The 461,373-nt window shown below is 34.8% G+C and carries 416 protein-coding genes, 3 tRNA genes, 1 other RNA gene and 2 pseudogenes (2 of these 422 running past the window's edge); 245 read left to right on the top strand and 177 right to left on the bottom strand.

What is annotated here, in order from left to right; all coding sequences use genetic code 11:
- The 8 genes from Q0871_RS08780 to Q0871_RS08745 form a co-directional block, all read right to left on the bottom strand.
- Positions 1 to 2,118, bottom strand: the start of a protein-coding gene (locus Q0871_RS08780; protein WP_299321148.1) for an alpha-2-macroglobulin. 3,936 nt of this gene lie to the left of the window's left edge; the window shows 2,118 of its 6,054 coding nt (coding positions 1–2,118); the start codon lies at positions 2,116 to 2,118; its stop codon lies beyond the left edge, outside the window.
- A 264-nt stretch (positions 2,119 to 2,382) separates the two neighbouring features.
- The gene (locus tag Q0871_RS08775; RefSeq protein ID WP_299321147.1) at positions 2,383 to 2,790 is read right to left on the bottom strand and encodes a hypothetical protein; all 408 of its coding nucleotides are present in this window, start codon (positions 2,788 to 2,790) and stop codon (positions 2,383 to 2,385) included.
- A gap of 25 nt (positions 2,791 to 2,815) precedes the next feature.
- Positions 2,816 to 3,322: a hypothetical protein gene (locus Q0871_RS08770; RefSeq protein WP_299321146.1), complete on the bottom strand. Its 507-nt coding sequence runs from the start codon at positions 3,320 to 3,322 to the stop codon at positions 2,816 to 2,818.
- Positions 3,323 to 3,593: 271 nt separating this feature from the next.
- The gene (locus tag Q0871_RS08765) at positions 3,594 to 4,379 is read right to left on the bottom strand and encodes an SDR family oxidoreductase (RefSeq protein WP_299321145.1); all 786 of its coding nucleotides are present in this window, start codon (positions 4,377 to 4,379) and stop codon (positions 3,594 to 3,596) included.
- Positions 4,380 to 4,433: 54 nt separating this feature from the next.
- Positions 4,434 to 4,751, bottom strand: a complete 318-nt coding sequence (locus Q0871_RS08760) for a cupin domain-containing protein (protein ID WP_299321144.1) — start codon at positions 4,749 to 4,751, stop codon at positions 4,434 to 4,436.
- A gap of 81 nt (positions 4,752 to 4,832) precedes the next feature.
- Positions 4,833 to 7,004 carry an OmpA family protein gene (locus Q0871_RS08755; RefSeq protein WP_299321143.1) on the bottom strand — a complete coding sequence of 724 codons (2,172 nt, stop codon included), beginning with the start codon at positions 7,002 to 7,004 and terminating at the stop codon, positions 4,833 to 4,835.
- A gap of 1 nt (position 7,005) precedes the next feature.
- Positions 7,006 to 7,959 (bottom strand): type IX secretion system membrane protein PorP/SprF, encoded by a 954-nt coding sequence (locus Q0871_RS08750; RefSeq protein WP_299321142.1) that lies wholly within the window; start codon positions 7,957 to 7,959, stop codon positions 7,006 to 7,008.
- Positions 7,960 to 7,962: 3 nt separating this feature from the next.
- A complete protein-coding gene (locus Q0871_RS08745) occupies positions 7,963 to 10,815 on the bottom strand; it encodes a gliding motility-associated C-terminal domain-containing protein (RefSeq protein ID WP_299321141.1) in 2,853 nt (950 codons plus the stop codon).
- 251 nt (positions 10,816 to 11,066) lie between these two features.
- Between Q0871_RS08745 and murC the strand changes: the two genes are divergently transcribed.
- Positions 11,067 to 12,422 (top strand): Mur ligase family protein, encoded by a 1,356-nt coding sequence (gene murC / locus Q0871_RS08740; protein WP_299321140.1) that lies wholly within the window; start codon positions 11,067 to 11,069, stop codon positions 12,420 to 12,422.
- A gap of 175 nt (positions 12,423 to 12,597) precedes the next feature.
- On the opposite strand, the gene Q0871_RS08735 is transcribed toward murC, so the two are convergent.
- Positions 12,598 to 13,041, bottom strand: a complete 444-nt coding sequence (locus Q0871_RS08735) for a DUF1569 domain-containing protein (protein WP_299321139.1) — start codon at positions 13,039 to 13,041, stop codon at positions 12,598 to 12,600.
- A 62-nt stretch (positions 13,042 to 13,103) separates the two neighbouring features.
- Between Q0871_RS08735 and radC the strand changes: the two genes are divergently transcribed.
- The 6 genes from radC (at position 13,104) to Q0871_RS08705 (ending at position 18,809) form a co-directional block, all read left to right on the top strand.
- Positions 13,104 to 13,802 carry a DNA repair protein RadC gene (gene radC, locus Q0871_RS08730; RefSeq protein WP_299321138.1) on the top strand — a complete coding sequence of 233 codons (699 nt, stop codon included), beginning with the start codon at positions 13,104 to 13,106 and terminating at the stop codon, positions 13,800 to 13,802.
- Positions 13,803 to 13,850: 48 nt separating this feature from the next.
- Complete coding sequence (locus tag Q0871_RS08725; RefSeq protein ID WP_299321137.1) at positions 13,851 to 15,098, top strand: polysaccharide deacetylase family protein; 1,248 nt, start codon at positions 13,851 to 13,853, stop codon at positions 15,096 to 15,098.
- Positions 15,091 to 15,780 (top strand): YjjG family noncanonical pyrimidine nucleotidase, encoded by a 690-nt coding sequence (locus Q0871_RS08720; RefSeq protein ID WP_299321136.1) that lies wholly within the window; start codon positions 15,091 to 15,093, stop codon positions 15,778 to 15,780. The genes Q0871_RS08725 and Q0871_RS08720 overlap by 8 nt, the downstream gene beginning before the upstream one ends.
- A gap of 52 nt (positions 15,781 to 15,832) precedes the next feature.
- Positions 15,833 to 16,378 (top strand): hypothetical protein, encoded by a 546-nt coding sequence (locus Q0871_RS08715; protein ID WP_299321135.1) that lies wholly within the window; start codon positions 15,833 to 15,835, stop codon positions 16,376 to 16,378.
- Positions 16,375 to 17,817 (top strand): DUF5723 family protein, encoded by a 1,443-nt coding sequence (locus tag Q0871_RS08710; RefSeq protein ID WP_299321134.1) that lies wholly within the window; start codon positions 16,375 to 16,377, stop codon positions 17,815 to 17,817. Before Q0871_RS08715 ends, Q0871_RS08710 begins: the two co-directional genes overlap by 4 nt.
- A gap of 77 nt (positions 17,818 to 17,894) precedes the next feature.
- A complete protein-coding gene (locus Q0871_RS08705; protein WP_299321133.1) occupies positions 17,895 to 18,809 on the top strand; it encodes a hypothetical protein in 915 nt (304 codons plus the stop codon).
- Here Q0871_RS08705 and Q0871_RS08700 read toward each other — a convergent pair.
- Positions 18,806 to 20,083 (bottom strand): replication-associated recombination protein A, encoded by a 1,278-nt coding sequence (locus tag Q0871_RS08700; RefSeq protein ID WP_299321132.1) that lies wholly within the window; start codon positions 20,081 to 20,083, stop codon positions 18,806 to 18,808. The two genes, Q0871_RS08705 and Q0871_RS08700, sit on opposite strands and share 4 nt — an antisense overlap.
- Before the next feature lie 138 nt (positions 20,084 to 20,221).
- Between Q0871_RS08700 and Q0871_RS08695 the strand changes: the two genes are divergently transcribed.
- Entirely contained in the window at positions 20,222 to 20,968 is a 747-nt protein-coding gene (locus tag Q0871_RS08695) for a rhomboid family intramembrane serine protease (protein ID WP_299321131.1), read from the top strand.
- A 7-nt stretch (positions 20,969 to 20,975) separates the two neighbouring features.
- On the opposite strand, the gene rlmB is transcribed toward Q0871_RS08695, so the two are convergent.
- The 9 genes from rlmB to Q0871_RS08650 form a co-directional block, all read right to left on the bottom strand.
- Positions 20,976 to 21,710, bottom strand: a complete 735-nt coding sequence (rlmB, locus tag Q0871_RS08690) for a 23S rRNA (guanosine(2251)-2'-O)-methyltransferase RlmB (protein WP_299321130.1) — start codon at positions 21,708 to 21,710, stop codon at positions 20,976 to 20,978.
- 68 nt (positions 21,711 to 21,778) lie between these two features.
- Positions 21,779 to 22,552: a hypothetical protein gene (locus tag Q0871_RS08685; protein ID WP_299321129.1), complete on the bottom strand. Its 774-nt coding sequence runs from the start codon at positions 22,550 to 22,552 to the stop codon at positions 21,779 to 21,781.
- 2 nt (positions 22,553 to 22,554) lie between these two features.
- Positions 22,555 to 23,298 carry a hypothetical protein gene (locus Q0871_RS08680; RefSeq protein ID WP_299321128.1) on the bottom strand — a complete coding sequence of 248 codons (744 nt, stop codon included), beginning with the start codon at positions 23,296 to 23,298 and terminating at the stop codon, positions 22,555 to 22,557.
- Between the two features lie 136 nt (positions 23,299 to 23,434).
- Positions 23,435 to 24,778, bottom strand: a complete 1,344-nt coding sequence (locus Q0871_RS08675) for an aryl-sulfate sulfotransferase (RefSeq protein ID WP_299321127.1) — start codon at positions 24,776 to 24,778, stop codon at positions 23,435 to 23,437.
- An 85-nt stretch (positions 24,779 to 24,863) separates the two neighbouring features.
- A complete protein-coding gene (locus Q0871_RS08670) occupies positions 24,864 to 26,183 on the bottom strand; it encodes a hypothetical protein (protein ID WP_299321126.1) in 1,320 nt (439 codons plus the stop codon).
- A 17-nt stretch (positions 26,184 to 26,200) separates the two neighbouring features.
- On the bottom strand, positions 26,201 to 27,844 hold the full coding sequence (locus Q0871_RS08665) for a SusD/RagB family nutrient-binding outer membrane lipoprotein (protein ID WP_299321125.1): 1,644 nt from the start codon (positions 27,842 to 27,844) through the stop codon (positions 26,201 to 26,203).
- Positions 27,845 to 27,860: 16 nt separating this feature from the next.
- Entirely contained in the window at positions 27,861 to 31,097 is a 3,237-nt protein-coding gene (locus Q0871_RS08660; RefSeq protein ID WP_299321123.1) for a SusC/RagA family TonB-linked outer membrane protein, read from the bottom strand.
- 353 nt (positions 31,098 to 31,450) lie between these two features.
- A complete protein-coding gene (locus tag Q0871_RS08655) occupies positions 31,451 to 32,776 on the bottom strand; it encodes a SusD/RagB family nutrient-binding outer membrane lipoprotein (RefSeq protein ID WP_299321120.1) in 1,326 nt (441 codons plus the stop codon).
- A gap of 14 nt (positions 32,777 to 32,790) precedes the next feature.
- Positions 32,791 to 35,970 carry a SusC/RagA family TonB-linked outer membrane protein gene (locus Q0871_RS08650; RefSeq protein WP_299321117.1) on the bottom strand — a complete coding sequence of 1,060 codons (3,180 nt, stop codon included), beginning with the start codon at positions 35,968 to 35,970 and terminating at the stop codon, positions 32,791 to 32,793.
- A gap of 400 nt (positions 35,971 to 36,370) precedes the next feature.
- Here Q0871_RS08650 and rpsL point away from each other — a divergent pair, with 400 nt between their 5' ends.
- From rpsL to Q0871_RS08445, 41 genes are all read left to right on the top strand, one after another.
- The gene (gene rpsL, locus Q0871_RS08645; protein WP_027064832.1) at positions 36,371 to 36,745 is read left to right on the top strand and encodes a 30S ribosomal protein S12; all 375 of its coding nucleotides are present in this window, start codon (positions 36,371 to 36,373) and stop codon (positions 36,743 to 36,745) included.
- Positions 36,746 to 36,768: 23 nt separating this feature from the next.
- Entirely contained in the window at positions 36,769 to 37,245 is a 477-nt protein-coding gene (gene rpsG, locus Q0871_RS08640) for a 30S ribosomal protein S7 (RefSeq protein ID WP_282049290.1), read from the top strand.
- Between the two features lie 6 nt (positions 37,246 to 37,251).
- Positions 37,252 to 39,384: an elongation factor G gene (gene fusA / locus Q0871_RS08635; RefSeq protein ID WP_027064830.1), complete on the top strand. Its 2,133-nt coding sequence runs from the start codon at positions 37,252 to 37,254 to the stop codon at positions 39,382 to 39,384.
- Positions 39,385 to 39,393: 9 nt separating this feature from the next.
- Positions 39,394 to 39,699, top strand: a complete 306-nt coding sequence (gene rpsJ / locus Q0871_RS08630) for a 30S ribosomal protein S10 (RefSeq protein ID WP_007094989.1) — start codon at positions 39,394 to 39,396, stop codon at positions 39,697 to 39,699.
- Positions 39,700 to 39,843: 144 nt separating this feature from the next.
- Positions 39,844 to 40,461 carry a 50S ribosomal protein L3 gene (gene rplC / locus Q0871_RS08625; RefSeq protein WP_027064829.1) on the top strand — a complete coding sequence of 206 codons (618 nt, stop codon included), beginning with the start codon at positions 39,844 to 39,846 and terminating at the stop codon, positions 40,459 to 40,461.
- Positions 40,462 to 40,466: 5 nt separating this feature from the next.
- On the top strand, positions 40,467 to 41,099 hold the full coding sequence (gene rplD, locus Q0871_RS08620; protein ID WP_027064828.1) for a 50S ribosomal protein L4: 633 nt from the start codon (positions 40,467 to 40,469) through the stop codon (positions 41,097 to 41,099).
- A gap of 4 nt (positions 41,100 to 41,103) precedes the next feature.
- Positions 41,104 to 41,394, top strand: a complete 291-nt coding sequence (rplW, locus tag Q0871_RS08615) for a 50S ribosomal protein L23 (RefSeq protein ID WP_027064827.1) — start codon at positions 41,104 to 41,106, stop codon at positions 41,392 to 41,394.
- A 9-nt stretch (positions 41,395 to 41,403) separates the two neighbouring features.
- The gene (gene rplB / locus Q0871_RS08610) at positions 41,404 to 42,228 is read left to right on the top strand and encodes a 50S ribosomal protein L2 (RefSeq protein WP_027064826.1); all 825 of its coding nucleotides are present in this window, start codon (positions 41,404 to 41,406) and stop codon (positions 42,226 to 42,228) included.
- Positions 42,229 to 42,242: 14 nt separating this feature from the next.
- Positions 42,243 to 42,521, top strand: coding sequence for a 30S ribosomal protein S19 (gene rpsS, locus Q0871_RS08605; RefSeq protein WP_027064825.1), 279 nt, complete (start codon positions 42,243 to 42,245; stop codon positions 42,519 to 42,521).
- A 3-nt stretch (positions 42,522 to 42,524) separates the two neighbouring features.
- The gene (gene rplV, locus Q0871_RS08600; RefSeq protein WP_027064824.1) at positions 42,525 to 42,932 is read left to right on the top strand and encodes a 50S ribosomal protein L22; all 408 of its coding nucleotides are present in this window, start codon (positions 42,525 to 42,527) and stop codon (positions 42,930 to 42,932) included.
- A gap of 1 nt (position 42,933) precedes the next feature.
- Positions 42,934 to 43,650 carry a 30S ribosomal protein S3 gene (gene rpsC / locus Q0871_RS08595; RefSeq protein ID WP_073242602.1) on the top strand — a complete coding sequence of 239 codons (717 nt, stop codon included), beginning with the start codon at positions 42,934 to 42,936 and terminating at the stop codon, positions 43,648 to 43,650.
- Positions 43,651 to 43,669: 19 nt separating this feature from the next.
- Complete coding sequence (rplP, locus tag Q0871_RS08590) at positions 43,670 to 44,098, top strand: 50S ribosomal protein L16 (protein WP_073242604.1); 429 nt, start codon at positions 43,670 to 43,672, stop codon at positions 44,096 to 44,098.
- A 12-nt stretch (positions 44,099 to 44,110) separates the two neighbouring features.
- Entirely contained in the window at positions 44,111 to 44,302 is a 192-nt protein-coding gene (rpmC, locus tag Q0871_RS08585) for a 50S ribosomal protein L29 (protein ID WP_036152146.1), read from the top strand.
- Positions 44,303 to 44,314: 12 nt separating this feature from the next.
- Complete coding sequence (rpsQ, locus tag Q0871_RS08580; RefSeq protein WP_027064820.1) at positions 44,315 to 44,572, top strand: 30S ribosomal protein S17; 258 nt, start codon at positions 44,315 to 44,317, stop codon at positions 44,570 to 44,572.
- A 3-nt stretch (positions 44,573 to 44,575) separates the two neighbouring features.
- A complete protein-coding gene (gene rplN, locus Q0871_RS08575) occupies positions 44,576 to 44,944 on the top strand; it encodes a 50S ribosomal protein L14 (RefSeq protein ID WP_027064819.1) in 369 nt (122 codons plus the stop codon).
- A 13-nt stretch (positions 44,945 to 44,957) separates the two neighbouring features.
- Positions 44,958 to 45,272, top strand: coding sequence for a 50S ribosomal protein L24 (gene rplX / locus Q0871_RS08570; RefSeq protein ID WP_073242606.1), 315 nt, complete (start codon positions 44,958 to 44,960; stop codon positions 45,270 to 45,272).
- A gap of 2 nt (positions 45,273 to 45,274) precedes the next feature.
- The gene (rplE, locus tag Q0871_RS08565; protein WP_036152150.1) at positions 45,275 to 45,826 is read left to right on the top strand and encodes a 50S ribosomal protein L5; all 552 of its coding nucleotides are present in this window, start codon (positions 45,275 to 45,277) and stop codon (positions 45,824 to 45,826) included.
- Between the two features lies 1 nt (position 45,827).
- A complete protein-coding gene (gene rpsN, locus Q0871_RS08560) occupies positions 45,828 to 46,097 on the top strand; it encodes a 30S ribosomal protein S14 (RefSeq protein ID WP_027064816.1) in 270 nt (89 codons plus the stop codon).
- A 66-nt stretch (positions 46,098 to 46,163) separates the two neighbouring features.
- Positions 46,164 to 46,562: a 30S ribosomal protein S8 gene (gene rpsH / locus Q0871_RS08555; protein WP_299321077.1), complete on the top strand. Its 399-nt coding sequence runs from the start codon at positions 46,164 to 46,166 to the stop codon at positions 46,560 to 46,562.
- A gap of 19 nt (positions 46,563 to 46,581) precedes the next feature.
- Positions 46,582 to 47,124, top strand: a complete 543-nt coding sequence (rplF, locus tag Q0871_RS08550; protein WP_299321075.1) for a 50S ribosomal protein L6 — start codon at positions 46,582 to 46,584, stop codon at positions 47,122 to 47,124.
- 11 nt (positions 47,125 to 47,135) lie between these two features.
- Entirely contained in the window at positions 47,136 to 47,492 is a 357-nt protein-coding gene (rplR, locus tag Q0871_RS08545; RefSeq protein ID WP_073242612.1) for a 50S ribosomal protein L18, read from the top strand.
- A gap of 9 nt (positions 47,493 to 47,501) precedes the next feature.
- Positions 47,502 to 48,026 carry a 30S ribosomal protein S5 gene (gene rpsE / locus Q0871_RS08540; RefSeq protein ID WP_058103817.1) on the top strand — a complete coding sequence of 175 codons (525 nt, stop codon included), beginning with the start codon at positions 47,502 to 47,504 and terminating at the stop codon, positions 48,024 to 48,026.
- Positions 48,027 to 48,036: 10 nt separating this feature from the next.
- Positions 48,037 to 48,216 (top strand): 50S ribosomal protein L30, encoded by a 180-nt coding sequence (gene rpmD, locus Q0871_RS08535; protein ID WP_027064811.1) that lies wholly within the window; start codon positions 48,037 to 48,039, stop codon positions 48,214 to 48,216.
- Between the two features lie 12 nt (positions 48,217 to 48,228).
- Positions 48,229 to 48,681, top strand: coding sequence for a 50S ribosomal protein L15 (rplO, locus tag Q0871_RS08530; RefSeq protein WP_299321067.1), 453 nt, complete (start codon positions 48,229 to 48,231; stop codon positions 48,679 to 48,681).
- A gap of 14 nt (positions 48,682 to 48,695) precedes the next feature.
- Positions 48,696 to 50,039 carry a preprotein translocase subunit SecY gene (gene secY / locus Q0871_RS08525; RefSeq protein ID WP_073242618.1) on the top strand — a complete coding sequence of 448 codons (1,344 nt, stop codon included), beginning with the start codon at positions 48,696 to 48,698 and terminating at the stop codon, positions 50,037 to 50,039.
- Positions 50,040 to 50,042: 3 nt separating this feature from the next.
- The gene (gene infA, locus Q0871_RS08520) at positions 50,043 to 50,258 is read left to right on the top strand and encodes a translation initiation factor IF-1 (protein WP_013305172.1); all 216 of its coding nucleotides are present in this window, start codon (positions 50,043 to 50,045) and stop codon (positions 50,256 to 50,258) included.
- Positions 50,259 to 50,266: 8 nt separating this feature from the next.
- Positions 50,267 to 50,383: a type B 50S ribosomal protein L36 gene (gene ykgO / locus Q0871_RS08515; RefSeq protein WP_013305171.1), complete on the top strand. Its 117-nt coding sequence runs from the start codon at positions 50,267 to 50,269 to the stop codon at positions 50,381 to 50,383.
- Between the two features lie 2 nt (positions 50,384 to 50,385).
- A complete protein-coding gene (gene rpsM / locus Q0871_RS08510) occupies positions 50,386 to 50,760 on the top strand; it encodes a 30S ribosomal protein S13 (RefSeq protein WP_073242620.1) in 375 nt (124 codons plus the stop codon).
- Between the two features lie 9 nt (positions 50,761 to 50,769).
- The gene (gene rpsK / locus Q0871_RS08505; RefSeq protein WP_027064807.1) at positions 50,770 to 51,162 is read left to right on the top strand and encodes a 30S ribosomal protein S11; all 393 of its coding nucleotides are present in this window, start codon (positions 50,770 to 50,772) and stop codon (positions 51,160 to 51,162) included.
- Between the two features lie 85 nt (positions 51,163 to 51,247).
- Positions 51,248 to 51,853 carry a 30S ribosomal protein S4 gene (gene rpsD, locus Q0871_RS08500; RefSeq protein ID WP_073242622.1) on the top strand — a complete coding sequence of 202 codons (606 nt, stop codon included), beginning with the start codon at positions 51,248 to 51,250 and terminating at the stop codon, positions 51,851 to 51,853.
- Positions 51,854 to 51,870: 17 nt separating this feature from the next.
- Complete coding sequence (locus tag Q0871_RS08495) at positions 51,871 to 52,863, top strand: DNA-directed RNA polymerase subunit alpha (protein ID WP_073242624.1); 993 nt, start codon at positions 51,871 to 51,873, stop codon at positions 52,861 to 52,863.
- 59 nt (positions 52,864 to 52,922) lie between these two features.
- Positions 52,923 to 53,456 (top strand): 50S ribosomal protein L17, encoded by a 534-nt coding sequence (gene rplQ, locus Q0871_RS08490; protein WP_299321046.1) that lies wholly within the window; start codon positions 52,923 to 52,925, stop codon positions 53,454 to 53,456.
- 94 nt (positions 53,457 to 53,550) lie between these two features.
- On the top strand, positions 53,551 to 54,678 hold the full coding sequence (gene carA / locus Q0871_RS08485) for a glutamine-hydrolyzing carbamoyl-phosphate synthase small subunit (protein ID WP_299321044.1): 1,128 nt from the start codon (positions 53,551 to 53,553) through the stop codon (positions 54,676 to 54,678).
- Between the two features lie 104 nt (positions 54,679 to 54,782).
- A complete protein-coding gene (gene eno, locus Q0871_RS08480; protein ID WP_299321042.1) occupies positions 54,783 to 56,075 on the top strand; it encodes a phosphopyruvate hydratase in 1,293 nt (430 codons plus the stop codon).
- A 119-nt stretch (positions 56,076 to 56,194) separates the two neighbouring features.
- Positions 56,195 to 57,730, top strand: coding sequence for a glycogen synthase (locus Q0871_RS08475; protein WP_299321039.1), 1,536 nt, complete (start codon positions 56,195 to 56,197; stop codon positions 57,728 to 57,730).
- A 114-nt stretch (positions 57,731 to 57,844) separates the two neighbouring features.
- Complete coding sequence (locus tag Q0871_RS08470; protein ID WP_299321036.1) at positions 57,845 to 59,131, top strand: citrate synthase; 1,287 nt, start codon at positions 57,845 to 57,847, stop codon at positions 59,129 to 59,131.
- A gap of 94 nt (positions 59,132 to 59,225) precedes the next feature.
- Positions 59,226 to 60,140 (top strand): dimethylarginine dimethylaminohydrolase family protein, encoded by a 915-nt coding sequence (locus tag Q0871_RS08465; RefSeq protein ID WP_299321033.1) that lies wholly within the window; start codon positions 59,226 to 59,228, stop codon positions 60,138 to 60,140.
- 43 nt (positions 60,141 to 60,183) lie between these two features.
- The gene (gene ctlX / locus Q0871_RS08460; RefSeq protein WP_299321030.1) at positions 60,184 to 61,113 is read left to right on the top strand and encodes a citrulline utilization hydrolase CtlX; all 930 of its coding nucleotides are present in this window, start codon (positions 60,184 to 60,186) and stop codon (positions 61,111 to 61,113) included.
- 90 nt (positions 61,114 to 61,203) lie between these two features.
- On the top strand, positions 61,204 to 61,815 hold the full coding sequence (locus tag Q0871_RS08455; RefSeq protein WP_299321027.1) for a hypothetical protein: 612 nt from the start codon (positions 61,204 to 61,206) through the stop codon (positions 61,813 to 61,815).
- 9 nt (positions 61,816 to 61,824) lie between these two features.
- Entirely contained in the window at positions 61,825 to 62,316 is a 492-nt protein-coding gene (locus Q0871_RS08450) for a (2Fe-2S)-binding protein (RefSeq protein ID WP_299321024.1), read from the top strand.
- A 3-nt stretch (positions 62,317 to 62,319) separates the two neighbouring features.
- Entirely contained in the window at positions 62,320 to 64,494 is a 2,175-nt protein-coding gene (locus Q0871_RS08445) for a molybdopterin cofactor-binding domain-containing protein (RefSeq protein ID WP_299321021.1), read from the top strand.
- A 15-nt stretch (positions 64,495 to 64,509) separates the two neighbouring features.
- Here the strand turns inward: Q0871_RS08445 and Q0871_RS08440 are convergent, their stop codons facing one another.
- Positions 64,510 to 65,946, bottom strand: a complete 1,437-nt coding sequence (locus tag Q0871_RS08440; protein ID WP_299321018.1) for an SDR family oxidoreductase — start codon at positions 65,944 to 65,946, stop codon at positions 64,510 to 64,512.
- Positions 65,943 to 66,368 (bottom strand): hypothetical protein, encoded by a 426-nt coding sequence (locus Q0871_RS08435; protein WP_299321015.1) that lies wholly within the window; start codon positions 66,366 to 66,368, stop codon positions 65,943 to 65,945. The genes Q0871_RS08440 and Q0871_RS08435 overlap by 4 nt, the downstream gene beginning before the upstream one ends.
- A 116-nt stretch (positions 66,369 to 66,484) precedes the next feature.
- Here Q0871_RS08435 and argS point away from each other — a divergent pair, with 116 nt between their 5' ends.
- Positions 66,485 to 68,266 (top strand): arginine--tRNA ligase, encoded by a 1,782-nt coding sequence (argS, locus tag Q0871_RS08430; RefSeq protein ID WP_299321012.1) that lies wholly within the window; start codon positions 66,485 to 66,487, stop codon positions 68,264 to 68,266.
- Between the two features lie 2 nt (positions 68,267 to 68,268).
- Here argS and Q0871_RS08425 read toward each other — a convergent pair whose 3' ends face one another.
- The 3 genes from Q0871_RS08425 to Q0871_RS08415 form a co-directional block, all read right to left on the bottom strand.
- On the bottom strand, positions 68,269 to 70,788 hold the full coding sequence (locus tag Q0871_RS08425; RefSeq protein WP_299321009.1) for a TonB-dependent receptor plug domain-containing protein: 2,520 nt from the start codon (positions 70,786 to 70,788) through the stop codon (positions 68,269 to 68,271).
- A complete protein-coding gene (locus Q0871_RS08420) occupies positions 70,769 to 71,680 on the bottom strand; it encodes a FecR family protein (RefSeq protein WP_299321008.1) in 912 nt (303 codons plus the stop codon). The genes Q0871_RS08425 and Q0871_RS08420 overlap by 20 nt, the downstream gene beginning before the upstream one ends.
- Positions 71,681 to 71,819: 139 nt before the next feature.
- The gene (locus tag Q0871_RS08415) at positions 71,820 to 72,332 is read right to left on the bottom strand and encodes an RNA polymerase sigma factor (RefSeq protein ID WP_299321005.1); all 513 of its coding nucleotides are present in this window, start codon (positions 72,330 to 72,332) and stop codon (positions 71,820 to 71,822) included.
- A 106-nt stretch (positions 72,333 to 72,438) separates the two neighbouring features.
- Between Q0871_RS08415 and Q0871_RS08410 the strand changes: the two genes are divergently transcribed.
- The 3 genes from Q0871_RS08410 to Q0871_RS08400 all read left to right on the top strand — a co-directional run bounded on the left by Q0871_RS08410 (position 72,439) and on the right by Q0871_RS08400 (position 76,703).
- On the top strand, positions 72,439 to 74,211 hold the full coding sequence (locus tag Q0871_RS08410; RefSeq protein WP_299321001.1) for a hypothetical protein: 1,773 nt from the start codon (positions 72,439 to 72,441) through the stop codon (positions 74,209 to 74,211).
- A 236-nt stretch (positions 74,212 to 74,447) separates the two neighbouring features.
- The gene (gene ffh, locus Q0871_RS08405) at positions 74,448 to 75,785 is read left to right on the top strand and encodes a signal recognition particle protein (protein WP_299320999.1); all 1,338 of its coding nucleotides are present in this window, start codon (positions 74,448 to 74,450) and stop codon (positions 75,783 to 75,785) included.
- A 33-nt stretch (positions 75,786 to 75,818) separates the two neighbouring features.
- On the top strand, positions 75,819 to 76,703 hold the full coding sequence (locus Q0871_RS08400; RefSeq protein ID WP_073242663.1) for a bifunctional 5,10-methylenetetrahydrofolate dehydrogenase/5,10-methenyltetrahydrofolate cyclohydrolase: 885 nt from the start codon (positions 75,819 to 75,821) through the stop codon (positions 76,701 to 76,703).
- Positions 76,704 to 76,755: 52 nt separating this feature from the next.
- Here Q0871_RS08400 and Q0871_RS08395 read toward each other — a convergent pair whose 3' ends face one another.
- On the bottom strand, positions 76,756 to 76,902 hold the full coding sequence (locus Q0871_RS08395) for a hypothetical protein (RefSeq protein WP_299320994.1): 147 nt from the start codon (positions 76,900 to 76,902) through the stop codon (positions 76,756 to 76,758).
- A 115-nt stretch (positions 76,903 to 77,017) separates the two neighbouring features.
- Here Q0871_RS08395 and Q0871_RS08390 point away from each other — a divergent pair, with 115 nt between their 5' ends.
- Positions 77,018 to 78,751 (top strand): alpha/beta hydrolase-fold protein, encoded by a 1,734-nt coding sequence (locus Q0871_RS08390; RefSeq protein ID WP_299320993.1) that lies wholly within the window; start codon positions 77,018 to 77,020, stop codon positions 78,749 to 78,751.
- Between the two features lie 16 nt (positions 78,752 to 78,767).
- Positions 78,768 to 79,739, top strand: coding sequence for an aldo/keto reductase (locus Q0871_RS08385; protein ID WP_299320992.1), 972 nt, complete (start codon positions 78,768 to 78,770; stop codon positions 79,737 to 79,739).
- A 4-nt stretch (positions 79,740 to 79,743) separates the two neighbouring features.
- On the opposite strand, the gene Q0871_RS08380 is transcribed toward Q0871_RS08385, so the two are convergent.
- From Q0871_RS08380 to Q0871_RS08355, 6 genes are all read right to left on the bottom strand, one after another.
- The gene (locus Q0871_RS08380; RefSeq protein ID WP_299320991.1) at positions 79,744 to 80,574 is read right to left on the bottom strand and encodes a transporter substrate-binding domain-containing protein; all 831 of its coding nucleotides are present in this window, start codon (positions 80,572 to 80,574) and stop codon (positions 79,744 to 79,746) included.
- A gap of 9 nt (positions 80,575 to 80,583) precedes the next feature.
- Entirely contained in the window at positions 80,584 to 81,009 is a 426-nt protein-coding gene (locus tag Q0871_RS08375) for a VOC family protein (RefSeq protein ID WP_299320990.1), read from the bottom strand.
- Positions 81,010 to 81,011: 2 nt separating this feature from the next.
- Complete coding sequence (locus Q0871_RS08370) at positions 81,012 to 81,263, bottom strand: Rho termination factor N-terminal domain-containing protein (protein ID WP_299320989.1); 252 nt, start codon at positions 81,261 to 81,263, stop codon at positions 81,012 to 81,014.
- A 57-nt stretch (positions 81,264 to 81,320) separates the two neighbouring features.
- Positions 81,321 to 82,160 (bottom strand): alpha/beta hydrolase, encoded by an 840-nt coding sequence (locus tag Q0871_RS08365; RefSeq protein WP_299320986.1) that lies wholly within the window; start codon positions 82,158 to 82,160, stop codon positions 81,321 to 81,323.
- Positions 82,161 to 82,225: 65 nt separating this feature from the next.
- The gene (locus Q0871_RS08360; protein WP_299320983.1) at positions 82,226 to 82,780 is read right to left on the bottom strand and encodes a hypothetical protein; all 555 of its coding nucleotides are present in this window, start codon (positions 82,778 to 82,780) and stop codon (positions 82,226 to 82,228) included.
- A gap of 3 nt (positions 82,781 to 82,783) precedes the next feature.
- Complete coding sequence (locus tag Q0871_RS08355) at positions 82,784 to 84,289, bottom strand: helicase HerA-like domain-containing protein (RefSeq protein WP_299320980.1); 1,506 nt, start codon at positions 84,287 to 84,289, stop codon at positions 82,784 to 82,786.
- Between the two features lie 171 nt (positions 84,290 to 84,460).
- On the opposite strand from Q0871_RS08355, the gene Q0871_RS08350 reads away from it, so the two are divergent.
- Positions 84,461 to 85,093, top strand: a complete 633-nt coding sequence (locus tag Q0871_RS08350; RefSeq protein WP_299320978.1) for a 7-carboxy-7-deazaguanine synthase QueE — start codon at positions 84,461 to 84,463, stop codon at positions 85,091 to 85,093.
- Between the two features lie 16 nt (positions 85,094 to 85,109).
- Here the strand turns inward: Q0871_RS08350 and Q0871_RS08345 are convergent, their stop codons facing one another.
- Both Q0871_RS08345 and Q0871_RS08340 read right to left on the bottom strand, forming a co-directional pair.
- Entirely contained in the window at positions 85,110 to 86,012 is a 903-nt protein-coding gene (locus Q0871_RS08345; protein ID WP_299320975.1) for a hypothetical protein, read from the bottom strand.
- Between the two features lie 45 nt (positions 86,013 to 86,057).
- The gene (locus Q0871_RS08340) at positions 86,058 to 86,771 is read right to left on the bottom strand and encodes a bifunctional 2-polyprenyl-6-hydroxyphenol methylase/3-demethylubiquinol 3-O-methyltransferase UbiG (RefSeq protein WP_299320972.1); all 714 of its coding nucleotides are present in this window, start codon (positions 86,769 to 86,771) and stop codon (positions 86,058 to 86,060) included.
- 75 nt (positions 86,772 to 86,846) lie between these two features.
- Between Q0871_RS08340 and Q0871_RS08335 the strand changes: the two genes are divergently transcribed.
- The 6 genes from Q0871_RS08335 to Q0871_RS08310 all read left to right on the top strand — a co-directional run bounded on the left by Q0871_RS08335 (position 86,847) and on the right by Q0871_RS08310 (position 91,754).
- A complete protein-coding gene (locus Q0871_RS08335; protein WP_299320969.1) occupies positions 86,847 to 87,338 on the top strand; it encodes a YkgJ family cysteine cluster protein in 492 nt (163 codons plus the stop codon).
- 25 nt (positions 87,339 to 87,363) lie between these two features.
- Entirely contained in the window at positions 87,364 to 88,089 is a 726-nt protein-coding gene (locus tag Q0871_RS08330; RefSeq protein ID WP_299320966.1) for a tRNA-uridine aminocarboxypropyltransferase, read from the top strand.
- Positions 88,090 to 88,287: 198 nt separating this feature from the next.
- On the top strand, positions 88,288 to 88,806 hold the full coding sequence (locus Q0871_RS08325) for a hypothetical protein (protein ID WP_299320964.1): 519 nt from the start codon (positions 88,288 to 88,290) through the stop codon (positions 88,804 to 88,806).
- Positions 88,807 to 88,848: 42 nt separating this feature from the next.
- Positions 88,849 to 90,015: a serine hydrolase gene (locus tag Q0871_RS08320; protein ID WP_299320961.1), complete on the top strand. Its 1,167-nt coding sequence runs from the start codon at positions 88,849 to 88,851 to the stop codon at positions 90,013 to 90,015.
- 26 nt (positions 90,016 to 90,041) lie between these two features.
- Complete coding sequence (locus tag Q0871_RS08315; RefSeq protein ID WP_299320958.1) at positions 90,042 to 90,593, top strand: ASCH domain-containing protein; 552 nt, start codon at positions 90,042 to 90,044, stop codon at positions 90,591 to 90,593.
- Between the two features lie 306 nt (positions 90,594 to 90,899).
- A complete protein-coding gene (locus Q0871_RS08310) occupies positions 90,900 to 91,754 on the top strand; it encodes a sterol desaturase family protein (protein ID WP_299320955.1) in 855 nt (284 codons plus the stop codon).
- Here the strand turns inward: Q0871_RS08310 and Q0871_RS08305 are convergent.
- On the bottom strand, positions 91,743 to 92,978 hold the full coding sequence (locus tag Q0871_RS08305) for a DUF1343 domain-containing protein (RefSeq protein ID WP_299321276.1): 1,236 nt from the start codon (positions 92,976 to 92,978) through the stop codon (positions 91,743 to 91,745). The genes Q0871_RS08310 and Q0871_RS08305 overlap by 12 nt on opposite strands.
- A 3-nt stretch (positions 92,979 to 92,981) precedes the next feature.
- Between Q0871_RS08305 and Q0871_RS08300 the strand changes: the two genes are divergently transcribed.
- Positions 92,982 to 94,223, top strand: a complete 1,242-nt coding sequence (locus Q0871_RS08300; protein WP_299320952.1) for an FtsX-like permease family protein — start codon at positions 92,982 to 92,984, stop codon at positions 94,221 to 94,223.
- A gap of 17 nt (positions 94,224 to 94,240) precedes the next feature.
- On the opposite strand, the gene Q0871_RS08295 is transcribed toward Q0871_RS08300, so the two are convergent.
- Positions 94,241 to 94,534, bottom strand: coding sequence for a type II toxin-antitoxin system RelE/ParE family toxin (locus tag Q0871_RS08295; protein WP_299320950.1), 294 nt, complete (start codon positions 94,532 to 94,534; stop codon positions 94,241 to 94,243).
- Complete coding sequence (locus Q0871_RS08290) at positions 94,521 to 94,763, bottom strand: type II toxin-antitoxin system ParD family antitoxin (RefSeq protein ID WP_299320947.1); 243 nt, start codon at positions 94,761 to 94,763, stop codon at positions 94,521 to 94,523. The genes Q0871_RS08295 and Q0871_RS08290 overlap by 14 nt, the downstream gene beginning before the upstream one ends.
- A 132-nt stretch (positions 94,764 to 94,895) precedes the next feature.
- On the opposite strand from Q0871_RS08290, the gene Q0871_RS08285 reads away from it, so the two are divergent.
- From Q0871_RS08285 to Q0871_RS08260, 6 genes are read left to right on the top strand one after another with little or no spacing between them, the layout of a single operon-like run.
- A complete protein-coding gene (locus Q0871_RS08285) occupies positions 94,896 to 96,191 on the top strand; it encodes a M20/M25/M40 family metallo-hydrolase (protein WP_299320944.1) in 1,296 nt (431 codons plus the stop codon).
- Positions 96,184 to 96,969: an aldose 1-epimerase gene (locus Q0871_RS08280; RefSeq protein WP_299320941.1), complete on the top strand. Its 786-nt coding sequence runs from the start codon at positions 96,184 to 96,186 to the stop codon at positions 96,967 to 96,969. The genes Q0871_RS08285 and Q0871_RS08280 overlap by 8 nt, the downstream gene beginning before the upstream one ends.
- 28 nt (positions 96,970 to 96,997) lie before the next feature.
- Entirely contained in the window at positions 96,998 to 97,771 is a 774-nt protein-coding gene (locus Q0871_RS08275; protein ID WP_299320939.1) for an SOS response-associated peptidase, read from the top strand.
- 3 nt (positions 97,772 to 97,774) lie between these two features.
- On the top strand, positions 97,775 to 98,119 hold the full coding sequence (locus Q0871_RS08270; RefSeq protein WP_299320936.1) for a TfoX/Sxy family protein: 345 nt from the start codon (positions 97,775 to 97,777) through the stop codon (positions 98,117 to 98,119).
- 53 nt (positions 98,120 to 98,172) lie between these two features.
- Positions 98,173 to 99,921 carry a SulP family inorganic anion transporter gene (locus tag Q0871_RS08265; RefSeq protein ID WP_299320933.1) on the top strand — a complete coding sequence of 583 codons (1,749 nt, stop codon included), beginning with the start codon at positions 98,173 to 98,175 and terminating at the stop codon, positions 99,919 to 99,921.
- Positions 99,922 to 99,974: 53 nt separating this feature from the next.
- Positions 99,975 to 101,384 carry a rhodanese-like domain-containing protein gene (locus tag Q0871_RS08260; protein WP_299320930.1) on the top strand — a complete coding sequence of 470 codons (1,410 nt, stop codon included), beginning with the start codon at positions 99,975 to 99,977 and terminating at the stop codon, positions 101,382 to 101,384.
- A 349-nt stretch (positions 101,385 to 101,733) separates the two neighbouring features.
- On the opposite strand, the gene Q0871_RS08255 is transcribed toward Q0871_RS08260, so the two are convergent.
- The 3 genes from Q0871_RS08255 to Q0871_RS08245 all read right to left on the bottom strand — a co-directional run bounded on the left by Q0871_RS08255 (position 101,734) and on the right by Q0871_RS08245 (position 104,402).
- A complete protein-coding gene (locus tag Q0871_RS08255) occupies positions 101,734 to 103,098 on the bottom strand; it encodes an exonuclease domain-containing protein (RefSeq protein ID WP_299320926.1) in 1,365 nt (454 codons plus the stop codon).
- 299 nt (positions 103,099 to 103,397) lie between these two features.
- Entirely contained in the window at positions 103,398 to 103,592 is a 195-nt protein-coding gene (locus tag Q0871_RS08250; protein WP_299320923.1) for a hypothetical protein, read from the bottom strand.
- 579 nt (positions 103,593 to 104,171) lie between these two features.
- Positions 104,172 to 104,402 (bottom strand): hypothetical protein, encoded by a 231-nt coding sequence (locus Q0871_RS08245; RefSeq protein WP_299320920.1) that lies wholly within the window; start codon positions 104,400 to 104,402, stop codon positions 104,172 to 104,174.
- A 721-nt stretch (positions 104,403 to 105,123) separates the two neighbouring features.
- On the opposite strand from Q0871_RS08245, the gene Q0871_RS08240 reads away from it, so the two are divergent.
- Positions 105,124 to 105,528, top strand: coding sequence for a response regulator (locus Q0871_RS08240; RefSeq protein ID WP_299320917.1), 405 nt, complete (start codon positions 105,124 to 105,126; stop codon positions 105,526 to 105,528).
- Positions 105,529 to 105,871: 343 nt separating this feature from the next.
- Here the strand turns inward: Q0871_RS08240 and ssrA are convergent.
- Positions 105,872 to 106,272: a transfer-messenger RNA gene (gene ssrA, locus Q0871_RS08235) on the bottom strand.
- A 176-nt stretch (positions 106,273 to 106,448) separates the two neighbouring features.
- On the opposite strand from ssrA, the gene Q0871_RS08230 reads away from it, so the two are divergent.
- The gene (locus tag Q0871_RS08230; protein ID WP_299320914.1) at positions 106,449 to 107,654 is read left to right on the top strand and encodes an NAD(P)-dependent oxidoreductase; all 1,206 of its coding nucleotides are present in this window, start codon (positions 106,449 to 106,451) and stop codon (positions 107,652 to 107,654) included.
- Positions 107,655 to 107,668: 14 nt separating this feature from the next.
- On the opposite strand, the gene Q0871_RS08225 is transcribed toward Q0871_RS08230, so the two are convergent.
- From Q0871_RS08225 to Q0871_RS08175, 10 genes are all read right to left on the bottom strand, one after another.
- A complete protein-coding gene (locus Q0871_RS08225; RefSeq protein ID WP_299320913.1) occupies positions 107,669 to 108,061 on the bottom strand; it encodes a DUF2809 domain-containing protein in 393 nt (130 codons plus the stop codon).
- A 304-nt stretch (positions 108,062 to 108,365) separates the two neighbouring features.
- Entirely contained in the window at positions 108,366 to 109,766 is a 1,401-nt protein-coding gene (locus tag Q0871_RS08220) for a DUF4173 domain-containing protein (protein WP_299320910.1), read from the bottom strand.
- 127 nt (positions 109,767 to 109,893) lie between these two features.
- Positions 109,894 to 110,346: a Coq4 family protein gene (locus tag Q0871_RS08215; RefSeq protein WP_299320907.1), complete on the bottom strand. Its 453-nt coding sequence runs from the start codon at positions 110,344 to 110,346 to the stop codon at positions 109,894 to 109,896.
- Between the two features lie 55 nt (positions 110,347 to 110,401).
- The gene (locus tag Q0871_RS08210; RefSeq protein WP_299320904.1) at positions 110,402 to 110,692 is read right to left on the bottom strand and encodes a transcriptional regulator; all 291 of its coding nucleotides are present in this window, start codon (positions 110,690 to 110,692) and stop codon (positions 110,402 to 110,404) included.
- A 21-nt stretch (positions 110,693 to 110,713) separates the two neighbouring features.
- Positions 110,714 to 111,349 carry a hypothetical protein gene (locus Q0871_RS08205; protein WP_299320901.1) on the bottom strand — a complete coding sequence of 212 codons (636 nt, stop codon included), beginning with the start codon at positions 111,347 to 111,349 and terminating at the stop codon, positions 110,714 to 110,716.
- A gap of 189 nt (positions 111,350 to 111,538) precedes the next feature.
- The gene (locus Q0871_RS08200; RefSeq protein WP_299320897.1) at positions 111,539 to 113,095 is read right to left on the bottom strand and encodes a PepSY domain-containing protein; all 1,557 of its coding nucleotides are present in this window, start codon (positions 113,093 to 113,095) and stop codon (positions 111,539 to 111,541) included.
- A gap of 642 nt (positions 113,096 to 113,737) precedes the next feature.
- Positions 113,738 to 114,457: a DUF4198 domain-containing protein gene (locus tag Q0871_RS08190; RefSeq protein ID WP_299320893.1), complete on the bottom strand. Its 720-nt coding sequence runs from the start codon at positions 114,455 to 114,457 to the stop codon at positions 113,738 to 113,740.
- Positions 114,458 to 114,520: 63 nt separating this feature from the next.
- Positions 114,521 to 115,813, bottom strand: a complete 1,293-nt coding sequence (locus Q0871_RS08185) for a DUF4374 domain-containing protein (RefSeq protein ID WP_299320891.1) — start codon at positions 115,811 to 115,813, stop codon at positions 114,521 to 114,523.
- 12 nt (positions 115,814 to 115,825) lie between these two features.
- Entirely contained in the window at positions 115,826 to 118,195 is a 2,370-nt protein-coding gene (locus tag Q0871_RS08180; RefSeq protein WP_299320888.1) for a TonB-dependent receptor, read from the bottom strand.
- 344 nt (positions 118,196 to 118,539) lie between these two features.
- A complete protein-coding gene (locus Q0871_RS08175; protein WP_299320885.1) occupies positions 118,540 to 119,445 on the bottom strand; it encodes a phospholipase A in 906 nt (301 codons plus the stop codon).
- An 87-nt stretch (positions 119,446 to 119,532) separates the two neighbouring features.
- On the opposite strand from Q0871_RS08175, the gene Q0871_RS08170 reads away from it, so the two are divergent.
- The gene (locus Q0871_RS08170) at positions 119,533 to 119,913 is read left to right on the top strand and encodes a DUF1801 domain-containing protein (RefSeq protein WP_299320882.1); all 381 of its coding nucleotides are present in this window, start codon (positions 119,533 to 119,535) and stop codon (positions 119,911 to 119,913) included.
- 22 nt (positions 119,914 to 119,935) lie between these two features.
- Here the strand turns inward: Q0871_RS08170 and Q0871_RS08165 are convergent, their stop codons facing one another.
- Together Q0871_RS08165 and kdsA are read right to left on the bottom strand one after the other, a co-directional pair.
- A complete protein-coding gene (locus Q0871_RS08165) occupies positions 119,936 to 120,472 on the bottom strand; it encodes a hypothetical protein (protein WP_299320879.1) in 537 nt (178 codons plus the stop codon).
- Positions 120,473 to 120,488: 16 nt separating this feature from the next.
- A complete protein-coding gene (gene kdsA / locus Q0871_RS08160; protein ID WP_299320876.1) occupies positions 120,489 to 121,307 on the bottom strand; it encodes a 3-deoxy-8-phosphooctulonate synthase in 819 nt (272 codons plus the stop codon).
- Positions 121,308 to 121,390: 83 nt separating this feature from the next.
- On the opposite strand from kdsA, the gene Q0871_RS08155 reads away from it, so the two are divergent.
- The 6 genes from Q0871_RS08155 to Q0871_RS08130 all read left to right on the top strand — a co-directional run bounded on the left by Q0871_RS08155 (position 121,391) and on the right by Q0871_RS08130 (position 127,157).
- Positions 121,391 to 121,957, top strand: a complete 567-nt coding sequence (locus tag Q0871_RS08155; protein ID WP_299320874.1) for a hypothetical protein — start codon at positions 121,391 to 121,393, stop codon at positions 121,955 to 121,957.
- A gap of 89 nt (positions 121,958 to 122,046) precedes the next feature.
- Entirely contained in the window at positions 122,047 to 122,631 is a 585-nt protein-coding gene (locus Q0871_RS08150) for a hypothetical protein (RefSeq protein WP_299320871.1), read from the top strand.
- 52 nt (positions 122,632 to 122,683) lie between these two features.
- Positions 122,684 to 123,229, top strand: coding sequence for a hypothetical protein (locus Q0871_RS08145; protein WP_299320868.1), 546 nt, complete (start codon positions 122,684 to 122,686; stop codon positions 123,227 to 123,229).
- A gap of 107 nt (positions 123,230 to 123,336) precedes the next feature.
- Positions 123,337 to 125,139: a translational GTPase TypA gene (gene typA, locus Q0871_RS08140; RefSeq protein WP_299320866.1), complete on the top strand. Its 1,803-nt coding sequence runs from the start codon at positions 123,337 to 123,339 to the stop codon at positions 125,137 to 125,139.
- A gap of 294 nt (positions 125,140 to 125,433) precedes the next feature.
- Positions 125,434 to 126,222, top strand: coding sequence for an SDR family oxidoreductase (locus Q0871_RS08135; protein ID WP_299320864.1), 789 nt, complete (start codon positions 125,434 to 125,436; stop codon positions 126,220 to 126,222).
- A 35-nt stretch (positions 126,223 to 126,257) separates the two neighbouring features.
- Positions 126,258 to 127,157, top strand: a complete 900-nt coding sequence (locus Q0871_RS08130) for a DUF6503 family protein (RefSeq protein WP_299320861.1) — start codon at positions 126,258 to 126,260, stop codon at positions 127,155 to 127,157.
- Between the two features lie 76 nt (positions 127,158 to 127,233).
- Here Q0871_RS08130 and ppgK read toward each other — a convergent pair whose 3' ends face one another.
- Positions 127,234 to 127,983, bottom strand: a complete 750-nt coding sequence (ppgK, locus tag Q0871_RS08125) for a polyphosphate--glucose phosphotransferase (RefSeq protein ID WP_299320859.1) — start codon at positions 127,981 to 127,983, stop codon at positions 127,234 to 127,236.
- A 139-nt stretch (positions 127,984 to 128,122) separates the two neighbouring features.
- Positions 128,123 to 128,428: a hypothetical protein gene (locus tag Q0871_RS08120; RefSeq protein ID WP_299320856.1), complete on the bottom strand. Its 306-nt coding sequence runs from the start codon at positions 128,426 to 128,428 to the stop codon at positions 128,123 to 128,125.
- A 262-nt stretch (positions 128,429 to 128,690) separates the two neighbouring features.
- Between Q0871_RS08120 and Q0871_RS08115 the strand changes: the two genes are divergently transcribed.
- The 14 genes from Q0871_RS08115 (at position 128,691) to Q0871_RS08050 (ending at position 141,801) form a co-directional block, all read left to right on the top strand.
- The gene (locus Q0871_RS08115; protein ID WP_367275134.1) at positions 128,691 to 131,618 is read left to right on the top strand and encodes a PEP/pyruvate-binding domain-containing protein; all 2,928 of its coding nucleotides are present in this window, start codon (positions 128,691 to 128,693) and stop codon (positions 131,616 to 131,618) included.
- Complete coding sequence (locus Q0871_RS08110) at positions 131,618 to 132,880, top strand: serine hydrolase (RefSeq protein ID WP_299320854.1); 1,263 nt, start codon at positions 131,618 to 131,620, stop codon at positions 132,878 to 132,880. The genes Q0871_RS08115 and Q0871_RS08110 overlap by 1 nt, the downstream gene beginning before the upstream one ends.
- A gap of 151 nt (positions 132,881 to 133,031) precedes the next feature.
- Positions 133,032 to 133,595: a TetR/AcrR family transcriptional regulator gene (locus tag Q0871_RS08105; RefSeq protein WP_299320851.1), complete on the top strand. Its 564-nt coding sequence runs from the start codon at positions 133,032 to 133,034 to the stop codon at positions 133,593 to 133,595.
- 75 nt (positions 133,596 to 133,670) lie between these two features.
- Positions 133,671 to 134,219: a carboxymuconolactone decarboxylase family protein gene (locus tag Q0871_RS08100; protein WP_299320848.1), complete on the top strand. Its 549-nt coding sequence runs from the start codon at positions 133,671 to 133,673 to the stop codon at positions 134,217 to 134,219.
- A gap of 107 nt (positions 134,220 to 134,326) precedes the next feature.
- Positions 134,327 to 135,319 carry a type I glyceraldehyde-3-phosphate dehydrogenase gene (gene gap, locus Q0871_RS08095; protein ID WP_299320845.1) on the top strand — a complete coding sequence of 331 codons (993 nt, stop codon included), beginning with the start codon at positions 134,327 to 134,329 and terminating at the stop codon, positions 135,317 to 135,319.
- 67 nt (positions 135,320 to 135,386) lie between these two features.
- Positions 135,387 to 135,701 carry an EthD family reductase gene (locus tag Q0871_RS08090; protein WP_299320842.1) on the top strand — a complete coding sequence of 105 codons (315 nt, stop codon included), beginning with the start codon at positions 135,387 to 135,389 and terminating at the stop codon, positions 135,699 to 135,701.
- 3 nt (positions 135,702 to 135,704) lie between these two features.
- Positions 135,705 to 136,349 carry a DsbA family oxidoreductase gene (locus tag Q0871_RS08085; protein WP_299320840.1) on the top strand — a complete coding sequence of 215 codons (645 nt, stop codon included), beginning with the start codon at positions 135,705 to 135,707 and terminating at the stop codon, positions 136,347 to 136,349.
- A 22-nt stretch (positions 136,350 to 136,371) separates the two neighbouring features.
- On the top strand, positions 136,372 to 137,034 hold the full coding sequence (locus Q0871_RS08080) for a peroxiredoxin-like family protein (protein ID WP_299320832.1): 663 nt from the start codon (positions 136,372 to 136,374) through the stop codon (positions 137,032 to 137,034).
- A 29-nt stretch (positions 137,035 to 137,063) separates the two neighbouring features.
- The gene (locus Q0871_RS08075; RefSeq protein WP_299320829.1) at positions 137,064 to 137,414 is read left to right on the top strand and encodes a DoxX family protein; all 351 of its coding nucleotides are present in this window, start codon (positions 137,064 to 137,066) and stop codon (positions 137,412 to 137,414) included.
- A 10-nt stretch (positions 137,415 to 137,424) separates the two neighbouring features.
- Positions 137,425 to 138,159 carry a haloacid dehalogenase type II gene (locus tag Q0871_RS08070; RefSeq protein WP_299320827.1) on the top strand — a complete coding sequence of 245 codons (735 nt, stop codon included), beginning with the start codon at positions 137,425 to 137,427 and terminating at the stop codon, positions 138,157 to 138,159.
- A gap of 82 nt (positions 138,160 to 138,241) precedes the next feature.
- Complete coding sequence (locus Q0871_RS08065) at positions 138,242 to 138,895, top strand: hypothetical protein (RefSeq protein WP_299320824.1); 654 nt, start codon at positions 138,242 to 138,244, stop codon at positions 138,893 to 138,895.
- 153 nt (positions 138,896 to 139,048) lie between these two features.
- Positions 139,049 to 140,131, top strand: a complete 1,083-nt coding sequence (locus tag Q0871_RS08060; protein WP_299320821.1) for a serine hydrolase — start codon at positions 139,049 to 139,051, stop codon at positions 140,129 to 140,131.
- Positions 140,132 to 140,306: 175 nt separating this feature from the next.
- Positions 140,307 to 140,957, top strand: coding sequence for a peroxiredoxin-like family protein (locus tag Q0871_RS08055; protein ID WP_299320819.1), 651 nt, complete (start codon positions 140,307 to 140,309; stop codon positions 140,955 to 140,957).
- 199 nt (positions 140,958 to 141,156) lie between these two features.
- The gene (locus Q0871_RS08050) at positions 141,157 to 141,801 is read left to right on the top strand and encodes a hypothetical protein (protein WP_299320817.1); all 645 of its coding nucleotides are present in this window, start codon (positions 141,157 to 141,159) and stop codon (positions 141,799 to 141,801) included.
- An 82-nt stretch (positions 141,802 to 141,883) separates the two neighbouring features.
- On the opposite strand, the gene Q0871_RS08045 is transcribed toward Q0871_RS08050, so the two are convergent.
- Complete coding sequence (locus Q0871_RS08045; protein ID WP_299320814.1) at positions 141,884 to 142,336, bottom strand: Lrp/AsnC family transcriptional regulator; 453 nt, start codon at positions 142,334 to 142,336, stop codon at positions 141,884 to 141,886.
- Positions 142,337 to 142,505: 169 nt separating this feature from the next.
- Between Q0871_RS08045 and Q0871_RS08040 the strand changes: the two genes are divergently transcribed.
- The 5 genes from Q0871_RS08040 (at position 142,506) to Q0871_RS08020 (ending at position 148,446) form a co-directional block, all read left to right on the top strand.
- On the top strand, positions 142,506 to 143,648 hold the full coding sequence (locus Q0871_RS08040) for a histidine decarboxylase (protein ID WP_299320812.1): 1,143 nt from the start codon (positions 142,506 to 142,508) through the stop codon (positions 143,646 to 143,648).
- A 289-nt stretch (positions 143,649 to 143,937) separates the two neighbouring features.
- Positions 143,938 to 146,208 (top strand): ATP-binding protein, encoded by a 2,271-nt coding sequence (locus tag Q0871_RS08035; protein WP_299320809.1) that lies wholly within the window; start codon positions 143,938 to 143,940, stop codon positions 146,206 to 146,208.
- A gap of 59 nt (positions 146,209 to 146,267) precedes the next feature.
- Positions 146,268 to 146,816, top strand: a complete 549-nt coding sequence (locus Q0871_RS08030) for a GNAT family N-acetyltransferase (protein ID WP_299320808.1) — start codon at positions 146,268 to 146,270, stop codon at positions 146,814 to 146,816.
- A 24-nt stretch (positions 146,817 to 146,840) separates the two neighbouring features.
- Positions 146,841 to 148,127 (top strand): APC family permease, encoded by a 1,287-nt coding sequence (locus tag Q0871_RS08025; RefSeq protein ID WP_299320805.1) that lies wholly within the window; start codon positions 146,841 to 146,843, stop codon positions 148,125 to 148,127.
- A 1-nt stretch (position 148,128) separates the two neighbouring features.
- A complete protein-coding gene (locus Q0871_RS08020) occupies positions 148,129 to 148,446 on the top strand; it encodes a hypothetical protein (RefSeq protein WP_299320804.1) in 318 nt (105 codons plus the stop codon).
- 23 nt (positions 148,447 to 148,469) lie between these two features.
- Here the strand turns inward: Q0871_RS08020 and Q0871_RS08015 are convergent, their stop codons facing one another.
- Positions 148,470 to 148,844 (bottom strand): Fur family transcriptional regulator, encoded by a 375-nt coding sequence (locus Q0871_RS08015; protein ID WP_299320801.1) that lies wholly within the window; start codon positions 148,842 to 148,844, stop codon positions 148,470 to 148,472.
- A gap of 175 nt (positions 148,845 to 149,019) precedes the next feature.
- Here Q0871_RS08015 and Q0871_RS08010 point away from each other — a divergent pair, with 175 nt between their 5' ends.
- The 3 genes from Q0871_RS08010 to Q0871_RS08000 all read left to right on the top strand — a co-directional run bounded on the left by Q0871_RS08010 (position 149,020) and on the right by Q0871_RS08000 (position 153,292).
- Positions 149,020 to 149,928: an NAD(P)/FAD-dependent oxidoreductase gene (locus Q0871_RS08010; protein ID WP_299320799.1), complete on the top strand. Its 909-nt coding sequence runs from the start codon at positions 149,020 to 149,022 to the stop codon at positions 149,926 to 149,928.
- A gap of 36 nt (positions 149,929 to 149,964) precedes the next feature.
- Entirely contained in the window at positions 149,965 to 150,345 is a 381-nt protein-coding gene (locus tag Q0871_RS08005) for a VOC family protein (RefSeq protein WP_299320797.1), read from the top strand.
- 319 nt (positions 150,346 to 150,664) lie between these two features.
- Positions 150,665 to 153,292, top strand: a complete 2,628-nt coding sequence (locus tag Q0871_RS08000; RefSeq protein ID WP_299320795.1) for a glucosidase — start codon at positions 150,665 to 150,667, stop codon at positions 153,290 to 153,292.
- A 63-nt stretch (positions 153,293 to 153,355) separates the two neighbouring features.
- Here the strand turns inward: Q0871_RS08000 and Q0871_RS07995 are convergent, their stop codons facing one another.
- Both Q0871_RS07995 and Q0871_RS07990 read right to left on the bottom strand, forming a co-directional pair.
- A complete protein-coding gene (locus Q0871_RS07995; RefSeq protein ID WP_299320793.1) occupies positions 153,356 to 156,175 on the bottom strand; it encodes an Npt1/Npt2 family nucleotide transporter in 2,820 nt (939 codons plus the stop codon).
- A 28-nt stretch (positions 156,176 to 156,203) separates the two neighbouring features.
- Positions 156,204 to 157,109: a serine hydrolase gene (locus Q0871_RS07990; RefSeq protein WP_299320790.1), complete on the bottom strand. Its 906-nt coding sequence runs from the start codon at positions 157,107 to 157,109 to the stop codon at positions 156,204 to 156,206.
- A 266-nt stretch (positions 157,110 to 157,375) separates the two neighbouring features.
- Here Q0871_RS07990 and Q0871_RS07985 point away from each other — a divergent pair, with 266 nt between their 5' ends.
- From Q0871_RS07985 to Q0871_RS07975, 3 genes are read left to right on the top strand one after another with little or no spacing between them, the layout of a single operon-like run.
- Positions 157,376 to 158,437, top strand: a complete 1,062-nt coding sequence (locus Q0871_RS07985; protein WP_299320789.1) for a pyridoxal-phosphate dependent enzyme — start codon at positions 157,376 to 157,378, stop codon at positions 158,435 to 158,437.
- A gap of 8 nt (positions 158,438 to 158,445) precedes the next feature.
- A complete protein-coding gene (locus Q0871_RS07980; protein WP_299320786.1) occupies positions 158,446 to 159,519 on the top strand; it encodes a DUF1611 domain-containing protein in 1,074 nt (357 codons plus the stop codon).
- The gene (locus Q0871_RS07975; protein ID WP_299320784.1) at positions 159,516 to 160,580 is read left to right on the top strand and encodes a mandelate racemase/muconate lactonizing enzyme family protein; all 1,065 of its coding nucleotides are present in this window, start codon (positions 159,516 to 159,518) and stop codon (positions 160,578 to 160,580) included. Before Q0871_RS07980 ends, Q0871_RS07975 begins: the two co-directional genes overlap by 4 nt.
- 4 nt (positions 160,581 to 160,584) lie before the next feature.
- Here the strand turns inward: Q0871_RS07975 and Q0871_RS07970 are convergent, their stop codons facing one another.
- Genes Q0871_RS07970 through Q0871_RS07955 form a run of 4 tightly spaced genes read right to left on the bottom strand, consistent with a single transcriptional unit; the run spans position 160,585 to position 165,963 of the window.
- Positions 160,585 to 163,215 carry a glucosidase gene (locus tag Q0871_RS07970; protein ID WP_299320781.1) on the bottom strand — a complete coding sequence of 877 codons (2,631 nt, stop codon included), beginning with the start codon at positions 163,213 to 163,215 and terminating at the stop codon, positions 160,585 to 160,587.
- A gap of 58 nt (positions 163,216 to 163,273) precedes the next feature.
- The gene (locus Q0871_RS07965; protein ID WP_299320779.1) at positions 163,274 to 164,077 is read right to left on the bottom strand and encodes an amidohydrolase family protein; all 804 of its coding nucleotides are present in this window, start codon (positions 164,075 to 164,077) and stop codon (positions 163,274 to 163,276) included.
- A 3-nt stretch (positions 164,078 to 164,080) separates the two neighbouring features.
- Positions 164,081 to 165,235: a DUF3800 domain-containing protein gene (locus Q0871_RS07960; protein WP_299320777.1), complete on the bottom strand. Its 1,155-nt coding sequence runs from the start codon at positions 165,233 to 165,235 to the stop codon at positions 164,081 to 164,083.
- Between the two features lie 44 nt (positions 165,236 to 165,279).
- Positions 165,280 to 165,963: a cell division ATP-binding protein FtsE gene (locus Q0871_RS07955; RefSeq protein WP_073242799.1), complete on the bottom strand. Its 684-nt coding sequence runs from the start codon at positions 165,961 to 165,963 to the stop codon at positions 165,280 to 165,282.
- 155 nt (positions 165,964 to 166,118) lie between these two features.
- Here Q0871_RS07955 and Q0871_RS07950 point away from each other — a divergent pair, with 155 nt between their 5' ends.
- The 7 genes from Q0871_RS07950 (at position 166,119) to Q0871_RS07920 (ending at position 177,220) form a co-directional block, all read left to right on the top strand.
- Complete coding sequence (locus Q0871_RS07950) at positions 166,119 to 169,136, top strand: tetratricopeptide repeat protein (RefSeq protein WP_299320773.1); 3,018 nt, start codon at positions 166,119 to 166,121, stop codon at positions 169,134 to 169,136.
- Between the two features lie 31 nt (positions 169,137 to 169,167).
- The gene (locus Q0871_RS07945; RefSeq protein WP_299320771.1) at positions 169,168 to 170,922 is read left to right on the top strand and encodes a TonB-dependent receptor; all 1,755 of its coding nucleotides are present in this window, start codon (positions 169,168 to 169,170) and stop codon (positions 170,920 to 170,922) included.
- A gap of 122 nt (positions 170,923 to 171,044) precedes the next feature.
- Entirely contained in the window at positions 171,045 to 172,151 is a 1,107-nt protein-coding gene (locus Q0871_RS07940; RefSeq protein WP_299320769.1) for an OmpA family protein, read from the top strand.
- 173 nt (positions 172,152 to 172,324) lie between these two features.
- Complete coding sequence (locus tag Q0871_RS07935) at positions 172,325 to 173,086, top strand: NYN domain-containing protein (RefSeq protein WP_299320766.1); 762 nt, start codon at positions 172,325 to 172,327, stop codon at positions 173,084 to 173,086.
- A 78-nt stretch (positions 173,087 to 173,164) separates the two neighbouring features.
- Entirely contained in the window at positions 173,165 to 174,985 is a 1,821-nt protein-coding gene (locus tag Q0871_RS07930; RefSeq protein WP_299320764.1) for a DUF885 family protein, read from the top strand.
- A 131-nt stretch (positions 174,986 to 175,116) separates the two neighbouring features.
- Positions 175,117 to 175,494, top strand: a complete 378-nt coding sequence (locus Q0871_RS07925) for a hypothetical protein (protein WP_299320762.1) — start codon at positions 175,117 to 175,119, stop codon at positions 175,492 to 175,494.
- A 151-nt stretch (positions 175,495 to 175,645) separates the two neighbouring features.
- Positions 175,646 to 177,220 carry an amidohydrolase gene (locus tag Q0871_RS07920; RefSeq protein WP_299321270.1) on the top strand — a complete coding sequence of 525 codons (1,575 nt, stop codon included), beginning with the start codon at positions 175,646 to 175,648 and terminating at the stop codon, positions 177,218 to 177,220.
- A 65-nt stretch (positions 177,221 to 177,285) separates the two neighbouring features.
- Here the strand turns inward: Q0871_RS07920 and Q0871_RS07915 are convergent, their stop codons facing one another.
- Entirely contained in the window at positions 177,286 to 177,825 is a 540-nt protein-coding gene (locus tag Q0871_RS07915) for a DUF2911 domain-containing protein (protein WP_299320759.1), read from the bottom strand.
- Between the two features lie 245 nt (positions 177,826 to 178,070).
- On the opposite strand from Q0871_RS07915, the gene asnB reads away from it, so the two are divergent.
- Complete coding sequence (gene asnB / locus Q0871_RS07910; RefSeq protein ID WP_299320756.1) at positions 178,071 to 179,744, top strand: asparagine synthase B; 1,674 nt, start codon at positions 178,071 to 178,073, stop codon at positions 179,742 to 179,744.
- Between the two features lie 83 nt (positions 179,745 to 179,827).
- On the opposite strand, the gene Q0871_RS07905 is transcribed toward asnB, so the two are convergent.
- On the bottom strand, positions 179,828 to 180,013 hold the full coding sequence (locus Q0871_RS07905) for a CsbD family protein (protein WP_073242819.1): 186 nt from the start codon (positions 180,011 to 180,013) through the stop codon (positions 179,828 to 179,830).
- A 394-nt stretch (positions 180,014 to 180,407) separates the two neighbouring features.
- Between Q0871_RS07905 and gyrB the strand changes: the two genes are divergently transcribed.
- Positions 180,408 to 182,348: a DNA topoisomerase (ATP-hydrolyzing) subunit B gene (gyrB, locus tag Q0871_RS07900; protein WP_299320751.1), complete on the top strand. Its 1,941-nt coding sequence runs from the start codon at positions 180,408 to 180,410 to the stop codon at positions 182,346 to 182,348.
- 71 nt (positions 182,349 to 182,419) lie between these two features.
- A complete protein-coding gene (locus tag Q0871_RS07895) occupies positions 182,420 to 183,436 on the top strand; it encodes a DUF6588 family protein (protein ID WP_299320748.1) in 1,017 nt (338 codons plus the stop codon).
- Between the two features lie 194 nt (positions 183,437 to 183,630).
- On the opposite strand, the gene Q0871_RS07890 is transcribed toward Q0871_RS07895, so the two are convergent.
- Positions 183,631 to 184,008, bottom strand: a complete 378-nt coding sequence (locus Q0871_RS07890) for a hypothetical protein (RefSeq protein WP_299320745.1) — start codon at positions 184,006 to 184,008, stop codon at positions 183,631 to 183,633.
- 290 nt (positions 184,009 to 184,298) lie between these two features.
- Here Q0871_RS07890 and Q0871_RS07885 point away from each other — a divergent pair, with 290 nt between their 5' ends.
- The 4 genes from Q0871_RS07885 to Q0871_RS07870 all read left to right on the top strand — a co-directional run bounded on the left by Q0871_RS07885 (position 184,299) and on the right by Q0871_RS07870 (position 189,863).
- The gene (locus Q0871_RS07885) at positions 184,299 to 185,225 is read left to right on the top strand and encodes a malate dehydrogenase (protein ID WP_299320743.1); all 927 of its coding nucleotides are present in this window, start codon (positions 184,299 to 184,301) and stop codon (positions 185,223 to 185,225) included.
- A gap of 138 nt (positions 185,226 to 185,363) precedes the next feature.
- Positions 185,364 to 185,981, top strand: a complete 618-nt coding sequence (locus tag Q0871_RS07880) for a hypothetical protein (RefSeq protein ID WP_299320741.1) — start codon at positions 185,364 to 185,366, stop codon at positions 185,979 to 185,981.
- A 109-nt stretch (positions 185,982 to 186,090) separates the two neighbouring features.
- Complete coding sequence (gene secDF / locus Q0871_RS07875) at positions 186,091 to 189,075, top strand: protein translocase subunit SecDF (protein WP_299320738.1); 2,985 nt, start codon at positions 186,091 to 186,093, stop codon at positions 189,073 to 189,075.
- Between the two features lie 224 nt (positions 189,076 to 189,299).
- Positions 189,300 to 189,863 carry a porin family protein gene (locus tag Q0871_RS07870; protein WP_367275136.1) on the top strand — a complete coding sequence of 188 codons (564 nt, stop codon included), beginning with the start codon at positions 189,300 to 189,302 and terminating at the stop codon, positions 189,861 to 189,863.
- A 9-nt stretch (positions 189,864 to 189,872) separates the two neighbouring features.
- Here the strand turns inward: Q0871_RS07870 and Q0871_RS07865 are convergent, their stop codons facing one another.
- The 7 genes from Q0871_RS07865 to Q0871_RS07835 form a co-directional block, all read right to left on the bottom strand.
- Positions 189,873 to 191,099 (bottom strand): ATP-binding cassette domain-containing protein, encoded by a 1,227-nt coding sequence (locus Q0871_RS07865; protein WP_299320735.1) that lies wholly within the window; start codon positions 191,097 to 191,099, stop codon positions 189,873 to 189,875.
- Positions 191,096 to 191,620: a GNAT family N-acetyltransferase gene (locus tag Q0871_RS07860; RefSeq protein WP_299320732.1), complete on the bottom strand. Its 525-nt coding sequence runs from the start codon at positions 191,618 to 191,620 to the stop codon at positions 191,096 to 191,098. The genes Q0871_RS07865 and Q0871_RS07860 overlap by 4 nt, the downstream gene beginning before the upstream one ends.
- 32 nt (positions 191,621 to 191,652) lie before the next feature.
- Positions 191,653 to 192,144 (bottom strand): DUF192 domain-containing protein, encoded by a 492-nt coding sequence (locus tag Q0871_RS07855; protein ID WP_299320729.1) that lies wholly within the window; start codon positions 192,142 to 192,144, stop codon positions 191,653 to 191,655.
- A 12-nt stretch (positions 192,145 to 192,156) separates the two neighbouring features.
- Positions 192,157 to 193,110, bottom strand: a complete 954-nt coding sequence (gene lgt / locus Q0871_RS07850; protein WP_299320727.1) for a prolipoprotein diacylglyceryl transferase — start codon at positions 193,108 to 193,110, stop codon at positions 192,157 to 192,159.
- Between the two features lie 322 nt (positions 193,111 to 193,432).
- Positions 193,433 to 193,654, bottom strand: coding sequence for a membrane protein insertion efficiency factor YidD (gene yidD, locus Q0871_RS07845; protein WP_299321265.1), 222 nt, complete (start codon positions 193,652 to 193,654; stop codon positions 193,433 to 193,435).
- 115 nt (positions 193,655 to 193,769) lie between these two features.
- Positions 193,770 to 194,144: a DUF779 domain-containing protein gene (locus tag Q0871_RS07840; protein ID WP_299320724.1), complete on the bottom strand. Its 375-nt coding sequence runs from the start codon at positions 194,142 to 194,144 to the stop codon at positions 193,770 to 193,772.
- Between the two features lie 13 nt (positions 194,145 to 194,157).
- Positions 194,158 to 195,681 (bottom strand): aldehyde dehydrogenase family protein, encoded by a 1,524-nt coding sequence (locus Q0871_RS07835; protein ID WP_299320721.1) that lies wholly within the window; start codon positions 195,679 to 195,681, stop codon positions 194,158 to 194,160.
- Positions 195,682 to 195,876: 195 nt separating this feature from the next.
- Here Q0871_RS07835 and Q0871_RS07830 point away from each other — a divergent pair, with 195 nt between their 5' ends.
- Positions 195,877 to 196,800, top strand: coding sequence for an AraC family transcriptional regulator (locus Q0871_RS07830; RefSeq protein ID WP_299320718.1), 924 nt, complete (start codon positions 195,877 to 195,879; stop codon positions 196,798 to 196,800).
- A gap of 2 nt (positions 196,801 to 196,802) precedes the next feature.
- On the opposite strand, the gene cysS is transcribed toward Q0871_RS07830, so the two are convergent.
- Positions 196,803 to 198,281, bottom strand: coding sequence for a cysteine--tRNA ligase (gene cysS, locus Q0871_RS07825; RefSeq protein WP_299320716.1), 1,479 nt, complete (start codon positions 198,279 to 198,281; stop codon positions 196,803 to 196,805).
- A 14-nt stretch (positions 198,282 to 198,295) separates the two neighbouring features.
- Positions 198,296 to 198,976 (bottom strand): GTP cyclohydrolase I FolE, encoded by a 681-nt coding sequence (gene folE / locus Q0871_RS07820; protein ID WP_299320715.1) that lies wholly within the window; start codon positions 198,974 to 198,976, stop codon positions 198,296 to 198,298.
- Between the two features lie 134 nt (positions 198,977 to 199,110).
- Here folE and Q0871_RS07815 point away from each other — a divergent pair, with 134 nt between their 5' ends.
- Positions 199,111 to 200,913, top strand: a complete 1,803-nt coding sequence (locus Q0871_RS07815; RefSeq protein ID WP_299320714.1) for a T9SS type B sorting domain-containing protein — start codon at positions 199,111 to 199,113, stop codon at positions 200,911 to 200,913.
- 124 nt (positions 200,914 to 201,037) lie between these two features.
- Positions 201,038 to 202,474 (top strand): T9SS type B sorting domain-containing protein, encoded by a 1,437-nt coding sequence (locus tag Q0871_RS07810; RefSeq protein ID WP_299320713.1) that lies wholly within the window; start codon positions 201,038 to 201,040, stop codon positions 202,472 to 202,474.
- 57 nt (positions 202,475 to 202,531) lie between these two features.
- On the opposite strand, the gene Q0871_RS07805 is transcribed toward Q0871_RS07810, so the two are convergent.
- Positions 202,532 to 204,037 carry an OmpP1/FadL family transporter gene (locus Q0871_RS07805; protein ID WP_299320712.1) on the bottom strand — a complete coding sequence of 502 codons (1,506 nt, stop codon included), beginning with the start codon at positions 204,035 to 204,037 and terminating at the stop codon, positions 202,532 to 202,534.
- A gap of 32 nt (positions 204,038 to 204,069) precedes the next feature.
- Positions 204,070 to 205,347: a hypothetical protein gene (locus tag Q0871_RS07800; RefSeq protein ID WP_299320710.1), complete on the bottom strand. Its 1,278-nt coding sequence runs from the start codon at positions 205,345 to 205,347 to the stop codon at positions 204,070 to 204,072.
- 138 nt (positions 205,348 to 205,485) lie between these two features.
- Between Q0871_RS07800 and proS the strand changes: the two genes are divergently transcribed.
- The 4 genes from proS (at position 205,486) to rpsT (ending at position 207,524) form a co-directional block, all read left to right on the top strand.
- Entirely contained in the window at positions 205,486 to 206,961 is a 1,476-nt protein-coding gene (gene proS / locus Q0871_RS07795) for a proline--tRNA ligase (protein ID WP_299320707.1), read from the top strand.
- Positions 206,962 to 207,039: 78 nt separating this feature from the next.
- Positions 207,040 to 207,111, top strand: a tRNA-Glu gene (locus Q0871_RS07790).
- Positions 207,112 to 207,152: 41 nt separating this feature from the next.
- Positions 207,153 to 207,224, top strand: a tRNA-Glu gene (locus Q0871_RS07785).
- Positions 207,225 to 207,272: 48 nt separating this feature from the next.
- Positions 207,273 to 207,524, top strand: a complete 252-nt coding sequence (gene rpsT, locus Q0871_RS07780) for a 30S ribosomal protein S20 (RefSeq protein ID WP_073242858.1) — start codon at positions 207,273 to 207,275, stop codon at positions 207,522 to 207,524.
- Between the two features lie 252 nt (positions 207,525 to 207,776).
- Here rpsT and Q0871_RS07775 read toward each other — a convergent pair whose 3' ends face one another.
- From Q0871_RS07775 to rho, 3 genes are all read right to left on the bottom strand, one after another.
- On the bottom strand, positions 207,777 to 208,460 hold the full coding sequence (locus tag Q0871_RS07775) for a hypothetical protein (protein WP_299320703.1): 684 nt from the start codon (positions 208,458 to 208,460) through the stop codon (positions 207,777 to 207,779).
- A 10-nt stretch (positions 208,461 to 208,470) separates the two neighbouring features.
- Positions 208,471 to 209,148 carry a hypothetical protein gene (locus Q0871_RS07770; RefSeq protein WP_299320701.1) on the bottom strand — a complete coding sequence of 226 codons (678 nt, stop codon included), beginning with the start codon at positions 209,146 to 209,148 and terminating at the stop codon, positions 208,471 to 208,473.
- Positions 209,149 to 209,334: 186 nt separating this feature from the next.
- Positions 209,335 to 210,981 (bottom strand): transcription termination factor Rho, encoded by a 1,647-nt coding sequence (gene rho, locus Q0871_RS07765; RefSeq protein WP_299320698.1) that lies wholly within the window; start codon positions 210,979 to 210,981, stop codon positions 209,335 to 209,337.
- 195 nt (positions 210,982 to 211,176) lie between these two features.
- On the opposite strand from rho, the gene Q0871_RS07760 reads away from it, so the two are divergent.
- The 3 genes from Q0871_RS07760 to Q0871_RS07750 all read left to right on the top strand — a co-directional run bounded on the left by Q0871_RS07760 (position 211,177) and on the right by Q0871_RS07750 (position 213,330).
- Positions 211,177 to 211,587 carry a DUF4293 domain-containing protein gene (locus Q0871_RS07760; protein WP_073242865.1) on the top strand — a complete coding sequence of 137 codons (411 nt, stop codon included), beginning with the start codon at positions 211,177 to 211,179 and terminating at the stop codon, positions 211,585 to 211,587.
- Positions 211,588 to 211,854: 267 nt separating this feature from the next.
- Positions 211,855 to 212,352: a hypothetical protein gene (locus Q0871_RS07755; protein WP_299320693.1), complete on the top strand. Its 498-nt coding sequence runs from the start codon at positions 211,855 to 211,857 to the stop codon at positions 212,350 to 212,352.
- Positions 212,353 to 212,523: 171 nt separating this feature from the next.
- Positions 212,524 to 213,330: a hypothetical protein gene (locus tag Q0871_RS07750; protein WP_299320690.1), complete on the top strand. Its 807-nt coding sequence runs from the start codon at positions 212,524 to 212,526 to the stop codon at positions 213,328 to 213,330.
- A gap of 47 nt (positions 213,331 to 213,377) precedes the next feature.
- Here Q0871_RS07750 and Q0871_RS07745 read toward each other — a convergent pair whose 3' ends face one another.
- Positions 213,378 to 213,872 carry a metallophosphoesterase family protein gene (locus Q0871_RS07745; protein ID WP_299320688.1) on the bottom strand — a complete coding sequence of 165 codons (495 nt, stop codon included), beginning with the start codon at positions 213,870 to 213,872 and terminating at the stop codon, positions 213,378 to 213,380.
- A gap of 135 nt (positions 213,873 to 214,007) precedes the next feature.
- Here Q0871_RS07745 and truA point away from each other — a divergent pair, with 135 nt between their 5' ends.
- Together truA and Q0871_RS07735 are read left to right on the top strand one after the other, a co-directional pair.
- Positions 214,008 to 214,757 (top strand): tRNA pseudouridine(38-40) synthase TruA, encoded by a 750-nt coding sequence (truA, locus tag Q0871_RS07740; RefSeq protein ID WP_299320685.1) that lies wholly within the window; start codon positions 214,008 to 214,010, stop codon positions 214,755 to 214,757.
- Positions 214,750 to 216,516 carry an ABC transporter ATP-binding protein gene (locus tag Q0871_RS07735; RefSeq protein WP_299320682.1) on the top strand — a complete coding sequence of 589 codons (1,767 nt, stop codon included), beginning with the start codon at positions 214,750 to 214,752 and terminating at the stop codon, positions 216,514 to 216,516. The genes truA and Q0871_RS07735 overlap by 8 nt, the downstream gene beginning before the upstream one ends.
- A gap of 103 nt (positions 216,517 to 216,619) precedes the next feature.
- Here the strand turns inward: Q0871_RS07735 and Q0871_RS07730 are convergent, their stop codons facing one another.
- Genes Q0871_RS07730 through folP form a run of 3 tightly spaced genes read right to left on the bottom strand, consistent with a single transcriptional unit; the run spans position 216,620 to position 219,063 of the window.
- Complete coding sequence (locus tag Q0871_RS07730) at positions 216,620 to 217,399, bottom strand: DUF3667 domain-containing protein (protein WP_299320679.1); 780 nt, start codon at positions 217,397 to 217,399, stop codon at positions 216,620 to 216,622.
- On the bottom strand, positions 217,399 to 218,184 hold the full coding sequence (locus tag Q0871_RS07725) for a diadenylate cyclase (protein ID WP_299320676.1): 786 nt from the start codon (positions 218,182 to 218,184) through the stop codon (positions 217,399 to 217,401). The genes Q0871_RS07730 and Q0871_RS07725 overlap by 1 nt, the downstream gene beginning before the upstream one ends.
- Positions 218,185 to 218,238: 54 nt before the next feature.
- Positions 218,239 to 219,063, bottom strand: a complete 825-nt coding sequence (gene folP / locus Q0871_RS07720; RefSeq protein ID WP_299320673.1) for a dihydropteroate synthase — start codon at positions 219,061 to 219,063, stop codon at positions 218,239 to 218,241.
- A 103-nt stretch (positions 219,064 to 219,166) separates the two neighbouring features.
- Here folP and Q0871_RS07715 point away from each other — a divergent pair, with 103 nt between their 5' ends.
- From Q0871_RS07715 to Q0871_RS07695, 5 genes are read left to right on the top strand one after another with little or no spacing between them, the layout of a single operon-like run.
- Complete coding sequence (locus Q0871_RS07715) at positions 219,167 to 219,712, top strand: DUF1599 domain-containing protein (protein ID WP_299320671.1); 546 nt, start codon at positions 219,167 to 219,169, stop codon at positions 219,710 to 219,712.
- Between the two features lie 8 nt (positions 219,713 to 219,720).
- Positions 219,721 to 220,818: a BT_3928 family protein gene (locus Q0871_RS07710; protein WP_299320668.1), complete on the top strand. Its 1,098-nt coding sequence runs from the start codon at positions 219,721 to 219,723 to the stop codon at positions 220,816 to 220,818.
- A gap of 39 nt (positions 220,819 to 220,857) precedes the next feature.
- The gene (tpiA, locus tag Q0871_RS07705; protein ID WP_299320665.1) at positions 220,858 to 221,607 is read left to right on the top strand and encodes a triose-phosphate isomerase; all 750 of its coding nucleotides are present in this window, start codon (positions 220,858 to 220,860) and stop codon (positions 221,605 to 221,607) included.
- A gap of 15 nt (positions 221,608 to 221,622) precedes the next feature.
- Positions 221,623 to 222,459 carry a 50S ribosomal protein L11 methyltransferase gene (prmA, locus tag Q0871_RS07700; RefSeq protein WP_299320662.1) on the top strand — a complete coding sequence of 279 codons (837 nt, stop codon included), beginning with the start codon at positions 221,623 to 221,625 and terminating at the stop codon, positions 222,457 to 222,459.
- Between the two features lie 20 nt (positions 222,460 to 222,479).
- Positions 222,480 to 222,755, top strand: a complete 276-nt coding sequence (locus Q0871_RS07695) for an ATP-dependent Clp protease adaptor ClpS (RefSeq protein ID WP_036157852.1) — start codon at positions 222,480 to 222,482, stop codon at positions 222,753 to 222,755.
- Between the two features lie 133 nt (positions 222,756 to 222,888).
- On the opposite strand, the gene Q0871_RS07690 is transcribed toward Q0871_RS07695, so the two are convergent.
- Positions 222,889 to 223,110 carry a hypothetical protein gene (locus Q0871_RS07690; RefSeq protein WP_036157855.1) on the bottom strand — a complete coding sequence of 74 codons (222 nt, stop codon included), beginning with the start codon at positions 223,108 to 223,110 and terminating at the stop codon, positions 222,889 to 222,891.
- 534 nt (positions 223,111 to 223,644) lie between these two features.
- On the opposite strand from Q0871_RS07690, the gene uxaC reads away from it, so the two are divergent.
- The 4 genes from uxaC to Q0871_RS07670 all read left to right on the top strand — a co-directional run bounded on the left by uxaC (position 223,645) and on the right by Q0871_RS07670 (position 227,923).
- Positions 223,645 to 225,051: a glucuronate isomerase gene (gene uxaC, locus Q0871_RS07685; protein WP_299320655.1), complete on the top strand. Its 1,407-nt coding sequence runs from the start codon at positions 223,645 to 223,647 to the stop codon at positions 225,049 to 225,051.
- Between the two features lie 135 nt (positions 225,052 to 225,186).
- Positions 225,187 to 226,164, top strand: a complete 978-nt coding sequence (locus Q0871_RS07680; protein WP_299320653.1) for a TRAP transporter substrate-binding protein — start codon at positions 225,187 to 225,189, stop codon at positions 226,162 to 226,164.
- Positions 226,165 to 226,169: 5 nt separating this feature from the next.
- Positions 226,170 to 226,628 carry a TRAP transporter small permease gene (locus Q0871_RS07675; protein WP_299320652.1) on the top strand — a complete coding sequence of 153 codons (459 nt, stop codon included), beginning with the start codon at positions 226,170 to 226,172 and terminating at the stop codon, positions 226,626 to 226,628.
- Complete coding sequence (locus Q0871_RS07670; protein WP_299321263.1) at positions 226,628 to 227,923, top strand: TRAP transporter large permease; 1,296 nt, start codon at positions 226,628 to 226,630, stop codon at positions 227,921 to 227,923. The genes Q0871_RS07675 and Q0871_RS07670 overlap by 1 nt, the downstream gene beginning before the upstream one ends.
- A gap of 71 nt (positions 227,924 to 227,994) precedes the next feature.
- Here Q0871_RS07670 and Q0871_RS07665 read toward each other — a convergent pair whose 3' ends face one another.
- Together Q0871_RS07665 and Q0871_RS07660 are read right to left on the bottom strand one after the other, a co-directional pair.
- The gene (locus Q0871_RS07665) at positions 227,995 to 229,023 is read right to left on the bottom strand and encodes a LacI family DNA-binding transcriptional regulator (protein WP_299320649.1); all 1,029 of its coding nucleotides are present in this window, start codon (positions 229,021 to 229,023) and stop codon (positions 227,995 to 227,997) included.
- Positions 229,024 to 229,096: 73 nt separating this feature from the next.
- Complete coding sequence (locus tag Q0871_RS07660) at positions 229,097 to 229,789, bottom strand: NUDIX domain-containing protein (RefSeq protein WP_299320646.1); 693 nt, start codon at positions 229,787 to 229,789, stop codon at positions 229,097 to 229,099.
- A 418-nt stretch (positions 229,790 to 230,207) separates the two neighbouring features.
- Here Q0871_RS07660 and Q0871_RS07655 point away from each other — a divergent pair, with 418 nt between their 5' ends.
- On the top strand, positions 230,208 to 231,332 hold the full coding sequence (locus Q0871_RS07655; protein WP_299320643.1) for an aldose epimerase family protein: 1,125 nt from the start codon (positions 230,208 to 230,210) through the stop codon (positions 231,330 to 231,332).
- Between the two features lie 220 nt (positions 231,333 to 231,552).
- Positions 231,553 to 232,431 (top strand): annotated as a pseudogene (locus Q0871_RS07650) (SDR family oxidoreductase).
- 58 nt (positions 232,432 to 232,489) lie between these two features.
- Here Q0871_RS07650 and Q0871_RS07645 read toward each other — a convergent pair.
- Entirely contained in the window at positions 232,490 to 233,026 is a 537-nt protein-coding gene (locus Q0871_RS07645; protein WP_299320640.1) for a lipid-binding SYLF domain-containing protein, read from the bottom strand.
- Between the two features lie 275 nt (positions 233,027 to 233,301).
- Between Q0871_RS07645 and Q0871_RS07640 the strand changes: the two genes are divergently transcribed.
- Positions 233,302 to 233,493, top strand: coding sequence for a hypothetical protein (locus tag Q0871_RS07640; protein ID WP_299320637.1), 192 nt, complete (start codon positions 233,302 to 233,304; stop codon positions 233,491 to 233,493).
- A 75-nt stretch (positions 233,494 to 233,568) separates the two neighbouring features.
- Here Q0871_RS07640 and Q0871_RS07635 read toward each other — a convergent pair whose 3' ends face one another.
- The gene (locus Q0871_RS07635; protein WP_299320634.1) at positions 233,569 to 234,399 is read right to left on the bottom strand and encodes a DMT family transporter; all 831 of its coding nucleotides are present in this window, start codon (positions 234,397 to 234,399) and stop codon (positions 233,569 to 233,571) included.
- A 391-nt stretch (positions 234,400 to 234,790) separates the two neighbouring features.
- On the opposite strand from Q0871_RS07635, the gene Q0871_RS07630 reads away from it, so the two are divergent.
- Both Q0871_RS07630 and Q0871_RS07625 read left to right on the top strand, forming a co-directional pair.
- Positions 234,791 to 235,609: an SDR family oxidoreductase gene (locus tag Q0871_RS07630; RefSeq protein ID WP_299320631.1), complete on the top strand. Its 819-nt coding sequence runs from the start codon at positions 234,791 to 234,793 to the stop codon at positions 235,607 to 235,609.
- Between the two features lie 67 nt (positions 235,610 to 235,676).
- Positions 235,677 to 237,911: a c-type cytochrome gene (locus Q0871_RS07625; RefSeq protein WP_299320628.1), complete on the top strand. Its 2,235-nt coding sequence runs from the start codon at positions 235,677 to 235,679 to the stop codon at positions 237,909 to 237,911.
- A 10-nt stretch (positions 237,912 to 237,921) separates the two neighbouring features.
- On the opposite strand, the gene uxuA is transcribed toward Q0871_RS07625, so the two are convergent.
- From uxuA to Q0871_RS07600, 5 genes are all read right to left on the bottom strand, one after another.
- Positions 237,922 to 239,097: a mannonate dehydratase gene (uxuA, locus tag Q0871_RS07620; protein ID WP_299320625.1), complete on the bottom strand. Its 1,176-nt coding sequence runs from the start codon at positions 239,095 to 239,097 to the stop codon at positions 237,922 to 237,924.
- A 19-nt stretch (positions 239,098 to 239,116) separates the two neighbouring features.
- Positions 239,117 to 239,932, bottom strand: a complete 816-nt coding sequence (locus Q0871_RS07615; protein WP_299320624.1) for an SDR family NAD(P)-dependent oxidoreductase — start codon at positions 239,930 to 239,932, stop codon at positions 239,117 to 239,119.
- Between the two features lie 4 nt (positions 239,933 to 239,936).
- The gene (locus Q0871_RS07610) at positions 239,937 to 241,772 is read right to left on the bottom strand and encodes an alpha-L-rhamnosidase C-terminal domain-containing protein (protein WP_299320621.1); all 1,836 of its coding nucleotides are present in this window, start codon (positions 241,770 to 241,772) and stop codon (positions 239,937 to 239,939) included.
- 177 nt (positions 241,773 to 241,949) lie between these two features.
- On the bottom strand, positions 241,950 to 243,305 hold the full coding sequence (locus tag Q0871_RS07605; protein ID WP_299320619.1) for a Gfo/Idh/MocA family oxidoreductase: 1,356 nt from the start codon (positions 243,303 to 243,305) through the stop codon (positions 241,950 to 241,952).
- Between the two features lie 5 nt (positions 243,306 to 243,310).
- The gene (locus Q0871_RS07600; RefSeq protein ID WP_299320618.1) at positions 243,311 to 244,699 is read right to left on the bottom strand and encodes a DUF1080 domain-containing protein; all 1,389 of its coding nucleotides are present in this window, start codon (positions 244,697 to 244,699) and stop codon (positions 243,311 to 243,313) included.
- A gap of 311 nt (positions 244,700 to 245,010) precedes the next feature.
- Here Q0871_RS07600 and Q0871_RS07595 point away from each other — a divergent pair, with 311 nt between their 5' ends.
- The 15 genes from Q0871_RS07595 to Q0871_RS07525 all read left to right on the top strand — a co-directional run bounded on the left by Q0871_RS07595 (position 245,011) and on the right by Q0871_RS07525 (position 273,732).
- A complete protein-coding gene (locus Q0871_RS07595; RefSeq protein WP_299320616.1) occupies positions 245,011 to 248,103 on the top strand; it encodes a TonB-dependent receptor in 3,093 nt (1,030 codons plus the stop codon).
- A 16-nt stretch (positions 248,104 to 248,119) separates the two neighbouring features.
- Positions 248,120 to 249,796: a RagB/SusD family nutrient uptake outer membrane protein gene (locus Q0871_RS07590; protein ID WP_299320613.1), complete on the top strand. Its 1,677-nt coding sequence runs from the start codon at positions 248,120 to 248,122 to the stop codon at positions 249,794 to 249,796.
- Positions 249,797 to 250,121: 325 nt separating this feature from the next.
- A complete protein-coding gene (locus Q0871_RS07585) occupies positions 250,122 to 252,179 on the top strand; it encodes a glycosyl hydrolase 115 family protein (protein ID WP_299320611.1) in 2,058 nt (685 codons plus the stop codon).
- A gap of 10 nt (positions 252,180 to 252,189) precedes the next feature.
- Complete coding sequence (locus tag Q0871_RS07580) at positions 252,190 to 254,514, top strand: GH92 family glycosyl hydrolase (protein ID WP_299320608.1); 2,325 nt, start codon at positions 252,190 to 252,192, stop codon at positions 254,512 to 254,514.
- Between the two features lie 4 nt (positions 254,515 to 254,518).
- Entirely contained in the window at positions 254,519 to 255,817 is a 1,299-nt protein-coding gene (locus Q0871_RS07575) for an alpha-L-fucosidase (protein WP_299320606.1), read from the top strand.
- A 35-nt stretch (positions 255,818 to 255,852) separates the two neighbouring features.
- Positions 255,853 to 257,136: an alpha-L-fucosidase gene (locus Q0871_RS07570; RefSeq protein WP_299320604.1), complete on the top strand. Its 1,284-nt coding sequence runs from the start codon at positions 255,853 to 255,855 to the stop codon at positions 257,134 to 257,136.
- Positions 257,137 to 257,279: 143 nt separating this feature from the next.
- Positions 257,280 to 259,856: a glycoside hydrolase family 3 protein gene (locus Q0871_RS07565; protein ID WP_299320601.1), complete on the top strand. Its 2,577-nt coding sequence runs from the start codon at positions 257,280 to 257,282 to the stop codon at positions 259,854 to 259,856.
- A 2-nt stretch (positions 259,857 to 259,858) separates the two neighbouring features.
- Positions 259,859 to 260,923 carry a phosphatidylinositol-specific phospholipase C1-like protein gene (locus Q0871_RS07560; RefSeq protein ID WP_299320599.1) on the top strand — a complete coding sequence of 355 codons (1,065 nt, stop codon included), beginning with the start codon at positions 259,859 to 259,861 and terminating at the stop codon, positions 260,921 to 260,923.
- Entirely contained in the window at positions 260,901 to 263,891 is a 2,991-nt protein-coding gene (locus tag Q0871_RS07555) for a glycosyl hydrolase 115 family protein (protein WP_299320597.1), read from the top strand. Before Q0871_RS07560 ends, Q0871_RS07555 begins: the two co-directional genes overlap by 23 nt.
- Positions 263,846 to 265,741 (top strand): metallophosphoesterase, encoded by a 1,896-nt coding sequence (locus Q0871_RS07550; protein ID WP_299320594.1) that lies wholly within the window; start codon positions 263,846 to 263,848, stop codon positions 265,739 to 265,741. The genes Q0871_RS07555 and Q0871_RS07550 overlap by 46 nt, the downstream gene beginning before the upstream one ends.
- Positions 265,742 to 265,802: 61 nt before the next feature.
- Positions 265,803 to 269,837 carry a two-component regulator propeller domain-containing protein gene (locus tag Q0871_RS07545; RefSeq protein WP_299320591.1) on the top strand — a complete coding sequence of 1,345 codons (4,035 nt, stop codon included), beginning with the start codon at positions 265,803 to 265,805 and terminating at the stop codon, positions 269,835 to 269,837.
- Between the two features lie 152 nt (positions 269,838 to 269,989).
- Positions 269,990 to 270,868 (top strand): inositol oxygenase family protein, encoded by an 879-nt coding sequence (locus Q0871_RS07540; protein ID WP_299320588.1) that lies wholly within the window; start codon positions 269,990 to 269,992, stop codon positions 270,866 to 270,868.
- A 90-nt stretch (positions 270,869 to 270,958) separates the two neighbouring features.
- On the top strand, positions 270,959 to 272,536 hold the full coding sequence (locus tag Q0871_RS07535; protein WP_299320585.1) for a solute:sodium symporter family transporter: 1,578 nt from the start codon (positions 270,959 to 270,961) through the stop codon (positions 272,534 to 272,536).
- 11 nt (positions 272,537 to 272,547) lie between these two features.
- The gene (locus Q0871_RS07530; protein WP_299320583.1) at positions 272,548 to 273,291 is read left to right on the top strand and encodes a glycoside hydrolase family 88 protein; all 744 of its coding nucleotides are present in this window, start codon (positions 272,548 to 272,550) and stop codon (positions 273,289 to 273,291) included.
- Positions 273,292 to 273,354: 63 nt separating this feature from the next.
- Positions 273,355 to 273,732: a hypothetical protein gene (locus tag Q0871_RS07525; protein ID WP_299320580.1), complete on the top strand. Its 378-nt coding sequence runs from the start codon at positions 273,355 to 273,357 to the stop codon at positions 273,730 to 273,732.
- 55 nt (positions 273,733 to 273,787) lie between these two features.
- Here Q0871_RS07525 and Q0871_RS07520 read toward each other — a convergent pair.
- Positions 273,788 to 273,861 (bottom strand) — tRNA-Arg (locus tag Q0871_RS07520).
- Positions 273,862 to 273,938: 77 nt separating this feature from the next.
- On the opposite strand from Q0871_RS07520, the pseudogene Q0871_RS07515 reads away from it, so the two are divergent.
- A pseudogene (locus tag Q0871_RS07515) lies at positions 273,939 to 274,429 on the top strand (adenine phosphoribosyltransferase).
- A gap of 738 nt (positions 274,430 to 275,167) precedes the next feature.
- The gene (locus tag Q0871_RS07505; protein ID WP_299320577.1) at positions 275,168 to 276,106 is read left to right on the top strand and encodes a calcium/sodium antiporter; all 939 of its coding nucleotides are present in this window, start codon (positions 275,168 to 275,170) and stop codon (positions 276,104 to 276,106) included.
- An 86-nt stretch (positions 276,107 to 276,192) separates the two neighbouring features.
- Here Q0871_RS07505 and Q0871_RS07500 read toward each other — a convergent pair whose 3' ends face one another.
- Positions 276,193 to 277,215, bottom strand: a complete 1,023-nt coding sequence (locus Q0871_RS07500) for a glutamine synthetase beta-grasp domain-containing protein (RefSeq protein WP_299320574.1) — start codon at positions 277,213 to 277,215, stop codon at positions 276,193 to 276,195.
- A gap of 187 nt (positions 277,216 to 277,402) precedes the next feature.
- Between Q0871_RS07500 and Q0871_RS07495 the strand changes: the two genes are divergently transcribed.
- The 6 genes from Q0871_RS07495 (at position 277,403) to pyrF (ending at position 284,444) form a co-directional block, all read left to right on the top strand.
- Positions 277,403 to 279,589: a glutamine synthetase III gene (locus Q0871_RS07495; RefSeq protein ID WP_299320571.1), complete on the top strand. Its 2,187-nt coding sequence runs from the start codon at positions 277,403 to 277,405 to the stop codon at positions 279,587 to 279,589.
- A gap of 93 nt (positions 279,590 to 279,682) precedes the next feature.
- Positions 279,683 to 280,861, top strand: a complete 1,179-nt coding sequence (locus Q0871_RS07490; protein ID WP_299320568.1) for an AIR synthase related protein — start codon at positions 279,683 to 279,685, stop codon at positions 280,859 to 280,861.
- 52 nt (positions 280,862 to 280,913) lie between these two features.
- Complete coding sequence (locus tag Q0871_RS07485) at positions 280,914 to 281,357, top strand: ubiquinol-cytochrome c reductase iron-sulfur subunit (protein ID WP_299320565.1); 444 nt, start codon at positions 280,914 to 280,916, stop codon at positions 281,355 to 281,357.
- Positions 281,358 to 281,480: 123 nt separating this feature from the next.
- Positions 281,481 to 282,434: an FAD:protein FMN transferase gene (locus Q0871_RS07480; RefSeq protein ID WP_299320562.1), complete on the top strand. Its 954-nt coding sequence runs from the start codon at positions 281,481 to 281,483 to the stop codon at positions 282,432 to 282,434.
- A gap of 108 nt (positions 282,435 to 282,542) precedes the next feature.
- The gene (gene prfA / locus Q0871_RS07475) at positions 282,543 to 283,619 is read left to right on the top strand and encodes a peptide chain release factor 1 (protein WP_299320559.1); all 1,077 of its coding nucleotides are present in this window, start codon (positions 282,543 to 282,545) and stop codon (positions 283,617 to 283,619) included.
- A gap of 3 nt (positions 283,620 to 283,622) precedes the next feature.
- On the top strand, positions 283,623 to 284,444 hold the full coding sequence (gene pyrF, locus Q0871_RS07470) for an orotidine-5'-phosphate decarboxylase (RefSeq protein ID WP_299320556.1): 822 nt from the start codon (positions 283,623 to 283,625) through the stop codon (positions 284,442 to 284,444).
- On the opposite strand, the gene Q0871_RS07465 is transcribed toward pyrF, so the two are convergent.
- Positions 284,436 to 284,627, bottom strand: coding sequence for a hypothetical protein (locus Q0871_RS07465; protein ID WP_299320554.1), 192 nt, complete (start codon positions 284,625 to 284,627; stop codon positions 284,436 to 284,438). The genes pyrF and Q0871_RS07465 overlap by 9 nt on opposite strands.
- A 225-nt stretch (positions 284,628 to 284,852) precedes the next feature.
- On the opposite strand from Q0871_RS07465, the gene Q0871_RS07460 reads away from it, so the two are divergent.
- Positions 284,853 to 285,635: an alpha/beta hydrolase gene (locus Q0871_RS07460; RefSeq protein WP_299320552.1), complete on the top strand. Its 783-nt coding sequence runs from the start codon at positions 284,853 to 284,855 to the stop codon at positions 285,633 to 285,635.
- 197 nt (positions 285,636 to 285,832) lie between these two features.
- On the opposite strand, the gene Q0871_RS07455 is transcribed toward Q0871_RS07460, so the two are convergent.
- The 3 genes from Q0871_RS07455 to Q0871_RS07445 all read right to left on the bottom strand — a co-directional run bounded on the left by Q0871_RS07455 (position 285,833) and on the right by Q0871_RS07445 (position 287,847).
- Complete coding sequence (locus Q0871_RS07455) at positions 285,833 to 286,549, bottom strand: DUF4197 domain-containing protein (RefSeq protein ID WP_299320551.1); 717 nt, start codon at positions 286,547 to 286,549, stop codon at positions 285,833 to 285,835.
- A gap of 31 nt (positions 286,550 to 286,580) precedes the next feature.
- A complete protein-coding gene (gene purU, locus Q0871_RS07450; RefSeq protein ID WP_299320548.1) occupies positions 286,581 to 287,432 on the bottom strand; it encodes a formyltetrahydrofolate deformylase in 852 nt (283 codons plus the stop codon).
- Positions 287,433 to 287,517: 85 nt separating this feature from the next.
- Complete coding sequence (locus tag Q0871_RS07445; RefSeq protein WP_244534027.1) at positions 287,518 to 287,847, bottom strand: hypothetical protein; 330 nt, start codon at positions 287,845 to 287,847, stop codon at positions 287,518 to 287,520.
- Between the two features lie 178 nt (positions 287,848 to 288,025).
- Between Q0871_RS07445 and Q0871_RS07440 the strand changes: the two genes are divergently transcribed.
- Complete coding sequence (locus tag Q0871_RS07440) at positions 288,026 to 288,475, top strand: Lrp/AsnC family transcriptional regulator (protein WP_073243226.1); 450 nt, start codon at positions 288,026 to 288,028, stop codon at positions 288,473 to 288,475.
- 106 nt (positions 288,476 to 288,581) lie between these two features.
- A complete protein-coding gene (locus Q0871_RS07435; protein ID WP_299320537.1) occupies positions 288,582 to 289,994 on the top strand; it encodes an alpha/beta hydrolase in 1,413 nt (470 codons plus the stop codon).
- Here the strand turns inward: Q0871_RS07435 and Q0871_RS07430 are convergent.
- Positions 289,981 to 290,724: a DJ-1/PfpI family protein gene (locus tag Q0871_RS07430; protein ID WP_299320535.1), complete on the bottom strand. Its 744-nt coding sequence runs from the start codon at positions 290,722 to 290,724 to the stop codon at positions 289,981 to 289,983. The genes Q0871_RS07435 and Q0871_RS07430 overlap by 14 nt on opposite strands.
- 89 nt (positions 290,725 to 290,813) lie before the next feature.
- Here Q0871_RS07430 and Q0871_RS07425 point away from each other — a divergent pair, with 89 nt between their 5' ends.
- The gene (locus Q0871_RS07425) at positions 290,814 to 291,458 is read left to right on the top strand and encodes a DUF1684 domain-containing protein (protein ID WP_299320532.1); all 645 of its coding nucleotides are present in this window, start codon (positions 290,814 to 290,816) and stop codon (positions 291,456 to 291,458) included.
- An 85-nt stretch (positions 291,459 to 291,543) separates the two neighbouring features.
- On the opposite strand, the gene Q0871_RS07420 is transcribed toward Q0871_RS07425, so the two are convergent.
- The 5 genes from Q0871_RS07420 to Q0871_RS07400 form a co-directional block, all read right to left on the bottom strand.
- Positions 291,544 to 292,560, bottom strand: coding sequence for an outer membrane beta-barrel protein (locus Q0871_RS07420; protein ID WP_299320529.1), 1,017 nt, complete (start codon positions 292,558 to 292,560; stop codon positions 291,544 to 291,546).
- Positions 292,561 to 292,659: 99 nt separating this feature from the next.
- Entirely contained in the window at positions 292,660 to 293,940 is a 1,281-nt protein-coding gene (locus Q0871_RS07415; protein WP_299320527.1) for an ammonium transporter, read from the bottom strand.
- 33 nt (positions 293,941 to 293,973) lie between these two features.
- Positions 293,974 to 294,312 (bottom strand): P-II family nitrogen regulator, encoded by a 339-nt coding sequence (locus tag Q0871_RS07410; protein WP_299320524.1) that lies wholly within the window; start codon positions 294,310 to 294,312, stop codon positions 293,974 to 293,976.
- Between the two features lie 291 nt (positions 294,313 to 294,603).
- On the bottom strand, positions 294,604 to 294,975 hold the full coding sequence (gene crcB / locus Q0871_RS07405; RefSeq protein ID WP_299320521.1) for a fluoride efflux transporter CrcB: 372 nt from the start codon (positions 294,973 to 294,975) through the stop codon (positions 294,604 to 294,606).
- An 18-nt stretch (positions 294,976 to 294,993) separates the two neighbouring features.
- Positions 294,994 to 295,173: a hypothetical protein gene (locus Q0871_RS07400; protein ID WP_299320518.1), complete on the bottom strand. Its 180-nt coding sequence runs from the start codon at positions 295,171 to 295,173 to the stop codon at positions 294,994 to 294,996.
- A gap of 351 nt (positions 295,174 to 295,524) precedes the next feature.
- Here Q0871_RS07400 and Q0871_RS07390 point away from each other — a divergent pair, with 351 nt between their 5' ends.
- Positions 295,525 to 295,911 (top strand): nucleoside triphosphate pyrophosphohydrolase family protein, encoded by a 387-nt coding sequence (locus Q0871_RS07390; protein WP_299320513.1) that lies wholly within the window; start codon positions 295,525 to 295,527, stop codon positions 295,909 to 295,911.
- A gap of 26 nt (positions 295,912 to 295,937) precedes the next feature.
- On the opposite strand, the gene Q0871_RS07385 is transcribed toward Q0871_RS07390, so the two are convergent.
- Entirely contained in the window at positions 295,938 to 297,008 is a 1,071-nt protein-coding gene (locus Q0871_RS07385; protein WP_299320510.1) for a branched-chain amino acid aminotransferase, read from the bottom strand.
- A 108-nt stretch (positions 297,009 to 297,116) separates the two neighbouring features.
- Between Q0871_RS07385 and Q0871_RS07380 the strand changes: the two genes are divergently transcribed.
- The 10 genes from Q0871_RS07380 to Q0871_RS07335 all read left to right on the top strand — a co-directional run bounded on the left by Q0871_RS07380 (position 297,117) and on the right by Q0871_RS07335 (position 306,655).
- A complete protein-coding gene (locus Q0871_RS07380) occupies positions 297,117 to 297,596 on the top strand; it encodes a DUF4920 domain-containing protein (RefSeq protein ID WP_299320508.1) in 480 nt (159 codons plus the stop codon).
- Between the two features lies 1 nt (position 297,597).
- Positions 297,598 to 298,260: a tRNA (5-methylaminomethyl-2-thiouridine)(34)-methyltransferase MnmD gene (gene mnmD / locus Q0871_RS07375; RefSeq protein ID WP_299320505.1), complete on the top strand. Its 663-nt coding sequence runs from the start codon at positions 297,598 to 297,600 to the stop codon at positions 298,258 to 298,260.
- 113 nt (positions 298,261 to 298,373) lie between these two features.
- Complete coding sequence (locus tag Q0871_RS07370) at positions 298,374 to 299,336, top strand: TIGR01777 family oxidoreductase (RefSeq protein WP_299320501.1); 963 nt, start codon at positions 298,374 to 298,376, stop codon at positions 299,334 to 299,336.
- A gap of 139 nt (positions 299,337 to 299,475) precedes the next feature.
- Positions 299,476 to 300,036, top strand: coding sequence for a nucleotide exchange factor GrpE (locus Q0871_RS07365; protein WP_299320499.1), 561 nt, complete (start codon positions 299,476 to 299,478; stop codon positions 300,034 to 300,036).
- Between the two features lie 9 nt (positions 300,037 to 300,045).
- Entirely contained in the window at positions 300,046 to 301,167 is a 1,122-nt protein-coding gene (dnaJ, locus tag Q0871_RS07360; RefSeq protein ID WP_299320495.1) for a molecular chaperone DnaJ, read from the top strand.
- Positions 301,168 to 301,404: 237 nt separating this feature from the next.
- Positions 301,405 to 302,343 (top strand): ABC transporter ATP-binding protein, encoded by a 939-nt coding sequence (locus tag Q0871_RS07355; RefSeq protein ID WP_299320490.1) that lies wholly within the window; start codon positions 301,405 to 301,407, stop codon positions 302,341 to 302,343.
- Positions 302,336 to 303,679 (top strand): ABC transporter permease, encoded by a 1,344-nt coding sequence (locus Q0871_RS07350; protein ID WP_299320485.1) that lies wholly within the window; start codon positions 302,336 to 302,338, stop codon positions 303,677 to 303,679. Before Q0871_RS07355 ends, Q0871_RS07350 begins: the two co-directional genes overlap by 8 nt.
- Positions 303,679 to 304,614 carry a mechanosensitive ion channel domain-containing protein gene (locus Q0871_RS07345; protein WP_299320480.1) on the top strand — a complete coding sequence of 312 codons (936 nt, stop codon included), beginning with the start codon at positions 303,679 to 303,681 and terminating at the stop codon, positions 304,612 to 304,614. Before Q0871_RS07350 ends, Q0871_RS07345 begins: the two co-directional genes overlap by 1 nt.
- The gene (locus Q0871_RS07340) at positions 304,601 to 305,482 is read left to right on the top strand and encodes a DUF6268 family outer membrane beta-barrel protein (protein ID WP_299320476.1); all 882 of its coding nucleotides are present in this window, start codon (positions 304,601 to 304,603) and stop codon (positions 305,480 to 305,482) included. Before Q0871_RS07345 ends, Q0871_RS07340 begins: the two co-directional genes overlap by 14 nt.
- Positions 305,483 to 305,491: 9 nt before the next feature.
- The gene (locus Q0871_RS07335) at positions 305,492 to 306,655 is read left to right on the top strand and encodes a sigma-54 dependent transcriptional regulator (RefSeq protein WP_299320471.1); all 1,164 of its coding nucleotides are present in this window, start codon (positions 305,492 to 305,494) and stop codon (positions 306,653 to 306,655) included.
- Positions 306,656 to 306,665: 10 nt separating this feature from the next.
- Here the strand turns inward: Q0871_RS07335 and Q0871_RS07330 are convergent, their stop codons facing one another.
- A complete protein-coding gene (locus Q0871_RS07330) occupies positions 306,666 to 307,361 on the bottom strand; it encodes a hypothetical protein (protein ID WP_299320468.1) in 696 nt (231 codons plus the stop codon).
- A gap of 184 nt (positions 307,362 to 307,545) precedes the next feature.
- On the opposite strand from Q0871_RS07330, the gene Q0871_RS07325 reads away from it, so the two are divergent.
- The 3 genes from Q0871_RS07325 (at position 307,546) to Q0871_RS07315 (ending at position 310,837) form a co-directional block, all read left to right on the top strand.
- Positions 307,546 to 308,424 carry a PPK2 family polyphosphate kinase gene (locus Q0871_RS07325; protein ID WP_299320464.1) on the top strand — a complete coding sequence of 293 codons (879 nt, stop codon included), beginning with the start codon at positions 307,546 to 307,548 and terminating at the stop codon, positions 308,422 to 308,424.
- On the top strand, positions 308,399 to 309,793 hold the full coding sequence (locus Q0871_RS07320) for a M20/M25/M40 family metallo-hydrolase (RefSeq protein ID WP_299320460.1): 1,395 nt from the start codon (positions 308,399 to 308,401) through the stop codon (positions 309,791 to 309,793). Before Q0871_RS07325 ends, Q0871_RS07320 begins: the two co-directional genes overlap by 26 nt.
- Positions 309,794 to 309,904: 111 nt before the next feature.
- Positions 309,905 to 310,837 (top strand): peptidylprolyl isomerase, encoded by a 933-nt coding sequence (locus tag Q0871_RS07315; RefSeq protein WP_299320456.1) that lies wholly within the window; start codon positions 309,905 to 309,907, stop codon positions 310,835 to 310,837.
- Between the two features lie 319 nt (positions 310,838 to 311,156).
- Here the strand turns inward: Q0871_RS07315 and Q0871_RS07310 are convergent, their stop codons facing one another.
- Positions 311,157 to 311,351: a cold-shock protein gene (locus Q0871_RS07310; RefSeq protein ID WP_068486174.1), complete on the bottom strand. Its 195-nt coding sequence runs from the start codon at positions 311,349 to 311,351 to the stop codon at positions 311,157 to 311,159.
- A 129-nt stretch (positions 311,352 to 311,480) separates the two neighbouring features.
- Complete coding sequence (locus tag Q0871_RS07305) at positions 311,481 to 312,119, bottom strand: peroxiredoxin (protein WP_299320448.1); 639 nt, start codon at positions 312,117 to 312,119, stop codon at positions 311,481 to 311,483.
- Positions 312,120 to 312,229: 110 nt separating this feature from the next.
- Here Q0871_RS07305 and Q0871_RS07300 point away from each other — a divergent pair, with 110 nt between their 5' ends.
- Positions 312,230 to 312,766: a YfiT family bacillithiol transferase gene (locus Q0871_RS07300; RefSeq protein WP_299320445.1), complete on the top strand. Its 537-nt coding sequence runs from the start codon at positions 312,230 to 312,232 to the stop codon at positions 312,764 to 312,766.
- Positions 312,767 to 312,771: 5 nt separating this feature from the next.
- Here Q0871_RS07300 and Q0871_RS07295 read toward each other — a convergent pair whose 3' ends face one another.
- Together Q0871_RS07295 and Q0871_RS07290 are read right to left on the bottom strand one after the other, a co-directional pair.
- Positions 312,772 to 313,299 carry a GNAT family N-acetyltransferase gene (locus Q0871_RS07295; RefSeq protein WP_299320440.1) on the bottom strand — a complete coding sequence of 176 codons (528 nt, stop codon included), beginning with the start codon at positions 313,297 to 313,299 and terminating at the stop codon, positions 312,772 to 312,774.
- A 25-nt stretch (positions 313,300 to 313,324) separates the two neighbouring features.
- Positions 313,325 to 313,888, bottom strand: a complete 564-nt coding sequence (locus Q0871_RS07290; RefSeq protein ID WP_299320435.1) for a thioredoxin family protein — start codon at positions 313,886 to 313,888, stop codon at positions 313,325 to 313,327.
- Positions 313,889 to 313,977: 89 nt separating this feature from the next.
- On the opposite strand from Q0871_RS07290, the gene Q0871_RS07285 reads away from it, so the two are divergent.
- The 4 genes from Q0871_RS07285 to Q0871_RS07270 are packed head-to-tail and all read left to right on the top strand — an operon-like array spanning position 313,978 to position 316,592.
- On the top strand, positions 313,978 to 314,280 hold the full coding sequence (locus Q0871_RS07285; protein ID WP_299320432.1) for a phosphoribosylpyrophosphate synthetase: 303 nt from the start codon (positions 313,978 to 313,980) through the stop codon (positions 314,278 to 314,280).
- Positions 314,280 to 314,618: a tRNA-binding protein gene (locus Q0871_RS07280; RefSeq protein ID WP_299320428.1), complete on the top strand. Its 339-nt coding sequence runs from the start codon at positions 314,280 to 314,282 to the stop codon at positions 314,616 to 314,618. The genes Q0871_RS07285 and Q0871_RS07280 overlap by 1 nt, the downstream gene beginning before the upstream one ends.
- Positions 314,619 to 314,622: 4 nt before the next feature.
- Positions 314,623 to 315,543, top strand: a complete 921-nt coding sequence (locus tag Q0871_RS07275; protein WP_299320425.1) for a bile acid:sodium symporter family protein — start codon at positions 314,623 to 314,625, stop codon at positions 315,541 to 315,543.
- Positions 315,540 to 316,592: a lysophospholipid acyltransferase family protein gene (locus Q0871_RS07270; protein ID WP_299320420.1), complete on the top strand. Its 1,053-nt coding sequence runs from the start codon at positions 315,540 to 315,542 to the stop codon at positions 316,590 to 316,592. The genes Q0871_RS07275 and Q0871_RS07270 overlap by 4 nt, the downstream gene beginning before the upstream one ends.
- 73 nt (positions 316,593 to 316,665) lie before the next feature.
- On the opposite strand, the gene Q0871_RS07265 is transcribed toward Q0871_RS07270, so the two are convergent.
- Both Q0871_RS07265 and Q0871_RS07260 read right to left on the bottom strand, forming a co-directional pair.
- Complete coding sequence (locus tag Q0871_RS07265) at positions 316,666 to 317,055, bottom strand: PUR family DNA/RNA-binding protein (RefSeq protein ID WP_299320415.1); 390 nt, start codon at positions 317,053 to 317,055, stop codon at positions 316,666 to 316,668.
- 65 nt (positions 317,056 to 317,120) lie between these two features.
- Positions 317,121 to 318,872 (bottom strand): ABC transporter ATP-binding protein, encoded by a 1,752-nt coding sequence (locus Q0871_RS07260; protein WP_299320411.1) that lies wholly within the window; start codon positions 318,870 to 318,872, stop codon positions 317,121 to 317,123.
- Between the two features lie 297 nt (positions 318,873 to 319,169).
- On the opposite strand from Q0871_RS07260, the gene nusB reads away from it, so the two are divergent.
- From nusB to yajC, 3 genes are read left to right on the top strand one after another with little or no spacing between them, the layout of a single operon-like run.
- Positions 319,170 to 320,084, top strand: a complete 915-nt coding sequence (nusB, locus tag Q0871_RS07255; protein WP_299320409.1) for a transcription antitermination factor NusB — start codon at positions 319,170 to 319,172, stop codon at positions 320,082 to 320,084.
- Positions 320,085 to 320,127: 43 nt separating this feature from the next.
- Entirely contained in the window at positions 320,128 to 320,598 is a 471-nt protein-coding gene (locus Q0871_RS07250) for a DUF1573 domain-containing protein (protein ID WP_299320405.1), read from the top strand.
- Positions 320,599 to 320,622: 24 nt separating this feature from the next.
- A complete protein-coding gene (yajC, locus tag Q0871_RS07245) occupies positions 320,623 to 320,910 on the top strand; it encodes a preprotein translocase subunit YajC (RefSeq protein ID WP_299320402.1) in 288 nt (95 codons plus the stop codon).
- Positions 320,911 to 320,985: 75 nt separating this feature from the next.
- Here the strand turns inward: yajC and Q0871_RS07240 are convergent, their stop codons facing one another.
- A complete protein-coding gene (locus Q0871_RS07240; RefSeq protein ID WP_299320399.1) occupies positions 320,986 to 321,585 on the bottom strand; it encodes a YdeI family protein in 600 nt (199 codons plus the stop codon).
- A 4-nt stretch (positions 321,586 to 321,589) separates the two neighbouring features.
- Entirely contained in the window at positions 321,590 to 322,813 is a 1,224-nt protein-coding gene (gene pepT / locus Q0871_RS07235) for a peptidase T (RefSeq protein ID WP_299320395.1), read from the bottom strand.
- Positions 322,814 to 322,888: 75 nt separating this feature from the next.
- On the opposite strand from pepT, the gene Q0871_RS07230 reads away from it, so the two are divergent.
- Together Q0871_RS07230 and Q0871_RS07225 are read left to right on the top strand one after the other, a co-directional pair.
- Entirely contained in the window at positions 322,889 to 323,335 is a 447-nt protein-coding gene (locus tag Q0871_RS07230; protein WP_299320392.1) for a hypothetical protein, read from the top strand.
- Positions 323,336 to 323,392: 57 nt separating this feature from the next.
- On the top strand, positions 323,393 to 324,436 hold the full coding sequence (locus Q0871_RS07225) for a quinone-dependent dihydroorotate dehydrogenase (RefSeq protein WP_299320389.1): 1,044 nt from the start codon (positions 323,393 to 323,395) through the stop codon (positions 324,434 to 324,436).
- Positions 324,437 to 324,514: 78 nt separating this feature from the next.
- Here the strand turns inward: Q0871_RS07225 and Q0871_RS07220 are convergent, their stop codons facing one another.
- Complete coding sequence (locus tag Q0871_RS07220; protein WP_299320386.1) at positions 324,515 to 324,925, bottom strand: Dabb family protein; 411 nt, start codon at positions 324,923 to 324,925, stop codon at positions 324,515 to 324,517.
- An 85-nt stretch (positions 324,926 to 325,010) separates the two neighbouring features.
- Here Q0871_RS07220 and Q0871_RS07215 point away from each other — a divergent pair, with 85 nt between their 5' ends.
- The 7 genes from Q0871_RS07215 (at position 325,011) to guaB (ending at position 334,720) form a co-directional block, all read left to right on the top strand.
- Positions 325,011 to 325,631: a LysE family translocator gene (locus tag Q0871_RS07215; RefSeq protein WP_299320381.1), complete on the top strand. Its 621-nt coding sequence runs from the start codon at positions 325,011 to 325,013 to the stop codon at positions 325,629 to 325,631.
- A gap of 53 nt (positions 325,632 to 325,684) precedes the next feature.
- Positions 325,685 to 326,554 carry a hydroxymethylglutaryl-CoA lyase gene (locus tag Q0871_RS07210; RefSeq protein WP_299320377.1) on the top strand — a complete coding sequence of 290 codons (870 nt, stop codon included), beginning with the start codon at positions 325,685 to 325,687 and terminating at the stop codon, positions 326,552 to 326,554.
- Positions 326,555 to 326,690: 136 nt separating this feature from the next.
- Positions 326,691 to 327,941 carry a DUF4856 domain-containing protein gene (locus Q0871_RS07205; RefSeq protein ID WP_299320373.1) on the top strand — a complete coding sequence of 417 codons (1,251 nt, stop codon included), beginning with the start codon at positions 326,691 to 326,693 and terminating at the stop codon, positions 327,939 to 327,941.
- Positions 327,942 to 328,035: 94 nt separating this feature from the next.
- Positions 328,036 to 329,169 carry an imelysin family protein gene (locus tag Q0871_RS07200; RefSeq protein WP_299320370.1) on the top strand — a complete coding sequence of 378 codons (1,134 nt, stop codon included), beginning with the start codon at positions 328,036 to 328,038 and terminating at the stop codon, positions 329,167 to 329,169.
- Positions 329,169 to 330,536 carry an HTTM domain-containing protein gene (locus tag Q0871_RS07195; RefSeq protein ID WP_299320367.1) on the top strand — a complete coding sequence of 456 codons (1,368 nt, stop codon included), beginning with the start codon at positions 329,169 to 329,171 and terminating at the stop codon, positions 330,534 to 330,536. Before Q0871_RS07200 ends, Q0871_RS07195 begins: the two co-directional genes overlap by 1 nt.
- Entirely contained in the window at positions 330,517 to 332,988 is a 2,472-nt protein-coding gene (locus Q0871_RS07190) for a TonB-dependent receptor (RefSeq protein ID WP_299320363.1), read from the top strand. The genes Q0871_RS07195 and Q0871_RS07190 overlap by 20 nt, the downstream gene beginning before the upstream one ends.
- A 259-nt stretch (positions 332,989 to 333,247) precedes the next feature.
- Positions 333,248 to 334,720: an IMP dehydrogenase gene (gene guaB, locus Q0871_RS07185; RefSeq protein WP_299320358.1), complete on the top strand. Its 1,473-nt coding sequence runs from the start codon at positions 333,248 to 333,250 to the stop codon at positions 334,718 to 334,720.
- Positions 334,721 to 334,779: 59 nt separating this feature from the next.
- Here guaB and Q0871_RS07180 read toward each other — a convergent pair whose 3' ends face one another.
- The 4 genes from Q0871_RS07180 to lysA form a co-directional block, all read right to left on the bottom strand.
- A complete protein-coding gene (locus Q0871_RS07180) occupies positions 334,780 to 337,362 on the bottom strand; it encodes a M1 family aminopeptidase (protein WP_299320355.1) in 2,583 nt (860 codons plus the stop codon).
- A 224-nt stretch (positions 337,363 to 337,586) separates the two neighbouring features.
- Positions 337,587 to 338,252 carry a hypothetical protein gene (locus tag Q0871_RS07175; protein WP_299320352.1) on the bottom strand — a complete coding sequence of 222 codons (666 nt, stop codon included), beginning with the start codon at positions 338,250 to 338,252 and terminating at the stop codon, positions 337,587 to 337,589.
- A 122-nt stretch (positions 338,253 to 338,374) separates the two neighbouring features.
- Entirely contained in the window at positions 338,375 to 338,911 is a 537-nt protein-coding gene (locus Q0871_RS07170; protein WP_299320349.1) for a DUF255 domain-containing protein, read from the bottom strand.
- Between the two features lie 60 nt (positions 338,912 to 338,971).
- Positions 338,972 to 340,210 (bottom strand): diaminopimelate decarboxylase, encoded by a 1,239-nt coding sequence (lysA, locus tag Q0871_RS07165; protein ID WP_036152879.1) that lies wholly within the window; start codon positions 340,208 to 340,210, stop codon positions 338,972 to 338,974.
- A gap of 151 nt (positions 340,211 to 340,361) precedes the next feature.
- On the opposite strand from lysA, the gene Q0871_RS07160 reads away from it, so the two are divergent.
- From Q0871_RS07160 to Q0871_RS07145, 4 genes are all read left to right on the top strand, one after another.
- Entirely contained in the window at positions 340,362 to 341,000 is a 639-nt protein-coding gene (locus Q0871_RS07160; protein WP_299320344.1) for an LON peptidase substrate-binding domain-containing protein, read from the top strand.
- Positions 341,001 to 341,151: 151 nt separating this feature from the next.
- A complete protein-coding gene (gene sucC, locus Q0871_RS07155) occupies positions 341,152 to 342,345 on the top strand; it encodes an ADP-forming succinate--CoA ligase subunit beta (RefSeq protein WP_073243319.1) in 1,194 nt (397 codons plus the stop codon).
- A 231-nt stretch (positions 342,346 to 342,576) separates the two neighbouring features.
- On the top strand, positions 342,577 to 342,912 hold the full coding sequence (locus Q0871_RS07150) for a hypothetical protein (RefSeq protein WP_299320334.1): 336 nt from the start codon (positions 342,577 to 342,579) through the stop codon (positions 342,910 to 342,912).
- Between the two features lie 365 nt (positions 342,913 to 343,277).
- Entirely contained in the window at positions 343,278 to 343,613 is a 336-nt protein-coding gene (locus tag Q0871_RS07145) for a hypothetical protein (RefSeq protein WP_299320331.1), read from the top strand.
- A 43-nt stretch (positions 343,614 to 343,656) separates the two neighbouring features.
- Here Q0871_RS07145 and Q0871_RS07140 read toward each other — a convergent pair whose 3' ends face one another.
- On the bottom strand, positions 343,657 to 344,034 hold the full coding sequence (locus Q0871_RS07140; RefSeq protein ID WP_299320328.1) for a DUF1456 family protein: 378 nt from the start codon (positions 344,032 to 344,034) through the stop codon (positions 343,657 to 343,659).
- 341 nt (positions 344,035 to 344,375) lie between these two features.
- On the opposite strand from Q0871_RS07140, the gene Q0871_RS07135 reads away from it, so the two are divergent.
- Positions 344,376 to 344,777: a TerB family tellurite resistance protein gene (locus Q0871_RS07135; protein ID WP_299320325.1), complete on the top strand. Its 402-nt coding sequence runs from the start codon at positions 344,376 to 344,378 to the stop codon at positions 344,775 to 344,777.
- Here the strand turns inward: Q0871_RS07135 and Q0871_RS07130 are convergent.
- Positions 344,774 to 346,060: a DUF2254 domain-containing protein gene (locus Q0871_RS07130; RefSeq protein WP_299320323.1), complete on the bottom strand. Its 1,287-nt coding sequence runs from the start codon at positions 346,058 to 346,060 to the stop codon at positions 344,774 to 344,776. The two genes, Q0871_RS07135 and Q0871_RS07130, sit on opposite strands and share 4 nt — an antisense overlap.
- Before the next feature lie 187 nt (positions 346,061 to 346,247).
- On the opposite strand from Q0871_RS07130, the gene Q0871_RS07125 reads away from it, so the two are divergent.
- Positions 346,248 to 346,673, top strand: coding sequence for an Hsp20/alpha crystallin family protein (locus tag Q0871_RS07125; RefSeq protein ID WP_299320321.1), 426 nt, complete (start codon positions 346,248 to 346,250; stop codon positions 346,671 to 346,673).
- Between the two features lie 73 nt (positions 346,674 to 346,746).
- Here Q0871_RS07125 and Q0871_RS07120 read toward each other — a convergent pair whose 3' ends face one another.
- From Q0871_RS07120 to Q0871_RS07085, 8 genes are all read right to left on the bottom strand, one after another.
- Positions 346,747 to 348,273, bottom strand: coding sequence for a M20/M25/M40 family metallo-hydrolase (locus Q0871_RS07120; RefSeq protein WP_299320317.1), 1,527 nt, complete (start codon positions 348,271 to 348,273; stop codon positions 346,747 to 346,749).
- A 135-nt stretch (positions 348,274 to 348,408) separates the two neighbouring features.
- The gene (gene uvrB / locus Q0871_RS07115; RefSeq protein WP_299320313.1) at positions 348,409 to 350,397 is read right to left on the bottom strand and encodes an excinuclease ABC subunit UvrB; all 1,989 of its coding nucleotides are present in this window, start codon (positions 350,395 to 350,397) and stop codon (positions 348,409 to 348,411) included.
- A 59-nt stretch (positions 350,398 to 350,456) separates the two neighbouring features.
- On the bottom strand, positions 350,457 to 352,832 hold the full coding sequence (locus Q0871_RS07110) for a T9SS type B sorting domain-containing protein (RefSeq protein WP_299320309.1): 2,376 nt from the start codon (positions 352,830 to 352,832) through the stop codon (positions 350,457 to 350,459).
- Between the two features lie 152 nt (positions 352,833 to 352,984).
- Positions 352,985 to 354,751 (bottom strand): T9SS type B sorting domain-containing protein, encoded by a 1,767-nt coding sequence (locus Q0871_RS07105; RefSeq protein ID WP_299320305.1) that lies wholly within the window; start codon positions 354,749 to 354,751, stop codon positions 352,985 to 352,987.
- A gap of 96 nt (positions 354,752 to 354,847) precedes the next feature.
- A complete protein-coding gene (locus tag Q0871_RS07100; protein ID WP_299320302.1) occupies positions 354,848 to 355,681 on the bottom strand; it encodes an ABC transporter permease in 834 nt (277 codons plus the stop codon).
- Positions 355,682 to 355,693: 12 nt separating this feature from the next.
- Positions 355,694 to 356,596, bottom strand: coding sequence for an ABC transporter ATP-binding protein (locus Q0871_RS07095; RefSeq protein ID WP_299320297.1), 903 nt, complete (start codon positions 356,594 to 356,596; stop codon positions 355,694 to 355,696).
- A gap of 66 nt (positions 356,597 to 356,662) precedes the next feature.
- Positions 356,663 to 358,711, bottom strand: coding sequence for a DUF11 domain-containing protein (locus Q0871_RS07090; RefSeq protein ID WP_299320294.1), 2,049 nt, complete (start codon positions 358,709 to 358,711; stop codon positions 356,663 to 356,665).
- Between the two features lie 141 nt (positions 358,712 to 358,852).
- Positions 358,853 to 371,239, bottom strand: a complete 12,387-nt coding sequence (locus Q0871_RS07085) for a T9SS type B sorting domain-containing protein (RefSeq protein WP_299320291.1) — start codon at positions 371,237 to 371,239, stop codon at positions 358,853 to 358,855.
- A 161-nt stretch (positions 371,240 to 371,400) separates the two neighbouring features.
- On the opposite strand from Q0871_RS07085, the gene Q0871_RS07080 reads away from it, so the two are divergent.
- Positions 371,401 to 372,489 carry a hypothetical protein gene (locus Q0871_RS07080; RefSeq protein ID WP_299320287.1) on the top strand — a complete coding sequence of 363 codons (1,089 nt, stop codon included), beginning with the start codon at positions 371,401 to 371,403 and terminating at the stop codon, positions 372,487 to 372,489.
- A gap of 96 nt (positions 372,490 to 372,585) precedes the next feature.
- On the opposite strand, the gene Q0871_RS07075 is transcribed toward Q0871_RS07080, so the two are convergent.
- The 6 genes from Q0871_RS07075 to Q0871_RS07050 are packed head-to-tail and all read right to left on the bottom strand — an operon-like array spanning position 372,586 to position 378,107.
- Positions 372,586 to 373,644 (bottom strand): nucleoid-associated protein, encoded by a 1,059-nt coding sequence (locus Q0871_RS07075; protein ID WP_299320284.1) that lies wholly within the window; start codon positions 373,642 to 373,644, stop codon positions 372,586 to 372,588.
- A gap of 53 nt (positions 373,645 to 373,697) precedes the next feature.
- Entirely contained in the window at positions 373,698 to 374,195 is a 498-nt protein-coding gene (locus Q0871_RS07070) for a hypothetical protein (RefSeq protein WP_299320281.1), read from the bottom strand.
- 26 nt (positions 374,196 to 374,221) lie between these two features.
- Positions 374,222 to 375,256: a heme A synthase gene (locus Q0871_RS07065; protein ID WP_299320279.1), complete on the bottom strand. Its 1,035-nt coding sequence runs from the start codon at positions 375,254 to 375,256 to the stop codon at positions 374,222 to 374,224.
- Between the two features lie 14 nt (positions 375,257 to 375,270).
- The gene (locus tag Q0871_RS07060) at positions 375,271 to 376,695 is read right to left on the bottom strand and encodes an HD domain-containing protein (protein WP_299320276.1); all 1,425 of its coding nucleotides are present in this window, start codon (positions 376,693 to 376,695) and stop codon (positions 375,271 to 375,273) included.
- Positions 376,696 to 376,699: 4 nt separating this feature from the next.
- Positions 376,700 to 377,260, bottom strand: a complete 561-nt coding sequence (locus Q0871_RS07055) for an L-threonylcarbamoyladenylate synthase (protein WP_299320273.1) — start codon at positions 377,258 to 377,260, stop codon at positions 376,700 to 376,702.
- A 16-nt stretch (positions 377,261 to 377,276) separates the two neighbouring features.
- A complete protein-coding gene (locus Q0871_RS07050) occupies positions 377,277 to 378,107 on the bottom strand; it encodes a glycosyltransferase (RefSeq protein ID WP_299320269.1) in 831 nt (276 codons plus the stop codon).
- Between the two features lie 98 nt (positions 378,108 to 378,205).
- Here Q0871_RS07050 and Q0871_RS07045 point away from each other — a divergent pair, with 98 nt between their 5' ends.
- Complete coding sequence (locus tag Q0871_RS07045; protein ID WP_299320266.1) at positions 378,206 to 379,024, top strand: glycosyltransferase family 2 protein; 819 nt, start codon at positions 378,206 to 378,208, stop codon at positions 379,022 to 379,024.
- On the opposite strand, the gene Q0871_RS07040 is transcribed toward Q0871_RS07045, so the two are convergent.
- The 4 genes from Q0871_RS07040 to Q0871_RS07025 form a co-directional block, all read right to left on the bottom strand.
- Positions 379,006 to 379,800 (bottom strand): glycosyltransferase family 2 protein, encoded by a 795-nt coding sequence (locus Q0871_RS07040; protein ID WP_299320262.1) that lies wholly within the window; start codon positions 379,798 to 379,800, stop codon positions 379,006 to 379,008. The genes Q0871_RS07045 and Q0871_RS07040 overlap by 19 nt on opposite strands.
- A gap of 406 nt (positions 379,801 to 380,206) precedes the next feature.
- Positions 380,207 to 380,587 (bottom strand): hypothetical protein, encoded by a 381-nt coding sequence (locus Q0871_RS07035; protein WP_299320259.1) that lies wholly within the window; start codon positions 380,585 to 380,587, stop codon positions 380,207 to 380,209.
- A 318-nt stretch (positions 380,588 to 380,905) separates the two neighbouring features.
- Positions 380,906 to 381,145, bottom strand: coding sequence for a hypothetical protein (locus tag Q0871_RS07030; RefSeq protein WP_299320257.1), 240 nt, complete (start codon positions 381,143 to 381,145; stop codon positions 380,906 to 380,908).
- A gap of 38 nt (positions 381,146 to 381,183) precedes the next feature.
- The gene (locus tag Q0871_RS07025) at positions 381,184 to 381,999 is read right to left on the bottom strand and encodes a 2,3,4,5-tetrahydropyridine-2,6-dicarboxylate N-succinyltransferase (RefSeq protein WP_299321258.1); all 816 of its coding nucleotides are present in this window, start codon (positions 381,997 to 381,999) and stop codon (positions 381,184 to 381,186) included.
- Between the two features lie 99 nt (positions 382,000 to 382,098).
- On the opposite strand from Q0871_RS07025, the gene ruvX reads away from it, so the two are divergent.
- The 6 genes from ruvX to Q0871_RS06995 all read left to right on the top strand — a co-directional run bounded on the left by ruvX (position 382,099) and on the right by Q0871_RS06995 (position 386,006).
- On the top strand, positions 382,099 to 382,509 hold the full coding sequence (gene ruvX / locus Q0871_RS07020; protein ID WP_299320253.1) for a Holliday junction resolvase RuvX: 411 nt from the start codon (positions 382,099 to 382,101) through the stop codon (positions 382,507 to 382,509).
- 5 nt (positions 382,510 to 382,514) lie between these two features.
- The gene (locus Q0871_RS07015) at positions 382,515 to 383,195 is read left to right on the top strand and encodes a DUF1919 domain-containing protein (RefSeq protein ID WP_299320251.1); all 681 of its coding nucleotides are present in this window, start codon (positions 382,515 to 382,517) and stop codon (positions 383,193 to 383,195) included.
- 2 nt (positions 383,196 to 383,197) lie between these two features.
- Entirely contained in the window at positions 383,198 to 383,788 is a 591-nt protein-coding gene (gene def, locus Q0871_RS07010; protein ID WP_299320248.1) for a peptide deformylase, read from the top strand.
- A 61-nt stretch (positions 383,789 to 383,849) separates the two neighbouring features.
- Positions 383,850 to 384,278: a DUF5606 domain-containing protein gene (locus Q0871_RS07005; RefSeq protein ID WP_299320245.1), complete on the top strand. Its 429-nt coding sequence runs from the start codon at positions 383,850 to 383,852 to the stop codon at positions 384,276 to 384,278.
- A 216-nt stretch (positions 384,279 to 384,494) separates the two neighbouring features.
- Positions 384,495 to 385,583, top strand: coding sequence for a PAS domain-containing sensor histidine kinase (locus Q0871_RS07000; protein ID WP_299320241.1), 1,089 nt, complete (start codon positions 384,495 to 384,497; stop codon positions 385,581 to 385,583).
- Positions 385,584 to 385,619: 36 nt separating this feature from the next.
- Positions 385,620 to 386,006 (top strand): response regulator, encoded by a 387-nt coding sequence (locus Q0871_RS06995; RefSeq protein WP_299320237.1) that lies wholly within the window; start codon positions 385,620 to 385,622, stop codon positions 386,004 to 386,006.
- A 53-nt stretch (positions 386,007 to 386,059) separates the two neighbouring features.
- Here Q0871_RS06995 and Q0871_RS06990 read toward each other — a convergent pair whose 3' ends face one another.
- Genes Q0871_RS06990 through Q0871_RS06975 form a run of 4 tightly spaced genes read right to left on the bottom strand, consistent with a single transcriptional unit; the run spans position 386,060 to position 390,020 of the window.
- Positions 386,060 to 387,670 (bottom strand): family 20 glycosylhydrolase, encoded by a 1,611-nt coding sequence (locus Q0871_RS06990; protein ID WP_299320232.1) that lies wholly within the window; start codon positions 387,668 to 387,670, stop codon positions 386,060 to 386,062.
- A 12-nt stretch (positions 387,671 to 387,682) separates the two neighbouring features.
- Positions 387,683 to 388,351 carry an SGNH/GDSL hydrolase family protein gene (locus tag Q0871_RS06985; RefSeq protein WP_299320227.1) on the bottom strand — a complete coding sequence of 223 codons (669 nt, stop codon included), beginning with the start codon at positions 388,349 to 388,351 and terminating at the stop codon, positions 387,683 to 387,685.
- 20 nt (positions 388,352 to 388,371) lie between these two features.
- The gene (locus tag Q0871_RS06980) at positions 388,372 to 389,247 is read right to left on the bottom strand and encodes an alpha/beta hydrolase (protein WP_299320223.1); all 876 of its coding nucleotides are present in this window, start codon (positions 389,245 to 389,247) and stop codon (positions 388,372 to 388,374) included.
- A gap of 11 nt (positions 389,248 to 389,258) precedes the next feature.
- A complete protein-coding gene (locus tag Q0871_RS06975; RefSeq protein ID WP_299321255.1) occupies positions 389,259 to 390,020 on the bottom strand; it encodes an MIP/aquaporin family protein in 762 nt (253 codons plus the stop codon).
- A gap of 232 nt (positions 390,021 to 390,252) precedes the next feature.
- Between Q0871_RS06975 and Q0871_RS06970 the strand changes: the two genes are divergently transcribed.
- Positions 390,253 to 390,717, top strand: coding sequence for a hypothetical protein (locus tag Q0871_RS06970; RefSeq protein WP_299320219.1), 465 nt, complete (start codon positions 390,253 to 390,255; stop codon positions 390,715 to 390,717).
- Between the two features lies 1 nt (position 390,718).
- Here the strand turns inward: Q0871_RS06970 and Q0871_RS06965 are convergent, their stop codons facing one another.
- Together Q0871_RS06965 and Q0871_RS06960 are read right to left on the bottom strand one after the other, a co-directional pair.
- Positions 390,719 to 391,621: an SMP-30/gluconolactonase/LRE family protein gene (locus Q0871_RS06965; RefSeq protein WP_299320215.1), complete on the bottom strand. Its 903-nt coding sequence runs from the start codon at positions 391,619 to 391,621 to the stop codon at positions 390,719 to 390,721.
- A gap of 8 nt (positions 391,622 to 391,629) precedes the next feature.
- Positions 391,630 to 392,463 (bottom strand): sugar phosphate isomerase/epimerase, encoded by an 834-nt coding sequence (locus Q0871_RS06960; protein WP_299320211.1) that lies wholly within the window; start codon positions 392,461 to 392,463, stop codon positions 391,630 to 391,632.
- A gap of 163 nt (positions 392,464 to 392,626) precedes the next feature.
- On the opposite strand from Q0871_RS06960, the gene mazG reads away from it, so the two are divergent.
- On the top strand, positions 392,627 to 393,403 hold the full coding sequence (gene mazG, locus Q0871_RS06955; protein ID WP_299320207.1) for a nucleoside triphosphate pyrophosphohydrolase: 777 nt from the start codon (positions 392,627 to 392,629) through the stop codon (positions 393,401 to 393,403).
- A gap of 2 nt (positions 393,404 to 393,405) precedes the next feature.
- Here the strand turns inward: mazG and Q0871_RS06950 are convergent, their stop codons facing one another.
- Positions 393,406 to 393,810, bottom strand: coding sequence for a response regulator (locus Q0871_RS06950; RefSeq protein WP_299320204.1), 405 nt, complete (start codon positions 393,808 to 393,810; stop codon positions 393,406 to 393,408).
- A 358-nt stretch (positions 393,811 to 394,168) separates the two neighbouring features.
- Here Q0871_RS06950 and Q0871_RS06945 point away from each other — a divergent pair, with 358 nt between their 5' ends.
- The 4 genes from Q0871_RS06945 to Q0871_RS06930 are packed head-to-tail and all read left to right on the top strand — an operon-like array spanning position 394,169 to position 398,052.
- Positions 394,169 to 395,536: an MATE family efflux transporter gene (locus Q0871_RS06945; RefSeq protein WP_299320199.1), complete on the top strand. Its 1,368-nt coding sequence runs from the start codon at positions 394,169 to 394,171 to the stop codon at positions 395,534 to 395,536.
- Positions 395,537 to 395,594: 58 nt separating this feature from the next.
- Positions 395,595 to 395,822: a hypothetical protein gene (locus Q0871_RS06940; RefSeq protein WP_073243390.1), complete on the top strand. Its 228-nt coding sequence runs from the start codon at positions 395,595 to 395,597 to the stop codon at positions 395,820 to 395,822.
- Positions 395,823 to 395,827: 5 nt separating this feature from the next.
- Entirely contained in the window at positions 395,828 to 396,397 is a 570-nt protein-coding gene (locus tag Q0871_RS06935; protein ID WP_299320194.1) for a phosphatase PAP2 family protein, read from the top strand.
- The gene (locus Q0871_RS06930; protein ID WP_299320189.1) at positions 396,394 to 398,052 is read left to right on the top strand and encodes a glycosyltransferase family 39 protein; all 1,659 of its coding nucleotides are present in this window, start codon (positions 396,394 to 396,396) and stop codon (positions 398,050 to 398,052) included. The genes Q0871_RS06935 and Q0871_RS06930 overlap by 4 nt, the downstream gene beginning before the upstream one ends.
- A gap of 15 nt (positions 398,053 to 398,067) precedes the next feature.
- Here Q0871_RS06930 and Q0871_RS06925 read toward each other — a convergent pair whose 3' ends face one another.
- From Q0871_RS06925 to Q0871_RS06910, 4 genes are all read right to left on the bottom strand, one after another.
- Positions 398,068 to 398,949, bottom strand: coding sequence for a lysylphosphatidylglycerol synthase transmembrane domain-containing protein (locus Q0871_RS06925; RefSeq protein ID WP_299320186.1), 882 nt, complete (start codon positions 398,947 to 398,949; stop codon positions 398,068 to 398,070).
- The gene (locus Q0871_RS06920; protein ID WP_299320182.1) at positions 398,933 to 399,892 is read right to left on the bottom strand and encodes a glycosyltransferase family 2 protein; all 960 of its coding nucleotides are present in this window, start codon (positions 399,890 to 399,892) and stop codon (positions 398,933 to 398,935) included. The genes Q0871_RS06925 and Q0871_RS06920 overlap by 17 nt, the downstream gene beginning before the upstream one ends.
- Positions 399,893 to 399,975: 83 nt before the next feature.
- Positions 399,976 to 400,965 carry a methylmalonyl Co-A mutase-associated GTPase MeaB gene (gene meaB, locus Q0871_RS06915; protein WP_299320180.1) on the bottom strand — a complete coding sequence of 330 codons (990 nt, stop codon included), beginning with the start codon at positions 400,963 to 400,965 and terminating at the stop codon, positions 399,976 to 399,978.
- A gap of 84 nt (positions 400,966 to 401,049) precedes the next feature.
- Positions 401,050 to 401,964 (bottom strand): aldose epimerase family protein, encoded by a 915-nt coding sequence (locus tag Q0871_RS06910; protein WP_299320178.1) that lies wholly within the window; start codon positions 401,962 to 401,964, stop codon positions 401,050 to 401,052.
- A 104-nt stretch (positions 401,965 to 402,068) separates the two neighbouring features.
- On the opposite strand from Q0871_RS06910, the gene Q0871_RS06905 reads away from it, so the two are divergent.
- From Q0871_RS06905 to Q0871_RS06895, 3 genes are read left to right on the top strand one after another with little or no spacing between them, the layout of a single operon-like run.
- Positions 402,069 to 402,614, top strand: coding sequence for an RNA polymerase sigma factor (locus Q0871_RS06905; protein ID WP_299320175.1), 546 nt, complete (start codon positions 402,069 to 402,071; stop codon positions 402,612 to 402,614).
- Positions 402,598 to 403,182 carry a hypothetical protein gene (locus tag Q0871_RS06900; protein WP_299320172.1) on the top strand — a complete coding sequence of 195 codons (585 nt, stop codon included), beginning with the start codon at positions 402,598 to 402,600 and terminating at the stop codon, positions 403,180 to 403,182. Before Q0871_RS06905 ends, Q0871_RS06900 begins: the two co-directional genes overlap by 17 nt.
- Entirely contained in the window at positions 403,154 to 404,599 is a 1,446-nt protein-coding gene (locus Q0871_RS06895) for a hypothetical protein (RefSeq protein ID WP_299320170.1), read from the top strand. Before Q0871_RS06900 ends, Q0871_RS06895 begins: the two co-directional genes overlap by 29 nt.
- Here Q0871_RS06895 and Q0871_RS06890 read toward each other — a convergent pair whose 3' ends face one another.
- Together Q0871_RS06890 and msrA are read right to left on the bottom strand one after the other, a co-directional pair.
- Positions 404,600 to 405,334: a sugar-binding protein gene (locus Q0871_RS06890; protein WP_299320168.1), complete on the bottom strand. Its 735-nt coding sequence runs from the start codon at positions 405,332 to 405,334 to the stop codon at positions 404,600 to 404,602.
- Between the two features lie 215 nt (positions 405,335 to 405,549).
- Positions 405,550 to 406,257, bottom strand: a complete 708-nt coding sequence (gene msrA / locus Q0871_RS06885; RefSeq protein WP_299320164.1) for a peptide-methionine (S)-S-oxide reductase MsrA — start codon at positions 406,255 to 406,257, stop codon at positions 405,550 to 405,552.
- A 101-nt stretch (positions 406,258 to 406,358) separates the two neighbouring features.
- On the opposite strand from msrA, the gene Q0871_RS06880 reads away from it, so the two are divergent.
- From Q0871_RS06880 to Q0871_RS06870, 3 genes are all read left to right on the top strand, one after another.
- Complete coding sequence (locus Q0871_RS06880; RefSeq protein WP_299320161.1) at positions 406,359 to 407,048, top strand: peptidoglycan DD-metalloendopeptidase family protein; 690 nt, start codon at positions 406,359 to 406,361, stop codon at positions 407,046 to 407,048.
- 351 nt (positions 407,049 to 407,399) lie between these two features.
- Complete coding sequence (locus Q0871_RS06875) at positions 407,400 to 407,636, top strand: hypothetical protein (RefSeq protein WP_299320158.1); 237 nt, start codon at positions 407,400 to 407,402, stop codon at positions 407,634 to 407,636.
- A 481-nt stretch (positions 407,637 to 408,117) separates the two neighbouring features.
- Positions 408,118 to 408,357, top strand: a complete 240-nt coding sequence (locus tag Q0871_RS06870; RefSeq protein ID WP_299320154.1) for a hypothetical protein — start codon at positions 408,118 to 408,120, stop codon at positions 408,355 to 408,357.
- Here the strand turns inward: Q0871_RS06870 and Q0871_RS06865 are convergent.
- Positions 408,354 to 409,091, bottom strand: a complete 738-nt coding sequence (locus tag Q0871_RS06865) for an arylesterase (RefSeq protein ID WP_299320151.1) — start codon at positions 409,089 to 409,091, stop codon at positions 408,354 to 408,356. The two genes, Q0871_RS06870 and Q0871_RS06865, sit on opposite strands and share 4 nt — an antisense overlap.
- Before the next feature lie 62 nt (positions 409,092 to 409,153).
- Between Q0871_RS06865 and Q0871_RS06860 the strand changes: the two genes are divergently transcribed.
- The 4 genes from Q0871_RS06860 (at position 409,154) to Q0871_RS06845 (ending at position 414,480) form a co-directional block, all read left to right on the top strand.
- The gene (locus Q0871_RS06860) at positions 409,154 to 409,843 is read left to right on the top strand and encodes an ABC transporter ATP-binding protein (RefSeq protein WP_299320147.1); all 690 of its coding nucleotides are present in this window, start codon (positions 409,154 to 409,156) and stop codon (positions 409,841 to 409,843) included.
- A gap of 95 nt (positions 409,844 to 409,938) precedes the next feature.
- Positions 409,939 to 412,392: an FtsX-like permease family protein gene (locus Q0871_RS06855; RefSeq protein ID WP_299321252.1), complete on the top strand. Its 2,454-nt coding sequence runs from the start codon at positions 409,939 to 409,941 to the stop codon at positions 412,390 to 412,392.
- 200 nt (positions 412,393 to 412,592) lie between these two features.
- The gene (locus tag Q0871_RS06850) at positions 412,593 to 413,948 is read left to right on the top strand and encodes a DEAD/DEAH box helicase (protein ID WP_299320143.1); all 1,356 of its coding nucleotides are present in this window, start codon (positions 412,593 to 412,595) and stop codon (positions 413,946 to 413,948) included.
- 274 nt (positions 413,949 to 414,222) lie between these two features.
- Positions 414,223 to 414,480 (top strand): hypothetical protein, encoded by a 258-nt coding sequence (locus Q0871_RS06845; RefSeq protein ID WP_299320140.1) that lies wholly within the window; start codon positions 414,223 to 414,225, stop codon positions 414,478 to 414,480.
- 167 nt (positions 414,481 to 414,647) lie between these two features.
- On the opposite strand, the gene Q0871_RS06840 is transcribed toward Q0871_RS06845, so the two are convergent.
- The 13 genes from Q0871_RS06840 to Q0871_RS06780 all read right to left on the bottom strand — a co-directional run bounded on the left by Q0871_RS06840 (position 414,648) and on the right by Q0871_RS06780 (position 433,568).
- Positions 414,648 to 416,195, bottom strand: a complete 1,548-nt coding sequence (locus tag Q0871_RS06840; protein ID WP_299321249.1) for an amidohydrolase family protein — start codon at positions 416,193 to 416,195, stop codon at positions 414,648 to 414,650.
- Between the two features lie 79 nt (positions 416,196 to 416,274).
- Complete coding sequence (locus tag Q0871_RS06835; protein WP_299320137.1) at positions 416,275 to 418,794, bottom strand: M14 metallopeptidase family protein; 2,520 nt, start codon at positions 418,792 to 418,794, stop codon at positions 416,275 to 416,277.
- 113 nt (positions 418,795 to 418,907) lie between these two features.
- Positions 418,908 to 420,128, bottom strand: coding sequence for a histidine kinase dimerization/phosphoacceptor domain -containing protein (locus Q0871_RS06830; protein WP_299320133.1), 1,221 nt, complete (start codon positions 420,126 to 420,128; stop codon positions 418,908 to 418,910).
- A gap of 313 nt (positions 420,129 to 420,441) precedes the next feature.
- A complete protein-coding gene (gene secA, locus Q0871_RS06825; RefSeq protein WP_299320131.1) occupies positions 420,442 to 423,801 on the bottom strand; it encodes a preprotein translocase subunit SecA in 3,360 nt (1,119 codons plus the stop codon).
- Between the two features lie 216 nt (positions 423,802 to 424,017).
- Positions 424,018 to 424,242 (bottom strand): DUF2795 domain-containing protein, encoded by a 225-nt coding sequence (locus Q0871_RS06820; RefSeq protein ID WP_027064442.1) that lies wholly within the window; start codon positions 424,240 to 424,242, stop codon positions 424,018 to 424,020.
- 134 nt (positions 424,243 to 424,376) lie between these two features.
- Positions 424,377 to 424,952, bottom strand: a complete 576-nt coding sequence (locus Q0871_RS06815; protein ID WP_299320110.1) for a cob(I)yrinic acid a,c-diamide adenosyltransferase — start codon at positions 424,950 to 424,952, stop codon at positions 424,377 to 424,379.
- A gap of 79 nt (positions 424,953 to 425,031) precedes the next feature.
- Positions 425,032 to 425,178: a hypothetical protein gene (locus tag Q0871_RS06810; protein WP_299320107.1), complete on the bottom strand. Its 147-nt coding sequence runs from the start codon at positions 425,176 to 425,178 to the stop codon at positions 425,032 to 425,034.
- A 31-nt stretch (positions 425,179 to 425,209) separates the two neighbouring features.
- On the bottom strand, positions 425,210 to 425,704 hold the full coding sequence (locus Q0871_RS06805) for a hypothetical protein (protein ID WP_299320104.1): 495 nt from the start codon (positions 425,702 to 425,704) through the stop codon (positions 425,210 to 425,212).
- Positions 425,705 to 425,836: 132 nt separating this feature from the next.
- Positions 425,837 to 426,097: a hypothetical protein gene (locus Q0871_RS06800; protein ID WP_299320100.1), complete on the bottom strand. Its 261-nt coding sequence runs from the start codon at positions 426,095 to 426,097 to the stop codon at positions 425,837 to 425,839.
- 360 nt (positions 426,098 to 426,457) lie between these two features.
- Entirely contained in the window at positions 426,458 to 426,718 is a 261-nt protein-coding gene (locus Q0871_RS06795; protein WP_299320097.1) for a hypothetical protein, read from the bottom strand.
- Between the two features lie 155 nt (positions 426,719 to 426,873).
- Positions 426,874 to 428,745 carry an ABC-F family ATP-binding cassette domain-containing protein gene (locus Q0871_RS06790; RefSeq protein WP_299320094.1) on the bottom strand — a complete coding sequence of 624 codons (1,872 nt, stop codon included), beginning with the start codon at positions 428,743 to 428,745 and terminating at the stop codon, positions 426,874 to 426,876.
- Positions 428,746 to 428,761: 16 nt separating this feature from the next.
- A complete protein-coding gene (locus Q0871_RS06785) occupies positions 428,762 to 429,943 on the bottom strand; it encodes a DUF4105 domain-containing protein (protein ID WP_299320091.1) in 1,182 nt (393 codons plus the stop codon).
- Between the two features lie 172 nt (positions 429,944 to 430,115).
- The gene (locus tag Q0871_RS06780) at positions 430,116 to 433,568 is read right to left on the bottom strand and encodes a pyruvate carboxylase (RefSeq protein ID WP_299320088.1); all 3,453 of its coding nucleotides are present in this window, start codon (positions 433,566 to 433,568) and stop codon (positions 430,116 to 430,118) included.
- A gap of 393 nt (positions 433,569 to 433,961) precedes the next feature.
- Between Q0871_RS06780 and Q0871_RS06775 the strand changes: the two genes are divergently transcribed.
- The 5 genes from Q0871_RS06775 to Q0871_RS06755 are packed head-to-tail and all read left to right on the top strand — an operon-like array spanning position 433,962 to position 439,510.
- Positions 433,962 to 434,699 carry a CDP-alcohol phosphatidyltransferase family protein gene (locus Q0871_RS06775; RefSeq protein ID WP_299320085.1) on the top strand — a complete coding sequence of 246 codons (738 nt, stop codon included), beginning with the start codon at positions 433,962 to 433,964 and terminating at the stop codon, positions 434,697 to 434,699.
- A 27-nt stretch (positions 434,700 to 434,726) separates the two neighbouring features.
- Complete coding sequence (locus Q0871_RS06770) at positions 434,727 to 435,242, top strand: DinB family protein (protein WP_299320081.1); 516 nt, start codon at positions 434,727 to 434,729, stop codon at positions 435,240 to 435,242.
- Positions 435,243 to 435,272: 30 nt separating this feature from the next.
- Positions 435,273 to 436,337, top strand: a complete 1,065-nt coding sequence (locus Q0871_RS06765; RefSeq protein WP_299320077.1) for an FAD-dependent oxidoreductase — start codon at positions 435,273 to 435,275, stop codon at positions 436,335 to 436,337.
- Between the two features lie 7 nt (positions 436,338 to 436,344).
- Positions 436,345 to 437,289, top strand: a complete 945-nt coding sequence (locus tag Q0871_RS06760) for a tRNA-dihydrouridine synthase (protein WP_299320074.1) — start codon at positions 436,345 to 436,347, stop codon at positions 437,287 to 437,289.
- Between the two features lie 40 nt (positions 437,290 to 437,329).
- Complete coding sequence (locus tag Q0871_RS06755; protein WP_299320070.1) at positions 437,330 to 439,510, top strand: radical SAM protein; 2,181 nt, start codon at positions 437,330 to 437,332, stop codon at positions 439,508 to 439,510.
- A 55-nt stretch (positions 439,511 to 439,565) separates the two neighbouring features.
- Here the strand turns inward: Q0871_RS06755 and Q0871_RS06750 are convergent, their stop codons facing one another.
- A complete protein-coding gene (locus Q0871_RS06750) occupies positions 439,566 to 441,263 on the bottom strand; it encodes an alkaline phosphatase (RefSeq protein WP_299320067.1) in 1,698 nt (565 codons plus the stop codon).
- A gap of 155 nt (positions 441,264 to 441,418) precedes the next feature.
- On the opposite strand from Q0871_RS06750, the gene Q0871_RS06745 reads away from it, so the two are divergent.
- From Q0871_RS06745 to Q0871_RS06735, 3 genes are read left to right on the top strand one after another with little or no spacing between them, the layout of a single operon-like run.
- Positions 441,419 to 441,898 carry a GyrI-like domain-containing protein gene (locus Q0871_RS06745; RefSeq protein WP_299320063.1) on the top strand — a complete coding sequence of 160 codons (480 nt, stop codon included), beginning with the start codon at positions 441,419 to 441,421 and terminating at the stop codon, positions 441,896 to 441,898.
- On the top strand, positions 441,895 to 443,169 hold the full coding sequence (locus tag Q0871_RS06740) for a nitrate/nitrite transporter (protein WP_299320058.1): 1,275 nt from the start codon (positions 441,895 to 441,897) through the stop codon (positions 443,167 to 443,169). Before Q0871_RS06745 ends, Q0871_RS06740 begins: the two co-directional genes overlap by 4 nt.
- On the top strand, positions 443,156 to 443,542 hold the full coding sequence (locus Q0871_RS06735) for a DUF4345 domain-containing protein (protein WP_299320055.1): 387 nt from the start codon (positions 443,156 to 443,158) through the stop codon (positions 443,540 to 443,542). Before Q0871_RS06740 ends, Q0871_RS06735 begins: the two co-directional genes overlap by 14 nt.
- 12 nt (positions 443,543 to 443,554) lie before the next feature.
- Here Q0871_RS06735 and lptB read toward each other — a convergent pair whose 3' ends face one another.
- From lptB to Q0871_RS06715, 4 genes are read right to left on the bottom strand one after another with little or no spacing between them, the layout of a single operon-like run.
- A complete protein-coding gene (lptB, locus tag Q0871_RS06730) occupies positions 443,555 to 444,295 on the bottom strand; it encodes an LPS export ABC transporter ATP-binding protein (protein ID WP_027064458.1) in 741 nt (246 codons plus the stop codon).
- A gap of 51 nt (positions 444,296 to 444,346) precedes the next feature.
- The gene (locus Q0871_RS06725) at positions 444,347 to 444,697 is read right to left on the bottom strand and encodes a carboxymuconolactone decarboxylase family protein (RefSeq protein ID WP_299320044.1); all 351 of its coding nucleotides are present in this window, start codon (positions 444,695 to 444,697) and stop codon (positions 444,347 to 444,349) included.
- Entirely contained in the window at positions 444,681 to 445,562 is an 882-nt protein-coding gene (gene tatC, locus Q0871_RS06720; protein WP_299320040.1) for a twin-arginine translocase subunit TatC, read from the bottom strand. The genes Q0871_RS06725 and tatC overlap by 17 nt, the downstream gene beginning before the upstream one ends.
- Positions 445,562 to 446,539, bottom strand: coding sequence for an SIS domain-containing protein (locus Q0871_RS06715; protein WP_299320037.1), 978 nt, complete (start codon positions 446,537 to 446,539; stop codon positions 445,562 to 445,564). The genes tatC and Q0871_RS06715 overlap by 1 nt, the downstream gene beginning before the upstream one ends.
- Positions 446,540 to 446,712: 173 nt before the next feature.
- On the opposite strand from Q0871_RS06715, the gene recQ reads away from it, so the two are divergent.
- The gene (gene recQ / locus Q0871_RS06710) at positions 446,713 to 448,923 is read left to right on the top strand and encodes a DNA helicase RecQ (RefSeq protein ID WP_299320032.1); all 2,211 of its coding nucleotides are present in this window, start codon (positions 446,713 to 446,715) and stop codon (positions 448,921 to 448,923) included.
- A gap of 273 nt (positions 448,924 to 449,196) precedes the next feature.
- On the top strand, positions 449,197 to 449,709 hold the full coding sequence (locus Q0871_RS06705; RefSeq protein ID WP_299320028.1) for a fasciclin domain-containing protein: 513 nt from the start codon (positions 449,197 to 449,199) through the stop codon (positions 449,707 to 449,709).
- 97 nt (positions 449,710 to 449,806) lie between these two features.
- Here the strand turns inward: Q0871_RS06705 and Q0871_RS06700 are convergent, their stop codons facing one another.
- The 4 genes from Q0871_RS06700 to Q0871_RS06685 all read right to left on the bottom strand — a co-directional run bounded on the left by Q0871_RS06700 (position 449,807) and on the right by Q0871_RS06685 (position 453,366).
- Complete coding sequence (locus Q0871_RS06700; protein ID WP_299320025.1) at positions 449,807 to 451,120, bottom strand: carboxypeptidase-like regulatory domain-containing protein; 1,314 nt, start codon at positions 451,118 to 451,120, stop codon at positions 449,807 to 449,809.
- Between the two features lie 97 nt (positions 451,121 to 451,217).
- Positions 451,218 to 451,961, bottom strand: a complete 744-nt coding sequence (gene rluF, locus Q0871_RS06695) for a 23S rRNA pseudouridine(2604) synthase RluF (RefSeq protein WP_299320021.1) — start codon at positions 451,959 to 451,961, stop codon at positions 451,218 to 451,220.
- Positions 451,962 to 451,983: 22 nt separating this feature from the next.
- Positions 451,984 to 453,111, bottom strand: a complete 1,128-nt coding sequence (locus Q0871_RS06690; protein ID WP_299320019.1) for a serine hydrolase — start codon at positions 453,109 to 453,111, stop codon at positions 451,984 to 451,986.
- Positions 453,112 to 453,126: 15 nt separating this feature from the next.
- Positions 453,127 to 453,366, bottom strand: coding sequence for a hypothetical protein (locus Q0871_RS06685; protein WP_282049708.1), 240 nt, complete (start codon positions 453,364 to 453,366; stop codon positions 453,127 to 453,129).
- 207 nt (positions 453,367 to 453,573) lie between these two features.
- On the opposite strand from Q0871_RS06685, the gene Q0871_RS06680 reads away from it, so the two are divergent.
- From Q0871_RS06680 to Q0871_RS06665, 4 genes are all read left to right on the top strand, one after another.
- On the top strand, positions 453,574 to 454,473 hold the full coding sequence (locus Q0871_RS06680) for a peptidyl-prolyl cis-trans isomerase (protein ID WP_299320010.1): 900 nt from the start codon (positions 453,574 to 453,576) through the stop codon (positions 454,471 to 454,473).
- Complete coding sequence (locus Q0871_RS06675; protein WP_299320006.1) at positions 454,448 to 455,905, top strand: peptidylprolyl isomerase; 1,458 nt, start codon at positions 454,448 to 454,450, stop codon at positions 455,903 to 455,905. Before Q0871_RS06680 ends, Q0871_RS06675 begins: the two co-directional genes overlap by 26 nt.
- A 4-nt stretch (positions 455,906 to 455,909) precedes the next feature.
- Positions 455,910 to 456,863, top strand: coding sequence for a MoxR family ATPase (locus Q0871_RS06670; protein ID WP_299320003.1), 954 nt, complete (start codon positions 455,910 to 455,912; stop codon positions 456,861 to 456,863).
- Between the two features lie 370 nt (positions 456,864 to 457,233).
- The gene (locus tag Q0871_RS06665; RefSeq protein ID WP_299320000.1) at positions 457,234 to 460,011 is read left to right on the top strand and encodes a bifunctional aconitate hydratase 2/2-methylisocitrate dehydratase; all 2,778 of its coding nucleotides are present in this window, start codon (positions 457,234 to 457,236) and stop codon (positions 460,009 to 460,011) included.
- Positions 460,012 to 460,131: 120 nt separating this feature from the next.
- Here Q0871_RS06665 and Q0871_RS06660 read toward each other — a convergent pair whose 3' ends face one another.
- On the bottom strand, positions 460,132 to 461,373 hold the 3' portion of the coding sequence (locus Q0871_RS06660) for an aminotransferase class V-fold PLP-dependent enzyme (RefSeq protein WP_299319998.1). The gene runs 201 nt beyond the window's last position; only the last 1,242 of its 1,443 coding nucleotides appear in the window; the start codon falls outside the window, past its right edge — the gene reads right to left on this strand; its stop codon occupies positions 460,132 to 460,134.

Raw genomic sequence — 461,373 nt, 5'->3', positions numbered from 1 at the left:
TGCATATGCGGTTGCTTTACCTGTCACCGTTATACTGTCATTGACCTTATAGGTGTCTGTAACTGGTTCTAAATTTGTTTCGAATTTAGGTCGTTTATACTCCTCAACTGAAATACTGGTATACCCGTTCAAACGATATTTAGTTGAAGAAGCGTGAATAGAAAACTGACCTGTGAGTCCGGAATTTGGTAGTATAAATTCACCCGAAATAGAACCATAATCATTTGTAGTCAATGCAAGGGTCTCTAATTCTTGTCCGTTAACATCTGCGAGCGTAACTTTAATTTTAGCGTTTTCTAAAACTTTAGAAACACCTTTATCTTGGCTAATAACAATACCTTTAAAATATACTGGCTGACCTGGTCTGTAAATACTTCTGTCCGTAAACAAAAAGCATGAATAGTTAATTCGTTCTTCATTTTGGGCATACCCTCTGTTTATGTAGTACTCACCAAAATATGCAGTTTCGCTATACTTTTTAGCTGTTATAGAAACGTCGTTCCAACTTTCTTCATTTTTTTCGATAGCGATGCTACCATTTTTATCAGTGGTATAGGTTTTACGTTTTATCGGTTGATTATAATTTTTTCGATACCTTAAAATAACTTCGGCACCTACAATAGGTTTGCCATTATTACGATCGATTACTTGGTAGAACTGATGGGTTAAGTTTTGCGTTTCTATTACTGCCAAATTGGTTACTTGAACAGTAGTAAAGCTAAATGAATTTACTTTTTCATCGCCAGATTCTGCAACAATCACATAATTTCCATTTTCTAAAGCCGGCATGGAGATTTCAGTACTATGCGTTTGATAATCGTTCTCTGTTTTTAAAGATGTGGACCAGGTTTTAGCAAGAGGTAGATTTTTTATATAGTCTTTTTTCTTAGGGTCTTGATATAATTCTTCAAGCTCTTTTAATTGTTTCTGGGTAATTCGGTAAGCCTTTAAAGTCAGGCTCTCCATATTTTTATAACTAACCAGTAATCTACTTACCATATTGGTAGGTATATGCTTTTCTGAAGTCAGTTGAATATTGATATTTTGAATTTCAGATTTTAAGACTATGCATTTATGCGCCCCTAAACTTTTAGGGAATCTCGCAATTACATCATCGCAAAGTGCAATGGCTTCTTTTAATTTCCATTGGTGTTCTTCATTCGTTTTAGGGGAATAGGTGAGTCCTAATTGTTGGTACTGAAGTGCAATTTCAAAGGTGTATAAACTAGATAGGGGACTATGCTTTATGTTTTCGGCTGAATTCTGTAGTACTTCAAGAAATAGATTGTTCTTATTGGCAAATGTCGCGTTTTGATGAATAAAGCGTAATCGCTCTATATCTACCAATACCAACGGGCTCATATCTGGGTTGCCAAAATGAAATGCTACGAGTTGTTGGTATATTTCAAGTGCTCTAGATTGTAATGACAGATTTTTACTATCATTAAAATTTAGAAAACTGGCAGTATATGCCTCGCATAAAATAGCTTCGTTGTCAATCTCAAAAGAATCTGCAGGTTTGTTGATACTATTTTCGCTCGTTGTGTAAAATTGTAAAGCAGTATGTGCAAGAACGTCAAATAACGTAGGTCTGTACTTTCTATTTTCTTCGCTCTTCTCTAAGATTGTATCAAAATCTGAAATAGGAAGTTGCTGAGTTATGCTAGCATTTTCTAAGGATGCGGTAAAATGATAATCTATTTCTTTAAATATTGTATCTAAATCCCAAGTTCTGAAATCTACCGAATCAACCTTAACAGCTGTCTTGGTTCTATTGTTAAATTGATATCTGTTTTGCTGGTAGTATTGCCAATATAAGTTCGCTAAATGACTATGAAGAATGCTTTTCGTTGCACTATCTGATACTGCTATTTCAGATTTGATATCATTAACGATATTTAATTTAGAATCTTCTTCAAGCCTATTAATAAAGTTAGATTTATAAAGAAGGGCCTTTATAGTCTGTACCTCATTTTTTTCGCTTTTCGCCTTTACAAAGATGGCTTCAGCTTGCTTTAATGCCGATTTACTCAAGTTTTCCATCTCCAAATCAAGAACTTTATCCCAAAGTGAATCATAAGAATTGTGCTCTTGGGAATTACCAAATTGTACGGACATAAATAAGATTAGAATTAAATATAGCTTTTTCATCATAGTAAAATTACAATACAAAACTGTGCCAAGGTAATTTTATATACAATGATAAATGAGTGAAACGTACTTTTCAATTAGGCAGGTAAGGTTGTTCGAAGTTTTTGAAGGTGATTACAAAAAGAATGATGCAATGTAATTTCCCAAAATATTAATTGACCGTTTATCAATCTTAATAATTACAAATCGATTATCTTGTTATTTAAGGCTACTATATTCAGCACCAAAAAATCAATCGGCTGATTGATGCACTTGAAATCCGTCAAAATAATTACCAGCTTGTAGCGATACAGTTAAGGTTCTATCTGAACCTGTGTTATTTTGCTTCATTGAGACATAAATCTCTTTCGCATTTTTTCTTTCAATGATAAAGTCTACCGTTTCAATCAAGAAGTCTTCTTGGGTGGTATCAACGTCAGAAATGTCATTATCTGCATCATCATAAAGTAATATCTCGGCAACCCACCAAGAATTACCTTCTGTAGTAATAAGAACAGTAGTTGCTTCCGCTGAAATAGTTATGTTTTTCTTAGAAAGATGTATGTTGTCATCCCATTCACCATCGATGGTAGATTTATCGCATGAATTAGCACTTAATATTATAAAAAGTAAAAAGGCAATATGTGTAAAACCTTTCATTATAACAATATTTCTTTTTTGATTATTAAGGCACATCTATAAAATACTTTTCAGTCAATGGTTCGTCTTGCCAAAAGGCAAGCTCAAAGGTCCAGTATGGGTTGTCTTCGTATATGAGATGATAATCACCCCAGGTATATTGAAAAGAATAGCTTTCTTGTTTTTCTTGACTATAGACATTACCAAAAAGATAAACGCTAGATGTACCGCTAACCCTATTGGTATGGATTTCTATTTTGTCTATTTCTACTTCTGTACCAATTGGTATTTCTACTATCGTTTCTAAATCAGATTCCATAACAAAACCATTACCATCTTCTAAATGATAGCTATAGTCTTCATATCTAGGCAAATCATAATTTAAAATCAGGGTAGGTCTTTTCGTGATTATTTTCTGACTTAAAATTTCTGAAAATGGTTTTTCAGTAGCTACATCTCTGTATTTAGGTCTAGTAAGTATATAAAACAGTAAGGTAACAGTACCAATGACCAGCACTAAAAATATTCCGCAACCAATTGCTACTTTTTTCATTTTTTATTTAGATATTAAGCAGTTGTTATTCTGCTATTTACAGTTTTGGATTGTATACCATAAGTTAATATAATTTGTCGTTTGGAATGGTTTCCTTTGGTAAGTTCTGCCAAGACTTTTGAGCTTGAAGCTCTCACTATAGTGTTTTACATATCCATCATTTTTATACATATACTTGAAGTGTTTTGTATACATATTTCAGGACGGGTCAGTATAGCGTATGGTATTTTATTAAATATGTTAAGTGCTACTAACGTAAACCCTAATTTAATTAGAGCGACTTCAATAGTCCGCCATCAATTGGCATATTTATACCCGTAATATAAGCCGCGTTATCAGATGCTAAAAATGCAACTAAATAACCATATTCTTTTGGGTCGCCAATTCGCTGAACCGCTACTCTAGATTCCATTTCTCTTCTTACCTCGGTTTGTTCAATACCTAATTGTTCCGCCTTTTTGGCATTAAGTTGCGCAATACGGTCGGTATCAAAATAACCGGTGAGTACGCTATTTACTGTAATGTTGTGTTTGCCGACATCTGTAGCCAAAGATTTTGCCCATGTTACTACGGCAGCCCGAATAGAATTTGAGAGCGCTAAGTACGATAGTGGTTCTTTTACTGAAACTGAGGCAACATTTATAACTCTACCCCAATTCTTTTGTATCATAGACTGTAGTGCCAATTCTGTTGTAAAGACCACGGTTTTAAATAAGAGATCAAAAGCTTCTTGGTAATCATCTACTTTTTTTTCTAATGCACTACCAGCAGATGGACCTTGTGTATTATTTACCAAAATGTCTACTGTATTGTTTTTAAAAAAATTACTAATTACGTTTTTGTAATCCTTAAAATTATTGAAATCTACTGCAAGATATTGGTGCTGCTGTCCTTGGTCTGTAGGCAATTCATTTACTATGATGTGTAATTTCTCTTCGCTGTGCGATATTAGGGTTACACTGGCACCACTTTCAGCCAATTGCTGCGCAATTGCCTTGCCAATGCCACCGCTACTACCACCAACTAACGCTTTCTTATTTTTTAAAGATATGTTCATTTCTAAAATTTTTAAATTAGGTAACTGAGCGAAGCCGAGGTTAACAACCAATTGCTAACGGTATTCTTCTCGTGTTGGGCTAAATACATCTAACAATTTACAAGGGGTCAAGGCAACACCACTATGTTTTAAATGCGGGGCAATTACCACGATATCACCTGGGCGGTACACCTTTGTGGTTCCATCTAAGGTGAATTCAAAATCACCTTCCATAACATGCATAATCTGCTCGTTCATATGCGCATGTTCAGGTACCGTTGCGCCTTTTTCTACATCCCAAAATGCCATACTCATATTTTCAGAGTGTACCAATTTGCCATGTAAACCTGGCATAATTTCTTTAGAGGTTATTGTAGAAAGGTTGTAGTTCATTATTCTTTAGTTTAAGAACTAAAGATACTAGAATATGTCGCAATTTTATAATAGTTGTTCGTCTAGAAATGTTGTTTTCGGTTAGTTGCCGTATTCCCAATCAAGTACCACAAATTCGCAGCGTCTGTTCCACTCATGATCTTCTTCAGAACAGGCTTCTTCAGTCGCACAAACTACAATAGGTTTTGATTCTCCGTATCCTTTTGAAACTACTCTGCCAGATTCAATTCCGTTTTTAATCAAGAAATCTTTGGCAGAATCTGCACGTTTTTGAGATAGGTCTTTGTTATACCCTTTGTTACCGCGAATATCTGTATGGGTGCCAATTTCAATGACCATACCCGGGTTTTTCTTCATGATATCGATAACAGTCTGTAATCGTTCGCGAGACTCTCTTCTTAGATACCATAAACTATAATCGAAATGTATTTCTTCGGTCTGTATAACCGTACGGTCGCTCTCTTTTACTAAAGCTTCTTCTGTTGCTATGGCATCGGCTATTTTCTTTGCAAGTGCCTTCTCGATTTTTGCTTTCTCGGCAATGCGCTGTTTCGTTAAATGTTCGGCTTCTTCAATACGTTGTTTTTCTGCTAACAGATTGGCTTTTTTATCTGCCTCTAACTTTTTAGCAGCCATTTGTTCGGTGCGTAGTTTTTCAGCTTTCTGCTTTTCTTGTAATGCTAGTGCTTCTGTTTTTTGTTTTTCCAGGATGGAATATAAAGGCATCGATGCATCATGTTCGGCATTTCTTTCTTTTGTACTGCGGATGTTCTTGGCATTACCCTCATACCCATTTTTTTCTGCTTTAACTTCGTAGGATGCTTCACAGACAATATTAAAATCAAAGGCACCATTTTCTTTTGTAATGCATGTGGCTATGACCTTGTTTTCTGTATTTAATAAAGTTACCGTTGCATTGGCTAACGGAAGGGTAGTGGTACGATCCGTAATAATACCCCCAATAAATTGTTCACAATCTTCAATTGATAATTCTTTGGTTACGCTAAAACTATAGATATCATCGCTACCCTTACCAGATGGTCTGTTACTTGCAAAATAACCCGATGCATTATCTGTATTCAATACATATGAGAAATCATCATAACCACTGTTTACAGGTAACCCTAAATTATCTGGATGTTGAAAAGTGTCATTTTTGTTTTTAGAAATAAAGACATCTAAAAGTCCGAAGCCTGGGTGTCCGTTCGATGAAAAGTAAAGTGAATTATCAGAAGATATAAAAGGAAATTGCTCCTTCTTATCCGTATTAATCTCACTGCCTAAATTAACGGGACTGCTAAATGTATTATCGGCTTGTAGGCTTGTTTCGTAAATATCGAAAGAACCGAATCCGCCTGGTCTATCCGAAGAAAAATATAATTTTGTACCATTTGCATTTAAAGCAGGATGTTCATTAGAATAATCGTCGCTATTGAATGAAAGTTCTGTAATATTCCCCCATTCGCCATCAACTAAACTAGCACTGTATATTTTTAAATTAGACACCTTTTGGTCATCGGTTTTACGCTTACCATTGTTATAATTGTTTCGAGTAAAATACATGGTATTTCCGTCAGGTGAAACCGTAAAAGAACCTTCGTGTAATTTTGTATTAATAGTATTTGATAGGCTTGCACTAATACTATCGCCCAGTTGTTCTTGATCTATTGGGTGTGTGTAAATATCAAGATACTGCTGATTGTTCCACCGGTATGTTTTCGAACTTGATTTTTTATGTGCCGCCGTGTACCAAATGGCATCACCTACCTGCATTGCCCCAAATTCTGATGTCGTCGTATTCAGGTTACTATTTGCAATTGCGAAACGATCACCAATTGCTTTTACATTTTCTAGGTATATATTTTCTTCTTTTAGTTGCTGCAATTTTTCTGAATTGCCTTCTTTGGTGTAATAATCGAATAATACCTGTGCGGCTTCGTCATATTCGCCAATAGCTTTTAAAGACTGGTTCAGTTTAAAATAATACTGCTCATCTACCGTATCGCCATAATTAGAAATAAGGTAGCGGTACCAACGTGCCGATGCATTTAGGTCAAAAGTGTGGTAATAGCTATCTGCCAGGTTTTTTAAGACCAAACTGCTTTTGTTGCTCGGTAATGCCGCTTCGTACAAGGCAATGGCATCTGCATAGTATTTCTTTTCAAATAGGTCGTTGGCACGTTTTAGATCTTGTGACCAGACGGATTGAAAAATGCCTAAAAATAGGATGATATAAATATGTAAGTTTTTCATTTTAGTAGAATCTAGGAGATTTATCATAGCCTTTTTTGAGTCCCCAAAGGTCTAGGTTGAACAGCACAAAAATTTCATGTGATCCATTATTGAATGCGCCTAAATTAGACAAGGTGTAATCATAAGCATAGCCTATGCGAACAGAAGGTATAACCGCTATATTGAACATGGCGTTGACAGAGTCATCTATCCTGTACGATACTCCACCTTCAAAACGATTGTTGAATAATGCGTTGAAAGATACATCTGCGGTAATAGGTGCGCCCGAAACTATTTTGGTCAATACAGATGGCTTTAGTTTTAAGTTAGAATTAATGTCAAATACATAACCTGCCATACCAAAAAGGTGAATGGCTTCTGACCCAATACGGTTTAGACCATCTCTATTTTCTAGATGTTTAGAGGTCAATAAATTTGGAATAGATAAACCTGCGTAAAACTTATCTCTGTTATAAAATGCACCTATACCCATATTTGGGAAGGTGTTATTCATATTTTCACCAAAGGCAGGATCATCTTGAACCTCTGGTAGCCTGAATCCGTTAAAATTAGTTTCGAACGTAGTGATACCACCTTTTAATCCTAAGCTCAAATTACTTTGCTCATCTAGCTTAAGTATATAAGCAAAATCAACATACATATTATTTTCTTTCAATGAACCATCGCCAATATCATCTGATATAATAGATGCGCCCATTTCAATTTTTTCAGATAACGGAGTGTGGGCGAAAAAGGTCAGCGTTTTTGGTGCGCCAATAGCATTTTCCCATTGGGTTCTGTATAGCGTACCAAAATTGAGCATGCCTGGTTCATTGGTCGTGTAAGCAGGGTTGACCACATTCATGTTATACATATATTGTGTATACTGCGGGTCTTGCTGTGCCTGCGTTTTTAAAAGGAACAAAAGCATAACGATGCAAATACCCCAAGGTGTGTTTATTAATTTCTTGTGCATGGGTTATCTGTTTAAGTATAAGCGACCTTGAATAGGTTCTGAATTGCCTTTGTTATAATTGATGATATAAAAATAGACTCCATTTGGTGCTGTGGCAGAACCATTTCTACCATCCCAAGCGGGATTAGTTTTGTCACCTTTAAATAATGAGGTGCCGTATCGGTTCAAAATCTCTAAAGTGAAATTCGGGAATATGGTTTCTATATTCGGAATGAAAAAGGTATCATTTCTGCCATCGGCATTTGGTGAGAATCCGTCAGGTATGAAGAAGTCATAATTTTCGGGATCACAATTACTAAAATCTACAGTTACCGGTATACGTGTTGCAGAAGAACATTCGGTAAGGGAATTATAATTTTCTGCATAGTATATAGTATCAGGAATTAAAGGAACATCATCTGTTAGGGCTGTACCGCCAGTTTCGGTCATAAACCAGAATACTTCATTTGCTGTTTCGTTTTCTAAAGTCCGTAATGCTGCAACTGTAGGGTCATCTAAACCACAAACTAATAAGATATCTGAAGATATTGCCGTTGGTGCAACCGTTATTACTGTCGGCGTAATTTCTAATCGCTCCGTACTAGTACAACCACCGCTATTGGTAGCTGCGAAATAAGTTTGACCATCTACTAGAATAGTTGACATATCTAAAGCAGTACCGCCAGAGAGCGTACTAAACCAAGAAACTGAACTGCCTGTAATTACATTTACAGTAATATTCGACAATGTCGGACTCGTTTCTGCGCAGAACAACGGAGTATTATCATCACTCGTTGGCGCATCAGGATTACTGAAATTGACTGTTATTTGAACACGTTCGGTACCCTCACAATTAGTAAGTGGATCGCTATTGGTTACAAAATAATCTTCACCATCAATCAGTTCTGTAGCAATCGGTAGAATATTGGTGTCTGTATCGGTATCGTAAAATAAAATATCGCCTTCTGCGGTAACATTAATATCCATCAATGTTGGTGCTTCGCTAAAATCACTCAAACAAAAAGTTTGGTTGGCATCGGCTACGGGAGCATCTGGCACTCCGCCACGAGAGAAGTTTTCGCTCTCTTCAAACTCAAAATCTAATCGGCAGGGTGTAGTATCGTTTTGAATGCTTCGTACACTAGCGGTATAATTACCAATAGGTAAAGCATCAACATCTATTTGATAGGCAGCAGTACCACCTGTGAAATTTATGGTATTGGTAGTTAGCACGGTATTAGAACCTAATTCGGTAACATCATAGGTTATCGTATAGGTGCCATCTGGTAAAATAGGAGCGTCTACCAAAACATCTATTTGTGTGGCATCGCAATTATTGTCTACTATGAGGTCTAGCTGAATAGCATCTGGTAACGGAGTTACTATAAATGTATCTGTAATAGGACAACTTGTGGCGTATATGTCGCTAATCGTTGGTCTAATACTGTACGCTCCACCTTCAGAAAAATTACTTCCAGCTATTATAAATGTAGCTGCGCCATTTGTAAATTCAAGTTCAAACGCATCTGAAGTTAACGTGCCACCATCTATATCTGTAATTGTATATGCTGTAGTGAAGTTTCCATTAGCCAAATTACCATTGGTGTCAAGAATTTCAATCACCTGAATGGTATTGTCATTATCAACACAGATATCTTCTGCGCTAACAGATGAACTTGTAACCAAGAACGTAGTTGGTGGCACAACAACTCTATCACAAACAGCTCGTGGGGGAGTAACACTGGTTATGCCAGTAATTTCAAGAGTTACTTCTTGATTTAAGGGTACTAAAGAAGGGTCGATAATGAAATCTCCATTTCCATCAGCTAATGTTGCGGGTGAATCGCCAATGGTACCATCTATGGAATACTGAATTAAAAAATCACCATTGTGCAATAGCGTATCATCGTAAACTAGATCAACAACATAGTCTTCGCCAGCACATATATCATCTGCGGTAATAGTACCGTGTAGCACAGGTAAAATACTAATGCTTATTTCGGTCTCTCTTTTTTCGCATACTGGGTGACTAGGGAAAACTGTATAAATGAACGTGAAATCTGCATAACCAAAATTGTTATACATTTCTTGAATATTTATGACTGAATCGTTGAGGTCACTTAATTGATTGGTACCGTTTTCCGTCCAAGTTCCATTAGGATCTTCACCTACCAATTGATCGCTGAGATCAAATGCGGTGTAGGCAGATAAATCATCATCTGCACAAAATGTAAGACCAAAAGCATCACCTGCATTTGGTGGTGGGTGCACTTCTAAAATTACTGTTGATGTTCTTTCTAAGCAACTATCAACATCTGGTACGGTATACGTAAAATTATATATTCCGGGTCCTGCCATTTGGGCATTGAAGATATTATCTTCTAACTGACCTGTAAATGTACTAGGGTCTTCTTCCCAAAGGCCATTGAAATCTTGAACTTTTCCGTCTACATTACTCCCTAAAAAACCATGTAAGTTAACACTGCTGTCATCTCCGCAAGCATTGGCGCTACCATCAATATTATCTTCGCCAGGGTAACCACCTAAAGTTATGGTTACGGTAGCAGTTTCATTACAATCTGTATTGGTATATACAAAGGAGTGCGTTCCATAGTTATTAATACGCCATAGATCAACGATTCCCGTACTTTGGTTTAAAGCATAGAAATTTTCTGGATTTGTGGTTGACCATGTTCCGCCAGCGGTAGGCGAGCCACCTAATCTTGGAAATAAGGCAAAGTTACGATTGGTGTCATCTGCATCTTTTTCACAAACTACAATGCTGGCATCATTTCCTGCGCATTGTGCTTTGACCAAGTTTGAGAAACCAAGCGTGAAACACACTATGGCTAAGAACCTAATTTTTAATTTATTCATTAATAGGGGGTTGGTTGTTGAATACCTTAATAGCTGTTAAAGGTATTTCCGTTAACATTTGTAGGAAATTATATGTTGTGAAAACATCATTATGTAGGGTGAATACTACTAAACTTGATAGGAAGTGTTAAAAATTAACGTATTTCATCGATGATAATCCCATTTTTTAAGGGATTTGCTAGGTTCTAGTTTTATAGAGATTCCATAATAATACATGCACAATACGTATCTTTGCCACCTAAAATTTAGGAATGCGAATACATTTTATTGCAATAGGAGGAAGTGCCATGCACAATTTAGCATTGGCTCTAGAACACAAAGGATATGTTATTACAGGTAGTGACGATGTCATTTTTGAACCTTCTAAATCTAGATTAGCAGCAAAAGGATTACTACCCGAAGAGTTTGGCTGGTTTCCTGAAAAAGTAACAAGTAATGTAGATGCTATTGTATTGGGTATGCATGCCAAAGCAGATAACCCAGAATTGCTAAAAGCCCAAGAATTGGGAATCACTATTTACTCTTACCCAGAATTTTTATACGAGCAATCTAAAAATAAAACCCGAGTAGTTATTGGTGGTAGCCATGGTAAAACAACCATTACCTCAATGATCCTTCATGTCCTCAACTTTAATGATATAGAGGTTGATTATATGGTAGGGGCACAATTAGATGGTTTTGATAGAATGGTGCACCTTACCGAGGATAATGATTTTATCGTGCTAGAAGGTGATGAGTACTTATCGTCCCCAATAGACCGCAGACCTAAATTTCATTTATACAAACCTAATATTGCTTTGTTAAGTGGTATCGCTTGGGATCATATCAATGTATTTCCCACTTTTGAGAATTACGTAGAGCAGTTTAAAATATTCGTTGATAGTATCGTTAATGGTGGTTCTATAACTTATAATATAGAAGACGAAACAGTAAAGGAGATTGTTGAAGCTTCTGAAAATGCCATTAGAAAATTACCATATACTACACCTGAATATACCGTTGAAGACGGTGAAACGTTGTTGGAAACGAATGAAGGACCGATGCCTATTGAGGTTTTCGGAAAACATAACCTAAGCAATTTGGCAGGTGCAAAGTGGATTTGCCAAAATATGGGTGTTGATGAAGACGATTTTTACGAAGCTATTGCCACATTTAAAGGGGCATCTAAACGGTTAGAAAAAATAGCAGAAGGTAATTCAAGTATCGCCTATAAAGATTTTGCACATTCCCCAAGTAAAGTTGCTGCAACTACAAAGGCGGTAAAGGAACAATACCCAAATAGAAAATTGATTGCTTGCTTAGAGTTGCATACGTACAGCAGTTTTAATCCGGAATTTTTAAAGGAATACAAAGGTGCTTTAGATGCTGCTGATGAAGCAGTTATTTTCTTCTTGCCAGAATCTGTGGCTATTAAGAAGTTAGAAGCCGTTACTCCCGAACAAATTTCAGAAGCTTTTCAAAGAAACGATTTAAACATATTTACCGATGCAAAATCTTTTCATGAGTACTTAGAAAGTCAGTCGTACGATAATACCACATTGTTACTTATGAGCTCAGGTAATTATGGCGGATTCGATTTGAAGAAATTTCAAGAGTTGATGAGTTAAGGTGGAAGTACGAAGTAATAAGTACTAGGTGCAAAGTTGGATTAGAGAAAATAGATAATAGAGTAAAGAGTACTGCGTAATGAGTACAAAGTATTAAGTAAAAAGTACTAAGTATTTTTGAGTTTGAACTTGAACTTGAATTTGTTTTTTTTCCAACCAACAACCAACAACCAAGTTATACCCCGAATTGTTTTAAGTGATGGTCTAAATGTTTGTACTGCACTTGACCCCATTGCTCTTTAGTAAATGGACCAAAAGCTGGGTGCGGATACCATTCTTCGCGATCACGAACTGCATAGAAATCATTCACTAAAGTTTTAAGAATTTCGTGTTCGGTACTGAATATTTTGACTTCTTTTGTTTTTAGCTGAGGTGCAGTCGGTAAATTTTTACGCCACGGTTTATCATTGTATAAAGATTTTTTAAAGAACGTTTTTACGAACCAATTTCCTTTAGAAGTATTGGGTGTATTCTTAATAGCTAATTTTAACGGGTATTGGCAATGCCAAACCATTTGCCCAACGGTCATTTTTCCCCAACCTTTCTCAGAGGTTTCAGAAAGTTGCTCAATTCTACCTTTAATTTCTTGGTATGCCTCTTCGTTTAGAATCGATTTCATGGTTGGTTTTTTAATTGATGCATAAATTTACCATAAAATAATTTGTTCTGTATCTTTAGCCAATGCACGATAAACCAACCTCGTTATCTATTAAAAATTGGTCAGATGATGATAAGCCAAGAGAAAAGCTAGTTCACAAAGGTCGTTCGGTATTATCTGATGCTGAATTGATTGCCATTTTAATAGGTTCTGGCAGTAGATCAGAAAGTGCAGTTGAACTATCTAAACGTATTTTGGCATCTGTAGATAACAACCTCAATGAATTAGGTAGACTTTCTATAAAACAGCTGATGACCTTTAAAGGTATTGGTGAAGCAAAAGCAGTAAGTATTGCAGCTGCTTTAGAAGTAGGTAGAAGAAGACGTGGAGAAGATGCCGCTAAAATTGAAAAAATAGGAAGCAGTAAAGATGTTTACGAGATTTTACAACCCTTGCTAGGCGATTTGGAACATGAAGAATTCTGGATTCTCTTTCTTAATAACTCCAACAAAGTATTGCATAAAGCACAGTTGAGTAAAGGTGGTATAACAGGTACTTTAGTAGATGTGCGTATTGTTATGAAACAGGCGTTAGAATTAGGCGCAGTAGCAATTATTTTGGCTCATAATCACCCTTCAGGTACACTAAGACCTAGTGCAGCAGATAAACAGATTACCCAGAAGATAAAAGTTGCTAGTGAAACTTTAGATATTAAAGTGTTGGATCATTTGATCATTACCCAAAAAAGTTACTATAGCTTTGCAGATGAAAAAATTCTATAGATGTTATTGATTTATACACATAAAATCACACCTCGTCTTACCTATATTATGAGGCATATCTTCGTGAATATATTAGGTATTGAACTTGATTTTACCACTAAGGTAGAGGAGTTTATAAAGCATACCGGACCAAAAATAACATATACAAAACAACCGCTACAGAACGAGTTTTTTGTTCGTAGTAACGAGTTGCTTTTTGATCAGGGCATTAATGATATTGAATTAAATATTGCAGTGTGGGAAGATGTACCTTGTTTTTTTCAAGCAGGAGAGCGTAGTAACCTACCGTTTGATATTTTTGCCGCTAGTTTTTTTCTACTTTCAAGGTATGAAGAATACTTGCCGCATGTAAAGGATATTCATGGTAGATTTTCACCGAAAGATAGTATCGCTTTTCAAAATGGATTCCTTCAAAAACCAGTTGTAGATATTTGGGCTCTTAAATTATTGGATGCGCTAAAAGAGCGTTTTCCAGATTTGGAACATAAGGGTAAAACGTATGATTTTGTTTCTGTAATTGATGTGGCAACTTCACATTGCTATGCTAATAGGGGTGTAATTCGTGGCTTGGCGGGCATGCTAATGGACATAGCTACATTTAAGCTTAAAAGAGTTTATGACCGTATAGCGGTAGGTTTAAACAGGCAGAAAGATCCTTATGATAATTATGCTGAATTAATTGCCCTGCACAAAAAATATAGTGTAAAGTGTAATTTCTTCTTTCAATATGCAGATTATTCTAAGTACGATAAAAATGTATCTACTAATAGTATTAAATTTAAGTCACTTATAAAATATGTAGCTGATTATGTGCCGGTATCATTGGCAGCTAGCTATAGTTCATTTTCTGATCTAGAACTCTTAAAGAAAGAGAAAGCCAATTTAGAAGTGGTCATTAACAGACCTGTAAATAATTGTAAAATGCGGTACAATAGAGTCGATGTACCTCAAACCTACCGTAATCTCATTGCGGCAGAATTTACCAATGACTACACTATGGGGTATACCTTTGAACTTGGTTTTAGGGCAGGTACCTGTACACCATTTCAGTTTTATGATGTTCCGCTAGAAGTAAAGCAGCCTATAAAAGTGCATCCGTTTGCAATTCATGATATATCGCTTTCAAAAATTAAGAAAGATCAAGAAGTATTACGTCAGGTACAATTGATCTCTAATGAGGTTAGAGAAGTTAATGGTACGCTTATAACGATGTTCTCTAATGAAGTCTTAGGTAATAAAGATGATAGAGATTGGATGAATGTGTACACCGAAGTAATAAAACAACAACATGTTTGAAAATAAAGTAACAGATGTATTTTTTGATTTAGATCATACCTTGTGGGATTTTGATAAAAACTCGGCGCTAACTTTTGAAAAAATATTCAACGATCATAAAGTAGGTGTAGAATTACAAGATTTTCTAGAGGTGTACGTGCCTACAAACTTGAAGTTTTGGAAATTGTTTAGAGAAGAGAAAATAACAAAATCTGAATTGCGGTATCAGCGACTAAAATCGGTTTTTGATACTATGGGGCATCCTGCTACAGATGATCTCATCCATTTATTATCCGAAGAATATATTAATCATTTATCATCATTTAATACCCTTTTTCCTAATGCTATTGAGGTGTTAGATTATTTACAACCTAAATATAAACTGCACATCATTACCAACGGTTTTCAAGAAGTTCAAGATAAGAAGCTTAGAAACTCTGGTATTCACAGCTATTTTGATCAGATTATTGACTCTGAAATGGCTGGAGCTAAAAAACCGAATCCGGTTATCTTTAATTTGGCTTTAAATAGAGCTGGTGTAGTGCCAGAAAAGTCAATAATGATCGGTGATAGCTTAGAAGCAGATATTTTGGGTGCGAAATCTTTAGGTTTTCATACCATACACTTTAATGCGCACAAAGAGGAAATTCACAATATAGCTCCTATAATTTACGATTTGCAAGAAATAAAATCCCTTTTATAGAGTTACTGTTATTATAGATTGCTGTCTATATGTAATAAACTTTGAAGAGGTGATGAAAGGGGTACGTTTTCTGTTATTGGCTTTGGTAGGTTTTCTACTGGTTATCTCTTGTTCTGAAGAGCAAGATTTTGATCAGATAGATGATTTAGCCATTACCCCAAGTTATGAAGCTAGCATCTTCTATGTCAAAGCACAAGAAACTTTAATTAATAGAGTAGAGGGTCTAAACTTTTATACCCAAGATTTTAATTTTGATGCCTTTGAGGAACCCTTCTTTGCAGAAAGGGTATTGTCTGGTGTTATAACCTATGAGTTAGAGAATACTACCAGTAAGCCTATTGAAATTAGACTTGAATTTTTAGATGAAGCCGAAAACGTTATAGATACTGAAGTTTTTAGTATGGATGCCGCACCTACGGCTATTCTACAAAGAGATGTGGCATATGGCGCTACAGGTAAAAGCCTCGATATTATAAAAGCGACCTCAGAAGTAAGGCTAACAGCGATAAACTTAGGTGATAATAGTAGTTCTTCAAGTTTGCCAGATCCCGCAATAGTGCTTCGTTCTAGCGCACAATTTACTTTAGACATACGATGAGATTATGCCATTGCTTTTTTATAGCTGGCGTATTGCTTACTTTGAGTTTAAAATCTCAGAATAAGCAAATTCTTTATGACTTTAATGAAATACCACAATCACTATCTGTAAACCCTGGTGTAGAATCTGATTTTAAATGGTACGCAGGTGTACCTTTATTATCTGGTATTTCTGGTTATGGGGGCTCTAACGCAATTTCTATACATGATATTTTCGCTAATGACGGGGTAGATATCAATATAAAATTTAGGGAGCGGGCTTTAGATGTGCTTACACCTAATGATGAGTTGAGTACTACGATACAAATGGAATATTTGAGTGGCGGATTCAGAAGTGAGAATCCGAATATATTCTACTCCTTTGGGGGGTATCTTGAGTTTGATAATATAGGCTACTGGCCTCAAGATCTTGCATACCTAATATATGACGGTAATGCAGATCAATTGGGTAGAAGTTACGATTTGGGCGATTTAAAAGTTCGTGGTTCTTTGGTGAATGTTTTTCATTTCGGTATCAATAAAAAAATAGACCGTAATTTAACGGTTGGCGCAAGAGGTAAATTATATTCAGCAATTGCAGATTACAGCTCTTCAACTAACAACGGTCATTTACGTAGTGTAGCGGGTCAGAATAATAGAATTGCAACGAATTTAAATGCTGATTTACTTTTACGAACATCAGGTCTCCGTGCTTTGAGAGACGCAAATGATTCTGAAACTTTAGGTAATGAAATCATTAGCCGTGCCCTTTTTGGTGGTGATCTTGGTTTAGGTCTAGATCTTGGTTTTACCTATCATTTGTCTGAACGTACTACGGTAACGGGTAGTTTATTAGATGTAGGATTTATCTATCATTCTGGTGATACAAAAAGTTATAGTCTAAATGGGAACACAACAGTTGAAGGTATTGAAATAGATATACTAGATAATTTTGCGAGTCTTGATCGAGATTTTTGGCAAGATTTAGTTGATGAGGTAGAAGTTGCCGTACCGTTTGAAACAGATACCCAAAGCTATGTTTCGTTTAGACCTACAAAAATGTACGCATCGATTAGAAATGATTTCGGTGAGTTTGTAGGTAACGGTGGGTCTCAAAGTTGCGATTGTACAGCCGGATCTTCTGGTGGTGGCGAATTGCGTACCAAGTATCGAAATTCTGTGGGTGGGCAACTTTATATGATCAACCGACCAAGAGGACCGCAAATGGCACTGACCGGTTTTTATACTCGTAGAATAGGTAATGTTTTAGCACTTAAGGGAACATATACCATAGATAAATTTAGTTCTACCAATATAGGTTTAGGAATGAACCTGCAAGCCGGACCTGTCAACCTTTATCTAATGGCAGATAACTTATTATCTTATAATAATATAGCGGCCACGAACTACGCTTCATTTCAATTCGGATTGAATATTATTTCTTGGGGGCGTAATAAGTAGCATATCTTCTTCGCGGGTTTTTATTTTTTTGGCATGCTTTTTTCATATATTACCGTGAATTTAAAATTTACAACGTTTTGAAAATAGTTATCGCCTTAGTATTCACTTTTATAGGATTTTCTTCATTCGCACAAACTAATTTAGATGATTATAAATATATCATCGTACCTAAAAAGTTTGATGCTTTTAAAAATATGAACGAACACCAAACAAGTACGTTGGTAAAACATCTGTTTACCGGTAAAGGTTTTGTTGCGGTATATGACGATCAATTGCCCGAAGATTTGAAATTTAATAGATGTTTAGGTGTATTGGCAGATTTGCAAGATGACAGTAGTATGTTTTCTACAAAAACTACTATCAACTTAAAAGATTGTAATGATAAAATCGTTTTTAGTACCATGGAGGGCATCAGCAAAGAAAAGGAATATAAAGTAGCCTATAATGAAGCTATTAGAGAGTCTATGCGCTCATTTAATGGCATGAATTATAGTTACACAGTCAAAGACAAAAAAGACAAGGCTGTTACCGTTAATTTTAGAAATGACGTTAAAAAGCTTGATGAGTCTAAAGCTAGTAAAGCTCTAGAGGCAGAAAAAGCAGCAGAAAAAGCAGCAGAAGAAGTAAATGTAAAAAGAGCGCCAAACGTAATTTCTGAAGAAACGGAGAAAACTCAGTATTTTAAAGATAATACACCCGTTGAGTCGAACATTAAAAAGACAGAAACTCAGAAGCCTGGTTTCAAAAGTCTAGAAGTTAAGAAGCCTTCACCTGCAGCTATGTTGTATGCTCAGGCAACAGATAATGGATATCAGTTGGTAGATAGTTCGCCTAAGGTTAGAATGAATTTATTAAAAAGCTCAACTGATAATGTCTTTATAGCAAAAACAGATACTAAAAATGGTATGGTGTACCAAAAAGATGGAAATTGGATTTTTGAATACTATGAAAATGAGAAACTAGTTCAAGAAGAACTGAATATTAAATTCTAAAAGTTATATTTCGCCTTCCACCTATTTTTTAGAAAATCGCTAAGGGCTTTTTCTCTTGTATTATTCCCAGGTTTATAGAATGTTGTACCCTTAATTTCATCGGGTAGAAACTCGGCATCTACAAAGTTGTTCTGGTAGTCATGGGCATATTTATATTCTTGTCCGTACCCCAAATCCTTCATTAATTTGGTAGGTGCATTTCTTAGCGGTAATGGTACGGTCAGATTCCCGGTTTGTTTTACAGCTTGTTGTGCTTTACCAATTGCCATATAACTCGCGTTACTTTTTGCTGAGGTTGCAAGGTAAATAGCACATTGACTTAACACTATACGCGCTTCTGGGTAACCAATGGCAGTAACTGCTTGAAATGTGGTATTTGCCATGACTAAAGCAGTTGGGTTTGCTAAACCAATATCTTCAGATGCAGAAATGAGCATTCTACGTGCAATGAATTTTACATCTTCACCACCTTCGATCATTCGTGCCAACCAATATACAGCTCCATTGGGGTCACTACCTCTAATAGATTTTATAAAAGCCGAGATAATATCATAATGTTGCTCACCTGTTTTATCATATAACATCGTATTCTTCTGAACTTTAGATAATACTAATTCGTTGGTGATGACGATATTGTCACCTGCTTCAGAATTGACTACGAGCTCAAAAATATTCAGTAATTTTCTACCGTCACCTCCAGATAAACGTAACAAAGCTTCTGTTTCTTTAAGTTCGATTATTTTAGACTTTAACAATGTGTCTTTCTCCATTGCCCTTTTTATAAGGTTTTCTAAATCCTCTTTTCCGAAGGCATTTAAAACATACACTTGACAACGAGAGAGTAGTGCAGGTATAACCTCAAAACTTGGGTTTTCTGTAGTAGCTCCAATTAATGTTACCCAACCTTTTTCAACAGCTGCCAAAAGAGAATCTTGTTGAGATTTACTGAATCGATGTATCTCATCAATAAATAAAATGGGGTTTTTAGCAGTGAATAATCCGCCAGCTTGTTTTGCTTTATCGATTACTTCTCTAATATCTTTTACACCGCTATTTATGGCGCTTAAAATATAAAAAGGTCTTTTGCTCTGCTCTGCAATGATGTTGGCCAATGTTGTTTTACCGGTACCAGGAGGTCCCCAAAGTATTAATGACGGAATAATACCCTTTTTAATTTGATGCGTAAGCGAACCCTTTTCACCTACCAGATGGTGTTGACTAATATATTCGTCTAATGTTTTAGGTCGTACGCGTTCTGCTAAAGGTTCATTCATAGTACAAAAGTATACTAAACTACAATGAGAATAAAAAAGTTGCGTGCCAATTGATAGTTAAGTAAGGTTTGGAATGACAATATGACCAATTTGTAAACGTTGGTAGTATAATTGTTATTCTAATACAAAATTAAGCTCATGTCTGAAATGGGACATTATAAATTTTCTAACAAAGTAGTTGCTATTCCACTATTAGCAATGATTTTGATATGGGGCGTATATTGGTTAGAATTGACTTTAGGGGTGAATTTTAATGAATTTGGGGTAATGCCCAGAACAAAACTTGGCTTACGAGGAATTGTACTGAGTCCGTTTATTCATGGTTCTTTAGAGCACTTATATAACAATACTATTTCATTAGCAATTCTACTAGCTGCCTTGTGGTACTTTTATAGAGATGTTGCTTGGAAGGTGGTTTTGTACGGAATAGTATTATCAGGATTTTTAACATGGATGATTGGTCGCACATCTTATCACATTGGTGTTAGTGGACTAATTTATGTTCTAGCCAGCTTTATTTTTTTTAAAGGAATATTTAGCTCTTATTTCAGGTTGGTAGCACTTTCTTTAATTGTTGTTTTTATATATGGAAGCATGCTTTGGTACATATTTCCAGTAAAAGAGGGAATGTCTTGGGAAGGACATTTAGGAGGTTTCTTAACCGGATTGTTTTTAGCTAAAGTCGTTAAAGCACGTATTCCACCAACCAAAAAATATGAATGGGAAAAGGAAGGCTTTAAAGAGGAAGACGACCTATTCTTGCAACATTTTGATGAAAACGGAAACTTTAGAGAATTACCCACAGAAGAAGATATCGATGAAGAAAGTAGTTTTAAAATTAACTACATCTTTAAAGAAAATTCCGAAAATGAATCTAAAATGTAATGTTGAATTACAAACGTTGGCGAACTGCTTCGTACAAAAACACGGCACAAGCAACAGAAACATTCAATGATTCTATTTCACCAAGTAACGGTAGCTTAGCTCTATAATCTGAAGCTTTTAAAATAGAAGGTGTAATACCACGATCTTCAGCACCCATAACAATAGCTATAGAATCAGTAAAAGGAACATCATAAACAGAATCATCTGTTTTCTCTGTAGCCGATACTATTTTAATATCTGATGCTTGTAAATAGAAAACAGCATCTTTTAAATGATCAACTTTTGCTATTGGCACTCTATAAGCTGCACCAGCAGAAGTTTTTATAGTATCTGCAGTTACTGGAGCGGCACCTTTCTTTTGAACGATAATGCCATCAACACCTGTACATTCTGCTGTTCTAATAATAGCACCAAAATTTCGTACATCAGATAGTTGATCCAGTAATAAAAATAAAGCCGGACCTTCTTTTGTATTTGCCTTTTCAACCAAATCTTCAAGGGTATGAAATGCGATTGGGGAAATGTTAGCAACGGCACCTTGGTGGTTGCTTTTTGTTAGTCTGTTCAACTTTTCAATAGGCACATACACCATATTGATTTCATTACGACGCAATAAACCTTCCAATTCTTTCATAAGATCTCCTTTAAGACCTTTTTGTAGAAATACCTTGTCTATCTCTTCATTTGAATTGACAGCTTCTATAATGGCTCTTAAGCCATAAATTTGAGTGGTTTTTTGCATGGGGCAAAGGTAAATAAAAACCGCCCAACAATTGTTGGGCGGTTTTAAATATTAAATCTTTAATGAATTTAAAAATCAGTTCTCTTTTCAAGAGATTTGTATAAGTCGGTTAAATCTTCCTTATCATTTAAGTTATAGTCTTTTGACTTCAATAATTCCTTAATCTCGATTAAATCATCATTGGAAAAAATCTTTAAAAATTTAGATTTTTTAAAAGGTATTTCCTTAATGATGTCTTCATTTTTATCTTTGTAAAAGTATTCCTTATAGGTTGTGAATTTACTTGGTATGGGATTGACCATGGAGTTTTCAGCAGGTTTACCCTCTTTAAATTTTACAAAATATCTTTCATACAATTTATATTTATCTCCCGAGTAAAATAACTTAACATAACCTTCTTCAATTTTTTGATTTTTTGAAAGCATTGAGGTGTAAACATAATAATCACCATTCGTTTCCAATGAAACTAACGGGTCTTTAATTAGTGCCTCCATTTTTTCTTCAGGAAGCAAAGTTTTTTTCAATTCAACCTCTTGGTTATATGCGTTAAATCGATAATAATAATCTCCTAAAATTTCATTATTATAAATTACTTTTCCTTTTTCGTATTCTTCATTTTCAAAAGGACTGCCTAATGTTGAGCCTACATCATATTTAATTTCATCGCTGCTATTTCTTACTTTCTGAAATAGTTCTTGCATCATTGGTGTCTTTTTCTGAAAGTTAGAATAGATATTATTTTCTGCAAATGTTGTTCCTGTTGGTGCTTCGGTAAATACCTGAGAATAACAGTATGTTTGTATCGTTACGATAAAACAAATAAGCATATAGTACTTCTTCATAATTATATAGTATTTAAGTATTTAAAAGTTTGAATTAAATCTTCTTCGTTAACTAAATTAATGTTTTTTTCCTGAATGAAAGTTTTAAGTTGCTCTCGTACCTCTTTTTTAAATTGTTTTAAGAATTTACCATTTTGTGACGGAAGGAAATCTATTCTGTTAATACCTTCTTGTTGAAAGTAATATTCTTCAAAGTGAGCAAATCTACTTGGTATATCTGATACCATAGAATTGGCTGCAGCCTTTCCTTCAGAGTATTTAACGGCTAGCCTGTGATAAAGCTTGTATTTTTTTTCGTCATAAATGAGAGAAAGATAACCGTTCTTAGTTTCATTTTTTTTATTTATATAAGTAGTGAAACGTAATTCTTTATTTAAGTATTTTACTCTTACCTGTTTATCTGCATAAAGTTGTTTTGGCTCTTCTTCGGTAGATGAAGTTTTTTTAATTTCTATTATACTGTTTAGGGCATTATATCGAACATAATACTCGCCTTGAGATTCTTCACCATAAAACAATGAACTTTTTATGAAATTAGGAGTCGAGTACGGGGATCCTACAACTTCGCCCAGGTCTTTTTGTTGCTGGTTATTTCTTAAGTCCATCATTACTAAATTTAACATAGGACTACCTCCTCTGGCATTGCTAAACATATCTGCTTCTGAGGTTGGGGCTGTACTTAAATTTTGTGATTGACAAATTTGACAAAATAATAATACAGTAATCGATAAAAAAAAATTCTTCATTGTCATTGATATTGGTTCATGAAATTTACTTATAAGTTGGGAACTTTTTTGTGATTTTTTGATAATTAATAGGTTGGAATATTATAAAGTAAATAATTTGAAGTCGATAATTTATCAAAATATATCTTAGATATAATTATTGTAGTAGATCTAAAATTGTAGGGTCATTTTTGCTGAAACTATAACCTCTCCAGTAGAAACCATCACCTGTAAATTTCCAAACCACTTCTTTGTCTTTAGTAACTTCCCAAAGACCAAAATCACCTTCGGTAATTAATATATTGTCATTTGGTAGTTTTACTGCGCCAGAAACTCTAGGTGCATACAAGTCGGGATCTGTGAATTGCCAAATTATTTCAGGTTCATTATCAATGTTTGGTTCAAGTATTAAGTTTGTGGGTAGTTTTAACTCATAAACTATTGATTGGTTTAAATCAGATCCATTTGAAAAAATCAATATATTTTCGAAATTGCCATCTGCAAGTAAATTTGGATAATGGTTATTGTTGAATAGTCTATCTCCTACATTATTTTTATATGCAGAGGGATTTCCAAACCTATAAACAAGGTCTCCACCAATATTATAGTTTCCTCCAGAGTGAGAAGATGATTCTAATACAGTTGTACTGTGGTCAATTACCCAAACTTCACTATAAAAATTTACACTTACATAGATAAGGTCTTTAATTGGATCATAAGCTATTCCATTTGCATGGGTTATATCACCACTTTCTAGTTGGGTGTAGTTGATATCTATTAATTGCGGATTTTGACTTACAATACCATAATTTCCTTTGGTATTGTCAAAGTCTTGTATGGTATGATCCCACATATGCCATTGCCATTCAATTTCATTAGAATTTGGATTTACTTCTATAATACCGTCTGGAAACAATTCAATATCCATTTTATAACCAAAAGAATTGGCTTCTTCTGCAGTTCTTCTTTCCCAAGTTAAAATAATGATGTTTCCGTTTGGTAACATTTCAGCGTCATGATGCAATACTTCATTCTCAGTAGAATATACGTATGACCAATCTATGTTACCGAATTTATCAAGTAGCTGAATTTTGCCACCTGTACCACCCAGTTGAATTTTGGGATCTTCAGATTCAGTCATGGTCAGCAATTGTCCATTAGGAAGAAGTTCACAATCATTTCCTAAATTACCACCATTAAGATTCCATTGGTGTAATACTTCAGCATTTTTATTCATTAAATAAACGAAGTTGTTACCAGCGTCATTGATTAAGATGTAGTTGTCATCAATTAAATCCTTGTTGAATGTTTCTATTGTACCCGCAATATTACCAATAGGATTGGGATTAATTGACTGGGTTATTTCTTCTTCTTCTTCTTCTTCTTCTTCAAAAGTATTATCATCTTCTAAAACCATTTCCTGTAACTCTTCATTAATCGAATCGTTGTTACATGAACAATTGAAAATTATAATTAAGAATATAATTAATAGTCGTTTCATCAAAATAGTATTTTTTAGTTACTAATATAACTAAAAAAGGTCACCCTTAGGGTGACCTTTAGATTCAATAAAATATAGTTGGCTTTTATTCACAAACTTTTAATTCAACTTCTCTGGCTACTGCCGGTGCTGAATTATCTCTTTCAAAAGGACCTCCAATGGCTGCTTTTTGACCATTAGGATCAATTATTTCATAAACATGCTCATCTTCCCATAAACCATTAGTATATGTCACAACTAATGATGTAGCACCTTCAGGCACAGTAAAAGTTCCTGTAGAAGTTTCTCCAGTCTCAATAGTAAATATTTGTTCTTCACCACCATCTATAGAAACAGCTATGAATGCACCGTCCCAACCGTCACCATATAAATCGGTCAAGTTAACTGTATATTCACCAGCGAAAGGCGCATCTGCATTAAGTTGAACACATTCTGAAGTAATCACAGAATAAAAATATTCAGTATCATTTTCATCCGTAGTAACAATTCTACCATCTACAGTAATAATTTCATAACGTAGTTGAATGTCATCACCAACAGATAAATCTGTGATTACCACATCATCACCTAATAAGTCGGCTAATGAATAATCTAACTCAAGTACTTTTGCACCTTCTTCTAACGAAAGGTCCGCAATCTCAAAGGTCTCAAACAAAGCTTCATCCTCAGATAAATCAACAGCATCTTCACCTATAGTTAAATCTCTAAAAGTACGGTAGATGTTCAATGTTTGTAGTAAACTACCATCACTGTCATCATCTATTGAAATAGAAACTTCATAATCTTCGTTAATAGCACCTTCAGAAAGATCGATTTCATCGGAAGTGTTAACTTCATAATCAAACTCGATACCATCATCTATAAGTAAAGTATATGCAAAAGGAGAAGCAAAGAAAGATCCACCGGTTACAGTTGTTGCTGCATCAGCAGCTTTAAAAGACCTGCCATCTGTGAAAAATAATTCTAAATTAATGGCAATTCTATCTCCTGGTAAAACCGATTCGATATCAACTCCCAAAGTAGCTAAAGCTTCTTCCATAGTGTATGCAAAATCAGCTGCTGGCAAACCTCTATCATTAATAGTGAAATCGCTTGCCGCTAAAGTGGCAAAGGCAACACCTAATGTGGAGTCATCCGCTAATTCAGTGTTATTGTCAACAAAGTCTACCGTTATGTCAACTCTATCGATTAATTCTCCATTAGTTTCGTCCTGTTCCTCGATATTTATGGAAAACGTGTTTTCTGTTCTAAACATGTCAAAAGAACCATCAGAATCTATAGTCCGAAGCACGGCTCCTGAAGTAAAGGTTTCTAACACGTCATCTATCACCTTGTCATCACTCTCGCAAGAAACTGCAAGTGCTAAACAAGTTATAGCTATTGTATATAAATTTATTTTTTTCATTATCTCGAATTTTAGAATTAGTTAGCAACTGGAAAAGTTGGAAAGGCTGAATTTGTATCCCAAAATACTTGTTCGGCAACACCTGGCTTTTGAACTATAAATTGATTAGCACTCGAAGCACTTGCAGGGTAGAAGAAAGATCTAATAAAAGCTCCTGGATCCGGCTCTAAATTTGGTTCTAAATCCGTTGGATATCCAGTTCTTCTATAAAAATTAAATCCATCATGCCCGTTACCTTTTAAGGATATGAAGAATTGATCGGCTATTACGTTTAACTTTTCTTCTTCACTTTCAGCGTCATCAAACTCAGCGCCAACTAAAGCAATAAAAGTTGAGATGTCTGCTGCAGTGGGTCCTACTGATAAGTCAGCATTTGCATCAAGTGATCCAAAAGCACTTACTTTGGCAATAGACTTTTGTACTGCTGAGATCAAGAATGGCCTTGCTGATTCGATATTAGTATTGGCTGATACTTCTGCTCTCCAAAAATCTACTGTAGAAGATAAAAGCATAGGTGTAATACCTGCACCACCGCCACCTGATCCAAGTGAAATTTCTCCAAAGCTGTCATCATCGTATTGACCTGCATCTGGATATACTCCTGGAACTGTTCTCAAAAGACCATCTGGAGGTGTACCTTCATCGTTACCGTGATTTCTGCCCCAGTATCCGTTAGGAAGTGAACAATAAGCGTAGCCACCGGAAATGTACTGTGCAGGTGCTGTAGTTAATGAACAAGCTAAAGTTTCTTCATTCGGTGCAACTCCTGGTGCTCCTGGTGTGGTTGCACTTTGTCTATAGTAATAGAATCTGATTCTAGGATCATTAGTTGTCTGCATAATATCCATTAACCAAATAGACATATAATCAGCACCACCTTGATCTGTATAATTCTGACCATAATCAGGATGACGTGTATCTGGCTGAACAGCGTTTGATCCCCAAGTAAATTGAAAATCTTCTGAAGCATCTTGTATATAATTTCCAGAGGAAATAATACTGTTAAAAGCTGCAGTATTCCCAAGATTTAGATATATACGTAATTTAAGGGTATTACTAGCCTTGATCCATGCAGTTGCATCTCCATCATAGTAAAAATCAATTGCTGGATTTGCCGTAGACGTTCTTCCGAAATTGGCAATAGCTTCATCCAAAAGAGTTAAAGAAGCAGAATAAATATCTGCACCCGGATCTAGTTTTGGATTTAGTATGTCTGGAGCTTGAAATGCCTCTGAGTAAGGAACGTCACCAAAATAATCAACAAGAAGTGTCATGGTGTATGCTTCCATTACCTGCCCCATTCCGATATGATAGAATAATTCTGCCTCTTCGGCCAAAACATTCATGTCTCGAATGTTTTTAATTGTTTCTTGATAGGCTCTTTCCCAAGCGGTATCAAAATTTGACGGAGAATAAGCACTTTGGTAAATTCTAGTACCCATATTCTCTATTCTAACAACTTCTGAGCCATCCTCACCTAATTCTTCAACTACTTCTGCAAATCTTTGCTGAGCAGCGTTCAAATAAAAGTCGGGATCTGCCTGACTTGGTGTCAGTGCGTTTGGATTTTCTGTCAAATCCAGTTCTGTTGTTTCACAGGAGTTAAATAGTGCTCCAGTGGCAAAAACAACAGCGATGTATTTAATTATTTTTTTCATCATCAATAATTTTTTTTAATTAAAATGTTGCTTTAACACTCAATCCATATCTTTTAGAACTAGGACCGTTCAGGTAGTCAAATCCAGTACCGTTACCAACACCAACACCTGCTACGTTAGGGTCGAAATTAGTTCCGTCTGGAATGTTAATGGCATTATACCATAAGTTAAATCCAGAAAGTGTAAAGCTTAGACTTCCAAATGGAGTCTTATCCAAAAATTTAGAAGGTAAAGAATACCCTAATGATATCTCTTGTAATCTAATTACTGAGGCATCATAGATACCTAATTCATCTGGACCAAATAAAATGTTATTAAAATAGAAGGTAGAGTTGTTGATTTGTTGTGTGTTAGGACTACCGTCTGCTAGAACACCTGGTAAAATGAAAGTGTTTTCACGATCTACGGTATCCGTTGTCAAACCACGTCCTAATAGGGTAGAAACAGTTCTACTATATATATCACCACCTTGTGTGTAATTTAATAAGAAATTAAATGAAAAGTTTTTGAATTGCATTGAATTACTAATGTTTAAAGACCAATCTGCATTAGGGTTTCCTATTACAAAAGTTCCTTCTTCTTCAACGTAATCACCAGCATCATTGACTAAAAATTCTCCGCTTTCCGAACGTTGAATTCTACTACCAACGATTACACCTAATTGCTCTCCAACGATTGCTGCGTTTCCTAAATTCGTAAATCCAGAATATACAACAATATCGGTGTCAGTTCCTAAGTCTGTTACTTCAGAGTCATTGGTGGTCCAATTGGCATTTACATTCCAATTGAATCCTCCCTCTTGTTCTGATCTAAAAAGTGCAAGGGTTGCATCCAATTCAACACCATTGGATTTTATTTCTCCAATGTTAGTCTGTGTATCTGTAAAACCGGTTGACGGATCTAAAGGTCTATTAATAATCAAATCTGTTGTTGTTCTGTCGTAATAGGAAACATCTAAAGATAATCTGTTATTAAAAAATCTAGATTCTATACCTACTTCGATTTCAGATAGTAATTCTGGTTTTAACAATGGATTACCTAAGTCATCTGCACTAGTATTAGCAACTACATCTTGACCTGATCCATTTTGAAAAAATTGAGTATCTAGATCTAGAGTAGAGGCTACAGGATATTCCGTAGGAAAGTTTGCTGATGTACCATATCCAGCTCTTAATTTAATATAATTAATTCCGTTTTGACTTTGTAAGCCTGGAAATATCTTCGTTGGTATGATTGATACACTTGCACTTGGATAAAAGATTGAGTTATTTTCGCTTGAAAGGTTTGAAACATAATCATTTCTACCAGAAAGTGTTAAGTATGCCATTCTATCATAATCAAAATCTAATTGACCGTATAAACCAACTATATTTCTTTCCGTAAAAAATTGAATTTCATCTTGTAGACCGAAGTTAAAGTGTCTTAATACTCCGAATACATTTTGTCCAGAACTAGCAACTCCATTTTGGTCAAATACTTCCCTTCTTGAGGTAGCACCTGTGTTAAAGGAAAAACCTACTTTTTCTGAAAGTTCATATTGCCCGGTCAGAATAAGGTTGTGGTCTAGTATGGTGTTCGTATTGTTCCAAGTTTGTAATATACCACTCTGTGTAGCAACACTACCGCCTACACCACCTTTATTCTGAGAATTGATATTGTTTTCAGAATATACATCTAAACCAAATCTGTAAGTAAGACTTAAATTGTCATTAACTGTATATTGTAATGCAGCATTACCAAATACACGGTTAGTAATTTGTTGTGTTACTGCGTTGTTAATAGTCCATAAAGGATGTTGTATACTATTGTTTTGACGATAATAAACACTACTTCCGTCAATTGGACTTTCGTATGGTAAACCTAAAATATCGATACTTCGAGGTGTATAAAATAAGTTCGCAAATACCGATGAGCCATCACCAAAAACACTGTTACCTGTACTAGCGGCAACTGGTGGTGATTTGAAATTGGTATTAGAGAAGTTCATTGTACCGGATACTGTAAATTTATTTGATAAAATAGCTCTACCACCCATACCTAAAGTATACCTCTGTAAATTGTTTCCTGGTGTAAAACCTTCATCATCTAGATGACCAAAATTTGCATTGTATGAAACTTTTCCGTCCTCAGAGGAACCGTTAAAGTTAACAGAATTGGTTTTTACCACACCTGTTCTAAAAAAGTTTTCAACACTATCATAAGGTTTCCAATCATAACGCGCTCCTTGTAATTCAGGAAAAGCTGCTTGAATTGCAGAGGTTGACGTAGAATATGGATGTGCTAAAGTTCCGTTTTCATCTATCGCAGATTGATTTCCCCAACCGGAAATACCATCTTCATTAAAACTTGGTCCCCAGTTACTAAAGAACCAACCAAAAGCTTGATCGAAACCATTACCGTACTCATCTTGGTAATCCGGTAAGGATGCAATTTCATTAAAGAATAAAGAACTACTAACTGTAATTTCATTCTTTTTAACACCACCTGTTCCAGGCGCACCGTTTTTTGTTGTAATCAATATTACACCATTACGACCAGCGGTACCATATAATGTTGCGGCAGCAAGACCTTTTAATACATTTACACTAGCGATGTTGTTAGGGTCCAAGTCCAAGAATCTACTTGATCCGTTGTTACCGTCAACAAAACTACTGTCATCACCATTACGTGCCTGTCCATTTGTTCCACTGTCAAAAGGAACACCATCAACAATAAATAAAGGTTGGTTACTTCCACTAAAGCTACTAAGCCCTCTAATTACGATACTAGTTCCAGAACCTGAAAGACCACTTTGAGATGTAATGTTTACACCAGATGCTTTACCTGAAAGAATTCTACCAACGTCTCCGTCAGCTCTATTTTCAAGTTGTTCTTCACTAACTTCCGAAACGGCATATCCTAATGCCTGCTTTGACTTTTTAATACCTTGGGCTGTAACAACTACTTCCTCCAGTGCCTGAGCATCTTCTTGCATTACTACATTAACAGTGCTTGATGCGCCAACTGCTTGGCGAACTGCTTTTTGTCCAATGTAGGTAAATAACAATGTTTGACCTTGAGAGGCCGAAATAGTAAAGTTACCATCAAAATCCGATTGTGTACCGGTTGTGGTACCCTCGACTACAATGTTAACTCCGGGCAAAGGAAGCCCTCCCTGATCAGTAACCGTACCGGATACTGGTTTTTGTTGTGCAAAAGAAATATGCACAACTAACGCTAAAAGTAACGTTAACAATCCATTTAGTTTTGTTCTCATTTTTAAATTATTTGAATTAGCTAGCGACAAACTTCACAATAATGTGTTAATAATGCAAGATAAATTTAATAAAATTTTAAGAAGTTGTGATAAAATCAGAAGTTACAGATAAAACATGGTTCTAATCTAAAGTTATATAATTCAGCAGCTATATTTTTGAGATATTCATAATAATTCAGAAAAACTTGTAAATACCTGCGTTTTATTCAGATCGAAAATTGTATGAGCCTTAACATGTCCTTTAAAAATATTTTGAGGATTTTAACAGGGTGTTTTATGTAGAAAAAATGTAATTAAAATAAAAGCCTGTAAATTTCTTTACAGGCTTTTTAATGTTTTGTATAAGCATATTATTAATTAGTATCCCAATCTACTTTTTCAAATAAAGTTACAGATGGAACATTCGGATTAAGATCCAATTCTGTTTGTGGGTATAAAAATCTTGTTGGTATTGCAGAACCACTAACAGGTGTTAAAGATGGTAAACCAGTTCTTCTCCAATCACTATAACATTCTGGGTTAGCGTATAGCGCTATCCATTTTTGAGTTATAACATCTTCTAAAGTAAGCGTTGCAGGTGATACTTCTACTTGTGCAATATATGTAGCATATTCGGCATCTAGACTTAAGCTAGAAAACGAACTTTCAATACCGGTAAAGTATGCTTCGCTAATATCAGCTTGAGAACCACCAGTTGCCAAAAGACATTCTGCCTTTGCAAACATTAATTCTGTAAATGTTGCCATATCTACCGCTTGATCTATAGTGAAAAATTCATGCTCATCATATTCAATTAAGAATGTATCCTCATCATTACCATCGTATATATCTCTTCTAGGGTCTGCTAAGCCATCCATAACATCTCCTAAGGTAGAATTAAAACCAACATCACCTCTATCACGGTTAAATTGATACCATGGAGATGCTGTTGCTGCTCCTGTTCCAAAAGCGAATTTAAAATCATCCGCGCTAGAGTCAAAAGCATTTTCAATAGATGTTAATGCTGCACTATAATTAGAGGCACTTACTAAGCCTTCGTGTAAATATGCTTTAGCTTCAATAGCATGAGCTGCTTTAATCCATAAGGAGGTATCTCCAAAGTAAATAAGATCTCCTGATAGGGCTAAACCACCATCTGACGCAGCAAGGTTTGATCTTGCAATAGACAATAAGGAATGAACCTCTGCATATATAGATGCTTGCGAATCATAAACTGGTTGTAAGTTCTCTACTCCTGCAAAAGCTTCAGTATATGGTATGTCATTCCAATAATCGGTCATGACCATTAAAGAAAAGGCCTTTAAAACTTGCGCAGAACCTACATAATGGTTGTAACCATCTTCTGTGGATTGCTCTATTATAATATTAGCATTTTGTATAACATCTACATAAAAATCCGACCAATCTCCACTTCTGTCAGAGGCTACAGTCGTATAACTGTTAAATCCTGCCCATTGACGGTCCAGACCTTCAACTTGTTGTACCCACATACTAGATACCCGAGAGAAATTAGCATTGTAGTTATAAGCGAGTGAAAGCTGTACTGTTGGCAATATAGCTGCCGATGAAACTGCTGTTGGGTCATTAGGGTTTTCGTTTGTTCCTTCTAGAAACGGATCACAAGACATTGTAATGCCTAATAACGATAAAAATAATCCTTTGTATAATATATTTTTCATGATTACTTTATTTTTTAGAATGTTAAATTAATACCTAAACCGTAAGATTTAGTCCCTGGATTGTTGAAGTAGTCCACTCCTTGTGCGTTACTTCCAGCTCCAGTTAAACTTGTTTCTGGATCTACACCTGTATAAGGGGTTTCCAACCAAAGATTGTTTCCTGTAAAAGTTAAACTAACATTATCAAAGAAATCACTATTAATAGCGCTTGTTAGGTCGTAAGATAAATTTAGTGTTCTTAAACGTAACCAAGATGTGCTTTGAACAAAAGCCTCATCTACACTACCGAAACCACTTAGGCCACTACTTGCATAGTAATATTCGTCTAATGTTGCAACAATGTCATTGGCGGAACCATCAGATTGCTTAACACCTTCTATTACTAAAGTTTCTCCACGATTTTCTGTAATTTTTGAACGTCCAAAGAAGCTAAGTGCCCAATCTGTACCATTCCACATTTCTCCACCTTGCTTCCATTCTAATAAGAAGTTTAGTGATAGGTTTTTGTATGTAAATGTGTTGTTGAATCCAAAAGTGAAATCTGGTGTTGGATCTCCTATAACTCTAAGTTCAGGGTCAGCAATTTGTAATCCGTAATTACCAGATGTTGGGTCATCATCGATAACGATATTACCAGCATCATCTCTTAAGAAAGAACCGCCATATATTTGACCAAAACGCTCTCCAGGAATATTATAAGCTACAAAACCTCCTAAAAACTGACTTTCAACACCGTCTGCTAATGAATTCACTATGGTTTCACTTTTGTCAAAGTTGATACCTAGGTTGTATTTAAAGTTTGCGCCATCTACTATTTTAGCATTCAAAGTAACTTCAAATCCAGTTGTTTCTAATTCACCTGAATTCAAGAAACTTGAATCATAACCCGTAGATTTTGCAATTGGAACAGCTAATATTTGGTCTTTTGCAAGTCTATGGTAATAAGCAGCATCGAATGTAAGTCTATTTTTAAATAGTCTTAAATCTAAACCTAGTTCCTCAGATGTTACTGTAGATGGTTTTAATGTATTATTTCCTAAATCATCGTTAATTTGGAAACCAGCAGTTCCGTTGAAAGGAAAAGTAATTCCGGTAGACCATCCATCTCCTATATCTGCAGTTTCATATGCTGTAGATGTAGCATAAGATGATGGAGCGCCAGCTCCTACTTGTGCCCAAGAAGCTCTTAGTTTACCAAAAGATAAGAAATCATTTGTTCCGGTTAATTCACTGAATACAAAACCTAAACTTGCTGATGGGTAAAATAAAGAGACACTTTTAAGGGAAAAATTTTCAGGATCTTCTAATGTCGAAAGATAATCTTGTCTTCCTGTAACTGTTAAATATAACATTCTCTTATAACCAAAGTCTAATTGACCATAAAAACCAACATTTTTTGTTTTGAATACATCATAGTCACTTTGAACAGTAGCAGCATTGGTTATATTGTTAAATCCTTTAATTCCTAGGTCAGAACCTTCAACATAAGTTACTTTTTGTTCTTCAGAATAGATGTTGGTTCCTAGTAAATAGCCAAAATTTAAATCTTCTGAAATATCTACGTTACCATTAAAGTTAAAGTAGTTATCCGTATGACGATACGCATAATTATCTAAAATAAGAGCTCCAGCTGTATTGGTTCTTGATCCAATATCAAAAAACTGTACCCTATCATCAGCATAAGTATCAATACCTACGTTACCAGAAAAATTTATCCAATCTGCAATTGTGTAATTAATGCCTACACTTCCAACAAATCTGTTTACCTCATCAGTGTATGGGGCATTATTAATAACCCAGTATGGGTTATCGTAACCACCACCACCACGATAATTTCTTTGTGAACCATCTTCAAATTCATAAGAAGATACTTCATTTTGTGCATTCGCGAATCCATTACTATTGTCAAATGATATAGGTGTTCTTAATAAACCCAACATTAACCCAGAAGTATTACTGCCTTGTTGTATTCTGTATGAACTAGAATTGGTATACGTACCGGACATGTTAATAGAAAACTTGTCATTGACTTTTGCAGATCCTGAGAAATTCAACGTGTTTCTATCAAAATCATTTTTTGGGACAATACCTTGTTCTGAAGTTTTTCCATAAGCTAAACGAAATGTTGTATTGTCTCCACCACCAGATATTGAGAATGAGTTTTCTGTTGTTATTCCTGTTTGGAAAACTTCAAATACATCATAAGGTGTGAAAGGAGTAAGGTTTCCTGTCGTGTTTCCTTCAACTATTCTACCATTATTGTCATATGCGTAATCAGAACCATCCCAGAATAAATTAGCTTTGTCTGGTCCCCAACTTCCCGAAGTTCCAGTTTCAGGTCCGGCCCATACTCCTCCGCTACCTTGAACAAAAGTGTTCTGAAGTTCAGGAAATTTATTTGCTTTGGAAAAGGTAAGATTTGATCTTACATTTACTTTTAATTTTCCAGGAGCTCCTTTTTTAGTTGTAATTACGATAACTCCGTTACCACCATCAACACCATAAAGCGCTGCTGCTGCACCACCTTTTAAAACATTGATAGTTTCAATATCAGCAGGGTTAATGTCCATTCCTCTGTTAGATCCTGCTACACCAGCAGTTCTACCTTCTGAATTGTTCTGCGAATTGTTCATTCTAACGCCATCAACAATCATTAATGCTTGGTTGTCCCCAGAAAGAGATGTTTGCCCCCTAATTACGATCCTTGTACCTGCTCCAGCAGAACCTGATGCGCTTGTAATCTTGACGCCTGCTGCTTGACCGGCTAGTGCGGATAAAGCATCATTTGCATTTGATTTACTAATGGTTTCAGAACTAACAGCTTGTACGGAATAACCAACAGCTCTTGTTTCTTTTTTAACCCCTAATGCGGTTACTACAACCTCATCTAACGTCTCTGCACTTTCGTCCATTTGAATGCTTATGGATGAACTTGTTCCGATTACTTTACTGGCAGTTTTTTGCCCTATGTAAGTAAATAGTAGAGTTTGACCAGTTGCGCCACGTATAGAGTAGTTTCCGTCAAAATCAGTTTGTGTTCCATTAGTTGTTCCTTGTACAATTATGTTTACCCCAGGTAGTGGTAGTCCATTTTGGTCTGATACTGTGCCGGTGATCTCTTTTTGCTGTGCAAAAGAAATATGCACGACTAGCACCAGTATTAGTGTTAACAATCGATTTAGTTTTGTTTTCATATTTAAATTATTTGAGTTAGTTCGTGGTGAAATTCTTAATAATATGTTAACAAGGCTAAGGTATTTTAATAAAATTTTAAGAATATGTTAAGAATTGTGATATTGAAGATTACGCAAGGTTTTTATTAATACTTGAACAATTATGTGCATATATTTTTTTTATATTCATAATAATTAGAAAATTCTATTAAAACCTTGCGTTTTAATAGAATAGATAAATAAATGTGCTTGGTGATTATGACAACTCTACTTGTTAAAATTTGATAAGTGATAATTCGGGGTAGGAAATGAGTTATTAGAAAAAAAATAAAAATAAGTGCATAAGGGTTTGAATTATAATGAAATATTACTACATTTGCCGACCCTTAAAGTAGGGGTAATTTTTATATATCATTATAGTATGCCAACAATATCACAATTAGTACGAATAGGAAGAGAGACGATTACTAAGAAGAGTAAATCGGCTGCTTTGGATTCGTGTCCTCAAAGAAGGGGTGTTTGTACACGTGTTTATACTACCACGCCAAAGAAACCAAATTCAGCTATGAGAAAAGTAGCAAGGGTAAGGTTAACGAACGGTAAGGAAGTGAACGCTTACATTCCAGGAGAGGGTCACAATCTTCAAGAGCACTCGATAGTATTAGTAAGAGGCGGAAGAGTTAAAGATTTACCAGGAGTAAGGTATCATATTGTACGTGGTGCATTGGACACAGCAGGTGTGGCCGGTAGAACACAACGTAGATCTAAATATGGTGCGAAACGTCCTAAAAATTAATTAAACTTGTTTAAAAGGAAGTAATGAGAAAAAAACAGGCAAAGAAAAGACCACTTTTACCAGATCCAAGATTTAATGATCAGTTGGTGACACGTTTCGTTAATATGATGATGTGGGATGGTAAAAAATCAGTAGCTTTTGGTGTTTTTTACGATGCAATAGATATCGTAGATGCTAAAAAAACTGATGAAGAAAAAACAGCTTTAGAGCTTTGGAAGGATGCATTGAGTAATGTTATGCCTCATGTTGAAGTTAGAAGTAGAAGAGTTGGTGGTGCAACATTTCAAATTCCAATGCAGATCAGACCGGACAGAAAAATATCAACAGCTATGAAGTGGTTGATTAGTTATGCAAGAAAGCGTAATGAGAAAGGGATGGCTCAAAAATTGGCTGGAGAAATTTTAGCAGCAGCAAAAGAAGAAGGAGCAGCTGTTAAGAAAAGAGTCGATACGCACAAGATGGCTGAGGCTAACAAAGCATTTTCGCACTTTAGATTCTAAATAGAAATGGCAAGAGATTTAAAATTTACAAGAAATATAGGTATTGCTGCGCACATTGATGCTGGTAAAACTACGACAACAGAGCGTATTCTTTTTTATACGGGTGTTAGTCATAAAATAGGTGAAGTTCATGATGGTGCTGCTACTATGGACTGGATGGAGCAAGAGCAGGAAAGAGGTATTACTATTACTTCTGCTGCTACTACTTGTACTTGGAAGTTTCCTTTAGAGAATGCAAAGGAGCTTGATAATACTAAGGATTATCACTTTAATATAATAGATACACCGGGGCACGTTGATTTTACTGTAGAGGTAAACAGATCATTACGTGTTTTGGATGGTTTGGTTTTCTTGTTTAGTGCTGTTGATGGTGTTGAGCCTCAATCAGAAACTAACTGGAGATTGGCTGATAACTATAAGGTTCCAAGAATTGGTTTTGTGAACAAGATGGACCGTCAAGGTTCTAACTTCCTTATGGTTTGTAAGCAAGTTAAAGAAATGTTGGGTTCTAATGCAGTTCCAATTGTACTTCCTATCGGTGACGAAGCTGATTTTAGAGGTATAGTTGATTTAGCTAAGAACAGAGCAATTACATGGCACGAAGAAGGTTTTGGTGCTACTTTTGACGTAATTGACATTCCTGAGGACATGAAAGCCGAAGTTAAGGAGTATAGAGCTGCCTTAATTGAAGCTGTTGCAGAATATGATGAGGAGTTGATGGAGAAATTCTTCGAAGATGAAGACTCTATCACAGAAGATGAAGTGCATGCTGCTTTAAGAGCTGCTGTTATGGATCGTGCAATCATTCCAATGATTTGTGGTTCTTCATTTAAGAATAAGGGTGTTCAGTTTTTATTGGATGCTGTATGTAGATATTTACCTTCGCCTGTAGATAAAGAGGCGATTGAGGGAACTAACCCTGATACGGGTGAGGTTGAAAAACGTAAGCCTAGTGTAAAAGAGCCTTTTGCGGCTTTGGCTTTTAAAATTGCTACTGATCCTTTTGTTGGAAGATTGGCATTTTTCAGAACTTACTCTGGTCGTTTAGATGCTGGTTCTTATATATTGAATAACCGTTCAGGTAAAAAGGAACGTATTTCACGTATTTATCAAATGCACTCTAATAAACAAAATGCTATTGATTATATCGAAGCGGGCGATATTGGTGCGGCTGTAGGTTTCAAGGATATCAAGACTGGTGACACCATGTCTGATGAAAAGCATCCAATTGTATTGGAGAGCATGGATTTCCCTGAGCCAGTTATTGGTATTGCTGTTGAGCCTAAAACTAAGGCAGACGTTGATAAGTTAGGTATGGCTTTGGCTAAATTAGCTGAAGAGGATCCAACTTTCCAGGTGAAAACTGATGAAGCTTCAGGGCAAACAATTATATCTGGTATGGGTGAGCTTCACTTAGATATTATTGTTGACCGTTTAAGAAGAGAGTTCAAGGTTGAAGTAAACCAAGGTGAACCACAAGTAGAATACAAAGAAGCTTTAACTAAAACGGCATCTCACAGAGAAACTTATAAAAAGCAATCTGGTGGTCGTGGTAAATTTGGTGATATTGTATTTGAGATGGGTCCTGCTGATGAGGATTTCAAAGGAGAAGGTCTTCAGTTTGTTGATGAGATTAAAGGTGGTCGTATACCAAAGGAATTCATTCCATCTGTAGAAAAAGGTTTCAATGTTGCTATGCAAAACGGACCGTTGGCTGGGTATGAAATGGATACAATGAAAGTTGTACTTAAGGATGGATCTTTCCACGCTGTGGATTCTGATGCACTTTCGTTCGAATTAGCTGCAAAAATGGGGTATAAAGCTGCTGGTAAAGCTGCTGGTGCCGTTATCATGGAGCCGATTATGAAATTGGAAGTTATCACCCCAGAAGAAAACATGGGTGATATCGTGGGAGATTTAAATAGACGTAGAGGTACTATTGGTGATATGAGTGATAGAGCTGGTGCCAAAGTTGTTAAAGGTACTGTTCCATTATCTGAAATGTTCGGATATGTAACATCTCTTAGAACTTTATCTTCAGGACGTGCTACTTCAACAATGGAATTTTCACACTATGCAGAAACTCCTTCTAATATTTCAGAGGAAGTTATTAAGGCAGCAAAAGGTATAACAGCATAAATTTAGGACATGAGTCAGAAAATTAGAATAAAACTAAAATCTTACGATCACAATTTAGTGGATAAATCTGCTGAAAAGATTGTAAAAACGGTAAAGACTACCGGTGCTGTTGTAACAGGACCAATTCCTTTACCTACGCATAAAAAGATATTTACAGTTTTGCGTTCACCTCACGTGAATAAAAAATCAAGAGAGCAGTTCCAATTAAGTTCTTATAAGAGATTATTGGATATCTATAGCTCTTCATCTAAAACTATTGATGCACTTATGAAGCTAGAGCTTCCAAGTGGTGTAGAAGTAGAGATTAAGGTGTAATTAATTGTTTAGCTCATTTATGGGCTAGACTACATGTCCTAAGCTGCGTGCGAGGGAAAAACGGAAAAAATAATTTAGGGTTAAATTATTTTGACCCTATTTTTTTGTATAGAATTTAATAAGTAATAATTAATATAAATAAGTATGTCTGGGTTAATAGGAAAGAAAGTAGGCATGACCAGTATTTTTGACGAGAATGGAAAGAACATTCCATGTACCGTTATACAAGCTGGACCATGTGTAGTTACCCAAGTCAGAACCGAAGAGGTCGACGGGTATAGTGCCCTTCAACTTGGTTTCGATGACAAGGCAGAAACTCGTGCTAATAAGGCTGAATTAGGCCATTTTAAAAAAGCAGGTGCTTCTCCTAAGAAAAAGGTCGTTGAGTTCCAAGATTTTGAAGGTGATTTTAAATTAGGTGACACCGTAGGTGTAGATGTTTTTACTGAAGGTCAATTCGTAGATGTTATTGGTACATCTAAGGGTAAAGGTTTTCAAGGTGTTGTTAAACGTCACGGTTTTGCAGGGGTTGGTCAAGCAACTCACGGTCAGCATAACAGACTTAGAGCTCCTGGTTCTATTGGTGCTGCATCATATCCAGCAAGAGTATTCAAGGGTATGAAGATGGCTGGTAGAATGGGTACTGATCGTGTAACGGTTCAGAACCTTAGGGTTTTAAAAGTAGTTCCAGAGAAGAATCTTTTAGTAGTAAAAGGTTGTGTTCCGGGCCATAAGAATGCTTATGTAACTATACAAAGGTAGATGTAATGAAAATAGCAGTTTTAGATATTAAAGGAAAAGACACAGGTAGAAAGGCAAACCTTTCTGATGATGTTTTCGCTATAGAGCCTAATGATCACGCAGTTTACTTAGATGTTAAGCAATATTTAGCTCATCAAAGACAAGGAACGCACAAAGCTAAAGAAAGAGCTGAGATCGCTGGTAGTACTAGAAAGATTAAAAAACAAAAAGGTACGGGTACTGCAAGAGCAGGTAGTATTAAATCGCCAATCTTTAGAGGTGGTGGTAGAATATTTGGACCTAGACCTAAGGATTATACTCAGAAGTTAAATAAAAACTTGAAGCGTTTGGCAAGAAAATCTGCATTGTCTTTGAAGACAAAAGAAAATGCAATTTTAGTAGTTGAAGACTTCGATTTTGATACTCCAAAAACTAAAGATTTTATCGAAGTTTTGAAGACATTAGGTCTTGAAAATAAAAAGTCTTTAATAGTGTTGGGTGATTCAAATAAAGGTGTATATTTGTCTTCGCGTAATTTTAAAGGCTCAGAAGTTATAACTAACTCAGAATTAAGTACTTACAAAATTCTTCATGCTAATAGTGTGGTATTGTTAGAGAGCTCTTTAGAGGGGATTGAATCGAATTTAAATAAACAATAATATCATGAGTGTGTTAATAAAACCAATTATAACGGAGAAAATGACTGCTGATAGCGAGTTGAATAACCGTTATGGGTTCGTAGTTAACCCTAAGGCTAATAAGTTGCAGATTAAAGATGCAGTTGAAGCTACTTATGGTGTTTCTGTGAAGAAGGTTCGTACAATGAATTACGGTCCATCAAGAAAATCCAGATATACAAAAACTGGTGTACAACATGGTAAAACAAATGCTATTAAAAAAGCAATTGTTGATGTAGTAGAAGGTGATATTATCGATTTTTACAGTAATCTATAAAGACAAGAAATGTCAGTTAGAAAATTAAAACCAATCACTCCAGGACAGCGTTTTAGAGTAGTAAATGGATTTGACGCCATTACTGCTGATAAGCCGGAGAAAAGCTTGCTTGCTCCGTTAAAAAAGTCGGGAGGTAGAAACAGTCAAGGAAAGATGACCATACGCCAAAAAGGTGGAGGTCATAAAAGAAGGTATCGTGTAATAGATTTTAAGAGAGATAAGCAAGATGTGCTTGCTACTGTTAAGTCTATTGAATACGATCCAAATAGAACTGCATTTATTGCTCTTTTGGAATATGCGGATGGCGAAAAGCGTTATGTTGTAGCTCAAAACGGATTGCAGGTTGATCAACAGATTTCATCTGGATTAACTGTTGCTCCTGAGATAGGGAACGCAATGCCTTTGAGTGAAATTCCTCTAGGAACTATAATTTCATGTATTGAGTTAAGACCTGGTCAAGGTGCTATTATGGCGCGTAGCGCAGGTACTTTTGCTCAACTTATGGCAAAGGACGGTAAGTTTGTTACTGTTAAGATGCCATCTGGTGAAACAAGATTAATTCTTTCAGGTTGTATGGCTACTATTGGTGCTATATCTAACTCTGATCATCAATTACTTGTATCAGGTAAAGCTGGTAGAAGTAGATGGTTGGGTAGAAGACCAAGAACTAGACCGGTAGCTATGAACCCTGTCGATCACCCAATGGGTGGTGGTGAAGGTAGAGCTTCAGGTGGTCATCCAAGATCGAGAAATGGAATTCCTGCTAAAGGATTCAGAACTCGTTCTAAGACCAAGAGCACCAACAAGTATATAATAGAACGTAGAAAGAAATAAAAAAGTAGAAAGAAATGGCACGTTCACTAAAAAAAGGACCTTACGTTCACTATAGTTTGGAGAAGAAAATCCAACAAAGTGTTTCATCCGGAAAAAAAGCAGTAATCAAAACTTGGTCTAGAGCCTCTATGATTACACCTGATTTTGTAGGAATGACGATAGCGGTTCACAACGGAAAACAATTTGTACCTGTTTTTGTAACAGAAAACATGGTAGGACATAAACTTGGGGAATTTTCACCAACTAGATCTTTTAGAGGTCATGCAGGTGCGAAAAACAAAGGAAAAAAGTAAGCTATGGGAGTTCGTAAAAAACAGATGGCCGAAAGAATAAAGGCTGAGAAGAAGAAGGTAGCTTTCGCTAAGTTGAATAACTGTCCTACTTCACCTAGAAAGATGCGTTTGGTTGCTGATTTAATTCGTGGTGTAAAGGTAGAGCAAGCTTTAGCTATTTTAAGGTTCAATCCTAAAGAAGCTTCTAGAAAGTTGGAGAAATTATTGCTTTCAGCTTTGGCTAATTGGCAGGCAAAAAATGAAGAGGCAAGTGTAGAAGATGCTGATTTAATTGTAGCTGAGATTAGAGTAGATAGTGGTGCAATGCTTAAGAGATTGCGTCCTGCTCCACAAGGTAGAGCACATAGAATTAGAAAACGTTCAAACCATGTAACTTTGGTATTGGGGTCAAAAAATATAACAGAAAACTAGGATGGGACAGAAAACAAATCCAATAGGAAATCGTCTAGGAATCATTAGAGGTTGGGAATCTAACTGGTATGGTGGTAACGATTACGGAGATAAATTGGCCGAGGATGATAAAATACGTAAGTATATTCATGCGAGACTTTCTAAAGCTAGTGTTTCAAGAGTTATTATAGAACGTACTCTAAAATTAATCACTGTAACGGTAACAACTGCTAGACCTGGTATTATTATAGGTAAAGGTGGTCAGGAAGTTGATAAGTTGAAAGAGGAGTTGAAAAAAATCACCAATAAGGAGGTTCAAATCAACATTTTTGAAATAAAACGACCTGAGCTTGATGCTAATTTGGTAGCAGCAAGTGTAGCTCGTCAAATTGAAAGTAGAATTTCTTTTAGAAGAGCAATTAAAATGGCAATCGCTGCAGCAATGCGAATGAATGCCGAAGGAATAAAGATTCAAATATCTGGTAGATTGAATGGAGCTGAAATGGCACGTTCGGAATCTTATAAAGATGGTAGAATTCCATTATCGACCTTTAGAGCAGATATTGATTATGCTTTGCATGAAGCTCAAACTACATATGGTAAACTTGGTATTAAAGTTTGGATTATGAAAGGTGAGGTATATGGTAAAAGAGATTTATCTCCATTAGTAGGAATGCAAAAAGATTCTTCTAAAGGTGGTAAGCAAGAAGGTGGAAGAAAACAACGTCGTAGAAAGTAATTTTTAAAGAACTAAAGTAATGTTACAACCGAAAAGAACAAAGTTCCGTAAGATGCAGAAAGGCCGTATGAAAGGTCTTGCTGGAAGAGGACACCAACTTTCAAATGGTATGTTCGGTATAAAGAATGTTGATGATGCTGCATTTTTGACTTCACGCCAGATAGAAGCTGCTCGTATTGCTGCTACTAGATTTATGAAGAGAGAAGGTCAATTGTGGATTAAAATATTTCCAGACAAACCGATTACCAAAAAACCATTAGAAGTACGTATGGGTAAAGGTAAGGGTGCGCCAGAATATTTCGTTGCCGTAGTTAAACCAGGTAGAATTATGTTCGAAGTTGCAGGAGTTCCTTTGGAAGTAGCAAAAGAAGCTTTAAGATTAGCGGCTCAGAAACTTCCTGTTAAGACAAAATTCATTGTAGCTCGTGATTACGAGGCTGTAAATTAAACGTAAGGAATAATGAAAAAACAAGAGATTAAAGAAATGTCTGTGGAAGGACTTACGGAGAAATTGGCCGAGTACAAGAAGCAGCATGCAGATTTGAAAATGGCACATTTTGTAACTCCGTTAGAAAATCCGCTTCAGATTAGAAAAGTAAGGAGAACGGTAGCAAGATTAGCTACTGAATTAACTAATAGGGAGAACCAATAACTGGTGGGCTTTATGGAGAAAAGAAATTTAAGAAAAGAGAGAGTAGGAGTTGTCACTAGTAATAAAATGGAGAAATCTATTGTTATTGCGGAAGTGAAAAGAGTTAAACATCCTATGTACGGTAAATTCGTTTTGAAGACAAAGAAATATGTTGCACACGACGAAAAGAACGATTGTAACATTGGTGATACTGTAAAGATCATGGAGACAAGACCTATGAGTAAAACCAAATGTTGGAGATTAGTAGAAATCTTAGAAAGAGCTAAATAAGTTATGTTACAGCAAGAATCTAGACTAAAAGTAGCGGATAACACAGGAGCAAAGGAAGTTTTAACTATCCGTGTTCTTGGTGGTACCAAAAGAAGATATGCTTCAATAGGTGACAAAATAGTTGTTACTGTTAAAGAAGCTACTCCAAACGGAGGTATCAAAAAAGGTGCGGTTTCAACTGCTGTTGTAGTTCGTACAAAGAAAGAGGTTAGAAGACCTGATGGATCTTATATAAGATTTGATGATAACGCTTGTGTGTTATTGAATCCTGCCGGAGAAATGAGAGGTACTCGTGTTTTTGGACCTGTAGCAAGAGAGCTTAGGGATAAGCAGTTCATGAAGATTGTATCATTGGCCCCAGAGGTATTATAATATAACGGACAAGATGAAAAAGTTAAAAATCAAAACAGGAGATACGGTAAGAATTACTGCAGGTGACCATAAAGGTACTGAAGGTAAAGTTATGCGTGTAAATCTTGAGAAAAATAAAGCCATCGTTGAAGGTGCCAATATGGTATCTAAACATGAGAAGCCTAGTGCTAAGAATCCTCAAGGTGGTATTGTAAAAAAAGAAGCTTTAATCCATATTTCTAATCTAGCATTGATCGACAGTAAATCTGGAGATGTAACAAGAGTAGGTTACGAAATGAAGGATGGTAAAAAAGTTAGGGTTTCCAAAAAATCCAATGAAGTAATTTAGTTATGGCATACGTTGCAAGATTAAAGAAAGAGTATAAGGAGCGAATAGTAGCTGCCCTTACCGAAGAGTTTGGTTACAGTAATGTAATGCAGGTTCCTAAGTTAGAGAAGATAGTAATGAGTAGAGGTGTAGGAGCTGCTGTTGCTGACAAGAAACTTATTGACCATGCAATAGATGAAATGACTATGATAACGGGTCAGAAAGCTGTTGCTACGATGTCTAAGAAAGATGTTGCTGCCTTTAAGTTAAGAAAAGGTATGCCAATTGGTGCTAAAGTTACCTTAAGAGGTGAGCGTATGTACGAATTTTTAGACCGTTTGGTTACTTCTGCATTACCGCGAGTTAGAGATTTTCAAGGTATTAAAGCTACAGGTTTTGATGGACGTGGAAATTATAACCTTGGTGTAACAGAGCAAATTATTTTTCCTGAAGTTAATATTGATAAAATCAATAGAATTAACGGTATGGATATTACATTTGTAACTTCTGCAGATACAGATAAGGAAGCAAAATCATTATTAACAGAATTAGGTTTACCTTTTAAAAAGAATTAGTATGGCTAAGGAATCAATGAAAGCCCGTGAGAGAAAAAGGGAAAGAACTGTAGCAGTTTATGCTGAAAAACGTAAAGCTTTGAAAGAAGCTGGCGATTATGAAGCGTTACAAAGACTACCTAAAAATGCTTCTCCGGTACGTTTACATAACAGATGTAAATTAACTGGAAGACCTAAAGGTTACATGAGAACTTTTGGTATTTCAAGGGTAAAATTCAGAGAGATGGCTAACGCCGGTTTAATACCAGGTGTTAAGAAAGCTAGCTGGTAAGAAAAGAATTATTAATGGATTCAGGTTTAGTTTAAGTGCTGAAAACCGTTTCCGAATTATATACATATGGTAACAGATACTATTGCAGATTACCTAACGAGAGTTAGAAACGCAAGTAGAGCGGGACATAGGGTTGTTGAAATACCTGCGTCGAATCTAAAAAAAGAGATTACTAAAATATTATTCGATCAAGGATATATTTTAAGCTACAAGTTCGAAGAGAGCAAAGTTCAAGGATCTATTAAAATAGCCTTGAAGTATGACAAGATTACAAAAGAACCTGTTATCAAGAAAATACAGCGTATAAGTAAGCCTGGTCTTAGAAAATATGCAGGAAATGAAGATTTACCTCGTGTATTGAATGGTTTAGGTGTTGCTATTGTTTCTACATCTCATGGAGTAATGACAAGCAAGCAGGCAAAGGCAGAAAAAGTTGGTGGTGAAGTTTTGTGCTACGTTTATTAATTGATTAAAGATTTAGAAAATGTCTAGAATAGGTAATAATCCAGTCGCAATTCCTGAAGGAGTTACAGTTGAAATCAACGACAATATCATTTCTGTTAAAGGGAAGTTAGGTGAGTTGACTCAAGAGTTCTCAGGTGTATCGGTTAAAGTAGAAGACGGACAGGCTTTCGTAACAAGGCCATCTGATTCTAAGGAGCATAAAGCAAAGCACGGTTTGTACAGATCACTTATCACTAATATGGTTGAGGGTGTATCAAAAGGATGGACCAAAGAATTAGAATTAGTTGGTGTAGGGTACAGAGCTAGTAATCAAGGACAAAAACTTGATTTAGCTTTAGGTTTTTCTCACAATATTGTATTTAACATTGCCGCCGAGGTAAAAGTTGAGACAGTTTCAGAAAAAGGTAAGAACCCTATCGTAAAGCTAACTTCTCATGACAAACAATTAGTTGGTCATATTGCAGCAAAAATTAGATCTTTCCGTAGTCCGGAGCCGTACAAAGGGAAAGGAATTAAGTTTGTAGGTGAAATATTAAGAAGAAAAGCTGGTAAATCAGCTTAATAAAGGATATTATGGGATTATCAAAAACACAAAGAAAATTAAGAATCCGACGTAGAATACGTAAGGTTTCTTCTGGAACTGCAGTTAAGCCAAGGTTGTCTGTATTTAGAAGTAACAGCGAAATTTACGCTCAAGTTATAGACGACGTTAAAGGAGTCACTTTAGTATCCGCTTCTTCAAGAGATAAGGATATCGCGAAAGCAAAAGGAAATAAAACCGAGATTGCTGCTTTGGTTGGTAAAACAATCGCTGAAAAATCTGTAAAAGCTGGCTTAGATAAAGTCGCTTTTGATAGAGGAGGTAATTTGTATCATGGAAGAGTAAAATCTTTAGCTGATGGTGCAAGAGAAGCAGGACTAAAATTCTAATATACTAGTATGTTCCAAAAATATAAAAACGTAGAAACTGTTAAGCCAGGTGGTTTAGACTTAAAAGATAAATTAGTTGGTATTCAACGTGTAACCAAGGTAACAAAAGGTGGTAGAGCATTCGGTTTTTCTGCAATTGTTGTTGTAGGTGATGAGAATGGTGTTGTAGGTCACGGTTTAGGTAAATCTAAAGAAGTTGCTACTGCAATCGCAAAAGCAATCGAAGATGGTAAAAAGAACTTAGTTCGTATTCCTTTAAACAAAGGAACTTTACCTCACGAGCAAAAAGGTAAATTTGGTGGTGCAAGGGTTTATATACAGCCTGCATCTCATGGTACCGGAGTAATTGCTGGTGGTGCTGTAAGATCAGTATTAGAATCTGTTGGTGTACATGATGTATTATCAAAATCTCAAGGATCTTCAAATCCACATAATGTTGTAAAAGCTACATTCGATGCTTTATTACAACTTAGAGATGCAAAAACTATTGCTACACAAAGAGGTGTTTCTTTAGAAAAAGTATTTAAAGGTTAAGAGGAAAATTATGGCAAAGATTAAAGTTACACAAGTAAAAAGTGGAATTAAGAAACCTCAAAATCAAAAAAGAACTTTAGAGGCTCTTGGTTTAAAAAGAATTGGTCAGGTTGTAGAACATGATGATACACCTAACATTCTTGGAATGATAAATAAAGTTAAACATTTAGTTTCCACTGAGGAGGCTTAAATTTAGAATAAAATGGGTTTAAATAATCTACAGCCTGCAGAAGGTTCGGTAAATAGAGACGGAAAACGCCTTGGAAGAGGTCAGGGTTCTGGAAAAGGCGGAACAGCTGCAAGAGGTCATAAAGGAGCAAAGTCAAGATCTGGTTATTCTAAGAAAATTGGTTTCGAAGGTGGTCAAATGCCATTGCAACGTCGTGTACCTAAGTTTGGTTTTACGAACATTAATCGTAAAAACTACCAAGGTATCAATTTAGAGAAATTACAAGAGCTTGTTGATAATAAGGTTTTAACTAATGAAGTTACTTTAGATCTTTTGATCGAGAATGGTTTAGTTGGTAAAAATGATTTAGTGAAAATTTTAGGAAATGGAGAGTTAAAAGCTTCTCTTAAAATTTCAGTACATAAATTTACAGCAACTGCTAAAGCGGCTATTGAAACAGCAGGTGGTGAAGCAATAAGTTTGTAAGCATAAACGAGAGCATGAAGAATTTTATTGATACAATATCCAATATTTGGAAGATAGAAGAGCTAAGAAATAGAATTCTTATTACATTAGGTCTTTTGTTGGTTTATCGTTTTGGTTGTCAAATCGTACTTCCAGGTATAGATTCAACACAATTAGGTGGTTTAACGGATAGTACTGATCAAGGTATTTTTGGTCTTTTAAATGCATTTACAGGAGGAGCGTTCGCTAATGCTTCTGTTTTTGCGTTAGGTATTATGCCTTATATCTCTGCGTCTATTGTAGTTCAGTTGATGGGTATTGCAATTCCTTATCTTCAAAAATTACAAAAAGAGGGTGAAAGTGGTCGTAAGACTATAAATCAAATTACTAGATGGTTAACCATCGGTATTTGTATTGTTCAAGCTCCTGCATACCTATATGGTTTAGAAGCTTTTGGTGTTAGAGATAGTGCTTTCTTATTAGGTAAAGGTTTAGACTTTATGGTGCCTGCAGTTATCATATTGGTAACAGGTACTGTATTTGCAATGTGGTTGGGTGAAAAAATTACTGATAAAGGTATTGGTAATGGTATTTCCCTTTTGATTATGATTGGTATAATCGCTACCATGCCTCAGTCTTTTGTGCAAGAATTTATATCAAGAACTACTGATAATAATGGTGGACTAATGTTCATTTTAATTGAAGTAATAGTTTGGTTCTTGGTTATTTTGGCTTGTATCCTTTTAGTTATGGCTACAAGACAGATTCCTGTTCAATACGCTAGAAGAACAGCTTCTGGCGGATATGAGAAGAATATCATGGGTTCTAGACAATATATCCCTTTAAAGTTGAATGCATCTGGAGTAATGCCAATTATCTTTGCGCAAGCAATTATGTTTGTACCGGGTATGATAGGTGGTGCTTTTGATGATACCGCATTCGGGCAATGGATGCAAGTGCAATTCAGTGATATTTTTGGATGGGCATATAATTTACTATTCGCAATATTGATTATAATCTTTACATATTTCTATACTGCAATAACGGTTCCTACCAATAAGATGGCAGATGACCTTAAAAGAAGTGGTGGTTTTATCCCTGGTATTCGTCCAGGAAAAGAAACTGGAGATTATTTAGATAAGATTATGTCTTTAATAACGTTACCTGGATCTATTTTCTTAGCTTTGCTGGCTATTTTACCGGCAATAGTGGTAAAGTTGATGGATGTTCAAGCTGGATGGGCTTTATTTTACGGCGGCACCTCACTTTTAATTATGGTTGGTGTAGCAATAGATACAGTACAACAGGTTAATTCATATTTGTTGAATAGACATTATGATGGCTTAATGAAAACGGGTAAAAATAGAAAAGTAGCATAATTTATGGCTAAGCAGGCAGCAATAGAACAGGATGGATCTATCATCGAAGCATTATCTAATGCAATGTTTCGAGTAGAATTGGAGAATGGACATGTGGTAACAGCGCATATATCAGGTAAGATGCGTATGCACTATATTAAACTATTACCTGGAGATAAGGTTAAATTAGAGATGAGTCCCTATGACCTTACTAAAGCAAGAATTACATATAGATACTAAGATACAAGATGAAAGTAAGAGCATCAGTTAAGAAGAGAAGTGCCGACTGCAAGATTGTTCGCAGAAAAGGCAGGTTGTACGTAATCAACAAAAAGAATCCTAGATTTAAACAAAGACAAGGGTAATTATGGCAAGAATCGCAGGTATAGATATACCAAAACAAAAGAGAGGCGTAATCGCCTTAACCTATATTTTCGGAATCGGAAGAAGTAGGTCACAAGAAATATTGAGTAAAGCCCAAGTTAGCGAAGATACTAAGGTTTCTGATTGGAATGATGATGAAATAGGTCGTATCAGGGAAGCTGCTTCTGAGTTTGTAATTGAAGGTGAATTACGTTCAGAAACTCAGTTGAACATTAAGCGTTTAATGGATATAGGCTGTTATAGAGGTATTCGTCATAGGTCAGGTTTGCCTTTAAGAGGTCAACGTACTAAGAACAACTCTAGAACTAGAAAAGGAAAGCGTAAAACAGTTGCTAACAAGAAGAAAGCAACTAAATAATAATTAGGTATGGCAAAGGCAAGTACTAAAGTTACCAAGAAACGTAAAGTTATAGTTGATTCTGTTGGTGAGGCGCACATAAGTGCATCTTTCAACAACATCATTATCTCTTTGACAAATAAAAAAGGAGATGTTATTTCTTGGTCATCTGCCGGTAAATTAGGTTTTAGAGGGTCTAAGAAAAATACACCTTATGCTGCACAAGTTGCTGCAGAAGATTGTTCTAAAGTTGCTCACGAGGCAGGTTTAAGAAAGGTTAAGGTTTATGTAAAAGGTCCAGGTAACGGAAGAGAATCTGCAATCAGATCTTTACATAATGCTGGTATCGAAGTAACAGAGATAATCGATGTTACTCCAATGCCTCATAACGGATGTAGACCTCCTAAAAGAAGAAGAGTTTAATTAATATTATATTTCACCGAAAGTGTAGTTACGATTATCGAAGGATAAGCCTTAATTCATAATCTCACTTTCAAATTAAAAGAAAATGGCAAGATATACAGGACCAAAGTCAAAAATCGCCCGTAAATTTGGCGAAGCAATTTTCGGAGATGACAAATCTTTCGAGAAAAAGAATTACCCTCCAGGACAACACGGTAATAACAGAAGAAGAGGTAAGAAATCTGAGTACTCTGTTCAATTAATGGAGAAGCAAAAAGCTAAATATACTTACGGTATTTTAGAGAAGCAATTTAGAAACTTATTCCAAACTGCGAAAAGAAAAGAAGGTGTTGCTGGTGAAATTTTACTTCAATTATGTGAGTCTCGTTTAGATAACGTGGTTTATAGAATGGGTATTTCTCCAACTAGAAGTGGAGCAAGACAATTAGTATCTCACAGACACATTACGGTAAATGGGGAGTTGGTAAACATACCTTCTTATTCATTGAAAGCAGGAGATGTTGTTGGTGTTAGAGAGAAATCTAAATCATTACAAAGTATTCAAGATTCATTAGCTGCTAGTAGTGCAGTTTATGAGTGGATTTCTTGGAACAGTGAGAAGAAGGAAGGTACTTATGTTACAATTCCTGAAAGATTGCAGATTCCAGAAAATATCAAAGAACAATTAATCGTGGAGTTATACTCTAAATAAACAATACCTATCCAATTATGGCATTATTTAATTTTCAGAAACCCGATAAAGTAATAATGATCGATTCCTCTGATTTCGAAGGGAAGTTCGAATTTCGCCCTTTGGAACCTGGTTATGGATTAACTGTTGGGAATGCATTAAGACGAGTATTGTTGTCTTCTTTAGAAGGTCATGCAATAACTTCGGTTAGGATTGATAAAGTAGAACATGAATTTTCTACTATACCTGGCGTTGTTGAAGATGTAACAGAGATTATATTAAACTTGAAACAAGTTCGTTTCAAAAAGCAAATAGAAGATTCTGAAGCTGAAGTTGTTTCAATTTCAGTAAGTGGTAAGAATCAATTAACTGCTGGTGATTTTCAAAAGTTTATTTCTGGATACCAAGTGTTAAATCCAGATTTAGTTATTTGTAATATGGATGCTAAAGTTAGTATCAATATGGAAATATCTATTGAGAAAGGCAGAGGTTATGTTCCTGCAGAGGAAAATAAGAAATCTGGTGCACCATTAGGTACTATAGCGGTCGATTCTATTTTTACACCTATTAAGAATGTAAAATATAGTATTGAAAACTTTCGTGTAGAGCAAAAAACTGATTATGAGAAATTAGTTTTTGAAATATCTTCGGATGGTTCAATTCATCCTAAAGATGCTTTAACTGAAGCAGCAAAAGTTCTTATTCATCACTTTATGTTATTCTCTGATGAGCGTATTACATTAGAAGCTGACGAAATTGCTCAGACAGAGACTTATGATGAGGAGTCTTTACACATGAGACAATTATTGAAAACTAAATTAGTTGATATGGACCTTTCTGTTCGTGCACTAAACTGTTTGAAAGCTGCTGAAGTTGATACTTTAGGAGATTTAGTTTCTTTTAATAAGAATGACTTAATGAAGTTTAGAAACTTCGGTAAAAAATCTTTAACAGAGCTTGAAGAACTTGTTATTAACAAGGGATTAAGTTTTGGAATGGATTTATCAAAATACAAATTAGATAAAGATTAAATAATCATATTTTGCTCCTCGTTCTATCGAGTTTGGTAGCAAGATGATAAAATTAAAACATGAGACACGGTAAAAAAATTAATCATTTAGGTAGAAAAACTGCCCACAGAAAAGCGATGTTAGCTAACATGGCTTGTTCTTTGATTGAACATAAAAGAATCAACACTACAGTTGCTAAAGCAAAAGCTTTAAAACAATTTATTGAGCCTTTGATTACTAAATCAAAAGCAGAAAATAATGTAAGTGCTGAAAAAGGTACTCATAACAGACGTATCGTTTTCAAGAATCTTCGTGATAAGTATGCAGTTACTGAGTTATTCAGTGTTGTATCTGAAAAGGTTGCTGATAGACCAGGTGGTTATACTAGAATTATCAAATTAGGTAATCGTTTAGGTGATAACGCTGATATGGCAATGATAGAATTGGTTGATTTCAACGAATTGTATAACGCTGGTAAGCCTAAGAAGAAATCTACTAGAAGAAGTAGAAGATCAGGTGGTAGTGATGCTGAAGTTGTTTCTGCAGAGAAAGAAACTAAAGTTGAAGAAGCTCAAACTGAAACAGAAGCTAAGACAGATGATTCTAAGGAATAAAATTGTCAATAAATATTAATAATGAAAAAGGATAAGCTTTCTAGCTTATCCTTTTTTTATGTTTTTTTGTGAACGAATAAATTATAAGACTAAAATGAAATATCAGGCAAAGAGAAAAGCTATAATATTACTTGCAGATGGTACTATCTTTTTTGGAAAATCTGTTGGAGACAAAGAAGGTACTGCTTTTGGTGAAGTATGTTTCAATACTGGAATGACAGGGTACCAAGAGATATTTACAGATCCATCTTATTTTGGACAAATAATGGTAACAACCAATGCTCATATTGGTAATTACGGAGTAAATGAAGATGAAATAGAATCTGAATCTATTAAGATTTCTGGTTTGGTTTGTAGAAATTTCAGCTATGAGTATTCAAGACCTTTAGCAGACGATAGTCTACAAGGTTTTTTAGATAAGAATGAGTTGTTTGCTATTTCTGATGTAGATACGCGTGCTTTGGTTAGTTATATAAGAGATAACGGTGCAATGAATGCTGTTATTTCTACAGATGTTGAAAATATTGAGGAGTTAAAAAACCGATTGAGTAAAGTTCCAAGTATGAAAGGGTTAGAACTTGCTTCAAAAGTTTCTACGAAAGAACCATATTTCGTCGGTGATGAAAACGCAAACTTTAAAATAGCAGCACTTGATATAGGTATTAAGAAAAATATATTACGTAATCTAGTTAAGCGTGGGGCATATGTAAAGGTTTTTCCTTACAACAGTAGTTTCGAAGAAATGTCTTCTTGGAATCCTGATGCTTTCTTTATTTCTAATGGACCTGGTGATCCTGAACCTTTAGTGGATGCTATTGCAGCAGTGAAGAAAATGATACAAACAGATAAACCTTTATTTGGTATTTGTTTAGGGCATCAAGTATTGGCATTAGCAAATGGAGTTTCTACTTACAAGATGCATAATGGTCATAGAGGTATTAACCATCCAATATTAAACCTTATTACAGGTAAAGGTGAGATCACTTCACAAAATCATGGCTTTGCTATTAATAGAGAAGAAACTGAGGCTAATGTAAATTTAGAGATTACGCATACTCATCTTAATGATAAGACAGTTGCCGGTATTCGAATGAAAGATAAAAATGTTTTTTCTGTTCAATACCACCCAGAAGCAAGCCCGGGTCCCCATGATGCAGATTACCTTTTTGATGATTTTTTTAAATTAATTGAGAATTGTTCAAAACATAACGAAATAGTTTAAATAAACATTAATTAATTGGCAAATGTAGAGGTTGAACGAGCAAGTTGAAAACATGCTTTTGTATCTTTACTTTTTTAAACAAACAACTAATAAAAAGATTATAAATGAGTATTATATTAAATGTTCACGCAAGACAAATATTAGATTCTAGAGGGAATCCAACAGTTGAAGTAGATGTAGTTACCGAAAATGGAGTAATGGGAAGAGCAGCTGTTCCTTCTGGAGCTTCTACTGGTGAGCATGAGGCTGTTGAATTACGTGATGGAGGTAAAGCTTTCATGGGTAAAGGCGTAACTAAAGCTGTTGATAACGTTAACAGTATTATTGCAGAAGAGATATTAGGAATGAGTGTTTTTGATCAGAATCTTTTAGATCAAACGATGATCGATTTAGATGGTACACCAAATAAATCTAAGTTAGGGGCTAACGCTATTTTAGGTGTTTCATTAGCTGCTGCGAAGGCTGCGGCAAATGAATTAGGTCTTTCTCTTTTTAGATATATTGGTGGTGTTAGCGCTAATACCCTTCCTTTACCAATGATGAACATTATTAACGGTGGTTCGCATTCAGATGCGCCTATCGCTTTTCAAGAGTTCATGGTAATGCCTGTTAAAGCCAAAAACTTTAGTCATGCAATGCAAATGGGTACTGAGATTTTTCATAACCTTAAAAAGGTATTACATGACCGTGGTCTTAGTACTGCAGTAGGTGATGAAGGTGGTTTTGCGCCAAACCTTGCTGGTGGTACTGAAGATGCTTTAGATACTATTGCAAAAGCAGTAAAAAATGCAGGTTATACTTTAGGTGATGATGTAATGATCGCTTTAGATTGTGCTGCGGCAGAATTTTTTGTTGACGGAAAATATGATTACACTAAATTTGAAGGAGAATCTGGTGTTATAAGAACTTCTGAAGAGCAGGCTCAATACTTAGCTGATTTAAGTGCTAAATACCCAATAATCTCTATTGAAGATGGTATGGATGAAAACGATTGGGACGGTTGGAAATCTTTGACTGATAAAATCGGAGATAAAGTTCAATTAGTTGGTGATGATTTATTTGTTACAAACGTTGAGCGTCTTTCTACTGGTATTGAAAGAGGAATTGCAAATTCAATTTTGATCAAAGTAAATCAAATTGGTACATTGACAGAAACAATTGCTGCTGTTAATATGGCTAAAAATGCTGGGTATACTTCAGTAATGTCTCACCGTTCTGGTGAAACAGAAGATAATACTATTGCTGATTTGGCTGTAGCATTAAATACTGGTCAAATTAAAACTGGTTCAGCATCAAGATCTGATCGTATGGCTAAATACAACCAATTACTTCGTATCGAAGAAGAATTAGGAAGTACAGCTTACTATCCACAAGAAAAAGCCTTTAAGTTGGGTTAATTCTTATGTTAAATATATAATCAAGCCTTTCTTTCGAGAAAGGCTTTTTTTTTTGGCGTACTTCAAAACTTTAACTACCTTTTGAGAATAAACCAATAATAACCCCTCTTTGTTAGCGTATGAATAATTTTCTTTTTGTTTCCGCAGAGAATGATGCCATTCCTGATTGTAAAGCTGGTGGAATGGGTGACGTAGTTAGAGACGTGCCTAGAGAGATATCGAAACGAGAAGATAAAGTTCACGTAGTCGTACCTTCATATTCTAGACTACATAAAAATGGGATCTTTAAAACTAAACTTGAATTTAGTCTTAGGGGTATGCCATACACGGCAGAATTGTATGAGGTGATTCCTAAGAGAGTCGATAAAAATATCACCCATTATGTTATTCACCATCCTGAGATATCAGAAGGTGGTATAGCTCATATTTATCATGATGATCCTACCGAACCTTTTTTTAATGATTTTATAAAGTTTATTATTTTTTGCACTGCTACAGCAGAAGCAATTAAAATTGGAGCCTTTGGTGATTTAGATATCGTTCATATGCATGACTGGCATTCTGCAGCGCTCTTGTTTATTAAAACATATCATCCTCAATATCAAGATTTGAAAAAGATGAGATATGTGTATACTATTCATAATCTTGCTATACAGGGTATTCGTCCTTTTTACAATAATTATGCATCGGTCAATCATTGGTTTCCCGAGATTCAATTAGATCATAAAGCTTTGATGGATCCGCGTTACCAAGATTGTATAAATTTAATGGCAGTCGGTATTCGTTTTGCAGATGCAGTTCATACAGTTTCTCCATCTTACAAAGAAGATGTTCTTTTGCCAAGTAGAAGACCTGAGTTTATTGGAGGTGAAAGTTTAGAAGAAGATTTAATAAAGGCAGATAATGAAGGTAGGCTTTTCGGTATTTTAAATGCCAGCAACTATGGTAATATACGAGAGGCAGAAAAAGGATTGTTATATAGAAACACTGTAAAAGCTATTTTTAGATGGCTCCAAGAAAATTCGAAAAAGTATAAAGCAGATTTTCTTGCCCATACAGGAGAAAAAATCATGCAGTTTGTTGGTAATAAACCAAAATTCATAGTGTCTAGTGTGGCAAGATTAACGGAACAAAAGTTCTATTTTCTAAAACGATCGCCAGAAGCATTTGAGAAAATGTTGGCTAGGTTAAATGAAATTGATGGTATATTTATTTTGTTAGGTACTGGTGATCCAGATTATGAAGAGTTCTTTCGTTATATGAGCTATCAGCATAAAAATTTTGTTTTCACCAACGGTCAATCAGAAGATCTGATTGATTCCATGTACCTAGAAACAGATTTGTACTTTATGCCGAGTTTATTTGAACCATGTGGTATTAGTCAAATGTTGGCTATGAGAAATGGTAACCCATGTTTGGTGCATCACACTGGCGGACTAAAAGATACTGTCCATCACTTGAAGACGGGATTTGTTTTTGGTGGTGATACCTACGATGAACAAATTAGTAATATGGTGAAGAGTTTTGATGAGGCATTGACCTTATGGGAGAACGATAAACCTGCTTGGAAAAAGATAAAAGCGAATGCAAAAAAGGCTCGTTTTACTTGGGAAAAATCTTTAGATGCATATTACGAGTCACTATACTTGTTGTAATGAAAGCTATTCATAGTACTTATTGTTAATTTTACCCAAAACAGATTTTGGAAATTGGTAAACCAGTCTTGTTTTGTTAACTTTACGAGAAGTATATAAAACGTAAAAATAAAAATGTCAGACAAAGCTATTTTAGAATATAATGGTGAAAAATATGAGTTTCCTGTAATTAAGGGAACCGAAAACGAACTTGCAATCGATATTAAAACTTTGCGTTCGGCTACCAATGGAATTATAACTATTGATCCAGGTTTTAAAAATACAGGATCTTGTGAAAGTGCTATTACTTTTTTAGATGGTGAAAAAGGAATTTTACGTTACAGAGGATACTCAATTGAAGAGTTAGCTGAGAAAGCTGATTTCTTAGAAGTAGCTTATGCTTTGATATTTGGTGAATTGCCAAATACAGAAGAACTAGCAAAATTTCATAAAGACATTAAAGATGAATCTCATGTAGATGAAGAGATGAAAAAGATTTTGGATGGTTTTCCAAAATCTGCACATCCAATGGGAGTTTTATCTTCTTTGACAAGTGCATTGATTGCATTTAACCCGTCAACAGTTGATGTAAGTTCTGATGAAGATATGTATCATGCAATTGTACGTATTCTTGCTAAATTTCCAGTTCTTGTAGCTTGGACATTGCGTAAAAAGAAAGGTCTTCCATTAGATTATGGTGATGATAGCTTAGGGTATGTTGAGAACATTCATAAAATGATGTTTAAGCGTCCTAATCAAGATTATAAAAAGAATAAGGTAGTTATTGATGCTTTAGATAAATTATTGATATTACATGCTGATCATGAGCAAAACTGTTCTACCAGTACGGTACGTATCGTAGGGTCATCTCATGCTGGTTTATTTGCATCTTTATCTGCAGGTATTTCTGCGCTTTGGGGGCCACTTCATGGTGGTGCAAACCAAGCAGTATTAGAAATGCTTGAAGCTATTGAAGCAGATGGTGGCGATACCAAAAAATACATGGCTAAGGCTAAAGATAAGTCTGATCCATTTAGATTAATGGGCTTCGGTCATAGAGTATATAAGAACTTCGATCCACGAGCTAAGATTATTAAAGTAGCTGCTGATGAAGTATTGGCAGATTTAGGAATAGATGATCCAATTCTTGAAATTGCAAAAGGTTTAGAGAAAGAAGCACTTGAAGATCCGTACTTTGTTGATAGAAAATTATACCCTAACGTAGATTTCTATTCAGGTATTATCTATAGAGCTTTAGGCATACCAACAGAAATGTTTACAGTAATGTTCGCTTTAGGTAGATTACCAGGGTGGATTGCTCAATGGAGAGAAATGAGATTGAATGGTGAACCAATTGGTAGACCAAGACAAGTATATACTGGTGAAAATTTAAGATCTTTTGTCGAACTAGACAAAAGGTAGATTGCTACCGTTATCAAAAAAACAAAAAGCTCTTTTAATTTTTAAAGGGGCTTTTTTTATGCCATTTTTTTAAATCATATTTAAAATAAAACTTATGTTACAGTTACATATCAAAGATGAGGTTTCTCTGTTAAAAGCGGTTGTATTAGGGATAGCTAAAAGTTCTGGGCCTACGCCTACTATTGAGGAAGCTTATGATCCAAAATCGGCAGAGCATATTAAAGCTGGTACATACCCTGTTGAATCAGATATGGTTGCTGAGATGGAAGGTTTTAGAAAAGTGTTCGAGAAATATGATGTTAAGGTCTTTAGGCCCGAAGTTCTTGAAAACTGTAATCAAATATTTACTAGAGATATTGCTTTTGTTATTGAAGACAAACTTATCAAAGCAAATATACTACCTGATAGAGAACAAGAAGTAGAAGCAATTTTACATGTTTTAGATAAAATTGATGATGATAATATTTTAACTCCTCCAGAAGACGTTCATGTTGAAGGTGGTGATGTTATGCCTTGGAACGATTATATTTTTGTAGGTACCTATACAGCACCAGATTATTCTACATATATAACTGCGAGAACAAATGAAGCTGCTGTTGCATATTTAACGAAACAATTTCCGAACAAAACTATTAAGTCTTTTGAATTAAGAAAGTCTAATACTATAGCGCAAGAGAATGCATTGCATTTAGATTGCTGTTTTCAACCATTAGGAAAAGGGAAAGCAATTTTACACAAAAATGGATTTCTTGTAGAAGAGGAATATCAGTGGTTGGTAGACTTTTTTGGGAAAGAAAATATTTTTGAAATAGATGCGAATGAAATGTACCATATGTATAGTAACGTATTTTCTATTTCACCAGATGTTGTTGTATCTGAACGTAATTTCACACGTCTTAATAATTGGTTACGTCAACAAGGTTTTACTGTAGAAGAAATTGCGTATGCCGAAATTTCAAAACAAGAAGGGTTGTTACGTTGTAGTACTCTGCCTTTAATAAGAGCTTAATTTTAAAGATTTATTAAAAAAGAAAATTTAATTATTATCCCCTATGCAAATAACAAATACCATACTCATGATTCGTCCGGTGTCGTTTAGAATGAACGAGCAGACCGCTGTCAATAACTATTTTATGGAAGATATTGATATGAAGAATCAAGAGATAAATAAGAAAGCTCAAAAAGAGTTTGATGCCTTTGTATCCGTATTAAAGGATAAGGGAGTTAATATTATCGTTGTTCAGGACACTAAAGAGCCAGACACTCCAGATAGTATTTTTCCTAATAACTGGATCTCTTTTCATGCAAATGGTACAGTCGGTGTTTACCCAATGTTTGCTGAGAATAGAAGAAATGAACGTAGAGAAGATATTTTTGAAATATTAGAACAGAACGGTTTTAAAATCAATGATGTCGTTGATTATACTTCTGCTGAAGAAGAAGAATTATTTCTTGAGGGTACAGGTAGCATATTAATAGATAGAGTAAACAAAAAGGCATATTGCGCATTATCTGAACGTGCAGATGAAGATTTGTTTATTGAATTTTGTGAAGATTTTGATTTCTTCCCAGTTATTTTTACAGCAAATCAGTCAGTAGATGGTAAGCGATTACCTATTTATCATACAAATGTAATGATGGCTTTGGCAGAAAATTTTGTTGTCATTTGTACAGATTCTATTGATGATAAAAAGGAAAGAAAAAATGTGTTGGACCATCTCAAAAAAGATGGAAAAGAAATAATTAATATTTCCGAACAGCAAATGCATCATTTTGCTGGTAATATGCTTCAGGTTTTAGGTGGTGATGACAAAAAATATATGGTTATGAGCTCTGCGGCATATAATAGCTTGCGATCAGAGCAGATAGCTCAAATAGAAAATCATTGCGCTATTCTACATAGCTCATTACATACTATTGAAACATGTGGTGGTGGTAGTGCGCGTTGTATGATGGCAGAGGTTTTTCTTCCTAAGAAATAAATCCTTTGGTTTGCCTATTTAATTATTTGTTTTAATGGGTTAAAAAAAGTCAAAGCCTTTCGTTATCTTCATAGAAATCAGATTTTAATTATGAAGCTGAAACCATTTTACACTTTTGTGTCACTTTTTGTTGTTGGTGCTATACTTGTATTTGCAAATACTCCGAAAATATCTGGTTATTCACATGTAGAAAATGAGGTAGTGAATGAGACAAAATCTGACGATTCTTATAATAAGATGATGGATGTACTTACCCATCAACGTTGTATGAATTGTCATCCTAGTGATCACATACCAAAACAGGGCGATGAAAGCCATCCTCATTATTTTGGAATGGCAAGGGGTGAAGATGACCATGGTTTTGAAGCGACTAGCTGTAACACTTGTCATCAATCTGAGAATAATCTAAATTCTGGTGTGCCTGGTGCTCCGCATTGGGCATTAGCACCAGCTTCTATGGCTTGGGAAGGACTTACTCGCGCGCAAATTGCAGAACGCTTACTTGATAAGAATACGAATGGTAATCGAAGTCATCAAGAGCTTATTAAACATATGACCGAAGATGATTTGGTGCTTTGGGCATGGGAACCTGGCGTTGATGCAGATGGTGAGCCAAGAACGATACCACCAGTTTCAAAAGAAGAATTTAAGAAAGCTGTTGAAAACTGGTTTGCTGACGGAGCAGTAATACCTTCTAAATAATAAAATTTTATGGAAATTTCCTTGACTGTAAACGGTGTTTTAAAAACCGTAGATATAGCAGATGAAAACACACCTTTACTTTGGGTCGTTAGAGATACTTTAGATTTAAAGGGTACAAAGTTCGGTTGTGGAAAAGCGGCTTGTGGTGCCTGTACTTTGCATGTAGATGGTGAAGCGGTCAGGTCTTGTTCATACCCCGTAAAGTTTGCAGAAGGAAAAAAAGTGACTACGATAGAAGGGTTGGGAGATAGAGAAAATCCGCACCCTGTTCAACAGGCTTGGGTCGAAGAGATTGTACCGCAATGTGGTTATTGTCAACCAGGATTTATGATGGCGACGGCTGCTTTATTAAATAAGGTACCTAAACCAACAGATGAAGATATTGATAAGAACATTATAAATGTATGTCGTTGTGGTACCTACTACCGAATGCGAAAAGCCATTCATAAGGCGGCGGAGTTGCAAGCAGAGAAGGTAATTAGTGAATCTAAAGAGTTATAATTGATGGCTGATAAAGAAAAAGATTCAAAGAAAGTGTCTAGAAGAAAATTTTTGGTCAAAGGCGGATTAGGAACCATAGGTGTGGTAGCTATTGGTGCCTACTTATTTAGAAGTCCTATTCGACGTCAAATTTTAGGCGTGGTAAATTCACTTGAAGCGCCTTATCTAGATAATATTGACCAACCAATGATTTGGTTTGAGGTAACTTCTGATAATAACATCCTATTACATTCTCCGAAAATGGAAATGGGGCAGGGCACATTTACCGGTATTGCCCAAATGGCTGCCGAAGAATTGTCTGTATCCATGAATCAAATTCAAGTAGTACATGCAGCTTCATCAACTGGAAATGTAGATAGTTTTGCCACTGGTGGTAGTACTTCTATATCTGGACTGTGGAAACCGCTTAGAGAACTTTCTGCCATGCTTCGGGTAATGCTTTTAAAAGAAGCTGCTATTAAGATGAATGTAGATGTCAATCAGCTTTCTGTTGTAGATGGCGTTATATCCGGCAACGGAAAAACATTGACTTATGCTCAAGCGGCAGAGGGAGTTGAGAATTGGGAAGTGCCAGATGTTCCTGTATTGAAAGAAGCTAAAGATTATAAATACATAGGTCAACCAATTGCTAGGGTTGATTTGGATGCGAAAGTATACGGAGATCCGATATTCGGTATGGATGCGGAAATGCCAGATATGCTTTATGGTGCCGTGGTTAGACCTACGAAAATAGGTTCAATTTTCGTCAGTGCAGATACTAAAGCAGCAGAGCATATGCCTGGTGTAGTTAAGATTGTTGTTGAAGATGATTTTGTAGGTGTAGTGGCAAACTCTATGCTAGAAGCGGAGAAAGCAAAAGATGCCATTATCGTTACATGGGATAGCTATGATAATTTAAATACCGACGCAATTGTCAAAATGATGACCGTGGGAAACGGAAATTCTTCTGTGATTCAAAAGAACGGAGATTCTTTTGATGATCAAGATGAAATAGTCACTTTAGAATTCAGAAGTCCGATTGGGGCGCATGCTCAAATTGAACCAAATGGGGTTGTTGCATTTGTTGATGGCGATAGTGCTACTATAAAAATATCAACTCAAGTTGTTGGTCTTACAAGAAAAGAGGTTGCAAAACGATTAGATTTAGATGCGGAAAAGGTTAATGTAGTACCTACTTATTTGGGTGGTGGTTTTGGCAGAAGATTACATACACCACATGCTGTGCAGGCTGCTATTATGTCTAAAGCTGTCGGTAAACCTGTTAAATACTTTTTTAGTAGAAAAGAAGAGTTTCAGCATGATATGTTTCGACCGCCAACACATCATGTTATAAAAGGAAAATTAAATGCGGAAGGTTATCTAGACGGACTAGAACATCAATTCGTGAGTGGTGATGTTGCTACAGATTCTGCATTGATACCCAATGCACTTACTAACTTTTTAGGTGCCGATGTTGGTGCCATTCGTGGTGGATTCATTCAATATACTGCTATACCTAATTTTAAAGCGGAGTGCTGGCATGTTGAGTTGCCTTTTGCTACCAGTTGGTGGCGTAGTCTAGGGTTGTTGGCTAATACATTCGCCATGGAAAGTTTTATGGACGAAATGGCGCTAAAAGCGAATAAGAATGCGGTCGATTTTAGATTGCATCAAATAGCAGATGAACCTATTGATAATCGTTTAAAAAATGTAATTAAAGCCGCTGCTGAAAAAGCTAATTATAACGAAGAGGTAAAAGATAGTCGTGCTATGGGCTTTGCTGCCTCAATAGATGCAAATACGCCATGTGCGCAAGTAGCTGAAGTTTCTATTTTAGATAATGAAATTATAGTGCATAAGGTAACCGTTGCCATGGATCCAGGTTTAGCGGTTAATCCTGATCAGATTCGTGCGCAATGTGAAGGTTGTGTAATTATGGGGATGAGTGCTGTGCTTTACGAGCAAATGTTTGTGGAGGATGGAGAATTAACTCCAACAATTTACGGACCTTATCAAATGGCTTTGATGAAGAATGCACCTAAAGAAATTGATGTGGTTTTACTGCAAGGTAAAGATACACCAGGTGCAGTAGGTGAGCCACCTTTAGGACCAATTGGTGCTGCTATTGCTAATGCTGTTAGAAGATTAACGGGAGAAAGATTAACAGAGTTGCCTTTAAAACTTTCGAAGAAGGTTTAATATAAGTACTTAGTGTTACTTAGCATTTTTTTGATTAGCAATATTCTTGATCATTCCGCCAAAAATGAAGTAGTGGAACGGTACTATGCTGTACCAGTATAATCTACCTCTTAATCCACGTGGTCTAAAAGTCGCGGTTTGATGTAGCACATTGTTCTCATCTATTTTAAACTCTAACCAAGCTTCGCCCGGTAATTTCATTTCGGCAAATAGCAGTAGTCGTTTTGCTTTTTTATCTGCTAAGAGCACTCGCCAAAAATCTAAAGAATCACCAGCAAATATTTTATGGGCATGCGTTCTACCACGTCTTAAACCAACACCTCCAGAAAGTTTGTCCATAAATCCGCGTATTTTCCAAAGCCAATTTCCATAATACCATCCGGTTTCACCGCCAATGCTCCAAATACGTTCCAATACTTCCTCTGGGTTCGAAATTTTCAGTTGTTTATGATCCTTCAGTACTCCATATTTTGGTACCTGAATGTGTTTTTCAAGATTATCTACAAATCGCCCGCTGATCATACTATCCTTCCAGCTACTAATGACTAAATTCTGTTCAATTTTTTTAAAGGCTAAATCAATGGCTTCTTTGTAGGTGTGGGGAGTAATGCCAAGAATATCTTGTAATCGCGTGTCTTCTGCCACTACTTCGATCTTCATACTGTCCACTAGATTCAACGCTAGCTTATATGAGGTTGAGGTTACAAAATATAACCAGTAAGAAGACAGTTTTGGAGTCATCACAGGTACGGTCCAAATCCAGTTTTTGAATCCCCTGACTTCGGCATATTTATGCAGCATTTCTTTATAGGTCATTACATTTGGTCCTGCAATGTCGAAGGAGTCGTTATATGTTTTTTCATTTCCCAGAACTCCTGTTAGAAATGCAATGACATCACGTATGGCAATGGGTTGAGTTTTTGTCAATACCCATTTAGGGGTAATCATCACCGGTAATTTTTCACACAAATCGCGAATAATTTCAAAAGAAGAACTTCCTGATCCTACAATGATACCTGCTCTCAAAACGGTTAAGTTGAAGTCACCTTGATATAAAATGTCTTCTACATTTTTTCTAGATTGTAGATGTTTAGAAAGGTTGTTGTCATTCACAATACCGCTCAAATAAATTACCTGTTGAATTTGTGTGTTTGCAACATATTTGTTGAAGTTTTCAGCAGTTTTAGCCTCCATTTCATCAAAATCTTGTGTTGACGAACTCATGGAGTGAATTAGAAAATAAGCGGCATCAATATCTTTGGGCACTACATTTTCTTTAGGTTCTTCTAGAAAGTCAATTTCAATGACATCTATTTGTTGCCTAGTCTCTTTATCTACAGAAAGTCTGGTTTCATCACGTACAGCGCAAACTATCTCATGTCCCATTTCTAAAAGCTGCGGTAGAATACGCATACCTATATAACCATTGGCTCCTGTAAGTAGTATTTTCATAAATCTTCTATAGAGGTAGGTGCGTTATCGGCTTTGTAGCCTAATATTTTTTTAAAGAATTTCTGTACTGCTTTGGTGTCAGACTCCACTTTAATAAAATGATGGTCGCGGTAAATTGAATATACAGTCGCTTCACCTTTATACATAGAGAGTTTGTAGTATGGTATCACCAAAGCATAAGATTCTAATAATGACCTAAACCCAACTATGATTCCATCAGGTCTCATTTCTATATTACAGGTATCTCTATTATTATCTAGAATTAGCAGATTTCTTATCTCAACACTTGTTTCTGTAATAATCAATTTTGGAGAGCCAATACCGCCCATTGCCCATCGTTGTTTTAAGGTAAATGGCTTACCGACCGCATCATCTATTTTTCTAGTGGCCTCTTTATTGTTGTAAGATACATTTACAAGCATACGAATTCAATTACGTTGTTTTTATTAAAGTTAGCGAAATGCCAAATGAATACAGCATCTGTTTACCTTAAAAGCCTAAAAAATGATTAGTTTTGCAGCCTTAATTAAACGTTTTGGTGAATATTCAAGAGGTACTATCAGATAAAGTAAAAGAAGCGGTTAAATCTATTTTTGACAAAGAATTGCCAAATGTAGAATTTCAACCTACCCGTAAAGATTTTGAAGGCGATATCACGATTGTGGTTTTCCCGATGTTGCGCGTGGTAAAGGGTAATCCGGTTCAAATTGGTGAGCAAATTGGGGCTTATTTAGAAGAACATGTAGACGCCGTTGCAGGCTTTAATGTGATTAAAGGCTTTTTAAATATTGTTATCAATGATGGTTTCTATTTAGATTTTTTCAATTCAATTTCTTCAGTGGAGAATTTCGGATTTGTAAAGGAGTCTGATGATGCCGTAATGGTAGAATATTCTTCTCCTAATACCAATAAGCCATTGCACTTAGGTCATATTCGTAATAACTTATTAGGATATTCCGTTGCTGAAATTTTAAAGGCATCAGGTAAAAAAGTGTACAAGACCCAGATTATTAATGACCGCGGAATCCATATTTGCAAGAGTATGGTGGCTTGGCAGAAATTCGGAAACGGAGAAACGCCAGAATCTACAGGTTTAAAAGGCGATAAGTTAGTTGGTAATTATTACGTTGCTTTTGATAAAGCGTATAAAGAACAAATAGCAACATTAGTAGCTGAAGGTACCGATCAGAAAATTGCAGAAAAAGAAGCGCCGATTTTATTAGAAGCAAAAGATATGCTTTTAAAATGGGAAGCTGGTGATGCCGATACCGTTGAACTTTGGAAAACCATGAACGGATGGGTTTACAAAGGTTTCGAAGTGACTTATAAAAATTTAGGTGTTGATTTTGATAACCTATACTATGAAAGTGATACCTACCTTTTAGGTAAAGATGTTGTTGCAGAGGGATTAAAAAAAGGAGTTTTCTTTAAAAAAGAAGATGGTAGTGTTTGGATCGATTTAACCGAAGACGGATTAGATGAGAAAATTGTTCTTCGTTCAGATGGTACTGCGGTTTATATGACCCAAGATATTGGTACTGCTATACAACGTGTAAAAGACCACCCAGATGTAAATGGTATGGTGTACACTGTTGGTAACGAACAAGATTATCACTTTAAAGTATTATTCTTAATACTACAAAAACTCGGATTCTCTTGGTCTAACAAATTACACCACCTAAGTTATGGTATGGTTGATTTACCTAGTGGAAAAATGAAGAGTAGAGAAGGTACTGTTGTTGATGCTGATGATCTTATGGCGGATATGACCCAAACTGCCGCTACAATTTCTGAAGAATTAGGTAAGCTTGAAGATTATAATGAGGAAGAAAAGCAATCGTTGTATAAGATGATTGGCTTAGGTGCTTTAAAATACTACATATTAAAAGTAGATCCTAAAAAACGAATCTTATTTGACCCTGAAGAGTCGGTAGATTTTCAAGGTAACACAGGTCCGTTTATTCAATATACTTACGCACGTATTCAGTCTATCTTGAGAAAGGCAGAAAGCATGGGTATCGATATTTCTAAGGATGCCAAGGTTACAGAATTGCACCCGAAAGAAAAGGAGCTGATTAAACAACTTCAAATCTTCCCAGATATCATTCAATTAGCTGCGGAGAATTATAGTCCGGCATTGATTGCCAATTATACGTATGATTTGGTGAAGGAATTTAATTCGTTCTATCAGCAAGTTTCGATACTTGGCGAGTCTGACGATGAGAAGAAAGTATTACGTGTTCAGTTATCTAAGAAAGTAGCAGAGGTAATACAAGATGCATTAAAATTATTGGGTGTTGAAGTGCCTGAGCGCATGTAATTCTAAAAACTGATTCGTATGCTTGCATTGGGCGTAATACCTAATGATAAGCGCTCAATAGTTTCAATGGTAGTATCGTCTAGCAGCCTGTAATAGGTGTTTAAGGTATTTTGCCTGTTCGTAAAATTTAATACGGATACGCCAAAAATAACATTCATTTTATCGCTCATTTTTAAGGTGTAATTTGCAGATGCGTTTGCCCTAAAATATTCGGGTAGTCTGCTGCTATTAGGTTCTTCGTAATTTATTTCGGTTGGGAAAACGGTTTCATTAATAGGGTCGTTCTCATTAGGTTGCGTAAAGGGTTTTCCTGATTTGTAATTTAAGCCGATACCTAATTTAAGATTACCGATGGTATAGTTGCCTGCAAGAGTGATGGCATGTCTAACATCTAAATTATTAGGAAAAGTAGACGGTTCCAAAACATCAAATGTATAATCGTTTTTATTGAAGGTGTAGCTAAGCCATGCGCTATAGTCGTTATTCTTCGTATTAATTAAGAATTCGGCTCCTTTAACTGCGTATGAGCCAATCTCACCATTAAATTGATTCTGATTTTGGAAACCTTGAGTATAAACATTAATACCATTTACTTCTTTGTAAAAAGCATCTATACCCACATATAGTTTGTTTGTATCATAATTAAAACCAATAGAGCCTTGTTTACTTTTTGTAATGGGCAAGGCGTCACCGTCAGAAAGAATCCATCTTCTTTTTTCTATACCTAGAAAGTTCTGTTCTAAATCTATAATCTGATTGGTGACCTGACTTTTAAATTCACCTAATACTTCGGTTTTAAAATTTGGTAACAGCTCATAACTAACATTAATGCGAGGTTCAAAGATGTATTCTTGAAACGTATCCAAGTTTTCGATATAATTCAACCTTCCGCCAATGAACCCATTCAATTTCTCATCTTCTGAGCTATAGGAAATTTCACTGAATACTCCGTGTTTACGAATTACGCCTTTTATATTACTTGCAAATGGTGGCTGGTTAACGTTGGTAGTATTTTCAATTCCTGTTTCGGTAAATTCATAACCGTTCATCCAATTTATATGCTCACCTAATTTGTAATAGGTAGTGAGTTTTATGTTCGATTCTTTTACTAGATTATTTTGTTCTAACTGCTGCGCATCATTGTTTGATATGGATAGGGCATCTAGGTAGTACTGCGTGTAATAGACACTTAGTTGAGATGAAAAATAATCTGTCCATTCGCTTTGTAATTCACCCCCAACAGAAAAATTATCCTGATTCAGATTACTCCTGTTTGGGGCAATGGTGTCATTAACTGTTTCAATATAATTTAGGTTATTGCTCATGTTAATTAAACTCACGCTTACTTTCTGATGCGCATTAATTTCGGAAATAAAATTAGCAGTGAAATCATAGAAATAGAAATCACTTTCGCTATTTACTTCTGTATCTTGAAATGCTTTTTCTGAAAATTTAGTGTACGTTGGTGTGTTTAAGAAATCGGTATATGATCGGCGGGCAGAAACTTGTAATGCCATGTTATCTTGAATAGGAATTACTCCGTAAACATCTCCTGAAATTAAATTGAATCCAGCTCCGCCGCTAAAATTTAAAGGTAATTCTTCCGTAGTTCGCATACTCAATGTTCCACTAACACCACCACTATAGAGGGCAGAAGTACCGTTTTTTATGATTGCTACTTTTTCGGTGACATAGGGGTTGAATGCTGATATCAATCCGAAAAAATGTCCGGTTTGATACATTTTTATTCCGTCCCAAAGAATGAGGTTTTGATCATTTGTACCACCTCTAATATTAATATCCGAAACGGTTTCATCAACACTTTTAATACCAGGTAAGGCCTGTACAGTCTGTAGAATATCTGGTTCGCTAACTCCAGGTAAGATTCCGAATTCTGAGGGATTCAATTCGATACTAGTATTATTAAGTTTCTTTAGTCCCGTAGTTAGAAATTGGGTAACAACGACTTCTTCTAATTCTTGATAGCTGAGCGCCATGGCAATCGCTTTACATTCGGTAGTTTTTATAAGCTCTTTTGCCTCAATGAAAATGGGTTTGTAACCAAGGTGTTTTATATGCACCAATGAATTAACGGGTACGTTTTCAAAGCTGAAAGAACCATTATCAGCTGTAATGCCAGATAAGTTAGATTCATAGATTTCAATTGTGGCACCTGGTATATTGTTTTCTTCAAAATTGTCTAGCACAAATCCACAGATTGAAATGGTCGATGTTTTGGTTAAGGTGTAGTAGCGATCGCTTAATTTGTTGATGGTAATTCCGGTTTCATCTTGTAGACCATTTAGAATATCTTCAAGAAAACTGGATGTTGGTTTTGTAATGTAAACCGATTCCACATCGGTATCTGCATAAGAGAATTTTACATCAAATTTAGATTCTAGTTTAGATAAGAAATCGCGAAGTGATGTACTATCTTTAGTTGCGGTTTGGGCATAACTAGCCCCACTGAAAATCAGTAAGAAAATTAAGGTGATAAGCGTATTAAGGTGCTTCTTCAGCATAGAACAGCACTTTATTCCCATCTAAGTTAAACTTAATTTGTAAAGGAACGCTAATGCTCTTTAAGGCAAGGTCTAGGTTTTTATTACTAAAGGATCCCGTAAAAAGTTGAGCAGTATCAATATCTTTAGCGCTGACTTCAACATTAAATTGTCGTTGTAACTCATCCAAAACATAGTGTAGCGGAATACTTTTAAATGAACTCTCTTTAGATAACCAAGAAGGTTTGCCATCTACGTTAGCTTTAGATATGGTACTTTTTCCATTCATTGCAAGCAATGAATTCCCTGCAGGTAATTTAGTTTCTTTCCCGTTGATAGTTACACTTACTAAGCCTTCAAAACAGGTGACTTCAAAATAGTCTTCTCTGGTTTCTACATTGAACTGAGTTCCTAGTACAGTAACTAGCCCTTCAGAAGTTTCAACGGTGAATTTTTTTCCTTTGGCTACTTTAAAATACGCTTCACCTTTAAGGTCTACATTTCTATTAGCATCCCATTTTTTCTCATTGAAGGCTAATTGAGATTCAGCATTCAATATAACTTCAGAGGCATCTGGTAAAGTGATTGATTTGTTCTCAGCGTAATCTGTCGTAAAAGACTCGTTTAGTGTACTTAAGTAAAAGAATGAACCGGCAAGCAATACAGCAATTACTGCGGCCACGCGAAGAAACTTTTTAAATGGAGATAATATAAATACTTTGGTTTCTTCTACAGTCTTTGTTTGATCAATAGATTGCCATGCTTTATCCATATCAAATTCAGGAGATTCTAACCGAGCGGAAGAATCCTTAATTTTCTGATATGTATCATAAGCTTCCGACTTCTTGAACTCCGCCAACTCGGCTTCGGTCAATTCATCATTAAGCCATTTTGCTAAGTAATTGTCTTGCATATTTTTAGCTTTGTATTAGTATAACAACTAAGTATTAGAATACCCTACTTTTTTATTTCTATTGAGTTATTGGTGATTAGTATTAAGTACTTGTGTTGTTTAATTGAAATGTAAAAAGTTCTTTCACTAACTAACTAACTTATATTCCATCAATTTGTTCTCGTAAACTTTTTAATGCTAAATGCATCCTTTTTTCGATTGCTTTGACACTTACACCTTCCATTTTGGCTATCTCGGCATATTTTTTTCCGTCTATCCTATTTAATAAAAAAGTAGTGCGTTGATTTTCTGGAAGACCGTTTAATGCATTATCCAATTTTTCTTTGAATTGATTTTCCTCCATAATAAACTCTGGAGATTCATTGGTGGTCTTTAAGGTAGTATCGGCATATTTTAACCGTACTTTTTCTGCCTTAATAACATTAAGATAAAGATTGTTCGCTACCGTGTATAAATATGATTTTGCTTTTTCTGGTGCAACCTTGGCGCAATTCTCCCATAGCTTTACAAATGCTTCTTGTACGGCATCGTTCGCTTTCTCTTCATTGCCAAATTTGTAATAAATATAATTGAAGATGGTTTTAGACGTTTCGTTAAAAACCCTTTTGTAAACCTGCTCTTCGCACACATTTAATTGTTGGTCTGCTTTCAATAGATTGCTTTTTATCAAAGATATTTGAAAAAAAATTAAAAAGGAGGTAGGGTATTTTTAAAGTCGGTTGTTTTAGAAACATAATAACAAACAATACCAAGTCATTATGAAAAAATATTTCAAATATGCAATGTACGTTAGCCTACTAACAATTGCATTAAGCTTTACTGCTTGTCAAGATGAGATAGAAGAAATTAATAATGGTGAAGAACCAACTGCAATTACAGCAAATTCTTCTACCGCAGATTTAATTCAACGCACCAGTTCTAACGATGGTTCTTGCGATAATATCGTTGATGGTACAAGTTGTTATGAAATCAATTTTCCATACACGGTTGAAGTAAATGGAATAACACTTACTATCGATTCTGAAGAAGATATTGAACAAATAGAAGCCATTTTTGATAGTGTTGAGGATGATGAAAATCTTCTAGATATCATTTTCCCTATTACCATAACTGCAGGTGATTTCTCTGAAATTACAATTAATGGTTTTGACGAGTTACGTTCATTAGCAGCAGATTGTAAAGAAGGCGGTGAAGATGATGATATAGAATGTATAGATTTTGTTTACCCAATGACTCTATTTACATTCAATGTAAATCTAGAGCAGACTAGTACTGTTGAGGTTACAAGTGATCGCGAGTTGCGTTTGTTCTTTAAAGATTTAGGTGATGATAATTTAATAAGTTTTGATTTTCCTGTGACTTTAAAATTATCAGACGAAACCACCATTGTAGTAGAGAGTAATGAAGAATTAGCAATTGCGATTGAAAATGCAAAAGACGATTGCGATGAAGATGACGACGATGATTACAACGATGATGATTTTGACCAAGATGAGTTAAATGAAGAATTAATAGAGTGTGTGTGGTTCGTAACAGAGTTTAAAAGAAACGATATTGACCAGACGCCGCAATACGTAAATTACATTTTAAACTTTAAAGAAGATGGTACGGTAAGTACTGGGTTTAACGGTGCAACTGTAGTTGAAGGTACTTGGACAACAACCGTTGGAGATGATGGTGCAAAACTTACGATGGAATTCGAGAATTCTACCGATTTTAACCTAGAGTGGGATGTCTACGACTTAGGAGATGATAAAATTAAATTGTACAGTGGCGATAGTAATCGAGTTGTTATGAAGCAATTCTGCGATGAAGACTTAGAAGAAGTGACTATTGAAAGTATCACTGAAACCTTAAGTGATTGCTCTTGGATTGTTAAAAGAGTGAAAAATAACGGAGACCAGATCAATAGATTATTAGGTAGCGATTTTGAATTTCAAGTAGATGGTATTGTAACTCTAACTAATGATGCAACTGTTTCTGAAGGTACTTGGGTTGTTACCACAAATACACAAGGTAGATTGGTAGTTGCTATTACCATGGATGATGAACCAGCGGTAAGTTTCGATTGGTTGTTGACGGATTTTGAAGAAGGAATCGTAAAATTTAATGTAGAAGAGGAATTCTATGAATTGGTGATCGTTAAAAATTGTATCGTCGATAACGATGCAGAAGAAGAAGATATCACTTTCATAAAAAGCATATTCAACAATACGGAATGGGATGTGGCTTACTTCGCAGAAAATGATGATGAGTCTACTGTACTTTTTGCAGATGTAAAATTGTACTTGGAAAATGACGGCACTTTAGAAGTTAGAAATTTAGAAGGAGAAGTCTATAGCAATGGCACGTGGTTTGTGTATAGAAATACATTTAGCGGTAAGTTAGAAATGATTATTTCTTTTGAAACAGATAGTAATTATGAGCCTTTGGCAAACGATTATCAAATTCTAGAGATAGATGAAACAAGAATTGAGCTTAAACATGAAAATGATACTGGTTTATATGACCATTTAGTTTTAGAAAGATAGTAAGAGAAAAACATCCAGAAATATACCGTCAACAGTAAAGAGTTGGGCCTCGTTGGCGGTATTGATGGAGGTTTTGAACTTGCAGCTTATGAAAATGTAATACCTTTTTTGCCCCACAACTAAGTTTAGAGCATCCATTTTATAATGGGTGCTCTTTTGTTTTGTTTATTTTATGGTACTTGCTACTGAATTTACGCTGATATTATTAAATTTGTAACCCCTTAAAAAAGAAAAGAATGTTCGATAATTTAAGCGATAAGCTAGATAAGGCTTTACATGTACTAAAAGGACATGGTCAGATTACAGAAATTAATGTTGCAGAGACTACCAAAGAAGTACGCCGAGCCTTATTGGATGCGGATGTTAACTTTAAAATAGCCAAAGAATTTACCAATAGGGTAAAAGAAAAGGCATTGGGGCAAGATGTATTGACCACGTTACAACCTGGTCAGCTAATGGTCAAGATTGTAAAAGATGAATTAACTCAATTAATGGGTGGTGAATCTGAAGGTATTAATCTATCTGGCAATCCGTCTATTATTTTAATGTCAGGTTTGCAGGGTTCTGGTAAGACTACCTTTTCTGGTAAGCTTGCAAATTTCCTAAAAACAAAAAAATCTAAAAAACCATTATTGGTTGCTTGTGATGTTTATCGTCCGGCGGCAATAGATCAGTTGCACGTAGTAGGTGAGCAAATTGATGTTTCTGTATATTCAGATAGAGAAAATACAGATCCGGTTTCTATTGCTCAAGCAGGTATTGCGAAGGCAAAGGCAGAAGGTTTTAATGTTGTTATAATTGATACCGCTGGTCGTTTAGCTGTAGATGAGAAAATGATGGCAGAGATATCTGACATTCATAAAGCAATACAGCCTCAAGAAACATTGTTCGTTGTAGATTCTATGACGGGTCAAGATGCTGTAAATACGGCAAAAGCCTTTAACGATATCTTAAATTTTGACGGTGTTATCCTAACCAAATTAGATGGTGATACTCGTGGTGGTGCCGCTATATCTATTAAGTCGGTTGTTGATAAGCCAATTAAATTTATTGGTACTGGTGAAAAGATGGAAGCTATTGATGTTTTCTATCCATCACGTATGGCAGATCGTATCTTGGGTATGGGTGATGTTATTTCACTTGTAGAAAGAGCGCAAGAACAGTTTGATGAAGAGGAAGCTAGAAAGATTCAAAAGAAGATTGCCAAGAATAAATTCGGATTCGATGATTTCCTGAGCCAAATTCAGCAAATTAAGAAAATGGGTAATATGAAAGACCTTATGGGGATGATTCCTGGTGCAGGAAAAGCCTTAAAAGGTTTAGATATTGATGATGATGCCTTTAAGCATATTGAAGCTATTATTTATTCAATGACACCAGAAGAACGTTCTACACCTTCTAAATTAAATGCTAGTAGAAAAAAACGTATTGCAAAAGGTGCAGGTAGAGAAGTTCAAGAAATCAATCAGCTTTTAAAGCAATTTGATCAAATGAGCAAGATGATGAAAATGATGCAAGGCGGCGGCGGTAAGAAGATGATGCAGATGATGGGCGCCATGAAAGGAATGAAATAACAACCAAACAACACAACTTAAAAAGAAGCGGATATGGAATTATTGGATGGTAAAAAAGTATCCAACGAAATAAAAGAGGAGATCAAGGCCGAGGTTGCCAAGATGAAAGAACGTGGTGAAAAAGTACCACACTTGGCAGCAATTATTGTTGGTAGTGATGGCGCTAGTTTAACCTATGTAGGTAGTAAAGTTCGTTCTTGCGAGCGTATAGGTTTTGAATCTACTTTAATTCAAATGCCGAGTACTACCTCTGAACAAGAGTTATTGAACAAGATTAAAGAATTGAACGTTGATGATGACATCGATGGCTTTATTGTTCAACTACCGTTACCAGAACAAATAGATACCCAAAAGGTAATTATGGCCGTAGATCCAGATAAGGATGTTGACGGATTTCATCCTACCAATTTCGGTAAAATGGCTTTGGATATGAGTACGTTCATACCTGCTACTCCGTTCGGTATTCTTGAATTATTAGAACGCTACAAGGTAGATACAAAAGGTAAACATACCGTAGTTATTGGTCGTAGTCATATTGTAGGTAGACCAATGAGTATTTTAATGGGTAGAAAAGGATGGCCAGGTAACTCTACCGTAACCCTTACTCATAGTCATACAAAAAACATTACACAAATTATTTCGCAGGCAGATATTGTTATTTCTGCATTAGGGGTACCTAAATTTTTAAAAGCAGAAATGGTGAAAGATGATGCTGTTGTAATTGATGTGGGTATTACTAGAGTACCAGACGAAACTAAAGAAAAAGGATATTATATTACGGGTGATGTTGACTTTGAAAATGTAAGTAAAAAAGCATCATTCATTACTCCCGTACCTGGAGGCGTTGGTCCTATGACGATTGCAATGCTATTGAAAAATACATTGTTGGCTCGTGAGAGACATAGAAGTAGAAACTAATTTCCGTAGAAATTTATAAAATGAGCCTTGCAATATAATTGTGAGGCTTTTTTTATGCCGGTAATTTCTTGATTTCTACTCCTGTTTCGGTAGTATCATTTGGTACTAGAATGTCTATGTCATTACTGTCATCATAATCACAACTTGCTAGTACGGTTATTGAAAGTCCTATTAATAAAGTGAATAGTAGTTTTTTCATAATAAATGATTTATGCTGTCAAATAAATGGGACATGAATATAAAACGTTGAAATTATAGTCTTGGTATTTGATGTGAATTTAGAATGCTGTACCTTTTGTGAAACATTTATCCTTATGAGAAAAATTCTTTTGGTACTAGTGGTCGTTGCTTTTGTAATAGGATGTACGGAACCTCCTAAATTAGAGCATAAATTTTCAATAAAGGTTAGTTATTCTGCTGAGGTAGATTCTTTGGCTAAAGATGGTCGTTTGCTGCTCATGCTTTCTACAGATGATAGTAGTGAACCTCGGTTTCAGATTAATGACGGACTCAATACACAATTGATATTCGGTGTGAATGTGGAGAATTGGGCTAAGGATTCAGTTATAACTTTTGATGAGACTGTTTTTGGGTATCCGTACGAAAGCTTAAAAGATGTTCCGCCGGGTGAGTATAATGTACAGGCGCTTTTGAACGTATATGAAACTTTTAATTTGTCTACAGGGCATACGGTAAAGTTGCCGATGGATAATGGAGAGGGACAACAATGGAATAAATCTCCTGGTAACTTATATAGCAAACCATTTAAAATTAGAGTTGCCGGTAACGGATTTGAAAATGTGTCGGTCGATTTAGATCAGGTGATTGCACCAATTGAAGAACCAGAAGATACTAAGTGGATTAAGCATGTAAAAGTGAAGTCAGAAAAGCTTTCTGAGTTTTGGGGACGTGATATTTTCTTAGGAGCGCATGTATTGCTGCCAAAAGGATTTGAAGAACATCCAGAAGCGAAGTATCCGCTGATGGTTTTTCACGGACATTTTCCTTCAGATTTTGGCGGATTCAGAACTACGCCTCCAGATCCTAAAATGAAACCAGAGTATTCTGAACGATTTAGTTTAGAAGGCTATAATGTTATTCAACAACAAGAAGCTTACGATTTTTATAAACGTTGGAACGAGCCAGATTTTCCAAGATTTATAGTGTTGCAAATTCAACATCCTACACCATATTATGATGATTCTTATGCGGTGAATTCTGCAAGTCAAGGTCCGTATGGTGATGCCATTACCTATGAATTGATTCCGGAAATAGAAAAACAATTTAGAGGAATGGGAGAGGGGTGGTCTCGTTTTCTATATGGTGGTTCTACCGGTGGTTGGGAAGCTTTGGCGGTTCAGGTAAAATACCCAGATGAATATAACGGTTGTTTTGCGGCATGCCCAGACCCCATAGATTTTAGAGCATATACTTTAACGAATATATATGAAGATGAAAATGCCTACTTCTATAAGAGTGCACATAAAACTTTAGAAGTACCATCGCATAGAAATTACTTAGGTCAAATTCAATCTACCTTAAAACAAGGAAATCACTTAGAATTAGTATTGGGAGATAAGTCAAGATCAGGTCAACAATGGGATATTTGGGAGGCTACCTATTCGCCACAAGGGGAAGATGGGTACCCAGAAAGAATTTGGGATAAAAAGACAGGTGATATCGACCACGGGGTTGCTGAATACTGGAAAGAGAATTTCGATTTAAGACATATTCTAGAACGAGATTGGGATAAATTAGGTGATAATCTAAAAGGTAAAATTCATATCTATTGTGGAGATATGGATAACTACTACCTCAACAATGCTGTATACCTAATGGAAGATTTCTTGGAAAGTACTACAGATCCTTATTATGAGGGAGAGGTAAAATATGGAGATAGAGACGAACATTGTTGGAACGGGGATCCAGACCAACCAAATGCTATTACGCGATTAAGATATAATACGATGTACGTGCCTAAGATTATGGAGCGTATAGAGAAAAGTGCACCCAAAGGAGCTGATTTGACAAGTTGGAGGTATAAATAAGACACAAGGTTTAAACATGAAATACAGAAGATTCGGTCGTACAGATTGGCAAGTAAGTGAAGTAGGATACGGAATGTGGGGAATGGCCGGTTGGACGGCAAGTGATGATGTCCAATCTGCAAAATCATTAGACTTGGCAGTTGAAAACGGAGTTAATTTCTTTGATACCGCTTGGGGTTACGGAGAAGGTCATAGTGAGGAGTTGCTTGGGGAGTTGGTAAAGAGACATCCTTCTAAGAAAATATATACAGCAAGTAAAATTCCACCAAAAAACTTCCAATGGCCAGCAAAACCTGAATATGCTTTTGAGGATTCTTATCCTACAGAACATATTATGGAATACACCCATAAGACTTTAAAGAATTTAGGGCTGGAGCAAATTGATCTTATGCAATTTCATACCTGGGATGATGTTTGGAGCGAAAGAGAAGAATGGCAACGTGCTATTGAAGATTTAAAGACTTCAGGTAAAGTAGCTGCAATGGGTATTAGTATGAATCGTTGGGAGCCAGAAAATGGAATAAAAGCTTTAAAAACAGGATTGCTAGATGCTGTACAAGTCATTTACAACATATTCGATCAAGCACCAATAGATAACTTGTTTCCGCTCTGTAAAGAGCTAGACATAGCAACCATTGCACGTGTACCTTTTGATGAAGGAACATTGACCGGTACTATGACCAAAGAAACCACTTTCCCTGAAGGCGATTGGCGCGGAACATATTTTGTTCCCGAGAATTTAATTTCTTCTGTTGAGCATGCAGATGCTTTACGGCCTTTGATACCTGAAGGTATGACCATGGCAGAAATGGCATTGCGTTTTATTCTAATGAATGATAATGTTGGTACAACTATACCTGGTATGCGTAAACAAAGCAATGTATTGGCGAATACTGCAACTAGTGATGGTATTCTACTGTCGGAAGATTTATATAATGAATTAAAAAAGCATCGTTGGGATAGAGTGCCGACTTCTTGGTCGCAGTAGATAGTTAATTTAAGTTGATAATTTCTTTCTTTAACAATTTAAAAACAACGCTATCCTTTTGTTGAGATAATAGCCAATTATCAATTACGGTCTTAAAAACAGCATCTTTTTCAATCAAATATCCAAAATCGAAAGAATTGAAAGGTTGGTTGGGGTTAACTGCCTCCAGTTCTTTGTGAATTTGTTCTTGCATAAGCGTTTCTACTGCATCGGTTACCATAACATCAGCTTCACCGTCCACTAATTTTTGAAAAATATCTAAATTGTTATCGTTGAGTATGAGCCTAGACTTTGGGAAATTTGCTCTAGCAAAAGCTTCATTGGTGCCGCCAGGATTAAAAATAACTCTTACGTTTTGTTTATTGATTTTTTCAATGCTATTATAATTAAGTGAGTTTTCATCTCTTGTAATAGCTGCCTTTCCACTAGATAAAACGGGTATACTAAAAAATGCCTTTGTCTGTCGTTCTGGAGTAATGGTTATACCACTCATTCCAATATCAAATTTACCATTCCTTAAATCTTCCATTAATGTTGGCCAGCTAGTCTCAATAAATGCTACTTCTACGTCAAGAGATTTAGCTAAAGTCTTAGCCATTTCTATGTCTAAGCCTGCATAGATTTTATTGGAATCGATTTTATAAGAAAAAGGCATAAAATCTCCCGTAGTACCAACTCTAAGAGTGTCTCTATCCTTAATAGTTTTTAATGTAGAGATTTTACTATCAGTGAATGAATCAGAATGTTTTACAATCTTTGGTCCACAACTTATGGTTAACGAAGTTGTAATCAATAAAAGAAAACTATTTAATAAGTAATTATAGGTCTTTAACATTTGTAAAGTCTATTTCGCAAACAACTGCCCCATATCTTTGAAAGCTTTAAACTCTAAAGCATTACCTGCTGGGTCATAGAAAAACATGGTAGCTTGTTCGCCAACTTTACCTGCAAAACGAACATATGGTTCAATGACGAACTTTACACCTTTTGATTTCAGCTCCTCTGAAAAGCTTTGAAATACATCCCAAGGTAAAACTACTCCGTAATGTGGTACGGGAACATCATGACCATCTACAGGATTATGGTGAACGCTTTCTGTCTCAGATTTAGGTTTGTAATGGATCACTAATTGATGTCCGAATAAATTGAAATCTACCCAGTGGTCACTACTACGACCTTCTTCGCAATTTAAAATATCTCTATAAAAAGTTCTGCATTCCGCTAAGTTATGAACGGGAATGGCAATGTGGAAAGGTGTTACGTTTTGCATAATCAGTTATTTCTTAAGGCTGAAATTAACTCTTTTTTGCTCATTTTGGAACGTCCGTCAATACCAATTTCTTTAGCTTGGTCATAAAGCTCTTTTTTAGTTCTTTCTTCATAGGTAGAAGCTTTACCGCCTTTCTTTCCCGCATCTTTAGTATTTGCAATACGTGCAGCTTTTTCTTTACTGTATCCTTTGTCTACTAAAGCTTGGTATTGTTCTTCGTTTTGTATTTGAGGTATGTTGTTTGATTTTGCCATTTTTATTTTAAATTTAAATAAAAAGTGACTTTTGGGTGTGCTGTATACAATAGGAAATTATCCTTCTAAGAAAGAAACAATCTTTTCGTTTACCCCATCTTGGTGCATAGAATGGCCTAAACCTTCAGTGCTTACAAATTCACTTCCTTTCCAATGTTTATGTACATCAACAGAGGCGTGGTACGGAGCTATCATATCAAACCTGTCATGAAAAAGTAATCCTTTTTTCTGGTTAGTTTTAACAAATTTGGAACTAGAAAATTCCTCTACTGTAAATTGGAATTCGTTGTACACTAAGTTTTTCAATGCTTTTAAGACTTTACCATTAAATCCTAGTAAGTTTTTGTAGTGCGTAAGTATTTCATGAAACTCTGATGGAGAACCAATGGTAACTATTTTTTCTATGGTTTTGTTTGGGTGTAAAGACTCATTATATAAAACAGTCATACCTCCCATAGAATGTCCTATGACTGTTGTTGGTTTGTATTTATTTAATACCTGCTGTACGGTTTCTGCATAAAGCGGTACATGTAACATGTTGCCCGAAGAATACCCGTGTGCGGGCGCATCAAAAGCAATGATATTGAAATCTGCTTTTTGTAATCTTTCTATGAGTTTATGCCAACGCCAGGTATTGCTTTCCCAACCGTGTACTAGTAAAACGGTTGCTTTGCTTCCCAGCCAATTGTATACTTGAATTTCATTTTCATCTAATGATAACACCTCTAGCTTAGCTTGGTCTAAAAATGATTTTTGATTTGGAAGTACGCGACCTTTTCTAACCTTTGTAAATACTAAAAATGCCTTGTAGGCAGCTTTCTTTGGAGAAAACCAAACAATCATATTAAAGTAGAATCCTATTAATTTAGGTATTAGCTTTTGAAGGAATACTGGCACCTGATAAAATTTTGAAATGTATAAAAATTATCCGAAGGATATCAAATTTTAGGGTTTTAAGAATATCAATCCCAACCGACCATCATGTATTTTACTTTTGCAGTATCTGGTATTTGCACCTCTTCAATAGTGCTGTTGGCATTATATCGCAGGCTTTCAGGTAATTCTTTTTTGTCTATGGTGAAATATAGATCACTATCCTTCAGTAAAACAACCACATTATTAATAGCGCTTATGATTTTTTTAATCGGGTAGTTTTCTCGTATTTCTTTGAAGGTACTTATTTTAGAAATGCCCTTATCTGTTACGAAGCGTTCATCATTGACCAGTACATTTTGTATGGTAGCAATGCTATCGTTATTTGGTGTTAAGGTCAATAATAAAGCCCCGCCTTTTTCGTAAATTTTTATTTTACTGGCACCATTACCGAAATTTAGCTTCACAGTATCTTGTACTACCGAGTCTTTTTCAAAAATTAATTCAATATCACGTGCTAAGCTTTGCTTTGATAATCTACCAACTTGATCACCAGATATTTGAAAATCTGTATTCTTCTCATCTGTGCAATTTATTAGTAAACCACAGCAGAAAATTAATAAAAGGGTATATCTAAACTTCATATGCTATCTCATCACTTTTTTTAATACTCCAAGTACACCTCTAATAAAAGTAGCACTTGTTAATACTTTGATCACCGGGTTTTGTCTTGTGCTTGTTCTACTAGATGTTTTTCTAGCAGCCGGTTTGTTCTTTTCTTTTTCCGCCAATTTCTCTGCTTTCTCAATCTTTTCGTTCAAGATTTCATAAGCACTTTCTCGATCAATTACTTCACCATATTTTTTTACTAGTGAAGATCTATCGTTTACCTCTTTTAATTCTTTATCGGTCAAGACATCCATACGGCTCATAGGTGCGCGTAGTAATGTAGCCGCAAGTGGCGTAGGTCTACCTTTTTCATCTAATGCAGATATCAAAGCTTCACCAATACCCAATGAGGTAAGTACTTCTTTGGTATCGTAAAACTCAGATTCTGGGTAGTTTTCTGCCGTCAATTTAATTGCTTTTCTATCTCTAGCGGTAAATGCCCGTAATGCATGTTGCACTTTTAACCCTAATTGCGACAATACATCATTTGGTACATCTGTTGGGTTTTGGGTTACAAAATACAAACCAATACCTTTTGAACGTATCAGTTTAACAATACTTTCTATTTGATCCAACAATGCTTTTGAAGCTTCCTTAAAAATAAGATGTGCTTCGTCTATAAAAAGAATCAATTCTGGTTTATCACTATCGCCCTGTTCTGGGAAAGTATCATATATTTCTGCCAATAAACTCAACATAAATGTAGAGAATAACTTAGGTCTGTCTTGAATATCTGTTAGGCGTAGAATATTAATATAGCCTCTACCTTGCTCATCGATACGAGTTAGGTCATTTACATCGAAAGACTTTTCACCGAAAAACAATTCAGCACCTTGTTGCTCTAACTCAATAATTTTTCTAAGAATGGTACCGGTAGAACTTGTAGAAATACGACCGTATTCTTTTGTGAATTCTGCCTTGCCGGCTCCTGTTGCATATTGCAATACTTTTTTGAAATCTTTTAAATCTAGCAATGGCATTTTTTGGTCATCGCAGTATTTGAATATTACGGCAACAATACCCGATTGCGTTTCAGAGAGGTCAAGTATACGTGATAATAATACTGGTCCGAATTCAGAAACCGTGGCTCTCAACTTTACACCATCTTGTTCAGATAATGAAAGTATTTCTACAGGAAAGCTACTTGCTTCAAAAGGGAAACCGATTTTAGCATGACGTTCATCAATTTTAGCGTGACCAGGACTAGGTTGTGCCAATCCGCTTAAATCTCCTTTTAAATCCATCAACATTACAGGAATACCTTTTTCAGATAAATTCTCTGCAAGCACTTGTAATGTTTTTGTTTTACCAGTACCCGTAGCACCTGCAATAAGCCCGTGCCTGTTTAAAGTTTTTAACGGAATTTTTACGAATGCATTAGTAACAGCTTCACCATTTAGCATAGCTGCGCCCATATTAATGTAATCGCCTTTCGTAGCATATCCCTTTTCTATATGCTCAAAAAAATCTTCGGTACCGGTCATTTTATATATTTTCGATAAAAATAGGGGATTTTTAACCAAACCTAAAGACATGTGCAGCCTTAAATATCACGACTTTTTAACATTTAATGTACGAACAGTACGTGCCTGAGTACAGAATTTACCGATGCGTAGTTCTAATAGAATTTGTCAACTAAAACGTATCTTTGCCGAATGAAAAATGAGGAGGTACTTGAGAAAGTGAATAAAGGGGTGTATTTACCCTTAATGGAAGAGTTTTATACTATACAGGGTGAAGGCTTTCATAAAGGAACTGCAGCTTACTTTATTCGTGTTGGAGGGTGTGATGTTGGTTGCCATTGGTGTGATGTAAAAGAAAGTTGGAATGCAGAAACGCATCCGCCTACTGCCATTGAACAAATTGTTGATAATGCCGCAAAGTATTCTGATACTATTGTTATTACTGGCGGAGAACCTTTAATGTGGGATATGAACCCGATCACAAATGCATTAAAGGATAAAGGTCTTAAAACTCATATAGAAACTTCTGGTGCCTACACACTTTCTGGGGAATGGGATTGGATCTGTCTTTCACCAAAAAAAAATAAATTACCTGAAGGTCGTATTTACGATGAAGCTCATGAGCTTAAAGTTATAGTGTATAACAAGCACGATTTAATTTTTGCCGAAGAGCAAGCCGCGAAAACAAATGCGAATTGTATTTTATACCTGCAACCAGAATGGAGTGTTAGTGATAAGGTTGTACCTATGATCGTTGACTATGTAATGAAAAATCCGAAATGGAAAGTGTCATTGCAAACGCATAAGTATTTAAATATTCCTTAAAATATTCTATACCGAATTAACGCCCTCCGTTAGCTTGAATATCCAATAAACATTCAGCATCTAAAGGTACCGTGTTTGTAGTTTTAGCGGTATTCTGTTGTAGCAGACTTAAAACGGTTGTACCAGATAATCTACAGCCAGATTTTACGCCGTCTTCATATTGTGCAAGAGTACTTGATTGTAAAGATTTACCTGTTGAACCACCAAATTGTAATTCTGCGCGCATAAGGCAAACAGGTTGGTTGCAATGATTGTCACCTACTAGCTGACCATCTTCATTTTCAGATTCAGACTCATGATCATTTACCATATCGGTACCTAAATTTACTAAGCCAAATAAGTGTCCAAATTCATGGTTTAAGGTAGTAGTTTCTACATCTGCTTCACTAATAGAAGAACTTAAACTTGCTAAATCTCTTACGGTAGCTTCATGTATAACCATAGAAGTATTGCGGTAAACAGCACCTAAGGTTACAAGACCACCTTCTAAATCATCACCTTCTGCTGGTGCATCTGCAAAGTAAATATAGATAGCCAATGTGCTGCCGGTATTAAAGGCTGTTCTGTTAGAGGTTTCTAAATCTGCAATTTCTTGTAAGGTAAGTTCGTCTTCTGAAGGACTAGATAATTCGTTGAATACTAACTCGATATCTTCTTTAAATGTATGTTCTTGTAGATATTCAGTAAAATCTGCCATAGCGGCTTCAGTTGGTTTAAAACCGGTAACGTATGCTATTTCAATTAGAAGTTTGTCATAGGTTTCGTTAGAAAGAATGTCTTTTGCAGAATCTCCTGTTCCCAGTAGGTTGGCGGCCTTGTCAACTTTTGCTTCTGAGCTATCATTATCAGAAGAACTTTTAGAGCAAGAAATAGCAAATGCTACAATGCTAATTAGCAATAAACTTTTGAACTTATTCATATAATCGTTTTGTACAAATAGGATAACGAAAAAAAAGGGTCGCTATTACTTCATATGTGTCAATCTTGCTAAATAGTCGTAATGTTCACCTTCCATTACAAGTTCACATGTTAAATTACTGTAGTTAGCTGCTCTTTGTAAGGTATTGTAGTCTACATATAACCATGGGAACAGTTCACTTTTTTCATTCTTATATTCCATGCTAAAGCTTACCTCACCATAATAGTTAACGTTATCGGGGATCCAATACCCGCCATCCTCATCATCTTCGAACATGTAAATAATATCGCTGGAGTCCAGAAGTATTTGTCCGCCATCTTTTAAGAGTGATTTTAATTTGGTGAAGAATTGTTCCAATCCGTCTAGAGTGCCTGCCAACCCTACGCCGTTCATTAAGATTAAAATAGTATCGAATTTTTCACCTTCGTAATTAAGTAGTTCATTATGTGCAATGTTTTTTAGTCCGCGTATAGCACTAACTTCAGTAGCACCTTTAGAGGCATCTAGACCAGTAACGGAAAACCCTTTTTCTTGTAAATAAAGACTATGGCTACCTGCGCCGCAACCAACATCCAAAACTTCGCCTTTGCATAATTGCAAAGCCTTTTGCTCTAGTTCTGGCATATCTTTGAAGCTCCTGAACATATAGGGTAGTGGCAAAATATCTTCTTCTTGCAGAGATGAATGTGTGGTGATATCTTCGGTATAGTTTCCGTTTTGATAATCTAAAAGTGCCGTTCCTAAAATGTCCTTGTTCAAAATTCTTGTATTTCTAGTTACAAAAGTCTCGCTTTTTGGTACTACTTCGCTAGTTTTGAAGAATTAATTTCAGACATGGAAGAGGTTTTACGGGATTTGCCTAAAAAGGCACAAGAAAAACATAACGAGAATAAGAAATTCTTTGTGAAGCTAAGAAAGAAGCCTCCAAAGAATCTTGACTATATAATGCAAGACCTTCATGAGGCGGAATTTGAACGTACCGATTGCCTTACCTGTGCCAATTGTTGTAAAACGACAGGACCGCTTTTTACCAATGCAGATGTGGAGCGTATTGCAAAGTCGTTTCGAATGAAACCCCAGAAATTCATTGAAACCTATTTACGGGTCGATGAGGAGAACGATTTTGTGTTACAAGAAACGCCTTGTACTTTTTTAGGTGCAGATAATTACTGTTCTATCTATGATGTACGCCCAAAAGCATGTCGTGAATTTCCGCATACAGATAGAAAAAAGTTTCAGCAAATAAGTCATCTTACCCTTAAAAATGTAGCTATTTGCCCAGCTGCTTTTAATATTGTGGAGGAGATGAAGAAGTTGATGAAGTAATTAGAAAAATAAAGAGAATTTTATATTGCAAGTCAAAATAAAAAATCCAAGAGTAAAATGTTACAAATGCATGAGACCTTCAACTACTTGTATTTGTGAGCATATTAATACCATTGAGACTAAAACGCGTTTCATTATTTTAATGCACCCAAAAGAGTATAAAAAAGAAAGGAACGGTACAGGGTGTATGACGAATCTTCAACTTGAAAATTCAGAGATTATAGTTGGCGTTGACCTTACAGACAATGAGCGTGTTAATGAAATATTGAATAATGGGAATACTAATTCTTTCTTATTATATCCTGGTAGAGAAAGTTTTAATTTGTCCCAGAGAAATGGTTCTGAAATGCATCGTTTTTTAGGTAAAGGCGCTAATATCTTTATTCTAGATGGTACCTGGCCCTGTGCACGTAAAATGCTTAAGCTAAGTAAGAATTTGCAAAAATTGAAAAGAGTAAGTTTTGATAATAGTATAGCATCTAAGTTTATTATTAAGCAGCAGCCAGAAGCACTTTGTCTTAGTACGATTGAATCTGTCTATACAGTTTTGAATTTACTTAATAAGGGTGAGGTAGAACATTGCAATACGACGGACTTCCTAGTCCCGTTTGAAAAGATGATTGAACATCAACTCGACTATATTCTAAACCCAAATAATAAAAACTATTCTTCAGCTACGAACAAAGAGATTATCTCGAAGACGAAGTATAAGACGAATACAGAGAGAAATGTTGTTTTTGAGTTGGAGTAGGTGCTTTTTGAAAACTGTTAATCTTTTCGCAAACTTCTTCTTACTTCTTTTGTAGTCCTTTTTTATTTGGTTTATTCGTTGTCAGCAAATTATACAATTATAATAATTGCTTGATCAAATCAAATTCTAGTGATAAAGTTTTCAATATATTTAAGTTGTTTATTTATAAGTTCCGGTGTTCTTGGTCAAAATGATAGTTTGCAAAATTCAAGTAAACGAAATTCCATATTAGTTTCATGGGAAAGCCTAAGTTTACAAGTTGGGGTGCCTTCAGAAACTGGTGGAGGAATATCTTATTCAAGAGACTTTTTTACGAAAGGGAAACATAATTTTGCTTTGCAAACAACAGCAAACTTCATTTATGATCCGAATACTAGAATAATCTACTTTTTTGGGTTAGGCGCGCTTTACCGATATGAAGTTTCTGAACGTTCTAGTTTAGGCTTGAATATTGCCGGAAATTACGTTCATACACATTTGTCTTATGAGCGTTTCGAGTATAGTAGTAATGGGGAAATAGTAAATCAAGGGTCTGATTTACATAGCTTCGCTCCATCAATAGGTATGAGTTACAGTTATGATATTTTTAAGTTGAAATCGTCAACGTTTGGTGTCCTTCTCGGGACTAGGTTAGTTGGTCTTGATCATGGTAGGTATACTAATTTTTTTGAAGCTGGTAAACTCAATATTTCGTTCGGTATTTTTTATAAATTTTAAAAATAAATGTTAGTTAGATAAACACTTAAAATTATTTTTTAAATGAAAAAGTCATCAAATTATATTTTAATATGTGTTTTGTTGCTATTGCTTTCGGCTTGTATAAAAGACAATATCAGTATCCCTGCAGATTTAACAAATAATCCTCAATCTTCTGTTATAGATATTAGCGTAAACGACATATTTAATAATCATAAAGATAATATTAATACTGTTGGATTGTCCATAGGTATTTTAAAAGGCGGAGAAACATATTTTTACGGTTATGGAGAAACTAAAAAGGGGACTAATATAGTACCTGACGAGAATAGTATTTTTGAAATTGGCTCTATTACTAAAACTTTTACTTCAATAATTGCAACAGAAATGCTTTTAAACAACAATTTGGATATTGAAACAAATATAAAAGCTTATTTACCTAACAATCTGCCTACACTTAATAGAAATGGAATTGAAGTGAATTTCAAACACCTTCTTAGCCATACTGCCGGTTTTCCTTTTATGCCATCAAATTTTAGGGCTAAACCTTATAGTGATGCCTCAAAAGCTTGGGAAGAGTATGATGATAGACTTCTTTTTTCTTTTTTGGACAACCTTCATTTAAGTTCAGTTCCTTTTTCAAAAATGCAATATTCTAATGCTGGTATGGCTGTGGTTGGGGCTGCTATTGAAAAAAACTATAACCAAGATTATAGAAATGTTCTTCAAAATCGACTTTTGACACCTTTAAATTTAAATAATACTTCAGCTTATTTTGAGCGATTAGATGAGAAAAAATGGTCTGCCGGTTATTCTTTTAATGGTAAGGAAACTGATTATTTCAAGTCTCTTAATGCCTTAAATTCTGCTGGTGTTATTAAGTCGACGACCAAAGACTTATTGACTTATGCTTCTGCTAATATCAATATACCTGAAACGGTTCTAGGAAATGCCATAAAACTTTCACACGAAGTTCAATTTAAAGAATACGAAGAAAATAATTACTATAAAATTAGGAGTTGTTCTGGGTGGTTCGAATATGTAAATAATAATTTTCCAAGTGAAAAATTTATATGGCATAATGGGGCAACTGGTGGTTACAACTCTGAGATGTTTATAAGTTTAGATCATGAAAGTGCACTAGTTTTATTGTACAACAAAAGAACTTTAGATAGTAGTAATAGAGAATTATTTGTAGCAGAAATGCTGCAATTACTTTTAAATTACTAAGCTTATAGATTAATTAATGATTCATTATGAAACACTTACCCATATTTCTAATTTTAATATTTATTAGCTGTAAGAACGACGCAAAGAAAGAAGTAGTAACAGAAAATGGCATTAATTTTTCTGTATATAAAATGTGGGACGATTACATAGAATCTAACCCTCAAGCTAATAAAGAAGAATTACCAGAATCTTGGTTTTTTCATGATAATAAAGAAGATGCCGATAAATTGGCGGAGTTGACCGCAAACGGAAAAAAGACCGCTACAACTTCAGGATTATATAAATGGTATGTTGAAGCAGAAGCTGATTTGCCACAAATTGGTACAAATCATATTATAACAGATTTTGATGGTAAAGCACAAGCTATCATTCAAATAATAAAGGTTGATACGATACCTTTCAATCAACTGTCAGAATCTTTAGCGGCTTTAGATATGGGAACAGAAATAGATCCTCTTCAAAAATGGAGAAAAGCGCACTGGGATTATTTTCAAAATGTAATGGTTGAAAACGGAGAAAAACCTACAAAAGATATGCTCATCGTGTTTGAAACATTTAAAACAGTTTGGAAGAATTAATTCTACTTTAGAAAGTCAAGAATTAGAGAATAATATTAAAACAATCGAAATCAGATCAATATCTTATTGGCTGAAAATTAGCGTTTATCTGCCCATAATCTGTGATTTTTAGAAAATGCTTAAGCCTTGTATGTTTGAAATGAGATTTTTAAAAGTGCGACTATAAGTTATAAAATCTATAAAAGTTTATTATATTGGGTGGTTAGTTACGAATTTGTCATAATTTATATTGTTAATTAAGAATTTAATAATTAAGTGATTAAAATGTTTATTTGTGACACATAACTTAAACTACTCCCTCATTTCATGGAACAGATTATAACATATTTTGAATCGATCCCTGCAGCGCACAGATCACTTATTTTAGTTGGCGGAATCACATTTTTCTGGATACTAGAAGGTATTGTACCCTTATTTCATGGAAGCTATAACAAGTGGAAACATTCGCTGCCTAATTTCTTTTTTACATTGACCACTATAGTTATCAATTTTCCACTAGCATTTTTATTGTTAAAAACTTCTGATTGGGCAGTCGCCAATGATTTCGGTATCATTAATTGGTTACCAGAAATGCCATTATGGGCATATGTGTTTTTAGGTGTGGCGTTGTTAGATTTAATTGGAGCTTACACGGCTCATTTAGTAGAGCATAAAGTAAAACCATTGTGGATGGTGCATTTGGTGCATCATACGGATCATAATGTAGATACGACTACTGCGAACAGACATCATCCTTTAGAAAGCATCATTCGCTATATATTTACCTTAGTAGGTGTTTTTGTAGTTGGTGCACCGGTGGGTATTATTATGCTGTACCAAAGTCTTTCTGTAGTATTGTCTCAATTTAACCATGCAAATATTAAACTACCAAAGGGTGTAGACAAAGCTTTAAGTTATGTGCTTATTTCACCAGATATGCATAAAGTACATCACCATTACGTGTTGCCTTATACAGATAGTAATTACGGGAATATATTCTCGTGGTGGGATCGTCTATTTGGTACCTATATGCATTTAGATAGAGAGAAAATCATCTACGGTGTAGACACATTCCCCGACGAAGTTGAGAACGCAAAAATAAGCTCGTTGCTGAAATATCCTTTTGTAGGGTATAGAAAACCAACGACTGATATTGCTGGCGAACAACCTTTAGTAAAGTAGATACTTTGCTCTAATTTTTTTGAACTTTTCAATGTCATCTTGCCAAGTTGCTTTTATTTCGGCATTGGTAGCTCCGGCTTCAATTTGCTTTTGTAGTCTGTTGTTACCTGCATGTTTGGTGAATCCGCTAGTGATAAAGAATTTACTTTTGTCGACCGTATTAGTATAGGCGTCAATAATGTAATCCATCGTTACCTCATTCATACGCTCAGATTTAGATAAGTCTTTACCGTAGCATAATTTCCCTTCTTCTTTTGGGTATTTAGAGCCGAAATTTGGCTCAGGAGTAAAGGTGAAATCATACACTTTTGAATCTAAAAATGAAGCTCCGTAGCGCTGAAACTGAAACTCCGTTCCACGACCGGCATTAATGTTGGTACCTTCGAACATGCCTAAACTAGGGTATAGCGTAATAGAAGTGTCATTTGGTAAATTAGGAGAAGGTCGAATTGGTAAACTGTAAAACATATCATGTGTCCAGTTTTCTAAAGGGATTACGGTTAAGTCCGCTTTTTTATCGCCTTCCAACCACTTTTCATTATTGATCATATTAGCATATTCACCGATGGTCATTCCGTACACTAACGGAATTTCAGTCATCCCTAGAAAAGAGGTGTTTGCAGCTTCCATGGTTGGTCCGTCTACATAATGACCGTTTGGATTAGGGCGGTCCAAAACTAAAATAGGAATTCCTTTTTCCGCACAAGCTTCCATCACCAATTGCATTGTTGATATATAGGTATAAAACCGAACGCCTACATCTTGTATGTCAAATACAACTAAATCTAAACCTTCTAATTGCTCTTGACTTGGTTTTCTGTTTTTACCGTGTAATGATATTAAATCCAGTCCTGTTTTAATGTCTTTACTATTGTTTACGTGTTCACCTGCATCAAAATTCCCTCTAAATCCGTGTTCTGGGGCAAATACGTGTTTAATATCTATATCTAAAGAAAGCAGACTGTCTACCAAATGTGTATGCCCGTCAGATTTAAAAATAACGCTGGTCTGGTTAGCGACAATAGCTATTTTTTTTCCTTTTAAAAGCGGTACATATACCTCTGTACGGTTGGCGGCGACCACAATTTCTTTTGCTTCTTGTTCTATTAGGGGTTCATTGGTTGGTGATGTGGTAATGGCTTGCTCTTTGGTTTCGTTTCCGCAGGTAGCCAATACCAAAAACCATAATAAAACTGTACTTTTGAAATTGGATAAAAATAACATCATTTGAATCTAGAATATTTTATCGCCAAACGGCTTATAAAGGGTAAGGAGCATAAAATTAGCATATCTGCACCAATAATAAAAATAGCCATTGCAGCAATTGCAATAGGGGTTATAATGATGTTGGTCGCTATTGCTACAGGAGGTGGTTTAAAAGAGAAAATACGTGAAAAAATAACTGCTTTCAACGGTCACGTTCAAATCTATAATTACGACAATAATAATTCTGAAGTTTCTGTGGTGCCCGTGAGTACGGAGCAAGAGTTTTATCCGGACTTCAATATGGTCGATGGCATTGTACATATACAAGCTGTGGCGACCAAGGCGGGTATTATCCGTACCGAAGAAACCTTTGAGGGTATTATAGCCAAGGGTGTGGGGAAGGAATATAATTGGGAGCCGTTTGATGAGTTTTTAATTGACGGTGTTTTACCTGATTATTCGGGAGAGTTGAATTCTGATGTGCTTATTTCGAGAATCATGTCAAATCGTTTGAACTTAAAAGTGGGAGATTCTTTCTTTACCTTTTTTTTGCGAGATGATGCCGCTGATAAAATACCCAATCAAAGAAAATTTACTATTACCGGAATCTACGATAGCGGATTTGAAGAAATTGACGGACTCTATATTTTCACAGACATACGCCATATACAGCGCATGAATAAATGGGAAGATAACGAAGTTGGTAATTTTGAAATTTTCTTGAATAGTTTTGATGATATAGATCAAAAAGCGAATGAGATTTACGGTGAAACGGTAGCAAGTTTAGATACTAAAACTATAAAAGATAAATACTATAAAATCTTTGAATGGATAGGCTTGTTCGATTTTAATATAGCCCTTATCATTGGCATTATGATCATTGTTGGTGGTATAAATATGATTACCGCGTTACTCGTTTTAATATTAGAGCGTACGCCAATGATCGGTATTTTAAAGGCGTTGGGTACTAACAACTGGAGTATTAGAAAGGTCTTTTTGTATAATGCAGCCTATCTTATTGTTGTTGGTTTATTTTGGGGCAATCTTATTGGGCTTGGTATTATATTTATTCAAGAGAAGTTTCGAATTTTTAAATTCCCGAACCCGAAAGAATATTACATTGAGTACATACCTGTGAGTATAGATCTTTGGACTATTCTTCTTTTAAATGCGGGAGTGTTGTTACTTTGTTTATTGATGCTTTTGATCCCGTCATACATTATTACTAGAATAACACCGGTGAAAGCTATTCGGTTTGAGTAGTATTGGGAGGGTTTGAACTATAGATGTTCAATAAAGTTCATTCGTTTTCCAAGAACTCTTACTATATAAATTTCGTTCTCATTTTCGAATTGATAGAAAATGACGTGGGCTTTATAATTATAGAATTTCAATCCGTTGGCTATGGTTGAAGCATCTTTTGCCAATGTAGGTCTGTCGGATAATTCAATTAAAAAGTTTTCTAACTCTTGCAAGTAAGTGGTTGCGGGCGATTGTCCAAAAAATTTAATTCCATATTTGTAAATAGCAATTAAATCTCGTTGCGCTTTTGCAGATAAATTATAGTTTGCCATTATCTACTTGCTCAATAATATCACTGATTTTTAATGAGCTTCTTCCGCTTTGTAAACCTTCATCAATGGCATTTTTTAGTTCTGCCAATTTCATATTTTCTTGCTGGTCTTTTCTGACTAAATCACGAATATATTCGCTGTCATTCGTATAATCGCCATTTTCGACTTTTAGCTTTATCCAATTGTCTTGCTGATCGGTAAAGGTTATAGATTTTCGTATCGTTGCCATAATCATTGCTTATGGTGCAATATAGTAATTATTCGCACCACATTTTATTTTACTCTAGAGCTTAACATAGTAAGTGGTTTATTCTCGTTATAGATTAAGTGTTTTTGGTAAATTTGATGTAAAACAGACCACATGCATCAAAAACTACTACTTACCCTAATTGCTGTGTTTTTATTGACAGGCGTCAATGCACAGAAACTTTCAAAGAACGAGAAGAAGGTTGTAAAAGCTATCGAGCAAAATAATGCCGAGGCAATTTCATTTCTAGAAAAAGTCGTGAATATTAATAGCGGTACCTTAAATCTTAAAGGTGTTGAAATGGTAGGGAAGGAGTTTGCTGCCGCATTTACTGATATCGGTTTTGAAAGCACTTGGATACCTATGCCCGAAGAAATGAATAGAGCGGGACATTTGTTTGCTGAAATAAAAGGCACCAAGGGGAAGAAGTTATTACTAATCGGGCACCTCGATACGGTTTTTGAGGAAGATAGCCCGTTTCAAACTTTTGAAATGGTGAACGATTCTATCGCACACGCACCAGGTGGTAATGATATGAAAGGTGGCGATGTTATAGTGCTGTATGCACTAAAAGCACTACAACAAAACGGATTATTAAATGATGCTCAAATTATTGTTGCCTTTACGGGTGATGAAGAAAGTACAGGTAGTCCGTTAGAAAAAAGTAGACACGATTTAATTGAAGCTGCCAAAAGAAGTGACATAGGTTTAGGTTTTGAAAACTCTACTGGTTTCAACTATGCAACTGTTGCCCGTAGAGGTTCTTCAGGTTGGAAAGTTGAAGTAGAGGGTAAGAGAGCGCATTCATCTGGTATCTTTAGTGAAGACACAGGTGCAGGGGCCATTTTTGAAATGTCGAGAATTTTAAACGGATTTTATACAGATGTAAGAGGAGAAGATTTATTGACTTTTAATCCGGGGACTCTAGTTGGTGGTACTTTTGTAGAATTTGATGAAATGACCAGTAAGGGAACTGTTTTTGGTAAGACCAATGTAGTGGCTCAAAAAGCAGAAGTCCGTGGCGGATTACGTTTTATATCTGAAGAACAAAAAGAACGCGCTAGAGAAAACATGCGAACCGTAGTGGCAAACAATTTACCACATACATCTGCAACAGTAACTTTCAAAGATAGTTATCCGGCAATGCAACCAACAGAAGGTAATAAGGCGTTATTGACAAAATTGAACAAGGCGAGTTTAGATTTAAAACAAGGTGAGGTTTTGGCATACGACCCGGGTAAAAGAGGTGCGGCAGATACTTCTTTTGTAGCGGAGTATGTAGATTGCTTAGACGGATTGGGTACTATGGGTAATGCAGCTCACACTCCGGAAGAAACAGTGAATTTGAATACTATTGAAGCATTAACGAAAAGAACAGCATTATTAATTTATAGATTGATAAATGAGTAATATAACAACATTAAAAGTTGGTAATCAACAAGTGACAATTGAAGCGGGAGAATTGGTAGGTTACCAAGTTTCTGGTTATGAATTTATGCACCAAAAGGGAAATCCTGGGTGGCGCAGCGTAGATACTGAAATGTTTCCGTTGATCGGACCAACAAATGAGGCAGATTTTAAAGTAAAAACACCTAAAGGTTTTGCCACTCAAGATCAGCACGGTCTGCTACGTGAAATGAAATATAAGCTGGTGGAAAGCTCAGTAAGTAAAGCTGTATTCTCTAAAAAATATGCAGCAAATACTGAGGTGCTGAATTCAAAATACCCCAAAAAATCTACCGCAGAGAAATTGAGCTGGCCTTATGATTTTGAGTTTGTAAAGTCGTTTGAATTAGTAGACAATTCCTTGGTGGTTACGTTTTCAATTTCAGGTGAAGAAGGAATGCCTTTTATGTTGGGCTATCACCCTGCATTTATGTTGCATAGCAATAATGCTATTATTTCTGCCGGAGAACAAAATATTACCATACCAGAGGTTATGGAAGTTGGTAGTAGAGCATTACAAGTGCCAAATACGGATATTATTACTTTAAAAGATGAGAAATCGCTACAAATAACATCCGAAGGTTTTAGTCATTTTATGCTTTGGACAGAGGTGTCGAATATGGTCTGTATAGAACCAATTACCTTTTATCCGTATGCTGTGGAACAAGATGATTTAGCTGAAGGCTTTATGGTATTAAAGAATGAGCCTGCAATTTTTACTGTAGCGTTAAAACCGATATAGTTTAGAATTCATCACTAAAAAGTAGTGTATGTGCTATGATGTAAAAACCAGCTTAGAGGCGCAATTAAAAAGGGCAAAGAGAAGTCAAGATTTAAAGGCAATCGACGAGATTGTTGAAAAACTTGGACCGTTGACCGATTTACCGCTTCACCATGCATCGGGGTTTTCGCATCCTGAGGTTTTAATCTATACAAACGAAGATCCGTTTTACCCTATGGTAGCTACTTGGGGGCTTATTCCGTATTGGGTAAATAGTGTGGAACAACAAAAGAAAATTTGGAACAGTACCTTGAATGCTCGGGTAGAAACCATTTTCGAGAAACCTGCTTTTAGAGATGCTGCCAATGAAAAGCGCTGTATATTCTATGTCGATGGATTTTACGAGCATCACCATTTTAATAATAATACCTATCCGTTTTTCATCCACCGAAAAAATAATGAACCTATAGCGTTAGCTGCATTGTGGTCTGAGTGGATACATCCTGAGCATGGTGGTATCATCAATTCATTCTCAATTGTAACTACGGTAGGTATTGGTATGATGACTAAAATTCATAATAACCCTAAACTGAAAGAACCACGTATGCCTTTAATGTTAGCAAATGAGATGGAAGAGGAGTGGCTAAGCTCATCTGCAGATTTTGAAAAAGAATTAAGAGGGCTGCTGAGCTCTAATGGCAATGTAGTATTGCAAGCACATACTGTAGGCAAACTGCGTGGTAAAAGCTATTCAGGAAATATAGAATCAATTGCCCAAGAAGTAGTGTACAAGGAACTTCAGCTAGAAGATCTAAATTTCTAAATAATGGCATATAGCGAGTATTTGGCAGATAGGGTAAGGCCTCGTTTAAAAGGTAAAGGCAAATTAGAGGAGAAGAAAATGATGGGCGGCCTTACCTTTATGGTCAATGGTAAAATGTGCATTGGTGTTATGTTCGACAAAAAAAGCGAAGAAGATAAGCTAATGGTGCGTGTTGGTAAATTGAATTATGAAGAACTACTAAATAAACCGGGTAGCAGACCAATGGACTTTACGGGCAAACCCTTGCGCGGTTTTCTATTCATAGGTCCCGACGGATTTGACACCGAAGATGATCTTGATTTTTGGGTAGATAAAGCATTAGAGTTTAATAGGCTTTTGAATGCCTAATGTTATCGTTTTAATTTCGCATTAGTGCCCTCTGAATTGATTAAATTTACAAAGTGAAAAACATTTTCCCTTTTTTGGAATGGGTTTCAACCTATAAAAAAGCTTACTTCATTAAAGATTTGTTGGCTGGTCTTACTGTGGGTATCGTATTGGTGCCGCAAGGTATGGCGTATGCAATGATTGCAGGATTACCGCCAGTTCATGGTTTGTATGCTTCATTATTTCCTATACTTACCTATGCACTTTTAGGAACATCACGAAAGATAGCCGTAGGTCCTGTAGCGATGGATTCGTTATTGGTTGCCGTAGGTTTGGGAACTTTGGCAATTACCGGTGTAGAAAACTACATTATAATGGTTGTGTTGCTTACCCTAATGGTGGGTTGTATTCAGTTTCTGTTAGGTGTATTGCGAATGGGGTTTTTAGTCAATTTTCTGTCTAAACCCGTTATTAGTGGCTTTACATCCGCGGCAGCGATAATTATAGTATTAAGTCAGTTGAAACACTTATTAGGTGTTTCTGTGCCAGGGAGCAATAAAATCTATGAAACCGTATTTAATATTTTTGATAAGCTAGGAGAAATCAATTGGGTAGATTTTAGTATTGGTCTTGTTGGTATTGCTTTGCTTTTAGGATTTAAAAAATGGAATAAAAATATACCTGGAATATTAATAATAGTAGTGTTAGGTATCTTGGCTGTCTATCAATTTCAGCTTGATGTCTATGGTGTTAAATTAGTAGGTGAAGTCACTAGCGGATTTCCATCTTTTGTCATGCCGACCTTAGATGTTGTAGACATGGAAAAATTAGCGCCTATTGCCATCGCTTTAGCTTTGGTGGGTTATCTAGAAGCTATTTCTATTGGTAAGGCCATAGAAGATAAAACAGGTGAAGATACTATAGATGCTAACCAAGAATTAATAGCTATTGGTTCGTCAAATATTGTTGGTTCTTTTTTTCAAGGTTACCCAGTTACGGCAAGTTTTTCTAGATCCGCCATTAGTTATGATGCTGGTACAAAAACGAATCTTTCGGCAATATTCAGTGTTATATTGGTAGTGCTGACCTTGTTATTTTTAACGCCGTTATTTCAATATTTGCCCAATGCTATATTGGCAAGTATTATTATGGTGTCTGTAGTAAAACTTATTGATATACCTTATTTTAAACATCTATGGCTTAATAGAAAAGATGAGTTTTTTATAATGCTGATTACTTTTATAATCACACTATTTATAGGTATAACAGAAGGTATTCTAATTGGTGTGCTGTGCTCTTTATTGTTAATGGTATATAGAACGTCAAAACCGCATTTTGTAGAGATAGGTAATATTGGTAATTCTGACTATTATAAAAATGTTATTCGTTTTGCAGATGAGGTGGTGGTGCGTAATGATCTTTTAATAGTTCGATTTGATTCGCAATTATACTTTGGTAATTCTGCCTATTTTAAAAAACAGTTATTAAAACATATTAAAGCAAAAAGCCCTGGTTTAAAAGGGATTATTCTGAATGCTGAATCTATAAATTATATAGATGCTACCGCGGCAGATATGCTATCGAAGTTAATACATGATATTCGTGAAAGAGGACTTCAGTTTTTTATTGCAGGAGCCATTGGACCAACACGAGATATCATTTTTAATACCGGAATCATTAAAGAATTGCAGCGAGAGTTTTTATTCGTAAAAACGAAAGAAGCAGTTGATTTCTTTGATGACCCAAATGAAATTTCATTATTGGCTGCAAAAGTAGCTTATGAAAATAGTAGAATGGCTAGGGCAAAAAGAAGCCTAAATTAAATAAATCTCGTACCTTAAAGGTGAAGAGATATTGTGAAAATTAAAATTATAGAATGAATATAGAACAGATATATACAGGTTGTTTGGCTCAAGGAGCATATTATATTGAGAGTGATGGTGAAGTAGCGATTATTGATCCATTGCGTGAGGTGAGTCCGTATGTGAAAAGAGCCGAAAACGACAATGCAAAAATCAAGTATATATTTGAAACTCATTTTCATGCAGATTTTGTAAGTGGGCACGTAACGCTTTCAAAAGAAACTGGTTCGCCAATAATTTACGGTCCTACAGCAAACCCTTCTTTCGATGCTATTATTGCCAAAGACGGACAAGAATTTAAATTAGGTAAGATTACGTTTAAGGTTTTGCATACACCTGGGCATACAATGGAAAGTACTACCTATTTGTTAAGAGATGAAAATGGTAAAGACCATGCAATTTTCTCAGGAGACACTTTGTTTTTAGGTGATGTAGGTAGACCGGATTTAGCTCAGAAATCTGCGGATATGACCCAAGAGCAATTGGCTGGTACGTTGTTCGATAGTTTACGTACTAAAATTATGCCGTTGGCAGATGATATTATTGTGTACCCTGCTCATGGTGCAGGTTCTGCATGTGGTAAGAATATGATGAAGGAAACGGTCGATACCTTGGGGAATCAGAAAAAAATGAATTATGCTCTTAGGGCAGATATGACCAAAGAAGAATTTGTAAAAGAAGTAACCGATGGTCTGTTGCCACCGCCTAAATATTTTCCTTTGAACGTAAAGATGAATAAGGAAGGTTATGAAGATATTGGTGATGTACTGGATCGTGGTAATGTTGAGTTGTCACCCAATGAGTTTGAAAAAGCAGCGAACGATACGGAAGCTTTGGTATTAGATGTAAGACATCAAGACGAATTTGTAAAAGGTCATATACCGAGATCTATATTTATTGGACTTAATGGTGATTTTGCTCCGTGGGTGGGTGATTTAATTGCTGATACCAAACAACCTTTGTTATTGGTGATACCTGAGGGAAAAGAAGAGGAAGCAATTACCAGATTATCGCGTGTTGGTTTTGATTCTGCCATAGGATATTTAAAAGGCGGAATTGAGGCTTGGCAAGCTGCTGGTAAACAAATTGACCAAATAACATCTATAACTGCATCAGAAGCTAAAACCCTTATTGATAAAGGCAATGTTGTTATTTTCGATGTTCGTAAAGATGGTGAGTACCAAAGTGAGCACTTAGTAGGTGCAGTACATACGCCGTTGAGCGAATTGAACAAGCATTTATCTGAATTTCCTGAGAAGGGAGAATTTTTGGTTCACTGTGCTGGGGGATACCGTTCGGTAATAGCATCGTCTATTTTAAAAAGTAGAGGAATTCACAATCTTATTGACGTTAAAGGTGGATATGGAGCACTTAAAAACGAAGATTTAGAGAAGACAGATTACGTTTGCCCAACAACATTGTAAATACATTGGTTGCGTTTACAATTAGTTTAATATGTTTAAGAGATTTTAATTAGAGCTATGTTGAAAAATTTTATAGAGCGAGTTGGCTTAATGAATATTGTTTTGTTGTTAGTTGTAATTTCTATAATTATCGTATCGGAGGTTCTCTTTTTATCCGGTAAAAAACTAGATGCTATTTTTATAGCTTTTTGGGCACCGACAATTCTTGGTTTTATGAACTACTTAAAGTATAAAAAATAGTGGAATTCGTCCTTATTTATTCAATTGTCATAAGCATCATATTCCTGGTGTGGTTACTCTTTATTATTAGGATGTATAATAAAATGAACGAATAAAGTAACCACTGTGTTTAAATGACAACTACTGAATCAGGATTTTTTCTCAAATAACTTTCTACAATACGCTGGGTCTCCAGCGTATTTTTTTGTGGCGTAATGAACATCTCAAGATCTTCAATTTGTTCTATGGCTACATCGTTAGGTGCAAAGCCATAGCCGGCATAATTGTTTTCTCTGATGACTACAAATCCGTTTTCATCCATATTTCTACCGTTGGTTCTTATAACAAGGGTAGCTTCCACTTCCTTAATGCTCTGTAAGGCGTCGTTAACCCGTTGATTGTATTCTTCTACCATATCTAGATCTGAACAAATGCCAATGCATTGTTTGATTTTGTAGTGTGAGCATACGGTCACATTTTCTTGCAGATGGCAATACTTAGGACAAAGCTCAAAAGTGCTGCACAGGGTTTCTAAATACTGTCTAGCTTCTGTAGGGCTATAGCAAATAGCAACAGGATTCGGAGTCATCTTTATTTTGTTGAACGCAAGATGTATAATACCATTACGATCTTCATATTTGAAAATGCCGTATTGTTGAATAGACCTTTTTTGTGCATTGTTGTATTTAGGGTAGTGGTGTTTAATTTCGGCAGATTCTTTTAGTAAGGCAATCAGTTCATTACCGGTCTCTTCAAAATCTAATGAGGTAGTTTCTGCACACAGCGTAATCTCTTTTGTTTTTTTGTCGTAAAAATGACTAAGCACTCTTTTTTTAATGTTCTTGGCTTTACCTACATATATAATTTTCCCCTTACTGTCTTTAAAATAATATACGCCTGCTGTGGTAGGGAGTTTTAGATATTCTTCTTTTGGTAACCCAGGTGGTAAAGTAGCTTCTTGAGATTTTGAATTCAAGAATTGTTTAAAAACGGATTCGGCATTTTCAGCTCTCAGTAGTTTATGAAATAAAAGTACGGTAGCATGTGCATCACCTCTTGCTCGGTGTCGGTCTGTTAAAGGTATACCTAACGCAGCGGTTAACTTTCCTAAACTGTAGGAGTTGTAGCCAGGTAATAATTTTCTTGATAAACGAACGGTACATAGTTTCTTTCTAGAGAAATCATGTCCCAAAAGTTTAAACTCATTTTTGATAACATTGTAGTCAAAATTGACACTGTGGGCTACAAAAATGGTGTCTTTGGTAATTTCTACGATCTGTGGAATCAGTTCTTCTAACATCGGAGCATTCCGTACCATGTCATTGTCAATACCTGTAAGCCCGGTTATAAAGGCGGGTATCGCGCATTCCGGATTTACCAAAGAAGTAAACTCATCAATTACCTCGTGACCATCATATTTAAAAATGGAAATTTCGGTAATTCTATTTCCTTTAATTCCGTTCCCGGTAGTTTCTATGTCAATTATCGTATACAAAAAGAGAAGAATAATTTAGAGCTGTAAAGTTAGCAGAAAATGCATTAATAGAGGTGTATCTCTTTTATGTTTAGCATTTGACTAAAATATAGATGTTTATTGGGCAACCTAAGCTTATTTACTAATAAGTGTAGAGCGTATTCATTTTAATACTTAGTAAATATATAGGTGTCACTAAAAGATGAAGATTTTGGTCTCCAAAAAGAGCTAGATAAGATTTCTAGCTTTTAATACAATGCAAAATAAGTTGGTATTAATAGCGGGTAAATAAAGTAAGTTAAATAATACTGCGTGTATTTCTATTTTACAGAATTTCCATTATCAATAACCATAACTCCTAAGTTGTTGGTGGTGTTGTTAGAAATCACTGTTTCAGTGTTATCTCGAACTACGTACTCTGAAACTAGGTCATAATCCTTCCCGCAAGAAGATAAACTTAATAGGAAAATAATTGCTACAGGGACGAAAAAGATTTTGGTAGGGTATAATTTCATGTAATTGGTGGTAAAAATTATCTCGCTATTTTATTAGCTCATTTCGAAAATATTTAAACTTTATTCATTAACGACGAAAAGTTGGTTTTATTCGATGAAATGCACATAAATGTTATTAACACTTATTGTTGATAACATAAATACGGCATAATATAAGTGAATTGACTTATATTGTATGTAGAATTATTTTGATTATTTAATATAAAATTGAAAGTCATACCTTTTTTTTTACTCGACTTAGGTTTCTTGATTGACTATATCATTGTTGGTTAAAATTATGAGTAGAATTTTTTATGACCATAGCGTAATGTGTATGTTCTAGTTGGCGTATATTGAAAGGTGATTTTAAATTCTTTTTATTGCTGAGGTATGCTATGTATCTGCTAAATAAACTTCAAAAGACAAAGAATTTAAAGTTACTTTGATGTTTAGATAAACTTGAAATTAATAATTGAATGCATCTTTGCATCGAGTTTAGAATAAGTTTGAGTTAGTTGAACAACCGGTACATCCTCATAGTGTATCGGTTTTTTTATGCTCTATATTACAGGTTAAATATAGTAGGAAGTTAAGTGTAAATTAAAGTTGAACTGTAATCTCATTGATTCTAAAAACCTGAGTCCTTAGAAGATTCTGAAAAATCAGAACAATTTTCTCTTGATTCTTTTCAGGAATACGACCACCAATAATCCAGTTTTTTTTAACGTATTTGGTGCTTTCCAAATTAAACTCTGACTTCAAAAGTAGAAGCGCTTCATTGCGAGTTTCGTCGTTCATTTTACTGAACATTTGTCTAATATTTTCAGTCATGGTTGGTTTTGGTAGAATCCAAAAATAAATAAAAAAGCGTTTCAACTGCGTAATTAAATGAAATAGATATAAGCATGTTGATAACAATGTAATTCACATTTGTTCGTAACCTAGGTTTTTGGTTGATTTTTAAATATGCATTTAATGGTTTTACAGATAATGAGTTATATATAGTTTTAGCTGTAGTTAATTAATTATTGGAGTCCACATTTTTTTGACACTTAATGCTAATCGTTGAGAAGAAATTTTATTAAAACGGATTAGATGATTTATATAGAATATAAATGCTAGGTAGTTCTTATTTGGTGTGATTAAAAAGATTGTCATTTATATACTAGCAGCTTCCATCATAATCTTTAGTGCTTGTAATTTTTGACTATTTTATTTGAAAGTGTTAAAAGTTAGAACTCTTTAATATTTTCTTTCAATACATAAAAACAAATGTATTTTTTTATGAAGAATATTTTCTTACTGTATTAAGATACTAAGTATTCTTTTTGTGAAATTCTTTCGTATTATTTTTTGATTTTCGTAAATTATCAGTAGTAAATGGCTGATTTTGAGTTGATTTCATGCTTTTTAAATGAAAATTTAAATACTCAAAATTGACTTTTATATGATAAATATTAGTTTTTAGTAAAATTAATTTGTAAGTTTTATCTTGTTAAAATTATTATAACGTATATTTATTATATAAAGTTTTCCCAAAAAATGAATTGATATGAAAGTTGACACAGTTTGTATTATAGATGACGACCCCATTTGTGTTTATGGCACTAAAATTCTTTTGAACCACAATAACTTTGTGAGTGCTAATATTCTAGTTTATGAAGATGGTTATGAGGCTTTAAATAATTTAACTTCTCTTTTGAAAAGTGGTCAGAGAATGCCTGATATTATCTTACTAGATTTAAATATGCCAGTTATGAACGGTTGGCAGTTTTTAGATAAATTCCAAAAATTAACTTTCAGTAATAAACCGCAAGTATTTATTGTGAGTTCTCATTTTGATCAATCTGAAATCAAAAAAGGAAGAAGTTATGAGTTGGTTCGTGATTTTATCTCAAAACCTTTAATTGCTAAAAATTTGAATGATATTATTGCGATGAGTAAAATAGCTGTATAAATTGTACGAATAGATTAAAAGTGAAAAACCACCTTCAGGGTGGTTGTTATTAGTGGATCTGGAGACGACCTTGCGTTAATAAAAGGTCTAGCAGACCTTTTTAGCATGGTGCGAGCTGATGTGCTGGCTTTCGAATCCTGCAGGTGTAACGATAAAAACCACCCAGAAGGTGGTTTTTATTAGTGGAGCCGGAGGATTACCTTACGGTGTTACCAGCTAGCTCACGTTCTGTAAATGCAATTGACTGTCCAAAAAAATGGCCAGACTCTTTAAAACAATAAAGTCCGATCAAGTAAACTTGTCGGACTTTTTATGTTCTAAAGCGCAAACCAATTGCGCTTAATCGTGGAGCCGGAGGGATTCGAACCCTCGTCCAAACAAGCAATTAAAATGCTTTCTACATGTTTAGAATCTGATTAATTTTCGATGCGTACCTGACCAGAAGCCGCCCAATACACACTTATCTTCTTAAGATTTTGGTGGTGTCGCCAAAGCGAGCGGACACCCTTATGTTGACTTTTCTGGTGCTCCTATAAGAATCGCCATCAACAAGGGCTATTCAGGAACATCTCGCTTCCCTACCTGGTAGGGACGAGGCTAAAACCTACTATAATTCGGATTAAGCGGCAAGAGCGTAATTATTTTCGCCAATTAAAAGTGTGAAAAATGAGATTAACGAGCTGTTTCTCAGCGCTCGACATGCTTACATTCCAACTGGTCTCGCTGTCAAAACCGGTCGGCCCCAATATGTAAAAGAACTTCCTAATCTAAATAATAGCTGCATCAATTCAATCGACTTCAACTATTAAATAGCGGGCAGCAAAGCTAACAAAACTTTACGATCCCATATAATTTTTATTTTGACCTAAGCCAAGTGTTTCTTATTGCATAATTTAGTGCAATATTTATACCAAACCCATATGAAGTTCGGAATCATCAGAGAACGTAAGAATCCGCCAGATAAGCGTGTTGTTCTATCTCCTAAAGCATGTCAAAAAGTCCTAAATACATTTCCTAAGGCTGAAATTATTGTAGAATCTTCGCCTATTAGAGCGTATGCCGATGATGCCTATAAAGCTTTGGGCGTATCCGTAGCCGATGAAATGAATGATTGCGAAGTGCTATTAGGTGTTAAAGAGGTGCCGATTGATGCGCTAATTCCGAATAAAAAGTACTTTTTCTTTTCACATACCATTAAAAAGCAACCTTATAATAGAGATTTACTTCAAGCTATATTAGAGAAGAATATTGAAATGTACGACCATGAGGTTATTACCAACAAGCAAGAACAGCGCGTTGTTGCTTTTGGTAGATATGCTGGTATTGTTGGTGCTTATAATGGATTTAGAGCATACGGACTCAAATTTGGTTTATTTCAATTACCGAAGGCTAATGATTTAGAAGATCAAGAGGCTTTAATAAATGAACTAAAGAAATTAAGATTACCTGCAATCAAAGTACTGCTTACCGGTAGAGGTAGGGTAGGGAATGGTGCCAGAGAAATGTTGGATGGTATGGGAATGAGAAGGGTGAATGTTGCCGAATACTTAGAGGAGACATTTAATGAGCCTGTATATTGCCAAATTGATGCAGGTGAGTATAATAAGCGTAAGGACGGAGTTCGTGGTAATAAAGCCGACTTTTTTGCGAACCCAGAAGAATATAAATCTAACTTTTTCAGATTTGCCAAGGTGACCGATTTCTATATTGCTGGTCATTTTTATGGTCAAGGCGCTCCTTATTTGTTTACTAGGGAAGATGCCAAACATGAAGATTTTAAAATTCAAGTTGTTGCCGATATAAGTTGTGATATTGACGGTCCGGTTGCTTCTACTATTAAACCATCAACTATTGCAGATCCAATTTACGGGTATCACCCTGGTTCTGAGTCTGAAATAGATTTTAAGAATTCTGATGCCATGGCAGTTATGGCGGTAGATAATTTACCGTGTGAATTACCTAGAGACGCAAGTGAAGGTTTCGGTGAGGCTTTTATTAAAAATGTGATTCCTGCATTTTTTAACAACGATAAAGATGGCGTTCTTGAAAGAGCTAGAATGACCCAAAATGGAAAGCTTACAGAACGTTATGCATATCTACAAGATTATGTTGATGGTAAAGAATAAATAGAGGTCTCATTTTAATTTATATGTTGTTTTAGTAAGAATCGTTTTTTGATTTCTAAACTGGTTACGGTAAGTATACCTAGGGTGTATGCCAATAAATCTTGAATGCTGAAATAGTTTCCGAAGACTAAGTTTGCCCATTTAGAATGTTCTAGCCCGAAATAGCTAAGCATTTTGGTTAGCTGTAAAAATTCGATGGCATAAGCAATTAGTAAGGTGACAATACCTATGGTAATATCATTTGCCTTCCAAAAAGATTTAAAAAAGAAAAACATGAGAATGACTACCAGGTAATCTCCGAATGTGTGTCGAATAAAGCCGGATTTTAAAAATATGGCAATTAAGATTTCAATTCCTAGTAGTGCAAGAAAATATATAAAATAGATACGGTTGAATTTGAATTTCATGTGTTGAAATTTTAGGCGTTTGTTAAATAGATATAAAGCTTACTTATTGGGTAATTCATAATTAGTAAGATAAGCGCCATGGTATGCTCTTGTATATCTTTCGAATACCTTAAAATATTTACCAAAATTATAATCAACGCTATACAGGTAACGATGATATAGCTGAGATATAATATAATACCAACAAGGATAGTAAACTCAGTTTCTGGTATTAAGGCAATACACAGTAGTAAAGTTGAGAGTAGAAAATACAATGAAACTACCCTCACAATTCTACGGTTCCATTTATGTTTAAATAAAACCATCATTTTGTATCGTTTTTAGCTAGTTGGGCAAACGTATATTCTTGCCATGTCTTTTCTGATTGTAGGGTAAGGTATTCGTCATACTTTTCTTGAATACTAATATTAAGATCATAATTGACTTTTTTCTCTTTAGCATAGTTATATAATTGAATGCTATTGGTATCTCCTAAATCGATGAGGTAATGAACATCAGGATTTTCTAGTGTACTTAAATTGAAATACGTAATAGTTTTATCCCAAGGCACTGCAGCGCTTAGTACTAGAAAAACAAATACTGTTGCGATGTTAGTACGCACTAAATAAACAAAGCTTTTTACTTCTGCCACTTTGATATACGCTGTAATTAAGCCGGTAAGGGTAAGTAGTAAGTATACGAATACGCCAATACGTTTGTAGGTAAGACCTAAGGCTTCAACATAGGTGAAGTTCTTGTAAGATGTAAAAACGATTAGTAAAATATTTAGAGAGATCCAAACGTAGGTAAGCGTTTTTATTTGCGTATTTTCTTTATAAAAATTGAGGTTTCCTCTAAAGAAATATAGAATTAATATGATGGCTAATACTATAGAGAACATTAACGCATACACCCCTTGGTGTACGGATGCCGAATATTCTGCATTAGAAATGTCGCCTTTTTGGAACAGGTAAATTCCGTCAGTTACTAAAAAGAATACCAGTAAAAAATTAAGGGCGATAAATATAAATGAGCCTAAGGTATGCTCACTTTCTAATTGCTTTTTTTGCCCAATAATTTCTATTTCGGTCGGAGTCTCCAATTCGTTTTTCTGAGACGCATCAACTGTTATTAATTCTTGTGCATCTAATGGGCGTAAAATGTTTAGAAATATAACATACCCCAGAAATGTAAAGAATACCCACGGGATGCTTATAAAATCAAAATTAATCTGATCCAGAAGGTTTCCAAAAACGGGATTGGCATTTTTATAAAGCATCGCAAATAAGATGAGTAGAATACCAGCAAAGAAGCCACCTTTTAAGCGGTTCAACAGTTTTGGTGAAGTCACTTTCTTTACATCTTTTTCTTCTACTGAATTTTGTCTTTGAATGAAATTTGCGATAGACGCAACCAATAAATTAGTAAACCCAAGTAACCAGGATAGGTATAATGAGGTTTTGCTTGATATGGACTTTCCTATAAACACCATTAATGCCATGAAATGAACAAATATGCTAAACCCCGTTGGGTTAATGAATACAAAGATTGAAGTAATAATATAGGTAAGTGCATAGCCCCAAGACATGGTTCTAGTTTCTTTTAAGGTAGAAACAAGTACCACTACTAAAATGGATATAAGAAATAAATTTAGTCCAAAGCTTTTACTGTAGAATAGTAAACTAAAAGCTAAAGCAGATAAGAGTGATTTTATATGAATATTCATAATATGATATATTTAAAAGGTTATTAATGATTTGATTTTTGCGATTATTAATAAGAGATAGTATCCAAGAATCAGGTGTACTGTCTTACGTGTTTTTGAAATTTTAGATAGTTCTAGTATCATGATTTTAAGGAATTAAAAATGTGGATTTTATCCGTTTGATGGGTTGGTTCAGCAGCTTTTGAAACTCTAATTGATGAAATGGCAGTGCAGATTTACCACACGCGTATTTCAATTTAAAGAACCTCCAATACTCCGGATACAGCATAGAGCCAATACATATGACCGTGAATAAATAAAGACTTCTTTTTCCATTTCCCATTAAATAAAACTGCATGCTTATTTCTTCAGGAACCGTAATTCCGGTTCCGGTGAGTACATGAAATACATCATGACTCTCTAGTTTTTCTTGTAACTGAAAGCTGTTGGCAATAAGAAATTTGCCCATATGATAGCCTAATGAGTCGCTTGGATATTCTTTTAACTCTTCAGCATTAAATTGCCAAGCTTCATTTTTCTTAAAGTATTGATAGGGTACCACACTCCAATTATTTAATTTTTCTAAAATGACTGCTCTCATTCTTTCTTGTTTTAAAAGTACTTTGAATTTCAAAGTAAATTGATAAAAAAATATACTACTTACCTATTAGTTTTTCTAAAGCATTAATGTGCTTCTTAAACTGTGCTTTGCCAAGTGGGGTTGCAGAGTAGCGAGTATTTGGTTTACGACCAATAAATTGCTTTTCCACTTTTAAATATTCTTCCTTTTCAAGTGCTTTGGTGTGACTGGCTAAATTGCCATCGGTAGCACCTAAAAGCTCTTTTAGCATTTTAAAGTCAGCATAATCGTTCACCATTAGAATAGACATAATACCCAGTCTTATTCGGTGGTCAAAAGCTTTGTTTATGTTATCAATTAAACTCATATAGCTTTAGCTGCGCTAATATTAATTTCTATCGTACTTGTAATACATTAAAGAACCGTAGAGAATATGGCAAACACCAAATCCTAAAGCCCAAAAATACAATCCATATCCTATAAATTGAGTACTAACTAATCCTATTCCTATAAATGCTAAACCCATATAGCGAACATCGCCCATGGTATACTTGCTTGCGTTTACACAAGCCAAACCGTAAAAAATTAAGGTTGCAGGAGCAACTAGACCTGCTGCGCCTTGTTGCATAAGTACTAAGCAAAAAAATCCGCCAACTACCAATGGTATGGCAAAGTTGAATACTAGTCGTTTACTGGTACTGTCCCAAATTTTCTCGCCGCTTTTTTTAGATTTCTTTAGGGTCATGATGAATCCTGTTATTACTGCGGCAACCAGCACTGCAATGGCAATTAAAGTTAAATCACTAACAACAGTGGAACCTGATAGAGATGAAGACCTACCTGAAAAGTTTTCGTAATTGGCAGCTGAGGTATCTTTTAGTTTTACATAAGCAAAGGCAGCTCCGATCAAAGCATAGATTCCGGCAAGTACACCTGAGAGTCCGCTTAAGGAAATAAACCGTGAAGAACGATTCATTATATTCTTAATTTCAGTAATGTCGTTTAGATACTTATTTGTCTCCATGTTAAAGTACTTTGAAATACAAAGTTAAATTAAAATATTGATTATATCCTAATTTTAATTAAAAAATCATCGGTGTCTTTAGAAATCAGCTAGCGCAAATAGTTCTGAGTAGATAAATTGTTGTGGTATAGTTTATATGAAGCGAATTAAACATATTTGTTGTGCTAAATTCGTTTCAAGTGTTTATGTTCAGTGGTTTTGTATCTTTTTTGAGGCATTCATTTTACGAAGAATTAATAATCCTATTATGCTAATTACAATCCAGAATATATCGATAAAAAGAATTTGGTCATAGCCTTTTACATAGCTTACCCAGATCCAGTTTCCGGTACAAATACCGTTAACAATAGGAATTGTTAGACCAATAATACTTCCAGAAAGCAGGGTGTATTTATTGGTGAAATAATTATCCTTTTTTAGAATGAATAGGGTAGTTATTAAGAGCCAACCTATAAAGTAAAATTTATAAAGTAAACTCATTCCCGCAGGGTTAATAACCTGTACTAAAATGAAAGATAAAGCTGTTATAGGGTAAAGACTTAAGCATATGGCTAAATAATAGCGAACTACAGTTTCGTTGAATTTCTTTTTTTTGGGTGGTATGTTTTTCTTGTTTCTTGCTGTTAGCCAAATTAACACGCCACTTAATATTACAAAACATCCTATTAATCCTAATATAAAAGATATAATGCGTAATCCGTATCCGCCGTAATCACCAAAATGTAATCTAAAGAAAATACCCTTTACGGCATCTAAATATGATGTTTTTTTGGTTGGGTCTTTAACACTGTGAATACTATTATTGGCAACATTAAATATGGTGTAGCCGTATCCATTAATTTTATCCTTGTACGCTAAATTTCCACTTACCGATACATGCATACTCGTGTCACCGTAATTAAAAACGTGTACTTCATTAACTCTAAAACCTTCCCAATTGTCTTTTACCTGTTGTACCAATGCATCTATGCTAACTGGTTTCGCTAATGGTGTATTTTGAAAATCAAATTCTGGATGTGCATATTCTAAATCTGCATAAAGTTTTTTATCATCACCGTCATATAGGGTTAGTGCTGTTGGTGCTACTAATAGTAGTTTTAACATAAAGAAAGCACCTGTAACGGCATAAACGAATTGGAAAGGAAAACCAATGACACCTAAAGCAGTATGGGCATCTGTCCAAACTGTTTTAAGTTTAGACATAGGTCTAAATACGTAGAAATTAGAAATAATTTTTTCCCAATGTACTATGATTCCTGTAATTAAGGCAAATAGAAAAAAGAAAGCCACAAAACCCGATAAATAGTAACCGTAGGGTTGCGGAAGTTGTGCAAAAAAATGTAATCTATAAAGAAACTCACCTAAAGAATATGAGCTTACATAATCTGTGGTAGATTTATCTTTAATATTTAGGTAAAAATAAGATCCAGCAATATCTTCTTTAGAAAGTAAAGTGTCTTTAGATGCTCCTAAGTTTACCCCAATATTTTGTTCATTATAGTAGTGTATTAACTCTACATCTCTACTATAAAGATTTTTTTCTTTTGACAGGTGTTGAAAAGTCTCATCAAAATTTAATTTAATTTCTTCTGAACTTTCAACGGTGTGCCCACGTTCCCAATTTGCAATTTCATCTCTAAAGAAGGCAAAGGAACCAGTAAAGAAAATAATATATAGGGCAACACTAATGACAATGCCACTTACCGTATGTAAATGAAAGAGAATATTGTAGGTTCTTTTACTCATTATACAAGTGGATTTAATGCTTTACCGTAAAATATTATAATTGATAGTATTATGGATATGAGTATATATAGGCCCCAAATTTTCCATCCGTTTTTGGCTAAAAATGCCATGATTATTAGTCCAACCCAAAGTATTAGTGAACTATAAGTACTTGTAATGATTACGTTCACATGATTAAACCAACTTGCTATTGCCAAGTGGAATAGTATAGATACTATAAAACCTCCAAGAATAGCGGCTGTTATTTTAGAAAAGCGTGACCAAAAAGACGGATTAAGATATTTAGTATTTGCCGGCATATTAAAAAAGTAAAAACTCCATTAAGAATGTGATTATAAAGGTTGGGCTTAATGTTTTGTATGTAATTAGATTTAGTGGCTGTAATATTATGTTAAGACTTGCAATAGTCATTAAAGTCACCGAAAAAGTAAAAATACCTGAACCCCAACCGTATTGGTGTATGGTTAGGGAGCAGGCTATAAGTAGCAAGACATAACCTAAAGAGTTTGCTACTTTACTATTTTGCTGGCACCATTCTTCAATTTTTAAATGCATTGCAATTTTTTGCCTCTTGGTAGTTGCATAAGACAGATAAAAACCAAAAAAGGTTAGTAATAGAATAATTGTAAACATCTGTTACATTTAGTTGTTGATACAATAGGTGGCACAGTGCCAAACAAATTCATATTTTTCACCATTGTAGTTACCTGGGACATCTTCATTTGTGGTAGTTTCAAGAATGTATTTTGTACTCCAAGGCATTTTAAATGTTACCATACCATTTTCATCAGTTTCTAGTTCTTTAGACCATTGATCGGCAACATATACTTGAACTTCATTTTTAGCCAATGGTTTGCCTTTGTATAAAACTTGTAATGAAATTTCTTGGTTTTGTGAAGGCAGCTCCTTAATAATTAAACCTTCTTTGTTTGTTTCTGTAATGTCATTTACCGTGTTACCTACTTGTACATTTGCAGTACTGTGGTAATGGGTTTTAAAAATTCCGAAGTCATAGGCAGTATAGTCGATAACGTCAATGTTGTTATTGTCTAATGCTAGTGTGTAAACACCATTTTCTGCAGGTATAAAAGTGGCTAAATAGTGATTTTCTTTAGCAAGACTATTTAACTTCTCCTTTTTTCCATTTGGGTGTATTAGCCATAATGTAAATTTAGAAACTGCAGTAAAAGCTTCTTTGTTTACTTCTTCAATAGCCCCGTATGTATATTCACCGTAATGTATTTTTACATTTTGTTCAACACCAATTTTACCATCTTTGGCTGTATCTACCCATAAGTAATGTGCATGAGCGGTAATTTGAGCTATAAAAAAAAGAATAATCGTAATTGTAAATTTCTTCATGGTTCTTAAGCTTTAAAAAGTAACAGGTGTGATTTTATTTATCACACCTGTTTTAAACTATTCTTATTCTTCTGTAGTAATCTGTAAAATACCTTTTGCGTAGTTACCCTCTATCGCTGCAGCTTCTGTTGCGGTTGCAGTTTCTGGGTCTATGCTGTAAATACTAGCGCCTGTTGCACTACTAATATTTACAAATAATTTGCCATCTTCAATATACTTAGCAGCATCCCATCCACCTCCACTTAATGGAGCGCCTGAAACTGCTGTGTATGTTTCTGTAGTAAGGTCTAAAATACCGTATGATAATAATGGTACAGAACTATTGGGTGCGTAAGTAGCCCATAAGTAATCTGCATTTTCTTCATCTTCTTGTAATACACGAACAACAGCTTTACCGTTGCCAACATAGTACAAATCATTTAATTTATAACCTCCACTTAATGTTTCAAAATCTATATAAAAATCAGCATCAAATTCTGTTTCACCGTTATTTATACGTAAAATTCCAGAGTTCGTTGTTGGTACTGGCGCATAACCACAAGCCAATGAAGACGGAGAATACGTGTAAATATTTCCATTTTCATCTTCCTCTAATCCTGTTAATGAATAATAACGACCAATGTTTGGTGCTCTTTCATCTTCAATTATTTTCTCTAATTCTAAGCCTGGGTAAGTGAACACGGCAACAGATGCATTTTGTTCCGTAGGCGTAGCAAATGAACCGTCGGCAGCGATATAATAATAAGAAACAAACATATGGTCCCCTGTTACATTTACATCGGTAGGGAAAGCTAAGTAGCCATTATTTTCATCATTACCAAAGTCTGATGCTACAGTAGTGGCAATAGACATTGTTTCGGTATCAATTATATAAATGTTCTTGTCTGCATACCCTTCTCTTGGGGCGCCAATCATAATCATAGTGCTTTCATCAATTATTGTAGAAGCATAAACTGTTTGCGATGTAAAGAAACTTTCCCCTTCAGTGAGTTCACCATCTACCATAGCGTAACTTGTAAATTCTGGCGCAGATGTATAACCGCCAACAATAATTTGGTTTTCACCTTGAAAAAAAGTCATCCAAGCTGGTTGTTCTATTCCGTTACCTACAGGTGAAATAGTGCCTTCATCAAGAGATGTTGCAGGGGTCAGGATATCAATGGTTGGGTCTGTTGCAGCTTCAATGCCAACAAAGTAATTGGCTACAAGGGTAGTTTCTGCAACTTCTTCAGTCTCATCTTCTTCAACGTTATCTACATCGTCATTTACTTCAATCTCAGTATCGTCATCACTACAGCTAAATATAGCGAGAGATAAGAATAAACAGAATAACAGTTTTAAATCATTTTTTTTCATAATAATTAGTGTTTAATTTATAAAGTAGCGTAGTTTTAGATTAAACGTTCTGCCTGGTCTTAGTTGTTGATAATTATCATAGACATCAGCATTTAGTAGATTCGCAACACCTACTGAAACGTTGTATTTTTGATCGTTCATACTATATACCACTTCTGCATTGGTAACCCATTGCTGTGGAATTGATGGTTTTTCTGAACTTCCAAGATTCTCCCAAGTATAGAAGAATTCATGCACATAATTTTCACTTATTGAAAACGTAAAACTGTCTTCATTTTTAAATAAATTAGGTTGTCTATAGGAGATAGAGCCATTAGAAAAAAAGTACGGTACGTTTGGCACCCTAACTTTATATTGGCTGTTGCTATTGCCTTCAACACCATTAAGCCATTCGTTGTTGTCTCTTAAGTCTAAATAGGTAGCACTTAATGCAAAGAAGAATTTTTTGGCTGCTACGTAATTTGCAGAAAAATCGACACCTTTCGCTAGTACTTTACAGTTATTGATGTGGTATACTTTTATACCCTCTACTACTGGTAATATAAAATCTTCGGCATCTCTTATATAACCATTTGCGCTAAGTCTTAATGAACTATTGCCGAAATTATTGTTGAATGAAACACCAACGTTGTAGTTGTTACTTTTTTCGGGTAATAGGCTAGGGCTGGGTTCAATGTTTAGTCCGTCACCAAAAAGCTCACTAACTTCTGGAAATCTAATGGCATTTTCAAAAGATGCTTTAATCTGAAAGCCATTCCATAAATAGGTGCTAGAAATACCAAAACCTGTATTTTTTCTTTCAATATTTAAAGGCTCGGTTTCTGTGCCAGAGTAATTGGTGATTAAAGAAGATATATCGTAATTATAGAATTTAGTGAATATGGTGTTTTTTAACTTATTATCGAAAGCAGCATTGGTATAGCTAAAGGCCATTACTTGTTTAGTAACATCACTTGGGTCACTAAACTGTGTATTATTTTCTTCTTTAAAATCATCATTACCTTGTATGGTAAGGGCATTTAAACTATAATTTGCCGCGATGTTATTGTTTTCATTTATTTCATACTCGCCATTTAAATTACCAAGGTAATTGTCGGTATGTAAGCGTAAATAGGTTTTTCGGTTTTCAATTTCACCGACAGATGTATCGTCTCTAAGTTCTCTATTGCCAAACCAGTCGTAGGTATAGTCACTAATATCTATGTTGTTAGATTCTGAGAATACGCCAACCATGTAAGCGTTTAAATTGAGCTTGGTATTAAAAATTCTATTTTTTTTGAATGAGAAAGTACCAATTACTTTTTGCTCTTCGCTGGTAACTTCACCATAAGGTATTTTGGCTTCACCAATTGCGTTGGCTGGTTGTTGTACTTCATCATAATTATCAGAGTACATGACACCAACCATTAATTTATCGGCAAATGAAGATTTTAAGAATCCGGTTTCTAACCATGCCATTTTAGAATTATAGGCATCATGAAAATGTTCAACATTTGTAGCTTCTTCATCTTCTTTTCCTGTTTCAAAATTTACCAGTTTAATAGGTACTTTGTAATTGTTTTGAGAGGTGTTATAGAATGATTTTAAGCGCACTGCAAAACCAGACTTTTTATTTCTGTATTGCGTGTTTAATGAAGCAATATGTGTTTGGTATGAACCTAGACCATAAGAGAAATCTAGAAAGCTATCGCTATTTTGATCCGTTACGATATTTATGGCACCACCAAGAGCATCAGATGATAAGTGGATAGGCACAACACCTTTGTAAACTTCTATAGATTGTAAAAGATTTGCAGAGAAGTTATTTAGACTCAATGAAGAACCAAAATAATCCATAGGAATACCATCTATAAAAACTCTTACTTGATTACCAGATAAACCGTTTAAGGAAAGTGAAAAATCAGATCCTACACCACCGGATTGCCTAATGTTCACTCCGGGTATTTTGGCTAAAATATCATTTCCGTTTGTAGATAGGTTTTTGAATCCTTCTGTTTCGACTACTTCAACTGCATACGCCTGTTCCCTAAGAATTTGGGCATCGCTTTTCCCTGATACTACTACAGCATCTAATGCCATAAAGTCTTCTTCCAATTTAAAAGTAAAATTATTGGTGCCTGAGGTTACCTGAATTTTTTTGGTAATCGATTTAAAACCTAGGTATGAAGCTACTATGGTATATGATCCTTCTACTAAATTAAGTTGGTACTTACCTTGCTCATCTGTAATAGTAGCCGAAGTGGTCCCTTTGGCTACTACAGTAGCTCCAGGTAAAGGAACGTCATCTATATCTGTAATTTTTCCGGTAATAATATTTTGGGCATTCAGGGAAAATGAAAGCCCAATTACAAATAGAATTATAAGGGAAAAAGGTCTGTTCAAAATAATTATTTTAATTTAATCTAAATAAGAACAGTAAATGTAAAGTTGGTCGTGTTATCTCACAACTTTTAATTAGATTAATTATAAATAAAGTTTAAAATAATAATTAAACTTATGATTATGAGCTATTTGTAATTAGTGATTGAAGGTGACTTGGGTGTAACTATACTAAATATGGTAAGGTAAAATTTGATAAAATGGAAATTTGGTATGAATATGTTCAAGTAATTGTGCTAAATTTTTTAGTTGTCAGTTGAAATCTAAAAGATAATTTTAATCACGAATATATTTAGCATACAACTTAATACATATTTAAGCTACGTTTAAATTGTAAATTATAATCATTAGTTTATCAATGAAACTCCTAGACCAAAAGTGGTTTGCCTATGGTTATAATCAATTAGGGTTTCACCATAACCATCAAACAATTGAAAATGACCGTTGAAATTTTCGAAAATAGGAAAAGACCAGTTCAGCTGTATGCTACCACGACTTTTATCTCCTAGATTTAAAGAATGTCTAGCAATGGCTCTAAAACGTTGTCTGCCCCAGTCATAACTAATATCGGCTTCACCACGACCAATAAAATCAGATATATTGTCATTGTCATCAATCTTACTTCCAATGCGTATCCACGGTTTTAGTGTTACTTGCCAGTTTCCTTTTTCAAATGCGGCATGAAAAGCAATACGGTTCCAACTTCTAGAAATAGGATCAGACTGGCCGTTAGATTCATGAATAATAGCCGCACCTATCATTTTTGTTTCAAAGCCTAATATTGGAAACTTAACGGGAAAGTTGGCTATGATTTCTGGCTTATAATTTAATTCACGAAAAGGTCTTGAACGTTCAGAATTATATATCTGCCAGTATGCCGTCTGTGAATAGCCCATCCATAAATCCATACGTCCGTCAAACATACCATGAAAGATTTTGGTTTTGAGACTTATTTGAAATTTTGACTCTACCGCATTAAGGCTGCTAGGTTCGTCTAAAACCTTATCTGAATTTTCTGCTTGCGGAAATTCATTGGGATTGGTAGAAAATTTTGCGGCAGTTATGTATATGGGTTTATATGAAGTTAGAATGAACGTTCCTCGTTGATGCTCATCATCTAGCTCCCATAATTCACTTAAACTTTTACTATTGTTAAAATACCAATTATGATCATGATCGTCTTGAGAGAAAGACGAATGGCAGGTACATAGTATTAATGTGATTATTAAAACAGTAGTTGTCTTTTTAAACATTGATAAGTTATAAGTGTGTCAAAATTATATATTTAAATACATATTAGTAAATGTATTCGTATCTTAATTAACGCAATTAAATTGATTATGAAACCAGCAGAGGACTATATTTTTAACCAACCGGAACCGTACAGGGGAATTTTAATGCATCTGCAGATGATGATCGAGACCACATTACCAGAGGTTGAGCTGAAATTTAAATGGAATATTCCCTGTTTTTATATTGGTAAATCGCCCATTTGCTATCTGAATGCATCGCACAAAAAGAAGTATGTAGATATCGCTTTTTGGAACTCTGCCCACCTTACAAAACATTTAAACGTACTTATTTCTGAAAACAGAAAAGTAGTACGTTCATTGCGATACGCTACACTTGAAGATATTGATAACGATATTCTGGTAGATGTTTTACAGGATGCATATGCTGTTCGTAAAAATGGGTTTTATAAGCAGAAGGATATTTCGTAGCTAAAAAAATAGCAGCTATGTTTTATTGATTAGGTATAATCTTTTCTGAGCAAAGGTCAAATTTATATTTTCCGTCCAAAAATTTTATAACACAGTTCTTGTTGCTTAAAAATGTTTTGTTAGTGATTAAATTTTCAGTTTCCGATTTCCAAACAGTGTCAATCCTTTTATTTAAAAGTCCACCTAATTTTCTTTTATCTAAATTATATTTTGCTTCTTGAGCTGATCCAGCCCAACACTCGGCGTAACCATAAGAGATGTTATAGTCTCCTATTTCCCAGGTCGTTGAAATTTTATCATCACATTTGAAATAGGAAAAGAATATTAGATTAAACCCAATGACTGAGGTTACCGCTATTAGTCCAATAATTACCAGAATTCTTTGCCAATTCTTTTTTGGTAATGTCCCAATTAAGAGTATAATAATTAAAGCCAAAAAACCAATAAACCATGGAATAAGATTTTGATTAGTTAAGTCCCAATCCGACATATATATTCCAAGCGCAACTATAATTACGATTAATAATATGATTAAGATTATAGTTTTTAATTGTTTCAAAGTTAATCGCTACTATCTAAAACTCATTAACAACAGCTCTCAACGCTACTAAATCTGTCAATAGCTTTTTCATCAATCCTAAGTCTAACATATTGGCACCATCACTTTTTGCATTGGCGCAATCAAAATGTGTTTCTATAAAGAGTCCGTCAACACCTGCGGCAACACCTGCACGTGCCATAGTGCCAATCATTGCTGGTCTACCACCCGTAACACCAGAAGTTTGATTAGGTTGTTGTAACGAATGCGTTACATCTAAAACCACAGGGGCAAATTGTTTCATGGTGGGTACACCTCTAAAATCTACAATCATATCTTGGTAACCGAACATGGTGCCACGATCAGTAATAATAGCTTGCTGGTTTCCCGTCTCTGTAACTTTATTAACGGCATGCTTCATACTCTCAGGACTCATAAATTGTCCTTTCTTAATGTTTACCGTTTTTCCAGTTTGTGCAGCGGCAACAACTAAATCTGTTTGACGCGCTAAAAATGCTGGTATCTGAAGAACATCTACATATTCTGCTGCCATAACAGCATCTTGTTCTGTATGTATATCGGTAACCGTTGGTACTTTGAATGTCTCAGAAACTTTACGTAGAATCTTTAATGCCTTCTCATCTCCAATACCTGTAAATGAATCTAAACGACTACGATTTGCTTTCTTGAAACTTCCTTTAAATACATAAGATATTTTAAGCTCATCGGTTATGGTAATAATATGCTCTGCAATGCGCATTGCCATGTCTTCACCTTCAATGGCGCAAGGTCCTGAAAGTAGAAAGAAGTTATTACTGTCTGTATGTTTTATTTGGGGTATTAGGGATAGGTTCATTCGTCGAATATTTTTAATCAAAGATACTATTTTAAGAAGCTTACTGTTCTATTAAGATAAGATTGTCGAAACCCCAAATCGAAATGAAAATCAAACAGTTTCTTATTTTAATATTGCTGATATTTTTTGCAGGTAATGTTCATGCTCAATTTGGTAAAAATTGTGAACTGAGGCAGGTGAAGATTAACCTTATTAATCCCGGTATAGAATACGAAATGGCATTGGGTACCAACACTACCCTTGATATTAAAGCAGGTATTCAAGTTGCTTTAGACCCATTGTTGCCAGATGTGTATAGGGAGTTTGGAGTTTTTCCTGCAATAGCTGGTCAATATCGGTATTACTATAATTTTGAAAAGCGACAACGCAAAAGAAAACAGATTTATGGTAATTCTGCTAATTATGTAGCGCCTGCTGTGGCGGTCTTTTTTCCGGGTTCACGAACTATTGCCAATGAAAATGTAGCAGGGGCTTTCGGTTATGCCGGTTTGGTGACTGGTATACAACGTAGTTATGATTCTGGTTTTAATTTTTCTGTAGATGCCGGTGCGGCATATTATGATGGGCAATTTGATGGAACAATTTACCCTGTAGTTAATTTAAGTATTGGTTTTATAATAAGCGAAAAGCGCTGGTGCGTTGGTCGTTAATTACGTAAGTATTTTCTTAATATTTCATTAAATCTGGTGGTTACGTTTTTAGAAACATGTAGTTTTAGTTGCAACATCAATCAAACTACATGAAAAAAATTACTGTAATTCTTCTGTTTTTATCTATTACAAACGTCCAATCCCAGATTAGAGATTTTTCTGAAAAAGGCAATGGACTCGTCAATCTAGAACGACATCAATTTACGATTAATCTTCTGGGACCCGGTATTCGATATGAATTAGGTCTTTTTAAAAATGTAAGCGCATCAACTAGTTTTACTCCAGCTTTTGCTCGCTACCAAGAGGGCTATGCTTTGGGCTATGCGTGGCATACCAGGATTAGGTATTACCATAACTTTCAAGAACGCTTAGATATTAATAAAAATGTAGTTGGTAACTCTGCAAATTATATTGGACCTGCGCGTAGTATATTTTGGGAACCCGTACAGTTGGTTGATAATATCACTGACGGAAGTAGTGATTATAACTTTGCTTTCTATGGCGGAGTATACGGTATTCAGCGTACCAATAGAAAAGGTTTTAATATAAATGCAGAGGTAGGTTACGGTTATTTTGATGGAAACGGCGTAGATAATGGGCATGGTTTTTTGCTGAATGTTAATTTTGGTTGGGTAGCGACAAAACGAAAATCTAGAAAACCTACGTTCGATTAATGTGGTCTGATATTTGATATATAATCCGAATAATTTCTAATCATAAACAATCATGAAAAAAATCACCTTTCTTTCAATTATTCTTATGTCAGTTTTTTATGCTAACGCCCAATCTGACAAACTAGTAGAAGACGGACTCTTTAAAGTTAATTTATTGGCGCCAGGGGTGTCTTACGAACTAGGTATTGGTTCTAAAACTACGTTGAATTTAGAGGCTTTTTTAGGTTTTGCACTTAACGGAGGGTCAGATAGAGAAACTAATTTTGGACTCTATCCTGGTTTAGAAGCAGATGTTAGGCAATACATTAACTTTGATAGAAGACTTTCTAAAGGGAAAAATATATCTGGAAATACGGGTAACTACATTAGTTTTTTGAATCAATTACAATTTGGGACACCTATAATTGGTAATTTAGAGTATGCATCAGATTACTATTATAATATGGCGTTAGTATATGGTTTACAGCGTACTTATAAGAAAGGTTTTTATTTTGGTTTGGCTTTTGGACCTGGTGTTTTCGTTAATGAATATAATACAGATGCGGGCATTTTAATTGATGTTAGATTGGGTTGGGTAATTGGTGGTAGAAAAAAGTAAGCATCGCTTTAGCGAACTATCTCAAAATCAATAAGATAAAAATAACATAAGTTTAAGTGCAACTATCATTATTTAAAGTATCTTTGCACGCTTAAATAAGACCTTTTATGTCCACTACTACAAAAAATATTGCGATCATTGCGCACGTTGACCACGGTAAAACAACCTTGGTAGACAAAATAATGTACCACTGTAGCTTGTTTCGTGAAAACGAGAATACAGGTGATTTAATTTTGGATAATAACGATTTGGAAAGAGAGCGTGGTATTACCATTACTTCCAAAAACGTTTCCGTTATATATAAGGATACTAAAATAAATATTATTGATACTCCTGGTCACGCCGATTTTGGTGGTGAAGTAGAGCGTGTATTGAATATGGCAGATGGTGTTTTATTATTGGTAGATGCTTTCGAGGGTCCTATGCCACAAACACGTTTTGTACTTCAAAAGGCAATCGATTTAGGTTTGAAGCCTTGTTTGGTTATCAATAAAGTTGATAAGGAAAACTGTACTCCAGATGAAGTACATGAAAAAGTTTTTGATCTTATGTTCGAACTAGGTGCTGAAGAATGGCAGTTAGACTTCCCTACAGTATACGGTTCTGCAAAGAACAACTGGATGAGTGAAGATTGGAAAAACGAAACTACCAATATTGAGCCATTATTAGATATGGTTATTGAGCATATTCCTCTTTTTGAACCAAAAGAAGGAAACACTCAAATGTTGATTACTTCTTTAGATTTCTCTTCATTTACTGGTAGAATTGCTATCGGTAGATTACAAAGAGGATCGTTGAAAGAGAATCAACAAATTTCTTTGGTAAAACGCGATGGTTCTATCGTGAAATCTAAAATCAAAGAACTTTATGTTTTCGAAGGTCTTGGTCGTAAGAAAGTACAAGAAGTTGAAACTGGTGATATTTGTGCATTAGTTGGTGTTGAAGGTTTTGAAATTGGTGATACAGTTGCCGATATCGAAAATCCTGAAGCATTAAAAACTATCGCAATTGATGAGCCTACAATGAGTATGTTGTTCACTATTAATGATAGCCCTTTCTTTGGTCAAGATGGTAAGTTTGTTACCTCTAGACATATTAAAGATCGTTTAGCAAAAGAATTAGAGAAAAACTTGGCGTTACGTGTAAACGAAACTGATAGTGCAGATAAGTTTTTAGTATTCGGACGTGGTGTATTACACCTTTCTGTTCTTATTGAAACTATGCGTCGCGAAGGTTATGAATTACAAATTGGACAACCACAAGTAATTATAAAAGAGATTGACGGTGTTAAATGTGAGCCTATCGAGCATTTAACTATTGATTTACCTGAAGAAGTTTCTGGTAGAGCAGTTGAAATGGTATCTATACGAAAAGGTGAGATGACTAGTATGGAAGCAAAAGGTGACCGTATGTTATGTGAATTTCAAATTCCATCACGTGGTATCATCGGTCTTCGTAACCAATTGTTAACGGCTACTGCTGGTGAGGCTATTATGGCACACCGTTTCTTAGAGTATCAACCAATGAAAGGTGATATTCCACAAAGACAAAATGGTTCTTTAGTTTCTATGGAAAGAGGAAAAGCAATTCCTTATTCTATCGATAAATTACAAGATCGTGGTAAGTTTTTTGTTGATCCGGGTGAAGATATTTACGAAGGTCAAGTTATCGGTGAAAACTCTCGTGGAGATGATATGACCGTTAACATTACTAAAACTAAAAAATTATCTAACGTTCGTTCTTCTGGTGCAGATGATAAAGCTAAAATTGTTCCTGCAATTAAGTTTTCTCTTGAAGAAGCATTAGAATACATTCAAAAAGATGAGTATGTTGAGGTTACTCCAAAGCATTTACGTTTACGTAAAATCTATTTGACAGAAAATGAGCGTAAGAGAAATAAAATAGCATAAGAAAAAAAGCTCCTTTTTTAAGGAGCTTTTTTTTGCTTTTAATTATAGAAACCACCCAATCGGGTGGTTTTTTTATTTTTAATGGTTTATTGAAGGTTGTTGGTGAAGTGTATTTTGTGATTACTACGCTGATATAATGTTATTTAGTGTCTGTGTGTTCAGAAAAATGCAAAAAAATAGGTTAGATTTTCCTACATTCTTAATAATGCATTCATCCTGTATTTTTCTTCGTTTCTGCATAGAATTTTAGCTAATTTAAAGTGGAATTTAATCACAACTCAAACTAACATTATTATGCAACTAAAAGGAAAAAATGTGCTCATTACTGGGGGTACTCGGGGTATTGGTAAATGCATGGTTCAAAACCTAATTAAAGACGGGGTTACCAATATTGCGGTCATTGCACGCGATAAGAAAAATCTTAAAGATTTATCATTAGAATATCCTGAAGTAAACTTTATTAGAATTGCTGGCGATATTGCCAACATTCAAGTTTTACGCGATGCTGCGGCGCGCATAGAAGATAAATGGGGTCATTTAGATATATTGATAAATAATGCCGGTATCGTTGCCGCTGGTCCTTTAGAAGATATACAAGATGAAGACCTTTATGATCAGGTTGCTGTAAACCTTACCGCTGTAATGTTATTGACCAAGTACTGTATTCCGCTTTTAAAATTTTCTGAAGATGCATATATTTTAAACATTTCATCGGGTTTGGGATTGATCGGAATGCCATTCTATGCGGTTTATGGTAGCACTAAAGCGGCTATTCGTCAGTTTTCAGATTCTATGAGAAGAGAATTGGCACCTTTTAAAGTATCGGTAACCTGTGCATTTCCAACAGCTACAGATACTGAAATGATGCAAAAATTTAAAGGTAGAAAAATGGATGCGCCAGAGTATGTTGCAGAGCGATCGTTAGAGGGATTATTTAATAAAGAAATTCAAGTTATTTTTGGGGGTGAAGAACGACTGAAAGAAAATATTTTAAATTTTGAAGCACCAGCAGAATTAGATAAGGTGGTAGCAGAAAATTACGAGGAACGTAAAATAGCTAGTTTAGATCATAAAGCCGTCTGATCATAACTGGATAATAAACTAAACGGCACACAACTATGAAATTACTTTACAAATTTTCACTTTTATCAGTATTTGCAGTATTTATATCCTGTAAAGAGACACCTAAAAAAACAATCGAAACCGCTGAAGAGGTGGTCACAGAATCAACGGTAATAGAAGTGCCTGAATCATGGGTATCTTCTAGAGTTGCAAAAACAAAAGAACGACTAAATACTACGGAAGCAGGAAAAGTTATTTGGAATGCTATGGAAGCTCATGGTGGATTAGATACTTGGTATGCCAACGGACCAATTACATTTCGTTTTAATTATCAACCTTTAGATGGTAAAACGGCTAGAGATAGTTACCAAACTGTAGATACGTGGAGCAACAGATCGGTGCATACAAGTGCTACAGATAGTTCTGCTAAATTTGGGTGGACAGGTGAAAAAGCTTGGGTAATGGCTAAAGACAGTACGGCATTTGCATATGATACGAAATTCTGGGCGCTAACACCATTGTGGTTTGTTGGTCATCCGTTTGTGTTAAGTGGTGAAGGGGTAAATTTAGAATTGTTGAAGCCAACAACTTTTAAGGAAAAAGATTATAATGTGGTCAAAGTCACTTTTGATGCTGAAACAGGTGATGCGCCAGATGATTACTACATTTTATATGTAAATAAAGAGACGAATAAAATAGCGGTTATGAGATATATCGTTTCATACCCTGAGTACTTTAAAGATGGAGGTCATGCACCAGAAAAATTTACAGAATTTATTGGCGAGCATGTGGTAGATGGTATTACGATGCCAGGTGGTTTTAAAACGTATTGGACAGTTAAAGATAATCAGCCAGGTGGCTATATCACTAAAATTGATTTTACAGATGTTTCTTTTGAAAAAGAATTACCTAAAGACTTTTTTGATGCACCTGTTGATGCTAAGATTATGGAATAAAAAATTCTTACATATCATCTTAAAAAAAATCCCAAAGTTTACTTTGGGATTTTTTTTATTCTTTACTATAAAGATTTTAAGCTTTTTTTATTTTGTATTGGGATGCCACTGCCGCACCAATAATACCTGCGTGATTTTGAAGCGCTGCGGGTATTACCTTGGTATCAATTTTAATCTTAGATTTAAACTCATCAAAATCTTTTGAGGCTCCACCACCAAGAATAATTAAATCTGGCGAAACGATTAATTCAACATACTCTAAGAAGGTGTTGAATCTTTTTCCCCATTTTTTATAAGATAGTCCTTCACGGTCTTTTGCCGATCCAGCTGCCCATTTTTCAATTTTAGAATATCCTTTATACGGAATTTGGCCTAACTCGAAATTAGGGATCAATCTACCATCTAAAAAAGCACCACTACCTAAACCTGTGCCAATGGTAATCATTACAACGAATCCTTTTTTACCTTTACCAGTGCCATAGTTCATGGTAGCATAACCTGCAGCATCTGCATCATTGATTACGGTAAAATCTAATCCGGTTTTCTTTTCTAATAACTCTTCTACATTTACACCCAACCAGCTTTTGTCAAGATTGCCGGTAGCTTTACAGACTCCGTTTTTAATAATGGTTGGAAAACCACAGCCAACTTTGCCTTTGTAATCAAAATGCTTCACAATTTGAGCAATTACATCGGTCATTGCTTCTGGTGTTCTAGGTATGGGGGTAGGTATTCTATGGCGTTCAGAGATCATTTCTCCTGTTTCCGAATTAACTAATGCTCCTTTAATTCCTGAGCCACCTACATCAATACCTAGTAAAGTCATTTTATATTTTGTTATGAATTACAAAGAAACGAAAAAGAATCGGGTCTTTGAAGGGAGAAAATTTTTGTTAATATACGCATCTTTTTTGCCACGATTTACGGCATAAAAAAAGGACCTTTTTTAGGTCCTTAATATGTGTTTAGATTGGCATTAGCAATTTAACTATAGTGCTAACTTGAATTTCTTCATCATCTTCATCTAACTCAGAATCTACAGTGAAAGTGATCATGAATTGTTTACCAACAAATTTTTCGCTGTTTAAATCGAATTCATTCGCAACATCATCTGTAATGTTAGTGAACTCTGTAGTGTAACCTTCACCATCAGAAAAAGCGTATACGCCATCAATATAGCCTTCATACGTTCCGTTCATAGTGCTGGTATCTTGGCCATAAGAGGTCAACGAAGAAACTGCTACGAACAATACTATTAAAAGTGATTTCATTTTTTTACTTGTTTAGTTAATTATAGATTTTCTTGTCCGTTTTTTAAGTCTTGTTTATCGACTTAAAAAGTTGATACAAATGAAATCTAATTAGTTGAATAACGAATAATTTTATCATTTTATTATGAATCTTTTTTTTAATCTTAACCTTCTGTAATTCAGTAAGATATTTTTACATTATTGTATTTAAAATAATTATATGTTAGCGAATTAAATAATCATATTTGATAGTACCTTTGGTAAATAAAATAATATAATTCAATTGAAAAAAAGTAATTTAAATACCGTCTTTATTGCATTGATCTGTGTGCTTTTTACATTGGGTCATAGTGCTCAGGCGCAATCATCTTTAGCGGTCGAAAATGTTCAGACATTGGTTGAGAAATATAAAAGTGATATTCGAGGTCCATATAAAGATATTCGATGGTTTTGTACCGATGGTAGTATTCGTCAGCCTAAAGATCCTTGCCCAGACAATATTAGTCCTGGTGTGCAGCATGCACGTTATAAAGATGAAGTGGTTGCTTTGGGTAAAAGCAATCATGTTTATTTAGGTCAAATTTTGGCTTATACAACTATAGACGAATTATGGGATAACAACCACAATCATTCTCGGTTAAAACAATACCAATTAGATAAATATTTGCGATTGGTCGATAACGGATGGATCAATCAAAAAGGACAGTTCTATAGAGGTTCGGTTCAAGTAGAAGATGAAGAAGCTTGGGGTATCGATTTTTATAAAACCATTTTATCTAAAGATGCTGTGGTTACAGATAATTTCTATCTCATTCGTCAATCTTTAAAAGATATTCCTCATAATGGTGATGACAATGTAGCGCAGTTGATGAGAAGCGAATCTAAGGTGATCTCAGATTTGTATGTTCCTTTTATGGATCTAAGAACAAAAATTCACAGTCAGCCTGAGAAATCAGATATTCAGAAAGTAATCGACTTTAAAGCTAAAAATCAAAAATCTTTAACTGCAGATTTAAATAAAAAACTTGACGGTTTGGTAGCTACCATGAATACGTTCTTTAAGCCTGTAGATGTTCAGGCTTTGCTGAACAAATCAAAATTAATAAAAGGCACAACTTTAGGCGATAAGGTTCAGTCATTTGTTAATGGTAGGTCGAATGATGAAACCGCTTCTTATTCGGAAAATGAAACGGCACAATTGCTTTTAGAGATAAGAGAAGAATTGTTAACAGAAAAGCGTTCTTTGGCACGTTTGCAGTTATTGGACATTTCTTTAAAATTAGAAGAGCTATTATTTCAAAATGCACCGAATTGGCAACCAACAACGGTAAGCGGACAATTAGAAAAAATTTGTGCGTTGACAACGGCATCGGTCGGTGCAGGGTATTTAGAACTATGGGAATGGGAGCAAATTTCTGGTGCACTTAGTAAGTTCAATCAAGATCAATTGAGCTTGGCAGAACTAACACAGGTATTAGAAACGGCAAGAGCTGCAGTAGAGTGGAGCGCAGCTATGGTAAAAGCGAATTATCAAGAAGTGGTTAATACATATACCACATTTGAGCCCAAAGCATATGCATTTATAGATGATAGAATTAGAGGTTCTGTTGCCTTACATTTAGGACAAAGTGTAGGTGAACTTGGTGATTTTATTTCACAAGAATCTGCCTTGACGAATAAAGTGATGGACATTGCCAACCAAAGTACATTTAGAGGGTTAAACCCTGGGTATGCATTTGGGGAGTTGGTCGTTGTTGATGGCTCATCTGAAGATATTGAAGTATCGGCAGATAAGATTTATATTTTTCAAAGATCACCATCAGATTTAAAACCTGTAGCTGGTATTGCAACTGTGGCAGAGGGTAATATGGTTTCGCACGTGCAGTTATTGGCACGTAATTTAGGTATACCGAATGCTGCGTTATCTGACCAAAATCTTCAAAGTTTAAAGAAATATGATGGTGACCGCGTGTTTTATGCGGTTTCTAATAAGGGAAATGTGATCTTGAAACCAGAATCGCAGATGACGGATCTAGAACGCGGTCTGTTCGTAAAGAAAGAACGAAATACCGATAAGATTGAAGTGCCTGTAGAAAAGATTCAATTGGGCAATACAGATGTCTTAAATATGCGTGATGTAGATGCAAGTGATTCCGGAGCATTATGCGGACCAAAAGCTGCCAATCTTGGACAGTTGAAAAAAATGTTTCCAGAGCAGGTGGTTGAGGGGTTAGTGATTCCGTTCGGAATTTTCAGAGATCATATGGATCAACAAATGACTGGTGAGAATAGTTCGTATTGGGAATATTTAAATGCGATGTTTGTGGAAGCTGAGCGTATGCGCAGTGCAAATGTATCAGAGCCAGAAGTTGAAAATTATCAGTTACTACAATTAGAGACTTTAAGGGGTGCCATCAAGAAAATGCCGTTGAAAGAAGATTTTATGAATCAACTGGAAGCAAAATTCAAATCTGTTCTTGGGTCAGATTTTGGAAAAATTCCCGTGTTCTTGCGTAGCGATACCAATATGGAGGATCTTAAAGAATTTACTGGTGCAGGATTAAACTTAACATTATTCAATGTGCTGGATAAAGAGAAAGTTTTAGAAGGCATAAAAGATGTGTGGGCATCACCATATACCGAACGTAGCTTTAAATGGAGACAGGTGTATTTGTTGAATCCTGAGAATGTGTTTCCTTCTATTTTGGTGATACCAAGTGTAGATGTAGATTATTCGGGAGTTCTAATTACAAAAGGAATCAATTCGGGTAACGATAAAGATTTAACGGTAGCTTTCAGTAGAGGAGCAGGTGGTGCAGTAGATGGTCAGTCCGCAGAAACGTATACTATATATGATAGTAATGGCTATCGTTTATTGGCACCTGCACGCGAGCCAATGTATAACACTTTACCTGTAACTGGCGGTACAGGTAAAAAAGCAGCTACGTTTCAGAAATGGGTAGTGAATGAAAAGAACATGGCCGAAATCAAGACTTTAGCAAAAACTATTCGTGAAACCTTGCCTAAAGAAACAAATTCAGATTATGAAGGTGCTTATGATGTAGAGTTAGGTTTTAAAGAAGATAAATTATGGTTGTTTCAAATAAGACCATTTGTTGAGAATAAAAAAGCGTTGAGTTCTGGGTATCTAGAATCTATTACTCCGAAAATTAATACAGAGAAAGAAATCTCGTTAAGCACAAAATTATAATGAAGAGAATACTAATATTATTGATTGTAGTTATAAGTGCATCTGCATTTACAACATATACCTATTATCCAATAGATGGTTACGAGCGAACAGGTATTAAACGTTTAAAGCGTTTAGAAATGATTAAAAGCGGAGAGATAAAAGATGCGACCGCTTTACCTACAGGAGCAATGAAATCTTACAACGACATTCAATTAAATCTACTATCGAGAAAGAATGATAGTGCCATGGGGTTAATGCAAGTGAACGAAGATTTTCAGAAAGAAATCAGTGCACTCTTCCGTGGTTTAGATAAAAGTTATTCATTGACTGTTTTAGATATTTCTGATCCAGAAAATGTACGCTATGCAGAACGAAATGAAACAGCAGGTTATCAGCCCGGTAGTGTTGGTAAATTGGCTGTTCTATTAGGATTGTTTACACAGTTGGAAAAAATTTATCCGGATTCATTCGAAAAAAGAACACGATTGTTGAAGAATAAAACTGTAAAAGCTGGAGTTTGGGGCTTGACAGATGAACACACCATACCTATTTATAATATTGAAAAGAATACCTTGGTAAAGCGACAAGTAATTGCTAGTGATGTTTTCTCCTTATATGAATGGGCTGATCATATGTTGTCTGTAAGTAATAATAGTTCTGCAAGTATTGTTTGGAGAGAAGCACTTTTGATGGCGGCTTTCGGTGAAAAATACCCAGAGATGACCCAAGAAGATGCGGATAACTATTTTAAAGAAACTCCAAAAAAGGAGTTGACAGATTTAAGTAATGATGTAGTCAATTTGCCGTTGCGCGATTTAGGTATCACATCTGATGAATGGCGACTAGGTAGTTTCTTCACTAGAGGTGCAAATACCTATGTAGGTGATAAGGGCGGTAGTATAGGTTCTCCACAGGGGTTAATGAAATTCTTGGTGCAATTAGAACAGGGTAAGGTGGTTGATGAAGCTTCTAGTTTAGAAATGAAGCGATTGATGTATATGACAGATCGTAGAATTAGATACGCACAATCGCCAGCATTGAAAGAAGCGGCAGTTTATTTTAAATCAGGTTCGTTGTATAAATGCGATAGAAGCAAAGGTGAGTCTTGTGGTAAGTATATGGGTAACGTAACCAACTTTATGAATTCTGTTATTATCGTGGAGCACCCAGATAATTGTAGGTATATGGTAGTGCTAATGACCAATGTGCTTCGTAAAAACTCTGCCAATGACCATATGTATTTAGCGGGTAATATTGATGAGATTATTAAAAAAAGGTAAATTAATTTACCTCCTTTTGTTTATATTGAATAACCTATTGCATTGTATTTCAATAGGTTATTTTGTTTTAAGGTGGTTGCACCCTTAATCAAAAGTTAAAAGTTTTTTTATATCAAAGCACTTGCTTAGTTTTGTAGTGTAATTAGAAATAATGGCACGTAAAAAACAATATAACGAAACAGAAGTCATAGATAATGCAATGCGCTTGTTCTGGCGTAATGGCTATGAAAGCACATCGGTTCGTATGTTGGAAAAAGAAATGGGTATTAACCAGTTCTCTATTTATGCCAGCTTTAAAAACAAAGAGGGTGTATTCTTAGAAAGTATTAAACTTTATAATACCCAAATAAAAGCCATCACCAATACCTTAGAGAAATCTAATAATGGAGTAGAAGGTATTAAAGAATATTTTCTTGATTTTCTTGATTTTTCTAGAGAAGGTGCAATTTTTAAAGGTTGCCTGGTTACAAATACCGTAAATGAAATCAAGGAAGATTCGAGTCCGATTATTATGGCGGCTTTAAAACGTTTTTCTTCAAATATTAGAGAACTTTTTGTAAGGAACCTAAAGCAAGACGACTCAAGGGATGTAAAAGAAATAGAAGTACAAGCTGACTATTTAATGAACGCTCTTTTAGGTCTGTCAATTTCATCAAAAGTGTTTAAAGAGGAACAGCTAAAAGGCATTATTAAGATAACATTTTTACACTTGTAGCATTTTTTTTAATTAATAACTAAGCGTCTGCTTAGATTTAACATAAATATAGTAATTAATAAAAACAATAAGATTATGACAACTTTAAAAGTACACGATATTGAGTCTGCACCAGAAGGTAGCAAAGGATTATTAGAGAACTCTCAAAAATCATTTGGTATGATTCCTGGTTTGCACGGTGTATTGGCTGCTTCACCTAAAATTTTAGAAGCATACCAAACATTACATAAGCTCTTTACTGAAACTTCATTCAATAATGATGAGTTAACGGTAGTATGGCAAGCTATAAATGTTGAGCACGCCTGCCATTACTGTGTACCAGCACATACAGGTATAGCAGGAATGATGAAGGTTGATGACACTATTACAGAAGCGTTACGTAACGAAACTCCGTTAGCAGATGCAAAATTAGAAGCACTAAGAACTATGACATTGACTATAGTTCGTAACCGTGGTAATGTAACTCAAGATGATTTAGATGCTTTTTATGCAGCTGGTTATGGTGAGCAACAAGTATTAGAAATTATCTTAGGTCTATCTCAAAAAGTTATCAGTAACTATACAAACCATATTGCGCATACACCAGTAGACGCACCTTTTCAAGGTTTTGCATGGTCTAAATAATTGAGGTTTCAGTTTTTCCCCGAAACCATATGTTGATTGAGTGATTTTAGTAGCCTTCCGTCTTTAGGCGGAAGGTTATTTAATTTTAATAAACTAAATAAATCAAAATGAAAAAAATAGCAATAAACGGAATGGGGCGTATAGGTCGCGCTTCTTTAAAGGTGATTTTGGATACTCCAGAATTAGAGTTAGTAGCGGTAAACGATATCGTGTCTATAGAAAATATAGCTTATTTACTTAAGTATGATTCAGTTTATGGAATTTATGAAAAAGAGGTTTCTCATGATGAGAATAACTTGATCATAGATGGTCAAAAAATTCAATACAACTCTCAACGTAATCCTGAAGATTTACCTTGGGCAGCGCATAATATTGATATAGTTATTGAAAGTACAGGTTTCTTTACCAAAAGTGAAGACGCTAAAAAACACATTAAAGCAGGTGCTAAATCTGTTATTATTTCTGCACCAACAAAAAGTGAAGATATACCAACAGTAGTTCATGGTGTAAATACAGAGGCAGGTAAAACTACTATATTTTCATGTGCTAGTTGTACTACAAATAACATAAGTCCTGTTGTTGAGATTTTAAGTCGTAGAATTGGTATAAAGAAAGCTATCATGACTACGGTGCATGCGTATACGGCATCGCAAGGTATTGTAGATTCTCCTTCACAGAAAAACTTAAGAATGGGGCGTGCCGGTGCGGCGAATATAGTACCAACATCTACTGGTGCAGCAATTGCAACCACTAAAGCTTTACCAGGTTTAGCCGGTAAATTTGATGGTGTTGCTTTACGTGTTCCTATTCCGGTAGGTTCAATGTCCGATCTAACATTTATAATGGAACATGATATTACACCAGAAGCTATTAATGCTATTTTTAGGGAAGAAGCGGCTACTAAAAGATATCAGAACGTTCTTGCTACATCAGATCAGCCTTTGGTATCTTCTGATATTGTGAAAAATCCGCATGCGTCAACTGTTGATTTAGGTATGACTAGAGTCGTAGATGGCGATTTATTAAAAGTGATGACCTGGTATGATAACGAATGGGGATTCACCAATCAAATGATTCGTCAAATTTTATCAGAAAACTAGAATATACTAGGTAGCGTTTCTTGATTGAATAGAACCGCTACTTTTTTCAACTTTAAAAATTCAAAAAATGATAAAGGTATCTGTAATGTATCCGAATAGTAAAGACGTAAAGTTCGATACTGATTATTATAAAAATACGCACTTGCCAATGGTTCAAAAACTAGTGGGTAATGCATTGAAAGGATTGGAATTGGATCTAGGTGTTGGTGGCAGAGCGGCAGGCGACGCTGCACCCTATGTAGCCATTGCTCATTTAAAGTTTGAGGATGTAGCTTCTTTTCAAGCGGCATTTGGTCCTCATGCAGCGACATTTGCGGCAGATGTTAAAAATTATAGCAATGTACAAGGTGAGATTCAGCTCAGTGAATTGGTAACATTTTAAGAGATGAAAGAGAAATTAAAAATAGATATCGTTTCTGATGTAGTTTGCCCATGGTGCATTATTGGGTATAAGCGTTTAGAAAAAGCGATTTCAGAACTAGGTATTGAAGATCAGGTAGAGATTGAATGGCAACCGTTTGAGCTAAATCCTGGTATGCCACCAGAAGGGCAAAATATAACAGAGCATATTACTGAGAAATATGGTTCTACAATAGAACAGCAAATCGAATCGCGCCAAAACATGACAGATATTGGTGAAGAGCTAGGTTTCAAATTCGATTATTTTGATGAGATGCGTATGTCGAACACCTTTGAAGCTCATGTTTTGTTAGAATATGCTAAGGATTTTGGAAAACAGACCGAGCTGAAAATGCGATTGATTACTTCTTTCTTTACCGAAAGAAAAGATGTTTCTGAAAGAGCTGTTTTGAAAGAAGCCTTAATAGCGGTCGGTTTAAATGCAGACGAGGCACTGGCTAGGTTAGACAGTGAAGAAGCGAGATTTGAGGTAAGAAACAAACAAGGCGAATGGAAAAATATGGGTGTAAATTCTGTGCCGACCATTGTTTTTAATATGAAAAGTGCAGTAACAGGTGCGCAACCCGTTTCTACTTTTAAACAAATACTAGGCGAACTAATTGCCGATTAATAAAAATATAAATCCGTCTATCATGAGTACAACTAATAAAGGTGAACTAGATGCTTTATTAGCGGTAAAACGCCAAGAAGCAGCAGTAAAATTTACCGATGAGAAAAAGCAAACCTATGCTGAGGGTATTAGTAGTGTTGCGGCATCCGGTGTATTAGAAAATGCATTGAATGTCAATAGCAAAGCACCTAATTTCACCTTGAGAAATGCATTGGGAAAATCGGTTTCTTTGTATGAGGAACTTAAAAACGGACCTGTAGTTGTTACTTGGTATAGAGGTGGCTGGTGTCCGTATTGTAACATCACACTACATTATTTACAAGAGAAACTTCCTGAATTTCAAAAAGCTGGTGCTACCTTGATCGCACTTACACCAGAGTTGCCAGATAACTCATTAAGCACTGCAGAAAAGAATACGTTAGCGTTTTCTGTGTTGAGCGATGTTGGTAATGTTGTTGGCAAAGAATATGGCGTAGTATATACATTAACCGAAGAGGTTGCTGCAATGTATGAAGCAGGTTTTGGTTTGAGTAAGGTAAATGGAGATCATAGTAATGAACTGCCATTGGCTGCGACTTATGTGATCGATACCGATGCCATCATACAATATGCATTTTTAGATGCAGATTATACCGAAAGAGCAGAAGTGTCAGAAATATTAACGGCTTTAGAAAAGCTGAAATAGTATAAGCAACTAGTTAACTACCAATAATTATGAATACGAACAAAATAATCTATTACATCGCTACAGGTATTTTTACCTTGGTCATCTTGTTTTCTGCTAATTTGTATTTCTTTAAGCATGACATGGTAAAAGTTATATTTACAAAATTGGGGTATCCTACTTACCTTATTTATCCATATGCCACAGCTAAGTTAATTGGTCTGTTCGCAATTTGGAATCCTAAGTTTCACTTAATAAAAGAATGGGCATATTCGGCTTTTTTCTTTGCGGTGACCTTGGCTATTACTGCACATGTAATGATAAACGATGGAGGACAAATGATAGCTGTTATTGCTATTGTTTCATTAATAGTCTCCTATATATTCAGTAAAAGAATATAACTTATAGCTGTTGGCAAGAACGAACGATATGATGTACGAAACACAGAAACCTGAAGCCTTTATAAAAGTACGACCTAAAGTTTTATTCTTTGATGTAAACGAAACACTTTTAGATCTTTCTAAAGTTAAAAAAGAAGTAGGCAAAGCATTAGACGGAAGAGAAGATTTACTCTCTCTTTGGTTTACAACAATGTTGCAGTATTCATTAGTGACTTCGGCTAGTGGTCAATACAAGCCATTTGGTCATATTGGTGCTGCCGCATTGCAAATGGTAGCTGCAAATCATAATATAAACCTGAAGGAAGCAGATGCGCGTAAAACCATTTCTGAGTCTATGGGCAATTTACCAGCGCATCCTGAGGTTAAGAAAGCGCTTACACAATTAAAAAACGCCGGATACAAATTAGTGGCATTCACCAATTCATCTAAAGAAGGTTTAACCAAGCAATTTAAAAATGCCGGACTAACCGAGTATTTTGATGAAATGCTAAGTGTTGAGCCAACGGAAAAATTCAAACCCTTTACAGACACGTACGTATGGGGAGCAAAGCAAATGGGTTTGGAGCTAGAAGAGTGTATGCTCATCGCAGCCCATGGCTGGGATGTTGCTGGAGCACTTTGGGCAGGGTGGCGAGCAGCGTTTATTGGTAGATCTGGTCAACAAGAATATCCGTTAGCTCCAAAAACAGAAATAGTGGTATCTGACTTAAAAAAAGCAGCAGACATTTTAGTTACTTACAACTAAAAACTCTTGCTATTTCATTTTCAAATTAAAAGCATCTTAGAATATGTATCTTTGCTTTACCATTAACTAAAGAAACTATTACATGTTTAAAAGAACACTATTTGTTGCTCTAATTGCACTTACACTAACTTCTTGCTGGAAAGATAAAAGTCCTGAAGATCTTATTCGTTTAAAAGATAAATTCAAGTCTCAAGTAGACGATTTTGAGAATAAGAAAGAGACTGCTAATAAAAATGTAAACAGAGGTCTAGAATCTTTGAATGCCTTAAAAAGTGCTTTAGAAGACACCAAAAATGAAGATAAAGAATTCGCCAAGGTATATGGCGATTGGGAGAAAGTAGATCGTCGTGTTAATAACTTGAATAAAGAGTACGAAGATTTAAAAGAGAAAGCTTCCAACCTGTTTACAGCAATGGAAACACAGACCAATAGCTTAAGTGATGAAAAAAGCAAAAAAACACTCTTGGGCGCTATAGAAAAGGCGCGTACCAAATACAACGCAACATTAGCGAATACCTCTACGGCTATAGATAAATTAAGGTTGTTACATGGCGATGCCGTTGAGGTGGTAAAAGCATTAGAAGTAGCTGCAGCCCTTAATTCTTTCGATAATATCAATGATCAAATGAAAAGCATAGAAGGTCGTGTAGACGGTATAATGCAAGAATTGAACGTTGCCGTTGTAGAGAGTAAAAAACTATACGAGAAGAAAATTACCGAATTGGGGGAAGAGTAGTTTAGATTTTTATTTCTTCTAAGAAGAAAGCCAGTATGTGTTCATATTGGCTTTTTTTTTGTGATGTACATTCTTTAGAATAGACAATTATTTACGCAACAAATTAGATTTGAGTACGTTGAATAAATTAAACCTTTCTAAAGAGTAAATAACATGATACATAGATTATTTTATATAGGTATACTATCTATACTTTTAAGCTGTCAATCAGATGATTCCGTCTCGGTTGATACAAATGAGCCAAACCCAATAGAAGCCTCTACTTATTTTCCACCTATTAATACAAATGACTGGGAAAGTGTATCACCTTCAGAATTGAATTGGAATGTTGATAAACTTGCAGAATTAGAAGATTTTCTTATTGAGGGTGATACAAAATCTTTTATGGTGTTGGTCGATGGTAAGATTGTGGTAGAAGAATATTATAATGACCATACGATTAACGATACTTGGCAGTGGAATAGTGCTGGGAAAACTTTGGTAACGGCTACCACTGGTATTGCGCAACTAAACGGATTAATCGATATAGAGAATAAAGTGTCTGATTATATTGGAACCGAGTGGACAAGTGCCCCAATAGAACAAGAAAATTTAATTACCGTAAAAAGTTTGTTGACAATGACCTCTGGTTTAGACGACGAACCTCAATTGGTAATCAAAGCGAATTTGGTTGCGCTTGCCGATGCGGGTACACGCTGGGCTTATGGTAACGTATTTCAACGATTAATGAATGTAGTCGAAGATGCCAGTGGAACCGAATTTGAAACTTATTTTAATACCGAATTAGCGGCTAAAATAGGTATGGATGGATTCTGGAATAACGGATTTATCTATCGCATATACCATAGTAATACAAGAAGTATGGCAAGATTTGGATTACTTGCTTCACATTATGGAAATTGGGACGGAGATCAAATTGTAGATGAAGATTTCTTTTTAGAAAGCACAACAACTTCTCAAGATATAAACCTGGCTTATGGCTATTTATGGTGGTTAAATGGAAAAAGTGACTTCATGTTACCATCTACGCAAACAGAATTTCCAGGATCTCTTATTCCTAATGCACCAGCAGATATGATTGCAGCTTTAGGTAAAGATGAACAGCGCATCTACATTGTACCTAGTGAGAATTTGGTAATTATAAGAATGGGTGAGGCTACGGGATCTGAAGAAAATTTTGCATTATCATCTTTCGACAATGTTTTTTGGGAGAAGTTTAATGAGATAACTAATTAGGAGAAAAAAGAACTAAGAAATATTTTTTTGTCTTTTTTTATGCGACAATAGTTCCTACTAATATTAATTTATAACTGTATTTTTTATAGTTGTAATTACTGTTTCGGTTATATAAATTTTGGCAATCAATATGAAAAGAGAACATATACCTTACCTTGTATAATAAATTAAATTAATGAAAAGTTTAAAAGAACAAACTGATGCTAAAATTGCCGCTGGTAGATCGGCTAAACCTGAATTCATGAAAGGTGTGGACGATGTTATTAATGAGGCAAAGGCATTTGAACGAGGTAATAATGCAATTAAGATTGGGCAAGAGGCTCCAAAATTTGAGCTGCCAAATCCGATAGGTAAAATGATATCGTTAGATAGTTTATTAGAAAAAGGTACTGTTGTAGTTACCTTTTATCGTGGCGATTGGTGTCCGTATTGCAACTTGCAACTTAGGGCATTGCAAGCTAGACTCAGTGAAATTCATGCATTAGGTGCTACGTTAGTTGCTATAAGTCCGCAAGTACCAGACGGCTCATTGACAAAAAGTGAAATCAGTGAGATGGATTTTATCGTTTTGTCCGATCAAAATGCAAAAGTTGCTTCTGAATATGGGGTTGCTTGGGAGGTGCCGGATTTTTTGTTGGATCACATGCGCGTAGATCGTAATCTAGATTTGGAGTCAATAAATAATGGGAATGGAAGTGTACTACCAATACCCGCAACATTTATTTTAGGAAAGGATGGCGTTGTTAAATGGAGCTATGTAAATGTTGATTACAGAACACGTTCAGAACCTGAAGAGATTATTGAGACTTTGAATAAGTTATCTTAAATGTTTAAGAAGGCGGAACGGTCTTTTATTTTGAAGATAAACAAAAAGAGAAAGCAATGTAATTAAAGAAAGAGGAGAATTTACTGGAGAATTAGGCATAGCCCATTTAGTAGCTCGTGTTGTGACTGATGAAGACTTAAATATCTAAAAGTTAAGCTACTTATTATATCAGCTTTCAATCTTTAACCAAAATCAAACAATGAAAATCATCACGAGCCTTATTTTTATTCTATTCATGCAAATTGCCCCGGTTTGTAGTGCGCAGCAATCACAAGAAAAAAACTCTAAAATGTCAAAAGAGGTAACAAAGCTTATTGAAATCGGTGAAGATACTATTGTATCATTGGCTTTAAATTCAATTGGAGGTAATGTAAGTCTCGATAATTTTACATCTGCAACCGTATTATCAAATGGCGAAGAAGTATATGTTTCTTTTAGAAATCAATATAAATATCTTCCTATAAATACTATCTATTATTTTGAAGTAGGGGTGAATATTACTACGCAAACAACCTATAAAAACTCTGTTGCAAATCCTTATGATTTTACAAGTGAACGAACGATTCCCTATTTTAACTTAACAGAGGATATCAAAAAGCATATCGATTTTGTAAAACAAGCAATTGGCAATTTAGATGGATTTGTAGATGATATAATTATTCGTGAGAATGAAGACTTTTACGATATTGAAGTAGTATCTGAATTACAAGAGTCGAGCTATAAGATCAGAAAAGAGACCGGAGAAATATATGATGAATTTCACGCGTATCTAGAACCAATTCCATTTGATGTTGATAATACTAACGAATTTAAAGAGGTCGATTTTTCTGAGATTAAGAACTAAAAGAAGTTACCTATTCAGTTATTCTAGCTCTTGAGTTCATATGGTTTAAGGTCTTTTCTTTATTATTCCTAAACCTCTTTTTTCATAAATTATAAGCAGTACTATCTTTAACAGAATTCAATACAAACGAGCTGTGTATGGTAGAAATTCCGTCAATGATCGATAGTTTTTCATTCATAAATTCATGAAACGCCGCAATATCATCTAATGCGATTTTAAGTAAATAATCAAAATTACCCGATACTTGATGACATTCCATAATATCGGGTAGTAACAATATTTGCTCTTTAAAACTGTCTGCCAATTTCTTTTGTTGCTTCAATAAGGTAACTTGACAATAGGCGATTAATTTTTTTTCAATTTTCGTTCTATCGAGTAGGGCAACATATGCTTTTATAATTTCTTGTTGTTCTAGCTTTCTAATTCTTTCGTAGGTAGGGGTAACGCTCAATCCTACTTTAGCTGCAATTTCTTTGGTATTTTGCTTCGCATTTTCTTGAAGTTGCATCAATATTTTGCCATCAATCGTATCCATACTAGATTATTTTTCTGTTATCTAACTCAACAAACCTTTAAGTAGTTATTCAAAACTGCTAAATTAACTATGGTAGTTTAATATTCTGTATTTTAATAAAAATAAGTAATAAATTATTAGTAACTGTACTTTTACAGAATTAAAATACGCATAACAAACTACAACGAATATGAATAACGAACAACAGATAGATGAGCTGTTAGCCAAGCTAATTCAAGAGAAAGACAGAGTTATAGGTTATCCAGTAGCAAAAGATTTTGATTATTCAAGATTATACGAGTTTTTAAAGCACCCCATAAATAATGTTGGCGACCCTTATGAAGATAATACGTATAAGGTTCAAACACATGAAATGGAGCGTGAAGTGGTTGATTTCTTCGCGAAATTATATAGAGCAGATCCAAACGATTTTTGGGGATATGTAACTAACGGTGGCTCTGAAAGTAACCTGTATGGTTTATACTTGGCAAGGGAATCTCACCCCAAAGCAATGGTGTATTTTTCAGAATCTACACATTACAGTGTAAAGAAAAATATTCATTTATTAAACTTACCTAGTATTACGATTAGAGCGCAAGAGAATGGCGAATTAGATTATGAAGATTTAGAAAACACCTTGCAATTGAACAGAGATAAGCCAGCTATTGTTCTAACCACATTTGGCACGACTATGACCGAGGCGAAAGATGATGTTTCGAAGGTGAAAAGAATATTGAAGAAATTGGCTATTCAAAATCACTACATACATTGCGATGCTGCTTTGGCGGGTTCTTATGGTCCTTTTATAGAACCACGTATTCCGTTCGATTTTCAAGATGGCGCCGATAGTATTTCTATCAGCGGTCATAAGTTTATTGGTTCACCATTTCCTTCTGGTGTCATTATAGCAAAGCGCTCGTTGAGAGATAGAATAGCAAGGGGTATATCATATATCGGTTCGTTAGATACCACCATTACAGGTTCTAGAAACGGACATAGTCCGCTGTTTTTGTGGTACGCCATAAAAAAAATGGGTGTAAAAGGTTTAGAAGCGCGTTACCGTCATAGTTTAGAAACTGCCGAGTATTGTAAGCAAGAACTTCTAAAAATAGGCATCAACGCATGGAAGAATGAAGGGGCTATTACCGTTGTGTTGCCTAAAGTTGCCGATGCCATTAAAAAGAAATGGCAATTAGCGACCGATGATATTACGCATGTAATATGTATGCCCAATGTTACAAAGGATCAAATAGATGAGTTTATTCAAGATATAGTAGAAGAGAATAAAAAAGGTGCTCAGAAAGACCACCAAGAATTTGCGCTACAAGATTAAAAAAAGTTTCAATTTTATAAAAGGCCCATTTCTATAGTTATTGAAATGGGCCTTTTCTTTTGGCCGTATTAACTGTTCTTTAATTTGCTATTACCTTTAAGGGAATGTAGACTTTCAATTGATGAATTAGTAAGGTTAGGGTATATAGTTATAGTTGACAGCGTTTTAAGTTCTTGAAAGTCATTTTTATATTTATTTGAATATTTGAGTATGATAGTCTTAAAATGAGGTATATTCATTTATTGAAATTTTAATGATCGGTAATACCCCCTTTAACCTGTTACTAAGAATGAAAAGCCTATTTTCTAGAGAGAACATGATGAAGTTAAAGTCACTTATTGGTTCTGCCAAAACCTATATTGTTCTATTAGTTTTAGCAATTGCCTTGTTACTATATACCGTTAGTGTAGGCTACAAACAAGTAAATAGACTTCATAAAACGGGAGATTTAGTTTCGCACACACTAGAGGTACAGCGTACTATTATAGAGCTTTTTTCTAAATTTTTAGAGGTAGAAGCTATTCAAGTTAAAAAACTTTTTAAATCCGAAGAGAGTAATCTTTCTGCCATTGTGTTTACAGAAATGGGTCAGTCGTTAGATAGGCTGAATACACTTACGGCAGATAACGATGCCCAACAAGAGCGCGTTAAAGCATTACAACTTTTACGAGACAGAATTAAGGTTGAAATAGACACTACTACCATCGTTGATGCTATTGGTTCACAAGATAGTTTGGAAGTAAAAGATAGTATAGTAATTCATCTTGTTGGTTTACGCTATAAACGCAATGAACGAATATCTAAAATTGTGGCGGAGTCTCAGGTCATAAAAGATAGAATGCTTTCTGAAGAGAACTATTTAATGGTTGCTCGAAAAGAAGAATACACGTCGCAATCATTTTTAACGCCGATGTCATCTTTATTGGTTGGCTTAACGGCCCTGGGTATTTTTCTAATTGGTTTTATAAGTATCTATAAGCAGAAAGGTGAAATTCAAGAGGTAAACAGACAAGTTTTTATTCAGAATAAAAAGCTACAAGAAACTGAAGAGTTTTTAAAGGGTGTATATAAAAGCTCGAACAATGTCATTAGTCATTTTGAACCCATTGTAGATGCACACAAGAATATAATCGATTTTCAATTTAGGTATACCTCTAATGCCATAGAAAAAGTAACAGGGTCAGAACAAAATGATATTATAGGTGGCTCACTTTTAGAGATGTACCCAATGGTTTTGGAAAACGGACTTTTTGCATTAATGAAAGAGTGTTATGTTAGTGGCAATACCCAAGAGCATGAGAGTGTATATACGTTTGAAGGTGAAAAAAAATACATTTTTAATACGATTGTAAAATCTGCTAACGGAATTACAAATACCGCTTGGGATACTTCAAAAATTAAAAAAGCTGAAGAAGAGCTCAAAAAACTGAATGAAGACTTAAGCCTTCAAAACACCATTTTTAAAGAGGCTGAAAATGTAGCGGGTGTAGGTAGTTTTATTTGGTATTTAGATGATGGTACAGCAACGGTTTCTGATAACTTTTATAGAATTCTTGGGGTTGAGCCCAATAGCTTTGAGGTTACTTTTAGCTCTTACAAAGAATTTGTGCATCCAGATGATATTGCCATATTTGAGTCAATAGGTGCCAATGTAGAAGAGAAAGGTGCATCTACCGTTTTTGCATACCGTGTTTTTACCAAGACGAAAGGCGTAAGGCATTTAGATTTAAAAGGAAAATATGTTGAAATAGACAATAGACCTGTATCGGTGGGTATTGTGCAAGATATTACTAGCCGTGTAGAAAAAGATAGAGCACTTATTGATAGTTATGAGAAATTGAAGCTTAGTAATGAAGAGCTAGAATCTTTTAATAGAGTAGCTAGTCATGATTTGCAAGAGCCTTTACGCAAAATTCAAATGTTTATTTCTCGAATAGAAGACGATGATGAAAAGAACATGCCTGCCAGTATTCAAAATTATTTTGGAAAGATTAAAGATGGTACGTTTAGAATGCGAGAATTGATACAGAATTTACTTTCCTATTCAAGAATAGATAAGGTTAATTCAAAATTCGAAAATATTTCTTTGGGTGAAATTATAGGGAAAATTGAAGATGAATTATCGCAACTCATTAAAGATACCGGTACTTCTATTTCTTACGAGAATTTGCCTGTTATTCTGGGTATACCTTTTAAAATCGAACAACTTTGTACGAACCTTATTAGTAATTCTATAAAGTATAGCAAAAAAGATGTAGCTCCCAAAATAGTCATTAGCTCTAAAAAGGTACGAAATTCAGAAATTGTAGAAAACTTTAGTAAGACTACAGAATACTATTATAAAATCTCATTTGCAGATAATGGTATTGGCTTTGAACCCGAATTTGCTAGTAATATATTTGAGGTGTTTCAAAGGCTACATTCCAAAACCGAATATTCTGGTACAGGTATCGGACTCTCCATTTGTAAAAAGATAGTTGAAAAACATAATGGTTATATTCATGCTATTGGCAAGAAAGACAAAGGTTCTACTTTTGTCATTTATTTACCTGTTAATTAAAATCTTCAACACCTATATTTGAAGTTATATTTATAGTTTCAATACGTATCACATCAGCCATGAACAAACTCAAAATACAAACAGATCGATTAGAATTAAGGCTAATTGGCGTGGCAGATGTAGAAGTTATTCATCGCTTACATATCATACCCGAAACAGATAAATTCAATACCCTTGGTATACCTGAAAACCTACAAGAAACCCGTGAAGTGATAACTCCTTGGGTCGAAGCTAATAACGCTGCCGAAATCCGAAATTATACCTTTGCTATTCAGCATAAAACGAATGGTGAATTTATTGGTTTATTCGGATTAAGATTGGGTCCTAAAAAATATAAGAGGGCAGAGGTTTGGTATAAACTACATCTCGATTATTGGAATAAAGGTTATGCAACAGAATCTTTAAAAGCAGTTTTGAACTACGGATTCGATGTGCTTCAGCTTCATCGAATAGAAGCAGGCTGTGCAGTAGCTAATATAGGTTCGGCAAAGGTGATGGAAAAAGTAGGGATGAAACAAGAAGGTCGAAAGCGGAAAATTCTCCCCTTACAATCCGGATGGTCAGATAGTTTTGAGTACGCCATTCTAGAAACTGATGTGCGTAATTAATATTATGAACTAAAGTACAGGGAAATGGATAAGAAAATCGGACTTAAAGATGCTATCTCTATAGGTATAGGCGGTATGGTCGGTGGCGGTATTTTTGCCGTTCTTGGGCTTGCGGTGGCCTTGGCTAAAGGTGCAACACCGGTCGCATTTCTTTGGGCAGGTATAATTGCATTGCTAACTGCATATTCGTATGCTAAACTTTCAAAGAAATATCCAGAAAATGGTGGTACAGTAAAGTTCGTGCATCAACACTTTGGTAACGGAATTTTCGCTGGCGGTATCAATAATCTGTTGTGGATCAGTTATATTGTTATGCTAGCACTCTACGCATCGGCATTTGGATCCTATGCGACCGAATTACTTTCGGTTTCAGGTTCAAAAGAAATCGACACACGTATATTTCAAACATCCATCTTACTAATTGCACTGCTCATCAACTATTTAAGTGTTAAGCTGGTTAGTGAGATAGAGTCTATGGCAGTGATCATAAAACTATGTATTCTGGTTGCATTTATTGGTGTAGGTTTTTATGGGTTGTCTGCTCATCCAGAAAATTTACAACAATTATCACCCGAAAATTGGGAGAGCCCCATGCTCATACTTTCTGGTGGTATGGTCATTTTTGTTGCATATGAGGGTTTCGAATTAATTGCAAATTCCGTAGCCGATTTAAAAGATAGAGAGAAGAATACGGCCAAGGCTTATTTTGGTGCTGTTGGTTTTGTAATCATATTATATATTCTTATTGCTATCGTAACTGTTGGTGCCTTACCATTTAATCAGATAGCAGATGCCCAAGATTATGTATTGGCAAAAGCCGCAGAGCCAACATTAGGTCAAATTGGTTTTACCGTTATGACCGTTACGGCATTGATTTCCACTTTTTCAGCTATTAACGCTACTGTATTAGGTAGTGGCAGGGTTAATTATGACATCGCAGAAGACGACGAGTTGCCGAAGTATTTTTGCCATATTTTTTGGGGTAAACCTATAGGGTTTTTAATAACGGCATTGCTGTCAATTGCATTGGTTAATCTGTTTAATCTGAAAAGTATATCAACAGCGGGTAGTGCAGGCTTTTTGTTGATTTTTTGCATCGTAAATTACATCGGTTACAAAGAACACAAAGAACTAGAATCTAGAAGTTATATTCATTTACTGGCAAGTGTACTTTGTTTATTGGCTTTTTCGACATTGATTATTCAGCAGTTTTCTGAGAATAAAGTAGGGGTGTTAACCGCATTAGGTATAATTGTTTTTTGTTTTATTCTTGAACTAGTTTATAAAAAGACCGAAACTAAAGTAGTGTAGTATGCAAATAATAAGGGAGCGTAAATTTGCTGGTATTGGTATTGTTATAAGTTTGATTGTAGTTGGTCTATTATATTATACAAATGCTATGGTAGGTTTCCCAGATGGTCATTTGACAGAATTTGATCGATTTTATAAAGAGGTCATCTTCCCGATTTTTATGACTATTAATCTCTTGTTTTTAATCGTTTTTTCAACCCTGTTTTTCGTCAAGAAAAAAGCGGGTTACCTATTGATTATTCAATTATTAGCATTGATACTCTATACTGTGGTTGATTACTATTTTTCTATCAACCTAGAGAACGGACAAGGTGGGTAATACTACTTCTTAAGGAGCTAATATTAAGCGCAATCTTTACAAACTCCAGAAAGCACACAGTTTACTTGTGTTAGTTGATAATCTTTGGGCAGAGCGAAATTAACAGGAATAGGCAAGCATTCTATAGTATCACATTTCTCGCATCTAAAATGAAAATGATGTAGAGATTCTTCAGCTTCATCGCACTTTACGCATATGGCGAAATATTGCCTACCATTGTCTGCCGCAATTCTATGTAAAATTCCGTCTTCACAATAACGATTTAAAACACGGTAAATAGTAGCCCTGTTTATAACAACACCTATTTTCTCTTCAATGGCAGTTTGACTCATGGCTTTGCCAGAAGTTTCTATAACAGAAAGCACGGCATCTTTTGTTGCTGTATTTCTTCTTTTCATTTAAAAATGTCTTTTAATGCGATTTAGTTGCAATAATACAAATTATTTATATATTTGCCGATAATTATTAATGCGATTAAGTTGCAATAATGAGTTTGATGAAATCAAATCATGTAGCGTTTTAGTGGTCAGAACTAATGGAATAATTCATTTAAATATATTTTATTAAAAGAATATGCAGGCAACAAATAATTTTGATGTAATCATAGTAGGTGGTAGTTACGCTGGTTTAGCAGCAGCGATGTCTTTAGGTAGGTCGTTAAGAAAAGTATTGGTAATTGATAGCGGTAAGCCTTGTAACAGGCAAACGCCACACTCACATAATTTTCTAACACAAGATGGTAAAACCCCCAGCGAGATTAGTGCGATAGCAAAGTCTCAAGTTTTAGCATATGAGACTGTAAGCTTCATAGATGACAAAGCAGTTGGCGGTTCAAAGAATGAAAATGGCTTTTCTGTTAGCACGGCAACGGGAGCAACGTATACCGCTAAAAAAGTGGTTTTTGCTACCGGCATTAAAGACATCATACCCAACATAAAGGGTTTTGCTGAATGTTGGGGTATCTCTGTTGTTCATTGCCCGTATTGTCATGGGTATGAGATTAGAAATAAAAAGACAGGTATTATCGCAAACGGTGAGCGCGCCTATCATTTAGCACCTATGGTAAACAATCTCACCAAAGATATTCGTATGCTGACTAATGAGCCAGCTTCTTTTTCTTCAGAACAATTGAGCAAATTAAAAGATAATGATATCGATATTGTAGATAAGAAAATTGTTGAGGTTGAACATGAGAACGGGTATGTAAACAACATCGTTTTTGAAGACGGAAGTAAAGAAAAGTACGAAGCGCTCTACGCTGCCTTGCCTTTTATTCAGCATAGCGATATACCTGATGCATTAGGTTGCGAATTAAATGAAGAAGGTTACATTCAGGTTGATAACATGTACAAAACTACAATTGAAGGTGTATTCTCTTGTGGCGATAATAGTATAAAGATGCGTTCATTGGCAAACTCTGTAGCATCGGGTACTATGGTAGGTGCGGTAATTAATATGGAATTGGTTAAAGAGCAGTTTTAGTTTTTATGTTTTAAGTGATAATTTTATATTGCTTGTATGAATCTAAACCAAATAACTGTTCCTTCTTTAAATGTCGAGAAAGCAATATCATTCTATGAAAAATTAGGATTAAAATTGATTGTAAAATCGCTTCCTAACTATGCGAGATTTGAATGTCCGGACGGGAACTCAACTTTTTCTATTCACCTAGTCGTAAAATTACCTGAAGGAGATGGTGTATATATTTATTTTGAATGTGATGATCTTGATGAGAAGGTCGAGCATCTTAAAAATAGCGGAATACAATTTGATCAAGAACCAACAGATGAAAGGTGGCTGTGGAGAGAGGCACGGTTAAAAGATTTCGATGGCAATCAACTAATTTTGTTTTACGGTGGTGAAAATAGATTAAATCCGCCTTGGCGATTAGAATCTTAACGCATTTTCATTCTAATTATAAACCGGTAGTTTCGGTCATTTCTAACAATCTGTTATAAAAGACATTTACTCTTGCAAAATGTAAATTATGATGTTCATAGTTTAACTAAGTTAATTTTAACAAGTTAACAGTGTACTTCTCTATATTGTACAGATTAAGTAATACTAATCACTTGATGTCTACGTTAATCAATCTTATACTATAACAAATAGTATTTTTAACATGATATCCTGTTCGGATATTACATTTGTAAAACTTTTTAGATTGCCCTTGCGCAATGAAAGTTGAAAAGAAAAGTGTATAATTGAAAAAGACTTTATGGTCCATAAAAATGCTGAGGAAGAAAGATTAGCCGTTGAGGATAATTATAAAAACTGGAAAAGATGGGGTCCTTATTTGGCAGAGCGCCAATGGGGTACAGTAAGAGAAGATTATAGTCCAGAAGGGCATGCATGGAGTTTTGTTGGTCATGACAAAGCACGTAGTAACGCCTATAGATGGGGAGAAGAAGGTATTGGTGGATTTTGCGATTCTAGAGAAATTCTATGTCTAGCACCAGCTTTCTGGAACGGAAAAGATTCCATTTTAAAAGAGCGTTTATTCGGTCTTACTAATTATGAGGGTAACCATGGCGAAGATGTAAAAGAACTTTATTTTCATCAGGTTTCTACACCTACGCATTCGTATGCCAAATATTTATATAAGTATCCGCATAAGAAGTTTCCATATGCCGAGCTGGTTAGAAAGAATAAAAGCAGAAGTCGTGAGGAAGCTGAATTCGAAATTTTAGATACCAAGGCTTTTGCCAATAATACTTATTTCGATTGCTTCATAGAATATGCCAAAGAAGATGTTGGTGATATTTTAATGAAGGTTACTGTAGTTAATAGAGGTCCAAGAGCTGCTAATATTCACGTACTTCCGCATTTGTGGTTTCGTAATTTTTGGAAGCATAACAACAGGTTTGAAAGACCTGAGATGAAATCTATTTCAGATGGTTCTGTACAGTCTCGTAGTACGCGAAATGGTCGTTACTATTTTTATCATGAGCATGGAGATCAGCTTTTCTGTGAGAACGAAACTAACAACCAACGTATTTACGGTGTACCTAATGAGGTCGAATACGTAAAAGATGGTATCAATGACCATGTTGTTGATGGGCAACCAACGGTAAATCCAGATAAAAAAGGTTCCAAATTTGCTGTGTGGCATAAACTTCGTTTAAAATCTGGAGAAGAAAAATCAATAAAAGTCCGTCTTAGTAAAAAGAAACTTGCCGATCCATGGGGTGATTACGATGCTATTTTTGAAAAGAGAATTAAAGAGTGTGAGGAGTTTTATGGTAATATCTTAAAAAAAGAACTTCCGGTTCAGCAACAAGAAATTGCTAAAAAAGCCTTTTCTGGTTTACTTTGGACGAAGCAGTTCTATTACTATGATGTATATAAATGGCTGTTTGGCGGACCAGGAGAAGCTAAACCTTATAGAACAGATTCTAGAAATGTACATTGGGAACATTTGACCAACCGTCATGTAATTTCTATGCCCGATAAATGGGAGTACCCTTGGTATGCCGCATGGGATCTTGCTTTTCATATGGCATCTTTCGTAGAGATTGATCCTTATTTTGCTAAAGAGCAATTGCTATTGGTTTTACGTGAAAGCTATATGCATCCTAATGGACAAATACCTGCCTACGAATGGAATTTTAGTGACGTAAACCCACCTGTACATTCATGGGCAGTGTGGACGGTTTATGAGAAAGATAAAAAACGAACAGGGAAAGGCGATACAAACTTTTTAGAAAAAGCGTATCAGAAGTTATTGGTCAACTTTACTTGGTGGGTCAACCAAAAAGATAAAAGTGGAACCAACCTTTTTGAAGGCGGATTCTTAGGCTTGGATAATATTGGAGTTTTTGATCGTAACCATATGCCAGAGGGTATAACACGTATGCAACAGGCAGATGCTACTAGTTGGATGGCGATGTTTACCTTGAATATGCTTCGAATGTCTCTTGAGCTGGCAAAAGAGAATCCGAATTATGAGGATAGTGTGGCTAAATTTTTTAGACATTTCTTGAATATCGCTTGGGCAATGCACCACATCGGTCAAAAAGATATTTCACTTTGGGATGATGAAGATAATTTCTATTATGATGTTGTAGAAATGTCTAATGGTAATACAGACCGATTAAAAGTGAGGTCATTGGTTGGTATTATACCAATGTTTGCTGTAGAGATCATTCATAAAGATTTGTTCGATGAGCTAAAGCACTTTAAGGTTAGAGCGGCAGAAATTGTTAGAACTAGACCAGATTTGGCTTCTTTGATTTCTAATATCGAAGAATTTAATTCAGACGGTAATTATCTATTCTCGATTATGCGCGGATTCCGATTAGAGAAACTGTTGTTTCGTTTATTGGATGAAAAAGAGTTCTTGTCCGATTATGGTATTCGCTCACTTTCAAAATATCATGAAGAACATCCGTATGTTTTTCAACATAACGGGCATCATCAAATTTCGTATGAATCTGGGGAAAGTCAATCTAACATGTTTGGAGGTAACTCTAATTGGCGTGGACCAATTTGGCTGCCTTTAAATTATATGATCGTACAATCGCTTCGTAAATATTACTCATACTACGGTAAACAATATGTATATGAGTTTCCAACAGGTTCTGGGGTAAAATTAAACTTGAACGAAATAGCAAATGAGATTTCTAAAAGATTGATTAAATTGTTTGAGCCTAATGAAGATGGTAAGTTTGTGTACCATTCAGAAGATGCTAATCATGTATTTACTAAAAATGAGCACTTTAAAAAAGAGCATTTCTTTTATGAGTTTTTTGATGGCGATTCCGGTAAAGGTTTAGGAGCTTCTCACCAAACTGGTTGGACAGCCTTGGTTGCAAACCTAGTTATGGAACTAGAGGAAAATAGTTAACGTAGACTTTTGTAAAATCTAAAAAAGCGAGGTATGAAAATATCTCGCTTTTTGTTTTTGATACTATACTACAGATGTGATAGCTTCATGTGCCTCTACTGCAAAACTCCTAATTTTAGGATCTTCATCATTTAAATAACTTTCGACTATACTTAAATACCGAGGCTCTTTTTGTTGTGCGATGAGGTATAGTACTGCAAGTTTAACCTTAAGATCGTTACCTTGTAGTAGCAATTTAAAGCATTCCAGTTCTGTCGGTATTTTATGCTTTATTTTTTGAAGTTCTTCTTCAGATGAAATATCTAAAGCAGATTCTTCAATAATGGGCAACAGTTTTCGCTTAAGTTCACCGGTCAAAAGGTTGTCTAAGAATTCAATGGCATTGTGCTGTGCTTCTTGTTTCTCGCTCAATAAGCCTTCATAAGCTATACTAACATCTTTTTGATGGTAACGTAAGCCTAAGAGTTTAAAAATACGTTCCAATCCAGAATCTAGTCGGCGTTCTAAAAGTTCTAAAAGACTGGTGCGAGCATCGCGTTCGGCATCGCTAATTTCTTTTTTAGATTTATTTCTATTTCGGTACGATATGATAATCTGCGTATGCATAGACGATAAGGTCTGATGATGTAGTTTACATTCATCAAAAATGACCGATACCACTTTATATCGATTGAATTTTAATTGCGGATGCGTTGTTCTTATTGCACTTAAAGCACGAATTACTTCTAAACGAATGGTAAGGTCATTATCTGTTAAAATGGCTAATAAATGATGCACAGCTTCTTTTGAATGAAAAGATTGCATTGCTGCAGGTATAAACCGAAGTACCGTTAAGGGTTGTAAACGTTCTTGCACATTGTTTCGTAACAAAGGTAAAATCTGTACCCCATATTGTTTAAAAGCTTCTAGTACAGTTGATCTATATTTTTTTTGTGCTAAAAACGGAATTATATGTTGAGCTAATGTTGGGTCAGTTGCTACCCCAATGGCCTTTATTGTTGTCATTACGATTTCTTCGTTTTCATGATGTAGAAAGGCAATGAGCTTATTGTAGAATATAGGCATATTAGCCACGCCTAAAATTTCAATGACAGCTACTATGTAAGAGTAATCTTTTTGGTTTGCTTCAATGTTTTTGATAGCAACTGAAATACGGTCCAATAACGAATAACGTTGCTTTAAAGAGTAGTTGTTTTTTGCGGCTCTCGCTAAACAGTATAGCGCTGCCATTGCAATTCGCTCATTAGAATGTTCTAAATACGCATCAAATACGAAAGATTTGTCTTTGTGGGCAAAACTTAAAACATAAGCCAAAGTAGCAATGGTTAATTCTCTATCATCGATTTTCAATAACTCAGAGACTTCGGCAGTCATACTCCTTGAGTTTAAAAAGTATAAATTCTGAATCGCCGATAACTTCACTTTGTTGCTAGGGTGTTCCAATAATAACTCCACATCGTCGGCAAAACGTTTGTCATTAATTTCCATCAATTTTTCGAGCATAAAAAGAATTTGCTCTTCGGTGCCATTTTTGAATACGGTGCGCATGCCAGACACTATAGATACTTTTGATTGCGAGATTTTTTTGGTCTTCTTACCACTATCTGTCAATACCTCTAAATTCGTTCTAAAGGTTTTGTAATACTCTATTCTAACTTTATAAATGAAATACAACCATAAACATACCAGTACAATGATTAAAACGCCAATATAGAATGAAGGCAGATCTAGCCCACGCACTACAAATATTAATAGGCATCCGGCAATACCGGTTGCTAAACTATCTACTACGACATCGATGAATGATTTCGTCTTGTTCTTAAGGTCGAAAGGCAGGGGTAAGGTCAGCAATTCCGAGGCACTTTTATGAATAGATTGTTTGAGTATTCCATCCATAGCCTTAATCACTACAACTGCTGAGAGCTCTGGTAATAATAGAAACAGAATACTTCCGCCGAATATACCAATGGGTAATAGGAGCAATGAAAAACTTACACCCCAAATACCTACAATTCTATGGGTGAAAAATAGCTGTATAACCAGTGATAATAAGTTGAAGGTCGAAAACCAAAAAGCAAAAAATGCAGTAAGGTCGTCGGCATCGGTAATCGCAGATGAGGCAAAATCACTAAACAGGTAATCTACTAATTTGGCAACCACAACACTAACGGCTACTATACTGGCAATGTAGGTGAGGTGTTTAGATTTTAAGATGAGTTTTAATGGCGGCTCTGAAATGTTGGTAGCCGATTTATGTTTTTTGACGCTTCCGTTTTTTCGTACTCTGATATTCCAGATTCTTCTTAGTAATGGAATACAAAAGAAAAGGAGTAGGGCAGCAACGAACATTAAGTTTTCATTACCGATTAGTGGAGCGAGAATAGAGGTAAGGTATCCGCCGAAAATACCACCAATAATAGCTCCTGATCCAATAAAGCCGAACAATCGTTTTGCTTCTCTAATATTGAATACCAAGTTTGCCAATACCCAAAATTGCGATGCAGATAATACTGCATAAATTGCTACCCATATATAAAAGAAGTAGAGTAACACACCGCTGACCACATCTAGCGAGAGCAGTATACCCAAGCCTATTAAAATGACAATAGAACTAATAATGGTCACCTCAATTACTTTTTTAAGCGGAAATTTTGATACTGCTTTTGAATAGAAATAAGAGGTAGCTACGGCAGTTATTGCAACTAACAAGAAAGCAAAAGGCAATTGTTCAATACCTAATTCTGATAGAAAAAGGGCGTTGACCGTAGGTTTTATAATAAGCAATACGGCGATGACCAAAAAAATGTAGGCGAGCATCCAAAGAGATACTTTGAACTCGCCTTCACGTACATCGAAATTTTTTTTAATGAGTCTTTCTACCATTCAAAAAAGGAAATTGCTATTCCAATACCTAAAGTACAGGCTTTTTTAGTACCTTTTCAATTGGTTTTACTAAATCTCTGATAATTTGTTCGCCATTGGCATCATCTATCAAAGCAACTAGAATATATCTTCTGTTACTGTCCTTGCCCCAAACCAATATGGAGTCAGAATGGTAGGTACGCCAAGAACCCGATTTTCTGAACAATCTGGCATTTGGTGCAATCTTATCTAACGTATTTACAAATTTATGGTGCAGCTCTGGATCTTCAAGAATATCTAGCATCTGCTTAGATCGTTTTTGGTTCACTAGCTTACCGTTCGCCAATAAATAGTAATACCTACATACTTGGGTGACAGATGCAGCGTGACTCAAATTTTTTAAAGGTTCTCGGTTTGTTTCTCCGCCACCTCCGTAGCGCTTACCAACCCAAAGTCCACCACCTTTTTGCTCATCGTAAAAAGCATATTTAGGATCTGTCATAACCGATTCAAGCTTCTCGTAACCAACGCGGTCTATCATTCTGGTTGCAGCAGAATTATCAGATTTACTGATCATTAGTCGCATATCTTTTTTAACCTCTGCGGTTTCTTTTAATTCGCTTTTTTCAATAGCATCCATAGCGGCTAAAAGAATAGCTATTTTAGGTAAACTAGCGGCATACATCATATGATTACCGTTTACACGTGCAAAACGCACATTTTCTGGATTACTTAGATCAACTAGACCAACTGCCATTTTCTTTTGTACGATCAAATCGTTCCATTCTGGGTGCGATGATAATTCATCTCTTAAGTTCGTTTGTAAAGAACTATCAAGCAGTTTTTGTAAGGGCTTGATCTTCGAATTATCTATTCGTAAGGGTAACTCATCTTGTGCGTTTAAGACAGCACAAAATAGAATTGAAAAAAGAAAAAAGATTCGGGTAGCTTTCATTGATTTTTGCTTATTTAAAAATGTAGTCAAAATTAGGTAATGCACTGATTTGTTAAATGTTAATTTTTGTATTTCTATAAAATTTTAAAACTGCCGTAAAATAACTGTGTAGCCCTATATACTGTAAAATGCTGTGTTAAAATTCTAAATATTTTCAGATTATATAGTACCTATGCGTCCCTTTGTTTAAAGAGCAAATGGGTTAAAAATTTATATTGACATTCAATTAAATAACTGTATCTTAAAAATGGAATATATGCAAACTTATGAATCTTAAAGATGGCGTTAAAACAGCTGAGAATAAAGTGTCGATAGAGGCACGTAAACTTAGCGATATGGTTAAAGATACAAGCAAATCTTTAGTAGACCGTTTAGAGTGCTTTGAAGATATTATAAGTTTAGAAGTTGGCGATACGGGTTTACATAGAGCCAAAACATTAGAGCGTGAGTTCAATGTTCGTCAGCTATATCTAAAATATGAAGGTGACAACCCTACCGGAACCCAAAAAGACCGTATTGCTTTTGCACAATTATACGATGCACTGCGTCGTGAGTTTACTGTGGTAAGTTTGGCTACTTGTGGTAATTATGGTGTGGCAATGGCGCTGGCATCTGATTTAGCGGGTATTGCCTGTAAAATTTACATTCCAGAAAGTTACCATACCGATCGTGTAATTGAAATGGAAACTTTAGGTGCTGAGATAATTCGTTTACCTGGTAGTTATGAAGATGTGGTTACCGAAAGTTCTCGGTTAGCAGCCGAACATGGTTGGTATGATGCCAACCCTGGTGGTGCCAACACTCCGCTACAAATATCTGCCTATGCACAAATTGCACAAGAGATTTTTGAAGATTTAGGCGATGCGCCTAAATATTGTGCAATTCCTGTTTCTAATGGAACGTTGTTCGCGGGAATTTATAGGGGATTTGTAAATCTATATAAAAGAGGAAAGACTTCTCGTATTCCTAAAATGATAGCGGCATCATCATCGCGTAAGAACCCGATTGTGGAGTCGTTTTTACAAAATTTAGATCATTGCAAAGATTTGAATCCCGCAGCAATTAAAGAAACAAAATACAACGAACCATTGATTAACTGGCATAGTTTCGATGGGGAAGAGGCATTGTATGCATTGAAAGAATCTGAGGGAGAAGCTTTTAATGTCAGCGATAAAAAACTGAAAGAGATGACTTCTCTTTTATATAAAAAAGAAGGATTTCGAATTTTACCGGCATCTACAGCGGGTTTGATCGGACTCTTAGAATTAGACGAAAAAATGAATTTTGAGCCTGACCGTTTTGTGGCAGTGCTCACTGCAAAAAATTAAATAAATAGATGAAAAAAGTTATAGACGGTAAGGCATTGGTATATTGTGAGGGAGCATTTAATACTCCGAATGGTAAAACTGCACACGGGCTGGTTCGCTTTACCGAGCGTTATGATGTTGTGGGTGTTTTAGATGAAAAATATGCAGGTAGAGATGCCGGTGATGTTTTAGATGGTAGACCTAATGGTATTCTTGTTTTTAAAGATTTAGAAACTGCGATTGTAGCACTTACCGCTAGTGAGAACCTACCAAGTTATTTGGTTATTGGTCTTGCTCCAGATGGTGGCAGATTGCCACAAGTGGCAAAAGCGACCATTAAAGCTGCTTTGCAACAAGGTTGGAATGTAGATAGTGGCTTACATGATTTCTTAACTAATGACCCTGAGCTTGTGGCTATGGCTAAAGAGAAGAATGTAAGAATTAGAGATATAAGAAAGACTCCGGATCGTGATCAATTACACTTTTTTACGGGTGATATTGAAAAAGTAGACTGCTTGAAATTAGCGGTTCTAGGAACGGATTCTGCGCTAGGAAAACGAACTACGGCTTGGATATTGGTTCACGCATTTCGTAATGCAGGTAAAAAAGCAGAAATGATTGGAACCGGACAAACAGGATGGATGCAAGGTGCTAAATATAGTATGGTAATGGATAGCTGTATTAACGATTTTGTTTCAGGTGAAATTGAACATGCTGTGGTAAGTGCCTATAATAATGAGGACCCAGATGTCATTGTTATTGAAGGGCAGGGAAGTTTAATGAATCCTGCTTATCCTGGCGGATTTGAAATTCTAGCTGCCGGTAGACCAGATTATGTAATTCTGCAACACGCGCCAAAAAGAGTAGAGTATGACGGATTCCCAGGTTATAAAATGCACTCTTTAGAAGAGCAAATAAATGCTATTCAAGTGATTTCTGGTAAGCAAGTTATAGTAATTACTGTTAATCATGAAGATATGGAAAAAAGTGAAATTCTTGATGTTTGTAAGGCTATTACCCTAGAAACTAAACTACCTGCTTTTGATGTATTAGAGTATGGTGCTGAAGATTTAATTACACTTTTAATGACAAAATTAAAATGAAAATTACCCATATTTCTTTTGAGTGTTTAGATCTTAAATTGTCTGACCCTTATACTATTGCTTACGAAACAATCGACCGTACCAGTAATTTTATTTTAAAGGTTGAAACTGATACTAAAATTGTGGGTTACGGTTGTGCGGCACCTGATCCTGTGGTTACTAATGAGTCGCCAAGTGATGTTACCTATGCTATTAATAATATCATTGTTCCGTATTTATTGGGTAAAGATCCATTTACGTATGCATTGTTGTTGTTAGAACTGAAAGAGTTATTGGGTAAAAGGTCATCGGCTCTTGCAATGGTAGATTTGGCTTTGTTCGATATCATGTCAAAAAAGGCTGAGGTGCCTTTGTATAAATTTTTAGGCGGATATCGTACTAACATTGCTACCAGTATTACTATTGGTATTATGGGTGTAGATGAAACTTTGTTGAAAGCGACCGAATTTGTAAACCAAGGCTTCACTATTTTAAAAATAAAAGGTGGTGCTAATCTTGAAGAGGATATTGCCAAAATGAAGATGATTCATGAAAAGTATCCTAATATTGAATTACGATTCGATGGTAACCAAGGCTACTCGGTAAAAGAGTCGGTAGCTTTTGTAAAAGCAACAGCAGCCATAGGTATTGAAATATTTGAACAACCAACAAAAGTTGAAGCAGAAGAACGACTGGGAGAAGTAACCGATCAGGTGAGTATTCCCGTTATGGCAGATGAAAGTTTAAAAACTTTGACAGATGCATTTCGTTTGGCACAAAACGAGCGTGTAGATATGGTAAATATTAAGCTTCAGAAAGTTGGTGGTATTTGGGTAGGAATGCATATCAACTCAGTAGCAAAAGCTGCGAAATTAGATGCCATGGTAGGGTGTATCGATGAATGCGGATTAGGTATCGCTGCCGGTTTACATTTTGCCCTATCTAGACCAAACATTGTGTATGCTGATCTAGACGGACATTTAGATATTATTGATGATCCATATCATTCCATATTTAAATTAGAGAAGGGAATTTTATACCCTACTGAAAAATATGGTTTAGGTTTCTCAGAATCTAATTAAAGAATTAGTCGTTTTCTAACTGCTCAATAAGGTTGGCTACTAAAGCGGTCCAACCTGTTTGATGCGAAGCTCCCAAACCGCGACCATTTTCGCCGTGAAAATACTCGTAGAATAATATCAAATCCTTAAAATTAGGGTCTTGGTAGTATTTCTCGTAGTTCTTATTGATGGCTCGGTTTCCGGCTTCATCTTTCTCGAACATCTTAATAAGACGTTTACTCAATTCATCACTAACCTGTTTTAGATTCAGTAGTTTTGAGCTTCCCGTTGGGTATTCAAAAAGAAAATCATTGCCATCATACCATTGGTATTCACGTAATGCCTGAATGAATAAGTAATTCATCGGCATCCAAATAGGACCGCGCCAGTTAGAATTACCACCAAATAAAGAAACGGTAGATTCTGCAGGTTCATAATCAATAGAATAATCTATACCATCAATATGAATTTGATACGCTTTCTCATGTATTTTAGATAACGACCTAATGCCGTAATCGCTCAAGAATTCTTTCTCATCTAAAAGAGCGGCAACTAATTTTTGCATTCGATCTTTCGGAACCAATGATAAAAGCAAATCCCCATCTGCTTCATATTGCTGAATAACCTCGTATTTTAAATTCTCGGCACGGTATTTCTTAAACCAAAGCACACTTGCCTTAAATTTCGGGAATTTGTCTAAAACACTTTTCTTAATCGTAAGCACAGCTGCCAATGATAACATACCGGCAATAGATCGTACTTTTATAGTAGTCGATTGTCCGTCAGGTAATGTCAATCGGTCATAGAAGAACCCTTCGACATCGTCCCATGTATTGGCTTTATCAGTGTCCATTTTGTTCAATGCTTCGGCTATGAATATGAAATGGCCGAAATATTTGGTTGCCATATCTTCATACGAATCGTCATGTTCTGCAATCCGCAAACTAATCTCTAACATATTTAGACTGTACATGGCCATCCAAGCGGTACCATCTACTTGATCTAGAGAACCACCACCGGGTACACCATGGCTACGGTCAAAGACTCCGATATTATCCAAACCTAAGAATCCGCCTTGAAAAACATTGTTGTCATTTCTATCTAAACGGTTTACCCACCAATTGAAGTTCAAGTTGAGTTTATTAAACATTCGTTTTAAGAACTTAATATCTGGTACACCGGTAATAGATTTATCGGTTCCATAAATTTGTAAGGTTGCCCATGCCTGTACTGGCGGATTTACATCACTAAAATTCCATTCGTACGCAGGTATTTGTCCGTTAGGTGCCATGTACCATTCTTTGGTGAACAATAGCAATTGGTCTTTCGCAAACTCTGGGTCAATTGAGGCGAACGATGCACAATGAAAAGCAGAATCCCACGCGGCATACCAAGGGTATTCCCATGCATCTGGCATAGAAAGTATATCGTGATTGCGCAATGTTTTCCAATGGCTGTTACGACCTTCTAATCTTTCTTTTGGCGGCGGAGTAGTTTTGTAATCACCATCTAACCATTTTTCAACTTCGTAGTTATAGTATTGCTTCGTCCAAAGTAAACCTGCAAATGCTTGTTTTAAAATTGCTTTTCTATCTTCGGTTGCTTTTGAGGCTATTTCATCATAGAATAGAGCACACTCTTTTTGTCTCTTTTTGAATATGGAATCAAAGTCTGAAAAAGGTGCGTCAAGGGTTTCTTTGGTCAAACGAAGTTGGAATGTTTTTGATTCACCACCATCTAAAATGACTTGATATAAGGGCGCAAATTTAGTGCCCGAATTATTTTTTGTTGCTAACTCAAAATCATTGTTACAGACAGCGGTATGGAACAAATCTTTCTTAAACGGATGATCATTCTTATCCTTATAAACCTTTTCTCTATTGGTTTCGTTTTCTGTAAAGAATAACTGCGCTGCCTTTTGAAAATAAAGATTGTATTTACCCACGTACGGGTGGTCTATGTGAACAGATGGGTTTGCTTTTGTCCCTTGTTGAGTGATGGTCGGTTTTTTGGGCATTTCTTTAAATGACCAATGATTACGCATCACCATTTGCGGCAATAACGTAATAGGTGCAGGTTTTGAGTTTCTATTGGTTATGGTAATTTGAATAAGAATATCGGTTTCATCGCCTTTTGCATATTCTGTGCTTACATCAAAATAGGTGTTGTCATCGAAAATACCAGTATCCAATAACTCGAATTCTAGCTCTTTTCGATTCCGTTTTTGATTTTCGTCAATTAATTGATTGTACGGGTATGCTTTCTGAGAATACTTGTACAAATACTTCATGTAGGAGTGCGACGGCGTATTCTCTAAATAGTAATATAATTCTTTTACATCTTCACCATGATTACCCTGCGGACCAGTTAACCCGAAAAGGCGTTCTTTTAAAATAGGGTCTTTACCGTTCCATAAACCGATACTAAAACACATATTGCAATAACGGTCGCTAATACCTGCAATACCATCTTCACCCCAACGAAAAGCACGACTTCTAGCATGGTCATGTGGTAGATAGTTCCAAGCATCACCACCTGCACTATAATCTTCACGTACCGTTCCCCACTGACGTTCACTTAAATAGGGTCCCCATTTTAACCAATCTTTTTCTTCTGTATGTTGTTGGTCTAAACGCTTTTTTTCAGGGTTTTTCATTTGGTGTTTATTAAAGTAATTGCCGGTTGTTAGTCGAACGTAATATTATATACTAAAGCTAATTGGTGTCAATTTTAAAAAGTTCTGCTGCATTTTTCCAGAGAATCAATTCTTTCTTTTCATCGGTAAGATCTAATTGCCCCATGAATTTTAAATACGATTTCATGTTAGAGATAGGCCAATCAGTTCCATATAGAAGATACCTTGGGTCACCGGCATAAGTGATCATCTCTTCAATTTCCTTTTTCATGTAGCGTTCAAATTTATCAGAGAAGTCACCTAAAACCAACCCTGATATATCTGCGTAAACGTTTTTATTTTTATAAACGACCTCCATACAGTCTTTGATCCACGGGTTACCCACATGGCAAATCACGATTTTTAAATCGGGATAATCAACCGCCAAATCATCAATATGAATAGGGTGGGAATATTTAATTTTTCCGGTAGGGGCATACGTGTCACCAGAATGAAACATGACAGGAACGTCATACTCAATCGCCATTTCATACATGAGTTTAAATCGAATATCATTCGGATAAAATGGCTCGTAACCGGGGTAGAATTTTAAGCCTTTAATGAATCCTTTTTCAAGGTAATTGCTAATTTCTATTACATCTCTGTGGTTGTAATGTAAATAGCTAATACCCGATACTACACCTAAATTGTTGTAACCTTTTACAGCTTCTACCACTTGTTTGGTACTCGGTCTATGTTCATTGACTTTGTAGGAGGTAAGCACCAAAGAATAATCAATATTATTCGCTGCCATGTTTTCAGAAAGCTTATCTAAACTTTCGTTTAATGAAACCACTCTATCTTCATGATAGTTGTTGATGTGGGTATGTACGTCTATGATCATTGGTTATTTTTTAATATCAATTATCCTTTTAAGATAGTCGAAATCTTTTTCATCTAATAAGTTGATATTTCTAGATGTTACACTTTTAATTATGATATCTGTCTTTCTCAAAGTTTCAATCATCGGAATTATTTTTGAGCTATAATTGTTGTAAAAACGAATTATATCACCACGACAACAAGGAATCTTATATCCGCTTTGAGAACTTGTTATTAAGATTTTATTTTCCCTCAAATTACCTATTACTTCTTTACTAAATACACGTTTAGTTATATGAATATTGCGAATTTTAATTCTATCGATTATTTCATCAGAGTAGATATATTGATAGGGGTCTCTTTTAAATCTATAAATTAAATAGTTTAAACATATTAATTGATTTTTGATTTCTACAGCAGGATTGTCTTGATTTATGTTAATGAAGTTATTGATTTTAAAGAATAAGAAATCAACTAATTCTTTATTGTATTTTTCATCTTCTACATCAATATTGTGAAATCGATTTCGAGGATTTTCGGGCCATTCTCTTAAATGTAGAATATTTTTCTCTAGTACCTGAAGTATTTCAGAACTTCTAGGGCTTATTTTCTTAGGCTCATAACATCTTGACAAACTACCAGCAATAAAATCGGCTAATTGAATTAGTGGTTCATCCTTGCTATCACTAAAAGCAAACTTTGGACCTCTGAAAAGTTCTGTTTGTTTGTGATTTTTTTCAACATATTCAATGAAACCATTCATAAATTTTTCAGAACCATGATTATCCGAAACTAACTTTAAATAGGGGTAATAGTCATAAAGTTCTCTATTAAATAAACCATTTGTGTATTTGTAAAAACTATCTCTGAATTGCAATCCACTGTTTTCAAAAACTTTTCTTTTATCTACGATTATACTGTAAATTTTAAAATTGAGTTTTGTGATTTCCTTTAAGAATTTTATTCTTTTGTCTAAATCCTGGAACGCTTTTGCGCTTGATTTAATTTCTGGTGCTTGTGTGTATTTTGATGCAATTTTAACAAATTGAAGTCTAGTTTCATCAACGTAATGTTCTTCTAGAATAATTGCAGTTACTATAAAAAATGTTGAAACACCGTCCTTTGTAAAATGAATACTTTTATCACCTGATTCATCAATAAACCCTATTTTATCACTCAATTTTTTATAGTTAAGATGTTAATGGGGACTATATTTATTATTTTTTAAACCGCCCTCTGCACCACCTCAAACACCTTATTCGCGTCGCACTTAATGGTTTTAGAAGGGAATTTTAAAATCAACGCATAATCATGTGTTGCCATTAAAATGGTTCTTCCAGATTTGTTGATTTCCTGCAAAACCTTCATGACCTCTACACTGGTTTGCGGATCAAGGTTTCCGGTAGGCTCATCGGCAATAATTAGTTCTGGATCATTTAATAATGCACGTGCAATGGCAATACGTTGTTGTTCTCCACCAGAAAGTTCATGTGGGAACTTAAATCCTTTAGTTTTCATACCCACTTTTTCAAGCACGTTTGATACTTGGGTATCCATTTTAACCTTATCCGTCCAGCCAGTTGCCTTCAATACAAAAAACATATTCTGGTTGATATTTCGGTCTGGTAATAGCTTGAAATCTTGAAAAACAATACCCAGTTTTCTACGTAAAAATGGAATATCTTTTTCTTTCAATGTTTTAAGGTCAAAGTCAACCACATGACCTTCACCTTTTTGCAAAGGCAAATCGCCATATAGCGTTTTCATAAAGCTACTTTTACCGCTACCGGTCTTACCAATAAGGTATACAAACTCCCCTTTGGCAATTTTTATAGTTACTTCACTCAACACCAAACTTTCTTTTTGAAAAATAGAGGCATCCTTAAGTTCTAAAACAATCTCTTCCATAACGCAAATGTTGTTATAAAAGTAATAAGTTCCATTTGATATTAGAGAACCCTTTTTTAAAATCTTTTATTTTGAGTGCGTATTACACATACTTAGGTACAATTTTTGCCGTTATCACATGTGATACTGGTAATTCTAAATAGGTACAGAACACTATGCTTAAAAAAATCACCGCTTTTATTCCATTGGTATTCGGTTTGGTCGCTTTGACAAGTGCCCAAGAAACTAAGATCTATACTCATGAGCAAAAGGCTTTTCAAGACGCGCTAGCGCTATACAACAACGAACAATACCAAGCGGCACAGACCATTTTCGAAAAGGTCAAAGTGTCTACAAAAGATGAGGAGACCGCTGCCAATAGTGCTTACTACGCAGCCAATGCGGCAGTGCGCTTAAACCAGATGGGTGCAGACCGATTGATGGAAGATTTCGTGGAAAAATACCCCACTTCTACCAAACGTAATTCTGCCTTTGCCGATGTGGCAGAGTACTACTTTCAAACAGGTAAATATCCGTATGCTCTAAAGTGGTACAACAAAGTAGATCAAAGCTCCCTTTCTCGTGGCGAGATGGATAAGTTTAACTTTAATTATGGCTACTCTTTATTCTCATCACGTAAAACGAAAGAGGCTGAAAAGTATTTAGAAAAAGTTGCCAATTCTCAAGTATACGGATCTCAAGCAAAATATTACTTGGGTTATATCTCATATCAAGAAGATGATTATGAAACGGCAAATCAGCGTTTTGATCAAATTACCGATCAAGATGTATTGGAGGAAAAGCTGAGCTATTATCAGGCTGATATGAATTTTAAGCTAGGTAAGTTCGATGAGGCGATCGCTTTGGCGAAAAAACAACTGCCAAAAGCTGACAGACGAGAAGTATCTGAACTGAACAAGATTATTGGGGAGAGTTACTTTAACTTGAAGCAATATGAAAATGCGATTCCGTATTTAACAGAGTACAAAGGTAAAGGTGGTAAATGGAGCAATACCGATTATTACTACTTAGGTTATGCTTATTATAAAGGAGGCGATTATAGTAATGCCATAGCTCAATTCAATAAAATTATTGGAGGTACCAATAGCGTTGCTCAAAATGCATATTATCATTTGGCAGAATGTTATTTGAAGTTGGATAAGAAGCAGGAAGCTTTAAATGCTTTCCGTAATGCATCTCAAATGGACTATAGTGCCGAAATTCAGAAAGATGCATTTTTGAATTATGCACGTTTGAGTTATGAGGTGGGTAATGCCTATGAGCCGGTTCCTCAGGTAATCACAAATTATTTAAAAACGTACCCGAAAGATGAGCATCAAGATGAGATGCAGACCTTGTTGGTAGATTCATACATTACTTCAAAGAATTTTGAAGGTGCAATGACGTTGCTTGAGGAGAATAAGAATTACGCCAGTAAAGCAGTCTATCAAAAAGTAGCGTATTACAGAGGTATCGAACTTTTTATGGAAGACGATTATAATGCTGCAGCTGAAAACTTCAATAAATCTTTAAACAGTGCAGAAGACATGCTATTTAAAGCAAGAGCTAATTACTGGAAAGCAGAATCTGATTATTTATCTAATCGTTTCAATGAAGCAGTACAGGGGTATACGTCGTTCAAGAATAATCCGTCCGCAAAGAATACAGAAATGTATGCCGATGTAGATTACAATTTGGCATATGGCTATTTTAAACAAAAAGATTATACCAATGCCATTACCTATTTCAATTCGTTTACAGCCAACGGAAATACAGAAGTAGAAAAATTACATGATGGTTATTTAAGATTGGGTGATAGCTACTACGCTACTAGTAAATACTGGCCTGCTATAGAAACCTATAATAAAGCACTGGCTTTAACCGGACCAGAGAAAGATTATGCTTTTTACCAAAAAGCGATGAGCTATGGTTATGTGGATAAAGGTGATAGCAAAATTGAAAACTTAGAAGAATTTGTAAGTCAATACCCAAGATCTAGTTTTAAGGATGATGCCTTATTTGAATTAGGAAACACCTATGTTTCTCAAGGTCAAGAGAATAAAGGTCTTGCTGCTTACGATCGTTTGATCAGTGAATACAGAGGTAGTTCTTTAGTGCCTCAAGCATTAATGAGACAGGGATTGGTAAATTATAATGCCGCTAGAAACGAAGCTGCCTTGGCAAAGTTTAAAACGGTTGTTCGTGATTTCCCAAAAACACAAGAAGCAATACAAGCTGTGGCGACGGCAAAACTGGTCTATGTAGATATGGGTCGTGTAAACGAATATGCAGAGTGGGTTCGCACGCTCGATTTTGTACAGGTTACCGATGCTGAATTGGACAACGCTACTTTTGATGCTGCACAAAAACAGAATTTAGAAGGTAATGTTGATGCCGCTATTAAAGGATATAAAAATTACATTCAACAGTTTCCAACTGGTTTACATGCTGTAGATGCTAACTTTAGTTTAGCGCAATTGTATTTCGGAAAAGGGGAAAAAGAATCGGCTTTACCGTATTACAAGTATGTTGCCGATAGAAGCACGAGCGAATATGCAGAACAGGCATTAACTCGTGTATGTGAAGTTTATATTTCTAAAGATGATTATCAAATTGCATTACCATATTTATTAAAATTAGAGAGTCAGGCGAACATTTCACAGAACAGAACATTTGCACGATCTAACCTAATGAAAGGGTATTACAAGCAAAAAAACTATCCAAAGACGATAGCATATGCCGATAAGGTATTAGCAACTTCAAATATCGATAATAGAATTAAGAGTGATGCGCATATTATGATTGCAAGATCTGCCATTGCAACCAATGACGAGGCAAAAGCAGAATCGGCATATGCTGAGGTCTTACAAATAGCATCGGGTGAAACAGCTGCAGAAGCTTTGTATTATAACGCCTATTTTGAGCATAAAGATGGAGCTTATGAGAACTCTAATATTGCAGTTCAAAAATTAGCTAAAGATTATGCAGCGTATAAAGAATGGGGAGGTAAAGGTTTAGTGCTCATGGCTAAAAACTATTATGCATTAAATGATGCTTACCAAGCAACCTATATTTTGGAAAGCGTAATAACAAACTTTACGCAGTACCCAGAAATTGTTGCCGAGGCAAGAGCAGAACTGGCCATCATTAAATCGAAAGAGGCGAAAAGTAATTCATCGGTTGATCCTAATTAAGAAATTTACGTACACCAGAAAAAGAACACCTATGTACAACAAACATATATTTACGCTTATATTTTTAACGCTTGGCTTTCAAGTTGTTTTTGCTCAAGAAGAAGAGGAAAAAGATTTGGGTACAGAAACCGTAACGGTAACTAAAGCATACACGCCAACGGTTTCAGATGCTTTTAAGATTAAGTCGGTTCCGAATATGAACGACTCTATTGTCTTACAGAAAAAGCCTATTAATTATAGTATTTTTTCCGTTCCCGTAGCATCTACGTTTACACCTAATAAGGGTACGGCATCTAAAGTTGAAAGATTGCCACCACCGGTATTATATAATTCGTATGCCTCTTTAGGTGCGGGATTGTATGGTAATGTGTTGGGCGAATTTTATACCAGTAGAACCATTAATAGGGATGAGAATTTCGATATTGGTTTCAATCACTTATCGTCTCGTGGCGGTATTGATGGTGTAGAATTAAGCGATACGTTCTATGATACCAAATTAGACGCATCATACGCAAAGCGTGATCGCGATTTAGATTGGGGAGCGGCGATTGGTTTACAACATCAATTGTACAATTGGTATGGTATTGAGCCAGGAGTATTCAGTGAAACGGTACTAAATAGTATTGATGAACGCCAAAATTATTATATGGGTGAAGCTAGTGGTCATATTAATGTAGAAGACGCTTATTTCAAAAGAGCGGATTTAAAATACCGACGATTTTTTGACGCGGTAAGTTCAGGTGAAAACAGAGCGATATTCAATACCGGATTTGAGTTTCCGGTTAACGAAGAGACTTTAAATGCAAAAGTAAATGTTGATTATGTTGGCGGTACTTTTGAAAATGCTTCTGTAAGCAGTACTACCAATGATAATGGAATATCTTATAGTAATTTGCAAGTAGGTATTAATCCGTCTTTAAAAATGCTACGAGATGATCTTTCGTTGAATTTAGGAGTGAACTTAGTATATGGAATGGATTTGGAGAATAGCGAAAGTAACTTCTATATCTACCCTGCCGTGACAGCTTCATACAGATTGTTAGATGAAACGGTAATCGCTTATGGCGGAGTAACGGGAGAATTAAAGCAGAACTCTTATTATGATTTAGTAGAGGGTAATCCATATGTATCTCCTACATTAAATATTGCGCCTACAGATAGTCAGTATAATGCTTATGTAGGTTTTAAAGGTCAGTTGTTGCCTAATTTGAGTTATAATGTAAAAGGGTCATACTCGGCAGAGAATAACAGACCATTGTATACATTGAACCCGAGAAATGATTTTAGGTCAGATGATAAAGGGTACTATTATGGTAATTCATTTGATGTTTTTTATGATGATATCAAAACCTTGGGAATTTTTGGTGAGTTGAATGTTGATGTCAACCGTAATTTTACAGCAGGTGTAAATGTAGCCGTGTATGATTATAGTACAGAAACCGGTAACCCAGCTTGGAACTTACCAAATTTGAAAGCATCGTTGTTTATGGATTATCAAATAGGGGAGCAATGGTATGCAGGTGCCAATTTATTCTATGTAGGCGAGCGTGATGATTTTTCGTCAACTGCATTAGAAAATGTTCCAACAAGCGATTTTCCGGCAGCGTTAATAACCTTAGATGGTTATTTTGATGCCAATGCACATATTGGGTACCGTTATACAGATCAGTGGTCGTTCTTCATAAAAGGAGCAAACCTTTCTAATAACGCATACCAGCGTTGGGCTAATTTTCAAGTTCAAGGAATTCAAATTTTAGGAGGAGCTACATATAAGTTCGATTTCTAGAATTTATAATAAAATTTAAAAGATTAAAAACGCCCTTCTCATTTTTGAGAAGGGCGTTTCTATTTAGGTCAATTACTCCATTTTATAGGATTTCAGTATTTTAGAGATTCTGTACAAAGCGCATGTCTACTAGAATACCACATATAGGAGTTATAAGCATGTTGATGCTTTGCATGCATTTTAACGGATTTGGACAAAATTTGGTAGTGAATCCCAGCTTTGAAAAGTATAGAAAGTGTCCGGTTAAATTGGGTAATCTTGAAAAGGATGTAATAGATTGGAGTATGCCCACCTTGGGTTCTACAGATTATTTTAATGGTTGCAGCGTTGCCATGGGTACGCCAGAGAATTTCAATGGCAAGCAACCTGCAGATTTCGGAGTAGGGTATGTTGGGTTTTACATGTATGCACCCAATGATTACAGAGAATACATTCAAGCAAAATTTAATACAACATTAAAGAAAGGAGAACGCTACGCTATTTCATTTTATGTGAGTTTAGCAGAACGGTCAGATTTTGCTGTGAAGGAATTTGGTATACGGTTTACCGAATTTCCTGTTGAGGTTGAGACTAGCAAAGTACTATCAGGATTGCACTTGTCTAAGATGAAGGGTGAAGTATCTGAAGAATTGGAAATATCCTATTCTAAATATTATTCCGATGAAATCAAATGGGTGAAATTGACTACGGAATTCGAGGCGTCTGGTACGGAAAATTATATGATTATAGGTAATTTTAAGAACAACAAACGAACGCAGAAATATCAGACCAAAAGAAAAATCACCAAAGGCTCTTATTACTATTTAGATATGGTTTCGGTATTGAACGTGAAATCAAAATCTCAAAACTCACAGGTTACAGAACTAAAAGAATATGATTTGGATAGTGTGCACATATTTAAAGACGTCTATTTTAATTCTAACAAGTCTAAAATAAGTGGAAACCATCAGCAAGAAATGGAATCGCTGCTTACTTATTTAAAAACGAATTCAAACATCAATATTAAAATTTTTGGGCATACCGATGATATTGGATCAGATAATTTTAATAAAATATTGTCGGTTAGGCGAGCCGATGAAATAGTTGGTTTTTTAATCAAGAACGGAATTGAAAAAAGTAGAATAAGTTCAAAAGGATTTGGAAGCTTAAAACCGATTTCAACCAATACAACTGAATCGGGTAGATTTCTCAACCGGCGAGTAGAGTTTGTATTAAGTAAGCCAGATTAAATAGTTCGTATTTGTTTAGATGTGCAAATACTTTATTGCATGATTAAGGTTGTTCGTCAAAAGCCACTTACAATGTCTAATAATCCGCAGTAAAAAAATCATTTTTAACTTTATCGGTTAACATCTTGCTATTCAAGTAGAAATCAAATTACCTTTACATAAAACACTACAAAATGGATTTGAATTTAGCAGTATTAATAGATGGCGATAATATACCGTCTGCCTATGTAAAGGAAATGATGGAGGAGATTGCTAAATACGGTAACCCTACCATAAAACGAATTTATGGTGATTGGACCAATCCACGTTTAGGGAAATGGAAAAATGTTTTGCTTGAAAATGCGATTACACCTATACAGCAATATGGGTATACACAAGGTAAAAATGCAACGGATTCTGCTATGATTATCGATGCTATGGATATTTTGTATGCAGGCAAGGTTAACGGGTTCTGTATTGTGAGTAGTGATAGTGATTTTACGCGTTTGGCTACACGATTAAGAGAGGCAGGTATGCAGGTATTTGGTATTGGGGAGCGTAAAACTCCTAATCCGTTTATTGTAGCTTGTGATAAATTCATTTATATAGAAATTCTTAAGGGTAGATCAGTAGAAGAAACTTCAGATGCTACAGACAAAACTCCGACAGAAAAGAATACGGTTGATAAGATTACGCCAAAAGCATTACGTTTTATTTCAACAACTATAGATGATGTTGCCGATGATGATGGTTGGGCTTTTTTGGGCGATGTTGGTAGCTTATTACAAAAGAAGCAACCTAATTTCGATTCTCGTAATTACGGATTTCAAAAACTGACTCCGCTAATCAATTCCATTCCTCATTTCGAAATTGAAAGAAGAGAAGATTCTAAGGGACGTAAAAAACTGATTTACGTAAAAATTAAAGAGAAGGCGAATTCCAAATCCAAAAAGTAAACGGTTTCTATAATTCCATATAATAGACTTCATTCCATAGTATTAGTTTTTGTATTTTTCAGTACAAATTCTAATACTATGATTCGTACACTTTGGCTTTTATTATTCGTTGCTGTTATTACTTCATGTAAAGAATCTCCAAAAGAAGAACAGATCGCCACAACGAAACCTATTGCTGAGGTTTTTACTGAGTTTTATGAGTTTAAGAAAAGCATCAACCCCATAGAGGCTACCAAAGCTGGCTTTTCAGAATATAATGATACTATAGCCAATTACATTTCTGATGATTACATTTTACATCTAAAAGATCGATACTCTTATTTTTTAGATGAATTAAGTAAATACGATTCCACGAACGTTAGTGCTGCAGATTATATGAGCATGCGCGTTATGCAGTGGGATTGTGCTGTGAAGTTAGAAGGTGTAATGAGCCCCATAGTAACGGTTGCTTCCCCAATCTACGATCTGCCAAGTTTTGAGTTAATGCCACTTTTTCAGATACAATCTTTGCATTTATATGTTGCCCAGCTATCAGGTGGCACAAGTGTACAGCCGTTTAAGAGCATTGAAGATTATAATAATTGGCTAAGTAGGTTAGAAGATTATTTAGTGTTCTTAGATACGTCTATTGAGAAGATGAAAATAGGTGTGAACAAAGGTGTGGTGCTGCCTAAAGTACTTACCTTAAAATTGCTACCACAGATTCAATCGTTTATAGATGCTCCGCTTGAAGAAAATCTGTTTTACCAGCCGATAATGAATTTTCCCGATGGCTTGTCTGATGTTGATATGGATATTCTTCAAAGTAATTATGAAGATTTCATACAAGAAAAACTGACGCCTAAATATGTAGAATTAAATCAATTCTTTACCGAGGTGTATTTACCGGCTTGTAGAGATACAGACGGACTATTAGACTTGCCAAATGGAAAAGAAACGTATCAATATTTAATAAAACTACATACGACAACAAACATGGCAGCAGATGAAATTCATGAATTGGGCTTGTCTGAAGTGGCTCGTATTTCTAAAGAAATGGAAGCGGTTAAAAATGAAATAGGGTTTAAAGGAGACTTAAAATCATTCTTTAATTCTCTGCGTAATAAAAGAGAACTGATGCCTTTTTCAAAACCTGAAGAAGTAATTGAAAGTTTTAATGTTATTAATGAACGTATTGCTTTACGAATAGATTCTTTATTTGCGTTAACACCCAAAGCAGGTTTTAATGTGCGTAGAACCGAAGCATTTAGAGAAGCATCGGCAAGTGCAGAATATGTACCAGGGTCGAAAGATGGGTCTAGAGCGGGAATTTTCTATGTTCCGATTCCTGATGTGAAGAGTTATAACATGGTGCATGATGAAGCTTTGTTTTTGCATGAAGCCATACCTGGGCATCACTTTCAACTAAGTCTACAGCAAGAGAATAGGAATCTTCCTGAGTTTTTACATCCTGAGAGTATGGGTGTTTTTGTAGAAGGATGGGCGTTATATGCAGAATCTTTAGGAAAAGAATTGGGAATTTACACTGATCCATACCAATATTTTGGAATGTTGAGTATGGAGATGCATAGAGCAATTCGTCTAGTAGTAGACACAGGTATTCATGCAAAAGGATGGAGCAGAGAAAAAGCGATTCAATATTCTTTAGATAACGAGGCAGAATCTGAAGAAAGTATAATTGCTGAAATAGAGCGTTATATGGCAACGCCAGGTCAAGCGCTATCGTATAAAATTGGTCAGTTAAAAATTCGAGAACTAAGAACGCAGGCAGAGAAAGCTTTAGGTGATAAATTTGATATTAGAGAATTTCATAGTCAAATTTTAGACTCAGGTAGTTTACCTTTGGTACTATTAGAAGAAAAAATAACGAGTTGGATTGTAGCGAAAAAGAAATTGTAGTAGTAAAAACCTTACAATTTGTAAAATAATTTTATATTAGTATCGTTACTAATGCATATAAAACAATACTTTATAAAATGAGCACTAACCATGTTTTAATAAAAATTGTCTTATTTACAAATGTTCTATTTATGAATTCGTTTATCGAAAATCGTTCGATAAATTCATCATATGATGTATTAGAACATGAGCAAATAATTGATAAAAATCCTGTTTTGGGTGTTTGGGAGTTTTTAATGCCTGAGGCTGATGCACCTTATAGAAAGGGGCGAATTTTTATTTCACAACCAAATGACGTCTACCAAGTTGTAATTAGCTTAAAAACGGGGTCATTAAATGGTCAAGATGTAAAGGTTGATAATAACCGAATCAATTTTAATATTAATAAAGAAGGTATTGATCGTATCTCTTTTGTTCTTGAAGTAGAAGGAGATAAGATGATCGGAGAATCTTATTCTGAAAGTGGCTCAAACGAAGTTTTAGCTAAGCGACATATACCTGTAGAATAAAGATTTAAATCTTTCCGAAAAAATACTTAGTTTTCAGTAATTATTTAAAAAGGCACTTATAGCCTTGTTTGACAATTTTACTAACTAACTATTTTTTGTTTTGAAAAAACTACTTCCAATTTTACTCGTATTATTATCTGGTTGCGAACTCATGAAAGAGAAAGTCGACCTTGTAATCGTAAATGCTAAAGTCTATACTGTAGATGATTCCTTTTCTGAAGCTCAGGCTTTTGCCGTGCAAGATGGTAAATTTATTGCTGTAGGTACTACAGATGAAATTCGTGATGTTTATACTTCAGACCAATTAATCGATGCCGATGGTAGAGCTATTACTCCCGGTTTAATAGATGCACATTGCCATTTTTACGGATTAGGACTTACCCAGCAAATAGTAGATTTAGTAGGGACTAAAAGTTTTGATGAAGTATTGGAGCGCGTAAGAGCTTTTCATACAGCCAACCCAAAGTCTTTTGTTAGAGGTAGAGGTTGGGATCAGAATGATTGGGAAGTAAAAGAATTTCCGACAAAAACGCAATTAGATACTATTTTTCCTGATATACCTGTAGCATTAGAACGTGTAGACGGTCATGCATATTTGGTGAATCAGAAAGCTTTGGATATGGCTGGTATTGACTGGAGTACTAAAGTTGAAGGTGGTGAAATTGTAAAAAAATGGGAAAATGGCTATTCTGGTATTACTGGTATTTTGGTCGATAACCCAATGACGCTTATAGATAGTATTATGCCATCGCCAACATTGGAAGACAAAATTAAAGCATTAAAAGACGCAGAAAGAATAAGCTTGAACCACGGACTTACAACTGTAAACGATGCGGGATTAGATAGAAGTACTATTGAGCTTATCGATAGTTTGCAGCAGGCAGGTGAATTATCGATTAGAGTATATGCCATGGTAAGCAACAATAAAGAAGATGTAGATTACTATATAAATAAAGGTCCAATTAAAACAGATCGATTGAACGTACGATCGATAAAAGTTTATGGCGATGGAGCATTAGGTTCTAGAGGTGCTGCTTTAAAAAAAGAATACAGTGATCTGCCTGAGCATTTCGGGGCAATGATTACTCCTGTTGCAGATATTGAGGCTTTGGCTCAAAAACTGGCAAATTCAGAATATCAAATGAATACCCATGCCATTGGCGACTCTGCAAATATTGCGGTATTAAGAGCTTATAAAAATGTGCTACAAGGTAAATCTGATAGACGATGGAAAATTGAACATGCCCAAGTATTAACAGAAGGTGATTTCGATTATTTTGAAGATGGTATTATTCCGTCAGTTCAACCAACACACGCAACAAGCGATATGTATTGGGCAGAAGATCGTTTAGGGGAGAGAGTAAAAGGTGCTTATGCGTATAAAACGTTATTAAATAAAGCAGGTACAATTGCGCTAGGAACCGATTTTCCTGTAGAAGATGTAAGTCCGTTTTTGACATTTTATGCTGCAGTAGCAAGACAAGATACTAGTGGATATCCAAAAGGAGGTTTTCAAATGGAAGAAGCGTTATCTAGAGAAGAAACCTTGAAGGGAATGACTATTTGGGCAGCGTACTCTAATTTTGAAGAAGATGAAAAAGGTAGTATAGAGCCAGGTAAGGTTGCAGATTTTGTCATTTATGATAAAGATATGATGACGGTTCCAGTATCAGAGATTCCTACCATTCGTGCCGAGCAGACTTTTGTGAACGGTATAGTTCGATAAAAGTAAAAAGCAAAAAAAAGCCTCGGTCATTGACCGAGGCTTTTTTTAATATATCGTGTTTCTAATTACATAGTAATTGGAACAGCAACTCTTGTTTTGTCCCAACCCATTACTAGTTGAGCACCACCGTTAGCTTCTTTGAAAGCGATTGAAAATTCTTCAAGTGACGCAGCATCAGAACCGTTAGGTACTGTTACACGAGCAACATCAGAAGCTTCATCATAGAAATAAGAACCCCATTGGTTCAAGTTTGTATTCAAAATAACTGTCCACTCATCTGCACCAGGTATAGTGAATAAAGAATACGTTCCAGCTTTAACATCTTTACCGCCGAATTTTACATCCTTATAAAATGTAATTTCAGGAGCTTCGTTCGCACCTGTTCTCCATACTTTTCCTGTTGGAGCTAATTCTTCCATAGAACGACCTTTCAATTGTGGTCTTCCGTAAATAATACGTACTGCCTTTTCAGAAACTTTGTAATCTGTAGGGTAGGCAGCCATATCCATTGGGCTTTTGTCTATTCCAGAGAACTCTTGAGCAGATACTGTTGAGGTTAAAACTAAGGCTAACATTAGTGTAGCTAGTGTAAATACTTTTTTCATAATCATTTGTTTGGTTTTCTAGGTCATAAAACTAAGCAGTTCCTTACAGTAGTATTAATAAAAAGAAGTTAAATTTTTGATTGTTACATTTCATTACGTTTTAAACATGATTTAGTGGCGATATATGTCAAATAGAACTTAAAATACATTTTATAATTACAATTTATAATCATAATTGATATATGTGTTTGTTAATTGAAACAATAAATTGATATTTGTATTCGAATTGATATAATAATTAGATTATGTGTGGAATAGTATGTGCATTTGATGTTAAGGAAAGTACTGAAGTACTTAGACCTCAACTTTTAGAAATGTCGAAGAAAATTAGACATAGAGGTCCAGATTGGAGTGGTATCTATGCAGATGATAAAGCCATCTTGGCGCATGAGCGTTTGGCTATTGTAGATCCAGCTTCTGGAAAACAACCATTATTAAGTCCTAATGGTAAATTGATATTAGCAGCCAATGGTGAAATATATAATCATAGAGAGTTACGTAAACAGTTTGAAGGTAGATACGATTTTAAGACGGAGTCTGACTGTGAAGTAATATTAGCTTTGTACCAAGAAAAAGGAGTTGATTTCTTAGATGAGATGAACGGTATTTTCGGTTTCACTATTTATGATGCTGAAAAAGATGAATATTTTATTGCACGTGATCATATGGGTATTATTCCATTATACATAGGGTGGGATAAAAACGGAACGTTCTATGTAGCATCAGAATTGAAAGCTTTAGAAGGTACGTGTACTAAAATAGAATTATTTCCTCCAGGTCATTATTTACATAGTTCTGATGGCCAATTCAAAAAATGGTATTCAAGAGATTGGATGGAGTATGATGCGGTTAAAGATAACGCTACCAGTATACAAGAAATTAAAGTAGCATTAGAAGCTGCAGTTCACAGACAGTTAATGTCGGATGTGCCTTATGGTGTATTGTTATCAGGTGGTTTAGATTCTTCTGTAACTTCTGCTATTGCTAAAAAATACGCTCAGAAAAGAATTGAAAGTGGCGATACGGTTGATGCATGGTACCCACAATTGCACTCTTTCTCTGTAGGTTTAGAAGGGTCACCAGATTTGGCGGCTGCAAAAAAGGTTGCTGATCATATCGGTACCGTACACCACGAAATTAAATTTACCATACAAGAAGGTTTAGATGCTATAAAAGATGTTATTTATAACATTGAAACGTATGATATTACTACCATTCGTTCTTCTACGCCAATGTACTTAATGGCTCGTGTTATTAAGTCTATGGGTATAAAAATGGTATTATCTGGTGAAGGTGCAGATGAGTTATTTGGAGGTTACCTATACTTTCATAAAGCACCAAATGCACAAGAGTTTCATGAAGAGACGGTACGTAAATTAGATAAGTTACATATGTATGATTGTTTAAGAGCTAATAAGAGTTTAGCTGCTTGGGGAATTGAAGGACGTGTACCATTTTTGGATAAAGAATTTATGGATGTTGCTATGCGCATCAACCCACAAGATAAAATGATCAACGGTGAGCGAATGGAGAAATGGGTAGTTCGTAAGGCATTTGAAGATATGATTCCTGAAAGTGTTGCATGGAGACAAAAAGAACAGTTTAGTGATGGCGTTGGTTACAGCTGGATTGATACCTTAAAAGAATTGGTTGACAAAGAAGTAACTGATGAGCAAATAGAGAATGCGACATTCCGTTTTCCTATCAACACACCATTAAATAAAGAAGAGTATTACTATAGAACGATTTTTGAAGGACATTTCCCTAGTGATGCTGCAGCTTTAAGTGTACCGCAAGAGGCAAGTGTAGCTTGTAGTACAGCGACAGCTTTAGAATGGGATGAGGCATTTAAAAATATGAATGACCCTTCTGGTAGAGCAATAGCTAACGTACACAGTGAAGCATACGTTAAACAATAGGGTTTGAATTAGTCATTATATCTATTGTCAAAACCCCGTCTATTTTGTAGATGGGGTTTGCTTTTTATAAAAATGAAAGTAGACTATAAGTCGTTTATCATTTTCTTCAATTTTTCTTTAGACTCTCCAGTTTTTTCTTGAATTCTTCCTAATAGCTCATCAGATTTTCCTTCCGCATAGGTTAAGTCATCATCTGTTAAGTCAGCATATTGTTGCTTAAGCTTCCCTTTTGCTATATTCCATTTTCCTTTAAATTGTTCCTCATTCATGATATATTGTTTTAAGATTTACAGCTAAGTTAAAAGCCATATGTAAAGGAAATCTTAATATTTTCTTGTTTTGATTGATAGCGCACACATCGGTTTTAATCCCGTTAATTTTGGCTTTAAAATGTTAACATTGAGCTGTGAATAATGCAATTTCTAGTGGAGGTACTAAGTTTTTTTCCATTTTACAAAGCATGCATTTTATTACTTATTCCGCTTTTGCGCTTCAATTTAGGGGTGTATTCTAAAATATGCTGCTTTTTAGGGGTTGAGGGCTAATTTTCCACAATTATTGTTGATAACTTGCTTTTGTGTAATAGCTAGAAAGACCATATTTCACGGGGTATTGCGTATATTTGTAAGATTGCAAAATTTGAAGTAAAACAACCATAATTTTATGAGCGAAGAAGCAAATAAGAAAAATTATTCGGCAGATAGTATTCAGGCCTTAGAAGGTATGGAGCACGTACGTATGCGTCCATCCATGTATATTGGTGATGTTGGGGTCCGTGGTTTGCACCATTTGGTATATGAAGTAGTAGATAACTCTATTGATGAGGCTATGGGTGGTCATTGCGACACCATTAGTGTAATCATAAACGAAGATAATTCAATAACCACTAAAGATAACGGTAGGGGTATACCTGTTGACCTTCATAAAAAAGAAGGTGTATCTGCATTACAGGTTGTAATGACCAAAATTGGTGCCGGAGGTAAGTTCGATAAAGATTCTTACAAAGTTTCTGGTGGTCTTCACGGTGTGGGTGTTTCCTGTGTTAATGCACTTTCAGATCATTTGTCTGCTAAGGTATTCAAAGAGGGGGTTATTTGGCAGCAAGAATACTCTAGAGGTAAAGCATTGTATCCTGTTAAAAGAATAGGAGAGACTACAGAAAGAGGTACAGAGGTGACTTTTCACCCAGATGATACCATATTCACTCAAACTATAGAATATAGCTATGAGACTTTAGCGAACAGAATGCGTGAGCTTTCTTTCTTGAATAAAGGTGTTACTATAAGTATTACTGATAAACGTCAGAAAGATGAAAAAGGGGAGTATGTTAGTGAAACCTTCGTTTCTACTGAAGGTCTTAAAGAGTTTGTTAGGTTTTTAGATAGTAACCGCGAGTCTTTAATTAAAGACGTTATTTCTATGGAAGGGGAGAAAAATGACATCCCTGTAGAAGTGGCTATGATTTATAACACAAGTTATACTGAGAATCTTCATTCTTACGTAAATAATATTAATACACACGAAGGTGGTACGCATTTATCTGGATTTAGAAGAGGTTTGACTTCTACATTAAAGAAGTATGCAGATGCTTCTGGAATGTTAGATAAATTGAAGTTTGAAATTCAAGGAGATGATTTTCGTGAAGGTCTAACTGCAATTGTATCTGTGAAAGTTGCTGAACCTCAATTCGAAGGTCAGACGAAAACAAAATTAGGTAACCGTGAGGTTTCTGCAGCAGTAAGTCAGGCAGTGTCTGAAATGCTGACCAATTATTTAGAAGAGCACCCAGACGATGCTAAAACTATTGTTCAGAAAGTAATTCTTGCAGCGCAGGCTAGACATGCAGCTTCTAAAGCTCGTGAAATGGTTCAGCGTAAGAATGTAATGAGCGGTGGTGGTTTACCTGGTAAATTATCAGATTGTTCAGAACAAGATCCTGAAAAATGTGAAATATTCCTTGTCGAGGGAGATTCGGCGGGTGGAACTGCAAAAATGGGTCGTGATCGTAACTTTCAAGCGATTCTGCCTTTAAGAGGTAAGATTTTGAACGTTGAAAAAGCCATGCAACACAAGGTTTTTGAAAACGAAGAAATCAAGAATATGTACACTGCTTTAGGTGTAACTATTGGTACCGAAGAAGATAGTAAGGCATTGAATCTTGAAAAACTTAGATATCATAAGGTAGTCATCATGTGTGATGCCGATGTCGATGGTAGCCATATTGAAACACTTATTTTAACCTTTTTCTTCCGTTACATGAAAGAGTTGGTAGAGCAAGGGCATATTTATATTGCTACTCCGCCTTTATACTTAGTGAAGAAAGGTCAGAAAAAACAATATGCTTGGAGTGATGAAGAGCGTGATGAAATTGCTGAGAGCTACAGTGGTGGTGTTAGTATTCAACGATACAAAGGTCTTGGGGAGATGAATGCATCTCAATTGTGGGATACTACAATGAACCCTGACTTTAGAACACTACGTCAAATACAAATTGATAATCCGACAGAATCGGATCGTGTTTTCTCAATGCTTATGGGTGACGAAGTGCCACCAAGAAGAGAATTTATTGAGAAGAATGCTGTTTATGCAAACATTGACACATAGAAAATACCACTTACACAACAAAAACCTGCGCCTACCGCGCAGGTTTTTTAGTTTTAGGTAAAATTACAACAATGAAGAATTTAGTTACTAGTGTTTTAATTGGTTCATGTTTAGCGGTTAGTGCACAGGCAGATTTCAATAATGTACTTTCTGCAGGTGTTGAAGATGCAGAAACGTATACAACAGGTTACATGGCTCCGCTTTCAGAAAGTGTGGTGTACAGTATGTCTACAGGATGGTATAATACCGCTGATGCAAAACCGTTAGGAGGTTTTGAAATTTCAATCATTGGAAATATTACCGGTTTTAAGAACAAGGAGGATAAGAAGACTTTTATATTGGACCCAAATGATTACCAGAATTTAGATTTTGTAGATAATCCGGGTGTTGCTAGATCTGTTTCAACTGCATTAGGTGATATTTCTGGTACAGAAGTTTTTGTTGAAGGTGAAGTGTTGGGTGTAACGGTTCGTGAGACTTTTGAGCTGCCATCTGGTCTATCGGGAGAACACATCGATTTTGTTCCTTCAGGATATGTGCAAGCAAGTGTAGGGTTGATTAAAGGTACAGAAGTAAAAGCAAGATTTCTTCCAAAAATAGAATATGAAGATGCATCTATTGGCTTGTTTGGTTTAGGTATTCAGCATGATTTTACAAAGTTACTACCAGCAGATAAAATTTTACCAGTAGCTATTTCAGTGGTTATTGGGTATACCAATATTAGCGGCGATTATGACTTAGCAAATGCTGATTTAATAGATGGTGAAAATCAAAGAATAGAAGCAGAAATTAGCAGTTGGGCATTTGGTGCTGTAGTTTCTACAAAACTGCCTATCATTAATTTTTATGGAGGGGTAAATTTTATTACTGGTAAATCGGTAACAGATGTATTAGGTACTTACAGAGTAACAAGTGGTCCTTTTGCTTCTGAAACATACGAGGATCCTTTTTCTATTACGAAGAAGGTTAATGGAGTTACGGGTACTTTAGGTACGAAACTTAAATTAGGTTTCTTTAGACTGAATGCAGAATATAACTTAGGAGAATTCAATACAACTACTGTTGGTATTAATTTCGGATTCAGGTAAGTATAACTTAAATAATTAAAAAGGTCCGATAGAATTATTACTAATTCCGTCAGACCTTTTTTTTGTGCTTTAAATAAGCGTAGGTAATTGTAATAAAAATCTTTTCAATTGCTAAGGGCGAACAGCAATGGGTATAAAAAAGACTGCCCAAATCCCTCCGGACAGCCTTTTTCCCATGGCCCTGTTAAAATCGTTTATTCCCTTATTGCCAATGTAGCACCATCTTTCTTCTGAAGATAAAAACCATCTTCAGTAGATTTAATAGTGATTATATTGTTGGGTTTGCCGTCAAGACCTTTATACTCAACTGTATAAATGTCGTCTTGTTTGGACCAATTGAAATCTGTTTTTAGGGTAGTTGTAGAACCGTCAATTTCATGATATCTTCCTAAGAAAACATCATTAAAAATCCATTCTTTTCGAACAGTTTGTTTTGAAGAATTTTCGGTTACTATTAATTCAGATTGCGACCATATTCCTATAATAGGATCATTGTTTTGTTCGATCCTAGAACAATTCGCAAGAAACACTATGGCGCATATCGCCAACAAAGAGAGGAACTTCTTAGTCATAAGTAGGTTAATTTAATTTTGGATTTGGGATCCACAGTATTTAACGTGACTAATATTGGGTTATTACTTTAATTCGATGTACGGTAACTAATTCACGATATCTTCGTTAAAGCGCAATTTTTTTTAACAAAATGAGTATTTTATCGATGTTTTTAAAGGCTTTTAGCGATAATTAAATCAATAGTTGAATAGCATATTTCGTCAATAAATACCTATTTTTGGAGTGAAAATTCAATAAACATAAGGTGGGCGTTCCATTTTATATATAATAATTCATAAAATAGAAATAAATGAAAGTTACAGTTGTAGGTGCTGGTGCAGTAGGTGCTAGTTGTGCAGAATACATTGCCATTAAAGATTTTGCTTCAGAAGTGGTTATTTTGGACATTAAGGAAGGTTATGCAGAAGGTAAGGCTATGGATTTGATGCAAACTGCATCATTGATGGGTTTTGATACTAAGATTTCAGGTAGTACAAATGACTATGCTAAAACTGCTGATAGCCATATTGCTGTAATTACTTCTGGTATTCCAAGAAAACCAGGAATGACTAGAGAAGAATTAATAGGTATTAATGCTGGTATTGTAAAAACAGTTTCAAGCAACCTTTTAAAGCATTCTCCAAATGTTATCATTATTGTTGTTAGTAACCCTATGGATACTATGACGTATTTGGTACATAAAACTACTGGTTTACCTAAAAATAGAATCATAGGTATGGGTGGTGCTTTAGATAGCGCTCGTTTCAAGTATCGTTTAGCAGAAGCTATGGAAGCTCCTATTTCTGATATCGACGGTATGGTAATCGGTGGTCATAGTGATACTGGTATGGTGCCATTAACATCTCACGCAACAAGAAACAGTATTCGTGTATCAGAATTTTTATCTGCAGAAAGATTACAGCAAGTTGCCGATGATACGAAAGTTGGTGGTGCAACGTTAACTAAATTATTAGGTACTAGCGCATGGTACGCTCCAGGTGCAGCGGTATCTTCTATGGTACAGGCAATTGCTTGCGATCAGAAAAAAATGTTTCCATGTTCAACGATGTTAGATGGTGAATACGGATTGAACGATATCTGTATCGGTGTACCAGTAATATTAGGAAAAGACGGTATCGAAAAGATTATCGACATTCCTTTAAGTGATGCTGAAAAAGCAAAAATGAAAGAAAGTGCCGCTGGTGTAACTAAAACTAATGGTCTTTTAGAGTTGTAGTTTATAAACTCTTAAACATAAAACAAAGCCTTTATAGTCTAACTATAAAGGCTTTGTTAGTATAGTAAGGTATACTTTAGAAATATATATTGTAGAAAATATACTACCTAGAATAATCTTTCTTTTTATATTTGCCGCATGAATGCAAAATGGTGCGTAAGTACTTTATTTATTATTCTAGCCTTATTCGGGCTAAGTCAAGAGCAAAAGAAAGCTTCTAATCAACAAATTTCATTACAATTTGCAGATGTAGAATTAGCTTCTGGTACTGCTCATGATGATGTTTTGGCGGTTATCACCAAGAAATTAGAAGTTTTAGGTGTTGATGCTATTGAAATAGTAGAAAATGACGGAACACAATTAAGTATTCGTTATTATAGTGATGTTGATGCCCTTAGTGTTAAGGAGTTTCTTTCTCAAGAAAACCATCAATCAATATCGAATGAAGAAGAATTTCCTTCGGATTCTCCAAATAAAGAACTTCCTGAGACTTATAATTTAGTAGTATCTGATCTTCAGCAGCAAGTTGATGATGGCATTACTTTAAACGCAACGCTGGTTGTACCTCAGAAGCACGATGATAAAACGTTTTCTTATCCTGTGGTTTTGCCTTTTAGTGAAACCATAGTTTTTGAGCAAGACGCAATTGTAGATACCGCATTTAAAATAAATAGAACTATTGCAATAGCAATAGAAAACTCTTCACGAACAATACCAGAAGTAAGGGCAGGACCTTATGTTAATGGGAATAGTTAATTCCATTCAAAAACATATCTAAGCAACGTAATTATTTTACGTAAATGTTATTTGCCTTAGATTTTTATAATATTCAAAATAATAATCAACATAAATTAAATTATTACAAATGCAAAACAAGGGACTTATAAAGCTTTTTGCTTTATTATTTGGGTTAGTTAGTATTTACCAGCTATCCTATACTTTCGTAACTAGTAAAGTAGAAAAAGAAGCGAATAAATTCGCGGTTAGCCGTATTTCTGAATCAGAAGAAGGATATGTAACAAAAAGAGAGGTTGCAGCAGCAAGCTACCTTGATTCTATTGGTAGCGATCCAGTTTTTGGTTATACCAATTACAATGAGGCTAAAAAGAAAGAACTTAACAAAGGTCTTGACCTTAAAGGTGGTATCAACGTTACTTTGCAAATCTCTATTAAGGATATCCTTAAAGGATTAGCAAACAACACAAAAAGTCCAGTTTTCAACAAGGCTTTAGCTGATGCAGATGCTGCTTCTAAAAATAGTGATGATACATATATCGATTTGTTCTTTGAAGCTTTCGATAAGATAAAAGGGGAAACTAAATTGGCTTCACCAGATATCTTCGCTAATAAAGGACTTAGTGATGAAATTAACTTTCAAATGTCTGATGATGAGGTTAAGCCTATTATCAATAGAAAAATAGATGAGTCTATTGTTTCTGCTTTTGAAGTATTAAGAGAACGTATTGATGGTTTTGGTGTAACACAACCAAACATTCAAAGAGAAGGTAACTCTGGTCGTATTTTGGTTGAATTGCCAGGTGCTAGAGATATCGCACGTGCACAAGATTTATTATCAAGTACTGCTCAATTAGAATTTTGGGAAACGTACAAGCAAAGCAATACAAGCTTTAGTACATTCCTTATTCAAGCGAATGAGAAATTAAAAACGATTGTTGAGGTTAAGCAACCAGAACAAATTAAAGAAGAGTCTGAATTAGATTCTTTATTATCTGATGTTTCTGCTGATTCTTTAGATTTAGCTACACAAGTAAATCCTTTATACGAATTGTTGATTCCTGCTAACCCAGGTAGCAACGCAATGTTTCGTGCTGCTATTAAAGATACGGCGACTATTGGTTCTTACTTAAGAATGCCAGAAATTAGAAGGTTATTACCTGCTGATATTCAGTTTACAAAATTTGTATGGGAAAGACCTTCTGCTGAAGAAACTGAAGTGATTGATTTGTATGCTTTAAAATCTAACCGTGACGGTACGCCTAGAATTAGTGGTGATGTAGTAAGTGATGCAAGAGCAGATTTCGATCAGTTCAGCAAACCTGCTGTTTCTATGACCATGAATACTAAAGGTGCTAAAGAGTGGGAAAAATTAACTGGTGATGCTTACACTAACCAGACTGGTATTGCTATTGTATTAGATAATAAAGTATATACTGCTCCTGGTGTTTCTTCAGGTCCTATATCTGGCGGTCGTTCAGAAATTACGGGTGACTTTACAGTAAACGAAACTAAAGATATTTCTAACGTACTTAGAGCTGGTAAACTACCTGCTTCTGCAGAAATCATTCAATCAGAAATTGTTGGTCCTTCATTAGGTCAAGAAGCTATTGATAGTGGTTTTATGTCATTCTTAATTGCTTTTGTTATTGTTCTTTTATGGATGATTGCTTATTACGGTAAAGCAGGTGTATTTGCTGATATTGCTTTAATGTTGAACATCTTATTAATATTCGGTGTCTTAACTAGTTTAAATGCGGTGTTAACATTACCTGGTATTGCTGGTATTGTTTTAACTCTTGGTATGTCGGTTGATGCCAACGTATTGATCTTTGAACGTATTAAAGAAGAATTAGCAAAAGGTAAAGGCAAAAGTCAAGCTGTAGCTGACGGTTTTGGTAATGCACTATCTTCTATTTTAGATGCGAACATTACTACTGGTTTAACTGCAATTATCTTATTCATATTTGGTTCGGGTCCAATTAAAGGTTTCGCAACCACATTACTTATAGGTATTGTAACATCTTTATTTACTGCAATATTCATTACTCGTTTGTTAATTGACTGGTATATTAGTGGAAAAGGGAGAAGCTTAGATTTCTCAACAGGAATTACTAAAAACCTTTTTAAAGGAATCAATGTTGATTTCTTAGCGAAAAGAAAGATTGCTTATGTAATATCAGGGATTTTAATAGCAGTTGGTTTATTCTCATTGTTAGCAGGACCAGGATTGCAAAAAGGTGTAGATTTCATTGGTGGACGTTCATACACAGTACGTTTCGAGCACCCTGTAAATCCTTCTGAAATAACATCAGAATTGAATACTGTATTTGGTAGCGGAACAAATGTGAAAACATATGGTGAGTCTAACCAAGTAAAAATTACGACTCCTTATAAAGTGGATGTTGAAGGTATCGAAGTAGATACTGAAATTCAAGACAAACTATATTCTTCGCTTCAAAAGTACTTACCAGATGGTTTTAGTAAAGAAGCTTTTGTATTAGGTGGTGTTGATGAAGAGGCAGTTGGTATTTTAGCATCTGTAAAGGTTGGACCAACGATTGCAGATGATATTCAGAAAAATGCATTCTTGGCAATTTTAGGTTCATTGCTTGTAGTTTTCCTTTATATCTTAATTAGATTTAGAAGATGGCAATTTTCATTGGGTGCTGTAACTGCAGTATTCCATGATGTATTGATTGTTCTTGGTGTATTCTCAATATTCGGAAAACTAATGCCTTTTAGCATGGAAATTGATCAAGCATTCATTGCGGCGATACTAACGGTAATTGGTTACTCGTTGAATGATACCGTGGTAGTATTTGACCGTATTCGTGAGACTTTGGAAGAACGTGGCTGGAAAGGCGGTTCTAACATTAACTATGCGATTAATAGTACATTAAGTAGAACATTGAATACGTCGTTAACTACCTTGGTAGTATTATTGGCTATCTTCATTTTTGGAGGTGAGTCGTTAAGAGGATTCATGTTCGCAATGATCGTAGGTGTTGTTGTGGGTACATATTCATCTGTATTTATTGCAACTCCTGTAATGTTCGATGCATTGAGCAAGAAAGTTACTTCTGGTGAGGCGGAAGTTAAAATTGAAGAGTAGTTAATACAACTAACTCAAATAGAAAAGCCGTTCAGAAATGAACGGCTTTTTTGTTTTCTTACTTTATTGAATTGTATTTTATTTAATCGTTCGAAAAATTTTTGTAATCCTTTTCTTCCACTAAATTCTACTTGTTAACCAGTATTTTTTACCCCATTTTTTTAAGTATAAAAGTTTATGCATTTCTTGCCTTTGAATCATAAACACTTAATCAAAATGAAAAAATTAATTATTTTAAGTTTCTTAGCATTGGCAACACTCTGTTTTTTAGTAGTTTAAAAGCGCAATCTGTTTATATAGGCCCCAAAGTTGGTCTTAACTTAGCAAATTTTACCGGTAATGTAAATTCAAACTTAAGAGGGTTGGCTGCGTTGCATATTGGTGGTGTTGCAGAAATTGAGATTGTAGATATGTTTAGTGTTCAGCCAGAATTGCTTTTTTCTGTAAAGGGAGCCATTTTAGGAGATACCAAACTTGTAAATAGTTATATCTCTATGCCGATTATGGGAAAGTTTTACCCGATTGATATTTTATACATTGAAGCCGGACCTGAAATAGGTTTTCTTATTTCTGCAAATGAAAAATCGAATTCAAATAATTTTAAAAATACTGATAGCTATAAAACAGTGGATATGGGACTCGGTTTTGGTGCAGGGGTAAACTTAAGGGATATTGGCTTAAGTCTTGGCTTACGTTATAATGCAGGGTTGAGCAATATTTTCGTAGATAATTCTCGTATAAAGAACGGTGTGTTCCAAATATCTGCAGCATATACTTTTGAATTGTAGATTTTAATGTTACGTAATAATACCAGATGAACCATTTTTACTCGGTATAAGGTCTAAAATCCGTTCGGGTTTTAGACCTTTTTCTTTTCTATGGGAAACAAAAATTATAGCAGTATCTGTCTCCTTTGCAAATTTGTTGACCAATGCCACCAGTAAAGCTGCCGATTCATCATCCATATCAGCTGTGGGTTCATCTAAAATTAATACTGGTGGTTGTTTGACCATAGCACGTGCTGTCATTACCAATCGTTGCTGACCTGTTGAAAGGGTATTGAAATACGTATTTTTAATAGGATACAGGTCTAATAAGAGCAACCATTGTTTAATGATTCTCTTCTGTAGCTCGGTTGGGATGGTATAAAGCCCTACGGAATCATTTAAACCAGAAATGAGCATGTGCTCTATAGAATGTCTACCATTGAACTTAAGTGTCATTGCAGGGGCGTAATAGCCTATTTTCTTTTTTATATCCCAAACGCTCTCACCGCTTCCTTTTTTGTTCCCGAATAAATAAATTTCTTGACCGTATGCTTTCGGGTTGTCTCCAAATATCATGGAGAGCATAGTTGATTTACCGCTTCCGTTGGTGCCCGATAATTGCCAAAAATCACCCTTTTTTACGGTCCAATTAATAGCATTTAATATTTTTTTACTTCCGTAGGATATGCTTACGTTTTTAAAATCAATTAACGTAGATTCAATATTTGAGAATGTCGTGATAGATTGCGGAATGCGTACTGCATTGAAAGCATTCTCGATTTCGTTATCATTTGACGGTGTATTCTCGGTGATGGTGAACATATATTTATTCAACCTTCCATAACAATTTATGAAAGAAAGCATGTCTGACTTGCGACTTGCTAATTGAATGAATGAAATATGTTTAGAGTGATCTTTAAGTATCGTTTTTAATTCTTCTTGAAAGTCGATATCTAAATTATCAAAAGGATTATCTAGAATAATGTAATCTGGTTTTTCGTTCAGTAAGTAATGTAGTAGTGCTCTTTTTTGCTCTCCACTAGACATGGTTTCTAACGCCTGCTGTTCAGTGCTAATAATCTTTTTATCGTATTTATCTTCTTCGTCTATTAGTTTTTCTAAGGTGAAAGGAGAAAATAATCTTCCAATTTTATGCTCAAATTCTTGAAGTTCTTGTGGTATTCTTCCATTTTCAAAATCCTTTAAGAAACCTTTTTTATCAGAATTGTTATCTAAGTAAATTACCCAATGGTTCATGATGCATTTATTCTAAAAATATGAACTGTATTGTTGTGGTAAGTGGTCGTAAAATCTAAAAACATACCGTTTTTTAATGCTGTTTTCTGCGAAGGAATATTGTCAACTTGTATTATGGATATTAAACTGGTTGCCCATTCTTTTGTAAAAGCTACTTGTTTACATTTTTGGGCTGCTTCAAACGCAAAACCTTGTCGCCAGTATTTTGGGAGAATAGAATACCCTATTTCTAATTCTTTTTTGCCATCTACTTCTTGAACTAATAGACCGCAAAGGCCCACTAAAGTATTAGTGCCTTTTAAGTACAATGCATTCATGCCGCCCAAGTTGTCATTATACCGCTCGAATATTCTGTCGAATTGTTGTTGGCAGGCTTCTTTTGGGTCTTTTGGTAATCCTGACCAGAATTGACTGCTTAATGGCTCTTCATGGAAAGGTAGCCAGTTTTCAAAATCTGATAGCTGTACTTCTTTAAAAAGTAAGCGTTTAGATTCTTCATTGAATAATACGTGTACTGGCATTATGTTGCTATAAAATAAGAAAAGGCAAGTGTCTATTTTCGGCTAAAGCTAATGCTGTCACCAATAGATAACCCTAATTCTTGTGCTAAACCTCCATTAATTTCAAGAACATATTTGATAGGAACTTGAGATGTTAACCCGGTCTCATTAAGTGGCTGTGCATTTTCTTGAAAACTAGCAATTCTTAAATCTTCTTTTATGTAAATAATATCTAGGGGAAACTCTGTATTCTTCATGTAAAAAGAATGCACTCTCTCATCAGGGAAAATAAATAACATCCCTTGATTACTATCCATTCCTTTTCGGTACATGAGTCCGGTTTGAGTCTCGTAATCAGTTTCTGCAAACTCAATATTGAACTTGGTTTTTACCGTGTCACTTGAATTTAAAAAGATAGATAAGTCTCCTTCATTAGTAAAATCTATACTTTGCGTAGCTATAGTTTTTTTGGACTCTTCTTTACAAGAAAAAAGTAGTAGTGCTACAACCATTATAATAACCGAACTCTTATGTATTGTCTTCAATATTATGCAGTTTTAGTTTTTTTTGAACATAAAGTATAATCCAATTAAAATAAAGGGAATACTTAGCCATTGACCGGTTGAAAGTAGCCCTAAAGATTCTTCGAATCCGCCCTGACTTTTCTTTACGAATTCAACTAAGAAACGAACGGTCCATAATAACACAAAAAATAGTCCGAATAAATACCCTGGTTTATTCTTTTTATCAGTTTTCCAGTACAGAAAATACAGTAGAACAAATATTAAAAGGTAGCCTATACCTTCGTATAATTGTGCTGGATGACGATATGGTATTTCAGCTAAGTATTGCGAAAATTGCGGATTATTCTCAATTGCAGCATAAGCGGTATTTAAAGTTTTTTCTTGTGTAATGCCCAATGCTTTTGATGGATGTAAGTCGTCTGAATCGCGAATGAATTTAGTAGCGAATATGAAGTTCTCATCTACTATTTTACCGTTGATTTCAGAATTAAAAAAGTTACCTAAACGTACACAAAAACAACCAATAGCAACAGGTATGACCATTCGATCAAATATCCAAAGCATATTGAATTCAGGGTATTTTCTGGTGTACAAATATGTACCGATAATAATACCGATTGTGGCACCGTGACTAGCTAAACCTGTGAAACCTGTAAATTCATAGCCGTCTATTAATCCGAATAATAAACTGCCTGAAGCACTTTCGCGAACGGGAATTAATATTTCTACCAGGTGATTAGAGTAATATGCCCAATCATAAAAGAAAACATGACCTAATCTGGCACCTAACATGGTGCTTAAAACCGTGTATATAAAAAGGGAGTCTAATTGCTCGACAGATTTTTTCTCGTTGAGGAATATCTTTTTCATGATAAACCAACCTAGCGCAAAGGCGGTGATCCAAAGAAGATTGTAGTACTTTATTTGTATGAATCCGATGTTGAAAAGTGTCTCATTCGGATTCCAAGTAATTCCTAAGAAATGCATGTGTTGAATTTTGAAAGGCTAAGATAATAAAATAGAAAACTCCCTAGGCTTTAGAATTGGAAAATCGGTTTTGTATTTAATTAAAAGAGAGAGTTGAGAATTAAGTATTGAGAGATGAGAGAAGAGAAATTAGAGAATATAAAAGAGAGTTGAGAATTGAGAAAAGTTGAGATATTGAAAATAACGAAGGTGTTAGTTGAATAAATCAGATAGAGGAAACTTAAACCCAACTAAATAAAAGAATTTGAATAAAGCTATTTCTTTGAACTTGAACTTGAACTTGAACTTGAGTTTTGAATTTGAACTTGCATTTGAAACTAACTTAGGGAACGGGGTCATACCCTTTTCCACCCCAAGGGTTACAGCTAAAAATACGTTTTGTAGCCATCCATCCTCCTTTAAATAATCCATGCTGTTTTAATGCTTCTAAGGTGTATTGTGAACATGTTGGTGAGTATCTACATGTAGCGGGAGTATAAGGGGATATTGCTAGTTGATAGAAACGAACTAGAAATACAAAAGGGGCAATCAGTATTTTTTTTATTGAAATGTTCACAGGTATAAATTGATATCACAAATTTACTGTAAAAGTGTCAACTTGGTTAAAATAAGAAGCCCGGATGAGTTGCATCCGGACTTCCATCAAATAAATCAGTGTATTAGGTTCCAATTCTAATCGGTTCTAAATGTTCAGCTTCTTCTTCAGAATACAATCTAGATTTGATTAAGAATCGAATGCCTATGGGTATTTCTAATGAAAAACTTGAACCGATACCAGGGGTCACATCAATGGTGAGTTGGGTGTGTTTCCAATATTCAAATTGGTCTCGTGACATATGAAAGTCGCAACCCTCGATATTCCCTAAACAAACATCATTGTCATCGAGCATTAATTCGCCTTTCTCAAAGCACATTGGTGCTGAGCCATCGCAACAGCCACCACTTTGGTGAAACATGAGTTCGCCATGTTTCTCTTTTAGTTGTGCAATTATTTCTGCAGCTTTTTCAGTTACTAATACTCGTTTAGTTTTCATATAATCTATGATATTAAAAGAATCCCATTTTCTTCTTATCGTATGAGATAAGCATGTTTTTAGTTTGACGATAGTGAGCCAACATCATTTTGTGGTTTTCTCTACCAATTCCCGATTTTTTGTATCCGCCGAAAGGAGCGTGTGCAGGGTACAAATGATAACAATTCACCCAAACTCTACCTGCTTTAATAGCTCTAGAAATTTGATACGCTTGGTGTGTATCTCTAGTCCATACGCCAGCACCTAAACCATACAATGTATCGTTGGCAATTTCAATGGCTTCTGCTTCATCTTTGAAAGTTGTAACACAAAGCACGGGACCAAAAATCTCCTCTTGAAAAACACGCATCTTATTATGTCCTTTTAGAATAGTTGGTTGAACATAGTAACCGCCTTCTAAACCTTCATTATAAGCTTGCTCGCCGCCAGTTAGTACTTCGCAACCTTCTTCTTTACCTATTTGAATGTAGCTGAGAATTTTTTCAAATTGGTCGTTAGAAGCCTGTGCGCCCATCATAGTATTAGGGTCTAAGGGATGCCCCATCTTAATTGCCTTAGTACGTTCGATTACACGTTCTATAAACTTGTCATAAATACTTTCTTGAACTAGCATACGCGACGGACAAGTACAAACTTCACCTTGGTTCAAAGCAAACATATTAGCACCTTCTAAGCACTTGTCAAAAAAATCATCATCAGAATCCATTATACTTTCAAAGAATACATTCGGAGATTTACCGCCAAGCTCTAATGTAACAGGAGTAATATTTTTAGATGCATACTGCATAATTAATTGCCCGGTGGTAGTTTCACCTGTAAATGCAATTTTGTCAATTCTAGGGCTAGATGCCAATGGCTTGCCTGCCTCTGCACCAAAACCGTTAACCACGTTAAGAACACCATCAGGTAAAATACCTTCAATGATTTCCATTAATATTAAAATTGCTACAGGGGTTTGTTCTGCTGGTTTAAGAACTACGCAGTTACCTGCTGCTAATGCTGGTGCCAATTTCCAAGTAGCCATTAATAAGGGGAAATTCCATGGTATAATTTGACCTACGACACCTAAGGGTTCTGTGATATTTAATGCAACGGTATTAGAGTCTAGCTCACTGACCGATCCTTCTTCTGCTCTAATGACTCCTGCAAAATATCTAAAGTGATCGACTGCCAATGGTAAATCTGCAGCTCTGGTTTCGCGAATTGCTTTACCATTGTCCCAAGTTTCTGCTCTTGCCAATACTTCTAAATTTTGCTCTATTTTATCGGCAATTTTTAAAAGCATATTACTTCTTTCGGTTGCTGAAGATGCATTCCATGAAGTTGCAGCTACCCAAGCGGCATCTATTGCCATTTCTATATCTTCTGCTGTGGATCTAGGTATTTTGGTGAATGATTTGCCATCTACTGGTGAGATGTTGTCAAAATATTCTCCTTTGCTTGGTGCAACCCATTTTCCACCAATGAAATTTTCATATTGGTTTTTGAATTTGGGTTTTTGAAGTACGTCTTTTTCTACAGTTGCTGTTGTGCTCATAGTGTATGATTTAAGTTAATAATAGAAGTAAGCTCATATAGGTACTACCAATACGATATTCTAAATGTACTTCTAGGTTTTCGAAAATATCTGACGCATTCTACGAATAGTGTGAACTATTCTATCATTTAATGATATTATGATTTTTTTAAGTATAATTTTTTGTAAATTTCTTAAAATAAAATCAAAATTACTGTGATTCATTTAGCTGAAAATTTCTTAAAAGGAAGACGGTTGGAAACTATGGTTGAAAACCAAACCTCTTATACGATGAATAATGCGGCCATGCATGTTTTTGAAACGCATGAACAAGCAGCTAGTGTTCTTTTAAAATTTGAACAACCAGTTTTGGCCAGTATGATTCAAGGAAAGAAGATTATGCACTTACGTGATTATGAATCTTTTGATTTTTTACCAGGTGAGTCGTTAGTGCTACCGGCAAATGAAGGTATGTGTATAGATTTCCCCGAAGCAATGGCAAAAAATCCTACCCGTTGTTTGGCAATGGCTATTTCAGAAGATAAAATAAAAAAGGTATTGCAATTCATGAATGAAAACATGCCCAAAAGTAATAAGGATGCATGGGGATTAATGGACTACAACTTTCATTTCGTAAATGACAGAGGAATATTTCAAATCATACAACGGCTTTTATTCTTGTTTTCTGAAGATCACCCTTCTAAAGAGCTGTTTGTAGATAATATGTTGCGTGAACTTATTATTAGAATTCTACAGACGAACGAATGCAAAATTTATAACAACGCTACGTTGACCATAAAGAAAGAAAGTAGGTTGACCGAGGTTATTCGATATATTCGAGATAATGTACATAAGTCATTACAAGTAGATGATTTAAGCAGAATAGCCTGTATGAGTCCGTCACATTTTTATCGAACCTTTAAATTAGAGCTGGGCATCTCTCCTGTTGAGTTTATAAATAATGAACGAATAAAGTTAGCAGTTGGTTTACTGCAAGATCCTAAACGAAGCATTAAAGATGTATATCTCGATTGCGGATTTGAAAGTAGATCCTACTTTAATAGGGTGTTTAAAACAAGACAACAAGTAGCCCCAGGCGAATACCAGTCTAAAATTCAGAAATCTAGATTTTTAGATTAAACTTAAAGACTATACGTAGTACCTTCTTTACCGTCTTTTAATTGAATACCTAGTGCTGCTAACTGATCACGTATTTGATCAGATGTGGCAAAATCTTTATTTTCCCTAGCAGATTTACGTAATTCGATTAATAGCTCAACTACACCTCCTAATTTTTCAGTGTCGGCATCAGAACTACTCTTGTTCTCCAAACCTAAAACATCAAAAACAAAGCTGTGAATGGTATTCTCTAATTCTAGTTTATCTTCTTCGGTAATAGATTCAGTACCTTCTTTAATAAGGTTGATGTGCTTAACAGCGTCAAATAGTTTCGCAATTAAGATGGGCGAATTAAAATCATCGTTCATGGCAGTATAGCAAGATGCTTTCCAAGCTGCGACATCAAAATCTGTAGTCTTTGCTGTGTCTAGAGATTTTAGTGAATTGATAGCTTCCATCAATTTGTTAAAACCTTTTTCAGATGCTAATAAGGCATCATTACTTATATCTAAAATACTGGTATAATGTGCCTGCATCATAAAGAAACGAACCATAGAAGGGGAGAAGGGCTTGCTCAGAATCTCGTTTTCACCAGAAAATATCTCACCAGGCAAAATGCTATTACCTGTAGATTTTGCCATTTTTCTACCATTCAAGGTCAACATATTGGCATGTAACCAATAGTTTACAGGGCTTTTGCCATTACAAGCTTCTGCCTGTGCAATTTCACATTCGTGGTGCGGGAATTTTAAATCCATTCCGCCACCGTGAATGTCGAATGTTTCACCTAAGTATTTTGTACTCATGGCGGTACATTCTAAATGCCACCCTGGGAATCCGTCGCCCCATGGCGAAGGCCACCTCATAATATGTTGTGGTTCTGCTTTTTTCCAAAGAGCAAAATCTTGCGGATTGTGCTTGTCGTCTTGAGCGGCAAGATCACGAGTGTTAGCTATCATGTCTTCAAGCTTACGGCCACTTAATTTACCGTACTCATGTTCTTGGTTGAACTTTGCAACGTCAAAATAAACAGAACCATTAGTTTCATAGGCAAATCCTTTTTTAAGAATATCCTTAATAATTTCAATTTGTTCTATAATATGTCCGGTAGCTGTGGGCTCAATACTTGGAGGTAGAAAATTGAATTTCTCTAAAATATTATGAAAATCTACAGTATATCGCTGTACAACCTCCATCGGTTCTAGCTTTTCTAATCGTGCTTTTTTAGCAATTTTATCTTCGCCATCTTCCGCATCATCAACTAAGTGACCGGCATCTGTAATATTACGAACATAACGTACTTTGTAACCTAGGTGTTTAAAGTATCTGAAAATCATATCAAAAGACATGAAAGTTCTACAGTTTCCTAAATGTACATTGCTATACACTGTTGGTCCACAAACATACATGCCTATGTGGCCTTCATTTATGGGTTTGAAAACTTCTTTTTTTCCTGATAAGGAATTGTATACTTTGATTTCCTGGTTTTCGTACAATTGCATGAAGCTATATCCTATTAAAAATGGGTATCTAGGTTTAGGTAATTTAAGAACTCTCGGCGTACTAATTCTTCTTTAAATTTACCGCCATACTCTGCTGTTACGGTACTACTATCAATATCGCGAATTCCTCTAGAATTTACACAAAGGTGTTTTGCATCAATAACACAAGCAACATCTTCTGTACCTAAAGCTTTTTGTAATTCTCTAACGATTTGAATGTTTAAACGCTCTTGAACTTGTGGACGTTTAGCATAATAGTCTACAATACGATTCATCTTTGAAAGACCAACCACGGTACCATTAGAAATGTAAGCAACGTGTGCACGACCAACTATTGGTAGAAAGTGATGTTCGCAAGTAGAGTAAAGAGTAATATTCTTTTCAACCAACATTTCACCATACTTGTACTTATTGTCAAAAGTAGAAGCTTTAGGTTTTTTAGCAGGGCTTAAGCCACCGAATATTTCGTTTACATACATTTTAGCAACTCGGTTAGGAGTTCCTTTTAGGCTATCGTCGGTTAAGTCTAAACCTAAGGTCAGCATAATTTCGCGAACATTTTCACGAATGCGTTCAATCTTTTCGGCATCATCCAAATCAAAGGCATCTGAACGTAAAGGAGTATCTTCTGATGTAGAAATGTGATCATTTCCTAATTCATCAAATTGATCTTCCAGTGTATCCTCAATTTTCATTTTATCTATCTTTTAGAAGCTGCAAAGATATACAATATGTGCCACTTTATAACTAATTGCGGGCATTACACAACATAAATTAGCCATAACGTTAAGGTCTAGTTAATTTTAATTTTTCAAATGAGAAGGCCTCTATGACCAAGTATGGTGTATCTATTTTATTAGTTTGCTTTTTTAGCATCTTCACCTGTTTTGCACAGGTGTCGGCAGATTGCGCCAATGCGGTTCCTATTTGCTATAATACTCCTGTAAATGGTGGTACTAATGGTTATGGCATTGACGATTTCAACGGAGCTTCTATTTCTGGATGTATAACGCAGGGTAGTGGTACTATCGAAACAAATTCTGCTTGGTATAAATTTAAGACTGGTGAAATAGGTCAGTTAGGTTTTAATATCGGATTTGATACAAACGAAGATTGGGATTTTGCTTTGTATAGAACAAGCGATTGTAGCACACTGGGTGAGCCTGTTCGCTGTAATTATTTCGATAATTCTGATGATAGTAGTTTCATAGGAGTGGGGGAGGATCCTACAGGTATAGATAATATTCAATATGATGATTGGTTAGATGTTGAACCGGGAGAGGAATATCTACTCATGATCAACAATTTTAGTAACAACAATTCAGGATTCTCTATTCAATTTTCAGGTAATATATTTGTCGAGTTCCCAAACTCTGCTTTAGATTGTGATATCATAGATAATTTATTAGGTCCGCCAATAATAGCATGTGATAACGATAATGTGGTTTTAGATGCAACTACCGTAGATGCTTTAGATTATGAGTGGTACTTAGATGCTGGCACAGGTTATCAACGCATACCTGGTGAAAGTGATCCAGAACTTTCTATTGCTGTATCTGGTATGTACCGTGTGTTGGTAGTAAGACCTTTAGGTAATAATTTAATTAGCGAAACCCAAGTAGCTTATGCGCCTTCGCCAGAAACCTTTTCTTTAGAAGATGAAACTGCATGTTTAGATGGTACGGCTATTGATTTTAATGCAAAGGATGCCGAGGCATTAGGTACTCAGAGTCCGCTAGATTTTAGGGTCTCTTATCATGAAAGTTTTGAAGATGCCTTTGATGGTGCCAAGGCACTTTCAAAAGAATTTATACCAACAGAGGTTTTACAGACCATATATGTAAGAACGACATCAATAGAAAACTCAATGTGTTTTGATGCTTCTGAAACTTTTGATATTAATGGTATCGAATTACCTATTTTGGATTTTGATACAGAGGTGTTTATTTGTGGCGATGAACCTGTTGTAACAATAGGGCAACGTATACCCGATGCTAATTTTACATATGAATGGAGTTCAGGGCAAACCTCTTCTCTTATTACAGTTGCGGAGCCAGGTGTATACACCTTGTCTGTGACTAATATTCAAGGATTAATACAATGTATAACTGTTAGGTCGGTTACTGTTGTTTTTTCTAGTCCGCCAGTAATTTCTGATGTTACTGTGGAATATGAGGATGACGCCTCTAATGTGGTCAATGTTTTCTTAGAAGAGAATGGGGATTTTGAATTTCAAGTTGATAATGAAACACCTCAAGATAGCGGGGTATTTAATAATTTATTCCCTGGTGAGCATACAATCACGGTTCGTGATGTAAATGGATGTGGTTCTGATTCTAGAGATATCGTAGTGGTCGGTTTTCCAAAGTTTTTTACACCTAATGGAGATAACGTAAACGATAATTGGAAAGTTGACGGGTTGTCAGCCTTAGATAATCCGGTAATTACTATTTATGATAGATATGGTAAATTGCTCTATCAAATAGTTGAAAATTCAACTGGCTGGAACGGTTCTTTTAATGGAGCTCTTTTGCCTGAATCAGACTACTGGTTTAAGCTTACCTACACTAATTCTTTAGGGGAAAATACAAAGGCATCTTACATCAACAATCATTTTACATTAAAGCGTTAACTCTGGTGTTTAGGCTTAATTAGTGCATTTTATCGATTAAACGCAAGAATCTTCGATGTAAGATACTAAAGCAGGTCATGTGTAGTTATAATATACATCACGTATACTAATAAGCTACACTTTTATGAGAACACTTCTTTGTTCTATATGTTGTTTGTTTCTTTTCTATTGGAACGTAACTGCACAGAATTCAGCCGATTGTAGAACAGCTATTCCTGTTTGTGCCGATCAGCCTATTATGGGTATTGCCGGTGGAACAGGTGATGTTGATGATTTTGATCCAGATGTAATACTGCAAACTGGGTGCTTAGAAAAAGGTAGTCTTTCTTCCGCAAATATCGAGTTTAATACCTCTTGGTTCGTTTTTAGAGCGGGCACAGGTGGTCAAGTGGGTTTTGATATTGAGGCGTTGGCAACTTCAGGCTCTACACCAACTGCCGAGTGGGATTTTGCTGTTTATGGACCAGATGTTGATTGTGCTGATATAAGTAATGGTACAGCGCAACCCATACGCTGTAATTATGAGGTGAACGACACTAATTTTACGGGACTAGGGGTTAACCCTGAAAGCGGAGAAGAAGGTCGGGCATCTTTAACGGGTAGTCAGAATACTTATGATGAGTATTTAGATGTCATACCTGGTGAGATTTATTACATATTGATAAATAATTTTGCCGATAATTTTACTGGAGATCCCGAACCTTTTATGTTGACTTTTACGGGTAGTTCTGTAAGTGATAGTCAAGATACTGCGTTAGATTGTACATTAAGAGATGAGTTTTTAGGGTTGGATATCATTGCTTGTGAGGGTGATGATCCAATAACTATTAGTGCACTGAATTCACCTGCAGGTGCAGATATTGCCAACGTAGAATGGACGGTAGATTATGAAGATGATGGTGTGGTTGATGATACCCTTACCGGTTCTGGTGATTTTGGAGCTGAACTAATTATAACAAGTCCTAATTCTGGTCGTTATTTCGCTACTATTACAACAATTACAGGAACTCCGCCAACAGTTAGCGATGACAGTGGTGTATTAGTAACCTTTTTTGGAACGCCCATTTTAGATCGTGTAGAGACATTGGATACTAATCTTTCAATTGATCCTGATCAAAATAATATTGAGTTTTTTGTTGAGGGAGATGGGGATTATGAATATGCTATAAATGACGGTGTATTTCAAGACAATCCTATTTTTATGAATGTTCCTCCGGGAGTGAATACGGTAGTTATTAATGATAAAAATGGATGCGGAATTACAGACCCTATCGAATTTTTAGTAGTTGGTTATCCGAAGTTCTTTACTCCAAATGGAGATAATATAAACGATGAGTGGAATATTTTAGGCATTGAAACTCTAAGTGATCCCGTTGTATTTATTTTTGATAGATACGGTAAGCTGTTGAAACAATTAGGGCCTTCAGATGCGTGGGATGGTAATTTTAACGGACAGCAAATGCCGTCTACAGATTACTGGTTCAGGTTTGAATATGGAGAAATGGAAGATAATCTGTTAGTAGCGAAAACCCGAAAGACACATTTTTCATTAAAGCGATAAACATAAAAAAAGGGGAGCAATTTGCTCCCCTTTTTTTATGTTTAAATTTTATATCCTTTAGAAATTGATTGTATAGCTTAATGTTGCATTCATGATGCCTCTATCAATCATAGCAGGTGTTGTTATACCGGCGTTGAATAATCTTTCACTAACATCTTGTTGAGAACGGCTTAGGGAAAAGTCTAATTTACTTCCGCCAAAGTTATACCCAATACCACCAGAAATGGCATTTAGATCTCCAATTGTATTTCCATTGGCATACGGACTCTGTTCAAAACGGTATCCTGCTCTTAGACTTACTTGTTGAATTCTATATTCACCGCCAACCCTAAATGTAGAAACAGTACCTAAATCACTCGCAATTTGAGAATTTACGGTCTGAAAACTTGGGTCGTTTGTAGGGCGTAATTCCGATTGTGAGAAATCTTGATATCCGTAATCGAAACTTAATAATCCGTCTTTTGCAAAAATTACAGCTAAACTGCCGGTTAGTTTTCCAGGGGTCTTCACTGTATAGCTTTCAAATAAATTTACCACATTAAAATTGATAAAATTTATTTCATCATCTGCTAAATCTGAATTTATACGTTGAGAGGTATTATCTTCCAAACGATACCAGGTAGGAGATTGGTAGCTACCACCTAAACGTACATTATCGTTCAATTTGGCAATAGCTCCTAAGGTAAAAGAGAATCCGTTACCTTCTGTTTCTAAATAATTATCAAAAGTTGTTCTTTGTATTTCTGAATTAGGTTCGTATCCATCTTCAGTGAATTGATCAAACTGAGTGTAAAATACACTATGAAAGTTTAAAGAAGCCCCCAAATAAAGGTTCTCTTTATATTGAGAAGCAACATTAATAGTAAACTTGCTGTTGTAACCGGTGGTTCTTCTTAAAAAATCTTGGTCAACAAAATCATATATAGAATTACTGATGTAATTGGTGTTGCCGTCATTTTCGGTTTCTGGGTCAAGAATACCGCCATAATAACCTAAGAAGGTTTGTTGGTCTCTAAATCCTTGAGCTGAACCAATATCAAGATAAGCTTCTTCTAAAAACTCGCCTTCTTGCACAAGAATAGACCCAAAAGGTGTACCGCCAGCATATTCTAGAAAATAGGTATCAATACCTTCGGTGGCACTACCTGAAACATAATATTCATTATCGAAATTATTTACCAAATCATAATTGAAAGCTAAAGTGAATTTCTTCCAGTCAGAATTTGAATCTGTATTATTAAAAACAAATGCACCACCAATTTGATTTAATTGAATATCATTATTTTTAGTGATTAATGCATCACCAAAATAACGGGCATCATTATTCGTGTGGTAGTTAGATCCACTAATGGTAAAAAGGCTGTTATTGAAAACAGCGGATCCTGCAGGGTTAATATTTAGCGATGATAAATCTCCACCTAAGGCACCAAATGCTCCGCCCATAGCTTGAAAACGGGCTGTACCTTGTAGGTTTTCAGTACCGTAACGTAAAGCCTCATTTATATTTTGTGCACTACTTACTGCACATGCCATTAGTACTACGAAAGTTAAATATCTTTTCATATCAATAATTCAAAGGTGATAAATGTTTGATTTTAGTTTCTTCTGCTACTACTGCTTCTAGACGAGCCAGAAGATCTAGATGAAGACCCACTGCTAGAACTTCTAGAACTGCTTCCTGAGCTTCTATAAGAACTACCACTAGAACTGCTTCTGCCGGAGCTGTAATTGCTACTTCTAGAACTGCTTCTTCCAGAATTATAGTTACTGCTTCTAGAGCTGCTACCAGAACTTCTGCCTGAAGAATAACTTCTTGAGCTAGTACCGGAATTTCTATATGTTGAAGTTCTAGGTACGGCAACTCTGCTGCTTGATCTTGCGGTGCTAGAACTTGATGTTCTAGGGCTAGTGCTGTATCTGCCGCTATAGTTTCTAGACGAACTACTGCTATATCTAGGTGTTGCTCTGGTACTTCTACTTGTTCTGTACGCTCTATTTTGGTCAACACCTACCGTTCTTCTTGTGGTAGAATTACCTGAATACGTTCTTGAACTACGTGTGTTTGCAGAACTTCTAGCTGTGGTTGATCTACCGGTTGTAGTTCTATATCTAGAAGAATTACCTCTAGTGTTTACGTTTGACCGACCTCTTGCTGCTGTGGAAGAAAGTCCACTATTATTAGAAGTTTGTCTTGTATAATTACCTCTTCTTGAATTGTTGACGGCATAACTTCTGTTAGAGAAACGGTTGTTTCTGTTGTAATTTCTATTTCCGTAACCATAACCATAACCGTAATTAAAGCCATTGCCATAGCCCCAGTTATTCCAGCCGTATCCCCAATTATTCCATCCAAATCCAAAACCGCCATAACCCCAGTTGTTCCATCTATTCCATCTGTTCCATCCCCATGGTTGACCCCATCCGGCACCATAAAATCCTGCGTAGCCAACATTGTTCCATCCCCATCCGTAAAGACCACCATTGTTCCAGTTATTCCATCCATTATTATGAATGTAAATGCTTACATCAGCATTGTTACTTCCCCAGCTGCCGTAACCTTCATAGTCATTTGCACTGGCGTAGTAATCTGTTAATTGTTCTTCTGGCACGTCTTGATCTAAATCATTACTAGAATAAGAATCTACATCTGTGAAAATTTCTTCATCCAATATTTCGCCATATTGGTCGGCTTTTTCACCAAAATAGTTTGTATAAGTATCCGTTTCAGGATTATTCTGTGTGTAATTTCTTTGTTCAGGTCTTCTTTCTACCGTTGTTGAAGCATTATCAGAATAAATGCCATCATTATTGTAGTAAGATGATTGTTGATATGAACCGCAAGAAGCTGTAATAACAGCTAAGGTTACCAACATTGTTATGTTTCGAAGTTTGTTGTGGGGTATAGAATATATCATCGGATCAAAATTATATTGTTGAACATATTAAAAATAACTAGTTTTACTCAATTATAATATACGAATATTCACAAAATTTGTGCCAAAGTCCAGATAATGAGTAAAAATTTGACGAAGAGAAGCGAGGATTATTCCAAATGGTATAACGAATTAGTGGTTAAGGCAGATTTAGCCGAAAACTCTGGTGTAAGAGGCTGCATGGTTATAAAGCCATATGGTTACGGTATATGGGAGAAGATGCAAGCCGCTTTAGATAAAATGTTTAAGGAAACGGGTCATGAGAATGCCTATTTTCCATTATTTATACCGAAATCTTATTTAAGCAAAGAGGCTAGCCATGTAGAAGGTTTTGCAAAAGAATGTGCTGTAGTAACACATTATAGATTAAAAAATGCAGAGGATGGAAGCGGAATAATTGTTGATCCAGATGCTAAACTAGAGGAAGAGCTTATTGTTAGGCCTACTTCTGAAACTATCATTTGGGATACGTATAAAAGATGGATACAATCTTATAGAGATTTACCATTGCTTATTAATCAATGGGCAAATGTTGTTCGTTGGGAAATGCGTACGAGATTGTTCTTAAGAACGGCAGAGTTTTTATGGCAAGAAGGGCATACGGCGCATGCTACTGAAAAAGAAGCAATTGAAGAGGCAGAGCAAATGATGAATGTTTATGCCGATTTTGCAGAAAACTATATGGCGGTACCTGTTATAAAAGGTACTAAAACTGAAAGCGAACGTTTTGCAGGAGCTATTGAGACTTATTGCATAGAGGCATTAATGCAAGATGGTAAGGCATTACAAGCTGGTACTTCTCACTTTTTAGGTCAGAATTTTGCAAAAGCTTTCGATGTTAAATTTGCAACTAAAGAAGGTAGTAAAGAATATGTTTGGGCTACCTCTTGGGGAGTTTCAACACGATTAATGGGGGCGTTGATTATGACGCATAGTGATGATAACGGATTGGTAATCCCTCCGAAATTAGCACCTATACAAGTTGTTATTGTACCAATTTATAAAGGATTAGATCAGTTAGATCAAATTTCTGAGACCGTTAATCCTTTGGTAAAAGAATTAAGAGCAAAAGGTATTTCTGTAAAATTCGATAATAGAGATACTCACAAGCCTGGCTTTAAATTCAATGAGTATGAGTTACGCGGAGTACCGGTAAGGTTGGCAATAGGCCCAAGAGACCTTGAAAATGGCACTTATGAGTTGGCTAGAAGAGATACATTGAAAAAAGAAACTGTTTTGGCAACAGATGTAGTGGCTAAAATTGAGTTTTTGATGGAAGATATTCAGAAGAATATGTACCAAAAAGCACTTGATTATAGAACTAATCACATTACTGAGGTAAATTCTTATGATGAATTTAAAAAAGTTTTAAAAGAAAAAGGTGGATTTATTTCTGCTCATTGGGACGGTAGTAAAGAAACTGAAGAACGTGTTAAAAACGAGACGAAGGCAACTATACGTTGCATTCCTATAGATGCAAAAGAAGAGGAAGGTGCTTGTATGGTAACGGGTAAACCGTCTAATAAAAGGGTGTTATTTGCGAAAGCTTATTAATTTTTTCAAAAAATAATAAGCAGGTGTTGTGATAGTAAAAAATATTTGTATTTTTGCATCCGCAATTGCGCAAAGTATGGTCCGTTCGTCTAGGGGTTAGGACGCCAGGTTTTCATCCTGGTAACAGGGGTTCGATTCCCCTACGGACTACTAATAAACCGTTGGATGTATTTCCAAAGTATTGACATAATGGTCCGTTCGTCTAGGGGTTAGGACGCCAGGTTTTCATCCTGGTAACAGGGGTTCGATTCCCCTACGGACTACAAAAATTGAATGGATGAGAATCCGAAGAAATTATAATAAATTATAAAATGGCAAATCACAAGTCGGCATTAAAGAGAATCAGAAGAAACGAAGCAGTTCGTTTACGAAACAGATATCAGCATAAAACTACGCGTAACGCTATAAAAAGATTACGTTCAGAAGAAACTAAGAAAGATGCAGAGGCTCTTTTTCCAAGTGTTGTTAGTATGATCGATCGTTTAGCAAAACGTAATATCATACATGATAATAAAGCTGCCAACTTAAAAAGTAAGTTAGCTAAGCACGTAGCTGCACTATAATTTAGCTTTAAAGTAAAAATTTAGAGCCTTCCTTTAATTAGGAAGGCTTTTTTTGTTTGCCGATTTTTTAATAATGACATAGAATAGAGATTCGAAATCGTGCTAGGTAAGGGTCACTAGTAATTATGCAGATTTACAAAACTACTTTACTGAATTGAGTATTTGGCTGTTTTGTATTCTCAAAAACAAGCAAAATCTTCGTGTAAAGAATAATTAGGGATCAAGTCATGATTAGTTAGCATTTCTGAATTTTTATCTAAAAGCAAGTCTTCTACCTTTTAAAAATCCTACAATTAACAAAGAGTACATGATAACGATAAGAGCTCTTAAAATGGATCGTAACCCGTAAGCTTCCCAAATTTGGTAGTCAGTATAACCTATGATGTATATGATGGGGAATATGGAGTAAAATGTCACTATTGAAATGCTTACCCAAAACATTAAATTGTAAGGTTGTATTAAATTAAGGTTCTTTTCTTTTTTGTCTTTAAAGTACAGTGCAACACAAAACACCAAAATGTAAGATCCAATACCTAACGCGTAATAAAGATTTGTGTCTAAAGGGTTTTGAAATTGTGCGCTAATAACGTAGCCGGTTAGCATTAAAAAAGTTCCGTAGGTTATCCATTTTTTATACTTGACATTTGCTATGAGCTGCCTATATACGTGATAAAAAAAGCAAAAGAAGATAATGGCGTATATATTGTAAATAATATCATTATAATTGCTAAATTTCATTTCGTTGAAGAACGATATTTCATCATATGTTCTAACTAGATAACCCAGTATTTCATTAAGTAGGGTGTAGGTGATTATCATAGGAAAGTACTTTAGCGCTGTGTCGTAATATTTACGGTAAGTCGCTAGCGAGACAAACAGGGTCAACGCATATACTAGCATATAATAGTTCTCCTGAACAAAAGTCCAAATTTTCATGAATTATGGATTAAAAATCAGTTTTTGGAGGCGGACCACCTTGACCGAAATTAAAAGCAAGACTTTTACTGCCTTGTAAGCTGGAGTTTAAAGTGAAAGTAGGAGCGAAACTTGCATAGGCGTTTTCTTTTTTATTTAGGTGATTTCCTAAACCGTCTTTCGTATTGGCTTTCCAATCCTTTATTAGTTCAGCTTTACCATTTTCACCAATGAAAAAGCCATAATTAATACCGCCATCATCTAGTGTAGGTACCATGAATATGCTGTTCTGTCGTTTGTGTATAACCGGCTTTCCGTTTGAAAAGTTTTCTTCGTTGGGGTAGTTGGCAAAATACAATCTTAGCTTGGTGATCTTTTTAACACCAGCTGCAGCTGCCTCTTGATCCAAATAAGCCATATATTGTTTGAGTGTTTCATAATCAAAATCTACGAAACGAGAAGCTTCGAATTTTTCTTCTGAAGGTCTTTTTTGGTTTTCGTAATCTTCAATAATTTGTACCCTATTTTGCGAGTAGTTGTCATAAATAGCATCTGCCTGTTTTAATGAAATGATGTGGTCTGGAGCTTTGACTATTTTTGACTCAATAATTTCATCTTTCTTTTTTTTCTGCTGTTGATTACAGCCAATTACAGATGAAATCAGAATTAGGCATAAAATTTTACTGATGATAGTGGTCGGTCTTTTCATTTTCTAAGAATTAAATTAGTAATACGATAATTGGTAAAAGACTGGGGGAGAGTTCTTTTGTTATAGGCTAAAGATATTAAAAAGAATAATAGTGGTCTAGTTTTATGTAATGCCGGAGTTTATGGAATAAAAAAAATCCCGATTTCTATATGAAATCGGGATTTTAAAATATATGTTAGAATAGTTCTACTGATTCATAGTCATTAAGAACTCTTCGTTGTTTTTAGTTTGTTTAAAGCGTTGTTCAATAAATTCCATCGCTTCTACTGGGTTCATGTCCGCAAGATACTTACGCATGATCCACATACGTTGTAGTGTCGCTTCATCTAATAACATGTCGTCTCTACGTGTACTAGAAGATGTAAGGTCAATAGCAGGGAAGATTCTTCTGTTTGCAATCTTGCGATCCAATTGAAGTTCCATGTTACCGGTACCTTTGAATTCTTCAAAGATAACCTCGTCCATTTTAGAACCAGTTTCTGTTAATGCAGTAGCAATTATGGTAAGAGATCCACCATTTTCAATATTTCTTGCAGCACCAAAGAATCTTTTAGGCTTATGTAATGCGTTGGCGTCAACACCACCACTTAAAACTTTACCAGATGCTGGTTGCACTGTGTTGTATGCTCTTGCCAAACGTGTAATTGAATCTAAAAGAATTACAACATCATGACCACATTCTACCAAACGCTTAGCTTTTTCTAAAACGATATTGGCTACACGAACGTGCTCTGTTGGTTCTTTGTCAAAAGTTGAAGCTACAACCTCGCCACGAACATTACGTTGCATGTCGGTTACCTCTTCTGGTCGTTCATCAATTAATAATATAATTTGATAAACTTCTGGGTGATTTGCAGCAATACCATTGGCGATATCTTTTAAAAGCATGGTTTTACCAGACTTTGGTTGAGATACGATCATACCTCTTTGTCCCTTTCCGATAGGAGAGAACAAATCAATAATACGAGTAGATATTGTGCTTTGGCGTTCTGCCAAATTAAATTTTTCTTGTGGGAATAACGGAGTCAAATGCTCGAATGACACACGGTCACGAACTATTTGTGGGTCTATACCGTTAATTTTATTCACCTTTATAAGAGGAAAATACTTTTCTCCTTCTTTAGGTGGTCTTACGTTACCTAATACGGTATCTCCAGTTTTTAATCCGAAAAGACGTATTTGCGATTGAGAAACATAAATATCATCAGGTGATGATAAGTAGTTGTAATCAGAGGAACGTAAAAACCCGTATCCATCTTGCATGATGTCTAAAACTCCTTCACTGTCAATAATAGAGTCAAACTCATACTCAGGTTCTTTGTACCTATTCTTCAGATCCTTGTCAAAATTACTTTTGTCGTGAGTCGGTCTCGGATTAGGCTTATTTTTATGATTGTTATTCTGAGGCGAATTCTTTTTATTAGGCTGGTTTGCAGCTTTTGGTCTAGGTCTTGGTCTTTTTTGCTCAACAGGTGTCTTAGAGTCACTTTCTTGAGTGTTTTCTGTTTTAGCTACATTAACCTTAGCTGGTGCAACCTTTTCTTCTGCCACTTTTTCAGGAGCATTAGTTTCTTTGTTCGTATTTTTTTCAACACGAGGTCTAGGTCTTGGCTTTGGCTTCGGTTTTGGTTTTACTTCTGCCGGCTTGCTAACTTCTTCAGTTGCGGCAGGAGCTATCGCTGCGGCAACCTTCGGATTAGCGGCTTGTAAGTCCAAAATTTGATAAACCAAATCTAGTTTTTTTAAGGTTTTGAATTTAGGAACCTTAAGTCCTTTCGCAATTTCCTGTAATTCAGGTAGCTTTTTTGATTTTAAATCTGAAATCTCAAACATTAAGTAGTAGAATAAATTATAAGAGTTTGTATTGTAAGAAGTAAATATTTTATTTGGATAATCTAAAGGAGATAATTTCCTTACTGGTAGGCGTTATGACGTGATAACGTAGCAATATTACAAATTATTTTGAATAAAAGGGTTATATTTTTTGAAAAGACATGTATTTTTGCAGTGTAAAGTGGTAATTGATTTATGATTCAAAGAATACAAAGCCTTTATTTGATAGTTGTAGCAATACTTACGGGTATTTTACCGTTCTTCTTTAACCTATGGATACATATTGATGGTACTGAAGTATTTGCAAATAATGAAATGCTTATTTCTATTGCCTTTTATGCAAGTACCGTTCTAGCAATATGGGCTATGGTACAATTTAAAAATAGAAAATCTCAGTTTGTTATTAACAGGCTGAACATGATATTGAATGTTTTTTTATTAGGATTTTTCGTTTACCGATCACTAAACTTATCCGGAGAGACGTTGGTCTCAGAGAAGGGTATTGGGATGCTGATTCCAGTATTTTCTATCATTTTTTTGGTTCTTGCTAACAAGGCTATAAAAAAGGATGAAGATCTTGTAAAATCTGTTGATCGCTTGCGTTAAACCTATAATCTTAGTAGTATTAGTGCGTTAAAACCCGGGGTAGTTTCCGGGTTTTTTTATGTCTTTACTTTTCTAAATTTAAAGAACTCCTTTCTTTAAATATCACAGAAACATCGCAGTTTTTCTAACTGTTGTGATAAACTGTTTATGTTTTCTTGAATTCTTCGTGATACCACGTTTCTATGTTTGTCCCAAGAAACAGAAAGGTTAACGATAGTCGTTGATTATCCTGTTTTAAACAAAAAACAATTTTAAAAATTTACGATTATGAAAAACAGAAAATTTACTCTTGTATTATTAGCTAGTGCCATGACAACTTTTTTTATTAGTTGCTCAGATGATGATGCAGAAGTAGTAACAGTAACTGAAACGGTAGTGGAAACAGAGACTGTTGAAGTAGATTCTTCTTTGCCAGTAGGTGATTTGATGGTTACCTTAAGTGGTAATCTAGTTGCTGAGAGCGGTACACCAACACAAGGTTTAGTTGAAGTAGGTGTCGATGCCGATGAGGTTAATTTTGTTCGTTTCGCAGATGATTTTACTACTGAATTAGGTACAGGTACTGTAGGTATCTTTTTATCTACTTCAGAAGTTTTTACCCCAGATCCTGCTAATGGAAATCCAGATTTAATGTTGATAGGTAATGTAGTTGATAATGGTGAGATGTTGATAAAACTAAGTGCTACACCAGATGCTAAATACACACATATTATTCTTTGGTGTGCAACTGCTAATATACCGTTTGGTAATGTTGCGTTAAACTAATATAATTTTTTACTGCCTTTGGGAATAGAGACACATGATTCTGTTTTTCTATGTCTCCCAAAGGCTTTTTTTGTGAAAAGGAATTTTTCTTTTCACATACTTTAATAAAACAGAATTATGCTAAAAAATAAAAATATACTATTCGCATGTTGTTGCTTGTTAACTTATTGTTTGCAGGCTCAGAGTGGATGGACAAGAGAAGCAAAAGGACTATATGTGCAAGCATCGGTCATGAACTTTTCTTCTAACGATTATTATACTACCGAAGGTAGGTTGGCAGATCAAGGAAGTGATTTTAATACAAGTGGTCTATTGATTTATGGTGAATATGGAGTAACCGATAGGCTTACGGCAGTTTTAGACCTCCCTTTGGTACGTTTAAACAGTTTTAGTACTACCGAAACCGTTGGTGGTGTTGGTAATATACAACTTGGTGCAAAATATAAACTATTGAAAAGTTTTCCTTTATCCTTCCAAGTAGCCTTGGATATACCTACTAACGATGGTACTAATTTTGCACAATCTAAAGAACCAAATGCTTTTGGAGAGTTCGATGTTATCAACTTACCAGTGTCTGATGGAGAGTTCAATGTTTGGACAACACTGGCTGCATCGCATAGCTTTGGTGATGGTAAGACATATGCTTCTGCTTTTTCTAGTTTAAACTTTAGAACAGAAGGTTTTAGTAATCAATTACAGGCCGGGGTAGAAGCAGGGCATTTGTTTTTTGATAAGCTATACTTGATCGGTAAATTAAAAATTCAAGAAAGATTGTCTTCTGAGAACAATGTACAAAGCGGATCTTTTTTGTTTGGTGAAGGAACTACGTTTACCAGTTTTGGTTTTACTTCAATGTATAAACTTTCCGATCATTTTAATTTGGTAGCCCAATATTCTGATTATGCCGGATTTTTAGTGGATCGCAAGAATGTTTATGATGGAGGTACTTTTTCTTTAGGCCTAGCTTTTGAATTGTGATTACCTTTTAATACAGGGTGTTGCTTGTTCGCTCAACGCCCTGTATTTTATCTTTTTCCTAGCTCGATTACTTCAAGGTCTTTGATATTATCTGCGTCTATAACAAAACGTAACATGGTACGTACTTGATGAAAACCATGCTTGCCACAAGCACCTGGGTTCATATGTAGTACTCCTAATTTTTTATCCATCATCACTTTTAGAATATGCGAATGTCCGGATATGAATAATTTTGGTGGATTTTCTCTGATCATATCTCGGGTTCTCATATTATATTTAGGTGGGTATCCTCCTATATGAGTTATAAAAACATCAACACCTTCACAAAAAAATCTGTTGTTTTCTGGAAATTCTTTTTGAATAATATGGTCGTCAATATTACCATGCACTCCTTTCAAAGGTTTTAATTTCGCAATAGCATCGGTAACGTCTAAAGATCCAATGTCACCGGCATGCCATACTTCATCTGCCCATTTTACATGCTTTAAAATGGCATCGTCAATATGCGAATGCGTATCAGAAAGTAAGAGAATTTTGGTCATTTTTAGATTTCAATTTTATTGGAAAAATAGATTTGTTTTGTCGAGCAACTAATACTCTTATTTGACTTTGCTGGAACGAATGTTAAAACGTATCCTTTTTAATACCTTTGTGAAGTACAAAACTAGCATATACTTTTGAGATTCTTCATTCAATTTTCATACTTCGGTAAAGCTTATCATGGCTGGCAAAATCAGCCCAATGCCATAACTGTTCAAGAAGTGCTTGAGAACGGCATGTCTAAACTCTTAAATTTGCCTGTTTCGCTTATGGGTGCAGGTCGCACAGATACTGGTGTTCATGCAAAAGAAATGTACGCCCATTTTGATGTTGATGTTCTTGAGAATATACCTGAATATATTTTTAAATTAAATTCTTTCTTGCCAAATAATATAGCAGTAAATCGAATTTTTGAAGTACAAGATGATGCACATGCACGTTTTCACGCTACAGCAAGAACTTATGAATATCATATAGATAAAAAGAAAGATCCTTTTTCTACAGATTTAGCTCATTTTATAAAGAAAGACTTAGATATAGCTCAAATGAATAGTGCCGCAGCGTTATTGTTGGGTAAAAAGGATTTTGAATGTTTTTCAAAGTCGAATACAGATGTGTATACTAATATTTGCGACCTAAGAGAAGCAAAATGGGAGCTAAAAAATAATCGACTAGTTTTTACAATCACAGCAGACCGATTTCTGCGCAATATGGTTAGAGCTATTGTTGGAACATTAATCAATGTGGGATTGGATAAATACCCTGCAGACTATGTTAATACCATATTAAAAAGCAAGGATAGAACAAAAGCAGGCGTTTCTGTTCCTGCAAAAGGATTATATTTGACCTCTATTGTTTACCCCAATACTATTTTAAAGAATGGATAAGGATTCTGGCAAAGCATTTGACACTCGTCTTTTTAAACGCTTACTCGCCTACACAAAACCGTACAAAATTACTTTTTATGGCGTTGCATTGGCTGCCATATTACTGTCTTGTTTTGCGATTCTTACTCCCTTAATTGTCAAGAAAATTATTGATGAAGCCATAAAAGAAAGTAATGCAGAAATGTTACTTTACTTAACCATTGCTATGTTAGTGGTGCTGCTTGGTCAGGTAATTTGTCAATTGGCTTTTAATTATTATGCAAACTGGTTAGGCGAATCTGTTATTAAAGATGTTCGTATAAGTCTCTTCAAGAAAATGCTTTCTTTTAAAATGAAGTATTTCGATAATTCTTCGTTGGGTGTATTGGTGACTAGAGCTGTTGCAGATATGCAACGAATAGGCGAGATATTTAGTCAAGGTTTTTTCGTTATTGTTGCAGATTTGCTGAAAATGGTAATTGCTGCCATTGTTATGCTATTCATAAATTGGAAACTCGCTTTAATAGTTTTTGCGTTATTACCTATAATAATGTACGCTACAAGATGGTTTCAAAAAGCTATGAAAGTAGCTTTTACAGAAGTTAGGGCAGAGGTTTCTAATCTGAATTCTTTTGTGCAAGAGCGTATTACGGGTATGAAAATAGTACAGCTATTTACCCGAGAAAAAATAGAAAGCGATAAGTTTAGAGAAATTAACGAAAAGCATAAGAAAGCTTGGTTGAAAACAGTTTGGTATAACTCCATTTTCTTCCCAATTGCTGAAATTGTTTCTTCACTTACCGTAGGATTAATTGTTTGGTATGGCGGATTGCAGAATGTTGCGAATATATCTACAGATATAGCAGGTACCATTTTTGCTTTTATAATGTTGATCGATTTGCTTTTTAGACCACTTCGTCAAATTGCAGATAAATTCAATACCCTACAAATGGGGATGGTTGCCGCTAATAGAGTTTTTAAAATTTTAGATACCGATAGCCAAATACAAAATGTAGGTTCTTTTGAGAAAGAGGTAGTAAATGGCGATATAAAATTTGACGATGTTCATTTTGGGTACTTAGAAGATGAAGAGGTGTTACACGGAATTTCATTTGATGTAAAAGCAGGAGAAACAGTTGCTATTGTTGGTGCTACGGGTGCTGGTAAGAGTACGATAATTAATTTATTGAATAGGTTTTACGAGATTAACTCCGGTTCTATTTTAGTTGATGGTGTAGATATTAAAGAGTACAATTTATCATCACTACGCACGCACATAGCCGTGGTATTACAAGATGTTTTTTTGTTTGCCGATACGATTGCGAATAATATTTCTCTAAAAAACCCAGCCATAAGTGTTTCTGATATCGAGAATGCTGCTAAAGCTATTGGTGTAGATGAGTTTATAACGAGTTTGCCAGGTGGTTATCAGTATAATGTAAAAGAGAGAGGTTCTATGCTTTCTAGCGGTCAACGACAGTTAATTGCTTTTTTACGTGCTTATGTTAGTAACCCAAGTATTCTGATTTTAGATGAGGCTACGTCATCCGTAGATACCTATTCTGAGCAGTTAATACAGTCAGCTACAGATAAAATTACTCAAGGGAGAACTTCTATAGTTATTGCCCACCGTTTAGCTACTATTAAAAAAGCTGATAAAATTATTGTTATGGACGCGGGTAATATTGTAGAAACCGGTACGCATAAACAACTACTTAAAAAAGGTGGTTATTACAGCAATTTATATGAAGCACAGTTCTTAGTTGAGGAGGTAGCGTAATTATGGCGTCATTTTCTGAAATGAGTCGGTAAAAAGAGCTATGTAAATTTGTTTAAAAACTTAAGAGTTTTTTGAAAATTAGCTACCGTAAATGAAATCCTTATTATTTTACAGGTGCGAAGTCATTTAAATTAAATACTCCAGTAAGCATTAAAATAAGCATTATACCCATTATTGTAATAAAGAAGATAGTAACAACTAAAAATAGGTAAATCACTGATTTCCACAATAGATTCTTAATTGAAAATCTATTTAATCTTTGTAAAACGTAAATTGAATAAAGAAGGGTTGCGCCTAGAAGAGGCTTACTCATCTCCACATAGTAATCAGGATTAATAATTAAAGTACTTATGCCTATTGGAAATGTTACTATGCTATAATGAGCCATTATGTAGATAAAAACTACAATGTATTCTGAGAAGTTGTATTTTATTTTATTGAAAAGTAGATAAGCTGGAAAAGCTAAAATAGGAAAGTATATTAAAAACATAAACGAACTGTAATCAAATACAAATTCTGAATATTTCTCTGCAAACTCAGGATTCATATTATTTGACCCACCTGTAAAATCTATATTTGATGCATAGAATTTTTTAATCAAAAAAACGGTTATTCCAGAAAGGGTTAAGGCTATACCTAGATAACTAATTGGATTTAAATATTTCTTTCGGGTACCTGAGATATAACCACGCAATACTACTTCTGGCTTTGAAAATAGATGTAAAAACGTTTTAAAGAAGCTGTTATCTAAATTAAAATATCTTTCAAAAATATCGAAACTTAAATTTTTTAAAGTTATTCTGTTCCTTATTACCTTAGCTCCACAATCTGGGCAATAGCTGAAATCGGTTCTAAGGTTGGTATGGCAGTTTTTGCATTCCACTAAATCAAATCTTGTTTAAGCATATTCCCTAATTGGGTGATGGAATCATAGAGAACAAACTCTCCGTTTTTAATATAAGAGATCAACCCTGTTTCTTCACTTACTACGATGCTTAGGGCATCGGTCTTTTCACTAATACCCACGGCTGCTCTATGTCGTAACCCGAAGCGTAGCGGAATATTACGCTCGTTCGAAACTGGTAAAATCACTCTAGTAGCAACAATGTAATTTCCAACAATAACAGCAGCACCATCATGAAGTGTGCTGTTTTTGTAAAAGATACTTTCAAGAATAGGTTGGTTAATTTCAATATTCATACGATCGCCTGTACTTTTAATAAAATCTAAGGAGTTGTTACGTTCAATAACTAAAATAGCTCCTGTTTTGGTACTAGCCATTTTCTCGCATGCTTTCAATATAGCATCTACATCTGTGTCCGTCGATAGGCCTTCTTGCTTTAAGAATTTAAAATGCTTTACAAAATTTCTCTTGTTAGCGAAATTGGTAGAGCCGATCATTAAAAGGAATTTTCTGATCTCTTGCTGAAAAACTATAATCAGTGCAATAAGTCCGACTTGCATAAATGCACCAACCATACTGCTAATCATTTGCATGTCTAGCAATTCGGTCAGTTTCCAAAAAGCCCAGACAATAACAATACCGATAAAAATATTGATGGCCACCGATCCTCTAACTAATTTGTAGATATGGTATAGAAGTACGGCAACAAATATGATGTCTAAAACATCTGTAATCTTAAAGTCAATAAAATTTAAAAAATCCAATCAGTACCGTTTTAGTAAAATTAAGAAAATTGATAACAACAAATAGATATAAACTTAGGCATTTAATTGTTCATAGAGTTTTACACATTCCATTGCTTCTTTTACGTCATGTACTCTAAGAATTTTAGCCCCTTTCTGTAGGCAGACCATATGTAATGCCGTCGTGCCATTTAATGCTTGTTCGGCAGTTATGTCTAAGGTTTTGTAAATCATCGATTTTCTGCTAATACCGCTTAATATTGGGTGTTCAATGATATTCATGACTTCCATTTGGCTTAAAAGCTCGTAGTTTTGTTCTAGATTCTTTGCAAAACCAAATCCTGGGTCAATAATAATATCTTTTATTCCTAATGCCTTAGCTGCAACTAATCTTTCAGAAAAAAATGAAAGAACCTCTTTCGAAATATCTTTGTAATCTGTTTGTTGTTGCATGGTTTGTGGCGTACCGCGCATATGCATCATAATGTATGGCACGTATAATTTAGCAATGGTGGGTAACATCTTGTTATCCTGCAATCCTGCAGAAATATCATTAATTATGGCAGCTCCATTTTCAACACATGCTTTAGCGATATTACTTCTAAAAGTATCAATAGAGAGTATGGTGTTTGGAAAATTCTTTAAAATTAAGTTGACAATGGGTTCTATCCGCTTTAACTCGGTAGCTTCATCAACTTCTAAAGCGCTGGGTCTTGAACTATAAGCCCCAACATCAATAAAAGTGGCGCCTTCGTTTAGCATTTTTTCAACTTGATTTAGAATACTCTTTTCGTCTTTGTATTTTCCGCCATCAAAAAAAGAATCGGGAGTAACGTTCAGAATACCCATTACCTTGGGCTGAACTAATGATAAAAGCTTACCGTTACAATTTATGGTCATTATCAATTTTTAATAGGAATTTGTGGCATTTTCCAAGTTTAAACCATCAATCTTGATGGTTACAATTATTTAAGCGAAATTTACATAAATTAGATAGAATTACATGCTAGATACGGCAAAGGAATACGATGAGGTTATTGAGGTTTGTTTGAATCTGTACCAGAAAAAAATGACAGATTACGGTAGTGCATGGCGAATTTTAAGATTACCATCGCTAACAGATCAAATATTTATTAAGGCACAACGTATACGTAGTCTTCAAGAGAACGATGTTCGTAAGGTTGATGAAGGTGAACGTTCAGAGTTTATCGGAATCATCAATTATTCGGTAATGGCATTAATTCAATTAGAACTTGGTGTTGTTGATCAACCCGATTTAAATACTGAAAAAGCGGTAGAATTATATGCAAAGCATATTAAAATTACCAAAGAATTGATGTTGAACAAGAACCATGATTATGGTGAGGCTTGGCGAGATATGAGAGTTAGTTCTCTTACAGATTTAATTTTGCAAAAATTACTTCGAGTAAAGCAAATAGAAGATAATAAGGGTAAAACTTTGGTAAGCGAAGGTATAGATGCCAATTATCAAGACATGATTAATTATGCGGTTTTTGCATTGATACATTTAGGTTCAGAATCAAAATAAGAATAAGAATGAAGTATTTAGTAGGTGTCGTAAGAATTTTTGTTGGTATACTTTTTATTATAAGCGGTTTTATAAAGCTGAACGATCCTGTTGGTTTTTCTTTTAAGTTAGAAGAGTACTTTAGTCAAGGTGTGTTAGATCTACCTTTTCTAACTCCTTTTGCTTTGGCAATTTCAATTCTTGTGGTGATTGTTGAGGTCATGGTTGGTGTTATGCTTATACTTGGTTATAAACGTAAAATCACCATATGGACGCTGATTGCCATGATTGTTTTCTTCACTTTTCTAACCTTTTATTCTGCTTACTTCAATAAAGTAACTGATTGTGGTTGTTTCGGTGATGCTATAAAGCTGACCCCTTGGGAGTCTTTTACGAAAGATGTGGTGCTTTTGGTATTGATTTTAATCATATACGCAGGTAGAAAATATATAACACCGTTAGTGAAACCTAAAACCTTAATGCCTCTTTTAATGCTATCATTATTAGCTTGTATTGGGTACGTATACCATGTTCTAAATCACTTACCGGTAATAGATTTTAGACCTTATGAAATTGGCAAGAACATTGAAGAGGGTATGAGTACGCCAGATGATGCGCCTAAAGCTATTTTCGAATACAGATGGAAATTTAATGTAAATGGTACTGAAGAAATTCATATTAGTAATGGAGATTACCCAACAGTAGATGGGGAATTTATCGATGTTGAAACAGAAGAGATACAAGCGGGTTATGAACCACCTGTTCATGATTTTACCATAGAGCAAGAGGGAGAAGATTTTGCTGCTTCTTTATTACAAGAACCTAAATTGGTTATGGTCATAGCCTACGATTTAAGAAAATCGAATTTAGATGAATTCAAGAATATTAAAACAGTAGCCGATAAGGCTATAAAAGCTGGCTATAAAGTAATAGGTATGTCAGCATCTGGGCCAGATCAAACTGATGCTTTGGTAAAAGAGAATAACCTAGGTTTTAATTTTTACTTTACCGATGAGACAACATTGAAGACCATAGTTAGGTCTAACCCCGGAGTTTTAGTTTTAGAAAAAGGAACCATAAAACAGAAAGTGCATTACAACGACTTAGAAGATTTAATCTTCAATTAAGATAATAAACTGAAATAGTATAATTAGAAATAAAACAACATGAGAGCAAAGATAGTAGCGGGTAACTGGAAGATGAATAAGAATTTGGCAGAGACTGAAACACTTTTAGCAGAGCTGTCGGCAAAATTGCCAGATACGAATGCAGAAGTGATGGTAGCGCCAACATATGTAAACTTGGCTAGCGCAGTACATTCTTTAGAAAGTTCTAAAATTGAAGTTATTGCACAAAACATGCATTATGCTGAAAGTGGTGCTTTTACTGGTGAAATTTCTGCAGATATGTTATTGAACATTGGCATTGATACTGCAATTATCGGTCACTCAGAAAGAAGAGCGTATTTTGGTGAAGGCGATGAGATACTTTCAAAGAAAGTAATTACAGCTTTAAATAAGGGTATTCGTGTAATGTTCTGTTTTGGTGAGGAATTAGAAGATCGTAAATCTGGTAACCATTTCAATTTAGTTGAAAGTCAGTTGAAGAATGTACTATTTAGTTTAGAACCTTCTGCGTGGACTAATATTGTGTTGGCATACGAGCCAGTTTGGGCAATTGGTACGGGTGAGACAGCTTCTCCTGAACAAGCGCAAGAAATGCATGCATTTATCCGTAAAACTATTTCAGAAGCATTTGATGCTACTATAGCTAATAATGTAACTATTCTTTACGGTGGTAGTGTTAAGCCAGGTAATGCAGAAGAAATTTTTTCTAAACCAGATGTTGACGGTGGTTTAATCGGTGGTGCTTCATTAGTTGCTGACGATTTTATTGCTATCATTAAAGCTATTTAAGCGAAGTATTCAAAAATGAGCAATACAGTATATATTGAATACCGTTTTACGGTAAAACCTAAAGATCCGGCTTCAGACCTTCTTATTGCAGAATTGGGTGAAGTCGGTTTTGAAAGTTTTGTTGAAGAAGAAAATGATGTGTTGGCATACATTCAAAAAACTGATTGGTCTGAAGGTATGTTAGAGGATCTTCCGATACTACATAATTCGAGATATGCATTTACCTACGACTATAAAGAAATAGAGCAAGAGAACTGGAACGCTACTTGGGAACAAAATTTTCAGCCAATTATCGTTGATGATATTTGTATGATAAGAGCCCCTTTTCATGAGGCTATTAATGTGGATTATGACATTGTTATTGAACCCAAAATGAGTTTTGGTACAGGTCATCATGAAACAACCCATATGATGTTGCAGCATATTTTACAGTTAGATGTAAAAGGGAAAACTGTTTTAGATATGGGTAGTGGTACAGGGGTTTTAGCTATTCTTGCGGGTATGCGTGGTGCTACTACTATAGATGCCATCGACATTGATAATTGGTGTTACTTGAATGCTAAGGAGAATGTTGAGCGTAATAACATGGACTTCATTTCTGTATATGAAGGTGATGTCTCTTTGCTTCAGGGTAAGATGTATGATTTGATCATCGCAAATATCAATAGAAACATTTTGTTGGCAGATTTACCGAGCTATGTGAAATCTTTAAATTCTGGAGGTATTTTATTGTTAAGTGGTTTTTATACTGAGGATTTAGAAATGATTACGCAAAAATGTACTGATTTATCGTTAAAGTTCGAAAAAAACCTTGAACGCAATAATTGGGTTGCCGCAAAATATGTAAATTAGAAGGTATTAATTGGAATATGATGAGCACAAGAGAAGAAATTTCCGAAGAATTACTTTTAGAAGAAGAAACGGTTCAGCAGAATGAAATCGTACTTTTTAATGATGAGGTCAATACTTTTGATCACGTTATAAATACATTAATGTCTGTTTGTGAGCATTCACCAGAGCAGGCTGAGCAATGTTCTTTAATTGTTCATTACAAAGGTAAGTGTACAGTTAAGACTGGTGAGTATGAAGAGTTGAAACCAAAATGTTCTAAATTACTACAAGCAGGACTTAGTGCAGAAATTGTTTAAATCAGTCTTCATATTTTATAGAAGTTTAAAATAATATTGAAATAAAAAAATCCCTTGAACTTGGTTCAAGGGATTTTTTTATTTCAATTAAACTCTTAAAAGAAATTTTAATAAGTCTTTAAATGTATTAATCTTATACCAAAGGTACTCCGTTCAATCGTTTCTCGATTTTCTTCTTTTTGACTGTAACTTCTTTCATTACATCCATTAAGTTAGAGTCTTTAGTTTCCTTATATATTTCATTAATACTTAAAATAAGTGCTTTTGCCTCTCTCGATGCCTCTACTCGGTCACTGGTAGACATATTACTCATTTTTCGACCTATAAATTCTTGAGCTTTTTCAAGTAACTCCATTTGCTTCTTTTTTTTCAAAGTTAACATAATATTCAAATTACGCAATTCTTTGTCAATTGTATATAGTTATGAGGCTATTAGATAATAGTATTTATGAACAATTTAACGAAACAAGGGTGTTTTGACTGTTTTGTTTCGATTTGAAAGTTAACTTTTACTGTCAGATTTGTATTTTTTCAAGCTTTTTTGAATAAGTATGACAAAAATTGCGTTTAGTTCAGTGTATTTCAGTGCTTGATTATGAAATATTTATTATCCAACATTCAAATTATTGATAAATGTAATTTTGAGTGTAATTATTTGCTGAATATTTAAATTTGAATATATTTGTGTAATCGATTGCATTAAATAAAGGTACCTCTTTGAGCACTTTTTAGATTAATAGAGGTCAGGTTTACTTTTTGTGTTAATTTGAATTTCATTTTCAAGATTAAAACAAATAGCCTTCTTATGTAAGATGTTATTGATGTTTTTAAATATGTGATAAGTAGTGTCTATTTGAAAAGCGTAAAACTGCAATTGAAGAATAATGATATGACAAAAAACAAAACCTTTATAACTGATGATTTTCTATTAGAAAATAAATTTGCGGAAAGGCTTTATCATGATTACGCTTCGCAAATGCCAATTATAGATTACCATTGTCATTTACCACCAGATGAAATTGCAAATAATCGGCAGTTCGAAAATCTAACCAAAATCTGGAATGATGGCGACCATTATAAATGGCGTGCGATGCGAACCTTTGGTATCGATGAAAAATATATAACCGGTAACGAACCAGATAAAGAGAAATTTCTTGAATGGGGTAAAGCGGTCCCCTATACATTAAGAAATCCCTTATATCATTGGACACATTTAGAGCTTCAACGCTATTTTGATATTGATTTGCTATTGAACGCCGATACGGCTAACGACATATACGATGAGGCAACAGCAAAACTTCAAACTTCAGAATATAGCTGTCAAAGTTTAATTAAGAAGATGAAAGTTGAGGTTATTTGTACTACTGAAGATCCTATTGATAGCTTAGATCACCATGTCAAAATAAGAAATAGTAATTTTAATGTCAAAGTAAGTACAGCCTTTAGACCAGATAAGGCTATTATGATTTCTAGCGATACGTACCTTGAGTATTTAGAAAAACTTTCAGTTGTTAGTAATGTAAACATCGATTCTTATAAATATTTGTGTGATGCACTTTCTGTACGTTTAGATTATTTTGCTAAAAATGGATGCACACTATCCGATCATGGTTTAAGCTATGTTCCGTTTAAATCATTTACAGATGCTGAGATTGAGAATATTTTCCAAAAAAGAACAGAGCGAAAGCAATTATCTTTAGAAGAAGATGAGAAATTTCAAACAGCGATATTATTATTTCTATGTGAGCAATACCATTCACGTGGATGGATACAACAATTTCATTTAGGTGCATTACGAAATAATAACGCGAGAATGACCCGAATTTTAGGTCCGGATACTGGTTGGGATTCTATAGGAGATTATTCTCAAGCAAGAACACTTTCAAGCTTTTTAAATGCCTTAGATTCAAAAGACAAGCTTACCAAAACTATATTATATAATCTTAATCCGGCAGACAATGAAGTGTTGGCCACCATGATTGGTAATTATAACGATGGTAAGGTAAAAGGTAAAATGCAATTTGGTTCTGGCTGGTGGTTTATGGATCAAAAAGATGGTATGACCAGACAACTAAATGCACTGTCTAATATGGGTTTAATTAGCTGTTTTATAGGAATGTTGACAGATTCAAGATCTTTCCTTTCATTCCCTAGGCATGAATATTTTAGACGAATTGTTTGTAACCTTTTCGGACAAGAAATGCAACGCGGAGAACTACCACAAGATTTTGAATTAGTGGGGCAAATTATACAAGATATTAGTTATAATAATGCAAAGGAGTATTTCAAATTTTAATTTCTAATTGAGGGTTTAATTTTCAAAGGCTTGTCTTGAAAGGTAAACTAAATGTTCAGAACTAAACCTCGTATCCTAGGAGCGAGGTTGTTGATTTAAAAATTTCGGTATTCAAAAGCCGTTTAATCCAATACTATGAAAAGTATAAAAATACTAACGCTCTTTATTTTGGTCGTAACCTTTTTAGGTTGTGAAATACAGACCAATGTAAAGACATTGCGTTTGGGACATGGTTTAGATGTTAGCCATTCTGTACACAAGGCAATGGTTAAAATGGGTGAAGATCTGTTGGAACGATCTGGTGGGAAATTAAAACTTGAAATTTACCCTAGTCAACAATTAGGTACCGAGCGAGAATGTTTAGAACTATTGCAAATAGGTAGTTTAGATATGACTAAAGTGTCTGTTGGGGTATTAGAGAATTTTGCACCTAAAATGAAAGTGCTTGGTCTGCCTTTTTTATTTAGAGATCGTCAACACTCTTTTGACGTGCTTGACGGACCAATTGGTGAAATGCTTTTAAACGAAGGCGATAAATATTGGCTAAAGGGACTAGGATATTATGATGCTGGTAGTCGTAGTTTTTATACGATGAACAAGCCTATTGAAAAGCCAGATGATCTTATCGGCGAAAAAATAAGAGTGATGGAAAGTGCTACTGCGGTAAATATGGTAAAAGCACTTGGAGGTTCACCAACTCCTATTTCATGGGGAGAATTGTACACATCGCTACAGCAAGGTGTAGTTGATGGGGCAGAGAATAATCCGCCAAGTTTTTACCTGTCTAGACATTACGAAGTTTGTAAATATTATTCTTTAGATGAACATACGGTACTGCCAGATGTTTTATTGATCGGTACTTATGTGTATGATAAATTGAACGAACAAGAAAAGAAATGGCTGAATGAATCAGTGAAAGAATCGGTAAAATACCAGCGTATTCTTTGGGCAGAAGCAGAAGAGGAAGCTTTACGGGAAGTTCAAAAAGCAGGTGTACAAATCATTAGACCAGATAAATCGCTTTTTGCAGAAAAAGTGAAAAGTATTTTTGAAGGATATAAAGAAGATGAGGAAATGTATTCGCTAATCAAAGAAATTCAAGAAACCAACTAGCTGCTATGCGTAACAAAATAGATTCCGTTTTAGGTAAAACATTGGTATTGATTATGTCTGTTATGGTCATAAATGTACTATGGCAAGTATTTACAAGATATGTAACTGGTAACCCTAGCTCATTTACAGATGAGCTGGCTCGTTATCTTATGATTTGGATTGGAGTTCTTGGAGCTGCATACGTTTCAGGGCGAAATTTACATGTTGCTATTGATATTTTACCATTACGGCAGAGTAAGAAAACACAGAAAAAATTGAAGATAATTGTAACTATTTTAATTATTCTATTTGTCTTTTTCGCTTTTGTAATAGGTGGATCAAGGTTGGTATATATCTCTTATGTTTTAGGACAACAATCGCCAGCATTGCAATTACCACTAGCAGTAGTTTATCTTATAATTCCAATTAGCGGTTTGTTGATTATGTATTACAAAATATCTGACCTAAAAAATATCAACTCATGATGGAGCATTTACCTATTCTTGTTTTAGTACTAAGCTTCATATGCTTATTATCTATAGGCACACCTGTTGCCTGGAGTATTGCAATCTCATCTTTATTGACCATGTTGGTGAGTATACCTGCAATGCCAGCATTTACAACAGTATCGCAACGAATGGCTACTGGGTTAGATAGTTTTGCCCTGTTGGCAATTCCGTTTTTTGTACTATCGGGAGAGCTTATGAATAAAGGAGGTATTGCGCATAGACTTATCGCCTTTGCAAAGACATTGGTAGGCTCTTTTCCTGGCGGATTAGCTTTAATAAACGTCATAGCCGCTATGTTAATGGGAGCGATTGCGGGATCAGCAATGGCATCTGCCTCTGCCATGGGAAGTATCTTAGGTCCTGAGATGGAAAAAGAAGGGTATTCCAAAGAATTTGGTGCTGCAGTAAATATAACTTCGGCAACTACAGGTTTAATAATTCCTCCAAGTAATGTATTAATCGTTTACTCTTTAGCGAGTGGCGGAGCGTCTATAGCGGCATTATTCTTAGCAGGATATATTCCTGGCATAATGACGGGATTGTTTTTGATGATCGTAGCAGCTTTTTGGGCAAAAAAGAAAAAATATAAAGTAGGAAAACGTAGTAGTTTAAAAGAGGTAGGGAAAACATTTATCGATGCATTACCAAGTCTTTTTATGTTGGTTGTAGTTATTGGAGGTATTGTTACAGGAATCTTTACGGCTACAGAAGCATCTGCCATTGCGGTATTGTATAGTTTAATTCTTGGCTTTATTTACAAGGAGATTACCTTGCCAAAATTGCCTCAAATATTATTAGATTCTTCTTCGACTACGGCTATAGTTATGTTACTGATCGGGTCGTCTATGTGCATGTCTTGGGCTTTGTCTTATGAAAATATTCCGCAAGATATCAGCACCGGACTTTTAAGTTTAAGTGATAATAAGATTGTTATTCTTTTGATCATTAACTTACTGTTATTGTTCGTTGGTATTTTTATGGATATGACTCCTGCAGTTCTAATTTTTACTCCTATATTCTTACCGGTAGTGACCAAATTAGGACTCGATCCTGTTCATTTCGGAATCATCATGGTACTGAACCTTTGTATAGGCTTATGTACACCACCAGTGGGGTCGGTACTGTTTGTTGGGGTAGGTGTGGCTAAAACCACTATTGAAAAAGTATTTAAACCCTTGCTGCCGTTATTTATAGCAATGATTGTTGCACTTTTCTTGGTAACTTATATTCCGCAATTAAGCTTGTGGTTACCTAGCTTGTTCGATTTGTAGAATAGTACTATTTGGCGGAGACAGGTATAGTTATAATTATTGGAGGATAAATATAAATTTTAGTTCATATTTTAAGACTTCTTAACCTTACTCGACGATTTTCTAATAATTAGTTTAGCTGGCAGAACAACATTCTTATTCACTTTTACAGGTTGTTCATTTTCAATCTGTTCCAAGAATACTTTTGCTGCCATTTTTCCCATTTCTACGGGCGACTGATCTACAGAGCTGATAGAGGGTTCTAAAAATTGAGTAAAAGGTTCATTACTAAATCCTACTACACAAAAATCTTCAGGAATTCTTACAGCGATACTTTGTAGGTATTGAACTGCTCCCAATAAACCATTATCCGTTGAAGAAAAAATAGCATCGGGTGGTACAGGTAAGTTCATGAGTTTTTTAGCAGCTTCTTTACCTGCTTCCATATTATTTTTTAGTGTTACTACATAATCGCTATTATAAGCAACACCATGTTTTGAAAGTGCATCTTTATAACCATTAAACCTGTTATTATACAGTTCTATATTTTGGTCCACATTAAAATGGGCTATTCTTTTGCAGCCCTGGTTTATTAAATGAACGGTTGCATCAAAGCCGCCTTGATAATCATCAATGGTTACCGTACTTATATCATTGAAATGCAAAACACGATCAAAAAATATGAAAGGAGACGATTTTTTTAAAACCTGATTTAATTGATTTTTATTCTCATTTGTAAATGAGGTGGATACCAGAATGCCATCGACTTGAGCATTTATTAAATTTTGAATAATCTTTTTTTCACGATCACTTTCCTCATGGGTTTGAGATATGATAACATGAAATCCTTTAGGGTAGAGCTCTTCTTCAATACCACGAATAACAGAGGCGAAAAAGTTTTTATTGATAAAAGGGACCACTACACCTATGTTGTTACTCTTGCCACTTTTAAGTGCCACTGCAAGCCTGTTTTGTTTGTAATTTAATTTTGTTGCTGCGGCAAGAACAAGATCACGGGTTTTCTCGCTAATCTTTGGATTATTATTTAAAGCCCTAGAAACAGTAGCTGCGGTAATATTCAGCTCTTTTGCAATATCATAAATAGTGGCTTTCTTGCTCATAGAAAAGTGTAAGACAAATTTACGATTATAGAATTATAAGATATCTGTAAACGGCTTAAAAATTAGAGCTGTATTAAATTTTAAAGCAATAACCTTCTTCAATTTTCTTTTGGTACTTATCTTCATCGACTTTGAATAGAAATGCCCCTTTTTTAGATGAGCTCATATCTTTCTCGTTGGTTTTCTTTAAAAGACCGAATGAATTGAACTTGTTGATGAAATTTCTTTTATCTAGCTCAGTATCCAAAATGGCCTCGTACATTTTTTGAAGCTGGCGCATGGTAAACTTTTTAGGTAAAAGTTCGAACCCGATGGGTTTATTACTAATTTTATTTTGAAGTAACTGAAGAGCATCCTTTACCATGTCATTATGGTCAAAAATTAATTCAGGAAAATCTTTAAGATCAAACCACTTTATGGGGTTTTGTTTTAAAAGATCTTTACAATGATGTGCAATGTCAATAAGTGCAAAGTATGATATTGATATGGTTCGTTCCTCAGGATCACGGTCTAATTTAGAATACGAGTGAACCTGTTCCATGTAAATGTTGTTCAGTCCCGTTAAATGATTAAGAATTCTTTTAGCTGCTTTATCTAAATTTTCATCTTTTCGAAGAAATCCGCCTATTAGAGACCATTCACCTTTAGCTGGTTCAAAATCTCTTTGAACAAGTAATATTTTTAATTCTTCTTCATAAAATCCGAATATAATGCAGTCTACAGCAAGTAAGACTTTATCTTCTTTGCGATAATTATTCAAAACCATTTCTTAATTTTTGCTAGCCTAAATTAATAAGATTGAATGAAATAAAACTGTTTTAAATACGAAAAGGTTTGCGTACTTTTTTTCTATAGTTATCTGTTATTAAATATGTTAGTGAGTTTGAAGGTGTGTTTTGTGTAATAAAAACTAAACAGATTTCTTTTGTGATATAACGTTATTAAGTGAAAAACAAAGAGCCGAGCAAATTTTAAGTGTAACTTTAATAGGGCTAATTTATTTTATTTCTAGTATACCATAATTGCTGCAAGATTATTTAATGTTTTTTTAAACAGGTATTATGTCATCTATCGTATAGAATTAAATGTAGTATGGTGAAAATAAAGTTTATCGATATATTTAAAATGCCACTAAGCACAAAATAAGATTAGCAAACGGCCTTCTCTTTCTGTAGTATTTTATTTTGAAAGGATGTTTAGTTTGTGAAGAAAATAAAAAAAAGGTCAACACAGAAAATGATGGTATGATGCAAATTGAGAAAAACAGTTATGGTAGTACTACAAATAACGAAAATGTATTAGAATTTAGATTGCGAAATAAGGATGGTATTGCTGCAACTATTATAACATATGGAGGCATAATTACAGAAATAATGACTCCTGACTCAGAGGGTAGAATGGATAATGTTGTATTAGGTTTTGACAATCTCGAACAATACGAAAAAGAAAACCCTTTTTTCGGAGCCTTGGTTGGTCGTTACGGAAATAGAATAGCAAATGGAAAATTTACTTTAGAAGGTGTAGATTATACTTTGGAAAAGAACAATGGAGATAATTCTTTGCATGGAGGACTAAAGGGTTTTGATAAGGTTGTTTGGCAAGTTGTGGAGGTAAAAGAAACAGAATCGTTTGTCTCTTTAAAATTAAGCTACCTAAGTAAAGATATGGAAGAGGGTTTTCCAGGGAATTTAAAAACAACCGTTACCTATACTTTAAATAAAGACAATAGCTTGGATGTTTTGTATGAAGCGACTACAGATAAAACTACAATTGTCAATTTAACGCAACATTCTTATTTTAATTTATCAGGAAATTTTTCTCAATTAATTTTAGATCATGAAGTAGAAATTGATGCAGATAAATTTGTGCCTGTTGACCCAACACTGATACCAATAGGTAATTTAGCTTCTGTAGAACATTCTCCTTTTGACTTTAGAAAGATGAGATTTATTGGTGATGCAATTAATGCAGATAATGAACAGATTAATTTAGGGGTTGGTTACGATCATTGTTGGGTACTTAATAGTCATGAAAAAGGATATCGTTCTGTCGCAAAAGCATATCACGCTGAGTCTGGTCGCTTAGTGGAAGTCTTAACCGATCAACCTGGTATGCAAATGTATACTGGTAACTTTTTAGACGGAACTTTACCTATGCCAGGTGGCGGTACTTATGCAAAAAGAAGCGGATTATGTTTTGAAACACAGCATTATCCCGATTCTCCAAATCAACCGCAATTTCCAAAAACTACTCTAAAACCAGGTGAAAAGTATATCACTAAAACAACTTTTAAATTCTCCACAAAATAGTTAACTCAGTTGAAATTAGATGAGTGCTGTATTTTATAGTAATACATTTATTTCATTAAGTATTATGGTATATCTAAAAGGAGAAATTTTTCAATTTCTACCATAATTTCCTTTTGTAAATTGTAATTTTTACATGGATTCGTTGTGCTAGAAATTTTGGTTATTGAGATAATTAAAACCATGATTACAGGATATATTTATTCATTTAAAAAGAAACATCATGCAAAAACCAAATAAAAGATTAGAAGGGCAAACATGCATTGTAGCCGGTTCTAGCGATGGTATCGGTGAAGCTGTTGCAAAAGTAATGGGTATGGAAGGTGCCAATATTGTTATTAATTACCACAGTAGTAAAGAAGAGGCTGAAGAAGTCGCACATTGGATCAGTGAAAATGCTGATTGCGGTGACGCCATTGTAGTAAAATGTGATGTTAGTAAAGAAAACGAAGTTAAAAGCATGTTCAAGAAAACTATAGCTGAATTTGGCACCGTTGATGTTTGTGTGGCTAATGCAGGTTTGCAGTTGGATCACCCTTTACATGAAATACCCTTGAAAGATTGGCAAAAAGTGATAGGTGTAAATCTTACCGGTCAGTTTCTTTGTGCAAAAGAGGCGATTATAAAATTTAAAAGAAGAGGAATGCGTCCAGAGATTTCTAAATCTTCAGGGAAAATAATTCATATGAGTTCTTTACATGAGGTAATACCGTGGGCAGGTCATGCCAATTATGCTGCTTCAAAAGGTGGGTTGGTTATGTTAATGCAAACCATTTGCTAAGAATATGGTCCAGATAGAATTAGATGTAACTCCATTGCACCGGGCACTATTAAAACCGATATCAATAAAGATGTGTGGAGCACTCAAGAAGGTAGAGATGGCATGCTGAAATTAATTCCATACAAACAAATAGGGGTGCCAGATGATATTATTAGTGTAGCTAGTTGGTTAGCATCAGATGAATCTGAATAAGGGGTGCCAGATGATATTATTAGTGTAGCTAGTTGGTTAGCATCAGATGAATCTGAATATATAAATGGTACAACTATTTTTGTAGATGGAGGTATGACGTGTTATCCTGGGTTTACTGCAAATGGGTAAATGAGAAAAAAAAGCCACCCAATTGGGTGGCTTTTTATATATATTAAAATGAAATGAATTATTTCATCATTGGTTTGTAATCAAATTTTTGTCCGCCAACTGATGCATCTGCCATTAAGCCTGCTTTTGGTAATGCAAAAACGGCTACACCATCTTTATATTTAGCGTTCACTGCAATTCCAGATTTTAACGCAACTGCTGAGGCTTCTGCAGAAAATTCAAAGTCTCCGTCTTTAAACTCAGCTAAATCATCAGCTGTTTCAAAAAATATTACTTCTGTTATTGCTTGACCGCCTGCTTGTAGCCCTACACTTAATTTTTTCAAACCAGCCATACCTACCATAGTTCCATTTTCATATACAACACCATTACCTGATGCTCCGCCGATAATAAAACCTCCTTTACCAACATTTGGGAATATAACATACCCTGCAGAATTGGTAAAGAATTGGTCTAAACCAACTTCCATAATCATTAATTTTTCTTTCGCTTTTTCTGAATCTTTAATTATTTTCTTGTCTTTGGTGGTTTGGGCGTTTACGCCAACAGCTAAGAATAATAAGGTTGCGAATGTTATTGATTTTAAAATTTTCATTTGTTCTAATATTTATTTGTTAATGTATTTATTTCTACAAGTCAAAGGTAAAATGTTCTCCTTGTTTTGTTTACCCTTATACCTATAATATTTGATTCAAAAAGATGTTAAATATATGTGAATCAGTTAATTATAAGTTAATATAAGAGAAAGTAAAGAATATGGAACGTCTAACTCATTTACAGAAAGCATTTTATAATAAAATCGACTTCTTAAATATTTGTTAATTTATTTTTTAAGTTTTATATTCATGAAATATTAAAAATCTAGATGAAATGGAGAATAACGAGAACTTTTTAGATTCGAAGATGATTGCAAACTTTTTAATTGCATTTGCATTAATGTTTACTGCTATCTATTACTTTAATTATTCTGAGGAAATTGAAGAAGAGGTTAATTCGGTTATTGTAAATTCTTTGAAAGATGTGAACAATAGCTTGGCAGAGCAAGAGACTGCTCGTAAATAACTGAAATTTCTGACCATAACTATAGGCTGTCAATTCATTGTAATTGGCAGCTTTTTATTTATTAGGTGGGTGCTATTATTTCTTTCCAACTATAACATTGGCTATTAATGCTGATATTATCATAACTATACCCAACAAACTCCAAGGAGAATAAAAATCTCCAAACCAGAAAATACCCACGGTTATGGTAAAAATGACCTCAATGTATTTTAATGGTGCCACTAAATTGGTTTTAGCAATTTGAAAGGCTTTGGTCATAAATACTTGACCAAAGAAACCAAATATACCTAAGCTCGATAGTAATAACCAATCAATACCAACTGGATTAACCCAATTTTTAATACTTAAAATTCCTCCAATTACTGTTCCGGTGAACATAAAGTAATTAACGATTACCAAAGGGTGATCACTATTTCCAATTTTTCTAATTAAAACATAAACCAGTCCACTAAATACAGATGCTGCTAAAACGAGAAATAAACCGGTGGTATTAATATTATTATCGAACCCTTTTAATACTAAAACGCCAGCGAAAGCAAATAAGAATAAAAACCATTGAATAGGTTTTAACCTTTCTTTAAGTAAGAAAACAGCAAAAATTGCAGCATAAACAGGGGCGAGGTAACGTAAAGAAACAGCAGTGCCGACAGGTAGATACTTTAGAGACATAAAGAACAAGCTCATAGCGGTTAAGCCTGCAAGTGCCCTAAAAATCATAAACTTACGACTGTTGCCTAATATCGGAATACCTTTTATTAAGATATATGATGTTCCTAATATTAGTGAGCCTATGGTTCTGAAAAATACAATTTCGAAAGTAGGAAAATGGTCTAGGTATTTTACAAACGAGTTCATTAAACTAAATGAAAACGTACTAATAATCATAAATAAAATTGCCTTCTTCATTGTCCAAAATTGTCTTTGCAAAGTTACAGGGGAGAAATAGAAATCTCTTTGTCAATTTGTGATATTTGTATTTGGATCTAAATTTTTATGATTCTCTTAATTAAAATGATTTATTTGTTGTGGTTCAATGAGATAATACTGGTTTATCGATAAAATCGAAAATTTGAGTATTTCTTTATTACCATTTTCATTTTGATTAAAAAGGCAGTAAAAATTTAGTTTTTACATGAATAATGTGCTTTAGAAATAAACACTTAAGTATTTGTTATAATAAACAAACAGTAGGGGTCATTTTTAAGAAATCTCTTAACTTGCCTTAACAAAAATTACTGGTGGATTTACCTCTTTTTTAGAGGTCTAAATCTTATTGAAATTGATAAAAAATATAAGAATGAACGAATTATTGTCTTTAAAAGATAAAAACTATGCGCTTTCTGGAGGTACAGGAACTTTAGGAGGCTCAATTGCAAAATATTTAGCCGAAAATGGAGCAAAAGTTCTTTTGTTAGGTAGGTCGATAGATAAATTAAAGAAAAAGCAAAACGAATTAAACGAACTTGTTTCTGGTAGTACATTTATTTTTAAAGTAGATGTAATGGATGAAGAGGAGTTAACTAAATTGAAAAATCAAATTAAAGAAGAATTTGAGCATTTAGATGGTCTAGTTAATCTTGCAGGCGGTAACATACCTGGAGCAACATTGAAACCTGACCAGACAATTAGAGATATAACTATGGCTGACACCAGAAAAGTTGTGGATATTAATTTATTCGGTACGGTTATTCCTTCGGTTATTTTGAGCGAATTAATGGTAGAGCAAGGTTATGGTTCTATTGTTAATATTTCATCTATGGCGGCAAAGCAGACTATATCAAGAGTTTTAGGGTATTCAATGGCTAAAAGCGGGGTAGATATTTTCACCAAATGGTTGGCTAACGAACTTGCCTCTAAACATGGCGATAAAATTAGAGTAAATGCAGTGGCTCCGGGGTTTTTTATTGGAAATCAAAATAGACGATTATTAACCAATGAAGATGGCTCATTTACAGAAAGAGGAAATAGTATAATTAAAAACACCCCAATGGGGCGTTTTGGTGATGCATCTGAGCTTAATGGTATGGTACATTATCTTTTAAGTGATGCATCTAGTTTTGTGACCGGAAGCATTTTTGATGTAGATGGCGGATTCACTTCATTTTCAGGCGTATAATCTCTTCAGTCTTTAGATGATTGGCACCTTTAAAATCTATTTTTTTTTCAACTTTATTCTAAAGTTCATGCACATTAGGCTTTTCTTAGTTTTCTTTATTAGTTGTATTCTGTTTGCTTGTGAGCCCACATTTAATGAGACTACGGTGTCACTTAAAGAATATACTATTGAAGATGGCTTTAATTTAGAAATTTTGGCGGCAGAACCTTTACTAAAGGCCCCGGTTGCTATAGATTTTGATGCTACTGGTAGAGTTTGGGTTGTGCAAATGCCTGGCTATATGGACGATTTACAGGGCTCAGGTGAAGAAGATGCAACTGGTAGTATCGTTATTTTAGAAGATTTAGATGAAGATGGTATTGCAGACCATTCAAAAGTGTTTTTAGATAGCTTGGTGATGCCACGTGCCTTGGCACACGTATACGGGGGGTTGTTATATGCAGAGCCACCATATTTATGGTATGTCGATATTGAAGACGATAAGCCTACTAATAAAGTATTGGTAGATTCTATTTATGCCGTAGAAGGTAATCCTGAACATCAACCAAACGGATTAGAACTGAATATTGATAATTGGATTTATAATGCTAAATCTAATTTTAGGTATAGAAGAAAAGCCGGAATTTGGGAAAAAGAACCGACTACTTTTAGAGGTCAATGGGGTATAACCCATGATAATTTTGGCAGGTTGTATTACAATGATAACTCTAGAATATTATTGGGAGATTATGTACTGCCAAATACGTTAATTAATAATAAATATTTTACTCCGAAATCTAGTGTAGATAAATTACTAACCACTGATCAAAGGGTATATCCAGTTTTTGCAGGATCTGTAAATAGAGGTTATGCTAAGGGTGTTTTAAATGCAGATAGTATTTTGGTAAAAGCTACTGCGGCCTGTAGTCCATTGGTGTATAGGGGAGGTCAATTTACAAGTTTGTACGACGAAAATGTTTTTGTTTGTATTCCTGAGGGTAATTTAATTAAAAGAACACTTTTATCATTTACTGGAGATTCAGTGCTTGCCAAGCAAGCCTGGCAAGAAAAGGAGTTTATTACTTCTACAGACGAAGGTTTTAGACCCGTAAGTTTAAAGAATGGTCCAGAGGGGAACATGTATATTGTTGATATGCATAGAGGTATGATCGGTCATCATGCTTATATGAGTCCATATCTTAGAGATAAGGCAAAAGAAAAAGAGCTTGACACAATCGTTAATTTCGGAAGGATACTTAAAGTTTCTCATAAAAATACCACTAGTAATAAACTACCTGATTTTAATACTTTAAATGGAAGTGAATTGGTATCGTTATTAAAGAGTGATAATGGATGGATTCGTGACCGAGCTCAACATTTTTTAGTTTACAAAGAATTTAAAAATTCGATTGAGGAGGTTAAAGAGATAGCACTTAATAGAGATAATCAATGGAGCCAAATTCATGCTTTGTATGTGTTAGAGGGATGGAATGAATTGTCATTTGAATTTTTGACAGAGGTTATTATAAGAAGTGATGAAAATGTAGCCTCTCATGCTCTTGTACTTTTAAAAGGGTTTGCAACCAAAGAAAATGTAGAAGAAGCTGTATCAATATTCAAAACTGTTTTGGAGCGTGATACTATTGGTTTAGATCTTTATTTAGGTAGTTTATTAGGTAGTTGGATTAAGATTGATGGAGAGCATTTTTTACCATTTATGATGGAAATTTTAAATAGAAGAGAAAATAATATAACCATCGTAGAGGCTGTAATTTCAGGTTTAGGTGCTGTTGATTCTGATATTTATGCTAATGCTATTGTAATGGATAGCCTAAAACATACTCCTTTTGTAAACAAACTGGGAAGAACTATTTCAGATAAAAAAGCGGATAAGATGAATGCTATTTTTACAATTGATAAAACTACTGAAGATACACGTACAAGTGGTGCTCGAATGTTTTTTCAGATTTGCGCATCTTGCCATGGTTCCGGTGGTAAGGGAATTGAAGGTTTAGCACCTCCTTTAATGAATTCTGAACACGTTAAAAATACAGAGAGACTAGCACTTATAATTTTACATGGACTTGAAGGTCCTGTCCATGTAAATGGTGAACTTTATAATATAAATTTGGCAATGCCTGGTCTTATTAGAAATGAAACTATAACAGATACGGATATAGCCAATATAATATCATACGTAACAAATGCTTTTTCTGATAAACCGAAAAGGTTAAGCACTAATCGTATACAAGAATTAAGAAGTGTGAAGTCTTCTTCTGGTATGGAATTTACAGAAAAAGAACTTCAAGCACTTGATAATTAATCTAGACTGATTACATACTTTTTCTAATACCTAATTCTAAACCTCTTAGTTCTGCCAAACCTCTTAGTCTACCAATGCCAGAGTACCCGGGGTTTGTTTTCTTTCTCAGGTCATCTAACATTTTATGTCCGTGATCGGGTCTTAAAGGCATTCTTATGTCTTTTCTTCCTGCAGCTTTTCTTTTTTGCTGTTCTTTGATTAGTGCCTTCATAACAGAAAACATATCTACATTTCCTTCTAAGTGGTTTGCTTCATGAAAATTACCTTCGGCATCACGTTGAGTACTTCGTAGGTGAATAAAGTGAATTCGATCACCCAAACGCTCTATCATACCAGGTAAATCGTTATCGGGTCTAACTCCGAATGATCCGGTACAAAATGTTAATCCGTTATTTGGGCTATTAACTGCATTGTAAAGATCAACAATATCTTGTTCAGTGCTGACTACACGAGGAAGACCTAAAATAGGAAATGGTGGGTCATCTGGGTGTATACACATACGTATGCCCGATTTTTCTGCTACAGGTATAATTTCAGATAGAAACTCGAATAAATTTTCTTTTAATTCTTTTGGTCCTATAGCATCATAAGTAGCCAAAATAGCGTTGAATTCTTCTAACGAATATCCTTCTTCTGCGCCAGGTAGCCCAGCAATAATATTACTGATTAATTTCTTTTTAGCTTCTTCGGTAAGGTTGCTATAATACTCATTGGCGGCAGCTTTTTGAGAATCTGAATAAGTGTCTTCTGCGCCTGGTCTTCTTAAGAGGTATAACTCAAATGCTGCAAAAGCAGCAGCTTCAAATCGAAGTGCAGTTGAACCATCTTCAATTTCATAATCTAAATTGGTCCTGGTCCAATCCAGTACCGGCATAAAGTTATAGCATACAGTATCTATACCGCATTCTCCTAAGTTAGTGAGTGTTTGTTTGTAATTTTCATAGTAAGTCTTATAATCACCATTTTGGGTCTTGATCTTTTCGTGAATAGGAACACTTTCTACAACAGACCAAGTTAAACCTGCTACTTCTATTATATTCTTACGCTCCATAATATCATTTACAGACCACACTACACCATTAGGTATATGGTGTAATGCACTTACTACACCTGTTGCACCTGCTTGTTTAATATCTAATAATGATACGGGATCGTTTGGTCCGTACCAACGCCATGTTTGTTCCATTTTTCTTTGTTATAATTTATTAAACTCCACTAAAAGCACTAAAACCTCCATCAATAGGGACAACTACACCTGTTACAAATTTTGATGCTTCGGCACATAAATAATGAATAGTACCATTTAATTCATCTGTTTCACCAAATCTTTTCATTGGTGTATTTCTTATAATGGTATCACCACGTTCAGTAAAATTACCTGTTTCTTGATCAATTAACAGATTTCTATTTTGATTTCCAATAAAAAAACCGGGTGCAATTGCATTTACACGTAAACCTTCTCCAAATTTAGTTGCTAGTTCTACAGATAGCCATTTGGTGAAATTATCAATAGCAGCTTTAGATGCAGAATAGCCTACCACTCTAGTTATTGCACTTTGTGCCGTCATTGAAGAGATATTTATAATAACACCTTGTTTATTGTTAGCCATTTCTTTACCGAAAACCAATGCTGGTAGAATGCTGCCAAATAAATTTAAGTCTACCACTTTTTTAAAGTGGTCAATGTTTACATCAAAAATTGTTTGATCTTCACCAATAGTGGCACCGGGCATATTACCGCCTGCAGCATTTATTAAGATATCAATTTTTCCATATTGAGCGATTATTTTGTCTGATACCTTTTTTAAGCTTTGCTCATCTAAAGCATTACATACAAAACCGGATACGTTATCACTTTTCTTTTTGAGTTTTGTTATTGCATTATTGACGATATCTTCTTGGTAATCTAAAATAACTACCGTAGCACCATTTTGTATTAGATAATTTGCCATTTCACCACCAAGAATTCCACCTCCGCCTGTTATTAAAATAACTTTGCTTTCAATATTGAATAAATTCATTTTATTAATGTTTTAATTTAATTGTGTGATTACCACTTTTTAGATGGATGAGGTTATTTGTTGACTTTAGCTTTTTACCATTAAATTCAATTAGCATAAAATTTGGGGGAACTGTAAATTCTGCTGTCATGTTGTTCGGTATTGTAATAGTATAATTATGGGCATTATTATCTTTTTTGAAAGTTGCTATGATAACTCCATTTTTGGTAGGTACTTGTATTTTAGAAAAAGTTAAGTCAGCCAATTGTGGCTTTATTTCGGCAACCTTAAAACCTGCTATTTTTGGCTTTATACCCCAAATATATCTTGTAGTAATGTTTAAGGGTGCGGTGCCCCAGGCATGGTTCCAATCAGAATTCGGTTTATATTTTATATCCCAAGCTTCTAAAGTCATGGTTGCGCCAACTTGAATCATATTCCACCAACTTCTATCGTTTTCTGTTTCTGTAATGAGGTCTAATGCATATTGGGCTTCATTACTATTATATAATCCTTCCAGTAAATATTGAGAGCCATATACACTGCATGCCATACCTCTGGTTTTGATAAAATCTGTAACTGATTTTTTATGATTTTGTGGCACAATACCAAATGCTAGGGGCATCATATTGGCATGTAAAGAGGAATGAGTAGAACCTTCTCCATCTATAAAGTACCCTTTTTCTTTATCAAAGAATTTAGTGTTGATAACAGATTTTACAATACCTGCTTTCTTCTTGAAAAATTTAACATCTTCTTTTTTGTCTAAAAAACCTGCAATTTCACTCATCAATTTTAGATTATAATAGTAGAAGGAATTAATCACTGTATTTACCGGGACTATTTCATAGCCATCTCTTTCACCTTCTGCAGTGGCCAGTTCCCATCCTGTATCTTTCTGTGAAGGCGGCCAGTCAATAATGTCCTTTATTTTGGTGTCTGGTTTTTTAAATCCTAGTTTAAGAATCAAATCTTGATTCAGATTTGGTGAAGAAGAGGTTATGAGTCCGTCTTCACGTTCTAAATCCATTAATGTTTTTAATTTCAGATTCTCATAATGTTCCTTTAGTGGTTCCAAATCACCCGTATACATATAATCAGCATAAAACATGGGTACTGTATGTAACAACCATTCTGTTGGCCAAGTTGGGTTTTTTATGAAGTAAGCATTGGTTCTTCTTCCCATAGCATAAAGGCTATCTACGCTATAGTGACTTAGTTGATTTATATAGGCATCTGCCTCATACGGAATCCTTTCACGGTCGCCATCAACATAATAGCCCGTAAAACTTGTAGCTTTAATTGTGTGTTTACATAATTTCCATATTGAATCTAGTATTTCATTTGAAGAGGAAAAGCTACTTGCCTTCTCATTAAAATTATTGTGTACCGCTTTTTGAAATATTTCGATATTTTCAATTGGTATTTTTAAATTTTCTATTTCACAATATCTAAAGGGCATGACTACACCAAGGCTATCTGGTAGTAGTATTGCGGCTCCGGATGTATTTCTTTTGTTTGGAACAAGGTCAATATTGGTTATAGTATTTGCACTAAGATTACTTAATACAATTCTTTGATATCTGATAGACCCACCTGGTTTTCTGTCAATCCTATTATCAGTATTTAATTTTTCACCTAAATGAATAACCAATGAATCATTTTGATTCATAGAACTACTTAATTGAACTGTTCCAAAATAGGCTTTCCCAAAATCTATCAAATAAGTATCTTCTCCTAATCTATTTATCTCAGTAGGTTTAATAATTGAGGTTCTTAAATCTATATCGGTATCGCTATTTTGAGCTTGAGTTACTGTAATAGATAGCAACATAAGACATATGCAAATATGCTTTTTCATAGTTTTTACGGTAAGTTGATTTATGATAAATAGTACTAGATACTATGTTATCACAACATAGTATCCAGTTTATTTACTATTAGATTTTTCTACACTTTTATAATTCTAGCTACTCTTAAAATACTATAGAAAAGTAGTTGTTACTTTGTTTTCTTTAATCTTATTGAAATGAAGAAGTTATACAGGTTTAATTTCCCAACCTGGCTCATAGGATCTAGACCATAATTTCATTGCTTCTCTATTAAATATGCGACCAGTGGTTTCGTCTATTTCAAAAGAGTCATCAATTCTAGAGGCTATATTGGCATAATGGGTTAACATTTGACTTATAGCTCCTTCATCAATAGGGGATGTTAGTTCTGCTTTACCTCGAATGGTATCAAAAAAGTTTACGGTATGTAAGGTTGACATGTCACCACCGCCACCAAGAGCTGTACCGGCTTCTTCGCCAGAAGAAAGATTTTCTTTGATAAGACCACCTTTAAGGTCAAAAAGTTTATAACCACCACGGTCAATGTATACTGTACCTTTAGAACCGTCAATTATAGTACCTCTACCATATTTATTTCCATATTTATGATAACCTGCTCTACTGTTTCCATCCCATTTTATGGTTTTGTTGCCTGCAAATTTAAAAGTAGCTTCCATGGTATCATACATTTCCCAACCATCATCTTTATAATGATATTTACCAGCATCAACAGATACATATTCTGGATAAGTAACACCTAATGCCCAACGTGCGATATCTAGTTCATGAGTAGCATTATTACCCATCTCGGCCGTACCAAAATCCCAACCGTACCAATGCCAATTATAGTCCCAAGTGTTATCTGTATATGCTTTTCTAGGCGCGGGACCTTGAAAAAGGTCCCAATCTAAACCTTCTGGTGGATTGGCTTTTGTTTGATGAGGTACACTACCTCTAGCACTCACATAAAAAGCAGTTGCTTTATAGACATCACCAATAATACCGTTGTGAATTTCTTTTATAATTTCTTGTGATTCTGGTGATGAGCGCTGTTGGTTACCCATTTGTACCACTTTGTTGAATTTCTTTTGATAAGCAACCACCAATTCCCCTTCACGTGGATTATGGCTACAGGGCTTTTCTAAAAATACATGCTTACCTGCTTGCATTGCCATACAAGCACCTGGTGCATGCCAATGATCGGGAGTAGACATGAAAATGGCGTCTACTTCCTTATCATCTAATATTTTACGAATATCATTCTCTAGTTTTGGCTTGTAGTTAATTTTAGATGCTAATTCTACAGCAGCTTTATCTCGCTGACTTTTCATGACATCGCACAAATAGGTAAGCTCTACATTATTTTTTTTGTGGGCTATTGCTGGTATATAAGCACCGTATCTTCTTCCTAAACCTTGTATTGCAACATTAATACGATCATTAGCACCAATTATTTTAGAATAACTCTTTGCGGTCATTGCATTTGCGCTTGATCCAACTAAAGTAGCACCAACCGCACCAATTGCCGTTTTCTTTATAAAATCTCTTCTATTTGAACTCATGTTATTTATTCTTTAGTATTACTAATTGAACGAATCTTTACATTTTTGAAAGAAACAAAATCGCCGTGGTCTTGAAGTAAAATTTGACCTTTCTCTAGTTCTCCAAAGCTTGGCCACTTAGCATATTTGCTTTCAGAGACTAACTTTTTATATGCATCGCTCTTTCGTTCGTATTCTAAAACCTTGGTTCCATTTAACCAATGTTCAACGTGGTTATCCTTTGATATAATGTAAGCGGTATTCCATTTACCAATTGCGTTGATAGGTTTATTTACATCCGCTTGAATTAAATCATATAATGAACATACCGTTCTACTACCTTCATGATTCCCTAGTTTAGCATCTGGATGAAGGTTGTCATCTAAGATTTGATATTCTAATCCTATAGAAGAACCTTCTCCTTTGTTAATATTCGTATCTACATAATATTTTATACCGCTATTGGCGCCAGGTGTTAATTTGAAATCAACTTTTAATTCAAAATCACCATAAAGTTCTTTGGTGACGATATCTCCACCAGCTGAAGATTCTGCACCGCCTGAAGAAAGAACACTTAAAATACCATCTTCAATTACCCAACCTTTTTCTGGAAACTCTTCTAACTTGGCACCTTTCCATCCATTGGTGGTTTTACCGTCCCACAGTAATTCCCATCCATCTTTTTTCTCGTCAATAGATAATTGATTTTTGGTAATAATAGGAGTAAGGGGAGAAGTTCTTGAATATTTCGAAACACTATCTGTAACTATTTTGACATTTTTCCAAACGATATCAGTACCAGCTTTTTGATCATCATGAATGCTGTGAACTTGCAAACAAATAAAACCACTTGCGGTCTTATCATCTATAAGGTAGGCAGCCGGCACATCGTTTACCCAAGTTTTTATGGTATCGCCAATTGCTTCTATACGGTAGTGGTTCCATTCGTTTTGTTTAAATGCTTTTTGTGCATTAGGGTTATCGGTCATCGGGTTCAACCAACCACGTCTAGATTCATCATATATACCACCGCTCCATGCTCTTTCAGATGGGTCAATTTCTATTTGATAGCCATGTACTCTTCCATCTCTGTAAGAAGATATACTGTTGCTACGAATTTGAATACCTGAATTCATGGTAGAATCAACCTTGTAGTCTAATTCTAAAATGAAATCTCCGTACATATTATCTGTAGTCAAGAAAGTGTTAGGGGTGTCGTGTATAGTTGTGCCCACTATAGTACCGTCTTTTATGCTATAGTTCGCATCACCGCCAAGTTTATGCCAACCATTTAAAGTTTTTCCGTCAAATAAGTCTACCCAAGGGGTGTCGTCTTTTGTATTTTCGGTGCAGCTAACCGCTAATGCTAACGCTGATACTATTAGTAATTTACTAGTTAATAGGTAATTTTTCATTATTGATATATTGGTTTAGTAAGGCTTTACAAAGTACAGAGATTAGGTTTTTATTAGATGGACATTTTAATACAAAGCATGGATAATACATTCTAAACGTTAAAAGCCTTTATGACTTAAAAATAAAAATTATGTAAATTTTTACCTAATAAATATGTGAATTATGTAAAATATTAAAGGTTATTTTAGGAAATTAATATTTTAAAAATAATCCATTTTTTTAAGGCTGTCCATGTTTCCGATGAATATGTCCATTCATTAACTTGGTGTTAACAATACTTTAGTAGTCAATTAACTTAACAATAATAAAAATGAAAAAACTAAAACTATTAATGGTATTCCTTTTATTGGGCATGTCATCAGTACTATGGGCGCAGAGTAGCGTTACTGGTACTGTGGCAGATGACCAGGGTATGCCAATTCCAGGAGCATCTATTGTAGTAAAAGGAACATCAAATGGTACGGTTACAGATTTTGATGGAAATTTTAGTATTTCAGTAGAAAACGGAAATATCTTAAGTGTATCCTATTTGGGTTATAAATCTATAGATGTACCTTATACCGGTCAAATTAATTTATCGGTTACCTTGTCAGAAGATACGGCTCAGTTAGATGAGGTTGTAGTAATAGGATACGGGTCTGTAAAGAAAAGTGATTTAACTGGGGCTGTTTCTTCTTTAAGTACAGAGACACTTACAGAGCAACGAAAGACTGATTTGGGTCAAGCTATAAAAGGTAGAGTTGCCGGGGTTGATGTAAGAACATTAAGTTCAAAACCAGGGGCTCCATTATCTATTAAAATTAGAGGTAACACTGTAATAACTGCTAATCAAGGCAGTGAAAGAGATGGGGTTAGTGATAATGTTGCTGATGATCCTTCTCAACCGCTCTATGTTGTTGATGGTGTTTTCTTTGATGATATAACGGTTCTAAATCCTGCGGATATCCAGCAAATGGATATTTTGAAAGATGCCTCGGCAACAGCTATTTATGGTTCAAGAGGTGCTAATGGGGTAGTTATAATTACTACAAAAAATGGTTTCGAAGGTAAAACAAGAATTACCTACGACACATCTTTTGGATTACGTTCTGCAACCAATGTGCCTGATTTTTATGATGGACCAGGTTATATAGCTTTTGTTGATGATGTACTAAGAGCAAGAGAATGGAGAGCTACTGGAGGAACAACCGCAGCAGATTATAACAGTGTAGTAATAGATCGCTCAACCGAATTTCAAAATACGAATGAAGAAGCTGATAATGTAGCAAACGGACGGTTTACAAATTGGATTGATTCATTTCAAAGAACAGGTGTGCAAACAAGTCATACATTAGGTATTTCTGGTGGATCTGATGGATTAATTTTTAACGGGTCTCTAGGATATTTAAAAGATGAAGGTGTTATTGGTATAGAAGATTTTGAACGTTATAATATTAGTGCATCGCTTTCTAAGAAAGTTTCAGATCAAGTTACTATTGGTATTAAAACGTATTTATCTTTTTCAGAACGTGAAGAAGGTAGTAGAGAACTTTTTAGAAGTACATTTCGTTTGGCACCAACGGTAAATCCTTTTGATGCAAATGGTGAAGCTATCATTTTCCCAGATCAACAAGATCTTCGTTTTCCAAATCCAATTTTTGAAGATGAAGGTAATTGGACGGTTAACACAAAGTCTTTAGATGTTATCGCTAACGTATTCTTTAATTATAAGCCTACAGAATGGTTGAATTTTAAAACACAATTTTCGCCAAATATTTCTTCTGCCCGTTTTGGAGAGTTTAGAGGTTTGCTAACTAAAAGTTCTCGAAACGATCCTTCTCGTGTACGTTCGGTTTTTGATACTAATTTTAGAACTTCTTATACCTGGGATAATATTTTAGATTTTGATTTCGATATAAAGGATGATCAAAATTTGAAAGCAACTTTTATATCTTCTGTATTTCATGATCAAAATGAAGGCAGTGGTATACAAACAAGAGACTTTGATACTGATGCATTTTTATTTTTTAATACCGAAGCAGGTGCAGATATTATAGATTTTGGCACTTTTTATGAAAAAGAAACTTTAGCATCTTTCGCTGGTCGTTTGAATTATAACATAAAAGATAGGTACTTATTTACGTTTACTGGTAGATATGATGGTTCATCAAAATTATCTGTGGGTAACAAATGGGAATTCTTCCCGTCTGCAGCATTTGCTTGGCGCGCTAGCGAAGAAAAGTTTCTTCAGGACGTGGATTGGTTAAATAATTTAAAATTAAGAGTAAGTTATGGAGAATCTGGTAACGACAACACTGTTGACGCATATAGCTCATTAGCATTTTTAAATCAATCGAATTACCTTTTTGGAGACAGCAATGGCCTTGGTCAAATAGTTGAAACTTTACCAAATGCTGATCTTGATTGGGAAATTTCAAAAGAATATAACGTTGGTTTAGATTTTGCGATATTAAATAATAGAATAAATTTTGGTATTGAATATTACAACAAAACGACAGAGGGTAGTATACTAGATCGCCAACTATCGTTTATAACAGGTTTAGGTGAAGGTGGTAGTGTACCAACTTCAATAGGTAACTTTGGGTCGGTTCGTAACAGCGGTGTTGAAATAACTTTAAATACTGTTAATGTAAAAACAGATAATTTTTCTTGGAGAACCAATTTCAACTTTACCAAAAACGATAATGAAATTTTGGAATTGTTTGATGATCTTGATCAAATTCTCGTTGGATCTGATTCACGTTTAAATGGTGTTTTACAAGTAGGAGCACCAATAGATGCAACTTTTGATTATGAAGTTGATGGAATTTGGCAAATTGATGAAGAGGCAGAAGCTATTTCTTTTGGAGCTTTACCAGGGCAATATAAATTCGTTGATCAAAATGGTGATGGAGATATTAATCAAGATGACAAGGTAGTTTTAGGATCACAGTCTCCTGATTGGATTGCAGGTATAACCAATACTTTTAATTTTAAGAATTTTGAATTAAATGTTCAAGCAAATACAAGACAAGGTTCTTTTGGACATTCTGAGTTTCTTCAAAACTTTTCAACTTTTCAAGGAGATAGAGCAGTTTTTAACAGTCTAGTACAAGATTATTGGACACCGAACAACCCTAATGCTAAATACCCTTCTGTTGAATTTGGTGAAGATAGCTCTAGACCTTGGTTTTATGAAGATTTTTCTTTTGTACGTATAGGTAATATAGGAGTAGCTTATACTTTTAATCAAGACCTATTAGACAAGCTTAATCTTTCTAATTTAAGATTTTCGTTAGACCTCCAAAACCCGTTTACGTTTACTGATTATGCAGGGCCGGATCCAGAAACTGGTCTCCAAAACTCATTCAATCAGGCGTATGCTGTAAAAACAGTATTACTTGGTTTAAAATTAGCCTATTAACTTAAAAAGTATACAAATGAAATTAGTTAGAAAAATAAAATATATTGGTGTTGTACTACTAAGTATAACGGCCTTTACCGCATGCGATGATTTTATCGAAGAAGATATATTCTCAGATATCACAAGCGAAAACTTTATAGATGAACAAACAGCAGATCAATTGATTGTTGGGGTGTATAGTAGTCTACGCCCTATTTATAGCGATTACACTTTTAAATTTTTTGGAACAGATTTATTTGCAAGCCAATCAGAAGCTACCTCGATTAGTTCTGAAAATGATTATACTGATATTAATTCTGGCATGGGACTTTCGGTTTGGGCTAATAATTATAGTGTAATCGGTAAAGCTAATACAGCAATTAATAGATATCAAACTCAAATTAATTTTAGTGAATCAAATTTTGGGTTTAGAGATTATGGTATCGCCCAAGCAAAAGCTTTGAGAGCTCTTGCATACTTCAATTTGGTACAACAATACGGTGGGGTTGTTATTGAAACTGAAGAAGCTACAACTATTAGAACCGATTATGAAAGATCATCTGAAGAAGCTACCTATGCACAAATAATTTTAGACCTTGAAGAAGCGATTCCTACACTATTAGACGCACCAGAAACTGGTCGTTTTTCAAAAAGGGCTGCGCAACATTTGTTAGCTGAGGTATATTTAACAAGAGCTTATACTTCATTTGGTACTACTGCAGATTATAGTACTGCGGCTAATTTAGCAGAAACTGCTATAGGAGGTTACGATATAAGAAGCCAAACTTTCGCTGAGGTATTTGATATTGATAATCAAGTCAATGACGAAATACTTTTTGCAGTACAATGGGGTTCTGGTGGTTTGGATACTGATAAGCAAAATAACAAGCATGCAGCTTTTATGAATCAAGTATTCGAATACCCTGGAATTACTAGAATTGGTACACCTTACGGTACTGTAGGTTTTGCAGCTATGCCTACACCTTTCTTTTATTCTTTATTTGCTGATAACGATACTAGGGAAGAAGCTACTATTCATAGAGCATTATTTGCAGATGTAGAAGAAGTTTTTGATGCAGATGGTGTGGACGGACCGCTTTCAGAAGTATTAATTCAACCAGGTGATACAGTAATATACTATCCTAAAAATGCTTTAGATATGGACGAATTAACAGATAAATTAAATAGATATTATGTATATCAACCTGATCAATATTTGTTTGGACTTCCTGAGAATATTGATGGTACTAACTTTCAATATTCTACGAATATTTTGAGAACTAACTTTCCTATTTTTAAGAAATTCGATGACAATGATTTCAATGAAAATACAGATGGGGCACGTGATACATTTGTTTTTAGAGTATCTGGAACGCATTTAATCGCTGCAGAAGCACATCTTGGTGCAGGAAACACAGCGGGATCGCTTTCTCATTTGAATATTGTTAGAGAACGAGCTACCGGTATAGCAAATGAATATACATCAGTTACTATTGATGATATCTTAGATGAAAGAGCTGTTGAGTTGGCAGGAGAAGCCAACCGATGGGCAGTACTGAAAAGAACAGGTAAATTACAGGAGCGTATTGGGCTTTATAATCCTCAGGTAATTGATCACGGGGCTTTTGATTCTAGTATTCATTTATTGAGACCTATTCCTGCAAATGAATTGCAATTGTCAGATGGTTCTATGGTACAAAACCCTGGGTACTAAATCTATAAGTAATTAAATAAATTCAGTTAAGTAGTTAGTTTAAATTGAGTTGATATGGGCAGGTTTAAAACCTGCCTGTATTTTAATTTTTGTTATTCAAAATTACCAATTAGCTACCCTGTTCTTTTTAACCTCATATAATTTACTCTTTCAGATTTCATTATAGATGATTTTAAAGTTGTGCTATCTCAATTTTTAGCGTGTAGTCTGCTTTAAATAATGCTAGTATTTATTTTTTTATTTTAATAAATCAACTTATGAAATATTTGTTGTGGAGTAATAAAAATTAGCCCAAAACTTCTAGTAAATAGATAGATAAAAGCGAATGATTAAAAAATTTAGATATATAAAACACTTCTTTTTAATTACCATTTTCATGTCTTTTTATTTGGCATGCAATGGTATTAAAAAAAGCCATTCTGTTTATTTAATAACAGGTAAAAATGCTAATGATGTAGAAATTTCTACAATTAAAGATCTAAAAACAGACCTTGAAAAGGTATTGGAAGAAGAAATCGAGATTGTAAAAGAGGGAACTATAATACCTGAAAATACGGCTGTTTTTGTTTTAGGTACACCAGATTCAAATACAATACTTGCCGAATTGATATCCAAGAATAACTTAGAATTATCTAAGATAAACCCTGGTCCACGTGGTGGTATTTGGTCTAAGAATACATATGCCAATATTACAGAGGTTATTGTATTGGCCGGTTCAGATGTTGAAGGGTTACAATATGCAGTTTACGATTATAGTAAAGAAGTTTTAGGAGTTGATCCATTGGAGTATTGGACAGGGAAACTACCTAGCAAAAAGACTTTGGTTGATGTTTTCAATTTTACTCCAAAAACCATTGCGCCGCCAAAGGTGCCAATTTTGGCTTATTTTGAAAATGATGTTGATGAGCTTGCCAATTATAGGGGTAAGCTTTTAGAGTACGATTGGGAAAGTTATACTGAAATGATCAATTCATTGGTACGCCTACGTTACAACGCTATTCAATTTTTTGATATGTTAGGTAGACCAGAATTTTATGTAAGACCTGAGTATAAAAAATTGAACCCTAATTACCAGATAGATATTGAATATTTGGATAAAATGATTGACTACGCCAAATCAAAAGGAATGAAAATTCAAGTAGATTTTGAGTTAGGTTATCAAATACATCCTATGGATGAGAACAAGGCAGATTGTTGGTCTAAATATAGAGAAGACTGGCTCACGGCTTGGAAATATTATTTAGAAGAAACACCATTACGTAAGACCGATATTTTTGTTCTCAGACCTAGAAACCAAGTTTGGGATTGGGAATATAAAAGCTCTTGTGGAGAAAGTAAAATTGAAGTTTTCAACGAAGTGTATAAAGAGTTTGGTCTCTTGGTCGATAAATATAACGAAGATGCTATAAAAGTAGCCATTTGTTATAGTGACGGTATGGAGATGTTTAATGAGGGCTTTAACCCGCCAAAAGATTGGACCGTAGTATGGTCTGATCATGGTTTTGGCACTTTTGATCATGAATTAAAAGATACCAAAGGCTATGAATTTGGTACTTACATGCATGCAGGTTATTGGTTGAATCATACCGTACATAATCCATATCCTGAAAAGGTAGAGTCGGTTATGAAAGATATGTTTCAGCAATACGATGCTGATAAATATTGTCTGGTAAATGGACAAAATTTTAGACCATTTCTATTGAATCTAGAGGCATATAGCCAAGTGTGTTATAGCCCAAAAGACTTTAACGCTGACAATTTTTATACCACATGGACAGATCGATATTTTTCTAACGAAGCTGCTAAAAATGCTGTGTCATCAATGAAATTATTGCATGAGGCGCAAGAAGGTAGAAAAGGCTATGTAGAACACTTATGGGAAATTAGGGAGGCTGTATCTTATCTTTCTAATGCACCGATAGTGAGGCCAGGTAAATCTCCAATTCCATATGATTATAATCGTGTAATTGGCGATATAGAGAATACGAAAAAAGTAAGATTGTTATTGCAAACATCACTTTCAGAAGCGGAATTAGGGTATGGTAAAATGAATGGAGACGCTAATTTCTATCAATCATATATTCTACTACCTGCACAGTTATACTCAGATTTAATAGCTTTTGAAACTGAACTTCATAAGATGTCTCTATTGAAGAAACAATATGAGACTACTAAAGATAAAAAGTATTTGAATGAGGCAATTGCATTGTTGCCAACAGCAAAAAGCAAACTTAAAATAGTTTTTGACCGTAGAAGCTCTGGCGATATCGATACCAAATGGAAAAACTGGTACGCTATAGCTAATAGAAGACAGAATAACGGTTTTCCTACTTATGATATGTTAGCGGCAATAGAGGCTAATCTTACTAAAATGACCCTGTAAATTGAAATTAATGACATTTATTCAAACATATAAAAACAGCATTGCGTTTCTGGCTATTTCGCTTTTGTTTCTAGTTTCTTGTAAAGAGCAGCCTAGCACAACTAAAAAGGTTGTTGTTGAAGAAACTGATTATGCTGCTAAGGTCTATCCATTATTAGATACAGAGAATTCAAGATGGTTTTACTTCACTTCAGCCAGTCGTCCGTTCGGTATGGCCAATTTAAGTCCAGACACGCAAATAGGAGGTGCCTGGGGTAGTGGTTACCGATATAAGACAGATACGATTAAAGGTTTTAGTCATATTCATGCTTGGCAAATGTCGGGTATTTCGGTTATGCCAGTGACTATTAATGACACAACTAAAAAAGATATTTTTAATGATTTTTATTCAAAGTTTAGTCATGAAACAGAAGTAGTGACACCAGGTTATCATAAGGTTGAATTAGAGAGGTATCAAATAAAAGCGCAGCTTACCAGTACTAAAAGGGTCGGTTTTCATCACTATTCTTATCCGGATAATGAAGAGGAGAAAGGACTTCTTTTTAATTTGAATACACTTTTAGGACCAAGTAAAAACATAGATGGCTTTTTAGAGCAAATTTCTGAAAATGAACTGTCTGGTTATATAATTATGGAGTCTACACATAGAAGACCCAAACCAATGACTGCTTATTTTAAAGTGGAACTAAACACTGAAATATCTTCGTTAGATAAAGATGAACGAACGGGTAATTATTTAATTAGTTTAGATGGCAATAAAAACGATGTACTGATGAAAGTTGGTATTTCTTATACCTCTGTTACCAATGCTTCAATTAATATAGCATCTGAATTACCCGATTGGGATTTTAATGAAACGAGAAGCGATGCAAAGAAAGAGTGGAATAATCTGTTAAGCAGAATAGATGTAAAAGGTGGCTCTGAGCAAGATCAAAGAAGATTTTATACAGACTTATGGCACGCTTTGCAAGGACGTAGAGTTATAAGTGATATTAATGGTGCTTATCCTGATAATACAGGAGATAAGTTAAGGGTTGGGCAATTGCCATTAGATGCTAAGAGTGTCCCTAAATTCAATCATTATAACTCAGATTCTTTTTGGGGAGCACAATGGACTTTAAATACATTATGGGGACTAGTGTATCCTGAAATTATGGATGAATTTTCAAATTCCTTACTTCAGTATTATAAAGATGGTGGTTTGGTGCCAAGGGGTCCGTCAGGTGGTAATTATACATATGTAATGACCGGGGCTAGCACTACACCTTTCATAGTGACCGCTATTCAAAAAGGCATTTTGACTGATGATTTAGAAGGTGTTTATAAAGCTTTAAAGAAGAATCATATGCCTTATGGAATTATGGGTAAATCTGGTTATGAGCACGAAACAAATGTTGGCGGTGGTTTAAAATATTATATAGATCAAGGTTATGTACCTTACCCTATTCCGGAAGGTAAATTTGGTAGCCATCAAGATGGGGCAAGTTTAACAATGGAATATGCCTATCAAGATTGGACTTTAGCTCAGTTGGCAAAAAGATTGGGGCATACAGATGATTATGATTATTTCATAAAAAGGTCTACGAGCTATAAAAGTGTTTTCGATACTCAAATAGGTTGGATGCGACCAAAAGATGTTGATGGTCAATGGAAGAAGGATTATGATCCATACCAAGCAGAAAATGGATTTATAGAATCTAACGGTGCACAATCTACATGGTTTGTTCCACATGATATAAAAGGATTAGCAACCTTAATGGGAGGTGAAGATGCTGCGATTAAAAAGCTAAATGAACAGTTTGAAACTGCAGAAGATTTAGGTTTTACGGCAGGTACATCACATTCAGCAGAATTACATCCTGAGTATAGTAGAATTCCAATCAATTTTGGTAATCAACCTTCTATACAGACTGCTTTTATTTTTAATCAATTAAATAGACCAGATTTAACCCAATTGTGGTCAAGAAAAGTAGCAAAAACTGTCTTTGGTGGCTTGTCACCATCTACAGGATATAACGGTGATGAAGATCAAGGTCTCATGGGTAGTTTGGCTGTACTTATTAAAATTGGAATATTTCAAATGAACGGAGGTACAGAAGCTAATCCTGAATATCAAATTGGAAGTCCAATTTTCGATGAGGTCAATATTAAATTGAATAAGGATTTTTATAATGGTGGCATGTTCACCATTAAAGCGAACAATAATAATGATGCTAATTTTTATATATCAGAAGCTGAGTTTAATGGGTCGTCATTAAAAGCTAATAGCCTTAGACATGAAGACATTACAAAAGGGGGTAAGCTAATTTTAGAAATGACCAATAATATAAAATAATAGCATGAGATTTAAATTATCAGTTTTGTTATTTCTTGTTTGTACAACTGCCTTTACCCAGTTAAAAAATCAGCCACATCTAGAACAGGATTTTATGGATATGGGCTTTGGGATTTTTGTGCATTGGAGCTTAGATTCTCAATTGGGTAGTGTAATAAGCCATTCGTTAGTAGGGGCATCAGATGATTATGTGAACAGGTATTTTAATGAACTTCCTAAAACGTTTTATCCAGATAAGTTTGATGCCGATGAATGGGCAAGATTATTTAAGATAACTGGTGCAGAATATGTTGTGTTCACCACCAAACATCATAATGGGTTTTGCATGTGGGATACTGATACGACAGATTTTAATATTATGAATACCCCATATGGTAAGGATATTACCGGAGAACTTTTTACTGCGTTACGCAAACAAGGACTTAAAGTAGGAGTGTATTTTTCTCCTGAAGATTTTAGTTTTTTAAACAAACAAGGTGAACTTATTTCTAGAAATAGTACAATGAGTCAGATTACCGAAAATGAAGACTTATTGGAATATGATAAAAAGCAGGTTAAGGAATTAGTGAATAATTACGGACCTATTGATGTAATTTTCTTTGACGCCTTTAAAACATCGCCAATTGTAAAATATGTACATTCTTTGGATTCCAATATTGTAGTTACACGTGGAGAAATGAAAACGCCTGAACAGAATATACCAAATACAGCTATGCCTGGACCATGGGAAACATGTATGACCATGGGTACACAATGGCAGTATAAACCAACTCACGAAGAATATAAAAGCGGAACCGAGTTAATTGAGAAATTGATAGAAATAAGAGCTAAAGGAGGAAATTTCTTGATGAATATAGGTCCTAAACCTAACGGTGAAATTCCTATAGAACAAGAAGAGCGCTTGCGTGAAATAGCACTTTGGATGTATGTGAATGAAGAAGGGATAAAAAATGTAAGACCCGTACCTACTATTGTTAAAGATGGTGCTATGTGGTTTACTAAAGGTACCGATGAAAACACCGCATATGTGTTTATTACCGGGCAAAAAGATTGGTTTAAAGGTTTTAGGAGGAATTTTTTGCTCAAAAACATGAAAGCCACTATATACACGAATGTTTCGGTTCTTGGACAGAATGATTTAGTAGTAGAGTATTGGCCAGAAAACACACCTACATCAAGGTATATTCAACATAAAGATTTACTGGAGATCTCAATAAGTAGAGCGCAAAGACTTTATAATGATAAAGTATGGCCAAACCCAATTGTGGTAAAAATAACGAATGTAGAGTTTATAAAGAAATAGGAGTTTTTGTTACATCAACTTAAAACTAAAGACCAATGAAGAACGATGTTTGTGGTAGAAATTTTTATTTGAGTTTAGGTTTTGCAATTATTTTTATGAGTAGTGCCTTAGCCCAATCATCTGATAAAATGGACTGGTGGAAAGATGCCAAATTTGGTATGTTTATGCATTGGGGTTTATACTCGCAAACTGCTGGGTATTGGGATGGACATGTAGCAAAAGGTAATGAGCATTTCATGATTCATGAGAAAATAGCGCTAAAAGAATATGCTATCATTGCAGATGATTTTAACCCCACTAATTTCAATGCAGAAAAATGGGTGCTTACCGCAAAGGAGGCAGGCATGAAATATATCATCATCACCTCTAAACACCATGATGGCTTTGCAATGATTGATTCTCCATCAAACGATTACAATATAAAAAGTAGAACACCCTACTCTAAAGATCCTATGAAAGAATTGGTGGCCGCTTGCCATAAGCACAACATGAAATTTGGGTTTTATTACTCTTTAGGTCGTGATTGGGAAGACCCTGATGTGGCAACAAATTGGCCGCATAAAGGCGGCCGTAGTAATTTGGTAGATTTTCCAGATGAAGATATAAAAGTGTTTAGTCGGTATTTTGAGCGAAAAGTGAAACCACAGGTAAAAGAATTACTTACGCAATACGGAAAAATTGATGTTATGTGGTTTGATACTCCAGAATTGATTAGTTCTGAAGAAAGCAAAGAATTGCGAGAGTTAATACTTGATTTACAACCTCATTGTATTATAAACAGTCGTATTAAACATGGTTTTGGGGATTATAAAGTTACCGAGCAAGAAATTGTTGATGGCTTGGAAGTAGAACCTTGGGAAGCGTGTATTACCATGGGAAAAAACTGGGGATATATTGAGTATGATACCGTTTATAAATCTTCAGAATTAATGACCAGACAACTTCTAGAAATTGTAAGTAAAGGAGGAAATTTATTATTAAATAACGGTCCAACTGCCAAAGGAGAAATTACAGATTTAGCGCAAGAACGATTGAATGAAATAGGTTCTTGGATCAAACAGAATGCTGAAGGCATTTATGGCTCTAAACCATGGAGCGTGCAAAGTGAACGACTTACAGAAGTTGTTGAGAGCGTCGAGGAAACTAATGCTTCTGAGGAAGAAGATAACATGAAAGATAATTTGCATGATGGTACTTCTAAAGACATTTTCCCAGAAGTAATATTCACAACAAAGAATAATTTTATTTATGCCTACGTATGCAGTACCACTACCGCGGAAGTAACCATTGCAGCATTGGCGACAAAAAAACGGAGCTAAAATAAAATCGGTGACACCACTAGACAGTTCAAACAATGTAAAATGGAAGCAAACCACAAAGGGTCTTACATTAAAAATGCCTGTGAATAGTGATCAAGTTATTCCTATTTCTGGTTTTAGAATTGAGTTAAAATAAAAAACGTATGCATAATTTTAGTTTTAGAATGATCATAAAAAAGAGTTTCATAGTCGCTTTAATACTCCTTCCTGTCCTAGGTTTTTCACAGGAAAAATACACGTTTCAAAATCAAGAATTGCCTCTTGAGACCAGAGTAGATGATTTAGTAGCGCGCTTAACTATCGAAGAAAAAATTTCTATGATGGTTTCTACCGCCGAAGCAATTTCTAGGTTAGATATAGAAAAATATTACCATGGTAATGAAGCATTGCATGGTGTGGTTAAAGGAGGGCGTTTTACGGTTTTTCCACAGGCTATCGCATTAGCAGCGACTTGGAATCCTGATTTAATTTATGAGGTATCTACGGCTATTTCTGATGAAGCTAGAGGTAAATGGAACTTCTATAACCAAGGTAAAGATCAAAAAAATGTCTATAGTGATTTGCTTACATTTTGGTCGCCAACGATCAATATGGCTAGAGATCCACGCTGGGGTAGAACTCCAGAAACCTATGGTGAAGACCCCTATTTAACGAGTAGAATAGGAATTTCTTTTGTAAAGGGTTTACAAGGCGATGATGATAAATATTTAAAAGTAGTATCAACACCGAAGCATTTTGTAGCCAATAACCAAGAAGAAAATAGGTTTGCTTACAACGTCAATATTTCAGAAAAATCTTTACGTGAATATTATTTTCCTGCATATAAAGTGGCTGTTCAAGAGGGAAATGCACAATCTATTATGAGTGCATACAATGCTTTAAATGGGGTGCCTAGTACAGCAAATGATTGGCTATTGAATACTGTTTTAAGAGATGAATGGGGGTTTGAGGGTTATGTAGTTAGTGATTGTGGTGCGCCAACCTATATTCAGAAATCGCACAAGTATGTTACGACCAAAGAACAGGCTGCTAAAGTAGTTTTAGAAGGTGGGCTTGATTTGGAGTGTGGAGACGATATTTATGCTGAACACCTGTTAAAGGCATATGAAAATGGGCTGGTGTCTCAAGAAAATATAGATAAAGCGGTAAAAAGGGTTTTAACCGCTCGTTTCAAATTAGGGATTTTTGATAAGGTTGACGATAACCCATATACCAAAATCTCTCCAGATGTAATTGGATCTAAAAAGCACCAAGAACTGGCATTGGAAACATCAAGACAATCTATGGTTTTGTTGAAGAATCAAAATGATATTTTGCCTTTAAATGTAAACGAAATTAAAAAAATTGCGGTTGTCGGTTTTAATGCTAATCAAGTTGTTTTTGGTGACTATAGTGGTCTTCCGGTAATTAAACCCATATCTCCTTTAGAAGGTATTAGAAACAAAATCGGTGATAAAGCAAAGGTCACTTATGTAAAATGGAAAACGGCGGCTAGAAACTTAAATTTAATTGAAGCTGAAAATTTGGTGAATGATCAAACTGGTGAATCTGGTTTGTACGGGGAATATTATGATGACAAATTCTTAGAGGGTACCCCACAAACGCGCATTGATAAAGTGGTGAATTTTGATCCGGTAAATAATCCGCCAGATACTTATACCAATTTTCGTCATAAATCTATGCGCTGGTCTGGATACATAACTCCTAATTTTTCAGGAGTATACAAAATTGGAGTAAATTCTGATGATGGTGTTAAAATGTGGTTGAATGGCGAATTGGTGGTAGATGAATGGCATAATCGTGGTATGACTACAGACCAGGTAGCAATAGATATGAAGGCGGGTGAAAAATACGCTATCAAATTAGAGTATTTTGATAATGGAGGCGATGCCATTTGTCAATTGCTTTGGGAAGTACCTACAACAACAGACGATTTTTATAAGGAGGACAAGCAAGTTGCAAAGGAGAGTGATTATGTGATTGCTGTAATGGGTATTAATAAATCTATTGAAAAGGAAGGACGCGATAGAACTTCTTTAGAATTGCCAGAAGACCAGGTCAATTATTTGAAAGAGATATATGCCGAGAACAAAAATCTAATTATTGTTTTGGTTGCAGGGAGCTCTTTGGCTATTAATTGGATAGATGAAAATGTACCTGCAATTGTCGATGCATGGTATCCTGGTGAAGCTGGTGGTACTGCCATTGCAGATGTATTATTCGGAGATTATATCCCTGCGGGTAGATTGCCTTTTACGTTTTATAAGTCGGTTTTAGATTTGCCTGATATGGATGACTATGAAGTGTCTAACGGTAGAACGTATATGTATTTTAAGGGAGATGTATTGTATCCCTTTGGTTATGGGTTAAGTTATACCAAGTTTACATATGATAAACTAAAAGTGAAGACTACAAATGATAGTATTTTAATTTCCGCAACAATTAAAAATATTGGAAATTATAATGGCGATGAGGTGGTACAATTATATTATACCGTAAATAATTCTACTGTAAAAAGACCGATAAAAAAATTGATAGGGTTTGAAAGAATTCAAGTAGCTCTAGACGAATCTACGACTGTGCAATTTAAAGTGTCTGAAAATGACCTGCAGTATTGGGATGAAAATTCTAAACAATGGACATTTGAAAATGGAGAGTATCAGTTTATGATAGGAGCGTCTTCTAAAGATATTCGACTTCAAACATCAAAAACCTTATAATAATGAAACAGCTCGCTACTTTTTTTATAATGCTTTTAGTTTTTGTATTTGTTAGCTGTAAAAGTAATGAGGTAACACTAAGCGATATTCAAATAATTGGTAGTCACAATTCATACAAAATAGCCATTGAAGCACCTTTATTTGACTATTTACATACCCTTGAGCCAAAGAAAATGGAAAGCTTGCAATACACCCATATTTCTTTGGAGGAACAATTGAATTTAGGTTTACGGAATTTAGAGTTAGATGTTTTTTATGACCCAAAAGGAGGACATTTTTCTAACCCTAAGGGATTAGAGATAGTAAAATCTCTTGGTCAAGAGCCTTTAGCTTATGACGTGGAAGAAAAGCTAAAACAACCCGGACTAAAAATGTTTCATGTTCAAGATATTGATTTTAGAAGTCACTACCTTTTGTTCAAAGACGGATTATTGGCGTTGAGAAACTGGTCAGATAATAATCCAAATCACACACCTGTAATCATCCTTATTAATACTAAAGATCAAAAAGTACCGCAAACAAGAGAGCCGTTACTGTTTGATAAAAATGCCTTAGATGCGCTTGATGATGAAATAAAAAGTGTATTGCCTGCCAGTCAATTAATAACTCCCGATGATGTTAGGGGGGATTTTGATTCTCTTGAAAAAGCTGTTTTGACAAAAGGATGGCCAAGTTTAAATAGCGTAAAAGGAAAGTTTTTATTTGTTCTGGACGAAAAGGAGGAGAGAATTAATAACTACTTATTAGGTCATGAAGCGTTAAAAGGGAGAATGCTTTTTGTGAATAGTAAAGAAGGTAATTCAGAAGCTGCATTTAGAATTGTAAATAACCCTATTAAAGAGTTAGCGTATATAAAAGAACTGGTTTCTATAGGATATATGGTTCGTACAAGGGCAGATGCCAGTACTAAAGAAGCAAGAACAAATGATTATGAAAAGTTTGAAAAGGCAAAGGCATCTGGAGCGCAAGTAATTTCTACAGATTATTATTTGCCTTCAATATTATTTGATTCTGATTATAAAGTGATTTTTGAAGATGGAACGTATGAGAAAATTAAGAAAAAGTAACCTAATTAAAAATGTAGTTATACTGCTCGTTTGCTTTCAGCTGTCAGTATTAGCGGCACAAGAGCAAGCTACTTCTGATTTTACACTTGTAGCGGGAAATACGATTGCCTCTATTTTAATTGATAAGAAAGATGCAAAAGTAGTCACCATAGCATCAAACATATTTGCAACTGATATTGAAAAGATAACTGGTAAAAAACCTGTTGTTTCCACTAAAGATAATAAGTCTGAAACTACAATAATAGCAGGTACAATAGGTAAGAGTAAATGGATTGATAAAATGATCGCTGCTGGTAAAATTGACGTTTCTTTAATTGAAGGTCAATGGGAACGGTATAGGATTCAGATTGTTGAAAACCCAACATCCACTATTAAGAAAGCTTTAGTTGTTGTAGGTAGTGATAGAAGAGGAACAGCTTATGGTATTTTAGAACTCTCCAGAAAAATAGGCGTATCTCCATGGGAATGGTGGGCAGATGTTACTCCGACTAAAAAAGAGTCACTCTCTCTTTCCATTAAAAAAGAAGTTTCGAAATCCCCTTCAGTAAAATATAGAGGCGTCTTTTTAAATGATGAAGATTGGGGATTACAACGGTGGGCAGCCTTAAATTATGAGCAAGAAACTGGTGATATAGGTCCAAAAACTTATGCCAAAGTATTTGAATTGTTATTACGATTAAGAGCAAATACTATTTGGCCTGCAATGCATTCAAGTACCAAACCTTTTTATTCTTACCCAGAGAACAAATTCGTTGCAGATGATTATGCTATAGTAATCGGTACATCGCATGCCGAGCCTATGCTTAGCAATATAAATACTGAATGGAAACATGACGATATGGGAGAATATCGATATGATACCAATTCAGAAACCATTAAGAGCCTATTTACCAAGAGAGTAAAAGAGACCGCAAAATTGGAAGGTATATATACCACAGGTATGCGTGGTGAGCATGATTCGCCAATGATCGTTGGCGAAGATGATACCAATGCACAGGTTAGTTTATTAGAACGTGTTATAACCGATCAGCGTGCCATCTTAAAAAAGGAAACCAAAAAAGAACCAAAGAATGTTCCGCAAGCTTTTGTGCCTTATAAAGAAGTGTTGAATTACTACCAAAGCGGACTGAAATTACCTGAAGATATAAGCCTTGTCTGGACCGATGATAATTATGGGTATATACGTCAGTTAAGTAATCCGAAAGAACAAAAAAGGTCTGGTGGTGCTGGGGTATATTATCACACTTCTTATTGGGGAAGACCACATGATTATCTCTGGTTAAATTCTAGCAACCCAGTTTTAATGTGGGAAGAAATGTCAAAAGCATATGAGTTCCAATCTCGTGATATATGGATCTTGAACTGTGGGGATATTAAACCACACGAATATAATATTGAGCTCTTTTTAGATATGGCTTGGAATATAGATGACTTTAAAGAAAGTTCGTCGATAAAAAATCATACCAAGTATTGGGCATCGCGCGAATTTGGAGAGGCATCTGCATCTAAAATTACAGATGTTTTATTTGAGAATAACCGACTGGCATATATAAGAAGACCTGAGTTTATGGCATGGAGCCAAGTTGAACCTGTGACAAAAGAAGGGGAAACGGAATTAACCCAGTACCATTATGGTGATGAAGTTTCGGGACGTATAGAAAGCTATCAAAAAATAATTGATGCTACTGAAAATATATATAATGAAATACCAGTATTTAGAAAAGATGCTTTTTATCAATTAGTGTATTACCCAGTAATTGGTGCATCAAAATTAAATCAGAAATGGTTGTATAGTTTTAAGAATAAGTTCACAGCTAAGCAAGGTAGGCAGAGTGCTAATGCATTTGGAACATTATCAGAAGAAGCCTATGATCGTATTGCCACAGAAACAGATTACTATAATACAGCACTTAAAAATGGGAAATGGAACCATATAATGACGATGGCTCCGCGTTTTCTACCGGTTTTTGCGCAACCGGCAACATCAAATGTTACTAATATTGAAAAAGCTAGTCTTGGTTTAGCTTTAGAAGGCTATCAAATGGAGGTTAACAATAAGGTCATTAATAGCTATGCAGATGTGCTTCCTGTTTTTAATAGCTACACGAACAGTACTTATTTTATTGATCTTTTTGCAAATGGAAAGGGTACAGTTAATTGGCAAGCAAAACCAAAGGCAGATTGGATTCTGTTATCAGAAAGTAAAGGAACCTTAAATGCTAATAGTTTAGAAAAACGAATTTGGGTGAGTATCGATTGGAGTAAAATTCCGCAAGGGGAGAATAAAAAGGAAGCTCCTTTAGGGCATGATTTTCAATTGATTCCTCCAAGTTTCAAGGTAAATAGCGCTATAGATTTTATATCGGAGGGGAAAACTACCACCATTGGTGTATCAGCCTACAATCCTAAATTTGAAACATTAAATAACTATAAAGGTTTTGTAGAAGATAAAGGTTATGTTTCTATAAATGCAGAGAATTATACCCGAAAAAAGGATGGTAAAGAAGCAAATTGGACGTTGTTTGAAGGTATGGGGTATACCAATAAAGTAATTACGGCGCTACCTAGAACTGCAACGCCTTTAGTGGACATGGAAGAAATTAAAGCGAATAGTCCGGTTTTAGAATATGATTTTTATACTTTTAATTTTGGTGAAGTTGAGGTGAATTTACAGGCAGTGCCCACTCATGCTCCATATAATGGTATTGGTGTACGTTGTGCAGTTTCTATTGATGATGCTACACCAGTTTTTGTAGATTTTGAAACTATAGGTCGCAGTGATGAATGGAAAGAGAATGTGCTTAAAAACGCATCAGTAAAATCTGCAAAACAAATTGTAAATAAAGCAGGGAAACACACATTAAGAATATGGATGGTAGACCCTGGAGTAATGATAGATCAAGTGTTGATAGATTTAGGAGGATGGAAAAAGAGCTATGCGTTTCCGAAAGAAACGGTCAAAAAATAAATCAATTTAGTATAAAACAGCAGTATAGATTTCTATGTGTTGTTCTGCTATATTTGATGCTTTCTTGTGGCAATAAAAAGGAAAAGGAATTTGAAGAAGTGAAAATTGCGTTCATTGCAGATGCACATTTTCAAGATATCTATGCACATTTTGAAGATGCCGATTACAAAGGAATCAAAAACCCAGAAACGGGCGACTTTGTGAATATTCGTACCATGAATGCGCAATTGCAATCGACCAGAATATTTAATGAAAACTACTTTGCATTCATTGAAGCCCTAGATGATATTGTCGTCAGAGGAATAAAATACGTAGCATTACCCGGTGATTTTAGTGATGATGGTCAACCCGTTCACGTTAAAGGTTTACGGAAGATTTTGGACAAATACTCCAAAAACCACGGAATCTTATTTTTTGCCACCACAGGTAATCATGATCCTGTTAAACCATTTACACAAGAATCTGGTAAAACAGATTTTCTGGGAGCGGGGGGTAAAGAACAAATTATAACCAGTGCTGTTGAAAATATTAAGGATACCGTTGCTGGGCAACTCACTCCAATAATAACGACTGAAATAAAAAAATGGGGTTATAAAGATATTTTAAACGAAATGTCTGCCTTTGGGTTTTATCCTCAGAAAAAATACGTGTATTGGGAAACTCCCTTTTCTAAATACAATTACGAAAACTATTCATTTGATAAAGCAACAAATGCCTCAGCTTTAGAAAATAGAACTTATGCAATAGATGAATTTAATAGACATCCAGATGCCAGTTATTTAGTAGAGCTAAAAGGAGGTGTTTGGCTTTTGGCAATAGATGCGAATGTTTATTTGCCAAATAAAAAACTATCTGCCATTTCTGAAAATGCAAAAGATTTTTCAGGTGCAAGTATTGGCTACAACAATGTTTTATTACAAAAAACACATTTAATTACTTGGGTAAAAAAGGTTGCAGCGCAAGCAAAAGACAAAGACAAGGTATTGATAGCCTTTAGTCATTACCCAATGATAGATTTTAATGATGATGCTTCAAAAGAAATGAAGCATTTTTTTGGAGAAGGTAAAATGCAATTGCATCGAGTACCAAATGAAGAAGTTGCAGAAACATTTGCAAATGCAGGTATACAAATACACTTTGGTGGTCATATGCATATTAATGACACAGGTGTACGAAAAAATAATAATGGCAATACACTATTCAATATACAAACACCGTCGTTAGCTGCCTATGCACCAGCTTATAAGTTGTTGACCATAAAATCTAATACGAAGTTTCAAGTAGAAACTGTAGTGTTGAAATCTGTAAAAGGTTTTAATAACTTGTTCCCTTTATATGAAAAAGAATATGAATATTTAAAAGCAATAGAGGCTTCTACTATTTGGGACAAAGAGATTTTGTCTACCAAGAATTATAAAGAATTTACTGCTTGGCATTTAAAAGAATTGGTGCGATTACGATTTTTACCAAATGATTTTCCTGTTAATTTCTCTGAAATTTTTTTAAATAAAACAGGGGCAGAATTATTATTCTCAACCACAGAAAATAAAGATAGTCTTGTGACAGAATTAGTATCTGCTAATCTAGATCTTGAAGATTTTAAAACATGGACAGGGTTTCATATGATTTATGATTTTTATAGATTAAGAAGCGCAGATGAATTGGCATTTGACGACATTGGTGAAATTCGTTTAAAGCAATATGAAATGGTCTGTAATCAATTAAAAATAATAGATGATCCATATTTAAAAGAATGGGCAGAAATATTTGAAAAAAGTAGAAAGGGAGAACCTTCGAATCATTTTGTAATTGATTTAGAGCTAGGTGAAATAAACAGAAAATCACCTTAATTCTTTTACTTTAAGCTTTTGTACATTTATAGACAACTTAACTCAACGACTCAAACAACACATGCGAAATCTTTTTGGCATATTTTTTAGTACCATATTTTTTGTAGCTAGCTTAACTGCACAGAATATAAAATTTGAGCATTATAATGATGATAGTGGCTTATCTCATAATGCCGTTAGGCATATTGTTCAAGATAAACATGGCTTTTTGTGGTTGGGTACATTCTCTGGTCTAAACCGGTTTGATGGTTATGAGTTTAAATCTTATTTAAGTTCTTCTACAGCTAATACCAAGTTATACAATGATGATATTACCGCTTTAGAATTAGATGAAGATTCTAATAGTTTATGGATTGGTACTAGAAATGGTCTTTCTCTTTTTAAAACCGATACCCAAATATTTAGTACATATTTACCCGAAAAGGATAATGAAGATGGTTTGCCTGAAGCAGAAATTAGATCTGTTTATGTAGATAAATACAAACGGGTTTGGGTAGGCACCAAAAATAGCGGGCTATATATATTAAACAACAAATCTGATAGATTTAAAAAAGTTGATATAGTAGGTTTTAATTATATCAAAGAAATTTTCGAAGATAAAAACGGTGATATTTGGATTGGTAGTTATGATTCGGGCGGAGTTGCTAAATTAACTTTGGGTGTTGAGGGAGAAGTAAAGCAGAAAATAATATATAACCTATCAATACCAAATTCGGTAGAAAAAAATCCGTATTTAAACTTTATATACGAAGACGCAAAATCAGATATTTTTATAGGTACTAGAGAAGGTTTATATAAACTGAATAGAACAAAAAACGAATTTGAAAATCTTGAAATTAAAGATCCAGAGGTTAAAGATGGATTAGGGCCGTATTTTCTATCTGTAATTCAAGCACCAGATGGTAAATATTGGGTTGGCACCTTAGGCGGTTTAATTGTTTGTGATCAGTTAGAAAATATTAGTGCTGGTGATTTTAAATGGTATTATTCTGAATTACCAGATGATACTTCGCTGGTAGATAATATGGTTTCGTCTTTATTTTTTGATGCCTCTGGCGTACTATGGATCGGTACAGAAGATGGGTTAGATAAATATGATCCTTATGAAAACCAATTTAACATCAATAAAGATATCTCTCTACATATAAATAATCAAGTACCTAGAATTCGTGGTTTTGCCAAAACTTATGATGATAAGGTAATAGTAGCTACACGACATAGCGGACTTTTTATTTCTGAAGAAGAGGCATTTTTACCGCTTTATAATAATCAAAAAGATATTGCAAGTATATATTCTATTGATGGTAATTTATTTTACTGCGGATTATGGAATGGTAAATTACTGGTTTATAATTACGAGCAGAATACATCTAAAGAAATAGCTATTGGCTTTGAACAATCACCAATTTTCGCATTTGAGACTTTAAACGATGATAAGTTAGTAATTGGTTCTTTTGGTGAAGGGGCGATAATATTGAATACGAACACACTTAAAAAAGAAGAGCGTACAGAAACGTTATTAAAAGACTATCAAATAAATGAGATTGTTAATGAAGATGATCTTAATATATGGTTTGCAACAGAGACCGGGGTCGTAAAATATGCGAGAGTTGAAAATACTTTTGAATATTTTAAATCAACTTCTATAATAGATGAAGGTCTGCCACATGATAATGTCAGTGATATTATGTTTGATAATGAAGGTCGATTGTGGGCCTCTACCAGGCAAGGCTTAAGCGTATTTAACGCAGATAAGAGAAATTTCGAGCCCTTAAAAGAGCCAAAAGAACTAAAAGATAGATGGATAACAGATATGCTAACCTATACCAATGGTGATATCTGGTTTAACATGAACAGCAATAGTGTCGCCAGATTAAAATCTAATTTAGAGAGCTATAATATTTATGACGTTAAAAGCGGAAACAGATTAGATGTTTTTAGTTCTAGTGGTTTCCATAGCTATGAGAATTCAAATATTTATTTGGGAGGTAAAAACGGAATTATATATTTTTCTCCTTATGCCATCAGTGAAAATAAAATAGCTAAAAAACCAATGATTACTGAATTTAAAATTCAGAACGAAGTAATATATCCAGGTACGGAAATTAATAACCAAATTCCTTTAGAAAAAGATTTAAACGAAACTAGAAGCGTAATATTAGATTATAAAAACAGAAACTTTTCACTTCAATTTTCGGCACCGTCATATGTCAATGAAAAACTGAATAAGTTTGAATACATGTTAGAGGGCTTTGATGAAAACTGGATTTCTACCTCAAGTAATTCTCGTACGGTTCAATACACAAACTTGTTTCCAGGAGAATATACCTTTAAAATTAAATCTAGTAATAGTGATGGGTTTTGGAGCGATGTAAATTCATATAACATTACAATTACACCCCCCTTTTGGTTAACATACCAAGCATTGCTTTTATTCCTTCTGATTTTTATCCTTATAATTTATTTCATAAGAAAAGAAATGAAGAATAGGTTACGATTAAAGCAAGAGCTTGTAACTGAGAAGGTAAACAGAGAGCGTGATATTAAATTGAACAACGAAAAACTTCGTTTTTTTACGAATATATCTCATGAGTTAAGAACACCTTTAACCTTGATTTTGGGTCCGGCAAAACAATTACTAGAAGAAACTAATGAAAGTAGTACTGAATATCAAAAAAGTAGGTTCAATCTAATTCACCAAAATGCGAGCAGACTTTTAAATTTGGTGAATCAAGTGCTTGATTTCAGAAAGGCACAAACAGGTGAGTTAAAGCTTAAGGTTTCTAAAACAGATGTTTTTTTATTTACTACCAATACATTCGAATCTTTTAAAGAGTTTGCTTACAATAAGCAAATTGAATTAAATATAAACAGTGAAGAAGAAACCCTTTTTGGTTGGGTCGATAGAGATAAGTTCGATAAAATTTTATACAACCTTTTATCTAATGCCATTAAATTCACCAATAAATACGGGCATGTAGATTTGTATATTAAACTCAAAGAAAGCAATAACGAAATATTGGTTATTGAAGTTAGTGATGATGGTATTGGTATACCGTTAAAAAGCCAAGGTAAAATTTTCACACGTTTTTATCAAGCTACCAATAGTAAAGAAAACAATACAGGTTCTGGTATTGGACTATCTTTAGTAAAGTCGCTGGTAGAATTGCATAAGGGGACAATTGTGGTAGAAAGTAAGCCTAATGAAGGAAGTACATTTACCGTTGAAATTCCAATAGGTAGAAGTAGTTATTCTAAAAAAGAAGTATTTGAATTTATATCTACGAAAGAAGTTGCAGAACCCGAAGCTTACGTTCCAGTAAAAAGAAAGACTACTAATACAGAGATAAAAGATAAAGTTCTAGTTATTGAAGATAATATTGAACTTAGAAAATATTTAATTGATTATTTATCTGGATACTATAAAGTTTATGAGGCAGAAAATGGTGAGGAAGGCTTACAGTTGTGCAGAAAAATAAAACCGATGCTTTGCGTGGCTGATGTAATGATGCCGGTAATGGACGGATTAGAATTTTGCAACGAGCTTAAAAATGATGAATTTATAAGTCATATTCCTGTAGTGCTGTTAACGGCATTGTCTGAAAATGAAGATCAGGTGAAAGGATATAATGTTGGGGCAGATGCTTATCTGGTAAAACCTTTTGATCCTTCTCTATTGAAATCTGTAATTGTAAATATTATTAAAACCCGATTAGAACTAAAATCAAAATTTTCGAATGAGGTAGAAAGTGAAGTTGGTTTACTTACACATTCGCCTGTAGACAAAGCTTTAATGGAACAGATTACGAACATAATTGAATCGCGTATTGATGATGTAGATTTAACTACCAACTATTTGTGTCGAGAATTAGGAATGAGCTCTTCTAAATTATATCGAAAAATAAAAGAACTGACAGACTTGGCACCTAACGAGTTCATACGTACCATTAGATTAAAAAAATCTGCACAATTACTCAAGACAAAAAAATACAATGTGTCTGAAGTAACCGATTTAATAGGATTTAATGACCCGCTCTATTTTAGTAGGTGTTTTAAGAAGCAATTTGGTTTTCCTCCTAGTAAGTTGTTGAAATAGAGTTTTTTATATTTTTAATTTCTTTTAATTAATCCATGTTTATGATGGTATAATCCATTTGCTTATGGCTTAATTGCTATAAATTGCAGATAGATATGCTTTAGATATCTAAAAAACTTATCAACTTACTCAAAACATTAATTACAATTTTTATGGAAAAATCATTGAATAATAATCAGAACAATCCCATGGATAATATTGATGATTGGGAAGATAATTTATTAGAGAGATATCCAGATCCAGAAGAGGCAACAAAAGAAAAAGAAGAGTTTAGAAATTATGTAGATTCTGAAAGGTTAGATACAGTTAAAGAATTTTATAGAGTAAACCATGAATTTCAGACCTATGATTTTGTTGTTGAAAAAGAGAAAGAATTTCTGCAATTTAATAAACGTGAAATGTCAATTTGGGAAGCTGTAGATTTTCTAAATACCTTGGTAGATGATAGCGATCCAGATATAGATTTAGATCAGTTACAGCATCTATTACAAACTTCAGAGGCTATTAGGGCAGATGGGCACCCAGACTGGTTCGTCTTAACAGGTTTTATTCACGATTTAGGTAAAATATTATGTCTCTTTGGTGAGCCACAATGGGCTGTTGTTGGTGATACTTTCCCAGTAGGATGTGCTTATTCAGACAAAATTGTATATCCAGATTTTTTTAGTGCAAATCCAGATGCTACAGATAGTAGATATAATACAAAGTACGGTGTATACTCACCCAATTGTGGATTGGATAATGTAAAAATGAGCTGGGGGCATGATGAATATCTGTACCAGATAATGAAAGATTATTTGCCAGAGCCTGCATTATATATGATTAGATATCATTCTTTTTACTCTCAACATAGAGAAAATGACTATTTGCATTTAATGACCGCAAAAGATATTGAGATGTTTGAATGGGTGAAAAAGTTCAACCCTTACGACCTATATTCAAAGGCACCTGTACCACCAGATGCTAAAGAATTACTTCCTTATTACAAGGAATTGGTAGCGAAGTATCTACCCGAAAAGTTGAGTTTTTAATTTAACTATTATTTGAGTTTAGCAATGCTCTAGCATTTTTTACTAGAGCATTTTTTTTGCACGTTATCTTTAAATTCAACCAACTAGACTATGTACACTGCCCTAACATTTATTGCATTTACAGCTTTTGTAGCTTTTTACTCTTGGTTTAAACTTCGAAAAGAAGAACTAAGCTCTAAAGATGGATATTTTCTTGGAGGCAGAAGTTTAACTGGTGTGGTCATTGCTGGTTCAATGCTGCTCACCAATATATCTACAGAGCATCTAATTGGTATGAATGGGTCGTCATATAAAAACGGATTTATCATTATCGCATGGGAAGTAACATCAGCCTTGGCGTTGGTAGTTGCTGCAATTTATTTTGTACCAAAGTATTTAAAAATGGGATTGACCACAATTCCCGAATATCTTGAAAAGCGATTTGATAGTACGACCAGAACTTTAGTGGCTTTGTTTTTAATGGTTTCTTTTATAGTTACGCTATTGCCAATAGTACTGTATACAGGTGCGATTAATATTGAAAGTATTTTTAATATATCAGAAATATTGAATGTTTCAAAGGGGCAAGGTCTATGGATTACCGTGGTGTGTATAGGTGTTCTAGGTTCAATTTATGCCATATTCGGTGGCTTAAAAGCAGTAGCGGTTTCAGATACTATTAATGGCTACGGTCTATTAATTGGTGGTTTGGCAATACCGATAATAGCGTTGGTGAGTATAGGTGATGGTAACCCATTCGATGGTTTGTCAAAAGTTTATAACCACAGCCCTGAAAAATTCAATGTTATTGGGGCAAAAGATAGTGTACTACCTTTTGAAGTACTTTTTACAGGTTTGATTATTAATCAATTGTATTTCTGGAGTATGAACCAAACCATTATACAAAGAGCATTGGGAGCTAAGAATCTTGTGGAGGCTCAAAAGGGATTATTATACACAGGAGTTTTAAAAATACTGGTGCCGATAATTATAATTTTGCCCGGTGTAATCGCATTTTATTACTTTGGCGATACTCTATATGAAAATCAAGATATAATTTACCCAGAGTTGGTTAAAAAGGTACTTCCAATAGGTTTTGTGGGGATATTTGCTGCAATAATTATGGGAGCGGTACTAAGTACTTTTAATAGTGTTTTGAACAGTGCGGCTACTATTTTTAGTATCGATGTCTACAAAAGACATTTTGGTAAAAAAACCAGTGATGTTAATCTTGTAAAAATAGGGAAGTTGACTTCTGCCATATTAGCTATTTTTGCTATTTTAGTTGCACCTATGGTTGCCAATGCACCCGATGGTTTGTATCAGTTATTACAACAGTTAAACGGAATTTTCTTTATTCCAATAGCATCAATAATGTTAGCCGGATTTTTTCTTAAAAACGTTTCTGCTATTGCTGCAAAAGTGGCCCTTGTAGTTGGTTTAACGTTTTACATCTTAACTACTTTTGTTTTTAAGATCGATATACATTTTGTACATATTTGGGGTATTGAATTTGTATTGAATATTCTTGTAATGTTTTTAGTTTCTTACTTCTATCCAAACCATAAAGCTACCGTAGAAGAAGATCATGATTATGTGGAAATGAAAGAATGGCGGTATACAAAGCCAATGGCAATAATATTGTGTATAATTACAGTTGTAATATATGTTCTGCTAGGCACTAATTAAAACTGTTATCTATGGTAAGAAATGTAATTAAAGTGCTGGTCATTTTAATTTCTTTTACCTCTAGTTCTTGTAAAAATGTACCGAATAAATCTTCTAGTAAGAATAAAATTTACGTAGACTCTTTTTTAAGTACCCGATATCAAAAGTATTTGGATTATGAAGTAGATTCATTATCGTTTCCTAGAAGTTATAATATAACAACCAAAGAATTATTTAAAGTTACTTCTAATGATTGGACAAGCGGATTCCACCTAGGTAACTTTTGGCAATTGTATAGGCTAACCAACGATGCTGCTTTTAAGGCAAAAGCAATAGCATGGACAGCCTTTATGGAAAAAGAGAAAACCAACAACGATACCCATGATATGGGTTTTAAAATGTACAGTAGTTTTGGGGAAGGTTATGAAGTTACCGGTAAAGAGAAGTATAAAGAAGTACTTCTTGAAAGTGCCACTACACTAGAAACACGATTTAATGATAAAGTTGGTAGCTTGAGATTGTACGATTTTAACAAAGATACTTGGGAGTTCCCAGTTATTATAGATAATATGATGAATTTGGAGCTTTTGTTTGAAGCTACTAAAATTTCAAGAGATAGTGCATTCCATAATATTGCAGTACGGCATGCAAATACGACTCTTAAGAATCATTTTAGGGAAGACAACAGTAGTGTTCATGTTGTTGTGTACGATACTATCTCAGGGCAAGTGAAAGATAAAGTTACTCATCAAGGGTTAAACGATATTTTAGCTTAGGCAAGGGGACAGGCATGGGGTATTTACGGATTTACCAAGTGCTATAGATATACAAAGAATGTAATGTATTTAGAACAAGCAGAAAAATCGGCTGCGTTTTATTTAAATAATGCTAATCTTCCGGAAGACGGAATCCCTTATTGGGATTTCACTGACCCGCAAATCCCTAATGTGGTTAAAGATGTTTCTGTAGCTACAATAACTGCCTCTGCATTGGTAGAATTATTTTCATACACCAGTGACACTAGCTATCTTGATTATACAGATAGAGTATTGAATACTTTAAAAAGTGAAGAGTATATATTATCCTCGGAAATAGAAGCTCCTTTTATCTTAGATCATAGTACAGGAAATTGGCCTAAAAAAGACGAGATGGATGTACCTATTGTGTACGTAGATTATTATTTCTTAGAATTAATGCTTAGAAGTAAAAAAATATAATGCTAAATGTCATTATTGAGTATAAAAAAAACCCCATAAAGTATGGGGTTTTTTGTGACCTCGACAGGATTCAAACCTGTAACCTCTTGAGCCGTAATCAAGTGCGCTATTCAGTTGCGCCACGAGGCCATTTTGCTTTTTCCCTTAACGGGGTGCAAATATATTTCTTTTTAAATTTACCACAAAATAAAGAACAGAAATATTAAATGAATTTTAAAAGCTTAATTGGAGATGTTCCTGATTTTCCTATAGAAGGAGTAGTTTTTAAGGATATAACTTTGCCCTAAAGCCTTTAAAGAAACGGCAAACGCTTTATATAAGTTACTAGAGGGTCAAAAAATAGACCAAGTGGTTGGTATGGAAAGTAGAGGATCCATATTCTGACCCTTACTAGCCGAAAAGCTTACTTCCTTATTCGTACCTGTTCGTAAACCAGGTAAGTTGCCATCTGCGACCCTAAGGGAAACTTACGATTTAGAATATGGTACCGATAACTTTAGAGATTCATATTGATGGAATAGAGAAAGTCGATAGGGTCTTAATACATGATGATGTGTTAGCGACAGGTGGTACAGCGAATGCTACTTGCAAATTAATAGAAAAATTAGGTGGAGAAATTGTTCAGTGTAATTTTCTTATTGAATTAACTTTTCTAGAAGGTGGTACTAAAATAAATTCTTACCCTGATAATCTTTAATGAAATATTAATCTAATGCTTTTGTGGTAATCAAATAGCGCCAACCGACAATAGCCATTTGCAGCTTGCTTGCCTTAGATAAATCTAACCGTTGTTTGCTAAATGAGGGTAGAAAAGCTTTGTTAAGCTTTGCAATTAGTTTGTAGAGTTTCTTTTTCAATTTAAAATTTTCACAAAAATACATAAATAACATAACGATTGATCAAGTCGCTAGGTTTCTATGTTTTAGGGTATGGAATATACTTAATGATATACCAGAGTTACTATTATACTTAAAATTAACATTACAAGAAGTTTTATTAGAGCAATCATATAGTAAAGTTTTAGTGGTTGATAATTTTGTTTGATTGTTCTCGAAAGATATCATTGTAGTACTGTTCCGACAAATGAAATTTGTTAAAATTATGTATTTGAATACTGATGTGTAAGTATAAAAATGAAATGAATTATAATTGAAAACAATATGTCTTCAATTTAGTTTCATTTTGTAATTATATTTTTGTTTTATATTATATTTGAGAAGAAGTGTAGAGGGTTTTTTGATGTTTTTTAGAAATCGTAGGCTTGAAATGGATTAAAATTGTCGAAAAAGACCTGTTTCATTCCTAAATAAAAAAATGCTCGAAGTTTTAGATGTATCTAGATGAGATAATAGATTGAAGCGATTTAGTTTTCAGATCAAATCATTTGTCATATGCCAAGAGATATCTTCTATTTATATTTGCCAAAATTCTTTTCATGCAAGATTTCTTATTCATCGTTGGCGGACTCGTTTTATTAATAGCAGGTGGAAACTGGTTATTGAAAGCTGCGGTAGATTTATCGTTAAAACTTAAGATTCCGAAAATCGTAATAGGTATGACCGTGGTTTCATTTGCGACATCAGCACCTGAACTTATTGTAAGTATAAATGCAGCTCTAGACGGATTTCCAGATTTGGCACTTGGTAATGTAGTTGGGTCTAATATAGCTAACTTAGGTCTAGTACTTGCCATTACAATTTTGTTGAGCCCTATTGATGTAAGTAAGAGTTTCTACACTACAGACTGGCCAGTAATGATGCTAGCTTCTTTACTCTTTTTCTTCTTTATATATTTTGACGGAGTTCTTGTGCAATATGAAGGTATAATAATGGTAGTATTTCTTTTTCTATTCTTGGTGTATCTACTGCGATTTCAAAAGCCGGCGGTTATAGATGAAGAAGATGAGCCAGATGTTATGATGCCTACATATAAGACTGTTTTGTTCTTGGGTTTAGGTGGCGGTGCCCTTTGGGGAGGTTCTGAGTTTTTAATTACTGGTGCGGTGGGCATGGCAACCGTATTTGGTGTAAGTGAACGTGTAATAGCAATTACGATAGTATCTGTAGGTACTAGTATTCCTGAACTGGCAGCGTCTATAATTGCAGTGATAAAGAAAGAAAAAGCAATCTCCTTAGGAAACTTAATTGGTTCCAATATTTTTAATCTACTTGCAGTTTTAGGTATTACTTCCATAATTACACCTATATCTGTTATGGATCAAGGTCTCTTAACAAATGATATTTTCTGGATGCTAGGTATCTCTTTCCTTATTCTTCCTCTAGTATTTATACCAAAAGGATTGCGATTGGGGTGGAGAGATGGTTTAATACTTATTAGTGTTTATTTAGCATTTATTTATATAACAATTCAATAGATAATCTTTTTCAAATATTAAATAAATAAAAAACGCCCTGGAAAAATTCCAAGGCGTTTTTAGTATAATCAACAATTAATTTGGTATTAAACTTTTGCAGTTTTAACTGTCTTAATAATTCTAGCTGCAATTTTATATGGATCACCATTAGAAGCTGGTCTTCTATCTTCTAACCAACCTTTGTATCCTTTTTCAACAGCAATTAATGGAATACGAATAGATGCACCCCTATCTGAAACTCCCCAAGAGAAATCTGTAATAGCTGCAGTTTCGTGTAAACCAGTTAAACGCTGATCGTTAAATTCACCATATACTTCAATATGCTCTTTAACAAACGGACGGAAAGATTCGCAGATTGCAGCGTAAGTTTCTTTAGAACCACAAGTTCTTAATGTGGTGTTAGAGAAATTTGCATGCATACCAGATCCATTCCAGTCCATGTCTTTTCCTAATGGTTTTGGATGGTAATCAATATAGTAACCATACCTTTCAGTTAACCTATCTAAAAGGTATCTAGAGATCCAAATTTCGTCTCCAGCTTTTTTAGCTCCTTTTGCAAATAATTGATATTCCCATTGTCCAGAAGCAACCTCTTGGTTGATACCTTCAAAGTTTAAACCTGCATCGATACAAAGATCAGCATGCTCTTCAACTAAACCTCTACCATGAGTATTTTTACCACCAACTGAGCAGTAGTACATACCTTGTGGTGCAGGGTAACCACCTATTGGGAAACCTAAAGGTAATTGTGTTTTGGTATCCATAATGAAATACTCTTGTTCAAAACCGAACCAGAAATCATCATCTTCATCATCAATCGTAGCTCTTCCATTAGATACATGCGGAGTACCGTCTGCATTCATAACTTCTGTCATAACTAAATAACCGTTGGTTCTAGCGGGGTCAGGGTATATTGCTACGGGTACTAACAAACAATCAGAAGATCCACCTTCAGCTTGTCTAGTAGACGACCCGTCAAAAGACCAGTTGCCTAATTCTTCAAGAGTTCCTTTAAAATCTTCATGCTCTTCAACTTTTGTTTTGCTTCGCATGTTTTGAGTTGGAAAGTATCCATCTAACCAGATGTATTCTAATTTAATTTTAGCCATAATAATGTTCGTTAATTTTTAATAAAAGACAAACAAAAATATGTTTTTTATGATTTGCTTACGTTTTTTTAGGGGGTTAATGTTGAAAAATTAAATTTATTGTTATCTACCCCTATTTTTTATCGGGTATTTTATCATATTTATATTTATTGAACGTAATTTTGTCAAATTAACAATGTATTCATATATGAAATCACCAAGATTTAATGCAATAGCCGAAAGTCAGAAGCGAAAAAGTATTGCAATTGAGGAGAAAGGAAGACGTTCTGAATTGTTCGGTATCAACGTGTTCAACGAAAAAAAAATGTTGCAATATCTTACTAAAGATGCTTTAGAGAGTTTAAAAGGCGCTATGGTTACAGGATCTAAAATTGATCGAAAAATTGCAGATCAAGTGGCCGAAGCTATTAAGGGCTGGGCAATTACCATGGGTGCTACTCATTATACACATTGGTTTCAACCATTAACTGGTTCTACAGCAGAAAAGCACGATGCATTTTTTGATCTTTTGCCAGATGGTACGGCATTAGAAAAATTTGGTGGTGGTCAATTAGTACAGCAAGAACCAGATGCTTCTAGTTTTCCAAGTGGCGGAATTAGAAATACGTTCGAGGCAAGGGGATATACTGCTTGGGATCCATCATCACCTGCTTTTATTTATGGTACCACATTATGTATACCAACTATTTTTGTTTCTTATACAGGTGAAGCTTTAGATAATAAAGCTCCATTGTTAAGGGCATTAGGTGCGGTTGATGATGCGGCTACAGCTGTTGCTAAATATTTTGACAAAACCGTAACTAAGGTAAACGCTACTTTAGGTTGGGAGCAAGAATATTTTTTAATTGATAAAGCCCTTGCACATTCTAGACCAGATATTATGATGACCGGTCGTACTTTGGTTGGTGAAACTCCTGCAAAAGGGCAACAGTTAGATGATCATTATTTTGGGGTTATACCGAGTCGTGTGTTAAGTTTCATGAGCGATTTAGAAAAGGAATGTACCAAATTGGGTATTCCTGTTAAAACGAGGCATAATGAAGTTGCACCGAATCAGTTCGAATTGGCTCCTGTTTTTGAAGAAGCGAACCTTGCCATTGATCATAATCTGTTATTGATGGATGTAATGGATAAGATTGCGGATAAGCATCAACTTAAGGTTCTTTTTCATGAAAAACCTTTTGCTGGTATTAATGGTTCTGGTAAACATAACAATTGGTCGTTAGCAACAGATACTGGAGTGAATTTATTGAGTCCAGGTTCTACACCAATGAAAAATCTTCAATTTTTAACCTTTTTTATCAATACTATTAAAGCGGTAGATACGTACGAAGAGCTATTACGTTCTTCAATTGCATCGGCAGGGAATGACCATCGTTTAGGTGCCAATGAAGCACCGCCGGCTATATTTTCAATTTTTGTAGGTTCACAGTTAAGTAATGTATTAGATGAACTTGAAGGTGTTTCTAAGGGTAAATTATCTCCTGAAGAAAAGACGGAGCTGAAGTTGAATGTAGTAGGTAAAATTCCTGAAATATTGATGGATAATACTGATCGTAATAGAACCTCGCCTTTTGCTTTTACGGGCAATAAGTTTGAGATGCGTGGTGTGGGAGCAAAAATGAACTGCTCCAAGCCAATGACCATTTTAAATACTATAGTTGCGAAGCAATTAAAAGATTTTAAAAAAGAGGTCGATGTATTGATAGATAAGAAGAGCTTGAAAAAAGACGAAGCCGTATTTAATGTGCTTCGTGAATATATTAAAACATCTAAAAGAATTCGTTTTGATGGTGATGGTTATAGCTCTGACTGGGAGAACGAGGCCAAAAGAAGAAAATTAAGTAATAATAGAAATACACCAGAAGCTCTAGAGGTATTGACATCAAAAAATAGTCTTGCCTTACTTGAGTCAATGAAAGTAATGAGCGAGGTTGAAGTTAGTGCTCGCCAAGAGGTAGATTTAGAGAATTATATTATGCATCTACAGATAGAAGGTAGGGTATATAATGAATTAGTCTATGGATATATTATGCCTGCAGCATTAAAATATCAAAACGAGTTGATTAAAAATGTATCCGGACTAAAAGAAATTTATGGGGCTGCGCATAAAAAATTCTCTGAAGGACAATTGACTATGATAGAAGAGATAGCGGAGCATGTGGTAAGTATTAAAAAAATGGTAGATGCTATGGCAGATGCACGTAAAAAAGCAAATTCTTTAAAAGACACGAAGAAGAAAGCCGAAGCCTATTGCCATAATGTTAAACCATATTTTGTTGAGATTAGGTTGCATAGTGATAAACTAGAAAAGCTGATGGATAACAACTTATGGCCGTTAACCAAGTATAGAGAATTATTATTTATTCAATAAGTTAAATTCATAATTGAAAAAATTGAGGGAATATTAAGCTGAACAGCAGTATCAGTTTTAATGATTCCCTTATTTTTGTCACAAATCTAAATTATGTCCACATCAAGCAGTGAAAGATATCAGCAACGCGGCGTGTCAGCTTCAAAAGAAGATGTACACAATGCGATAAAAAATATTGACAAAGGTCTTTTTCCGAAGGCATTTTGTAAAATCGTTCCTGATTATTTAACAGGAGATGAAGAATATTGCTTGGTAATGCATGCAGACGGTGCGGGTACCAAATCTTCTTTAGCATATATGTACTGGAAAGAAACCGGAGATATCTCTGTGTGGAAAGGTATTGCTCAAGATGCATTGATTATGAATATCGATGATCTTATTTGTGTTGGGGCAACTGATAATATTATGCTTTCTTCTACTATAGGTAGAAATAAAAATAAAATTCCGGGAGAAGTGCTTTCGGCAATTATTAATGGAACAGAAGAATTGATCAATGATTTAGGTGAGTTTGGTATAACCATACACTCTACTGGTGGTGAAACTGCAGATGTTGGCGATTTGGTGAGAACCATTATTGTGGATTCTACCGTTACTGCTAGATTAAAAAGAACTGATGTTATTGATAACGCCAATATTAAAGCAGGTGATGTCATTGTTGGTCTAGAGTCTTTTGGTCAAGCCAATTATGAGAAGGAGTATAATGGAGGAATGGGTAGTAATGGACTTACTTCTGCACGCCATGATGTTTTTTCGAATTACTTAGCGGAGAAATTTCCTGAAAGTTTTGATGCCGAAGTGCCTAAAAATCTTGTTTATTCTGGTAATGTTAAGTTGACCGATACAGTTGAGAATTCGCCTATCGATGCAGGTAAATTAGTATTGTCGCCAACGAGAACTTATGCACCGATCGTTAAAAAAATACTTTCAAAATATAGTTCTGATGAAATTCATGGAATGATTCATTGTAGTGGAGGAGCGCAAACTAAAATTCTTCATTTTATTGATGAATTACATGTGGTAAAAGATGATTTATTTGATGTGCCGCCATTGTTTAAACTCATTCAAGAACAGTCTGGTACGGATTGGAAAGAGATGTATAAAGTGTTCAATTGCGGTCATAGATTGGAGTTTTATCTTCCTGAAGATGTAGCAAATGATATTATTGAAATTTCGAAAAGTTTTGGTGTAAATGCTAAAATTATCGGTAGGGTAGAGGCTTCAAATTCGAAAAAACTAACAATTTCAGGTAAGTATGGAACCTTTGTGTATTAGCACATACGATTAGGGTAAATAAATCGTTCTTTTTGTATAAACCTATCTTGCTATGGAAAGAAAAAAATTTTTACGAACACTTGGTGCCGGTGCAGCATTTGCAATTACTTTTCCCTGTCTAGGGAGCTGTTCAAAAGACAGTGATGTAGAAGGTGATATCATTGCTCAGCCCACAAATATCGATTTTACAATAGACCTTACTTCTGATGAAGCTTCCAATCTCGCGGAAAATGGCGGATTCATTCTTAAAAATCTTGTCGTCGTCGTTAAAAATTTAGAAGGTGAATTTGTTGCCGCAACTCAGATTTGTAGTCATGAGCAATATGATCAAGTACGATTTGTAGATCAAGATGGTGGTATATTCTATTGTGATGTTCACGGGTCTAAATTTTCTCAAACTGGTACGCCTTTAAATGAAATTCCGAATAGCACTTCTAAGGCATTGAAAATTTATAAAACTAGCCTAGAGGAATCTATATTGCGTGTTTTTGAATAAACATCACGCTACTAATTCATAAACCATAACTACACCAACCTAACTTATTTATTCTTTATGTCAATATTTACCACCAAATAGAGAAAGTAAGTGAAGAAATTTTATGTCTTAATTTTATGTCTAATGACCTGCTTTGCGTATGGTCAAGAGAAAGAATACGTATCGGTTAAAAAATCGTACGAGGTAATGGGCGGTGATTTTGATATTACAGTAATCTCCGAAGATGAAGAGCTTGGGTATATTTATATCCAAGAGGCATTGGCAGAAGTACAAAGAATAGAAAAACTTATTTCTTCTTGGGACGAAGAATCTGAAACAAGCTTGGTGAATAAAAATGCAGGAATTAAACCTGTACCGGTTAGCTGGGAGTTGTATAAACTAATAGAGCGATCTATTCTATTATCTGAAATAACCAATGGTGCTTTTGATATTACATTTACAACCTTAAATGATATTTGGAAACTTGATGGTTCTATGGCGGCTATGCCATCTTCAGATGAGATAAATGAGGTGAAGAGTAAAATTGGGTATAAAAATATTATACTAAATAGTAAAGAACAAACAGTTTATCTAAATAAAAAAGGAGTGCGAATTTCTTTTGGCGGCATAGGTAAAGGCTTTGCTGCCGATAAGGCAAAAGCCTTATTAGTTTCTAATGAGGTAAAAGCGGGTATCATCAATATAGATGGTGATATTACTACTTGGGGTACAAAAGTAACGGGCGATAAGTGGCTTATTGGCGTCGTAAACCCTGATCAGAAAGGCGGTATATCATCGTGGATTCCTATTTTAGAATCTTCTGTTGCAACCACTGGTGGCGACGGTAATTTTATATTATCAGGTAATGAAAAATACACCCATATTATAAACCCTAAAACGGGGTATCCGGCTACGGGTATCAATAGTGTATCAGTTTTTGCAAAAAGTGCCGAAACATCAGATGCATTAGCTACTTCAATATTTGTAATGGGTCTCGATGCAGGGCTAGCTCTAATTAATCAATTAGGCGATACAGAGGTAATTATTGTGGATAGCAACAATAAAATGCATAAAAGCAATGGCATATTGCTTAATTAGATTTCATTTATATGGAATTACTTTCTCATTTTTTAATTCTTACCATAATAATCGCTTTAGTGTGTCTGTAATTTTATTGTAAATTTGCCATACAAGTGAAGTAAGCATATGATAGACAAGTTAAATATAGTAAAACAACGTTTTGATGAGGTTTCAGACCTTATAATTCAGCCAGATATTATATCTGACCAAGAGAAATATGTAAAACTCACAAAAGAATATAAAGATCTTAAAGATTTAATGGATAAGCGAGAAGAGTATCTTGAGCTCACCAATAATATTGCCGAAGCTGAAGAGATTATTGCTGACGGTAGTGATGCAGAAATGCTTGAAATGGCAAAAATGCAAATGGACGAGGCTAAAGGTGGTTTGCCAGCACTTGAAGAGGATATTAAGTTAATGCTAATTCCTAAAGATCCAGAAGATGCAAAAGATGTAGTAGTGGAAATTAGAGCAGGAACAGGTGGAGATGAAGCTAGTATTTTTGCAGGTGATCTTTTTAGAATGTATACTAAATATTGTGAATCTAAAGGATGGAAAACTAATGTAATCGACCTTAGTGAAGGTACTAGTGGAGGTTATAAAGAAATTCAGTTCGAGGTTTCTGGTACTAATGTTTATGGAACTTTAAAATTTGAAGCTGGTGTACACCGTGTTCAACGTGTACCTCAAACAGAAACACAGGGTCGAGTTCATACTAGTGCAGCTACGGTTATGGTTTTGCCTGAAGCTGAAGAATTTGATGTGCAAATAGATCCTAAAGATGTAAGAATTGATTTTTTCTGTTCTTCTGGTCCTGGTGGTCAGTCTGTAAATACAACATATTCTGCTGTTCGTTTAACGCACATACCAACCGGATTGATAGCGCAATGTCAAGATCAAAAATCACAACATAAAAATAAGGACAAGGCTTTTAGAGTACTTCGTTCTAGATTGTACGATTTAGAATTGGCAAAGAAACAAGAAGAAGATGCTGCTAAGCGAAATTCTCAAGTAAGCAGTGGTGACCGGTCTGCAAAGATTAGAACATACAACTACCCACAAGGTAGAGTTACCGATCACCGAATAGGTCTTACCTTATATGATTTGTCCAATATTATTGATGGTGATATTCAAAAAATAATAGACGAATTAAGTTTTGTAGAGAATACCGAGAAATTGAGGGAAGCCTCTGAGATATTTTAATTTATGACTACTCAAGAGTTAGTGGATCAAATACATAAAAAACAATCTTTTTTGTGTATTGGTTTAGATACCGATTTAGAAAAAATTCCTGCTTTTTTATTGGAAGATGAAGATCCTATTTTCTCTTTCAATAAAGCTATTATAGATGCTACTCATGAGTTGTGTGTGGCGTATAAACCTAACATAGCTTTTTATGAAGCTTATGGAGTACAAGGTTGGTCGGCTTTACGTAAAACAATTAAATATTTAAATACTAATCATCCTGAAATTTTTACCATAGCAGATGCTAAAAGAGGAGATATTGGGAATACTTCTACAAGGTATGCGAAGGCATTTTTTGAAGATTTAAATTTTGATTCCATAACTATAGCTCCTTATATGGGGCGTGATTCTGTTGAGCCATTTTTAGCCTTTAAGGATAAACATACCATTTTACTTGCACTAACTTCAAATGAAGGAGCTTTTGATTTTCAAACAAAAAAGATAGATGGGGTAGAACTTTATAAAGAAGTACTATCTGTTTCTACAACATATGAAGGTGCTGAGAACTTAATGTATGTGGTAGGGGCTACAAAGGCTGAATATCTAAAAGAAATTCGTGCGATAGTGCCTAATAGCTTTTTATTGGTGCCTGGTGTAGGCGCACAGGGCGGAAATTTAAAAGATGTATGTACGTATGGTATGACCAAAGATATTGGTCTACTAATTAATTCTTCACGCGGAATAATATATGCTTCTGATCAAGAAGATTTTGCAGATGCTGCCAAATCTAAGGCTAAAGAATTGCAAGAAGCTATGAAAATAGAATTAGAAAGATTAAACTAAATCTTCTAAATTTCTTTTTATTCTCTGTGCTTTTAATTCGAAAAACTCACCTAATTGAGTATTTGTCTGAATGTTTGAAGCTTTTTCCAAAAAAGTCTGATATTGATATTCTAATAAGCTGATGATATCATTATTTGCTTCCATTGGTGTTACCGATCCTACCTTACAATACTGCTTGTTCATTATACTAATTTTATGTTCTTACAAATATACGTTCAGAATCAAGTTTTGGACGTGGGTATGTTGAGCTATACATCTAATTAATAGGTAATATGTCTTTTTTTTAACAACTATGCAGATTAAAACATAAAAGAGAGGTTGTTTTACCTGAATTTTGATTTTACTAAATGCTATGTCAAAAAGAATTAATACATTGTAGATTAACTGAATTTCAATTAAACATTCAATTTGCTTCATTATATAACATATCCACATAAAACTTCTACTACATGGGTCACCTTTGTGCATGGTGCAGGTGGTAGTTCTTCTATTTGGTATAAGCAAATTCGAGAGTTTAAAAAGCATTTTAATGTGTTGCTTTTAGATTTGAGAGGGCACGGTAATTCTAAGCCTAGCCTTAAGAATGTTTTTGATGAAAAGTATACTTTTGATGTAATCACCAATGATATCGTTGAGGTTATTGATCATGAGAAAATTGAGAAATCGCACTTTGTTGGTATTTCGTTAGGTACAATACTTATTAGAAATTTAGCAGAAAATCACCCTGAGCGAGTAGAGAGTATGGTTATGGGCGGTGCTATAATGAAACTAAATTTACGTTCTCAAATACTTATAAAACTTGGTGTTGTTTTTAAAACGGTGATACCTTACTTATGGCTATATAAATTCTTTGCCATTATTATAATGCCGAATAAGAACCACCGGGAGTCTAGATTGCTCTTTGTACGAGAAGCTAAAAAGTTGTATCAAAAAGAATTTATTCGTTGGTTTAAACTTACGTCAGAGATTAATCCGCTACTGCAATTTTTTAGATCTGCAGATATTAAAATACCTACGCTTTATGTAATGGGTGAAGAAGATTATCTGTTTTTGCCTAGCATTCGTAAAATAGCAAAATCTCATCAGAATTCTGAGCTCATAGTAGTTGAAGATTGTGGTCACGTAGTCAATGTAGAACAACCTAATTTTTTTAATGAGAAGGTGGTGGCTTATTTAGCGCAACAAGGTTAATTGAATCTTTAATTATGTAGTATTAGATTTTTCGTTCTTTGAAAAAGTCTAAAACAAAAAAAACCGATGCTCCCACCGGTTTTAACTAACTAACTCAAAAAAATAACTAACTCAAAAAATTGAAAATGAATGTTTTAATACTGTTCTTTAGTTTTTAACGCATAACTTTTTAAGTTATTGTAAAGGTTGTTAAAAATCTACTTTTTATCTTGTAGTGCGAATACTTTTTTTAGCACATCTGTAGTTCTAGATGAATACTTTGTTCTGATTTCTTCTTCTTCTACAGCTATCATTTTATATACACCTGAAAGGGCTTCTTCAGTAACATAATCTGTTAAATCAGGATTTACGTTATTTGTAAGTGGTATAGCATTATATTTTGTAATAATCGAGCTCCAAATTTTATCTGCACCTACTTTTTTGAAAGACTCATTTATTACCGGATTGAATTTTGCATACAATTCAGTATTCGTTTTTGTTTCTAAGTAAGAAGTTGCTGCATCGTTGCTTCCTAAAAGTATATTCTTCGCATCTACGAAAGACATATCTTTTACAGCATTCACGAAAATTGGAGTTGCTTCAGAAACAGCATCTTCAGCTGCACGATTTAAAACTTTTAATCCTTCATCTGCTAAGCTACCTAAACCTATATCACGTAAGGTCTTATCTACTTTTTGTAAATCTTCAGGTAAGAGTATCTTTACTAACTCATTTTTGTAGAAACCGTCAGTTGCAGTTAGTTTGCTAACCTGTTTTTCAATACCTAGGTCTAATGCTTCTTTTAATCCGTTTGCAATGGCATCGTTACTTAAAACGCCTTCTGTAGAAGTTGGTAATTGATTTACTACCTGTTGTAATTCTGCACATGAAACAGCTAGTAACATGCATATGGCTAAGCTTATTTTTTTTATCATTAAAATATAATTTAAATTGGGTTTACTTTAGTTACGAGAATATTACCGTTTTATTGTTGTACACCATCGTTTTACGTGCAATATGTAGCTTTACACCTCGTGAAAGCACTATTTTTTCTAAATCTCTACCTTTTCCAATGAAATCTTCAATGGAGTGGGAGTGGGTTACCGTAGTGACATCTTGCTCAATGATCGGACCTGCATCTAGTTCTTCTGTTATATAATGGCTAGTTGCACCGATAATTTTTACACCTCTTTTAAAAGCTGCGTGATAAGGTTTTGCTCCTGCAAATGCTGGTAAGAATGAATGGTGAATATTTATAATCTTATTAGGGAACTTGTTGATAAGTGTTCCACTAACGATTTGCATATATCTAGCCAATACGATAAAGTCGATATTATACTTTTCTAACAGAGCCAATTGTTCTTTCTCTGCTTCAACTCTGTTTTCTTTATTAAAAGGAACATGAAAGAAAGGTATGTTAAACTGATCGGCTATATGTCTTAGGTCATTGTGATTGCTTAATATAAAAGGTATCTCTACAGATAATTCACCCGAGCGATACCTACTTAATAAGTCATAAAGACAATGTTTGTACTTAGAGACGAAAATGGCCATTTTAGGTAATTTATCGTCTGTATGAATACTCCATTGCATGTTATACATAGAAGCTAACTCTTTTTGAAAAAGAATTTTAAAATGTTCTAGGTCAGTGAAGTCCTCTTCAAACTCCACGACAGTACGCATAAAAAATACGTTAGCTGGTTTGTCTACATGCTGGTCAAGGTAAACGATGTTGCCCTTGTTTTTACTAATAAATCCGGTTACGGTGCATATAATACCTGCTTGATCCGGACAATGGATTAAAATTGTTGTTTTCAATGGAATTCTAATTATAGCATCAAAAATAGCCCATAATTCTTAAAATGGCTGCTATAACTTGTAATTTGGGAAGAATTTAGATTGATTAGGAGTGTTCAGATTTCCAAACTTTATAAGACTTTCTAAAACTCTTAATTTCTTTTCTAAGAAGATTAATATACTCCGTTTCTTTAACACCATGCTTCTCTAAACCCATGCAATATGAGTTGATATTTCTGATGATAATATTGATGTAAGAAATGGTTTCTAAACGTTCATTGCTACAATTAGAATATTCTACTTGTGCTATTTTTTGAGGTATAAGAATAGAATCAGTTAAAATAGAATTGGCCATTATATCTCTAAGACTCTTTGATTCGCAAAGACGCATTAGATCTTTATTGAAAGATACATACGACGCAATCTCTCTGCTCATGGTGCAGAGTTCCAATGCTTTCCTATAAATAGGTAAATGTTTTAAACTTCGATATGCCATTATGTGGGGTGTAATTAGCGTCACATAAAATTACGTTAGTTATTTGTAAATTTTCTATCGAATACAAACGTAATTCGTATTTTTGCCTTTGATAATAAAAAATTAAACTAAAAAACTTTTGAATCCAAAGATAGACGAGCTTAATTGGAAAATACTAAAACAATTGCAAAATAATGCTAGAGAATCATTTGCAAATATTGGTCGAACCGTAGGACTAACGGCACCTGCAGTTGCAGAACGTGTTAAGAAAATGGAAGACCTTGGTATTATACAAGGCTATAAGGCTACAGTGTCTCATGCGCTGACAGGTCATCAACTAAAAGCCATTATAACATTGCGGGCTTTTATGGGAAAATTAAAACCGTTTTTGTCTGTGGTTCTTACCTTAGAAGAGGTTATAAACTGTTATCGAATTACCGGAAATGAGAATATTGTTATGGAAGTTGTTTTAAAAGATCAGTTTCATCTAGAAAAGTTTATTGATCAACTAATTCAATATGGAGAAACCAGAACACATATTGTTTTATCGCAGGTTATTTCAAATGCGCCAATGCATAAGATAAAATAGAATTTTAATTCAATTGTTTTAACTAGCTTTAAGTAATTTGTAAATCAATTTCAAAAGACTGTTTATTGATAATTGTTTTGGCTAGATTTTTGATGTGAAATAAATGATGAAAAAAATACTACTCCTTGCTTTCGTTTTAATTTCTTCGGTTGTGTGTTCTCAAGAGCTTAGACTTTTGAGAGGTGCCATTACAGAGAATTTAGTTGTAAATGATACTGTAAATGAAACGTACTCACTTTATTTACCTTCTAATTTTGAGGTTAATAGACCTTGGCCTGTTGCTTTTGTGATGGATTTAAAGGGGAAGGGAAAGGCAGCGGTGTCAATATTGATTAATGCAGCAGAACAAGAAGGCTATGTGTTGGCTAGTTCTAATAATCTTAGTGATACACTCGCTATATCTGAAAACGTACTTATTGCGAATAGAATGTTTAATGCTGTTTTCAATACAATACCTACCGCAAAAAATCGCACATATACTGCAGGGTTTGATAGCGGTGCAATGTTCGCATCTATTTTACCAACCTTCATTCGAGAAATAAAAGGTGTTATTTCTATTGGGGCATCTGTGGGTAATGTAGAAATTTTGAATACGAAACAACCTTTTCAGTTTATTGGTTTGGTCAATAGGTCAGATTATAATTTTACCTCTATGTACAATACTAAGCAGGTGCTAAATAAATTAAAATTCCCAAATGAGTTATTGGTGTTTGATGGAGCTAGAAATCTTCCAGAAAAAGAAACTATTGCGAAGGCATTTAGAATGTTAACATTGACTAGTATGGCAAAGGGCTATTTAGAACGAAACGATAGTTTAATAAAAAGTTCATACAATGAGTTTTTGGTAGATGTAAATAATAGTGTGTCAAACCAGAAACCACTTTTAGCGACGTATCAAATGTCAGATATGGAGAAAATTTTCTATCCTTTAATGAAATTAGATTCTCTAAAGTCTTCTAAAAAAGTTCTAAAACGTAGTACTTCTTTTAGGCAGGCTAATAGAAGTCAAAACAGCTACTTTTTAAAAGAATCGTTTACTAAAGAGGATTATAGTTATTACTTGGAAGAAGATATTATTTCTTATAACTATGCAAACTTAGGTTGGTGGAATTTTCAGATGGAAGAATTGAATAAATTAGATAAGAGTTCTAACTTGTTTGAACGCCAAATGTCAAGTAGGTTAAGAGGGTATATTAATGCCTTGGTCTCTGATAATATCGACTTTATAGCTGCAGATGAAAAGGTAGATTGGGAGGCTTTAAATTTACTATACATGATAAAAACCATTACGGCTCCATTAGAACATGAAGGTTACTTAAATGTGATATCTGCTAGTTCTAAAATGGAAGATTACGGTACGGCATTATTCTACTTAGAAGAACTTTTAAAAACCGGATACTCGGATAAGCAGGAGTTATATGCTATTGAACATACATCATTGTTTAAAATTATGCCTGAGTTTAACGAGATGATTGAAAAGTACCTGAAAGGTGCCAGATATGATGTTATTGAACAGTAAGATGTGGTACTTTTTCTACATCCCAATCAATAACTAAACCTTTAGCTAGAGATTTGGTAATTTCTTTTCCGTATAAAACTTCACATAAGTATAGTGCAGCTTCAAAACTTTTTGCACCACCTGCAGAGGTTATATATTTTCCGTCGTGAACGAATAGTACATTGTCTTTTATATTTAGGTTAGGAAACATTTTTCTATAATTTTCAACATCACTAGGAAAAGTCGTTGAAGCAACCGAATCTAAAATTCCCGCTTTTGCCAAAGGGAATGCTCCGTCGCAATGACTAGTCATATACAAGGCGCTCTTATCAACCTTTTTTATGAAATCTATCATAGCTGTGTCATTCAAATCGCTATCCATTGAATGCTCAGCACTTGGTACTACCAATATGTCTATTTGAGGTAAATCGTCTTTCGTGTAATCGTAATCTGGTAGAATACGGACACCTTCAAAAGTGGTTATAGGTTCTAAGGTATTTGCAACGGTAAAAGTATTCATAGCCTTTATGCCTTCTCTAAACTTAGTATGCTGAAAAATATCGAAAGGTGCAGTAAATTCAGTATTGAAAGTACCATCCATTATCAGGAAAGCAACATTGTAACTTTCAGGATTTAGCTCGGGCATTATTCTAATATCTTCAGTGATTATTTCTGTTTCAACTGTAGATTTTTTCTCTTGACAGCTTAATAAGATGATTAGAAATAGCGGTAAAATATAGGTAAATTTCATATTTAAAAAGTATAAGGTTCTAAAGTACGATTATATGTAAAAAAAGGTACAATGAATAAATTGTATTTTTGAAAGGTAAAGTTAGAGATATGAGATTATGTATTGCTGTTTTGGTTTTAGGAATGTTTGTTTCATGCGGACAAGAAAAGAAATATCATGATGTAAAGAATGATATAACATCTGCCGTAACTTCAGATAAATTAGCTGATATTTTATTGTTTCAAAAGGAATTAAATGCTGAATTTAAGGACCCTGAAACTTCTCCGTTAGCAGATCGTTTCCGAATTAAATTTGAAACTTTAGATTTCTTTGCTCCAGATACTAATTATGTAATTGAGGCGGAATTTATTAGAACACCTGAAGCATTGCCATTTTCAATGCCGACTACAACTGATAGAGAGTCTACAGAGGTTGTTTATGCTATTGCAAAGTTTTCTATTAATGGAAAAGCGCATGAATTGGAAATTTATCAATCTCCGGATTTAATTACTCAAGATAAATACGAAGACTATTTGTTTTTGCCTTTTACTGATAATACGAACGGCGAAGAAACTTATGGTGGTGGTCGTTATTTAGATTTAAGAATACCGGATGGTAATACAATTATTTTAGATTTTAATAAAGCCTATAACCCGTACTGTGCTTATAACAAGAAATTTAGTTGCCCTTTGGTGCCAGCAGTAAATAATTTAAATACTGCTATAAAAGCTGGGGTGAAGGCATTTGATCACTAGGGTGCAAAAATAAAAAAACCTCGGCAGGTATTGCCGAGGTTTTAAAACTTAAACTATAAAATCAACCATTAATATTATTAACTACTTAGAAAGAGTAAACAGCTGCTACTAAGAAAGAAGATAAGCTTTTAGAAGCTGCACCATCTGCATCGAAGTAAGGCTCAACATCACTACCCCAAGAATCTAATCTGATTTCTGGCTTAATTGTTAAGTTATCTACTGAATAGCTACCTGTTAAAGTTAATCCCAATACACTTGGGTTGTCAATTGCAGGATCATCTAAATCAACAGCAAAGTATTCACCTCTTAAACCTATTGAGAAATCATCTGAAGTTGCGTATTGTGGATAAAGCGCTACACCTGAGAAACCTGCACCATCGTTATCAGCATAAGCTGCATTTATTCCTAAGAAAAGATCTTCAGAAAGATCAAAACCACCTGTATAGTCAATTTCAAAGCCTAAAGCTTCACCACCATCGTAGTAGAAGTTCAGGTACTGTCCTGAATACCCTAATTGAGCACCTGCAGAGTAAGCACCAGTTAAGTTATTGTTCGTATCAGTTACGTTCATTATAGCTAACATTAAGCTAAAATCATCTGAAAGTGCAAAATCAGCTTTTAAACCAACGTGCGAGAAAGGTCCGTTAGAAAATAAGTATGAAGTACTGTAGTTAAAGTTACCTACTGGCGAAATTACTTCGTAACCTAAATAAGTATTAAATCTACCCATAGTTAACGTGGTACCTTCAGATACATTCCAGTATGCATAAAGTTGATTTAGATTATAACCTCCAACAGCTTCATCTCCTCTTGGTCCAAAAACTACATCAGCGACAACACCTGTTTTTTCGCCTTCATAAGCAGCAACAAAGTTTGCCATACCTAAAGCAAAACCTAATTCGTTTGCAAAAGAGCTGCCAAAAGATTGAGGAGTAGCATCTGAGGCGCTTAAATTTGTTTGATAATAAGCATCAACAGAACCACTAATGCTTATTTTTTTCTCTTCTTCCTCTTCTTGAGCTACTACACCAGCAGCTGCAAAAATCATAAGACCTGTTGCGAAAATATTTTTCACGTACTTTGTATTTATAATCGTTTTCATAAATTTTGATTTTTATCCCTTTGGGGATGAATTAATTTGAGTGATTTATTGATAAGGTTATGTAACGGAGCGTTCTGCAAAACGCTCCGTATTTTTTTGTTATTTATCGTTTGAGATGTGTTCTGGGTAAGCTTCTAATCCATGCTCAGTAAGATCTAAACCTTCGATCTCATCTTGTTTTGAAACACGTAATCCGATTGTTTTCTTTAAGATGAATAACACAACAAATGTTCCAAAGGCAGCCCAAAGAATATAGGCAAGAGAACCATAAGTTTGTACCCAAAGAAGGCTTGCTCCGCCACCGTATAATAGACCACCATCTAAAGCGAAGATCCCTACTAATACAGTACCAAGAAAACCACATGTACCATGTACAGAAATTGCTCCAACAGGATCATCTATCTTTAATTTTTTATCTAATAGTTCAATAGAAAGTACTACAGCTAAACCACAAACTAAACCAATGGCAATTGCGCCCCATGCGTTTACTGCTCCACAACCAGCGGTTATACCAACTAAACCAGCAAGTGCACCGTTCAAAGTCATTGAAAGATCAGGTTTTCCATATCTTAACCAAGTCATGAAAAGTGCTGCAATAGCACCGATGGCTGCAGATAAATTAGTATTTATTATTACACTACCTGCCGCTATAGTATCATCGCCACCCCAAGCTAATTGAGATCCGCCGTTGAAACCAAACCAACCTAACCATAGTATAAATACACCGAGTGATCCTAATAACATATTATGACCTGGAATAGCTTTTACTTCTCCGTCAACATATTTACCAATTCTTGGTCCAACCATTATAGCTGCTACCAAGGCAGCACCACCACCAACAGCGTGTACAACTGAAGATCCTGCAAAATCAATAAAACCTGCAGTGTTTAGCCATGCATCATCATCAAAAGGCCAGTACCAGCTTCCTGAAATTGGATATATTAAGGTTGTTAAGACAGCTGAAAGTATTAAATAAGTAGAAAACTTAGTTCTTTCTGCCACGGCTCCAGAAACAATTGTAGCTGCGGTTGCACAGAATACCGTTTGAAAGAATAAATTGTACCAGTCTGTTGCACTAAAAAAGAAATACCCTTGATCTGTTGGGCTAGATCTAAATAATCCTCCTAATACCAAATCACTTCCATACATGATACCATATCCTACGGCCCAAAACAAAAGAGATCCAATTGCAAGATCCATTAAGTTTTTCATGATAATATTTCCTGTATTCTTACTTCTGGTAAAACCAACTTCTACCAAAGTAAACCCGGCTTGCATAAAGAAGACTAATATACCGGCGAGTACAATCCATAATGCACCCATGTCGGCATTTATGGCTTCCAAAGCCTTGTCCATCGATTCTTGTGTTACTTCATTCATATTTATAATTTTTTGAGTGGTTTATTTTTAAGTTTAGTTAATTCCTGCCAATCCTTTTTCCTTAGTTCTAATTCTGTACGCTTCTTGAACATCAGAAACAAATATTTTGCCATCGCCGACATTACCAGAATATGCAGATTCAAGAATAGAATTCACTGTTTTTTCAAGAAAGTCATCAGACACTACAATAGATAAATATCTTCGTTGTATGTCCGTTGTACTATATGAAATGCCACGATAAACATGACCTTGTTTCTCATTTCCTACTCCTGTTACATCCCAGTAACTAAAGAAGTTAACTTCAATATTGTGCAACGCCTCTTTGACATCGTCAAACTTTGATTTTCTGATAATTGCCTCGATTTTTTTCATTTGAATAAGTTTTTAATATTGCCAAATATATGTTAAAATATTTCTCACCCTAAAAATATTAGGGTATCAATGCAAATTTTTATCAGTATCATAATATATACCCCTAAAATTTTAGGGTATTGCTAATTATGGGTTATTTTATTGAAGATACCTAGGATTTAGATATGTGATTCATATATAATCATAGAATTATTGTCAGAAAAACAACTAATTATTTGACGATTGTTTAATAAAATCGCAAATACTTCAAAAAATGCATAAAAATAAAATAGTGGATGGTGAATGTTAAATCTATAACATTTTGCAAATCCATAGTCCTAGAGATATGGCTAGTATGCCAATCGCTACACTTAAGCCCATATACAGGGATGTTTGAAATAATGAAGATTCTTTAAGGAGAATGTTGCTTTCTAATGCGAATGTAGAAAAAGTAGTAAAGCCCCCGCAGAAACCGGTGGCTAATAATAAAGTTTGATTTTCTGAAATGTAATTGTTCTTGAGAGAGAGACCTATTAATATGCCAATAAGAAGACAACCAACAATATTGACTAAAAAAGTACCTAGATAAAAATTTGAATAGTAGGCGTTCAAGTTTTTTGATATATAGTATCTTAAGATACTACCCAAACCGCCGCCTAAAAAAACCAGTAAAAATTGTTTCATACCTTATAAAGGTAAAAACTAAACTGCTTTCTTGTAGCTTGTAGTAAGTAAATCTAACGGATAGATTACAGAAGTTGGTTGTTTAACTGATTTTTGAGATGGTTTTTTCCATTTTTGAGAAACACTTATCAAGCTAAACGCAACCAAGGCAATGTTAATACCTACTAATACTAAGAAAATTGTAAGAAATGTCGTCATAATATATTGCACCTTATAGATGAATAACGCAAAATTACGGTATTTGGTATATTAAACGACGATATTCAGTGTTTTGTTGTGAAAATGTTAATTTTTGTGGTGTAGGAAAAAAATTAACTATTCTTTTAGGAAAAACTTTATAAATAACAGAAGAACTACGAATAGTGTAAAGAAGACACCAATCCATTTAACGCCTTTGTAATTTTTTTGGTGCAATTTAAAGTCCTTTTTGTATGTGATGACAATAATAATGGCGAAAATCACTGCAAAAGCGATTGCAAAAATGATTTGTCCGGTGCTAAACATATTTCATATTTTTACGCAAAGCTAACGGAAATCAATATAATAAAGATGAAAAACAAAATCAAAGCAGTAGAAGAATTTCATAATTCTTTTGGTCTAGGTGTTTCAGAAGACATGATAGCAGATTTAGGAGCTGCAAAAAATACGTTGCGCTTCAATTTAATGGATGAGGAGAATAAAGAGTATTTTGAAGCAGCTCAGAATAATGATCTAGTTGAGGTTGCCGATGCTTTAGGTGATATGTTATATATATTATACGGTACTATTTTAGAGCATGGTATGCAGTATAAAATTGAAGAGGTGTTCAATGAAATACAAAGAAGTAATATGAGTAAACTTGGCGAAGATGGTAAACCTATTTACCGCGAAGACGGTAAGGTGCTAAAAGGACCTAATTATTCTAAACCCAATATTGGTGTAATATTAGATAAATAAAAAAGGGGGCGATTCGCCCCCTTTTTTTATGCTTCTACTTTAAAACGCCATCCGAACTTATCTTCAGACTTATTGTACTGTATATCTGTTATAATTTTTTTTAGTCGTTGTGCATAGCTATTTTCTAACTCTGGCAACTCATAATCTGTATCTCTAAATCCGAAACCGGCAATTGGTGAAATAACCGCTGCTGTACCCGCACCGAACATTTCTTTTAAAGAACCATCTTTAGCTGCATCAACAACTTCTTTTACCGTAATTTTTCTAACCTCGGTTTTTATACCTTGATCTTTAGCAATATCTAAAATACTTTTTCTGGTAATACCATCAAGAATACGATCACTTGTTGGTCCTGTTAATAAGGTATCATTAATTCTAATGAAGATATTCATTGCACCCGCTTCTTCAATATATTCGTGGGTAGTGTCATCTGTCCAAATTACTTGGTTGTACCCTTTGGCTACTGCTAATTGAGTTGGGTAAAATTGACCAGCATAATTACCGCCAGCTTTTGCGAAACCAACACCACCGTTTGCTGATCTAGAATATTTCTCTTCAATAAGTACTTTTACTTTACCAGAAAAATATGCTCCAGAAGGTGCACAAGCGATAATGAATTTATATTCATCGGCTGGTGAAGCATGAAAGCCATTTCCAGAAGCGAACATAAAAGGTCTTATATATAATGAACTACCTTCTTGAGTAGGTATAAAATCTTTGTCTAGGTTAAGTAACGTAGTTAGCCCCTCCATAAAGTAATCTTCAGGAATTTGAGGTATACACATTCTTTCCGCAGAAATATTAAAACGCTTGTGGTTTTCTAATGGTCTAAATAGGTAGACATCATTATTTTCATCCTTATATGCTTTCATGCCTTCAAAAATAGATTGTCCGTAATGAAAAATCTTCGAAGATGGATCTAGCGTAATTGGTTGGTAAGGCGTAATTGTTGGCATTTCCCATGCACCATTTTTATAGGTACAGACCATCATGTGGTCTGAAAATACAGATCCAAAAGCAAGATTGTCAAAATCTACTTGGTCAATTTTAGAGGTTTTTACCTTTTCTATTGTGATATCTTTCGTTGCAATACTCATGAAATACGTAACTTTAGTTGATTAAAATTAAACAAATATCCCTACTAGCACTTCTTTTTTAGTTTTAAATTGATGAGTTTTGCAGGTATATCAACATTTTTAGGATTTATGAAAGGATTTAACATATTACTTGTGTTTTTATTTGGGTTTTTTACTTGTCTTGCACAGCAAGATGTAGATAATAGTTCATCTCAATTTTATGGTGATGAATTTAAAATCTCAGAATTAAGTAGTAAAGATGATGTCATGAAGCAATTTGCTTCAATGCCTGTAGCTGACTCTTTAAACCTTCAATTTAAAACTAAGGTAAAAGAGGTTTGCAAAGTAAAAGGTTGTTGGATGATTGTTGAACTCCCAGAAGGTGAGCAAGCAATGGTGCGTTTTAAAGATTACGGATTCTTTATGCCTTCAGATATTCTAGAGAAAGAAGTTGTTTTAAACGGATTGGCGTTTGTGGAAGAAATGAGTGTTGGTGATCAACAGCATTATGCAAAAGATGGTGGTAAAACAGAAGAAGAAATAGCAAAAATAACAACTCCGAAAAGAACATTTAGTTTTGAAGCATCGGGAGTGTTAGTTCCAAATTAATTTGAAAAGAGAAATTATTACAACAGGCGATGGTTCTAAAACCATCCAGATTATGGACTGGCAAGAACAGTACCACTCAAAACATGGTGCTATTCAAGAAGCTTATCATGTATTTATTAAATCGGGTCTAGATTTATTTAAAGACCAAAAAATTCAAATTCTAGAAATTGGTTTTGGCACTGGACTAAATGCGTTTATTACTCTTATTGAATTTGAAAAACGCAATCTGCAAATAAAGTATACAGGTGTAGAGGCTTATCCGGTTTCAAATGAAGAGCTCGAACAATTAAATTATCTAGAAGAATTAAAATCACTTTCTAGAAAAGATGATTTTGATTTAATGCATTCGGCACCTTTGGGGCAAGAAATAGAAATTGCTAAAAATTTTAGTCTAAACAAGCAGCAGAAATTTTTTAAAGAGATTGATGCTCTCAATACTTATGATCTTATTTATTTTGATGCTTTTGGCGCACGCGTACAACCAGAGTTATGGACAGTCGAAATTTTTCAAATTATGTTCAATGCTATGAAGAGTGGGGGGTATTTAGTTACCTATGCAGCTAAAGGTAGTGTTAGACGAGCTATGTTGGAAGTTGGGTTTCTTGTAGAACGACTTCCTGGACCTCCTGGTAAAAGAGAAATGCTACGAGCAAGAAAACAATGATTTTTTTCGTGTTAATATAACTTTAACGCGCTGCACATCAATAAGTTCTGCAACAATGTTAAATCGAAATTAAATTATGTGACAACATACTTCAAAAATGATACCTTTAGTCCATGAAAGTATTGATAACAGGTGCGACAGGTTTAGTAGGTAGCGAGTTGGTATCTCAATGCCACAAGAAAGGTTATGCCGTTAATTACCTTACAACACGTAAAAACAAAATTGTTTCAGAAGATAATTATAAAGGTTTCTTTTGGGATCCAAAGGCTGGTGAAATAGATGCCAAATGTTTAGATGGTGTTTCTGTCATTATTAATTTGGCAGGTACTAGTATATCTAAACGTTGGACGAGTAGTTATAAGAAAGAAATTATAAATAGTAGGGTTAATACTTTAGAGTTGCTAAAGAGTACACTTTTAGCGAATGAAAATCATACCGTAAAATCACTTATCTCTGCATCTGCAATTGGTATTTATCCCGATTCGGTAAGTAACTATTATACTGAAGATGAAGCTGCTGTTGATGATAGTTTTTTAGGAGAGGTTGTCGCTATTTGGGAGAAAAAAATTAATGAATTTAAACCCTTAGGATTAAAAGTTGCTAAGGTGCGTATAGGTCTTGTAATGTCTAAAGATGGCGGTGCGTTACCAGAAATGGCAAAACCGGTCAAGTATTATGTAGGTGCTGCTTTTGGTTCTGGTCAGCAATGGCAATCTTGGATTCACATAACAGATTTGGCAGCTATTTTTCTACATATAGCAAAGTATGAATTAAAAGGTACATTTAATGGTGTAGCGCCAAACCCTGTAACTAATGTCAAACTTGTAAAAGAAATTGCGAAAGCATTAGATCAGCCACTTATATTACCAAATATTCCGAAGTTTGTCATGTATACCGTACTTGGTAAAATGGCATATATCTTATTTGCAAGTCAGCGTGTAAGCAGTAAAAAAATTGAAGAAGAAGGTTTTATTTTTCAATACGCGAATATTTGTCAAGCACTTGGGTCAATTTATGATACAAATGCAGCGTGTGTTGATTCTAAAAATAAAGCGACAAAACAATTTGTGTCGTAAAAGGTTAAAATATTTGTCAGCTATAATTAAATCCGCTTTTGGCGGATTTTTTTTTAAACTTTTGTGACATTTTGACATTTTTAAAGAATTGGCAGTACTTTTGCCTGCTTTTAATCAGCGATTTAAATTACAATAAATTATGAGTGATAAAGAAAACACTTTGGATGATGAATTCTTGGATGATGAGCTATTGGAAGGTCAAGAGCAAGAACAAAAGCTAGAGAATGAAGAGGAAGAAGAAGAAGAAAAGTCGGTAGAAGAAACGCTTAGCGATGAACTAGCGAAAGAAAAAGATAAGTTTTTAAGATTGTTTGCAGAATTCGAGAATTATAAAAGACGTACTTCTAAAGAACGTATGGAGTTGTTTAAGACTGCTGGGCAAGAAATAATTGTTTCATTATTACCAGTTTTAGATGATTTTGATAGAGCTATGAAAGAATTGGCAAAATCAGAAGATAAAGAAACTTTTACCGGTATTGAGCTAATTAATGTTAAGCTAAGAGAAACTCTTAAGGGCAAAGGTTTAGAAATGGTTGAAGCTAATGCAGGTGATGTTTTTGATGCAGAAATACATGAAGCAATAACTCAAATACCAGCACCTGACAAGAAGATGAAAGGTAAAATTATCGATGTTATCGAAAAAGGGTTTAAGTTGGGCGACCGCATTATTAGGCATCCAAAAGTAGTAGTAGGAAATTAAAAAATTGGAATGAAGGAAGATTATTATGAAGTATTAGGCATCAGTAAGAGTGCAACTGCTGCAGAAATAAAAAAGGCATACCGTAAAAAGGCATTGCAATATCATCCAGATAAAAATCCGGGAGATAGTTCTGCCGAAGAGAAATTCAAGAAATCTGCTGAAGCTTATGAGATATTAAGTGACGCCGATAAGAAAGCTCGTTACGATCAGTTTGGTCATTCTGCCTTTGAAGGCGGCGGTGGCGGCGGCTTTGGCGGTGGCGGTATGAATATGGATGATATCTTCAGCCAATTTGGTGATATTTTTGGTGGTGGCTTCGGCGGCGGTGGCTTTGGTGGCTTCGGTGGTGGCGGTGGTCAACGAAGAGTGAAAGGAAGTAATCTACGAATTAGGGTTTCATTGACCTTAGAAGAGATTGCAAATGGTGTAGAGAAAAAAGTTAAGGTAAAACGAAAAGTTCAAGCCGAAGGGGTTACCTATAAAACATGTACTACCTGTAATGGTAGAGGACAGGTGACAAAAATTCAGAACACGATACTTGGTAGAATGCAAACAGCAGCTGTTTGTAGTACTTGTGGTGGTAGTGGTCAAATTTTAGATGGTAAACCGGGAGATGCAGATGCACAAGGACTTAAAGTTGCTGAAGAAACCGTGTCTATTAATATACCTGCAGGCGTAGAAGAAGGCATGCAATTAAAAGTGCCTAATAAAGGTAATGATGCACCAGGTAACGGAGTGCCGGGAGATTTATTAGTTGCCATAGAAACCCAAGAGCATAGCACACTTAAAAGAGAAGGTGATAATCTTCATTATGATCTTTACGTAAGTATTTCTGAAGCTGTTTTAGGAACCTCAAAAGAAATTGATGCCGTTGGTGGTAAAGTTCGTATTAAGTTAGAGGCAGGTATTCAGTCTGGTAAAATACTTAGACTTAGAGGTAAAGGTATTACGAGTTTAAATGGTTATGGTGCTGGTGATATATTGGTACACGTAAACGTTTGGACACCTAAAGAGTTGAATAAAGAACAGAGAGAATTCTTTGAGAAAATGCAGGGCAATGATAATTTTGAGCCTAAACCAGAGAAATCTGATAAGTCATTTTTTGAAAAAGTAAAAGATATGTTCTCGTAAGTTCTAAATAAATCGTTTTTAAATAAAAAACGTATATTTGAGATAATATTGGGCAACCAATATTAATTTTCTTTTTCATAGCAATTTTTTTCCCATCCTTGATTTATCAAGGGTGGGTTTTTCTTTTTAGGGCAAAATAGTTTTTACTTTATAAGCTTTATAACTGGTATTCTATAAAGGAATCATAAAGAGTATAGCTAGTCAAAACAATTCAATATCTTTGTAGAAATTGAGTACATGAGTCATATTTTGGTTGCTAATGATGTCACCAAACAGTTTGGGAGCCATACGGCATTGAAGAACGTTTCCCTTGAAATTCCTAAGAATAGCATCTACGGATTACTTGGACCCAATGGGGCAGGTAAGACTACGCTAATTCGTATCATAAATCAAATTACATATCCAGATCAAGGTTCCGTTTATTTTGACGGTGAGTTACTTAAGCCAGAGCATATTGCTCAAATCGGGTATCTGCCAGAAGAGCGTGGTCTTTATAAAAGTATGAAGGTAGGTGAGCAAGCACTTTATTTAGCGCAACTAAAAGGGCTGTCTAAAGCTGAAGCCAAAAAACGCCTAAAATATTGGTTTGAAAGATTGGAGATAGGCGATTGGTGGAATAAAAAAATACAGGAACTATCTAAAGGTATGGCGCAAAAAATACAGTTTGTTGTAACTGTACTACATGAGCCTAAGTTGCTAATTTTTGATGAGCCTTTTAGTGGTTTTGATCCTATCAATGCCAATATTATTAAAGAACAGATTTTAAGTTTAAAAGAGAATGGTACGTCTATTATATTCTCAACACATAGAATGGAGTCTGTAGAAGAATTGTGTGAATATATTGCTCTTATCCATAAATCAGAGAAAATATTAGACGGCAAATTAACTGACATCAAGAAAGAATACAAAAACAACATTTTTGAAATAGGTTTAGAAATAGATAATGAGCAGTTGCTGCTAAATGAAATGCAAGATAAATTTCAAGTGCTATCCCAAGATTATGATAGTATTGAAAAACAGTTGAACCTTAGGGTGCAATTACCATCAAATGAATCTAGAGATATTTTAGCCTTTTTAGGTTCACGAGCAAACGTAAATGGTTTTAAAGAAACGATTCCGTCTGCAAGTGATATTTTTATAAAGACCATTCAAAATAAAAATATCGACCATGAATAAATTACCACTTATAATTAAAAGGGAATACATAGCTAAGGTGCGTAATAAGTCGTTCGTTGTTATGACTTTTTTAAGTCCTTTTTTAATGGTAGGTATGATATTATTGATAGCATACTTAACTCAGTTAAATGACAACGAAAAAAAGGTCATAGGTGTATTAAATGAAAGCGGCTATTTCGCGAATGAGTTTGTAACCTCAGAAGTTACTTCTTATATCAATTTTAAAGATATTTCATTAGAACAGGCAAAAGACTCAACAGTTAGTTTAGGTTTTTATGGTCTAATTTATCTACCTAACGAATCTAATTTAGAACAAGTAGCGCAAAGAGCTTTCTTTTATAGTAAAGATGCGCCTAGTGCTATCGTTTTAGATAAATTAGAAAGTTCCATTACCGGTAGATTGCGACAAGAAAGATTACGTGAGCTAGGCATGTCACCAAAAGAATATGCTGAAATGGACCGCGGCTACAATATAAATATTGAAACTTTTGATGGTCTACAGAATATAAAAGGCATTAATGAGATAAAAGCGATTATTGGGGGTGCATTTGGTTACCTTATTATGATGTTTATTATAATTTATGGTGGCTTTGTAATGCGTAGTGTTATCGAAGAAAAAACTAGTAGAATTATTGAAGTTATTATATCATCTGTAAAACCTTTTCATTTAATGATGGGTAAGATTATCGGTACTTCACTTGCTGGTATAACCCAATTCGCAATTTGGATTGTATCTGGAGCTATTTTGTTATTTATTGGTCTAGCTATTTTTGATATAGATCCTGCTAGTTTAACAAAGGGCGGTGGTGTTGCTCCTGGTATGGCTAATACTGCAAATGTAGATGTAGATGCTCTTACTCAAAATATTCAACTATACGCTCAAGAAATATTTGAGTTGCCCATTTTTGCTATGCTGTTTTTTTTCATTGTTTATTTCGTTTTAGGGTATTTGATTTATAGTTCTATTTACGCCGCTATTGGGGCAGCTGTAGATAATGAGACAGATACACAACAATTTATTTTTCCAGTGATTTTACCATTAATGTTGGCTATTTACGTAGGGTTCTTTTCTGTATTCAGCAATCCTAACGGACCAATAGCTGTTGCATTTTCCCTTTTTCCGTTGACATCACCTATTGTAATGTTAATGCGTTTGCCTTGGGGTATTGGCGAAGGTGGTGTACCGGTATGGCAATTAATAACATCAATTGTAATATTAATAGGTACTTTTATTGGTATAGTATGGGTAGCCGCAAAAATATATCGTGTAGGTATACTTATGTACGGTAAAAAACCAAGTTATAAAGAATTGTATAAGTGGCTTAAATATTCATGATGATCCAAGAAAGTGCAGAGACCATTAAGGGAATAATTGAGGATGATATTTGGGGGACTATAAAGAAATTTTTAGACCTAGGTTATCATTTTGGGGAAGGTGATAAATCTATTAACATTACCATAGGTTTGTTATTATTACTTACCGTAGCATTTTTATTGACTAGTACTGTTCTACAAGCTATACGTAGATTTTTTACAAGAAAAATGGAAGCTGATGATAAGCTGAAGTTTATCAGCATATTTAAGTTTATTAAGTACTTGGTATATGTCATAGTCATTCTTTTTACTATGAGTGCCGCAGGTATAAATATTACTATTTTGATTACGGCATCTGCAGCCTTATTCGTCGGACTTGGATTAGCCTTACAAGAAATTTTTCAAGATATTATTGGAGGTATTTTTATTATTGTAGATAAGTCTTTAAGGGTAGGGGATATTATTGAAATAGATAATAAAGTTGGTAAAATTTTTGAAATTAAATTACGAACCACCAGGGCGATAACAAGAGATGATAAGGTAATTATAATACCAAATCATAAATTCATTAGTGATATCGTTTACAACTATACACAAAATCATAAAACTACTAGAGAACTAGTACGTATTGGTGTGGCATATGGCAGTGATGTTGAGCTTGTAACTCAAATACTTTTAGATGTAGTTAAGTCGCAAAGAACTATTTTAAAGAGCCCAAAACCATTTGTAATATTCGAAGATTTTGGTGATTCGGCACTCATATTTGCAGTTAACTTTTATATTACAGATAGTTTTACCGATCCTCGTGTAAAAAGTGAAGTACGATATAAGATTGATGCTGAATTTAGAAAGCATAAAATATCTATTCCTTTTCCGCAAAGAGATATTCATTTGTATCAACAAGGTCCCTTTCAACATAGCAATGTATCAAATGCAGAGAATAATGAGAAAGCATAACCATGTTATTCTATCCGTGTGCTTGTTGTTTTTCGCTATTAATTTAACTGTAGCGCAAACACCAGATGTTTTTAGGTTAGAATACATGTTAATGCCAGAAAACAGTGGTGACGTTGAAACATCTCGTATAAAGTTGGTGTTGAACGTGCCTATTGCGGTTCGAGATAAGAAAGATTTTTTGGTTCTTGGAGCGGAGTATAATCGGTATAATTTTGAGGTTCCAGATGATTTATTTCCTAGTTCTGGTGATTTAAGCAAGTTTCATGTATTAGATGTGAACTTGGCATACATGTATAAGTTATCTGAAAGCTGGCGTTTAATAGGGGTAATTACCCCAAGGTGGTCTACAAATTTTGTTCAGGAATTACAGAACGAAGATTTTAATATGAACTATACCGTAGGTGCATATAAAAATGTTAAGGATGTAGATAAACCATATATGTTGGTTTTGGGTATTTCATATAACGGTACATCGCCAATTGACATACCATTACCATTTGTATATTTCGAGAAACGATTTCATCCAAATTGGGCATATACAATAGGAGCGCCAAAATCTGGCATGAAGTACTTTACCAAAAAAGTGCATTTCTTTCAGACTGAAATATTTTTAGATGGGTATTATGTAAATATTCAAAACGATATTTTGTTGCCTGGTAATAATTTATCTACAGATGTTTCTTCTACGGCATTGTTATTGACTATAGGTTATCAGTATAAGATAACGAAGGATATGTCCGTTTACTTAATAGGCGGTCGATCTATTTATCAAAATAGTGCGTTGCGTAACGAAGAAAGAGATGATATTTTCACTTTAAACGATGCCTCGGGTCTATATTTTAGAACAGGAATAAGAATAGGAATTTAAAAAGCAGTTATGTCAAAGATATTAGTAATAGAAGATGAAGCAGCAATTAGAAGGGTATTAGTCAAAATTTTATCCGAAGAAAATGATACATACACTGTAGAAGAAGCCGAAGACGGATTAAAGGGTATTGAGACTATTAAAAACAATGATTATGACTTGGTGCTTTGCGACATAAAAATGCCAAAAATGGATGGCGTAGAGGTACTTGAGGCCGCTAGAAAAATTAAACCTGAAATTCCGTTTATTATGATATCTGGTCACGGTGATTTAGATACTGCTGTAAATACGATGAGATTAGGTGCTTTTGATTATATCTCAAAACCACCAGATTTAAATAGATTACTTACTACTGTTAGAAATGCCTTAGATAGAAAAGTATTGGTCGTTGAGAACAAAAACTTGAAGAAAAAGGTGAGTAAGAATTATGAAATGATTGGTGAGAGTAGCGAAATAGATACGATCAAAGATATGATTGAAAAAGTTGCGCCTACAGATGCTCGTGTTTTAATTACCGGTTCTAATGGTACAGGTAAAGAGCTTGTTGCACATTGGTTGCATGAAAAAAGTGCTAGAAGCTCAGGTTCATTTATTGAAGTGAACTGTGCAGCTATACCTTCAGAATTAATTGAAAGTGAATTATTTGGTCACGTTAAAGGTGCTTTTACTTCAGCAGTGAAAGATAGAGCTGGTAAATTTGAAGCGGCCAATAAAGGAACCATATTCTTAGATGAAATTGGTGATATGAGTCTTTCTGCACAGGCGAAAGTGTTAAGGGCACTTCAAGAAAGTAAAATATCGCGTGTAGGTACAGATAAGGATATTAAGGTTGACGTTCGTGTTCTTGCTGCTACGAACAAAGATTTAAAGAAAGAAATAGAAGAAGGTAACTTTAGAGAAGATTTGTACCACAGACTTGCGGTTATTCTTATTCAAGTACCTAGTTTAAATGACCGTCGTGATGATATACCGTTATTAATTGAGCATTTTTCTAAGAAAATTGCGGCTGAGCAAGGTATGGCTGGTAAAACTTTTTCTGATAAAGCTATTAAACTTTTGAAAGCATATGATTGGACAGGAAATATTCGTGAACTAAGAAACGTTGTTGAGCGTTTAATTATACTTGGTGGTCAAGAAGTGTCAGAAGATGACGTAAAATTGTTTGCCAGTAAATAATCAATAAAGCTTATTTAGCCGCAGAGCAATCTCCAATTTTTGTTAGTGCTTCTGCGGTAATTTCTTTAGTACGTAAATTGTAATATTTACTACCTTCAGAAATATTCGGTTTTAGGAGTTGAGCTTCGCATTCAGCATAAATTCTGCTAGCGAAGGCAGTTGCGTCTTTGCAATTAACACTTTGAACAACCTTGTCTAACGAAATACGGTATTTTTCTAATGATGTATCAATAGTCTCAAATAGGTCTTTTTTGTTACTATTCTTTATTACCGATGTTTTGTTTACTGAAGAGTTGGTGTTTACAGAAAGCTCATCTACAGCATATGCACTTTCGTGAGTATCGTGAGATTCTAACACAAGAATTGTTTTGTTTGTTAGTTCAATAGATGCATGTAAATAGCTGATTGTACCCTCTAAAGTTGTAGATTTTGTTGCAAGTGATAACACCTCCATATTTTCTAACATGCTTTCTTTTGCATATTTGCACCCACAAACATTTAACTGTTTTTTAGATTTTTCTAAAGCACTTAGCGCTTTATAGGCATAAAACCGTGCCTGATTAATATCTTGAGTAAGTAAAGCAGCGCTTATTTGAGATTTTGCATAACCCATGTTAGAATTAGCATATTCACATTCTACATTCGTGCTGAATGAGGATAATGATAGCAGTGCAATAGCACAGAAAAAAAATATGTTTTTCTTCATAAGTAGGTAATTTAGGTGTAAAATTTGGGATCTTACACGGATAAATTTAGATGCTTTACCTTGTTGAAAATATTATTTTCGATACAATACACTTCAATTACGATAAACGGAATTTGTGAGAATTATATTACTTAGGTTTTGTTAGAGAATTAGTATTCGTAAATATTAAATTTTATATTTCAGAATGGATAAAATAAAAGTAGACAATTATAGTACCAATAAAAATTTTAAAATCACTGATTATGAGACTTTTGAAGATTTTGGTAAGTCAGATAAAGAACTTAAAAAAGAATTATCAAAAATCAGAAGAGAGTTAGGGGAGTTTCAAGATACTATTTATGCCCACGGAAAATATAGTATACTGGTATGTCTACAAGGTATGGATACCGCTGGTAAGGATAGTTTAATCCGCGAGGTGTTTAAAGATTTCAATGTTAGTGGTGTTGAGGTTCATAGTTTTAAAGTACCTACAGAATTAGAACTAAGCCATAATTACCTGTGGCGTCATTATTTGGTATTGCCGGCGAAAGGTAAATTCGGTGTTTTTAATAGAACCCATTATGAAAATGTTTTGGTTACTAGAGTGCATCCAGAATATATATTGAATGAACATATACCTGGTATACATACGGTAGAAGATATCGATCAAAAATTTTGGGATAAAAGATTTGAGCAGATTAATGACTTTGAGCGCCATCTTGCTGAAAATGGAACCTTAATTTTTAAGTTTTTTCTTAATCTTTCAAAAGAAGAACAACGTCAGCGGTTACTAAGAAGACTTGCGTTAAAAGAGAAACATTGGAAATTTTCACCAGGAGATTTAAAGGAGCGTAAATTGTGGGACGAGTATCAACATTGCTACGAAGAAGCTATCTCTAATACCACTCATGAACATGCACCATGGTTTGCGGTACCTGCAGATAATAAAAAAGCAACACGTATAATAATAGCATCTATTCTATTAGAATCGTTAAAAAAATACAAAGATATCAAAGAGCCTATGTTGAGCGATAAAATAATGGCTAATTTAGACAGCTATGAAGAACAACTACAAGGTGAATAGTAAACTTGCTATATTTTTTGTAATTGCTTTCACATATGTGGGGCTTTCACAAAATACAGACGAAGAACAGATAAAGAAACTTTATGATACAGCGCTGACCGAAGGTACGGGTTATGATTGGTTGAATTACTTGTCCAATCAAATTGGGGGGCGACTTTCTGGGTCTATTCAGGCGCAGCAAGCTGTAGATTATACCAAGGCTCAATTAGATTCTTTAGGTATTGATAAAGTTTGGTTACAACCGGTAATGGTTCCTAAATGGGTTAGGGGAACACCAGAATTTGCTTATTTTGAAACAAACCCTGGTACAACTACTAATGTTGCTATTTGTGCAATAGGTGGTTCGGTTCCAACTCCTCCCAGAGGTATTAAGGCAAACATTATAGAGGTTGAAGGGATTGAACAACTAGCATCTTTGGGTAAAGATAAAATTCAAGGGAAAATAGTGTTCTATAACAAACCGATGGATGCTACTCAGATAAATACATTTACTGCCTATTCTAACTGTGTAGACCAACGTTATGCTGGTGCTTTAGAAGCTTCTGAATATGGTGCTGTGGGTGTTATTGTCCGTTCAATGAACCTTCGTTTAGATGATTATCCACATACAGGATCCATGAGCTATGGTGAACAAGCAGAATCTGAAAGAATTCCTGCGGCGGCAATTAGTACAAATGCTGCTGAATTATTGAGTACTTCTTTAAAATTGAATCCTGAAATCAACTTTTATTTCAAACAGAGTTGTAAACAGTTCAATGATGTACAATCATATAATGTTATCGGAGAAATAAGAGGAACTACGAAACCAGAAGAAGTTATCGTGGTTGGAGGTCACTTAGATTCTTGGGATTTAGGAGATGGTTCTCATGATGACGGTGCTGGTTGTGTTCAAAGTATGGAGGTTTTAAGCCTATTCAAAAAAACAGGTTATAAACCAAAACGTACCATAAGAGTTGTTCTTTTTATGAATGAAGAGAATGGATTAAGAGGTGGTAACAAATATGCTGAAATTGCAAATGCCAAAAATGAAAAACACATATTCGCCTTAGAAAGTGATTCTGGAGGGTTTTCTCCTCGCGGATTTACTTTTGATAGTTCTGATAAAGATTTTCAGAAAGTACTGGAATGGAAAAGTCTTTTTGAACCGTACTTGGTGCACTATTTTGAAAAAGGACATAGTGGAGCAGATATTGGCCCGTTAAAAAAAGAAGGATTGGTATTGGCAGGTTTACGACCAGATTCTCAACGCTATTTTGATCATCATCATGCAGAGAACGATACATTTGAACATGTTAATAGACGTGAACTGCAATTAGGCGCTGCATCGATGGCTAGTTTAATTTACTTGGTAGATAAATACGGATTTTAATCTCTGTCACTGCATCAACAAGAGTAAAGCAATCAATTTCTGGTTTTGAAGGCAACGAAATGTTCAAATCGTTAAATTTCTTTACCTTTGTCAGATATAAAAAAAATAAAAATGGAAGACGGAATTTACGCCAAGTTCAATACAAATAAAGGCGAAATACTAGTAAAATTAACTCACGATAAAACTCCTGGTACAGTAGGTAACTTTGTAGCCTTAGCAGAGGGTGATAAGGAAAATAGCGCTAAAGGTAAAGGTGAGCCATATTATAATGGTTTAAAATTTCATAGGGTTATTCCAGATTTTATGATTCAAGGTGGTTGTCCTCAAGGTAGAGGTACTGGTGACGCCGGTTATAAATTTGATGATGAATTTCACCCAGAATTAAAGCATGATGCACCTGGTGTACTTTCAATGGCTAATTCTGGTCCTGGTACTAATGGTAGTCAGTTTTTTATTACGCACGTACCAACACCTTGGTTAGATAATAAGCATACTATTTTTGGTAAAGTTGAGTCTGGTCAAGATGTCGTAGATGCTATTACACAAGATGATGTTATAGAATCTTTAGAAATTGTAAGAGTTGGTGATGCGGCTAAGAAATGGGATGCATTAAAAGCTTACAAAAATTTCAATTCTTCTGGTGAAGCAAGATTAGCTGATGCAAAAGCAAAGCAAGATGCTGAACTTGATAAAATAGCAGCAGGATTTGATGCTACACGGTCTGGACTTCGTTATAAAATGATTCAGAAAGGTGATGGAGCTAAAGCTGTAAAAGGTGAAAAAGTTTCTGTACACTATGAAGGTTCTCTTTTAGACGGTCAGGTTTTTGACTCGTCTTACAAGCGTAATTCTCCTATTGATTTTCAATTAGGTATTGGTCAGGTTATACCTGGTTGGGATGAAGGTATAGCTTTACTTCAAGTAGGTGATAAGGCACGTTTTGTAATTCCTTCTGATTTAGCATATGGATCTGCAGGAGCAGGCGGTGTTATACCACCAGATGCTACACTAATATTTGATGTAGAATTAATGAAGGTAGGTTAAAACAACCTAGAGACTTTAAGATAATAATGAAACACCTATATCATTTGATATGGGTGTTTTTTTTATGATTACTTTTTACGAGTAATGAAACTGCCTAAAAGTAAAATAATATTTACTATCATTAAAACTAAAAATACGGTCAAAAATGTGGTCATAAATACATGGTATAAGGTCGGGGAACCGTTCTTGTTTAATCAATAGATATGTATTTGTATAAAAGGTTGCGTTTAAGTTGAACATTTTTTTAAAAAATATAAGGCACAAAAAAACCCGAACCAATTGGTTCGGGTTTTATACTATAAAAAAGTTAAGTCGTTACCTAGTCAAGTACCTTCACATTAACGGCGTTTAATCCTTTTTTACCTTGTTGTAGTTCAAATTCTACAACATCACCTTCACGAACTTCATCGATTAAGCCAGAAATGTGTACAAAATGATCTTCGTTTGAACCATCTTCAGTGATAAATCCGTAACCTTTAGAATCATTGAAGAATTTTACTGTTCCTTTACTCATAATAGAAAAATTAAATATTAATTAAAGCACGAAGATAGTTTTTTTTTGTTTAAAAACTAAAATTCTTGTACGTTATCTTAAGGTTAACAATTTTCATCTAATGTATTGAGAATGAACTTGTTTTTAGACCTATGCAGTAGGGTCTGGTGTCATTCTCAAATATGGTTTAACCTCTGTAACTCCCTTAGAAAAAATATTTTCTGCGTCAGCGGTAGATATAGCCGGACTAACCACTACATCTTTGCCATGTTCCCAATTTGCTGGTGTTGCAACTTTATGGTTTGCAGTTAATTGTAGGGAATCTACTACTCTTAATAGCTCATAAAAATTTCTTCCCGTAGATGCTGGGTAGGTTAAAGTAAGTTTAACAGATTTATCTGGTGCAATAATAAATACAGAACGAACCGTAAGATTATTATCCGCATTTGGATGAATCATATCATACAAATCAGAAACTTTTTTGTCTTCATCAGCAATAATCGGAAAGTTTACGACTGTATTTTGTACTTCGTTAATATCCTTTATCCACTCGGCATGTGAAGCCGCACCATCAACACTTAATGCTAACATCTTAACATTTCGCTTGTCGAACTCATCTTTAAATTTAGCAGCTGTACCTAATTCAGTAGTACATACAGGAGTGAAATCTGCAGGGTGAGAAAATAATATTCCCCAACTATCACCTAGGTAATCGTACAAATTAATGGTGCCCATTGAGCTATCTGCTGTAAAATCTGGTGCTTTATCACCTAAACGTATTGTTGCCATAATTATATGAATTTGTGTGTTTTATTTAATATCCTATAAAATTAGTAGATTATATAATCTTGGCTAAAGGTTTTTGGTTAAAAGTCTATTAAAATTTTTACTTTTAAACTATGGAAGATTTAGAAAAACTAAAATACCCGATTGGGCATTTTAATTGTCCCGAGAATATATCAAACGAGGATATTGAAAAGTGGATTCAAGTGTTGGATACGTTACCTGAACGTTTGTCAAATCTCGTAAATAGTTTTTCAGAAGAACAGCTAAATACTCCTTACCGCGATGGCGGATGGACGGTTAGGCAAGTAATACATCATATTGCAGATAGTCATCATCATAGTTATACTAGGTTTAAATGGGCATTAACAGAGAATACACCTCTTATTAAAGTTTATGAAGAAAAAAAATGGAGTGAACTTATAGATGCCAAAACCGCACCCATATCATTATCTCTTTCATATCTTACAGCATTGCATGCCAAGTTGGTTTATTTGCTAAATCGCCTTACAAAAGATGATATTGAAAGAAGTTATATTCATCCAGATGGAAATGTAATTGTATCAGTTGCAGAAAACATTGGTAAGTATGCATGGCATAGTAACCACCACTTTGCACACATTAAAAATTTGGCTGATAGAAAGGGTTGGTAGGGTATTTACAAACTCCTTTTTAGTAAGTACATTGGCTTTTCCTCTTCAATAACATTGTTGAACGGTACTTTTGTGTTTGCTACAATTGAAAAAGAATGTGATAAATAGAAGGGTAGTGCCATTCCTTTTTGCATAGACTCTAGAAAAATTGCTTTTTTAGAATGGTCTGCAGCAATTTGTTCAACAAATTTTAAGGTTTTGGAACCTATGCCTTTGCCTGAAAATTCGTTAAGAATATAGATTTTATCAAGATATAGAGCATCAGATTTGCTATAATCTTGAAGTTGTTTGTGAAGCGTAACCTTTAGTATACCTACGTGCTTAGAATTTAACTTTATAAGATATAAAACGGTGTCTTTATCTTTCTCTTCAATTAAGAGTGTTTCTTTGGTAAAACTGTTTTTAATATAGGTAGCTGTGTCGCCATTGGGCCAAAGATGTTTATAATGTTGATCATAGGCTTTTGTACCTATTTCAATGTAAGTGTTGTAAAGTTCTGGCTTCAGCATTTCAAACTGAATGTTATTTTCCATAATCAAAAATAAAAAGCTACTATAATTAAGGGTTAGATTTCCATTTAATATTACAACCAATACTAGGTTTTTGAACAGGATTGATTTCTTCACCTTTTAAAAGGTTTTCAATAGCGTCTCTAAGATCTTTACCTGTCAACGGCAATCCGTTTCCTGGTCTAGAATCGTCTAATTGACCTCTGTATACTAATTTCAAGCCTTCGTCAAAAAGATAGAAATCAGGAGTACAGGCGGCATCATATTTTTTGGCTACCGATTGGTCTTCATCATATAAATATGGGAAAGTATAATTTTCGGCTTTTGCTTTTATTCTCATGAACTGAGAGTCATCTTCTGGATACTTCTCCACATCATTACTAGATATAGCGATAAAATGAATACCCTGTTTTTGGTATTCTAAAGCCATATTAGTAATTTCTGGATTAACGTGAATAACAAATGGACAATGATTGCAAATGAACATAATCACCGTTCCTTTACTACCATTTAAAGAGTGAAGGTTCATGGTTTTTTTGCTAACCGTATCTAACAGACTAAATTCTGGAGCAACGGTACCCAATGCTAACATTTTGCTTTCTGTTCTTGCCATATCAACTAATAATTTATGGTACTAAGTTAAGGATTATATTACCCTTGTCTTTTCTTTATAGTATTCATAAATCTATAAAAATCACTATTATGGAAAATTCATATATTTCTTTATCCATCGCAATTAAAGCATTACAAGAAGAGGGTTACACAGAAGATTTTAATTTATGTGACGCTGGCGTAGAAAATAAAAGCAAGAAAAATATTCATAAGGCTACCCAATTAGAAGTTGTAAAATTCTATCGTTTTGAGGGTATGAGTAATCCCGATGATAATACCATTTTATATGTCATTGAAACAAGTACCGGTGAAAAGGGCATATTAGTAGATGCATATGGTATGTATGCTGGTAATGTACCTAAAGATTTGATAGAAAAGCTTAAATTGAGCTAATGGAAGAAACGATTACATGGCAAGATTTTAGTAAAATTGATATGAGAGTCGGTACAATAGTAGCTGCTTTAGACTTCCCGGAGGCTCGAAATCCATCGTACAAGTTACATATCGATTTTGGTAATGAATTAGGGATTAGAAAGACATCTGCTCAGATAACAGAAAAGTATAGTAAAGAGGATCTCATCGGACTTCAAGTCACCGCTGTTGTTAATTTTCCTGAAAAACAAATTGCCAATTTTATGAGTGAATGTCTTATATTAGGTGCTGTAGACAATAGTTCAGTGGTGCTTCTTCAACCTCAAATGAAAGTACCTAACGGCTTAAAAATTTCCTAATTTTTTGACTGATAATATCTTAGATAACATTCATATTAATTTTGATACAGGCTCATTATGGATAATGAACCTTGTCTTAAGTTTGGTGATGTTTGGCGTAGCGTTAGAAATATCAATATCAGATTTTAAGCCTTTATGGTCAAAACCGAAGGCATTATTAGTAGGTTTATGTAGTCAATTTATTTTATTGCCAGCATTCACTTTTTTATTGGTGTTTGTAATTGAACCGCTGCCTAGCATTGCTTTGGGTATGTTTATGGTGGCTGCTTGCCCAGGCGGTAATATTTCTAATTTTATATCTTATTTATCTAAAGCGAATACGGCATTATCTGTTAGTCTTACTGCTATTGCTACTATGTTAGCGGTTGTAATGACACCATTAAATTTTCAATTTTATTCAATGTTATATGAACCTAGCTCTAATCTTATTCAAGACATTTCTATATCACCTCTAGAAATGATAAAATTGGTTTTTCTATTATTGGGTCTTCCTTTGATGTTGGGTATGTATGTCAATTATAGAAAACCAAAAATAGCTTTGAAAATAGCAAAAAAGCTTAAAGTAGTATCATTAGTGTTCTTTATCTGCTTGGTTTTTATTGCGTTATATAATAATCGCGTCATCTTTATTGATTATATATTTTATGTCTTTTGGATAGTTTTAATTCATAATCTAGTTGCATTTTCTACAGGATATAGCCTTGGGCGAATTTTTAAATTACCAGAGGATAGCCTTAGATCGATAACCATAGAAACAGGAATACAGAATTCTGGATTAGGATTATTATTGATTTTTACTTTTTTTGACGGATTAGGCGGTATGGCACTTATTGCTGCCTTTTGGGGTGTTTGGCATATTGTTTCTGGTTTAATTTTGGCTGCTTTTTGGAATAGAAAACCAGTTGCTAAAGAGACTATAGCGTGAGTGCAGTCATATATCCATTAGTAAAATCTGTAGTAAAAACTGGACTCTACAGCTACCATAAGAAAATTCATATTTCTGGGTTGGAGCATATTCCTAAAGATAAACCTGTAATGTTTCTGCCTAATCATCAAAGTGCATTGATTGATGTATTGTTAATTGCTACAGATTGTAATAGAAAACCATACTTTTTAACTAGGTCAGATGTTTTTAACGGCAAACTGCTAAAACGTATTTTTTCTTATTTTCAAATGTTACCAATTTACAGAATGCGCGATGGTAGAGATACGCTTTCTAACAACGACGCTATTTTTAATTCATGTGCAGAAATTTTAAATAGGGGAGAAGCATTGCTTTTGTTTCCCGAAGCAAATCATAGTATTAAACGCAACGTTAGACCATTGAGTAAGGGGTTTACAAGAATACTCTTTAGAGCTTTTGAAATGTACCCAGACTTAGATGTTCAGTTGATTCCCGTTGGGTTTAATTATAAGCATGCAGCTCATTTTCCTGATGAGGTGGCTCTTTGTTATGGAAAGCCAATTTCAGCAAGAAGTTTATTCGATGAGAATGATTTGAATACATCTGTCATTACTATAAAAAATGCGGTTTCTACAAGTCTAGAAAATCTAACTACTCATATTCCAAGTAATGAAGATTATGATGTCGTTTTAAATAAGTTGAAGGCAGAAAAGGTCGATTTTCTTAATCCTACTGCAGTCAACAAAAAGATAAATATGTTGACCCAACAAGGTATCGATAGTTCAGTTGAATCTGTTTCAGAAAAGCAAGGTTTCAATATGTTTAAATGGATATTCACATTGCTAAATTTCCCTATAGTATTAATTTGGAAATTATGGTTGAAGTCAAAAGTACCCGAAGATGAGTTTATGGGTACATTTAGGTTTGCATTTGCAATGATATCTTATCCTATTTATATACTATTATTGTTTGCAGCTATAGCATTTGTATTTACGCCATATATCGCAGTAATGAGTATCTACATTATCACTTTACTGAATGTTGGGTTGGTAAAGTATGGTTTACGGTAATAATCAAATACTAACAAAATAAAAAACGACCCTTATTGAAGGGCCGTTAATTTTTTAAAATAGTTTATTAAGATTAGATGTCTTCAAAACTTACATCTGTAAAACTAGAGGTATTTGTAGTCGTATTTTCTACAGGTACTTCAGATTCAACTTGCACTTCTTCTTTTTTAAAGTCTTTTTGATGTCTCTCTGAAATTACTTCAGAACCTTTTTCGTTAATGATGAAATCCATCATTTCTTCAACATTCTCTTTAAAGGCATCGAAGTCTTCTTTGTATAAATAAATTTTATGCTTCTTGTAATGGAAGGATCCATCGTCATGTGTAAATTTCTTACTTTCTGTAATCGTTAAATAATAGTCCCCAGCTTTTGTACTTCTTACATCGAAAAAGTACGTTCTTCTACCTGCGCGTAAAACTTTGGAGTGAATTTCTTCCTGATCTGATAAATCTCTTTCGCTCATTTCTAATGTTTAGTGTCGTTATGCTATCAAAAATGAAAAAAAAATCGTTATCCGACAACAATTTTCTAACTTTCTTTCTCAGAGAGCTGTTTGCTATATAGATCTTTATAATACCCTTCTCGAGTATTTAATTCGTCGTGCGTACCCTCTTGAATGAGTCTTCCGTCATCTAAAACCAGTATTTTATCGGCATTTTTAGCAGAAGAAACTCTATGACTTACAATTAGTGTAGTTCTATTCTTAGATGCTTTTTTAAGATTATTTAAAATTTCTTCTTCCGTTTCTGTATCAACCGCAGAAAGGCAATCATCAAATAAATAAATTTGTGGTTTCTTAATTAAGGCTCTTGCGATTGATACACGTTGCTTCTGTCCGCCACTTAATGTTATACCTCTTTCACCTAAAACCGTGTCGTATTTTTTAGAGAAGCCCATTATGTTTTCGTGAACTACGGCATCTTTAGCAATGTCCATGATTTCTTGATCAGTAGCGTCTTCTTTTCCGAATTTGATATTGTTTTTTATACTATCAGAAAACAGAAAAGCATCTTGTGGTACGGCGCCAATTGATTCTCTTAAACTGGTAAGGTCAATGTTTTTAATAGGCTCGTCATCTATTAGAATTTCACCCGAAGTAGTATCGTATAATCTAGCTACTAAATCTAGAATAGTAGATTTGCCGGATCCTGTTTTACCAATAATAGCAGTGGTCTCCCCTTCGTTTATAGTAAATGATAAATGTTTTAAAGCATTAATGTTGGTATCTTGATATGTAAAATCTACATCTTTAAATTCGATTTTACCTTTTACCGTATGCTCGTGAGTGGGCGTGTTTTTAATTTCCGATTCCTGATTTAAAAATTCGTTGATACGTTCTTGACTGGCAGCAGCTCTTTGAACTATGGATGTAAGCCATCCTACAATTGCAACAGGCCATGTTAACATGTTCACATATAATATAAACTCGGCAATCAAACCAACTTCAATTTCACCGGCTAAGTATTGTTTTCCTCCTATATATATCACCAAAATATTACTGATACCAATTAAAAGGATCATTAAAGGGAAGAACCAAGCATTTACTTTAGCCAGACTAACACTTTTCTCTTTTCCTTCAATGGCAAGTTTTTCTAGGTCTTCATTGGTTTGTGGCTCTAACGCGTACGCTTTAATAACCGAAACGCCTGAGAATATTTCTTGTGTAAAAGTTGATAGCGTAGATAAATACTGTTGTACTATAGTGCTTCTCTTATGTATTACCTTACTTATTTGATATATTAAAACTGATAGAAAAGGTAATGGTAATAAGGTATACGCTGCCAAAGTTGGTGCTTTAATGAACATTAGAGGTATTAGACAGGCAAATAAAGTTAGTGTCTGTATGCCGTACATAATAGCCGGACCCGCATACATACGCACTTCATTTACATCTTCACTAATTCTGTTCATTAAATCGCCGGTTCTATTTTTCTTATAGAAGTTGAGACTTAGTTTTTGATAGTGGTCGAATATTTCATTTTTAAGATCGTATTCTATATATCTAGAAATATTGATAATTAATTGACGCATCAAAAAAGTGAAGAATCCAGATAATAAAGCAGCACCTACAATTATAAGAATGTATTCTAACAACAATTCTTGGGCTGTCGATTTTTCTATTTCGGCCTTTATATATTGCTCAACTACCGTTATAGAGTTATTCACGTAAGACGGCATAATCAACTGAAATAGCCTTGCGACTATAGTTATGATGATCCCGAAAAAAAGCTTAAGCCAGTATTTTTTAAAGTATTTATTTAGATGCTTAAGTTCTTTCATAAGTTGTAGAAAAGATAATAGTGTAAAATTCTATTGGCAAAGATAGTTTTTTGACCTAAAACGATATGTTATAAATAAGCTAAGATAAATACGATTGCTATTGTGACCCTTTAAATAGATACTTACCTTTGCGGCTTTATTTACTCGATAATCGAGATTTAAGTGCTCCAACCCTTGCGTTGAAATATTAATTCTCTTTTAAATTCAATGCCTCGCGGGCTTGTCTCGAGGTTATTTACTAATATATTAAATAAGTTCTTTCAAATGCTTACAAGAAGGCACATTAGGGTTAAGGTAATGCAGAGTATTTACGCTCTAATTCAGTCTAAGGACGATTCATTACAAAAACAAGAGAAGTTTTTAAAGGTAAGCATAGAGAATACCTACACGCTATATTTATTATGGCTTAGTCTTTTTGTAGAAATACAGAAAAGAGCAGCAGATCAAATTTCTCTTTCTGCTAATAAATATATTGACGACAAAAAAACAGCATTTCCTAATCCTAATAAGTTTATTCAAAACAGATTGTTATTGCAAATTGTTGAAAATAAGACACTAGAAGAGGAACTTAATCATAGAAAGCTAGATAACTGGTATTTAGAAGAGGAGTATGTAAAACTTATCTATAAAGAAATTTTAGAGAGCGATACCTACAAAGAATACATGTCTAAACCAGAAAGCGAATATGCCGCTGATAAGGAGTTGGTGATAACTTTGTTCAAGAACATTATTGCACCTAACGAGAAAATTTACGATTATTTTGAAGATGATAAGTTAACTTGGGTAGATGATATACCTATTGTTAATACCTTTATTTTAAAGCATTTTAAGAAAGTAAAGCAAGTACACCCAGAATCTTATTTTTTACCAAGTTTGTTGAAAGATGATGAGGATATGACTTTTGCGATGCAATTGCTATCTAGAACATTATTAAAGAATGATGCTTTAGAAAAGGAAATAGAAGGTAAAACACCAAATTGGGATAAAGACCGTATCGCTGGTATTGATAGTATCTTATTAAAAATGGCTATTTGCGAGTTATTACATTTTCCTTCTATACCAGAAAGAGTAACTATAAATGAGTATTTAGAAATAGCTAAAGAATACTCTACACCAAAAAGTAGTATTTTTATAAACGGAATTCTCGATAAGCTTACTAAAGAATACAAGTCAGAAGGAAAGCTTAACAAAATGGGTAGGGGTCTATTATAAAAATATTTTATAATTTTGCAATTAATTGATAAATCTAAATAGTATGAAAAAATTAGTTCTAATTGTTGGTCTTGTATCAATGGTAGCTTTTACTTCTTGTAAAGACAACGCATCAAGTAAAATTAAAACAGATAATGTAGCAGAAGCTGCGGTAAGAGATGAGGCTGCGAAAGCAGTACCTGTAATGTCTTTCGAGAAAGCAGAGCATGATTTTGGTACAATTGAGCAAGGAACACCTCAAGAAACAGTTTTCATGTTTACCAATACAGGTAATGCGCCACTTATTATTACAGATGCTAAAAGTAGCTGTGGTTGTACAGTTCCTAATCCTCCAAAGGATCCTATTGCACCGGGTGCAACTGGTGAGTTGAAAGTTAATTTCAATGGATCTGGTCAAAATCAAGTAACTAAAACAATTACTGTTACAGCAAATACTGAAAAAGGTTCTGAGCTTTTAAGAATTAAGGCTTTCGTTAACCCAAAAGGAGCAGCTCCATTAGGACCTGTTAAATAATTATAAATTACAGATATACCAAAAATGGGTGAATTAGGGCAGTATCTTCCGATGGTTTTGATTTTTGTGGTCGCATATTTTTTTATGATCAGACCTCAAATGAAAAGACAAAAGGATGAAAAGAAATTTTCGGCAGAATTAAAACGTGGTGATCGAATTATTACCAAGAGTGGTCTGCACGGAAAAGTAGTAGATTTGAATGATAAAGATTCTTCTTGTGTATTGGAAACAATGGCAGGGAAGTTAAAGTTTGATAGATCTGCCATATCCATGGAAATGAGCGCTAAACTAAACGCTCCAGAGAAAAAGTAATTCTTTCTGAATTCATATAAAAAACACCGATGGAAACATCGGTGTTTTTTTTGTTTTAAATTTTAAGATAATAGCTTACTTCTTGTATTGGTCATGTATTCCCCTACCTGCTAATATCAACGGAACTATTTTTTCTAATCGAGATAGTTTTGTTTTTTCTTGTTTTGCAGTTGCAATATACTCGGCGTAATCTTTCTGTTTGGAATAGGTTAATTTGTTAAAAGCAGTTTTTATGTCATCGTTGTTTTCTAATGCAATAGATAAGTGAACGGGAATTACAATTTTGGATTTTGGTTTTTTCTCAACCTTTACTCGTAAGCCCTTCTTATGATTTTCTATAGCCTCATTTATATAAGATGTAACGTCTTTTTTATCAATACCCTCAAGTGTAATAAATTTCCAGTGGCGCATCGCCATGGTTTTTCCTTCTTGGGCATTTTCTAAAACCTTTTTTTGGTCACTTAAAAAGACGCCGTTAAAAAACCAAATTCCAAAATGATTTTTGAATTTGTTTATGGCGATGATGTTTTTGTTATTTACCATGTAGGTGGGGAAACTCCATTTGTAAGTTTCTGTCATTCTACACGCTAAGGCAAGAGTTCTTAATTCAGCTACTTCATTTTTGAAACGATGTGGCTCATTATAGAATTTATCCAATTTCTCTTGCTTTTCCATCGTATTATTGTTTTGCTGTCAGCTCACAAATACGTACAATAACTTCAACCGCTTTTTGCATGCTTTCTACGGGTACATATTCATACTTACCATGAAAATTATGTCCGCCAGCAAATATGTTTGGGCATGGTAGCCCCATGTAACTTAATTGCGACCCATCTGTACCACCGCGTATTGGTTTAATAATAGGTTTTATGCCTATATCTTCCATTGCCTTTTTAGCGGTTTCTACAATATGAAAAACAGGCTTTATCTTCTCTTTCATATTAAAGTATTGATCTTTTAATTCTAGCTCAATGCAATTGTCATATTCGTTATTAAATTTTTGTACGATGTCTTCTACTAATTTTTTACGTTGCTCAAAACGCTTTAAATCGTGATCTCTAATAATAAGTTCTACAGTTGCATTTTCAATTTCTCCGTCAAAGTGATGTACATGAAAAAAGCCTTCTCTCCCAGATGTTTCTTCAGGTACTTCGTGCTTGGGTAAATCGCTTATAATCTTATTGGCTATTAAAAGTGCATTCACCATTTTGCCTTTGGCATAACCTGGGTGTACACTTTTGCCTTTTATAGTTATTTTGGCACCTGCTGCATTGAAATTTTCATATTCCAATTCACCAATCTGGCTACCATCCATAGTATATGCCCATTCTGCGCTAAATTTTTCTACATCAAATTTATGTGCTCCACGACCAATTTCTTCATCGGGTGTAAACCCAATTCTTATTTTGCCATGCTTTATTTCAGGATTATTGATTAAATACTCCATAGCTGTTACAATCTCGGCAATACCAGCTTTATCATCTGCACCTAACAATGTTGTGCCATCTGTAGTAATTAGTGTCTGACCGATATATTGCAATAAATCATCAAAATAAGATGATGATAGAATGATGTTTTTTTCCTTATTCAGAACAATATCTTTACCATCGTAATCTCTTATGATTTGCGGATTTACATTAGTGCCTGAAAAATCAGGAGACGTATCAAAATGAGATATAAAACCAATGGTAGGTACCTTATGGCCTACATTTGAAGGTAAGGTGGCCATTATGTAAGCATTGTCGTCTATAGTAACATCAGACAGACCTATAGCGCGTAATTCGTCAACTAATTTGTTGGCTAAATTCCACTGTTTTTCAGTACTTGGTGTGGCGTCAGATGATGAGTCGCTCTGCGTATCAATAGTAATATAACTTATGAAACGATCAATGATATGCTGCATGTAAAATGTGTTTTATCAAAAATAAGGTTATAAATTGTAAATTAGTAAACGTAAGATTCGATAAATTAAATGATGATGAAAATTAGATATATAGTGGCAATGGCTTTTCTTTTACTTTTTACAAATATAAATGCACAGGCAGATTGTATTCTTGGTGTTGGTGTTACAAACGATTCTATTATTTCTGATATTTTTCAATTGAACGAAATGCAAAAAGAGAAATTAGAAAGCTTTAGTGGAGAAGTTAAATTTCGGAATGATGTTTTAAGTAATGAATTAGAGAATGTAAAGAGTAGACACCCTCAAAGTAGTGTTACCGAACTTCGACAATTAGCAGATAAGTACAAAGTTGTAATGGACAGTATGGCGACAGTTCAAGAAGTGATGGATAAAAAAATGTTAGCGCTATTTAATTCTAATCAATATGAACTATACCAATCTTTATGTAAAGAGGCTTATCGATCTCCTTATATTGTTGCGCCCACAATGTACACAGATAGTATTGTTGATGAAAACAGATAAGTTCTAACTAACTTTCTCATTTACAGTTTGTATTTTTGTGGCTTCTAAAATATATACATGTATAGGCTTTTTATCAGACCTCTTTTATTTCTTTTTGATCCAGAGAAAGTTCACCATATTAGTTTTTCAAGCATTAAGTTTTTCTCCAAAATAGGACTATCTGGTCTTATTAAATCTATGTTCGTAGTTGAAGATAAATGTTTGGAACGTGAGCTATTCGGATTGAAATTTAAGAATCCTGTTGGTTTAGCTGCTGGTTTCGATAAAAATGCGGTTCTATATAACGAATTATCAGATTTTGGATTCGGATTCGTAGAAATAGGAACACTTACCCCAAAGCCACAAGATGGCAATCCGAAAAAAAGATTATTTCGTTTAAAAGAAGATAAAGCTATCATAAACCGAATGGGATTTAATAACCACGGGGTTTTTGAAGCTGTCGAGAATTTAAAGAAAAAACATAAGGTTCTAATTGGTGGTAATATTGGTAAGAACAAAGTGACACCAAATAATGAGGCAATTAAAGATTACTTAATCTGTTTTGATGCCTTGTTCGATCACGTAGATTATTTTGTTGTGAATGTAAGTTCACCAAACACACCTGGGTTAAGAGAGTTGCAAGATAAAGAGCCATTAACGGCTCTGTTAAATGAGCTTCAATTAGAGAACTCGAAACAAAGTGAACGTAAGTCGACTGAGCGTAAACCTATTTTATTGAAAATTGCGCCAGACCTTACCGATAGTCAATTATTAGATATCATTGATATTGTAAAAACAACAACTATTGATGGTATTATAGCTACTAACACGACCATTTCTAGAGAAAATTTAAAATCTCATGCTTTGGTAACAGAAGAAGCTGGCGGACTAAGTGGTGCTCCATTGAAAGATAGAAGTACTGAGGTAATTCGATTCTTAGCGGAAAAAAGTAATAAAGCATTCCCTATTATTGGTGTAGGCGGTATAAACTCTGCGGAAGATGCTATCGAGAAATTAGAAGCTGGTGCCGATTTAATTCAATTATGGACGGGCTTTGTGTATGAAGGACCGGCTTTGGTAAAAGAAATCAATAAAGCGCTTATCGAAAAAGCTGCGGTTTAAGAATTTAATTATTACTATAAAATATAAATGCCCTTGTACAAATTGTGCAAGGGCATTTTATATATGTAAGATTTTAATTTACGGCTTGGTCCAGTAATCAACTACAAAGACATCATCTAAAAACGGAGTCAATACAGCACCAAATGCTTTATGGTCAGGGTGCGGTAAGTAAATGGCGCGATCTTCCTCACTTTCAAATGTTAGAAAAAAGGCATGTGTAAAGCCTTTGTTCAAACCTTCGGGACTATTGTTCAATCCCCATTCATACCCTTTTATTTGTTCAATTTTTGATGGTAGTGCACTAAATGCATCTTCTACTGTTTTCATTTGTTCGGCAGTCGTTCCTTCCTTAAACTTAAAAAAGACAGTATGTCTTAAAAGGCTATCGCTTTGAATCATTTTTATTGTAGTTATGTTTTCATCTGTTTTAGCAAAAGCGTTTGACATGAATGAAATGCTAATTAGTAATAGAAGTACTTTAATTTTCATAGTCTGTGAATTTTATACAAGATATTAAAAATAGGTGTAATACGCGGTTATTCGTACTTTTCGGGTCTAACTAATATCTTCTAGATTGGATTACGATGTCTTATTGGCTTTTTCTATGGCAACCTTTATTCTGGCACTTTCACCGGGACCTGATAACATATTTGTGCTCATACAAAGCATTAGTAATGGTAAAAAATATGGCTTAGCAGTCGTTGCAGGTCTTATGACCGGTTGTTTAGTACATACTACGTTACTGGCGTTCGGGGTTTCTGCAGTTATTAAGAATAATCCCGCCATATTTACTTTTATAAAAATGTTTGGGACTGCCTACTTATTTTATTTAGCTGTAATGGTGTATAGAAGTGGAGATACTATCTCTATCGCCGGGGAAACGAAAAATAAAAAGAATTTAGGTTCATTATATAAACAGGGTTTTATAATGAATGTGTTGAACCCTAAAGTGACGATATTCTTTCTAGCATTTTTTCCAGGCTTTCTATTTTCAAGTTCGTTAAGCAATGTTATACAATTCTATACCCTTGGCTTTTTATTTATAGTGGTTTCTTCAGTCGTTTTCGGTGCTATCGCAATATTATCTGGTCAAATTTCCAGTTTTTTGATCGCTAATAAGAGAACCGGGTTTGTTTTAAAATGGGGGCAAATTATTGTCTTCATCGGTATTGCTGTTTATTTATTAATTGGGTAGTTTATTTAAATTATTAATAGTAGATACTTATTTAGAGTTTGTATTTTTACGAAATGTCTAATGCAAAGATCAAATTAGTAGAATGCCCGCGAGATGCTATGCAAGGCATTAAGCAATTTATACCTACCGATGAAAAGGTTAGGTATATACAATCTTTGTTGGGTTGTGGTTTTGATACCTTAGATTTTGGAAGCTTTGTTTCGCCTAAAGCGATACCGCAAATGGTAGATACTGCTGAGGTTCTGGCAAAATTAGACTTGTCAAAAACAAATACTAAGCTACTTTCCATTGTAGCGAATGTTCGAGGCGCAGAAGATGCTGTTTCACACTCTGAAGTTGATTATTTAGGCTTCCCTTTTTCTATTTCAGAGAATTTTCAAATGCGTAACACGCATAAGACAATAGCACAATCTGTAGAGACTTTACAAGAAATATTCAATTTGGCAGATGCTGCGAACAAAGAAGTGGTGACTTATATTTCGATGGGATTTGGTAATCCTTATGGTGATCCTTGGGATGTTGATATTGTAGGGGAGTGGACAGAGAAGCTAGCAAAAATGGGAGCTAAAATATTATCGCTTTCAGATACCGTTGGTTCTTCTGATCCCGAAACTATTTCATACTTGTTCTCCAATCTAATTTCTAAATATCCGAACATCGAATTTGGAGCACATTTGCATACGACACCAGCTAAGTGGCATGAGAAAGTATCTGCTGCTTACGAATCTGGTTGTAGACGTTTTGATGGCGCCATACAAGGTTTTGGCGGGTGTCCAATGGCTAAAGATGATTTAACTGGTAATATGCCTACAGAGAAAATGCTTTCTTATTTTACTGCAGAAAAAGTAGACTCAGATGTTAATTGGATGGCTTTTGAAGCTTCTTACAATAAAGCTACTGAGTTATTTACAGCCTATCATTAGCTAACTTATTATATTTCAACCTCATATTATTTAAACGTTAAGTTTATTTAGATTTAATACAGATAAGCTTGTTTCGTATTGAAACATGTTATACGTTTGCAATCTTATTTGAAATAAGTCTTAATAAAAAAAGAAAATGAAAAAGAACCTATTTGTACTATCTTCTATTGCAAGTTTACTATTTATTTCTTGTAGTTCTGATGATGATAGTTTAGAATTGACTACATGTGAAGATGGTGATTGTGATCCTGTTGAAACAACAATTGATAATCCAGATTCATACGTATTTACTAGAGATAATGAAAGCACAGTTAGTTTTGATGGTCAAACAACTAGATTAAAAATGGGTTCAGAAATTTTAAGCGCATTAACAGATGTAACATTGACATCAGACCAAATTTTAAGTATGTATGCTCATGAAGAAGGAGCCAATGATTTTGAAGAAATAGAATTAAATGCATCTGATAAAAGTGTGAAAAGTAAAACAGCTGCATCGGCAGATTTCTTTTCCACCAATGCCACCGATCAAACATTGATCAGAGCAGATTTTGATGGCTTTATCACAGCACAAGTAAATGAGGTATTCCCAAACTGGGAAGTTGCTGCAGCAGAAGGAACAGCCGGGCAAATAGCTGACGGTTCTTCTACCAGATATATTAATGCTCAAGGTTTAGAATACAACCAAGCATTTAACAAAGGTTTAATTGGGGCGCTTACTCTTGATCAAATAGTCAACAATTATTTAAGTACTGCGGTTTTAGATGAAGGTGATAATAGAGCGGATAATGATGCTAATGTTGTAGCGGAAGGTAAAACCTACACCAATATGGAGCATAAGTGGGATGAAGCTTATGGATATGTTTATGGCTTAAATGCCGATGCTGCAAACCCAAATGATGACTTAGGTGCAGATAGCTTTTTAAATAAATATGTTGGTAGAGTAGAAGGGGATGACGATTTTGCCGGTATTGCCGATGAAATTTTTCAAGCCTTTAAATTGGGTAGAGCTGCCATTGTAGCTAAGCAATATGATGTTAGAGATGCACAGGCAGAAATTATTAGAGAGAAACTTTCTGAAGTTATCGGTATTAGAGCGGTATATTATTTACAGCAAGGAAAAAATAGTTTGGATCAAGAAACACCTGATTATGGTGGTGCTTTTCATGATTTATCAGAGGGTTACGGATTTGTTTACAGTTTACAGTTTACAAGAAAAACCAATTCCACAGATCCTTATTTTACCAAAGAAGAAGTTGATGCGTTTTTAGTAGATATAATGGATGACGGAGAAAACGGACTTTGGAATGTAGAAGCAGCTACATTGGATGCTATTTCTACTGACATTTCTGGAAGGTTCAGTTTTACCTTAGAGCAAGCAGCAGAATAATTCGATATAAGGTTAATAAAAAAGCAATTCATTCTAATAAGATTGAATTGCTTTTTTTATTTTTGCATTTAATTAGAATAAATAAAAATAAGCTATGAAAAAGATAATAGGGGCATTGTGTATTATGACCTTAATATGGGCATGTTCTAGTGAAAGTGCTACAGATGATGAGGTAATTATACCAGATGACCAAGAAGAGGTTTCTTTTGAGCGTAGTGCCATGTTAATCAATTGGGCAGATAATATAATCATTCCATCATATGAAGCATTTTCTGGTGATTTGGATGCTTTATTAAATTCATTCAACACTTTTAAAGTAGACACTAATGAAGGTAATTTAACAGCATTTCGCTCTGCATGGATAAATGCTTATACTTCTTGGCAGCGCGTTGAAATGTTTGAAATTGGTCCTGCGGAATCGGTAGGTTTTCAATTGAACATGAATATATATCCTACTAATACTGAGAATATAGATGAATTCATAGTTTCAGGTAGTTATGATTTATCGCTTTCTTCAAATAGAAGCTCTAAAGGTTTTCCAGCATTGGATTATTTGTTGAATGGTTTAGGAGAGGATGATACATCAATATTAGCTTTCTACAATGGTGATAATAAAGATGCACTGTTTACATTTACAGAAGATGTTTTGTTAGATATGAAATCTTTGACCGATACTGTCTTGTCTGACTGGACAGAAGGATATAGAGATACGTTTGTTGCCAATGATGGGGCTTCCTCTACAGCCTCTGTAGATCGTATGGTAAATGATTATATCTTTTATTATGAAAAGTATTTGAGAGCGGGTAAAATGGGTATTCCTTTAGGTGTTTTTTCTGGAGCTCCGTTACCTGAAAACGTTGAAGCCTATTATGAGGGTACTATTTCTAATGAATTATTTTTAGAAGGATTAAATGCGGTTCAGGATTTTTTCAACGGTAAACATTTTAATTCCGAAACTGAAGGGGAAAGCCTTGCTTCTTATTTAGATGCGTTGAATTCTGTAAAAGATGGGGAAGATTTATCATCTTTAATTAATGCCCAATTTAATACGGCTAGAGATTTGGTTTCAGATCTAGCAGCTTTTAGAGAGGAAATTGAAAATAATAATACGCCAACTGCTATGTTTTTAGCATATGACGAAGTGCAAAAAGCGGTGCCAATGCTAAAGGTAGACATGGTTTCTGCCATGAGTATCAGTATTGATTTTGTTGATGCAGATGGTGATTAATGAAATCGATAATAGATACATATATAAAAGCTCCCGTAGAGGCCGCCCCATTGGCGGTCTTTCGTATTTTATTTGGTTTAATGATGCTTTTAAGTATTGTTAGATTTTGGTCTTACGGATGGATTGATAAATTTTATCTGCAACCCAAGTTCTTTTTTTCCTATTATGGTTTTGAATGGGTGAAACCAGTAGGCGAGCTTACCTATTTAATCTTTGTAATTTGTGCTATTTCTGCCATTTTAGTAGTACTTGGTTACCGTTATAAGCTTGCTATTATAGTATTCTTTTTAAGCTTTACCTATATAGAGCTAATGGATAAAACCACGTATTTAAATCATTACTACTTTATTAGTCTCTTAAGTTTTCTAATGATTTTTCTTCCTGCAAATGCGAACTATTCCTTAGATGCCTATTGGAATCCCAAAAGGACTTTTCAGTATATACCTGCTTGGACAATAAACAGCATAAAGTTGTTATTAGGTATCGTATATTTTTATGCTGGTTTGGCGAAATTAAATTCAGATTGGTTGCTAAAAGCCATGCCTTTAAAAATATGGCTACCATCTAAGTTTGATACCCCGTTAATTGGTAGTTTTCTGGGCGAAGAGTGGGTGCACTATGCCTTTAGTTGGTCCGGTGCTTTGTTTGATCTCTGTATTCCTTTTTTACTTTTCAATAAAAGGACAAGAACTTTTGCATTTGTTGCGGTCGTAATATTTCATGTACTTACTAGGGTGTTGTTCCCAATTGGAGTTTTCCCTTTTGTAATGATCATCTCTGCCTTAATATTTTTTGATTCTAGTGTTCATTTGAAAATAATAGGTTTCTTTTCAAATTTTCTTAAGATTGATGTTAATAGTTTCAATACGGGGAAAGTTTTTAAGCAAATACCGACTTTTAAAACCAAAATTAAATATGGGGTAATAGCATTATTCTTTTGTTTACAACTTATGTTGCCATTTAGGTACTTATTGTATCCGGGCGAGTTGTTCTGGACAGAAGAGGGTTATCGTTTTTCATGGCGTGTTATGTTAATGGAAAAATCAGGTTATGCGCAATTCAAAATAGTAAATGGAGATACGGGGCGATGGTTTTATGTAAATAATTCAGATTTTTTAACTCCTATTCAAGAAAAACAAATGGCTTTTCAGCCAGATTTTATATTGGAGTATGCTCATTTTTTGAAAGAACATTTTGAAAATGATGGTCATAAAAATGTGCAAGTATATGCAGATTGCCAAGTAAGTTTAAACGGAAGATTAAGTACAAAATATATAGACTCTACAATTGATTTAACAAAAGAAGAAGAGTCTTTTTTACATAAGAATTGGATAACACCATTTAAAGATGAAATTAAAGGAATTTAGTTATATACTGTTATTGTTAGTATCATTTCCAATATTTGGACAGTTTAATATTTCTGGACAGATAACCGATGAAGATGGTACACCTGTTTCTGATGCAGAATTGTACATTAAAGAACTGGAACTTTTAGAAACGACAAATTCAGAAGGTTATTATTCCGTTGAAAGTTTAATAGCAGGTACCTATACAATTGTTGTATTTGCCTATGAATTTGAAATATTAGAACAAGATGTGGTTTTAAATGGTAACACTACCTTTAATGTAACATTACAACGTTTAAAAGTCAATAATTTGTCAGAAGTGGTTATAACGCAAAAGCGAGAAGAAGTCTTTGCCTTAAAGCAACTAAAGAAAGTCGACGGAACCGCTATTTATGCGGGTAAAAAAAGTGAGGTTGTTTTACTGGAAAATATTACGGGTAATTTGGCAGCTAACAATCCGCGACAAATCTATAGTCAAGTCGTAGGGCTAAATATTTATGATAATGGAGATGCTGGTTTGCAACTTAATATTGGCGGTAGAGGTTTGGATCCCAATAGAACGGCAAATTTTAATACAAGGCAGAATGGGTATGACATTAGTGCAGATGTTTTAGGTTATCCAGAGAGTTATTACACTCCTCCAGCTGAAGCTTTAGAAGAAATTCAAGTAGTTAGAGGTGCTGCATCTTTGCAATATGGTACCCAATTTGGTGGTTTGGTCAATTTTAAATTCAAACAACCAAATTCAAATAAAAAAATAGAACTGATTTCTAGACAAACTTTAGGATCTTATAATTTAAAAACTTCTTTTAATAGTCTAAGTGGTACCGTTGGAAAAATAAGTTATTATACCTATTTTAATTATAAAGAGGGAAGTGGTTTTAGACCAAATTCGGATTATAACAGTAGAAATTATTTTGCTCAAATTGGATATCAGGTTTCTGATAAAACTAAACTTACACTTGAGACTACGTTTCTTAATTATTTGGCTCAACAACCAGGTGGTCTAACAGATGCCCAATTTATTGAAGACCCAACATTTAGTAATAGAGAGAGAAATTGGTTTGATGTAGATTGGAAACTATACTCTCTTAGATTAGATCATAAATTCTCTTCAAAAATGGATTTTAGTTTAAATGTTTTTGGCTTAGATGCGTCAAGAAGTGCACTTGGGTTTAGAACTAATAGAGTGTCACAGCCCGATGATTTAGAAGAACCAAGAGAATTGCTCGTTGATAACTTTCAAAACTGGGGTGCAGAGGCAAGATTGCTTACCAGATATAAACTGGGTGATACCGAATCAGCATTATTGATTGGATCTAAAATTTACAGAACAGATAATAATCAACGGCAAGGACCTGGAACAACAGCTGCAAATGCAGACTTTAATTTTGCCGATGATGAGTTTCCAAATTATGAAAGGCAATCAGAGTTTAATTTCCCTAACTCCAATCTTGCTTTTTTTGGGGAGAATATTTTTAATATAAATTCTAAATTGACTTTAACACCAGGTTTTAGGTTAGAGCATATTAATACTGAAAGTATAGGTAGTTACAAAAATATCGTTCTGGATTTGGCTGGTAACTCATTGTTAAATGAAGATGTTACGGATAATAGGACTTTTGATAGAACATTTTTGTTACTAGGTCTAGGTGCAACTTATAAGCTAAACCCAAGTGTGGAATTTTATGGAAATTTTTCTCAAAATTACAGATCAGTGACTTTTAGTGATATAAGGGTTGTTAATCCTTCATTTCAAGTAGATGAAAACATTAGTGATGAAGATGGTTTTACTGCGGATGTAGGGTTGCGTGGAAGGCATAAAAATATTTTCTCTTACGATGTTAGTGCTTTTGGTCTGTTGTATGATAATAGACTTGGAGAAATTCTTAAAAGTGAAACGCAGATAAATGCAGCTGGCGAAGAAGTAGAAACAGGGAGTATTATACGCTTTCGTGGGAATATAGGTACCGCTTTTATGTATGGGTTAGAAAGCTTTGGAAACTGGAGTATCAAGGAAACTTTTTTTAGTGGAAATGATAAATTAAAATTGAACTATTTTTTAAACCTTGCCCTTACAGAATCTGAATATTTGTCTTCGGAAGAGACAAATGTAGAAGGTAATAATGTTGAGTTTATACCGGCTGTAAATTTAAAAACAGGATTAAATTTTGGCTATAATAACTTACTGGGAAGTTTACAGTACACATATTTATCAAGTCAATTTACAGATGCAACTAATGCTCCGCAAGATATAAATGATAACCAAAGAGGAATAGAAGGGGAAATACCAGCGTATGATATTCTTGATTTTTCATTAGCATATACATACAAGAACTGGAAGCTTGAAGCAGGTATAAACAATGTTCTTGACAATAGTTATTTTACACGAAGAGCAACTGGCTACCCAGGGCCAGGTATTATACCATCTGAACCTAGAACGTTTTACACTACGCTGCAATTTAAACTTTAGAATTTTACTCGATAATTGAGACTTTAATACTTCGAGAGGCTAGCTTATAATTTTTAAGTTAGGCCTCTTAGAATACCTAGTATGTCTGCCCCCGAAGTTGTTCAATAGCGTTGTATAATAAATAAATTGCATGTCTAGAATAGTTGTGTTTTTTAATTACTAATCTTTAATTAATGTGAAGCTTTTGCTAAGGTTTGGTGAAGAATAAATAAACCAACTATATTCACTATATTTGCACGCAATTAAATCCTTAATTGCTATGCAAGCCCACCAAAATAAAATTCTAGGAGAAGGTCTAACATACGACGACGTATTATTAGTACCTGCATATTCTGAAGTGCTTCCAAGAGAAGTTAGTATTCAGACAAAATTCACAAGAAATATTACAATCAATGTACCTATCATATCGGCAGCGATGGATACGGTTACGGAGTCTAGAATGGCAATTGCCATGGCTCAAGAAGGTGGTATTGGCGTGTTGCACAAGAACATGAGTATTGAGCAGCAGGCTATGAAAGTGAGAAAGGTGAAAAGGGCTGAAAGCGGAATGATTTTGGACCCGGTTACACAACCACTTGATTCGAAAGTGAAAGATGCCAAAGCTAATATGAAAGAGTATAGTATTGGTGGTATCCCTATCGTTGATGCAGATGGTAAACTTTTAGGTATCGTAACCAATAGGGATTTACGTTTCGAGAAAAATAATGAAAGACCTATTTCTGAGGTAATGACTTCTGAAAATTTGGTAACAGCTGCTGAAGGAACTTCACTTTCAGAAGCAGAAGATATTTTACAACAACATAAAATTGAAAAACTACCTGTTGTAGATAAAAATTATAAGTTGGTAGGTTTGATTACATTTCGTGATATTACAAAACTTACCCAAAAACCTAGTGCCAATAAAGATCAGTTCGGTAGACTTCGTGTTGCAGCTGCTTTAGGTGTTACAGCAGATGCTGTAGAAAGAGCAGAGGCATTGGTTAATGCAGGCGTAGATGCAGTAGTGATTGATACAGCTCATGGTCATACCAAAGGTGTGGTAGAGGTGTTACAAGCTGTAAAAAAGAAGTTTCCAAACCTAGATGTTATTGTTGGTAATATTGCTACGGGTGCGGCAGCAAAATATTTAGTAGATGCGGGTGCAGATGCAGTTAAAGTTGGTATTGGTCCCGGTTCAATTTGTACGACAAGAGTTGTTGCAGGTGTTGGTTTTCCTCAGTTCTCTGCGGTATTAGAAGTAGCAGCAGCTATAAAAGGTTCAGGTGTTCCAGTAATTGCAGATGGCGGTATTCGATATACGGGTGATATTCCTAAAGCTATTGCTGCAGGTGCAGATACGGTAATGTTAGGGTCACTTTTAGCAGGAACTAAAGAATCTCCAGGAGAAACGATTATCTATGAAGGTAGAAAGTTTAAATCTTACCGAGGTATGGGATCTGTAGAGGCAATGAAGCAAGGTAGTAAGGATCGTTACTTTCAAGATGTTGAAGATGATATCAAGAAATTAGTACCTGAAGGTATTGTAGGTCGTGTGCCTTACAAAGGAGAGTTGTATGAAAGTATACATCAGTTTATAGGTGGTTTAAAAGCTGGTATGGGATACTGTGGAGCAAAAGATATAGCGACATTACAAGATACTGGTAGATTTGTTAAAATAACAGCTAGTGGTATTAATGAAAGTCACCCACATGATGTAACCATTACAAAGGAGAGTCCTAATTATAGTAGATAGAAAATATAGAAGTGTATAAAAAAAGAGGTCTTTTGGACCTCTTTTTTTATGTCTCAATATTAATCTAATGAGGTATCAATCTGTTTCTGCAGGAGTTGAACCCTTCTCAAATCATCTGAAGCTTGAAGTACTTTTGATTTTAGTGAAGAATTTAAATCAGGATTTTCCTCAAGAAAACGCTGTAAAATTTCATAAGCTTCCGGTGAAGTGTAGTTGCCTATAGTACTACTTAACCATCTTTTTGGGAAAAAGATATCACCTGTTTTTTGTATTTCATCAACTAAGTCTAGACTTGCTCTTAGATACTTAATGGATTCTTTTTGATGTAAAGGGTGATTTAAATTATTCATTGCATTAGCCACCCATGATTCTTTAGCACGGCTTTCTTCTTTTTGAAGTGATTCGAAAAAATCATTTCTTGTCTGCTCATCTTTTGATAGAGACGGTAGTAAAAATTTAAACCTGTTTAATTTATCATTATTACTTATCGCCTGTTCTGCCGTTTTTAAAATGTTTTCACTTTCTGGGTGTCCGTACAAGGCTAAATCCATTGCTAATTCAGTATAATTTTCATCGTTAAGCTTTAGATTACTGATTACTACATCTTTCTTCCAAATTTTGTATAAACGGTCTAGGGAAATATCTGTATAACCTAATGATACATAGGTGTTGTATAATGTCTTTTTAATATTAGGTGCAAGTTCTTCTTGTAATTTAGCCCATATCTGTTCTGTAATTTCTCTCTGATAAAAAAGGCGTTGTTCTGCGGTAAGATATTTCCAAAAAACTGAAGTAGCGTACCTAGAGATGAGATTAATTAATAATTCATTCTTTTCATTAACTAGTCCTTTTGAGTATAGCTTTATTACTGCATCGGGAGTAATACTGCCATTTAGCATACTCTCATACACATTGATGTAGGCGTAACCACGAGCCACTTGGTCATTTATGTTAGGTATAATGTCTATATCTTTTTCCTGAACAGGAAACACTCCGTAGCCTTCAGCATTTGAATTATATAATATTGAGTTTGGTTTAGCCATGCCGATAGCATCATCTAATTTCAATTCACTGCCAATCATGTTAACGGTCAACGTTTTTGTTTTATCAGGATAAAGAAATAATACTTCAAATCTCTGTGGCCACGAATGATTAGTTTTATCTTCTGCTTTTTGAAATAATGTAAATGAGGTTATTTTGTTTTCATCATCATATTCAATATCATCACTAAAGATGGGTCTACTAGAATTATTGACCCAAACATTGCTCCAACCAACCATATCTGTAGTAGACTTTTTATCGAGAATATCAATTAGCTCACCCCAAACAGCATTTTTGAATGCAAAGGTTTTAATGTATTCTTGAATACCTGTTTGAAATGCCTCTTTACCTAAAACGGTTTCTAATTGACGCATCATTATTGGGGCTTTATTGTAAATAATACTTCCGTAAAGTGAACCTGCGTTGTTGAGGTTTTCTAAATCTTGCCGAATAGGGTTCGTACCCAATGTTCTATCCTCTCCATAAGCATTAAGGTAGTGGGTAATCATAAAAGCCAATTGATGGTCTATATCTGGGAAAGTGGGATTCATAATTTTATCTGCCATGAAATTGGCAAACACCTCTTTCATCCAAACATCATTAAACCAATTCATAGTTACTAAATCGCCGAACCACATATGTGATGTTTCGTGGGCAATTAGTTTTGCACGACTTAATTTTCTGTTAGCTGTAGCACTTTCATCTAAAAACAGCGAACTTTCTCGGTACTGAATTGCGCCGACATGCTCCATTCCGCCGTATTGAAATCCGGGTATTGCAGCGAAATCCATTTTTTGAAAAGGAAAAGGATATGCGGTATACTTCTCTAAAAATGATAAGGATTGCTGATGTAGATTAAAAATGGAATCTAAGCTATACTTAATTTTAGTGGTATCTGTTTCTCGGTATAACATGGTCATATCCATATTCGCAGGTTTTTGAGTTACTGATTCAAATTTACCGGCTACAAATGAAAATAGATAGGTACTCATTTGGTCAGAAGCACTAAAATTATGTTGTGTGTATTCCCCTTTCTGAGTTTGCTTTACTTCTTTTGAACCGCATAAAACTTTCCAATCATTTGGTGCTGTAATATTCAGCGTATACATACCTTTTATATTAGGTTGATCAAAACAAGGGAATAGTGTTCTTGCACGATCAGGTACTAATAAAGTATACAAGTAATCTTCATTTCTATTAAGAGAAAGCTCACCAGCATCAAACTCAATTATAATGGTGTTATTTCCTTTAACCAAGTAGTCTTCATGTAGAACTATATGTTCATTTTTATGAAGAATAGCGACATCAGCTTCGTTAATGGATACCGATTTTATTTTTGAAGTTTCCTCTTTAAAATCTAAGTAGACAGGTTCTTGAAGTTGCGTTAAGTTGAATTCTAATAATAGCTTAGATGCTATAGGGGCTTCTTGTTCTTTAGGGATATTAAAACTTAAGTTATAATGTACATTTGAGATTAGAGAAGCTCTTTGGGTTGCCATAGCTTCTGATACTCCAGATTCAACTTGTTTTGAATTGTCATTTTCGTTAGCGCACGATATTAAAAAGATGACTAAAAAAAAAGCGTAAAATAGGTTCTTCATAAGTTAGAGTTATACGTTGTTGTGAAAGTACTTTAATGGAAATAACTTTACAATTTTCGAAGAGTTTAAACCTACACTAAATGGAGATGCACTTTTTTATTTATTATGATACGGTAGTATACGATTGATAGTAGTAAACTATTGGTAAGAATAATATTAAGATTTTTGATAAATAATAATTGATCTCTTTTAAATTAAAAAGATATATGCCCAAATTACAGAGCTTAGTTATGTAAACATTTGTCGAATTCTTTGACAATTTTCAGCACATCAGATTCATTTAAACCTCTATTTTTTAAGCTCGAAACTAAATCGGGACAATCAGAAAAATAATGGATGCCGTTTTTACGAAATGATTTTGCAAAGGGACCTGAATTGTAAAGAATAGAAGCGACGCCTTCATTCTTTCGTTGAGCGTAATATCTTGTATTATAAACAGTATTATTATCAAACATATGAACTATACTATGTACACTGTTTACAGGAGATGGTAAATAGTCATTATTATTTTTTTCAGTTTTTCTTTTAAATAACCTTATTTCGTCACTTTCATAAACAAGCTCAAACAATCTATATTTAGAATCTGATATTTTAACGAATTGATAATCCCATGTTTTGTTTAGCATGTGATTTTTAATAATTACTTTTTTAACATCAAAATGGCTATAGTTGGTTTTCTTATTTTTAGAACTTTTTTGAAATTTTACCTTTTTCGAACTTGTTAGAGCCATATCATCTAAAATAGGTAATATCATTCTTCCTTTTAATGTATCGCCATTTCGTAAAATTAACTCGCCATATTTCCACTCACTTTGCCATTTTTTTTTGTTTTGACCGTAGATAGAAATTATACTTAATGAAATAAGTAGAATCATCATTAAATACTTCATAAAACTTATTTCTCGTTGTATTAATAGAATACTAAACTATATCAAATACTTTGATAAAATCTTAGTTTCTTCTGTCAAATATGAATAGAGCTTTTTACTAAAGAGGGGTAAGTTTTTTATGCTTATTTACCAGCTTCACCCGTATAGGCTTTCCAATCTTTTTCTTTGTAAATGTCACTACCAAAATAGCGAGCAATTTCTAAGAATGGCTCTGGCTTTTGATAACCAGGTATTGGAGAAAGCATGTTTAATTCTTCGTCTAAGAAAATAGTAGTTGGGTAGCTTAAACGACCTTGCATTAAAGCGGCTGCAAATTCATGATAACCCTTTCTGCCAGAGGGAACAAATTTATATGTCTTCCCTTTATATTCGATTGGGTCTTTACCTTCACCATCAAACTTTACCATATAATAGTTCTCTGCCATGTATGCAGCTACTTCCGGATTTTGAAAAGTGTCCTTATCCATTTTCTTGCACCATCCACACCAATCAGTGTACACGTCAATAAAGACTTTCTTTGGGTTGGTGTCGGTTGCCGTTAGTTCGGCAGCCTCTTCCCAAGAAATCCAATTTACCTCTTGTGCATAACTAGCGGCCGAAATAAAAAGAACGGCTAAGAATAAAAATGATTTGTAAAAAGATAAAGAATACGTTTTCATGAGTTTAATTTGAGTGTATAGTCCAACTATTATACCAAAACTAACGTATTTTTAAATGCTTTATTTCACTTTTGCCGTTTCTTTAACAGCGAACAAATCTTTTACATCTACTTGGTTACGAATTAAATCTTCAAAAGTTTCTCTTTCGCGTATAAGAATTGCTTTCCCTTTATGCCAAAGAACTTCTGGTGGTCTAAATCTTGAGTTGTAGTTACTTGCCATAGTAAAGCAATACGCGCCTGCATTTTTAAAGCAAAGAATATCACCTTCGGTAATCTCGTTTATTCTTTTATTGCTGGCAAAAGTATCGGTCTCACAGATATACCCTACAACAGAATAATAACGTTCTCTGCCTTTTGGATTAGAAATGTTATTGATGGTATGCGTAGCGCCGTAAAGCATTGGTCTAATTAAGTGATTGAAACCTGAATCTACACTTGCAAATACTGTGGAAGTAGTTTGTTTTACCACATTTACTTTTGCAAGAAAAACACCTGCTTCACTCACTAAAAACTTGCCTGGCTCAAAAGCCAATGTCAAATCTTTACCATATTCTTTACAGAACTCATTAAAACGAGTACTTAGTTTTTTACCTAGTTCTTCAACATTAGTTTCAATATCACCTTCTTTATAAGGTACTTTGAAGCCGCTACCAAAATCGATAAAATCTAGATTTTTAAAATTTCGAGCAGTATCAAAAAGAATTTCAGAAGCATATAAGAATACATCGATATCTAAAATATCACTACCGGTATGCATATGTATACCGTTGATATTCATTTTAGTCAATTCTACAATACGAAGTAAATGCGGAATTTGATGAATGCTGATTCCGAATTTAGAATCTATATGACCAACAGATATATTAGAATTTCCACCTGCCATTACATGCGGATTAATACGAATACATACCGGAATATTTGGATGCTTACTACCAAATTGTTCTAATATAGAAAGGTTGTCTATGTTAATGCGTACTCCCAATTTGGCAGCTTGTTCAATTTCTTCTAAAGAAACTCCGTTAGGGGTGAAAATGATTGATTCTGGTTTAAAACCTGCTAATAAACCTAGTTGAACTTCTTGTATAGAAACGGTATCAAGACCGCTACCAAGACTATTCATCAATCTTAAAATAGTAATATTAGAAAGTGCCTTGGCTGCATAGTTAAGTTTCAATTTTTTTACAGAACCAAAAGCTTTGGTTAATCTATTGAACTGTGAAACTATTTTTTCCGAGTCATAAACGTACACCGGATCACCATAGGTTTTTGCGATTTGCAATAAATCCTCATTTCTCATACTATCTAATTTTAAGCGAATTTACTTTTCTAATTTATTAAGAACAAAAATAATAACATAAAATCGCTAAAAATAACAAATTGTGATATTTGTAACATTGTAGAGTTCTATTTATTTTGGCGCTAAATAAACTCCTTTGTACATTTAGCATATGAAATTACCTTTATTTCCATTACAGTCTATATTCTTTCCGGGGGAGACGGTTCCCCTTCATGTTTTTGAAGATCGCTACAAAGAATTAATTCAAGATTGTAGAGAAGAAGCCATCACTTTTGGTATACCTGTTTTCATAAATAATAAGATGGAATACGGTGTTGAGGTACAATTGGTAGAAGTGGTAACAACGTATGAAACAGGAGAAATGGATGTGGTCTGCGTAGCTAGGCAAGTCTTTAAATTACTCGCTTTTGATAATATTATGGATAATAAGCTTTACGCAGGTGGTATTGTAAAGTTGTTGGAGTATGATTATGAAGCATCCGAAGAAAAAAAACAAACTATTATTAATGGTATAGAACAATTATATGCTATCATGGATGTGCCATATACCAAACTCAATGTAAAAGAATTCAATAGTTTTACGCTGGCTCACAAAATAGGATTGTCTTTTGAGCAAGAGTATCAACTATTACAGATACCTACAGAAAATGATCGACTTAACTTTATAAGTCTGCATCTAACTTCTACAATAACTGTATTGTCAGAGGTAAATAGAACCAAGAAAACAATTGAACTTAACGGACATTTCAAAAATTTTGATCCGTTAGATTTTAAAGATTTAGAGATTTAGGTCGTTTTTTAGCTACAAAATTCAATCACATAATAAGGAATTTGTGTTTTTATCAGGTTAATTCTACTAGTTATTCTAATTAATCACCAGTATTTTTAGATTATTACTTCCTGTTTCCTATTTTTGCTTAACAATTAAATTCACCATATATATGAACCTTCACGAATATCAAGGAAAAGAGATATTAGCAAGTTTTGGGGTGCGCATCCAAAGAGGAATAGTTGCCCAAAATGCAAAAGAGGCTGTTGAGGCTGCAAAGCAATTAACTGCTGAAACCGGAACTGGATGGCACGTTATTAAAGCGCAAGTACACGCAGGTGGTCGTGGTAAAGGTGGTGGTGTAAAATTAGCCAAAAACCTTAAAGAAGTAGAAGAGATAGCAAACCAGATTATTGGTATGAACTTAATTACACCGCAAACTTCTGCGGAGGGTAAAAAAGTACACCAAGTATTGGTTGCCGAAGATGTTTACTACCCAGGCGAAAGCGAAACTAGTGAATTCTATATGTCTGTTGTATTAAACAGAGCTACTGGTAAGAATATGATTATGTATTCTACAGAAGGTGGTATGGACATTGAAGAGGTTGCTGAAAGTACTCCGCATTTAATCTTTACAGAAGAAATTGACCCAGCTACAGGATTGTTAGGTTTTCAAGCAAGAAAAATTGCTTTTAACTTAGGTCTTTCAGGTACTGCGTTCAAAGAGATGACAAAATTCGTTGCATCATTATATAAGGCATATGTAGAAAGTGATTCTAATATGTTCGAAATTAACCCAGTATTAAAAACATCTGATGATTTAATCATGGCTGTTGATGCTAAGGTTTCTATTGATGATAATGCACTATACCGTAGAAAGAAGTATGCTGATATGCGTGATCTTAGAGAAGAGAATGCTATTGAAGTTGAAGCAAGAGAAGTTGGTCTTAACTATGTAGATCTTGATGGTAACGTTGGTTGTATGGTTAATGGAGCAGGTCTTGCAATGGCAACTATGGATTTAATTAAAATGGCAGGTGGTGAACCAGCTAACTTCTTAGATGTTGGTGGTACTGCAGATGCTAAAAGAGTTGAAGAGGCATTTAGAATCATATTAAAAGATCCTAATGTTAAAGCAATTTTGGTTAATATATTTGGTGGTATCGTTCGTTGTGATCGTGTAGCACAAGGAATTGTTGATGCTTACAAGAATATGGGTGATTCAATAAAAGTGCCGATTATTGTAAGATTACAAGGTACTAATGCTGAAATAGCAAAAGAGATTATTGATAACTCAGGACTAGCAGTACAATCAGCTGTACAGTTCCAAGAGGCTGCAGATAAAGTAAAAGCTGTATTGGCTTAAAACCAATTCACTTATAGAAGTATATAAAGACTACTCCGAAAGGAGTGGTCTTTTTTTTTACCCATACAGCTCTTGGTATTATTGAAAATGTAGTTTATAGTATTAAAATCTGCATATTTTATTAATATAATATTAAATAGATGTTAAAATTATCATATTAATATTTTAAATGCGTTATTTTGTGGTATACGTAATATGTGCGTATGTTTTCAAACCTTTAAAATATATAGTATGAAAAAAGTTAAGATTTTTTTAATCGCAATTTTGGCTCTTTCAATTGGTACTGTAACAGCCCATGATAAAGAGTCAGAAAAAGATAGGGGCACGGAAATTATTACCGCCCAAATTCATGATATGCTCGCAGATCAAGAGATACCTGATAATATAAGAGGAGCAAAAGCTGAAGTTAAAATAGCTTTAGCTGATGATGGTGTTTATAGATTACTTTCGGTAAATTCTAATAATGAGAATTTAAAACATTTTTTAAAGGATGGTATTGATTTTCAAAATCTCACACCTGGTAATAAAGATTTAGTTTATGTTATACCGATAGAAATAGCTGAATAACAGATTTAATATATACAGTAAAAAAAGAACGCTTATACAGCGTTCTTTTTTTGTTTAAAAACCAAGACACATTTATATAAATACATATTTATTGTATCTGCAGTTTTAATTTATGGTAATTATAAATGGTTGCAATCTGTATTTTAAGTTACCGAAATGAAATAATGGTTAAGACTTATAATCTATGTTTTTTTAGCGACTTGTATTTCTAAATTTGGGGTGTATAATTGAGGAATTAGTATTAAAGAGATGTTAAACTGAGTGCAAATTGTAACATTATCATTTTACAATCGTCTTTTTAGTAATTCATCATCAATCAATTATTAATCATACTTCAGAAAAACTGAAGTAAAAAACAAAAAGTCATGAGAAAATTAAGTTTAGTAGTCGTAGCTGCAATGCTACTTGCAACAGGTAATGTATTAGCTAACGATGTAAAAGGTGAAAATCCTTCTAAAAATCTTTCAACGCAGATTTCAGAAATGCTAACGGAGAATAACTTTTCTGAAGAACACAACGATTTAACTGCACAGGTACGTTTTACCTTAAATGCAGATGGTGAAATTGTCGTATTATCTGTAAGTACAAAATTTGATAAAATGGAAAGTTTTGTCAAAGCCAAATTGAACTATCAGAAGGTTAATTTGGCAGACGTAGAGGAAGGTAAAGTATACACCATTCCTGTACGAATAGAGGCTTAATTATTTAATTATGCCATAAAAAATCTTAATACACAGAGGTGTATTAAGATTTTTTCTTGTTTTTATACTTCACAGAGCTAACGGCAGTATCTACCTTATTCATCTGTTTTGTTTTAAAATCTTTTCTTTCATTGTTTTGTTGAGTAGGTCTTTTGGTGCTGGTAGACATAGCCAATAGAACTTCTCCTGGTATTTTAGGGGCATCTTTTGTGCCACGCAGATGAATAACCAAACCATTTAAAAAATTACGTAACACTTGATCACCGCATTCCATATAGTTAGGGTGGTCTTCATTTCTGAAAAATGCACCTAATTCACTTTTAGAAATTTTAAAATCTACAAGCTGCAAAATATCAACGATTTGGTCATCACGGAATTTTAAGGCTACTCTTAGTTTTTTAAGTATATCATTATTTGTCATAACACAAATTTAAGGACTGCAAGTTATTATAAAAATATGACCTGTTGGTTGATGTACCTTGTTAATAGGTCGGTTTTATCTAAATCTAAGTTATTAAATTTCAATTTCGATGCAGAATATATGCATCTTACTAGTATAGTTTATGAAGTGAAAATTTTAGCAGGCTAATTCTAGGTGACACCTTAGTAAAAACTAAACTCATACTTATAGTTAACATTTATATTAATTTTTTTATCAGGTGTAACTTTATACTCTAGTTAAATTGATTTATATGAAATAAAACAGCTGACTTTTACGTTAAAAATATGTAGCAGCTGAATATCAATTTGTTACGTAAGAATATGCCTACGACTAAAGAAAAATTGAGTATTTTATCAGAAATGATTTCGTTTGCGAAAGTCAATAACGAGGTGAAAGAATCTGAGTATGATTTTCTTTTTTCGGTTGCCCAGCAATTAGAGGTAAGTAAAAAGACTTTTGATAGTCTCTTTACTTCTAACGTTGAACATATAATTCCTAAATCACAATCAGAACGGTTATTACAATTTCATAGGCTCATATTGCTAATGAATGTAGATGATGATCAAGATATCAATGAGGTCAAAAGAATTTTTGATATTGGTTTAAATATGGGGTTGCCACCAGGTGCAATTCAGCAAGTACTTTCTATAATGCATAAATACCCTAATAAAATAGTGCCGCCAGAAGTGTTAATTTCTATTTTCAAGGCACATTATAATTAAGACCAAGATATAAAGTCGGCATCCAATTGACCAAGGTCTCTTTTGTTCTCGATATTACTGTTTGCGTCTGCTCTTAATTCATCGATTTCTGCTTCTATGATTTCTAGTTGATTAGAATTTATCACGTGATTTTTAAGAGTCTTTAGCATGTGCATCAGTTTTCTCATAACAGTAATATCATGTTTGCAATAAAGTCTGTACGTTGCCATTACATTAAATAACACTTCTGAAAATTTTGAACTTCTAATAAGTGCCCAATTTTCACCATCATCATCGGTAAGGTATTCAAAGTCTGCTTTACGTATTAAATCTAAGAAGAGCGAGGTTAAGTAGTCAATAGTGTTTAAAGCCGTGCCTGGGTCGTTTATACCTGGTGACATGGCTTTCACTCCAATTTCTGATATTTGTCTAAAACCATAGATGTAATTTTCTCCAATGAGCTCTTCGTGACTAAAAAGTAAGTTGCTTATAATTTTTTCTTTTAAATCATTATCTAAAGGTTTTTCAGTTTTAAATCCAATAGTGCCATCTAAAATAAACTGTCCCTTATGTAATTGAATTTTTATTCTCATCGAGTTCTCTTTACATATCTCGAGTAAATTATCGTTTAAAATTCCGTAGAAATATCCGGTTTCGGTAATTTCATACGCTTCCCAATGTTCTTGATCAGGAAATACTAAAGTTTTTTTTTCTTGGTCTTTTACAATTGATCTTATTTCAGATTTTGTTCTAGAATGAATTGCGGTTAAAATATTGCCTACTTGTATCGCTTGAGAGATATGATGAATAAAATAGATAAATGCTGCTAAACAGCCTACTACTAAAATAATTCCTGCCAGTACCGAGAAGCCTGGTGTTTGATAGTTGTCTTTAGTAGGTTCTATGGAGATAAATATGAAAATATTATATAGAATTGTGCCGATATAGAGACCTAGTACAATTTGATGTTTTTGGTCTGATACAATACCAGGTAACACTCTTGGTGAAAAATTACTTGATGCTTGATTTAGTAATACCATTACCATTGAAAAACTAAATACGGTCAATGAAATTAAACCACCTATAAGAGTGCTTAGAATTGTCTTAGCTGTATCTGTGTCATCAATAACCAAAGCTGGAGCAATTTCCATGATATGTGCGGAAATGTCTTTTTGTTCCAGATAAATCATTAAAAAAGCCGTTAGCAATCCGCCCAAGGAGATTACTGTGGGAAAAAAAGCAATTCTAGATTGAATGTGGTCTATAAAGTTGGTTAGTCTGTCCATTTTAAAAATTCTATCCATAAATCTAGTGATTGTGGTTATGGAAAAACGGCTGATATGCTAAAATTACAGGCTCGTATAGATTAAAAGTGACAAAATGACATTTTTATAAATATAAAATATGTCATTATGGCGTATTTATTTGAGTGGTACATGATTTGTTCTATTCATATCGGCTATAAAATTAATTTATTTAAAAAATAAGATTATGAGTTTAACAAAGAAAAATGAAGTATTGTTCCCAGCTTTTATGAATGAAATTTTTAAACCAGATTGGTTTGGAGGAACTGAAAATGCGCGTGCTGCAGTACCGGCTGTAAATATTAAAGAAAGCGATTCAAATTTTGAATTAGAGCTTTTTGTGCCGGGTAGGGTGAAGGATGATTTTAAGATTGAAATTGACGATACGGTGTTATCTATTTCAGCAGAAATCAATGAAGAAAGTGAAGAGGTGAGAGAAAATTTCACTCGTAAAGAATTTAGTATATCTTCTTTCAAAAGGGCATTTACTTTACCAGATACGGTTGCAACAGATAAAATAGAAGCAACTTATGAAGGCGGAATTTTAAAATTTAATATTCCGAAAAAAGAAGAGGCTTTACCAAAGCCAAAAAGAATGATTGAATTAAAGTAAGTTTTGATTAGTAGGTTTTTTAGGTTGGTTTGAGTTGTTTAGTTAAGTGCTTTGAGAAATCAAAGCACTTTTTTTATGGTAGTTTTTCGGTCAATACCGCAATGCATGAAATTATACCCTCCTTATAATTCCCCATTCTTAGATTTTCATTAGGGGCATGTATGTTATTATCTGGGTTAGGAATTCGAATAGATACTGCAGGTATATTCAATGCTTCTAAAAATGGTGCCATGGGTTGGGATCCGCCGGTAGTTCTCATATTTATTATTGTATTACCAAACACTTTAGTTAAAGCCGAATTTAAAAACTTACCGATTGAACTATCCATTTCTGTTCTAAATGGTTTTGAGCCAATTCTGTAATCGAGAGACACGAGTTTAGGGTAAGTTGCTCTTTCTTCTTTGGTTGGTATAGAGTCCACGATGTAAAACCCCTCTTCTTTAATATGAGCCCGTAGTAATTCTATTTGTCTTTCCCCGGGCGTTTCAGGTACTAATCGCATATCTATTTCAATGATAACTTCTTCAGGTATTAATGTGCGGACTTCCTTACCTGTCCATCCTGCTTTTAAGCCTCTAATATTTAAAGAAGGAAACTGCAACGCTTCTTGATACGTGTCTGCAACTTCTTCAGAGTTGGCAATGCCTAGTCTCAAATTTAGACTGTCTATATTTTCTGGTATAGAATTAAGTAGTTCTTTATCGCGTTCAGATAAATGAACACCATCATAAAACCCAGTAATTTGAACTATGCCTTTTTCATCTTTAAAACTACTTATTAATTGTGCTGCCTTAAAAACTGGGTTTGGTGCATAATTTCCATACTGACCGCTATGCAATGCATCGGTCGAACCAAAAACTGTAATTGTTGCTGTAGTAATACCTCTGGCGCCATATGTCAAAGTTGGTAAATTAGAAAGATGTCTAGTGCCGTCCATTATCAAAAGCATTTCTGATTGTAAGAGGCTTTTATTTTTAAGAACAGCTTTTGGTAAATCTGGTGAGCCAAGTTCTTCTTGAAAATCCATGATTACTTTTATGTTGTATTCTGGAGTGATACGTTGTTCTTCTAAAATATTCAGCGCTGAAATTAATGACATCGCCGGACCTTTAGAATCGGATGCAGATCTTGCAAAAATTCTAAGATCATCGGGTATATTTTTTTGATTAGAATCAAATTCTTCCGTTGTCCATTCTCCATTTTTTAAGGTCTTGAAAACGGGATCAAAAGGATCGTTTTGAGACCACTCAGAACGGTCGACAGGTTGCCCGTCAATTTGTAAATAAAATAAAATACTCTTTCTGTTTTTATGAAAAATTTTCTCGGCAAAGAGTAGGGGTGCACCTTCGGTAATTATGGTCTGTGTTTTGAATTTTAAACTCTTAAAAACACTATCGCACCATGCTTTATTATTTTCAATTTGTTCGGGAAAATTACCGTCATTTGGTAATCTTAAAAAATGATGTAAATTCGTAGAAGCGGTTATGAAATTTTCATCGACCATTAATCTAATGTCATCGCTTTTTAACTTCTGTGAAAAGCTATTTAGGCTACTGCTTATACATACTGCAATAAGCAATAAATTCACTAAATTTTTCATTTTATATAGAAATTATATGATTTAGTCTTATCTAAAAATTTTATTTAAATAATTATTATTCAGTATTTTATGTAATTTTAAGTAAAGTTTAAATATATCTAACTTCTATTTTGGTTAATTTTGCCTAAACTTGACTTATTCTTGTTCTTGCAATGACTTTATTTCGTCTCTTAATTTCGCTGCTTGCATAAAATCTAATTCTTTAGCAGCTTTTTCCATCGCCTTTCTTTTGTCTTTTATGAGCTTTTCAATTTGCTCTTTTGTAAGATAATCCATGTCTGGTTCGGCAGCTCTCAATTCCTCTTTTATAAAGTGATATGTAGAGACTGAATTCTTAGAAAGTACACTGTCCAAACTCTTGTTCAAAGCTTTCGGCGTTAGGTTATGGTCTGTGTTATATTGTATCTGTTTTTGCCTTCTGTAATTTGTTTCGTCGATAGTTTTTTGCATACTCGCCGTAATCTTATCTGCGTACATAATTGCACGTCCATTTAAGTTTCTTGCAGCTCTACCAACTGTCTGTGTTAACGATCTATTGCTACGTAAAAATCCTTCTTTGTCGGCATCTAAAATAACCACTAAAGAAACCTCTGGTAAGTCTAATCCTTCACGTAATAAATTCACTCCGATAAGCACATCAAATATTCCCTTTCGCAAATCTTGCATGATTTCTACACGCTCTAAAGTGTCAACATCACTATGAATATATCTACACCGAATATTGATTCTGTCCATATATTTAGCCAACTCTTCTGCCATTCTTTTTGTCAAGGTGGTGACTAAAGTCCGCTCATCTTTTTCAACACGAATTTGAATTTCTTCTACTAAATCATCAATTTGGTTCAAGCTCGGTCTTACCTCAATTATGGGATCTAGAAGTCCGGTTGGTCTAATCACTTGCTCGACATATACACCTTGACTCAATTGCATTTCGTAATCTGCGGGCGTAGCACTTACATATAAAACTTGATTTTGTAACGCTTCGAACTCTTCAAACTTTAATGGTCTATTGTCCATCGCCGCCGGTAAACGAAAACCGTAATCAACCAAGTTTACTTTTCTAGAACGGTCACCGCCATACATGGCATGTACCTGAGGTATTGTAACGTGACTCTCATCTATTACCATTAAATAATCATCGGGAAAATAATCTAACAAGCAGAAAGGTCTAGTGCCTGGCTCACGACCATCTAAATATCTAGAGTAGTTTTCTATACCTGAGCAATACCCAAGTTCGCGTATCATTTCTAAATCAAAATTGGTACGTTCTTCTAATCTTTTTGCTTCTAGCGGCTTCGCAATATCTTTAAAGTAGTCTATCTGTTTAACTAAATCATCTTGTATGCTATGAATTGCATTTTGTAAAACATCTTTAGAGGTCACAAACATATTTGCTGGGTAAATAGTAAGTGTCTCGTAAACTTCTATAATATTATTATTAAATGGGTCAAAAGCTTCTATTTCTTCAATTTCATCGCCAAAAAAGTGAATTCTATACGCATGGTCGGCATAACTAGGAAAAACGTCTACAACGTCACCTTTTACCCTGAAATTACCGTTCTTGAACTCCGCCATAGTTCTAGAATATAGCGATTGCACCAAGAGATGCATAAGTTTAGTTCTAGCAATAACTTGATCTTTTTTTATGGAGATGACATTTTTCTGAAATTCAACGGGGTTACCAATACCGTACAAGCAAGAAACTGAAGCAATAACAATGACATCTCGTCTACCTGAAAGTAGCGAAGAGGTAGTACTTAGACGTAATTTCTCAATATCTTCATTAATAGAAAGATCTTTTTCAATGTAAACACCACTTGTTGGGATAAACGCCTCAGGTTGGTAATAGTCGTAGTAAGATACAAAATACTCCACCGCATTATCAGGAAAAAATTGCTTGAACTCGGAATATAACTGGGCTGCCAAGGTTTTGTTGTGCGCTAATAATAGCGTCGGTTTTTGTACTTCTTCTATTACATTGGCTACCGTAAATGTTTTGCCAGAACCGGTTACACCTAATAATGTCTGATATTTTTCCTTCTCGTTTATACCTTTTACCAATTCTTTAATGGCATTTGGCTGATCACCAGTGGGTTTGAAGTCTGATACTACTTTAAATTTCATGCTATAAAATTACGAAAGAAGTGCCAGTTAAAAGAGTTCAATAAAGAGAATAGTGACTACTATCGCTTTAAAGAAAAATGACCTTTAAAATCTTTGCCATCAGCAAGGGTAAATTTGAACCAGTAATCAGACTCTGGTAAGGCTTGACCTTTCATGGAACCATCCCAACCAACGGAATTAGAATTAATTTGATGTACTAGTTTGCCGTAGCGGTCATAAATGAGAATAACCTGATTACTTGCGTTATCGTTAATACCTATGAGTTGCCAGGTATCATTACTGCCATCTCCGTTCGGGGTGAAGAATTTCGGAAAACCAATAACCGATATTTGCTCTTCATCGATACCGCAACCATTTTTGTTACGAGCATAAATGGTGTAAAAACCAGCCTCTACATTGTAGAACTTTGGTTCGTCTTGGTAATTTTCCCCATCGAGTGAGTACTCATATTCATCTTCACCTTGAACTTTTACTGCTATAGTGTTCGCATTAAAAGATTCTTGAATGTCTATGTCTTCAATAAAAACTGGCGATGAGGTGGTAACAGTAAAATCTGTATAGCCAGAACAGAACAGTGTTTCTCCGTTGCTTTGATACTGTGTTTCTACCTCTAAAATATAACTACCTTCTTCACTAACTAAAAGTTGTACATCATTTCCTATTTCTGAAAATTCTGTACCATTATCTTTAAACCAAGTATATTTATCAAAACCGGCAGGAGCACTAATTACCAAAGGCTCTCCATCTGTACATGCTAAATAATTCTCGTCTAAAACCACCTCTGGTATAGGGTTTACTAATAGCTCAATTTCTTCTACGCCTTGGCACTGGTTATTTGCTTCAAGCCGAACATATAACATGGTTGAAGTGGTTCTAAAATTTCCGTCAAGCGGATTTTGCTCTAAGCTAGCATCCTCTAAATTTTCATAAAATACCACATCTAAACTAGCATAATTGTTCTCACGTATGCCTTCTAAATTAAATGTACTTTTTAGCACGCCATCATCTAAATTATCATCACAGGATTGAATAGGACTTATGGTATTTAGATTAACTATCGTAGGGTTGACGTTTATTGTTATTTGACCCAGATTCTCACATTGTCCAGAGATAATTTTAAAATAGACTATGTGGTTAAAAGGGGCGGTGTTGGTATAATATTCAGGGTTTGTGATGGTATTATTTACAGATCGGTCAGCTTCTGTTTCGTAATAGAAAATTGCAGTATCATCAACTTCAGGAAAAGATTGACCTAAATCGATACTGGTAATACCATCTAATGAATTCTCATCAATATCACATTGAATTAAATCTACGTTGGCAGGAAATTCTGATGGGTTAACCGTTAACGTTATAGGGTAGGTGATATAACAAATTGTATTTATTATTGGTGTTACCCGAGCGTAAATTATGATGCTTTCAGTATTAAAAATAGGGTTTGTAATCGCATTTGTACCTGCCATTGCCTCATTTTCATTAAGGTGAAGGCTTACTTCATAATCTGAATTATTCTGTATTGCGTTTTCTGCATCTTTAGTAATTTCAACAATTGAAAAATCTGCTTGATCATTATTATCGGTGTCACAATTACTGTAGCTAAGTTCTGGCGGAGTATCAAATGATGAGGAATTTATACTGAAATCTACTATCTCGAAACATCCGTTTGGGTTAGATACTTTTACATAAATTCGATTTCTTAATCCTGAATATGAAAAATTTGCAGGATTGATAATTGCATTAAAATCGTCAAATGCATTACGGTAAGAGGTGTAGTATGATATATTTACGTTCGGTGTGCTTGTAATTGAAGCCTCCTTCTGGGTTAAATCAATTAAGGTAGTTTCGGTATTATGGCAAACCTCAATATCTTGAGGTGCTGAAACTACTGGTGATGGTAGAAAACCAGCAGTACCTGTCCAGTTTAAATTGAAACCACCATCACCTATAGGTCTATCTATAAGAATATAATAATGTTCACCAGCAGTAACCGGTATAGAAGATACATAGGCATTACCTAATTCACCGGGACCTTCGTTTTGATCTGTTTCTGTGCCACTTAGTCCTGTAAAATTACTTGTTAGTCCAGCTTGTAGCGGATTGGTTGTCGAGCATCTAATTGGACTTTCTAAATTTTGACAGTCGTTATCTGGACCGAAAATAAAGAAATCATAATCTACTTCAAGGTCGCTATCTTGAGGTTGTATGGTAAAAGCAAGTGTGCCGGTAACAGCAATGTTGACACTTAACCAAATACTATTTAATTCTTCGGTTACACAAGAATTAGTTGTGGGATCTAATTCTTGTGTTCCAAAACCACTAACATTACTTGAAATGGTACTGTTGCCGCAAACAACAACTGCATCGATACAATCGCTAGCTTGACAAAAAACACATAGATAACTAAATATTAAAAAAAAGGAAAGATAGAATTTCATAGTGTCTAAATATGTTCTGAGACTGAATATAGTAGAAAGAATAAAAACCTTATTGTTAAGGTTGATAAATACTAGTTAATTATGATGTTTTTCTACTGGATTTCCCTTAGAATTGAAACTTGATTTGGTTTTGTTATTCGCCAACCATGTGGTCAGCGTTTTAAACTAAAATGACCTTTAAAAAGCTTATTGTTTGATACTGCTTTGAACCAATATTCAGATTCTGGTAGTTGCCTCCCATTTAAATTTCCGTTCCAACCCTTTGTATTTGGTGCTATTTGTGCTATTTGTGCCCCGAACTTATCAAATATATAAATTACAGATACATTGTTTTCAGCTGTTGCAAATGGCGGTATAAACTGCCAGTAATCATTAATTCCATCTCCATTGGGAGTAAAGAAATTAGGGAAACCGTTCACCGTCAAATCTTGCTCAACTAAACGTTCGGCAATTCCACATCCGGCTTTATCACGGACATATACTGTGTGGTTTTGTAGCGAAATATTGATAAATCGATTAGAATCTTGATAAGGTCCGTTTACATTATCTAACGCATATTCATAATCGCCATTTCTGGAAGTAACTATTTCATAATTGAGTGAATTGGCACTAAATTGCACTTTTACATCATCTATTTCTGGCGCTTGTGATATTTCTACTTTAAATGTTTTTGAAGAGGCACATTCAAACAATATACCAGAGTCTTCAATGTTTACATAGGCTTCGTAAAGATATTCACCCTCTTCCGTTATTGATACTTCTGAAGTGGTAGAGAGTAAAGTCTCATTTCCTCTATCATCTAACTGAAACCATCTGTACCCGTCTGCTTCATCCGTTGCTGTTATAGTATTAAATTCGTTGCCAAGGCAGATCAACACGGAATCAGGGAAGGATAATTCGGGATTTATAACTAGTAGGTCTCCGCTTTCGGGATCAAAATAGGGTCCGCAACCAAGTGCTGTAGAAAAAGTTTCTTGAGTACAACCAATGGCTTCACCTGCTTCGTTAAAAGGGTAAATAGAAATAAAGAATGTACGGTTGGGCTCAAAATCAATAATAACCGTGGATGTCTTGAAAAATATGGCGTCATCTAGAATATTGGTTTCAAAAGGTGATGTGCCTATAGATACTCTGTAACCTGTAGCATCTGGTACAGCGTTCCACTCAAGTGTCGGACTCAACGGTACATTTGTTTCTCCGTTAACGGGGGAAATCATAGTGGTACATAAGGGTAGAATAGCTTCTGGTGAAGTGGTAAACATAGTAGAACTACAACCTGTTGCCAAGCCAATTCTGTTATATGGAATTAACGTGATATAGATTTCCGTTTCTGCGGGTAAATCTGCAGGTGGATTGTAGTTAAGCGAATTTTCAACATCTGTACTCGTAAGAATTTCACTTCCGTTTAGTGTTGTTCCAAGGGATAAAAAATAACCCGTAGCACTTGGTGATGAACCCCACGAAATATTTGTAGCTGTATTGACGTTTTTAGCATCGTTTGCTGGAAAAGTAGATATTGTACACTGCGGTGCTTCGCTCAAAGCAGCTGTCGTAAAACTTTGATTATCACAAACTATATTGGGCTGATTGAAAAAGAATAAGGTTATGGTTATAAATATTTCTGTACTCTCAGGTAAACCTGTCTCTGGGGTGAAAGTGGTAGCCGTGCCTACATTTCTTTCGTTCAAAATATCATTGCCTCCCGGGGTCGTTCCTAGAGAAATGATATAACCAGGAACTCCAGTTACAGCTTCCCAACTAATGGAAGCATCTACGGGAACCAAAGTGGTGCCATCAGTAGGACTAACTAAAACAGGACATTCTTGTGCCGATATTTTTAAAATACCAAATAACAGGGCTATTAAAAATATTGGCGCAGCCAGTATTTGGGGTATTCTTAAGTCCCATTTCTTTTTCATAGCATATTCCTAAACAATACAATATACTACAAATTGAAAATCTACACTTTTAGAATCCTGTTAAATAGGATTAACTGCTCTGGTACTTGAGATGAATTAAAGGTCTCGTTTTTTTAGAATTGCGTAAGAACCATATATAAAAATGGCAATCCAAGCTAAAACAATCACAATTTCATACCAATGTATGTAATAGTCCAATGCGAGTTTTTCTCCCATTTGGTTTGCAACAGATTGTACGGCACCTAATCTAGAGAATGGTTCTTTAATAAGATTGAACATGGCCTGTAATGGGAAAAAACCCATGATGGTATCAGTAGTTTCGCCATCAAAAAACTTCCATCGAATGATACCTCTAAAAATACCTTCAAAAACTTGCCATAGAATTAAAAAGCCAAGTGCAAAAGCTGACCTTTTTACCAAAACACCTAAGAAAAGACAGAAGGAAAAGAAACCAGTTAGTTTTACAAAAAAGGCTAAAAGGAATTCTAAATCGGTAAAAATGATAGATAATTCATTAAAATCAGAGTAAACAAGCCCCAAAATTAAAGAAACTATAAAAACGAATATGGTAGAAACTAGGGCGAAAGTAATAACAGTCAAGAATTTTGAAAGGATGAATTCTTTTTTTGATAGTCCGTCAATTAAATTCTGCTTTATAGTTTTATTACTGTATTCGTTAGACATCATTGAAACAATAACAATGGCTAAGAATAGTTTGAAGAATGCGGTGATAAATGTGTTGAAATGCCAGATATAAGGAAAGTTAAAAATACCCTGATCTGCTAAATGAAACTTTATGGGGCCGATATCAAATTTTATAGCCGCTACCAATGCGATAGAGGTTAAAAGCGCGAAGTATGAAATAATCAACACTTTGCTTGCCCTGTTGTTCCAAAGTTTTATGAATTCTATTTGAAGTAATCGTATCATGATGGTAGTATGTTAGGCGTTAGCGTTTTTAGTTAAGGCAAGAAATTGCTCTTCTAAACTTTCTTTTCGTTTTACTAAATGAGATACGATAATACCTTTGTTAAAAAGTAGTTTGTTCAATGATTGTGCATCTAGTTCTGAAGTTAAAATTGCAGTGACCAAACCATTTTCTTGTTTTATACTACCAAAATGATCATTAGTGCTCAAATATGATGTCAGTTTTTCTAGGTCGTCAGATTTTAATTCGAAAAAGCCGAAACTTGCTTGTAGGCTATCAACTCTGCCAGAATATAATTTTTCTCCTTTTCTTAAGATGACCACATGAGAGCATACTTTTTCAACCTCATCTAATAAATGAGATGCCAATAGAATTGTTGTTCCTTTGGCGGCAATAGTCTTTATGATTTCCCTAATCTGATGAATTCCTTGAGGGTCTAGACCATTGGTAGGCTCATCTAAGATTAAAATTTCTGGATCGTTCAATAGGGCAGAGGCAATAGCTAACCGCTGTTTCATCCCTAGGGAGAAAGTCCTGAATTTGCTGTTTTTTCTATCTAGGAGTCCGACTAAGTCTAGCTTTTCTTCAATTTTTTCTTTTGATACATCTTTGATTTTGCAAACTAATTTTAAGTTTTGCAAAGCGGTCATGTATGGATAAAAGTTTGGACGCTCGATTATGGCACCTACTTTTTTCAATGCTTCATGTGTTGAAGACTCGCCGTTAAACCATGCGAAATCTCCACTGGTTTTATTGACTACGTTTAATACAATACCAAGGGTTGTTGATTTACCGCTACCGTTAGGGCCTAAAATTCCGTAAACATTACCTTTCTCAATAGTAAACGATAAATCTTTTACTGCAGTAAGATGCCCGAACTTTTTAGTAAGATGATTGACTGTTAAAATATTACTCACGTCAAGTGTTTTTTTGATTGGTTACATATACTTGACGATATACTTGACGGAATGTTACAAAAGAAATTAATTTGCTGTTGCTCTGAACGTAATTCTTCTGTTAGTGATGACTGTTGTAGGGGTATTAAAATTGACTGTTATCGTTTCTGATGGGTCATCCGTAGTAATATTAGTATCGGTTTGATCTTGAGAATTACTAATATTATTGGTGTATGTGGCTGTTGATGTGTTTACATCTGGTAAGGTTGCCCGTGTTACTAAAGTCAAGGTTTCTAAATCTCCGCTGTCCATACCACCCACAGACCATTCCGGATAAGAAAAACTCCCTTTTGAAACTGATGATGATATTAATGAAATACCGTCAGGTAAAACATCTGTAATCACAAGATTAGAAACTGAATTTATACCATAACTTTCTACCGTAATAGTAAAAGTTACTGTTTCGCCATCGTTAACGGTGTTCTTGTCAGCCACTTTTTTTATGACCACATCTGGGTCACAATAATAAGCGGTTAATGGTTGAGAATCGTAAGTACAACCTCCTTTTGTAACTCGTACGTAATAATCGCCAGCTTGTGTTGGTGAATAGGTAGCGCTATTTGCACCAGCAATTAACACTCCGTTTTCAAACCATTGATAATCATCAAAATTAGGGTCAATAACTTCAACTTCAGCGGTTGGCAGACAACCACCTCCTGTAACCTGAAGATCAATTTCTGGTACAGTATCAAAACCTGAAAAATAGCCGGCAATACCTCTTGCGCCACTAAAACCTATAAAACCTACAGCTATCGGTCCTGTTGATTCTACCGTTACATCTCCTGTTAAATTTGCAACATAGTATGTTTTCCATAGGGTTGTTCCTGCCACTGCAGAAGAGGCGGGGAGGGTTACCGGACCGCTGCCATCCTCAACTGTAATATTGGCATCTGGTGTTGAGGTCGAGGCAATTAAAGTTACGCCGCCTGTCATTGTAATCCCGGCTGCATCTTCTATATGTGTAATATTATCTACCGTATCTGGTAACAAACAGTTTACGGGAGCAATAAAGTTTAAGCCTTGCGTGTAAATTGCACTTGCACCTGCCATTAATTGATAGGCATACGCATCTTTAGAGGTGGTTACATACATATTACCACCAGCTGAAGAAACAGAGTAATTACTCTCAGGTATTTCAAAATAATCGCCATCGTTAATGGTTGCTATTGGCGTGGTAGAACCATTCACATAAATTGCTGTTCCGTTTTGTGTACCTATAATGATAGGTATTTCTGTTTCACTTGTACCGTTACCTCTTATAAAAACGTATTCTTTACCAAGTTTGTTTTGGGGTACAGGTTGATCAATTGCCGCATCTCTACCTGAGTAACCTACTCTTGCACTAGTGTTAAGACCACCGTTACTTATAACAATGGGATTGTTGGAAATAACATCTGCACCTAACCAACCATCTGCATTTGCAGGAGTTTCTGCAACATAAGCTTCAAATACAAAAGATTCATTTGCATCTAAATTTATGGTATAAGAATCGGCTGTTATACCATCTCTATCATTACCTAATCTAAACTCACAATCTGGATCATATCCTGAAACCGTTACTGTAGTGCCATCTTCAGTAGCCATTATACCTAGTGAATTTGTTAAACTCGCTTGAGTACCTTTATTTGGAGTTCCTCCCCACTTAAAATGATTTCCCATCGCCTGCCTTCCTTTACTGGTAAGTGACGTTGCTTGTGAGCCGGATCTACCTCTATAGTTTACATAAAATTTTTCACCGCCTGGTGCTTCTAATCGTAAACCTCCATTGGTAAGCACAACACCGGTACTATCATTGACCATCATGGTAATGTTATTATCGCCATTTGCTAAACCTATTTCTTGAGGTGTAGTTTTAGATAAAGATGTTGTGGTGTAAAGTGTGGTAGATGTACCTTGATAAACATTTATCGTAAACGCAGTAGTTTCTGGGGTAGATAAATAAATGCTCTGTTGGGTAACAGCTTGATTATTGCCACCTTGTTTTAGCGGTGGTAAATAGTGAAGGTCGCTCAACTGGGAAAAGCCAGTTATGGAAACCATCAAAAATAAAAGAAATATGACTAATTTTTGCTTCATGATAAGCTTATAGGGGGTTTCTACTGTTCAAATAAACTTAAATAGTACTAGAACCACAATATTTAGTTGTAAAACCCTAGTTTTAAGTTGTTATCTCTAAAAAACAAGAGGTAGCTAAATTAGCTACCCCTTTTAATTAACTTATCTATATAAGGTGAAGTTTCCTACAAACTCTCTTGTGTCTGCTGCGCCATTTAATTTAATGATGTACCAGTAATCTCCAGTTGGTAACTCATTTTCTTGATAAAATCCATCCCAGCCATCTTCATTATCCTTGAAAGTGAAGACTGAACGACCATATCTATCATAGATGCTGATGAAAATCTCCGGATAAACCTCTATGTTTTCTGGCATCCAAAAATCGTTTTGACCATCGCCATTCGGAGTAAAGAAATTCGGAATTTCTATATCAATGAATTCAATGAAAATACTTTCTGTAACCTCACATCCGTTTTCATCAATAACAGTAATGTCATAGGTGTCTGTTTCGGTTATATAAAATATATTTTCTGAACCTTGTTCAACACCATCTATATAGAACGTATAGTTTTCTTTTCCTCCTACAGCAGTTGCAGTAATTTGGTTAATATTACTTTCTACAACCGTAAGCTCTAACAGATCAAAAGCTTCTATAACGACATCATAAGTAGCAATACATCCATTTGCATGAGAAATACTGATAAAATGATTGCCAGGAGTTAAATTACTGAAACTACCATTTAATTGCATTTCTGATGGATCTACGGTGTCCAAACCAAATAGAATATCATTTTCAATACTTGGATCGTTCAAAGTTATGCTCACATAATTACTAGGACTATTACCATCACATTCATAGACTGGTTCAACAATGGCACCTAAATCAACACCGGCATCTATAGTAACGATTATTGTTTCTTCACAACCTTGGGCATCTTCTATGTAAATGATGTAATCACCTGAGGCTAAGTTGGTAAAACTCATTCTGTCTTGTACAAAATCTGTTTCACTCTCTAAACGAGTGCTATATGGAGCAGTACCACCGATAATGGTTAAATCTATAGTGCCGTCTTCTTCGCCTACACAAATTTCAGGAGTGCTCTCTGTTGTTATTTCTAACACCTCTGGCTCTACAATGGTAGCTTCAATTAGCTCAAAACAACCATTAGAATCTTGAGCGATAATTATATAATCGCCTGGTGCCAATTCGTCGAACGTATTGTCATCGCTAAAACGATCTAAGTTTGGCGAGATTGCATATTGATATATACCTGATCCACCAAGCATATTAACCGTAATGCTGCCATCTTCTTGTCCATTACAGGTAACATCGTTGATAGTCGTATTGGCCGTGTCGATAACCAATGCTTCTGGTTCCGTGATATTGATTAATGCAGATGACACTTCACAATCATCACTTTGAACTCTTACATAATATGGTCCTGCCAATAAATCTGTAAACAGACCTGTTGTTTGATTTGCTCTTACTTCGTTAGTAAGACCTGCATCTGAAAATAATGCATATTGGTAGTTACCTAATCCGCCTTGTGCTTCGGCATTGATAACTCCGCTATTGTCACCGTTACAGCTAATAGTAGGGTTGTCGTTATCTAGTGTAACAGTTAAATCAACAACCGGGTTTATAGTAACGCTATTACTTATTACCGATACACAACCAAAACTATCTTGAATATAGTACTCATATGTATTCGGTAGCACACCTGTAAATAAATGGGTGTTAGGTCCGTTGATTTCATTCATAGCGTTGAATGCGGATGTTCCATCCGTATTCCACATATATGGACCAGTACCACCAGAAGCTGTTAATAAAAGCTGTGCATCATCTAAACAAGTTGCTCTTTGCTCAATAACCAATTGACCTCTAACTTCTACCGGTTCAGCAATTTCAATAATATTGGTTTCATCAGAACAGTTCAAGTCATCTAGAATAGTAACACTGTAATAGCCTGATCTTAAATTCATAAAAGTAGCCGTAGTCTGAGAACTAGATGTTTGTAAAAGATTAGCTCCAGGTCCATCACCATCATACGTTTTAAGAATGTATCTATAATTTGTTGATACTATTCTTGGTGTAAACGCAGCAGTAATTATTCCGTCCGTATCACCTTCACACTCTAGACCTACAACAGATTGAATATTTGCTACAATTGGTTCTGGCGGGGTCAACGTAAACGCATTGGTAAAGATTTCTGTACAACCTAAACTATCGGTTACTTCTACTGTATATTGACCATCACTTAAACCAGTGAATAAATTACTATTTACTTGGTTTGCAGTATAGGTTGTAGTAGAACTTACATGTGTTAATACAATATTGAAAGGTGCTTCACCTCCATTAGGAGTGATGTTTGCACTACCCATATCATTACTACAACCAACATCTTTTGTTTCTATTGTCGCTAAAGTTATTGCAGCACTAGGTGATGTAATCGTAAATGATCTTTCTTGAATACATTCCGGAGTACCAACTTGTGAAGCTCTTAAAATATAACTACCTGCTGCTACCGGAATAGAAGCTGTTGTTCCTGTTCCTGTAAAAGTATCGGCATCATCTGTACGTGTTGTAGCTGTTCCGTCGGCATTTAAAACTTCCCAGTTAAAATCGCCAGTATACGTAGCATCGGTAAACGTTACCTCAATAGCGCCATCGGTTCCAAAACATACTACATCAGAAAGTTTATTAACCTCAATACTAAATGTATTAGGGTCTTCTACGATATGAGTTCGTGTTATTTCACAACCAGTAGTTACATTTTTAATACCAATGGTATAGGTGCCAATTGCCAAGTTCGTAAATACATTGTCACCTGTCTGGTATGCAGCAGATGGTAAAATTCTAAACTCATAGTTAGCAAGATTTGCCGTGGTATTGGTAACTGTACTATTTACATTAATAGTAATGTTTTCACCACTGTTAATACAATCTAATGCTCTGTCGACAGTAATAGTCGCGTCAATAAAAGTATCATAAGGGTTTATGGTAACAATGTGTTCTGCAGAACAACCTTCGTCATCATATACACGAACAATAATATCACCACCAGCCGCATCTGTGTGCGTATAGGTTAAACTACTACTGTTTTGAAGAACATCAGTTGTTGCATCATTTATAAATTCAAAACGATTATATGTACCACTTCCACCACTTATTAAACTTGCGTCTATTGTTATTGTGGCATTGTCACTGTCATTACCGGTAGCACAACCAAATTGATCAGGAACGGGAGCAGTAAATGCTACAGCTGCATTTTCATCTACAACCACTGTTTTTAATGTAGGGCAGTTATTTGGTCCTCTAGCGGTTACATCATAAGATCCACCTGGAAGTCCGATGAAAGATTGTGTCGCCGCATCCCAAGATGCACTAGCAGGCATTGGGTCTAAAATATAAGTCAACGGATTGTTGCCGTTATTTACTTGAATCAACTCTATGCTACCGTCATCAGCACCTGAACAACTAACCTCAATAGGAGTTGCCGTGAAATCTGGACGAATAGCCGCAGGTATTGTTACATCAAAAGTTCTAAAGCAATTTGGTGATGCAGTACCAATATCATAAACATTGATTGTGTAAATTGTATCTACAGTATTGTTAGGTACGCTAACTGGTACGTTCATGGCTCCACCAGTAAGAGTCTGTCTTGTTTCAACATCTGCTGATGAGCTGTCAAGAATTTCAAACTCATAATTTCCAGAACCTGAAATACCTTCAATAGCTATTTCAGCCTCAAAACCGGCATCACAGCCTAATTGTTTGTCTAAACTAGCTGATGCTTGTAGGGTAGGGTGTACCACTATATTTGTGTCTTCTGTACAACCGGTAGCATCTTTTATAAATATAGTATAGCTGCCAGCTGCTACAGTATTGTATATACCGCCATTGTTTTGATACGTGCTACCACCATCTATAGAATAAAGAATAGTTCCTGTGCCTGTAGCATCTATAGTAACCGATGCATTTGTATCACAATTTGAAATCACTACGTCATCAATAATTGGTGCCGCTGTAAAGCTCATAATAACATCATTAAGAGAATACGAACAACCAAACTGATCCTCTACAGTAACCGTATAAGTTCCTGCAGGAGAATTCGCCGCTATTTCAATTGGGTTATCACCTGTTGCTGTAATAGTAGTAAAAGTTGCAGGACCCGTAATGGTATAGAAGTAATCACCTCCACCGCCTTGTACATTCTCTATTAAAATTAATCCAGGGTTTTCACATGAAATATCTTGATCAGATTTTGCGACTCCTGTAATAACATCTAACTCATCTAAAATAGCATTTTCACTGGCACTGATACATTGCTGTGCACCACCGCTATCTATTTGGGTTACTTGAATATAGTATTCATTTGCAGAAAGTCCCGTTACGGTAATTGTATTGCTATAGGTTACAACACCTGCACTTTGATCGATAATATTATTATCGGTATCAAATAAAGTCCATTGCATACTAGGCTCGGTCAATCCGTCTTCATCAACTATTGTGTATGTGATTTCACCGTTGTTCGCTAAATTACAAGAGGGATTAATTTCTGGTGTAATAGTCATTGGTAGACCACCAGCAATTTCGTTTACATTAACAGTACTTTGTCTTATACAAGTGCTTGGTGTGTTATTATCTCTAACATAGAATACATAGGTTCTACCCGGTATTAAATTCGTGAATTGGTAACTACCGTGACCTGCAGTTACAACACTGCCGTCTAAATGAACACTACCACCTGGAAACCATGTAGCTGTACTTTCATCAAAGTTTGATGGGTCGTTAGAGAAAGCATATTCATAACCTGGTACGCCTTCGCCACCTTGTACTGTTACCTTTAATTCATCACAGTTTTCAACTACTGATGAGGTCGTAATATCTAAATCATCTAAAGGATAAGGGATTATCTCTCTAGGTAAATCTGTTTGACATATTAAATTGTTACTGCCATCTTTTGTACGTATAGAAGGGAAAACTTCATCTCCTGAAGTATACCCTCTAAACACTGTTGATGGCTGCCAAGTTATACCTCCATCAGCACTAAATTCAAGTGTACCTGCAAGACCTGTAGTTACATTATCAAAATCAAAGCCAAATTCGGTGGCTCCACCTGAACAATCGCTAGCATACGCTAAAATAATATCAGCTGTAAGTTCTGCTGGGGCAGTAATCGTTACCGTTTCAGTTTCTGAACAACCAGCTTTATCTGTAATGATTATATCATAAGTTCCTGCAGCTAAGTTGTAATAAGTTTTATTGGTACCTACTATATTAGTTTGTACCTGATCAGGAGTGCCATTTGTTACATCTACCAATCGATAATCGAAAGGAGATAGTCCGTCGTTAATAGTAACTTCAATATTACCAGTGCCATCATGACAATCTGGGTCTGTGGCTACTGCTGATATATCCAATACTGGGTTGGCAGCAATAGTTTCGGTTATCATCGTCTGGCAAGCATCTGTAGCATTTGCCTTATCTCTTACGTAGATGTCATAATCTCCAATATTAGCTAGTGCAACTGTTGTTGAATTACTAATTGAGAAATCAGCATCAGTAACTGTATTTCCAGTAGGAATAAAGGCATATACAAAATTATTGTCGCCACCTGATGCAGTCGCCGTTAAACTACCATCCCCACATAAACTTGCATTTACGGGTACTACACTTAATGAAATAGTCGGTGCTATTGTTATTGATTGTACCGCTGAAGCACAACCAAATTCATCATTCACTTCAACGTCATATGTACCTTCAGATAAATTACTGAATGTATATGTTACGTCTGTAATTGTTGAAGGCGTTTGCCAAGCTCCGCCGTTAATTCTAAAAGAATAATTACCATTACCATCGGTTACTGTGGCTGTAACAGTACCATTGTTTTGACCGTCATAACATTGTGTTGCGGTTAAGCCAAAAACAATTGTATCTGGTTGAATTACGTTTACTGTTGTTGTTGAAATAACTTCACAATTATTTTGATCTCTTACTCTAACATGATAATCGCCTGCAGGTACATTCAAGAATTGTGCTGATGTACTAAAGGCTCGTATAACAGTATTATCCGTTAACTCTAATTGATATTCATAACCAGGTGTGCCTTCATCTGCAGATGCTTGCAAAGTAGCACCTGTATTAAAACATGTGAATTCTGCTTTTTGTTCAAGATTTGCAGTTAATGCATTTGGTGATGTCAACGTAACTGAAGTCGCTGAAGTTGCTGTACATGTATTATCGTCTATTTTTTCGACCATAACACTATACGTGCCATCGGCAAGAGTTGTTGGTGTAGTAATCGGAGATGTTGTTTCCGTAACCCAAGTTGTACCTCCGTCTGTAGAATATTGATATCCGAAAGCAGGATCGAAATTAGAAACTTCGAAACGGATACTACCATTATCACTACCATTACAAGTAGGGTCAGTGCTACTTAAAATAGCTACTTCAAAAGTTTTTCCGGTTTCTACTATAACTGAAATATCTTGTGTTTGTTCACATATCTCAGGAGTTTGTGAAGCTTGAATATCATCTAATACCAAGAAATTACCGTTGTCACTATCAAGGTTGGTGCGTAATACAACACCTACTGCAGTGTTTGCACCTGGGTTAAAAGTAACCGTTCTTAAGTGCCAGTCGTCTGCATTGTTGTTCTGTGGAACTGCTGCCGTTGCCTGACTACTGATTACATTGCCTGAACCGTCAACCAATTCTACCAATATTTCTGGGTCGTTACCTGAAGCATTATCTATTAATATATTGTATGCATAAAATGATATGGTGATATCTTGATTGGCAAGTGCTTCCAACCCTGTTCTTGACCATAAAACATTATTATTCCCAGCAGAAGTACTTACTCCAATTGCCATGAATCTGCCATCGGTTATGCCAGAATGGTCGTTAGGACTTCTCCAAGATGCATTCGGGTTTGTTATTCTGTTGGTAACCGCATATTCAGCGTTTACAAGAATTCCTGCAGGACCTAAATTACAATCGGTATCTGTGCCATCTTGTGGTTCGTAGCAATATCCTATACCTATTTCAGCAATCTGCGTGGTTACACCGGCTCCAAAATCTTCAAGGAAAAGTGTACTTTGATCAGCAGCTATTAAACTTGTATAGCCAACAGTAATAGTCTGTGTACCAGATGCTACATTGTTGAAAATATTACTCTCCAATGGTGTGTTATCTGTACCATTTAATTTGTAGGTATAGGTAAAATCCGTTATGTTCGAAGGAGTAATTGTCACTACGCCTTCCCCATCACATTCATAAGTAATATCATTAGTAAAAGTAGGGGATATAATTGCACTAGGTACCATTATCTCCAAATCTGTAGAACAACCTAAGGCATCTTTTATTGCTAATTGATAGGTGCCTGGTGTTAAACGTTGTTCGTCAATAGTAGAGAAAGTGCTTCCTCCATCAAAACTATATTGGTAAGGCGCTTGACCACCACTACCATTTAAAATCTTAACTAGCGCAGTTGGTATTGTTGCACCTGATGTATCACATGAGGCATCTTCTATAATAGAAGGTGATGCCGTCAACGTAAACGGTTGGCTAACTTCATATTCCAATGTTTCTGTACAAGCGCTGCCAGTAGTACTACTAGAATCCATAACCGTAATAGTATAAGTTCCGGCAGAAATATTATTAAAGAAGTTTTCGGTTTGGTAATTCGTACCACCATCCAGACTATACTGATAAGGAGCATTACCACCAGATGCCGTAATCGTCAACACAGCTGTAGAAGAATCTGCACAAGTTATATCAGTGTTGGAAGCTGAAATAGTTATAGTTCCTAAATCTTCCATTTGTACGATATTCGAAAATCCATAACACCCGTTATCATCTCGAATTACAAATACATATTCTCCATCTTCATTAGGAATATATGTTGAAGGAGTACCTTCATATCCGAATAAGAATGTTGTATTTGATGTAAAATCTGAATCTGGGATGGTAGTTTCGTCCGTATATAGAGCTACACCATCCTTACTATAAATTGCAAATTCATAATCCGTAGTTCCTCCTGATGGAGTCAAGTTGATGACACCAGCGGTACAGGTTATATTTTCTTGGTTGGTAGCCGTTAATCTTAATTCTGGAATTTCGTCTACGGTGATAGTTCTTTCATCACTACAACCATCTACGGTAGTAGTTACAATAACATAGTCATCTGCCGCAAGACCTGTAAATGTATGGGTGTTGTCAGACGAAACTAAGTTGTTGGCTACTAAAGCTCCTTTACCACCACTACCATTGTCGAAGTAAAGTTCATAGCTATATTCTGGCGAAACGTTTAATGCTTGTATTGAAATAGTACCGGCATCGTTACAATCGAATGGAGTAGTGCTAGGGGTTACCTCAAAAATTCTTTCGGCAATACCAATTTCTTCGGTTTCAAATACACAACTGTTTTCAATTGGAGCTCCTGTTGATGGGTTAAGTTGCGTAATCTGAACTTTATAAGTACCGCTAGTACTGATAACAAAATTTGGACCTTGAGCAGCGCTGAAGGGTACTGCGATAGAATTGTTTTCTACATCGAATAATTGGTAACCATAACCACTACCTAAATCTATTACTCGTATAGAACCTTCGGTATCACAAATGATATCAGATGAATCTGGCTCAGGAATGTCTAAAGTATTTTGATATGCATTGAAATAGAACCTACTAAAACATCCGCCTTCATAACCTATTACTACTCTGTATTTGCCACTTTCGGTAACTGTAAAATTATCGGCATCTGTCACCTCGTTCCATGTCCATCCCCCATTATTATTAGCGCAATTATCACTTACATCGCCACAAGTCGCAACATTACAACTGGTTTCATCAAGTTTCTCCCATTTAATACTCAAAGCATCAGTTATGCCTAATTGAATAAAGGCACTATCCGTATCTCCGCATAGGAAGATATGTGGCATGGCACTATTATCATTTGAACATGTTACTGTTTCACCTTGTATGTCATTATCAGGATTACTGTCGGTATTTACTTGATTTAAGTAACTGATTATTGGGTTGGTCTGTGTTTCTCCATATCGTTCTACGGTAATTAATTCTGTATGATTAGCACACCCTGTAGATGATGTTTTTTCAACAATATAGTTGCCTACGGTAGTTACTGTCAACGTGTTTGAAGTACCGTCATTTAAAATAGTATCTCCAGAATCTATGGTACCATTATTATTGGTATCTATTGCCCAAGTGTAGGTGTCAAAACCTAAACCTGCAGAAAGTGTACCACTAGCACCACAAAGTTCTACTGAACGTGCAATATTACAATTTAATAATGCATCAGAAACATTGTTAGCCGCTACCTCTAAAGTAGTGGTACAGGCACCTGCTGGGTTACTGCCATCTTCGTCAGAAAAGGTATTCGTATTTAGTGTTCCTGTGTAATTTGCATATGCAAAATTCTCTAATTGAGCAGCACAAGCAGCAACAAATTCAGAACAATCGCCCGAAATTGAAACCGTTATTTTTATTTTATATTCTGGGTCTCCTACTTGAACCAATCCATTTGGAATGTTGAAATCAATAGTTCTTGTATTGGCATCATAACTATTAGTTACCCCAGGAGCATCATCAATGTTGATGTTGTCTAAAGTGACATTATTGGGTAAAATGTTTTTTATGGTAAAATTGGTGGCATCATCATCGCCTATATTTTGAAAACGAAGTACGTAATTATAGGTGTCTCCTAAATTTACATCTTGACCATTAATATCTGTACCACCCAATAGTTCTGAAGTATTGCCCAAAACTATTACAGGAGCAAATACTTGAGTATAAGATGCTGCATTGACGGTACCGTCAGCTGGGTCAACAACAGGAGCTCCTGTTCCATATTCTCCACCATCACCGCCATCTGTAGTATCATCCTTATAAAATTCATTGGCATCGCTACAACCATCGTCATCACTATCCAAATCTAAAGAATCTGGGTAACCATCATCGTCAGTATCACAACCAGCTGTTAGAAGGGTACCACGTAAAATGGTAGGTCCTTGTTGGAATTGGTCAATAGTAACTGTATTTGTACCAGATGTATTCCATGATATAGTATTTGCCGGGGTGTCCAAGACCATTGCTTCCAAAGGGCTATTGGTTGTTCTTTTAGCAAATAATTCAAAATTTCCGTTTTGATCTATAATAGCTCTCAGAATAGGATCACCAATTGATCCACTAATCGTCCAAACACTTGGATTGCCATCGGTGCCATGCATGGTACCATCTAAATAACGAGCTGTATTCCCTGCTACACCATTTTCAAATTGTATCTCGCCCGCAACATCATTTCCATTAATAGCCAATGTAAATGAATTATCTAACTCGTATATATCAAGAATTAAGTAATTGTTAACGCTAAGTAATTCACTAGTAACGGAATCGCCATTACTTATATTTACTGATAAGGTATCACATTCATCTTCATCATAAATTCCGTCATTGTCATCATCTAAATCAACAATATCGATTACACCATCATTGTCAAAATCGTTATGAACCAAAATATGTGCAGAGATACTATCTTCCGTAACATTGGCATCAACTTGATCTTGTGTATTATAAGCCGTGTTTGTTAAGCTTAGTAAAGGCAATGTATCTATTTCATCTGCAGTTACTTCTAAAGTTAAAAAGGCTACTTCACCTGGTGCTAGCGTACCAATATTCCAAACACTACCATTGAATGTTCCTGTTATTGTTGTTGCTTGTACTAATGTTAGTCCTTCAGGAATATTATCCGTAACCTGTAAATTGGTTATATCGTTAAAGTATAAATTCTCTGCTCTTATGGTAAAAGTGGCAGTTTCTCCTTCAATTATTTCAGATTTATCAACTGTTTTTTCAATTTGAACATCTGGTTCACAATAGAAAATCTGAATAGATTGGGAATCATAGGTACAGGGTCCTTTTGTACCCCTTACAAAGTAATCACCAGCAACGGTTGCCGCATAATCATATGAATTAGCACCAGGTATGGCTACACCGTCAAAAAACCATTGGTAGGCATCAAAATTATCATCTGAGGCTTCAAAAATACTTGACCCAGAAAAACATTCTCCTACAGTACCACCATTAATTTGTAGTACAACTTCTGGTACAGTATCAAACCCAGAAAAATAACCTGCAACACCACGAGCACCATTAAACCCGAAAAAACCAATAGCCATTGGTCCGGTTGATGTCACGTTAATATCACCATCTAAATTTGGAATGTAGAAAGTTTTCCAATCATCTGATCCAGCAACTGGGTCAGAAGCTGGTTTAGAAACCTCTACACCATTTTCATATACCTTTACATTGGCATCTGGGGTATTTACAGAAGCAATAATCGTTAATCCACCGGTAACATCCGTCCCGGCCATATTTCTAATATCCGGTATATTGTCCATTACATCTGGTAATAAACAGTTTACCGGAGCTACGAAGTTTAGACCTTGAGTGTAATTTGCGGCTGCACCAGCTAAACTTTGATAGGCATACACATCTTTAGAAGTCTGTACAAACATATTCGCACCTGCTGAATTGCTTGAATAATAGGTGCTCGGTATTTTAAAGTATTCACCATTATCAATGGTAGCAATTGACGTGGTACTGCCATTTACAAATATTTGAGTATTGTCTGCAGTACCTATTACCAATGGGAATTCTGTAAGTCCACTAGAAGAACCATTACCTCTGATAAATACGTAATCTTTTCCTAATTTATTGATAGGTACTGGCTGATCTATACCGGCATCTCTATGACTTTGACCATCTTGACTACCAAAGTTCATAGAACCATTACTGATTACGATATCTTTCGTTGACACTATTGAAGCCCCTATCCAACCATCTTCATGAGCTTGCGTTGGCGATGTACCTATGTAGGTTTCATAAACAAAAGACTCATTAGCATTTAATGTTATGGTATGGGAATTGGCAGTAATACCGGCTCTGTCATTATCTACTCTAAATTCACAACCGGGGTCATATCCAGATAAAACAACTGTTGTGTTGTCTTCGGTTGCCATAATACCCAATGTGTTAGATTTTGAAGAGTGGCTACCTTTGTTTGGCACACCTCCCCATTTGAAATTAGTACCCATTGCTTGTCTACCCTTTGCTGTCAGTGATGCAGCTTGAGAACCAGAGTTACCTCTGTAGTTGACATAAAATTTTTCTCCACCTGCAGAAATGAAACGCAAACCACTATTTGTAAGTACCGTACCAGTGTTTGCATTAGTTACAAGGGTAATATTGTTATCCCCATTTGCCAGGGTCCATAAACCTGGGTTAAGTCTGTCAATGGTAAACGTCTGTACAATTGTGTTAGAAGTACCTTGATACGCGTAAACGTTGAAAGGTGTCGTTTCTGGAGTAGATAAATGAATGGCTTGGTTCTGTATAGCTGCATTATTTTGACCTTGCTTCATTGGTGGTAAATAATGAAGGTCGCTCAATTGTGCAGTTCCTAAAAAGGAGCTTAATGCAATTAGAAAAAATAGTAAGAATTTAATGTTCGAGTTAATCTTAGTAATCATCGGTATGGTTTCAAGTAGTAATAAAACAAATAAAGCGAGTTTTTAGATCTTGGCTAAAAAAATGTTGTATACTGGCTATTTATGTTGTTGTAAGCGTTAATTCTATATGCTTGATAAAAATTATTGAAGTGAAATGATTAATTTGTAAGTAAATTTGAAGCATGTCAGAAGAACGATTAATGTCTAAAAAAAAACCTGCTTACCCTGTAAGTGAGGCTTTAGATGGCTATTTGGAAAATTATAGCCGTAAAACAGAAATACCTATATTTTATGATGACCTTCTTCGTTTTGCCGGCTCAGTTGCGGTGTATGATGATAATGATGTAGATACACTTTGGATAAGGGTATTTTACTCTGAATTTGAAAGAATGGAAATAGATGAGAGTTTGAAAAAAGTCTATTCTATTTTACTCTCTGATGGTACAGATAACATTCATAAATATTTAAATGTCGATTCAGTTGATTTTTGCACATTTGGTAATTCAAAACCTTTTCGAATTAAGGTTCGAAATATTTTAAATGACAACTTCACTTATTTTTATATTAAAAAGACCGATGCATCACGTATTTATGGTTTGGAATTAGAGCATATGCTGTCGCCTTATAACTTGACTTTTTTAGTTTATAAGGATACATTAATTGAGGAGCATATAGCCGGTATACCTGGGGATATGTTTATTAAAGATATGCTGCCGAAATGCACGGAGCCTGAAAAGGCACAGTTAGCTAAAGAATTTGTAAAGTTTAATGAACGTTGTATGATTCGTTTATTAGGTGATATGCGTTCATATAACTATGTCATTGTACCCACTCATGATTTTGACCATGTGGTTTATAAAATTCGAGCAATCGATTTTGACCAACAATGTTTTGAAGGTAAACTAAAAGTCTATAGACCTCAGTTTTTTAAAGAAAATTATAAAATGGTAGAGTTGGTGCGTAGTAAATTAACACGAGATTCTGTTGATCAATATAAATTGGAAGAGCGTTCTATGGTCGCTAAACGAATTTTAAGCTCAGGAAATAGAATTAAAAAATTACGAGCTATCTGTAAAATAGATGATATTTCTACACCAGAAAATATAGCAATGCTTAGAGAAGAAATAGAAGTTCTTACTATGGATATGAAATTTCAAACATGTACTAAAATGGGAGAAGTATTAGATTTAGCATTAGATTTTGTACGTCGTAATTATGAAGATGTTAGTGTAAAACAGATCATAGAACAAGATATTAAAGTAAATAATTAGGGTTTGAATAAAAAATCCTTTAAGCAAAAAGCCGATTATTTTCATTAGAAAATAATCGGCTTTTTGCTTATTAATAACCAGTGAATATATGAAATACTAGCTCTTTTGTTCTTTGTTAAAATACACCAAATAGTAATACATTTGTCTTTCTTCATCCCATCCTTTTTCTACAAATTTCTCTGCAGATTCAGGGTTGATAAAATCCATTTTTATTTGAATATTAGTGTCTAAATTAATGACATTCTTTATTTTTTTACGAGCATCTGATACTGCCTTGTTGGCAATGTCGAACGTAGAAACATCTTCAATACTAAACTTCGGTCCTTTCTCTGTTTTATAGTGCTTGAATTCTGGTATTAATTCCGGATTTTCCATTACTTCGTTTAAAAAAGTAGACTCTTCAAAAGAATCATTTTTTGCAAAATGGTTTACCGCACGGTTCATGAATAAAACCTCTTGTTGTTTGTCTTCGGCAGGTAAAACAACCTCTTTAGCAAAGTCTTGGCAAAATTTCAAGTAGTTTTTAGTCTTGAAGTTGTCATCTGAAAGTGGTTCAACACCTAAAAAGTTTTCTATCCAATACTTCGTGTCGTACTTATTGCTATCTACAGAAAGTACCTTATAACCCTCTTCTTTTTCAACATTGAAAATCAAACAACCCTTATCTAATTTATTGATATTAATTCCTTGTTGAATAACGATATCTAAATTGCTATTCTTTTCTTCGAACTGGATAAAATCGTGTTTTAACTCACTCTTGAAAATTCCAATTGCATCAACTTTTTTGTTGTCTAAAAGTAATCCAGAAAGGAAAGCTACATATACTTCTCCACTTTTAATATGAGGGTGATTAGATTGCTCAAATAATAATGAAGCTACTTTTTTTGAATTTAAATGTGCTTTTGAAGGGTCTTCAAAAACTTCACTTACAATTTTGTACAACTCGTTAAATTCTACATCAACCTCATTTGCGAGTTTATAGTAGTTCTCTTCTTTTTCTCTAAAAGGTTTAAAAAAATATTCTTTTAATAAACCAGTTGTTTCATCGTTAAGTCTAAATGGTTCTTCTGAAAGAAAAACACCTTCATTTTTATTTTTGTTACCAACTCTATGTATAGAAATACTTTCAATTTGGGTAGCATATAGGTTAATCATAAAATGTTCTAAATTAAATGGTTAGTAAGCGAAAATGTATTTTTGCTCGAAGTTTAGTTCCAATTTTCATCGAAATCTAAATCGTCGTAATTTTCAAAAGTATCATCAAAATCGAAAGCGCTGTTCTCTGCTTCAAAGTTCTTTTCTGGCGGAGTTTCTGGTAGCTCACCAAACGTAAAAAGTACATTAGGGTATGAGCGACCATCTTCATTTTCTTGCATATCTGCAAGCTCAACGAAAAAGGTCCACATGTTCATGAAATCGTATACGTAAATCAGTTTTGGGTTGTTCTCGGTCATGATATCTTCTAAGAAGGTTTCGTTCATTAACCGTACATCAGACCCAGATTCGCTCATATCAAAAAGAGCAATCTCTTCGTCTTGTTTCCACTCTTCATCACAGGTATAAAAAGAAGCCATTTCATTTCCTAAAAATCCAAATGCCTGAGTAATGGCATTATGAAATTCTTCTAATGAATTATGGGACTCAATCTCTAAATCTCTGAAAATATCTTCTTCAGCGTCTAGAATTACACGAATTTTATAAATCATACCTTAATTTTTGTGGGTCGGCAAAGTTACGAAGTTTTCGAGTCTTTTCTAGGTATTAATGCATCTAAAAGTATATAGAATTGAACTCCGAATAGAATAGAGGCCAATACAAGATGCAGCGGCTGGCTAGCAAAAGGGAAATCTAAATAGTTCATGGCAATACCCGTAAATACTTCAACTACCAGTAAAAACAAGACCCAGTAAATTTTAAAGTGTCCTAAATCTAATTTCGTAATTCTGTATGCTAAGAAAGCATTTACTACTATGACAATAATAGAAAATGAACGGTGAATATAAAATAGGAGTTCAGGGTTTCTCAACCAATGATCTCTTGCATTGTAACCGAAAATGTCTATTTGCTCGTCTATAAATTGTCGTACCTGGGTCCCCATAGCAATTTGAACAAGTGTCAATACTATTGCTACAATACTGATATTCAATACTAATTTATCATATTTAATACGTTTATTCTCTTCATTAGCTAAATAGATAACATAAAGTAATATCGCTACGATTACCAATGCCATAAGCATATGAACTGTAATTTTTGCGGGCTCTAAAACGGAGTATACAACCGTGGCGCCTAGCCAAGCTTGAAATACCATGCCAACAACGACTAACCATGATAGTATGGGTATGCGCTTTTTCTTCTTCCAAAATTTAATAGACATTATGGCTAGCAACAGGGTGGCAAGACCCGCTAAGGCACCAAAAAGTCTATTTATATATTCAATCCACGTGTGCCATGGGTTAAACTCTGCGTAGTCATGTTTGGTATACGCTTCCCAATTTGCGGAATTGAAAGAATCTTTTGTAGTAAATGATTCTTTAGAAACCTGTAAGGTTTCACGATAAATAATTACTTGACCTTTTTCAAATAATCTATCTGGTTGCCATTGTATCTCGGTTACTTCTGTTGGTGGTATATAGTAACCAAAACATTTGGGCCAATCTGGGCAACCCATTCCGCTACCTGTCATTCTAACTACGGCACCTGCGACAATCACTAAATAAACTAATACCAATGATGTTTTGGCAATTTTTCTAAATGTAATATCCATAAATAATATCCATTCTATTTTGTACTCTGTAGACCTAATTCAGCACCTTTAAGATACATAAAATCTTGTGCCGCTTTATATTCATTTGGAATTTCTCCCTCTAAAATTGCTTCTTTAATCGCTTCTTTTATAATTCCGATTTCCTTCGAAGGTTTTAATGAAAAAGTTTCCATTATTTCTTCTCCACTAATAGGTGGTTGAAAGTTTCTAACATGATCGCGAGCTTCTACTTCTTCAATCTTTTGGCGAACAACTTTAAAGTTTTGATGGTATTTACGTTGCTTCTTCGGATTTTTAGTTGTGATATCCGCTTCGCATAAAGTCATTAAGTCTTCTACATTATCACCGGCATCAAAAACCAACCTACGCACGGCTGAATCTGTTACATAATCTTCAGATAGTATAATAGGTCTTGAACTCATTAAAACCATCTTCTGAACGAATTTCATTTTCTCGTTCAATGGCATACGTAAACGTTTAAATAATTTAAAGACCATCTTTGATCCTACAAATTCATGTCCGTGAAATGTCCATCCAATTTTTTTATGGAATCTTTTGGTCGGTGCTTTACCTATATCATGTAACAAAGCAGCCCAGCGTAACCAAAGATCATCTGTAGCTTCAGATATATTATCGACTACCTCTAAAGTATGCCAAAAGTTGTCTTTATGTTTTTGACCTTCAATTTCTTCTATGCCTTGTAATGCGGTAAGTTCTGGTAGAATTAGTTCTAGTAATTCTGTTTTATGTAGTAATGAAAAACCTAAAGAAGGCTTTTTACACAAAATAATTTTATGAAGTTCATCTAATATTCGCTCATTAGAAACAATTTTTAGACGGTCTTTATTTTCGGTAATAGATTGTAAAGAGGGGAGAGCTATTTGAAAATCTAATTGGGTAGCAAAACGAATGGCCCGCATCATACGTAAAGGGTCATCTGAATAGGTAATGCCAGGTTCTAAGGGAGTTTTTATAATCTTGTTCTCTAAATCGGCTATACCGCTAAAAGGGTCAAGAAGGGCTCCGTAATTCGATTTGTTCAATGAAAGCGCCAAAGCGTTTATAGTGAAATCGCGTCTTTTTTGATCATCTTCTAAAGTGCCATCTTCTACGATAGGTTTGCGACTATCGCGCTGATAACTTTCTTTACGTGCGCCAACAAATTCAAGCTCTATGCCATGACTTTTGATCATGGCAGTACCAAAATTCTTAAAAACCGATACTTGAGGTTTGCCTTCTAATTTAGAAGCAACTTTTTCGGCAAGTTTAATACCGCTGCCAATGGCAACGACATCTATATCTTTAGGTATGTTACGTTTTAAAAAATAATCTCTTACAAAACCTCCAATTACATAACAGTCTACAGAAAGCTCTTCTGCAGCATCTGAAATAATCTCGAAAATTGGGTTGTTTAAAGCGTCTGTATAGCTCTCTTGCATGTTCTTATTCTCGAATAATCTTCACCGTATTATTATTAGAAAGTCTAATAATAGATGAGGCGGAGCTATTCTGTTTCTCACGATGCAAATTTACCACATAGTCCACACCTTTTAAAATAGCTTCATCTATATTTTGAAAAGATTTAGGTGTGTTGACCCCAGAAATATTTGCGGAGGTAGAAACAATTGGCTTTTTGAACTTACCTATAAGGTAGGTACAAAACTTATCTGATGCTACCCTTATGGCTAATGTATTATCTTCTGCAATGAGGTTTTTAGCTATCCCACGAGGTTTATCATAAATAATGGTAGTAGGTTTTGTAGAAAGATCTATAAGGTCATAAGCAAGCTCAGGTACTTCTTCGACATGTTTTTCAAGCATGGCATCATTGGCGACTAAACATATTAAAGCTTTGCTGTCATCTCGTTGTTTAAGTTTATATACCTTTTTAACAGCTTCTTCATTGGTTGCATCACAGCCAATTCCCCAAACCGTATCGGTAGGGTAGAGTATGAGTCCGCCATTTTCAAGAACTTCTATGCATTTGTTGATTTCTTCTGTCATGTCTATTTAACTGGTATTATAAAAAGGTATCTGGTGAAATATTGAAATATTTGGTTATCGACAACCATTGTGTTTTATTCTTGTCACCGCTAATATTTGATTTTTTCAGGGACTGCTTTTGAGAACCTATGATAGGAATTGGTGTTTTTGCCTTATTCTTTGCCTGTACAGCATTTGTTCCTGCCATAAGTGCCATAGCCTTAAACCATAAATCATCTGCTTTCGGTGCCAATTTTAAAAATAATGTTGAATCAGTTACTTTTTCTGAAAGAGATTTTGGTGGATATAAAACCCCCTCGGCACCAATAGGTATTACAGCAGCTGTATTAAATTTTGACCGTTTAGAATAAACCCAACCTCTATAAGATTGTAATTCACCATCATTGTTATAGGTAATATATCTGGTCTGGTTAGCTATGATTTTATTTGGATGCACTTGATGTTCTTTAAACAATAATCGAAGCCAGTTTTTTCTATAAATCATATCATCATCACAAGTGATAATAATATCATTGGGGAACAATTCTAAGCTATGAATGAGCTTTCTATGAGAACAAGTTAAATCAGAATACATGATTTCAAATAAATCACTTTCTAAAGAAGTTAGTTTTTTGGGAATTTCATTTTTTAAAGAATGATGTAACCATAAAACTATTTGTTTTGGTCGCGTATCTTGGTTTAAGAGACTTCTTATGGTTAAATGAAGTGTGCCTAGCCTTGAGGGAATAGAGGTTAAAGAAATAATTATCGGTATTTCCTTCTTACCCTCTGTTATCATGCTTTTAGACGAAAGGGCTAAAAGTTTAACCGAATTGTAAATTGATACAGGAATTTCTTTTAACTTCATTTTACAATGCTGTAATTTGTCTCTTTATTAAGAGACCGTCTTTTCTAGATCAAAGATAGATAAGAGTTTTATATTTTTGCAGTAATTTGAAACGTAGCATGGAGATTCCTAAAATAAGTATCATTGTTAGTACGTATAATGCCGAAGAATGGCTAAAGAAGGTACTTTGGGGTTTTGAGCAACAAATCTTTAAAGATTTTGAAGTTGTTATTGCTGATGATGGATCAAAGGCTCCTACGAAAGAACTACTTGCTGAAATGGCTGAAAAGGTACATTACCCAATTGTACATGTTTGGCAAGAGGATGATGGCTTTCAAAAATCTAGAATATTAAATAAAGCTGTTTCGGCATGTTCTGCAGATTATATTATCATGACCGATGGTGACTGTATACCTCGAGAAGATTTTGTTCAAGTACACTACATTAACAAAGAACAGGGTTATTTTATTTCTGGCGGATATTACATGCTACCCATGAATATATCTAAATTGATAACTCTAGACGATATTGAAAAACAACGATGTTTCAATATTCAATGGTTGAAAGAAAAAGGAATTCCGCAGACTTTTAAAAACAATAAACTTACTGCGAAAGGATTTATTTCTAAAATTTTAAACAGGGTAACACCTACTAATGCTAGCTGGAACGGACATAACTCTTCTGGCTGGAAAAAAGATATAGAGAATGTAAACGGATTTGATGAGCGCATGCAATATGGCGGTCAAGATAGAGAGCTAGGGGAACGTTTATTTAATTTTGGATTAAAGTCTAAGCAACTACGTTATAGTGCTGTTTGTGTGCATCTAGATCATAAAAGAGGATATAAGACACCAGAGTCTATTGCAAAAAATGTAGGAATAAGAAATGCTACTAAAAAGGAAAAAAGCGTGTGGACGTTCTATGGCATTACTAAGTAATATGCAAGCTCATTTTTTTGTTCTAATCTTTTAAGTTCATTATAGCGTTCTAAAACACCTAATGAATTAAGGTAGCAAATAATAAAACCTTTTTTGCCATCTAGTATACCAAGACGTAAGATGTAATGGTTGAAAAATTTCCAGCCAGTTTTTAAAACCATCATTACATAACTGAACTTCTTTTCTTTATAAAAAGATTCAATAGCCTTTAAACGACCATATTTCAGCATTTTACCTTTGTAATCCTCGTAATTCTTATAACAGTAGTGGGTTAGTTTTTCTTTGAGAATACCAGAAGTACCATCAACATCTAATGTTTCATGAACAATTTTGCAGTCTGAAAATACAGCTTTACTTTTTCTAAAAAGTCTGTAGTTTTTATCAGTTTGCCATCCGCTGAAATTCAATTTTTCATTCTTAAACATGAACTGACGATAGAACCAAAATGCCGCAATATCTGTATCATTAGATACTGTCTCTGAAATTTCATTTTGTAAAGCATCAGAAACAATTTCGTCAGCATCTAAAAATAAGACCCAGTCATTTGTAGCTTGTTTTAAAGCAAATGATTTTTGAGCAGTGAAATTCTCAAACGGATTTTGAATTACTTTTACTTTCGGGTGACTCTTTAAATATTCAAATGTTCCGTCAGTACTAAAAGAATCAACTACAATAATTTCATCGGCAAAAGAAACTGATTCAATACACTTCTCAATGTACCCAATTTCGTTATACGTAATTACTAATGCGGTAAGTTGTTCTTTTTTGGTAATCATACTTTCCAATTTGATTGGTTTGCTCTAATCGGAGCGAACAAAGTTATAACAAAAAAAGAATTAAAAAATTGTGTTAAGCAGTAAAATTCTTACACAATTGAAATCCAAAGTTATAACATGGTTCAGTTATTAAGAGGATGTTTTTTACAATGGTTGCGTTCAATTATCAAAAAACTCCTGTCTTTTATGATAACCATATTAATGGAAGCGTAGATTGCTAAATACTTAAAAATTGTTAAGGTTGGCTGATGTATTGATAATTAGTGTGCTCTAGAATATTTGAGATTCCATACATGATATCACCTTATCTTTAAAGAGATCAGAAGTAAGTTCTTTGTACAATGATATAACATTTTCTTTTCTTTCTTTCTTAGACTTATTGTTTATCAGTTCAGGTTTAAAATCTTTAAGATGAACAGCCCAATTTTTTGGTCGCTATGATAGGTAATTCAAGCTTCTTTAGAAATCCAAGGTGAGAAAATTGCAAAATTTGGAACGCGCAAGGCTTTTGACTTATTTGATGCCCCCCTTCATTTCCAAAATACCCATTACATTGTTTTAGTAATGCTAAGAAATCTCTTAATGAATTACAGAAAATATCCTGATGTATGCAAATTTTTGAATTTTCAGAACAATAACTTAAAAGCTCTTGAACACTTGATTTTTGATCTCGTGTATAATTCAGGAGTATATTGATACTTTTAAGATTGGTAATTTCATTGAATAATTCAGCGAGATATTTTAAAGGATAGGTTTTGTCATCACTAATACTTTTAATTATAACCATAAGTATTGGTTTAGATAAATCAATACCTGAGATAACTAAAAGGTCTTTAGCCTTGGTTAATGCATCTTATCTTAAAAAATATTTTTGGAGCTAAATTTTCTTCCTTTAATTTGTCGATTAAAGGTGTTAATAATAGCAATCTATTTTCAACAGCTAAACCCAATTCAGTATCAGTAGATTTAGAATAGGTAAATAAGTTTGTGTAAATGAATTTTGAATACCACTTTTCGTATGAAATTTTAATTTTTGCTTTGGAAAATAGCTTATTAAATTGCTTTCAGTTTTACAATATACATGAATTACAGCTGTATATTCTTCCTATTTAAATTCTTTAAGAATCTTATAGAATTTGCTTTTACTTGTTTTATACTCTTTTTTAAAAAGTACTATTTTATCAATAAAAGGATTGCCTGCAACTACAGGCAATGTATGTTCGTAGATTACATAATGTATAGTGGCATCTGGGAAATGAATTTTTAGATGTTCACATATTAGCGTACTATTTAGTACATCGCCAATCATTTTCTGCTGAATCACTAAAAATTTATTTCCCGCCACATTTTTAATTAGAAATGGAAATTAAATATTATTATCGATTAAACCGCCACATCATACTCTCTTAGGGCATCATTTAATGATGTTTTTTTGTTCGTGCTTTCTTTTCTTTTTCCTATAATTAAAGCACATGGCACTTGAAATTCACCAGCTGGGAATTTTTTAGTGTAACTACCAGGTATTACTACTGAACGCGCGGGTACAACACCTTTTGTTTCAACTGGTGTTTCTCCTGTAACGTCAATTATCTTCGTGCTCATTGTTAAAACAACATTAGCACCTAATACAGCTTCTTTTTCAACTCTAACACCTTCAACTACTATACATCGAGAACCAATAAAGGCACCGTCTTCTATTATAACTGGTGAAGCTTGTAATGGTTCTAGAACACCACCAATACCAACACCACCGCTTAAGTGTACGTTTTTACCAATTTGTGCACAGCTACCAACTGTTGCCCAAGTATCTACCATAGTGCCTTCATCTACATATGCACCGATGTTTACATAACTAGGCATTAAAATAGTACCTGGTGCTATATATGCACCATGTCTTGCAACGGCATTTGGTACCACACGAATTCCTTTTTCTTTATACCCTCTTTTCAACGGCATTTTATCGTGGTACTCAAAAATACCAGCTTCTAAGGTTTCCATTTTTTGAATAGGGAAATACATAACTACCGCTTTCTTCACCCATTCATTGATTTGCCATCCGTCTGCTGTTGGTTCTGCACATCTCAACTTTCCTAAATCTAAAAGGTTTACCACCTCTCTAATACTATCCTGGGTAGCAGACTCTTTTAAAAGGTCTCTATTTTTCCATGCTTTTTCTATTTGTGCTCTTAATTCTGTCATTTTCATAAAATTTCCTCAAATATAAGTTGAAGTACAGTAATTACCCGAGCGCAACAGCACATATAACAAATTATCCTTTATTTTTGCCAAAAATTAAGTTTGGGAAAAATTCTTGCAATTGATTATGGAGAAAAGCGTATTGGGCTTGCAGTAACCGATGATATGAAAATGATAGCATTCGGTTTAACTACGGTCAATACTCCAGAAATCTTCACCTATTTATCTGACTATATACCTCGTGAAAATGTGGATGTAATAGTGGTAGGTGAACCTAAGCAAATGGATAATACCGCTTCTGAATCTGAAGTACATATTACACCATTTTTAGTTAAGTTGGCAGAGAGGTTCCCAACAATTCCTATTAAAAGGCATGATGAGCGTTTTACTTCTAAAATGGCATTTCAAACCATGTTGGATAGCGGATTAAAAAAGAAACAACGTAAGAACAAAGCATTAATAGATGAGATTAGCGCAACAATAATCTTACAATCATACTTGAGTTTACCTTAATTAATATGTGGTTAAGATTAGAAATTTTTATAAAACGAAAATTAAGAAATGCTTTAGGTTTTTTTTTTAAGAAAAAAGATATTGCCAAACTAAAGAATTCTAATTTCGTTTTGATTTCGCGAAATTGTTATGGCGGTCAAGTTTATCAATGGTTTGGGTTGACTTATAATTCCCCTTTTGTCGGGTTATTTTTATTTGGACCCTGTTATATGAAATTGCTTCGTAATTTTGACTTTTATTTACAGAAGGAGTTAGAATTTATAGAAATTTCAAAATATGCAGATGCTTATAATAATCATCCAATAGCATTGTTGGGTGATATAGAAATTCATTTCTCGCATTATGAGAACGTTGACGAAGCCCGTGAAAAATGGAATAGAAGAAAACAAAGAATGTTAGGGGTGTCAAAGGATAATTATTTTTTTACAATATGTGATCGAAGAGGAGTTTCTTTAGAAAACATAAAAGAGTTTCATGACTTGGACTTTAAGAATAAGTTATCTTTTTCTTTTGATAAAATTGAAGGTTTAACCAACCATCAGCATATAAAATTTAAAAGAGATCCTAGAAAAAAAAAGGGAAATCCGCCGAATGGAAAAAAGAGATTTAAGCTTAGCTTTTTGTACTTTGACCTTGTTCGTTGGTTAAATGAAGGAATAATAATTAGAACTAGATTTAAAGATTAAAAATGATTTTACCCATTATTGCATACGGTGATCCCGTATTACGTAAAGTAGCGGATGATATTGATAAAGACCATCCAAAACTAAATGATTTATTGGCTAACATGTGGGAGACCATGTATAATGCCAGTGGTGTAGGTCTAGCAGCACCTCAAATAGGTCTGCCAATTCGTATATTTTTAGTAGATACAACTCCCTTTTCAGGTGATGAAGATTTAACTGAAGATGAACAAAAACAGTTAGACGGCTTTAAACAAGTATTTATAAATGCTACTATTGAAGAAGAAACAGGTGAAGAATGGGCTTTTAACGAAGGCTGTTTAAGTATACCAGATGTTCGTGAAGATGTAAGCAGAAAGGATACCATAAAAATCACCTATTTAGATGAGAACTTTAAAGAGCATGAAAAAACCTTTGATGGTTTACTGGCTCGTGTAATTCAACATGAATACGATCATATAGAGGGTGTGTTGTTTACAGATAAATTATCTGCGCTAAAGAAGCGAATGTTGAAGGGTAGATTAACTAATATTTCTAAAGGAAAGATTAGTGTTGACTATCGCATGAAATTTCCTGCGATGAAAAAAGGACGTTAAAATGCCTTTATTATTAATAGAAAAGTGTAATATTTGTCCACTTAAAATTTTAAAATAGTTTATGGGGTTAGAGAAAATTTTATCAGTAGCAGGGAAACCAGGTTTATATAAATTGATAACGCAAACCAGAACAGGTTTTGTGGCGGAGTCTTTGTTAGATGGAAAAAGAATAACAGTAAGCTTACGCAGTAGCGTTAGTGTATTGTCTGAAATAGCTATTTATACGCTTGAGGAAGAAGTACCTTTAAGAGATGTATTCAAGAAAATACAAGAAAAGGAAAATGGTGGTAAAACATCTATTGGACATAAAGAGGAGAAAATTAAATTAGAAGAATACTTCTTTGAAGTACTACCTAACTACGATGAAGATCGTGTTTATGTAAGTGATATTAAAAAGGTTATTCAATGGTATAATATTTTAACTGAAAATAAGATTACCGATTTTTCTAGTGAAGAGGTGGAAACCGAAGAAGCTTCAGAAGAAGAATAGTCTAAGCTCTTGTAATATAAAAAGCCCTTTTGGGGCTTTTTTTTTGTTTAAAAGCTACTAGTAATGCAATTTTAATTTATCATATAAGCTGTTCATCTACAGTTTTTTGTCATTCACCTATACCTTTCCTTTATGCAACTTATATCAATTGAAATAAGATATTAAATGCTGCAAATTTGTGATGTAGCTAATTAGCTTTAACAAAATTTGAGTGATATGAATGTAAATGATTTTGAAATTAATTGTGAATTGAAAAGTGCTTTTTTCGAAAATGCATATTCGCCTTTCGTGATTTTAGACAGAGATATGAATTTTGTTGATGTAAATCAAGCTAGTGTCGATACCATTGGAATTGAAAAAGAAAATTTTATAGGTAAAAATATGCTAGACATATTCCCTTATTTAGAAGGGACAGAGCGGTACGATGCTTATAAGAATGTTATAGATACAGGCGTGCCGTTAGGTTATGATGAGCTGTTATTTAAAGGTGAATTTACTGATTTGACATTTATGTCTAGGGCATTTAAAATTGGCGATTACTTAGGTATAACAACTCTTGATATAACCAATGTAATTGATACCGTTCAAAAATTAAAAAGTACCAAAACTTCATTAATTGAGGTCAATGAAAATTTGAAAAAGAAAAATCAGGAGTTAGAAGATTTTTCATATGTAGCAGCACATGATCTAAGAGCTCCGCTTACTAATTTAAAGAGCCTATTGCGAATGGCTTTAGAGACAAATATTAGCGCTAATGAAGTTATGCCAATCGTTGAAAAAATGAATGTGGTCACCAAAGTAATGTGCGATAAAATTACCGCATTAAATATGGTGATTGCTACAAAATCTAATTTTGGAGCACCTAAAATAGAAATAGAGTTTTCTGAAGTTGTAAGTAAATTAAAAGCTAGTTATTCTAAAGAAATAATAGAATGTAGAACAATCATAAAAGAAGATTACTCAGCATGCCCTTCAATCAATTATAATAAGTTGCAATTAGAGACTGTTCTTCAAACCCTTATGTCGAATGCTCTTAAGTATAGGCATCCTAAAAGAAAACTGAGCATTAAAATTGAAACAAAAGAAGTCAATGGTAAAGTTCAATTATCGTTCAAAGATAATGGACTAGGCTTTGACCAAGAGTTTTCTGATAAAATATTTGCCTTGCTTAAACGTCTACATACCCATGTTGATGGTTTGGGTGTTGCACTGTACATCATGAAAATTATTATTAGTGAAAACGATGGCGCAATTGATGTAAAAAGTCAAGTAAATAAAGGAACAGAGTTTATTGTAATTTTTTAAAATAAATAGCCAAAACCATAATTAAAATCCCACAAAATGATACGAATATTAATAATTGAAGACGATGAGGTAACTAATTTCATTGCTAAAACGAACCTAGAGAAATTTGGATATAAAAACATTAAAATTGCATTAAATGGTCAACTAGGACTTGATTATTTAAAGACCAATACTTGTCCTGACATAATTTTGCTCGATATCAATATGCCTGTTTTAGATGGATGGGATTTTCTTGATAAGGTAAACGAATTGAACCTATGTTCAGATATACCTGTTGTTATAACTACATCGTCATTTAGGGGTGATGATAAATTAAAGGCAGATGGTTATCATAATATTATTGAGTATTTAGAAAAGCCTATTAATTTTCAGCATTTAAATACTGTTTTAGCTAAGCTAAAATCGAAAAAAGTTGAGTTGTAATTAAAAAGCCTTGATTTTTTAAATCAAGGCTTTTTATTATCCAGAGTATGTTGTTAGTCTTTTTTTATGGTCTCGTAAGTGTAGTCGCTCTTCTTCCAATCTATTAATTTAGAAGGGTAGTACTTCACATCCATTCTGTCAAGAAATGGTGCTTGGTCTGCTAATCGTACTTTGTAGTTTTCCCAATCTCTATTTTCTTTAATACTCCAGCTTAATTCAGAATAACCGATAATTCTTGGAAAAGCTAAGTATTCAAGCTCATCTATATTACTTATGGTTTCTGACCAAAGTGGTGCTTCTACGCCTAAGATGTTTTCCATAGGAATCCCGTATTCTTCAGGTGTCCAAATGTATGCGGTATCTACAGGTATGTAAGCTGCCCAGTGGAGTCCGAATTTAGATAGGGTGTCATATTCCATATCTAAATATGCCTTCTTAGCTGGAGAGACGATAATTTGCATTCCCTTATCAACTGCTTTTTTAGCATTTTCTTCACTTGCCCACCATTGCGAAATAGAAGTTGAGTCGACATCGGCAATAGCAACTTCGTCCCAACCAATCATTCTCTTACCATGCTTCTGTACTATTTTTTCAACCTTATTAATGAAATAGATGTAGTCTTTCTTTTTAGTCACATGACTTTCATCTCCGCCAACATGAAAATAAGGTCCAGGCGTTATAGCAGAAATCTCTCTAACCACATCGTCTATAAAAGAATAAACAGTATCCTTATGAGTATCAAAGGTGCTAAAACCTACACGCATACCTTCGTATAGTTTAGGCGTTTTACCGTTACCATTCAAGAAAGGGTAAGAAACTGATGCTGCATTGGTATGACCGGGCATATCAATTTCTGGGATAATAGTCATGTATCTTTCTGCTGCGTAACGCACAATTTCTTTATAGTCTTCTTGTGTATAGAATCCGCCAGATTCACCACCAACTTCTGTACTACCGCCAACTTCTGTAAGTTTAGGCCAAGATTTTATTTCAATTCGCCAGCCTTGATCATCACTTAAGTGTAAATGCAGCATATTTATTTTATAGTATGATAGCAGATCAATGTATTTTTTAACATCGTCAACACTAAAAAAGTGTCGTGCAACATCTAACATAGAACCTCTATATGCAAAATTAGGGTTGTCAGTAATCTTACCTGATGGTACAGGCCATATCTTCTGCAATGCTAAAGTATCGTTACTTTCTAATGGGACTAATTGTCTTAAGGTTTGTATACCTCTAAAAGCACCCTCTGCTGTGTTGGCATTTATGATGATAGAATCTTGATTAATATATAATTGGTATGCCTCTGGCTCTGCCAGATCTGTGCTATCGCTTTGGTTAATGTAAATAACTCGTTCTATAGTATTCGCACCTTCAGTATTTACTGGTATGGTCAGGTTAATTTTATCTTTTAGTCTATCTGCTAAAAAAGTACCTACTTCTTCAAAACCAGTGGCGTTTTTAGAAGTATAAATTGCTGTAAATTGGTCTAAGGCAAAAGCGGAGTTTGTTGGTATGGTCTTTAAAGGCTTAGGTATTAAGCTAGCTTTGGATAAATCTGTCTTTGGCATTGTAATGCGCTCTTTCTTCTCTTCGCTACAAGCAATTAATAAGAGTGTTAAGCTTGCAAAAAATAGACTTCGAATACAAAAGGTCTTCATTGTGTAGTGTAATTAAGGTTGGTTTACTAAATCTTTCATGGCTTCATACCAAATATCGTAACCTTTTTGGTTCATATGAAGGCCGTCTTCAATAAAAATATCAGTTTTTAACTTTCGCTTGTTCAGCATAGGTTTCCAAACATCTACGTAATACAATTGTGGGTCGTTTTTAGTAAAACGTTCCATTTTTCTGTTTAACCGCTTATACTTTCCTCGAATCTTCCACCTGCTGATACTTGGTTTTGCCGCTATTAATATAACCTCAGTTGCAGGATTTTTAGATTTTATTCGACGGATGATCTCTGCAGTCGTATCAAGAACATCGGTAGGACTTTTATCTGCCCATAAGTCATTATCACCTTCGTAAATGAATACTTTTTTGGGATTATAAGATAAGATTAACTCATCCATAAATAACAACAAATCTGATGATTGTGAACCACCAAAACCACTATTTATAATTTGATGGTCTGGAAACTCTTTTTCCAATTTTCGCCATAAACGCACACTAGAACTACCAGTAAAGACAATTGTCTCTTTGCTTGAATCCCAAATGCTATCGTATTTAATAGTAATGTCTTTTACTTCATTTGTAAATACATTCTCTTCTTGTGCGAAACTTATAATTGATAGTAAAAAGGAACAAAATGTGATAATTGCGGTTATGTTTAAGTTTTTCATATCAGGTGTTTAAAGATGTATTATTTATTCGCTACTATAGTAAAACCTTCGGTTAATGCCCATTGGTAGAACTGTGAAATCCAATCATCTGATGCTAGATTTTGAGTTTTCATGCCAAAACCGTGTCCACCTTTAGAGTACATATGCATTGCGGTACTCTTTCCGTTTGTTAGCCATGCTAAATATAAATCGGCACTAGGTTTTGCTAATCCTAATGGGTCATCTGAAGCACATATAACTAACATTGGTGGTGCATCTTTTGGTACGGTATATTCCCCCATAACGGTCATCCAAGGGTAAACAGGTACTATGAAATTAGGTTTATTTGCTGCTGTATAGTTAAACGTAACGCCCATGGTTACTGCGCCACCTGCAGAAAAGCCCATAAATCCAATTTTGTTTGGATTTAGGTTCATATCAGCTGCATTGGTTCTTACATAGGTTATAGCTGCAAGACCATCCGCAATAGACAATGGTAAAACAGGAGTAACCCTTTCTCCAATCTTTACGGGGTTATTCACGCTTTCATCAGATATTTCTTGTATACCGTCAACGCCAGTAGGCACCAATCTATATTTTAAAACGAAAACGGTAATTCCTTTTTTATTCAACCATTTTGCAACATCTCGACCTTCACTTTCTATGCTTAAACCGTAAAGTCCACCGCCAGGGGCAACAATAACACTCGTGCCATTTGGCTGGTCTGCTTCAAAAACTTCTAACCTAGGTATAGCTACGTTGGTTACTACTTTTGTTTCCCAAATATCTGAGTAATATTCTTTTTCGGCTGTTGACCAATTTACATTTGGATCAGATTCAAACGGTAATTCTACCATTTTTTGGGCAATTATATTCATAGATGTAAAAATACAGGTAAGTAGTATAAGACGCTTCATAGTTGTGAATTTTATTGAATGGTTTTAATGAGCATAAATACTAAGGCAGCTAAAACTCCGCCAATTATTGGTCCTACAATTGGTACCCATGCGTAACCCCAATTACTATTTCCTTTATTTTTTATAGGAAGAATAGAATGTAGTAAACGCGGACCGAAATCACGTGCAGGGTTAATGGCGTAACCCGTTGGCCCACCTAAGCCAAAACCAATACCCATTACCAATAGTGCAACTGGTAAGGCGTCTAATGATCCTAGTGAAATTGCACTGTCACCCATAGTGCCACCGGCAATATAAAATACACTGAATACAAGGACGAAGGCTCCAATAATTTCGGTTATCAAATTCCAAAACGGACTCTTAATAGCTGGTGAAGTGGAGAAGGTGGCTAAAATTGCATCGGTATCTTCGGTTGCTTCGTATTGTTTTTTATAAGTAAGCCATACTAAAAGGTTACCCATCATAGCGCCTAAAATTTGGGCTACAATATAACCAGGTGCCAATGCCCATGAAAATTTTCCTGCTACTGCAAGTCCAATGGTTACGGCAGGGTTAAGGTGGGCGCCACTAGCATCGGCAGAAATAAATACTCCAATAAATACTGCAATTCCCCATGCAAGAGAAATTCCCGTCCAACCGGCATCTGCTCCTTTCGTCCCTTTTAATACAAGGTTAGCAACAATTCCATTTCCTATAAGAATTAACATTGCAGTGCCAATAAATTCAAAAATATACGTAATCATAGTTTGGTTGGATTTTAAGTGGTTTAAGATAAATAAAATCAAGGAATTTTTAAGAATTAAAACCCTTTGTTGAGTATTTGATAATTTTAACTATATAATTGTGTATATTCTAATGAAATGCCTAAAGAATTTATATTCAAAAATTTTCAAGAAAAAATCTATATTTTCAATATTTTTTGATAATCGGATGCGTAATGCTAACGACATGTTATAAATTGTTTTACCTACCTTCAATGAAGGATTAACCATTTTTAATATTCTCATGAAAAAATATATCTATTTTCTTTTAATTTGTTTAGTGCTACTTTTTGTTAGTTGCTCACCTAATGATGATGCTACTGCAAGTGACGATAGTACCTTGGTTATAGGTACGTATAGATTGACCGAAATAAATGTGAGTGTCGCCCAAGATGTTGATGAAGATGGTACTGCTTCGAATAATATGTTTGATGAGCTCGACTGCTTAGACGGCACGTTAGAAGTTAATGTTGACGGTACTTGGGATCTTGAATTAGTAGCGCTAGATGTTACCAGTGTAACCGGCGATTTTTATGCTATTCGTTGTGGTAGAACAAATAACTTCACCGGTAAATGGACTTTTCAAAGTAGTGTTCTTGATTTGAATACAACTAATTTCAATACCATGGTTTTTAAATCATCTGTTTTAACTGAAGGTATAAATGAAGATTTACCGGGTGTGTTAAATAGAAAATTTATAAAGCAATAAGCTAATATCTAACACCATGTACATTCATTTGTAAAGTGTAGACTGACCCCATTGCAGTTATAAATAAAACATCTTGATTTTCACCACCAAAGGTAACATTGGCTGTCCAGTTTTCATTGATTGGTATATTCTTTAACTGTTCACCTTTTGAATTGAAAATGGTAACACCTTCACCTGTTAAATAGATATTACCTAGGTTGTCAATCGTCATACCATCTGAACCCATATCTGTAAAAAGTTTGCGGTTATTTAAAGTAGCATCTTCTTGAATGGAGTAGGAGTAAGTTTTTTTGTTACCTATATCTGCAACATAAAGTGTTTTGCCATCTGGAGTGCCAATTATTCCATTAGGTTGTGCTAGCCCTTTTGCTACTATTGAAATGCTTTTTAAATCTGGTGAAATATAGTAGACATTTTTTTCTTTAATATCAGCTTCGGTTTTTGTCCAGTATTCTCTTTGGTAATAGGGGTCTGTAAAATATATTCCACCTTTTGTATCAACCCAAATATCATTAGGACCATTAAGTTTTTTACCTTCAAAATCGGTAATTAGGGTGTCAATTTCACCTGTTTTACGAATTCGCCATAATTCATTTTTATCGTCGGCAGCGGCCAATAAATTTTCATTATTGTCAAAATACAATCCATTCGCCCTACCTGATGATTCCATAAAAGTACTTATAGAATTGTTGGCTTGGTTCCATTTTAGTATCTTATTATTCGGCTGATCGGTAAAATATACATTACCATTTTTATCTGAAGCCGGACCTTCTGTGAAGCTGAAATTATTAGCAACCTGTAAAAGTTTAGCCCCATCGGTTACCAGTGCCTTCTGCTGAGATTTGCAAGAAACTATTACTGTCAAAAGTAGAGAAGTGAATATTAATCGGTTATAAAATTTCATATATGCGGTTATAAGTTCTTTAAGTAGTTCATATTATGCATCATGCTATCAAAAGGTGTACTTGCATATTCTTCTTGTTCTATATAAATATCTTGAGCCCCTGAGAGTTGTTTCATTTCGAGCATTAACGGAATATCAAGAATACCTTTTCCAAATTCTGTACTTATTTTTTCATGCATATTCATATCTTTTAAATGCCAAAGCGGAAATCTGCCTGGGTATTTCTTGAAGTAATGTAAAGGGTCTTTTCCAGCAACTACTACCCAGCCTAAATCTAGTTCCATATGCACTAATTCTTTTTGGGTATGATCCATAAGTACATCATAAAGTACTTCTCCGTTTTCAGACTCAAATTCGTACTCGTGGTTGTGATATCCAAATTTTAAACCTTGTTTTCTACAAGCTTCGCCAGCCATATTAAATTGCTCCGCTACTTTTTTGTAATTATCTGTCGTTTGCCCGTCAGATGGCATTGATGAGCATATTAAATATTCTTGACCAGAAGCAACGGCATCTGACATGGTTTGCTCAAATTTATCATCTAAATGTACATGACCACTGGTGAGAGACATACCTAATGCTTTACAAGTTTCACCCATTTGAGCAGGCGTTAATCCGTAATAATACCCTTTAGATGATGCGGCACTTTCGATTTCTTTAATTCCTAGACTAGCAATTTTCTCTAACGTTTTCATAGGGTCGGCAAGCATGTCGTCTCTAAAGGTATATAACTGAACGCCATAGCTTGAATTTCTAGTAGTTGCCATAGTTAATTGTGGTAGTAAAACTGTGGAAGCACTTAATAGACCGGCATTTTTTATGAATTTTCGTCTTGCATTCATTGGTATGATGTATAATGTTGTGGTTTGATTTTTTAAGCTACCTAAAATTAGCTTGAGTAATGCCGATAGTCTTAAATAAGATTGTGATTTTAAATGTACGAAAACTAAACAGCATTTTTAGTGAGGCAATTAGTGGTTGTGTATTTTTGTAAAAATATTAGGCATGAATAGTAGGAAAGAACAATTGGAGGCGTTAGATAGGCTATTGACCATTATGGATGAGTTGCGAGAGCAATGCCCTTGGGATAAAAAGCAGACGATGCAATCGTTAAGGCACCTTACCATTGAAGAAACGTACGAATTAGGCGATGCAATTTTAGATAATGACCTTAATGAGGTTAAGATGGAATTGGGTGATGTGCTTCTTCATATTATTTTCTATTCAAAAATAGGATCAGAAACCAATGATTTTGATATTGCTGATGTGGCAAATGCTATTTGTGACAAGTTAGTGAATAGGCATCCGCACATTTATGGTGATGTAAAAGTTATTGATGCAGAAGATGTAAAAAGAAATTGGGAACAGATCAAGTTAAAAGAAGGTAAGAAAAGTGTTCTCGAGGGAGTGCCAAAAAGTTTACCTGCATTGGTGAAAGCTAATCGAATTCAAGATAAAGTTTCTGGTGTTGGTTTTGATTGGGAAGAACCACAACAGGTTTTTGATAAAGTGCAAGAAGAGCTTGGTGAACTTCAAGTAGAAGTAGAGGCCGGTGATATCGAAAAAATTGTGGCGGAATTCGGCGACGTACTTTTTTCTATGATTAATTATGCTAGATTTCTAGGTGTCAACCCCGAAAACGCGCTGGAGCGAACCAATAAAAAATTTATAAAACGTTTTCAATACCTTGAAATCAAAGCAAAAGAAATCGGTAAGTCAATTAATGATATGTCTTTAGAAGAAATGGATGTGTATTGGAATGAAGCAAAAACTAAAGAGTAATTTTATTTCTTTAGTTCAATGTTCATAATTCTTGCCAAATCTCTATGTTTAATTGGTTTTATAAAATAGTCTGTTATTTCTGGATAGGTTTTGGCTTGATCCACATCTTCGCCATTTATTGAAGACGTTAATATAATAATTTTTATTTCCTTATCAATTTTAGTAGCTACCGTTTGAAAATCCTTAACAAAATCAAAACCGTTTAAAATCGGCATATGTAAATCGAGGAAAATTATATCTGGTAATTCGTCTAAAGAATTATACGTATCCTGAATCAGCTTTAATGGTTGCACTGAATCTGGAAAATCTATAATTTTGGTAATTGACAATTGATTAAGATATCGTTTCATTACATATTTGGATATATCGTCATCGTCGATAATCCAAACCAACGGTTTTTGGTTCATAATACTTGTAATTAATGGTACTTGGTGTGTTTGTATTAATAACGGCCGGTTTTAGTAAAATAGTATCCGTAAAATGTTTCGATGAACAATTTACAAGTGTAAATAGGTTTAATATATGTGTGTTATTGTTCTAATTTGTTTGTTATAGTATTGATTTGTAGTATTCTAATGTTGCTATTTCGCTTATTTTTTAATCAATATTTTTTTATAAAAGCTTTTGTTTTATCGCTAAACTTTGCTCAAATTACTTTAGTTAAGTTTATATATGTTACATCATATTACTGATTATATAACCTTAGTTTAGCGAATGTTAATTGTTCAATTAACGGTACCTTTGCCAAAAATTTTAGTTTAGGTTTTGCTACAGAATTACACCAAAGAATTTCGTTATAATATTAAGCTTTCAGTTCCTGTTATTTTAGGAATGTTGGGCCACACCTTTGTGCAATTGGCAGATAATATTATGGTGGGGCAATTAGGTACTGCAGAATTGGCTGCTGTATCGCTAGGTAACAGTTTTGTTTTTATTGCCATGTCTTTAGGTATTGGTTTTTCTACTGCAATTACACCTTTAGTTGCCGAGGCTGATGGGGCGGGACTCAAAGAGAATGCTAAAAGTGCTTTAAAACACGGGTTATTACTATGTACCGTTTTAGGGTTGACATTATTTGGACTTATTTTATTGGCGAAACCTATCATGTATGCAATGAAGCAACCTATTGAGGTAGTTGACTTAGCATTGCCATATTTAGATTTGGTAGCTTTCTCATTAGTACCTCTAATAATTTTTCAAGCTTTCAAACAGTTTTCCGAAGGCTTGTCTCAGACCAAATACCCAATGTATGCAACTATCGTTGCTAACGTTATTAATATTGTTTTAAACTACCTGTTGATTTTTGGTAATTTTGGATTTCCAGAAATGGGTATAGTTGGTGCTGCTATTGGTACTTTGATTTCTAGAGTTTTCATGGTACTTTATCTTTGGTTTATTTTAAAAACAAAAGAAAAATTCAAGTATTACGTAACCGGGTTCAATTTTGCAAAAGTTGAAAAAACGGTGATGAAAAAGATTATAGAATTAGGTTTTCCTTCTTCTTTACAGATGTTTTTTGAGGTTGGTATTTTTACATCGGCAGTTTGGTTAAGTGGTGTTCTTGGTAAAAATGCCCAAGCAGCCAACCAGATAGCGCTTAACTTGAGTAGTATGACCTTTATGTTCGGTATGGGTCTTGGTGTTACTGCTATGATTAGGGTTGGTAATCAAAAAGGATTATCAAACTTTAAAGAGCTACGACGAATAGCTCAGTCAATATTCTTATTAACTTTCTTACTCGAAATTATTTTTGCCGCACTTTTCTTAATCGGTAGGCATTGGTTTCCGTCGTTATATTTAGATATAGAAGACATGACTAATTTTACCGATAATACAGAGGTATTGGTCATCGCCGCAGAACTATTATTGGTTGCAGCTTTCTTTCAAATATCAGACGGAGTTCAGGTAGTTGTTTTGGGTGCTTTACGTGGGTTGCAAGATGTAAAAATACCTACTGTAATAACGTTTATTTCGTATTGGTTAATCGGTTTCCCTGTAAGTTATTATTTATGTCTTCATACAGATTTAAAGAGTACCGGAATTTGGATTGGGTTACTGACCGGACTAACGGCATCGGCTATTATGTTGTATCTTCGATTTAATTATTTAACTAAAAAATTAATTACCGCATAACGATCTATTTATGGTCGTTAACAACAATTATATTTCAACTTATAGATTATAATTTTTTATGGAATTTCCGAAATTTTTATTGGGTGATAATACAGATTACCCTACAGCAATATTTGTAGTACACACCGAGTTTCCAAGGTTTATAATCAACCTAGAAGATGATGAGGTAGAATGGCTTGAAGAATTCTCTAAGGAAGATGAAAAAGAATTGGAAGAAGAAGCTGAAAACTTAATTAAAGATGCGACGGCATTTTATGATCGAGAAGTGTCTAGATACGAAGATTAATAATTATGCTTGAAGAGCTTTTACAACTAGATAAAGAGTTTTTTTTATACCTCAACGGATTGGGTACACCAAAATGGGATACTTTTTTTCAGTTCATCACCAACAAACTGAGTGCCGTACCTCTATATATATTCTTGCTGATACTTTCGTTTCAGAAATATGGAGGTAAGAAAACCATGGTACTCTTAGTTTCTATTGGTCTTTTAATAACAGTTACAGATCAATTAGGTAATTTTTTTAAGTACGGTGTTGCTCGATTACGACCTTGCCATGACCAAGAGGTTGAACCATACATGCGTTTAGTAAAAAGTTACTGCGGCGGTAAATTCGGTTATTTTTCGGCCCATGCGTCAAACTCATTTGCAATAGCAGTGTTTTTTGGTAGTATTTTAAAATCTAGCATTAAGTATTTAGGGGTCTTCTTAGTACTGTGGGCAGCCTTGGTAGCATTTAGCCGCGTGTATATTGGAGTTCATTTTCCACTTGATATTATTACCGGTGCTGCAATAGGCTCGCTATTCGGCTGGTTGTTTGTAAAGTTATTTATATTTGCACTTCGCAAATTCTCCCTATGATATCTAATTTAAGGTACTGGTTTTTAATTCTTTTAATTTTCGTGGTATACGTTGCAGGTATGTTTGTGACGTTGTTCGAAAATGATTCTGCACAGTTTTCTGTAATGGCAATGAGAATGGTGCAAGAGAATGATTTTTTCAGCCTCTTTAAAGGTCCTGAAGAGTATTTAGATAAGCCGCATATGCATTACTGGCTAGCAGCCTTATCATATAAAATTTTTGGTATTCATGATTGGTCTTATCGAATTCCAGGCATATTAGCCACCTTATTGGCTGCTTATAGTTGTTATGGTCTGGGTAGTTTACTTTATAATAAACATGTTGGTAAACTAGCTGCCTTGGTTTTTATGACTGCGCAGACTATTGTTTTGGGTGCTATTGATGTTCGTACAGATGCTGTGTTAACAGGCTTCAGTATTTTAGCAATTTGGCAACTGGCAAAATATATAGAGAAAGGCAGTGTGTCTGCAATAGTAATTGGTGCTTTTGCAGCAGGTATTGCGTTCTCTACCAAAGGGCAAATCGCTCTTTTGGTAATAGGATTGCCCATACTTTGTCATTTATTTTATACCGGTAAATGGAAAGCGTTTTTAAGCTGGAAAGTGCTATTGGCGTTATTAGTATTTGCAGTGACTATAACACCAATGTTATATGCTTATTATTTGCAATTTGATTTGCATCCTGAAAAAGTGATACGTGGCAAAGACCATCGTAGTGGTATATTCTTTATTTTTTGGGAACAGAGTTTTGAACGTTTAAGCGGCGAAGGTATTGGTAAAAATAGTAGCGATTACTTTTTCTTTTTTCATACATTCTTATGGGTTTTTCTTCCTTGGACAATTTTAGGTATTACGGCATTCTATCATAAGATAAAGGTTTTTGTCAATCAGAAATTTAAGTTTGTACAGGGCTCTGAGTTTTTAACCGTTGGCGGTATCACTTTGATTTTTATTATTATCAGCTTTGCCCAGTTCAAATTGCCACATTATTTGAACATTACTATTCCATTATTTGCAGTTATAACCGCTGCTTATATCTATAATTTATACACGGAAAACAAAGAAAAAACGCTGAAGTATTTAATGATAGGGCAATACTTTGTGCTTAGTATTGTATTTATCGCTTCAGCATTAATATGTTTTTATGTCTTCAAGTTGAGAAGTGTTGTAGCATATGTGTTTTTAATTGGAGCGGCAATATTAATTATTTATTATGCCTTAAAAAGGGAAGGAGTTTATATGAAGTTGGTTACGATTTCGGTTTGTGCATCATTATTTTTAAATGCCGTTTTGAACTTACATTTTTATCCGAATTTATTGGACTACCAAGGTGGGTCTTCTATGTCTAAGGTCATTGCTGAAAAAGATATTCCTGTAGATCGAATTTATAAAGTTGGTAAAGATCATACGTGGTCTTTAGACTTTTATAATCAATTTCCTGTTCAAATTACTACACCAGAGGTCTTAAAAAGCAAGAAAGATATTTGGGTATATGTGAATGATGATGAAATGGCCACGCTAGAAGAAAAAGGCTTTGATTGGGATTCTCAATTCTCTGTTGATCAATTTAGAATAACACGTTTGCAAGGCAAATTCTTAAACCCGAATACACGTAAGAAAGTAACGCGTAAAATGCACTTGCTGCATATTTATTAAAGGTGATGAATTGGTTTATTTGATTGAAGTATCTGCCAATTCCAATTTAATTTTTTTAAAGTGGTACCATACGCCTATAAATGATACTATTGCCGTAATTAAGAAGAAAAGTACACTTACGCCAACAGATATATTTTGGTCTAGTCCCAATAGTTTTGCGCCATAGAAGAAGGTTACTTCACGGCTGCCTATGCCTCCTAATGTTAACGGTACTACCGCTACAATTGATGAAATCAAGAAAATAATGAGATATGAAATTTGATTCAATTCAATATTCAGGGCAAGTAGAATAAACCAAATACAAATTAATTGTGCCAATTGTACCAAAGCAGATAATGCTGTTGTTTTCCAAAATATAGGCAACACATAATTAAAAAACTTCTTATTCAATAACCAGAATACGATAACTGATATTGGTATAGCTGAAAGGAAGATCCAACGATATCCATCTAAAATTTCAGCATTATGAAAAGCCAATAGCCCACAGGCGTATATGAATAGTAATAATAGTCCGCCCAGACGATCTAAGACTAACACACTCACCATTCTTTTAGTTTTGACATCAAAGGTTTTCTTTAGAATATAGCCTTTGTAAGCATCGCCGCCAATACCACCAGGTAAGAACAGGTTGTAGAACATACCCAAAAGGTATAGCTTAAAATTGCTTGTATTTGTAAGCATGATATTAAGCCTATGAAAATATAGATTTAGGCGTATTGCCCCAATGAACTTAGAAAATATAAAGAATATGGCCGCTAAGATTAAGTAAAGCGGATTACTCTTAATCAGTATGTCTTTTATCTCACTTACATTTATTTTAGTAAAAATGAAATAAATTAAAACGGCACTGATCAGTACTTTTAATCCGGTGGTTACTTTCTTATTTAACTTCGTCACCTACACTTACTTTTTTAATGCGGTATGGTCTTTTGTTCTGAGATTCATAATAAGTTCGTATTAATAACTCCATTACAATACCTATTGTAAATAATTGAATGCCAGCAAAAATGAACATCATACCTACCGTCAATAAAGGTCTTGTGCCAATATCTTCCCCAAAACCTAACTTTACAATCATTAGATAAACGTTAATGAATACACCTGCCATAATCATTAAAAAACCAGAGATACCGAATAGGTGAATTGGACGTTGAAAGTATTTACGAATAAAAAGTAATAGCATCATATCTGCAACTACTTTAAAAACACGCTCAAGTCCGTATTTAGAAACCCCTGCATGACGTGCATGGTGCTTTACAGGTACTTGCTTTATTTGACCACCTTCAAGAAATGCCAATAGGGTAATAAACCTGTGCATTTCACCGTATAGATTTAAGTCTTTGGCTATATCCCTAGTAAATACTTTTAAGGCACAGCCATTGTCTTTAATATCTAATTTGGTAACACGGCGTACCAGAAAATTAGCAATTTTAGAGGGTATTTTTTTAACAAGAGAATCTTTTCGTTTTTGTCGAATACCCGTGACAACATCATATTCACCACTAACGGCATAAGTCAGCATTTGAGGTATATCAGACGGATCGTTTTGTAAATCACCATCCATTGTAATAATATACTCTCCTTCTGCATAATCAAGACCTGCAGCCAAGGCTAAACTCTGCCCGTAATTTTTCTTCAATTCTATTAAATGAACCTTCTCATCTTTAAGACCTTTTACTACTTTTTTGGTGTTGTCGGTTGAAAAATCATCTATGTAAATAATTTGATAATCGTAGCCAACCAAGCTTTCGTGTATCTTTTGTGTTAAAAGAGCCGCATTGTCTTGTTCGTTATATAAAGGAACAACTACCGAAAGTAGGGAAGTGGTAACAGGTTGCATTGGGTTGTTTTTTGAATAGGTGCAAAGTTATGTTTTTTATCCTTAAGATAATGTACATGAACGGTAGTTACATTATAAAGGGTTTAGTGCTTTTTTATAGCCTTTAAGAGCTTTTCTGCAGCTAAAAAAGGAGAGATATTACCGCTAATAACTTCTTTTTTTAATTGTGGTAGCATTTCTTTGGTCTTTGGATGTTGGTAGAATTCAGTTAATAGTTCTTGTTCTAAATATTGAATTAACCAATTTTCATTTTGCTGTTGTCTGTTAGAAGCAAAATATCCCGATTCCTTCATTTTTTTACAATAAGAGTCGATCATCTGCCAAATTTCGTCTAAACCTCTATTTTCAATTGCAGAACAGGTTAAAACTTCGGGAGTCCAACCATTTTCCTTTGGCGGAAACATATGTAATGCGCGGGTGAATTCCATTCTAGCAAAATCTGTTCGTTTTAAATTATCTCCGTCTGCTTTTGTAATAACAATTGCATCAGCCATTTCAATGATTCCTCTTTTTATGCCCTGTAACTCATCGCCAGCACCTGCTAATTTTAATAATAGAAAGAAATCTACCATATCGTGAACAGCAGTTTCACTTTGTCCAACGCCAATAGTTTCGATTAAAATACAGTTGAAACCTGCCGCTTCTAATATGACGATGCTCTCTCTTGTTTTACGGGTAACACCACCTAATGAAGAACCAGAAGCTGAAGGTCTTATGTATGCATTGGGGTTTTTAACCAACTCTTCCATACGAGTTTTGTCGCCAAGAATGCTACCTTTTGTTCTACTGCTAGAAGGGTCTACGGTAAGTACGGCTACTTTTGTGCCCAATTTGGTTAGTATGCCACCAAATTGTTCTATAAATGTGCTTTTACCAGCGCCTGGCACCCCGGTTATTCCAATTCTTATAGAATCATGCTTTTTTGAAATACAACCGGCAATTATTTCATTAGCGATTATACGGTGCTCTGGTTTAGTACTTTCTACTATGGTTATAGCCTTGCTTACTATGGCAACATTATTGGCATAGATACCTTCAAGAAATTCTGATGTTTTAAGATTGGCTAAATTCATTCTAACTACTTATATAACTGCAAGTGGTATAAAGGTACTATTTGTAAATACGAACTATAATTTTAGTAGCGTTTCATGCTCTAATTAGCTAGGATTAACAATATCGAATTTAAAGATAGATATGTTATTATAGATATCGCCAGGTCTTAAGAGGCTTTTAGGAAAATCTGGCTGATTAGGTGCGTCTGGGTAGTTCTGTGCCTCAAAACAAATTCCCGGAAAATCTGACGGAGTATATACTACCAAAGCAGGTTGGTTGGTATACACTTTCATGTTTATACCAGATGTCTTTGATTGTATTTCTGCAACTTTCTCATTACCAATATCCTTAATAAAAATTGTATTTAACCTTTGTACACCTATTTTTCTAGGTAGAAGAAAATCGTATTTCGTTTTACGAATCGGCATAATATCGCCTGTAGGTAATAAGTTTTCTTTGGTTTCTAATCTATAAGGGCAATTTAATTGTAATTCATATTCATCAATATAAGGGTTGCCATCTAATTTAAAATACGAATGATTGGTAAGGTTAATAACCGTACTTCTATCCGTTATTCCCTCATAAATAATTTGTAATGCGTTATCCATTAATTTATAGGTAACGGTAACTGATAAATTTCCTGGGTAGCCTTCCTCTAAATGTTTGCTGGTATAGCTCAATTTTACGAAAGGTTTATCGCTTTGGTCTACTTCATCTATAATCCAATATTTTTGATGAAAACCTTCTTTACCGCCATGCAGGTGAACTCCATCTTCTTGAAACACATCATATCGAGCTCTGTCGATCACAAATCCTCCATTAGAAATCCTTCCTGCATATCTACCTACACTGGCTCCTAAAACATTATCATCTAAACGATATCTACTCGGGTGGTTGTACCCAACTACTACATTGGTGTACTCGCCATCTGCACTTTTTACAAGTAACTTTTGAATGGTAGCGCCATAATCAAGCACCATAAGTGTTAAATAGGCATTGGAAATTGTAACTTGTTTCAAAGGAAATATTTAATAGTGTGGTGTAAAAATAAAAATTTTTGCAACATTCTATTTTTTATATCGTCCTTATTATAGCAACAAACCAAAACCAATCTAATTAATTCATGTTTCAAAGCAGTATTGTAGAGAAATGTAAGGCAAACGACCGTGCGGCACAAATACAGCTGTATAGGAAGTATTGTGACGGCATGTACATTGTAGCAATGCGTTTTGTGAAAAATGGAGATGATGCAGAAGATGTTTTACAGGAGTCGTTTATTAAGGCTTTTCAAAAAATACATCAGTTTAGTGGTGATGTAACTTTTGGTGCATGGTTAAAACGCATAGTGGTAAATAAGAGTATCGATTTTCTTAAATCAAAAAGGGATAAAGAGGTTTCGTTAGACGAAGGTTACATGCAAGTTGTTGCAGAAGATGATAATTGGAATGTGCCGGCAGCTATTAGTATTGAACAGGTTAAAAGTGCCATTGATAAGTTGCAGGATAAATACAAATACGTAGTGCTTATGTTTTTGGTTGAAGGTTATGACCATCAAGAAATAGCAGAAGTGTTGAATATTTCAGAATCTGCCTGCAGAACAAGATTATCACGTGGAAAAGGCCATTTGAAAGAATTATTAAAAGGAAAAAAATATGGAACAGGATCTTAGAGAAATGTTCAAAAAGGATAGAAAAGAGCAAAAGCATACTATTAAACATGGTCATGAAGAGCGCTTTTTAAAGAAGTTAGAAGAATCAATACCGGTACATAAGAAAACCGATAAGAGTTGGTTGAAGATTGCAGCATCAGTTGCGGTAATTGTAAGTATTGGTTTAGGGCTCTTGTATTTCAATGAAAATGATAGTAACATGACAACTGTGGTTAATAATGCTACTACAGATGAACAAAAATCTGAATTCACTTTTGGGGATCTTTCTCCGGATTTGAAAAAGGTAGAAAGCTATTATGTAGCCAATATCAATATGGAACTGGCAAAACTAGAAGTCTCCCCAGATACTAAAGAGTTGATTGATAGTTTTATGGAACAGCTCAATAATTTAAACCTTGAATATAAATCTTTAAATAATGAACTGAAAGAACTAGGGCCGAATGACCAAACGATAACAGCACTGATAGAGAATTTACAGTTACGATTACAATTATTACAAAAACTAAAAAGAAAGTTAACCGAATTAAAATTATCAAAAAATGAACAGATCATTGACAACAGTATCTAAGCAACTCATCATTGCATTAGGGCTTTTAGCTTCTTCAACGCTTATGGCGCAAGAAGAGCGTAAAAAATTTCAGGAAAGATTTATTGTGGCAGAAGATGCTGTAGTAAACATCAATACCAGTTATGCCGATATTGAATTTGAAACTTGGGATAAGGATGAGGTGGTTATTACAGCCACCATCACCCTTGAGGGAGCTACAAAAGAAGAAGCAGAGAATTACTTCAAGAATAGCCCTATTGAAATATTGGGTAATAGTAAAGAGATTAAAATATCTTCAAAATCTAAGAACAATGATTTCTTCACAAGTTTTGATTCTGAAAAAATTTTTAATCATGGTGGTATGCGAATAGAGGTTCCAGAGATAGCATCGTTTGTGGTAAGTGTGCCTCAAATAGCTCCTTTTCCAGAAATGCCTCCATTACCATTAACCGAAGCCTATACATTTGATTATGAAGAGTATCAAAAGGATGGTGACAAGTACATGAAAAAATGGCAAAAGAATTTTGAGAAGAGTTTTGATAAAAAACATCAAAAACGATTACAAGAATGGGCAGAAAGTGTGAAAGAATCTTTAGGCAATGAAAAACGCGAAAAGTATGAGCGAAGACGTGAAAAATTAATGGAAGAAAGAGAGAAATTAATGGAACAGCGCAATGAAAATTTCGAACAACGTCGCGAAGAGTTAGAAGAGAAACGTGCTCATGCAGAGAACGAAAGAGATGAGCTTCGAACTTTTATAAGCTCTTCTAGAGGTAATGCAGCAGATGTACCCAATGTATTTTACTTTTCAAATGAAGGGGAGCAAAAGAATTTTAAAATCAAAAAGACCATAAAAATTAGCTTACCAAAGTCAACCAGAATAAAAATGGATGTACGCCATGGTGAGGTTAAATTAGCTGAGAATACCAAAAACTTGAATGCGAAGCTTTCGCATTCAAGCCTTTGGGCCGTTACTATAGATGGCGAAGAAACTACTGTTTCTGCCTCATATTCTCCGGTTACTGTTCAGAAATGGAACTACGGACAGTTAAGTACTTCATATTCAGAAGAAATAACATTGTTAGAGGTGGTTCAATTACAATTACAGGCTACCTCGTCTGAGGTAACTATCAATAAGTTATTCAAAAATGCCTTTATAAAGAATGATTTTGGCGCAGTGCACATTCTTGAAATGGGTAATGACTTTGAAGAATTGGATATTAGCGTAAGAAATGGAGAGTTAACGGTAACAATGCCAAAGGTGGCTACCAATATTTATGTAAAAGGTAATTCATCGACATTGAAGTTACCAACAGGTTTACAGATTGTAAAAACTAAAAACGGAACTACAACTATTCATAAAGGGCATCACTTAAAAAATAATAGTAATCGATCTATTATAATTACATCAGATTATAGTGAGGTAGTGCTGCAATAGTTATTTTACCAATTGCAAGGTTCCAAACACATTGGCATCTATCCATCCCTTGTTTTTATTCTCACCTGCTACAAATACAGAGCCTATTAAGTTCTCTCGTTCCTCGCTACTATCATTATCTGCATAAGCCAAAGCAAAACCAATTTTCTTATTTTCGGTAAGTACAGCAGGCTTTATATTCGGGTCATCATTATATATGCCTGGGTACACTTTTACAAACATTTCCCAATATGTCGTATTGCCTTCTGCTTGATGTTTAGATATAATATGATCGTTGTATAATGTCGGCTTTTTGTCAACACCTAAATCGACAACATTGCCATCTAAGGCTACATGATAGGTAAATGCATTGTGATTAAAGCGGTGCTGCCCTCCAGAATTGTCTTCATCTACATAAACAATCACGCAATCATCGTTCCACCAAAGTTTTAAGGGGTCTTCAGTCTTATCTAAAATAGTATTGTCAACAATTTCTAAAAGAAGATATAGTCCATCTTCGTTCCAAGCAATTTTATATCTACCATTATAATCATCGTGATCAAAAGGACCACCAATCCAATTTTGATCAATAGGTTTCCAATCTAATAAATTCCAATAGTTTTCTATAGCTCTGCCATCTAGGGTAGGGGCATCTTTAATATAAGAAACTGGGGTTGCTTGAGAATTTTTCTTGTTCTTAACTTCTGCGCATGAAAAAACGCCTAAAAGAAGTAAAAGGTAAATAGTCCATTTCATAATAGTGCTTTGGAATCTATGGTTTAAAAATACCATTTTCTTAAGTTATGTAAGATTAATAGTACTTATTTAAGTGGCGACAAGATATAATAAAATAAAAAGAAACTACTTATTCTTAGGTTAACTGTGGTGCTTTGTAATTATTGTACAGTCTGTTGCACAAAAAAAAGCATCCTAGATAGGATGCTTTTATATAAAATATTATGGGAGATCTTTTAATGGGCACTCTTCTTTAGATAATCTCCAAAGTTCTCTTTAAATCTATTTAATCTCGGTATAGAAACGTTTCTAATATAGGAGTTGTTAGGATTGTTCTTTTCATAATCTTGATGATACGACTCTGCCTTGTAAAATATAGTATAAGGTACAACTTCTGTCGTAATTGGATCATTATCGAACACTTTATTATCTGTAAGTGCTTGTATATAACCTTGTATTATATTTTTTTGCTCTTCATTCTTATAAAAAGCAATTGAGCGATATTGTCTTCCACGATCCGGACCTTGTCTATTTAGTTGGGTTGGGTCATGAGAACCAAAGAATACTTGAACCAATTGGGTGAACGAAATTTCATTTGGGTCATAATATACTTCAACAGCCTCTGCATGGTCGGTTTTGCCATAACCTACTTCTTCGTATGTCGGGTTCTTTTGTTCACCGCCTGCATAACCAGAAACAACTTCTTTTACACCTTTAACACTTTCAAAAATAGCCTCTACACACCAAAAACATCCGCTGGCGAAATAAGCAGTTTCGTATTTACTTAATTGTTGCGGACTCAATTTTATCTCTTCCTCAATCTCTTCGTGTTCCGTTTCTGCAATTTCTGTGTTTTCGGAAATAGTATTTTTCTTGACTTTAGATTGGCAACTGGTCGCAATTAAGGTCGCGCAGGTCAATAAAGTGATTTGTAATAATTTCATAACAATTTTCTTTTAGCAATTTGTAGGTAATTTACAAAGACCTTACGAGGAAAAGGGTTAAAAAATGTTAACGAGAGTAAAGGATATTATATTTTTGAGAAATGAATACATTACAACAGACCCTTGAATCTTACGCTGTAAAAACCATCTGTATTTTAGATGCCACTATTTCTTCTGATGTATATGTGCCATTAAATCTTTCTAAATACAATGAAGATTTGATTGATTTAGATATTACAAATCATGCTGTTTGTCAATCTTATATAGATGATGTGCTTAAAAGTAAACAAGGTATTATTGCCTACGGCGGATATTTAGAACAAAGAAACTTATATAATGATAAGGAAGGTTTTACCTCTAGTAGTAAACCTGTTCGAAATATTCATTTGGGAATTGACTTTTGGTGTGATGCAGGTACAAAGGTCATTGTACCTTTAGACGGAAAGGTTCATAGTTTTAAAAATAATGCCACTATTGGTGATTACGGACCAACCATTATTCTAGAACATCTTTTTAATGATATCACTTTTTATACCTTATATGGTCACTTAGCAGTAGATTCTTTATTAGACCTATATATAGGAAGGACCTTTAAAGCAGGAGAAATACTCGCAATGTTAGGTACACCCGATATTAATGTAAACTATGCCCCACATCTTCATTTTCAAATTATACACGACTTAGAAGGTAATGAAGGAGATTACCCAGGTGTATGTGCTGAAGGGCGGCTATCCTTTTACAAAGAGAACTGCCCTGATCCAAATGTGCTATTAAAGTTAGGATTAGTTTGAAGAGATGGGGTATGGTAAAAAGTACGAAGTATGTAGTATTTGAAATTTAGTCACGAGAATATATAGAATAGATTTTTTATTTCAACAACCAACAACTGAAATCTATATTCTTTACTCTCTTTTCTATATTTTGAAATTGAAATTGATTACTTGAGCTTGTACTTTCTCTTCTGGTTTCGTTTAAATACATCAATTATCGGTAAGGTGTTTTTAGAGGTGTTGTCGTTTATCGATGTGATTTTACACTTTATCTGAAGTTGTGTCAAGTAACGAGAATTAGGGGTTTTTCAGCGATTCATCACCTAGTAAAACAAGGCCTGCTGCGTTCTATTATTGTAACAAACGCAAGTCATGAAAACAATAATAGCAACAATCTTCATCATCTTTTTAAGCTTCACCGCTCAAGCACAGAACTCTACTGAAGAAGTAAAGGTTGAAACTATTGAGATGAGCATCGTTACTGAAACAACATATGAAGTAGAAGCTAACACTACTACAGAAGTAGCTAGATTATACAAATTCAAAAATTCTAGAATCAAAAGAGATTTAAACTTTTTAACTAAAGCGAACAAGCCTAAAATGGCTTAGTTTTTTTTGAAATAAATATTAAGTATAAGGTAGAGAGCATTAAGTACATGGTACATATCAGTTGTTAAAAAAAGAAAAAAGAAAACAGAAGTTAGAGAATTGATTGATGACAAGTATTTTCAAAAATAGATTTAGCAAAGCTAAATTGATTTTATGTCTAACAACCATCAACCAAAAGCCCTAATCTATTTTCTAAAAGCTATTCTCTCAATCCTATATTCACACTTCTAATTTTTAAACTCCCTACTGTAGTCCCTCCAACCCACAAAACCATATTTTGTAGGAAAAAACACATTAATTCGATGAACTGCACAAATTCGGGGTCTAGTGGAAGATTATTTTGTAGGAAAAAGGACTACAAAAAGAAGTGATACATCGAAAAGTAAACTTTTCATCGTAAAAACCATACCTCTTGTCGAATTCGAAATACGTTTACTTACAAGTAGAGGGTTATCTATAAACCAAATTTACCTACTTAATTATGCGTGCAATTATTTTTTTATTCCTTGTTATCTGTTTGGGAACCCAGTCCCAAGCACAATCGAAGTCACCAGACACGAAAGTACAGACTATTGTTATGCCCATGGCAGATGTAGCATTAAAGTCTGACGTAAACGCTCAGGGTTTTCAAACAGCTGCAAGGTTTTACAAAGTCAAAAATGCACGAGTTAAACAAGCCTTACTTTTTAAAGCAAGAGTACGAACAGTTTATTTCGCCTAGTTTAATTCTTCTACAAGTTCCTTGGTTACCTCTGTTCCCCCTTTAGGTAACACAATAGTTTTTAAAATTTCCCAAACATTTCCGGTTACTATTCGCTGTCCTTCTGCAGTTGGGTGAATTCCATCTTCTAAATTCAATTTCGGAATACCGGCAACCCCCTCCAATAAAAACGGAATCAATAGTATATCATTGGATTTTGCCAAGGCAGGATACATCATCTTAAATTGAGATGCATAATCTGCACCCATATTTGGCGGTATCTGCATACCTGCCAATATTATTTGAGTTTCAGAATTTTTATCCTTCACCATATCAATCATCTGCTGTAAATTATTCATAGACTCTGTAATGGGTATTCCACGCAATCCGTCATTCGCACCTAATTCTAAAACAAAAATATCTACGGGCTGATTCAGTACCCAGTCTAAACGATTTAATCCTCCAGAGGTAGTTTCACCACTCAATCCGGAATTGATTACCTTATAATCTAATCCTAAAGAATCTAAACGTTGTTGAATTCTATTAGGGAATCCTTCCTTCGTATCTAAGCCATACGCAGCGGTAAGACTGTTTCCATAGAACAATATTAATTTGTCATCCGCATAAATATCTTCCTTTTCAACACTACTTGCAGCTTCTGTTTGGGTGTCATATGGTTTCTTTTCTGGAGTTTCTCCACATCCAACGAACAACAACACCAATAAAAAATAACGAAACTTTAATACTTTCAACATAATCTTAACTGATTAGATTCCAAATCATTTCTTTATTTTGTTCTCTTGTACCAAAATGATTTATGACAAAGATATTAAACGTACGTAATCTAAAGAAAACGTATTCAAGCGGATCTAAGAATTTGACAGTAATTGATGATATTTCTTTTTCTATTGAAGAAGGCGATACTTTTGCAATTGTTGGTCCCTCAGGTAGTGGAAAAACTACATTATTAGGGCTCTGCGCCGGATTAGATGAAATCAACGAGGGAGTAATAGAACTTTGTGGTGAAGATTTAAGTGGTCTTAATGAAGATCAAAGAGCGTTACTAAGAAATGAAAAAGTTGGATTTATTTTTCAAGACTTTCAATTACTACCTACATTAACAGCTTTAGAGAATGTAAGTGTACCTTTAGAATTACAGGGAGCCCCTAATGCTTCTAAAGATGCTATGGAGTTGCTTTCTAAAGTTGGTTTGGGTGATCGTCATGATCATTACCCATCTCAATTATCTGGTGGTGAACAGCAAAGGGTTGCTTTGGCACGAGCGTTTTCTAATAAGCCTTCTATACTTTTTGCCGATGAGCCAACGGGTAATTTAGATGAGGAAACTGGCGAAAAGGTCATCAAATTATTATTTGACCTTAATAAAGAAATGGGCACTACATTGGTTATTGTTACCCATGATCTAGAATTGGCTAATCTGAATAAACATGTATTACGACTTAAGGGTGGTAAAATAGTAATCAACGAAACCACTTCTATATCTTGAATCTAACACAAAGAACATCAAAAGCCGGATTTAATTGGTTGTTGAAAATTGCTTGGCGAGATGGCAAAGCTAGCGGTAAACGACTGTTATTGTTCATGGCATCTATTATTCTAGGTATAGCAGCAGTGGTATCTATTCAATCTTTTAGCGATAATCTTAAAGATAATATTGGTTTGCAATCAAAAGCACTAATGGGTGCCGATTTTCTTATTGATAGCAATCAGCCTGCCAATGAACGTGTTACTGAATTGATGGATTCTTTAGGTGGTTATGATGCTAGAGAGGTCAATTTTGCCTCGATGGCAGCATTCCCCAAAAGCCTTGCTACAAAATTGGTACAGGTACGTGCTATTGAAGGTAATTTTCCTTTTTATGGCGAGTTAGAAACGGAACCTGCCTCAGCTGCAAAAGAATATTTAGAAAAAGGTGGTGCATTAGTTGATGCCACTGCAATGCTTCAATATAATTTGAAACCAGGTGACAGTGTAAAGTTGGGTACAACCACTTTTGCCATTGTTGGGTCGTTGATCACAGCACCTGGTAGTACTGGTATCGGTGCGACAGCAGCACCACCTATAATTGTGCCATTTCGTTTTATGAAAGAAAGTGGCCTCCTGCAACGTGGTAGCCGTTTGGGGTACAATTACTATTTCAATGATGATAAAGCAGATTTAGAAGCACTGAGCAAAAAAGTAGATCCGTTATTAGATGCTGAAAATGCTGATATGGATACCCATACAGATACCAGTGAGCGACTAGGTCGTAGGTATGAAAACGTTGGTCGATTCTTAAATTTGGTGGCGTTTATTGCACTTCTTTTAGGGTGCGTTGGTATTGCCAGCTCTGTACATATTTATATTAAAGAGAAACTAAAAGCGGTAGCGGTTCTTAAATGTTTGGGCGCTACACGAAAGCAAACGTTTTTAATCTATCTTATTCAAATTGCAGGAATGGGCTTGTTGGGCGGACTCATAGGTACGGTAATAGGTTTGTTGTTACAACAGACATTTCCGCTTATACTACAAGAGTTTTTACCCTTTCAGGTAGAAATTTCTACTTCTTTTCAAGCAATATTTGTCGGCTTATTACTGGGAGTTTGTATGTCTGTTTTATTTGCTTTGTCGCCGTTAGTAAATACATGGTTTGTATCGCCCTTACAGGTATTACGAGTACAAGAAGATACGAGTAAAAAGGCAAGACCTTATCAAATATGGGTTGTGGTTGCCATTGTACTTTTTGTATTGTTATTCGCTTTTTGGTTATTGGGAAGATGGGAGTTCGCATTAAGTTTCGTTGCAGGTATATTAATAAGCTTCTCAATTTTAGCGGGAGTGTCAATTCTATTTATGCGATTGATAAAACGTTATTTTCCAAAATCTTGGAGCTTTGCAGCAAGACAGAGTCTCTTAAACTTATACAGGCCTAATAATCAAACAGTAGTACTGATTTTAGCCATTGGGATTGGTACATTTTTAATAAGTACTTTATATTTCACTAAAGATTTTCTACTTGCCAAAACCTCGTTCGAAGCGAGTGCTGAGAGTCCGAATTTGATATTATTTGATGTACAAACAGACCAACGGGATGCTGTAGCAAATACAATTACGCCAAAGGGACTTCCTGTTATAGATAATATTCCGATTGTAACCATGCGTTTAGAGCGTATAAAAGATCGAGATGTTAATGATATTCGATTAGATTCGACTACCCGAGTGAACAAATGGATTCTTAACCACGAGTTTAGAACAACCTATAGAGATTCTATGATTGGTTCTGAAAAGTTACTAGAAGGGGAGTGGATACCTTCTGTTGCTCCGAATGCTAAAGTAATACCTATTTCGCTGGCAGATAATGTAGCAAATGATGCTTTGGTAACTATTGGTGATACCTTATTATTTAATGTTCAGGGTAAATTAATGACTACCGTTGTTGGTAATATTCGCCAGGTAGATTGGGCACGTATGCAACTTAATTTTTCAATTGTATTCCCTAAAGGAGTGTTAGAAAATGCACCACAGTTTCATGTGTTGACCACCAATGCACCAGATAAAAAGTCTTCAGCTGATCTGCAGCGAGAGCTTGTGAAGAAATTTCCCAATGTCTCAATCATCGATTTGAGACAAGTGGTTACTTTGGTCGAGAATATTTTAAATAAGATTTCATGGGTTATATCCTTCATGGCATTCTTTAGTATTCTTACTGGTATCATAGTCTTAATAGGTTCTGTTCGTAATAGTAAATACCAACGAATTCGTGAGAGTGTTTTGCTAAGAACTCTTGGCGCCCAGAGTAAACAGATTTTAAAAATAAATGCTTTAGAATATTTATTTCTTGGTGTTTTAGGTAGCGGAGTAGGAGTGTTGCTTTCTTTAGTGAGTAGTTTTTTACTGGCGTATTTTATTTTCGACACACCTTTTATTCCTTCTTGGATACCGTTTTTGGTGGTTTTGCCGGGCATTACGTTATTGGTTTTAGCTATCGGATTAATGAATAGTAGAGGAGTGTTAAATAGTCCGCCATTGCAGGTGTTACGGAAAGAGGGGAGTTAATTCTTTTAAGTTTTAAAACTTAGTATTGATTTTAATTTAAAAAGTAAACTATATTAATAAGGACATTTGTAAAGGAAATGTTCTTTACTCTTTTAGATTTAAAAGTCATTTTTTGACTTAATTACCGATAAATGCCTCACTTTTCGTGATTTGTCAACTAATCGGCATAGCTTTGCGCTTTAATTACAAAAGTGATTGTTATGGCGTTGTTTACCGATTTGAAGATTTCTAGAAACTTAGAGAAAGCCTTGGCTGATTTAGGTTTTGAAAACACAACTCCAATTCAAGAGAAAGCTTTTCCTATTGTAATGAGTGGTAACGATATAGTAGGTATAGCCCAAACGGGTACTGGTAAAACATTTGCCTATCTGCTTCCTATTTTAAATACGCTCAGTTTTTCTAAAGATATACATCCTAAGGTAATTATTCTTGTGCCTACGCGTGAGCTAGTGGTACAAGTAGTCGAAGAGGCAGAAAAACTAGCAAAATATGCAGGCATTCGAGTTCTGGGTGTATTTGGAGGTAAAAGTATGTTGCGCCAAAAAGAGGCTTTGGCATTAGGTACCGATGTTCTGGTGGCAACGCCTGCAAGATTGTATGACTTGATTCTTACAAAGGCTGTACAATTAAAACAAGTGAAGAAACTTGTAATTGATGAGGTCGATGTAATGCTGGACTTAGGCTTTAGGTTTCAGCTTGTTAATATTTTTGAGCTATTACCTCAAAAGAGACAGAATATTATGTTTTCGGCTACGATGACCGATGATATTGAATTGTTCATAACCGATTTCTTTACTGGTGTTCAGAAAATTGCCATTGCCGTAAGTGGAACTCCACTAGAAAATATTACCCAATACGGGTGCGCTACGCCTAATTTTTATACGAAAGTAAATTTATTGGTAAGCTTATTACAGGACCAAGAAATGTACCATAAGGTATTGGTATTTGTTTCTAGTAAGCGAAGTGCCGATTTACTGTTTAAAGAATTGGCTGAGTTTTACAGTGAAGAAATCTGTATCATTCACTCCAACAAAACACAAAACTATAGACTACGTTCTATTAATCAATTCGACGAGGGTAAGAATCGTATTTTGGTAACTACCGACGTTATGGCTCGTGGATTAGATTTACAAGAGATATCTCACGTTATAAATTTTGATACTCCGACATATCCTGAAAACTACATGCACCGAATTGGTAGAACGGGTAGGGCAGAGAAAGAAGGCACTTCTATTCTATTATTTACTGAGCAAGAAGAAGAGGCTAAAGATGCCATTGAAGAATTAATGTCGCATAAAGTCAATTTACTACCATTACCTAATGATGTTGAAATCTCAACTCAACTTACTTTCGACGAGCAACCTAAACATAGGGAGCACGAAAATCCTTTGAATATTAATGAAGATGAACGTGGAGCTAGTTTTCATGAAAAGTCTGACAAGAATAAAAAGGAAAACCAAGGTGGCTCTTATAAGCGTATCATTAAAAAGAAATATACGAAATCGAAAACTCGTGGTGATAAGAACTACGGTAAACGTGGAAGACACAAAAAGTAAGTTTCATTTGCTTCATTTTAATTCATTCTATTTCCTACATATAGGTTAGTCTTTTGGACCCCAATTTTAGAGGTATTTTAAACTTCACATATTTAAATTATCGATTAAATGCACACCGAGTCGGTGTGGTGTTTTTAGGTCAAAAACCGTTCGTCGACACTTTTTGTCGATTCATCTCAGATTTTTACACTAGCCGAAAATTACAGCAGTTTAGCGAGGTCAAGATGCTTAATCGTATACCTCAAAGTACTTTTACATTGTTCAACATTACGATATGAAAGCACTTGTAACCTTAGTAATAATAATTTTCGCTGGCGCATTAGCATTAGCACAAACTCCCCAAACAGATGATAAAGTTAACGCTACTGAAATGGGTATTGTTTTGGTTGATAGCCGGGACGATATTAGCAACAAGAAATCGATTACAATTACTGCTGAAACGTCAATAGCACGTTTGTATAGATACAAAAATGCTAGGGTTAACAAAGAATTAGCATTTATTACCAAGAAGTCATACAGTAAGTTGGCATAATCTTTGCTTTATACAGTAAGGTGCAATTAAGCACTTTATAAATTTTTAATTATGATGTTACTTTCAATTATAATACCAGCACTTATTGTTATTGCAACTATAGCTTTTACTACAAAAAATGAAAAAAAAGTGCGTCCAATTAAAGTGCCGGTAAACAAACGTAAGTTTTAATTTTTTATACCAGGCTGCTTAATAGTATAATTACTTTTAGCTTTAGCCTCATCTACTTGTCTCTTAACATCGGCCAGTAGTGCTTTGGAGTCATAGACGATTCCATCTTTAATAGTATATTTTACACCACCAACACGAACCACCTCGTTATCCTCGGTAAGTTTTATAGCTCCCGTACCATAAAGTACTTTGAAATTTTGAAGCGGGTTTTCCTCAACAATGACAAAGTCTGCCAATTTGCCTATAGTTACCGAACCTAATTTGTCATCCATACCTAATGCTTCAGCTCCATTTAATGTGGCAGATTGTATAATTTCTAAAGAATGAAAACCTGCTTCACGCATAAGTTCCAATTCTCGTATATAAGCAAAACCGTATAGTTGGAATATAAACCCCGAATCTGATCCTGTTGTTACTCTACCACCTCTATTTTTATATTCATTGATAAAGGTCATCCACAGTTTATAATTGTTTCTCCAGGCAACTTCTTGCTCTGTACCCCAATCATGCCAATAAGAACCATGAGATACCTTGCTAGGTTGATAGAATTCCCATAAAGAAGGCAATGTATAATCTTCATGCCATTCAGCTCTTCTAGCGCGCTGTAAATCTCTACTAGCTTCATAAATATTGAAAGTTGGATCCATGGTGAAATCCAATGCCAATAATTCATTCATTACATTATTCCAATGCTCAGAATAAGGTTCTGCAGCTTGTGCCCATAATTTACCAGCGTTCTCAAAGCGGTGTTGTTCGTTTTGGTAGTTATAGTCCAAAGGAAAATCTTGTACGGTTCTATCATCGAACAAAGCTTCAGGCAAACCATACCAATGTTCCATTGAAGTTAGACCGGCTCTGGCAGAATGTAGCACATTCCAACGGGCTACGCTCATTTGTGCATGGTGGCATGCTGATCCTAATCCTAATTTTTTATTTTCATCAAGTGCTGCCGCCATTATTGCTGGTTCGGCTCCGAAGAACTTAATACCATCAGCTCCTTTTTTAGCATTGGCGCGTACCCATTCTCTTGCTTGCTCGGGAGTAGAAATAGGAATATCGTTCAATGGATTGAATGATTTACTTGTTTGCCCAAATGCAGTGTAGGAGATAATACGTGGCGCAATGATTTCGTTTTTCTCACTTTTGTGCTTTAGATCCAGCGTAAAGTCAATACCCCTACCGGCAACTTCACGTACAGTGGTTACCCCATGTGCCATCCACAGTTTAAACACATAATCTGGGTCTGCACCCTGTGCATCGCCACCAATATGTGTGTGCATATCTATAAAGCCTGGCATTAAATACATGCCTGTACAATCTAATTCTTTACCACCTGCTTTTAATTGTGGTCTTTTGCTATCGTCTATAGCTACGCCTGGGTATCCAACAACTTTTACTTCTTTAATGATATTGTTTTCTACTACAATATCTACAGGACCTTGTGGTGGTGCTCCATTACCGTTAATGAGCATAACGCCTCTAATTATTAATTGAGAATGTGGACCATCGCCTTCTAACGATTGCGATAATAAAGGGGTCGTCATTAAAAAGACAATCCCTAATATTACTAGTGCTTTTATTTTTATCATTTTGCCGTATGAATTAATTATTAGTGAATTGATGTTAATTTTCAGAAGGTACTTTTATTTTATCTCCTAGAAACAGTGCATTTAAAAATAACCTATTCGTTCCATACCATGACCCTCTAAAATTTGGGTTGTCAGCAAAAAGAACTACTCTTCCACTGCCTAATTTACTGACGATAAGAGATGCTGAATTTAATATATTTTCTTGCATATTCTTCTCGGTAATAAATCCGTCTATATGTGCATTTTTAGCATATTTAGCAACGGTGGCATATGAGTTTTTACTAGGTGTTAGCCAAACTGAATTATTTTTATAAACAGGAATGCTGCTATCTCTATACCCATAAGCTAGCGGGTGGGTAATATCTAAATCAACGTTTAAAATGACCCCGCCAAGACTTTCCTTACCAATATTTTCACGAGCATCTACATATGGTTTTCTAACAGCGATTTCGGTTGAATCTTTTTCCGTTTTGGTAAGTTTTTCTTTTACTAACTTTTTCTCAATAGCCCATTTACTAGCCGTACCTATAGTTATAAGGGTATTGCCCTTACTGGTCCAATCTTTAATTTTAGACATTTGTTTCTCAGTAAGGTTATATTTTCCAGAAACCATAACCATGGTATTGTACTTGTCTAAACTTACCTTGTTGAAATTGCGCATTGGTATTTTAGTAATAGGCATGTGAACACGAGTATCTAGCAAATGCCAAACTTCCCCTGCTTCATAAGAACTTACACCATCTCCAATCAGCATTACGGTCTTTGTTTTTTTGATTGGCGAAATATTGCCGCTTCCTAAATCGACTCCTTCTAAACTAAGTCCAGAATCTACAGCATAAATAGGCACATCAAATTTTTCTTGCGCTTCTTTAATGCTTTTATAAACTGCAGCTGCATCTTCTTTTTGGAGGCTTACAGGAACTAATACAGCGCCATAATTGAATTTTTTGGTATCCTTTTTAGTTTTTATACTAAACAGCTTTGCCGCAGAAGATGCAACGATACCTTTTTTCTGTAAATAGACAAGTGCGGCAGGTGCATTGTAATCATCCCAATCCATTACATAGGCATAGTCAGATTTTTGCACGGGACTTATAGAGATTAAATTTTCTGTTTCAGTAATTTTATCGCCAAGGTTAGGTGCGTTTGTCGACTTGTACTTCATATTATAAAAGTTGGCTACCGACCATGCCGAAGCATCATAATAAACACTATCTCTATATTTCTCATACGTTTCAAACATAGTCTGTACCATTCTGTATTGCGGCTGTTGTGTAGGTACTGTAAATGAATCTCCAGAACGATAAACGTCTATCTTATGTAGCAATAACTTATCTATGAATGCCTTTGTTCTGTTTTTGTCATGAACATCTCCAAAAGTATAGCCCTTAACTTTACTTTTAGCAGCATTGGTTAAGGCACTCTTAAAGAATCTCTGCTGATACTTGCGCATATATTTTTTATTGTTCACTGCTGTTTTTACAGTTGTAATACCAGAGACATATTGGTTTCTTATGGTAAAAGCAAATGTAATTTCTCCAAATGCTGTAGTTTGTTTATGTCCTCTAGAACTGGCTTGTTCAAATAACAATCCAAGACCACCTTGAAGGTCTGGATATGAAGATCCATACCCTGGATAGGTACCGTCAAATACTTCTTTTGTAAAATAAAGTGATCCAATACTATCTAAACTTTTAGAAAATTCGTTTCCAAATAGCGTATTCAAATCTTCATAATTCTCTTTTGGTATTATAGGGTCATACGAGGCATTTGTTTTCATAGGTTCAAAGAAATAGGTGCTTTGCGTACCCATTTCATGAAAATCTGTAACTACGTTTGGATACCAGTTATGGTACCAGTTTAATTTTCCTCTACTTTCTGGATTTATTGCTAATAACCAATCTCGGTTTAAGTCAAACCAATAGTGGTTTGTTCTTCCCATTGGCCAGTATTCATTGTGCTCAACATCTTGTGGGTCTGCTACTTCAGGACTTCCTTGGTATGTGTTAGCCCATTGGGTATGTCTATCTCGACCATCAGGGTTAATTGTTGGGTCTATAAAAATGACAGCGTTTTTTAAATAATTTAATATTTCAGGATTTTCTGAAGCCGCAAATGTATATGCTGTAAGCAATGCGGCTTCTGAACTAGAAGGTTCATTACCATGTACATTGTATGCTAGATTAATGAAGATGGGAACTTCATTATAATTGGAAACTGACTTTGTAGGATTTGTAAAAGCTAAATGATCTTCTTGTAGTTGATCCAAGTTGCTTAGATTTTCTGGTGTAGTTAGGGTTAACATAACTAGTTTTCGTCCCTCATGCGTTCTGCCGTACTCTTCTATAGATGCTCTGTCTGAAACTTCTGCTATTTTTTCAAGGTATGCAACAATAAGGTCATGTCTTGTATGGTGTTCACCTATACCGTAACCTAAGAATGCCTCGGGAGTTGGTATTTCGGAATTGAAAGGTTGAAATTTTTGATAGAAATAATCTTGTGCTGAAATGGTACTGCCATAAAGGAATACCAATAGTAGTAATTTTTTGATCATTAAGCGTGGTTTGAATGTTAGTCGCTTAAATATAGGTATTACTATAAAGATTAGCTAGCATTACTATGCTTCGCTTTTATTATTATGATAGTGATAAAAATTGATTAATTAATTTAAACTGTTGGAGATAATTGTTGCTTTATTTCTTGAAACTGTATAATGTAGTTAGTTCCTTTTTTAGCATCATCACGTTGTATTGTTCCTCTTAATTGTCTGGTAAGATTATGTATTAATTTTAAACCTAAAGATTTAGTGTTTTTGTAATTAATGGTTTCTGGAAAGCCGATTCCATTATCACCAATCTCTAAAATATAGCAATTTTCTTGCTCCAGATTTTTTTGTAACTTAATACTTATTGCTCCTTCTTTATCACTTTCAATACCATATTTTAAGGCATTGGTCAAAGTTTCATTAATTAAGAGACCTAATGGGATTGCGGTATCTATGCCTAATTTTATATCAGGAATATCAATTATTAAATCTACGTTATTATCATTCCCTTTTATGGAACGAATTAAATATTCGCCTAAATCTTGTACGTAAGATTTGTATTCAATGTGGCTTATATCATTTCGCATATATAGCATTTCATGTACCATAGCCATGGCGATTACTCTGTTTTGAGTACTCTTTAAAAGCCCTTTCATTGGTCCTGTCTCTATATTTCTAGATTGTAGGCTCAATAAGCTAGAAACGGTTTGTAAATTGTTTTTTACCCTATGATGTACTTCTTTTAATAGATTTTCTTTTTCATGCACTTGATTTGACAATTCTTTTTTGGAACTGTACATGGCATTATAGGTTTTTAGAAGTGTTTTACCTAAGGTGTTTCCTAATATGAATACAGCAAACAGTATTGATACAAGACTAAATACTGAACTTGATTCTTCTGGAACTAAATTTTCTGTAATACGTAATTCAGGTATGGACTGTGTGAAAACTAGAAGGATCAGTACAGTTATTATATTAAAATATACCCTACCGTACCTAGTGCTATTTATGAATCCACCAAAGGCGATTAACGGAATCATGAATATAAATGGACTATTAATACCGCCACTATAAACGGTAACAATTACAGCGGTAATTAAACCTATTATAGATGAAAAATTAAAAGTTGGTATTATGTTTTTATGAACTTTAAAATATAAAATATTTATAATATTCAATATTGCAAAGCCAACGAGTAAAAAAGGTATTACTTGGGTTATGTTCAATATGAAATAACATAAAGCTCCAAAAAGTATGGAGATGATGCTTGTGGCATAATTTACCCTTAAAAAAAGTTTGGTTTTATCCTGAAGACGTTCTTTGTCAATGGTAAATCCGGGCATAGATATTATTTAGGTACTATAAAATATACGAATTACGTAATGTAAATCTAATTATGTTTTTATCATTATACTAGTATTTTCTGCTTTAGTATGATAAAAACCAGTAATATTTTTCTGAATTACATATTTTTTTTACCTAAATAATGGTTAAAAATATTAAATCAATTGTTAATTGTAGTTTTCTCTGCATTATCATAAAATAGAATAAATATTTACATTCTTTTCTATCATGTTTATTTATAGCTTGTTAGAAAGAGTAAATTAAAAAGGCATCCTATTGGATGCCTTTTTAATACTAATAATATTATCTAATTTAATCTTGAGTTAACACCCATGAACCGTTTTGTAAAAGTGGCTCAGCTTGTTTGAACTTTACTGTTTTACTCTCGCCGCTCATTACATTTTTAATGGTTACGCGTTCGTTTCTTCCAATTTTTGGTTGTTCTCTAGTAATGGTTTCGGTAACCGCTGGTCGTTCTGCCTGATTTTGACTAACCGCTCTACTACGTGCCGCTAATTCATCACTATTAGGAATTTCCTCTTTTGACGTCTGTAAGTTTTCTTTGGGTTGAACGTTTCTTTCTTCTTGAATCGCATTAGGATTTTCAGAAGGTAGTTCTCCTTTAAATAAGAAAGAGACAACATCTTTATTTACTTGTTCAATCATCGACTTAAAAAGTTCAAATGCTTCGAACTTATAAATTAATAAAGGATCTTTTTGCTCGTGAACAGCTAATTGAACCGATTGCTTCAACTCATCCATTTTACGAAGATGTGTTTTCCACGAATCATCTATAATAGCCAATGAGATATTTTTCTCAAAGTCGGTAACCAATTGCTTACCGTTACTATCATATGCTTCTTGAAGGTTAGTTACTACATTCAAGCTTTTAATTCCGTCAGTAAAAGGAACTATAATACGCTCAAAGTTATTGGCATTATCTTCATGAACCTTTTTTATTACAGGGAAAGCCGCTGCAGCATTACGCTCCATTTTATCATTATAATACTCGTATGCAGCCTTATAAATTTTACCGGTAATTTCTTGAGCTGTCATTTTACCAAACTCAGCTTCATCTACAGGTGATGTAATTGAGAAGTATTTGATCAATTCAAATTCTAAATTCTTAAAATCACTTGCAGCTTTATTGCTTTCTACGATGACCTCACAGGTATCATAGACCATATTGGCAATATCAAGCTTTAAACGCTCGCCTTGTAATGCATGACGTCTTCTTTTATACACAACTTCACGTTGCGCGTTCATAACATCATCATATTCTAAAAGACGTTTACGTACACCAAAGTTGTTTTCTTCCACTTTTTTCTGAGCACGTTCAATAGATTTGGTCATCATGCTATGCTGAATAACTTCACCATCTTCTAAGCCCATTTTATCCATCATCTTAGCAACCCTATCAGAACCGAATAAACGCATTAGGTTATCTTCTAACGAAACATAGAATTGAGAGCTTCCTGGATCTCCTTGACGACCAGAACGACCTCTTAACTGTCTATCTACACGACGAGAATCATGTCTTTCTGTACCTATAATTGCTAGTCCGCCTGCTTTCTTAACAGCGTCAGACAATTTAATATCGGTACCACGACCAGCCATGTTGGTTGCAATAGTTACAATACCTGCATTACCGGCCTCGGCAACTACATCCGCTTCTTTCTTGTGAAGTTTCGCGTTCAGTACATTATGAGGGACTTTACGTACACTCAATAATTTAGATAGTAATTCTGATATTTCTACAGAGGTTGTACCAATCAATACAGGTCTGCCTGATTGACTTATTTTGGTTACTTCCTCAATAATAGCATTGTATTTTTCTCTTTTTGTTTTGTAGATAAGATCATTTTTATCTTCTCTAGCAATAGGTCTGTTCGTTGGAATTTCCATTACATCTAACTTGTAGATTTCCCAGAATTCACCAGCTTCGGTAACAGCAGTACCTGTCATACCAGCAAGTTTGCTGTACATTCTAAAGTAGTTCTGTAATGTAACCGTTGCAAAAGTTTGTGTTAATGCTTCGATCTTTACATTCTCTTTTGCTTCAATTGCTTGGTGTAAACCGTCAGAGTATCTACGACCGTCCATAATACGACCGGTCTGCTCATCAACAATCATTACTTTATTCTCCATTACCACATATTCCGTATCCTTTTCGAATAGGGTGTAAGCCTTTAATAATTGGCTCATGGTATGTATACGTTCACTTTTAATAGTGAAATCTTTAAAAAGCTCTTCTTTAAGTTCAGCTTCTTTTTCAATTTCAAGATTTTGATTTTCAATTTTGGCAATCTCTCCACCAATATCTGGCATCACGAAGAAATCTTTATCGTTTTCTCCAGAAATATAATTAACCCCTTTATCGGTCAATTCTATTTGGTTGTTCTTTTCATCAATTACAAACAATAAATCTTCATCAACAACTGGCATTTCCCTGTTGTTGTCTTGCATGTAATAATTCTCTGTTTTTTGAAGCAATTGTTTTACTCCCTCTTCACTTAAGAATTTTATTAATGCTTTATTTTTAGGTAACCCACGGTATACGCGAAGTAAAAGGAAACCACCTTCTTTTGTATCACCTTCTGCGATTAATTTTTTGGCTTCTGCCAAAACACCAGTTAAATGCTGGCGCTGCTTTCTTACAATTTCGTCAACCTTTGGTTTTAGTTCATTAAACTCATGACGATCACCTTCTGGTACTGGGCCAGATATAATTAATGGTGTACGAGCGTCATCGACCAAAACTGAATCGACCTCATCGACCATGGCATAATTATGAGGGCGTTGTACCAAATCTTTTGGCGTATGCGCCATATTATCCCTCAGGTAATCAAAACCGAATTCATTATTGGTACCGTAAGTAATATCGGCATTGTAGGCTGCTCTTCTACCATCAGAATTTGGTCTGTGGTAATCGATACAATCTACAGAAAGTCCGTGAAATTGAAATATAGGTGCCATCCAAGCACTATCCCTTTTTGCTAAGTAATCATTAACGGTTACTAAGTGTGCACCATTACCGCTTAAAGCATTTAAATATAAAGGTAGGGTAGCAACAAGGGTTTTACCTTCACCAGTATGCATCTCTGCAATTTTACCTTGGTGCATGGCAATACCACCAATAAGTTGTACATCATAATGTACCATATCCCAAGTAACCTCTTTACCTGCGGCATCCCAAGAGTTTTTCCAAATAGCATTGGCACCTTCAAGAGTGACATATTCTTTAGAACCTGACAACGTTCTGTCATATTCAGAAGCTGTCACTTCTAAAGTTTCATTATTTGCAAAACGCTTTGCAGTTTCCTTCACAACAGCAAAAGCTTCAGGAAGTATTTTATTTAAAGTCTCTTCAGAAATAGTATAAGATTCTTCTTTTAATCTATCTATTTCTGTGTAAAGATCTTCGTTTTTGTCGATATCTGTAGAGTTCTTTACCTCTTCTTCTAAAGTACTTATTTGATCTGTTTTCTCTTTGATAGATTCTTGAATAGCCTTCTTGAACTCTATTGTTTTCTGCCTAAGTTCATCGTGACTAAGGGATTCTAACTTCGATTCGAATGACTTTATTTGGTCTACTAAAGGCTGTAATTCCTTTACATCTTTTTGTGATTTATCACCAACGAATGCCTTTAGGATGGAATTAATGAAACTCATATATTTTAAACTATTAGAATTGAAGCTTTTCTGACTATTATTCTAGTAAGAATAGCTTTCAAAATATTTTATATTCGACAATTATAATCGATGCTGTTTAAGAGCAAAAGGTATTCCAGTCTTGATATTTGGACAGTTTAACCTAATAACCTGCCAAAATTACATAAAAAAAAAGCCTCCGAAGAGACTTTTTTGTAGTTATTATGATATCGAATATTAATATTCGTCCTCGTTCCAGAGGTAGTCTTCTTCCGTTGGATAGTCAGGCCAAATCTCTTCGATAGATTCATATATTTCGCCACCTTCTTCTTCCATAGATTGTAAATTTTCTACGACTTCAAGAGGGGCTCCAGTTCTGATGGAGTAATCTATTAACTCATCTTTACTTGCCGGCCAAGGTGCATCACTTAAATAAGATGCTAATTCTAATGTCCAATACATAGTAATAGTTTAATTTTAATTTTTTGCAAAAGTAATTTTTAAATTGAGACAGCAAAGAAATTAATAATAAATTTCATATTTATCTCGTGCTTTTTTTGCATTTGTTTATTGATAACGAATAAATTACAGAATTATTAGTCCTTTTTTTTAGGAATCCATTTTATTTCATCCGCCTGTAAATCATAAGACAATTTTCGTGCCAATACAAAAAGATAATCTGAAAGCCTATTGATAAAAGATAACACATTTTTGTCAAATGGCTCTGTTTGAAATAATAAAGTTGAAATTCGTTCGGCTCTTCTACAAACAGTACGGGCAATATGACAGTATGACACTGTTGTATGACCACCCGGAAGTATAAAATGGGTCATAGGTGGTAATTGACTATCCATTTCGTCTATAACCTGTTCTAAAAAATTGATTTCAGTAGTACCTACCTTTGTTATTTTTAATCGCTCTTGACCGTTTTTGAGTATTTCTTTTTCTGGATCTGTAGCTAAAATTGCGCCTACAGCAAATAAATGCTCTTGAATGGATGTAAGTTGTTGCTTATAAATAGGGGAGATGTCTTGATCTCTAATAAGACCTAGCCACGAATTCAATTCATCTACGGTACCATAGCTATCAATACGAATATGATGTTTAGGTACACGTGTTCCTCCAAAAAGTCCGGTAGTGCCGTCATCTCCTGTTTTGGTATATATTTTCATTTTATAAATTGTAGAAAGTAATGGTGTAGGTTATTTAATAATAAATAGTGAGAATTATTAAAGTGAAAACTTTGAACAATTAATTCTCTTTCTTGTCTTTACGTTCATAATCTCCCATGAACTTTCTTGATTTTCGCTCGCTAGATTTACCTTTACTAGTAATGCGAATGGCTAAGTAAATAGCGAAAACAATACCCAGGGTAATATAAATAGTATTACTGCTCATTAAAAATTTGCTTTAGTCTAAAATTACTGGTTTATATCCGTATTTTAAAATGTTCCTTTACTTGTTCTTTCCTAAAAAATAGGGCTCCGCAATAAAACATATCTATAGAAACACGAACGTGCTTTAATTCTGTAAGATGTTTCCAGGTTTTAAAGTTTTTTTTACTGGTGTGTATACCATCTAAGAGTAGCATGCAATCATTAGATAAATTGTTGATATCTAAATTAGTATCACTAAGGTCAGATATGTTGCAAACGGTAATGTCGGCATTATTTTCTGTAATTGAAATAGTTGGGAAATGTTGTTTTATTTTTTCTTCGGATGTTTTATAATCTCCTATTAAACATATAGAATCGTATTTAAAATAGGTAATACTTTTAATAAGCACCTTTAGGGTTGTCGGAAGCTTAAGTTGCTTTTTCTTGTAAAGACATTTGGTAATGTAATCATAAACAAAAGGTGAATGAACCCCATGTTGATTGGTAGAAGTAAGTATAAATTTAATGAAGGATATAAAACGGAACACGATTTACTTTTTCAATGGATTTAAAAAGTAAAGATAGTGGTTGAACTTAGAATTGTAATCAATAAAAAAATAGGTTTTGGAAAGAAACGGGGTAGGTATAGATTTGGGGCGAAAAGGATATTTGAAATTGTATTAAGAAAGTTTAGCGTTGCTCACTTTTGTTGTGAATTCTAAAGCCTTTATTACTCTGTTGTTTTTGTTCTTGTATAATCTAGCAACTTCTATTGTGTTTTCAGTTTCGATTGTTGGAACAACGATATCATTACTTTCAATTGTTTGAACCAGCTCTATTTGTATAGTTTCGATCTCTAAAGAAGCATTCTCGTTGTTAGCTTGCGCTTGTACTAAGAAAGTAGAGAAGAAAAGAGCGGTTAAAAAAATAATTGATTTCATAATATTTGTTTTACACTGCTAAAGTACAGGGATGAACAAACATATTTTACCGCTCGTCGTTGGGCGTCATTTATCTATAGACGAATGGTAATTTAGGTTCGGTTATTAAATTTATAGGAGGCAGACCAAGAATTTAATAGTGCGCTCATTAACCGTAAGTATTGATGTTGTCTGCTTTTAAATTATAACGAAATTAACTATTACAGAAATATATGATATACGGTTGAATGGTCATTTTGACTTGAGAATGATTTTTGAATTTTGAGCTTGAACTTGATTTTTGAGATTGAATTTAATAGTAAGTTTTGGTAAGAAATGGGTAGGTCTCGATTTGGGGCGAAAAGGATATTTAAAATTGTATTAAGAAAGTTTAGCTCTATTTAATTTTGTTGAGAATTTTAAAGCCTTGATTACTCTGTTGTTTTTGTTCTTGTACAATCTTGCAACTTCCATTGTGTTTTCAGTTTCGATTGTTGGAACAATGATATCATTACTTTCAATTGTTTGAACCATCTCTATTTGTATAGTTTCGATCTCTAAAGAAACATTCTCGTTGTTAGCTTGTGCTTGTACTAAGAAAGTAGAGAAGAAAAGAGCGGTTAAAAGAATAATTGATTTCATAATATTTGTTTTACACTGCTAAAGTACAGGGATGAACAAACATATTTTGAAGCACGTCGTTGGGCGTCATTCATCTATAGACGAATGGTAAAAATCATTCGTCTACGGTCAACGAAGCTGTAAAATGTATTCGGAAATAAATGTGTTACTCTAATCTAACCTTCCATTATTGCTGAAAGCTCAAACCAACGCTCGGTCTTAGTTTCTATAGTATCGGTCACTTCTTTAAGTTCTATGCCTAGGTCTTTAATTTCATCACCACTTAATGAGCCATCGGTAAACTTCTCTTGTATAGTAACCTTCTTTTTTTCTAATTTTTGAATTTCGCGTTCTAGTTTTTTGAACTCCTGTTGGTCTGCATAAGATATTTTTGGTGAAGCATCTGGTTCTTTCCAGCTAGTTTTAGGAGCACTTTGAACTTCTTTTTGCTCACGTTTCTCTAATACCTGACTGTCTTCGTATGCTCTGTAATCTGAATAGTTACCTGGAAAATCTTCTACAACAGCATCACCTCTAAATACAAATAGGTGATCTACTATCTTATCCATAAAGTAACGGTCGTGAGATACTACCATTAAGCATCCTTGAAAATCCATTAAAAAGCTTTCCAATACATTTAGCGTTACAATATCTAAATCGTTGGTAGGCTCATCTAATATCAAGAAGTTTGGATTCTGAATCAAAATCGTACATAAGTATAGTCGCTTACGCTCACCACCACTTAGTTTATCAACAAAATCATATTGCTTTTTTCTGTCGAATAGAAAACGTTCCAATAATTGCTGTGCAGAAATCTGTCTGCCTTTCATTAAAGGAATGTAATCTCCGAACTCGCGAATAACATCGATTACTTTCTGACCTGCCTTTATTTCAATACCTTTTTGTGTGTAGTAACCAAATTTGATGGTTTCACCTACAATCACCTTACCGCTGTCTGGTTGGTCGCGTCCACTTAAAATATTTAAGAAGGTAGATTTACCTGTACCATTCTTACCAATGATACCAATACGTTCTCCTTTTTGAAAAACATATTCAAACTTATCTAGAATTGGCTTACCAGGGAAGGATTTAGAAATCTTATGAAGTTCAAGAATTTTGCTACCCACACGTTCCATATTCAACTCTAGCTGAACTTGATGGTCTTTTCTGCGTTGGCTAGCTTTATCTTTAATGACGGCAAAATCATCTATTCTAGATTTAGACTTGGTAGTACGGGCTTTTGGTTGCCTACGCATCCAATCCAATTCCTTTTTAAATAGTAATTCTGTTTTATGCTGCTCTGTGGCTTCTTGCTCTATACGGGCTTCTTTTTTTTCTAAATAGTAAGAATAGTTTCCTTTATACGGATAAAGCTTTCCGTTTTCAAGCTCAATAATTTCATTACATACACGCTCTAGAAAGTAACGGTCGTGTGTTACCATAAATAGTGTCATGTTTTCTTTAGCGAAGAATTCTTCTAACCATTCGATCATTTCTAAATCTAAATGGTTGGTAGGTTCATCTAATACCAAAAGATCTGGTTTATTGATTAGCGCATTGGCAAGCGCCAAACGTTTCTTTTGTCCACCAGAGAGCTTGCCTACTTTGGCATCTAAATCGTCAAGTTTTAACTTTGAAAGAATCTGTTTGTATTGAGTTTCAAAATCCCAAGCTTCAAAGCGATCCATCGCATCAAATGCTTTTTGGTAAGCATCTGCATCTTCAGGGTTTAGTAATGCCTTTTCATAATTAGCCAATACTGTCAGTACCTCATTATCTGAAGCGAAAATAGTTTCTTCTACAGTTAAGTTTGGATCCATTACCGGCTCTTGAGCCAAAAAGGAAACGCGTGTAGATTTACGGTAGTTCACCTGACCTGAATCGGGGGAGTCAGCCCCTGACAATATATTTAGTATAGAAGTTTTTCCTGTACCGTTTTTAGCGATTAAAGCAATTTTTTGGTCTTTGTTGATGCCAAAAGATAGATTCTCAAAAAGAACATTTTCGCCATAGGATTTCGAAATATTTTCAACGGTAAGTAGATTCATGTAAAGTAACTTGATTTTATTTTTTAGCTAGTTGTTTACTCTTAAAGTAATAGATGAGATATAAATAACGAATAGCCAATGCTAGTAAAACGATAATTAGTAATATGGAAAACACTTGAATTTTAAACAGCCACAGCATACAAGTAATGCCTAGTAATATGGTTGAAAATATGATGTAAGTAATCATCCATGCCGGAATCTGCTTTTTTATCATCATAAATGCTATTATGATATTTGGGGTAAATGCCCACAGCGAATTAAAATTTGCTTTGGTTGCTAAATGGTCTGTACCAAACCAAAGGAAAAGAATAAGAACACCAGCTAGTCCCGTAACTGAGAATAGTCCGAAGTCTAACCATTTGTTTCTTCGTAAGTTTTTATAATCGGTATAGGTGATGTAGCTAACCAATGCCAGTAAAATACTAAGCCAAAATAAAGGAGTTAGAAATATAAGAGAGCGGTATTCTTGTTCAGGAATATCTAAAATGACAGACTCACTTTTAACTATCGGCTTGCCATTTAGCGTGGTGTGTTTCATTTGCTCGTACACATAAATTGGTAAGAACAAATGTTCGTATGGTGTTGCTTCTCTATCAATTACAGAACCTAACGCAAGGTCAATACCGAAATTAGACCAAGAGTTCGGATTTAACTTCAAACGGATTAACTTGCGAAATGTCAGTTGATCTTCTAAATAATTATAATCAAAATTAAATGTGCTCCCTAAAGTTTTTTCAAATACCATGGGTATTCTAGTGGCACAGTTATCAAACAAAAAGTCGTACTTATATTTCTTGTTTTCAGGCAGTAAGTTGTGCTCTAAAAAAGTGACAATCTGGTTGCGTTGTTCTAAGTCTACATCTAAAACTTGCTCTCTAATCCACCGCTTTTCTTGCTGGTATGAGTAGTCAAAGTATTTAAACGGCATTCTAGATATGGTGTATGATAACTTACCCCTTGTGAAATTTAAATAGAAATTAGGGTCTTCAAAATCATACGTACCGTAACCATAAACTTCATCGATGCCTAAAGTTGGGTCTTGTAGTCGTATGGCACTATGCCCGAATTTGGCAGCTAAGTCTTCACCTGTGCCTACAGTCAATAAACTGATTTTTGATAATGGAGATAGTTGTGCATTTTGAGAATGTCCCCAAAATGCAGTAAAAAGTAGAATTAAAAACGTGATTTTTCTGAACATACTTTTACTAGCTCATAGCAGGTGCAAAGATGCGAATAATAACAGACTTCATAGATATTGGTTTTTTATAATTTTATGTCAATTAACTATTTCCGTAAAGCGCTGTTTTATACAAATCTAAAAGCCACCTCTAGAGGTGGCTTTTTTAAATACATTATTTAGATTTTAATGGTTATTCAATAGTTACAATTAAATCGTCTTGTTTTACCATGCTACCTTCTTTTAGACTCACAGAAGTAACTGTACCGGCTTTAAAAGAAGTAACCGTAGTTTCCATTTTCATGGCTTCAATTACAAATAAAGGATCGTTCTCTTTTATGGTTTGACCTTTTTTGACCAATACCTTGTATAAAGAACCTTGTAGAGGAGCACCAATTTGGTTCGGGTTTTCTAAATCTATCTTTTCATTCGATTCGATCTTAAGATTTAAAGAAGTATCTAAAACATCAACAAATCTGTTTTCTCCGTTTACTTGAAAGAATACAGTTCGCAAGCCTAGTTCGTTAGGTATGCCGACAGAGAGTAACCTTACGATTACCGTTTTACCCGGTTCTAACTCTATTAAGGTTTCTTCACGAAGTTTCATACCGTAGAAGAAATGCTTTGTTTGTACCAGCGCTAAATTGCCATACAGCTTATAGTTTTCATGTGCTTTTTCAAACACTTTTGGGTATAAGGTGTACGAAAGAAAATCTTCCATTTCAATACCACGTGTAAACCCTTTTTGAAACTTCTTTTTAAAGGCTTTAAATTCCTTGTCAAAATCAGTTGGTGCTAAATGTGCATTTGGTCTGTTCGTATATGGTTTTTTGTTTTTAAGAATGATTTTCTGAAGTTTCTTAGGGAATCCGCCAACGGGCTGACCTAAGTCTCCCATAAAGAAACTGATTACAGAATCTGGGAAAGATATTTCTTCACCACGTGTCATAACATCTTCTGTAGTAAGATTATTAGTTACCATGAAAATTGCCATGTCACCAACCACTTTTGAACTCGGTGTTACTTTAATAAGGTTGCCAAATAGTTTATTTACCTCGGCATACATCGTTTTTACTTCTTCAAATCGGTCACCTAAACCTAAAGCAGTTGCTTGCGGACGCAAATTAGAATACTGTCCGCCGGGTATTTCATGTGAATACACTTCTGCAGTACCCGCTTTTAATCCAGACTCAAAAGGGTAGTACAATTCTCTTGTATCTTCCCAGAAGTTAGAAAACTGATTTAGTTTCGGCATATCAAACTCATGCGCTCTTGGCTGACCCTTCATCATCTCAACTACAGAGTTAAAGTTTGGCTGAGAGGTTAATCCAGATAATCCTCCTAAAGCGACATCGACCACATCAACACCAGCCTCAATAGCTTTTAGATACGTTGTCGTCTGTAAAGAAGAGGTATCGTGCGTATGTAAATGAATAGGTAGCTTAACCGTGTCTTTTAACGCTAAAACCAATTCGGTAGCAGCATAAGGCTTCAGTAGACCTGCCATATCTTTTATGGCAATCATATGTGCACCGGCATTTTCTAGATCTTTTGCCAGCTGTGTGTAATATTTTAGAGTATACTTGGTTTCGTTGATATCTAAAATATCACCAGTATAACTTATAGCAGCTTCTGCGATACCACCAGTTTTATTACGTACATAATTAATGCTTGGTTCCATCGCTTTTACCCAGTTCAATGAATCGAAAATTCTAAAAATATCCACGCCGTTTTCCCAAGATTTCTCAACGAATTTTTCAATTAAATTATCAGGATATGCTTTGTACCCAACTCCGTTAGATCCACGAAGTAGCATTTGAAATAATATATTCGGTACTGCTTTACGTAATTCGCGTAAACGTGTCCACGGACTTTCGTGTAAAAAGCGCATACTTACATCGAAGGTTGCACCACCCCAAACTTCCATACTAAAGGTATTTGGGTGATTCTTTGCATAACTCTCTGCAACTCGCAACATATCATACGTTCGCATTCTTGTTGCTAATAGCGATTGGTGCGCATCGCGCATTGTGGTATCTGTGTAATGAATCTTCTTTTCATCCATTAACCAAGCACAAAATTTCTCGGGACCCATTTCTGTTAGCATATCTTTTGTTCCTTTCGGATGTGCTTCTAGCGGATTGAATTTTGGAACCTTTGCATTTCTAAAGACCTTGTTTTCGTCGATATACTTAACATCAGAATTACCATTGACAATAACTTCGGCAAGGAAGTTGACAACTTTGGATGTTCTATCTTGTGGTAGTTTTATCTTGAATAGGGCAGGGGTGTTCTGTATAAAATTGACAGTAACCTTACCGTCTTTAAAAGTAGGGTGTTGTATAACATTCTGAAGAAAATGAATATTGGTTTTAACTCCTCTAATTCTAAACTCCTTTAAAGCTCGTACCATTTTACGGGTTGCGCCATCTAATGTTCTGCCGTGAGATGAAACCTTTACCAACATCGAATCAAAAAACGGACTCACTTGATACCCTTGGTAGATACTACCGGCATCTAAGCGAATTCCCATACCAGAGGCACTTCTGTATGTCGTTACAGTACCATAATCGGGAGTGAAATTATTGCCTGGATCTTCTGTGGTTAAACGACATTGTAATGCAAAACCATAGGTAGCAATAGTTTCTTGACCATATATTTTAATCTGTTGACTATCTAGTTTATAATTTCCGGCAATGAAAATTTGAGTTTTTACCAAGTCGATTCCAGTAACCATTTCTGTAACCGTATGTTCCACTTGTATTCTTGGGTTTACCTCAATGAAATATATGTTATCATCTGGGTCTACTAAAAACTCTACCGTACCAATATTGTTATAGTTGACTTCTTGGGCAATGTCAACGGCATATTTGTAAAGATTCTGTTTTACATCTTCACTAACATTGTGTGACGGTGCTATCTCTACCACTTTTTGGTGACGACGTTGAACTGAACAATCTCGTTCATGTAAATGACGAATGTTGCCATGGTTATCTGCAACAATTTGTACTTCAATATGTTTAGGGTCTTCGACATACTTTTCTAGAAACATGGTGTCATCGCCAAATGCGTTTAATGCTTCGTTTCTAGCAGAATCGAAATTCATTTCTAGATCCTCATCTTTTCTAATGATACGCATTCCACGCCCACCACCACCAGAAGCAGCTTTCAACATTATGGGATAACCTATAGTTGCGGCTTGAGTCAATGCAACTTTTAAAGAAGTTAATTTCTTTTTATTACTCTCAATGATTGGAACATTACATTTTACGGCAACTTTCTTAGCGGTAATTTTATCGCCCAGAGCATCCATTACTTTTGGGTCAGGACCAATAAAAATAATATCATTGGCGGCACACTGTCTTGCGAATTCAGAATTTTCTGATAAGAAACCATAACCTGGGTGAATGGCATCTACGTTTTTAGCCTTTGCCAAAGCTATAATCTGCGGAATGTCTAAATAAGGTTTTAAAGGCTGATTGTCTTCACCAATTTGATAAGATTCATCTGCTTTATTTCGGTGTTGTGAATAGCGGTCTTCATAGGTGTAAATGGCAACTGTTTTAATGTTCAGTTCAGAACAGGCGCGCAATACACGAATTGCAATTTCACTTCGATTGGCTACTAAAACCTTTTTAATTTTCATTTTTTGGTACTGTATTTAATGGTTAGTGTTTATCTGTATTTGTTATAAAACTTCATTTTTTATCTGAAATTGTTACAAAGGCTATAATTTAATTCTAAAATATCAACTAAACAATACTATGCATGCATAATATTTTTCATTTAGGAACTAATTTGTGATATCATCTCAGAGAAGGTAGTTTATATTTTAATACGATAAGCCTAAGTGGTTGTGAATTTGATGGTTGTCTACCTTTAATTTGTTAGAATAGTTTTTTATGCCTTGCAAAATATAGATGAGCTTGGAGCTTTTTATAGCGGAATACCACTACCACCATATAATTATATTAATTTAGAGCAATAATTGAGTAGGGCATTTTGCCCCGCTGAACATATTGACATTACACCGACTATCATGAAAAAGCACATTCCTAATTTTATTACTCTATTAAATGTTTTCTGTGGCTGTGTGGCTACTATGTTTGCTGTCATGAATAGATTAGAGTTTGCCGCAATATTTGTTGCACTAGGTATTTTCTTTGATTTTTTTGACGGATTAGCGGCTCGTGTTTTAGATGTAAAAAGCGAATTGGGTCTACAGTTAGATTCTTTGGCAGATATGATTACTAGCGGACTAGTACCTGGTATTGTAATGTTTCAATTATTAGCAATGTCTCAAACTAGTGGATGGGGAGATGGTGCTCACTTTTTTATGGAAGCCGGTAAATTTCAATACATACACTTAATACCTTTTTTAGGCTTTATCATCACCATGGCATCGGGTTATCGATTGGCGAAATTCAATATAGATGAAAATCAGACGTCTTCGTTTATTGGTTTGCCAACACCCGCTAATGCACTTTTAATACTTTCATTACCACTTATCCTTTTGTATCAGAACAATGATTTTTTAAATAGTATCATTCTTAATCAATGGTTCTTGATCATCTTAACATTGGTGAGTGCATATTTATTAAATGCTAATTTGCCGCTCTTTGCTTTAAAATTCAAGAATACAAGCTTCAAGGATAATGCCATGCGTTATATCTTTCTTATCATTAGTCTTGTGCTAATCGTTACCATGAAGTTCATGGCTATTCCCTTAATTATTCTGTTTTATGTAGTAAGTTCTGTCATACAAGAAAGACTTTAAATTTAGAATTATTTAGGAAGAATGATTATGGAAAATGAAGAATATGAATTTTGGTTAAGCGGACCTATTCAAGGTGTGCCAGATTTGCTGCAACCAGCAGTGCATGCCTTATTACAGTCAGAAAGAGAGCTTAAAAAGTATACTCAAGATTTTCCTAAAGAATTACTTTGGGCTAAAACATCAGGTAGAGCTTCTATTGGTTTTCATATGAACCATATTACGGGAGTGTTAGATAGAATGCTGACTTATGCCAAAGGTGAATCGCTATCTGATGCGCAATTTCAATTTCTAAAAAAAGAAGGTGCCTTTAATTTAACTACTGAAGTTGGCGACTTACAAGAGCAATTTTCAACTAAAGTTTCTGAAGCGCTAGCATATTTCAAAACGATACCAGAATCTTCACTTACAGAAAAAAGAACTGTAGGTAGAAAGAAGTTGTCATCTACCGTAATCGGACTTTTATTTCATGCTGCAGAGCATAGTCAAAGGCATATTGGGCAATTATTAGTAACTGCCAGTGTACTGCAATCTAAAATATCTTAGTCCGTCATTTAATCAGAATAACTTTATAGCATGAATACATCGGTAGTAATTATCGGCGCAGGATTAACGGGTTTGTTAACTGCATATCGTTTACAAGAACTAGGTTTTGATGTCAAGGTTTTAGAAGCACGAGAAAGAATTGGAGGTAGAATTAACACTATAGTATCTGGGAAGGCAAAAGTTGAAATGGGTGCTACTTGGTTTAATGAAAGTCACTACCATTTATTAGATGTTATAGAGGAATTTAAAGTTCCTTATTTCGAACAATTTATGACCGGTACATCTTATTTTCAAACATTTTCAAATGTACCACCCCAAGAAATTGCGGTTCCAAATGATAGTCCGAGTTACCGATTTAAAAACGGGACTGTTGATTTGCTGAATTCAATAGCTGCTAAACTGAAACCAAATACTATCTTTTTAAATGAAGAGGTTAATGAGGTAAATGTGATTGATGATGATGTTGAAGTGAAAACCAATTCTCGCACATTAAATGCTGGTATTGTTATTACTACATTGCCACCAGCAGCATTAATAGATCAAATAACATTTACACCTCACTTACCTAATGAATTGGTTTCTTTAGCAGAACAAACCCATACTTGGATGCAAGATTCCATTAAAGTTGCCCTAACCTATAAAAAATCGTTTTGGAGAGCGCAAGGTAAATCGGGTACTATATTTAGTAATGTTGGACCGCTTACCGAGTTCTATGATCAATCTAATTTAGAAACGGGTTCTTACGCGCTGGTTGGTTTCGCATCTGGCAGTTGTGCTCGTTTTACAAAAGAACAACGCATAGAGAAAATAGAAGCACAGTTGAAAATGGTATTTGGTGATGAGGCTTTGCAATACGAATCGTATCACGAGACGCCTTGGTACAATGAAGAGTTTACCAAATCGAATAGGCAAGAAGATAACTTATTTCCACATCAAAATGGGGGACATGCACTGTATCAGGAACCCTTATTCGAGAATAAATTGTTTATTTCTGGTGCAGAAACATCAAAACATCACTCTGGTTACATGGAAGGCGCTATTTTTGCAGCTGAATCTGTTGTTGCAAAACTGAAAAGTTTGCACCTAACGCAGTAATACATACATGTCAGTTACCTTATTATCATCCCCATTACAGGGCTTTACCGATTTTAGATTCCGTAATGCATTCCATAAATATTTTGGAGGCATCGATACGTTCTACGCGCCATACATTCGTTTGAATGGTAAAATGGTGATTAAAAACTCGTATCAGAAAGATTTACAGCCAGAAAATAATACCACCCTAGAAGTTATTCCGCAAGTAATGACTGGTGATGCCGATGAATTTCTTTTCGTTGTAAAGTATATTCAAAGTTTAGGATATAAGGAATTGAACTGGAATTTAGGTTGCCCTTACCCAATGGTAACAAAACAAGGTATGGGTAGCGGACTCATTTGTAATCCCGAAAAAATAGATCACATTTTAAAACGTGCTCATGAAGAAACTGATGTTGTAGTTTCTATGAAAATGAGAATGGGGTATGAAAATGCAGAAGAGATATTAGATGTTTTTCCTGTTTTGGATACCTATCCGTTAAAGAATATTGCTATTCACGCACGTATTGGAAAGCAATTGTATAAGGGCGGAGTAGATCTTGATGCTTTTCAGAAGTGTGTTGAAAGTACCAAACATACATTATACTATAACGGCGATATTACTACAGTAGCGAAGTTTCAGGAAATGAACGAGCGCTTCCCCACAATTGAAAACTTTATGATGGGAAGAGGTTTAATTGCCGACCCATTTCTGCCAAGTATGATTAAAAACAATACGACGGAATATCCAAAAGACCGCTGGAAGATTTTTTCCGAATTTCACGACACCATTTATCAGCAATATGATGAAGCATTGTCAGGACCAACACCTATAAAAATGAAAATGCGTGGCTTTTGGGAGTATTTTGCGTTGTCCACTTCCAATCCGCACAAAGCATTCAAGAAAATAAAAAAAGCAAATAATCCAAAGGCATATCAGCAAGCTGTGCGAGAGATATTGAATAATGAATAGGCTAACTGTTATCTTTGCAGCATAGTTTTAAAATAACTTTGTGAAAGACCTTCTTTTAATAACTCCTCCTTTTACCCAATTAAATACTCCGTATCCGGCAACTGCGTACATTAAAGGTTTTTTGAATACGAAGAATATTTCTTCTTTTCAGTCAGATTTAGGGATTGAGGTTATTTTATCACTTTTCAATAAAAATACTTTTCAGCAGCTTTTTGACATGGCTATTTCTTCGGATGCTATTGTGTCTGAAAATTGCCAAAGAATATATGCACTGCGTAATGATTACCTGAAAACGCTAGATGCCGTTATTCTTTTTTTACAAGGTAAAAATGACACCTTGGCTAGACAATTATGTACCGATAATTTTTTGCCGCAAGCTTCTCGTTTTGAACAGTTAGATGATTTAGAATGGGCTTTTGGTAATATGGGTATGCAAGATAAAGCCAAACATCTGGCAACCTTATATCTTGAAGATTTATCAGATTTTATTGTAGAATGTATTGACCTAAATTTTGGGTTCAGTAGGTATGCAGAAAGATTGGGGCGCAGTGCAAATTCATTCGATGAGCTTTATAATCATCTTAACGAAGAACCCACTTTTATTGATGAATTGACGCTTGAGTTGTTAGCGGAACAATTGAAAACTATACAACCTAAATTGGTGTGTTTTTCGGTACCGTTCCCTGGTAATTTATATAGTGCTTTTCGTTGTGCTCAATTTATAAAAGCTAATTATCCTGATGTAAAAATTGCTATGGGTGGCGGATTTCCAAATACAGAATTACGCAGCCTTACCGATGTTCGTGTGTTTGAGTTTTTTGATTTTATAACCTTAGATGACGGGGAGCTTCCATTAGAATTAGTGCATCAGTATGTTATAAACGGAGCAGGGGAGTTAAAAAGAGCATTCATTTTAGAAGATGATAAAGTTGTTTACAAGAATGATAGTCTAAGACCAGATTATAAACAAATAGATGTTGGCACACCAGATTATGCTGACCTACAATTAGGCAATTACATTTCGGTCATTGAAATTGCCAACCCCATGCATAGTTTGTGGAGCGATGGTCGTTGGAATAAATTGACCATGGCTCATGGTTGCTATTGGGGTAAATGTACTTTTTGCGATATCTCTTTAGATTATATAAAAATATATGAACCTGTTGCCGCTAGTTTGTTGGTAGACCGTGTTGAAGCATTGATTGCCCAAACAGGAGAATCCGGATTTCATTTTGTCGATGAAGCTGCACCGCCTTCTTTAATGAAAGCTTTTGCTTTAGAGGTACTTAAAAGAAATCTGACCATTACCTGGTGGACAAATATTCGTTTTGAAAAGAACTTTACCCAAGATTTGTGTTTTTTACTAAAAGCTTCTGGTTGTATTGCTGTTTCTGGTGGACTAGAAGTGGCATCTGATCGTTTGTTGAAACTTATTGATAAAGGCGTAACGGTAGAACAGGTGGCCCAAGTGACACGAAATTTGACCGAATCAAATATTATGGTTCATTCGTATTTAATGTACGGCTATCCAACACAGACCATTCAAGAAACGGTAGATAGTTTAGAAATGGTTCGTCAGTTGTTTGAATTGGGTATTATACAATCTGGTTTTTGGCACCAGTTTGCATTAACTGCTCATAGTCCTGTTGGTTTGCATCCAGAGGAATACGGAGTTATGCCAGATTTGAAAACTATCAGCTTTGCTAACAACGATATAGATTTTAAAGATAAAACGGGAGTTGACCACAGTAAGTTCAGTTTCGGATTAAAAAAATCGCTTTTCAATTTTATGCACGGTATCGGTTTTGATATGAGTTTGCAAGAATGGTTCGATTTTAAGATTCCACCTTCAACGATTTCCGCAGACTATATCTATAATTGCTTGCAACAAGAACTTGTTCTGAATACAAAATCTACGGCTAAAATAGCATGGATAGGACCAATGCCTATTGCCAATGAACGTGTGAAGAAGAAAAAAGGCATGACTTGGCAGCAGTTAGAATTGGGTTTTCATACAAAGACAGATATGTATGAAATAATAGTAGATAAGGATAAAGGAGAATGGTTGCTTGCTACTTTAGAACAATTGAAACCTGAGAATAAGCCTTTAAGTTATGGTCAGTTGAAAAAAGATTACGAATATCAATTAGAAGATTTTGAGTTGTTTTGGTATTCAAAGCAAATTATTGGGCTTCGTGAACATGGTCTTTTAGTGCTATAAAAAAAGCCGCATTGCAAATGCAATACGACTTTAATATATTAATGATTGGTGAGGTTTAAGAGTATGTAAGCGTATACCCTGTTTCTGTAGTATACGATTCCGATAAAAGTGTGTCAACGAATATCCATTCAGATGTAACATCACTAGTCGTGAATGTTGTCATCATATATCCTCTTTTTGAGGCATCAAAATAATTTAATCCATCTATTAAAGCTATCAACGCTTCTTGAAAACCGGCAATTAATTCTGGAGAAGAGTTAGCGCCTAGGTAGGTTTCGAAACCTGGTGAACTAATAGAAGATGTGGCTAGTTCAATACCTACTTCTGTTCCGTTTTGTGCCTTTAAGGTGTTCTGCCAAGCATTATGTGTATCACCTGCGAAAGTGACTATTTTTTTACCGTTTAATCCTGCGTAAATAATTTCACGGTCTATAGGGTATCCGTCCCAAGCATCAAGATTGTAGGGTATAGCGGTAGTTATCCTTGCTATTTCTTCGTTGGTCAGTGTTGGGTCGTTATTAAGCAATCTTAGTTTTATGGTCACCAACTCTGTCAATATAGTACCGAATTCAGGTAAGCCAAATGAGGTCAATAATTCTATAGGTATATACATTTGACCCATTAATACCTGTTGACCTAATACTTGCCATTTTGTCGAACTACTGTTTAATTCAGATAGTACCCAGTCTCTTTGTGTTACTCCTAATATAGAACGTGAAGGGTCGGTCAATGCTGTTTGAAATGCTGCTGCATCAAAACCTGTAGCGGTTACATAATCTGTAATGTTTAATTGTTTGTCTCTGCCAATTAAACGGGTGTCCATTAAGATTAGGTTGACCAAGTTCCCAATATTTACTGAACGATAAATAATGCTATTATCATCTGCTGATATTCTTGAGAAAGGTAAAAACTCGCTATATGCCTGTAATGCATTTTGTTTTCTTACTTCAAAACTACCTTCTGTGGCTTCATCATGGTTTTCTGCTCCTTCTTTATAAGTGTCATTGGCAATTTCATGATCGTCCCAAACACAAATGAACGGTTTTTTTTGGTGGGCTAATTGTAAAGAAGCATCTGATCTATATTGCTTGTATCTTGTTCTATAATCATCTAAAGAAATAATTTCTCCTGCAGGTTCATGAAAACGGTTCAAGAAAGCGTTCTCTGCTGTAGATCCGTATCCGCCAGCGCCATATTCGTAGAAATAATCCCCTAAATGTACAATGATATCAGCATCGGAATTTGCCATGGCATCGTAAACATTGAATAAACCAGCTTGGTAATTGGAGCAAGAACAAACTGCTAATTTTGCTTGTGTGGCATCTGTTGGTAATGTGATAGTTTCACCAATTACGGAAACGGAATTATCGGTTGTGCTTATAAATCGATAGTACAACTTTAGATCAGCTTCTAATTCTGTCAACTCTATGGCTAACGTGTTATCTCTTGAGCTCTCAGTTGTTATTTTTCCTGTGCGTAATATGCTGTTGAAATTATTGTCTGTAGAAACTTCCCAGATAATTTCAACGTCAGTATTAATAAATCGTGTCCAAATTATTACGCTTGTGCTACTTGGGTCAAAACTGGCTACACCGTAATTAAAATTTTGAACGTTCAATAAAGATTCATCGTAATCTACTTTTAAATCGTCGTCATCCCTACAACTAATAAAGTTCGGAGCTAGAATAAGTCCGCCCGAAGCCATTAATGCTTTTTGAATAAAATTTCTTCTTGTGTTTTTCTTCGTTTTCATCTGGTAATTTAGTTTCCTCAAAATTGTTCTAATTATTACTAAAGCATGTTAGTTGAACTTTATATTTAGGTTATTGAAACTATAGGCGATTACAAGTCTGCTATTTTTCGAGAATTTAAATGAATTGGTTATGTTTGATTATTATACTAGGGTAGATGGAAGCTAGAATTGTAAAAAGTAAAGAACGAAAATTGATTGGGCTTTCTCAAGAAATGAGTTTGATAGATAATAAAACTTTTGACCTGTGGAAGAATTTCAGAGGGCGAAGTAAGGAAGTGCTAAATAGGTCGTCTGATGATTTTATCTCTCTACAAGAATATCCAGTAGATTATTTTAAAGCGTTTTCTCCTGCAAATAGATTTGTAAAATGGGCATGCGTTGAGGTTGAAAATTTAGAGTTCATTCCAGAGAAAATGAATAGTTTAATTTTAGAAACTGGCTTGTTTGCGGTGTTCAATTACAAAGGAACTGCACAAAATGCACAGGCTTTTTTTCAATTGATTTATGGGGAATGGATTCCCAAATCTGATTATATCTTAGATGACCGTCCTCATTTTGAAGCACTGGGAGCTAAATACAAAAACAATGATCCAGATTCAGAAGAAGAGGTTTGGATTCCGATAAGAGAAAAATGAAAGACCCCGAAAAAGCGCCTTGGTATTATCTGTTGTTATTGATTTTAGCAGGGGAAAGTGTCTTTATTTTGCCTTTTGTATTGCAACGTGTTTTTAGACCTACCGTTTTAAAAGTATTTGAACTAGATAATGTTTCGTTGGGTTTATGTTTCTCTGTGTATGGCTTTGTTGCATTGGCTTCTTATTTACTGGGCGGTCCGTTAGCCGATAAATACCAACCTAGAAAGTTAATAGCCATTGCCCTTTGGATGACTGCTTTAGGCGGATTGGTCTTTGCTACATTCCCAGATTATTTAACCTTGCAAATACTTTACGGCTTTTGGGGGTTTACTACAATTTTCTTGTTTTGGTCACCTATGATAAAGGCGACACGAGTATGGGGTGGTAGTGGTTCTCAAGGTAAAGCTTTTGGTTTTTTAGATGGCGGCAGGGGATTGGTTGGTGCTCTTTTTGGCACTCTGGGTGTTCTTGTCTTTTCTCATTTTATGTCGGCAGATTTAGAAGTAGCTACGCTGCAAGAAAGTAGGTTTGCCTTTCGGTATGTAATATTGACTTCGTCTGGTATAGTGTCGATTGTAGGTGTTCTTGTCTGGTTTTTTATGCGATTGCCTGAAAGTCTTGAAAGCGAGATTGTAGTAGAAAGAATCACCGTTTCTCAAATTAAAGAAGTACTACGTTTACCTTCGGTTTTACTACTAATGATTATAATTCTATGTGCTTACGTGGGTTATAAAATCACCGATATTTTTTCGCTTTATGCGCAAGATGTAATGTTGTACAATGAGGTGGAATCTGCAGAAGTAGGTACATTTTTATTATTCGCAAGACCGGTAGTAGGTGTTTTAATAGGTGTGGTAGCAGACCGTTCTAGGCCTAGTTTATTTTTATTAATAGGTTTTGTAGTTGCGCTGATCGGTTCTTTAGTATTTGCATCTGGCATGGTTGCCTATGTTTCTTATTTAATGTTCTTATTTTCTATTATGATCGTGGCACTAGGGGTGTATGCAATTCGATCTTTATATTTTGCTGTAATGCAGAGTGGTAAAATTCCGTTGGTGCTTACTGGTACTGCGGTTGGGTTGATTTCGTTGATAGGGTATACTCCCGATATTTTTGCTGGTCCGGCAATGGGCTATTTATTAGATGCATCACCTGGCTTAGAAGGACATCAACATGTATTCTGGATGCTAGCCATATTTTCATTTATTGGTGGAATAGCAGCATTTAGATATTTTCAACTTTATGGAAAACCATTCAATGACGAATCATAAAAATCTTAACTTATTATTATCAGGAGTTATTGTTATTATAGCCGGTATAGTCTATGGTGGTCACCCAACGTATATTATGCCCGAACTCTTGGGTTTTGAAGTGGTTGATTTGGAGTTAAAAAATATGCTACGTGCGGTAATGGGTATTTATATGGGTGTTGGACTATTTTGGGTATTGGGGTCTCTTAAACCAAAACTTTGGTACGCTGCAACTTTAAGTAATGTGCTCTTTATGGGTGGAATTTCTTTTGGTAGAATAATAAGTACGCTCTTTGATGGAGTATCGCCATTATTCACTCCCGCCTTATTTTTAGAATTGTTATTCTTCGGATGGGGAATATATAATCTTAAAAAGTATAAGGATATAGAGTAGGTGTAGTGTTCTTTAGAAATCTAACTTCTTCTTACGAAGTTCAAAGTTCTGACCTAAGTACACTTTACGTACCATTTCATCTGCAGCTAATTCTTCTGGTTCTCCCGATTTTAGAATACCACCCTCAAACATTAGGTAAGAACGCTCTGTAATAGCAAGCGTTTCTTGAACGTTGTGGTCGGTAATAAGTATACCAATGTTTTTGTCTTTTAACTGCGCTACAATACGTTGAATATCCTCTACAGCCACGGGATCAACCCCTGCGAAAGGTTCATCTAGTAAAATAAACTTTGGATCGGTTGCCAAAGCCCTAGCGATTTCAGTTCTTCTTCGCTCACCACCAGATAATAAATCACCACGACTCTTACGAATATGACCTAAACCGAACTCTTCAATAAGCGACTCCATTTTCATGTGTTGCTCTTTTTTGCTCAATTTTGTCAATTGAAGTACGCTTAAAATATTCTTTTCAATACTTAGCTTTCTAAAGACCGAAGCTTCTTGAGCCAAGTACCCAATACCATTTTGAGCTCTTTTATACATTGGAAATTTTGTAATCTCCATATCATCTAAATAGATGCTGCCGCCGTTAGGTTTTATAAGCCCAACAATCATATAAAAGGAAGTTGTTTTACCAGCACCGTTTGGTCCTAGCAATCCTACAATTTCACCTTGATTAACTTCAAGAGAAATTCCTTTAACCACCCTACGACCTCTGTAGGACTTCATAATATTGTCGGCACGTAACTTCATGTTTTCAAATCTATTGGTTATTGGTCTGTTAGAAAAGTAATTAGGGATTATTTAACCTTGTTGGTTTTCTAATTCTTCCCAATACTCGTAAGCTCTTCGTAAATGTGGTATAACAATAGTACCGCCAACAAGAGTTGCAATACTCAGCGTTTCCATAATTTCTTCTTTAGAAACCCCTTCGTTATAAGAACTCTCTAAATGATATTTTACACAATCGTCGCAACGAAGTACAGTAGATGCTACAAGACCTAATAACTCTTTAGTTTTTACGTCTAAAGTACCTGCAGCAAAGGCATTGGTGTCTAAGTTAAATATGCGTTTTACAACTTTATTATTATCAGCCAACAACTTATCGTTCATCTTAGAACGGTAGGCATTAAATTCTTCAATTTGGTTTGACATTTCTATTTTTCTTTTTTTCTTTTTCAGCTTTTTTTCTTTCTTTTCTCAATACCATTCCAGAAATATAAATACTTATTTGGTATAAAAATATTACGGGTATAGCAACTATAATTTGACTTGTAACGTCTGGCGGGGTAATTACCGCAGAGAGTATCAAAACAACCACCAAAGCAATTTTTCGATACTTTTTCATTAATTCTGGCGTAACCAAACCTACTTTGGTTAAAAAGAAAATGATAATTGGTAGTTCAAATAAAATACCACAAGCAAGCACGGATATTTTTAATGTACCTATATACGAATCTAAATCGAACTCGTTTAATACAGAATCACTAACAACGTAAGATCCTAAGAAGTTAATAGAAAGTGGCGCTACGATATAGTAACCGAATAATACACCAATAAAAAATAATAGAGAAGCAATTAGTATAAATCCTCGCGAATTCTTGCGTTCGTTCGCATGAAGACCAGGACTTATAAACTTCCACATTTCATATAATATGTAGGGGAATCCAAGAATAACACCTGCCCAAATAGAGGTCCAGATGTGGGCTGAAAACTGTCCGCCCATTTCACGACTTTGTATAGAGAACGGGAATTCATCACCACAGAAAGAGGAATCTATTACTGTAAAAGATTGCACTTGATTCAACCACGTAGCGATATCACAAAAAAAGCGATACGTTGGAAAATCCATGTTCTTAGGTCCGAAAATAATCGTATCGAAGATGAAACCTTTCATTAAGAATGCAACACTTCCAATGATGACAACAGCTAATACGGATCTAATTAAGTGCCATCTTAATTCTTCTAAATGGTCAAGAAATGACATCTCGTTTGGTGGCGTGGTAGTTTTGGAACTCATTATAAAATACCTTCGTTTATTAAATTATGTAAATGAATAACACCAACATACGAATCTTTATCCATGGCTAATAATTGTGATATTCCCTTTTTTTGCATGTGCTCTAAAGCTTTAATAGCCAAAGTGTTTGCAGGTATGGTTTTAGGTTTTTTTGTCATGATGTCTTCGGCAGTTAAGCCTTTAATATTATCATGCTTGTTTAACATGCGTCTAATATCGCCATCGGTTACGATACCGACAACTTTTTCGCCATCAAGTACGGCAGTTACCCCTAACATTTTTTTAGAGATTTCTACAATTACTTTTTTAACCTCTTCATCTTTTTGAACTTGAGGTACTTGATTTTTACTTACTAAATCTGCAACTCTTAAATATAATCTCTTACCTAAAGATCCGCCTGGGTGGTATTTTGCAAAATCAGAACTACTGAAACCTTTAATTTCTAAAAGTACAATTGCAAGGGCATCACCCATAACTAATTGAGCTGTAGTACTTGTCGTAGGTGCTAGTCCGTTAGGGCAAGCTTCTTTATCAACGTGCGTATTTAGAATATAATCTGCTTGTTTTGCCAAAAAAGAATCGGTGTTACCCGTCATGGCAATTAGCTTGTTAGTACCTCTTTTTATGAGCGGAACCAACATTTTAATTTCTGGTGTATTTCCGCTGTTAGAAATGCAGATAACAACATCATTATCTTGTACGGTTCCAAGGTCTCCATGTATAGCGTCTCCGGCATGCATAAATATTGCGGGAGTACCCGTAGAATTCATAGTTGCTACAATTTTTGTGGCAATGATAGCGCTCTTTCCAATACCTGAAATGATAACGCGCCCTTTTGCTTCAATAATGCAGTTTACGATACTAGCAAAATCATCGGTTAAAAGAGAGGAAAGTTGTGCTATAGCATCACGCTCAGTTTCAATGGTTTTTTTCGCTAAGCCAATAATGGTGTCCGTTGCAATCAATCTATTATTCAAATTATGGATTGTATTCCTAAAAGAATGTATTATCTTTAAGATGACAAAATTAAACAAACTTAATTTTATATGCCGATTATCGCATAATAATTTAGAAACGCCTAGCTAGGCAAATTGTAATTTTGTTCGCTTATAAAATTTTAAAGTAAGTAGTGTCCCCTTAAATGTAAAATGTGACTGACAGTAAAGAATTTGACAATATCGATTTACATTCCTCATTAAAAAAATATTTTGGTTTTTCTAAGTTTAAAGGACTTCAAGAGGAAGTAATCAAGAATGTTCTTCGGCAGAATAATACGTTTGTTATTATGCCAACAGGTGGTGGTAAATCAATGTGCTATCAATTACCGGCCCTTATGCAAGAGGGTACGGCAATTATAGTTTCGCCTTTGATTGCTTTAATGAAGAACCAGGTAGATGCCATTCGTGGTGTGTCTTCTGAAATAGGAGTTGCACATGTACTAAATTCCTCTTTGAACAAAGGGGAGATAAAACAGGTAAAACAAGATATAACCGATGGTATAACCAAATTGTTATACGTTGCACCAGAATCGCTGACAAAAGAAGAGAATGTAGAATTCTTACGCTCAGTTAGGGTTTCTTTTGTAGCAGTAGACGAAGCGCATTGTATTTCTGAATGGGGTCATGATTTTAGACCCGAATACAGAAATCTTAAATCTATAGTAGAGCGATTAGGAGATAATATTCCGATTATTGGCCTTACTGCTACGGCGACGCCTAAAGTACAAGAAGATATAATTAAGAATTTAGGTATAGGTGGTGCGAAGTTATTTAAAGCTTCGTTCAACAGACCAAACCTATTTTATGAAGTACGTACCAAAACAGAAAATATTGAAGCTGATATTATTCGTTTTGTAAAACAAAATTCGGGTAAATCAGGAATTATATATTGCCTAAGCCGTAAAAAGGTAGAGGAATTAGCACAAGTTTTACAGGTGAATGGCGTAAGTGCCGTACCATACCATGCAGGATTTGATGCGAAAACAAGATCAAAATATCAAGATATGTTCTTGATGGAAGACGTAGATGTGGTTGTTGCAACCATTGCCTTTGGTATGGGTATCGATAAGCCAGATGTACGTTTTGTAATTCACCATGATATTCCGAAAAGTATTGAAAGTTATTATCAAGAAACGGGTAGGGCTGGTCGTGACGGTGGTGAAGGACATTGTTTGGCATACTATTCTTATAAAGATATAGAGAAGCTAGAAAAATTTATGTCGGGCAAACCGGTTGCTGAGCAAGAAATTGGGAATGCGCTGTTACAAGAAGTTGTAGCATATGCCGAAACTTCTATGTCTAGACGTAAATTCATGCTTCACTATTTTGGTGAAGAGTTTGATGACATCAACGGCGAAGGTGCCGAAATGGATGACAATACCAGAAACCCTAAAGAGAAAGAAGAAGCTAAAGGTAATGTTGAAAAGCTACTTAAAGTAGTAACGGGTACAAGTGAGAAATTTAAATCGAAAGAGATTGTAAATGCCTTGCGTGGAAAAACAAATGCTATCATCTCTTCGCATAAAACCAATGAAAAAGAATTTTTCGGAATTGGTTCTGATAAAGATAAAAGTTATTGGATGGCGTTAATTCGCCAAACTTTGGTTGCAGGACTTTTAAGAAAAGAGATAGAGCAATACGGAGTATTACATGTAACTGATAGTGGTAAAGAATTTTTAAGTAAGCCATCATCTTTTATGATGACCAAAGATCATGTGTATAATGCTGAAAATGATAATGCTATCGTAGGTGCTGCCAAATCTGGTGGTATTGCAGATGAGAAATTATTGAAGCAATTAAAAGATTTACGAAAAGCGCAGGCCAAGAAATTGGGTGTTCCTCCTTTTGTAGTTTTTCAAGATCCCTCTTTAGAAGATATGGCATTGAAATACCCTATCTCACATGAAGAAATGTTAAACGTTCATGGTGTTGGTGAGGGTAAAGCTAAGAAATACGGTAAACCTTTTCTAGCTTTTATTAATACCTATGTTGAGGAGAATGAAATTATTAGACCAGATGATCTTGTGGTTAAAAGTACAGGTGCAAATTCTGCCTTGAAATTGTATGTGATACAAAATGTAGATAGAAAATTACCTTTGTCTGATATTGCATCCTCTAAAGGATTGGAGATTCCGGATTTAATCAAAGAGATGGAGCAGATTGTATACAGTGGTACTAAGTTGAATCTTAATTATTGGATTGATGATATCTTAGATGAAGATCAGCAAGATGAAATTCATGAGTACTTTTTAGAATCTGATACTGATGATTTAGAAGAAGCGATGTCTGAATTTGATGGTGAGTATGAGGAAGAAGAATTACGACTTTATCGCTTAAAGTTCATTAGTGAAGTAGCGAACTAAACGGATACTGTTAGGTTATATTCTGCGAAAGTTTATTGATTGTATAATTTTTAAAAGTCTAGCGTAAATAGAAATTTTTTTCTATTCATACTAGACTTTTTTTATGCTTCAAGTTTTAGATTAATTGACAGTTATTGAATTATTATAGTTCTTAATTGATTGAATTACAGTTAAATAAATTTTGTTTAATTTTTTTATTAAAATTTTAAACAAAATTTAAGACTATTGCTTGATGTTCCGTTATACTTTTACAGAAATCTAAAAAAAAGAACTATGAAAATTTTAAAAATTACATTATTAAGCGCAATTACATTATTTGTAACGAATATTAACGCGCAGTCAGAAACTATTGTAGATGTAGCAGTAGGAAATGAAAATTTTTCAACTTTAGTGGCAGCGGTTACAGCGGCTGATTTGGTAGAAACATTAAGTAGTGAAGGTCCTTTTACAGTTTTTGCTCCTGTGAACAGTGCATTTGATGCTTTGCCTGCCGGTACAGTTGAATCTTTATTAGAGCCAAGCAGTAAAGATGCTTTGAGCGGTTTGTTAACGTATCATGTAGTATCTGGTAAGTATATGGCTGCAGACGTTATCAAAGCAATTACAGATAACAACGGTTCTTTCGATGTGAAAACCGTGCAAGGTGGTACAATTGTTTTATCATTAAATGGTGATAAAGTAATGTTGAAAGACGAAAAAGGAAATATGGCAACTGTAGTAATGGCTGATGTTGCTGCTAGCAACGGAGTTATTCACGCTATAGATGGTGTGGTAATGCCAAAGTAATTAAAACATACTATTGAAAATAAAAATCCCTTTGTAATTCTAATACTAGAATAGCAAAGGGATTTTTCTAAACACTACTTAAAGCTCTAAAAATTTTTTAGCGTGCAGCAGTACCGCCATTGATAGTTTTATCTTTTCGTAATTGTCTTTGTATTTTTTTGATGGCAGATTCTATAGATTTTTCTGGTTCTATGATATTGTATTCTCCCCAGAAATCTGGATCAGAAAAACCGATGGCTTCGTCACTTAATATAATAGAAGACTTCATTCTATCTTTATATTTTGGGAAGGCATTGTCAGTATTCTTTTCCCAATCGGTAATGGCCATTTCGCAGTTCATGCTATATACTGAGTTGAACAATCGCTTATCCCAATTGATTTTAAATTCTAATAATACATTACTATAGCCGTAATACCATTTACCATTTTTTTCTCTATAATCTACGCGATAAGATACTTCTGTAGGCCATACTTCAGCATTCTTAGGCTTTCTTCGTACAAACATTTGAGAAGCCAATCTCTTATCGGTAATGTTAAGCGAGTAAATAGCACTGGTCAAAATCTTGTTTTCAGCATCTATATATAACTTGCCGAAATATAAAGGGTCGATTATTTCAGGCTTTTGCTTAAAATCGATAACATATATTAATTGGTCATTTACACGTGTAGAGGTGTCAAAAGAAAAATCGTAATAGGCTAATGTCTCAGGAGTAAAAATGTAATTAGGGTATTTTATCATATCTACGAACAACGTATTGAACGGACCACCTTGTAGTTTTAATGCTACGGTATCTAATTTAGTGTAGTCGGTACTTTTTCTTGCCTTGTAAAGTTCTAAGGCATCAGTCTTTTTAGATGAATAGGGAGTTTTGTAAATATTTACTACAGCTTCAGATAGGCTTACATTGGTTCTTCTTTTTTTAATAGTTTCTCTGTAAAACGCAGTCATTACCGTACTTTCATTTAGGTAGTTGTCACCTTTTTTGTTTAAAGTCTCTTTTACCAGTGCTTCTGCATCATTAGGGGCGTCAATACTAGCTTCTGATAGAGCCATGACAAATTCATTCATGAAGATTTTGTTCTTCTTCAACTCTAATTCGGCAATGGCAATTTGCTTTGTTTTATATCCTAAAAAAGCAATTGTTAGTTTGTTTTCTTTATACTCATTGGGGACTTTCAAAGAAAATTGACCTTCAGAGTTGGTGATGGTGGTAACATTGGTGTTGTCTACTGTAAGGGTAGCAAATATTAATGGTTTCTTGCTGTCAGCGTCTAAAACTTCACCTGCAAATTCAGTGTAATTAGTAGTTTGTGCGAACATGGTGTCGACTCCGATTCCTACGAAAAGAAGAAATACCAATAGATACTTGACAGAATAATGTCTTGTTGAAAAAATGTTCTCTTGTAACATGATGTTAGCTTTTCTTTTTAAGATAGTGATTTATAAAGAATTACTGCGATAATTTCTGTTAAATCGTTACAGCTGTAAATGAAGAAATTTAGATATATTATTTATTGCCATCAAATGTTTTTGAAGACGTACTCACTAATCTATTTATTTCTTTCAATTCTTCTTCGGTTAAATCTCTCCATTTACCAACGGGTACATCTAACTTAACATTCATGATTCTAATACGTTTCAATTTCTTAACTCTATAATCTAAATATTCGCACATTCTACGAATTTGTCGGTTAAGACCTTGAGTAAGAATGATTCTGAATTGATATGTACTTACTTCAAAAACTTCACATTCTCTAGTTACTTGGTCTAGAACAGGAATTCCTCTTCGCATTCTATTTAAAAAATCTATCGTAATAGGTTTGTCTACCGTTACCAAATATTCTTTTTCGTGGTTGTTACGAGCGCGAAGTATCTTGTTTACAATATCTCCATCATCAGTTAAGAAAATGAGTCCTTCACTTGGTTTATCTAATCTACCAATAGGGAAAATACGTTTCGGGTAGTTAATGTAATCTATAATGTTATCTTTTTCAACTCCGGTGTCTGTGGTACAAACAATGCCTATAGGTTTATTGAATGCCAAATAGGTAGATTTTCCTTTTGATTCTTTTATTAATTCGCCATCAACTTTTACAACATCGCCAGCTGAAATTTTAGTACCCATTTCTGGAACTACTCCATTAATAGTAACTCTACCTTGGTCAATAAGTTTATCTGCAGCCCTACGTGAGCAATAACCAGCTTCGCTGAGGTATTTGTTTATTCTAGTTTTATTGGCATTGTCTTGCATAGTCAGCTTGCTATTTCTAATGTTATTTTCGATTCACTTCTTGTTGGTATATCTCTCGTCCTAATTGCGCTAAAAACGGAATTCCGATTTCGTCGTACTCATAAGCGTCGTCATTAAAGATACCATCTTTGTTTACTAAAATTGTTGCAGTTAAAAGAAAGTCGATATTCTTTTCTGTGTCTTTTATATATGCGCAATCGGTTAGCGTACCATAGGCAAATCCTACTTTATTATAAATTTCAATATGCTCGGGTATGTCTTTCTTAGTATCGCCATACATGAAAAACTTACAATAGCCATCGTAATATGTTGTTGGGTCATAACCAACTTTTTGAGGTACGGTATGCATCGCTTTTAACAAATGTGCTCTTTGTTCGTTACTAATATCAAAACGTTCTGAAGCCTTAAAGTTTTCTGGAAATAGTACTCGTTTTAATAGCTTGTGTTGCGATGAAACAGGATAGTAGTTTTTTAGGCTAAAATCAAATGGTTCTTCAATTAGCTCATCACCTTCATAATAACCTATGCCCTTTTCAATGTCTAATAGTTCTAACTTCTTAGGTGTTTTGTTTAGTAAAGACTTCGTGATGCCCGTTGTTGAATCGTTTAAGTAAATGATTAAGGGTTTGGTTCTTAAGTCATCTGAATGATATCCTAACCGATGGCTAATTCTAACAGGTGATATCTCTTTATTACTTAAATTTTCATTGATGGCTTTAAATCCTAAGAACTCCACCAATCTATTGTTTGCTAAATTATCGCTAACAACAAAAATTTCAGATACATCTTTGGCAACCGTACTTTCAATAGTATCACCTTCTATGTAATATTTAGTATCTATAGTTAAGCTATCTATTTGGTTGAGCTTTTCTAAAGCCAATAGGGCAGTTGGGAATTTAACCGTGCTTGCAGGATAAAAATACGTGCTGTCGTTTACCTGAAAATCATAGTCGGTAAAAATGATGCTATCATTTCTTCTATCAATTTGTGTGTATCTAATTTGTACTTGATAGTTTTCAACGCTATCCATTACCCTTTTTATTTTTGGGTCATCAGAAGATAGTGCAACCTCAAGAAAATTTAAATTCTGCTTTTCTTGAGTGCAAGAAAATAATAGAACACAACATATGTAAAGAAGAAAATGCTTCATGTTACTATGTTGGTTTTATGGAGTGTAGACTTCGCCACGATGAGGTTTCAATAAATCTCTGACTGTAATCATCTCTTTTTCTTCAACAACCATAAATGCAATGCTGTACATATCATTTAGTTCTTTAAAACCTGTAATATTCAAAGCAGTTTTCTCAGAAGCGATGAATTCATTTAGGTGCTTAACATGATGTTCTGCCGTTTTTAATGCTGCAGGACCTCTAAAATCCCATATAAGTTTTATCTGTCGGTTCAAGAATATGTAGTGTTAGATTATAAAAATAGGTAGGCAAATTTACCTAAAAAATGGCAGGTAATAACCAGTTTCCAATGACATTACTATTCTGTGAACTGCTATTTTTAATTGATTATTAGCTATTTGTTATATCTTGTAAGCCCTAAAAACGTGTTAAGTAAATCATTAAGTATTTGCACACGATTTGGTTATTACTATTTTTGCTCGATGTTTTTTAAGAAATCAATGTTTTTACTCCGTAAATTTTATCCTATTGTAACTATAGGGCTAATTTCTATTGTCTTTATTTCATGCGACGGTCTTTTTAAGAAAGATGAAGAAAAAAAGGTCATTGCTAGAGTGGGGGAGTCTTTTTTGTATCAAGATGATTTAGCTCCGCTATTAACTGAAAATATGACCAAAGGCGATAGTGCTTCTTTTGCTATCAACTATATAAACAATTGGGCATCTAAGCAATTGTTGTTATCAAAGGCTAAGATTAATTTATCTGAAGAAAAACTGGCAGAATATAATGCCTTGGTAGATGATTATAGAACTGAATTGTACACGAGTGTCTATAAAGAGGCTTTGGTAGCGCAGGCAACCGATTCAGTTATTACAGATGAGCAATTAAATACGTTTTACGACAATGCCAAAGAGAATTTTAAACTGAAAGAAAGAATTGCAAGAATACGTTTTGTGGCTCTGCCGAAAGGTTTTTTAGATCAAGATGAGGTCGGTAAGCGATTAAAAAGATTTAAAAAAGATGACATTCGATATTTAGATTCTATTGGCGTTCAGTTTACTAAATTGAATTTTAATGATTCTATTTGGGTGCGTTACAATAGAATATTTGAAGAAATACCTCCGATAACGGCAGACAATGCCAATAAGTACTTAAAAAATTCACAATTTTTTGAATTGGAGGATTCAATCGGGGTATATTTGGGAAAAATAGAGGAAACCAAAGATGTTAACGACATAGCACCTTTGTCCTTTATTAAGCCTACAATTGAACAAGTATTATTGAGTCGTAGAAAAATGGATTACCTGCGCAAATTAGAAACTGAATTACTAGATGAAGCAATCAAGGATAATGAATTTGAAGTTTTCGAAAACAAAAAATAGTATTTACATAGGCGCAGTTTTACTGTTCTCAGGTATTGCAACAGCGCAAGATTCTATACCAAGTGTTTCGGCTAATGAAGCTGAACCAATTGAAGATATAGCAGAAGTAGCTCCAGTAAAGAAAGACTCATCAATTAATTTCAATAGAATTAAACTAGATGGTATAGCAGCAGTTGTTGGCGATTATGTAATCTTAGATTCTGATATTGAAAAAACACTTATTGACCTTAAAAGTCAAGGTGCATCTACAGAAGATATTACCCATTGCGGACTTTTAGGTAAGTTGATGGAAGATCGTTTATACGCTAACCAGGCAGTTCAAGATAGTATCTTGGTTTCAGATGATGAGGTAAACGCTACTGGTGATCGACAATTACAATCTTTGGTACAACAAATTGGTTCAATGGACAAGGTTTTGAAGTACTATAAGAAAACCGACGAAGCTAGTTTTAGAGAAGAACTTTATAAGATTAATAAACTGCGTATGCTATCTGAGCGTATGCAACAAGACATTATTAAAGAGATTGAAATTACACCTGAAGAGGTTCGTCAGTTCTTTAATAGGATTCCTGAAGATGAGCGCCCGGTATTTGGTGCTGAGTTAGAAATTGCACAAATTACAAAAGAGCCAAAACCATCTGAAGAAGAAAAGCAAAAGGTTATAGATAAGTTGAATCAGATTAAGGCAGATGTTGATGATAATGATTCTAGCTTTAGTGTAAAGGCTATTTTATATTCTCAAGATCCCGGTTCTAAGTCAAAAGGAGGGTTTTATAGTATTACGAAAGATACCGGTTTTGATAAGAAGTTTAAAGATGTCGCTTTTAGCTTAAGAGAAGGTGAAGTTTCTGAGCCATTTGAAAGTGCTTTTGGTTACCATATAATTTATATCGAAAAGATTAGAGGGCAAGAGCTAGATTTAAGACACATTTTGGTTATACCAGAAATATCGCAAAATGTATTGGATGAAGCGAAAGCGGAGTTGGATAGTATTCGTAAGAAAATTATTAGTGAAGAATTTACTTTTGCAGAGGCAGCTTTAAATTTCTCTGATGAGAAGGAAACGAAATTTGATGGTGGTTTACTGCGTAACCCTATAAACTTTGATTCTAAATTTGAGTTGACTAAAATGGATCCTATGTTGTACAACCAAGTTCAGAACTTGAAGGATAATGAAATTACTTACCCTGTATTAGAAGAAGATCCAAGAGGTGGGGCACCGAAATATAAAATTTTGAAAATCACCAACAGGTATGATGAGCATGTTGCCGATTTCTCTAAAGATTATACAAAAATTCAAGAATTAGCACTTACTGAAAAGAAATATAACGCCATTAAAAAATGGATGGATGAGCATATAGAAGATACCTATATTAGTGTTAACGATGAGAACAAAGATTGTGAGTTCGCTAATAACTGGGTAAAAGAATAAATATATGTCAGACGTTGCAGCAATAGAACGCCTAGTAGTAAAACATGCTGAGCTTAAAAAGGAAATAGCCAAGATCATTGTAGGTCAAGATGAGGTTATTGAACAGATTCTGCTTTCTATTTACACAGGTGGTCACTCATTGTTGATCGGCGTGCCAGGTTTGGCAAAAACATTAATGGTGAATACCATTGCCCAAGCCATAGGTCTTGACTTTAAGAGAATACAATTTACACCAGATTTAATGCCAAGTGATATTCTTGGTAGCGAAGTATTGGACCAGAACAGAAACTTTAAGTTTATAAAAGGGCCTATATTTTCAAATATTGTTTTGGCAGATGAGATCAATAGGACTCCGCCTAAAACTCAAGCAGCTCTTTTAGAAGCTATGCAAGAACGCGCGGTAACCATTGCTGGTCATCAACATAAATTAGATTTACCATATTTTGTATTGGCAACGCAAAACCCAATTGAGCAGGAGGGGACTTACCCTTTGCCTGAAGCGCAATTAGATCGTTTCATGTTCGCTATAGAGTTAAAATACCCATCTATAGCCGAAGAAATTCAAGTGGTTAAAAATACGACTGCAGATAGAAAGCAAGTGGTTAACCCATTATTTAATTCACAAGATATTATTGCTATTCAAGACTTGGTTCGTAGAATACCAGTTGCAGATAATGTTGTCGAGTATGCGGTAAAATTGGTAAATAGTACAAGACCTAACTTAGACTCAGCCTCAGATTACGTAAAACAATATTTAGATTGGGGAGCAGGACCAAGAGCATCTCAAAATCTAATTTTAGGGGCAAAGGCAAATGCTGCCATTCATGGTAAGTTCTCTCCAGACATAGAAGATGTACATGCCGTTGTTAAAGGTATACTACGTCATCGTATCATTAAAAACTACAAAGCAGAGGCAGAAGGTATTAGTGAAGAGGATATTATTGATAGGTTACTCTAAAAATCAACCACTTTTCTACATTTTTCTAAAGAATTAAACAAAATGGCTATCATTATTGTTTGATATCTACGCACTTTCTGCATCTTTTGAGAAAAAGTAGCTAATCATACTTATTTAATTTTAAATGCGTTCTATATTACGTAATTTTACGGAATTGCGTTAACTTAAATATTAATTAACAGATGACATTTGACATTGGTAAGTTTAGAAGATTGTACATTGTTCTTATTCAATAAAGTATATTCTTAAAATCAATTCAATCTGTTAATTTGTAGTTATAATGATTCTCATTTCATCGACAAATCTTCAGAAAGAAATAAGAAATCGAACTACTTGTCTGCATCCAAATTAACAAACAAATTACTTTTTAATGAGCATTTATAAAGATTACCTTAAGGAGATCGAAGAACGTAAAAGTCAAGGTCTTCACCCAAAGCCAATTGATGGTGCTGAATTACTTAGCAAAATTATTGAGCAAATTAAAGATATAGACAACGAGTATAGAGAGGATTCTCTTAACTTTTTTATCTATAACGTTTTACCTGGTACCACTAGTGCTGCTGGTGTTAAAGCTAAATTTTTAAAAGAAATAGTTCTTGGTGAATCAGTGGTAAAAGAGATTACTCCTGCTTTTGCTCTTGAACAATTATCTCATATGAAGGGTGGACCTTCGGTAGAAGTGTTGTTAGATTTGGCGTTAGGAAATGATACAGCTATAGCTACTGAGGCTTTAAAAGTATTGAAAACGCAAGTTTTCTTGTACGAAGCAGATACTGAGCAATTAGAAAAAGCGTATAAAGAAGGAAATGCAATCGCTAAAGAATTGATAGAGAGTTATGCTCAAGCAGAATTCTTTACAAAATTACCAGAGATTGATGAAGAAATAGAAATCGTAACTTTTGTTGCAGGTATCGGTGATATCTCTACAGATTTATTATCTCCAGGCGCAGATGCACATTCAAGATCAGATCGTGAATTACATGGTCAATGTATGTTTGAGCATAATAAGGATCAGCAAAACGAATTATTGGCATTAAAAAAGAAACATCCTAATAAAAGAGTGATGTTAATTGCCGATAAAGGAACTATGGGAGTAGGGTCTTCAAGAATGTCTGGTGTAAATAACGTTGCGCTATGGACAGGGATTCCTTTTAGTAAATATGTACCATTTATTAATTATGCTCCAGTAATTGCAGGTACTAACGGTATCGCTCCAATTTTCTTAACGACTGTTGGTGTAACGGGTGGTATTGGAATTGATTTAAAAAACTGGGTAAAGCAAAAAGATGCTGACGGAAACACTGTAATAGATGCAGATGGAGAAGCAATCTTAAAAGAAGAATATTCTGTAGCTACAGGAACAGTGTTTACTATCAATACAAAAACAAAAGAATTATTTAAAGACGGTAAAGTAGTAAAAGATATCTCAACGGCTTTAACTCCTCCAAAACAGGAGTTTATTAAAGCAGGAGGGTCTTATGCCGTAGTTTTCGGTAAAAAATTACAAACTTTTGCTTGTAAAGTTTTAGGAATAGATGTTCCTCAAGTGTATGCAGAAGCAAAAGAAGTTTCTATTGACGGACAAGGTTTAACTGCTGTCGAAAAAATATTTAACAGAAATGCAGTAGGTTCTACTCCGGGTAAAACATTACATGCAGGTTCAAACGTAAGAGTTGAAGTGAACATTGTAGGTTCTCAAGATACTACAGGTTTAATGACCTCTCAAGAATTAGAGATGATGGCTGCAACGGTTATTTCTCCTATTGTTGATTGTGGTTACCAATCAGGGTGTCATACAGCTTCCGTTTGGGATGATAAGTCAAAGGCTAATATTCCAAGATTAATGAGGTTTATGAATGACTTCGGGTTAGTTACGGCACGTGACCCTAAAGGGAAGTACCACGCAATGACTGACGTTATTCATAAAGTATTGAATGACCTTGCTGTTGATGATTGGGATGTAATCATAGGTGGAGATTCACATACACGTATGGCTAAAGGTGTTGCCTTTGGTGCAGATTCAGGAACAGTTGCTTTAGCATTAGCTACAGGTGAAGCTACAATGCCTATTCCAGAATCGGTAAAAGTTACCTTTAAAGGTGAAATGAAAGCTTATATGGATTTCCGTGATGTGGTTCACGCCACACAGCAACAAATGCTAACCCAATTTGACGGAGAGAATGTTTTTCAAGGGAAAATAATTGAAGTTCATATTGGTACCTTAACTTCAGATCAAGCGTTTACGTTTACAGACTGGACTGCTGAAATGAAAGCAAAAGCATCTATTTGTATTTCGGAAGACGATACTTTGATTGAATCATTAGAAATCTCAAGAGATCGTATTCAAATTATGATTGATAAAGGGATGGATAATCCTAAACAAGATCTCAAAGGATTAGTTGATAAGGCAAATAACCGTATCACAGAAATTAAAACGGGAATTAAATCGGCATTAAGACCAGACGCAGACGCTAAATATTCTGCAGAAGTAGTTATCGATTTGGATATGATTGTTGAGCCAATGATTGCTGATCCAGATGTAAATAACGAAGATGTATCTAAACGTTATACACACGATAACATTAGACCTTTATCTTATTACGGAGGAACTAAACAAGTGGATTTAGGATTTATTGGATCATGTATGATTCATAAAGGAGACATGCAGATTTTAGCTCAAATGTTAAAGAACATTGAGAAACAACAAGGAAAAGTTGAGTTTAAAGCTCCTTTAGTTGTTGCGCCTCCTACATATAATATTGTTGATGAGTTAAAGGCAGAAGGAGACTGGGCAGTTTTAGAAAAATACGCTGGTTTCGAATTTAATGACGATGCACCTAAAGGAGCAGCTCGTTTGAAGTATGAAAACATGCTATACTTAGAGCGTCCAGGTTGTAACTTATGTATGGGTAACCAAGAAAAAGCTGAGCCAGGAGATACGGTAATGGCTACTTCTACACGTTTATTTCAAGGTAGAGTTGTAAAAGATACAGGTGAGAAAAAAGGAGAATCTTTATTGTCATCTACTCCAGTTGTAGTCTTGTCTACTATTTTAGGTAGAACTCCTACTTTAGAAGAATACCAAGCTGCAGTTGATGGTATTGTACTTACTAAGTTCAAGCCTTCGAGTAAATTATTGGTTGTATAATTAAAAGAAATAATTATTTCATATTAAAAATGCCTGAGTTAAACCTCAGGCATTTTTTGTTTTAATTTATATAAATTAGATAATTAACATTTTATACCTCAGTCATATTCATAGCTGACTTTATACTGCATTTTTCCAATCTAAAAGAATTTGCTTAGCAAATTTTTCGCATTGATTTAAAGTGTCTTTTATATGGTCTAATGTCGTGTCAGGATTAATTAAACACATTCTAATAACCACTTGATTTTGTAAAACTGTTGTTACTAACAGTGCTTCTCTCGAAGCTACAACTCTTGCTGAAATTTCTTGATTTAATTTATCTAATTGCGCTTCAGTTAATTTTATTTTTAAAGGATTGTATCTAAAATTAATAATAGCTAAAGTTGCTAATGAAACAATTTCCCAATTACCGCTTTCTCTTAATAGATCCTCAGTTTTATCAGCTAGGTCAATATTGTAAGAAATAGCTTGTTTAAAAGCGTCTAAACCATATGTTTTTATTGACATGTAAAATTTTAAAGCTCTAAATCTTCTAGTTAATTGAATACCATAATCATAAAAATTAATTTCTGATTCGTTACCTTCTATATCTCTTAAGTACTCTGGTTTCTCGCTAAAAGTATTACTTAGCCAAGATGCATCTCTTACCAATAGGCACCCAATCTCATAAGGTTGAAAAAACCACTTATGTGGATCTACGGTTAAAGAATCTGCACGCTCAATACCCTGTAATGCCTTACTTCCTTTATCTGATAGTATAGCAGCTGCGCCATAGGCACCATCAATATGAAACCAGAGATTTTCTTTTTCACAAATATCTGCTAACGTGTCTAATGGGTCTACGGTTCCCGTATTTGTGGTTCCGGCAGAAGCCATAATGCAAAATGGTTTTCTACCTTCTATTTTATCTTTTGCGATTTCATTTTTAAGTTTATTAATGCTTATTTTAAATTCTAAATCTGTAGGTATTATTTTAATCTGTTCTTTCTTAAAACCTAAAACCCTAATTGCTTTAATGTTAGAAGAATGTGCTTGGTCTGATAAGTATATAATCGCATTAGAAAAATCGTCACCACATTTTATTCTTCGTGCTGTAACTAGTGCAGTTAAATTTGCCATTGAACCTCCACTTGTGAAAATACCGCCGCCTTTTTTTACGGGGAAACTAAACATTTTCAATAACCAATTTAATGTAACGATTTCTAATTCTGCTGCTGCCGGGCCAATTATCCATCCACCAGAAAAGATATTAAAACCTGTTGCTAAAGAATCTGAAATTGCACTTATGTAATTACTTGGTCCGGGCACAAAAGAAAATGATTTTGGATGACCAGAAATATTAGAGTTGGGTATTACATTATC

Source organism: uncultured Maribacter sp., from assembly GCF_947500985.1.
In the GTDB taxonomy this organism is placed as follows: domain Bacteria; phylum Bacteroidota; class Bacteroidia; order Flavobacteriales; family Flavobacteriaceae; genus Maribacter.
This window is presented reverse-complemented; position numbering and strand designations above follow the sequence as displayed.

Bases quoted from the DNA above. Each gene is read 5' to 3' on its own strand.
- Q0871_RS06775 (WP_299320085.1), top strand. From the start codon at position 433,962: ATGAAAAAGCACATTCCTAATTTTATTACTCTATTAAATGTTTTCTGT.
- kdsA (WP_299320876.1), bottom strand. From the start codon at position 121,307: ATGAACCTATCCCTAATACCCCAAATAAAACATACAGACAGTAATAAC.
- Q0871_RS08775 (WP_299321147.1), bottom strand. From the start codon at position 2,790: ATGAAAGGTTTTACACATATTGCCTTTTTACTTTTTATAATATTAAGT.
- Q0871_RS08715 (WP_299321135.1), top strand. From the start codon at position 15,833: ATGAAAGGGGTACGTTTTCTGTTATTGGCTTTGGTAGGTTTTCTACTG.
- Q0871_RS08005 (WP_299320797.1), top strand. From the start codon at position 149,965: ATGAATCTAAACCAAATAACTGTTCCTTCTTTAAATGTCGAGAAAGCA.
- Q0871_RS07410 (WP_299320524.1), bottom strand. From the start codon at position 294,312: ATGAAAAAAATCGAGGCAATTATCAGAAAATCAAAGTTTGACGATGTC.
- rlmB (WP_299321130.1), bottom strand. From the start codon at position 21,710: ATGCAAAAAACCACTCAAATTTATGGCTTAAGAGCCATTATAGAAGCT.
- Q0871_RS08370 (WP_299320989.1), bottom strand. From the start codon at position 81,263: ATGGCAAAATCAAACAACATACCTCAAATACAAAACGAAGAACAATAC.
- Q0871_RS08710 (WP_299321134.1), top strand. From the start codon at position 16,375: ATGAGATTATGCCATTGCTTTTTTATAGCTGGCGTATTGCTTACTTTG.
- folE (WP_299320715.1), bottom strand. From the start codon at position 198,976: ATGAAAATTGAGGATACACTGGAAGATCAATTTGATGAATTAGGAAAT.
- rpsJ (WP_007094989.1), top strand. From the start codon at position 39,394: ATGAGTCAGAAAATTAGAATAAAACTAAAATCTTACGATCACAATTTA.
- Q0871_RS07400 (WP_299320518.1), bottom strand. From the start codon at position 295,173: ATGACGACATTTCTTACAATTTTCTTAGTATTAGTAGGTATTAACATT.
- Q0871_RS08390 (WP_299320993.1), top strand. From the start codon at position 77,018: ATGAGAAAAATTCTTTTGGTACTAGTGGTCGTTGCTTTTGTAATAGGA.
- rplO (WP_299321067.1), top strand. From the start codon at position 48,229: ATGGGTTTAAATAATCTACAGCCTGCAGAAGGTTCGGTAAATAGAGAC.
- Q0871_RS06765 (WP_299320077.1), top strand. From the start codon at position 435,273: ATGAATACATCGGTAGTAATTATCGGCGCAGGATTAACGGGTTTGTTA.
- Q0871_RS07340 (WP_299320476.1), top strand. From the start codon at position 304,601: ATGAGAAAGCATAACCATGTTATTCTATCCGTGTGCTTGTTGTTTTTC.
- Q0871_RS06990 (WP_299320232.1), bottom strand. From the start codon at position 387,670: ATGAAGACCTTTTGTATTCGAAGTCTATTTTTTGCAAGCTTAACACTC.
- Q0871_RS07045 (WP_299320266.1), top strand. From the start codon at position 378,206: ATGGAGATTCCTAAAATAAGTATCATTGTTAGTACGTATAATGCCGAA.
- cysS (WP_299320716.1), bottom strand. From the start codon at position 198,281: ATGCAATTGTACGAAAACCAGGAAATCAAAGTATACAATTCCTTATCA.
- Q0871_RS06905 (WP_299320175.1), top strand. From the start codon at position 402,069: ATGTTTCAAAGCAGTATTGTAGAGAAATGTAAGGCAAACGACCGTGCG.
- Q0871_RS08725 (WP_299321137.1), top strand. From the start codon at position 13,851: ATGAGGCATATCTTCGTGAATATATTAGGTATTGAACTTGATTTTACC.
- Q0871_RS08040 (WP_299320812.1), top strand. From the start codon at position 142,506: ATGAATAACGAACAACAGATAGATGAGCTGTTAGCCAAGCTAATTCAA.
- Q0871_RS07915 (WP_299320759.1), bottom strand. From the start codon at position 177,825: ATGAAAAAAGTATTTACACTAGCTACACTAATGTTAGCCTTAGTTTTA.
- Q0871_RS08720 (WP_299321136.1), top strand. From the start codon at position 15,091: ATGTTTGAAAATAAAGTAACAGATGTATTTTTTGATTTAGATCATACC.
- Q0871_RS06890 (WP_299320168.1), bottom strand. From the start codon at position 405,334: ATGAAATGGACTATTTACCTTTTACTTCTTTTAGGCGTTTTTTCATGC.
- Q0871_RS08655 (WP_299321120.1), bottom strand. From the start codon at position 32,776: ATGAAAAATATATTATACAAAGGATTATTTTTATCGTTATTAGGCATT.
- Q0871_RS08045 (WP_299320814.1), bottom strand. From the start codon at position 142,336: ATGGATACGATTGATGGCAAAATATTGATGCAACTTCAAGAAAATGCG.
- Q0871_RS08745 (WP_299321141.1), bottom strand. From the start codon at position 10,815: ATGAATAAATTAAAAATTAGGTTCTTAGCCATAGTGTGTTTCACGCTT.
- Q0871_RS08765 (WP_299321145.1), bottom strand. From the start codon at position 4,379: ATGAACATATCTTTAAAAAATAAGAAAGCGTTAGTTGGTGGTAGTAGC.
- Q0871_RS07390 (WP_299320513.1), top strand. From the start codon at position 295,525: ATGAAAAACAAAATCAAAGCAGTAGAAGAATTTCATAATTCTTTTGGT.
- Q0871_RS07930 (WP_299320764.1), top strand. From the start codon at position 173,165: ATGATTCGTACACTTTGGCTTTTATTATTCGTTGCTGTTATTACTTCA.
- Q0871_RS07980 (WP_299320786.1), top strand. From the start codon at position 158,446: ATGAAAAAAGTTATAGACGGTAAGGCATTGGTATATTGTGAGGGAGCA.
- Q0871_RS06740 (WP_299320058.1), top strand. From the start codon at position 441,895: ATGAAAGACCCCGAAAAAGCGCCTTGGTATTATCTGTTGTTATTGATT.
- Q0871_RS07345 (WP_299320480.1), top strand. From the start codon at position 303,679: ATGATCCAAGAAAGTGCAGAGACCATTAAGGGAATAATTGAGGATGAT.
- Q0871_RS07355 (WP_299320490.1), top strand. From the start codon at position 301,405: ATGAGTCATATTTTGGTTGCTAATGATGTCACCAAACAGTTTGGGAGC.
- Q0871_RS06895 (WP_299320170.1), top strand. From the start codon at position 403,154: ATGAACAGATCATTGACAACAGTATCTAAGCAACTCATCATTGCATTA.
- Q0871_RS08155 (WP_299320874.1), top strand. From the start codon at position 121,391: ATGAAAATCAAACAGTTTCTTATTTTAATATTGCTGATATTTTTTGCA.
- Q0871_RS07305 (WP_299320448.1), bottom strand. From the start codon at position 312,119: ATGGCAACAATACGTTTAGGTGATAAAGCACCAGATTTTACAGCAGAT.
- Q0871_RS07310 (WP_068486174.1), bottom strand. From the start codon at position 311,351: ATGAGTAAAGGAACAGTAAAATTCTTCAATGATTCTAAAGGTTACGGA.
- Q0871_RS07295 (WP_299320440.1), bottom strand. From the start codon at position 313,299: ATGGAAAATAACATTCAGTTTGAAATGCTGAAGCCAGAACTTTACAAC.
- rplR (WP_073242612.1), top strand. From the start codon at position 47,136: ATGGGATTATCAAAAACACAAAGAAAATTAAGAATCCGACGTAGAATA.
- Q0871_RS08025 (WP_299320805.1), top strand. From the start codon at position 146,841: ATGGATAAGAAAATCGGACTTAAAGATGCTATCTCTATAGGTATAGGC.
- tpiA (WP_299320665.1), top strand. From the start codon at position 220,858: ATGAGAGCAAAGATAGTAGCGGGTAACTGGAAGATGAATAAGAATTTG.
- Q0871_RS08020 (WP_299320804.1), top strand. From the start codon at position 148,129: ATGCAAATAATAAGGGAGCGTAAATTTGCTGGTATTGGTATTGTTATA.
- Q0871_RS07940 (WP_299320769.1), top strand. From the start codon at position 171,045: ATGTCTACTAGAATACCACATATAGGAGTTATAAGCATGTTGATGCTT.
- Q0871_RS07005 (WP_299320245.1), top strand. From the start codon at position 383,850: ATGGGGTTAGAGAAAATTTTATCAGTAGCAGGGAAACCAGGTTTATAT.
- rpsH (WP_299321077.1), top strand. From the start codon at position 46,164: ATGGTAACAGATACTATTGCAGATTACCTAACGAGAGTTAGAAACGCA.
- Q0871_RS07525 (WP_299320580.1), top strand. From the start codon at position 273,355: ATGTATTTAGAACAAGCAGAAAAATCGGCTGCGTTTTATTTAAATAAT.
- Q0871_RS07125 (WP_299320321.1), top strand. From the start codon at position 346,248: ATGAGTTTAACAAAGAAAAATGAAGTATTGTTCCCAGCTTTTATGAAT.
- Q0871_RS07145 (WP_299320331.1), top strand. From the start codon at position 343,278: ATGAGAAAATTAAGTTTAGTAGTCGTAGCTGCAATGCTACTTGCAACA.
- Q0871_RS07500 (WP_299320574.1), bottom strand. From the start codon at position 277,215: ATGGCTAAAATTAAATTAGAATACATCTGGTTAGATGGATACTTTCCA.
- Q0871_RS07645 (WP_299320640.1), bottom strand. From the start codon at position 233,026: ATGAAAATTTTAAAATCAATAACATTCGCAACCTTATTATTCTTAGCT.
- Q0871_RS08075 (WP_299320829.1), top strand. From the start codon at position 137,064: ATGAATACGAACAAAATAATCTATTACATCGCTACAGGTATTTTTACC.
- Q0871_RS07605 (WP_299320619.1), bottom strand. From the start codon at position 243,305: ATGAGTTCAAATAGAAGAGATTTTATAAAGAAAACGGCAATTGGTGCG.
- Q0871_RS07630 (WP_299320631.1), top strand. From the start codon at position 234,791: ATGAACGAATTATTGTCTTTAAAAGATAAAAACTATGCGCTTTCTGGA.
- Q0871_RS06920 (WP_299320182.1), bottom strand. From the start codon at position 399,892: ATGCAACCTGTTACCACTTCCCTACTTTCGGTAGTTGTTCCTTTATAT.
- nusB (WP_299320409.1), top strand. From the start codon at position 319,170: ATGCAGAGTATTTACGCTCTAATTCAGTCTAAGGACGATTCATTACAA.
- Q0871_RS07290 (WP_299320435.1), bottom strand. From the start codon at position 313,888: ATGGCAAGAACAGAAAGCAAAATGTTAGCATTGGGTACCGTTGCTCCA.
- Q0871_RS07860 (WP_299320732.1), bottom strand. From the start codon at position 191,620: ATGCCAGTACACGTATTATTCAATGAAGAATCTAAACGCTTACTTTTT.
- Q0871_RS08080 (WP_299320832.1), top strand. From the start codon at position 136,372: ATGAGTACAACTAATAAAGGTGAACTAGATGCTTTATTAGCGGTAAAA.
- Q0871_RS08175 (WP_299320885.1), bottom strand. From the start codon at position 119,445: ATGTTTAAAAAGACAACTACTGTTTTAATAATCACATTAATACTATGT.
- Q0871_RS07015 (WP_299320251.1), top strand. From the start codon at position 382,515: ATGTGGTTAAGATTAGAAATTTTTATAAAACGAAAATTAAGAAATGCT.
- Q0871_RS07250 (WP_299320405.1), top strand. From the start codon at position 320,128: ATGAAAAAATTAGTTCTAATTGTTGGTCTTGTATCAATGGTAGCTTTT.
- Q0871_RS07070 (WP_299320281.1), bottom strand. From the start codon at position 374,195: ATGATTTATAAAATTCGTGTAATTCTAGACGCTGAAGAAGATATTTTC.
- msrA (WP_299320164.1), bottom strand. From the start codon at position 406,257: ATGAAATTATTACAAATCACTTTATTGACCTGCGCGACCTTAATTGCG.
- Q0871_RS07225 (WP_299320389.1), top strand. From the start codon at position 323,393: ATGTATAGGCTTTTTATCAGACCTCTTTTATTTCTTTTTGATCCAGAG.
- secDF (WP_299320738.1), top strand. From the start codon at position 186,091: ATGCAAAACAAGGGACTTATAAAGCTTTTTGCTTTATTATTTGGGTTA.
- Q0871_RS07330 (WP_299320468.1), bottom strand. From the start codon at position 307,361: ATGAAGAAAAACATATTTTTTTTCTGTGCTATTGCACTGCTATCATTA.
- Q0871_RS06770 (WP_299320081.1), top strand. From the start codon at position 434,727: ATGGAAAATGAAGAATATGAATTTTGGTTAAGCGGACCTATTCAAGGT.
- Q0871_RS07675 (WP_299320652.1), top strand. From the start codon at position 226,170: ATGCGTAACAAAATAGATTCCGTTTTAGGTAAAACATTGGTATTGATT.
- pyrF (WP_299320556.1), top strand. From the start codon at position 283,623: ATGACTACTCAAGAGTTAGTGGATCAAATACATAAAAAACAATCTTTT.
- rplE (WP_036152150.1), top strand. From the start codon at position 45,275: ATGGCATACGTTGCAAGATTAAAGAAAGAGTATAAGGAGCGAATAGTA.
- Q0871_RS08470 (WP_299321036.1), top strand. From the start codon at position 57,845: ATGTCAGACAAAGCTATTTTAGAATATAATGGTGAAAAATATGAGTTT.
- Q0871_RS07815 (WP_299320714.1), top strand. From the start codon at position 199,111: ATGACCAAGTATGGTGTATCTATTTTATTAGTTTGCTTTTTTAGCATC.
- Q0871_RS07085 (WP_299320291.1), bottom strand. From the start codon at position 371,239: ATGATTACTAAGATTAACTCGAACATTAAATTCTTACTATTTTTTCTA.
- Q0871_RS08735 (WP_299321139.1), bottom strand. From the start codon at position 13,041: ATGAAATCGATTCTAAACGAAGAGGCATACCAAGAAATTAAAGGTAGA.
- secA (WP_299320131.1), bottom strand. From the start codon at position 423,801: ATGAGTTTCATTAATTCCATCCTAAAGGCATTCGTTGGTGATAAATCA.
- Q0871_RS07680 (WP_299320653.1), top strand. From the start codon at position 225,187: ATGAAAAGTATAAAAATACTAACGCTCTTTATTTTGGTCGTAACCTTT.
- Q0871_RS08030 (WP_299320808.1), top strand. From the start codon at position 146,268: ATGAACAAACTCAAAATACAAACAGATCGATTAGAATTAAGGCTAATT.
- Q0871_RS08495 (WP_073242624.1), top strand. From the start codon at position 51,871: ATGGCATTATTTAATTTTCAGAAACCCGATAAAGTAATAATGATCGAT.
- Q0871_RS06960 (WP_299320211.1), bottom strand. From the start codon at position 392,463: ATGAATGCAAGACGAAAATTCATAAAAAATGCCGGTCTATTAAGTGCT.
- typA (WP_299320866.1), top strand. From the start codon at position 123,337: ATGTCCACTACTACAAAAAATATTGCGATCATTGCGCACGTTGACCAC.
- Q0871_RS08420 (WP_299321008.1), bottom strand. From the start codon at position 71,680: ATGCAAGACAATTACTTAGCAAAATGGCTTAATGATGAATTGACCGAA.
- Q0871_RS07055 (WP_299320273.1), bottom strand. From the start codon at position 377,260: ATGACAGAAGAAATCAACAAATGCATAGAAGTTCTTGAAAATGGCGGA.
- rpsS (WP_027064825.1), top strand. From the start codon at position 42,243: ATGGCACGTTCACTAAAAAAAGGACCTTACGTTCACTATAGTTTGGAG.
- meaB (WP_299320180.1), bottom strand. From the start codon at position 400,965: ATGAATTTAGCCAATCTTAAAACATCAGAATTTCTTGAAGGTATCTAT.
- Q0871_RS07990 (WP_299320790.1), bottom strand. From the start codon at position 157,109: ATGAAAGCTACCCGAATCTTTTTTCTTTTTTCAATTCTATTTTGTGCT.
- rluF (WP_299320021.1), bottom strand. From the start codon at position 451,961: ATGCAAGACAATGCCAATAAAACTAGAATAAACAAATACCTCAGCGAA.
- Q0871_RS07335 (WP_299320471.1), top strand. From the start codon at position 305,492: ATGTCAAAGATATTAGTAATAGAAGATGAAGCAGCAATTAGAAGGGTA.
- Q0871_RS07865 (WP_299320735.1), bottom strand. From the start codon at position 191,099: ATGAACCATTGGGTAATTTACTTAGATAACAATTCTGATAAAAAAGGT.
- Q0871_RS07285 (WP_299320432.1), top strand. From the start codon at position 313,978: ATGGAAAATTCATATATTTCTTTATCCATCGCAATTAAAGCATTACAA.
- Q0871_RS08010 (WP_299320799.1), top strand. From the start codon at position 149,020: ATGCAGGCAACAAATAATTTTGATGTAATCATAGTAGGTGGTAGTTAC.
- Q0871_RS07160 (WP_299320344.1), top strand. From the start codon at position 340,362: ATGAAATTACCTTTATTTCCATTACAGTCTATATTCTTTCCGGGGGAG.
- Q0871_RS06930 (WP_299320189.1), top strand. From the start codon at position 396,394: ATGATATCTAATTTAAGGTACTGGTTTTTAATTCTTTTAATTTTCGTG.
- Q0871_RS08060 (WP_299320821.1), top strand. From the start codon at position 139,049: ATGATACATAGATTATTTTATATAGGTATACTATCTATACTTTTAAGC.
- Q0871_RS07935 (WP_299320766.1), top strand. From the start codon at position 172,325: ATGGATTTGAATTTAGCAGTATTAATAGATGGCGATAATATACCGTCT.
- Q0871_RS06665 (WP_299320000.1), top strand. From the start codon at position 457,234: ATGAGCATTTATAAAGATTACCTTAAGGAGATCGAAGAACGTAAAAGT.
- secY (WP_073242618.1), top strand. From the start codon at position 48,696: ATGAAGAATTTTATTGATACAATATCCAATATTTGGAAGATAGAAGAG.
- Q0871_RS07970 (WP_299320781.1), bottom strand. From the start codon at position 163,215: ATGAAAAACCCTGAAAAAAAGCGTTTAGACCAACAACATACAGAAGAA.
- Q0871_RS07135 (WP_299320325.1), top strand. From the start codon at position 344,376: ATGCCTACGACTAAAGAAAAATTGAGTATTTTATCAGAAATGATTTCG.
- Q0871_RS07540 (WP_299320588.1), top strand. From the start codon at position 269,990: ATGGAAAAATCATTGAATAATAATCAGAACAATCCCATGGATAATATT.
- Q0871_RS06965 (WP_299320215.1), bottom strand. From the start codon at position 391,621: ATGAAATTTTATAACCGATTAATATTCACTTCTCTACTTTTGACAGTA.
- Q0871_RS08750 (WP_299321142.1), bottom strand. From the start codon at position 7,959: ATGCACAAGAAATTAATAAACACACCTTGGGGTATTTGCATCGTTATG.
- Q0871_RS06940 (WP_073243390.1), top strand. From the start codon at position 395,595: ATGGAATTTCCGAAATTTTTATTGGGTGATAATACAGATTACCCTACA.
- Q0871_RS07805 (WP_299320712.1), bottom strand. From the start codon at position 204,037: ATGAAAAGATATTTAACTTTCGTAGTACTAATGGCATGTGCAGTAAGT.
- Q0871_RS07300 (WP_299320445.1), top strand. From the start codon at position 312,230: ATGGAAGATTTAGAAAAACTAAAATACCCGATTGGGCATTTTAATTGT.
- Q0871_RS07465 (WP_299320554.1), bottom strand. From the start codon at position 284,627: ATGAACAAGCAGTATTGTAAGGTAGGATCGGTAACACCAATGGAAGCA.
- Q0871_RS07370 (WP_299320501.1), top strand. From the start codon at position 298,374: ATGAAAGTATTGATAACAGGTGCGACAGGTTTAGTAGGTAGCGAGTTG.
- radC (WP_299321138.1), top strand. From the start codon at position 13,104: ATGCACGATAAACCAACCTCGTTATCTATTAAAAATTGGTCAGATGAT.
- uxuA (WP_299320625.1), bottom strand. From the start codon at position 239,097: ATGGAACAAACATGGCGTTGGTACGGACCAAACGATCCCGTATCATTA.
- rplC (WP_027064829.1), top strand. From the start codon at position 39,844: ATGTCTGGGTTAATAGGAAAGAAAGTAGGCATGACCAGTATTTTTGAC.
- Q0871_RS07105 (WP_299320305.1), bottom strand. From the start codon at position 354,751: ATGAAAAAGAAATGGGACTTAAGAATACCCCAAATACTGGCTGCGCCA.
- Q0871_RS07565 (WP_299320601.1), top strand. From the start codon at position 257,280: ATGCATAATTTTAGTTTTAGAATGATCATAAAAAAGAGTTTCATAGTC.
- Q0871_RS07715 (WP_299320671.1), top strand. From the start codon at position 219,167: ATGCTAGATACGGCAAAGGAATACGATGAGGTTATTGAGGTTTGTTTG.
- Q0871_RS07920 (WP_299321270.1), top strand. From the start codon at position 175,646: ATGAAAGAGAAAGTCGACCTTGTAATCGTAAATGCTAAAGTCTATACT.
- Q0871_RS08250 (WP_299320923.1), bottom strand. From the start codon at position 103,592: ATGAAATTATACCCTACCAAAATCTTTTTCGTCCCTGTAGCAATTATT.
- Q0871_RS07745 (WP_299320688.1), bottom strand. From the start codon at position 213,872: ATGACCAAAATTCTCTTACTTTCTGATACGCATTCGCATATTGACGAT.
- Q0871_RS08760 (WP_299321144.1), bottom strand. From the start codon at position 4,751: ATGAACTACAACCTTTCTACAATAACCTCTAAAGAAATTATGCCAGGT.
- Q0871_RS07800 (WP_299320710.1), bottom strand. From the start codon at position 205,347: ATGTTGGTAACCTTAGCTGTTATTACAGCTTCTTGCGGTTCATATCAA.
- Q0871_RS07430 (WP_299320535.1), bottom strand. From the start codon at position 290,724: ATGAAATTTACCTATATTTTACCGCTATTTCTAATCATCTTATTAAGC.
- proS (WP_299320707.1), top strand. From the start codon at position 205,486: ATGAGTAAAAATTTGACGAAGAGAAGCGAGGATTATTCCAAATGGTAT.
- Q0871_RS06800 (WP_299320100.1), bottom strand. From the start codon at position 426,097: ATGAAATCAATTATTTTTTTAACCGCTCTTTTCTTCTCTACTTTCTTA.
- prmA (WP_299320662.1), top strand. From the start codon at position 221,623: ATGAGCAATACAGTATATATTGAATACCGTTTTACGGTAAAACCTAAA.
- sucC (WP_073243319.1), top strand. From the start codon at position 341,152: ATGAACCTTCACGAATATCAAGGAAAAGAGATATTAGCAAGTTTTGGG.
- Q0871_RS06735 (WP_299320055.1), top strand. From the start codon at position 443,156: ATGACGAATCATAAAAATCTTAACTTATTATTATCAGGAGTTATTGTT.
- Q0871_RS08280 (WP_299320941.1), top strand. From the start codon at position 96,184: ATGAGTAATATAACAACATTAAAAGTTGGTAATCAACAAGTGACAATT.
- Q0871_RS07435 (WP_299320537.1), top strand. From the start codon at position 288,582: ATGAAAAAAATACTACTCCTTGCTTTCGTTTTAATTTCTTCGGTTGTG.
- Q0871_RS06835 (WP_299320137.1), bottom strand. From the start codon at position 418,794: ATGATCAAAAAATTACTACTATTGGTATTCCTTTATGGCAGTACCATT.
- rpsD (WP_073242622.1), top strand. From the start codon at position 51,248: ATGGCAAGATATACAGGACCAAAGTCAAAAATCGCCCGTAAATTTGGC.
- Q0871_RS07205 (WP_299320373.1), top strand. From the start codon at position 326,691: ATGAAAAAGAACCTATTTGTACTATCTTCTATTGCAAGTTTACTATTT.
- crcB (WP_299320521.1), bottom strand. From the start codon at position 294,975: ATGAAACAATTTTTACTGGTTTTTTTAGGCGGCGGTTTGGGTAGTATC.
- Q0871_RS06745 (WP_299320063.1), top strand. From the start codon at position 441,419: ATGGAAGCTAGAATTGTAAAAAGTAAAGAACGAAAATTGATTGGGCTT.
- uvrB (WP_299320313.1), bottom strand. From the start codon at position 350,397: ATGAAATTTAAAGTAGTATCAGACTTCAAACCCACTGGTGATCAGCCA.
- def (WP_299320248.1), top strand. From the start codon at position 383,198: ATGATTTTACCCATTATTGCATACGGTGATCCCGTATTACGTAAAGTA.
- Q0871_RS06815 (WP_299320110.1), bottom strand. From the start codon at position 424,952: ATGAAAATATATACCAAAACAGGAGATGACGGCACTACCGGACTTTTT.
- Q0871_RS07190 (WP_299320363.1), top strand. From the start codon at position 330,517: ATGAAATTAAAGGAATTTAGTTATATACTGTTATTGTTAGTATCATTT.
- Q0871_RS06845 (WP_299320140.1), top strand. From the start codon at position 414,223: ATGAAAGCACTTGTAACCTTAGTAATAATAATTTTCGCTGGCGCATTA.
- Q0871_RS08320 (WP_299320961.1), top strand. From the start codon at position 88,849: ATGAAAAAGTCATCAAATTATATTTTAATATGTGTTTTGTTGCTATTG.
- Q0871_RS07925 (WP_299320762.1), top strand. From the start codon at position 175,117: ATGAATTCGTTTATCGAAAATCGTTCGATAAATTCATCATATGATGTA.
- Q0871_RS08035 (WP_299320809.1), top strand. From the start codon at position 143,938: ATGAAAAGCCTATTTTCTAGAGAGAACATGATGAAGTTAAAGTCACTT.
- Q0871_RS08065 (WP_299320824.1), top strand. From the start codon at position 138,242: ATGTTTAAAAGAACACTATTTGTTGCTCTAATTGCACTTACACTAACT.
- Q0871_RS08345 (WP_299320975.1), bottom strand. From the start codon at position 86,012: ATGAATAAGTTCAAAAGTTTATTGCTAATTAGCATTGTAGCATTTGCT.
- Q0871_RS08240 (WP_299320917.1), top strand. From the start codon at position 105,124: ATGAAAGTTGACACAGTTTGTATTATAGATGACGACCCCATTTGTGTT.
- Q0871_RS07065 (WP_299320279.1), bottom strand. From the start codon at position 375,256: ATGGATATTACATTTAGAAAAATTGCCAAAACATCATTGGTATTAGTT.
- Q0871_RS07170 (WP_299320349.1), bottom strand. From the start codon at position 338,911: ATGAAAACGTATTCTTTATCTTTTTACAAATCATTTTTATTCTTAGCC.
- lgt (WP_299320727.1), bottom strand. From the start codon at position 193,110: ATGCATTTCTTAGGAATTACTTGGAATCCGAATGAGACACTTTTCAAC.
- Q0871_RS08130 (WP_299320861.1), top strand. From the start codon at position 126,258: ATGAAATTACTTTACAAATTTTCACTTTTATCAGTATTTGCAGTATTT.
- Q0871_RS07955 (WP_073242799.1), bottom strand. From the start codon at position 165,963: ATGGAAGAGATTGTTTTAGAACTTAAGGATGCCTCTATTTTTCAAAAA.
- Q0871_RS08360 (WP_299320983.1), bottom strand. From the start codon at position 82,780: ATGAAGTTTAGATATACCCTTTTATTAATTTTCTGCTGTGGTTTACTA.
- Q0871_RS08755 (WP_299321143.1), bottom strand. From the start codon at position 7,004: ATGAAAAACTTACATATTTATATCATCCTATTTTTAGGCATTTTTCAA.
- Q0871_RS08465 (WP_299321033.1), top strand. From the start codon at position 59,226: ATGTTACAGTTACATATCAAAGATGAGGTTTCTCTGTTAAAAGCGGTT.
- Q0871_RS08295 (WP_299320950.1), bottom strand. From the start codon at position 94,534: ATGGCAAACTATAATTTATCTGCAAAAGCGCAACGAGATTTAATTGCT.
- Q0871_RS07550 (WP_299320594.1), top strand. From the start codon at position 263,846: ATGGAAAAAGAGCTATGCGTTTCCGAAAGAAACGGTCAAAAAATAAAT.
- Q0871_RS08450 (WP_299321024.1), top strand. From the start codon at position 61,825: ATGGAAATTTCCTTGACTGTAAACGGTGTTTTAAAAACCGTAGATATA.
- Q0871_RS06690 (WP_299320019.1), bottom strand. From the start codon at position 453,111: ATGAAGCATTTTCTTCTTTACATATGTTGTGTTCTATTATTTTCTTGC.
- Q0871_RS07315 (WP_299320456.1), top strand. From the start codon at position 309,905: ATGGAAGACGGAATTTACGCCAAGTTCAATACAAATAAAGGCGAAATA.
- ctlX (WP_299321030.1), top strand. From the start codon at position 60,184: ATGCAAATAACAAATACCATACTCATGATTCGTCCGGTGTCGTTTAGA.
- rplV (WP_027064824.1), top strand. From the start codon at position 42,525: ATGGGAGTTCGTAAAAAACAGATGGCCGAAAGAATAAAGGCTGAGAAG.
- Q0871_RS07140 (WP_299320328.1), bottom strand. From the start codon at position 344,034: ATGACAAATAATGATATACTTAAAAAACTAAGAGTAGCCTTAAAATTC.
- Q0871_RS07260 (WP_299320411.1), bottom strand. From the start codon at position 318,872: ATGAAAGAACTTAAGCATCTAAATAAATACTTTAAAAAATACTGGCTT.
- rplX (WP_073242606.1), top strand. From the start codon at position 44,958: ATGAAAAAGTTAAAAATCAAAACAGGAGATACGGTAAGAATTACTGCA.
- rpmC (WP_036152146.1), top strand. From the start codon at position 44,111: ATGAAAAAACAAGAGATTAAAGAAATGTCTGTGGAAGGACTTACGGAG.
- Q0871_RS06700 (WP_299320025.1), bottom strand. From the start codon at position 451,120: ATGTTACAAGAGAACATTTTTTCAACAAGACATTATTCTGTCAAGTAT.
- Q0871_RS07445 (WP_244534027.1), bottom strand. From the start codon at position 287,847: ATGAGCAGAGAGATTGCGTCGTATGTATCTTTCAATAAAGATCTAATG.
- dnaJ (WP_299320495.1), top strand. From the start codon at position 300,046: ATGAAGGAAGATTATTATGAAGTATTAGGCATCAGTAAGAGTGCAACT.
- Q0871_RS08055 (WP_299320819.1), top strand. From the start codon at position 140,307: ATGAAAAGTTTAAAAGAACAAACTGATGCTAAAATTGCCGCTGGTAGA.
- gap (WP_299320845.1), top strand. From the start codon at position 134,327: ATGAAAAAAATAGCAATAAACGGAATGGGGCGTATAGGTCGCGCTTCT.
- lptB (WP_027064458.1), bottom strand. From the start codon at position 444,295: ATGAAGTTACGTGCCGACAATATTATGAAGTCCTACAGAGGTCGTAGG.
- Q0871_RS07755 (WP_299320693.1), top strand. From the start codon at position 211,855: ATGAAAAACAGAAAATTTACTCTTGTATTATTAGCTAGTGCCATGACA.
- Q0871_RS07420 (WP_299320529.1), bottom strand. From the start codon at position 292,560: ATGAAAACGATTATAAATACAAAGTACGTGAAAAATATTTTCGCAACA.
- Q0871_RS07985 (WP_299320789.1), top strand. From the start codon at position 157,376: ATGAATCTTAAAGATGGCGTTAAAACAGCTGAGAATAAAGTGTCGATA.
- rpsM (WP_073242620.1), top strand. From the start codon at position 50,386: ATGGCAAGAATCGCAGGTATAGATATACCAAAACAAAAGAGAGGCGTA.
- rpsE (WP_058103817.1), top strand. From the start codon at position 47,502: ATGTTCCAAAAATATAAAAACGTAGAAACTGTTAAGCCAGGTGGTTTA.
- Q0871_RS07640 (WP_299320637.1), top strand. From the start codon at position 233,302: ATGGAGAATAACGAGAACTTTTTAGATTCGAAGATGATTGCAAACTTT.
- infA (WP_013305172.1), top strand. From the start codon at position 50,043: ATGGCTAAGCAGGCAGCAATAGAACAGGATGGATCTATCATCGAAGCA.
- Q0871_RS08150 (WP_299320871.1), top strand. From the start codon at position 122,047: ATGAAAAAAATTACTGTAATTCTTCTGTTTTTATCTATTACAAACGTC.
- Q0871_RS08215 (WP_299320907.1), bottom strand. From the start codon at position 110,346: ATGAGAGCAGTCATTTTAGAAAAATTAAATAATTGGAGTGTGGTACCC.
- Q0871_RS06760 (WP_299320074.1), top strand. From the start codon at position 436,345: ATGTCAGTTACCTTATTATCATCCCCATTACAGGGCTTTACCGATTTT.
- Q0871_RS07895 (WP_299320748.1), top strand. From the start codon at position 182,420: ATGAAGAATTTAGTTACTAGTGTTTTAATTGGTTCATGTTTAGCGGTT.
- Q0871_RS08135 (WP_299320864.1), top strand. From the start codon at position 125,434: ATGCAACTAAAAGGAAAAAATGTGCTCATTACTGGGGGTACTCGGGGT.
- Q0871_RS07975 (WP_299320784.1), top strand. From the start codon at position 159,516: ATGAAAATTACCCATATTTCTTTTGAGTGTTTAGATCTTAAATTGTCT.
- Q0871_RS08315 (WP_299320958.1), top strand. From the start codon at position 90,042: ATGAAACACTTACCCATATTTCTAATTTTAATATTTATTAGCTGTAAG.
- Q0871_RS07770 (WP_299320701.1), bottom strand. From the start codon at position 209,148: ATGAAAAGACCGACCACTATCATCAGTAAAATTTTATGCCTAATTCTG.
- rpmD (WP_027064811.1), top strand. From the start codon at position 48,037: ATGGCAAAGATTAAAGTTACACAAGTAAAAAGTGGAATTAAGAAACCT.
- Q0871_RS07945 (WP_299320771.1), top strand. From the start codon at position 169,168: ATGTACAACAAACATATATTTACGCTTATATTTTTAACGCTTGGCTTT.
- guaB (WP_299320358.1), top strand. From the start codon at position 333,248: ATGCAAGCCCACCAAAATAAAATTCTAGGAGAAGGTCTAACATACGAC.
- Q0871_RS08120 (WP_299320856.1), bottom strand. From the start codon at position 128,428: ATGAAATCACTTTTAATAGTATTGTTCGTAGCAGTTTCTTCGTTGACC.
- Q0871_RS07615 (WP_299320624.1), bottom strand. From the start codon at position 239,932: ATGAATTTATTCAATATTGAAAGCAAAGTTATTTTAATAACAGGCGGA.
- Q0871_RS08670 (WP_299321126.1), bottom strand. From the start codon at position 26,183: ATGAAAAAAATAAATTTATATACAATAGCTATAACTTGTTTAGCACTT.
- Q0871_RS08350 (WP_299320978.1), top strand. From the start codon at position 84,461: ATGAAAAATGAGGAGGTACTTGAGAAAGTGAATAAAGGGGTGTATTTA.
- Q0871_RS07610 (WP_299320621.1), bottom strand. From the start codon at position 241,772: ATGAAAAAGCATATTTGCATATGTCTTATGTTGCTATCTATTACAGTA.
- rplN (WP_027064819.1), top strand. From the start codon at position 44,576: ATGTTACAGCAAGAATCTAGACTAAAAGTAGCGGATAACACAGGAGCA.
- rpsG (WP_282049290.1), top strand. From the start codon at position 36,769: ATGAGAAAAAAACAGGCAAAGAAAAGACCACTTTTACCAGATCCAAGA.
- Q0871_RS07000 (WP_299320241.1), top strand. From the start codon at position 384,495: ATGAATGTAAATGATTTTGAAATTAATTGTGAATTGAAAAGTGCTTTT.
- Q0871_RS08090 (WP_299320842.1), top strand. From the start codon at position 135,387: ATGATAAAGGTATCTGTAATGTATCCGAATAGTAAAGACGTAAAGTTC.
- eno (WP_299321042.1), top strand. From the start codon at position 54,783: ATGAGTATTATATTAAATGTTCACGCAAGACAAATATTAGATTCTAGA.
- Q0871_RS08200 (WP_299320897.1), bottom strand. From the start codon at position 113,095: ATGAGTAAAAGAACCTACAATATTCTCTTTCATTTACATACGGTAAGT.
- Q0871_RS07210 (WP_299320377.1), top strand. From the start codon at position 325,685: ATGTCTAATGCAAAGATCAAATTAGTAGAATGCCCGCGAGATGCTATG.
- Q0871_RS07280 (WP_299320428.1), top strand. From the start codon at position 314,280: ATGGAAGAAACGATTACATGGCAAGATTTTAGTAAAATTGATATGAGA.
- Q0871_RS07415 (WP_299320527.1), bottom strand. From the start codon at position 293,940: ATGAATGAAGTAACACAAGAATCGATGGACAAGGCTTTGGAAGCCATA.
- Q0871_RS07950 (WP_299320773.1), top strand. From the start codon at position 166,119: ATGCTTAAAAAAATCACCGCTTTTATTCCATTGGTATTCGGTTTGGTC.
- fusA (WP_027064830.1), top strand. From the start codon at position 37,252: ATGGCAAGAGATTTAAAATTTACAAGAAATATAGGTATTGCTGCGCAC.
- Q0871_RS07810 (WP_299320713.1), top strand. From the start codon at position 201,038: ATGAGAACACTTCTTTGTTCTATATGTTGTTTGTTTCTTTTCTATTGG.
- Q0871_RS07530 (WP_299320583.1), top strand. From the start codon at position 272,548: ATGGTAAGAAATGTAATTAAAGTGCTGGTCATTTTAATTTCTTTTACC.
- Q0871_RS07150 (WP_299320334.1), top strand. From the start codon at position 342,577: ATGAAAAAAGTTAAGATTTTTTTAATCGCAATTTTGGCTCTTTCAATT.
- pepT (WP_299320395.1), bottom strand. From the start codon at position 322,813: ATGCAGCATATCATTGATCGTTTCATAAGTTATATTACTATTGATACG.
- Q0871_RS08455 (WP_299321027.1), top strand. From the start codon at position 61,204: ATGAAGCTGAAACCATTTTACACTTTTGTGTCACTTTTTGTTGTTGGT.
- Q0871_RS08145 (WP_299320868.1), top strand. From the start codon at position 122,684: ATGAAAAAAATCACCTTTCTTTCAATTATTCTTATGTCAGTTTTTTAT.
- Q0871_RS06785 (WP_299320091.1), bottom strand. From the start codon at position 429,943: ATGTTCAGAAAAATCACGTTTTTAATTCTACTTTTTACTGCATTTTGG.
- Q0871_RS07365 (WP_299320499.1), top strand. From the start codon at position 299,476: ATGAGTGATAAAGAAAACACTTTGGATGATGAATTCTTGGATGATGAG.
- Q0871_RS08225 (WP_299320913.1), bottom strand. From the start codon at position 108,061: ATGAAATTCAAATTCAACCGTATCTATTTTATATATTTTCTTGCACTA.
- Q0871_RS08770 (WP_299321146.1), bottom strand. From the start codon at position 3,322: ATGAAAAAAGTAGCAATTGGTTGCGGAATATTTTTAGTGCTGGTCATT.
- Q0871_RS07200 (WP_299320370.1), top strand. From the start codon at position 328,036: ATGAAAAAGATAATAGGGGCATTGTGTATTATGACCTTAATATGGGCA.
- Q0871_RS07735 (WP_299320682.1), top strand. From the start codon at position 214,750: ATGGATAAGGATTCTGGCAAAGCATTTGACACTCGTCTTTTTAAACGC.
- rplQ (WP_299321046.1), top strand. From the start codon at position 52,923: ATGAGACACGGTAAAAAAATTAATCATTTAGGTAGAAAAACTGCCCAC.
- Q0871_RS06950 (WP_299320204.1), bottom strand. From the start codon at position 393,810: ATGAACCAAAAACCGTTGGTTTGGATTATCGACGATGACGATATATCC.
- Q0871_RS07265 (WP_299320415.1), bottom strand. From the start codon at position 317,055: ATGAGCGAAAGAGATTTATCAGATCAGGAAGAAATTCACTCCAAAGTT.
- Q0871_RS06725 (WP_299320044.1), bottom strand. From the start codon at position 444,697: ATGTCAAACCAAATTGAAGAATTTAATGCCTACCGTTCTAAGATGAAC.
- Q0871_RS08170 (WP_299320882.1), top strand. From the start codon at position 119,533: ATGAAACCAGCAGAGGACTATATTTTTAACCAACCGGAACCGTACAGG.
- Q0871_RS07380 (WP_299320508.1), top strand. From the start codon at position 297,117: ATGAAAGGATTTAACATATTACTTGTGTTTTTATTTGGGTTTTTTACT.
- Q0871_RS08685 (WP_299321129.1), bottom strand. From the start codon at position 22,552: ATGAAGAAGTACTATATGCTTATTTGTTTTATCGTAACGATACAAACA.
- rpsQ (WP_027064820.1), top strand. From the start codon at position 44,315: ATGGAGAAAAGAAATTTAAGAAAAGAGAGAGTAGGAGTTGTCACTAGT.
- Q0871_RS07110 (WP_299320309.1), bottom strand. From the start codon at position 352,832: ATGAAATTCTATCTTTCCTTTTTTTTAATATTTAGTTATCTATGTGTT.
- folP (WP_299320673.1), bottom strand. From the start codon at position 219,063: ATGACCATAAATTGTAACGGTAAGCTTTTATCATTAGTTCAGCCCAAG.
- Q0871_RS06790 (WP_299320094.1), bottom strand. From the start codon at position 428,745: ATGAATCTACTTACCGTTGAAAATATTTCGAAATCCTATGGCGAAAAT.
- Q0871_RS06795 (WP_299320097.1), bottom strand. From the start codon at position 426,718: ATGAAATCAATTATTCTTTTAACCGCTCTTTTCTTCTCTACTTTCTTA.
- Q0871_RS07695 (WP_036157852.1), top strand. From the start codon at position 222,480: ATGAGCACAAGAGAAGAAATTTCCGAAGAATTACTTTTAGAAGAAGAA.
- Q0871_RS07025 (WP_299321258.1), bottom strand. From the start codon at position 381,999: ATGACAGAATTAAGAGCACAAATAGAAAAAGCATGGAAAAATAGAGAC.
- Q0871_RS07665 (WP_299320649.1), bottom strand. From the start codon at position 229,023: ATGAGCAAGAAAGCCACTATTTATGATATTGCAAAAGAGCTGAATATT.
- Q0871_RS07230 (WP_299320392.1), top strand. From the start codon at position 322,889: ATGAAAATTAGATATATAGTGGCAATGGCTTTTCTTTTACTTTTTACA.
- Q0871_RS07485 (WP_299320565.1), top strand. From the start codon at position 280,914: ATGGAAAGAAAAAAATTTTTACGAACACTTGGTGCCGGTGCAGCATTT.
- Q0871_RS07325 (WP_299320464.1), top strand. From the start codon at position 307,546: ATGGATAAAATAAAAGTAGACAATTATAGTACCAATAAAAATTTTAAA.
- Q0871_RS06850 (WP_299320143.1), top strand. From the start codon at position 412,593: ATGGCGTTGTTTACCGATTTGAAGATTTCTAGAAACTTAGAGAAAGCC.
- rpsT (WP_073242858.1), top strand. From the start codon at position 207,273: ATGGCAAATCACAAGTCGGCATTAAAGAGAATCAGAAGAAACGAAGCA.
- Q0871_RS07995 (WP_299320793.1), bottom strand. From the start codon at position 156,175: ATGGTAGAAAGACTCATTAAAAAAAATTTCGATGTACGTGAAGGCGAG.
- Q0871_RS08660 (WP_299321123.1), bottom strand. From the start codon at position 31,097: ATGAGAACAAAACTAAATGGATTGTTAACGTTACTTTTAGCGTTAGTT.
- Q0871_RS07495 (WP_299320571.1), top strand. From the start codon at position 277,403: ATGAAATCACCAAGATTTAATGCAATAGCCGAAAGTCAGAAGCGAAAA.
- Q0871_RS06820 (WP_027064442.1), bottom strand. From the start codon at position 424,242: ATGTATTGGACATTAGAATTAGCATCTTATTTAAGTGATGCACCTTGG.
- gyrB (WP_299320751.1), top strand. From the start codon at position 180,408: ATGAGCGAAGAAGCAAATAAGAAAAATTATTCGGCAGATAGTATTCAG.
- Q0871_RS07890 (WP_299320745.1), bottom strand. From the start codon at position 184,008: ATGACTAAGAAGTTCCTCTCTTTGTTGGCGATATGCGCCATAGTGTTT.
- Q0871_RS07350 (WP_299320485.1), top strand. From the start codon at position 302,336: ATGAATAAATTACCACTTATAATTAAAAGGGAATACATAGCTAAGGTG.
- asnB (WP_299320756.1), top strand. From the start codon at position 178,071: ATGTGTGGAATAGTATGTGCATTTGATGTTAAGGAAAGTACTGAAGTA.
- Q0871_RS07240 (WP_299320399.1), bottom strand. From the start codon at position 321,585: ATGGAAAAGCAAGAGAAATTGGATAAATTCTATAATGAGCCACATCGT.
- Q0871_RS08000 (WP_299320795.1), top strand. From the start codon at position 150,665: ATGGTCCATAAAAATGCTGAGGAAGAAAGATTAGCCGTTGAGGATAAT.
- Q0871_RS06860 (WP_299320147.1), top strand. From the start codon at position 409,154: ATGACAAAGATATTAAACGTACGTAATCTAAAGAAAACGTATTCAAGC.
- Q0871_RS08050 (WP_299320817.1), top strand. From the start codon at position 141,157: ATGAAAATCATCACGAGCCTTATTTTTATTCTATTCATGCAAATTGCC.
- Q0871_RS08100 (WP_299320848.1), top strand. From the start codon at position 133,671: ATGACAACTTTAAAAGTACACGATATTGAGTCTGCACCAGAAGGTAGC.
- ppgK (WP_299320859.1), bottom strand. From the start codon at position 127,983: ATGACTTTACTAGGTATTGATGTAGGTGGCTCAGGAATTAAAGGAGCA.
- ffh (WP_299320999.1), top strand. From the start codon at position 74,448: ATGTTCGATAATTTAAGCGATAAGCTAGATAAGGCTTTACATGTACTA.
- Q0871_RS07965 (WP_299320779.1), bottom strand. From the start codon at position 164,077: ATGATCATAGACGTACATACCCACATCAACAACTATCATGAAGATAGA.
- Q0871_RS07590 (WP_299320613.1), top strand. From the start codon at position 248,120: ATGAAATTAGTTAGAAAAATAAAATATATTGGTGTTGTACTACTAAGT.
- Q0871_RS08335 (WP_299320969.1), top strand. From the start codon at position 86,847: ATGGAAGAGGTTTTACGGGATTTGCCTAAAAAGGCACAAGAAAAACAT.
- Q0871_RS08445 (WP_299321021.1), top strand. From the start codon at position 62,320: ATGGCTGATAAAGAAAAAGATTCAAAGAAAGTGTCTAGAAGAAAATTT.
- Q0871_RS07580 (WP_299320608.1), top strand. From the start codon at position 252,190: ATGACATTTATTCAAACATATAAAAACAGCATTGCGTTTCTGGCTATT.
- Q0871_RS06855 (WP_299321252.1), top strand. From the start codon at position 409,939: ATGGCATCTATTATTCTAGGTATAGCAGCAGTGGTATCTATTCAATCT.
- rplD (WP_027064828.1), top strand. From the start codon at position 40,467: ATGAAAATAGCAGTTTTAGATATTAAAGGAAAAGACACAGGTAGAAAG.
- Q0871_RS07080 (WP_299320287.1), top strand. From the start codon at position 371,401: ATGTCAGAAGAACGATTAATGTCTAAAAAAAAACCTGCTTACCCTGTA.
- Q0871_RS07760 (WP_073242865.1), top strand. From the start codon at position 211,177: ATGATTCAAAGAATACAAAGCCTTTATTTGATAGTTGTAGCAATACTT.
- lysA (WP_036152879.1), bottom strand. From the start codon at position 340,210: ATGAGAAATGAGGATTTATTGCAAATCGCAAAAACCTATGGTGATCCG.
- Q0871_RS07585 (WP_299320611.1), top strand. From the start codon at position 250,122: ATGATTAAAAAATTTAGATATATAAAACACTTCTTTTTAATTACCATT.
- Q0871_RS08380 (WP_299320991.1), bottom strand. From the start codon at position 80,574: ATGTTAAAGACCTATAATTACTTATTAAATAGTTTTCTTTTATTGATT.
- Q0871_RS07130 (WP_299320323.1), bottom strand. From the start codon at position 346,060: ATGGATAGAATTTTTAAAATGGACAGACTAACCAACTTTATAGACCAC.
- Q0871_RS08205 (WP_299320901.1), bottom strand. From the start codon at position 111,349: ATGGAGACAAATAAGTATCTAAACGACATTACTGAAATTAAGAATATA.
- Q0871_RS08400 (WP_073242663.1), top strand. From the start codon at position 75,819: ATGGAATTATTGGATGGTAAAAAAGTATCCAACGAAATAAAAGAGGAG.
- Q0871_RS07455 (WP_299320551.1), bottom strand. From the start codon at position 286,549: ATGATAAAAAAAATAAGCTTAGCCATATGCATGTTACTAGCTGTTTCA.
- Q0871_RS06680 (WP_299320010.1), top strand. From the start codon at position 453,574: ATGTTTTTTAAGAAATCAATGTTTTTACTCCGTAAATTTTATCCTATT.
- Q0871_RS07385 (WP_299320510.1), bottom strand. From the start codon at position 297,008: ATGAGTATTGCAACGAAAGATATCACAATAGAAAAGGTAAAAACCTCT.
- Q0871_RS06670 (WP_299320003.1), top strand. From the start codon at position 455,910: ATGTCAGACGTTGCAGCAATAGAACGCCTAGTAGTAAAACATGCTGAG.
- Q0871_RS07505 (WP_299320577.1), top strand. From the start codon at position 275,168: ATGCAAGATTTCTTATTCATCGTTGGCGGACTCGTTTTATTAATAGCA.
- Q0871_RS06865 (WP_299320151.1), bottom strand. From the start codon at position 409,091: ATGTTGAAAGTATTAAAGTTTCGTTATTTTTTATTGGTGTTGTTGTTC.
- Q0871_RS06995 (WP_299320237.1), top strand. From the start codon at position 385,620: ATGATACGAATATTAATAATTGAAGACGATGAGGTAACTAATTTCATT.
- Q0871_RS07885 (WP_299320743.1), top strand. From the start codon at position 184,299: ATGAAAGTTACAGTTGTAGGTGCTGGTGCAGTAGGTGCTAGTTGTGCA.
- Q0871_RS08220 (WP_299320910.1), bottom strand. From the start codon at position 109,766: ATGAATATTCATATAAAATCACTCTTATCTGCTTTAGCTTTTAGTTTA.
- Q0871_RS08105 (WP_299320851.1), top strand. From the start codon at position 133,032: ATGGCACGTAAAAAACAATATAACGAAACAGAAGTCATAGATAATGCA.
- Q0871_RS06780 (WP_299320088.1), bottom strand. From the start codon at position 433,568: ATGAAAATTAAAAAGGTTTTAGTAGCCAATCGAAGTGAAATTGCAATT.
- rplF (WP_299321075.1), top strand. From the start codon at position 46,582: ATGTCTAGAATAGGTAATAATCCAGTCGCAATTCCTGAAGGAGTTACA.
- Q0871_RS07535 (WP_299320585.1), top strand. From the start codon at position 270,959: ATGTACACTGCCCTAACATTTATTGCATTTACAGCTTTTGTAGCTTTT.
- Q0871_RS08385 (WP_299320992.1), top strand. From the start codon at position 78,768: ATGAAATACAGAAGATTCGGTCGTACAGATTGGCAAGTAAGTGAAGTA.
- rplP (WP_073242604.1), top strand. From the start codon at position 43,670: ATGTTACAACCGAAAAGAACAAAGTTCCGTAAGATGCAGAAAGGCCGT.
- Q0871_RS06810 (WP_299320107.1), bottom strand. From the start codon at position 425,178: ATGAGCAGTAATACTATTTATATTACCCTGGGTATTGTTTTCGCTATT.
- Q0871_RS07100 (WP_299320302.1), bottom strand. From the start codon at position 355,681: ATGATACGATTACTTCAAATAGAATTCATAAAACTTTGGAACAACAGG.
- Q0871_RS07635 (WP_299320634.1), bottom strand. From the start codon at position 234,399: ATGAAGAAGGCAATTTTATTTATGATTATTAGTACGTTTTCATTTAGT.
- Q0871_RS08110 (WP_299320854.1), top strand. From the start codon at position 131,618: ATGAAGAGAATACTAATATTATTGATTGTAGTTATAAGTGCATCTGCA.
- Q0871_RS07660 (WP_299320646.1), bottom strand. From the start codon at position 229,789: ATGGTTTTGAATAATTATCGCAAAGAAGATAAAGTCTTACTTGCTGTA.
- Q0871_RS08355 (WP_299320980.1), bottom strand. From the start codon at position 84,289: ATGACCGGTACCGAAGATTTTTTTGAGCATATAGAAAAGGGATATGCT.
- Q0871_RS08665 (WP_299321125.1), bottom strand. From the start codon at position 27,844: ATGATGAAAAAAATAATTAAATACATCGCTGTTGTTTTTGCCACTGGA.
- Q0871_RS08085 (WP_299320840.1), top strand. From the start codon at position 135,705: ATGAAAGAGAAATTAAAAATAGATATCGTTTCTGATGTAGTTTGCCCA.
- Q0871_RS07595 (WP_299320616.1), top strand. From the start codon at position 245,011: ATGAAAAAACTAAAACTATTAATGGTATTCCTTTTATTGGGCATGTCA.
- carA (WP_299321044.1), top strand. From the start codon at position 53,551: ATGAAATATCAGGCAAAGAGAAAAGCTATAATATTACTTGCAGATGGT.
- Q0871_RS07220 (WP_299320386.1), bottom strand. From the start codon at position 324,925: ATGAAAATTAAAGTACTTCTATTACTAATTAGCATTTCATTCATGTCA.
- tatC (WP_299320040.1), bottom strand. From the start codon at position 445,562: ATGAGTTCCAAAACTACCACGCCACCAAACGAGATGTCATTTCTTGAC.
- Q0871_RS07195 (WP_299320367.1), top strand. From the start codon at position 329,169: ATGAAATCGATAATAGATACATATATAAAAGCTCCCGTAGAGGCCGCC.
- Q0871_RS08650 (WP_299321117.1), bottom strand. From the start codon at position 35,970: ATGAAAACAAAACTAAATCGATTGTTAACACTAATACTGGTGCTAGTC.
- ykgO (WP_013305171.1), top strand. From the start codon at position 50,267: ATGAAAGTAAGAGCATCAGTTAAGAAGAGAAGTGCCGACTGCAAGATT.
- Q0871_RS07035 (WP_299320259.1), bottom strand. From the start codon at position 380,587: ATGGTTATAATTAAAAGTATTAGTGATGACAAAACCTATCCTTTAAAA.
- Q0871_RS07050 (WP_299320269.1), bottom strand. From the start codon at position 378,107: ATGAAGTTAAAAGAAATTCCTGTATCAATTTACAATTCGGTTAAACTT.
- Q0871_RS06980 (WP_299320223.1), bottom strand. From the start codon at position 389,247: ATGAAGCGTCTTATACTACTTACCTGTATTTTTACATCTATGAATATA.
- Q0871_RS07905 (WP_073242819.1), bottom strand. From the start codon at position 180,013: ATGAATGAGGAACAATTTAAAGGAAAATGGAATATAGCAAAAGGGAAG.
- rplW (WP_027064827.1), top strand. From the start codon at position 41,104: ATGAGTGTGTTAATAAAACCAATTATAACGGAGAAAATGACTGCTGAT.
- Q0871_RS07545 (WP_299320591.1), top strand. From the start codon at position 265,803: ATGCGAAATCTTTTTGGCATATTTTTTAGTACCATATTTTTTGTAGCT.
- Q0871_RS08260 (WP_299320930.1), top strand. From the start codon at position 99,975: ATGAATATAGAACAGATATATACAGGTTGTTTGGCTCAAGGAGCATAT.
- Q0871_RS07180 (WP_299320355.1), bottom strand. From the start codon at position 337,362: ATGAAGAACCTATTTTACGCTTTTTTTTTAGTCATCTTTTTAATATCG.
- Q0871_RS07690 (WP_036157855.1), bottom strand. From the start codon at position 223,110: ATGGAGTTACTTGAAAAAGCTCAAGAATTTATAGGTCGAAAAATGAGT.
- Q0871_RS07775 (WP_299320703.1), bottom strand. From the start codon at position 208,460: ATGAAAATTTGGACTTTTGTTCAGGAGAACTATTATATGCTAGTATAT.
- rplB (WP_027064826.1), top strand. From the start codon at position 41,404: ATGTCAGTTAGAAAATTAAAACCAATCACTCCAGGACAGCGTTTTAGA.
- Q0871_RS06750 (WP_299320067.1), bottom strand. From the start codon at position 441,263: ATGAAAACGAAGAAAAACACAAGAAGAAATTTTATTCAAAAAGCATTA.
- Q0871_RS07120 (WP_299320317.1), bottom strand. From the start codon at position 348,273: ATGAAAAATTTAGTGAATTTATTGCTTATTGCAGTATGTATAAGCAGT.
- Q0871_RS08475 (WP_299321039.1), top strand. From the start codon at position 56,195: ATGAATAATTTTCTTTTTGTTTCCGCAGAGAATGATGCCATTCCTGAT.
- Q0871_RS07575 (WP_299320606.1), top strand. From the start codon at position 254,519: ATGAGATTTAAATTATCAGTTTTGTTATTTCTTGTTTGTACAACTGCC.
- Q0871_RS07480 (WP_299320562.1), top strand. From the start codon at position 281,481: ATGACCTGCTTTGCGTATGGTCAAGAGAAAGAATACGTATCGGTTAAA.
- Q0871_RS08410 (WP_299321001.1), top strand. From the start codon at position 72,439: ATGAAAAAATATTTCAAATATGCAATGTACGTTAGCCTACTAACAATT.
- Q0871_RS08425 (WP_299321009.1), bottom strand. From the start codon at position 70,788: ATGCTGAAGAAGCACCTTAATACGCTTATCACCTTAATTTTCTTACTG.
- Q0871_RS08275 (WP_299320939.1), top strand. From the start codon at position 96,998: ATGTGCTATGATGTAAAAACCAGCTTAGAGGCGCAATTAAAAAGGGCA.
- Q0871_RS07320 (WP_299320460.1), top strand. From the start codon at position 308,399: ATGAAGAACAACTACAAGGTGAATAGTAAACTTGCTATATTTTTTGTA.
- Q0871_RS08230 (WP_299320914.1), top strand. From the start codon at position 106,449: ATGAAGTTCGGAATCATCAGAGAACGTAAGAATCCGCCAGATAAGCGT.
- murC (WP_299321140.1), top strand. From the start codon at position 11,067: ATGCGAATACATTTTATTGCAATAGGAGGAAGTGCCATGCACAATTTA.
- Q0871_RS07880 (WP_299320741.1), top strand. From the start codon at position 185,364: ATGAATGCAAAATGGTGCGTAAGTACTTTATTTATTATTCTAGCCTTA.
- rho (WP_299320698.1), bottom strand. From the start codon at position 210,981: ATGTTTGAGATTTCAGATTTAAAATCAAAAAAGCTACCTGAATTACAG.
- Q0871_RS06880 (WP_299320161.1), top strand. From the start codon at position 406,359: ATGAATACATTACAACAGACCCTTGAATCTTACGCTGTAAAAACCATC.
- Q0871_RS06970 (WP_299320219.1), top strand. From the start codon at position 390,253: ATGAAAAAATATATCTATTTTCTTTTAATTTGTTTAGTGCTACTTTTT.
- Q0871_RS08395 (WP_299320994.1), bottom strand. From the start codon at position 76,902: ATGAAAAAACTACTATTCACTTTATTAATAGGACTTTCAATAACCGTA.
- Q0871_RS08245 (WP_299320920.1), bottom strand. From the start codon at position 104,402: ATGACTGAAAATATTAGACAAATGTTCAGTAAAATGAACGACGAAACT.
- Q0871_RS08285 (WP_299320944.1), top strand. From the start codon at position 94,896: ATGCATCAAAAACTACTACTTACCCTAATTGCTGTGTTTTTATTGACA.
- Q0871_RS07075 (WP_299320284.1), bottom strand. From the start codon at position 373,644: ATGATTAACCTATATGCTACCCAAATTGAAAGTATTTCTATACATAGA.
- Q0871_RS06830 (WP_299320133.1), bottom strand. From the start codon at position 420,128: ATGCCCGGATTTACCATTGACAAAGAACGTCTTCAGGATAAAACCAAA.
- uxaC (WP_299320655.1), top strand. From the start codon at position 223,645: ATGACAAAAAACAAAACCTTTATAACTGATGATTTTCTATTAGAAAAT.
- Q0871_RS06705 (WP_299320028.1), top strand. From the start codon at position 449,197: ATGAAAATTTTAAAAATTACATTATTAAGCGCAATTACATTATTTGTA.
- Q0871_RS08310 (WP_299320955.1), top strand. From the start codon at position 90,900: ATGGAACAGATTATAACATATTTTGAATCGATCCCTGCAGCGCACAGA.
- Q0871_RS07625 (WP_299320628.1), top strand. From the start codon at position 235,677: ATGCACATTAGGCTTTTCTTAGTTTTCTTTATTAGTTGTATTCTGTTT.
- rpsL (WP_027064832.1), top strand. From the start codon at position 36,371: ATGCCAACAATATCACAATTAGTACGAATAGGAAGAGAGACGATTACT.
- Q0871_RS08210 (WP_299320904.1), bottom strand. From the start codon at position 110,692: ATGAGTTTAATTGATAACATAAACAAAGCTTTTGACCACCGAATAAGA.
- Q0871_RS07555 (WP_299320597.1), top strand. From the start codon at position 260,901: ATGAGAAAATTAAGAAAAAGTAACCTAATTAAAAATGTAGTTATACTG.
- Q0871_RS06900 (WP_299320172.1), top strand. From the start codon at position 402,598: ATGGAACAGGATCTTAGAGAAATGTTCAAAAAGGATAGAAAAGAGCAA.
- Q0871_RS07090 (WP_299320294.1), bottom strand. From the start codon at position 358,711: ATGAAGCAAAAATTAGTCATATTTCTTTTATTTTTGATGGTTTCCATA.
- Q0871_RS06875 (WP_299320158.1), top strand. From the start codon at position 407,400: ATGAAAACAATAATAGCAACAATCTTCATCATCTTTTTAAGCTTCACC.
- Q0871_RS07060 (WP_299320276.1), bottom strand. From the start codon at position 376,695: ATGCAAGAGAGCTATACAGACGCTTTAAACAACCCAATTTTCGAGATT.
- Q0871_RS08375 (WP_299320990.1), bottom strand. From the start codon at position 81,009: ATGCAAAACGTAACACCTTTCCACATTGCCATTCCCGTTCATAACTTA.
- yajC (WP_299320402.1), top strand. From the start codon at position 320,623: ATGGGTGAATTAGGGCAGTATCTTCCGATGGTTTTGATTTTTGTGGTC.
- mazG (WP_299320207.1), top strand. From the start codon at position 392,627: ATGAATAGTAGGAAAGAACAATTGGAGGCGTTAGATAGGCTATTGACC.
- prfA (WP_299320559.1), top strand. From the start codon at position 282,543: ATGATAGACAAGTTAAATATAGTAAAACAACGTTTTGATGAGGTTTCA.
- Q0871_RS07710 (WP_299320668.1), top strand. From the start codon at position 219,721: ATGAAGTATTTAGTAGGTGTCGTAAGAATTTTTGTTGGTATACTTTTT.
- Q0871_RS08290 (WP_299320947.1), bottom strand. From the start codon at position 94,763: ATGGCAACGATACGAAAATCTATAACCTTTACCGATCAGCAAGACAAT.
- Q0871_RS07040 (WP_299320262.1), bottom strand. From the start codon at position 379,800: ATGATTACCAAAAAAGAACAACTTACCGCATTAGTAATTACGTATAAC.
- Q0871_RS06870 (WP_299320154.1), top strand. From the start codon at position 408,118: ATGCGTGCAATTATTTTTTTATTCCTTGTTATCTGTTTGGGAACCCAG.
- Q0871_RS07835 (WP_299320721.1), bottom strand. From the start codon at position 195,681: ATGAGCACAACAGCAACTGTAGAAAAAGACGTACTTCAAAAACCCAAA.
- rpsN (WP_027064816.1), top strand. From the start codon at position 45,828: ATGGCTAAGGAATCAATGAAAGCCCGTGAGAGAAAAAGGGAAAGAACT.
- rpsC (WP_073242602.1), top strand. From the start codon at position 42,934: ATGGGACAGAAAACAAATCCAATAGGAAATCGTCTAGGAATCATTAGA.
- Q0871_RS08185 (WP_299320891.1), bottom strand. From the start codon at position 115,813: ATGAAAAAAAATGATTTAAAACTGTTATTCTGTTTATTCTTATCTCTC.
- Q0871_RS08695 (WP_299321131.1), top strand. From the start codon at position 20,222: ATGTCTGAAATGGGACATTATAAATTTTCTAACAAAGTAGTTGCTATT.
- Q0871_RS07425 (WP_299320532.1), top strand. From the start codon at position 290,814: ATGAGATTATGTATTGCTGTTTTGGTTTTAGGAATGTTTGTTTCATGC.
- Q0871_RS06935 (WP_299320194.1), top strand. From the start codon at position 395,828: ATGCTTGAAGAGCTTTTACAACTAGATAAAGAGTTTTTTTTATACCTC.
- rpsK (WP_027064807.1), top strand. From the start codon at position 50,770: ATGGCAAAGGCAAGTACTAAAGTTACCAAGAAACGTAAAGTTATAGTT.
- Q0871_RS07560 (WP_299320599.1), top strand. From the start codon at position 259,859: ATGAAACAGCTCGCTACTTTTTTTATAATGCTTTTAGTTTTTGTATTT.
- Q0871_RS08190 (WP_299320893.1), bottom strand. From the start codon at position 114,457: ATGAAGAAATTTACAATTACGATTATTCTTTTTTTTATAGCTCAAATT.
- Q0871_RS08700 (WP_299321132.1), bottom strand. From the start codon at position 20,083: ATGAATGAACCTTTAGCAGAACGCGTACGACCTAAAACATTAGACGAA.
- Q0871_RS08270 (WP_299320936.1), top strand. From the start codon at position 97,775: ATGGCATATAGCGAGTATTTGGCAGATAGGGTAAGGCCTCGTTTAAAA.
- Q0871_RS06840 (WP_299321249.1), bottom strand. From the start codon at position 416,195: ATGACGACCCCTTTATTATCGCAATCGTTAGAAGGCGATGGTCCACAT.
- Q0871_RS08440 (WP_299321018.1), bottom strand. From the start codon at position 65,946: ATGAAAATACTACTTACAGGAGCCAATGGTTATATAGGTATGCGTATT.
- Q0871_RS07670 (WP_299321263.1), top strand. From the start codon at position 226,628: ATGGAGCATTTACCTATTCTTGTTTTAGTACTAAGCTTCATATGCTTA.
- Q0871_RS08435 (WP_299321015.1), bottom strand. From the start codon at position 66,368: ATGCTTGTAAATGTATCTTACAACAATAAAGAGGCCACTAGAAAAATA.
- Q0871_RS07570 (WP_299320604.1), top strand. From the start codon at position 255,853: ATGAAGAACGATGTTTGTGGTAGAAATTTTTATTTGAGTTTAGGTTTT.
- Q0871_RS07175 (WP_299320352.1), bottom strand. From the start codon at position 338,252: ATGAAGTATTTAATGATGATTCTACTTATTTCATTAAGTATAATTTCT.
- Q0871_RS07600 (WP_299320618.1), bottom strand. From the start codon at position 244,699: ATGAAAAATTACCTATTAACTAGTAAATTACTAATAGTATCAGCGTTA.
- Q0871_RS08015 (WP_299320801.1), bottom strand. From the start codon at position 148,844: ATGAAAAGAAGAAATACAGCAACAAAAGATGCCGTGCTTTCTGTTATA.
- Q0871_RS08305 (WP_299321276.1), bottom strand. From the start codon at position 92,978: ATGTTATTTTTATCCAATTTCAAAAGTACAGTTTTATTATGGTTTTTG.
- Q0871_RS07490 (WP_299320568.1), top strand. From the start codon at position 279,683: ATGTCCACATCAAGCAGTGAAAGATATCAGCAACGCGGCGTGTCAGCT.
- Q0871_RS06985 (WP_299320227.1), bottom strand. From the start codon at position 388,351: ATGAAAAACTTAAACATAACCGCAATTATCACATTTTGTTCCTTTTTA.
- Q0871_RS07840 (WP_299320724.1), bottom strand. From the start codon at position 194,144: ATGAAAACTAAACGAGTATTAGTAACTGAAAAAGCTGCAGAAATAATT.
- Q0871_RS08675 (WP_299321127.1), bottom strand. From the start codon at position 24,778: ATGAAACGACTATTAATTATATTCTTAATTATAATTTTCAATTGTTCA.
- Q0871_RS08680 (WP_299321128.1), bottom strand. From the start codon at position 23,298: ATGAAGAATTTTTTTTTATCGATTACTGTATTATTATTTTGTCAAATT.